The sequence below is a fragment of the Actinacidiphila sp. bgisy160 genome (assembly GCF_965342435.1).
Classification (GTDB): domain Bacteria; phylum Actinomycetota; class Actinomycetes; order Streptomycetales; family Streptomycetaceae; genus Actinacidiphila.
In genome coordinates this window covers 56,058-507,879 of record NZ_CBDRCM010000001.1, presented here as the reverse complement: position 1 = coordinate 507,879, position 451,822 = coordinate 56,058, and the positions used below count along the sequence as shown (strand labels likewise).

Below are 451,822 nucleotides of genomic sequence, written 5' to 3'. Positions count from 1 at the left end.
CGGGCGCGCGGCGGCCCAGCGCCGGGCGTCGGCGGCGAGCCATGGGCGGGCCGGCATGCCGGCCGGTGCGGTCGTCGAGGTCACCGGCGCATTATGGGGGTGCCGGGTCCGCCTCAGCCCAGCAGGGGCAGGTACGGGGCCAGGTCGGCGCGCTCGCCGCTCGCCGAGATCGCGGCGGAGGCGAGGGCGTCTTCCCAGGACGTACGGCCGGTGGCGAGGCGGATCCAGGTCAGCGGGTCCGTCTCGACGACGTTGGGCGGGGTGCCGCGGGTATGGCGTGGGCCGGGCACGCACTGAACGGCCGCGTACGGCGGGACACGGACCTCGACGGAGTTGCCGGGCACGGCGACGGCCAGGGTGTCCGCGAGGAGCCGTACGACGGCGGCGACGGCCTGCCGCTCCAGGGGGACCGGCACGCCGGTGGCCCTGGTGAGGTCGTCGCTGTGGACCACCAGCTCGACGAGCCGGGTCACCAGGAAGTCCGCGGACCGCATCGCGCCGAGCGTGATCGCCACCAGGCGCTCGGGCGCCACCGCCTCGTCCAGCACCGAGGCGAGCCCGTGGGCGGCCTCCTCGAGGCGGCCGGCGGCGTCGGTGGTTGCCGCCGCGGCCTCGCGGGTGTCGGCGTCCAGCGGGCCGGCGATGCGCGCCGTGGAGCGCGCCCACGTGGTGAGGTCGAGGTCCGCCCTGGCCGGGGCGGGCGCGTTCACCACCCGCGCGACGGCCTCCAACTGCCGGGCGATGTGCACCACCAGCGTGTGCACGTCCCACCCCGGCAGCCCGGAGGGCGCCATCTGCTGACTTTCCGTCAGGCCATGGGCCGCCCCCAGGACATGCCCCAACTGCGCGGTGAGCGCGGCGCGGGTCCTGGCGGGGTCGTAGGTGCGGGCCTTGCGGGCGGTGGGCGGCATGTCCGCAGCCTACGCGCCGGGCCCGGCCCGCACCCCGACCCCGGCGGTCAGGCCTGGCGGGCCCGCTCGAAGGTGAGCAGCAGCCCCTCCACCGCGCCCGGGCCGATGCGGCCCTTGACGTCGGCCGAGGTGATCGCCTTGAGCTGCCAGCCGTCCTCGGCCTGCTTGTTGAGCGCCTTCTCCAGCTTGTCGTTGTCGATGGCGTCGCCGATCAGCGATTCGCGGAAGCTGACGACCTTGTACTCGTACATTGACACCCCTTGTCGTACCGGTGGTTGCGGGACGCACAGTAGTACCGCCGGTCGCGGGCTGTGCGGGGCGGACCGGTCCGGCCGCCCGGTCGACGAGGGAACCGCCCCCGGAGTCGGCGGACAGCGGCACCGGTTCGGCGCCCCACACGGCGGCCTGGGGTATGGGGCCGTCCGCCACGGCGCCGTCACGGCCCCCCGGCGAAGCGCCCCCGCGCCTGGCGGCACGGGGGCGCGTGAGGACGGCGGACGGATCAGGCCAGGATCGCCGGGATCGTGCCCTCGTGAGCCGTGCGGAGCTCGTCCAGCGGGATGTCGAACTCGCCCTGGAGCTCGACCGCGTCCCCGTCGACGACACCGATCCGCGTCGCGGGCAGACCACGCGCGCCGCACATGTCGGTGAAGCGGAGCTCCTCGCTGCGCGGCACCGAGACGACCGCCCGGCCCGCCGACTCCGAGAAGAGGAACACGAACGGGTCGAGGCCGTCCGGCACGACCAGCCGCGCGCCGTTGCCGCCGCGCAGACAGGACTCGACGACGGCCTGGATCAGCCCGCCGTCCGACAGGTCGTGGGCCGCGTCGATCATCCCGTCCCGGGAGGCCGAGATGAGGATCTCGCCGAGCAGCTTCTCCCGCTCCAGGTCCACCGCCGGCGGCAGTCCGCCGAGGTGGTCGTGGACCGCCTGGGACCAGGCGGAGCCGCCCAGCTCCTCCTTGGTGTCGCCCAGCAGGTAGAGCAGCTGGCCCTGGTCCTTGAAGGCGACCGGGGTGCGGCGCGTGACGTCGTCGATCACGCCGAGCACCGCCACGACGGGCGTCGGGTGGATGGCGACGTCACCGGTCTGGTTGTAGAGCGAGACGTTGCCGCCGGTGACCGGCGTGCCCAGCTCCAGGCAGCCGTCGGCAAGTCCCCGGCACGCCTCGGCGAACTGCCACATCGCGGCCGGGTCCTCGGGCGAGCCGAAGTTGAGGCAGTCCGAGACCGCCAGCGGCTTGGCGCCGGTCGTGGCGACGTTGCGGTACGCCTCGGCGAGCGCCAGCTGCGCACCGGCGTACGGGTCGAGCTTGGCGTAGCGGCCGTTGCCGTCGGTGGCGACCGCGACACCGAGGTTGGTGTCCTCGTCGATGCGGATCATGCCGGAGTCCTCCGGCTGCGCCAGCACGGTGTTGCCCTGCACGAAGCGGTCGTACTGGTCGGTGATCCACGCCTTGGAGGCCTGGTTCGGGTGCGCGACCATCGTCAGGACCTGGGCGCGCAGCTCCTCGCCGGACCCCGGGCGCGGCAGCTTGTTGGCGTCGTCGGCCTGGAGCGCGTCCTGCCACGCGGGACGGGCGTAGGGGCGCTCGTACACCGGGCCCTCGTGGGCGACGGTGCGCGGCGGGACGTCGACGATCTGCTGGCCGTGCCAGAAGATCTCCAGCCGGTCGCCGTCGGTGACCTCACCGATGACGGTGGCGATCACGTCCCACTTCTCGCAGATCTCCAGGAAGCGGTCGACGTACTGCGGCTCGACGATGGCGCACATGCGCTCCTGCGACTCGCTCATGAGGATCTCCTCCGGCGAGAGCGTCGCGTCGCGCAGCGGCACGGTGTCCAGTTCCACGCGCATGCCACCGGAGCCGGCCGAGGCCAGCTCGGAGGTGGCGCAGGACAGGCCGGCGCCGCCGAGGTCCTGGATGCCGGCGACCAGCTTCTCCTTGAAGATCTCCAGGGTGCACTCGATGAGCAGCTTCTCCTGGAAGGGGTCGCCGACCTGGACGGCGGGACGCTTGGCCGGGCCGGTGTCGGAGAAGGTCTCCGAGGCGAGCACGGAGACGCCGCCGATGCCGTCGCCGCCGGTGCGGGCGCCGTAGAGGATGACCTTGTTGCCGGCGCCGGAGGCCTTGGCGAGGTGGATGTCCTCGTGCCTCATCACGCCGACGCACAGGGCGTTGACCAGCGGGTTGCCCTGGTAGCAGGGGTCGAAGACGACCTCGCCGCCGATGTTGGGCAGGCCCAGGCAGTTGCCGTACCCGCCGACGCCCGCGACGACGCCCGGCAGGACGCGCTTGGTGTCGGGGTGGTCCGGCGCGCCGAAGCGCAGCGGGTCCATGACGGCGACCGGGCGGGCGCCCATGGCGAGGATGTCGCGGACGATGCCGCCGACGCCGGTGGCCGCGCCCTGATAGGGCTCGATGTACGAGGGATGGTTGTGCGACTCGACCTTGAAGGTGACCGCGTAGCCCTGGCCGACGTCCACGACGCCGGCGTTCTCGCCGATGCCGACCAGCAGGGCGTCGTTGGCGGGGGCCTTCTCACCGAACTGGCGCAGGTGGATCTTGCTGCTCTTGTACGAGCAGTGCTCGGACCACATGACGGAGTACATGGCGAGCTCGGCGCCGGTGGGACGGCGGCCGAGGATCTCCCGGATGCGGTCGTACTCGTCCTGCTTCAGGCCGAGTTCGGCCCACGGCTGCTCGGTGTCCGGAGTCTCGGTGGCGTGCTTCACGGAATCGAGTGTCATGACGCGTGAACCAGCTTCTTGAGGATCGAGGTGAAGAATCCGAGGCCGTCGGTACGGCCGGTCCCGATCAGCGACTCGACGGCGTGCTCGGGGTGCGGCATGAGGCCCACGACATTGCCCGCGGCGTTGGTGATGCCGGCGATGTCCCGGAGCGAGCCGTTGGGGTTCCAGTCCGCGTAGCGGAACACCACGCGGCCCTCGGCCTCCAGCTCGTCGAGGACGCGCTCGTCGGCGACGTAGCGGCCGTCGATGTTCTTCAGCGGGATGCTGATCTCCTGGTCCGGCTCGTAATCGGCGGTCCAGGACGTCGAGTTGTTCTCGACGCGCAGCTTCTGGTCCCTGCAGATGAAGTGCAGGTGATTGTTGCGCAGCATGGCGCCCGGCAGCAGATGCGTCTCGGTGAGCACCTGGAAGCCGTTGCAGATACCGAGGACCGGAAGGCCGTCCTTGGCGCCGGCGATGATCGACTCCATCACGGGCGAGAAGCGGGAAATCGCCCCGGCCCGGAGATAGTCGCCGTAACTGAATCCACCGGGCAGGACGACGGCGTCCACCTGGTGGAGATCCTTGTCACGGTGCCACAGCGGCACCGGCTCTGCGCCCGCGACGCGGACCGCGCGCTGGGTGTCCCGGTCGTCGAGCGTCCCGGGGAAGGTGACGACACCGATGCGTGCGGTCACGACTCCACCTTCACGGTGAAGTCCTCGATCACGGTGTTGGCGAGGAAGGTCTCGGCCATCTCTCGGATACGGGCGAGGGCGGCGTCGTCGACCGGACCCTCCAGTTCGAGCTCAAAACGCTTGCCCTGGCGGACGTCGGCGATTCCCTCGAACCCGAGGCGCGGCAGCGCGCGCTGCACCGCCTGGCCCTGCGGGTCGAGGATCTCCGGCTTGAGCATGACGTCGACTACGACGCGTGCCACGGTCACTCCCGGTGGTGTGCTGCGGTGAGATGTCCCCACCGTACCCCGCCGAAAAATCTACGCGGGTAGATATTCCAGAATGGTCACGGGATATTCCCCTGCCGGATTGCCGCCGCGACACCCGGAGGAATTCGCCCGGTGGCCGCGGCGAAAAAGAGCGGCCGGGTAAATGGGAAAGCATTGACCCCGGCCCTGGGGCTTCGATACAACAACGGGGCCAACGCAGGCCCCAGGGCCTTCTCCATCGAAAGGACCGGCATCCATGGCGCAGCGCGTAGTGGTCACGCTCTCCGACGACCTCGACGGCGGTGAAGCGGCGGAAACGGTCTCTTTCGGCCTCGACGGGAAGTCGTACGAGATCGACCTGTCCGCCGACAACGCCGAGCAGCTCCGCGAGGCCCTCGCCCCGTACGTCGAGGCAGGGCGCCGCCGCAGCCGGCTCGGCAAGGCCTACAAGCACACCTCGCTCGCCCCGGACCCGGCCGCCGTGCGCGCCTGGGCGCTCTCCCGGGGCTTCGACGTGCCGCCGCGCGGCCGCATCCCCAAGAAGCTCTACGAGGCGTACGCCGAGGCCGGCTGACCGGCGGCCGCGCCCCGGCCGGGCTTCCCGGGCCCCCGCCCGGGAATCACCCGGAAGAAGCGATTGGACAGCCACCCCCGTTGATCCGCTAGAGTCTGGAGCACGCCGAGGGCAGGGCCGAAAGGCCGGGCTCCCGGGCCACGCGGGTGTAGTTCAGTAGCAGAACATCCTCCTTCCAGGGGGAAGGCGCAGTGTGCGATTCCTGTCACCCGCTCTGATTGCTCGACCGGTCCTGAGGATCGGGTAGAGTAGTCGCCGTGCGGACGTGGCTCAGTTGGTAGAGCATCACCTTGCCAAGGTGAGGGTCGCGAGTTCGAATCTCGTCGTCCGCTCTTGAAGGAAGACCCCGGTCGGATCACTGATCGGGGTCTTCTTCGTGTTCCCGGAACCGCCCGGTGTGACGGTGCCCACACGGCGGACGCCCGAACTCCCCTGGCCCCGGGCGGCGGTCGCCACCTCCCGCCGCTGCTCCCGTGCGCCCGGAACCGCCCCGCACCAGGGGTCCGCGACGGCCCGCGGGGCTCTGGTGGGTGCCGTCGAGCCCGAGTTGGCCGACCTCCGGGGAACGCCACAGGGACCGTCCGCAGGCCCTCGACGGGGTGCGCACCGCCGCCGTGCTCCCGTCGCGCGCGCCGTGGGACGCGACGCGGGCGACCCGTCGTGCCGGGGTGTGTGCCCAAGGCCCCAAGGGTTGGCTATAGTGGATGACGCACCGCACGGGAACGCGCGGAGCAGGCGGACGTAGCTCAGTTGGTAGAGCGCAACCTTGCCAAGGTTGAGGTCGCGAGTTCGAGCCTCGTCGTCCGCTCAAAGGGAAGGCCCCGGTCGTGACGACCGGGGCCTTCGGTGTTCCTGGGACGGCTGGGCCGTCCGTCGTCTCCGTCACCGGGCCGCCGCCGCCCCGTGCCCGCCGGACGGGAGATCCGGCGGGCGCGGGCCGTGGCGGCTACCAGCTGAGGCCGGTGAGCCGCTCGTACGCCTCGATGTACTTGGCGCGGGTCTGCTCCACCACGCGCTCCGGCAGAGGCGGCGGGGGCTGCTCGCCGCGGCGGTCCCAGCCGGACTCGGCGGAGGTCAGCCAGTCGCGCACGAACTGCTTGTCATAGGAGGGCTGGGCGTGGCCCGGCTCCCACAGTTCGGCGGGCCAGAAGCGCGACGAGTCCGGGGTCAGCACCTCGTCGGCGATGGTCAGCACGTCACCGTCGAAGCCGAACTCGAACTTGGTGTCGGCCAGGAGGATGCCGCGCTCACGGGCGATGTCCCGGGCCCGGCCGTAGACCGCGAGGGTGCTCTGGCGCAGCTGCGCCGCGGTGTCGGCACCGACCTGGCGGGCGACCTCCTCGTAGCTGACGTTCTCGTCGTGCTCGCCGACCTCGGCCTTGGTCGCCGGGGTGAAGATCGGCGCGGGCAGCTCGGAGCCGTCCACCAGGCCCTCGGGGAGGGTCACCCCGCACACCGTGCGGTCGGTGTTGTACTCGAGCAGGCCGGAGCCGGCCAGGTAGCCGCGCGCGACGCACTCGACGGGGACCATGTCCAGCGGCTTGCAGACCGTCGTCCGGCCCTCCCAGTCGGCGGGGGCACCCTCCGGGAGCTCGGTGGACAGCACGTGGTGCGGGACCAGGTCGGCGATCTGGTCGAACCACCACAGCGACAACCGGGTCAGGACGCGTCCCTTGTCCGGGATCTCGGTGGGCAGCACCCAGTCGTACGCGGACATCCGGTCGCTGGCCACCATCACCAGCTCTCCTGCCTCGTTCTGGTACAGCTCGCGCACCTTGCCGGTGTGCAGGTGCACCAGGCCCGGCACTTGCGCGGGCTCGGGCTTGTGGACGAATCCGGACATGGGTCCTCCCCGATCGGCGGTTCGGTTCCCGATTCTCCCGTACCCGGGCCCGGCGGGCGCGACGCGGGGGTCAGCCGTGCTTGCAGATGTGGTCCAGGAGATTGGCGGTGGCGCGCTGGACACGGGGGTCGACATGGCCCGGGCGGTCCAGCGCCGGGGACCAGGCGAAGGTGCCGGAGGCGAAGACCAGCGCCCCGCCGGGCGCCCGGTACAGCGAGGTCTCCTGGTGCGCGCGGCGGCCCGCCGAGTCCTCGTACGGGGAGTGCGCCAGCAGGATCCGCTCCATGTAGTCCGGCAGCGGTGTGCGCGGGAAGTAACGGTCCGCCTCACCCGCGACCAGGCCGGGGATCTCGTCGCCCTCCTCAGCGCCGGTGGCCTCCCACAGCCAGTGCCCGGCGTTCCGCACCACCAGCGGGGACGGCTCGGGCACCCGGCCCGCGTACTGCACGCCGATCAGAAGTTGTTCGGGCTCGCCCATGTCGCGCCACAGGGCACTGCGGCCCGGCGGGAAGCCGCGGCGCTTGCGGCAGCTGAGCAGCCGGTCGGGGTCGCCGGAGGGCGAGGGGCCCAGCTCGGTCTGCCAGTACATGGTGTTGGCGGACAGGAAGACCAGCGAGGTGCCGCCGTCCCGGGCCGCCTCGACAGCGCGCCGCATGGGGACCGTCCAGTACTCGTCGTGACCGGGGAAGACCATGCCCCGGTAGCGCGAAGGATCGATCCTCCCGGCGTGCAGGTCGCGGGCGTCGGCATAGGCCAGGTCGTAGCCGTAGCGCTCGGCCCAGCGGATGAAGTCGTAGGCGTGGCCGACGTGCAGCGGGAGTCCGGCGCCCGCGTACGGCCGGTCGAAGGAGACGGTGACCGCGGCCTCCTCCTCGCCCAGCAGCCGGCCCTTCTCGTCCCACGCGTGGTAGAGGCTGGCGCCCGTGCGGCCGTCCTCGGGGTAGAGGTTGTACGCCTGCCACGTGACGTCGGGCAGCAGCAGGAGCAGGTCGGCCGGCCGGTCGTCGCGCACGGTGAACGGGATGTGGCTGCGGTAGCCGTCCTGCGTGGTGAGCACGGCCACATAGGCGCCGGGCTTCCAGTACGAGGGCACCTGCAGCCGCCAGGACTGCCACCAGTGGTGGCAGGAGACCGTGCGCCCGGCGGCGAGCGGCGCGGGCTGGACGATCCCCGACAGCCGCGGGCTGGAGGTGAACTGGGCGGCGCCGTCCCCGCCGTAGTGCCCGATCCGGTAGACGTCGATGCCGTAGTTCTGCGGCGGGTCGACGGTGATCCGGAAGTCGATGGCGTCTCCGGGGGCCACGGAGGCGCCCGGCGCGAAGCCCTTGATCTGGCACCGCACGTCGTCAGCCACGCGCGGGCCGGGCACGCGGGGCGTGCGCCCCACGGTGCCCGGGGAACCCCCGGGCTCTCCCCGGCTGGCGGCCAGGTCGACGTACCACGGCACGACCTGGCCGGTGTCGTCCAGATACTGCACCGCACCGCGCAGCCATGGCACCGGGCCCTGCCCGAAGGGGTCGGTGACCCCGTGCGCCAGTGCCCCGGACTGCCAGCGGCGGACCTGTTCCTTCACCACGATGGTCCCCTCCTCGTCGTCCCCCGAGGTGGTGTGTGCGCACGTCCAGCACATCACACAATGCGCTGTCTCGGTTACTGTTCGTGGCGCATTGTCGCCGGGATTTCACACCGGGGCTGACAAAACCCGCCGTTCTTCCGTCAGATGAGCCGTATCGGCTTCTCAGGGCGTACGCCCACGGCACTCAGCCAGGAGCGCAGCGGGGCGGCGTCACCGTTCTCCACCAGCCGGAGCACGGGCCAGGCCAGGTCTCCCCGGCGCACCCCGCCGACCAGCAGGGCGGGCCCGTCCAGCCAGTCCAGGCCGGGGGCGGCACCGGCGGTGTCCACCGCGGCACAGCAGACCATCGCGGTCACGTGGTCGGTGAGCAGTTCACGCCCGGTCCGTGGCGGGAGCAGCTGGTAGACGGGCGTGAAAGCGCCGTCGGACGGGACCTGGCCGGCGGACTCCTCCCGCGAGGCCTCCTCGCGCACGGCCTCCTCGCGGGCGACGTGCCGGGTGATGCGGTCCGCCAGCTCCTCGCCGCCGCCCGTGGAGAGCCGCTCCAGCACCCGGGCCAGGGTCGCGCGCCCCGGCTCGCCGCAGTCGTCCACCGTGCGCCTCGACCCGCCGGAGGCCACGGATATGCGCAGGCTCCCGGCGACCCCCGCGGGCTCGTGCACCTCGTCCAGGACGGTGACCAGGCGAGACGCGTCGCTGCGCCAGATGCGGTCGACGACCTCCTGCGGGTAGGTGTCCCAGCCGACCGGGGCCCACTCGGAGCCGGACCGCCGCGGGCCGCCGTGGAACAGCCGGGCGGCGAGCAGTGAGGCCGCCTCGTCCACCGTGCCGGGCTCCTCCAGCAGGTCGCACGCCGGGCGCTCGCCCAGCCGGGACTCGAAGCCCTCGGCCAGCCGGTCCCGCCGGGACAGCTCGGTCAGGGCCGCCACCACACCCGCGTCGAGGCGGGACGGCCAGCGCCCCATGCGCCAGGCCGGCAGCGCCACCCGGGTCAGCAGGCGGTCCCAGCCCGCGTAGGCCAGGCCCACCTGCTCCTGGGCGACGATGCGCAGCCCGTAGTCGACCGCCTGGGCCCGCTCGGAGGCGGAGGCGGCCACCGCGCGCTCCATCTCCGCCGCGTGCGCCCGGCAGCCGCGCAGCAGCAGCTTGGCGACCCAGCCCAGGAACCCGTATGCGGGACCGCGCACGAACCCGGCGGCCGAGGACTCCCGCGGGGCGGTTGCCACGCCTACGGCGGCGTCCAGGCCGCGCACGAAGCGCCGGGCGGCCGCGATGTCAGGATCGGCGGCCGGGCCCGTGCCCGCCACGACCGGGGCGAGCAGGGCGCGCAGCTCGGCGACCCGCATCCACCACATGAACGGCGAGCCGATCACCAGCGCGGGCGCCTCGCAGGGCGCGCCGCGCCGCCGCCGGCGCCGGTGGGTGCGGTCCTCCAGCCAGCTGTCGCAGTCCGGGGTGAGTTCTATCGCCGAGGGGGCGGGCACCTGCAGCCGGACGGCCAGGTCGCGCACCATGCGGTACAGGTCGGGGGCGGACGCCTCGGAGACCGCCACGGTCGGGCTCACGGCCGGCCTGGCGCGTACGATCACCGCCGCGACACCGGCCGCGAGCAGCAGCACGAGCAGCGCGCCCGCGACCACCGCCCAGCGCAGCACCTCGGACGCGTCACCGACGATGCGGCCCGTCGCGCCGCCGACCAGCAGTACGACCGCGACCGCGGCGGGCAGAAGCGCGACCGCGAGCGCGGCGCTGCGGATGCGCAGGACGGCGAGCGCGCGTGAACGCGCGTGCCCCTCACCTGCTTCCCCGGCCAACGGTGTGCTCACCCCCAAGCTGCTGACGCGACTGCATGCCCCCACTGTCGCACCGCCCACCGACACCGCAATGTCGGTAGGGCCGATAGTGCGGTGCGCGCTGGGGTCCACAGTGCGCTTGCCGGGCACCCTAGTTGGGCTCGGGGCTCACGTCAGCAGGATGGCGAAGGCATCACCCCTTGGAGTGGCCTTGCCCGCCGATTCAGGCCTGGGCGGCCTTTTTCGCGATATCCGAACGGTGGTGCGAGCCCTTCAGCCCGATCCGTCCCACCGCCCGGTAGGCGCGCTCCCTGGCCTCGGCCAGATCTCCCCCGGTGGCCGTGACGGACAGTACGCGGCCGCCGGCGCTCACCACGCGGCCCTCCGCGTCCGCCTTGGTGCCCGCGTGCAGCACATAGGCGTGCTCGTCCTTCTCCGCGACCTCGTCCAGGCCCCTGATCGGGTCGCCGGTGCGGGGGGTGCCGGGGTAGTTCTCTGAGGCGATGACCACGGTCACCGCGGCGCCGTCGCTCCAGCGCAGCGGCGGGAAGGCGGCCAGCCGGCCGGTCGCCGCGGCGCGCAGCAGGCCAGACAGCGGGGTCCTCAGCCGGGCCAGCACGACCTGGGTCTCCGGATCGCCGAAGCGCGCGTTGAACTCGATCACCCGCACACCGCGCGAGGTGATCGCCAGCCCCGCGTACAGCAGCCCGGCGAACGGGGTGCCCCGGCGGCGCAGCTCGTCGACGGTCGGCTGGAGCACCGTGCGCTCCACCTCCTCGACCAGCCGCGGATCGGCCCACGGCAGCGGGCTGTACGCGCCCATGCCCCCGGTGTTGGGGCCCTCGTCGGCGTCGTGGGCGCGCTTGAAGTCCTGCGCGGGCTGCAGCGGGACCACGGTCTCGCCGTCGGTGACGGCGAACAGGGAGACCTCGGGGCCGTCCAGGTACTCCTCGATGACCACGCGCTCGCACGAGTTGGCGTGCGCCCTGGCGGCCTCCAGGTCCTCGGTCACCACGACGCCCTTGCCGGCGGCCAGACCGTCGTCCTTCACGACGTACGGGGCGCCGAAGGCGTCCAGCGCGTCATCCACTTCCGCGGGGGTGGTGCACACGTAGGAGCGGGCGGTGGGCACGCCGGCCGCGGCCATCACGTCCTTGGCGAAGGCCTTCGAGCCCTCCAGGGCCGCGGCCTGCTCCGACGGGCCGAAGCAGTCGATGCCACGGGCGCGCACGGCGTCGGCCACACCCGCCACGAGGGGGGCCTCGGGGCCCACCACGACCAGGTCGGCGCCGAGCCGCTCCGCGAGGCCGGCCACGGCCGCACCGTCGAGGGCGTCGACCGCGTGCAGCTCCGCCACCTCGGCGATGCCGGCGTTCCCGGGCGCGCAGTGCAGTCCCTCCACGTCGGGGTCGAGGGACAGGGCACGGCACAGGGCGTGTTCGCGGGCACCGCCGCCGATGACAAGCACGTTCACGGTGCCCAGGGTATCGGCTGGCGGCACCCACCCCGTCGGCCGGTCACCACGGGCCCCGACTCACTCTTTCGAGTGGCCCGGGACCCGGCCCCATACCTGATCAAGCGACTCGTAAGGGCGGAAACGGCCCGACAACCCTCGCACGGTCAGCCGTTCGGCGGTAAGAAGGTGCCTCGTCATCGGAAGTCGCGAGGGAGCGTGCAGGTGAGCCAGCCGGACATGTATCCCGAGGAGGTCCCCCGGGAGAAGCCGAAGCGGCGCGCGCTGCACAGGCACGAGGACCTGCGGACCCGGCCGTTCCCGCTCGGCGACTGGGGGGAGCCGGCCGAACGGCTGGAGGAGCTCTACCGCTGGGTGGAGGCGGACGCCCTGCGCACCGTCGAGTGGTACCTCGCCGACCGCCTGCGCAAGCGGCGCTGGGCCCGGTCGCTGCGGGTCGGCGGGGCCCTCTTCGCGACGACCGGCGCCGTCCTCGCCGTCACGGGCGCGGGCGGCCGCATCCGCTGGGCGTACGCCGCCCTGGTGCTGGCCGTCGTGTGCGTGGGCCTGGACCGCTACCTCGGGCTGACCGCCGGCTGGATGCGGGACATGGCGACCGCCCAGGCCGTGCAGCGCCGGCTGGAGACGCTGCGCTTCGACTGGGCCTCGGAGTCGGTCCGCGAGGTCCTGGGCCCGACGGAGGGCACCGCGGCCGAGGCCGCCGAGCGGTGCCTGACGGTGCTGCGCCGCTTCAGCGAGGACGTCTCGGAACTGGTGCGCTGCGAGACCGCCGACTGGATGGTGGACTTCCGGGCCGGCGCCGCCCCGCTGCGGACCCAGTCCCTCACCTGGGCGGGGAGCGCCCGGGGCACGGAGGGCGCCGGGCCCGGCAGCGGCGGCCGGTTCCCGCTGCTGCCCGGCGGGCGGCCGAGCATGCCGCGCCAGCGCCCCCCGGAGGGCCCCCGCGCGAGCTGACCGCCGCCCGGCGGCGCCCGCCCCGCGGCTAACTGAAGACGATCATCGAGCCCTGCCCCAGCGAACGCGTCGCCGCCGCGTGCAGCCCCAGCCACACGTGGCGCTCCCGCGCGAAGGGGCTGCCGTCGTGGTGGGCGGGCGGGGCCGCCGGCTCCTCCAGCTCGGTGGGACCGGCCGGCGGCGCCGGGGCCGGCGGCGGGTTGTGCGGGTCGATGCCGATCACCGGGGCGACGAACTCGAGCTCGCGCAGCAGGCCGTGGGCGGAGCCCAGGGGGCCGCCGGCGTCGAGGAGTTCGTCGTCGACCAGCGGATGGGGGAAGTCGAGGGGGACGTAGGCGCCCGCGTGGTCGTAGTGCCAGACCAGGTGCGACCGCTGGGCCGTGGTCTCGAACATCTCCAGCAACTGCTCGTAGTCACCGCCGAGTTCGTCGACCGGGGTGACCGCGAGGCCCTGGATGTGCAGCAGGTACGCGCGGCGCAGGAAGTGCAGCGCGTCGTAGTCGAAGCCCGCGACCGGGGCCACGTCGCCGGACAGGCCCGGCATGTAGCTGTAGACGGGCACCGGTGGGAGGCCGGCGTCGCTCAACGCCTTGTCATAACGGGCGATCTCCTCGGCGAACGGGTTGTCGGGGCTGTGGCAGAGCACGTCCACCAGGGGAACCAGCCACAAGTCGCAGGCCACAGGCGCTCCAAGTCCTTCCGTGCGTGGTCGGACCAGCGTAGTGGGCGGCGGCCGTTCCTACCGGCCCGCGGCCAGTCGCCGCATGAGCGCGAGGGAATGGTCGTCGAACTCCTCCACCACGCGCCGGGCCGTCTGCGTGTCCCGTTTCTCGATCGCGGTGACCAGGGCGACGTGGTCGGACCAGCACAGTCCCTCCAGGTCCGCCCGGCCGCGCAGGAAGGGCACCGCGTACACCCAGGTCTGGGTGCGGATGCGGTCGAGGAACTCGCCGACGTGGGCGTTCCCGGCCAGCGCCGTCAGCTCGCGCCAGAAGCGGATGTCGTAACCGATGAGGACGTCCAGTTCGCCGGACCTGGCGGCGCGCGCCGCCGCCTCGGCCCGGCGCCGTACGGACGCCAGCTCCGTGGGGTCGACCTCGCGCATGCCGCGCGCGGCGATGCGGCGGAAGATCCCCTCGACGACGAGAGTGCGCGCCTCGACCATGGAACGGAACTCCGCGTCCGTGAAGCGCCGCACCTGGAAGCCGCGGTGGTGCTCGACGTCCAGCAGCCCCTGTGCCGCCAGGTCGACCAGGGCCTCGCGGACCGGGGTGGCGGACACGCCGTACAGCTCCGCGATCTCCTTGACGGTGAAGTGCCGCCCGGCCGCCATGCGCCCGGTGAGCACCTCGTCGCGGAGCGCGTCGGCTATCTGCTGCCGCAGACTGCTCCGTCGGACGGGTCCGCCCGCTGGGCCTTCCGGCATGCCCGGTGCCTCCCTGAAGATGTGGCGGTGCGCTTTCGGCTCCGCCACACCTTATGCGAGGCCGGGCCACGGGTGGTCCACACCTGTTGTGCGCCTCACCGGCGGCCCGGGCAGGCGCCGGGCCGCGCTCAGCCGTCGTTGCAGTGGCCGGTCTTCCCCGTGAACGGGAAGAGCGGGAACCCGTCCGTGCACGGCCGGTCCGGTGCATGGGAGGGTCACTCCATCCCGACCCGGTACAGCAGTGTCAGCGCGCCGACCGCCACGAAGAGCGCGAGCCAGGCGGCGGCGGCGGCTTTCCCGACCAGGGGACGCGGCGACCGGCCGCCCGGTTCCCGCGGCGCGCCCTACCCTCGCTGGACGGTGTGCTCGTCGGCGACGGACAGCGCCGCGTCCAGAAGCGCCAGGCCCTCCTTGGCCTCGGCCTCGGTGATGTTGCAGGCGGGCACCACATGGGTGCGGTTCATGTTGACGAACGGCCACAGGCCGCTCTTCTTGCAGGCCGCCGCGAAGGCCGCCATCGGGGCGTTCGCCTCGCCCGCCGCGTTGTAGGGGACCAACGGTTCGCGGGTCTCCCGGTCGCGCACCAGCTCGACCGCCCAGAAGGCGCCGAGGCCCCGCACCTCGCCGACCGAGGGGTGGCGCTCGGCGAGCTCCCGCAGGCCCGGGCCGAGCACGTTCTCGCCGAGCGCCGCCGCGTGCGCGACGACGCCCTCGTCCTCCATCACCTGGATCGTGGCGACGGCGGCGGCACAGGCCAGCGGGTGGCCGGAGTAGGTGAGGCCGCCCGGGTAGGGGCGGGTGGCGAAGGTCGCGGCGATCTCCTCGCTGATCGCGACACCGCCGAGCGGCACGTAGCCGGAGTTGACGCCCTTGGCGAAGGTGAGCAGGTCAGGAGTGGCGTCGAACCGCTCGGCGGCGAACCAGTTGCCGGTGCGGCCGAAGCCGGCCATGACCTCGTCGAGGACGAATACGATCCCGTACCGGTCGCAGATCTCACGGACGCCGGCGAGGTAGCCGGGCGGAGGCACCATGATGCCCGCGGTGCCGGGCACCGTCTCCAGGACGATCGCCGCGACGGTCTGCGGGCCCTCGAAGACGATGGTGTCCTCGAGGTGCTGCAGCGCGCGGTCGCGCTCCTGCTCCTCGGTCTCCGAGTGGAACGGCGAACGGTAGAGGAACGGCGCCCAGAAGTGGACGACGCCGGCCGAGCCGTTGTCGGAGGGCCAGCGGCGCGGGTCGCCGGTCAGGTTGATCGCGGCCGAGGTGGCGCCGTGGTAGGAGCGGTACGCGGAGAGCACCTTGGTACGGCCGGTGTGCAGCCGGGCTAGCCGTACCGCGTTCTCGACGGCCTCGGCGCCGCCGTTGGTGAAGAAGATCTTGTCCAGGTCGCCGGGGGTGCGCTCGGCGATCAGCCGGGCGGCCTCGGAACGCGCCTCCACGGCGAAGGCGGGCGCGAAGGTGACGAGCCTCGCGGCCTGCTCCTGGATGGCGGCGACGACCCTGGGGTGCTGGTAACCGATGTTGGTGAACACCAGGCCGCTGGTGAAGTCCAGGTAGCGGTTGCCGTCGAAGTCCCAGAAGTACGCGCCCTCGGCCCCGGCGACCGCCAGCGGGTCGATCAGGCCTTGCGCGGACCATGAGTGGAAGACATGGGCGCGGTCGGCGGCCTTGACGGCGGCGCCGGTCTCGGGGTCGGCGAAAGGAGGGGTCATACGCCCAGGCTAAGGAACGGCCCGGGCGCACGACATTGGCACCCTGTATGACGGTGGGCGCGCGCGCCGACAGGTTGTAGGGCGGGCGCGCCCACCGTCACTCAGAGGAAGGAGTTGACCTCGATGGTCTCGGTGCGGCCGGGGCCGACGCCGATGGCCGAGATCGGGGCGCCGGACATCTCCTCCAGCGCCTTGACGTACGCCTGGGCGTTCTTCGGCAGGTCGGAGAAGGTCTTCGCCTTGCTGATGTCCTCGCTCCACCCGGGCAGCGTCTCGTAGACCGGCTTGGCGTGGTGGAAGTCCGTCTGGCTGAACGGCAGTTCCTCGACGCGCTTGCCGTCGATCTCGTAGGCGACGCAGACCGGGATCTGCTCCCAGCCGGTGAGCACGTCGAGCTTGGTGAGGAAGAAGTCCGTGAGGCCGTTGACCCGGGTCGCGTAGCGGGCGATCACCGCGTCGAACCAGCCGCAGCGGCGGTCGCGGCCCGTGGTGACGCCCCGCTCGCCGCCGATGCGGCGCAGCGCCTCGCCGTCGGCGTCGAACAGCTCGGTCGGGAACGGGCCGGCGCCGACGCGGGTGGTGTAGGCCTTGAGGATGCCGATCACCCGGTTGATCTTGGTGGGGCCGATGCCCGAGCCGGTGCAGGCGCCGCCGGCCGTCGGGTTGGACGAGGTCACGAAGGGGTACGTGCCGTGGTCGACGTCCAGCAGGGTGCCCTGACCGCCCTCGAGGAGGACGACCTTGCCCTCGTCGAGCGCGGTGTTGAGGACCAGCGTCGTGTCGGCGACGTAGTCCTTGATCTGCTCCGCGTAGCCCAGGTACTCCTCGACCACCTGGTCGGTGCTGATGGCACGACGGTTGAAGATCTTGACCAGGACCTGGTTCTTGTCGTGGAGCGCCGCCTCGACCTTCTGACGGAGGATCGACTCGTCGAAGAGGTCCTGAACCCTGATGCCCACGCGGTTGATCTTGTCGGCGTAGGCGGGGCCGATGCCGCGGCCGGTGGTGCCGATCTTGCGCTTGCCGAGGAAGCGTTCCGTCACCTTGTCGATCGTCTGGTGATACGGCGTGATCAGGTGCGCGTTACCGCTGATGAGGAGCTTGGACGTGTCGACGCCGCGCTCGTTCAGCCCGCTCAGCTCGGAGAGCAGGACCGCCGGGTCGACGACGACTCCGTTGCCGATGACCGGGGTGCATCCCGGCGACAGGATCCCGGAAGGCAGGAGGTGCAGCGCGTACTTCTGGTCGCCGACGACGACCGTGTGGCCGGCGTTGTTGCCGCCCTGGTAGCGCACCACATAGTCCACGGAGCCACCGAGCAGGTCGGTGGCCTTTCCCTTGCCCTCGTCACCCCACTGAGCACCGAGCAGCACAAGTGCGGGCACAGGCGTACACCCCTTCCGGGCGGGGCATGTCCAACGTGGCTCCCCATGGCGGGCAGAGCCGTCGGACCGGTGCCCCGGAAATAGACGAAGCCCCTGGCGCAAGGCAGCGCAAGGGGCTCTTGCACCGAGATGTTACCTGAGGAAGGACCAAGGTGTCGGCTCAGCGACCGTCCGGGCAGCCCCTGCTCGTGGTCATCGACCCCGCCGCCCGCGCCGTGGACGGCGAATCCGTACGCATCGCGAAGGACGTGCTGTGCGGGGGAGCCCCCTCCGTGAAGATCGCTCTTCCGGAGTCCGAGGAGGAGGCCGTGCGGGTGCTGGAGCACCGGGGACGGCGGCGACCGGTGGTCGTGGGCGACGACGCGGCGCTGCTGCGCACGGTACGGGCGCTGCATTCGGCCCGGGGGCTGGGCGAGGCCGTCGTCGGCCTGGTGCCGGTCGGACGGCGGACCGGCCTGGCACGGGCGCTCGGCGTACCGGGCGGGGCGGTGAGCGCGGCGCGCGCGGTGCTGGACGGGGCGGAGCGCGAGCTGGACCTGCTGCTCGACGACAGCGGCGGCATCGTGCTGGGCGCGCTGCGCATCGCCTCCGCGACCCCCGCCTGGTGGACGCCGGTGGAACGCCGGGCCCGCTCGCTGGCGCGCACGCTGAGCCTGAACGGCCACACCCCGCACCTGGGGCTGGGCCTGCGCGGCGGGCAGCGGCTGCGAATCGAGGCGGACGGGGTGGTGCTGGCCGACCTGGACGACTGCGTCGAGGAGGTGTCGGTCTCCACGGCCGTGCCCGGCCTGGCCGAAGTGCTGGTGCGCAGGGAGGGCGCGGCGCCCGCGGGACCGGTGCACGCCCGGAGCGTCACCGTCTCCGGACGGGACTTCCGCTACACGGCCGACACCGCGCCGGCAGGCCCGGTCCGGCGCCGCACGTGGACGGTGATGCCCGCGGCCTGGCGGCTGACCGTCCCGCGCTCGGCCTATTAGGCGGACCGCAAGAGCGTCAGAGCACGCCCTGTTCGCGCAGTTCCGCCTTGCGCTCGCGCCAGCGGTCCATCATGTCCACGAGTTCGTCCTGCAGGAAGTCGAAGAAGGCCGCGGTCTCCGCGAGCCGCCGGCCGGCCGCGGATTCCGGCCCGAGGGTGTCGATGCCGGACCGCAGGGTGTTCTCCCAGCGGGCGAGGACCTGGTCGCGGCGGGTGAAGGTCTCGTACCACTGGTCGCTGTGCACCCGGTAGCGCTCGCGCCGTGAGCCCGGCTCGCGCTCGCGGGTGAGCATGCCGACCTGCGCCAGGTAGCGGACCGCGCCGGAGACGGCGGCCGGGCTGGCCTGGAGCCGTTCGGACAGCTCGGCGGCGCTCAGCACTCCGGTCTCCGAGGCGAGGAGCGCGGCGAACACCCGGGCCGCCATGCGCTGCATGCCCGCTTCGACCAGCTCCGCCGCGAAGCGTTCGACGAACGTCATCGGCTCCAAGGGCTCCTCCGCCACCGTCATCGCCTCCCGTACCGAAGTTTATACAGTTCTTTGACTTCACAAATTTGTGAATCTACTGTATGTTCGAAATCATGACGAAGGCAATCAGTGTGGCCGGACTGCACAAGTCCTTCGGCCACACGCACGCACTGGACGGCCTCGACCTGACCGTCGAAGAGGGCGAGGTGCACGGCTTCCTGGGGCCCAACGGCGCCGGCAAGTCCACCACCATCCGCATCCTGCTCGGGCTGCTGCGCGCGGACCGGGGGGCCGCCCGGTTGCTCGGCGGCGACCCGTGGCGCGACGCCGTCGAGCTGCACCGGCGCCTGGCGTACGTCCCGGGTGACGTCACGCTGTGGCGCAACCTCAGCGGGGGCGAGGTCATCGACCTGCTGGGACGGCTGCGCGGCGGGCTGGACGAGGCACGCAGACGGCAGTTGCTGGAGCGCTTCGAGCTGGACCCGACGAAGAAGGGCCGCGCGTACTCCAAGGGAAACCGCCAGAAGGTCGCACTCGTCGCCGCGTTCGCCTCGGACGTGGACCTGCTGATACTCGACGAGCCCACCTCCGGCCTCGACCCGCTGATGGAGGAGGTCTTCCGCGAGTGCGTCCGCGAGGAACGCGACCGCGGCCGCACGGTGCTGCTGTCCAGTCACATCCTCAGCGAGGTCGAGGCCCTGTGCGACCGGGTCAGCATCATCCGGGGCGGGCGCACGGTGGAGACCGGGAGCCTCGGCGAGCTGCGGCACCTCACGCGCACTTCGGTCACCGCGGAACTGGCGGGCCCGCCGGGCGGCCTCGGCCGGCTGCCGGGTGTGCACGACCTCGACGTGCGCGGCAGCCACGTCCGGCTGCAGGTCGACACCGACAAACTCGACGCCGTGCTGCGGCAGTTGAGCGAGACGGGCGTGCGCAGCCTCACCAGTACGCCACCCACCCTGGAGGAGCTGTTCCTGCGGCACTACGAGGACGCCCCGGCCGGCACGGAAGACACGGAAGACACGGAAGGCGCCGCCGGCGCCCTCGCGGCTGACGCGGAGGCCCGGCGATGAACGCCCTCACCGGGACGGGCACGCTCACCCGGCTCGCGCTGCGCAGGGACCGCGTCATGATCCCGGCGTGGGTCGTGCCGCTCGCGCTTCTGGTCGCGTCCACCGCCTCGGCCTTCGGCGGCCTCTACGACACCCCGGCGGAACGCGCCTCGGTCGCGGCCAGCACGGCGGGCAACGGCTCGCTGCGCGCCCTCTACGGACCGGTGTTCGACACGGGCATCGGCGGACTGACAGCGTGGCGCATGATGGCCTTCGGCGCCGCCCTGGCCGGCCTGATGGCGATACTGCTGGTTGTCCGGCACACCCGGGAGGAAGAGGAGGCCGGCCGGCTGGAGCTGATCGGCGCAGGCGCCGTCGGACGGCGGGCGCCGCTGGCCGCCGCCCTGGTCGTCGGCTTCGGCGCCTCGCTGCTCCTGGGGCTGCTCGTCACCCTGGCCCTGCTCGGGCAGGGCGCGCGGGGCGCGGTCGCCTTCGGGATGGCCTTCGCCGGTGCGGGCTGCGCCTTCACCGCGGTCGCGGCGGTCGCCGCGCAGCTGACGGAGAGCGCCCGTGCCGCGCGGGGGATCGCGGGCGCGGTCCTCGGCCTCGCCTTCCTCATACGCGCCGTCGGCGATGCCGGGAGCGGCACGCTGACCTGGCTCTCGCCGCTGGGATGGGCCGAGAACACGCGCCCTTACGCGGACGAACGCTGGTGGGTGGCCGTGCTGTTCGCGGCCTGGGCCGCCGTGCTCGTCGCCGTCGCGTACGCGCTGGTGGCCCGGCGCGACATCGACGCCTCCCTGCTGCCGCCCCGCCCCGGCCCGGCCACCGCAGGTGCCCGTCTGCGTTCCGCGCAGGCGCTGGCCTGGCGGCTGCAGCGCGGCTCGCTGTGGGGCTGGACGGCGGGCTTCGCCGTGGGCGGCGGCGCGCTCGGCGGCCTCGCCAACGGGGCGGCCGACCTCGTCCGGGACAACGAGCAGCTCGCCGACGTCATGCGCGACATGGGCGGTGCCTCCGGGCTGGTGGACTCCTACCTCGCCTCCATGACCGGGGTGATGGGGATGATCGCCGCCGTCTACGCCGTCCAGGCCGTGCTCCGGCTCCAGGGCGAGGAGAACTCCGGCCGCGCCGAGCCCGTCCTCGCCACCGCCGTGGGCCGGGTGCGCTGGGCAGCGGGCCATGCGCTGCTCGCCTTCGCCGGCTCCGTGCTCCTCATGGCCGTCTCCGGCTTCACCATGGGGCTCGGCTACGGAGCGACGGCCGGAGACATCGGCGGCCAGGTCTGGCGGCTGACGGGCGCGGGCCTGGTGCAGCTGCCCGCGGTCTGGTTCGTGGCCGCGGTGGCACTGCTGCTGTACGGCGCGGCGCCGAAGGCGGCACGGGCGAGCTGGGGGGTGGCCTCGCTGACGCTCGCCATCGGGCTCTACGGGCCCGCACTGGGGCTCCCGCCCTGGCTGATGGACCTGTCCGTCTTCACGCATCTGCCGAAGGTGCCGTCGGCGGACGTCACCGTGGCCCCGCCGGCGGTGCTCACGGCACTGGCCCTCGCGCTCGCCGCCCTCGGGCTCGCGGCGCTGCGCCGCCGCGACATCACGGCGTGAGCCCCCGGACCCGGCCACCGCGCCGGGTCCCGTGGGCCCCGCAGGGCCGGCCCGGCCGCCTCAGCAGGTGACGCGCAGTTCGCGCAGACCGCGGATGACGTAACCCTCGTTCCAGGCGGGCTCCGCCGAGAGCTCCAGCCGCGGGGCGCGGCGGAGCAGCGCCGCGAAGGACGCGGCGAGTTCGATGCGGGCCAGCGGCGCGCCGAGGCAGTAGTGGATGCCCGCGCCAAAGGTGATGTGCGGGTTGTCCGCGCGGGACAGATCCAGCCGGTCGGGGTCGGCGAAGCGCTCCGGGTCGCGGTTGGCGGAGCCGAAGAGCAGCGCCACCTCGCTGCCGCGCGGGATCACCGTGCCGCCCACCTCGATGTCGTCCAGCACCCAGCGCTCGAACATCTGCAGCGGGGTGTCGTAGCGCAGCAGCTCCTCGATCGCCGTCGGCAGCAGCTCCTGCGGGGCCGCGCGCAGCTCCGCCAGCTGCTCGGGGTGCCGGAAGAGCGTCCACCAGCTGTTGCCGGTGGTGTTGACGGTCGCCTCGTGGCCCGCGTTGAGCAGCAGCACGCAGGTGGAGACCATCTCCTGCTCGCTCAGCCGGTCGCCCTCGTCGTGCGCGGCGATCAGCGCGCTGATCAGGTCCTCGCCGGGGGCCTTGCGGCGCTCGGCGATCAGCTCGCGCAGGTAGGCGGAGAACTCCTCGCTCGCGCGGACCGCCTTGCGCGCGGCGTCCTCGGAGGGCTTGAGCTCGAACATCCCGACGATGTCGGCCGACCAGGGCCGCAGCAGATGCCGGTCCGCGGCCGGTATCCCCAGCATCTCGGCGATGACGGCCACCGGCAGCGGCTCCGCGACGGTGGCGATGAGGTCGCCGCCGCCCTCCGCCACCAGCCGCTCCACCAGCTCGCCGGCGAGCCGCTGCACGGTCGGCGTGAGCCGCTCGACCGTGCGCGGGGTGAACGCCTTGGAGACCAGCCGCCGGATGCGGGTGTGGTCCGGGGCCTCGAGGTCGAGCAGGCCGTTGCCGTTGAGCGTGGTGAACGGCTCGTGCTCCGGCGGCGGCGCGGTACGGCCGAACTCCTCGTGGGTGAAGCGGTGCAGATAGGTCCGCCCGAGCCGCCGGTCCCGCAGCAGCGAGCTGACGTCCTCGAAGTGCGGGACGAGCCACTGCCCGCTCGGCTCGAACCAGTGGGCGCGCCCCTGCGCGCGCAGCCGGGCGTAGGCCGGGTAGGGGTCGGCGACGAACTGCGGCGACCAGGGGTCGAAGGCGGTGGCGGTGCTGCTCATGTGCGGAGACTACCCTCCGCCCGTTCAGCCGCCCGGGGTGACCAGCCGCGCCTCGTACGCGAAGACCGCCGCCTGGGTCCGGTCGCGCAGCCCCAGCTTCACCAGGACCCGGCTCACGTGGGTCTTGACCGTCGACTCGGCGACCACCAGATGGTCGGCGATCTCCGCGTTGGACAGTCCCTGGGCGACCAGCACGAGCACCTCCGTCTCCCGCTCGGTGAGCTCCCCGACCCGGTCCTGGGCGGGCGGCCGGGGCGTGCCCAGGCGGTTGAACTCGGTGATCAGGCGCTTGGTGATCGCCGGGGCGAGCAGCGCCTCGCCGGCCGCCACGATCCGCACGCCGTCCGCGAGCTGGCGGGCCGAGGCGTCCTTGAGCAGGAAGCCGGACGCGCCCGCGCGCAGCGCCTGGTAGACGTACTCGTCCAGGTCGAAGGTGGTCAGCACGAGCACCTTGGCGTCCGCGTCCGCGGCGACGATCTCCCGGGTGGCCTCCAGCCCGTTGAGCTCGGGCATGCGGATGTCCATCAGCACGACGTCCGGCCGCAGCGCCGCCACCTGCTCGATCGCCTGCCGTCCGTCGACGGCCTCGCCGACGACCTCGATGTCCGGCTGGGCGCCCAGCAGCACCGAGAAGCCCTCGCGGACCATCATCTGGTCGTCCGCGATCAGCACCCGGATGGTGTTCCCCGTCATGCCCGCTCCCCGGGGACCGGGATGAACACGGTGACCTCGTAGCCGCCGTCCTCGGTGGGCCCGTCGGTCATCTCCCCGCTCAGCATCGTCACCCGCTCCCTCATGCCGGCTATCCCGTGCCCCGCTCCCGGCGAGGGCTTGACCAGGCCGCGCGCCGGGCCGTTGACGACGCGCAGTCCAAGCCCGCCGAGCACATAGCTGACCTCGACCCGGGCTGCGGCGCCCGGCGCGTGCCGCAGGGTGTTGCTCAGCGCCTCCTGGATGATCCGGTACGCCGACAGCTCGACGCCTTGCGGGAGTTCGCGCACCGCGCCGGTCACCGCCTTCTCCACCTCCAGGCCCGCCTCGCGCACATTGGCGACCAGCCGGTCGAGGTCGGCGAGGGTCGGCTGCGGGGCGTCGGGAGCCTGGTAGTCCTCGGCGCGCACCACCCCGAGGACGCGGCGCAGCTCGGTCAGGGCTATGACGGCGTTCTCTCGGATGATCGAGAAGCTCTTGGTCAGCTCCTCGGGCGGGTTCTCCACGCGGTACGGCGCGGCCTCCGCCTGGATCGCGATCACGGACATGTGGTGGGCGACGACGTCGTGCAGCTCGCGGGCGATGGTCGTGCGCTCCTCCAGCAGCGTGCGCCGGGTCCGCTCGACCTCGGTCACGGCGACCTGGGCGGCGACCTCCTGCCGGGACTGGCGCAGCCCGCGCACCGCCGACACGACGGACAGCACGACGGCGGAGAGGAAGATCATGATGAAGGGATCGGAGCCGTACTCGCCGGACAGCGGCTGGAAGGTCAGCGCCAGCGCGGCGGTCAGCAGCCACATCTCGGCGGCCACCCGCGCCCGGGTGCGCGCCGCGACCACGGCCAGCACCGTCAGGTGCGAGACGAAGCCGGTGTCCGTCCACGGGTAGGTGGACGACCAGGAGTAGCCGGTGAACACCCCCGTGAGCACCGTCGCCCCGACGGACAGCCACCACGCGCCGACCGGGCGGAACATCGTGGTGAGCGGGGGCACGGCGGCCAGCAGGGCCAGCACCAGGCCGCCCGGCCCGCCCAGGCTCTCCAGCGAGACGAACATCAGGAAGACCGTGAAGAAGGTCAGCGCCACGTGCGGCAGCCAGCGCCCGTACCCCCGGAGCCTGCGCGGCACCAGGGCGAGCAGCGGGTGCCCCTCCCGCAGCGGTGCCATCGGCCGGAAGGCGAAGGCATCGGTGATCAGGTCGTGCCGCAGCCCGCTGAGGGCGCCGCGGGCCATGCGGAGCTCGGTCCGCAGCGAGGTCTGGCTTGTCTCGGTCACGCTCTCACGGTAGGGACTCCGCACGTCGCCGTCGTCACCTGCGAAGACGATGTACCGGTGTCCTCCTCAAGTAGGACCCCGGACACCAGCGGCCCTCACCAGGCGAGTTGGGCGATCTCCTCGGCGACCACGGCCGCCGCGTCCGCCGCCGGGTCGATCAGCGGGAAGTGGCCCACGCCCTCGAGCAGGGTCAGCTGGACCTCCTCCCCCGCCTTCGCCGAGGCCGCCGCGAAGGCCTCCGCGACCTGCGGCGGGACGACCTCGTCGCAGTCACCGTGCACGACGGTCACGGGGATGCCGGTGGGCAGCAGCACGGCCGGGTCGGTCTCCGCCCGGCGCTCGGCGAGCAGTTCCGCCCCGCCGAGCAGCTGGGCGACCGCTCCGGAGCACACGTCGCGCTCGACGGCCGCCTCGAAGTCGGCGATGGGCGCGAGCGCCACCACGCCGCGCAGCGCGGGCGCCCCGGGGCGGTGCCAGCGCGACCCGGCGGGCAGCACGTGCCGGGCGGCCGCCCACAGCGCGAGATGGCCGCCGGCCGAGTGACCGGTGAGCACGATCCGCCGGACGTCCACCGTGTCCTCGCCGAGTGCCTCCACGGCCAGCGCCGCGACGGCGTCGGTGGCCGCCGCGACGTCGTCGAAGGTGTCCGGCCAGCGGCCGGCGACCGTACCGCCGTTGCCCCGGCGGTACTCCACCGAGGCCACCGCGAAGCCGTGCCGGGCCAGCAGGTCCGCGAGCGGCGAGACGTGCGTCCTGTCGTACGGCGCCCGCCAGGCACCGCCGTGCAGCAGCACGACCAGCGGTCCCGGCCGGGTGCCGTCCGCCCCGGGCCGGGGAAGGTAGAAGTCCACGACCTGGTCGGAGTGCCCGCCGTAGGCGGCGGTGGCGTCCGGCGGGACAGGGGCGTGCGAGAACGCGGACGCCTCCTCGGCCGCGGCCCGCTCCGCGGGGTCCCGCGGAGCCGGCCGCGGCCCCACCGCGTCGGCATGGCCGTCGGCGCCTGCCGGAATGGTGTCGCTCGACGAGGTGGGGTCGGACATGCGTTACCGCGTTCCTTCCAGGACCTGGGCCAGCACCCGCGCCGCCCGCTCCGCGTCCGCGAAGCGCGTGTACAGCGGGGTGAATCCGAAGCGGAGGATATCCGGCTCGCGGAAGTCGCCGACGACGCCCCTGGCGATCAACTCCCCCATCACCGCGCCCGCGTCGGAACAGCGCAGCGCGACCTGGCTGCCCCGTTCGGCGTGCGCGGCCGGGGTGACCGACCGTACGGCGCCGGCCGGCACGTACGCCGCGACGCACTCCAGGAAGAAGTCGGTGAGGGCGAGGCTCTTGGCCCGGACGGCGTCCAGGGACACGCCGTCCCAGACGTCGAGGGCCGTGTCCAGTGCCAGCAGCGACAGGATCTCCGGGGTGCCGACCCGGCCGCGGACGCTGCCGTCCGCGGGCCGGTAGGCGGCCTCCATCGCGAACGGGTCGCGGTGGGAGTTCCAGCCGGGCAGCGGGGAGTCGAAGCGCGGCTGCAGGTCACGGCGGACGTACAGGTACGCGGGCGCGCCCGGGCCGCCGTTGAGGTACTTGTACGTGCAGCCGACGGCCAGGTCCACGCCGTGCTCGTCCAGCCCGACCGGCAGGGCCCCGGCGGTGTGGCAGAGGTCCCAGACGACCAGGGCCCCGGCCGCGTGCACGGCCGCGGTGGTGCCCGGCAGGTCGTGCAGCCGGCCGGTGCGGTAGTCCACGTGGTTGACCAGCGCGACGGCGGTGCGCGGGCCCGCCGCGGCGGCGATGTCCGCCGCCTCGACCGCGCGGATCGCGCACCCGGTCATCCGGGCGGCGGACTCCGCGATGTACCCGTCGGTGGGGAAGGTGGCGGCGTCGACCAGCACCTCGTCGCGGGCGGGGTCGGTCTGCTGGGCCATCCGGACGGCGCCGACGACGGCCTTGAAGACGTTGACGCTGGTGGAGTCGCCGGCCACGACCTGGCCGGGGGCGGCGCCGATCAGCGCGCCGATGCGGTCGCCGATCCGCTCCGGCGCCGTCCACCAGCCGCTCTCGGTCCAGGACCGGATGCGCAGCCGCCCCCATTCGCGGGTGATGACGTCGGCCATGCGGTCCGGCACGCCCGCGGGCAGCGCGCCCAGCGAGTTGCCGTCCAGGTAGACGGTGTGCTCGGCGTCGTCCAGGACGAAGCGGTCCCTGACCTTGGCCAGCTCGTCGGTGGTGTCGAGACGTGCGGCCTTCGCCGCGGGCGACTCGGTGAGCTTCATCGCGTCAGACATGGCTGCGGGCCGTCCAGAGCTCGGGGAACACGTTCTTGCTCGCGCGCTTCTCCAGCCAGGAGACCCCCGCGGAGCCTCCGGTGCCGGTCTTGGCGCCCATCGCGCGGCGGGTCGCCACCAGGTGGTCGTTGCGCCAGCGCCACACCAGCTCGGCCACCTCGGTCAGCGCCTCGCCCAGCCGGACGAGTTCGCTCTCCTGGTCACCGGAGTAGACGGCCTGCCAGGCCCGCTCGACCGCCGGGTCGGCCTCGTAGCGCCGCGACAGGTCGTCGCGCTGCGGGATGTCGTGGCCTCGGCGGGCCAGCAGCCGCAGCACCTCGTCGTAGAGGCTGGGCTCGTGCAGCGCCTTCTGCAGTTCGTCGTGCACGCGCGGCGCGCCGCGGTGCGGGACCAGCATCGACGCGGACTTCTCGCCGAGCAGGAACTCCATGCGCCGGTACATCGCCGACTGGAAGCCCGAGCCCTCGCCGAGGGCGGCGCGGTACGCGTTGAACTGCGCCGGGGTGAGGTGGGCGATCGGCTCCCAGGAGGAGTTGAGCGACTGCAGTTCGTAGGTGCTGCGCTTGAGCGCGGCCAGCGCCGTGGGCAGGTCGTCGGCCGCGAGCGCACGGGAGGCGGTCTCCCATTCGTGCACGATGACGGTGAACCACAGCTCCATGACCTGGGTGGTCACCAGGAAGACCATCTCGCCGGGATCGTCGGAGCGGGGGTGCTGCAGATGGGTGAGGACGTCGGCCTGGACGTAGTCCTCGTACGGGGTGGTCCCTTCGAAGTCCAGGTTGGGAGCCTCGGGGGCGTCCTGGGAAACGTCGGGGCGGTGGGACATCGGTGTCTCCGTGGATACGAGCTACCGGGTAGCGGTCTGCCCCGCGCGATGTCGCGCCGGGGCCCCGGTCCCCTCGGGCCCGCGCTCTACCGGCGCCGGGCCCAACGGGCATCATGCGTGGTCAGGGCACCGTACGGCAAGACCTGCCCGGTGCGCGCGCCGGGCAGGTCGGGGGTGGATGCCGTGGCCGGCTGCGGGACGGCGGCTCAGCCGAGGGTCTCGGCGGCGGTCTGGGAGGAGTCCCGCAGGAAGGTGCTGCAGCGCTCGTACTCCTCCTGCTCGCCGATCGCCTGGGCGGCCCGCGCCAGGGCGTGCAGCGCCCGCAGGAAGCCGCGATTGGGTTCGTGTTCCCAGGGCACCGGGCCGTGGCCCTTCCAGCCGCCCCGGCGCAGCGCGTCCAGGCCGCGGTGGTAGCCGGTGCGGGCGTAGGCGTACGACTCGACGACCCGGCCGGCCTCGAAGGCGTCGTCCGCGAGCTGCGCCCAGGCCAGGGAGGACGCCGGGTACTTGGCGGCGACCTCGGAGGGGGCCGCTCCCGAGGCGAGCAGCTCGCGCGGCTCGGGGTCGTCGGGCAGGTTCGTCGGGGGCGGTCCCCCGAGCAGGTTCTCGTGAATGGCCATGGGTTCCAGTATGGCCGGGGCCCGGCCCCTCCACGTGGAAGGGCCGGGCCCGGTGCGTTACCGCCGCGCGGGGCGGTTACTTGAGCTTGGTGCCGGCGGAGCGCAGGTCCTGGCAGGCCTCGAGGACGCGGGCGGCCATGCCGGCCTCGGCCAGCTTGCCCCAGCTGCGCGGGTCGTAGGTCTTCTTGTCGCCGACCTCGCCGTCGACCTTCAGCACTCCGTCGTAGTTGCGGAACACGTGGTCCACGACCGGGCGGGTGAAGGCGTACTGCGTGTCGGTGTCGATGTTCATCTTGACCACGCCGTTCTGCAGCGCGGTGGCGATCTCCTCCTTGGTGGAGCCGGAGCCGCCGTGGAAGACGAAGTTGAACGGGTCCTGCTTGCCGAACTTGGCGGCGACGCCCTCCGCGAGCTCCTTCAGCAGCTCGGGACGGAGCACCACGTTGCCCGGCTTGTAGACGCCGTGGACGTTGCCGAAGGAGGCGGCGAGCAGGTAGCGGCCCTTCTCGCCCAGACCGAGCGCCTCGGCGGTGCGGATGGCGTCCTCGACCGTGGTGTACAGCTTGTCGTTGATCTCGTGGGTGACGCCGTCCTCCTCGCCGCCGGTGGGGGTGATCTCGACCTCGAGGATGATCTTCGCCTTGGCGGCCTCGGCCAGCAGCTCCTGGGCGATGGCCAGGTTGTGGTCGAGGGTCTCGGCGGAGCCGTCCCACATGTGCGACTGGAAGAGCGGGTTGCGGCCGGCCGCAACGCGCTCCTGGGAGATCGCCAGCAGCGGGCGCACGTAGCCGTCCAGCTTGTCCTTCGGGCAGTGGTCGGTGTGCAGCGCGATGTTGACGGGGTACTTCTCGGCGACGACGTGCGCGAACTCGGCCAGCGCCACCGAACCGGTGACCATGTCCTTCTTGTACTGGCCACCGAGGAACTCGGCGCCGCCCGTCGAGATCTGGACGATGCCGTCGCTCTCCGCCTCCGCGAAGCCGCGCAGCGCGGCGTGCAGGGTCTGGGTCGAGGTCACGTTGATGGCCGGGTAGGCGAACTTGCCGGCCTTCGCCCGGTCGAGCATCTCGTTGTAGATCTCGGGGGTTGCGATGGGCATCTGTCCGCTCCTTGTGATGTGCGGGTTGTTCGGTGAGTGACCCTGACCTGGGATCGACGTCATCGTCGCCCCCATCTTGGCAGACTCGCGCGCAAGCTCCACACACTGCGCACCACGGACATACCCCAGGGGTGAAGGGTTTCACGTGAAACCCTTCACCCCTGGGGGAAAGCGCAGGTCAGAGGAACAATCAGCCCAGCCCGAGATCGTCCAGACCGAACGCGCGGACGTATGGAAGCCCCGCCTCCGCGATGGCCGGAGCGGCGCCCCGCTCGACGATCACGGCGACGGCCACGACCTCGGCGCCGGCCTCGCGCGCGGCCTCCACCGCGGTCAGCGGCGAGCCGCCCGTGGTCGAGGTGTCCTCGACGACCAGCACCCGCCGGCCCTTGATGTCCGGCCCCTCGATGCGGCGCTGCATACCGTGCGCCTTCTGCGCCTTGCGCACCACGAAGGCGTCCAGCCTGCGGCCGCGGGCCGCGGCGGCGTGCAGCATCGAGGTGGCGACCGGGTCGGCGCCCAGGGTGAGCCCACCGACGGCGTCGTAGTCCAGGTCGGCGGTGACGTCGAGCATCACCTGGCCCACCAGCGGGGCGGCTTCGGCGTCCAGCGTGATCCGGCGCAGGTCGATGTAGTAGTCGGCCTCGAGACCCGAGGAGAGGGTCACCTTGCCGTGCACCACGGCCTTGTCCTTGATCTGCTGCAGAAGGGCATCACGCGCGTCGCTCATGGCCATGAGCCTAGCCCAGGGGCTCCCAGGCCCAGGTCGCGCGCATCTCCAGCGGGTCGATGGGGGTGACCAGACGCGGTGCGGTGTTCAGCCCGTTGGGGGGACCCGACTGCGGCTCCACGCAGATGGCGGGGGGCTGTTCGTCGTAGACGACCACCCACTGCGCGGGGCTGGTGATCCGCAGCCGCAGCTCGCCCGGCCAGGTCAGGGTCACGTCCACGCCGTCCGGCATGCCGAAGCAGTCGTCCCAGGGGCGGGACCCCGGCTCCACCCGGCGGCCGGTGGGCAGGTGGTCGTCGCCGCGCTCCTCCATCCAGCCGGGGGTGAAGTCGATCAGCGCGTCCTGCCCGCCCCGGCCGAGGTTGCGCAGGAACCAGGGGTGCCAGCCGGCCTGCGCCGGGAAGGAGTCGTCCGTGGTCTCCACGCTCATCGTGAGGTCGAGGCGGTCCTCGGACAGCTCGAAGCGCTGGCTGACCCGGCCCTTGTACGGCCAGGGCTCGGCCAGGTCGTAGTAGAAGCAGGCACTGCCGACGGTGGCGCCCGGGGCCGCCTGCCAGGCGACGTGCCGGCCGGTGCCGTGGATGGCGTGCGGGCCCGCGTCCCGCGGCATCTGGTGCAGCACCCCGCCGTTGCGGAACTGCCCGTCCCGGGTGCGTCCGCACCACGGGACCATCGGGAAGGACCCGAAGTTGGGGCCCTGTCGCAGCAGTTCGACGCCGCCGACGGTCAGCGAGCCGACACGGCAGCCAAGATCCGGAAGGATCGTCAGCCGCGCCGGTCCGGCTTCGAGTCGGACAGCGTGCTCGTCGTCTCGCCCGTCGGGGGTCTCATCCGTGGCCACGGATGAGACCCTACGGGAACGAGCGCCTGCGCCGCCGCAGCACCCGCCCGGCGACCACCGCCGACAGCAGCAGCGCGGCCGCGGCCGGCGCGTACCGGCGCAGCGACGCGGTCGCGGCGCCGCTCTGCGGCGCGGGCACCGGGGCGTAGCGGCCGCGCGGCGGGGCGTGGTCGACCTCCTCGGCGCTGCGGCCGATCAGGGTGCGGCGGGCGTGCGCGGCCTCGGCGGGCAGGTCGATCCCGGCCGGGTCCCCGGGGACGGCGGCCGCCGCCTCCCCGGAGGGCACCGCACCGCCGGCCGCCGCGTCGTCCGCGTCCTCCGCGTCCTCCGGCCCGGGGAGTTCCCGCGGCTCCTGGGCGTCGTGCCCGGCGAACTCGTCGAGCTGGGCGGGCAGGTCGTCGGCGAGGTCCTCGACGTCGGCGTCCTGCGCGGACGGCTCGGGCGCTCCGGCGGGCGCGTTCTCCTCCAGGTCGGAGGTGAGCGTGGCGACGAAACGGTCCAGCAGGCGGTGGCCCGTGGAGGTGACCGTCGCCTCCTCGTACTCGCCGAGCCGTCCGTCGGCCTGCACGGTGCCGGTGAAGGTCAGCAGCGCTCCGCCCGAGACGGCGTCCACGCCGAGTTCCAGCGCCAGTTTGACGGTGCCCGCGCCGCGTGCCTCCACCGCCTCGCCCTCGACGGTCAGCCCGCCGCCGCGCGGGACCAGCCGCAGCGTGCCCCGGTAGGTGATGGTCGAGCCGCCGATCCGGAGCCTCAGCCGGCCGGCGAGCCCCTCCTCGGCGCCGGCGTCCCGCTGGAGGCCGGGCACGCAGCGCGCCACGCGCTCAAGGTCGGCGAGGGACCGGCGAATGGTTTCGGCCGGAAACGGAACGAACACCTCATGCGGCTCCATGCCGCGAGCCTAATCCGCCGGACGGCCCTTCGGTGCCGATTCGCCGCCGGTGCGCCCTCACCCGGAACGCGGATGCATCAGCGTCGACGGCGGCAGGCCCCGCAGCGGGGCCCGCGCCGCGCGCCGGGCCGCCGAAGCGAGCACGCCGGGGGACAGCGACCGCAGCCGAGGCACGTCCACCGCCAGGCGCAGGCCCGGGACCCGCCGCCGGGCGGCGAGGACGAACCCCCAGTCCTCGCCGCCGCGGCCGGTGCCGATCCAGTAGTCGGCGGTGCGCAGCCCGGCCGCCCGTACCGTCGCGTCGACCGTCCAGAAGCCGCGCCGGGCGGCGCCGGGCGCCCCCGCGTGCACCGCGAGCCGCCCGCCCGGGGCGAGCGCGCGCCCGGCCAGCACGTAGAACTCCTGCGAATACAGCTTCGCGCTGCGCGAGACCCCCGGGTCGGGGAGGTCGGCGAGCACGACGTCGTACCCGCCGGGCGCCCCTTGCGACCGCTCCTGCCGCAGCCAGTCGAAGACGTCCGAGGCGGTCACCCGGACCCGGGGGTCGCGATAGGCGTGCCGGTTGAGCCGGGCCAGCGCGGGGTCGTCCCGTGCCAGGGCGACCAGCCGGGCGTCGGGGTCGACGAGCGTCACCGAGCCGACCTCCGGGTAGCGCAGCACCTCGCGCAGTGCGAGCCCGTCGCCGCCGCCGAGGATCAGCACCCGGCGATGCCGGCCCGCCATGGCGGGGTGCACCAGCGCCTCGTGGTAGCGGTACTCGTCCCGGCCGCGCACCCGCAGCCGGCCGTCGAGGAAGAGCTGCAGCGGCGCCGCGGTGAGCACGACCTCCTGGACGGCGGTCTGCTCGGCGAGCCGTACGTCGCCGCCGTACACGGCCTGCCGGGCGGCCCGTTCGAAGGGCCCGGCGGCCCAGGCCGCGCCCGCGAGCACCGCGAGAACCACCACGTTGGCGGCGAGCAGCCGGACACGGGCCCGTGGAGTGACGTCACTGCGGAAGAGCCAGAGCACGATGGCGCCGCCCGCCACGGCATTGACCGCGCCCGTGACGAGCGCCCCGGTCAGCTGGCCGTAACGGGGCAGCAGGAGGAAGGGGAAGGCCAGCCCACCGACCAGCGCGCCCACGTAGTCCGCGGCGAAGAGGTCGGCGACGGCTCCGCCCGCGTCCTGTCGGCGGATCCGCTGGATCAGCGTCATCAGCAGCGGGATCTCGGCGCCGATCAGCACACCGATGGCGAAGGCGAAGACCGCCATCGCGGGCCGGGACTGGCCGAACCAGGCGAAGCTGGCGTACAGCGCCATCACCGAGAGCCCGCCGACCAGCGCCAGCGCGATCTCGACGGCGGCGAAACCGATGGCCGGCGCGCAGCTGAGCCGCTTGGCCAGCAGCGAGCCGACGCCCATGGCGAAGACCATCACGGACACCACGACCGACGCCTGGGTCACGGAGTCGCCGACCAGGTACGAGGCGAGGGCGACCAGTTCGAGCTCGTACACCAGGCCGCAGGCGGCGCAGACGAAGACCGCGGCCAGGACCAGCGCCCTGGCCGCGGCCACCGGGACGGGGAGCCGCAGCCGGCAGACGCGCGGGGCTGCCCGGGCCGTACGGGAGGTGGACTGGTCGATCATGCCTGCACGCTATGTCAGGTATATGGCGGTCCACGTCACCCGCAGGGGTGCAATTCGTGGCACTTGGCGGCGCGTTGACGCCGTGCCGGCCACGGGTGTACCACCGCGCTCACGACTGTGCGCTGAGCGTCGAACGGGTCGCCACCAGGCGTCCTTCCTGGGGGTACGCGTGCCAGGTGCGCCACAGGACGCTGCCGCCGCGGTACTGCACGAGCATCGCGGTGAAGGCGTGCGGATCGCCCGGGAACGTCCCCGCCAGGCCATTGGGGTGATCGGCCACCAGGGCGAGCAGCTCCTGCGCCCGTCCGGCGAAGCTCCCCCGGGAGAGCGTCTCGATCCGCGCCGCGAACTCGTAGTCCCAGCCGGCGATGCGCCGCGCCACACCGAACGGCAGCGGCGCGCTGCTGCCCGGCATGCATGCCACGGTCTCCGAGCAGCGGCCCCGCGGCGAGTCCAGGATCACCTGGTGGGAGGCGCCGAGCAGCCGCAACCGGACCCGCACGCGGGGCGCCGCGGGCACGCCGGCGCCGGCTCCCGGGAGCTCGCGGTCGAGTACGGCGAGCGCCGGCAGTTCGTCCTTCCCCAGACACCAGGCCAGGTCGCCGGCTCGGGTGTCGGTGTAGGCGGTCTGAAGCGTGGTGAGCATGAAGTCGGCTCCGCAGGCACATCGCGAGCAAGCGAGGGAAGGTCACGGGCATGGGGGGAGAGGACGCGCCGGCCCGCGCCGGTGGGGGATGACGTCCGTCGGCTCGTGCCCATGAGGCGTCGGTGAATACGCAATCATGAATGGCGCGTCGCCTTCAGCGTTTTTACCCATCTCCACCCCCTTTGCATCCCCAGGGGCCCGGACGGGTTCAGGTGTTCACTACAAATGCGCCCGACGGGTGACTGACCCACCGGGCGCATATGCGATTCGGCATGGGCAATAAGCAATTTCGTATCGTCAGCTTCCGCCGCCGCAGCCCCCACCGCCACCGCCGCAGGAGCTCCCCCCGCCGCAGGAGCTCCCGCCGCCGCAGGAACTGCCCCCGCCGCAGGAGCTCCCGCCGCCGCAGGAGTGGTGGCTCCCCCCGTCGCTTCCCCCGTGGTGGCTGCCTCCCCCGTGGTGGCCGCCTCCCCCGCCGCTGGAGCCCGCGTCCCCGGCCCACCAGCTCGCCCCGGCGCCCCCGGCGGAGCTGTACGAGTGCCGCCGGCGGTTCCGTCGGCCACCCTTCCTCGCCGTCAGGACGACGAGCCCCACTATCGCGCCGAAGACGAGCAATACGACCAACCCGCTCATCGTTCCCACCCCCGCTTTCCGTGCTTTCCGTTGTGCGACGGTGATGCCCCGCCCACCGCGGCCGAAAGCAAAGTTGAGGAAGTCCAGAGGGTTCTCACGGGGTAACGTCCCCTGCCCGGGACAGAAGGGCGGTTCAAGGGCCGCCCGGGACCGGGGTCCTCCCACCGATTGCTCAGGCTCCGAGGTGTCCCCCGTCGCCGACGCCGAGGAGGGGGAGCATGAGCCGACGTCCGACGGCGGTGGGCAGGCACCACCGCTCGGCACGCCGCTTTCGGTCCTCCGAGCCCTGGCGGGCGGCGCGGCGGATAGTGGACACGGCCAGGGCCAGGGCTGCCATGGCCCCGGCGAGCCCGGTCCCGAGGAGGACGCCGGCGAGTACGGCGCCGTCGGCCAGGGCGAACGGAAGCGCGACCCCGAGACAGAGACCGCGGGCACTGCCCGCAGCCCTCCGAGAAGGATGCGCCTCGATGCGCACCGATCCCGGGTGGGTGACCGCGCCGGTGAGCGGGAAACGGCCCCTGACCTGAACAGAAGCGCAGTTCAGGGGCCACCCGTGCACGTGGCCACGAGGCCGCCTCGACTCCCCGCGATACCGCAACCGCGCGAGGCGGCGACCGGCCATGCGTCAGGATGATCCCCGCAGAACCCATGGGGACCCCCAGTGAGGACGGTGGAGACGTGAACGCCAGGCCACTGCTGAACCGAAGGCTGGACGGACTCGGGACGACGATCTTCGCGGAGATGTCCGCGCTGGCGACCTCGACGGGCGCGATCAACCTGGGCCAGGGCTTTCCCGACACCGACGGTCCCGAGGAGATCCGCGAGGCCGCTGTCCGCGCCCTGCGCGACGGGCGCGGCAACCAGTACCCACCAGGCCCCGGTATCCCCGAACTGCGCTCCGCGATCTGCGACCACCAACGCCGCTTCTACGACCTGAGCTTCGACCCGGACACCGAGGTCCTGGTCACCGCGGGCGCGACCGAGGCCATCGCCGCCGCCATGCTGGCGCTTCTGGAGCCGGGCGACGAGGTCATCGCGTTCGAGCCCTTCTACGACTCCTACGCCGCCTGCATCGCGATGGCCGGCGCGAAGCGCGTACCGCTCACCCTGCGTGCCCCGTCCTTCCGCCCGGATCTGGACGAACTGCGGGCCAAGATCACCCCGCGGACCCGCATCCTTCTCCTCAACACTCCGCACAACCCGACCGGGATGGTCCTCACCACCGAAGAGCAGAGCGCCGTCGCCGCGATCGCCGTCGAACACGACCTGCTCGTCGTCACCGACGAGGTGTACGAGCACCTCGTCTACGAAGGCGTCCACCGCCCTATCGCCGCTCTGCCCGGCATGCGCGAGCGCACCGTTTCCATCTCCTCGGCCGGCAAGACCTTCTCCTTCACCGGATGGAAGGTCGGCTGGGTGACCGCCTCCCCGGAGCTGACCAGCGCCGTCCGCTCGGCCAAGCAGTACCTGACGTACGTCTCCGCGGGCCCCTTCCAGTACGCGGTCGCGGAGGCACTGCGCCTGCCCGACAGCTACTACGACGGCTTCCGCGCCGACATGCGGACCAAGCGCGAACTGCTCGCGGGCGGCCTGGAGGAGGCGGGTTTCAAGGTCTTCCGCCCGGCCGGCACCTACTTCATCACCACCGACATCCGCCCGCTCGGCGAGACCGACGGCTTCGCCTTCTGCCGCGCCCTGCCCGAGCGGTGCGGGGTGGTGGCCATCCCCAACGCGGTCTTCTACGACCACCGCGAGGCGGGCGCGCCCTTTGTCCGCTTCGCGTTCTGCAAGCGCACAGGCGTACTGGAGGAGGCGGCCTCCCGACTCAAGACGCTGGCCGCCTGACAGCCACATACGTACCAGCGAACGTACCGGCCACACGGCCTGGTTGCTCCGAGCCGCCGCGCGTCCGCACCGCGCTCCCGGAGCGCGCCGAGGCCGCCGTCTCCGCAGCCCCTGGCTGCTGCCCCGACCAGGAACGCGGGGAGCGGAGCACGGCAGCCCGCCCGCGCACGCCCGCTCATCGGCGGTCGCGTGGCGGACGGGCTGTACGGGATGCCTTCGTAGGGTCCGTGCAGGCCGTGCGGCCGGGCTCAGTCCTCGCCGTCGTCGTCCGTGGACTCCGCGTCCTTCTCCAGCCCGAGGGCCTCGAGGACCCACTTCTCGAACTCGATGGAGGCCCGGACCCAGCTGACGGTACTGGAGACGAAGTGCTCCAGGCCGACGCCGAGACCGATCAGCATCTGGGCCTCACCGATCAGACGGACCGTGCCGTCGTCGTGAGTGTGGGTGTAGACCTTCGGCCACAGGGTGCGACGGTTCCAGTCGTCGATCGCCTCGTGCAGCTGAGGCTTGTCCTCAATGCTGTACGGCCGGTCGTAGAAAGTGCGGACCGCGAAGATCTGCTGGTCCTCCTCACCCCGGAACATGAAGTAGGTGCGGAACTCCTCCCACGGCGCGGCGAGGTCGCCCTCCTCGTCGACGACGTACTTGAGCTCCATCTGCTCCAGCAGTTGCTTGACCAGATCCTGGTCAGGAATGACCACGTTCCCGGCAGGGCCGGGCTGGGGGTCCGGCTGGCCCCCGAAATTCGGAATCGAGGACGGGTCGATGCTCACCTTGGAGTTCCCTTCGTACGGATAACCCCATCCTCCCTCACCGCGGGCCGCGCCGTGCAAGCGCGGCCCGCGGTGCCCCGTTCGCGTCGCGTTCCCGACGGGACTCAGAGGGTCTTGCCGGTGGTGGCGCCGACCAGCAGCTGGTCACCGACCCTGTCGACCCGCACCGTGTCGCCGTCCCTGACCTCGCCGGCCAGGATCTCCCGGGCCAGCTGGTCGCCGATGGCGGTCTGCACCAGGCGGCGCAGCGGACGGGCACCGTAGGCGGGGTCGTTGCCCTCCTCGGCGAGCCAGTCCAGGGCCTCGTCGGTGACGTCGAGGGCGATCCGCCGGTCGCGCAGCCGGACCGCCAGCCGGTCGGTCTGCAGCCGGGCGATCCGGCGCAGCTCGTCCTTGTTCAGGGCGCTGAAGACCACGATGTCGTCGAGCCGGTTGAGGAACTCGGGCTTGAAGGACGCCCGCACCGTCTCCAGCACGCTCTCCTTCTTCTCCGCCTCGCTGAGCACCGGGTCGACCAGGTACTGACTGCCGAGGTTGGAGGTGAGGATGAGGATGGCGTTGCGGAAGTCGACCGTACGGCCCTGGCCGTCGGTGAGCCGGCCGTCGTCGAGCACCTGGAGCAGGACGTCGAAGACCTCGGGGTGGGCCTTCTCCACCTCGTCCAGCAGCACCACGGAGTACGGGCGGCGGCGCACCGCCTCGGTCAGCTGACCGCCCTCCTCGTAGCCGACGTAGCCGGGAGGGGCACCGACCAGGCGGGCCACGGAGTGCTTCTCGCCGTACTCGCTCATGTCGATGCGGACCATGGCCCGCTCGTCGTCGAAGAGGAAGTCCGCGAGCGCCTTGGCCAGCTCGGTCTTGCCGACACCGGTCGGGCCGAGGAAGAGGAAGGAACCGGTGGGACGGTCGGGGTCGGCGATGCCGGAGCGCGAGCGGCGCACCGCGTCGGACACCGAGCGCACGGCCTCGCCCTGGCCGATCAGGCGCTTGCCGATCTCCTCCTCCATGCGCAGCAGCTTCTGGGTCTCGCCCTCCATCAGGCGGCCGGCGGGGATGCCGGTCCAGGCGGCGACCACGTCGGCGACGTCGTCCGGGCCGACCTCCTCCTTGACCATGGTGCCCCGCTTGGCGACCTCCTCGGCCTCGGTGGCCTCGGCGAGCTCCGCCTCCAGCTTCGGCTTCTCGCCGTACAGCAACTTGGACGCGGCCTCGAAGTCGCCGTCGCGCTGGGCGCGCTCGATCCGGGTGGTCAGGTCGTCCAGGCGCTCCTTGAGCTCGCCGACCCGGTTCAGGCCCTCCTTCTCCTTCTGCCAGCGGGCGGTGAGGCCGCGCAGCTCCTCGTCCCTGTCGGCGAGGTCCTTGCGCAGCTTCTCCAGGCGCTGCTTGGAGGCCTCGTCGGTCTCCTTCTCGAGCGCCATCTCCTCCATGCGCAGACGGTCGACGGAGCGCTGCAGCTCGTCGATCTCGACGGGCGAGGAGTCGATCTCCATGCGCAGCCGGGAGGCCGACTCGTCGACCAGGTCGATGGCCTTGTCGGGCAGGAAGCGGGCGGTGATGTAGCGGTCGGACAGGGTCGCGGCCGCGACCAGCGCGGCGTCGGCGATCTGCACCTTGTGGTGCGCCTCGTAGCGTCCCTTCAGGCCGCGCAGGATCGCGATGGTGTCCTCGACGCTCGGCTCGGCCACCAGCACCTGCTGGAATCGGCGCTCCAGGGCCGGGTCCTTCTCGATCCGCTCGCGGTACTCGTCGAGAGTGGTCGCGCCGACCATGCGCAGCTCGCCGCGGGCCAGCATCGGCTTGAGCATGTTGCCCGCGTCCATGGCGGAGTCGCCGCCGGCGCCCGCACCGACCACGGTGTGCAGCTCGTCGATGAAGGTGATGATCCGGCCGTCGCTGGCCTTGATCTCCGCCAGCACGGCCTTCAGCCGCTCCTCGAACTCGCCCCGGTACTTGGCTCCGGCGACCATCGCGCCCAGGTCCAGGGCGACCAGGCGCTTGTTGCGCAGGCTCTCGGGTACGTCGCCCTTGACGATGCGCTGGGCCAGGCCCTCGACGACGGCGGTCTTGCCGACGCCGGGCTCGCCGATGAGCACCGGGTTGTTCTTGGTCCGCCGGGACAGGACCTGCACCACGCGCCGGATCTCGTTGTCCCGGCCGATCACCGGGTCGAGCTTGCCCTCCCGGGCCGCCGCGGTGAAGTCCGTGCCGTACTTCTCCAGCGCCTTGTACGTGCCCTCGGGGTCGGGTGTCGTCACGCGCTGACCTCCCCTGATCTGCTCGAAGGCGTCCTGCAGCCTGCTGCCGGTCGCACCGTACTCCTTCAGTAGCTCACCGGCCGGTCCGCCCTTGAGGGCGATGCCGATGAGCAGGTGCTCGGTGGACACGTACGCGTCCCCGAGTTCCTTCGCCCGCCCCGCCGCGTCGGCGATCACGGCGAGCAGTTCCCGGTTCGCCTGCGGCGGCGCCACCGTGCTGCCCTGCACGCTGGGCAGTCCGCCCAGCAGGCGCTCGGCCCCGGACCGCACGGCGGCAGCGTCCGCGCCGGTGGCCGCGAGGACGTCCAGCACGCTGTCGTTCTCCGGCTGCTCCAGCAGCGCCAGCAGCAGGTGCGCGGGGGTCAGATCCGCATGCCCGGTCGAGACCGCCTTGGTGTTGGCGGCGTTCAGGGCCTCCCGGCTCTTGTTGGTCAGCTCGGCGTCCACGTTCGCGTACTCCTCCTTCTCGACCCACCATCGAAGCTGCTTTTTCCAGCGTAAGACAAGTTGAGTCTATTCCACTCAAGGTTGGTTTCCAAGGCGGAGGCCCGGCGTGCGGCGCCCTGCCCACGGGTACGGCCCCGCCGCACCCGCCACTCACCCGGGTACGGTCGGTTCCATGGCCATCGACCCCCGCAGCCCCGGACCCGGCTACCTCGCCTTCTGGCGGGAGTACCTCATGAGCACCCTCACCACCCACCGCCCCGACGGCACGCCGCACGTCGTGCCGGTCGGCGTGACGTACGACCCGGAGGCCGGGCTGGCCCGGGTGATCACCAACAAGGCGAGCCGCAAGGTCGCCCACGTGCTGGCGGCCGGGCCGGAGGGCGCCCGGGTCGCGGTGTGCCAGGTCGACAAGGGGCGGTGGGCGACGCTGGAGGGGGTGGCCCGGATCAACACCGACCCGGACGCCGTCGCCGACGCGGTGCGGCGCTACGCCGAACGCTACGGCCGCACCCCCGCCCCCAACCCGGACCGGGTGGTCGTCGAGATCACGCTCACCCGCGCCATGGGCCGCGCCTGACCGGCCGCTCCGGCCGGCACCCGGTCCGGGCCCGGGCCCCGCGGCCCTGCCCATCCCACCCCCGAAACACCCCTGCGTGCTGCATGATTGACGCTCCGGCAGATTCGGACGAGTACGGCTACGGGGAGGTGCCCGGCTGTGGCACGGGTTGTGGGAATCGATCTGGGCACGACGTACTCCGCGGTCGCGGTGGCGGACCGGACCGGCACCGCGTCCATCGTCCGCAACCGCGAGGGGGAGAACATCACCCCGTCCGTGGTGATGTTCCAGGGCGACGTCGTCGTCGTCGGCTCGCAGGCCAAGCGCTCCGCGGCCACCGCCCCGGACCACGTGGTGCAGTTCGTCAAGCGCTACATGGGCGAGCCCACCCCCGTCTACACCTCGGAGTCCGGCACCCTCTTCCGCCCCGAGGAGATCTCCGCGCTGATCCTCAAGCGGCTCAAGGAGGACGCCGAGATGATGCTCGGCGAGCCCGTCGAGCGCGCCGTGATCACCGTCCCCGCCTACTTCGACGACGCGCGCCGCAAGGCCACCCAGGACGCCGGCCAAATCGCCGGCCTGGAGGTGCTGCGGATCGTCAACGAGCCGACCGCGGCGGCCCTCGCGTACGGCCTCGACCAGGACGAGGACCAGCGGGTGGGCACCGTCCTCGTCTACGACCTCGGCGGCGGCACCTTCGACGTCAGCGTGATGAAGGTCGAGGACGGAGAGTACGACGTCATCGCCACCGACGGCGACCGCAACCTCGGCGGCTTCGACTGGGACGGGGCGCTGATGGAACACCTCAACGGCGCCTTCATGGCGGCCGGCGGCCCCGACCTCACCGACGACACCGCCACCCTCGCCGAACTGCGCGACAAGGCGGAGATCGCCAAGCGCACCCTGTCCAACGCGCCGCAGGCGGTCGTCATGCTCTCGGCGGGCGGGCGGCACGAGCAGATCCGCATCACCCGCGAGAAGTTCGACGAGCTCACCGCCGAACTGCTGGACCGCACCCGCATCCTCACCGAGGGCGTCCTGGAGGAGTCCGGGCTCACCTGGGACGACATCGACAAGGTGCTGCTCGTCGGCGGTTCCACGCGGATGCCGCAGGTCCCCGCCCTGGTGGAGCGGCTGTCCGGGAAGACCGCGGAACGCGGTGTCAGCCAGGACGAGGTGGTGGCCCTGGGGGCCGCGCTGATCGCTCTGGACGCCGAGGTGCGCGCCGAACAGGCCGCGGAGCGCAAGAAGTACATCGGCAGCGGCGCCCACGTGGAGTCCGCCCCGGGCGACGGCTTGGCCCGGCTCACCAAGGGCAGGGTGAAGTCCATCAAGGACGTCACCTCGCAGTCCCTGGGCATGGTCGCCGTCCGCGACGACTCACCCCGCTCGCCGGAGTACAACGCGGTGATCATCCCGCACAACACCACGGTCCCCGCGAAGGAGAGCGACACCTTCTACACGATCCGGGAGCGCCAGACCGCGTTGCGGGTGCAGGTCACCGAGGGCGAGGGCGAGGACCTGGACTACGTCAAGCTCGTCGGCGAGAGCACCCTGAAGATCCCGCCCTACCCCAAGGGCGCGCCCTTCGAGGTGTACTACGCCTACGACGTGGACGGCATCATCCACGTCGAGGTCAAGGACCTGACCTCGGGCGAGTGGCTCGGCGAGTTCGAGGTCGAACGCCCGGACAACCTGGGCACCGGGGAACTGGAGGAACTGAGCGACCGCGTGTCACGCACCGCGGCCCTCTGACCGGAGCGGGAGCCGACGCCCCATGACCACCACCGATGTGCCCGACTACTACGCCGAGTTCGGGATCGGCACCGGCGACAGCGCCGAGGAGATCGGCAGGAAGCTCGACCGCGAGCACCGCAGCTGGGCGGGGAAGGCGAGCAAGGCCCCCACCGCCGACAAGCGGCGCGAGGCGGAGGACAAGGTGCGGCGGGTGCTGGAGGCCCGCAAGGCGCTCACCGACCCCTCCGCCCGCGCCCTGTACGACCAGCGGCTGGCCCGGTCCCGGAAGAAGAAACCGGAGGACCGGGAGCCGAGGACCGGCCGGCCCGCCCCCGGCGGCACCGTGCGCGACTGGGTGGGCATCGCCGAGCGGAACATCGAGGAGGGCGACCTCCGGGCCGCCGAGTACGAGCTCCGCCAGGCCGTGCACCATGACGACCGCAACGCCTACGCCTGGCGGCTGCTGGGCGCCGTCCACCAGGACCTCGGCGCCTACCAGGACGCCCTCCAGGAGCACCGCAGGGCCCTGCAGCTGAACCCGGACGACGCCGCGAACCACATCCAGATCGGCAATGTCCACACCGCGCTCGGCGACCACCACACGGCGCTGACCTGGTACATCAAGGCCGACGAACTGTCCCCGGGCGACCTGGCGACCGAACTAGCCGTCGGCGACGGCCTGTACGCCTCCTCCCGCTTCGACGAGGCGCTGAGCTGGTACGAGAAGGCCCTGGCGCACAGCCCGGGCCACACCGGGCTGCGCGACCAGATCAGCCGCATCTGGTCGCTGCGCGCCGAGAGCGCGATGATCACGCACCCGGTCAGCCGGCGGCTGGTCGTCGCCTCCGAGGAGGCCGCCCGGCGCGTCCTGCACTGCGTCGACCAGGGCCTGGCCGTGCGCCCGGCGGATCCGGACCTGGTGGGGCGGCTTGAGTTCTACCAGGGGCTCGCCGCCGAGTCCCTGGGCAAGACCTGGCGGTGGCACGCACGCATGCTCTGGGTCGTGGTCCCGGCCGTGGTGCTGCTGCTCACTCCGGTCAAGTCCTACGTCGTGTTCGTGGTGATCGCCGCCCTCGCGCTCATCGCGTGGATCGGCTTCAGACCGCGCTGGTGGCACACCCGCGTATCCCTCCCCCGGCACCTCCTCAACCAGCCGCAGCACTCCTGGAGCCGCGCATGAGCAGCCCGCCGCCTCAGCCGCCGCAGCCACCGCGGGTACCGCCCGTGCCGCCGCAGCCCCCCGCGCCGCCGGTGCCCCCGGAAGGCGCCGTCCCCGCTCCGCAGTGCGCGCCGGAGCCGGCGCCCGACCCGTTCGCCGTGGTGGCCGACGCCGTCGACGGACTGCGCGACGAAATGGCCGCCCTCGGCGACCAGTTCCGCCGCCGACTGCTCAACGACCGCGAGGGGCGGCGCGGTCTGGACGAACTGCGTGCCGAGCTCGACCACACCCGCAAGGCCGCCGAGGGCCGGCTGATGCAGCCGCTCCTGTACGACCTCGTCCTCCTCCTGGACCGCGTCGACCGCCACCCCGGCGCCGACGACGGCTTCGCCCACTCCGTCGGCGCCGAGCTGCTGACCGTCCTGGAGAAGTACGGCATGACCCGCATCCCGGTCGCCGCGGGGCGCTTCGACCCCGCCCTGCAGGAGGCCGTGGGCACCGTCCCCGCGCCGAGTCCGGAACTCGCCGGCGAGGTCGCCGAGGTCGTACGCCACGGCTATCGCATGGCGGACCGCGTCGTCCGCCCCCAGCAGGTCCGCGTGCACGCCGCCACCTGAACCGAGGAGCCCCGGATTGCCCAGGACCACACAGCTGCGCACGTACACCATCAAGCCGGAGATGCTCGACGCCTGGCTCGGCCTGTGGCACACGGAGATCGTGCCGCTGCGCCGTGCCCACGGCTTCGAGATCGGCCTGGCCTGGGTGGACCGCGAGCGCAGCCAGTTCGTCTGGCTGATCGCCTACGACGGCGAGGACGGCTTCGCCGCGGCCAACGCCCGCTACTGGAACAGCCCCGAACGCGAGCGGATGCCGCTGCAGCCCGAGGACTACCTCGTCGGGAGCGAGGTCCGCGACGTCGAACCGGCCTGAGCCGCCGCCCACATCACGGCCGCCACCCACACCGGCAGCCACACGGCCGCCACCAGGGCGCCCGCCCCGGCCGCCGCACCCGCCACGCCCATCTCCCGGCGCCGGGCCCACACCGACCCGGCGCCGCCCACCACGAGCAGCGCCGCCACCACCGGGACCGGCACCAGCCCCGCGTACCGCGGCACGCCCACGTCCCCGTACGCCGCCACGCCCACGCTCACCAGGACCAGCGCCATCAGCCCGGCGATCCACCACGGCCCCTCGCGCCGCGCGGCCAGCCGCAGCCCGGCCCACATCGCCACGGTCGCCAGTCCTACGTCCAGCCCCTCGGCGCCCCAGTCGGTCCCGAGCGGCACCGAGCCGGCCACCATCCCCAGGGCCAGCCCCACCACGATCCCGGCTCCGACGCCTCTGTGCGGCATACGAACCGTCTTCCCCACCGCGCGCTTCGCACCCCGCCCCGCCCCGCGGACCACCCCTTCGGCGGGGCCGCCGCCCGGGAACGGCACAGCATGATCACGGGCCCCCGCAAGGACTTGGCACAACCGTTCGACACCTGCCAGGCTCCTCCCCAGGGAGGGATCTTTGACCACGTCCACACGCGCCCGCGCCATCGCGCTCGCGTTCGCCACGACCGCCGCGGGCCTCGCCCTGCCCGCCGGCGCCGCACACGCGGCCACCACCTGCTCCACCGGGGTGTGGGTCGCGTCGTACTACGGCAACACCACCTTCAAGGGCACTCCGAAGAAGACCACCTGCGACACCTCGATCAACGAGAACTACGGCACCGGCGACCCCGCCGGCGTCACCCTGCCGAAGGACAACTTCGGCGTCCGCTGGAACCTCACACGGGACTTCGGCTCCGGCGGCCCCTTCACGTTCACCGCCGCCGCCCGCGACGGCATCCGCGTCTACCTCGACGGCAGCCGGAAGATCGACCTGTGGAAGGACGTCTCCACCACCCGGACCAAGACGCTCAACCTCACGGTCCCCAAGGGCAGGCACGCCCTCCGCGTCGACTTCGCCGCCTTCAAGGGCAGCGCCAACGTCAAGTTCACGTACGCGCCGCGCACGTCGGCGTCGGTGGACAAGACCAAGCCGCTGACGCCGACCGGGCTGAAGGCCCCGGCCAGCGGGCACGCGTTCGTCCTCTCGTGGACCAAGGGCGCGGAGATGGACCTCGCCGGGTACCGCGTCTACCGGCGCACGGGCACCGGCGCCTGGGCCCGGATCGGCGGCAGCGCGCTCGTGACCACGTCGTCCTACCGTGACGTGCCGGCCGCCACGGGGGCGAAGTACTCGTACGCGGTCACCTCCGTCGACAAGGCCGGCAACGCCTCCGCGATGTCGTCCGCGGTGACGGTCACCTCGATCGACGAACAGGCCCCGGCCGCGCCGACCGGCCTGAAGGCCGCGGTCACCGCCGACGGCAAGGGCTACGCCCTGACCTGGAACGCGGTATCGGACGCCAAGCAGTACCGGGTCTACCGGTCGACGTCGGCGGCGGACCCGTGGACGCAGATCGGCACCCCGTCGGCCGCGTCGTACACCGACACGACGGCCGCCGCCAAGACGACGTACTCGTACGCCGTCGCCGCGGTGGACGCCGCCGGCAACACCTCCGCGAAGTCCGCGTCCGCGGGCGCGGCCCCGCTGGTGATCCGGCCGGACGCACCCGGTGACGTGGCGGCGACCCCCCTCGAGAACCTCCTCGGTGTCAAGCTGACGTGGAGCCTCCCCAGCGCGCAGGCCGTCGGGACGTACACGGTGTACCGCTCGACCACCTCGCCGGTGGACCCGGCCACCGCGACCCCCGTCGGCTGCAGGGTCGATGACGAGGGCGACCTCGGCGCGGACCCGGTCCGGTACAGCTGCACCGACAACGGGTGGGTCCTGCAGCGCGGCGTGACCTACCACTACGCCGTCACGCAGACCGCCGACGGCGTCGCTTCGCTCCCCTCCAACGAGGTGACCTTCACGGTGCCCGGCGACGAGGAACCCCCGGCCGCGGTCACCGGACTGACCGCCGAGGCGACCGAGTACGGGGTGCGGCTGGACTGGGACCGCAACACCGAGCCGGACCTGGCCCGGTACACCGTCTACCGCGGCGAACTGGTCGAAACCGAGGAGGAACCGGTCTGCTACGGGCTCGAGTCTGCCTGGCTGGGACCGGACACCACCGAGTACCTCGGCGCCCGGCTGCCCGACGGCGAAACGGCCTGCTACTTCGTCGACGTCGTGGACACCTGGGGCAACTCCCGCTTCGAGTCGACCCATGAGGCCGATGTGGTGACCTTCACCGAACTCGACCTCACTCCGTCCGTCGCCACCCCCGATGACTCACCCGTCGCCGTGCAGGCCAAGGGCACGGACACCGGGGTCGATCTGTCGTGGGAGCCCGTGACGGCGGCCGTCGGTTACCGCGTCGAGCGCTGGAACCGGGAGGCGGGCGAGTACCAGGCGCTCACCGCGGAGGCCGTGACCGGCACCTCCTGGACCGACGCCACCGCCACCCGCGGTACCACCCACTTCTACCGGGTGACCGCGCTCTACGCGGACGGCACGGAGTCGCAGCCGGGCGGCGCCCACGCCATCCTGCTGCCGTAGCATCTCGGCGACACCGGGCGGGCCTTGCGATTATCGCAAGGTCCGCCTACCCTTTTCCCATGGACCCACATGTCATCGAACGTGTACGCACCGTGATGGACGCGGCCGCGATGACCAAGGCCGCGTTCGCCCGGACGGTCGGGCTCACGCCCGACAAGCTGTCGAAGTCCCTGAGCGGCGTGCGCCGCTTCACCTCGCTCGACCTGGCGCTGATCGCGGAGGCGGGCGGCACGACCGTGGACTGGCTGCTGACAGGCAACGAGCCGCTGCGCCCCGCGCTCGCCGCCCGTACGCGGGGTGCCACCGCCGCTGACCCCGCGGGGGCGCAGGAGGTCGCGGCGCGGTTCGCCGGCGCCTACGAGGTGCTGGAGCTGCTGGGCCGCGCGAGGGAGTTGCCCGCCGTGCCGGAGGTGGACGCGGCGGCGGAGCGGTACGCGGCACAGGGAGAACGGCTGGCGGCCGAGGTGCTGGAGCGGTTGCCGGCCGCGGAGCTGGCCACGGACGAGCTGATCGCGGCGATGGAGGACCTCTTCGGGGTGGACGTCGCCATCACCGGGCTCCCCCAGGGTGTGGACGGACTCGCGTGGCAGGCCGACTCCTTCCGCCTCCTCCTGCTCGCGCCCACCGATCTGTGGACGCGGCAGCGCTTCACCCTGGCCCACGAGCTCTGCCACATCCTCGCCAGGGACGCCCGCGGTGTCGTGGTCGAGTCCCATGTCGCCCCCGGCCGGCAGAAGGACCTGGCCGAGGTGCGGGCCAATGTCTTCGCCTCACATCTGCTCATGCCCGCACGGGAGTTGACCGAAGCCGCCGCCGCGGAGGCCGAACCGGCGGACACCGCCTTCGAGCGGCTGGTCGTCCGCTTCCGCGTGTCACCGAGCGCTCTCGCCGCGCGACTCCACCAACTGGGCCTGGTCGACGCCGCACGCCGCAAACAGCTGCGCGCCCTCACCACGGAGGCCTGCCACCTGCTCGCGGGCGCCGGCGACGACTACCAGAAGCAGGCCTCGCGGGCCTCGGCGGAGCGCTTCCCGCCCCGTGTCGCCTCGGAGTTGTACAGGGCCTACCTCGCGGGGGAGACGACCCTGCGCCCGCTGGCCGCACTGCTGGACACGGACGTGGAGCGGCTGCACCGCCTCCTCGCGCCCGCCCCGACCCCGGGCAACGGCGCCGAACACGCCGAACACATCGAGCACGTCGAACAACTGGACGCGGAAGAAGGGGATCCGGTCTTCCAGCCATGACCACATGGTGGTTCCCCGACAACACGGTCCTGTGCAACTTCGCGGCCGTCGACCGGCTGCTCCTGCTGGAGAAGGTGCTGGACGGCCGCGGCCGCTGGACCCAGGCCGTGGCCTGGGAGGCCGCCCGCTCCGCGCGCTTCCTGCCGCGGATGGCCGGGCTGGCGGAGGCCGGGTGGCTCGGCGAGCCCGTGGAGATCACCGACGGCGCCGAACTACGGGAGGTCGACCGGCTGCGCCGGGCGGTCTTCGGCGGCTCGTCCCATCTGCCGACCAAGCACCTCGGCGAGGCCGAGACCTGTGTGCTGATCACCCGGCGCCGCGAGTTCGGGGGTTCGGTCTGGATCACCGACGACCGCTCGGCCCGCGACTTCGCGCGCCGGCGCGGCATCACCACCAAGGAGACCTTCGACCTCGTGCGGGGGGCCTGCGCCGAAGGGCTCGTCCCCGCGCCGGAGGGTCACCGACTGCTGGAGGCGATGGTCGCCTCGGGGCGCTTCCTGCACCGCGTCTCGCGGGGTCCCGAGGACCTGATGAGGGCCTAGTCCGGGCCTAGTCCCGGCTCACTCCGGCCGCTTCGGCCGCCACACCACCAGCGCGGAGGTCTGCTGGACGTCCTGGTAGGGCACCAGGTCACGCCGGTACGAGGCGTGGACGGCGGCCTCCCGCTGCTGCATGGCCGCCGCCGCGCCCTCCAGCGCCGCGGAGAGCTCGGCGACCCGCGACTGCAGGGCCGCCACCTGGTTCTCCAGTTCGATGATGCGCTTGATGCCGGCCAGGTTGATGCCCTCGTCCTGGGAGAGGCGCTGAACCTCGCGCAGGAGTTCGATGTCACGAGCCGAGTAACGGCGGCCGCGCCCGGCCGTGCGGTCGGGCGAGACCAGGCCGAGACGGTCGTACTGGCGCAGGGTCTGCGGGTGCAGCCCGGAGAGCTGGGCCGCCACCGAGATGACGTAGACGGGGGACTCCTCGGTCAGCTCGTACGGGTTGCGGCCCCGTCCGCCACGCATGCCGCCGCTCGTGTTCATCGGCTCAGACTCCCTTCGCGGCCTTGAACAGCTCTGCCCGCGGGTCGGTGTCCGCGGTCGCCTCCCGGTACGCCTCCAGGGCGTCCAGCGCCTTGCCCTCGGTGGCCGCCGGGACGGCGACCTCGATCGTGACCAGCAGATCCCCGCGGGTGCCGTCCTTGCGGACCGCGCCCTTGCCGCGGGCCCGCAGCGTGCGCCCGTTGGGCGTGCCGGGGGGCAGCTTCAGGGTCACGGCGGGGCCACCGAGCGTCGGGACCTTGATCTCCCCACCCAGCGCCGCCTCCACGAAGGTGACGGGCACGGTGATCGTGAGGTTGTCGGCCTTGCGGCCGAACACCGGGTGCGGGTCGACGTGCACGGTGACGTACAGGTCGCCGCCCGGGCCGCCGCGTTCGCCCGGCGCGCCCTTGCCGCGCAGCCGGATGCGCTGCCCGTCGGTGACGCCCGCCGGGATGCGCACCTGCATGGTGCGCGCCGAACGGGCCCGGCCGCTGCCGTTGCAGACCTCGCAGGGGTCCTGCGCGATCAGGCCGCGGCCCTTGCAGTCCGTGCACGGGTCGGTGAGCGAGAAACTGCCGCTGCCGCCGCGCGAGATCTGGCCGGTGCCGACGCAGGTCGGGCACACCCGGGGCGTGCCGTTCTTGTCACCGGTGCCGGAACAGGCCTTGCAGGGGGCCTGGCTGGTCATCTTCAGCGGCACGGTGGCGCCGTCCACCGCCTCGGTGAACTTCAGCGTCACCTCGGTCTCGATGTCCTGGCCGCGCCGCGGCTGGGTACGGGTCGTACCGGCGCCGCGGTTGAACAGCCCGCCGAACACGTCCCCGAGGCCGCCGCCGAAGCCGCCGCCCTGGGCGGTGCCGCCGGGGCCACCGCCGAAGAGGTCACCGAGGTCGAAGCCGAACCCGCCCGCGCCGGCCGGGCCGGTGCGGAAGCCGCCGTTGCCGAAGAGGGCGCGGCCCTCGTCGTACTCCTTGCGGCGCTTGGGGTCCGACAGGACGTCGTTGGCCTCGGAGATCTCCTTGAAGCGCTCCTCGGCCTTGGCGTCGCCCTTGTTGGCGTCCGGGTGGAACTCGCGGGCGAGCTTCCGGTACGCCTTCTTGATCTCCGCCTCGGTGGCGTCCTTCGGAACGCCGAGGACCTTGTAGAGATCCTTCTCGAACAAATCCCTGCTGATGCTCATCCCCGGCGTCCCTCCTTCCGTGCGCTACCCACGTCAGCCCTGGTCGGGGCCACCGTTCTCCTCGTCCGCCGTGTCGTCGTTCTTCTGCGTGCCCTGCGAGCCCGGCTGGGGCTCGGCCACGGCCACCCGCGCGGGGCGGATGGTGCGTTCACCGATGCGATACCCGGGCTGCAGGATCTGCACGCAGGTCGTCTGTGTGACGTCCGGCGAGTAACTGTGCATCAGGGCCTCGTGCACCAGCGGGTCGAAGGGCTCGCCCTCCTTGCCGAACTGCTGCAGCCCCATCTTGGCGACGACCGTCTCCAGGGACTCGCCGACCGACTTGAACCCGCCGACCAGCTCCTTGTGGTCCCGGGCGCGGCCGATGTCGTCGAGCACCGGGAGCAGCTCGGTGAGCAGGTTCGCGATCGCGATCTCGCGGACCGCGATCCGGTCCCGCTCCACCCGGCGGCGGTAGTTCTGGTACTCCGCCTGGAGCCGCTGGAGGTCCGCGGTGCGCTCACCGAGCGCCGTGCGCACCTGGTCCAGCGGCGCCTGCAGAGCGACATTGGCGGTGGTGTCCCCGGCGGGGGCCGCCGGGCCTGCCTGGTCGGCGGACCCGGCGCCGGGCCCCGCCTCGCCGGGGGAGTCCCCCGGCGAGGTGGAACCGGCCTCGGCAGAGGGGACGACAGGCTCCTCCTCGAAGCCCGGGGTCTCCTCCGTCACGCGGCACCGTCCTTCTTGTCCTCGTCGACGATCTCGGCGTCGACGACGTCGTCGTCGGCCTGGGCCCCGCCCGCGGCACCGGCGGCACCGGTCGCGCCGCCCTCGGCCTGGGCATTGGCGTACAGCGCCTGGCCCAGCTTCTGCGAGGTGGCGGCGACCTTCTCGGTGGCCTCGCGGATGGCGGCGGAGTCCTCGCCCTTCAGCTTCTCCTTCAGGTCCGCGACGGCCGCCTCGACCTCGGTCTTGACGTCACCGGGGACCTTGTCCTCGTTGTCCTTGAGGAACTTCTCGGTCTGGTAGACCAGCTGCTCGGCCTGGTTGCGGGTCTCGGCGGACTCGCGGCGCTTGTGGTCCTCCTCCGCGTACTGCTCGGCCTCGCGCATCATGCGGTCGATGTCGTCCTTCGGCAGCGCCGAGCCACCGGTGACCGTCATGCGCTGCTCCTTGCCGGTACCGAGGTCCTTGGCGGAGACGTGCATGATGCCGTTGGCGTCGATGTCGAAGGCGACCTCGATCTGCGGGATGCCGCGCGGGGCCGGCGGAAGGCCGGTCAGCTCGAACATGCCGAGCTTCTTGTTGTACGCCGCGATCTCGCGTTCGCCCTGGTAGACCTGGATCTGCACCGACGGCTGGTTGTCCTCGGCCGTGGTGAAGATCTCCGAGCGCTTGGTCGGGATCGTGGTGTTGCGCTCGATCAGCTTGGTCATGATGCCGCCCTTGGTCTCGATGCCGAGGGACAGCGGGGTCACGTCGAGGAGCAGGACGTCCTTGACCTCGCCCTTGAGGACACCGGCCTGGAGCGCGGCGCCGATGGCGACGACCTCGTCGGGGTTGACACCCTTGTTGGCGTCCTGACCGCCGGTCAGCTCCTTGACGAGCTCGGCGACGGCGGGCATACGGGTCGAGCCGCCGACGAGGACGACGTGGTCGATCTCGGAGAGCTGGATGCCAGCGTCCTTGATCACGTTGTGGAACGGGATCTTGCAGCGCTCCAGCAGGTCCTGGGACAGCTGCTGGAACTGGGCGCGGGTGAGCTTCTCGTCCAGGTGCAGCGGGCCCTCGGCGGAGGCCGTGATGTAGGGCAGGTTGATCGAGGTCTCGGTGGACGAGGACAGCTCGATCTTCGCCTTCTCGGCGGCCTCGCGCAGACGCTGCAGCGCCATCTTGTCCTTGGACAGGTCCACGCCGTGACCCGAGGCGAACTGCTTCACCAGGTAGTCGACGATGCGCTGGTCCCAGTCGTCACCACCGAGGTGGTTGTCGCCGTTGGTGGCCTTCACCTCGACGACGCCGTCGCCGATCTCCAGCAGCGAGACGTCGAAGGTGCCGCCACCGAGGTCGAAGACGAGGATGGTCTGGTCGTCCTTGTCCAGGCCGTACGCCAGGGCGGCGGCCGTCGGCTCGTTGACGATGCGCAGGACGTTGAGACCCGCGATCTCGCCGGCCTCCTTGGTGGCCTGGCGCTCGGAGTCGTTGAAGTACGCCGGGACGGTGATCACCGCGTCGGTGACCTTCTCACCCAGGTACGCCTCGGCGTCACGCTTCAGCTTCTGCAGGATGAAGGCGCTCATCTGCTGCGGGTTGAAGTCCTTGCCGTCCAGGTTGATCTTCCAGTCGGTGCCCATGTGGCGCTTGACCGACCGGACGGTCCTGTCGACGTTGGTGACGGCCTGGCGCTTGGCGACCTCGCCGACGAGCACCTCACCGTTCTTGGCGAAGGCGACGACGGACGGCGTGGTCCTGGCACCCTCGGCGTTGGTGATGACGGTGGGCTCGCCGCCTTCGAGAACGCTGACGACGGAGTTAGTCGTGCCCAGGTCGATGCCGACCGCACGTGCCATGGTGGAATCCTCCAGCTGCCTACTTGAGTGGAACTGGCTCAAGGGTGCCGCAGACCTCGCGCCCTGTCAACAGACCTGAGTCGCCGCGACTCAACTTATGCGTCACCCCTGCACGCACGGGCGGCCACGGCGTGCGACCGCGGGACCGCCGGACCACCCCAGGGGCCCGGCACGGCCCCGGGGGAGCCCGGAACGACCCGCGCGTGCCCGAGGAAGGCACCCCTCAGCGACACAGATCACCGGCGGCGCGGCTGCGCACGTACGCCGATACTGGGTAGTCTCAGGAGAACCAATTAAGTTACTGCTTAGTATTCAGCCGGGCATCAGCCCCGAGCCTCCGCTCTCGCAGGTCCGAGGAGCCCCGAAATGCAACTCGCCGCGATCATCGTGTCGCTGGTACTCGCCGTGGTCGGCGTCGCGCTGTTCAGCCGCGCCATCGCCCAGATCTACCGGTTCGTGCGACTCGGCCAGGACGTCCCCGCGGGCACCCGCACGGACGACTGGCGAGCCCGCACCGCCACGGTGGTCCGGGAGTTCCTCGGCCACACCCGGATGAACCGCTGGGGCGTGATCGGCGTCGCCCACTGGTTCGTCGCCATCGGCTTCTTCTCCCTCGTGCTCACCCTGGTGAACGCCTTCGGCCAGCTCTTCGAGGCCGACTGGGCGCTGCCCGTCATCGGCCACTGGCTGCCGTACGAGGTCTTCGTCGAGTTCATCGGCCTGATGACCACCCTCGGCATCCTCACGCTGATCGCGATCCGCCAGCTGTCCCGCCCGGGCCGGGCGGGCCGCAAGTCCCGCTTCGCGGGCTCCAACACCGGCCAGGCCTACTTCGTCGAGTCCGTGATCCTCATCATCGGCCTCGCGATCATGACGCTGCGCGGCCTGGAGGGCGCCCTGGCGGAGGTGCACGGCTACGAGGCCGCCTACTTCGCCTCGTACCCGCTGGTCGCCGCCTTCAAGGGGCTGAACGTCGGCACGCTGCAGAACCTGGTCTACCTGACCGCGATGATCAAGATCGGGACCTCGTTCGTCTGGATGATCACGGTCGGGCTCAGGACCGACATGGGCATCGCCTGGCACCGCTTCCTGGCCTTCCCGAACATCTGGTTCAAGCGGAACGCCGACGGCGCCGTCGCGCTCGGCGCCCTGCAGCCGATGTCCTCCGGCGGCAAGCCGATCGACTTCGAGGACCCGGGCGAGGACGACGTCTTCGGCGTCAGCCAGGTGGAGCAGTTCTCCTGGAAGGGCATCCTCGACTTCTCCACCTGCACCGAGTGCGGCCGCTGCCAGTCGCAGTGCCCCGCATGGAACACCGGCAAGCCGCTCTCCCCGAAGCTGCTGATCATGTCGCTGCGCGACCACGCGCACGCCAAGGCGCCCTACCTGCTCGCCGGCGGCGGCAAGACCATGGAGGGCGAGGAGAAGGCCTCCCAGGAGCAGCTCGCCGGGGTCCCGGCCACGGCCCTCGCCGAGGCCGAGCGCCCGCTGATCGGCACCGCCGAGGAGAACGGCGTCATCGACCCGGACGTCCTGTGGTCCTGCACCACCTGCGGCGCCTGCGTCGAGCAGTGCCCGGTGGACATCGAGCACATCGACCACATCGTCGACATGCGCCGCTACCAGGTCATGATCGAGTCCTCGTTCCCGTCCGAGGCGGGCACGATGCTCAAGAACCTGGAGAAGAAGGGCAACCCCTGGGGCCTGCCCAAGAAGCAGCGGCTGGCCTGGGTCAAGGAGGTCGAGTTCGAGGTCCCCGTCGTGGGCGAGGACATCGAGGACCTCACCGAGGTGGAGTACCTGTTCTGGGTCGGCTGCGCCGGCTCCCTGGAGGACCGCGCCAAGAAGACCACCAAGGCCTTCGCCGAGCTGCTCCACATCGCGGGCGTCAAGTTCGCGATCATGGGCGGCGAGGAGAACTGCACCGGTGACTCCGCCCGGCGCCTGGGCAACGAGTTCCTCTTCCAGCAGCTGGGCGCCGAGAACGTCGCCATGCTGAACATGGCCTTCGGCGAGGACGACGAGGACGAGTCGACGAAGAAGCCGAAGGCGCAGAAGAAGATCGTCGCCACCTGCCCGCACTGCTTCAACACCCTGGCCAACGAGTACCCGCAGCTCGGCGGCGAGTACGAGGTCATCCACCACACCCAGCTGCTGCAGCACCTGGTCGACGAGGGCAAGCTCGTCCCCGTCACCCCGGTCGAGGGCATCATCACCTACCACGACCCGTGCTACCTGGGCCGCCACAACAAGGTCTACACGCCGCCGCGCGAGATCATCGCCAAGGTGCCGGGCCTGCGGAACGAGGAGATGCACCGCCACAAGGAGCGCGGCTTCTGCTGCGGCGCCGGCGGCGCCCGCATGTGGATGGAGGAGCGGATCGGCAAGCGCATCAACAACGAGCGCGTCGACGAGGCGCTGTCCCTCAACCCGGACATCGTCTCCACCGCCTGCCCGTTCTGCCTGGTGATGCTCTCCGACTCCGTCAACGGCAAGAAGAACGAGGGCAAGGCCAAGGAGACGCTGCAGGTGGTCGACGTGTCCCAGCTGCTGCTGGACTCGGTCAAGACCCCGCTCGACCCCGACGGCGAGCCGGAGACGGCCGGCGAGCCGCAGCCGGAGCCCGCGAAGTAGCCCGGTCCGCGGACGGACGCGAGAACGCCGGTGGGCGCGTACGGATCCCGTACGCGCCCACCGGCGTTCGCGGTGGCTCCCCGGCGCCCTCAGCCGCCGATGCCGGACTGGCGCAGCAGTGCGGCGAAGGAGGTCGGGTCGAAGAGCTTCTGCAGGTCGGCCTGGGACACCGCCGTGCCGTCGATCTTCACGTACGGGGTGCCCGTGGCGCCGCTCTTGACGAAGGCGTCCTCGGACGCGGTCACGAAGTCCGCGTAGGACTGCTTCCGCACCGCGTCGTCGAATGCCGCCCCGCGCAGCCCCTTCACCTTGCCCGCGAGTTCCAGCAGGTACGCGTCGGTGAACCCGTCCACCTGCTCCCGCGGCTGGTTCGCGTAGAGCAGCTCGTGGTAGGTCGCGAAGGCCCCGGTGCCCGCCTCGACGGACGCGCGCAGGGCGCCCGCGGCCTTCTTCGAACCGCTGCCCTCGAGGTTGTCGTCCAGGAACGAGGCCAGGGTGTACTGCAGCCTGATGTCGCCGGCCCTCGCCAGCGCCGCCAGCTGCGGCCCGGCGGCCGTCTCGAACGCCTTGCAGACCGGGCAGCGCGGGTCCTCGTAGATGTGGACGGTCTTCGGCGCCGCCGGGTCGCCCACCGTGATCGTCGTCCCGTCCGCCTCCAGACGGGCGGGCAGCGCGGCCAGCACCGCGGGGTCCGGCTTCACCGGCACGTCGCCCACGGCGGAGGACGCGGCGGGGGAGCTCCCCGCGGCCGGCGCATCGGGGGAACCGGAGTCGGTCGTCAGCAGCCCGCACCCCGTCACCGCCAGGGTCAGCAACCCCGCGACCGCCGCGCTGACCGCGGCCCGCGCTGAGGTGCGCGCGGTCCCGCGCGCGGCATTCCGTACGGCCATGACAACCATCGGCACTTCCCGTCCCTTCGGATCCGTTCCGCCCCGAACGGTAGGGCTTCACGGGCCCGCGTGCCCAACGGCGCGACCGTCCGGCCGGCGTGCCCGGGGCCAGGGCCCGGCCGCCACGCGGCCACCGGTGGACCTCGACCAGAGCACGGCGGGCGTACCCGGCAGCGACGTGGCCGGCGACCGCTTCGGTCTGTCCCTGGCCGCGGCCGACCTCACCGGCGACGGCCGCGCGGACCTCGCGGCCGGCGTGCCCACCGCGTCCGTCATCCGGCTGAACGCCGGGTGAGCGGACGCGGCGCCCCCTGTGCGGACCGCGGCCCCAGTTCGGCGCGGCTTCGGCAACTGACCCGGCCCGCGCGGCTGTGGAATCTGTCACAGCTTGGCAGCAATGCCCCTCCGGGGGCGGAGGCCACCGTCCTCCGCCCCCGGGACCGGGTACGTTCGAGACGTGGCTGGATTCAGGAACGGACGCGGACGGGACGGGGACGTGCAGCACCCGCATCAGCAGTACGGCGGCTACCCGCAGCAGAACACCTCGCCGGGCGGGCAGCAGCCCCACCACGGCTTCGCGCCGGCCGCCGAGGGTGAGCCCGAGTACTTCGGCTCGGCGGCGTCGGCACCCTCGTACGACAACAACCCCGGGCACACCCGCGCCTTCTCCATCGGCGACGCGCCCGACGCCTACGACCCATACGCGCAGCAGTCCCCGCAGCCGGACCAGGTGTCCACCTACCGCGCGGGCCACACCACGGCGCCCCCGGCCGGCCCACGGCTCGGCTGGAAGCAGCTGCTGAGCGGGGTCGTCATGCGCCCGTCCGCCACCTTCTGGCAGATGCGCGACTACCAGGTGTGGGGCCCCGCCCTCATCGTCACCTTCCTCTACGGGCTGCTCGCCGTCTTCGGCTTCGACAGCGCCCGCGAGGACGTGCTCGACGCCACCCTCTCCAACAGCGTCCCCTGGGTGGCGTGCACGGCCATCGCCGTCATCCTCAGCGGCCTGATGCTCGGCGCCGTCACCAACGCCCTCGCCCGCCAGCTCGGCGGCGCCGGCGCCTTTGCGCCCACCGTCGGCCTGGCGATGCTCATCACCTCGCTGACCGACGCCCCGCGACTGGCTTTCGCCGTCTTCCTGGGCAGCGCCAACAGCTTCGTCCAGTTCCTCGGCTGGGCCACCTGGATCGGCTGCGCCGCGCTGCTGACCTCGATGGTCTCCAAGTCCCACGACCTGCCGTGGCCCAAGGCCCTGGGTGCCGCGTCGATCCAGCTGATCGCACTGCTGGTGCTCTTCAAGCTGCCGGTGATCTGAGACCGCCACCCTCGGGCACACCAATCCATGTATGGGGCGCCACTCCGGGAGTGGCGCCCCATCGCGTCGCCGGTCCCACCACCAGCGGACACCGGCGACAACACCGCCGGCCGCCAGCAATGACACGCCGAACCAGAAGACCGACCTGAAGGTCGGACACCCGCGTTTCCCTCCCCAGGCGGACATCGGGACAGCCCCACCCGCCGGGGACCATACGGTCGCCACGACCGTCTCCTTACGGCGGTAGGCCGCCGGGGCTCAGAACCGGCAATGCCGGACGCACGGGACCGCTCGTTCACCACCGAGAGCCGAGATCCCACTGTCACGCGTCCCTGACCTGACCCTCGCGGCGAACGAGGGGACCTTCCACGCTCCACGGGAAGTTGATCCAGTCATCGGTGCGCTTCCAGACGTAGTCGCACTTCACGAGCGAGTGCGACTTCTCGTAGATCACCGCGCTGCGCACCTCCGCGACGTGGTCGGCGCAGAAGTCCCGGACGAGCTTGAGCGTCTTGCCCGTGTCGGCGACGTCGTCCGCGACCAGTACCTTCTTGTCGGAGAAGTCGATCACGTTCGGCACCGGGGCCAGCATCACCGGCATCTCCAGCGTCGTCCCGACCCCGGTGTAGAACTCCACGTTCACCAGGTGGATGTTCTTGCAGTCCAGCGCGTACGCGAGGCCGCCCGCCACGAAGACCCCGCCGCGGGCGATCGACAGCACGATGTCCGGCTGGAAGCCGTCGTCGGCGATGGTCTGCGCCAGATCCCGCACCGCCTGCCCGAAGGCCTCGTACGTCAGGTTCTCCCGCGCCGGCCCGCCCATGGGCTCAGACCTGCGTCCGGTGGAAGTTGAGGTAGGAACGCGACGGCGTCGGCCCCCGCTGCCCCTGGTACCGCGAGCCGTACTTGTCCGAGCCGTACGGGAACTCCGCCGCCGAGGTCAGGCGGAACAGGCACAGCTGCCCGATCTTCATGCCCGGCCAGAGCTTGATCGGCAGCGTGGCGACGTTCGACAGCTCCAGCGTCACGTGCCCCGAGAAACCGGGGTCGATGAAACCCGCCGTCGAGTGCGTCAGCAGCCCCAGCCGGCCGAGGCTCGACTTGCCCTCCAGGCGCGAGGCGATGTCGTCCGGTAGGGAGATCACCTCGTACGTCGAGGCCAGCACGAACTCCCCGGGGTGGAGGATGAACGCGTCGTCCCCCTCCGGCTCCACCAGCCGCGTCAGGTCCGGCTGCTCCACGGCCGGGTCGATGTGCGGATACCGGTGGTTCTCGAACACCCGGAAGAAGCGGTCCAGCCGGACGTCGATGCTCGACGGCTGCACCATCGACGGCTCGTACGGGTCGATGCCGACCCGTCCGTTGTCGATCTCGGTCCGGATGTCCTTGTCAGAGAGAAGCACGCAAGCAGGTTACGCGGGGGCGGGGCTCCGGGCCGAATCGAGCCGACCCGGCCCGGGGTCCCCGCGTCACGTCCGACCTGCGCGTCCGGACCCGCGCGGCTATTTCCCGCTGTCAGCCGCCACGGGGACGGCGCTGCGCAACCGCGCACACCGCGGACACCTGATCAACCGCCCGGGGCCGAGCCTTCCGGCCCCCAGGTTCTGCATCGGGAACGTAGCGGTGCTGAATACGTGCCCCTCGGCACAACGAACGACGGTGCGATCCATCGCTCCCCTTCTCCCCGGTACCTCAACGACGAAAGCCACATTAGGGGATGAACTCACCCCCGCCTCACGCGGCACTCCGCCCACTTGGGCACCCCGAGCCCCCTCACCGTACGCCCCTCACGCCTCCCCGCGCACGCTGTCCGGGAGCAACACGAAAGGCCCCGGAGGTATGCCTCCGGGGCCGGGCATGGGGTACAGTGTGCGAGGTCAGATGCCTCAACAGGTGTCTTACGCGGGTGTAGTTTAATGGTAGAACATGAGCTTCCCAAGCTCAGAGCGCGGGTTCGATTCCCGTCACCCGCTCCAGCAGAAAGCCCCAGGCGAACAGCCCGGGGCTTCTTTGTTGTCTAGACCTCTTTATCCGCCCCGTGCCCGTTGCGTGCCCGATGAGCCGTCGTCGTGCCCGTCGATTGATTTGCGGTCGGCCCGCACCCGAGCATCGAGCGCGGCGGCGATCTCCTTCTGCCGCTCCAGCGTCGAGTGCTGGTAGATCAGCGCAGCACGCTCGGAGGATTGGCCTGCACGGACCATGGCGTCCTTGAGCGTGGCGCCCGACTGCGTCGCCAGCGTGTGGCCGGTATGGCGCAGATCGTAGAAACGGAAGTTCTCCGGCAGGCCGACTTTGGCCCGGGCTTTCCGCCATTTCCGACCGAAGGACGACCGCCGGAACGGGGCACCCTTTTCGCCGACGAACAGCAGCCCGTTCGGGTCCTTCTCCGCGAACCACTTCACGTGGCGGTCCACATCCCTGTGCATAAACTCCGGCAGCACGATGAACCGCTTCCCCGCTTCGGACTTGGTCTCCCCCACGGCCCGCCGGCCGGTGGTCAGCTCGGGAGCGGCACGACGGACCCACACGCCGAGCGGGTCCAGGCTCACGTCCGGCCGCCGGAGCTCCGCTTGCTCCTCAGGTCGGGCGGGGCCGTAGGCCGCGAGGTAGACCATCAGCCGCCAGCGCGGGCCGATGGCGTCGGACCTGTCTGGGGTGGACGCCGGGCGGGATCAGCTCGGAGGGGCGGTGGTAGGCCCTCAGTTGCGCGTCGGGGTGGCGCACGATGGGTCATCTCCTTTCAGGGCTGACAGCGGTGGGTGCGGGCGGCGAGTTCGGCGCCGGAGCGGTCGCGGTAGTCGGTGGAGAAGCCGCAGCCGGGCGCGGTGCAGGCGGCGGTGTGGCGAGTGTGTCCGCGGCCGTCGTGGTAGCTGCCGACCTTGACGGGGCCGATGCGGATCACGTTGAAGAAGCGGTTCGGTCGCGGCATGGTCAGTCCTCCCGCCGGGTGAAGTCGTCGGCGTGGTCGGTGAGCCACTGCTGGATCTCGGGGTGTTCGTCGTCGGTGGCCTGGTTGATCGCGGCCTCGCCCATGCGCATGCCGTCGACCAGGCGGTTAGCGCGGGTGAGTTCGGCGGAGCGTTCCAGGGCGGCGCGGATGCGCGGACGCATTGAGGTGTCCTCCTTCTCAGGTGAGTTGGGCGGCGATCACGTCTGCCAGTGCGGGCGGGACGCCGAGGCGGGTGCGCAGGGTCGCGGCGTCGATCGGCGTACCGGTGGCGGCGTGGTGGGTGTCGGCGACCTTCCGGGCGTGTGCCAGCAGCGCCGGCGGCACGGACGGCGACGACGCGGCAGCGGGCGCAGCGGACGGGGGAAGTTCGGGCGCGTGCTCGGGGGCCCGTTCGACCGTCACCTGCGCAGCGGCTTCCGCAACGACCGGGGCCGGTTCGGGTACCGGAGTCGGCTCAGCGGTCGGGGCGGGTGTGGGGGTGTGGGCGAGCAGGGTGCCACCGAGGAAGGCCAGGGCGGGCCATCCGGCGACGAGGATGCGCAGCCAGGCCGGGACGGCGTTCATGTCGAGGAGTCCGGCGGTGGCGATGTTCGCCCCGAGGGACGCGGCCAGGGCGATCACGAACCAGGTCCAGGCGGCGCGGGCCGGGAGGTCAGCGGCACGTAGGGCGCGCATGCGGCGCCAGGCGGCGACCAGCAGCAGGTCGACGGAGATGGGGTAGGCCCGGGCTTTCCAGTCGTGCTGGCCGGCGGCATCGGCGATGTCGTGCAGATGGGCGAAGGACAGCGCGCCGGCGATCATCGCCTGAATAAGGACCGGGTCGAAGCGGTTGGGGCGGGCCACGGGGGTCACCTCCTTTCAGGGATGGGTGGGGTAGGGACCTGGCGCGGGGAACGGCCGCGCCGACCGTGAGGCGAGGGTGTTACTCGGTGACTGGGCGGGGCCCGGTCAACGGCACCGCGTCAGCGGCCGGCTCCGGCAGCGTGGGGATGTCCGGCCGGAACGGGGCCAGGGCGGGGAGGTTGGGGACCAGGTCGGCGTGCGCGCGGCAGACCGCGGCGGTGCCGGTGATCGAGGTCAGCGGGGTGCGGATGTGGGTCCAGCCCCCGGAGGCGTCACCGGCCACGGCGACCCCGGGGCGGTCGGCGGCGATGGCGGTTGCGGCGTGCATGACGACAATGGTCAGCGATGTCGGCCCAGCCGAGGTGAGGATGGTCGTAAGTACGGTGGCCGCCGCAGGGTCAAGCATCAGATGAAGCCCCGCTGTCAACCATCAACCGCAGGCAGGAGCCAGCCCGATTCGCGGCCAGCGTACGGGCCCCGATCTCTCGCCCCATGGCAGCTCCAGCCCAAAGCCTCTCCACGCCGACCGTCACTGTAGGTAACGGGCTGCTGTGGGGACGATCAGCAGTGGTCGTCTAGCCCACGGTTGCCAGGTGGTCTGCGGTGCCGCCGCGCCACTCGAAGAGGAAGATCGTCGCGTCGTCGCTGGTGACCCCGCCTCGTGCACGCTTCAGCGCGTGGGAAAGGACCCGCACTATGGCCCTTACGCTCGTCTCCTTGGCCCCGACCCGCGTGATGATGTCGACCAGTTGGTCAAGGCCGAACTGTCCCCCTCCGGCTTCGCGTTCCTCGATGAGACCGTCGGTGAAGCACAGCACCCGATCGCCGCGCCGCAGCATCAGTTCGCTGATGCGGGGCTCCTCTCCACCGAAGCCGACCGGCAGGGTTGTCCGGCTCTCCAGTCGCTGGATGACACGCCGGTCGCGGATGAGGAGCGGTTCCGGATGGCCGGCGTTCACCCATTGCAGGTGTCCTGTCGAGATGTTGAGGTGCATCATCTGCGCGGTGACGAAGTGCTCGGGTCCGAACTGTTCAGCGATGACCTGGTCCATGAACGCGTAGATCTCGGCTAGTTGCACATCGGCGCGCCGGGCGTGGCGGTACGCACCGATGGCCGCGGTCGCCATCACGGCGGCGTCCAGGCCGTGGCCCATCGCGTCGATCACGGCCAGGTGCAGGATGTCGTCGTTGAGGGCGTAGTCGAAGCTGTCGCCCGCGACGGCATAGGCGGGCTCGAGGATTCCCGCCACCTCGACCTGGGGGACGGACATCATCAGCGGGGGCAGCAGGGACCACTGAATCTCTGCGGCTACGGTCATCGTGGCTCGCCGCCGGGCCTTCGTGAATTGATCGGTATAGCTGTTCTTCGTCACCAGCATGTCGGCGACCATGCCGGCGAGCCGCCGCAGCAGCCGCCGGTCGTCGTCATCCACGCTGTCCATCGTGACGCCCAGCACCCCCACCTGATCGCTGCCGTCCAGCAATGGCAGGAACAGCCGGATCCCATCCGCCAGCGGCACCTCCACGAGCGTTGCCTCCAGAAACGCCCGACCGGCATCAGATCCCGCAATGGGTACGGCCGCGCCACCGACGAGTCGTCTGCCCGGCAGCGGCACAAGCATGATCTGTTCATAGTCCTGCAGGAGCACTGAGACGGCACGTCCGCCCATCCTGGCGATCTCTTCCGCGATCAGCGGCGCGATCAATTGCGGCGGCATCTCGTGAGCACGGTCGAGCAACACGCCCAGCAGCCGTTCCCCGAATCCCTCGGACCGGTCGACCGGGACGTCGTCAGGACCAGAGGGCACTTCCGACATACCCCCATATGAACATGATCTCCGCGCTCTCCCTGCGCCGACACTCATGAGGCGAGCTGCCAAGGCACTTCCCGCCCCACTGCGCCGTGGTGGACTGAGTGTCCAACTGCGCTACAACGGCCCCGCACCGGGACGGACGAGCACGGACGATCGCGCACAGTTCACGCAGGTCACCGGAGGTCCAGCCCCAGGTCGCAGCACCACACGCATTGCTTCGGGACGAAGATGCGCGTTCGAGTGGCTATGACTGTCTGCGCCGCCACCAGCTTCGACGCGAGCGAGCTATAGAAGCTCGAAGTAGCCGGATCGCCACATCGTGCCCATATTGCACAGCCAGTGCGAGCGGCGTGGCCCCCGCCGGGATCTTCCAACTCCGGGTCTGTCCCGAAGGCAAGGAGGATGGCGGTCGTGTGCACCCTCGGGGGCTGCCCGCTCTGCAGCGCAGAATCCCCCTCTATGTCGATTGCACGGGTGAGAAGCGTCGAGTTGCCAACTACCTCGTCAGGATCGGCCCCCGCACCGAGGAGACGGGCCAGTGTCTCCGCGTCCTCCATCTCGACCGCTTGATGAGCCGGCGTGCTGGTGTTCCCCATCTCAATCACGATCAGAGTGAATCGATGCCGATCCGCCGCTGCAAGCCGGTTCACCAGTCGCCGTGCCCGTTCCGTGCCCGAGAGGGCGGTAAACCACGGTCAACGACGGGTTCCGGGGCGAGATCATTGGTTCGCCCACACCGCCGTTGGCGCCGGTCAGAGCATTGCCGGGACCGCAGGGACCGGTGATTCCCAAGCTCAGAGCGCGGGTTCGATTCCCGTCACCCGCTCCAGCAGAAAGCCCCAGGCGAGCAGCCCGGGGCTTCTTTGTTGTCCAGACCTCTTTATCTCTCCCGTGGCGTTGTGTGGTGCCCGATGAGCCGTCGTCATGCCCGTCGATTGACTTGCGGTCAGCCCGCACCCAGGCATCGAGCGCGGCGTCGATCTCCTTGTCGTTCCAGCGTCGAGTGCTGGTCGATCAGCGCAGCACGTTCGGAGGACTGGCCTGCGCGAACCATGGCGTCCTTGAGCGTGGCACCCGATTGCGTCGCCAAGGTGTGGCCCGTGTGGCGCAGATCGTAGAAACGGAAGTTCTCCGGCAGGCCGACTTTGGCCCGGGCTTTCCGCCATTTACGCCCGAAGGACGAACGCCGGAACGGGCACCCTTTTCGCCGACGAACAGCAGCCCGGCCGGGTCCTTCTCCGCGAACCACTTCACGTGGCGATCCACATCCCTGTGCATAAACTCCGGCAACACGATCAAGGCACTCCCGCCGAGCAGAGCACGGCGGCGCGCGGCCCGGCACCTCGGGCCGACGCTCCTGTCCGCGCCCCGCTCCGGCCCGGCCCAGCGAGCCTCGAAGATCGGGGCCCACACGAGGAAGACAGGAGCATGGTTGGTCAGAACTCGGTGGTCGCCCCAGCAGTCCTGATGGGTGGGGCGGAGGCACTTGCACGGGTCCGTCCGCCGCATCCTCCCGTACAGCCCCCAGGTCTGGAGTGGCTGCGGCACGTGAACGGCGACCGCGTCACTGCGCTGGAGCAGTTCGTCACGGGCTGGTACCCAGCCACCGCCGGCACCCACGGATCCAGCATGCGAAGGCGGGCTCTCCGCAGCCCTGTCTGAAGGGCTCGAGCAGCTCTATCGACTGGCGGAGCACCGGCCAGGTGTTCTGGGGGTGCAGAACTACATCGTTCAGGACCCTGGCAGGGAAACCGACATCTGTGGGGACATGCGTGTCTTCGGTGTGGAGAACCAAGGATGTTTTTACTGGTCCCTATTGTGGTCGCTCGGCGAGCCCGAGGGCGATCCCACGGTCTGGTACCGGGAGGACGCCGAACCGCCTATCGCCGAACTTGAACCGCTCAGCGGCTTTCTCGTTCAGTTCTCACTCTTCGAGGCCTCAATGGGCGCCGACTACAAGGCACTGTCGCGCGAAATCAGCGGAGAACAGGTTCAACAGCTCACCGAAGGTCTGCGCCTGGTCCCTCTGCGTCCCTTCTGGCCAGGGACATCTACCCGCTTCTACGTGGCCCCGGGACTCGTCATGCACGTCTCGAACGGGTGGGAGGACAATCAGTTCACTGCCTGGGCTGGGGCCACTCACCGCAGCGCTCTGGCCCCTTTGGCCCACATGGACATCGACTGGCTCCGTTACGACGGGTGAAGCAGACGCCCGGTAAATGAGTGACCTGGGCATCCTGCCAGTCACGCTCGCGCAACTCGGCCACCACCGACTCCCAGCGGGCAACGTCAACCTCGGTGGCCTTGGTGGCGAAACCCTTGAAACCCAGGCCACACGATCGCGGCGAGCCCGCCTCAGCGTCCTCGTTCATGCCTCCGAAGTCCGGTGCGTTCGCGGGAACGCCCGCGTCGGCCGCGGAGGTGTCGAGGTCCGTCCGCACGACTTCCTTTGTGAGCGGTCCGGTGCCTTCTGGCCGGGGCGACGCCGGGGCGGCGGCCGCGTCCGTGCCGACGTCGCCGGCCCCGCAGCCTGCAACGCCGAACGCGATGACCGCCATCACCACGGCGGCCCACTTCGTACTGCGCAAAGTCGCATCCTCCCAGGTCCGGGGGCTGCGCGCCCCCGTGATCGAGGGAGGAGTCTGCCACGCGGTGCCAACAGGACGACACGGATTATGCGATCAGTTAGGAGCGAGGTGGGGCGATCGCCGGCCTGGCCGGTGGATTTCCCCTCCTTGGACGGAGCGGGGGAAGATCCCCTTGCGTACCGCGATTCCCCCTGATTCCTGGCCGCGGCCGCGGACCGTCCGGCCATTGCGTCGTCGCCCTTCACCAATGGTCAGCCTCGGACGGCCCAGAGACGGCCCAGCGAACTGGCCACCCGCGTCGTCGGCTGGTCAGCTGCGACCACCAAGCACACCGAACTGGTCCTCGCCTGCCTGGAGATGGCTCTGTGACGGCGCGACCGCAGCGGCACCAGGCCGGTGGCCGGCGAGCTGATCCATCACTCGGATGCCGGCCCGGCCGTGTGCCGGCGACCAGCGCGCGCGGGCGCCTTGCGCCGCCCCGAGGACGGGCCACGGCAGGGCCCGGATCGGCGCGGCGAGGAAGACCTCGAAGGGGACGAGCAGTCCCCGTCGCCGGGGTTCGCGACGACGGGGAAGCTGCCGGGCTCCGAAGTACGCGGCGCGCAGCGGGAAGTGGGCGCACGCGACCCCGGCGGCGACCGCGACGAGCTGAGCAACCCGCGGCTCGGTGCGTCACCCGGGGTCGTGTCGTCGCGGCTTGTTGACGTCGCGTCAGACGACGCGCTTGCGGCCCCAGAAGAAGACGAAGACCGTGACGGCGACGGTCAGGGCGAAGAGGATCGAGGCACCGAGCCACTGCATGCCGCTCATCTGGGTGATGGGGAGGTAGTCCACCGCCCAGCCCACGATGCCCTTCTGCTGCCGGCAGGCCTCGACGGCCTTGTCCGATCCCGCGTGCACGCAGGTGCTCCAGCCGAGGGTCTCCCCGGAGGACGTGACGTACGACTGGTCGATCTCGAAGGCGGCGGTGGGGAGGGGCGGGGTGCCGCCGTCGACTCCCGAGTCCGTGGTGACCCTGATGACGTGGCCGAGGTCGAGCCGGAAGTGGGCCCAGACCACCTGGACCGCGGCCGCGAAGAAGAAGGTCACGACCATGGAGAGCAGGGTGCGGCGCAGGACCATGCCGATCGCGACGCCGCCCAGGACGGTGAAGAGCGCGAGCGCGACGGGCACGGGCCCGGTGTTGTCGAACGCGGGGCCGGAGCTCCAGTCCAGGACCGTGTTCTGCTTGCTGACCGGTGCCCACCACCGGCCGAAGGTGAACGAGAGGGCCACGGTGCAGACCACGACCACCAGGGCGCTGATACCGATCTTGGCGGCGAGCCAGCGGGCGGGGCCGGCGGCCTGGGAGGTGACGAGCTTGGCCGTGCCGCTCTCCAGGTCACCGGCGAGCAAGGGGGCACCGAGGAAGACACCGAGCAGGATGGGGATGAAACCGAGCCCGAGGGACGCCTTCGTGAGCGCGGCACTGTACGGGCTGATGTTCTCCGTCCACGTGTCGGGTGAGGAGTGGGGCCAGCCCTTGGCGGTGAGGTGGTCGAGCAGCCCGGCGCGCTGGTAGAGCATCCACGCCACGGCGATGGCTGTCACGGCCAGCAGGGTCCAGTAGGCGGCGCGGTGCTGGCGCCAGACGAGCCAGATCATGCCGCTCAGCCGGGGGCGGCGGACGCCCCGGGTGGCGACGGGGGGCGCGGGCGTCGCGGCGGACGGGGTCGTGGTCAGGCTGCTCATGCCGCCGCCCCCCGCGGGCCGTTCGTGCCGTACGGCCGGCCCGGGATCTGGGCCACGGGGCTGATCAGCGGTGGCGCTTGGGGGGAGCGCAGGTAGGCGAGCAGGAGTTCCTCCAACTGCGGGGTGTGGGACTGCCACTGGCCGCTCACCGGGCCGTCCGGACGGATGAGGGCGGTGCCCTGGCGTCCGCTGGTGCGGTACTCGACCACGGTGTGTCGGGCGAGGTCCGCGGGGATGCCCGCGCCCTCGCCGCTCGCGACGCCCCGCAGCAGCACGTGGGCGCTGCGGATCTCGTCCACATCACCGGCGATGCGCAGGCCGCCCGTGGAGATGACCAGCAGGAAGTCGCAGACGCTCTCCAGCTCGCTCAGCATGTGGGAGGACATCAGCACCGTGGTGCCGTGCTCGGCGGCCTCGGCCATCAGGGTGGTCATGAGCTCGTGGCGCACCAGCGGGTCGAGGTCGGACATCGGCTCGTCGAGCAGCAGCAGGTCGGGCCGCTTGCCGAAGGCGAGGGCGAAGGCGACACGCGTGCGCTGACCGCCGGAGAGGGTGCCGACCTTGGCGTCCATGGGCACGTTGCCCGCGCGGACGATCTGCTCGGCGGCCCGCTGGTCCCAGCCGGGGTTGAGCTCGCGGCCCAGGCGCAGGGTCTCGGCCACCGTGAAGCGGCGGAACAACGGCTTCTCCTGGGCGAGGAACGCGGTGCGGCGGCCCGCCTCGGCGGACTGCGGTGCCGCTCCGAACACCGTGAGGGTGCCCTCCGTCGGCTCCAGCAGGTTGGCGGCGATCGACATCAGCGTCGTCTTGCCCGCGCCGTTGGGACCCACCAGCCCGCAGATCCGGCCGGCCGGCAGCCGGAACGAGCAGTCGCGCAGGGCCCAGCCCCGGCGGTACTTCCGGCCGACCCCGTGGGCCTCGATCGCCGACTCCTCCACCGGTCCGCCCATGTCCATGGCATCCGTGGCATCACGCACTGGTCATCCTCTCTTCCCGGCCTTCCGGTGTTCCGTCGGCCGCCGTGGTGCCGGCGTACCGCTCCTCAAGGACCGCCGCGACCAGCGCGGCGACGTCCTCCCGTTCCAGGCCCGCCTCGTGGGCCCGGGTCATCCACGCCTCCAGCTCCCCGCGCAACGGGGAGTCGGCGCCCGCCTGAGGGCGGGCCAGTGAGCGGCGGATGAAGGTGCCGAGGCCGGGCCTCGGCTCGACCAGCCCCTCGCGTTCCAGTTCGCGGTAGGCCTTGAGCGTGGTGTTCGGATTGACGGCGCTGGACTCGGCGACCTCCTTGGCGGTGGGCAGCCGGTCCCCGGGCATCAGGACGCCCAGCCGCAGGGCCTGCTTGGTCTGCTGCACGATCTGCTGGTAGGCGGCGATCCCGCTGCGCCTGTCGATGCGGAACTCCACGAACTTCAACACCCTTTAGCTACTCGATTAGTGGAATAATGAGAGGGCGGTATCAGCCGTGTCAAACGAAGCGGCCACCACGGCGCCCCTCGGGACAGAACCGTGACATGCGTGATGCGGGAACCGCGCGGCCCGGGACAGCACGAAGGCCCCGGGCGGGCAGCCCGGGGCCTTCGTACGGACGGGAGGGGACGTCAGCGGCTCACGGGGCCCGGGACCAGGGCCGCGGTCCCCCGCTTTACGCGGACCTCCTCACAGGGCGCGCCCTCGCGGCACTCGGGGTCCGGGCCACCACGCAGCAGTACGTGATCCCGGTGCGCGCGGTCAGGAAGAAGGAGGTGCCGGCGAAGGACTGCCGCTCGAAGACGGGCGACGCGCGGGTCGTCGCCCGTCGGGTCACGGCCGGGCCGTCGTCGCCGGGGCGGCCTTCCAGACGCTGACGCCTAGCTTCCCCGTCGTGCCGAGGTCGAGTTCCGGGGTCACCGTCACCGGAGGGGCGCCGGGTGTCGCCCACACCCTCGCGTAGGGCGCGTTGACGGATGCGCCGTCGGTGACGGTGTTGCGCCACATCAGGCCCGCGGTCGCGCTCTCGCCCGGCTCCAGCGTGACCGGACGAGGCGGATCGTCGAAGCCCGGCACCAGGGCGACGCCGCCGCTGCCCCGGAAGATCTCGACGCCCTTGACGGGCCTGTGCTCCTCGTCGAGGAGCCGGACCAGCGGATGGCCCTCGACACGGCGGACGCGTGACGAGCAGTTCTCCAGGCGGAGTCCCACCACGCGCAGCCCCATCGCGGCGTCGCCGTCGCCGGCGGTGAGACGGAGTCCGGAGGGCGGGCAGGCGTCTCCCGGGGCGGCGGGGGCCTCGTCCGCCGGGACGCTCCTGACCTTGACGATGCGCACCCGTTCGTCGCCGGACCGCGGAGCGAGCGGCGCACCCAGATCGGCCTCGCCCTTCACGGTGCGGCCGGGCGGTACCGCGCGCACGGTGTGCGGCACGTTCCCCAGGGCCGCTCCGGCACCGGAGGTGAGCCCGAAGGTGACGGTGTACGTGGCGGGCTCGTCGGCGTGGTTGGTGACCTGGAACGCGACGTGGAACGGGGCGGGGCCTGAGCAGTGGGAGGGGCGGGCGGTCACGGCCGTGATCCGTACGTCGCCGTCCCCCTCGGCGCCCGCGGCACCGCCCGCGGGCGCCGAGGCGACCGGGGCGGTCGAGGGGGCACACGAGGCACGGTCGCCCCCGTGCGGGCCGCAGGCCGTGACCAGGAGCACGGGGCCGGCGAGCACGACCGGGAGGAGAAGGGCAGGGGTGCGCATCCGGCGACCCCATCAGGACCCTCCCGCTCCCGGCCGTGGCGGAGGCCACAATTCCCGTCACACGACCGTCACAAAGTGCCGCGCCCGGGCCGGGCTCAGCGGGAGGCCGCGCTGTCGATCCAGGCGACGACGGAACTGACCGTGGCGTCGTCGAGCTGCCGGGCGATGGTGTGCACGGCGTCGCTGTCCCCCGGCAGCGGGGGCACCCCGGCCGCGATGAGCGCGGCGTGGAGTTCGACCCAGCGCGCGTCGACAGCGGCCAGATGGGCCCCCAGCGGGACGCCACCCAGTGACTGCTGCGGAGTATCGAGAAGGCTCATGGTGTTTCCCCTCGGATCTCGGACGGTGTCGACCGGACTCGCCGTGCAGGACAGCACCGCCCCGCCCGACGGTTGCGCCACGCCCCCGACTTCACCCGTCCGGCCCTCACCCCGGCCGCCGGAACCTGTGCCATGGGATGACGTTCGGCGGTCCGGCGACGCGGGCCGCGGCGCACGGGCCATGGGCTGCCTCAGTGCAAGCTGGGCACCGCGGCGGCCTTCGACAACCAGGACTACGTCCCCGTCCTTGCCGTCGCAGCCCGGGCGCGGGGCGCCCCTTCCGCCCTCCCGCCGTAGGCGCGGCGCGGCGAAGGGGCCGCCGGGGCTCAGCCGACGCATTCCTTCTTGTCGGCGTGCGACTGCGGGATGTCGTCCGGGACCGCGTCCGGGTCGGCGAGCGGCTTCCCGGCGCCCCGGAAGTCACCGCCGAGGGTGAGGGTCATGTCCGCGCCGGGTCCGGCGTCGTCCGCGGCGGGGTGCAGGGCCCCGGACGGCAGGCCCATCATCGCGGCCAAGGCCCGGGCCTGGTCCGCCTGGTCGGGGCCGTAGGTCAGGGTCGTGCGGTCCTGCTTCCCCTTCGGGGCGTTGCCGCCGTTGGTCGAGTGGGTGACGCCCTTGGTGTTCTGCAGCCACTCCAGGGTCGTCCGCGCCGCGCCCTGGGGACCGCCGCCGTTGTAGACGAGCACCCGGACCTGCGACGGGTCCGCCTTGGCGCCGCGGAGCTTGGTGTCGGCGCTCGCGGGCTTCTTCTTCGTCTTCGTCAGCGAGACATCGTTCTTGATCGCCTTGAAGAGCGCGGGCGCCCTCGTGTCGTCGACGACGACCGTCGCGTGCTGCGTCCCCTCGGCCGGGTTGTCCTTGACCGGGAGCGTGGTGAAGGTGATGTGCGCGGGATCGACCCGGCTCAGGTCCTTGGCGAGTTCGGTGAGCTTCGCCACGCCGCCGATGCCGGTGTCCACGGTGAGCGACTTGGTGGCGGCGTTCGCGAGCCTGAAGAGCTTCCGGGGGTCGGTGAGGGTGTCACCGGACTTCATCTGGCGGATCATCGAGCCCAGGAACTGCTTCTGCAGATCGATCCGGTCCAGGTCGCTGCCGTTCTTCAGCGAGTGGCGCGTCCTGACGAAGGCCAGCGCCTGCTCGCCCTGGACCTTGTGCGGTCCCTCGGACAGGTCCAAGTGGGAGCCCTCGCCCTTGGAGGTCGTGTCCTTGATGGGGTGGGTGAGGCAGACCGGCACCCCGCCGACCGCCGTGGACAGGGTCTTCACGGCCTCGAAGTTGACCAGGACGAAGTGGTCGACCGGCACTCCGGTGATCTCCGTGACGGTCCGCATGGTGCAGCCCGGGTCGCGGCCCGCCTGGCCCAGGCTCTCGTTGAAGCGCGGACTGAACCTGGCCTGGGGGGTGCCGGGGATCGTCTTGACCGAGCCGTCCTTCTGCTTGGTGGGGCAGTCCGGGATACCGGTGACCATGTCGCGCGGGATGCTCATCGCGGTCGCGTTCGACCGGTCCTTCGCCACGTGGAAGAGGATCGTGGTGTCCGCGTGGCCGACGCTGCCCGCGTCCCCGTACTTCGCGCCCAGGCCCTGACGGCTGTCGGTGCCGATGACCAGGATGTTCACCGCGTCCTTGCTGGTCGCGTTCTTGCTGCCGGCCGTGCCGACGTCGACGGTGGCGATGTTGCCGTCGAGGTGCCGGTACAGGAAGTAGGCCCCCGTGCTGCCGGCGAGCAGCAGGAAACCGAGCGTTCCCGCGGTCCACACCAGCACCTTGCGCTTCGTGGACCGCCTGGCCTTGCGGGACACCGGGGCACCGGCGCGGCGGCGGCCACCCGGTGCCGGGACGGGTGGCTGCTCCTCGCGGCGCGTCCGCCGCCCGCCCTGCCGGGGCACCGTGGGCGCCGGAGGGGCGTCGGAGTCAAGCCGCAGCCGGTAGGAACCGGTCTCGGGGTCGAGGACCCACTGGTCCGCGGGGTCGATGTCGCTGCCGTCGTGCCTGTTCACGGTCGTACGGGGCCTCCGTCCACACCCCGGCCGGCCCGGGGTGTCAGTTCAGACAGACGAGCGCCGCACATGGTTGCCCCGGGGCGGTCGGCTCCCTGTGCGAGACAGGGGACCCGAGGGACTTCCGTGGTGGTTGAACCGGTGCCGCCGGGCCGCACCAGTGACGGCGGCCCGGCACCCATGCCTGGCCCGCCGTACCGTCATGGTCCCGGCCCTCCCCCTGACCGTCCGCCCGTGCCGCTCCCGGCGCCGTCCACAGCCTGTGGACGGCGCCGGGGTGCTCAGCTCCGCCGGGTCCGCCCGACGAGCCAGTCCAGCGCGTCCGTGGCGGAGCCGAGGACCGAGATGTGCCCCTCGCCCGGCCGCAGCCACAGCTCCGCGTCGGGACAGCGCCGGGACAGCCACACGCCGTGCGCGGCGGGCACCATACGGTCCGCTTCGCCGTGCAGGACCAGGACGGGCGCGGCGACGCCGGCCGGGTCGAAGCCCCACGGCGCCACATAGGCCAGGTCGTCGTCGACCATGCCGCCCGGGCCGCCCTCGAGCGCCTTGCCCGCCACCTCGCCCAGCCAGCCCCATGTTCCCGCCAGCGCGGCGTGGTCCCCCGGGGTGAAGAGCTCGGGGTCGAAGTCGTCGGCGGCCAGCCGCTCTTCCAGCGCCACCCGGCCCCGGACCGCCGCGCCGAGCTCCGCCGCGCCGGACGGCCCCATCCCGGCGAACCAGTCGAGCCCCTCCGCACCGAACGGCGCCAGGCCGGATCCGCAGACGACCGCCAGGACGCGGTCCGGCAGCAGGGCCGCGCAGGCCAGCGCGTGGGGGCCGCCGCCGGAGTGGCCCATGACCGCGAAGCGGCCGATGCCCAGGGCGTCGGCGACGGCCGCCGCGTCGCCGGCCGCGGAGGCGACGTCCCGGCCCGGGCGGGGCGTCGAACCGCCGTACCCCGGGCGGTCGTAGCCCACCCAGCGGATGCCGCGCGCGGCGGCCGCCGCGAAGAGCGGCGCGGGAGGTGTGCCGGTGTTGGGCGTGCCGTGGTGCCACAGGACGGCGAGTTCCGCACCGTCCGCCCGGCCGCCGGTCCCGGTGTCGTACACGTGCAGCCTCCGCCCGTCGGCGAGGGCGATATCCGTCTCCGTCACCATCCGCCCGAGTCTAGGCGCGGGCACCGACACGCCACCGGGAGCGGGCGGTCAGGCGCCGCGCCCGCCACGGACACGGAAATCCGCTGCCCCGGAGCACGGCCCGCTGTTACCGTCCCCCGGTGTTCTCCCTCCTCGAACCCGCCCTGTTCACCCGGCTGCGCGACGCACGGCGGGTCCTCGTCGCCGGGGCCGGCGGCGGCTTCGACGTCTACGCCGGGCTGCCGATCGCGCTCGCGCTGCGCGAGGCCGGCAAGGAGGTCCACCTGGCCAACCTCTCCTTCGCCGACCTGTACGGCCTGGACCGCGACGTGTGGCTGGACCACGACGTCGCCGCCGTGCGCCCCTCGACGGCCGCGCGCGGCGACTACTTCCCGGAACGGACCCTCGCCCGCTGGCTGGAGTCGCAGGGCCTGCCCTCGACCGTGTACGCGCTGTGCCGTACCGGCGTCGAACCCCTGCGGGCCGCCTACCGGGCGCTGATCGGCCACCTCGGCGGCGTCGACGCGATCGTGCTGGTGGACGGCGGCACCGACATCCTCATGCGCGGCGACGAGAGCGGACTCGGCACTCCGGAGGAGGACATGGCCAGCCTCGCCGCGGTGGGCGGGCTCACCGGCGTCCCGCAGCGGCTGGTGGCCTGCCTCGGCTTCGGCGTCGACGCGTACCACGGGGTGAACCACTCCCTGGTGCTGGAGAACCTGGCGGCCCTGGAGCGCGACGGGGCGTACCTGGGCGCGTTCTCGCTGCCGCGCGACAGCCGTGAGGGGCGGCTCTACCTCGCGGCGGTCGCGCACGCCCAGGAGGAGACCCCGGACCACCCGAGCATCGTCCACGGCTCGGTCGCGGCCGCGGTGCGCGGCGACTTCGGGAACGTCCGGTTCACGGAGCGCACCAGGAACAGCGAACTGTTCGTCAACCCGCTCATGGCGGTCTACTTCTGCGTGGACGCGGTGGGCCTGGCCGCCCGCAACCTCTACCTCGACCGGCTGGAGCAGACGCAGCTCACCCGCCAGATCAGCTCGATCGTCGAGGAGTTCCGCGACGGCCTGCCGCGCCAGCGCCCGCCGCGGACCTTCCCCCACTGACCCACCCGCCCTTCGCCCAGGAGCGGGTCAGCCCCTCACGCCCGCCGCGAGCGCGTCCAGCGACACCTGCCACAGCAGCGCGGCCGCGGCCGGGTCCAGCGCGTGGTCGGCGACGCCGCCGGAGGTGCCGGGGATGTGGCGGTGGGCCTCGGCGCAGTCCTCGAAGTAGCGCCCGCCGACGCACTCCAGCCGGGGCGCGGTGGCGACGAACACGACGGTGGCGGCGCCCTGTTGCGGGGTCTTGAAGGTGTGGCCGCCGGACGCGTGGGCGGCGTCGAGGGCCTCGCGGGTGAGATGGCGGGACAGGTTGGTCCCCAGCACCGCCCCCGGGTGGACGGCGTTGACGGTCACGCCGTCGGCGGCCCAGCGACGGCTGGCCTCCACCGCGAAGAGGACGTTGGCGGTCTTGGACTGGGCGTAGGCGAGTCCGGCGTCGTACGGGCGGTGATGGAAGTGGATGTCGTCGAAGTGCACGGGGCTGCGCAGGTGGGCGACCGAGCTGAGGGAGACCACGCGGGCGCGGCCCGCGGCCGCGAGGGCCGGGTGGAGGCGGACGGCGAGCGCGAAGTGCCCGAGGTGGTTGGTCGCGAACTGCAGCTCCCAGCCCTCGGGCGTGTGCGTCTGCGGGGTCATCATCACCCCGGCGTTGTTGACGAGGACGTCCAGGGGGCCGTGCCAGGCGGCGGTGAAGGCCCCGACGGAGCGCTGGTCCGCCAGGTCGAGCGGGGCGACCAGGACCCGCCCGCCGCCACCGGCCGCGATGTCCGCCGCCGCCCGCTCGCCGGCGGCGGTGTCCCGCACGGCGAGGGTGACCTCGGCACCCGCTCCGGCCAGGGCGCGGGCTGCCTCCAGGCCGATGCCGGAGGCCGCGCCGGTGACGACGGCGCGGCGGCCGGTGAGGTCGATGCCACCGACGACCTCGGCGGCGGTGGACTGTGCGGTGAAGCCGGAGCCGGTCATGGCCGTGCCTTCCTCTCGGCGGTGCGGTGGTGCCACCCCTTCCAGGCAACCACCGCGGGCCGTCCCCGGCGCCCCCGGACGAGGATCAGCGCAGGGCGCTCTTCTCCCGCCACCGGTCCCAGTCCACGTTCCAGTCGCCGAAGCCGTTGTTGGGCGCGACCGTGCCCTTGGCCTCCGACCCCGTGATCTCGAAGGGGTCGCCGACCCGGACCTGGGAGTACAGCCAGTCCGCGTCGGCGTCGCTCATCCCGACGCAGCCGTGGCTGCGGTTGGCCCGGCCGAAGAACGCGGCGTTCCAGGGGGCGGCGTGCGCGTACATCCCGGACCAGGTGAGCCGGATCGAGTCGTCGACCTTCTGGTCGTAGGCGTCACCGAGGCCGACGGTCTCGGAGTTCATCCGGACCGTGCCCTCCTTGGCCAGCACCACCGCCGTGCCGCGCCAGGAGCCGGTGTCCGGGCCGGGGGTGCCGCCGGAGACCGGGAACGTGCGCACGGTCCGGCCGTCGCGCCGCAGGGTGAGCCGCTTGCGGTCGAGGTCCACCTTGACCACCTGGCGGGCGCCGACGGTGAAGGAGGTCTTGTAGTCGCGGACGAACCAGCCACCCCGGCCGGAGTCGGTGCCGTCCAGACGGGCGTCCAGGGTGACCTCGGTGCCCGGTCGCCAGTACTCCCTGGGCCGCCAGTCGACCCGGTCCCGGCCGGAGTAGTCGGTCAGCCAGCCCCAGGAGCCCTCGGTGCCGTCGGAGGTGGTGACCTTCAGCTGCCGCTCCACGGCGGCCTTGTCGGTCACCGGGTTGTCGAAGACCAGGGAGATCGGCTGGGCCACGCCGACCGTGGTGCCGTCGCCGGGCCGCCAGTCCACCTTGTTGACCTTGCCGGCGGGGGCCGTGGTGAAGCTGGACTGGCTCTTGCCGGTCGTGCCGCCCGGGGTGCGGGTGACGGCCTCGACGGTGTACGAGGCGCCGGGCACGACGTTGCGGTCCGAGGTCCAGGTGCGGCGGTCCGCGGACAGTTCGCCGGTCAGGCCCTTGCCGTGCGGCCCGGCGACGGTGACCGTCGTCAGGGTGCCGCCCTTCGCGGTGACCCGGACGGGCTCGCCGGCCCGGACCCGCCCGCCGTGCGGGGTGACGGCGACGGTCACCGGCCGCTCCTTGTGCTGCTCCCCGTCGCCGCCCGCGTGCGTCACCGCCGGGGCGCTGCCCGAGCAGGCGGTCAGCACGGCGGCCAGTGCGACGGCGGCAGCCACGGCGGCGGCGCGGGGACGGGGCCGGCGTATCGGGCCCACGCGTTTGCGGGACAACGGAGACCTCCGGGAGGGACGGACGGGGAGAGCGGCCGGGAATCGGCCGGACCCAGGGGACTCTAGGCCGCCGAATGCCCTGGTGGAGGGCCTGGGAGCGATATGACGGCAGTTGCGGGGAAACGGTCATGGTCCGGTCACATTCGCCGCTCGGGGCGGTCACGGAGGGCTGTGAGCCTTGCTGTGTTCCCACCGACCACACCCAGGGAGGCGCAAGTGTCAGCGCTGCTCGTGACGGCGGGCTGCGGCCCCCGGCAGGCCTGGCTCCGGCCGGTCGACGCCGGAACGTACCGCTCGTTCCTGGCGTCCAGAACCGGCTCGGCGCTCGGCCCCGGCTTTCTCCAGTGCCCGTCGTGGGCGCTGGTGAAGCCGGGATGGCGGGCCCGGTTGCTCGGCTGGGGCCCCGGGGACGGCGCGGGGCACGGTGAGCTGCGCGGGGTGGCGCTGGTGCTGCTGCGGCAGTTCCCCGGGACCCGGAAGTCGTTCGCCTACCTGCCCGAGGGGCCGGTCGCCGACTGGGCCGACCCGGACATCGACGCCTGGCTCACGCCGCTCCTGCGCCACCTGCGCGGACTCGGCGCGTTCGCCGTGCGCATCGGCCCCTCGCCCGACCACCGGCGCTGGGACGCCACCGCGCTGAAGGCCGCCACAGGTCTCGGCCGGCGCCTGTCGGACGTCCTGGCGTGCGAGGTCGACCCGCTCGGCACGGTGGTGGCCGAGCGGCTGCGGGCCCGCGGCTGGCGGCGCTGCGGCGGTGACGGGCCGGACGGCGGCGGGGACGCGGACGCCCAGCCCCGCCATGTCTTCCGGGTCCCGCTGGCCGGCCGCAGCGCCGACGACCTGTGGTCGGGGCTCAACCAGGAGTGGCGCCGCAACATACGGCGGGCGCGCAGGTCGGGCGTCGAGGTGACGGTCGGCGGCGCGGCCGACCTCCCCGAGTTCTTCCGGTTGCTGCGGATCACCGAGGAGCGCGACGGTTTCCGGCTGGGCCGCTCGCTGGAGTACTACCAGCGTCAGTACGCGGCCCTCAACGCCGAGCAGCCGGGACGGATGAAGCTCTACCTCGCCCGCCACGAGGGCGAGGTGCTCGCCGCCCACACCATGATCACGGTGGGCCGGCGGGTCTGGTACCAGACCGGCGCCTCCGCGGACCACCGCCGAGAGGTCCGTCCCTCCAACGCCCTGCAGTGGCGGATGCTCCGGGACGCCCACGAACAGGGCGCGCTGGAGTACGACATGCGCGGAGTACCCTCCACACTCGACCCGCAGGACCGGGCGTTCGGTCTCACGCGATGGAAGCTCGGCACCGGGGGGCAGGTCGTCGAGACCCTGGGGGAATGGGAGACGGCCTTGGACGGCACCGCCAACCACACGCTCTACCGGGCGTTCCAGGCCTACATGGCGCGCCGGTGAGCGCCCCCGCGGCGGCGCGCCCGGCCGACGGGCCGGCCGCCACGGCCGGGGCCCCCGCGGCCGGCTCGGTGCTGCGCAGCGGCGCCGTCATGGCGGCGGGCTCGATGGTCTCCCGCGCCACCGGCTTCGTGCGGTCGGCGACCGTCGCCGCGGCGCTCGGCGTGGGCCTGGCCGCCGACGGCTACTCGGTCGGCAACTCGGTGCCCGCGATCGTCTACACGCTGCTGCTGGGCGGCGCCCTCAACGCGGTCTTCGTGCCCGAACTGGTGCGGGCCGCCAAGGAGCACCAGGACGGTGGCGCCGCCTACACCGACCGGCTGCTGACCGTGTGCACCGTCGCACTGCTGCTGATGACGACGGCGGCCGTGCTCGCCGCGCCCGCGATCGTGGCCGCGTACACCGGCTACACCGGGGCGCAGGCGGCGACGACGGTGGCCTTCGCGCGCTCCTGCCTGCCGCAGATCCTCTTCCTCGGCCTGTTCACGCTGCTCGGGCAAGTGCTCAACGCCCGCGGCCGGTTCGGCGCGATGATGTGGACGCCCGTCCTCAACAACCTGGTCGTCATCGCCGTCTTCGGCCTCTATCTGGCCACGGCCGGCACCGGCGGCGGACTGACCGCCGCCGAGACCGCGCTGCTCGGCTGGGGCACCACGGCCGGCATCGCGGTGCAGGCGCTGGCGCTGGTGCCCTCGCTGCGGGCGGCGCGCTTCCGCTGGCGGCCGCGGTTCGACTGGCGGGGCAGCGGGCTGGCCCGGCCGTTGCGCTCCGCCGGGTGGCTGGTGCTGCTGGTGCTCACCAATCAGGTCGCCTACTGGGTGGTGACCCGGCTCGCCACCTCCGCCGGACAGCGCGCCGCGGCCCTCGGCATCGACGGCGGCGCCGGCTTCACCGCGTACAACAACGCCTATCTGCTGTGGGCCGTGCCGCACGGCATCGTGACGGTCTCGCTGGTCACCGCCCTGCTGCCGCGGATGAGCGCGGCGGCGGCCGACGGCGACCCCACGCGGGTGCGCCGCGACGTCTCGTACGCGCTGCGCAGCAGCTCCGCGATGGTGGTGCCCGCCGCGTGCGCGCTGCTGGCGCTCGCCGGGCCCGCGATGGCCCTGGTCTTCGAGCACGGCAGGACGGACGCCGCCGACGTCGCCGTCATGGCGAACACGCTGGTGGCCTTCGCCCCGGGCCTGGTCGCCTTCTCCGGGCAGTACGTGCTGTCGCGCACCTTCTACGCGCTCGGCGACACCCGGACCCCCTTCCTGCTCAACCTGGTGATCTGCGGGCTCAACGCGGGCCTGTCCGTCGCCGCCTACCTGCTGCTGCCCGCGCGCTGGGCGGTTACCGGCATGGCGGCGGCGTACTCGGTGGCGCTCTTCGCGGGCTGGGCGGTCACCGCGTACGTGCTGGACCGCAGGCTGGCGGCGCCGGACGGCGGTCGCGGGCCGTGGCGGTCGCCGACCGCGGGCGCGCTGGCCCGGCTGCTGCTCGCCGCGGTGCCGGCCGCCGCCCTGGGCCGGCCGACGGCGGACCTCGCCGCGCCGCTCGGGCCGCTCGCCGCCGCGGTGGCCGGGGCGGCCGTCGTCGTGCTGGTCTTCGCGGCCGCCGCCCGCCCGCTGCGGCTTACCGAGGTCGAGGCGGCCCGGCGGGTGGTGCTCGGAAAACTTCGGCGCGGTGCAACATGAGTTGCGATACTCCGCTCATGCCACGCGTGCTGCTGATCGAAGACGACCCTTCCGTGCGAGAAGGTGTCGAACTGGGCCTGCGCCGCCGCGGTCACGAGGTACGCACGGCCGCGACCGGCGAGGCCGGGCTCACCGCCCTCGGCGAGTTCCAGCCCGATCTACTGCTGCTGGACCTGATGCTGCCCGGCATGAACGGCGTCCAGGTCTGCCGGCAGGTGCGCGAGACGAGCCAGCTGCCGATCATCATGCTCACCGCCCGCGGCGACGACTTCGACGTGGTCGTCGGGCTGGAGGCCGGGGCCGACGACTACATCGTCAAACCCGCCCGCACCGAGGTGATCGAGGCCCGCATACGGGCCGTGCTGCGCCGCATCGAGGAGCCCGGGGGCCGCCCCCCCGTCGAGTTCCATGGCGACCTCGCCGTGGACCGCGCCGGGCTCGGCGTCGCCAAGTCCGGGCGGCGGCTGGCGCTCGCGCCCTCCGAGCTGAAGCTGCTGCTGTTCCTGTCCGCCGCGCCCGAACGCGTCTTCAGCCGGCAGCAGTTGCTGGAGAACGTATGGGAGCACAGCTACCACGCGGACGCCCGGCTGGTCGACGCCTGCGTCCGGCGGCTGCGCAACAAGATCGAGGACGTTCCCGGCAGTCCCCGCTACATACAGACGCTGCGCGGCTTCGGCTACCGCTTCGGGCCGCTGTGAGCACCCGGTGATCCGCCGCAGGGCCCGCATCGGGCTGCGCAGCCGGCTGGTGCTGGCCTTCCTGCTCGTCGCCGCGGTCAGCGCGGGCACCACCGCGGCCCTGACGTACCGCGAGGCGCGCAACGCCATACTCGAACAGGCCCAGGACACCGCCGTCGCCTCCTTCCGCGAGCAGGCGGGCACCCTCGGCACCCCGCTCCCGATGGACCGCCTGGCCCTCCAGGAGGTGCTGCGCGACATGGCCCGCAAGGGCAAGCCGCGCACCTGGGTGGTGTTCGCCGAGTACGGCTCGATGCGGGTCTCCTCCGGCACCAGCCCCGTGTCGACCGTCATCACGCCCGAACTGCGCCGCGCGGCGCTGGCCAATCCGCGGGGCGTCTTCCAGCGGGTCGACAAGGACGGCACCCCCTGGCTGACGATGGCCGTGCCGACCGTCTTCAAGACCGGACTGTCCGCCCGCCCCACCGGGCTCGTGCTCTACGCCGTGATGCCGCTGACCACGGAGGAGGACGACATCCGGGCGATGCTCACCGCCGCCCGCGACGGAGCCCTGCCCGCGCTGGCCATCGCCCTGATCCCGGCCCTGCTCGCCGCCCGCAGCGTGCTCCGCCCGGTCCGCGAGCTGCGCACGGCGGCGCAGCGCATGGGCCGCGGCGAGCTCGACACCCGCATCCCCGTCAAGGGCAGCGACGAACTCGCGGACCTCGCCCACACCTTCAACGACTCCGCGCTGCAACTGGAACGGTCCGTAGAGGAGTTGCGCCGCGCCGAGGCCAGGGCCCGCCGCTTCGCCTCCGACGTATCGCACGAACTGCGCACCCCACTGTCCGGGATGCTCGCGGTCACCGAGGTCCTCGACGAGGACGCCGAGCGGCTCGCCCCGGACACCGCGGCCGCGGTCCGCCTCATCAGCGCCGAGACGGGCAAGCTCGCCGTCCTGGTCGAGGACCTGATCGAGATCTCCCGCTTCGACGCGCGGGCCGCCGAACTCAACGCCGACGAGGTCGACGTCGCCGAGACCATCCGCAAGACCCTGGCCACCCGGTACTGGACGGATCCCGCGCAGGTCGCCACCGAACTTCCCCCGGGCATCCGGGCCCGGCTCGACCCGCGGCGCTTCGACGTCGTGGTCGCCAACCTCGTCGGGAACGCGCTGCGCCACGGCAGCACCCCCGTCCGGGTACGGCTGCACACCGAGGCTCACGACGGCGGCCCGGCCCGGTTCGCCGTCGAGGTCGCCGACAGCGGCCCCGGCATCGCCCCGGACGTCCTGCCGCACATCTTCGACCGCTTCTACAAGGCCGACGCTGCCCGCACCCGCTCCGCGGGCAGCGGTCTGGGCCTGGCCATCACCCTGGAGAACGTCCGTCTCCACGGCGGCACGGTCCGCGCCGCCAACCGCCCGGGCGGCGGCGCCGTCCTCACCGTGCGGATGCCGCTGGACGTCCCCCGTGCGGCCGGGGAGGCGACGCGGTGAGCCGCCGGTCCGTCCCGGCCCTCGCCGCGGCCCTCGCCGCGGCGGCCCTGCTGACCGGCTGCGGGGTCACGGGCTCCGGGGTCGTCGAGGCGGGCGGCCCGGCCACCGTGGAGGCCTTCCCCGGAGCGGGGGCCCGGCTGACGCTCTTCTTCCTCTCCCCCGAGGGCCGGCTCACCCCGGTCCTGCGCGGGACCGGCTACGACCCGCAGACTGGACAGGTGCCGACCGCGAAGGCCGTCAGCGTGCTGCTGGAAGGGCCCGGGTCCCAGGAGGGCGCGGCGGGACTCGGCACCGGGCTGCCCGCCACCACCGGGCCGGTGGACGTCACGTCGTCCCGCGGCACGGTCCGGATCACGCTCCCGTTCCCCGTGCGGGGCCTGAAGGACAACGCCGTGCGCCAGGTGGTGTGCACCGCCGCCTACGCCGAGGGCCGCGAGGACGCCGTCGACGTCGTCCTCGCCGGCCGCGACGGCGTCCTCCCACCCGCCCGCTGCGGCGGCGCCCTGCCCGGCGCGGCCTCGCCCTGACCCCGGCCGGTGCCGACCTGCGGGCACGCGCCAGGAGCGGTAGAAGTGGAGGAGGGCCCAGGCGCCCGCGTCCTGGAGGGGGCCGGAAGAGGACGGGCGAGAACGGCGACGGATGGCGATGCGAGATTCCAGCCTCGACGACGAATTCGACGGCGGCCTCCCTCCCCGGCCCGATCCGGCCGTTCCGGCCACGGCCGCCATCGACGCCCACGGCATCATCACCGGCTGGAGCAGTGAGGCCGAGCGGCTGCTCGGTCGCGCCCCCACGTACACCGTGGAGCAGGTGGTCGGCGAACTCGTCACCAACGCCCTCCGGTACGGAACCCCGCCCGCCGGGCTGCGCGTCATCCACAACTCCGACGCGCCCCACCTGCGCCGGACCCGGGCCCTCGACGAGGGCGGCCGCGGACTGCTGCTGGTGGCGCGGGTCACCGGACGCTGGGGGACGCGTCATTTGCAGCGGGGCAAGACGATCCGGGCGGAGGCCGCCCTGGCCGACGACTGAGGAGGGCCGGCCCCCGAGGACGGCGGACGAGGAAGGGAATGGTGCTCATGTGCCGGTGGCTCGCCTACACAGGCACGCCCATGCTGCTCGACAACATCCTCTACAAACCGCGGCACTCCCTGATCGACCAGAGCCTGCACTCCCGGATGGGCGTCGAGACGACCAACGGGGACGGCTTCGGCATCGGCTGGTACGCCACGGACCACCTGGACACCCCGGCGATCATCCGGGACATCGGGCCCGCGTGGAACAACCGCAACCTGCGGGAGATCTCGCGCCACGTCACCTCGCCGCTGTTCTTCGCCCACGTACGGGCGTCGACGGGCACCGCGATCCAGCAGACCAACTGCCACCCCTTCCGGCACGGCCGGTGGCTGTGGATGCACAACGGGGCGATCACCGACTTCCACCGGCTGCGCCGCGACCTCTCGCTCGCCGTCGACCCGGCGCTGTTCTCCTCCATCGAGGGCTCGACGGACTCCGAGGTGATGTTCTTCCTCGCGCTCACCTTCGGCCTCGACCAGGACGCGCCCGGCGCCGTGGCGCGGATGGCCGGGCTGGTGGAGCGGACCGGCCACGAGCACGGGGTCGAGTTCCCCGTCCAGATGACGTTGGCGGTCACCGACGGGGAGAGCCTGTGGGCGTTCCGCTACTCCAGCGAGCGCACGTCGCGCTCGCTGTTCTACAGCAGCAGGGTGGACTCGCTGTGCGATCTCCACCCGGACCTGTGGTTCCTGCAGGGCGTGTCGGAGGAGACCCGGCTCGTGGTGTCCGAGCCCCTGGGCGACCTGCCGGACGCCTGGCACGAGGTCCCCGAGAGCACCTTCGGGGTGGTGCGGCCCGGGCAGGACGAGCTGATGCCCTTCGAGCCCGCGGCCCCCGACGGAATCGCGGCGTGACGCGGGTCACGGGAACCCGCGGGCGAGCGACGGACAGCCGACAGAAGTGACCACTGATGTACGTACCCGGGTACGGGACGGGGACCCCGCCGCCTTCGCGGAACTGTTCGACGCGTACGCCCGTACCGTCTACAACCACGCCTTCCGGCTGACCGCCGACTGGTCGGTCGCCGAGGACGTGATGTCGGCCACCTTCCTGGAGGCCTGGCGGCTGCGCGCCCGCGTCGACCCCGAGGGGGGCTCGCTGCGGCCGTGGCTCCTGGGTGTCGCCACGAACATCGCGCGCAACCACTGCCGCGGAAATCGCCGTTACCGGGCCGCGGTCGCCGCCGGGGCCCAGGCCGGGGCAGCCGCCCTCGAAGTGCCCGACCACGCCGACCTCGTGGCCGGCCGGGTCGACGACCGGCGCCGCATCGCCGCCGTCCTGGCCGCCCTCGCCCGGCTGCGCCGCGCCGAGCGCGAGGTGCTGACGCTGTGCCTGTGGGAGGGCCTGGAGTACACCGAGGCCGCCGAGGCCCTCGGCGTCCCGGTCGGCACCGTGCGCTCGCGGCTGTCCCGGGCCCGCACGAGACTGCGCAAACTCGCCGACGCGGAGATGGAACCCGCCGGCCGCCGCCGACAGACAGAAGGGGACCGCACGAACGCGGTCCGGCCCGCACAGGAAGGAATCCGATGAACGCCCATCCCTCGGAATGGGAGGAGACCGCCCGTCTCCTGCCGCGCGTGGAGCGGGATCTGCCGGCGGACCGTCACCAGTTGCACAAGGAGCGTCTGATGACCCGGATCCACGAGGACCTCGCCGCGAGGCCCGGCCCGTCCCCCGCCGCCACACGCCCGGCCGCGCGCCGCAACCCCTTCCTGCGCCGCATGGTCCTCGTCCCGCTGAGCGCGGGCGTACTGGCCGGGGCCCTGGCGACCGGCCTGTTCGTGTTCGGCGGCGCGGAGGGCACCGGCGCGGGCGGCCGCTCCGGCACCTCCGCCGCGGGCCCCGCCCTGACCACCCGCCTCGGCACCGCGGACCCCAAGGGCGCCGCCCGTCTGCTCGACACCGCCTCGCTGGCCGCCGCCGAGTCGCCCGCCACGCCGGTGGGCGACGGCCAGTACATCTACATCGAGTCGAAGTCGGCCGGCACCGTCGTGCGGCACGTGGGCGACACGACCAGCCTGGCCGGCACCCCGCTGCACCGGCGCCAGGTCTGGGAGTCCCGCGACGGCAGCGACGGCTGGCTGATCGAACCCGGCACCACCGGCCCGGAGGGCGTGACCCTGGCGGGCACCGACGAGCAGGGCAACGTGCCCGGTCCGACCCTGAACGCGCCGAGCTACGACTACCTCAGCACCCTGCCCACCGACCCCGACGCCCTCCTGGCCAAGATCTACAAGGAGACGAAGGGCATGGGCAACGGCCCCGACCAGGAGGCCTTCACCACCATCGGCGACCTGCTGGGCGAGAGTTACCCGCCGGCCACGCTGACCACCGCGCTCTACAAGGCCGCCGCCAAGATCCCCGGTGTGGTCGCCGTGGACGACGCCGTGGACGCCACCGGGCGGCACGGGGTCGCGGTGGCCCGGCTGGACGAGGCCAGCGGACAGCGCACCGAGTGGATCTTCGATCGGAAGACCCACGTCTTCCTCGGCGAGCGCACCGTCCAGGCCGAGCGGGACCCCGACGGGGTCCTGCCGCGCGGCACGGTCGTCTTCACCAACGCGGTGCTGAGCCGCTCCGCCGTGGACGGCATCAAGCAGCTGCCCGGCGCCACGGGCTGAGATCCTCCGCGGCCACCGCGGCGGCCGGAACGGCGGCCACCGCCTCCGGAGGACCGAACGGCCGGATCACCGGCCCGGCGAGCACGAGGAGCAGCAGCGCGACGGACAGCGCCTCCGCGATCGTGGTGTTCCGTTCCTCCCGGGTGGGACCGTGATGGCCCCTCATGGAGCTGCGGGCCACCCGGGACACCGCTCACCCCTCTTCTTGTGTGCCGCCCACGATCTCGGCCAGCGCCTCGGCGACGTGGCGCTCGGTGGTGGCCTTGTCGAGGCCGAGGGAGGTCAGCGGGCCGTCGCCCGCCTCCAGTTCGAGGAGGGCGAGGAGGAGGTGCTCGGTGCCGATGTAGTTGTGGCCCAGGCGGAGGGCCTCACGGAAGGTGAGTTCGAGGACCTTGCGGGAGGCGAGGTCGTACGGGACGAGCTCGGGGACCTCGTCCACGGCCGCGGGGAGGGCCGCGGTGAGGGCGGTGCGGGCGGCGTCGGGGGTGACGCCCTGGGCCGTCATGGCGAGGGCCGCGAGGGCCTGGGGCTCGCTGAGCAGCCCGAGGGCGAGGTGCTCGGGGCGGACCTCGGGGTTGCGGGCGGTCTGGGCCTCCGCGTGGGCGGCCATGACGACCTTGCGGGCGCGTGGGGTGAAGCGCGAGAAGCCCTGCGAGGGGTCGAGGTCGGGGAAGCCGAGGTCCTTGGGGACGAAGCGCTTCTGGGCGGCCTGCTTGGTCACGCCCATGCTCTTGCCGATGTCGGTCCACGAGGCACCGGATCGCCGGGCCTGGTCGACGAAGTGTCCGATGAGGTGGTCGGCGACCTCGCCCAGGTGCTCGGCGGCGATGACGGCGTCCGAGAGCTGGTCGAGGGCGTGGGGGTGGGCCTTTTTGATGGCTTCGATCAGATCGTCGAGCCGGATCTGCTGCGTCATGCGTCAACGATAGGTTGACACCCCTCTGTCGTCAACCAAAGGTTGACGACAGAGGGGTGTCAATCAGTGGTGCCCCCGGCCTCGGGTGCGCCGGCCTGGGGCACATGTCCCAAAAACCTCGGCCCTGCGGGAATCGCACGCGGGGTCCCTCGACCGGCGCGCAAGACCCGGCTCGGGACCGGGTGGACGCAGGTTCGAGCCCTGCCCCGGTGCCCGTACGGCTCGCAAGCCCACGGATGTGTCAGCGCACGGTGAGGACGAGCTTCCCGGTGGTGCGTCCCGTCTCCAGGGCGGCGTGGGCCCTGGCGGCCTCGGACAGGGGGAAGGTGTCGGCGACCGTGACACGCAGGGCACCCTCCTCCACCAGGTGGGCGATCGCGGTCATGCCGGCGTGGTCGGCCTCGACGATCATGCCGGCGGCACGCACGCCCAGACGGTCGGCCTCCGCGAGGAGTTCGGGCATGCCGATCGGGAGGAGCGTGACGAGCAACCCGCCCTGGCGCAGGGTGCGCAGGGAGCGGAGGGACTCGGGGCCACCGAGGGGGTCGAGGACGACGTCCACGTCGCGGACGGCCTCGGCGTAGTCGGCCGAGCGGTAGTCGATCAGTTCGTCGGCGCCGAGGCCGCGCAGGAAGTCGTGCTTGGCGGCGCTCGCCGTGCCGAGGACGTACGCGCCGCGGGACTTGGCGATCTGGACGGCGACGTGCCCGACGCCTCCCGCGGCCGCATGGACCAGCACGCGCTGCCCGGGGCGGACCCCGGCGACGTCGACGAGCGCCTGCCAGGCGGTGAGGGCGACCAGCGGGACCGCGGCGGCCTCCACGTGGCTCATGGTGGACGGCTTCCGGGCGAAGGCACGGGCGGGCCCGGTGACGTACTCGGCGTGGGAGCCCACACCGTGCGGGTAGGGGAGCATGCCGAAGACCTCGTCACCGGGCCGGAAGAGGGCGACTCCCAGCCCGGCCTCCTCCACGACACCGGAGACGTCCCAGCCGAGGACGGGCGGCGGGCCGCCGAGGAAGAGCCCGGTCTGCCGGTGCTTGGTGTCGGTGGGGTTGAGCCCGGCGGCGTGGACGCGGACGAGCAGTTGCCCGACGCCGGGAGTGGGACGCTCCAGCTCCGCCTCCCGCAGTACCTCGGGTCCGCCGAGGACGTCCTGGGTGATCGCGCGCATGGTGCGAGGGGTCGTGTCGTTCATGCGCTCCAGCCTGCCGACCGGCGGCGCGCGGAAAAATGGCCTGGTTGCCATCATCCGATAAGTTTCTGCCATGCATCGTGTGGTCGTCCTCGCCCTCGACGGCGTCTATCCCTTCGAGCTGGGCATCCCCAACCGCGTCTTCGGCTCCGCCGGGAACCGCTACGAAGTGCTGACCTGCACCGCCGACGGGCGCCCCGTGCGCACGGACTCGGACTTCTCGGTGGCCGTCGAGCACGGCCCCGAGGTGCTGGCCACCGCCGACACCGTCGTGATCCCGCCGTACGACCAGGCGCGGATCACCGCGGAGCTCCCCGCCCCGGTCGCCGCCGCGCTCGGCACGATCCGGCCGGGCACCCGCATCGTCTCCATCTGCACGGGGGCCTTCGCGCTCGCCGCCGCGGGACTCCTCGACGGCCGCCCCGCCACCACCCACTGGGCCCTGGCCGACGACTTCCGCCGGCTGTTCCCCCGGGTGGCCCTCGACGCCGACGTGCTCTTCGTCGACGACGGCGACCTCCTCACCTCGGCCGGCGCCGCCTCCGGTGTGGACGTCTGCCTGCATCTGGTGCGCGCCGACCACGGCAGCGCGGTGGCCAATTTCGTCGCCCGAGTCTGCGTCGTACCGCCCTGGCGGGAGGGCGGCCAGGCGCAGTACATCGAGCAGCCCGTGCCCGGACCCACCGACACCGGCACGGCGGCGACGCGGCAGTGGGCGCTGGAGCACCTCGACCTGCCGCTCACCCTCAGCGACCTCGCGGACCACGCGCGGATGAGCCTGCGCACCTTCGCCCGGCGGTTCCGGGACGAGGTGGGGGTGAGCCCGGGGAAGTGGCTCATCCAGCAACGGGTCGCCCGGGCCCGCCATCTGCTGGAGTCCAGCGACCTCCCGGTCGACCGCATCGCCGGCGAGGTGGGCTTCGCCACCGCGACCTCCCTGCGGCAGCACCTCCACGCCGCCATCGGGGTCTCCCCCCTGGCCTACCGCCGCACCTTCCGGGCCACCGCCACCCGTTGACGCACCCGGCCCGGGGGGGGCCGCGATGGCTGCCGACCGTCCACTCGGCACCGGGTATCGGCACCGAGGTGTCCGGGCACGCGCGGAGCAGGGCGGCCAGGTCCTGGCGGCGTGCAGGACCTCGGCCTCGGCCGGGTGGTCAGGGGCAGCACCGTTCGCCAGTCCAGGCCCGGGACGGAAAGCCGGACGCGAAACGGTGGGCGGACCGTGACCCGGAAAAGCGGGCGGAATACGGGAAGGGGAAAAGAGGGAAGCCCCCGGGCAGCCGTGGCCGCCGGGGGCGTCCCCAGGAAAGCTTTCGCGCGCGGGCGATCAGTACGCCGAGTTGACGTTGTCGATCGTGCCGTAGACGTGGGCCGCGTAGTTGCACGCGGCGGTGATGTTGGCGACCGGGTCGTAGATGTTCCACGAGGTACCGGGGACGTGGTAGGCCTTGAACGTCGGGTCGATCACCTGCATCAGACCCTTGGAGGGAATTCCCTTGGCAGCGTTCGAGTCCCAGCCGTTGATGGCGTTCGGGTTGCCCGAGGACTCACGCATCAGGTTCTTGTAGATCCCGTTGTAGGTGCCCGGGATGCCGTTGGCGCGCATCACCTTCAGGGACTCGTTGATCCACGTGTTGACGGAGCCCGACTGCGCCGTGGTGGCGGCGGAGGCGGTGGGGGCCATGGCCACGCCACCGGCGACGACGGCGACGCTGGCGGCAGCGCAGCCGAGGGAGATCTTCTTGGCCTTGGCGACGCGGTTGAGCTTCGACATAGCGGAGATCTGCATTCGAGAAATTCCTCTTCCGTGGGGTACGCCATGAATTGTTGGCCGACTTAAATCCCGGGGTCAATGCACCCCTCTTACTAACGGGATTAGTTGTGGGACCAGGGACGAAAGTCCCGCCACTCAGGCGTGGGAAGGGGATTCCGGGACGGCGTCTACTAAGCAACCCCGAAAGTGGCGCACGCCATATCGGCTACGTCACACGCAGACCCAGACAAATCGCCCATTGAGTGACGCAGGCCATGTGGCCTGCGTCACTTATCAGGGCCTCGATTTACTCGAAGAAACGACGGATTCACGCACAGCGAGGATCTCCGGCCCCGGCTACGCCGCAGGGGCCGAGGCGATCACGACCGTCGCGTACAGCTCCTCCGACACCACCACCCGCGCCTCCAGCCCGGCCCGGGCGACCGCGGCGACGGCGGCCGGGGCCTGCTCCTCACCGGTCTCGAAGAGGAGCCTGCCGCCCGGCGCGAGCCACGCGGGCGCCGCGGCGGCGACCCTGCGGAGGACGTCGAGGCCGTCGGCCCCGCCGTCGAGGGCGACCCGGGGCTCGTGGTCACGGGCCTCGGGGGGAAGGAGGGCGACGGCGCCGCTGGGGACATAGGGCACGTTCGCGACCAGGACGTCGACGCGGCCGCGCAGCCGCGCGGGCAGGGGGTCGTAGAGGTCGCCCTCGTGGACGTGGACGCGGCCGTCCGCCGCGGCGAGGTTGCGGCGGGCACAGGCGACCGCCACCGGGTCGATGTCGACCGCGTGCAACAGGGGCCGGTCGAGCGTGGCGGCCAGGACGGCGCCCACCGCGCCGGAGCCGCAGCACAGGTCGACCACGACGGCGCCGGGCCGGCCCAGGGCGCGCCCCAGCGCGGCGGCCTCGCGGGCGAGGAACTCCGTACGGCGGCGCGGGACGAAGACCCCGGGGGTGACGGTGATCCGCAGACCGCAGAACTCGGCCCAGCCCAGGACATGTTCGAGCGGGAGGCCGGTCACCCGGCGCTCCACCATGGCGGCGAGCTCACCGGGTGTCCGGGCGGCGGAGACGAGCAGCCGGGCCTCGTCCTCGGCGAACACGCAGCCGGCCGCCCGGAGCACGGACACGACCGGCGCGAGGGACGCCGAGGACGGGACGGAGGGATGAGGACCGGCGGGAGATGGGCCGGAGGAAGAACCGGAAGGAGAAGAACCGGCGGAACATGGGCCGGAAGGAGCCGGCGAGGCGGAGGACATGGAGGCCTTTCGGGCGCCGCGGGGCGCTCTCGACGGCCTAGGTCGTCCGGACCACGGGGCCGCCGGGGGAGAGCACCCAACCTGACATGGCGGTAATGGGTCTCACCTCCTCGGTCCGTCCACTGCTGGGGACCGCAACGTTACCCCAGCCCCCGGCACCAGGCCCACCCCCAGGGCCGCGACGGCCGCCCGCGGGTCGTCGGCGTGGAAGCGCAGGACGCGGGCCTCCGGCGGGCGCCCCGAGGGGGCGCAGGAACGTGACGGGTTCGGTCAGTTCGACCGTCACCGTGGTCTGGCCGCCGACGACCTGCCTGGTGACCAGGTCGACGGTGCCGTCATCGGCGAGCGTGACGAGCCGTCCGTCGGGGAAACGCCGGTCGACACGCGCGGCGGCGATCTTTCCCGGCCGCTGTCCGTGCCCTGGCGGTCGCGCCTGACGTCAGCGCGTCCACCCGTCACCACCCACCGCAGCCGTGGCGCAGAGGCGCTCCCGGCGGAACAGCGACCGCGGCCCTGCCCGCGCTCGCACTGGCCGTCACCTGCCTGCTCGCCGCGGGACCGGCCGCCCAGGCCGCCCCCCATACCCCCGCCACCGGGGACGCGCCGTGCCGGTGGAGTGCACGGTCTGGGCCGCGGGGGACCGGCTTCGTGGTCGACGACACCGCCCTGAACACGGGCCGACACCCGCCTGCCCGCGGAAGATCCCGGTCGCCGAGAGGCGGCCGGGACCCTTTTGCGCGTGTGACACGTCAAAGCGGAAAGGAGGCCATCCATGCGTCATACGACAGCCGCGGCCGTCGCGGCGACCGCACTCCTGCTGACCGGCTGCGGAACGCAGTCCGGCGGCCCCGCGGGCGACAGCCCCAGCGGCTCCCCGAGCGGCACCCCCAGCGCGGGAACCGGGACCGGTACGGGCGGGGCCTGTGCGGCCGAGGCCGCGCTCACCGCCGCGGACACCGGCCGCACGGTCTGCGTCACCGCCGGCGGCACGGTCCGCGTCACCCTCGACGGCACGCCGGACCGCCCCTGGTCCCCCGTCACCAGCGAGGGCCACGCCCTCGCCCCCACCAACGCGGGCATCGGCGCCCCGCGCGGCGACACCATCGCCGCCTACCGCGCCACCGCCGCCGGCACGGCACGGCTCACCTCCACGCAGCCGCTGTGCGCCACACCCACCGCCCCGGACCAGGTGGCCTGCCTGGGACTGCGCGAATGGACGGTCACCGTGCGGGTCACCAACGGCTGAACGCGCCCTCAGCGCAAGGAGGTTGCACGGCGCCAGGCAACGGGCGGGGCACGGTGTCCCCATCGCCGGGCGAAGCGGCGGTGACGGATCGGCGCAGCCCGCCGATGCCGTCGCCGCCGGGAGCGGGCCCGCCCGTGCCGCGGGCGGTCACACCAGCGGCTTCACCGACATCAGCAGGTGCCGCTGCCTGCCGGACGGGTCCGTCAGGAGCGCTCGTTGGCCGGGGCCCAGGAGCCGGAACTCGACGACGGACGCATCGAAGGATGCCAGGGCGTCCACGAGGTAGGCCGGGTTGAACGCGACGGTCATCCCCTCGGCGCCGGCCAGGTCGGCCGGCAGCCGCTGCGAGGCCACGTCGTCCCCGTACCCGGCGCGCAGCTGGACCCGGCCGGCGGAGAACTCCAGTTGCAGCGGGCCCTCCCCCTCCGCGACGACCGCGACCCGCTTCACGGCCTCGGCCAACGGTTCCCGCTCCACGCTCGCCACGAGCGGGTCGGGCAGCGCGAACAGGGTGTCGTGGCGGGGCAGCCGGCCCTCCAGCAGCCGGGTCGTGACGTGCCGGTCGGCGTGCTCGAACGCGACGCGGCTCCCGTCCCACGCGACGCGGAGCGCGCCCGCCCCGCCGAAGGACCGGGCGATCTCGGCGAGCCGACGGGCCGGTACGAGGACGTCGGCCGTGGCGTCCGGCGCTCCGGTGGCCCAGTCCAGGGTGCGCACCGCGTAGCGGTAGCGGTCCGTCGCGGCCAGGGTGATCGTCCCCTCGTCGAACGCCAGCCGGACGCCCGTCAGGACCGGCAGGGTGTCGTCGCGGCCCGCGGCGGGCACGACCTGCGCGACGGCCGCGGCGAAGGCGTCCGCGTCCACGCTGCCGCGCGGTGGCGGCGACGGCGCGGGGGCGGGATGGTCCTCCAGCGGCAGCAGCGACAGCCCGAACCGGACGTCGCCGCAGGTCACGGTGAGGCGCGTGTCCTCGACCGCGCACTCCACCACACCCTTGGGGAGCACACGGCAGATGTCCAGCAGGCGCCGCCCCACGACCAGGGCCCGACCGGCCCGAGCGGTCTCCGCCTCCGCCGTGACGGCGGCGGAGGCGTCGTGGTCCGCCCCGAGAACGCGCAGGCACCCCCCGTCGGCCTTCAGCAGCAACCCGCCCAGCACGGGCACCGGGGACCGTGCCGGAAGCACGCGGGCCGCCCAGGCCACGGCGTCGGTGAACGCGCTCCGCTCGATGCAGAACTCCACGGTTCCGCCCCTCCCTCGTCGGTGACGGAAGCGACCCTAGACGCCGCCACTGACATCGGCGCCGCCCCGCGGTTCAGCCGTGGACCCGGGCGAGGGGGTCCCCCACGACACCCCGCGTCCCCCGGCATACGCACACCCTGCGGCCCGCCGCCACCGCCGGTGGGCCCCCGTACGGCGGACCCGGCAAACGCCCCGGGTGCCGGCGCGGTGGCAGACATCCGCCTCGCACCCCCGGCGGACGACCGCGTCACGGGGAACCGTCTCCCCCGCCCAAGACCGGGGAGCCATAACCCGCCCTCCCGCACCCCTTGCACAGGCGAAAGTTTGCACCGTATCAACTATCACCGCCCGCGCTCCGGGAAACCGCGCAGGAGTACCGCCGCGCCGCGACGGCCTCTACCGTCCGGAAGCGCGTACGAATCCCGACCCAGGAGGCGCGATGAAGGCCAACCGGTTCACGGCGGGGACCGCCCTGGTCGCCGGAGCGCTGGTGTGCACGATCGCCGCGCTCGTGTACCCCGCGATGTCCGGGGTGAAGGTCGCGGCGTCCTCCCCCGAGGCGCAGGCGGTGTCCACCCCGTACGGCCCGCTGACCCCCCTCGACCGGGAGTTCGTCGTCAAGGTGCGGCTCGCCGGGCTGTGGGAGTTCCCCGCCGGGCAGATGGCGGAGCAGAAGGGCACGACGCAGGCGGTCAAGACCGCCGGACGGCACCTCGTCGACGGGCACACCGCGCTGGACAGCGCCGACCGCACGGTGGCCGCGCAGCTCGGCATCCCGCTGCCCAACCAGCCCACGCCGCAGCAGATGGGCTTCCTCGGCACCCTGTCCTCCGCCTCCGGCGGCGACTTCGACAGCAAGCTCGCCAACATCCTGCGGCTGACCCACGGCCAGATCTTCAACACGATCGCCAAGGTCCGCTCCACCACCATGAACAGCCTCGTACGGCAGCTGGCCGACCAGGCCAACGACACCGTGCTGGACCACATCACGGTCATGGAGCGGACCGGGCTGGTGGACTTCCCGCAGATCGTCGCCCAGACCACCGCGAGCCCCACCACGGACCCCAGGGACCTCGTCGCACCGACACCCGTCCCCGGTGAGCCGACGCTCGTCGTCAACCCCTCGGCGGCGCCGCCCTCGGCCGCGCCGACCATCGGGTGAGCCCCTACTCGCCGCCCTCCAGGTCGCCCTCGGTCTCCAGGAAGGCCTGGCGGAGCCGCTCGACGACCTCCGGGTCGGGCTCGGCCCACATGCCGCGCGACTCCGCCTCCAGCAGCCGCTCCGCCATGCCGTGCAGGGCCCAGGGGTTGGCCTCCTGGAGGAAGGCGCGGTTCTCCGGGTCCAGGACGTAGGTGCGGGCCAGCTTGTCGTACATCCAGTCGGCCACGACGCCGGTCGTGGCGTCGTAGCCGAAGAGGTAGTCGACGGTGGCGGCCAGTTCGAAGGCACCCTTGTAGCCGTGCCGCCGCATCGCCGCGATCCAGCGGGGGTTGACCACGCGGGCACGGAAGACCCGGGAGGTCTCCTCGGCCAGGGAGCGGGTGCGCACCGTCTCCGGGCGGGTGGAGTCGCCGATGTACGCCCCGGGGGAACGGCCGGTCAGCGCGCGGACGGTGGCCACCATGCCGCCGTGGTACTGGTAGTAGTCGTCGGAGTCGGCGATGTCGTGCTCGCGGGTGTCGGTGTTCTTCGCGGCCACCGCGATCCGGCGGTAGGCGGTCTCCATCTCCTCCCGGGCCGGGCGCCCGTCGAGGCCGCGCCCGTAGGCGTAGCCGCCCCAGACGGTGTAGACCTCGGCGAGGTCGGCGTCACTGCGCCAGTCGCGGCTGTCGATCAGCTGCAGCAGGCCCGCCCCGTACGTCCCCGGGCGGGAGCCGAAGATGCGGGTGGTGGCGCGGCGTTCGTCGCCGTGGGCGGCCAGGTCGGCGCGGGTGTGGGCGCGCACGAAGTTGACCTCGTCCGGCTCGTCGAGGCCCGCGACGAGCCGCACCGCGTCGTCCAGCAGGCCCACGACGTGCGGGAACGCGTCCCGGAAGAAGCCGCTGATGCGCAGGGTGACGTCGACCCGCGGACGGCCCAGCTCCTGCGCGGGAACGGCTTCGACGCCGGTGACGCGGCGGGACGCGTCGTCCCACACCGGCCGCACGCCGAGCAGCGCCAGCGCCTCGGCGACGTCGTCGCCCGCGGTGCGCATCGCGCTGGTGCCCCACAGGGACAGGCCCACCGACCGCGGCCAGTCGCCGTTGTCCTCGCGGTAGCGGGCCAGCAGCGAGTCGGCCAGGGCCTGGCCGGTCTCCCAGGCGAGCCTGCTGGGCACGGCCTTGGGGTCGACGGAGTAGAAGTTGCGGCCGGTCGGCAGCACGTTGACCAGGCCGCGCAGCGGCGAACCGGAGGGGCCGGCGGGCACGAAGCCGCCGTTGAGCGCGTGCACGACGGCCTCGGTCTCGTCCGTCGTACGGGCCAGCCGCGGCACGACCTGCCGGGCGGCGAAGTCCAGCACCCGCGCCACGTCCTCGGGCAGGCCCTCGGCGACCCCGGCGACGGCCTCCGGCGCCCAGCCGGCGTCCTCCATGGCCTGCACCAGCGCGCGGGCCTGCTCCTCGGCGGCGTCGGCGGACACCCGGGTGGCCTTCGACTCGTCCAGGCCCAGGGCCTCTCGCAGGCCCGGCAGCGCGGCCGTGCCGCCCCAGATCTGCCGGGCGCGCAGGATGGCCAGCACCAGGTTGACCCGCTCCGCGCCGGTAGGGGCCTGGCCGAGCACATGCAGGCCGTCGCGGATCTGGGCGTCCTTGATCTCGCAGAGCCAGCCGTCGACGTGGAGCAGGAAGTCGTCGAACTCGGCGTCGTGCGGCCGGTCCTCCAGGCCCAGGTCGTGGTCGAGCCTGGCGGCCTGGATCAGCGTCCAGATCTGCGCGCGGACGGCGGGCAGCTTGGCCGGGTCCATGGCCGCGATCGCGGCGTGCTCGTCGAGCAGTTGCTCCAGGCGCGCGATGTCGCCGTAGGAGTCGGCGCGGGCCATCGGCGGCACCAGGTGGTCGACGAGGGTGGCGTGCGCGCGGCGCTTGGCCTGGGTGCCCTCGCCGGGGTCGTTGACGAGGAACGGGTAGATCAGCGGCAGGTCGCCGAGGGCGGCGTCGGGGCCGCAGGCGGCGGACAGGGCCGCGTTCTTGCCGGGCAGCCACTCCAGGTTGCCGTGCTTGCCGAGGTGGATCATCGCGTCGGCGCCGAAGCCGCCGTCGGCCCGCGCCGTGGCGATCCAGCGGTAGGCGGCGAGGTAGTGGTGGGAGGGCGGCAGGTCCGGGTCGTGGTAGATCGCGATCGGGTTCTCGCCGAAGCCGCGCGGCGGCTGGATGAGGATCAGCAGGTTGCCGCGGCGCAGCGCGGCCAGCACGATGTCGCCCTCGGGGTTGGCGCTGGTGTCGACGAACATCGAGCCGGGCGGCGGCCCCCAGTGCTCCGTCACGGCGTCGCGCAGTTCCGCCGGGAGCGCGGCGAACCAGCGCCGGTAGTCGGCGGCCGGGATGCGCACCGGGTTGGCGGCCAGTTGCTCCTCGGTCAGCCACTCCCGGTCGTGGCCGCCCGCGTCGATCAGGGCGCGGATCAGCTCGTCGCCGTCACCGGTGGGGGTACCGCCCGTGCCGGAGGCCACGGGGGAAAGGCCGGGGATCTCCTCCTCGGGCCCGAAGTCCCAGCCCTCGGCGCGCAGCCTGCGCAGCAGCGCGACCGCGCTCGCGGGGGTGTCGAGGCCCACCGCGTTGCCGATGCGGGAATGCTTGGTCGGGTACGCGGACAGCACGAGCGCCAGACGGCGCTGCGCGACCGGGATGTGCCGCAGCCGCGCGTGGCGGACGGCGATGCCCGCGACGCGGGCGGCGCGTTCGGTGTCGGGGGCGTAGACGGGCAGACCGTCCTCGTCGATCTCCTTGAAGGAGAACGGCACGGTGATCAGCCGGCCGTCGAACTCGGGGACGGCGACCTGCGTCGCGGCGTCCATCGGGGACAGGCCCTCGTCGTTGCCCTCCCACGTCTCGCGGGAGGACGTCAGGCAGAGCGCCTGCAGCACCGGCACGTCGAGGGAGGCGAGCGCGCCCGCGTCCCAGGCCTCCTCGTCGCCGCCTGCCGAGGCGTCGGCCGGGCGGGTCCCTCCCGCCGCGAGCACGGTGGTGACGACGGCGTCCACGTCGCCGAGGGCGTCGAGCAGTCCGGGCTCGGGCGCGCGCAGCGAGGCCACGTACAGCGGGAGCGCCCGGGCCCCGGCCTGCTCGATCGCGGCGCAGAGGGCCTCCACGAAGGCGGTGTTGCCGCTCATGTGGTGGGCCCGGTAGTAGAGGACGGCGACCAGCGGGCCCTCGGTGACGCCGGTGGCGCGCTCCAGCCTGCCCCAGGAGGGGGCGGAGGCGGGGGGTTCGAAGCCGTGGCCGGAGAGCAGCACCGTGTCGGACAGGAAGCGGGCCAGCTGCTCCAGGTTGGCCGTGCCGCCGTGCGCCAGGTACGCGTGGGCCTCGGCCGCGATGCCGACGGGGACGGTGGAGAGCTCCATCAGCTGGGCGTCGGGGGCCTGTTCACCGGTGAGCACGACCACCGGGCGGGGCCCCGCGAGCAGCGCGTCCAGGCCCTCCTCCCAGGCGCGGCGCCCGCCGAGCAGCCGTACCACGACCAGGTCGGCGCCGTCGAGGAGACCGGGCAGGTCGTCCTGCGGCAGCCGGGCGGGGTTGGCGAAGCGGAACGGGACCGGACCGCCGGCGGCGTTCGCGGCGCGGGCGCTGAGCAGGTCGGTGTCGGAGGTCGACAGCAGCAGGATCACGTCGGACGTGCCTTCCTCGGGGTCCGCGCCCCGGGCCGGTGGAGGACGGCGGGAGTTCCTGGCTCCCGAGGCCCGGCGTTCGCGCGCCGGCCCCGGTGACAGTGGCGGGACCGCACCGGAATCGCACCGGTTTCCTCCGCTGATGCCGTCGATGGCGTCGGGCGCGGCTGGTGACCTGCCCGCGCAGCATGTTAAGGGCTGGGCCTGCCGTTGGGGGCCCCGCGGCCCGTACGCCTCCGGAGTACCCGCGGGTATGCTCGCGGCCATGCCGTCGCCCTCCGATCCCCCCGTGAGCGGCGCCTTCGCCGCAGCGACAGCGGGGCGCGCACGCGACGACGCCTGCCCCGGCGCGCTGCGGCTGCACACCGCGGACGACGGCGCACTGGCCCGGATCCGCATCCCCGGTGGACTGCTGACGGTCCGTCAGGCAGAGGCGGTGGCGGTCGCCGCGGACCGTCTCGGCGACGGCCGCATCGACCTCACCTCCCGCGGGAACCTTCAGCTGCGCGGGCTGCGCGACCCCGGCGCCGGAACGGAGCTCGCGGCGCTGCTCGGCCGGGCGGGACTGCTGCCCTCATGGGCCCATGAACGGGCCCGCAACGTCGTCGCCTCGCCGCTCGCCGGGCTCGACGGCCGCAGCCACGGTGACCTGCGGGGCTGGATACGGGAGTTGGACGCCCTGCTGTGCGCGAGCGCGGCCGCAGCCGGACTGTCCGGACGGTTCCTCTTCGCCCTCGACGACGGCCGCGGTGACACCGCAGCGCTCGGCGGCGATGTGGCATTGATCGCGCGGCCCGACGCCGCCGCGGCCGAACTCCGCCTCGCCGGGCGGCCCGTCGCCCAGGTGCCGGCCGGCGACGCGCCGCGTTGGGCGGTGCGTGCCGCGGAGGGCTTCCTCACGCTCGCCGCCGAACGCGGCGCCCGTGCCTGGCGGATCGCGGACGTCGACCCCGCCGGGACGGAAACCGCCGCGCGGCTGCGCGCGGCGGGGGCTCCGCCCGCCGCGTCCGGCCCAGCGGCGGACGACACCGTGCCCGACACCGCGGGCGGCCCGCCCCTGCCCGGCCTCGTCCGGCACCCGGACGGGACCACCTGCGCGCTGTCCGCCGGCGTACGCCTGGGCCGCCTCACCACCAGGGCGTGGCGGCTTCTCGCGCGGGTCGCCGGGTCCGGCGCCGGCGAACTGCGCGTCACCCCCTGGCGCGGCGTCGTCCTGCCGGGGCTGCCGCCCTCCACCGCGCAGGAGGCGACGGAGGGCCTCACCGCGGCCGGGTTCCTGACCGGCGAGGACTCCCCGTGGCGCGGCGTGACCGCCTGCGCGGGACGCCCGGGGTGCGCCAAGTCGCTGGCCGACGTGCGTACCGACGCCCGTGCCGCGCTGCGCGAGGCCGCCCCCGAGCCCGGACACCGCCTGCTTCCCGTGCACTTCTCCGGCTGCGAACGCCGCTGCGGCCACCCGGACGGCTCGTGGGTCGACGTGGTCGCCGGAGCCGACGGCCGCTACCGCGTCGCCGTGGCCGGTGCCGTCCGCGGCGTCACCGCCGCCACCGCCGCCACCGCCGCCACCGCCACTGACCTGCCCGCCGCCCTGGACACCGCCCGCCGCACCAGTACCCCACCACCTTCGAGGACGACGTGATCGAGTACGAGAAGGACGGACCGGAGATCTACCGTCAGTCCTTTGCCATCATCCGGGCCGAAGCGGAACTGGACGGCCTGCCGCCGGACGTGGCGCAGGTCGCCGTCCGCATGATCCACGCCTGCGGCATGACCGATCTCGTCAGGGACCTGGCCTACAGCCCGTCCGTGGTCGCGGACGCGCGCGCCGCGCTGCGCGCCGGGGCGCCGATCCTCTGCGACGTGCAGATGGTCGCCAGCGGCGTCACCCGCAAGCGGCTGCCCGCGGACAACGAGGTCGTCTGCACCCTCTCCGACCCCGCCGTCCCGGCCCTCGCCGCCGAACTCGGCACCACCCGCAGCGCCGCCGCCATGGAGCTGTGGCGGGACCGGCTGGAGGGCGCGGTCGTCGCCGTCGGCAACGCCCCGACCTCCCTGTTCCGGCTGCTGGAGATGATCGAGGCGGGCGCACCGCGCCCCGCGGCGGTCGTCGGCGTGCCCGTCGGCTTCGTCGGTGCCGCCGAGTCCAAGGACGCCCTCGCCGCGCACCCCTCCCGGCTGGAGCACCTGGTGGTGCGCGGCCGACGCGGCGGCAGCGCCCTGGCGGCCGCCGCCCTCAACGCCCTTGCGACGGAAAGCGAAATCCTGTGACCACCGGCCGTCTCTACGGAGTGGGCCTCGGCCCCGGCGACCCCTCCCTGATGACCGTGCGGGCCGTGGACGTCATCCGCTCCGCCGACGTCATCGCGTACCACTGCGCCCGGCACGGCCGCAGCATCGCCCGCTCCATCGCCGCGGCGCACATCCGCCCCGAGCAGATCGAGGAGCGGCTGATGTACCCGATCACGACGGAGACCACCGACCACCCGGGCGGCTACCGGGGCGCGCTGGACGACTTCTACGCCGAGTCGGCGGAGCGGCTCGCCGCGCACCTGGACGCCGGGCGCACCGTCGCCGTACTCGCGGAGGGCGACCCGCTCTTCTACGGCTCCTACATGCACATGCACAAGCGGCTCGCCGACCGCTACCCGGCCGAGGTGATCCCCGGCGTCACCTCCGTCAGCGCCGCCGCCGCCCGCATCGGGCGGCCCCTGGTGGAGGGCGAGGAAGTCCTGACGATCCTGCCCGGCACGCTGCCGGAGGAGGAGCTCGCGGCCCGGCTCGCGACCGCCGACGCGGCGGCCGTGATGAAGCTCGGCCGCACCTTCCCCGCCGTGCGCCGGGCCCTGGAGAGGGCCGGGCGGCTGGCGGACGCGCACTACGTCGAGCGCGCCACCATGGACGCCGAACGCCTGGAGCGGCTGGCCGACGTCGACCCGGAGTCGGTGCCCTACTTCGCCGTCGCGGTGCTGCCCAGCCGCGTCGACGAGCGGCCCGCCGCGGACCCGTCCCCGGCGGACGGCGAGGTCGTGGTCGTCGGGCTCGGCCCGGCCGGGCCCATGTGGCTGACGCCGGAGGCGAGGTCCGCGCTCGCCGAGGCCGACGAACTCGTCGGCTACACCACCTACATGGACCGCGTCCCGGTCCGCCCCGGGCAGCGGCGGCACGCCTCCGACAACCGCGTCGAGGCCGAACGCGCCGAGTTCTCCCTCGACCTCGCCCGGCGCGGCCGGAAGGTCGCCGTGGTGTCCTCCGGCGACCCGGGCGTCTTCGCCATGGCCACGGCCGTGCTGGAGGCCGCCTCCGCCGAGCCCTACCTCGGCGTCCGCGTACGGGTCGTGCCCGGCATCACCGCCGCCCAGTCGGCGGCGGCACTCGCGGGCGCACCCCTCGGCCACGACTACGCGGTCGTCTCGCTCTCCGACCGGCTCAAGCCGTGGACGGTCGTCGAGGAACGGCTGCGCGCCGCCACGGCCGCCGACCTCGTGCTCGCGCTCTACAACCCGGCCTCCCACAGCCGCAGGACGCAGCTGGAGACCGCGCTGAAGGTGCTGCGCGAGGGCCGCGTGCCGGGCACGCCGGTGGTCGTCGCACGGGACGTCGGCGGACCCGGGCAGACCGTACGCGTCACGACGCTGGAGGACCTGGACCCGGCGACCGTCGACATGCGGTGCGTGCTGCTCGTCGGCTCGTCACAGACGCGGGCGGTACGGCGCGGCGACGACACCACGGTGGTGTGGACGCCCCGGCGGTACCCGGCCTGAGGCCCGGGCGGTCGCGGTCAGGTCGCCCCGCTCAGGCCGGCAGCGCGCGCAGCCACTCCAGCGCGCCCGGTACGTCCGGGACGACGGGCACGCCCCCCGGGACCGGCGGGCGCTCCACGACGACCACGGGCAGGCCCAGTTCACGGGCGGCCATCAGCTTGGACGCGGTGGCGGCGCCGCCGCTGTCCTTGGTGACCAGCACGTCGACCCGGTGCCGGCGCAGCAGCTCCAGCTCCCCGTCCAGGGTGAACGGGCCCCGGTCCAGCAGCACCTCCATCAACGGCGGGTGCGGCGGCCCGGGGGCGTCCACCGAACGCACCAGGAACCACAGGTCCGTGACATCCGCGAAGGCCGCCAGCCCCGTACGGCCCGTGGTGAGGAAGACCCGCCGTCCCAGCCTTGGCAGCACCCGGGCCGCCTCCTCCAGCGAGGCCACCGGGTGCCGGTGGTCGCCGGGACCGGCGACCCAGCCGGGGCGGCGCAGCGCGAGCAGGGGAACATGGGTGGCCGAGGCCGCCTCGGCGGCGTTGAAGGACATCGTCCCCGCGAAAGGATGGGTGGCGTCGATGACCACGTCGACCGCGTGCGCGCGCAGCCATGCCGCGAGCCCCGCGGGGCCGCCGAAACCGCCGGTGCGCACCTCCCCCGGCGGCAGTCGCGGCCGCTCCACCCGCCCCGCGAGCGAGCTGGTGACCCGCCACACCGCCGGGTCGGCGACCAGCGCCTCCGCGAGGCGGCGCCCCTCGGTGGTGCCGCCCAGGACGAGGACGTGCCGCTGTCTGCCGGTCATCCCCGCACCCTACGGTGCGCCGTGAGCGGCGGCCGGAGCGCCCAGCTGGAACGGACCGGGCTGCGGCACGGCTGGACCACCGGCGCCTGCGCGACGGCGGCCGCCAGCGCCGCGTACACCGCCCTGCTGGGCGGCGGGTTCCCCGACCCGGTGACGATCACCCTGCCCAAGGGGCAGCGGCCCGCCTTCGCCCTGGCGGTCGAGGAGCTCGGCGAAGGCTGGGCCACGGCCGGCGTGGTCAAGGACGCCGGCGACGACCCCGACGTCACCCATGGGGCACTCGTGCGGGCCACCGTGCGCCACGGCGCCCCCGGCAGCGGGGTCGTCTTCCGCGCCGGCCCCGGGGTCGGCACGGTCACCCGCCCCGGGCTCCCGCTGGCCGTGGGCGAGCCCGCCGTGAACCCCGTCCCGCGCACGATGATGCGCGACCACCTCGGGGAGGTCGCCGCGCGGTACGGCGCCGCCTGCGACGCCGAGATCACCGTCTCCATAGACGGCGGCGCGGAGTTGGCGCGTCGCACCTGGAACCCGCGCCTGGGGATCCTCGGCGGTCTGTCGGTGCTCGGCACCACCGGCATCGTCGTGCCGTACTCCTGCTCCGCCTGGATCGACAGCATCCGGCGCGGGGTGGACGTGGCACGTGCGGCCGGACGGACACACGTCGCGGGCTGCACGGGGGCGACGTCGGAGAAGGTGGCCGTCGCCGTGCACGGCCTGCCCGAGGACGCGCTGCTGGACATGGGGGACTTCGCGGGTGCCGTGCTGAAGTACCTGCGCCGCCACCCGGTGCCGCGGCTCACCGTCGCGGGCGGCTTCGCCAAGCTCTCCAAGCTGGCCGCCGGCCACCTCGACCTGCACTCCTCCCGCTCCCAGGTCGACAAGGCCTTCCTCGCGGACCTGGCCCGGCGCGGCGGCGCCGACGAGGCCCTGGCCGAGACCGTCGCCACCGCCAACACGGGCCTCCAGGCCGTCCAGTCGTGCCTCGCCCACGGCGTCCCTCTCGGCGACCTCGTCGCCGAGGCCGCCCGCCGCACCGCCATGGGCGTGCTGCGCGAGGCGCCCGTCACGGTCGACGTCCTCTGCATCGACCGTGACGGCACCATCGTCGGCCGCGCGGGCTGAGGCGCCCCGCGGGCGGGGCGTGGTCGGTGCGGCGCCGGATCGGGCTCGCCGCTTCGCGCCGAAGGCGCGAGACGGCGGGAAAGCCGGCCGCCCACCGGCACCACCACCAGCCCACCGGCCCCGCCCCGCGCCTAGGAGGGTGCGCCGCAGTCGGCCGCGTGGCGGTGGACGCGCTCGGCGGAGTACAGGTGGCTGTCGCGGAACTGCTCCGCGCCCAGCGTGCGGCCGACGATGATGACCGCCGTACGGACCACACCGGCCGCCTTCACCTGCTCCGCGATGTCCTCGAGCGTCCCGCGCAGCACCAGCTCGTCGGGGCGCGAGGCCATCGCGACGACGGCCGCCGGGCAGTCCGCCCCGTAGTGCGGGGTGAGTTCGGCCACCACGCGGTCGATGTAGCGGGCCGCCAGGTGCAGCACCATCAGCGCGCCGCTGCGGCCCAGGGTCGCCAGGTCCTCGCCTTCCGGCATGGGTGTGGCCTGCTGCGCGATCCGGGTGAGGATGACGGTCTGGCCGACGGTCGGCACGGTCAGTTCCCGCTTGAGGGCCGCGGCCGCCGCTGCGAACGCGGGGACGCCGGGGACGACCTCGTACGGGACGCCGGCCGCGTCGAGGCGGCGCATCTGCTCGGCGACGGCGCTGAACACGGACGGGTCGCCCGAGTGCAGCCGGGCCACGTCGTGGCCCTCCTCATGGGCCCGGACCAGTTCCTCGGTGATCTGATCGAGCGTCAGCTGAGCAGTGTCGACCAGCCGGGCGTCCGGCGGGCACTGCTCGAGGAGTTCGCGGGGGACGAGGCTGCCCGCGTACAGGCAGACCTTGCTGCGGGCCAGGACCCGCTGCCCGCGCAGGGTGATCAGGTCGGCGGCGCCGGGTCCGGCGCCGATGAAGTGGACGGTCATGGCTGCGCTCCCGCGGGTTTGACGGCGGACCACTGGGTGACGGGCATGGCCTGGCGCCAGCCCGTGAAGCCGCCGACCGGGGCGGCGTGCGCGACTGCGAGCCGGACGAGTTCGCCCCCGTGCGTCGCGTACCACCGGGCGAGCAGGGCCTCGGACTCCAGCGTCACGGTGTTGGCGACCAGCCGCCCGCCCGGCCGCAGCGCCGTCCAGCAGGCCTCCAGGAGGCCGGGCGCGGTGAGCCCGCCGCCGACGAAGACGGCGTCGGGGACGGGCAGTCCGTCCAGCGCCGCCGGGGCCGCGCCGGTCACCACCCGCAGCGATGGGACGCCGAGCGCGGCCGCGTTCCGGATGATGCGCTCGGCGCGGACGGGGTCGCGCTCCACGGTGACCGCCCGGCAGGCGCGGTGCGCCCGCATCCATTCGACGGCGATCGAGCCCGAGCCGCCGCCGACGTCCCACAGCAGCTCACCGGGCACGGGCGCCAGCGCGGCCAGCGTCGCGGCCCGCACGTGGCGCTTGGTGAGCTGCCCGTCGTGCTCGTACGCGGCGTCCGGCAGCCCCGGGACGAGCCCCAGCCGCGTCGCGGCCGACGCCGCGGCGCACTCCACCGCGGCGACGTTCAGCGGATCGCCGGGCGGATGCGGCCAGGCATCCGCCGTACCGTCCAGGATCCGTTCCCGCGTCGAGCCCAGCTGCTCCAGCACCCGCAACCGGCTGGCGCCGAAGCCCCGTTCACGCAGCAGCCCGGCCACCGCGGCAGGGGTGTCCGCGTCCCGGCTCAGCACCAGCACCCGGCGCCCGTCGTGCAGCGCGCCCGCCAGCGCGGGCAGCGGGCGCCCGACCAGGCTCACGACGTCGGTGTCCTCCACCGCCCAGCCCAGCCGTGCGCAGGCGTACGACACGGACGAGGGATGCGGGAACACCCGCAGCCGGTCCGTGCCGAGCACCTCGGTGAGGGTCCGCCCGATGCCGTGGAACATGGGGTCTCCGCTGGCCAGAACGGCGATCCGCCGCCCGGCGTGGGCGGCGATCAGCCTCGGCACGGCCGGGCGCAGCGGCGACGGCCAGGCGACCCGCTCGGCGGTGACCTCCGGGGGCAGCAGTTCCAGCTGGCGCGGGCCGCCGATGACGACCCCGGCGCCGGTGAGCGCCTCCCGCGACGCCGCGGGCAGACCGGCCCAGCCGTCGGCGCCGATCCCGACGACGGCCACGGGGGCGGACGCGTCGTCGTCCATCACGGTCACCTCGGAAGTCGGCGGAAACGGTCGGGCACAGCAGCCGCACTCTACGTGACGGGCCAGGTGGACCACGGGCCCGGGCCTCCGCGGACGGGCACGGCCGCCGTCCGCCGTCCGCCGTCCGCCGTCGACTCGACGGGGACCGACCTTAGGATGCCCCCGTGCGTGACATCGCGGTCTTCAGCGGCAGTGCCCACCCCCGACTCGCGGCCGAGCTCTGCGCCCATCTGGGCGTGACGCTCAGCCCGGCACGCGTCAGCCGCTTCGCCAACGACTGCCTGGAAGTGCAGTTGCAGGCCAACTGCCGGGAACGGGACGTCTTCTTGATCCAGCCGCTGGTGGCACCGGTCCAGGAGCACCTGGTGGAGCTGCTGTTGATGTGCGACGCCGCGCGCGGCGCCTCCGCGGGCCGGATCACCGTCGTCATGCCGCACTACGCCTACGCGCGCTCCGACAAGAAGGACGCCCCCCGCATCTCGATCGGGGGGCGTCTGGTCGCAGACCTGCTGGTCGCGGCGGGCGCGAGCCGGGTGCTCACCATGACCCTGCACTCCCCGCAGGTGCACGGCTTCTTCAGCGTCCCCGTCGACCACCTGCACGCGCTGCGCGAACTGGCCGGGCACTTCCGGGGCAACGACCTGTCCCGCACCACCGTCGTCTCCCCGGACCTGGGCAATGCCAAGGAGGCGGCCGCCTTCGCCCGGATGCTGGGGGTGCAGGTCGCGGCCGGGGCCAAGCAGCGCTTCGCCGACGACCGGGTCAGCATCGGCTCCGTGATCGGCGATGTCGCCGGGCGGGACGTGATCGTCCTGGACGACGAGATCGCCAAGGGCAGCACGGTCCTGGAACTGCTGGACCGGCTGCGCGAGCTCGGCGCCCGTTCGGTCCGCGTCGCCTGCACGCACGGCCTGTTCGCGGCGGGCGCCCTCAAGCGCCTTTCGGAGCAGCCGGAAGTGCTGGAGATCGTGTGCACCAACACCGTGCCCGTCCCGGAGGCGCAGCACACGGACAAGCTGACCGTGCTGTCCGTGGCGCCAGCGCTGGCCGAGGCCGTGCGGCGGATCCACAACGGCGAGTCGGTCAGCGCCCTGTTCGACCCGGCCTGATCAGCCGTCTCCGCGCGCCGCGTCGGTGTCCGCCGCGGCGGCGGCACTCTCCGCGTCGTCGACGATGCGGGTGAACTCCGAGGGCGCCGCGGGTGCCGGCGGCGCCTCGGCCGCCGGGGCGGACGGGGCGGACGCGGAGCCGCCGGACGGTCCGCAGGCGGTCAGCACTCCCGCGCACGCCGCCACGGCCACGGCCAGTGCCGCGACGCGGCGGGTCACGAGGCGGCGCCGTTGCCGTGGGAGGCGCACCAGTCGCGGACCCGCGCCAGGTCGGTGCGGCGCTTCTCCAGGGTCGGCACCAGGGACTTGCGGAAGGCCAGCCGGTCGTCGAGGTACGTCTCGATCTCGTCGTGCCCGGCGGCCCTGGCGCCTGCGACCCGCTTCTCCAGCCGCTCGATCGAACCGCGCCGCGCGGCCGGCCCGTTCAGCCGCTTCAGCGCCCGGTCGATGCGGGCGTCGATCTTCCCGGCGCGCTTGCACAGGCCCTTGGCGCCGTCCCCGGCGGGCGTGGCGGCCGGGGACGGGGTGCCTGCGCCGTCGGCGGTGGCCGGGCCGGCGAGGCCCAGCAGGGTGACGACGGTGGCCACGGCCACCACGGTGGTACGGCGTCGCATGACGTCCTCCTTCGGATCGGAAGCGCGGAGCGCCTTCGCGACGGACGTTAGGGAGCGTCTTTGTGGAAATCCTGTGGCTCCCCGGCCCGCCCGGACAGCCAGTCCCGGCGCGGCAGCGGCAGCGTCGGCTGCTCGCCGTCGCGGACGCCGCTGAGCGGCAGACGCACCTCGAAGCGGGTGCCCGGCGCGCCGTCGGCCCGGTCCAGCACGGCGATCGTCCCGCGGTGCAGCGCGATCTGCTGGGCGACCAGGGTCAGTCCGAGCCCCGAGCCGGGGCTGTCCGCACGCCGGTGGAAGCGGGCGAAGACGGCCGCCCGCGCCCCGGGCGGGATGCCGGGACCGTGGTCGTCGACGGTGAGGACGGCGGACGGGGCGCGCTCGTCGCGGCTGCGCCGCAGTGCCACCTCGATGTCCGGTCGCCCTCCCGGGGCGCGGCCGTGGACGGCGGCGTTGGCCAGCAGGTTGTCCGTCATCGAGCGCAGCCCCTGCTCCCAGCCGTGGACGAGGAGCCCGGGCACGGCCGTCACCTCGACCCGCGCCCCGGGGTGGCGGCGCCTCAGGTCGGCGGCGGAGGCGTCGACGAGCTCGGCCGCGTCGACCGGGCCGAAGGCGTCCTCCTCGACGAGGTCGCCCTGGGCGAGGACGCGCAGCATGACCAGCAGTCCCAGCACGCGGGCGTGCTCGGCGCGCAGGTCCTCCACGACCTCGTGGCGTTCGGCGTCCGGCAGGCCGGGGTGACCGGCGAGGATGTCGAGGTTGGTGCCCATGCTCATCAGCGGGTTGCGCAGCTCGTGGGAGGCGACCGCGGCGAACGACCGGGCGGTGGCGAGCGCCTCGCCGGTCCTGGCGGCCTGCTCGTCGTAGCGGGCGAGCACGGTCTGGAGGGTGTGCGCCAGGTCGTCGACCTCGGTGATCCGGGCCGGGGTGTGGTCCAGGCGTACGGCGCTGACGCGCGGGTCCAGGCCGCTCGCGCGCTGCTGGAGCCGGCGCAGCGGACGGGCGGCACGGCCCGCCGCGGCCCAGGCCAGCAGCCCGGACACGGGGGCGGCCAGCAGCGCCACCGTCACCACGCGGCGGCGCACCTGCTGCACCTGGGTCTTCGTGGCGGCGTCCGGCGAGAACAGCCACAGCGTGCCCCGGACACCCTTGCGGGCGCCGTTCACCGGCACCGACAGCACGCGCCAGCGGGTGCCGCCGGCCCGGATCGTGACCGGTGAGGGCGCGCGGGCGGGCAGCGCCGCGGACGCGTCCGGCTGAGGGCCGCCGGACACCGTGCCCCCGGGACCGGTCAGCCGGATGCCCACATCCAGCGCGGAGCTGAACAGCCTTCGGGTACGCGCCTGTTCGGCCGCCGGGCGGTCCGCTGCGGTGGCCCGCAGCAGGGCCATGGCGTCCGGCGCGACGGCCGTGGCGCGCTCCCGCAGATGGGCGTCCTGCTGGGCGTGCAGATCGGCGGCGACCAGCCGGATCAGCAGCGCGCCGGAGGCCAGGACGAGCAGCGGGACGACGACGCCCACGGCGAGCGCGACCCGCGTGGACAGCCTCACGAGAGGTCGTCCCGGTCGTCCCGCAGCACGAAGCCGACGCCGCGCACCGTGTGCAGGATCCGCGGCCGGCCGCCCGCCTCCATCTTGCGCCGCAGGTAGCTGACGAAGGTGTCCACGGCGTCCGTGCGCACGTCGAAGTCGTAGCCCCAGACCCGGTCCAGCAGTTGGTCACGGGTGAGCACCAGACCGGCGTTGCGCGCCAGAACCTCCAGCAGCTCGAACTCCCGCCGGGTCAGCGCCAGGGGCTCGCCGTCCAGCCGGGCCTCGCGCGTCGCGGGGTCGATCAGCAGGCCCCCGGCGCGCACCCGCCCGCCCGCGGCGGGGGGACGGCGGCGCAGCAGCGCCCGCAGGCGCAGCACCAGTTCCTGCAGCGCGAACGGCTTGACCAGGTAGTCGTCACCGCCCGCCTGGAGTCCGGCGACCCGGTCGGCCGCCTCGTCCAGGGCGGAGAGCATCAGGACGGGAACGTCGTTGTCCTCCTCGCGCAGCGTGCGGCACACCTCGATCCCGCTGAGGTCGGGCATGGAGATGTCGAGGACCACCACGTCCGGCGCCCCCTCGCGTACGGCGGCGAGCGCGGTCCTGCCCCCGTCGGCCAGGCTCACCGAGAAGCCGTCAAGCCGCAGCCCCCGTTGCAGGGACCTGCGTATGGCCGCGTCGTCGTCGGCGACCAGGACCCGGCCGCCGGTGTGCGCATCGGTTCTCACGGCGGCGATGGTAGGCGCAACGACCCGATCGCGAAGAGGCCCCGTGCGGACCGGGGGGCATGCGTGCGCGCACGGCCCCGGTCGCCGCGCCGGCCCCGGCCCCAGCGCCCGGGGCACCACCCCGCTCCGCGCGCCGGTGCCCCACGTCGCGTCAGATGTCCAGCCGGTACGGCAGGAGGCAGATGACGGCGTCGGTGCGGGAGCGCAGGATCGTGGCGAGGAGGATGCCGCGCTGGTTCTGCAGGATGCGGTAGCGGGCGTGGCGCGGCTGGACCTCGGGGATGAGGACGGCGATCTGCCGGCCGTCCTGCGACATGCGGCGGACGTAGGAGAGGATCGGCAGCACCAGGGAGCGGTGCGGGCTCTCGATGACGTCGAGGCGGACGCCCGGCTGCCAGCGGGCCCACGTGTCGAGCAGTTCGCGCGCCTTGGCCCGGTCGGGTTCGACGGTGACAGCGACGACCTCGTCGCCGAGGGCGATGGCCGCGGTCAGCGCGTGCCGGGCGAGTCGGCTGACCCCGCCGAGGGGGACGATGACCAGGCTGTTGGTGCGCCGCGGCCGGTCGGGGACGGTGCCCAGGGCGAGTTCCCTGCCGACCTCCGCGTAGTAGTGCTCGATGCGGGCGAAGAGCAGCATCAGCAGCGGCACCACGACGACGACCATCCACGCGCCCTCGGTGAACTTGGTGGTCACCAGGATCACCCCGGCCAGCGCGGTCAGCAGGGCGCCCAGCCCGTTGAGCGCCGCCCGCCTCGCCCAGCCGCGCGGGCGTGCCCCCGCCCAGTGCCGGACGAGCCCGGTCTGGCTGATGGTGAAGCCGGTGAACACACCGATGGCGTAGAGCGGGATGAGCCGTTGCGTCCGCGCGTCGACGGCGACGAGCAGCAGCGCCGCCACCAGCGCCAGGGCGACGACCCCGTAGCGGTAGACGGGCCGCTCGGCGCGCAGCCCGAACACGTGGGGCAGCCGGTTGTCGCGGGCGAGCAGGCTCATCAGGACCGGCAGGCCGCCGAAGCTGGTGTTCGCGGCCAGGCCGAGGACGAGGGTGACCAGCAGATTGCTGGCGTAGTACGGCCATCCCGTGCCGAAGGAGCCCGCGGTCAGCTGGGCCAGCAGGGTCACGCCGCCGCGCGGGGCGACCTCGTCCCGGCGGATGAGGAACGCCAGCCCGATCAGCATGAGTCCCAGCAGCACGCCGAGCATCAGTTCCGTGCGCTGGGCGCGGCGTACCTTGGGCGGCCGGAAGGAGGGCACGGAGTTGGCGATGGCCTCCACCCCGGTCAGGGCGGAACAGCCGGAGGAGAAGGCCTTCAGGACCAGCAGCACGCTCAGCGCCTCGGTGGCGTGGACGGGCTGCGCGCTGCCGACGACGGCCACGGGGTGGGACCGCAGCAGGCCGAGGACGACGATCCCGCCGATGCACAGGGCGAACAGAACCGCGGGCAGCATCAGCACCCGGGCGCTGTCGGCGACGCCCCGCAGGTTCACCACCGTGAGCAGGGCCAGCCCGCCGAGGCAGATCTCCAGCAGGTACGGGGTGAGCGAGGGGAACGCCGAGGCGAGGCTGGCGGCGCCGGCGGCCAGGCTGACGGCGACGGTGAGCACGTAGTCGACGACCAGACTGGCCGCCGCCAGCAGGCTCACCCGCATGCCGAGGTCCTTCTTGGCCACGGCGTAGGATCCGCCGCCGTCCGGATGCACCGCGATGACCTGCCCGTACGAGATGACCAGGACGACCAGCAGCCCCGCGATGACCAGCATGACGGGCAGCGTCGCGGTAAGGGCCGCGGTCCCGGCGGCGATCAGCACGACGACGATGGCCTCGGGGCCGTACGCCACCGAGCTGAGGGCGTCCAGCGACAGCGCGGCCAGCCCCTGCGCGCTGGTGAGCAGGGAGCGATCCCCCTCGCCGTGCCGCAGCGGCACCCTGGGCCGCACCTGGCGGCGAGCCAGTCCGAAGGTCATCGCCCGCCCGCCGGCTGCGTCTGGCTCATGGCTGGTCTCCTCCGCCGGCGGGCTCTGCCGTCAGCCTCGGGCGGCGGTCCTTCCGGCGCAGCGCGGGGCGGCCGATCGGGTGAGCGGTCAGTCGGGCCGGGCCAGGAACTCCACGGCGGCGAGGACGAAGACGACGGCGAGGGCCAGCCCGAGGACGACCCAGCCGGTCGGGTAGGACCAGAAGGCGAGCGTGAGGGCCGCGGCCGCGACGACGATCCAGCCGACCAGGAGCTTGTGGCGCACGAGCCAGGGGCCGACGGGACCGGTCCGCATCCCGGCCCGGTGCGCCGCGTCGCCCGCGCCGCCCAGTACGGACTCCCACACCCCGCGGGTCCTGCGGGCGTACCGGCCGGGCCCGCTCAGCCAGGTGCCGAGCGCGACGACGACGCCGAGCACGAACACCGCGCGGACGGTCCCGCGCAGGAAACGGATCAGGGTGTCGTAGACCGTTCCGGCCGCCTGCTGGTCGACGCTCGCGGGCAGCGCGTCGAGATAGATCGCCCGGAAGACGGTCAGCGCCGCGCCCAGCACGAGGGCGGCGGCGGCGAAGCCCAGCGCGGCGGCGACCAGGGCGCGTCGCCGGCGGACGGCGAGCAGGACCCCTGCGGCCGCGAGGACGACGGTGACGATCGGCAGCCAGAGCCCGGCGAGCTGCAGGAGCCGCAAGGCGGTCCTGATCTTGCCGACCTTCTCGGAGCGGACGACGGTGAAGTCCGTGTGGATCTCGGGGATCTTCGCGGCGATGGTCAGGCCCGCCTCGACCAGCCGCTGCCTGACCCGGTCGATGACGGGCGCGAGGTCGATGGCGACGGTGTCGTCGGTGAGCTTGACCGCGCCGCCTCCCTGGCCGGTCAGCGCCTTGTCCAACGAGTCGTGGATCCTGCGGTTGGCATCGATCCACAGGGTCTCGAAGGCGTCGCTGCGCACGACCCTCTCCGCCGTCGAGTGCACCAGGCTCTCGATGCCGCTGGTCAGCGGGACGGAGACGCGGCCCAGCAGTTGGTCCAGGAGGGGGCGGTCCTGCGGGGCGACCTCGTCGAGCAGGCTCTTCACGTCGATGTGCTGCATCACCACGGACGTGATCCGGTCGGCGGCGGCGTTCTGGACGGCGGGGTCGCTCGCCAGGGGTGCCACGGTGGCGACGTAGCGGTCGGTGTCGCCGACCTCGGAGTCGGCCCAGACGGCCAGCGCGCTCAGCGGCACGAGGACGCAGGCCACGACGATGAACAGGGCGGAGAAGAAGGCCCGCACGGGCCGTCGCCGGTGAGACGGCGGGACCTGCGCTCCGGCGCCCGCGCGAACGGTCTCCCGCGCCTCCAGTGCCGACAGCCGGGCGCGCAGCTCGCCGAGAGCGTCACGCCCCTCGGGCGGCGTCGGATCCGCCATGCCACCGCCGCCTCTCCTTCGCCACGCGACACGGCAATTTAATCCGTATTGTGAGTTATGTGCCATTTGAGGCGCATGGAACTGTGGAGGTAGGGAATGACGAGGCCGTACCGGGGCCGTGCGGTGTGCGCGGCGGTCGTGCTGTCCGCCACCGCGCTCGCCGCGAGCGCCTGCTCGGACAACGAGGGCACCCCCGCCGAGAAGGCGTCGAAGGCCGCGTCCGCCGCGTCCTCGCTGGTGTCCCAGGGCGCGGAGGCCGTCGCCTCGGCGACCGCCGCCGCACAGTCCCAGCTGGCGAAGATCAAGAACGGCGTCAACGCGAAGGACGACGTCAGGCTCGACCCCGTGACGGTGGAGGGCGGCAAGGCCACCACCAAGGTCACGGCCACCAACAGCAGCGACAAGCAGGCCACGTACACCGTCGAGGTGACCTTCCGCGACACGAGCGGGAACCTCCTCGACGCCGCCGTGGTCAACGTCGCCGACGTGGCCCCGCAGAAGTCCGGCGAGGCCACGGTACGCAGCAACCGCGACCTGACGGGCACGGTCAAGGCCCAGGTGGAACGGGCGCTGCGGCACTGAGGCACCATCACCGCGAGGAGGCAGCCATGGCAGCCACCGGCAGCACACCCAAGAGCGGCAACCGCAACGCGTGGGCGTACGGCGGCGTCACCTTCGCCGGCGTCCTGTTGCTCGTCGACGGCGTCCTGGCCATCTTCCAGGGCATCTCGGGGATCGCCGCGGACAACGTGTACGCGCGGATCGGCAACTACGTCTACAAGTTCAACCTGACCGCGTGGGGATGGATCCACCTGGTCCTCGGCGTGCTCCTGGTCATCACGGGCACCGGGCTCCTCAGCGGCGCCGCGCTCTGGTCCCGCATCACGGGTGTCGTCCTGGCGGGCCTGGGCATCATCGTGAGCTTCCTCTACCTGCCCTACCTGCCGTTCTGGTCGATCATCCTGATCGCGCTCGACATCTTCATCATCTGGGCACTCGCCCACTACCGGCCGGAGCGCTCACCCGCCGCCTGACCGCCGCCCGCCCGGCCCTCCCCCGGCGGGCCGGACCCGGTGGGCGCGGCCTCGTCCGCGGGCCGGTCGCCGTGGAACACCGCCCCCACCGTCAGGCACACGGTCGCCACGACGCAGAGCGCGATCAGCCCGGACAGCAGGGTGAACACCGAGCCCAGCGAGCCGTACGCCCGCATGCTGCGGTTGAGCGCCGTCGGCACGTACAGCGGCGCGGCGAAGAGGGCCGCCTCCAGGAGCACCGCGGTGAGCAGCGCCCCCGGCAGCAGCGGCCGCCACCCGATCCGCCCACCCAGCAGCAGATGCTGGGTCCACCACCAGAGCCCCACCGCGCTCACCAGCGACAGCGGGACGCCGACCCAGCGGCCGGCGCCGAAGCCGTCCCGCAGCGGCCCCTGGAGCACCAGGTAGACCAGCGCCGCACACACCCAGGCGAACCAGCGCCAGGCCGCGATCCGTGCCGCCGACCTCGGCAGGTGCCAGGCGCGTTCGCACACCCGCTGCATCGCCCGGCTGCAGGCCGTCGCCGACAGCAGGGTCATCAGGGTGCCCACCACCCCCACCGTCTGCCGCAGGTTCCCGGGATCGGACTCGTAGACCGAGCGCAGTTGTTCGCGGGAGGGGCCGGAGAGCCCCAGCACCCGCACCAGCGAGTCGAGCATCTCCTCGCGCACGCCCTCCGGCGCGAAGGACGCGACGACGAACAGCAGCGGCACGGCGGTCAGAAAGGCCTGGGCGGCCAACCGGGTGGCCGCGTCCAGCACGTTGACGCTCAGCAGCCGGGCGGCGAGCCGGGTGAGAATGGGGAACCGCCGCTCCGCGTCGGACCGCACGGCGCGCGCCCGTCCAGGCAGGTCCGTGAACCGCGCACGGAGCCCCTCCGGGATGCTGACCCGTGGCCGCCCTTTCACAGTCCGACTATTTTTCAGCCCTCCGGGCCCCGCAACCGGGACCGGGTCAGCGCCCGGGGCGAGCGATCAGGCCCGCTCCGCGCGCCACCGCGCGACGACGTCCTCCACGTCGTACGGGACGAGGCTGAACGGCGGGCCGTCCATGGGCGTGCGGATGCCCGCACGGATCTTCTCGTTGACCTCCTCGACGATGCGGCGCACCTCGGGTTCGCAGGGGGCTCGGGAGGCGGCGTCCATCGCGTCCTCCACCTCCTTGCGCAGCCTGAGGCTCGCCGGGAGGTGGGACAGCCCCTCGCGGGCCATCTTCTCCCTGATCCACCACAGCTCGTCGTACGGCCGGTCCAGTCCCGCCAGCGGCTTCCCGGCCCCCGGCAGGTTGTCGAAGGCGCCGCGCTCCGCCGCCTCCCGGATCTGCTTGTCGACCCAGGTCTCGAAGGGGACGCCCGGTGGCTTGCGCTCCGTCATGGCATCGATTCTCCCTCCCCTCCCCACCGGGACGGGAGGGGCCGGCAGCCGGGCGGATCAACCGCTGACGGAGTACGAGTGCGCCCCCGCGCCCGCCAGTGCTCCGCCCGCGACGATCAGGTACGCGTCGCGGATCGGCCTGCCCTCCAGCCGGCGCGGCAGGCGCCGGCGGCGCGGGCGACGCGGGCGACGCGGGCGACGTGCCGTTCCCTGGCGAGGGCCACCAGGTGCTCCGGTTGGCGAAGCGGCATGGCTCACGGTCGCACACGCCGCGCCGCCGCGTCACTCCCCGGCGGGCGTCCAGCCCTGGGCGCGCAGCACCGCCGCGACGTCCGGTGCCCGGTAGTGCTCGCCCTTGAGGACCTTGCCGTCGGCCCGCAGGGTGGGCAGGCCGTCAGGGCCGAGCTTGCTCATGTTGGCACGGTGGATCTCCGCGATGACCTCGTCCAGGTCGATGCCGTGCACCAGCGCGGTGCCGTACGCGACGTAGACCACGTCGGCCAGTTCGTGCGCGAGGTGGTCCAGGGGGCCGGTCTCGGAGGCCTCGGCGACCTCGGCGACCTCCTCGGCGAGCAGGTCCTGGCGGTGCGCCGCGTGCTCGGGCGTGATCTCGGTCGGGCGGGGGCGGACGTCGAGGCCGAAGGCGGTGTGGAACTCACGGACCAGGCCGGCGGGGGAGGGTCGCATTCCGTCGATCGTAGTACCGCTCGGAGCCCCCCGTCGCCGTCGGCCACCGGCCCGCCGCCGTACTCCCCGTCCACGCGGATGGCGGTGACGGCGCCGATGTGCCGGGCCGCACAGCGGCACATGGGCCTGCCCGAAGTCCGGGGCGATCTCGGCCCAGGACGGCAGCGCGTGGTGCCCGTCCGCCCCGGTCACGGCGGCGGCGCCCCGGCCGGGCCGGCCGAGCACAGCACCTCGTGAAGCAACGGGCACCCTCGAAACGGCGGTGCTGCACGCCGCTGGTCCGGCACTCGAAGCCGACCCGCGCCGTGCGTTGGGGCAGGCGCACAGGAGGCCGGCCACGGTGAGCGGGGCCGGGCGGGCCAGGTCGCCGCCCAAGGTGAAGCCGGCGAGCTCCGGCGGCGGCGCGGGAACCACGTCACGGGCTTCCACCTCCCCCGGTCACCGTGCCCGTGGACGGCGGCCAGAGAACCGCACATGCGACCTGTCACGTCACATTTTACGGCTGGTGCAATCCGGCGAGGGGCTTCCCCCTCGCATCCGCGTCACTATGATCGAGTCATGCACACCTACCGGATCGGCGAGGCAGCCGCATTGATGGGCGTGAGCGCCGACACCCTCAGGCGCTGGGTCGACGCCGGGCGGCTGCGGGCGGAGCGCGACGAGCAGGGCCGGCGCATCATCGAGGGCCCCGATCTGGCCTCCTTCGCCCGGGAGTTCAACCGCACCGAACGCGAGCGCACCGGCTCCTCCGCCCGAAACCGCTTCGCGGGCATCGTCACCGAGGTGCTCCTCGGCGACGTCTCCGCGCAGGTGGAGATCCAGGCCGGCCCGTTCCGCGTGGTGTCCATGATCAGCCGTGAGTCGGCCGAGGAGCTGAAGCTCGAGCCCGGCGTCCCGGCGGTCGCCGTCATCAAGTCGACCAACGTGGTCGTCGAGAGACCGCAGAGACTGGGAGGAGCCGCCCTGTGATGACCCTTCCCACGCTCCGCCGGACCCTTCAGCCGGCCGTCGGAGCAATCGCGGTACTGCTGGCCCTCAGCGCCTGTTCGTCCTCGGACGGCTCCGCCGGGGCCTCCGCGCCGTCCTCGCCCCCGGCGGGCGCGTCCTCCGCGGGCGACCTGAAGGGCACGGTCACCGTCTTCGCCGCCGCCTCCCTCAAGGAGAGCTTCACCGAACTGGGCAAGGAGTTCGAGGCGGCCCACCCCGATACCAAGGTCACCTTCAACTTCGGCGGCAGCGACGCGCTCGCCGCCGGCATCACCTCCGGCGCCCCCGCCGACGTCTTCGCCGCCGCCTCCCCCAAGACCATGCAGATCGTCACCGACGCCAAGGCCGCGGCCGGCGAGCCCGCGACCTTCGCGCGCAACCAGCTGGAGATCGCGGTCGTCCCGGGCAACCCCAAGGACGTCTCGTCCCTCAAGGACCTCACCAAGTCCGGGATCAAGGTCGCCCTGTGCGCCAAGGAGGTGCCCTGCGGCGCCGCGGCGCGGAAGGCGCTGGACGGCGCCGGCCTGAGACTCACCCCGGTCTCCTACGAGCAGGACGTCAAGAGCGCCCTGACGAAGGTGGAACTGAAGGAGGTCGACGCCTCCGTGGTCTACAAGACGGACGTCGAGGCGGCCGCCGGCAAGGTGGAGGGCGTGGAGTTCCCCGAGTCCGCCGGTGCCGTCAACGACTACCCGATCGTCCTGCTCAAGGACGCGCCCAACGCCGGGCCCGCCAATGCCTTCATCGCCCTCGTCCGGTCCGACGAGGGCAAGAAGGTGCTGACCGAGACCGGCTTCCTGAACCCGTGAACGACCACAGCAGCCGCGCGCCCGACTTCCTGCAGTCCCGGCCGCGCCGCGCCGGCCGCCGGCAGGGACACCGTTCCCCGGTGCCCCTGCCGCTGCTGCTGCCCGCCCTGCTCGGTCTCGTCTTCCTCGTACTGCCGCTCGCCGGGCTGCTGATCCGCACCCCGTGGAGCGAACTGCCCGCGCAGCTCACCAGCCCCGGGGTGTGGCAGGCGCTGCGGCTCTCCCTGATCTGCGCCACCCTCGCCACCGCGGTGGCCCTGGTGCTGGGCGTGCCCCTGGCCTGGCTGCTGGCCCGCACCGAGTTCCCCGGGCGCCGGCTGGTGCGCGCCCTGGTGACGCTGCCCCTGGTGCTGCCGCCCGTGGTGGGCGGTGTGGCGCTGCTCCTGGCGCTGGGCCGCAACGGCATCGCCGGGCGGTGGCTGGACCAGTGGTTCGGGGTGACGCTGCCCTTCACCACGGCGGGCGTCGTCGTCGCGGAGGCCTTCGTCGCGATGCCGTTCCTGGTCATCAGCGTCGAGGGCACCCTGCGGGCCGCCGACCCGCGCTACGAGGAGGCCGCCACCACCCTCGGCGCCTCCCGCTTCACCGCCTTCCGCCGGGTGACGCTGCCGCTGATCGCCCCGGGCATCGCCGCCGGGGCCGTCCTGGCCTGGGCACGGGCGCTCGGCGAGTTCGGCGCCACCATCACCTTCGCGGGCAACTTCCCCGGCCGTACGCAGACGATGCCGCTCGCCGTCTACCTCGCCCTGCAGAGCGACCCGGCCGCCGCCATCGCGCTCAGCCTGGTGCTGCTCGCCGTCTCGATCGCGGTCCTCGCCGGGCTGCGCGACCGCTGGATGACCACGCCATGACCTCCCTGGACAAAGCACCGGCGACCACCGGCGGCCCGGCCCCGGAGGGCCTGGACGCCCGGCTGGTCGTGGACCGCGGCGCCTTCCGTCTCGATGTGACGCTCAGCGCCGCGCCCGGCGAGGTGCTCGCCCTGCTCGGGCCCAACGGCGCGGGCAAGACCACCGCGCTGCGGGCCCTGGCCGGGCTGACCCCACTCACGGCCGGCCACCTGCGGCTGGACGGCGCCGCCCTGGACGGCACACCCCCCGAGACCCGCCCGGTCGGCGTCGTCTTCCAGGACTACCTGCTCTTCCCGCACCTGTCCGCGCTGGACAACATCGCCTTCGGCCCGCGCTGCCACGGCGTGCCGAAGGCACGGGCCCGCGCCGAGGCCGCCGCGTGGCTGGAGCGCATGGGCCTGGCCGAGCACGCCGCCGCGCGGCCCCGCCGGCTCTCCGGCGGCCAGGCGCAGCGCGTCGCCCTCGCCCGGGCGCTGGCCATCCGGCCGCGGCTGCTGCTCCTGGACGAGCCGCTGGCCGCGCTCGACGCCCGCACCCGCCTGGAGGTCCGCTCCCGGCTCCGGCGCCACCTGGCCGACTTCGAGGCGGTGGCCGTCCTGGTCACGCACGACCCGCTGGACGCCATGGTGCTGGCCGACCGGCTGGTCGTCATCGAGCACGGCGGCTCCGCGCAGGAGGGCACCCCCGCCGAGATCGCCCGCCGCCCGCGCACCGACTACATCGCCCACCTCGTCGGGCTCAACCTCTACCGGGGCCGGGCCGAGGGGCACACCGTACGAATCGACGGCGGACCGGCCATCACCACCACCGAGGAGCTGTCCGGCCCCGTCTTCGTGGCCTTCCCGCCCGGGGCCGTCACCCTCCACCGGGACCGCCCCACCGGCTCCAGCGCCCGCAACCTGTGGCAGGGCCGGGTCGCGGGCCTGGAGTCGCACGGGGACCAGATCCGCGTGGACGTCACCGGCGAACTCCCGCTCGCCGCCGACCTCACCACGGCGGCCACCGCCGAACTCGGGCTGCACCCCGGCGCCGGGGTGTGGGCCACCGTCAAGGCGGCCCAGACACACGCCTATCCGGCCTGAACCCTGACGGGTCAGGACGGCGTCAGGAGCGCGCCGCCCGGCGGCAAGAGGACGCCAAGAGGCTCCCGCGGCACCCCGCCCGGATCCATGACACCGGGCACCACCTCGCGCGCAGTCCGCAGGCGGGGCTGCTGCTCGGCATCGATGGCGGGCCCGGGCGCGCTGGACATGGTCAAGTTCGGCCCGCTCGCCTCGCTGCCGGACCGCTTCCGGGCCCGCCACATCCACGTCCCCAACCTCACCGGGCAATACACCTAGGCCGCCGTACCCGCGCCCACGGTGCCGCGCCGCGCGGTGGACGCGGCCGGTTCCAGCAGGCGTCCGGCCAGGTGGCCGAAGACCAGCCCGAAGGAGGTCCACAGCGTCAGCTGGATCGCCAGCGCCGCCAGGCGGAACTGCCACAGCAGCGCCGCCGGGAAGTGCTCCGGCACCTCGTTGATCCCGGGCAGGAACGCGTACGCGAGCCCCACGGTCAGGACGAGGAAGGCACCCGAGGCCACCGTCGCGTACCAGTTGCCCAGGCGCGGCGCGAGGCGCTTGCCGAGGATCACGGCGGCGACCACGAGCAGCACGCTGAGCAGCATCATCAGGAAGTACAGCGTGGTGCGTTCGCCGATGGTGCCGGGGTCGCCGACGGCCGGCGGGTTGGCCGGGTACTTCAGGAAGGGCACGACGTGGATCGCGACCAGCGCCGCGGCCGACAGCAGCATCGCCGTCGGACGCGGGCCGACGCGGCCGATCCGCCCGAGGGCGAAGCAGTAGGCGAGGGCGGCGATGCCGCCCAGCGCCACGCCGTACACGAGCAGGCCGGTGGCCAGACCGGCCGTGGACTGCAGGGCGCGGCTGACCGGTTCGGCGCCGCCGTGCCCATGCGCGTGCGACTCCTCGAACGCGATGGCGGCGTCGACCCGGGACTCGCCCAGCAGGTAGGCGACGACCAGAGCGAGCGCGCCGGCGGCGAGGCCGGCCAGCATGCCCCGCACCAGCAGTCGCCTGACGGTGACGGAGTTGACGGGGTTCATCGGTGCGGCGCCCCGGTCAGTGGCAGGGGAAGCCGAGCAGATGGCGCCCGTCGTGCAGCCACTCGTGGACGTGTCCACCGGACAGGAGGGATGTGGCCCCCTGCTCGGCGCCCACGAAGTAGAGCAGCACCAGCATCAGGACGCCGAAGAAGACCGCCCAGGGCAGGATCGCCCTGATCGGCAGCGTCACGGGGGCGGCGGAAGGGGCAACGGCCGGCGGGGCGGCGGACTGCGCCATGGCATGACCTCCTGGTGGGAACTCGCGTCCCGGTCGGTGGAGCTTCGTCGGACGACTGCGGGTCTGACTCGCCTGGCGCTGGGCTGGGCTTACAGTGGCGCGACCGTGCCGGATTTGCACCGGACTTCCGCCGTGTCGTCGTGAATGTCGTCGTGACGGTACCGCGAACCGGTGATCCGGCCAAGGGCGCACGTGTGCGCCCCGGTATGCGCGGGCGTCGCTCCCGTGCGACCGACCGGCCGGGGGTGAAAGGGATGTCGGCGATCACGCGGGGTCGCCGGAGGGCGAGGAGGGTGCATGACGACCCGGGTGATGTTGATCTCACCGGTGGTGAACGCGGCGTTGCGCGAGGCGCGTTTCGACGACGACGTGCCGCCGGACGAGCACGCCCTCGGCGCCGCCCGTGCGTTGGCCGGTTCCCTGCCCTCCGCGGGACCGGTGCCCGTCTCGCCCACGGCGCGCTGCCGGGCGACCGCCGGGGCGCTCGGTCTCATCGCCGAGGAGACGGCGCCCGCGGGGTGGGCGCTGGGCCGCTGGCGGGGACGCACCCTGGCCGAGGTGAGCGCCGAGGAGCCGGAGGCCGTCGCCGCCTGGCTCTGCGACCCGGACGCCGCGCCGCACGACGCCGAGTCGCTGCGCGAACTGTGCGCCCGGGCCGGTGCCTGGCTCGACGGGCTCGCCGCGACGCCTGGCCGGGTGCTCGCCGTCGTCGAGCCGGAGATCGTCCGGGCCTGCGCGGTACGGGCACTGGGCACGCCCGAGGCGGCCTTCTGGCGGATCGACGTGCCCCCGCTGACAGCGACGGAATTCAGTGGACGGTCCGGACGCTGGAACCTGCGGGCGGGACGCCCACTGGGCTGAGCAGGGTGCGCTCCAGCAGTCGGTAGGCTCTTGCGAATCGATCGCAATAAGGGCCTATGATTGAGCGTTCGACTTCGCCGACCTGACGCGACCGGTCCCGCACCGGACCCGACCTGGAGCTCCCCTCATGCATGTACCCGACGGATTCATCGACGCGCCGGTGTCGGTGGCGACCGGTGCCGTCGCGGCCGCAGCCGTGGCGGTGAGCCTGCGCGGTGCGCGGCGCGAACTGGACGAGCGCACCGCGCCGCTGGCCGGACTCGTCTCGGCGTTCATCTTCGCCGTCCAGATGCTCAACTTCCCGGTGGCCGCGGGCACCAGCGGCCACCTCCTCGGCGGCGCGCTCGCGGCGATACTCGTCGGCCCGTACACCGGGGTGCTGTGCGTGTCCGTGGTGCTGCTCATCCAGGGTGTGCTCTTCGCCGACGGCGGCCTGACCGCCCTGGGCGTGAACATCACCGACATGGCGGTCGTGACCGTGGTCGTCGCCTACGCCGTCTTCCGCGGGCTGGTCAAGGTGCTGCCACGCGGGCGCGGCGGGGTGACGGGCGCGGCCTTCGTCGCGGCCCTGCTCTCCGTCCCCGCGGCGGCGGTCGCCTTCACCGGGATCTACGCGCTGGGCGGGACGACCGACGTCTCGCTCGGCAAGGTCTTCACCGCGATGGTCGGCGTGCACGTCCTGATCGGCGTCGGCGAGGCGGTGATCACCGCGGCGACGGTGGGCGCCGTCGCCGCCGTCCGCCCCGACCTCGTCCACGGCGCCCGTGACCTGCGCCGCCCGCTGGAACTCAAGGAGGCGACCGTCTGATGGCGGCCGTGACCGACACCCCCAGGCGCGGCGGCGTACGGCCGCTGTGGATCGCCGGACTGATCGCCGCCCTGGTGCTCGCCGGGTTCGTCAGCTACTACGCCTCGTCCAGCCCGGACGGCCTGGAGAAGGTCGCCGCGGACCACGGCATCGACAAGAGGGCCGAGGACCACGCGGCCAAGGACTCCCCGCTGGCGGACTACCGGACCAAGGACGTCGGCAACGCCCGGCTCTCCGGCGGACTCGCCGGTGTGATCGGCGTCGGCGCCACCCTCGTGCTCGGCACCGGCGTCTTCTGGGTCGTCCGCCGCCGCCCGCAGACGGACAAGGCCTAGCGTGGGCGCGGGACACGCCCACCGGCTCTACCGGCACGGCCACTCACCGGTGCACGCGCTGCCCCCGCAGTGCAAGATCGCCGCGGTCTTCTGCTTCGTCCTGGTGGTGGTCTCCACCCCGCGCACCGCGATGTGGGCCTTCGGCCTGTACGCGGTGCTGCTGGCCACGGTGGCCGTCGTGGCGCGCGTCCCGGCCGGATTCCTGCTGCGGCGGCTGCTGATCGAGGTGCCCTTCGTCGCCTTCGCCTTCCTCATGCCGTTCGTCGCCGAGGGACCGCGCACCGAGGTGCTGGGCGTGTCCCTCAGCGTGAACGGCCTGTGGGGCGCCTGGAACATCCTGGCCAAGGGCACCCTCGGCGTCGCGGCCTCCGTGCTGCTGGCCTCCACCACGGAGCTGCGCGAACTCCTCCTCGGCCTGCAGCGGTTGCGGCTGCCGGCGCTGCTGGTGCAGATCGCCTCCTTCATGATCCGGTACGGGGACGTCATCACCGACGAGATGCGCCGGATGCGCGTCGCCCGCGTCTCGCGCGGCTTCGAGGCGCGCGGCCCGCGCCACTGGGGCGTGCTCGCCAAGTCCGCGGGTGCCCTGTTCATCCGCTCCTACGAACGCGGCGAACGCGTCCACCTGGCCATGGTCAGCCGCGGCTACGCCGGCAGCATGCCGGTGATCGACGAGGTGACGGCCTCACGCGCCCAGTGGTCGTACGCCGCCGCGCTCCCGGCCGCCGCGCTGCTGGTCTGCCTGATGGGATGGTTCCTGTGACACCTTCGCTCGAGGTCAAGGGCCTCGCCTACGCCTACCCCGACGGCCACCAGGCGCTGTTCGGCGTCGATCTGACCATCGCGCGCGGCGAGCGGGTCGCCCTGCTCGGCCCCAACGGCGCGGGCAAGACCACCCTCGTACTGCACCTCAACGGCATCCTCGAGGCCGGCGTCGGCTCCGTGGTTGTCGCCGGACTCCCGGTCGGCGACCGCAGGAACGTGGCCGAGGTCAGGCGCCGGGTCGGCATCGTCTTCCAGGACCCGGACGACCAGCTCTTCATGCCCACCGTCCGCGAGGACGTCGCCTTCGGCCCGGCCGCGGCGGGTCTGCGCGGCGCCGAGCTGGAGGCCTGCGTCCGCAAGGCGCTGGAGCGGGTCGGCATGGCGGAGTTCGCCGACCGGCCCCCGCACCACCTCTCGTTCGGCCAGCGGCGCCGTGTGGCGGTGGCGACCGTCCTCGCCATGGAGCCGGAGATCCTCGTCCTGGACGAGCCCTCCTCCAACCTGGACCCCGCCTCCCGCCGCGAACTCGCCGACATCCTGCGCTCGCTGGACGTCACGGTCCTGATGGTCACCCACGACCTGCCCTACGCCCTGGAGCTGTGCCCGCGCTCGGTCGTCCTCAGCGGCGGCACCGTCGTGGCCGACGGCCGCACCCAGGAGCTTCTGTCGGACGACGCGCTGATGCGCGCCCACCGCCTCGAGCTGCCCTACGGCTTCGACCCCCGCTCGGTCACCGTCCGGGCCTGAGCCCTCAGGGCCCGAGCCTCAGCCTCCGCACGGGGGCCGCGACGGCGGCTCCGGGTCGACGGCGGTGAGCGCGCCCGTGAGGGCGTAGAAGCGCTCCGCGCCGCCGAAGGGCCCGACCACGCGGTCGCGCAGCGCGTCGGCCGGCGTGAGGGCCGCCGTCATCGCCACCCGTGGGCCTTGTCCGGTCAGCACCGCCCACCGGGTCACCGCCGCCGCCGACGACGGCACCCTCTCCGTCGAAGGCAGCCGACCGTCCGCCGCACCACCCGCCCGCTCGCCCTCACCGGCCACGTCGGGACCTCCTGCGCCGACGCCGTCGGGCTCACCGCCGAAGCGGAGGTCGACCGGGCCGGCGTCGGCCTCACGTGGAACCGGATGGGCGTGATCAAGGGCGCCGCGGTCCTCTCGGTCGCCGCCCGCTTCGTCCACCGCGACTGATCCCCGGCGTTCACGACCGCGCAGCGGCGGACATCCTCGCTCACGCCCCAACTACCCCATCGGCAAACGAAGTCACGCCTTGCTACTTGTGTGGAAAGCGTGAAAGGCTCCCCGCACCACCAGGCGCAGGCGCAGCCGCCTCCCGACGCCGAAGGGTTGGTTCACCGCCCGATGACTGCCGCAGCCCCGGTCCCCGAGGCCGTCCCGCTGTCCGAGTACTGGGCGGAAGTGCTGTGCTTCGCCCAGTTGTGCACGCTCTCCCCCGAGGACGGCGGACGACTGGCCGCCGACGCCTTCGACCGGGGCCTGGACCAGGCGCCCGACGCGATGGACCACGCGTTCGCGCCCGGGCTGCCGACACTGCCGCGACTGCTGACCGCCGTACGGGACACCGCCGCGGACTGGCAGGCCAGGGGCGAGGGGGACAGCCTGCAGCCGGAGTTCCGCATCTGGCTCAACGCGGAACGCGCCGCGCGCCGGGGCAGGACACCGCGCCCGGAGCCGCTGGCCCTGCGTGGGCTGCGGGACATGGCGGAGGCGGACGCGGCACTGCTGTGGTCCACCGAGGTCGAGTGCCGTCCCGTGGCCGTGACCGCCCGCGCGCTGGGCGTCGGCGTCGCCGCCGCGGAACGGGAGGCCGACCGGGCCCGCGAGGGCTTCCGGGACCGCTGTCTCCGCGCCCACCAGGAGGAACCGCCCTCCGACGCATGCCAGGGCTACGCCCGGCTGCTGGACGCGGCCACCCGGATGCCCGTCGAGGCGGCCCCCGAGGACCTGCGCCGGCACCTGCGCGGGTGCGCCGAGTGCGCGCGGGCGGCCATGTGCCTGACCCCGCTCGGCGGCGGTCCTGCCGAGGCGCTGGCCGAGGGGGTGCTGGGCTGGGCCGGCCCCGCCTACCTGGCGGCCCGGCGCCGGGCGGCCGGCCGTGGTGCCGTTCCGGCCCCACCGTCGCGGCGGGCCGCGCGTGCGGGGAGCCGGATACCCGGGGGCAGGGCGGCCGTGGCCGGCGCGGTCGCGGCACTGGCCGCCGTGATCTGCCTGACGGCCCTGGTCACCGCCGACGACTCCGCCCCCAGGTCCGCCCAGGCCGCGCCGACGGCCCAGGGCGGCAAGGGCGGCGCCGCCCCGGACGGTCCCGGTTTCCCCCCGCTGCCGTCACCGGGCGCGTCCGGTGCCTCCGGGGCACCGGAGCCCGCCGAGAGCGCGCCGTTCCCCGAGGAGATCGAGCCCTCCGCCGCCGAGCACACCATCCCCGCCGCCGGTCGCGCGCCGTCCTCAGCCGCGCCGCCCGCGCACCACGCCCCGGCGCGGCCCGCGCCGTCCTGCACGATCACCTACGAGGTGACCGACCAGTGGTACGACGGCTTCCAGGCCGCCGTCACCCTGACCACCCGCAGGGACCTCGGCGACTGGACGCTCGGCTGGAGGTACTCCGACGGCCGGCGGGTGACGCAGATGTGGGACGCCGACTTCTCCCAGCACGGCGGAACGGTCACCGCCCGGGCCAAGGACTACAACCGGTCGCTGCGGGCGGGTGACTCGGTCACCTTCGGGCTGGTCGGCACCCGGCCCGGTGTCTCCGCCCCGCCCTCGGGCTTCACCCTCGACGGCGCGTCCTGCGCCACCGGCTGACGCGTCCCGGACGCGACCGGGCCGGAGGTGCGGTCACGACCCCGCCCCTCCGGCCCGTACGGCCCTGCTCCTGACGCCTAGCTGAGACCGTTGTCGATCGCGGTGATCAGCTCGCCGTTGCTGGTGTCGCCGCTGAACTCCCAGAAGAACGCGCCGCCGAGGCCCTGGTTCCTCACGTAGGTCATCTTGCCCGCGATGGTCGACGGGGTGTCGTAGCTCCACCAGTTGTTGCCGCAGTGCGCGTACGCGGTGCCCGCGACGGTGCCGGTGGCCGGGCAGGTGTTCTTGAGGACCTTGTAGTCCTCGTTGCCCGCCTCATAGGTGCCCGGAGCGGCGCCGGTCGCGGAGCCCCCCGGGGCGGACTGGGTGACGCCGGTCCAGCCGCGGCCGTAGAAACCGATGCCCAGGTTGAGCTTGTTCGACGGGATGCCCTTGCTCTTCAGCTTCTGGATCGCCGCGTCGGAGTAGAAGCCGGCGACCGGGATGCCGCTGTAGGAGGTGAGCGGGGAGTGCGGGGCGGTCGGGCCGTCCGCGTCGAAGGCGCCGAAGTAGTCGTACGTCATCACGTTGTAGTAGTCGACGTACTGGGCGGCGCCCGCGTAGTCGGCGGCGTCGATCTTGCCGCCGTTGGTGCCGTCGGCGGTGATGGCCGCCGTGACGAGGTTGTTGGAGCCGAACCTGGCGCGCAGCGCGGACATCAGGGTCTTGAAGGACGAGGCCCCGCTGGTGTCGCAGGACAGACCGCAGGCGTTCGGGTACTCCCAGTCGATGTCGATGCCGTCGAAGACGTCGGCCCAGCGCGGGTCCTCGACCAGGTTGTAGCAGGAGTTGGCGAAGGCGGTCGGGTTGGCGGCCGCCTGGCCGAAGCCGCCGGACCAGGTCCAGCCGCCGAACGACCAGAGGACCTTGATGTTCGGGTACTGCTTCTTCAGCTTGCGCAGCTGGTTGAAGCTGCCGCGCAGAGCGCCGGTGTCCCAGGTGTCGGCGACGCCGTCGACGCTCTGGTCGGCGGTGTAGGCCTTGTCGTAGTCGGCGTAGGAGTCACCGATCGCGCACTGGCCGTTGGTGACGTTGCCGAAGGCGTAGTTGATGTGGGTCAGCTTGCTCGCCGAGCCGGAGGTCACGAGGTTCTTGACGTGGTAGTTGCGGCCGTAGACGCCCCACTCGGCGAAGTAGCCGAGGCGGATCTTGTTCCCCGCGGGGCCGGTGGGGGTCGGCGTCGGGGTCGGGGTGGGCGTCGGGGTCGGGGTCGGGGTCGGGGTCGGGGTGGGAGTGGGGGTCGGCGTGGGCGTCGGGTCACCGCCGCCGGTGCAGGAGCCGCCGTTGAGCTTGCAGCCGCTCGGGCTGCCGCCACCCGCGCCGTTGAAGCCGAAGCTGATGCTGGCGCCCGGGGCCAGCGTGCCGTTCCAGCTCTTGTTCCTGGCGGTCCAGTGGGTGCCGGAGCCGGTCACGTCGGCGTCCCACGCCGAGGTCACCGACGTGCCGGCGGGGAAGTCCCACTCGACGGTCCAGCTGCTGATGGACGAGGAACCGCTGTTGGTGATCGTCCACTTGCCCTCGAACCCCGTGCCCCAGTCCTGGGTCTTGGTGTACGTGGCGGTGGTACCCGCGGCATGGGCCGGCGTGGCCAGGCCGACGAGCGCGGCGAACGGGAGCAGCAGCGCGGTGAGTCCCGCGGCGGCTGTGGTCCTGATGCGTCTGGTGCGTGGAGTGAGTGGGGTGTCTCCAGTGCTCAAGGGGTGCTCCTCGAGTGGGGGCCGACGGGGAAACCAGTGCCGCCTGGCGGGCGATTGACTCCATGTCATGCCCACCACAGTTCCCTGGCAGGGTAGAAAGGTCTGGACCAGATGGTCAATAGGTCTGGACCATCCCGGGCCCCTCAACCTGGAGCACAACGCCCCGGCGACGGGCCGGGGCGTACAGGTGAACGAAGAAAGCGCGTGTGGCGGGGCCCGGCCTCAGCCCGGTCCGCTCACGGTGATCGTGTCGATGCCGATGCCGATGCCGGCGTCGGGAGCGTGCCCGTCGAGGAACTGCTCGGCCCAGATGATCTTCCCGTCGTCCGTGTAGCGGGTGCCCCACCGCTGGGCGAACTGGGAGATCAGGAACAGCCCGCGGCCGCCCTCGTCGGTGGTACGGGGGTGCCGCAGGTGCGGTGAGGTACTGCTGGCGTCGGAGACCTCGCAGATCAGCGCCCGTTCCAGGATCAGCCGGAGGCGGATCGGACCGGAACCGTGCCGGATCGCGTTGGTGACCAGCTCGCTGACGACCAGTTCGGTGGTGAAGGCGAGATCGCCCAGGTCCCAGTCCTCCAGCTGCCGGGTGGACAGCTCGCGGGCCCGGCCGACCACGGCGGGGTCGGTGGGCAGGTCCCAGGAGACGACCCGGCCGATGTCCAGGCAGTGGGTCCTGGCCAGCAGCAGCGCCACGTCGTCGTGCGGGCGGGCGGGGGCCAGTTCGTCGACGACGCTGCGGCACAGCGCGTCCAGCGGCAGGCCCTCGGCCTCCAGAGCGGCCCGCAGCCGGCTCCGCCCGCTGTCCTGCGGGTCACTCCCGCCCTCCGCCGGGGCGATCAGGCCGTCCGTGTACAGCGCGAGGACGCTGCCCTCCTCCATCTGCAACTCGGCCGCTTCGAAGGGCAGTCCGCCCAGCCCCAGCGCGGGGCCGATGGTCAGCTCGGGGAAGCGGACGGCCGCCCCGCCCTCGGCCCCGCACCGCTCGCCGGCCGGCCTGAGCACGGCGGGCGGCAGATGCCCGGCGCTGGCCATGACGCAGTGTCTGCTGACCGGGTCGTACGTCACGTACAGACAGCTCGACCCCAGCGCGCTGCCGCCGACCCCCACGGTCGCGGACTCCCCGGACTCCCGGGCGACCTGGACGACCAGGTCGTCCAGGTGCGCCAGCAGCTCCTCCGGCGGCAGGTCGAGGTCGGCCAGGGTCCGCACCGCCGTACGCAGCTGGCCCATCGTCGCGGCCGCCTCGATGCCGTGGCCCACCACCTCGCCCACCACGAGCGCGATCCGCGCCCCGGACAGTGGGATGACGTCGAACCAGTCGCCGCCCACGCCCGACAACTCGTCGGCCGGCCGGTAGTAGGTGGCGACCTCCACCGCGTCCTGGGGCGGGAAGGTGTGCGGGAGCAGGCTGCGCTGCAGCACGAGGGCGGCGTCCCGCTCGCGGGTGTAGCGGCGCGCGTTGTCCAGGCAGACCGCGGCCCTGGCCACGACCTCCTCCGCCAGGCACAGGTCCTCCTCGTCGAAGGGGTCGGCGCGGCGCACCCGGAAGAAAAGGGCCACGCCGAGGGTGACCCCGCGGGCACGGATCGGCACCACCATCGCCGTGTGCATGCCGAGTTCGCCGAAGTGGAGCGCGCGGCCGCCGGCCGGGCCGGCGGCCCACTCCAGCCCCAGCGGGTCCAGCCGGGAGCTGAGCCAGGAGGTGCCGTCGGTCAGGCTACGGATGGGCGGGGTGTCCTCCTGATAGGCGGAGACCGCCCCGATGCCGAACGCCGGCTCGGGCTCACCCTGCCGTGCCGTGCGCATCCCGGCGCGGCGCAGCGGTACCGTGACCGCGTCGCCCAGCGGCCCCGGCTGCGGCTCCGCGCCCTTGATGACCGCCTCCAGCAACTCGACGGCCACGTAGTCGGCGAGGTCGGGCACGACCACGTCCGCCAAGTCCTGCGCGGTGTGCATCACGTCCAGGGTGCGGCCGATGTGCTCGCTCGCCCGGTCCAGCAGCGACAGCCGCCGCCGGGCCCGCCAGCGGTCGGTGATGTCGACCACGGAGTAGCAGACGCCCACCGGGACGCCGTGCTCGTCCTCCAGGCGCACGAAGGACATCGAATGCGCCTGCTCGCGGCGCGGGTCGGTGCGGAACCGCCCGACGTGCTCGTAGTCGATCAGCGGCACGCCGGTCTCCAGGACCTGGCGCATCTGCGCCTCCAGGACCGTCGCGTTCAGCCCCGGCTGGATCTCCCCGAGCCGGCGCCCCAGCCGCCCCTGTGAGGGGCCGCCGCCGAAGCGCTCCAGTGCCGCGTTCGCCCACACGCAGCGCAGGTCGGTGTCGACCACGGCCAGCCCGATCGGCGTCTGGCCCACGATCCGCTCCAACATCGCCGCGGTCATCCCCGACGCCGTGGAGCGGGAGGTGCTGCGGGACTCCGCCGCCAGGACCATCCAGCGGACGGGCGAGCCGCCGATCCCCTCCGGGAGCCCGGCCACCCGTACGCCCAGCGTGACCCTCATGCCGTCGTCACGGCGCAGCCGCAGCACACCCGTCCAGCCGCCCTCGGTGCCGCAGCGCTCGGCGATCTCCGGCGGACGCGCTGCGTCCTCCGGGGCGAGCAGGTCGACGGCGGGGGTGCCGAGGACGTCCACCGCGCGCCGGCCGAGCAGCCGCTCGGCGGCGGCCGGCCAGCTCAGCAGGCGTCCCTCGGCGTCGAGCAGCAACGTGACGGCGTCCGCCACGCCCGCGTCCACGCGTTCCTCGGGAGTCCCCATGGCCAGCCACTCCGTATCCGCCCGCAACGTTACGCTCCGCTCACCGTTCTTGTTCTTCCCCCTCGGCGAACGCCGCTCACGGCGTCACGGGAAGACAAAGAGCGGGCCGGATGCCTGCCCGGGCTCGTGGCCGGCACGGGAGGGCAGGGCGGACGGCTTCGGAAGAGTCCCCGGCGGGGAAGGATTTTCGGGGCGGCCTACGGCCGCCGCGAGGGCGGGCGGCGCAAGGAGAAACCGGCCGAAGAGCGCCGGGACGTCCATCAAGACCTCCGGAGTACGGCCCCCGTGTCCCCCGCGAATCAGGTTACTCGTCGGCCCCGGTCAGCGCCCGCCGCGTGCGTACCGCTGTATCGCCAGGGGGACGAAGACCGCGAGCAGCGCCAGCGACCAGCCGGCCGAGGCCGCGACGGGATGGGCCATGGGCCAGGCCGCGCCCGGGGCGTCGGCCAGCCGGGCGGCCGGTCCGCCGAAGAGCCCGCGGCAGGCGGCGGCCACCGCGCTGAGCGGATTCCACTCGGCGACGGCGCGCAGCCGGCCCGTCATGCCGGAGGTGGGAACATAGGCGCCGGAGACCAGTTGCAGGACGAAGGTGGCACTGCCGAGCTGCGCCGCGACCTCCTCGTCGCGCAGCAGCAGCCCGAGGTGGATCCCGGCCCAGCAGGTGGCGAAGCGGAACAGCAGCAGCAGGCCGTACGCGCCGAGCACCGGGCCCGGGCCCGCCTCGACGCGCCAGCCCGCGGCCCACCCCACCAGGGCGAGCGGCACCAGCCCGGCGGCGGTGACCAGCACGTCGGCTGCCGCCTGGCCGAACGGCACCGCGGCCCGGCTCATCGGAAGGGTACGGAAGCGGTCGGTCACCCCGCGCTGCGCGTCCTGGGCGGCCTGCATCATCCCGGTCATGAGCCCGCCGGCCGCGACCGCGGTGAACAGCCCCGGCAGGAGGTAGGAGCGGTACCCGGCGTCCCCGGGGAGGGTGAGCGCGCTGCCGAAGACGTAGCCGAAGAAGAGCAGCAGGATCAGCGGCATCGCCTGGGTGAGGACGAAAAGCCCGGGTGCCCGGCGCACCCGCAGCAGATGGCGGCCGAGCATCGCCATCCCGTCGGCCAGGGCGCCGCCCTCCCCTTGTCGCGCGAGCGTGGTCATGCGGCTTCCTCCTTCACGGGAGCGCCGGACGGGGCGGTCAGGAGCGGGGCGGCACCGCCGGTCAGCCGGTGGAACACCTCGTCGAGGGTGGGCGGCCGCAGGCTCGCGTCCACCAGGGGGACGCCGGCCGCGTCCAGGGCGAGCACGATGCGCGGCAGCGTCAGCGCCGGGTCGTCGGTCACCACCCCGACCCTGCGCCGCCCGTGGTCCAGCACCGGCTCGGCGCCTGTCAGCGACCGCAGGACGACGGCCGCGCCGGCCACCGCACCGGCCTCGCCCACCACGACCTCCGCGAAGGAGCCGATGCGGGCCTTGAGCTCAGCCGGGGTGCCGCGGGCGGTGACCCGGCCCCCGTCCACCAGGGCGATGTCGTCGGCGAGCCGGTCGGCCTCCTCCAGATACTGCGTGGTCAGCAGCACCGTCGTGCCCTCGTCGGCGAGCGAGCGCACCGCCCGCCAGACGTCCTCCCGCGCGGTCGGGTCGAGCCCGGTGGTGGGCTCGTCGAGGAAGAGCACCCTGGGCCGGGCGAGGAGGCTCACCGCGAGGTCGAGGCGCCGTCGCATGCCGCCGGAGTAGCCGCGCACGGGCCGGTCGGCGGCGTCCTCCAGACCCGCCCCGGCCAGGAGTTCGTCCGCCCGCGCCCGGCCCGGGGCGCCGCGCAGCCGTTGCAGCCGGGCGAACAGCCGCAGGTTCTCCCGGCCGGACAGCTCCTCGTCCAAAGAGGCCTCCTGACCGGTGACGCCGATGGCGCGGCGCACCGCCGCAGGCTCCCGCACCACGTCGTGCCCGGCGACCCACGCGGTGCCCGCGTCGGGGACGAGCAATGTGGTCAGCAGCCGCACAGCCGTGGTCTTCCCCGCCCCGTTCGGCCCGAGCAGCCCGCAGACGCTTCCCGCCGGCACCGCCAGATCCAGTCCGCGCAGGGCGCGCACCTCGCCGAAGCCCTTCTCCAGGCCCTCACTGAGTACAGCGTACGTGGTTTCCATGCGCAGCACCATACCCCACTACGTACACCGTACGTAACTACCATGGTGAACGAGGTGATGACCGATGCCAGCCAGCACCGGGCGGCCCCCCGCCCCCGAGGTGATCTGGACCCGCCCCGAACGGGCGGCCAGAGGCCCGCGACCCGCCCACAGCCGGGCCGAGATCGCCGCGGCCGCGGTCCGGATCGCCGACGCCGAGGGCATCGACGCGGTGTCGATGCGGCGCGTGGCGGCCGAGGTCGGCGCGGGAACGATGTCGCTCTACAACTACGTGCCCCGCAAGGAGGACCTGCACGAGCTGATGGTCGACGCCGTCACCGGCGAGTACGAACTCCCCGAGCAGCCCTCCGGCGACTGGCGCGCGGACCTGATGGCACTGGCCCGGGCGAGCCGTGACCTGCTGCGCCGCCACCCGTGGGTGCCGCGGCTGTACACCTCCGTCCACGGCTTCAGCCCCAACGGCCTGCGCTACCTGGAGCACTGCCTCGCGGCCCTGGAGAGCCTGGACGAGGACGACGCCACCAAGATGGAACTGCTGGCGATGGTCCACGGCGCCGTCATGACGTACGTCGGCAACGAAGTGGCCACGCAGGAGCGCAGCCGCGCCCTGCCGTGGACACCGCTGGAAGAACAGGCCGCCCGCATGGCGTACCTGACGGACCGGATCGACGGGGGCGCGTACCCGCGCCTGGCGGCGGCGCTGGCGCAGGCGGGCCCGGCCGTCGACATGGACGCCTGGTTCGAGCGCACGATCGGCCGGATCCTGGACGCGTACGGGCGCGGCACCGGCGAAGAGGAACGGGGCCGGGGCGCCTGACCCCGCGGCCGGGACCGGGTGCGCTGCGGCCGCTCCGCGGGCGGGCTCGCGGGCTACCCTGCTCGCAAGGCCCGAAAGAGGGGGTGCTGCCGGTGTCCGGGCGTCGACTGCGAGCCCTGCGCGCACTGAGGAACTCGGCGAAGGAGAAGGCCAGGGCGGCGAGGACGACGGCCCGCCCGGTCCCCTCCGCGCTTCCGGCCGGGGAGGGGGACGTCCCCCTGGAGCCGCGGATCGCGGACGCCGCGGCCGTCGCCGTGAGCAGCGTGATGGACGCGGCCCTGTACCGCGACGGCCGGCGCATCTCGACGCCCTCCTCGCTCGCCGAGGCGTACGCGCAGCTGCGCGCCGAACCCGGCGCGATGGCGTGGATCGGGCTCTACCGGCCGAGCGAGGCCGAGCTGGTCTCGCTGGCCAAGGAGTTCGACCTGCACCCGCTGGCCCTGGAGGACGCGATCCAGGCCCACCAGCGCCCCAAGCTGGAGCGTTACGGCGAGACCCTCTTCGTCGTCCTCCGCGCCGCCCGCTACCTGGACGCACCGGAGGAGGTCGACTTCGCGGAGCTGCACATCTTCGTCGGCCCCGGCTTCGTGCTGACCGTCCGCCACGGATCGGCCCCCGACCTGTCCGCCGTGCGGCGCCGCATGGAGAGCAACCCGGAGCTGCTCACGCTGGGGCCCGAGGCGGTCCTCTACGCGATACTCGACACGGTCGTCGACGGGTACGCACCGGTCGTCGCGGGGGTCGAGAAGGACATGGAGGAGAGCGAGATCCAGGTCTTCGGCGGTGACCCCCAGGTCTCCCGCCGGATCTACGAGCTCTCCCAGGAGGTGCTGGAGTTCCAGCGCGCCACCCGCCCGCTCGTCCCGATGCTGGACGGCCTGCAGGCGGGCTTCGTGAAGTACGGGACGGACGAGGAGCTGCAGCGCTACCTGCGCGACGTCGCCGACCACGTCACGCACACCATCGAGCGGGTGGACGGCTTCCGGCAGGCCCTCGCCGACCTGCTCACCCTCAACGCGACGCTCGTCGCGCAGCAGCAGAACGCCGAGATGCGGGCGCTGGCGGAGGCCGGCTTCGAGCAGAACGAGGAGATCAAGAAGATCTCCGCCTGGGCCGCCATCCTCTTCGCGCCCACACTCGTCGGCACGATCTACGGCATGAACTTCGACCACATCCCCGAGCTGCACTGGCTGCTCGGGTACCCCTTCGCGATCCTGCTGATGAGCGTGGTCTGCGTCAGTCTCTACCTGGTCTTCAAACGGCGCGGCTGGCTGTGAGAGGGGCCCGGCGGGCTCAGATCCTGGGATGCGCCGGCACGTGGGTGACCTCCTCGATCTCGTGCGCCGCCTTGCCGAGGAGCTGACGGGCGAGATCGTTGAGCGCCCTGGCCGCCGCGAGTTCCTCGCCGACCCGTTCCTGATCGGGGTCCGAGGGGTGCCGGCTGGCGTGGCCGTGCGACCTGACCTCCGTGCCGTCCGGGAGGCGGAGCAGCGCGGCGGCCTTCGTCCGTGCGCCCTCCTCCCGGAAGTCCATCTCGATGTGCCATCCGACGAGGGTCTGCATGACGGAACACCTCCAGCGGTCCGGTGTCTCCTTCCAGCGTGCTCCCTATCGCGGAACTACTCCACCAGGGTGACGATGGAGCCAAAGGAAATCGGCCCACGCCACAAGGAGGCGCCGTCATGACCACCGCACTGGACATCATGCATCCCGGCGCCATGTGCGTCGGCGAGCGGGAGAGCCTCACCGACGCGGCCCGGATCATGCGCGAGCAGGACATCGGCGCGCTGCCGATCTGCGGGGACGACGACGTGCTGGTCGGCATCCTCACCGACCGGGACATCGTGCTGAGGTGCGTCGCCGAGCGTCGCGACCCGTCCGAGGTCTCCTGCGGCGAGCTGGCCATGGGCCGGCCGCAGATCATCGAGGGGGACGAGCGGATCGAACGGGTGCTGGAACTGATGGAGGAGTACCGGGTGCGCCGGCTGCCGGTGATCGACCATCCCGCACACCGTCTCATCGGCATGATCAGCGAGGCCGACGTGGCCCGGCACCTGCCGCGGGACCGGGTCGCCGAGTTCGTCTCGGCCGTCTGCTCGGACTGACCCGCGGCCGTGTGGACGGGGCGGTCACGGCCGCCCGATCCGGGCGAGCGCCTCGTCCACGCTCGGCACCGGCCGGAAGGCGTGCATCAGCCCGGTGGCCCGCAGGATCCTCAGGGTCGAGGGCCGGGCGCAGACGAACTGCACCTGCCCGCCGTGGCCGCGGACCCGGCTGCGCACCCGGCACAGGGCGGCGAGCCCGGAACAGTCGATGAAGTCGACGGGGCCCAGGTCGACGACGAGGTCCGGGCCTGGGGCGCGGGTCAGCGCGTCGAGCAGCGGGGTGATCTCCATCGCCGCCACGATGTCGATCTCGCCGCTGAGTTCCACCACGACGCACCCGTCGATCGTGTGGGTACGCAGGTACGGGCTCACCGCAGCATGAGATCACCGAGCCGATGAGCCGACCAATGCGTCAAGGTCCACTTCACTCGATCGAGTGAGACCTGTGAAAAGCTGCAAAGTCCCAGTTCAGGGCGGTGATGGAGCGGCACCCGGCGTTGCCGCCGGGGTGTGCTCAGATGCCCCGGAGGACGGCGTTCAGCCGGTCCCGGGTGGCCTCCGGGGAGAGGCAGTCCGCGCGAAGCTTGGCCATGACCGCGCGGTACTGGTCGACCTCCTCGCGCTTGTCGATGTACATCGCCCCGGTGAGCTGCTCCACGTACACGACGTCCGGGACGTCCGACTCCGGGAAGGTCAGCTGGGTGAAGGTGCCGCTGGCACCCGCGGAGTACCCGGTGAACTCCAGCGGCAGCAGTTGCACCGTCACGTTCGGCTGCTGCGAGACCTCCACCAGGTGCGCGAGCTGAGCCCGCATCACCTCCCGCCCGCCGAACCTGCGGAGCACCACGGACTCGTCCATCACGGCCACGATCTGCGGGGCGAGCTCCGAGGTGAGCAGCTTCTGCCGCTTGTGCCGCAGGTCCAGCCGGCGCTCCACCTCGTCCCTGGGTGCGTCCGGATGGCCCAGCTCGATGACGGCGCGGCTGTAGTCGTCGGCCTGCAGCAGGCCGTGCACGAACTGCGTCTCGAAGGAACGGATGACCGAGGCGGACTCCTCCAGGCCCACGTACGTCTGGAACCACGCCGGCAGGACGTCGCCGAAGCCGTGCCACCAGCCGGCGACGTTGGCCTCGCGCACCAGCCCGAGCAGGCCCGTGCGCTCAACGTCGTCCGTGATGCCGTAGAGGGTGAGCAGATCGGCCACGTCGCGCTCCTTGAAGCTCACGCGCCCGAGCTCCATGCGGCTGATCTTCGACTCGGACGCGCGGATCGAATAGCCCGCGGCCTCACGGGTGATGCCCTGCGCTTCGCGCAGCCTGCGCAGCTGCGAGCCCAGGAGGATGCGGCGCACCATGGATCCGCTTCCTGACTGCACTGTGGTCATTTGCGCCTACCTTCTCCCCGTGGCATCCAGCAGTCTGCCATCTCCGCGCTGCGTTCAGTACTCGATCGGTCACTCTCGATCGTCACTCCCGCACCAACAGCCCCGCGTCATGCAAATGCACGTGCATCCGCCCCTTGCATCGGCAACCGGCCGTACGGGACGATGACGTACGTGCCGATACCGGGTGGTGCGCATGTGGACTGAGAGCTCGGCCGGGGTGCAGCCCTTATGGGACGGGCTGGTTCCGGAGCGCCTTTCGTCGTCGAGCGCCACCTCCTGCCCATTGCCGCCGCGTTACGAGGCGGTCGGCGACGCACGAAGATTCGCGCGGACGACACTGCACGCCTGGGACCTCGAAGAGCTCCAGGACGGCATCGAACTCGTCGCCTCGGAACTGGTGACCAACGCCCTGCGCTACGCACTCCCCGAAGGCGCGGCCCACGGGTGCGTGCGGCTGAGCCTCGTCCGATGGTCAACGCGCGTAGTGTGCGCGGTGCGCGACCCCAGCAGCCACGGGCCCGTCGCCAAGGCCCCCGACTTCGTGGCCGAATCCGGGCGCGGGCTGCATCTGGTGGAGTCCTTCAGCGAGACCTGGGGCTGGCATCCCCTGACCGGCACGGGGAAAGTCGTCTGGGCGCTCTTCCGCATGCCCGGGCAGAACGACGGCCCGTCACATTGAGCCGTACCGGGGACGACCGTGGTCAGTTCACCACAAAATGATCGAACTCCCCGTTCTTCATCCCCACGATGAGGGATTCAATCTCTTCCTTCGTATATATCAGCGCCGGTCCGTCCGGAAAACGTGAATTGCGCACGGCCACGTCCCCGTCCGGAAGCGCGGCCAGCTCCACGCACTGACCGTTCGCATTGCTGTGCCGGCTCTTCTGCCACTCCACTCCGCGGAGATCGGACGCGGCCATGCCGTTGTACGTGTGGCGCATGCTTCTCTCCAGGTAAGTACCTTGCAGGACAGGGGAGATGATAGCCAGAGACGAAGTCACGTGCATCTGCACGTGCAAGTGCACGTGCAGTCACTCAGGGTGAATTCAGCGGCCAATGAAGAGCCAACGAACCGCTCCACGGAATTGCTCCCACCGCATGCGACGGCCCCGTCCGGGAATCGGATTCCCGGACGGGGCCGTTTGATGCCGAAGAGACCCGGAGCCGTTGCGGTCACTCCTGACCGGCGGGCACGGTGCCGAGTCGGCCCGCCTTGAAGTCGTCGAAGGCCTGGGCGAGTTCGGCGTGGGTGTTCATCACGAACGGGCCGTACTGCATCATCGGCTCACGGATCGGCAGCCCACCCAGAAGGACGACCTCGAAGTTGGGGCTGCGCGTCTCCTGGGACTCGTCGGCACGGATCGTGAGGGAGTCGCCGCGCCCGAAGACGACGGCCTGCCCCATACGGAAGGGCCGGCCCTCCGGCCCCGCGGTGCCGCGGCCGGACAGGCCGTACGCCAGGGCGTTGAAGTCCGCGCGCCAGGGCAGCGTGAGCTGGGCGCCCGGGTTCACCGAGACGTGCAGCATGGTGATCGGGGTGTGCGTGGCGCCGGGGCCCTGGTGGCCGTCGATGTCCCCGGCGATGATCCGGATGAGCGCGCCGCCGTCCTCGGACGCCAGCAGCTTGACGTTGCCGCCGCGGATGTCCTGGTACTTCGGCGCGATCATCTTGTCCTTGGCGGGCAGGTTGACCCACAGCTGCAGCCCGTGGAAGAGGCCGCCGCTCATCACCAGCGCCTCGGGCGGGGTCTCGATGTGGAGCAGGCCGCTGCCGGCCGTCATCCACTGGGTGTCGCCGTCGGTGATGGTGCCGCCGCCGCCGTGGGAGTCCTGGTGGATGAAGGCGCCGTCCATGATGTAGGTGACGGTCTCGAAGCCGCGGTGCGGGTGCCAGGGAGTGCCCTTGGGCTCGCCGGGCGCGTACTCCACCTCACCCATCTGGTCCATCATGATGAACGGGTCGAGGTTCTTGTAGTCGATGCCCGCGAAGGCACGGCGGACGGGGAAGCCCTCCCCCTCGAAGCCGCTCGGAGCGGTGGTGACCTGCAGCGCACGCCGCTGTACCGCGTCGGCGGGGGCGTGGACGCGCGGCAGGCTCAACGGGTTCTCGACGGTCACTGCAGGCATGGCCAGGATCCTCCTCGGATTGTTCAACGTTCAACATAGTTGAACGCTGAACTTCCCGCAACCGTTCCCCGGCCTTTGTCCGGTTTCCGTGGGGTGGCGGCTGGATCAGCCGTACATCCGCCGCATGGTGAACTCCACCATCTGCTCGACCGCCTTCGCGTCGAACACCATCCGGTGCTCGCCCTCCATGTCCAGCACGAAGCCGTAGCCGGTCGGCAGCAGGTCCAGCACCTCGGCACCCGTGATCACGAAGTACTTGGACTCCTTGCCGGCGTAGCGGCGCAACTGCTTCAGCGAGGAGAACATGGGGATCACGGGCTGCTGCGTGTCGTGCAGCGCCAGGAAACCGGGGTTGTCGCCGCGCGGGCAGTAGACCTTGGACGTGGCGAAGACCGCCTGGAAGTCCTCGGCCGACATCGAGCCCGTCGTGAACGCGCGCACCGCGTCCGCCAGCGAGGGCGGCGACGGCTCGGGGTAGCTCGCACCCATCGGTGCCCCGCCCATCGGCGCTCCGCCCATCGGCGGCGCGGCCCCTGCCATCCCGTTCTGGTCGTAGCCGTACACGGCACACAGCGTATCGGGCCGCCGGCCCGCCACGGGAGCCTCGTGGAGTTCGAACCGGATCGCCTTGCCCTCGCCCGGCGGAAGAGGTGCCCGCGACGGGCGCCAGGGTGACCGCCGCCGACATGTCCATGTGGTCGCGGGCGTTGAAACCGGGCCCGGGTCACCCCCGAGTGGACTTACTGCGTCCGGGGCGGAAGCGCCATCGGCCCGGGCTCATGGCGTCGAGCTCCACCGTGCCGGTGGCGCTGTCCCGGCGCCGGACGCCCGCGCCGAGCGCGGCCGGCGCGCCCTCGACGCGTATTCGCATGGTTTCTGGTTTTTCGTGGCTTTCATCCGAATGGGGTCGGGCGCGCGTACCCCCGTAGACTGGGGAGGCCTCATCCCCGAAATCAGACGACTTGGATGAACGATGCATCGGTACCGGTCCCACACCTGCGGTGAGCTGCGCGCCACCGACGTAGACGCGGAAGTGCGCCTGAGTGGTTGGCTGCACAATCGCCGGGATCTGGGCGGCATCCTGTTCGTCGATCTCCGGGACCACTACGGGGTGGTCCAGCTCGTCGCCCGTCCCGGCTCGCCCGCGTACGAGGCCCTGAGTCACCAGTCCAAGGAGTCGGTGCTCCGCGTCGACGGACGCGTCGTCGCCCGTTCGGAGGAGAACCTCAACCCCGATCTGCCCACCGGCGCGATCGAGGTCGAGGTCACCGAGCTGGAGGTGCTCGGCGCCGCCGACCAGCTGCCGTTCCCGGTCTTCCCAGAGGACAACGCCAACGAGGAGGCCCGGCTCACCCACCGCTTCCTCGACCTGCGCCGCGCGCGCATGCACCGCAACATCATGCTGCGCACCCAGGTCATCAGCTTCCTGCGGCGTGAGATGACGGCGCTCGGCTTCAACGAGCTCGCCACCCCGATCCTGTCCGCGACCTCGCCCGAGGGCGCCCGCGACTTCCTGGTGCCCTCCCGCGTGCACCCCGGCACCTTCTACGCGCTGCCACAGGCCCCGCAGCAGTTCAAGCAGCTGCTGATGATCGCGGGCTTCGACCGCTACTTCCAGATCGCGCCCTGCTTCCGCGACGAGGACAGCCGCGCCGACCGCTCGCCGGGCGAGTTCTACCAGCTCGACATCGAGATGAGCTTCGTCGAGCAGGAGGACGTCTTCGCGGTCATCGAGAAGGTCATGACCGACCTCTTCGAGGAGTTCGGCAACGGGCGCCACGTCACCTCGCCCTTCCCGCGGATCCCCTTCCGTGAGGCCTTCGTCAAGTACGGCAACGACAAGCCCGACCTGCGCGCCAAGCTGGAACTGGTCGACGTCTCCGACATCTTCGCCGCCTCGGGCTTCAAGGCCTTCGCCGGCAAGCACGTCCGCGCCCTGCCCGTGCCGGACACCGCGGACCAGCCGCGCAAGTTCTTCGACAACCTCGGCGACTACGCCGTCGAGCAGGGCGCCAAGGGCCTGGCCTGGGTGCGGGTCGGCGACGATCTGACGCTCACCGGCCCGATCGCCAAGTTCCTCACCGAGGACGACGTCAAGGCGCTGCTCACAGCGGTCGACGCCAAGCCCGGCCATGCCATCTTCTTCGGCGCCGGCGAGTTCGACGAGGTCTCCAAGATCATGGGCGCCGTCCGCGTCGAGGCCGCGAAGCGGGCCGGCCAGTTCGAGGAGGACGTCTTCCGCTTCTGCTGGATCGTCGACTTCCCCCTGTTCGAGAAGAACGAGGACACCGGCCAGATCGACTTCTCGCACAACCCCTTCTCCATGCCGCAGGGCGGCCTGGAGGCGCTGCAGACCAAGGACCCGCTGGACATCCTGGCCTGGCAGTACGACATCGTCTGCAACGGCGTCGAGCTGTCCTCGGGCGCGATCCGGAACCACGAGCCCGAGATCATGTATAAGGCCTTCGAGATCGCCGGCTACAGCCGCGAGACCGTCGAGCACGAGTTCGGCGGCATGCTCCGCGCCTTCCACTTCGGCGCGCCCCCGCACGGCGGCATCGCCCCCGGCGTCGACCGGATGGTCATGCTGCTCGCGGACGAGCCCAACATCCGAGAGACCATCGCCTTCCCGCTCAACCAGAACGCCCAGGACCTGCTGATGGGCGCGCCGAGCACGGTCGACGAGGCCCGGCTGAAGGAACTGCACCTCGCGCTGCGGCTGCCGCCGGAGAAGAAGGCCTGACGCCCGCCCGCACGGCATGACGCCGATGGGCCCGGAACCGTTCGGTTCCGGGCCCATCGGCGTCTGCCCGTCTCCGGTGCCGTCCCGTCGGGCCGACCCGCCGTCAGCCGACGACCTCGACCGCGCAGCGAATGCCGGAAACTCGGGCCATCCGCCCGTCGGTGGTCAGGAGCGGGCAGCCGTACGCCTCCGCAGCGGCCACGTACGCCGCGTCGTACGCGGTGAGGTCGCCCCGCAGTTCCCAGACGCGGGGCAGCAGAACACGGGTCATCGGAACGACGGGGTCGAGCCCGCAGAGTGCCTCCACCGCGTCCGCGGCATGGCCGGCCGTGATCTTGCCACCGAGCAGACTGCCCCGGATCACGGACATCACCTCGATCGTCCAGTGCTGCGGCGCGATCCAGCGGTCGTCCGCGGCCAGGGCGCTTCGGCAACGCTCGCCGGTCGTGCCCTCGTCCAGGAGCGAGAAGGCGAAGACCGAGGCATCGACGACGATCACTCGTCGCCTTCCGGCACACCGAGTTGCGCGTCCCGTTCTGCCCTCGCCGTACGCAACACGTCCGTGACGTCGCCTTCGGCAAGCCGGGTGCCGTACGCAGACCTCGAGAACCGCTCGACAACGGCCAGGTTGTCCCTGCGCCGCACCTCGTCGCGCACGAGGTCGAGCAGGTACGCCTGAAGCGACTGGCCGCGCTCCTCCGCTATGGCCGCGAGACGGTCGCGAAGGTCCTCGGGTACGTCACGGATCTGGAGAGCAACCATACGGACACTGTGCACGCTTGCATGCATATGTGCATGCAAGCGCCTGGCGAGACGACGGCCGGCCGCGCCGGTCAGCCGTCCAGGGCGACGAGGGCGACCACGGGGCGGGCCGGGTCGCTGTCGTCCACGGCGACGCCGCGGCTGTAGGCGCCGTGGTCCGCGGCGGCGGGGGCGTGGTCACCGGCGTAGCGGGCGCGCTCCAGTCCTCCGGCGGCGCGGCGGCACGGGTCGGCGGGCGGCTCGCCCACGCGCAGGGCTCGCACGTCGGAGCCGAGCGCGCCGAAGCCGGAGGCGGAGAGGAACTGCTTCAGGCCGGCGGCGGTGGTGCGGAAGCGCAGTTCGAGGTTGTACTCGCCGGACAGCCCGCCGGTCTCCGCGAGGTAGTGCACGTCCTGCGGGCCGTCCGGCAGCCGCAGGCCGAAACGCCCGGCGGCCTTCGCCAGCGTGACGTTGCTGCCCCGGCACGCGCCGTCCGCACCCGGGGCCGCCCCGGAACGGCGGTCGCCCGAGCCGGTCAGGGACACCGCGAGGATCACCCCCGCCACCACGACCACCAGGGTCAGGCCCACCGCCAGAATGAGCACCAGCGGGGATCTGCCCCTCGCGGCGGTGGGCATCAGGCCGCCTCGGGCTCGCCGCCGAAGCGCTCGCGGTAGGCGTCCAGGTCCTCGTCGGTGATCTTGGCGAAGAGCACCGGCGGAACGGTGAACGCGGTACCGGCCGGGACGGCGGCCAGGGCGCGGGCCTCCTCCGGGGTGGCCCACACGGCGGTGTCGTCCCTCAGGGCGAAGGCCCCGCGCATGGCGGCGGACGTGGCCGGGATGAACGGCTCGGAGATCACCGCGTAGAGGTGGATCAGGTTCATGGCGGTGCGCAGGGTCAGGGCGGCGCCGTCGGCGTCCGTCTTGATCTCCAGCCAGGGAGCCTTCTCCTCCAGATAGGAGTTGCCGGCGCTCCACAGCGCGCGCAGCGCCTGCGCGGCCTTGCGGAACTGCAGGTCCTCCATGTGGCGCTCGTACTCCGCGAGGAGCTCGGCGATCTGCTCGCCCAGGCGCCGCTCGGCCTCGCCCGCCTCCTTGCCCGCCGGCACCTCGTCGCCGAAGCGCTTGCGGGAGAAGGACAGCACGCGGTTGACGAAGTTGCCGAGGGTGTCGGCCAGGTCCTTGTTGACCGAGGCCGCGAAGTGCTCCCAGGTGAACGAGGTGTCGTCGGACTCGGGCGCGTTCGCCATCAGGAAGTAGCGCCAGTAGTCGGCGGGCAGGATCTCCAGGGCGGCGTCGGTGAAGATGCCGCGCCGCTGCGAGGTGGAGAACTTGCCGCCGTAGTAGTTCAGCCAGTTGAAGGCCTTGACGAAGTCGACCTTCTTCCACTTGTCGCGGGTGCCCAGCAGGGTGGCCGGGAACATCACGGTGTGGAAGGGAACGTTGTCCTTGGCCATGAACTCGGTGTACCGGACGTCGGTGTCGACGTCGTACCACCAGGAGCGCCAGTCGCGCTCCTCGCCCTCGGGGGCGGCGTCGGACCACTCCTTGGTGGCGCCGATGTACTCGATCGGGGCGTCGAACCAGACGTAGAAGACCTTGCCCTCGGCCGCCAGGTCCGGCCAGGTGTCCGCCGGCACCGGCACGCCCCAGTCCAGGTCGCGGGTGATGGCGCGGTCCTGGAGGCCCTCGGTCAGCCACTTTCGGGCGATGGAGGAGGCGAGCGTCGGCCAGTCCTTGCCGTGCTCGTCGACCCAGGCCTCGACCTCGTGGGAGAGCTTGGACTGGAGCAGGAAGAGGTGCTTGGTCTCGCGGACCTCGAGCCGGCTGCTGCCGCTGATCGCCGAGCGCGCGTCGATCAGGTCGGTCGGGTCCAGGACACGGGTGCAGTTCTCGCACTGGTCGCCGCGGGCCTTGTCGTAGCCGCAGTGCGGGCAGGTGCCGACGATGTACCGGTCGGGCAGGAAGCGCTCGTCGTCCAGGGAGTAGACCTGGCGGATGGCGCGCTCCTCGATGAAGCCGTTCTGCTTCAGCTCGCGCGCGATGGCCTGGGTGATCTCCACGTTCTGCGACGAGGAGCTGCGGCCGAAGTAGTCGAAGGAGAGGGCGAAGCCGTCGTAGACCGCCTTCTGCGCGTCGTGCTGCTGGGCGCAGAACTCGTCGACCGGCAGCCCGGCCTCCTGCGCGGCGAGCTCGGCCGGCGTGCCGTGCTCGTCGGTGGCGCAGATGTAGAGGACCTCGTGGCCGCGCTGGCGCAGGTACCGGGAGTAGACGTCGGCCGGGAGCATGGACCCCACCATGTTGCCCAGGTGCTTGATCCCGTTGATGTACGGAAGGGCGCTGGTGATGAGGTGTCGAGCCATTGCCGGCTGCTCCCAAGTCGCTACTGTGGGTGAGGATTTCCTCTACGGACCGTCAATATCGTATCCGACCGTGAAGGTCCACCCGTTCGCCTTTCCCGGCATGCGGACAACCGCGTCCACGTGATCCGCTGGCCGGGTGGACGCGCCCCTTCTGCCGGCCTCCGCGCGACGGACGGCCGCGTGGTGCGCCGTCGTGCTGCTGGTGGCCGGTGTGGGCGCGCTCGCCGTCTGGCTGATCGTCACCTTCGCGGCCGTGGTCACGCCCGTCCTGCTGGCCCTGCTGGGCAGCGCCCTGCTGGGCCCGCTCCACCGGCGGCTGCGGGCCGTCAAGGTGCAGCGGTCGCTGGCCGCCGCGCTGACCTGCGCGGCACTGCTCGTCTTCGTGGCGGGGGCGGGCTTCATCCTCGTGCAGAGCCTGCTGCAGACCGGCGACGAGATCGTGGCATCGCTCAAGGAAGCGGCCCAGAAGGTGCTGCCGCGCCTGGGCGCGCCGGGGACCTCGCTGAACGACACCATCGACAGCCTCAAGTCCTTCGCCACCAAGTACGGCGCCCGCGCGGCCTCCGGCGTGTGGTCCGGGCTCAGCCTCGTGGGCCAGGCCATCGCGACCGCCGTGCTGGCGCTGCTGCTGACCTTCTTCTTCCTGCGCGACGGCGCCCGCTTCCCCTCCCTGCTGCGGAACGCGGCGCCGCGCGGCAGCGGGCCCCTGCTGGAGCGGATCGCGCGCCGCGCCTTCACCGCCGTCCAGGGCTTCATGCGGGGCACGACGGTGATCGCGCTGATCGACGCCACGCTCATCGGCATCGGCCTGCTGATCCTGCGCGTGCCGGGGGCAGTGGGCTTGGCCGCGCTCGTCTTCATCGGCGCCTACATCCCGTACCTGGGGGCGTTCATCTCGGGGGCGGTGTCCGTGCTCGTCGCCCTCGCCGACCGGGGGTGGGTGATCGGCCTGTGGGCCCTGGGGGTGGTGCTGGCCGTACAGGTGCTGGAGGGGCACATCCTGCAGCCCATGGTGCAGAGCCGCACGGTGCACATGCACCCGGCCGTGGTACTGCTGGCGATCACCGCGGGGGCGAGCCTGGCGGGCATCCTCGGGATGCTGCTCGCGGTGCCGATCACGGCCGCCGCCATCGGGGCCCTGGACGAACTCCACCCCCGGGAGCCGGATGTCCCTCCGGAAGCCGAAGGTCCTCCGTCACATCCGGCCGGATAGGGGTTGTTTTTATTACCGACGGGTAGCATCATTACCGACTGGTAAGTGATAAAGCTGCGAGGACTGCGAACCCATCCCGCCGTCCGACCGACCCCGACGGAGCCGTCGCCATGGGCCACTACAAGTCAAACCTTCGCGACATCGAGTTCAACCTCTTCGAGGTCCTCGGACGCGACAAGCTGTACGGGACCGGCCCGTTCGCCGAGATGGACGCCGAGACCGCCAAGGACATCCTGTCCGAGGTCGCACGCCTCGCGGAGAACGAGCTCGCCGACTCCTTCGCGGACGCCGACCGCAACCCGCCGGTCTTCGACCCGGCGACCAGCACCGCGCCGGTGCCGGACTCCTTCAAGAAGAGCTACAAGGCCTTCATGGCCTCCGAGTACTGGCGCCTGGGCCTGCCCGAGGGCATCGGCGGCACCACCGCCCCGCCGTCCCTGATCTGGTCGTACGCGGAGCTGATCCTCGGCTCCAACCCGGCCCTGTGGATGTACTCCTCCGGCCCGGCCTTCGCCCGCATCCTCTTCGAGGAGGGCAACGAGGTCCAGAAGAGGATCGCCGGGATCGCGGTCGAGAAGACCTGGGGCTCCACCATGGTGCTCACCGAGCCGGACGCCGGCTCGGACGTGGGCGCCGGCCGCACCAAGGCCGTCGAGCAAGAGGACGGCTCCTGGCACATCGAGGGCGTGAAGCGCTTCATCACCTCCGGCGAGCACGACCTGGAGGAGAACATCCTCCACTACGTCCTCGCCCGCCCCGAGGGCGCCGGCCCCGGCACCAAGGGCCTGTCCCTCTTCCTCGTCCCGAAGTACCTCTTCGACTTCGAGACCGGCGAGCTGGGCGAGCGCAACGGCGTCTACGCCACGAACGTCGAGCACAAGATGGGCCTGAAGGCCTCCAACACCTGCGAGATGACCTTCGGCGACAAGCACCCCGCCAAGGGCTGGCTGATCGGCGACAAACACGACGGCATCCGCCAGATGTTCCGCATCATCGAGTTCGCCCGCATGATGGTCGGCACGAAGGCGATCTCCACCCTCTCCACCGGCTACCTCAACGCGCTGGAGTACGCCAAGGAGCGCGTGCAGGGCCCGGACCTCGCGCAGTTCATGGACAAGAGCGCGCCCAAGGTCACCATCACCCACCACCCCGACGTGCGCCGCTCCCTGCTGACGCAGAAGGCCTACGCCGAGGGCATGCGCGCCCTGGTCCTCCACACTGCCTCCGTCCAGGACGCGATCGCCGTCGCCGAGGCGGCCGGCGAGGAGACCAAGGGCCTCGAGGCGCTCAACGACCTGCTCCTGCCGATCGTCAAGGGCTACGGCTCCGAGCGGGGCTACGAGCAGCTCGCCCAGTCCCTGCAGATCTTCGGCGGCTCCGGCTTCCTGCAGGAGTACCCGATCGAGCAGTACATCCGCGACGCCAAGATCGACACCCTCTACGAGGGCACCACGGCGATCCAGGGCCAGGACTACTTCTTCCGGAAGATCGTCCGCAACCAGGGCGCCGCGCTGACCGCCCTCTCCGAGGAGATCAAGAAGTTCCTCGCCGAGGCCACCGGCGGCGAGGAACTCGCCGGCGCCCGCGAGCAGCTCGCCAAGGCCGCCGTGGACCTGGAGGCCATCGTCGGCAAGATGCTGACCGACCTCGCCGCCACCGAGCAGGACGTGAAGTCCATCTACAAGGTGGGCCTGAACACCACCCGCCTGCTGCTCGCCTCCGGTGACGTCGTCGTCGGCTACCTGCTGCTCAAGGGCGCCGCCGTCGCCGCCGAGAAGCTGGCCGCCGGCGCCTCCGCCAAGGACACGGCCTTCTACACCGGCAAGATCGCCGCCGCGAAGCACTTCGCCGCCGAGGTCCTGCCGCAGGTCTCCGTCGCGCGGTCCGTCGCCGACGGCGTCACCCTCGACATCATGGACCTGCCCGAAGAGGCGTTCTGACCCGGTCCTGACCGGTTCCGGCCGGGACCGATACGGCAACGACGGCCCGCTCCTCCGACGAGGAGCGGGCCGCCGCGCCTCCTTATGCTTGAAGCATGAACCCTCAGCCCCACTTCGGCCGCGGCCACACCGACGACCTCGCAGCCTTCCTCACCGCCAGCCCGTCGCAGTACCACGCGGTCGCGAGCGCCGCCGAGCGCCTGGAGAAGGCCGGATTCCAGCAGGTGGCCGAGACCGAGGCGTGGGGCGCCGAGGCGGGCGGCAAGTACGTGCTGCGGGGCGGCGCGATCATCGCCTGGTACGTGCCCGAGGGCGCCGGACCCGCCACCCCCTTCCGGGTGGTCGGCGCACACACCGACTCCACCAACCTGCGCGTCAAGCCCCGTCCCGACTCGGGCTCCTTCGGGTGGCGCCAGGTCGCCGTCGAGATCTACGGCGGCGCCCTCCTCAACACCTGGCTCGACCGCGATCTGGGCCTGTCCGGCCGGCTGGTGCTGCGCGACGGCACGACGACGCTGGTCCACGTCGACCGGCCGCTGCTGCGAGTGCCGCAGCTCGCCGTCCACCTCGACCGCGGTGTCAACGACAGCGGCCTCAAGCTCGACAAGCAGCGCCACATGCAGCCCGTCTGGGGCCTCGGCGAGGTCGACGAGGGCGCCCTGATCGCGTTCCTCGCGGAGGAGAGCGGCGTCGCCGCCGCCGACGTCGTCGGCTGGGACCTGATGACCCACGACGTCCAGCCGCCCGCCTACCTCGGCCGCGACCGCGAGTTCCTGACCGCGGGCCGGCTCGACAACCTGCTCTCCGTGCACGCCGGCACCGCCGCCCTGGCCGCCGCCGCCCGGCCCGGCCTGCCGTACATCCCCGTCCTGGCCGCCTTCGACCACGAAGAGACCGGCAGCGAGTCCGACACCGGCGCCGCCGGGCCGCTGCTCGGCAACGTCCTGGAGCGCTCCGTCTTCGCCCGCGGCGGCAGCTACGAGGACCGCGCCCGGGCCTTCGCCGGCACCGTGTGCGTCTCCGCCGACACCGGACACGCCGTCCACCCCAACTACACGGAGAAGCACGACCCGACGCACCGCCCGGTGCCCAACGGCGGCCCGATCCTGAAGGTCAACGTCAGCCAGCGCTACTCCACCGACGGCACCGGCCGCGGCATCTTCGCCGCTGCCTGCGAGCGGGCCGGCGTGCCCTGGCAGTCCTTCGTCTCCAACAACGCCATGCCCTGCGGCACCACCATCGGCCCCATCACCGCCGCCCGGCACGGCATCACCACCGTGGATGTCGGCGTGCCGATCCTGTCGATGCACTCCGCGCGCGAACTGTGCGGCGCCGACGACCCGTACCTGCTGGCCGGCGCGCTGAAGGCGTTCCTGGAGGGCTGATTCCCACCCCGCCCGTGAAGTCCGCTGCCGGTGAGCGGACTTCACGGGCGGTTCGCTGTCATGAGATGCCCGCCCCCGGGTACACGGGTTCTACGAGTCCGTAGAGCCAACCCCGTTCGGAGGCGGACATCATGGGCATCGGCGGTTGCATCGGCCTGATCGCGGTGGGGGCCATCCTCACCTTCGCGACCGACTGGCACATGGCCGGGGTCAACCTGGACCTGGTCGGTCTGATCATGATGGCGGTGGGCGTCATCGGCCTGGCCGCGTACATCAGCATCTTCAAGAAGCGCCGGGTCGTGGAGCCGATGCCGGTGATGGACGAACGCGCCCGCAACTACCCGCACGCGTGACGGAGCTGCGGGAGCGTCAGCCGTCCATCCCGGCGAGCACCAGCGCGAGCCGGGTGTCCCCCACGGCGGTCAGCCGGACGGGGACACCCCAGTCCTGCTGGTGCACATGGCAGGCGGGGAACTCGTTGTCCGGGTCGTCGTCACACGACGCGGCCATCGCCGACACGTGGAGCACCCCCTCGCCGACGTCGCCGTTCAGGACGACGTCGCGGAAGAGGTCCGTACCCTTGCCGGCCCCCGCCAGCAGCAGCTCCGGCGGCGTCGCGCTGACCAGCAGCCGCGTCGACGGGCCGTAGCGCTCGTCGAGCTTCTGGCCGGCCGGGGCGGAGAACACCACGTCCAGCCGCAGCGGCCCCGGCGCCACATCCGTCGCGGGCCGCCGCGTACGGTGCGCCGCGCCCTCGACCCGCACCGCCTCCTCCGGCAGGCGCAGCCGCGTCAACCGGTGGCGGGCGGACTCCACCACCACGATCTCCGCGCCGTCCAGCACCGCGCCCGACGGCTCCCGCAGGTCCGTGGCGAGCGTGCTGACCTCGCCGGTCGCCGGGTCGAAGCGGCGCAGCGCGTGGTTGTAGGTGTCGCTCACCGCGACCGACCCGTCCGGCAGCGCGGTCACCCCCAGCGGATGCTGCAGCAGCGCCTGCTCCGCGGCACCGTCACGGTGACCGAAGTCGAACAGCCCCGTGCCGACGGCGGTGCGCACCACGTACCCCGCGCCGTCCCCGGCCCGCTCCACCCAGCGCAGCGCGCTCGTCTCGGAGTCCGCGACCCACAACCGCTCCCCGGCCGCCGCCAGCCCCGACGGCTGCGCGAACCACGCCTGCTCCGCAGGCCCGTCGACCAAGCCCTCATTGGTCGTCCCGGCCGCCACCGCGACCGTCCCGTCCGCCGGGTCGTACGTCCACAGCTGGTGGACGCCCGCCATGGCGATCCACACCTTGCCGTCCCACCACGCCACGTCCCACGGCGACGACAGGTCGGTGCCCAGCGCCGGGCCCGAGGTCGCCGACCCCTGCCACCACTGCTTCCCGGTGCCGGCCACCGTCTCCAGGGCCCCGCTCTCCGGGTCGAACGTCCGCAGCCGGTGGTTCACGGTGTCCGCGACGACCACGGTGCCGTCCGGCAGCGACGCCAGCCCCTGCGGCTCGCTGAAGTCCCCCGGCGCACCGATCCGCCGCACGACGGTCTCCCCGTCCGGCTCAATCTCCACCAGCTGGTGCCGGGTCGAGTCCGACACCAGCAGGTTCCCCGACGGCAGCCGCAGCGCCTTCCCCGGGAACCGCAGATCGGTGGCCACCGGCTCGGGCGGCACATACGGGCCGTCCCCGCGGCGCAGCGTCCCCTTCGCCGCGTGCTCCGCCTCCAGCTCGGTGACCAGCGCCTCCAGCGCGTGCGCGTGCCCCTCCCCGGAGTGCTGGGCGACGACGTACCCCTCCGGGTCGATCACGGTCAGCGTGGGCCAGGCGCGCACGGCGTACTGCTTCCACGTCGTGAGTTCCGGGTCGTCCAGCACCGGGTGGTGCACCCCGTACCGCTCCACGGCGTCCACGACCGACTGGTGCTCCGCCTCGTGCACGAACTTCGGCGAGTGCACGCCGACGATCACCACGGTGTCGCGGTGCTTCTCCTCCAGCTCGCGCAGCTCGTCGAGGACGTGCAGGCAATTGATGCAGCAGAAGGTCCAAAAATCAACGATGACGCATTTGCCCCGCAGGTCCGCGAGGGTGAGGTCCTTGCCGCCGGTGTTGATCCAGCCGCCCTTGCCGACGAGCTCAGGGGCGCGGACACGGGCACGACGGGGTTTGGGGGAGGACACGGATGCGGAATCGTTCATGCTTCAAGGGTGCCATCCGGACGGGAGCGCCGGATCACGCGTATGACAGGGCCTGCGACAGGGGAGCGACGGTTGGCTGCGGACGGGAACGGGGCGACGGGCAGTGGGGCGGCAGCGGCGGAGCCACAGGTCTTCATGGCGCTGCCGGGACGTACGGAAGCCCGGGAGGAGGCGTTCGAGGCGTGCCTGGCGGAGGTGGTCCGGAGCCTCGGGCTCGACGTCGGTCCCGGACCGGGGGGCGACGCTCGGCGAACCTGGAGGAATCGCGCTCGGACGGCCCTGCGCACGGCCTGCCTACGGGGCACGGCCCTCTCCGAGGAGTCCTTCGACGCGCTGCTCAGGGCAGCCGTCCACGATCCCGACCCCAGCTTCAACCGCCAGTTCGTCGAGCCCGCGCTGAACGCGTTCGGATACGCGCGTGTGCGCAAGGCGCTGCTCGGTTACCTGCGGACGGGCACGGACCATGAGCGGGCGGGCGCCGCTCGGGCCTGGTACTGGTCGGCCCTGCCGCTGCGGATGCCCCACGTACGGGCGGCGGACCCGGGCTCCGTCGACAGGGCCGGGACCGACGGCGCGCGGGCCGTGGTGGCCGAGTGGAACGAGGCCGCCCTGCGCGAGTTCGTGGGCAACGAACAACTCGAGGTCCGGCGCTGCATCCTGCCGGGTCTGCCGCTCCGGAAGTCGGCCTACCCGCCGGAGCTGCACGCTCTGGTGGACACGGCGGTGGCGCTGGCCCGCTCCCACCCGGACGCGTACATCCGGCACCGCGTGGAACACCAGGTCGGCGACTGAGGCACGCCCGCCCGCGAGGACTTCGGGCTCAGGGGCGCAGGTCGCTCACGGCGTCCGTGGTGGCGACGAGGCCGGAATGGATGGTGGGGGCGAGGCTGGAACTGGCGAGGCAGAAGCCGAGGAGGACGCACAGGATCGCGTGGGAGAGCTTCAGCGACTTCGCCCGGAGCAGGATGAGCGTGATCACGATCAGGAGCAGGACCACGGAGATGGATACCGCCATGGCCGTATGACGACACAAATCGCGGCCGGGGTGGGGGCGACACGCGCGGGAAGGGCCCGGACGTACAAACGTCCGGGCCCTTCGCGTTGCCGTGCCTGGGGCGGATCAGGCCCAGGTGATCAGGCGCTTGGGGTACTCCAGGACCGCCGCGACGTCGGCGAGGAACTTGGAGCCGAGCTCGCCGTCGACCAGGCGGTGGTCGAAGGAGAGCGCGAGCGTGGTGACCTGACGGGGCTTGACCTTGCCCTTGTGGACCCAGGGCAGCTCCTTGACCGCGCCGAAGGCGAGGATCGCGGACTCCCCGGGATTGAGGATGGGCGTGCCCGTGTCGACGCCGAAGACGCCGACGTTGGTGATGGTGATCGTGCCGCCCTGCATGTCGGCCGGCGAGGTCTTGCCCTCACGGGCCGTGGCGACCAGGTCACCGAGCGCGGCAGCCAGTTCGGGCAGGGTCTTGGCCTGGGCGTCCTTGATGTTGGGGACGATCAGGCCGCGCGGGGTGGCCGCGGCGATGCCCAGGTTGACGTAGCCCTTGTGGACGATCTCCTGGTTGGCCTCGTCCCAGGCGGCGTTGATCTCCGGGTTGCGGCGGATCGCGACCAGCAGGGCCTTGGCGACCAGCAGCAGCGGGCTGACCTTGAGCCCGACGAAGGCCGGGTCGGTCTTCAGCTCCTGGACGAGCCGCATGGTCCGGGTGATGTCGAAGGTGACGAACTCGGTCACGTGCGGCGCGGTGAAGGCGCTGGCGACCATGGCCGCGGCCGTCGCCTTGCGGACGCCCTTGATCGGGACGCGGGTCTCCAGCGCGCCCGCGGCGGGGGCCGGGGCGGCGGGAGCCGCTACCGCCTCGGTGGCGGCGGGGGCCTGCGCGGGGGCGGCCGGGGCCAGCGCCCTCTGGACGTCCTCGCGGGTGATCGTGCCCTGCGGCCCGGTCGGGGTGACCGTGGCCAGGTCCACGCCCAGGTCCTTGGCGAGCTTGCGCACCGGCGGCTTGGCCAGCGGGCGGACCTCGGCGGGGGCGAACCCGGCGGGAGCCGCCTGGGCCGGGGCGGCGGCCACCGGCGCGGCGGCCGGCACCGGGGCGTGACCGTTCAGCTCGTCCTGGACGGCCTGCTGGGCACCGGTCTGCGCCGGCACGGCGGGCTGCTTGCGGGGCCGGCGCTTGGTCGACGAGGCCGCGACGCCGTAGCCGACCAGCACGGGCTGCCGCTTCTGCGCCGGCTCCGCGGCGGGGGCCGGCGCGGCGGCCGGCTCCGGGGCGGCCTCGGCGGCCGGTTCACCGGCGTCGCCCTCGCCGGTGTCGACGGCGATGATCACGGTGCCGACGTCGACGGTCTCGCCCTCGGGGAAGCGCAGTTCGTGCACCACCCCGTCGAACGGGATCGGAAGCTCGACCGCGGCCTTGGCGGTCTCCACCTCGCAGACCACCTGGCCGTCGGTGACGGTGTCGCCGGGCTTGACGTACCACTTGAGGATCTCGGCCTCGGTCAGTCCCTCGCCGACGTCCGGCATCTTGAACTCACGGAAGCGCTGCGGTGCTGCCACTGTCGTCACAACCCTCTCCTCAGAACGCCAGCGAGCGGTCGACGGCGTCCAGAACCCGGTCCAGGCCGGGCAGGTACTCCTCCTCCACCCGGGCCGGCGGGTACGGGGCGTGGAAGCCGCCGACCCGCAGCACGGGGGCCTCGAGGTGGTAGAAGCACCGCTCGGTGATGCGGGCCGCGATCTCCGCGCCCATGCCGAGCTGCACCGGCGCTTCGTGCACGACGACCAGGCGGCGGGTCTTCTCCACCGACGCCTGTACGGCGTCGAAGTCCAGCGGGGACAGCGACCTCAGGTCCACGACCTCCAGGCTACGGCCCTCCTCGGCGGCCGCGGCGGCCGCTTCCAGGCACACCTTCACCATCGGGCCGTACGCGGCCAGGGTGAGGTCGGTGCCCTCCAGGAGCGTGCGCGCCTTGTGGAGCGGGGCGGGGATGCCGTCGGTGTCGACCTCGCCCTTGTCCCAGTAGCGGCGCTTGGGCTCGAAGAAGATCACCGGGTCGTCGGAGTGGATCGCCTGCTGCAGCATCCAGTAGGCGTCCTGCGGGGTCGACGGGGAGACGACCTTGAGTCCGGCGGTGTGCGCGAAGTACGCCTCGGGCGACTCGCTGTGGTGCTCGACGGCGCCGATGCCGCCGCCGTAGGGGATGCGGATGACGACCGGGAGCTTGATCTTGCCCAGGGCGCGCGCGTGCATCTTGGCGAGCTGGGTGACGATCTGGTCGTACGCGGGGAAGACGAAGCCGTCGAACTGGATCTCCACGACGGGGCGGTAGCCGCGCAGGGCCAGGCCGATCGCGGTGCCGACGATGCCGGACTCCGCGAGCGGGGTGTCGATCACCCGCTGCTCGCCGAAGTCCTTCTGCAGGCCGTCGGTGATCCGGAAGACGCCGCCGAGCTTGCCGATGTCCTCACCCATGAGGACGACCTTGGGGTCGGTCTCCAGGGACTTGCGCAGCGCCTCGTTGAGGGCCTTGGCGATGGTCATCGTTGCCATGGTCAGTGACCCTCCGTGCTGTCCGCGAACGACGCCTGGTACGCGGCGAACTGGGCGCGCTCCTCGTCGACGAGGGCGTGTCCGTCGGCGTAGATGTTCTCGAAGATCGACATGGGGTCGGGGTCGGGCATGGCGCGCACGGCCTCGCGGACCCGCTTGCCGAGCGCCTCGCTCTCCTCCTCGACACCGGCGAAGAAGGCCTCGTCGGCGATGCCGTCCTTCTCCAGGTAGCTGCGCAGCCGCAGGATCGGGTCCTTGTGCTCCCACTGCTCGCGCTCCTCGTCGAGGCGGTAGCGGGTGGGGTCGTCGGAGGTGGTGTGGGCGCCCATGCGGTAGGTGAAGGCCTCGACGAGCATCGGGCCCTGGCCGGAGCGGGCGTGCTCCAGGGCGGCGCGGGTGACCGCGAGGACCGCCAGGACGTCGTTGCCGTCGACCCGCACGCCGGGGAAGCCGAAGCCGGCGGCGCGCTGGTAGATCGGGACGCGGCTCTGCTTCTCGGTGGGCTCGGAGATCGCCCACTGGTTGTTCTGGCAGAAGAAGACCACGGGAGCGTTGTAGACGGCGGCGAAGGTGAAGGCCTCCGCGACATCGCCCTGGCTGGAGGCACCGTCGCCGAAGTAGGCGATGACGGCGGAGTCGGCGCCGTCCTTGCTGATGCCCATCGCGTAGCCGGTCGCGTGCAGCGTCTGGGAGCCGATCACGATCGTGTACAGCTGGAAGTTGTTCTCGTTCGGGTCCCAGCCGCCGTGGTTCACCCCGCGGAACATGCCGAGCAGGTTGACCGGGTCCACCCCGCGGCACCAGGCGACGCCGTGCTCGCGGTAGGTGGGGAAGACGTAGTCGTCCGGCCTGGTGGCCCGTCCCGAGCCGATCTGTGCGGCCTCCTGGCCCAGCAGCGACGCCCACAGACCCAGCTCGCCCTGCCGCTGCAAGGACGTCGCCTCCGCGTCGAACCGGCGGGTCAGGACCATGTCCCGGTACAGACCGCGCAGTTCTTCGGGGCTCAGGTCGATGGAGTACTCACTGTGCTGGACGCGCTCGCCCTCGGGGGTCAGGAGCTGTACCAGCTCCGGCTCGCCCTCACGGCGCTTCGCTCCACCGCGCGTGCCCGTACGGGGCGTACGGGGCTTCGCGGCAGTGCTTTTCACGCTCACGCTTGCTCCTCCGTCTGTCCGGCCCCCGGGATCCGCCGGCGGCCAGTGCGGCTCCTGCCCGACTCGTCGCGGCGCACGGGGTGTGTGCGGCACGGCCGAGCCGGGAGTGTTGGTGACCCGGCAGGCAGCCCTGCGAAGTGAACGTTACCCACACCTCCCGCTTCCGCGCGAAGGGTGTTCTACCTGCGGTTTTGTTTGATTTCCTAGTAAATGGGCGTTCTCGCAGGCCACCGGGACAACGGCACGGTATCCCGAGGATCGATTCTTCGTAAGAGGTCGACGCGGGTCGTGTGTGCAACGCTGAACTTGTGACCGAAAAGTCGGTAATCACGGTTTTCCTACTGGACGACCATGAAGTCGTCCGGCGCGGGGTCCACGAGCTGCTCTCCGCCGAGGACGGGATGGAGGTCGTCGGCGAGGCCGGTACGGCCGCCGAGGCGCTCGCCCGGATCCCGGCCGTGCGACCCGACGTGGCGGTGCTCGACGTCCGCCTGCCGGACGGCAGCGGGGTGGAGGTGTGCCGGGAGATCCGTTCCTCCCAGCCCGGGATCGCGTGCCTGATGCTCACCTCCTACGCGGACGACGAGGCCCTCTTCGACGCGATCATGGCGGGCGCGTCGGGCTACGTGCTCAAGGACATCCGGGCCAGCGACCTGGTGGGCGCCGTGCGGGACGTCGCCGGGGGCCGGTCGCTGCTGGACCCGGTCGCCACCGCGCGCGTCCTGGAGCGGCTGCGCGGCGGCGGGGAACGCCAGCAGGGCCGCCTCGCCGACCTGACCGACCAGGAGAAGCGGATCCTCGACCTCATCGGCGAGGGCCTCACCAACCGGCAGATCGGCGACCGGCTGCACCTCGCCGAGAAGACGGTCAAGAACTACGTCTCCTCCCTGCTCGCCAAGCTCGGGATGCAGCGGCGCACCCAGGCCGCCGCCTACGTCGCCCGGCTGCGCAGCGGCGGCGGCACGAACCCGGACACCGGGGCGGGACCGGGACCGTCAGGATCCCGGCCGCCGGGCAACTGACCGTCCGGGATCCGACCGCCGGAACCGGGCGCGGGCGACCCACGTACCAGTCCGTATGCCGGACGCGGACTGTCCGTGCATACGTCTTGTATCTATGATGTGCGCATCATGTCCCGAAGCCCCGTCGCGACCGCCGGCACCACCGCCGAGCCGGCCGCCAAGCAGCCGCCCGCCGCCGAGCGGGTCTACACGCACGTCAAGCAGGCGGTGCTCGACCGCCGCTACGAGGGCGGCACCCTCCTGAGCGAGGGCGAACTGGCCGAGGCGGTGGGCGTCTCGCGCACCCCGGTGCGGGAGGCCCTGCTGCGCCTGGAGGCCGAGGGACTGCTGAAGCTCTACCCGAAGAAGGGCGCCCTGGTGCTGCCGGTCTCCGCGCAGGAGATCGCGGACGTCGTGGAGACCCGGCTGCTGGTGGAGCGCCACGCGGTGATGAAGGTGGTGCCCGCCCCTGAGCGGCTGCTGACCCGCCTGGAGGAGTTGCTGGACGAGCAGCGCGGCCACGCCGCGGCGGGTGACCTGGCCGCCTTCGCGGGGGCCGACCGCTGCTTCCACGCCGAGATCGTGCGCGCCGCGGGCAACCGCATCCTGTCCCAGCTGTACGACCAGTTGAGAGACCGTCAGCTACGTATGGGCGTCGCGACGATGCACGCCGAGCCGGGCCGTATCGCCAAGAACGTCGCCGAACACACCGAGATCCTCGCGGCGTTGCGCGCCGGGGACGCCCCCATGGCGGCCGCGCTGGTCGAACGGCACGTCGGCTGGGTGAGCCATCTGGCCCGGGGGGAGTGATGGCAACGATCGGCACCCCGACCGGTGAACCCCCCGGCGGCGCCAGGGCGGTCGCCGTCTGGAGCATCGGCACCCTCGTCTACATGGTCGCGGTCGTGCACCGCACCAGCCTCGGCGTCGCCGGGATCGACGCCGCGGAGCGCTTCCACATCGGCGCCTCGGCGCTGTCCACCTTCTCGATCCTGCAGGTGCTGGTCTACGCGGGCATGCAGATACCCGTGGGCCTGATGGTCGACCGCCTCGGCACCAAGAGAGTGCTGAGCATCGGCATCGCCTTGTTCACCGCGGGCCAGCTCGGCTTCGCCCTCTCCCACGCGTACGGCACGGCCCTGGCCGCCCGCGCGGTGCTGGGCTGCGGCGACGCCATGACCTTCGTGAGCGTGCTGCGGCTGGGCTCCCGCTGGTTCCCGGCCCGCCGCGGGCCGATGATCGCGCAGGGCGCCGCGCTGTTCGGCGTGGCGGGCAACCTGCTGAGCACCGTGCTGCTCGCCCGGCTGCTGCACTCCGCGGGCTGGACCTCCACCTTCGTCGGCACGGCACTGGGCGGCGCGCTCGTCCTCGTCCTGGTGCTGGCCTTCATGAAGGACCACCCCGAGGGCTTCGAGCCGGCGCCCGCCGAGCACCCCGGGCGCGGTTACGTGAAGCGGCAGCTCGCCGCCGCCTGGCGGGAGCCCGGCACCCGGCTGGGGATGTGGACGCACTTCACCACCCAGTTCTCCGGGATGGTCTTCCTGCTGCTGTGGGGACTGCCGTACCTGGTCGAGGACCAGGGGCTGTCCCGCGAGACCGCGGGCACCCTGCTGACGGTGGTGGTGATCGCCAACATGGTCTTCGGGATGCTCTTCGGCCAGATCATCGGCCGCCACCACGGCGCCCGGATGCCGCTCACCCTGGGCGTGGTCGGGGCGACCGCGGTGATGTGGGCGGTGGTCCTGGTCTGGCCCGCGGACCACGCCCCGCTGTGGCTGCTCGTGCTGCTCTGCGTCGTGCTGGGCACCTGCGGGCCGGCGTCGATGATCGGCTTCGACTTCGCCCGCCCGGCGAACCCGCCCGAGCGCTTCGGCACGGCCTCCGGCATCGTCAACATCGGCGGCTTCACCGCCTCGATGGCCACGCTGCTCGCCATCGGCGTCCTGCTGGACGCCAGCGGCGGCGACTACCGGGTGGCCTGGAGCAGCGTCTTCGTCCTGCAGGCGCTGGGCCTGGTCCAGATCCTGCGGCTGCGTGGCCGGGCGGCGCGGCTGGAGCGGCAGCGCATCGCCGTCAGCCGCGTCGAGAGCGTCCACGTCCCCGCCGGGACATGAACGCTCCCCCCGGCGTCAATCCGTGACGGCGATGTTCGCCAGGATCGCCTCGGCGAGCGCCTGGTCGCCCTCGATCTTCAGCCGGTCCGCCACCGCGTGCGCGCGCGTGCGGCCGCAGGTCAGCCGGACGAAGGTCTCCCAGTCCAGGGTCAGCGTGACCGCGGGGCCGAGCGAGACGCTGCCGTCGATCGTGCCGTTGCCGTCGTTGTCGACCCGGACGGTCCGCATGAACTCCAGCTCGCCGTGGACGTCGAACACCACGGCGGAGCCCGCGGGGGCGCCCGCGCGCTCGGCGACCACCTTCGGCAGCTGGGAGAGGATGTGGTCCCGGGCGACGGGCGCGCCCGGCGAGTCGAGGTTGCCGGGCTCGCCCAGCGCCCGGCGCAGGTCCTGCTCGTGCACCCACACGTCGAAGACCCGCCACTTCAGCAGCTCCTCGAGGGTCATCTCCCGGCCCATGGGCCCGCGGACGGTGTCCTGCGCATCACGGGTCTCGTTCCGCAGCTGACGGGCACGGCGGATGATCGTGTAGTCGAGCTCGCCGACCACCTCGGGCGGGGTGTGGTGCCGCCGCTTGTCGACCGGCACCTCCACGTAACGGGCGTGCTCCGTGGTCATGTGCCGCAGGTCGCTGGGGAGCGTGTGGATCGGCCGGGGATCGCCGAGCAGCTCGCACTCGAAGGCGATCACGTGCGACACGACGTCGCGCACGGACCAGTAGGGACACGCGGTCGGCCGGTTCCAGGCGCCCGCCGGAACGGGGCGGACCAACTCGGCTATGGATTCTATGGAGTGGGTCCAGGCGTCGATGTACGGCTGGATCTGGCTGTGGACGGTGCCGGTCACGGGACCCCTCGACGGTCGGTGCGCGGTCGTGGTGTGCGCCTTAAATTACGCTGCGCAGTGACACCACGGGAGTGCTTTCGTGTGACGATCGTAGGCCCGCAAGAACGTGCCGAACTCATGGGCGGTGGTACTGTGCGCGTTTCCCTGCTCCAGATCGACGTCGACCCCGGCGAAGCGGTGGACGCCAGGCGCGAACGGGTCGCCTCGCTCGTCCGCGGACAGGCCGGGTCGGACCTGGTCGTCCTGCCCGAACTGTGGCCCGTCGGGGCCTTTGCCGCCGATCTTTTCCAGCCAGAGGCCGAGCCGCTCCATGGCCCCACCGCGGAGGTCATGAGCGCCGCCGCGCTCGACGCGGGCGTGTGGCTGCACGCGGGGTCGATCGTCGAGCGCGCCGCCGACGGCGCGCTGTACAACACCTCGCTGCTCTTCTCGCCCGACGGCGCACTGCGCGAGACCTACCGCAAGATCCACCGTTTCGGCTTCGACCAGGGCGAGGCCGTGCTCATGAGCGGTGGCGACCGCATCGTCACCACCGACGTCCAGGGCGTCCCCGTAGGCCTGGCCACCTGCTACGACCTGCGTTTCCCCGAGCAGTTCCGGCTGCTCGTCGACGCGGGCGCCACGGTCATGGTCGTCCCGGCCGGCTGGCCCGCGCGGCGCCGTGAGCACTGGACGCTGCTGGCCCGGGCCCGCGCGATCGAGGCACAGTCCTACGTGCTGGCCTGCGGCACCGCGGGAACCCACGCCGGGGTGGAACTGGCCGGGCACAGCGTCGTCGTCGACCCCTGGGGCGCCGTCGTCGCCGAGGCGGGACCCGGGGAGGAGATCCTCACCGCCGACCTCGACCCCGGCCTCGTGGCGAAGACGCGGGCGGACTTCCCGGTGCTGCGCGACCGCGTACTGGGCCTGCCGGTACCGGATTCGGCCGGTTGAGGCGGTATGGCCCCATCAGGGACCATCGGCCCCGGAGGTGGGGGCGGAGTGCTCTGCGCCTCCAGGGGGCGGGCCCGGCAAGGTGGTTCCCATGGAATTCGAGGGGCGCGCTGCGCTGGCGCTGCTGGAAAGGGTGCGGTACGGGCGGCTGGCGCTGACGCGGGGGGCCCTGCCGTACATCGCCGTGGCACGGCACGTCGTCGCCGACGGCTCCGTGCTGATCCGTACCGACCGCTCATGGGGCGTGGACGGCACTGTCGTGGCCTACCAGGCGGACGACCTCGAAGCGGGCTGGGCGGTGCAGTTCCTCGGCACGGCGCGCGCCTTCCACCCGTCGACGGCACAACAGGCGCTCTTCGGCACAGATCATCAAAACGATACAAGCCGGGAGCCGGGCCATGTGTACGTACGGCTCGACCCGCGAGTCCACCACCGGAATGATCTAGCATCTGCCTGGTGATCGGGAGTTCGGCGACGGCGCCGCCCTCCGCCGGGACACTGGACACCCTGCTGCGCCGATACACGGACGCCGGCGCCCCGCTGTCCTGCGAACCCGTTGCCCAGGGCCTGCTGAACCGGGGATTCCGGCTGGCCACCACCCAGGGCCGCTACTTCCTCAAGCTGTACGTCGACAGCGCCACCTCCGACTCCTCCGTCATCGCCCGCCAGCACCGCGCGACCCAGCGGCTGGACGAGGTGGGCCTGCCGGTCGCCCCACCGGTGCCCGACGCCGACGGCCGCACCGTCGCCGTGGTCGGCGGCCGCTGCTTCGCGCTGTACCCGTGGGTGGAGGGCCGGCACCGCGAGGGCGGCGAACTCACCACCGCCGACTCCCGCCGCCTGGGCGCGCTGCTCGGTCTCGTCCACACCACCCTGGCCCAGGTGCAGCCCGCCCCCGAGCCGGTCCGGCACGCCAGCGCCGACCCCGAACTGACCTATGCGCTGATCAGCGCGCTGCTGCGGCGGGTGCGCGCCAGCGCGCCGCGCGAGACCTTCGACGAGCTGGCCGAGCACCGGCTGCTGGAGCGCCGTGCCCTGCTGGAACGTCACGCCCACCGCCGCCCGCCCGACGCCGCGGGCCCGGTGTCCGGCTGGGTGCACGGCGACTTCCACCCGCTCAACCTGCTCTACCGCGAGGACGAACCCGTCGCCATCGTCGACTGGGACCGGCTCGGCGTGCAGCCGCGCGCCGAGGAGGCGGTACGGGCCGCCGTGATCTTCTTCGTGCGGCCCGGGGGCACCCTGGACCTGGACAAGATCCGCGCGTACGCCCGGGCCTACCGCGGCGCCGCGGGTGTGCCCGGGGACGAACTGGCCGCGGCCGTGCACCGGGTGTGGTGGGAACGGCTCAACGACTTCTGGATGCTGCGCTGGCGCTACGTCCTCGACGACCGCAGGACCGACCCCCTCTTCCCGGCCTCGTCCGCCCTGGTCGTCTGGTGGACCGCGGCGTACGAGGCCGTGCTGGGGGCCTTCACGGGCTGACCCGGCGGTCAGCCGCCCGTGAGGCCGCCGTCCGCTCCCGCGGTGCCGGCCGTGCCACCGGACGCCTCCCCGGAGGCGCCCTCGGTCCCGCCGGTCTCGGAGGCGGTCGGCGTCGGCGTGGGCGGCGCGGAGGTGGCCGGGGCGCTCGGCTCCTTGGTCGGCGCCTCGGAGGTCGGGGGGGCCTTGGTGGTCGGCTGCGTGTAGGAGGGCGTCGAGCGGTACGTCGGCTGCTCCGAGACGCTGCCGGTGCTGTCCTGCGTACCGCCCGTGGTGTCGTCCTGGGTCGGCTGCGAGGTCGGCTTCTGCGGCTGCGACCGAGTGGGCGTCACCTTCTCCGCCGGGGGCGTCTTGTCGCCGGTGTGGGAGACGGCGAAGTAGATGCCGAGCGCGACCGCGAGCACCGCCGCGACCACGAACAGCGCCGGCTTCACCCAGCGGCCGCCGCCGTGCGGGGGCCTCCCGTCGTCGTAGCCGTGGCCGCCGCCGTCACCGCCGGGCGGGCCGAGCAGCAGGGGCGGCTGCAACTCCGCGGTGGTGTGCGGGCTCTGCCCGTACTGCGGGGGGACGCCCATCGGCGCGGTCGGGGCGGCGTTCACCGCGGGCACGTAACCGGTGTTCCAGGTGCCGGTGTGACCGCCGCGCTCGCTCAGCATGTTCAGCGCGTACTGGACGACGCCGCGCATCTCCTCGGCGGTCTGGAAGCGGTCGTCCGGGTGCTTGGCGAGCGCGTGCAGCACCAGCCCGTCCAGCTCCGGCGGCACCCGGTCGCTGAGCTCGGAGGGCGGGCGCGGCTCGTCCTGGACGTGCTGGTAGACCACCGACAGCGGCGTCTCACCGGTGAACGGCGGCCGCAGCGCGAGCAGTTCGTAGAGCAGGCAGCCCGTCGCGTACAGGTCGGACCGGGTGTCGACCGTCTTGCCGAGCGCCTGCTCCGGCGACAGGTACTGCGGGGTGCCCATGACCATGCCGGTCTGCGTCATCGTGGTCGAGGCGCCGTGCAGCGCCCGCGCGATGCCGAAGTCCATCACCTTCACCGCGCCGGTCTTGGTGATGATCACGTTCGCCGGCTTGATGTCCCGGTGGACGATGCCGTGCGCGTGGCTGTAGGCCAGCGCCTCCAGCACGCCCGAGACGATGATGAGCGCCTGGTCCACCGGCGGCGGCTCGTCGGAGCCCAGCAGCAGGTCGCGGATGGTGCGGCCCTCGACGAGCTCCATCACGATGTACGGCACGGTGCCGCCCGGCGTGACGTCCTCACCCGAGTCGTACACCGCCACCACCGCGTGGTGGTTGAGCCCGGCGACCGACTGCGCCTCGCGTGTGAAACGGGCCTTGGAGACCGGGTCCTCGGCGAGATCGGAGCGGAGCAGCTTCACGGCCACCGTCCGCCCCAGGCGCACGTCCTCCGCCGCGAAGACCTCGGCCATTCCGCCGCGTCCCAGGCGCCGGGTCAGCCGGTAGCGGCCGTCGCCGACCAGGCCTCCGGCACCCCACTGCTCGGGCGAGTCGGGCACGCCCCGGCCGTCGGCAGAGGGCTCGTCAGGGCCCCCGGCGGCTGTCGTCTGTGCCATCAGTCCTCGCCGTCGATCGTCGCCGTACAGGGTCCTCCAGCGCACCACGCTACCGCGTTCCGCGACGGCCGCGCTCCCGTGCCACCGGTGAGGGGATTCATATGCATCCGGTGACGAACAGGTCAACGAACTTGACCTGCCCAGGCCGTCGGGCAGACTGGGCGGTCAGGGTCGGGACAACTGTCTTGTGCGTACGCGCGGTGCGCCCAGGGGGAACGTCAAGGGGACGGGTACGGATGAGCGGGGACGGCACGCGGGGCACTCATTCGGGGCGTTCGGTCGGTAACGGTCGCTACGTGTTCCGCGATCTGCTGGGACAGGGTGGCATGGCCGCCGTGCACCTGGCACACGACACAGTGCTGGACCGGCCGGTGGCCGTCAAGACGCTGCACACGGACCTCGGCCGGGAACAGTCGTTCCGCGAGCGGTTCCGGCGTGAGGCGCAGGCCGTCGCCAAGCTCAACCACACCAACATCGTCTCGGTCTTCGACTCCGGCGAGGACACCGTCGACGGCTCGCTCGTGCCGTACATCGTCATGGAGTACGTCGAGGGCAAGCCGCTGCGCGAGGTGCTCGACGAGGACGTCGCGCGGTTCGGCGCGATGCCCACCGAGAAGGCCCTGAAGATCACCGGGGACGTGCTCGCGGCGCTCTCCGAGAGCCACAGCATGGGCCTGGTCCACCGGGACATCAAGCCGGGCAACGTGATGCTCACCAAGCGCGGCGTGGTGAAGGTGATGGACTTCGGCATCGCCCGTGCGATGCAGTCCGGCGTCTCGTCGATGACGCAGACCGGCATGGTGGTCGGCACCCCGCAGTACCTGTCGCCGGAACAGGCGCTGGGACGGGGCGTGGACGAGCGCTCCGACCTGTACTCGGTGGGCTGCCTGCTCTTCGAGCTGCTCACCGGGCGGCTGCCGTTCGACGGCGACTCCCCGCTGGCCATCGCCTACCAGCACGTCCAGGAACTGCCACCGGCGCCGTCGGCGCTCAACAGGGCGGTGCAGCCGGGCGTCGACGCGCTCGTCGCGCGGGCGCTGCGGAAGAACCCCGCCGAGCGCTTCCCCACCGCCGACGCCATGCGCGACGAGGCGGAGCGGGTCGCCGCGCCGGGGCACGGCGCCGGCGCCACGCCGCTGATCATCGGCGGCGGACCGCGCCCGCGCGGCCGCGGCGAGGAGGTCTCCTCCGCGGTCTTCCCGCCGGTGCAGGGGGACTTGCGCACCCCGGCGCCGAACGTGCAGACCCCGTACCAGGCCCCGGCTCCGGCTCCGTACCCGCGACCCCAGCAGCACTGGGGCACCGCCGCCCAGGGCAGCCCCGCGCACACGCCGCCGCCCGGCCCCGGCCCGGCCTACGGCTACCCGCAGCACGCACACGCCTCGCACGCGCCCCACCAGCCGCACCCGCAGGCCGTGCCGCAGCACTCCACCCCGCCCTACACGATGCGCCCGGGCGCCCCGGCGGGTGGCGGCCGCAGGGGCGGCGGCGTCTCGACGGCGGTCGTCGCCCTCGGCGCCACGGTCGCCGCGATCGCGGTGGTCGTGGTGATCGTCATCGCGATGTCGATGGGCGACAAGGGCGGTACCGGGGGCACCGGCGGCACCCCGACCTACGACTCCCGGAACAGCGCCCCCGCCACCCCTCGCGAGGAGACGCAGCCGGCGGGGGACGAACCCGCGCCGGGCGTCAGCCAGGCCGACCAGACCCGCACCATCGACGCCTCGCGCTGCACCGAGGCGACCAAGAGCTACCAGGACGACGACCCGGACTCCGTGGTGATGCCGGACTTCTTCACCAAGTACGTCGACTCGGTCAAGTCCTGCATGGACGCGGCCGGTTGGGACTACGAGGTCAAGTACCGCAACGAGCAGATCTACGGGAAGGGCGCGGTCGTCGACCAGAAGCCCAAGACCTACAGCGCGTTCAGGCCGGAGAAGGACAAGGTCACCATCTGGGTCTCCACCGGCCAGGGCGGCTGACGCCACCGGCAGGCGCCCGGCCGCCCCGGTCACCGTCGGCGCCCCCGCGGATACGACGGACGGCGGGTGACCCCACCGGTCCCCGCCGTCTGTACCTACGCGTACGTACCGTCCCGGTGCCGCCCGCTCACAGATACGGGCCGTTGCGCGCCCCACCCGGGGCGTGCCCCTCCTCGTCGCCCTCGTGGCCCACACCGGGCGGCAGCGCGCGGCGCATCTGCTCCAGCTGGGCACGGGCGGCCATCTGCTGTGCGAACAGGGCGGTCTGGATGCCGTGGAAGAGGCCCTCCAGCCATCCCACCAGCTGCGCCTGGGCGATCCGCAGCTCGGCGTCGCTCGGCACGCCGTCCTCGGCGAAGGGCAGCGAGAGCCGCTCCAGCTCCTCGACCAGCTCGGGGGCGAGCCCCGCCTCCAGCTCCTTCACGGAGCTGTGGTGGATCTCCTTCAGGCGCGCCCGGCTCGCCTCGTCCAGGGGCGCCGCCTTCACCTCTTCCAGGAGCTGCTTGATCATGCTGCCGATGCGCATGACCTTCGCGGGCTGTTCGACCATCTCCGTCACGGGGACCTCGCGCTGCTCGTCGCCTTCTCCGGCGCGGCCGGCGTGTCCGCCGCCGCCGAGGGCCATCCCGTCCGGGCCGACGACCAGGACCTGCGGGCTCTCCTGCGACCGTTCGTTCATCGGCATCTCCATGCCGCCATTGTCTCGCACCGGCGCCTCTCCGGGATTTGTGCCCCCCACCGCGGCTCGCTACCCCTCCCGGCGGCCCTCGTCCGCGGCCGGTGCCTCGGTACGAAGGGGCGCCAGCCGGCCGGCGCAGCGGGCGAGCCAGCGCAGTTCGGCCTCCGCCGCGAGGACCAGCCGTTCCAGCACGAACAGCCTGGCCAGTTCCTCCGGGCCGGCGGGTCCGCCTTCCTCGGCCCGGTCCCGCAGCCGCTTCCACTCCCGCACCACGGCCGAGGTGTGTTCGCGCTGCGCCTCGACGACCGCCGCCGGATCGGTCCCCGGGGAGCAGAGGGCCATCGCCACTTTGATCGCCGGTTCGTCGCGGGGCGGGCTCGCCCGGTCCACGGGACGCCCCAGCCACGCGTGCAGTTCGGCGCGGCCCGCGTCGGTGAGGGCGTACAGGGCGTGTCCCGCCCCGTCCTCACCCGCGGGGGCCACCAGGCCGTCGCGCTCCAGCCGGCCCAGCGTGGTGTACACCTGGCCGACGTTGAGCGGCCAGGTCGACCCGGTGCGCGACTCGAACTCGGTACGCAGCTGGTAGCCGTACCGGGGCCCCGCCTCCAGCAGGGCCAGTAAGCCGTGTCGGATGGACATGGGGCGAACGTATACCGAGTATGCAGGGGCCCGGCAAGTTCAGCGGCCACGGCGCAGCCGCAGGCCGAGGAAACCCAGGCCCAGCCCGATCAGCACCAGCCCCGCACCGAGCGGCAGCACCTCCAGCACCCGTCCCACGGGCACCTGGCCGGCGGCCGGGCCCTGGTCCTGCGGCTCCTCGACGTGGACGGGGACGGGCGCGGAGGGCCGGTCGCCACCGCCCTCCGGGGTCTGCGGCGGCTCCGCCCGGCCGGGGTGCCTGCGCCCCTCGCCGGCCGCGCTGCCTGCGGGCCCGGAGGACGCCGCCGAGTGGGGCGGGGGCGGCGTGCCCGCGCCGGTGACCAGGAGGGCGAGCCCGGTCACCGTCGCCGCAACGACCACCTTCCGCAACTCCATGCTTCCAGCGTCACACGGGGAGTCACGGGCGGCCAGTCGTGCCCCGCGGTGCCCTGCCGACCGTCCGGAGCGTCGTTCAGATCGTGAGCAGCACCTTGCCGACGTGGCTACCGGCCTCGACCAGCCGGTGTGCCTCGGCCGCCTCGCGCATCGGCAGCGCGCGGTCCACCACCGGGCGCACCACGCCGGACTCCAGCAGCGGCCAGACGTGCTCCCGCACCGCCGCCACGATGGCCGCCTTCTCCTCCAGCGGCCGTCCGCGCAGCGAGGTCGCGGTGATCGCGGCCCGCTTGTTCAGCATCTTGCCGAGGTCGAGCTCCCCCTTGACGCCGCCCTGGAGCCCGATCACGGCCAGCCGGCCGTTGACCGCGAGGGCGTCGACATTCCGGCCCAAATACTTCGCGCCCATGATGTCGAGGATGACGTCGGCGCCGCCGAACGCCTCCCGCACCTCGGCCGTGAAGTCCTGCTCCCGGTAGTTGATCCCGAGGTCCGCGCCCAGCTCCCGGCACTTCGCGAGCTTGTCCTCGCTGCCCGCGGTGACCGCGACCCTGGCACCGACTGCCTTGGCCAGCTGGATCGCCATCGTGCCGATGCCGCTGGAACCGCCGTGCACCAGCAGCGTCTCGCCGGGACGCAAGTGGGCGATCATGAAGACATTGGACCAGACGGTGCAGACGACCTCCGGCAGCGCCGCGGCCTCGACGAGCCCCACGCCCTTGGGCACCGGCAGCAGCTGCCCGGCCGGGACGGCGACCTTCCCGGCGTAGCCGCCGCCCGCGAGCAGCGCGCACACCTCGTCGCCCACGCTCCAGCCGGCGGTCCCCGGGCCGAGGGCGGCGACACGCCCCGAGCACTCCAGGCCCGGGTAGGGGGACGCGCCGGGCGGCGGGTCGTAGAAGCCTTGCCGTTGCAGCAGGTCGGCACGGTTGACGGCGGTCGCGACGACCTCGACCAGCACCTCGCCCTCGGAGGGTACGGGATCGGGGACCTCGGCCCAGACGAGCGCGTCGGGGCCGCCGGGTTCGGGGATGGTGATCGCATGCATGGGGCCGACGCTACCTCTGCGGGGCGTGCGAGGAGTCTTCCTGACTCGTCCTGTGGATGACGATGAGCCGATCGGTCAACTTCAACGGGCTCGCCTCGGGGTTGTCGTGGTCGAGCAGCCGGTGGCCGCGCTTGACGACCACGACCAGGTCGCCGATCTCACGCGGGTCCAGCCCGGCCTCCGCCTTGGTGACCGGGCGCTCGATCAGGTCCAGCCCGCTGCCGTAGCTGATCAGCTCCTCCATCACCTCACCCGCGCTCGGGCTGAGCATCGACATCCCGAGCAGCCGGCCCGCCGCGCCGGAGCTGGTGACGACGGCGTCGGCGCCCGACTGGCGCAGCAGGGGGGCGTTCTCCTCCTCGCGCACGGACGCGACGATGGTGATCCGCTTGCTCAGCTGGCGGGCCGTGAGCGCCACCAGGACGGCGGTGTCGTCCCGCTGCGCCGCGATGATCAGTTCCCTGGCCCGCTGGATCTCCGCGCGCAGCAGGACGTCGTTGCGGGTCGCGTCGCCGGTAACGCCGGCGAAGCCCGCGGCGACCGCGGACTCCACCGCCTTGGGGTCGGGGTCGACCACCACGATCCGCTGAGTGGGCACGCCGTGGCCGGTCAGCGTCTTGGCGGCGGAACGGCCCTTGGTGCCGTATCCGACGATGACGGTGTGGTCGCGCACGGTGGACCTCCAGCGCTGCTGCCGGTACTGCTCGCGGGTGCGCTCGGTGAGCACCTCGAGAGTGGTGCCGACGAGGATGATCAGGAAGAGCACGCGAAGGGGCGTGACCAGGAGAACGTTGGTCAGCCGCGCGCTCGCGCTGTACGGGACGATATCGCCGTAGCCGGTGGTGGAGAGGGTGACGGTCGCGTAGTAGACGCAGTCCAGCAGCGACATCGGGCCGCCGGCGTTGTCGTGGTAGCCACCGCGGTCGACGTACACGATCGCTACGGTCAGTACCAGGACCAGCAGGGCCAGCAGGAGCCGCCGGGCCACCTGGATCAGGGGCCCGACGGTTTTCTTGTGGGGCAGGTGGACGACGTCGCCGGTCGCCCACGCGGCGCCTCGGCCGCGGCCCGCGTCCCTCACAGCCGCCCCCAGCCGGTCTCCAGGACGGCCGTACGGTCGCCCTTGACGGCCCCGCCGGGCGGGATCACGGCCATGCCGTCGGCCGCCGCGACGCCGCGCAACATGGCCGGACCGCTGAAGTGCAGCGGAGCCGCCTGCGACTCGTCGTCGAGGACCACCGGCACCAGACGGGTGTCGGTGGGATGGCCGTGCACGTCACCGGTGAGCCGTGCCTCGTACGCCACCGGGGCCGGGCGGCCCGCGAGCGCGCGCAACAGGGGGACGGCCAGGGTCAGCACCCCGGAGACCGCGGCCAACGGATTGCCCGGCAGGCCCACCAGCCGTCCACCGTCCGGCAGTTCGGCCAGCAGCATGGGGTGGCCGGGGCGGACCGCGACGCCGTCGACGAGCAACCGCGCGCCGATGCGTTCCAGCACGGGGTGGACGAAGTCCACCGGGCCGCCCGCGGTGCCGCCGGTGGTGACGACGACATCGGCGGTGGACCCGGTGACGGCGTCCTCCAGCAGGCCGGCATCGTCCTTCAGCCGCCGCGCGCGGACCGTGCCGGCCCCGAGCGCGCCGAGCCAGCCGGGCAGCAGCGGGCCGAGCGCGTCCCGCACCCGTCCGGCGCCGGGCGCGCCGCCGTCCAGCAACTCGTCACCCAGGACGAGGACCTCCACCGACGGCCGCGCGATGACGGTCAGTTCGTCGTAGCCCGCCGCCGCGGCCAGGCCGAGCACCGCGGGCGTGACCAGCGCGCCGGCCGCCAGCAACTCGTCGCCGCCGCGGCACTCCTGGCCGCGGGGCCGCACGTCCTGGCCGGGCCCGGGGCCGCCCCGCGTGGCGTGCAGCAGCCCGTCGGCGGTGATCCGCCCGTGTTCCCGGCGCAGCACCGCCGTCGTGCCGGGGGGCAGCGCGGCCCCGGTGGCGATGACGGTCGCGTGGCCGTCGAGCAGCGGGGCCCCGGAAGCCTGCCCGGCGAGGACGCTGCCTTCCGTGCGCCACGGGCCCGGGCCTGCGACGGCCCAGCCGTCCATCGCGGAGGTGTCGAAGGAGGGCAGGTCCGTGAGCGCGATCAGCGGCCCGGCCAGAGCGTGTCCCAGCGCGGCGCCGAGCGGCACGGCCAGCCGTGCCAGCGGTTCCGCGGCGGAGCCGGCGATGCGCCGTGCCCGGGGCCACGGCAGGTCGTGGTGGCCTCCGTTGGCGCCGTGGACGCCGTTGCCTCCGCGGGCGCCGTGGGCGCTGTGGGCGCCGCCCCGGGTCCCGCCGTGCGGGTGGGGGAGGGGCGTCGGGGCGCCGTCGGGGTCCGCCCCGCCGGAGGGTGGCTGCACGGGGTCGTGCCGGCCGGCGGACCGCCCGTTGGCCAGGGCCAGCGCCGCGTCCAACTCGTCGTCGGCGGCGTCCCCGGCACCGGTGTCGCGGGCGCCGCCCGCCGCACCCGGCAGGTTCATGCGCCCGGGTCCCCGCTCTCCGCTTCCTTCGCCCACCGCTCGGCCAGCGCGGAAGCACGCCTGGCGGCCTCCGCGACGGCCTGCTCGCCCCCGCCCGCCGTGGCCGCCGCGTAGCCCACCAGGAAGGTGGTCAGCGGCGCGGCGGGGCGGTCGACGCCGTGCGCGGCGTCCCGGGCGAGATCGAGGAGCATGCGCATGTCGACGTCGAGTTCGATGCCGAGTTCGGCTTTGGCTGCGGTGATCCATTCATCCAACACGCCCCCATGCTCCCTGATCCGGGCCCGGGCTGTGGAGAGGTCGTCCCAGGTGTCGCAGTCGAAGGAGGCCTGCCCGGTCGGGTCGGGCAGCCGCCGCAGGGCCAGTTCGCCGGTGAGCAGACGCAACGGCAGCCCGCTGAGGGTCCCGTGCTCCGCGGCGATCAGCGCCAGGTGCTGGCGCAGCGCTTCCGTGCGGTAGGTGGCCGCCAGCGTCTGGTCGCGGCCGTCGGAGTCGGTGAGCACGACCCCGTCGGCGCCCTCCGCGCCGCGCAGGGCGGCGAGCAGCGCGTCCACCGTCGTACGGGAGAGGAACGGCAGGTCGGCGGCGAGCACCAGCACGACGTCCGCGGTGACCTCGCGCAGCCCGGCGAAGAGCGCGGGCAGCGGGCCCCCGCCCGGCGGTTCCTCGCGGGCCCAGGCCACCGGGCGGGCGGTGGGGCGGCGCGGGCCCACGACCACCGTGGTGGCCGCTCCCGCGCACGCGTCCAGGACACGGTCGATCAGCGCGCGGCCGGCGACCGGCAGCCCCGGCTTGTCGGCCCCGCCGAGGCGCCTGGCGGCGCCGCCGGCGAGGACGACCGCGTCGTGGGGCTGCTCGTACGGCGAACGCGGCGATGGGTGGTCATGCGGCTCACGCGGCTCCGGGGTCATGCCCGGAGTATCGCCCACCGTGAGGTGTTCACACCGCCCGGAGCAGCACCGCCGGCTGTTCCACGCAGTCCGCGACGAAGCGGAGGAAGCCGCCCGCCGTGCCGCCGTCGCACACCCGGTGGTCGAAGGTGAACGACAGCTGGACCACCTGACGTACCGCCAGTTGGCCTTGATGCACCCACGGTTTGGGGGTGATCCGGCCGACGCCGAGCATCGCGGCCTCGGGATGGTTGATGATCGGCGTGGAGCCGTCGACGCCGAACACGCCGTAGTTGTTGAGCGTGAAGGTGCCACCAGTCAGCTGGGCCGGGGTCAGACCGCCGGAGCGGGCCGCCTCGGTGAGTCGGCCGATCTCCGCCGACAGCTCCTCCGTGCTGAGCCGGTGGGCGTCCCGGACGACCGGAACGACCAGACCGCGATCGGTCTGCGCGGCGAAGCCGATGTGCACCTCCGGCAGCACGACGATCTCGCCGCGCTCGGTGTCCACCGTGGAGTTGAGCTCCGGGTAGCGGGCCAGGGCCGCCGCGCAGATCCGCGCGAACAGTGCGAGGACCGACACCTTGGGACCGCCCGCGGCGTTCATCGCCGCACGCGCGGCAAGCAGTTCCGTCGCGTCGGCGTCGACCCAGCAGGTGGCGTCGGGGATCTCCCGCCGGCTGCGGCCGAGCTTCTCGGCCACGGCGCCGCGGATGCCCCGCAACGGGATGCGGGTGCCCTCAGCGGCCGCGGCGGCGGGCGCCGGGTGGGCCGCCACGGCGACCGGCGCCGTGGACCCTGCCGTGATGGCCCGTTCCACGTCGGAGCGCAGGATCAGCCCGTCGGGGCCGGAACCGGTCAGCGCGCGCAGGTCGAGGCCGTGCTCACGGGCCCTGCGCCGCACCAGCGGGGAGATGACGGCGACGGGACCCTCGCGCCGGTCCGGCGCGGTGACCGCGGCCACCGCGGCCGGGGCAGGCACCGGGGCGGGAGGCGGAGCGGCTGCCGGGGCTGTCGCGACGGGAGCCGGCGCGGGGCGCACCCGGCGGCGCCGGGCCGCGGGGCCACTGGTGCCGTAGCCGACCAGCACGTTGCCGGACCCGGAGTCGCCGTCGGCGGAGGCGGCCGGGGCGGCGGCCACCGGAGCGCCGGGCGCCTGCCCGTCGGGGGTGCCGACCGCGACCGTCAGCAGCGGCCTGCCGACGTCGAGGGTCTGGCCCTCCTCGCCGAACCGCGCGGTGACCACACCGCCGTAGGGGCAGGGCACCTCGACCACGGCCTTGGCCGTCTCGACCTCTACGACCGGCTGGTCGATGGCGACGACGTCGCCGACCTGCACCATCCAGCGAACGATCTCGGCCTCGGTCAGGCCCTCACCCAGGTCGGGCAGGGCGAATTCGCGGACGACGGCCATCACGCCTCCTCCCACTGCAGCCGCCCGACCGCGTCGAGGATGCGGTCGACGCCGGGCAGGTGGTGGCGCTCCAGCATCGGCGGCGGGTAGGGGATGTCGAAGCCGGCGACCCGCAGGACCGGGGCCTCCAGGTGGTGGAAGCAGCGCTCGGTGACCCGGGCGGCGATCTCGGCGCCCACGCCGCCGAAGCCGGTGGACTCGTGGACGACGACCGCGCGGCCGGTGCGGCGCACCGACGCGGCGACCGTCTCGTCGTCGAAGGGCACCAGGCTGCGCAGGTCGACGACCTCCAGGTCCCAGCCCTCCTGCAGCGCGGCCTCGGCCGCCTCCAGGCAGACCGGGAGCGACGGGCCGTAGGTGATGAGCGTGGCGGAGCGGCCGCCGCGGCGGACGACGGCCCGGCCGATCGGGGCCACCTCCTCCGGCGCGTCCGCCGACCAGTCGGCCTTTGACCAGTACAGCCGCTTGGGCTCCAGGAAGATCACCGGGTCGTCGGAGGCGATCGAGGCCCTCAGCAGCCCGTAGGCGTCCGCCACCGTGGCCGGGGTGACGACGTGCAGCCCGGGGGTGTGCGCGTAGTACGCCTCGGAGGCGTCGCTGTGGTGCTCGACGCCGCCGATGCCTCCGCCGTAGGGCACCCGGATGGTGATCGGCAGCGGCATGGCGCCGCGCGTGCGGTTGCGCATCTTGGCGACGTGGCTGACCAGCTGCTCGAACGCCGGGTAGGCGAAGGCGTCGAACTGCATCTCGACCACGGGGCGCATGCCGTACATCGCCATGCCCACGGCCGTGCCGAGGATGCCGGCCTCGGCGAGCGGGGTGTCGGTGCAGCGGCTGTCGCCGAACTCCTTGGCGAGGCCGTCGCTGATCCGGAAGACGCCGCCGAGGGTGCCGATGTCCTCACCGAAGAGGTGGACGGACGGGTCCTCGGCGAGGGAGTCGCGCAACGCGCGGTTGAGCGCCTGGGCCATGGTGGCCGGCTTGCGCCCGGTGGCCACGGCGGTCGCGGTGGTGGCGGTGCTCATGACTGTGCCTCGGCCTCCAGCTCGGCCCTCAGCATCGCGGCCTGCTCGCGCAGCTGCGGGGTGGGCTCGGCATAGACGTGTGCGAACAGGTCCATCGGGTCCAGGACCGCGTCCTCGTTCATCCGCTCGCGCAGCGCGGATGCCATCCGCTCCGCGTCCTCCTCGGTGTCGCGGACCATCGCGTCGTCGAGCAGGTCACGCTCGCGCAGGGCGCGCTCGAGCACCGCGATCGGGTCGTGCTCGCGCCAGGCCTCGACCTCGGCGTCCTCCCGGTACCGGGTGGCATCATCGGCGTTCGTGTGGGCTTCCATGCGATAGGTGATCGCCTCCACCAGGGTCGGGCCGCCGCCCTCGCGGGCGCGGGCCACGGCCTCGATGAGCACGGCGTGCACGGCCGCGATGTCGTTGCCGTCGACGAGCCGCCCGGGCATCCCGTAGCCGACGGCCTTGTGGGCCAGCGACGGGGCGGCGGTCTGCTTGGCGAGCGGCACCGAGATGGCGAAGCCGTTGTTCTGCACGAGGAAGACCACGGGGGAACGCCACACGGCGGCGAAGTTCAGCGCCTCGTGGAAGTCGCCCTCGCTGGTGCCTCCGTCGCCGACCATGGCGAGCGCGACGACGTCGTCGCCCTTGAGCCTGGCGGCGTGCGCCAGGCCCACGGCGTGCGGCAGCTGGGTGGCCAGCGGCGTGCTGAGCGGGGCGACCCGGTGCTCGCGCGGGTCGTAGCCGGTGTGCCAGTCGCCGCGCAGCAGCGTCAGCGCCTCCACGGGGTCGACGCCGCGGGCGACCGCGGCAAGGGTGTCGCGATAGCTGGGGAACAGCCAGTCCTGGGGCTCCAGGGCCAGCGCCGCGGCGACCTCGCACGCCTCCTGGCCGGTGCTGGAGGGGTAGACGGCGAGCCTGCCCTGCTTGGTGAGCGCGGTGGCCTGCCGGTTGTACCGGCGGCCGCGCACCAGCTGTCCGTACATCGTGGTCAGCAGTCCGGCGTCGAGCGCGCCTGCCTCGGGGGTGCCGAGCAGTCGGAACGGCTCAGGGTCGGGCAGCAGCGGCGCCGGGTCGGTGCGGGGTTGCCAGACGTGCTGGTCCAGGACGGTCATCGCGAGCACCTCCTCGTGGGCGTGTTCGTTGGGGGGAGCGGGTATCGCTCCCCTACCGATTGTTCGGTCGCCGGAGGCATTTTGGCTACAGGTGTGTCCCGCCTGTGGACAAACGGTTCTGCACAGCCTGAGATGGAGCCAGTACGTCCATGCTAGGGAGGCTCGGGGGCGTGACGGATTCCCAAATTTCTCGGGGGGGAGCCCCGGGACCACAGGCCACGGCGCCGGACACCGGTCCGGCGGCGGTGCGTCCGCTGGACGCCATCGACCGCGCGATCCTGCGCTACCTGCAGGAGGACGGGCGGGCGTCCATACGATCGGTGGCCGAGCACGTCCACGTGTCCAGGGCCAACGCCTACGCCCGGATCAACCGCCTCATCGAGGACGGGGTCATCCGCGGCTTCACGGCCCGGGTCGACCACGAACGCGCGGGTCACGGCGCGTCCGCCTACATCACGCTGAAGATCGTGCAGAACTCCTGGCGCACCGTGCGGGAGAAACTGCTGGAGCTGCCCGGGGTGGCGCACATCGCCCTGGTGAGCGGGGACTTCGACGTCCTGCTGCTCGTCCACACCCCCGACAACCGCAGCCTGCGGGAACTGGTGCTGACGCGCATCCAGGCGGTGCCCGAGGTGCTCAGCAGCCGCACACTGCTGGTCTTCGAGGAGACCGACCGGGTGCTGACCGACTGACCCATGGCCCGGCCAGCGCTAGTCGGCGTGCTTCTCGAGGAAGGCCGTCACGGTGGCCCAGTTGGGGTCGTAGGTGAGCATGCCCACCCCGTGCTGGGGCCCGCTGACGATGTCGAGCCGGTTCTCGGCCGCCTTCTTCGTGGCCTTGCTCAGCGCCTCGGCCGACTCGGCGAACCCGGTGTCGCCCGCCGCCGCCATGTAGAGCACGGGCGCGGTGAGCCGGGGTACCGCGGAGCTCGCGTCCATGGTCCCGTAGGTCTCCGGCGCGGAGAGCGAGACCACGGCGTCGACCGGCGGGTCCACCGAAGCGGCCCCCTCCAGGACGGCCGTGCCGCCCTTGGAGGCGCCCATGAGCAGGACGTGCCGTGCGCCCTTGGCGCGCAGGAACGCCACCCCGGCCACGACCTCGGGCACCTCGCTGCCGTTCGAGTCGACGACCAGGACGCGGTAGCCGTCCTTGATCAGGAGATCGGCCTGCGGCATCCACTGGCACATGTCGCCGTCGGCCTGGTGCATCAGCAGGACGGCGGTGTCGCCCTTGCCGGCGAACCAGGCGTCCACGGGGTTGTCGTCGGTGTCGTCGTAGCTGACGGATCCGGACTTCGCCTGCGCGGCCGTCAGGCAGCCGAAGTCCTCCGGCGGTGTGGCGTCGGCGGCCTGCCCGCCGCCGTCACCCCCTCCGCACCCGGCGAGCAGCAGGACGGCGGCAGAGGCGGCGCACAGGCGGGCACGAGGGGCGAATGGCATGGCCCTGATCGTGGAGGCCGGTCTGGACCAGCGTCAAGAGACGCGCAGCCCGTCGAAGGCGAGCCGTACGACGGCGGCGACGACCGCCGCGTCGTCGTGCTCCCGGGTACCGGCCGCGTGCGGCTGGTACCACTCGACTATGGAATTGATCATTCCGAAGAGCAGCCTGGTCGCGAGCCTGGGCTCCACGTCTCCCCGCAGGTCCCCCTCCGCGACGGCGGACTTCAGCAGGTCGGCGACCCGGTGGTCGAACTCCCTGCGGCGCTCCAGTGCCGCGCGCTCGGTCCTGGTGTTCCCGCGCACCCGCAGCAGCAGCGTGACGTAGGGCAGCTCCGCCATCAGCACCTCGGTGGTACGGCGCGTGACGTACTCCAGCCGCTCCACGGCCCGCCCGCCGCGCGCTCCGGGCTCCTCCAGGATGCCGAAGAGACCGTCCAGGGCACGGCCGACGGCGCGCTCGAGAAGCTCCTCCTTGCCCCGCACATGGTGGTAGATCGAAGACTTGGAGATGCCGGCGGCCCGCGACAGGTGCTCCATGGACGTGCCGTCGTAGCCGCGCTCGATGAAGACCGCCACGGCCACGGCCAGCAGCGAGTCCGGGGTGTAGGTGTCCCTCTTGGGGGCGGAGGTGTCGCGCTGTGCCATGGCCATGATTAGAGCAGTCTCCCCTCGGCCGCCGCGCGGCGGCTCAGCTGACGGGACGGCGCGTAGCGCCCGCCGGGGTACGCCTGGTCCAGGTTGCGCAGCACCTCGCGGACCCACTCCGGGCCCAGTTCGTCGCCCCAGGCGAGCGGACCGCGCGGGTAGTTCACACCGAGCCGCATCGCGGCGTCGACGTCCTCCGGCGAGGCCACCCCGCGAGCGACGGCGTCGGTGGCGAAGTCCACCAGCATCGCCACGGTGCGGGCGACGATCATGCCCGGGACGTCCTCGATGACACTGACCTTCTTGCCCAGCGCCTGGAACAGCCCGATCGCCGCCTGCACCGTCTCCGGGCGCGCGGAGTCGGACGGCGCGATCGCAACCCGGGTGGCGGCCCGGTAGTCCAGCGCGAGGTCGAACTGCACGTAGTCGACGGCCGGGCCCGTGGTGGCCGGGCCGCCGTCCGCCAGATAGAGCCGGCCGCCGCCGGGCAGCTCGATGTATCCGTCGTCCGGGTCGGCGACCTCGCCGTCCAGCACCTCGATGCCCGCCTCGGCGATCATCCGGGGCAGTTCCGCGGCCGGGCCGCGGCCGCCCATGCACACGGTGACCTCGGCGGGCGGCTTCTCCGGCCCCGCGGTGTGGGGGACCGGCGCGGCGGCACCCTCGGCGTGGTCGTACCAGCCGTGCCCGCTCTTGCGGCCCAGCCGCCCGGACTCCACCAGCCGCCGCTGGGCGAGGGAGGGGGCGAACTTGGGGTCCCGGAAGAAGGATTCCCACACCGAGCGAGTGACGGCCTCGTTGACGTCCTGGCCGATGAGGTCGGTGAGCTCGAACGGCCCCATCCGGAAGCCGCCGCTCTCCCGCAGCACCGCGTCGATGGTGGCTGGATCGGCCACGCGCTCCTCGTGGAGCCGGAAGGCCTCCGCGTAGAAGGGGCGCGCGACCCGGTTGACGATGAAGCCGGGCGTGTCGGCGCAGCGCACCGGCGTCTTGCCCCAGGCGGCCGCGGTGTCGTACGCGGTCCTGGCGAAGGCCTCCTCGGTGGCGGCGCCGGAGACCACCTCGACCAGCGGCAGCAGTGGGGCGGGGTTGAAGAAGTGCAGGCCGACGAAGCGGCCAGGGCGGCGCAGCGCACCGGCCACGGCGGTCACCGACAGGGAGGAGGTGTTGGTGGCCAGCAGGCAGTCCTCGCGGACCACCGACTCCAGGGCCGTGAAAAGCTGCTGCTTGGCGCCCAGGTCCTCCAGGATCGCCTCGACGACGAGCGACACGCCCGCCAGCTCCTCGATCTCCCGGACGGCCGAGAGGCGCCCGCGGGCCGCGTCACGCCCGGCTGCGGGCAGCCGGCCCTTCTCCACCAGGCGGTCCAGCCGTTCCGCTATGGCCCGCTCGGCCTGCTCGGCCCGGCCGGGGCCCGCGTCGTAGAGCCGTACGGAATGCCCCGCCACCAGTGCGACCTGGGCGATTCCCTGGCCCATCGTCCCCGTGCCCACCACCGCGACCGTGCTGGATCGGTCAAGAGCGCTCATCGCCGCCACTGCTCCTCGCCAGTTGTCCACAGCTTCGGCCGGCCCCCCTTGTCCCGACCGAACATTCGGTTAATCTAGCGGGGAAGCCAGCACCCTGCCCACCCCAATCCAGCTCGACGAGGAGTTGGCCCCATGGCTGCCGATCCCACCGCTGTCCCGTCGGTCGTGAAGCACCGCGAGACGCTCGACAAGGCGCTCAAGGCGATCCGTACCCGCGAGTACTGGTCTCCGTACCCCGAGCACCCGAAGGCATACGCGGACGGCGCGACCGCCCAGGCCGCGTTCGAGGCCCTGCGCGGCACCCGCTTCGACCTGGACCAGCCCGGTACCGACGGCTGGACCGGCGGCGAGGTGTCCCCGTACGGCATCGAGCTGGGCGTGGAGTACCCGCACCCGGACGTCGACGTGCTCCTCCCCGCGATGCGGGCCGCGATGCCCGCCTGGCGGGAGGCCGGCCCGGAGAACCGGGCCCTGGTCTGCCTGGAGATCCTGGCCCGGATCAACGCGCGCACCACGGAGCTCGCCCACACGGTCATGCATACTTCTGGCCAGGCCTTCATGATGGCCTTCCAGGCCGGTGGCCCGCACGCGCAGGACCGGGGCCTCGAGGCCGTCGCCTACGCCTACGTCGAGCAGGTGCGCACCCCCGGCACTGCCGAGTGGGTCAAGCCGCAGGGCAAGCGCGACCCGCTGACCCTGCGCAAGGACTTCACGGCGGTGCCGCGCGGCGTCGCGCTCGTGATCGGCTGCAACACCTTCCCCACCTGGAACGGGTACCCAGGCCTCTTCGCCTCGCTGGCCACCGGCAACGCGGTCGTCGTCAAGCCGCACCCGCGCGCCGTGCTCCCGCTGGCACTGACGGTCAGGATCGCCCGCGAGGTGCTCGCCGAGACCGGCTTCGACCCGAACCTGATCTGCCTGGCCGCCGAGCGGCCCGGTGAGGGCCTGGCCAAGACGCTGGCGCTGCGCCCCGAGGTCCGCGTCATCGACTACACGGGCTCCACCGCCTTCGGTGACTGGCTGGAGGACAACGCCCGCCAGGCCCAGGTCTTCACCGAGAAGGCCGGCGTCAACACCGTCGTCGTCGACTCCACGGACGACTACAAGGGCATGCTGTCCAACCTGGCCTTCTCCCTGTCCCTGTACAGCGGCCAGATGTGCACCACCCCGCAGAACCTGCTGATCCCGCGCGACGGCATCGCCACCGACGACGGGCACAAGGGCTTCGACGAGGTGGTGGGCGATCTGGCGGCCGCAGTCGGCGGGTTGCTCGGCGATGACGCCCGGGCCAACGCCCTGCTGGGCGCGCTGGTCAACCCCGATGTGAAGGCCCGCCTGGAGGCGGCCGCGTCCCTCGGCGAGGTCGCGCTCGCCTCCCGCGAGGTCCCGAACCCCGACTTCCCGGACGCCGTGGTCCGCACCCCGGTGATCGTGAAGCTGGACGGCGCCAAGCCGGACGACGAGGCCGCCTACATGTCGGAGTGCTTCGGCCCGGTCGCCTTCGCGGTCGCCATGGACTCCACCCAGGACGCGGTCGACCTGCTGCGCCGCACCGTTCGGGACAAGGGCGCGATGACGGTCGGCGCCTACACCACCTCCCGGGAGGTGGAGCGGCAGATCGAGGACGTCTGCCTGGAGGAGGCCGCCCAGCTCTCCCTCAACCTGACCGGCGGGGTGTACGTCAACCAGACGGCCGCCTTCTCCGACTTCCACGGCTCCGGCGGCAACCCCGCCGCCAACGCCGCGCTGTGCGACGGGGCCTTCGTCGCGAGCCGCTTCCGGGTCATCGAGGTCCGCCGCCCGGTCTGATCCGGCTCTTGCGCACCACCGACAGCCCCGTCCGGAGCCGCCCTGTCACTCCGGACGGGGCTGCTCCGTCCCCACCCGCGCGTGGCGCTGGATCCAGGCGTGCATGGCGATGGCGGCCGCGGCGCCCGCGTTGATCGAGCGCGTGGAACCGAACTGGGCGATCGAGCAGACCGCCGCGGCGTGCTTCCACGCCTCGTCGGTCAGCCCGGGCCCCTCCTGCCCGAAGAGCAGCACGCACCTCCGGGGCAGCTCGGTGGTCTCCAGCGGCACGGCGCCGGGGAGGTTGTCGATCCCGATGATCGGCAGGTCCTCCTCGGCCGCCCACGCGGCCAGCGCCGCGACGTCCAGGTGGTGACGCACATGCTGGTAGCGGTCGGTCACCATGGCGCCGCGCCGGTTCCAGCGCCGCCGCCCCACGATGTGCACCTCCTTGGCCAGGAAGGCGTTGGCGGTGCGCACCACGGAACCGATGTTGAAGTCGTGCTGCCAGTTCTCGACGGCGACATGGAAGTCGTGGCGCCGGGTGTCGAGGTCGGCGACGATCGCCTCACGCGTCCAGTAGCGGTACTCGTCCACCACATTGCGGCGATCGCCGTGCGCGAGCAGTTCGGGGTCGAAGCGCGGGTCCTGCGGCCAGGGCCGCGGATGCGGCCCGACCCCGACCTCGGGGCCGAAGCCGTCGTCGTACTGCATCGGCTCGGCCGCGTCGTCCTGGCTGGTGCTCACACCACGAGGTTAGAGGGGGCGGGCTCGCCGGCCGGTCCCGGCCCTCGCTGGCCCGTGGCCGCCTGCGCCCCCGCGTCCTCCGGCTCCCCGGTGGCGCCCGCCGTCCCGTGGCGTCCCGCTCCGCGCCCCACCAGCCGGCCCATCCGGTCGCCCGCCCAGCGCAGGAAACCGGTGGGCAGGAAGACCGCGTCGGCGGCGATCATCGCCAGCGAGAAGAACGGCAGTCCGAGCACGACGGCGATCGAGGCGTGCTCCACGATCATCAGCGCGAGCAGCACGTTCTTCACGCGGCGGTTGAAGAGGGTGAAGGGGAAGGCGACCTGGACGATCACGGTGCCATAGGTGATCACCATCACCATCAGGCCGTTGGCGGCCATCGCGTGGGACAACTCCGGCCAGGGACTGAAGTCGTCCAGGTGCAGCGGGTAGTACAGCGCGGTCCCGTCCTGCCAGCGGGAGCCCTGGACCTTGTACCAGCCCGCCGTGGCGTAGATCAGGCACACCTCGACCACGATCACCAGCAGACCGGCGGCGTGCAGGATGTTGGCGAGGATGTCGAGCACCGCGCGCGGCTCGCCGGGCGCGTACCGCCGCACCGCCCACCACACGGCCTGGAGCACTAGGAAGCCCCACAGGAACGGGGTCCAGCCCAGCCAGGGCAGCAGGCCGTCGGTCCAGGTCAGGCCGGTGCTGCCGAGCAGTTGCGCCACGGCGAGCACGAGTCCGAGGACGATCCACAGCACGATCCCCGCGCCGCCGGTGTCCCGGCCCTTGGCTCTGCGGCGGGCGTCGAGCGACCAGACCTGTCCGCACCGGGTGAAGACGAGGTAGATCGCCATCAGGTGGATCACGTTGTCGCCGCCGTCGCCGACGAACACACTGCGGTTCTGCAGGGCGAGCACGCCGATCATGAACAGCAGCGAGGCCGTGCGGGTGCGCCAGCCGAGCAGCAGCATCGCGCTCGCCGCGATCGCACCCGCGTACACGACCTCGAACCAGGCGTCGGCCCTGCCCCACAGCAGCGGGGTGAAGGCGTGGTTGTCGGCGACGAGCCGGTTCGCGAGGTCCCAGCTCCACGACCCGTCCGGTCCGTAGAGCTCGTGGCGGTGCGGCCACTCACGCAGCAGGAACAGCAGCCAGGCCAGCGAGATGCCGATCCGTACGACGGCGGCCTGGTGGGGGCCGACGGTGGTGCCGGTGATCCGCGCCAGGCCGCGCGACAGACCGCCCGCGGCGGAACGGGACAGTCCCGCGAAGGGGGACGGGACGGCGGGCGGGACGGGGCCCGGCCGGCCGGCGGCGGGCACCGGCCGGTGCACGGCCCCGCGCGCGGACCCGTCCGGGCCCTCGTGCGCGGACTCTTCCACGGCCCCGCGCGCGGACTCGTTCACGTACTCGCTCACGACGCGTCCTCCCCGCCCTCGTCCTCGTCCGCCACGTCCGAGCGCCACCAGGGCAGCACCTGGAAGGTGGTACGCGTGTCGATCTTCTCGGGGCTCCAGGTGGGGGCCGCGACCGGCGTGGTGCCGGTCCGCACCTGCAGGCGGACGACGTCACCGCCGTTGAGCCGGGGCCCGAAGCGGCCCTCCACGATGCGCTGCAGGTACTGCCTGCTCAGCTCGCCGCGCACGCCGATGGGCTTGTCGTTCTCTCCGTGGGAGGCGGCGTAGAAGCTCCACGCCCTGCGCAGCTCGTTCTGCTGGGTGTGACTGGGCGCGACGTTGTGCCTGATGGCGGCTATGTCCATGGCCGTGAGGTCGACCCAGCCGGTCACCTGGGTCGAGCCGTCGTCCTTGTGCACCTCGGCACGCGCCCAGACGTGGATGTTCTGCTGAAGCGGATTGGGCGCGAAGAGCTTCCAGTTCTGCTCGAACTCGGGGTAGACGTAGCCGGCGACCAGGTCTCCGTGCTTCTTGGTGGCGGTGTTCGGCGGCGCGACGTGCAGGAAGACCATGAGCAGGTGCACCGCGACGCCGACCGCGGCCGCGGCCAGCGCCAGCGCGACCACGATCCGCGCGGGCGGCGACAACGCGGCTATGCCGGCCGGTCCCCCGGACTCCTCGGGTGGCTCCATCGTGGTTCTCCGCTCTGTTCCCCGTGCACCGCTCAGCACGGAACGGTACTCATGCCACACACGTGCGGTACAGCCGTACCGGTCAGCACAGGCCGCGGGTGGCACGGGGAGGGCGGGGAAGGCGGTGAGCCAGGGCGCAGGTGCCGCCGGTCAGCCGCCCATGGCGCGGGCAGGGGGCCTCAGAGCACGTGCGCCGGACCCGTGCCGTCCGTCACCAGGGGGCGGCCCGCGGCCTCCCAGCCGAGCATGCCGCCGTCGACGTTCACCGCGTCGAGGCCCTGCGCGATCAGGTACTGGGCGACCTGCGCCGAGCGGCCGCCGACCCGGCACACGACGTGCACCCGGCGGTCCGCCGGGACCTCCTCGATACGGGCGACGACCTCGCCCATCGGGATGTGCGCCGCGCCCTCGGCATGCCCGGCGTCCCACTCGTCGTGCTCCCGGACGTCGAGCAGGTAGGCGTCGGCGGGGACCTGCGCGGCGTCCACCGCGGGCAGCTGGGCGTTGAACATGGAACGGGCTCCTTCGGTCAGGGCGTGCAGGTCGAACGTACCCGACCCGCTACTCGGACCCCTTCGAGGAGCGCACCAGCTCCGCCAGCCGGGCCTCGCGGTTGGCCACCTGGTTGAGGAGGTTCTCCGCGATCTCGTTGAGCAGCCCGTCCGGGTCCTCCGGGGCGAGCTTCATCATCTGCGCGATCGCGCTGTTCTCCAGATCGGCGGCGAGCGCTGCCAGCCGCTCCTTGCGCTCCGCCAGCCACTCCAGCCGCGCGTACAGCACCTCGGCCTCGCTCGGCTGCCCCTCCGCCGGGACCGGCCCGGCCTCCCACTCCTCCGCCAGCTCGCGCAGGCGCTGCTCGTCCCCGTAGGTGTACGCCTCGTTGACCCGGGCGATGAACTCGCTCCGGCGCTCGACCTCGGCCTCGTCCTGCGCCAGGTCCGGGTGCGCCTTGCGGACCAGCTCGCGGTAGAGCCGCTGCGCCTCCTTGCCCGGCCGCACGCGGCGCGGCGGGTTCGGGTCCTCCTGGGGCCGGACCCCGTCCGAGCCGAGCAGACCCTCGAAGAGCTCCTCCACCCCCGGCATCGGCATCACGAGGGCGCGCGCCTCCCAGGCGCGCTGGATGTCCTCGCGGGAGCCGCTCTTGGCCGCGACCGCCTCCGCGATCAGCGCGTCGAGCTCGTCGAGCCGGGCGTACATCGGGCCGAGCCTCTGGTGGTGCAGCCGGGAGAAGTTCTCGACCTCCACCCTGAAGGTCTCCACCGCGATCTCGAACTCGATCAGGGCTTGCTCGGCGGCGCGCACCGCCTGCGCCAGCCGGTCCTGCGGCTCGGAGGAGGATGCGGCGGCCGACTCGGTGCGGGGGGAATGGGCCGACTCGGTGCCGGGGGAATTCGTCACCGGTCCAGCCTACGAGGAGTGGGGGGCGCCGGTCACAGGCTACGGCCTGGTAGCTGCCACCGGCACACCGGCACCAGTGCCCTCACACGCCCTCTTCCGCGGCGATCCGCCCGGCCCGCACCTCCGCCACCAGCTCGGCGTGGTCCGCCTCGGTCCGGTCGGCGTACGCGACCGCGAACGCCGCGACCGCCTCGTCCAGTTGCTCGCCCTTGCCGCAGTAGCCCGCGATCAGCCGCGGGTCCGCGGAGTGCGCGTGCGCCCGGGCCAGCAGCGCGCCGGTCATCCGCGCGTAGTCGTCTATCAGGCCGGGCTCCAGCTCCGCGGGGTCGACGCTGCCCTTGCGGTTGCGGAACTGCCGTACCTGGTACGGCCTGCCGTCCACGTCGGCCCAGCCCAGCAGACTGTCGCTGACGACCTGCATGCGCTTTTGGCCCAGCACCACGCGCCACCCCTCGTGCTCCACCACGGGCGCGTCGAACCCGGCCTTGCCCAGGTACGGCAGCAGCGCGGAGGGACGGGCCTCCTTCACCTGCAGCACCAGCGGCTGCCCGAGGTGGTCCAGGAGCAGCACCACGTACGACCGGGTGCCCACGCTGCCCGTCCCGACCACCCGGAACGCCACGTCGTGCACCGCGTAGCGGGCCAGCAGCGGCCGCCGGTCCTCACCGATCGTCGCCTGGTAGCCGGCCTCCGACAGGGACGCGGCGACCGCCGCCGCCTCCTCGTCCGGCACCCGGCGCAGCACCGGGGGAGCGTCGACGAAGCGGCGGCCGCCGCCCTCGACCTCCTCCGTCGCCCGCGCCGCGAACTTGGCGCTGGTGTTGCGGCGCGCCTTCCCCGCCACCAGGCGCAGCGTGCCCGCCAGGTCGCGGGCGTCGGCATGCGCCACCAGCTCCTCGTCGGCGATGGCGTGCCAGGCGTCCAGCACCGGCATCCTCGCCAGCAGCCGCATGGTGCGCCGGTACGCGCCCACCGCGTCGTAGGCGGCGCCCCGGCACGCGTCCTCGTCCGCCCCGGCCTCACGCCCGGCCAGCACCAGGGAGGCGGCGAGCCGCTTGACGTCCCACTCCCAGGGTCCGTGGACGGTCTCGTCGAAGTCGTTGATGTCCATGACCAGCCGGCCGAGGTGGTCCCCGTACAGGCCGAAGTTGGCGGCGTGCGCGTCCCCGCAGATCTGGGCGCCGATCCCGGTGACCGGGCCGCCCGCGAGGTCGGCGGCCATCAGCCCGGCCGAACCGCGCAGGAAGGCGAAGGGGCTCGCCGCCATCCTCCCCACCCTCAGCGGGACGAGTTCCGCGATGCGCCCGAGGCCGGACTCCCACACCGCCTCCACGGCGCCGGGCCGGTCGGCGCCGGGCGCGAACCCCGCGTGCGCCTCGCGCGGCACCGCCTCCCGCAGCGCCTTGCCCTCCTGCTTGGGCCGGCCGTCGTGCGGCCATCTCCGGAACCCGGCGATGTGCGGAAGCCTGTGCTCCACGTGCTCACCCTCCCCTTGGGCCATGCCCGGTTGGTCACTCCTGGGGGCAATCTAGCCATTTACCGGACCGCGTCCGATGTTTCATGCTTGCCTGGACGTGACGACCCGACCCTGATGCCCTTTCAGCCTTCCGCGCCGAACCGCAGCCGAACCGCAGGTGCCCGACGTTGGACGAGATGACCAGGCTTCCCACCACCACGACCCCGCTCGCAGCCACCGGTGTCTCCGCGCTCGTACGCCTCGCCGTGCTCTGCGTCGGCCCCGACGGCGACATCTCGTACTGGAACCGCGGTGCCGAGGAACTCTTCGGCCACCGCTGGGAGTGCGTGTTCGGCCGCCCGGCGGCCGGACTGCTGCCGCACACCGCGGGCCGCCACCCCGGTGAACAGGACGCCCTGGACGTACTGGACGACCTCACCCGGTCCGCCTGGGCCGGAGCGCTGCCCACGACCGACCGCGACGGTGGCGTCAAGGACGTGGTGTGGTGGTCCTACCGCGTCATGGAGCCGACCGGCCGGAGTCTGCTGGTGATCGCCGCCAACGCCCGCCCGCTGCGCGACACCGGGCCGCGCCTCGCGCTCGGCGACCAACTGCTGCCCTACACCGCCGACGGCACCACCTCTCGCGGCGCCGTCCGCATCACCCCGCGCCTCGCCCCGGTCGCCGACCCCGCGCACGCCGAGCACCTGGCCGGCCGGCTGGGCTCGGTGCTGCCCCGGGTCAGCGCCGGCCGGCTGGACCGGATCGTGCGTCAGATCGTGCCCCTGGGCTACCCGGCGGTGGAGGTCGACGGCACGGTGCTGCTCCCCGTGCTCCCCGAGGAGTACGGCACGACCGTCGCACCGCCCGCCACCAATCCCGCCACCGGCCGCACCGCACGGCCCTCCCGGCCCGCCCCGCACCCGGAGCTGCTGCCCGGCCCGCGCGGCGACGTCACGGCGCCGGTGCCGGCCCCGGTGGGCGTCCCCGGCCTCTCGATCGCCCCGGGTCACGTGCTGGACGAGCAGCTCGCCCTGCTCCGGGAGACCGGGGCCAAGGTCGGCACGACCCTCGACCTGGAGACGACCGCCCGCGAACTGTGCGCCGTCACCGTGCCGCGCTTCGCCGACTTCGCCGCCGTCCTCGTCGTCGACCAGCTGTTCTCCGACACCGAGCCGCCGAAGGACGACCTGTCAGGGGCCACGATCCTCGCCCGCCGCGTCGCCGTCGCCCACACCGACACCACCCCCGGCCCGTGGGCGGCCGCCCTGCCGGAGGGCGAGCTGATCCCGCTGCCCGCCGACTCCACCCCGCGGCTGGGCGAGCCGCTGCTCGTCCCGGTCATAGACCCCGCGCTCGCCCAGGACATCGCGCTCGACCTGGGCGTTCCCGGGCTCGGCCCGTTACTGCCCGAGCGGTCGATGGTCGTCGTACCGCTCACCGCGCGCGGCACGGTGCTGGGACGCATGTGCTTCCTGCGCCATCCCGGCCGCCGCCCCTTCGACGCCAAGGACGCCGCGACCGCCGCCGAGGTCGCCGCCCGCGGCGCCGTGCACCTGGACAACGCCCGGCTGCACCGCCTGGAGTCGCGCGCCGCCGCGACCCTGCAGCGCAGCATGATGCCGACCCGCCCGCCCCGCATCCCCGGGGTGCGGATCGCCCACCGCTACATGCCCGGCGACCGCCAGGCCCAGGTCGGCGGCGACTGGTTCGACGCCATCCAGTTGCCCGGCGGGCGCGTGGCGCTGATCGTCGGCGACGTCATGGGCCACGGCCTGCTGTCGGCCGCCGTGATGGGCCAGTTCCGCACCTCCGTCATCACGATGGCCGCGCTCGACCTGCCGCCCGCGCAGTTGCTGCGGCACCTGGACAACCTCGCCCACCGCTTGGGCGCCGAGCACCTGGCGACGTGCGTGTACGCGGTCTACGACCCGATCCACCGCACGCTCGCCCTGGCCAACGCCGGCCACATCCCGCCGGTCCTGGCCCGGCACGACGGCCGCAGTCAACTGCTGCAGGTGCCCGAGGGCGCCCCGATCGGGGTCGGCGGCGTGCCCTTCGAGACGGTCGAGATCCCGGTTCCTGACGGCAGCTGGCTGGTGCTGTGCACCGACGGCCTGGTGGAGGTGCGTGGTCAGGGGATAGACGCCGGCCTGGCGGCGCTGTGCTCCAACGTCATCGAACCGCAACAGACCCCCGAGGACGTCTGCGAGCAGATCCTCAACCGTGTCCACTCCGACGACCGTCGCGACGACGTGGCCCTGCTGGTCGCCAACTTCCAGGGCATCCCGTCCGAGGACGTCGCCGAGTGGCGGCTGTCGATGGATCTCTCCGAGGTCCGCAAGGCACGCGCGCTCACCCGCGAGCAGCTGGCGCGGTGGGGGCTGCGAGGGCTCAGCGACCTGACCGAGCTGCTGGTCAGCGAGCTGGTGACCAACGCGCTGCGGGTCGCCTCGCACGAGGTGTCGCTGCGGCTGATGCGGGTCGGCAAGCTGTTGGTCGAGGTCAGCGACGACGACCACAACCTGCCGCAGCTGCGCCGCGCGGACGCCGACGACGAGGAGGGGCGGGGCCTGGCCCTGGTCAGCAACCTCTCCCGGCGCTGGGGCACCAGTCGCAAGGCGGTCGGCAAGGTCGTCTGGTTCGAGCTGCCGCTGCCTGACTGACCCGGGGGGCGACATCTCCCGCATCAAGGCCCACGAGCAGGCCACCGCCAAGGCCAGGGAGCTCGCGGCGCGCGTCGCCCGGCCCCGTTCCGGCCGCCCGACGCGGAGGGGCCGCGCGGCATGCGCCACGCCGCCCCTCTGGCGTCGTACGTGCCCGCCCGGCCCGGGCGTACGGCTACCTCACAGGTTGACGCCGAAGTCCTGCGCGATGCCGCGCAGCCCCGAGGCGTAACCCTGGCCGACGGCGCGGAACTTCCACTCGGCGCCGTTGCGGTACAGCTCGCCGAAGACCATCGCCGTCTCGGTCGAGGCGTCCTCGGACAGGTCGTAGCGGGCGAGCTCGTTGTTGTCGGCCTGGTTCACCACGCGGATGAAGGCGTTGCGGACCTGGCCGAACGACTGCTGGCGGCTCTCGGCGTCGTAGATCGACACCGGGAAGACGATCTTCTCGACCTCGGCCGGCACGGTGGCCAGGTTCACCTTCACCTGCTCGTCGTCGCCCTCACCCTCGCCGGTGAGGTTGTCGCCGGTGTGCTCCACCGAGCCCTCCGGGCTCTTCAGGTTGTTGAAGAACACGAAGTGCTTGTCCGAGACGACCTTGCTCTCGGCGTTGACCAGGAGCGCGCTCGCGTCGAGGTCGAAGTCGGTGCCCGTGGTCGTACGGACGTCCCAGCCCAGACCGACGGTGACCGCGGTCAGTCCCGGGGCCTCCTTCGTCAGCGAGACATTGCCGCCCTTGGAAAGGCTGACACCCATGGGATCTCCCTGCTCAATCCGGCGCGGGCCGCGCCCCTTGACGATTCCTTTGCCCAATCGCTCAACGGCTCCGCCGGGCCCCGGGTTCCCGGCGCCGCAGCCGTTCACCTGAGTGCCGTACACGCCCGTACGACGACCGCGGGAGCGGTAGAAAGGACTCATGGCCACCGGCTCCCGCGCTTCGTCCGACTCCCCCTCCGGCGCCGACGACCCCGGGAGCACCGCCGAGGAGATGGTCAGCGCCCTGCTGACCGCCTCCCGGCTCCTCGTCGCGGTCTCCGCCCGCTCGCTCACCGCGGTGGAGGACGCGCTGACCCTGCCCCAGCTACGCATGCTGGTCGTCCTGGAGACGCACGGGGCCCTGAATCTCTCGCAGCTCGCCGCGGAACTCGGCGTGCAGCCCTCCACGGCGCTGCGGATGCTGGACCGCCTGGTGGCGATCGACATGGTCACCCGCGACGCCTCCCCCACCGACCGGCGCACGTCGGTCATCTCGCTGACCGCGACCGGGCGGCGCACCGTGAACGACGTCACGGAGCGCCGCCGGGCCGAGATCGCCCGCATCGTCGACGCCATGCCCCCAGGGCAGCGCCGCCACCTCGTCCAGGCCCTGCAGGCCTTCGCCGAGGCCGGCGGCGAACCCCCCGTCGGCGAGCACGACGCCCGCCACGTCGGCTGGTGACGGTCAGGACGGCCGGACCCGCAGTCCGAACTCACCGCCGCACTGGCTGCGCCATCGCCGGGGAGGCGCAGGGCCCGGCGTCCGCTGCGCCAGGGCCGCCGGCGCTCGTGGCGGATCCGTGCCTCGCCGAGCCGGCTTCAGGAGGGGGCACGGAGGGCGTCGACGGGTTCCATGCGGGCGGCGCGCAGGGCGGGGTAGAGACCGGCGAGAAGACCGACGAGGGCGCCGGCGACCGGGGCGCCCAGGGCGAGGCCCAGGTCCAGTACCGGTGTCCAGTGCCTCACAGCCGCCACGCAGACGACGGCCACCACGCCGAGGGCCGCGCCGACGATGCCGCCGAGCAGTCCGATGGTGGTGGACTCAGCGAGGAACTGCCCGGCGACCTGCCGTCTGGACGCGCCCAGGGCGCGACGGAGCCCGATCTCACCGACGCGTTCCATGACGGTGACAAGGGTGACGTTGGCGATGCCGATGGCGCCCACGACCAGCGAGACCAGTCCGAGCACCAGGAACAGGCCGTTGACGTCGCCCTCGACGCCCTTCCTGGCCTTCGACAGATCCGGTGGGGCGGTCACGGTGAGGGCCTCCTCGTGTCCGGGCGACAGGGCGATCGGCGCCTGCCGGGCGACCTGCTGAGCCGCGCCGAGGGAGGTGTTGACCAGGACCCGGGTCACGTTCTCCATGCCCATCCGGTCCGCCGCCGTGGTCGGGGGCAGGATCACCGAGGCGGACAGGCGCCGCTCGCGGCGGATCCCGTCGAGGACACCGATCACCGTGTATGACTGCCCCTCGAAGAAGACCGCGGGGGCGTCGCGTACGTCGTCGATGCCCAGCAGCCGGGCCGCCTGGTCGCCGAGGACGGCCACCCGGTCGTGGCGCGCGATGTCGCCGGCGTCGAAGAAGCGACCCGTGGTCATGGCGCCGTGGACCGCCTCCGGCAGCGCCGGGGTCGCGGCGACGACCGCCAGGGTCTGCTCGGTCAGTGCGCCGGGGGCGACCACGTCGTTCGCCCGGACCTGGACGTTCGCGCTGCCCTCGGAGTCGGACAGCGCGGCAGCGGACTCCACTCCCGCGAGGCGCTCGACGGCGTCGGCACCGGACCATTCCACCAGCGGCGGATCGCTGGTTCCCGGCGGCGGCAACGGCACCACGACGGTCACCGAGGTGGCGGTGAGGGCGTCGAACCGGCCGACGATCTGGTTGGCCGCCGTCGACGCCACGCCGATCGTGATGACCAGCGTGCCGATGCCCAGCACCGTGCCCAGGGTCGTCAGGGCGGAACGGACCGGTCGGGCGAGCACCCCGGCCAGGGACTCCGACCACAGGTCCCGCGGATCCATCCACGGACGCTCGTGGCCGCCCCGGCCGTGGGCCCGGCGGCAGGAACGCCGTCCGCCGCGTCGCCGGAACGGGGGCGCTCCCTTGTCCGCTGCCCGTGCCCGGCGTACGGCGCGGTCGATGGCGGTCATACGCTCTCCTGACTGAGCCGGCCGTCCCGGATCCGCACCCGCCGTCCCGCCCGTGCGCTGACGGCGTCGTCGTGGGTGATCACGAGCAACGTCATGCCCTGGGCCTGCAGTTCGCCGAAGAGCGCGAGCACCGATTCGGTGTTCTCGCTGTCGAGGTTGCCCGTCGGTTCGTCGCACAGCAGCAGGGCGGGCTCACCCATCAGCGCCCGGGCGATGGCCACCCGTTGCCGTTCGCCGCCGGACAGCCGGCCCGGCAGGAAGCCGAAGCGGTGTGCCAGACCCACCCGTGTCAGGGCGGCGCGGGCGCGCTCGGCGCGAGTGCGCCGAGCGCGGCCCGGACGGGAGGCGCGGTAGGTCTCGGCGAGCATGACGTTCTCGTCCACGGTCCGGTACGGCAGCAGGTGGAAGGACTGGAACACGAACCCGATGCGGCTGCCACGCAACGCCGTGCGTTCGGCGTCGCCGAGGGTGTTGGTGAGGACACCGTCGAGCCAGTAGCTGCCCGACGTGGGCCGGTCCAGCAGACCCAGAGTGTTGAGCAACGTCGATTTCCCCGAGCCGGAGGGGCCGACGATCGACAGGTGCTCCCCCCTCCTGACCTCCAGGTGCACGTCGCGCAGGGCGTGCACCGGAGGTTCGGTGTCGAACACCCGGCCCAGGCCGCTGAGCCGGATCACGGTGTCCGGGTCGGGCGCCTGCTCAGGAGCCGGCGGAGGCGGTGCGGGTCTGCGCCTCACCGTCCGACCACCACCTGGTCGCCCTCGTCCAGCGATCCGCCGTCCGCCCTCACCTCGACCTGGCCGGCGGCCGAGAGGCCCACGATGACGGGAACGTTCACCACCTTGCCGTCGCGCTGCACCCGTACCCGGGCCCGGCCGTCGGCGCTGGTGTGCACCGCCGCCACGGGCACCACCAGAACGGCGCCCTTCGAGGCGCCCACCTCGATGGTCACCTTGGCGGTGCCGCCCGACTGGTCCCTGAGCGGGCCGGGATCGGGCACGGAGATCACCAGCTGCACCGGAGCGGCCGGGTCGGCGACCGGGTCGGCGGCCGCATCGGCGTCGGGCTCGGCGTCAGGCTCGGTGTCGCCCTCGCCCTTTCCGTCCCCACCTGCGCCGTCCGCGTCCTTTCCGGCACCGGTCTGCGTTCCGGTGCCGCCGACCTGCGCGACGACGCCGCGTACACGGGTGCCGTCAGCCGTCTCGATCCGTGCCTGCATGCCCTCGCGCAGGCTGGAGCCGTCGGCCCCGGGCACGACGGCGCGCACCACCACGTCGGAGCTGGTCACGGTGGCGACCTCGCCGCCCGGGGTGTCACCGAGGCGCACCTTGACCTTGTCGACCCGGACCGGCAGGTCGGGCAGGAAGACGACCTCGCCCGCCGGGACCTTGGTGCCGTACGTGCCGGTGAACGCGCTGAGCGCCGCGTTGGCCCGGTCCAGCTGGTGCTGCGCGGCCTGCAGTTCCAGGGCCGCCGCCTCGCCGGAAGCCGGCGGGCTCGCCGTGCCGGAACCACCCTTGCCGCCCTGGGCCCCGCCATCACCTCCGCTGTCGCCCCCGCCGCCTTCCGCCGCGAGGACCGCGAGCTGTGCCTGTGTGACGGCGGCTTCCAGGTCGCCCAGCTGCTGCTGGTCGGCCACACTCGGCCGCTGCGGCTGGAACCCCTTGCCCTGATACCAGCGGCCCACCGCCGACGCGGTCCCCTGCCGATAGTCCCCGGTGATGGCCCCCGGATCGTGCCCGATCCTGCGCAGCGCGCTCTGCAACTGCCTGACGTCGTCACCCGAAGTACCAGGGCCCAGAGCCCGGTACATCGGGACCGAGCCGCGCAGCACGAACACCGGACGGCCGTTCACCTGCATCAGGACACTGCCCTCGCGCAGCGTGGCACCGGCCTGCGGCAGCTTGGTGACCCGCTGGGTCGCCTCGCCGTCCCCGGAACCGCTCGCGGACCCGACTGACCCGGACAGCGACACCCCATGCGGTGCCCCGAACTCCACGCCGCCCTGCGCGATCACGGTCGCGGTCAGTTTCCGGCGCTCCACGGCGACGGTGACCGGACCCGCCTCCGGCGCCCGGCGCGAGGCGGCGGCGTCGGCCGGCGACTGCATCTGCGTGCCGGCGAACCAGCCTCCCGCGCCGACGAGCGCCACCACACCCATGATCATCCCGACCTGCTTGCCGCGCCCCTTCGGGCCGCTCGGCAGAAGCCGGCTCATCCGGCGATCCCGGAGAAGGGGTGCTTGGCCAGCTCGGGGAAGTACGCGGCCCGGAACTCCTTGCCGCACTCCAGGTCCTTCATCGCGATCCCGATCTCCTGGGTGAGCTTGGCCTGGCCCTCTTCCTTGTCCATGTTCTGGACTCCGCTCGACGGGATCAACGTGGCCGTCGCGAACTTCACCATGTCCCCGATGGCGGTCGGCTGCGTCGTCGTCACGGCGACGCCCTCGTCCCGCAGGCAGGACGCGAACCGCTGCGCCAGAGAGATCAGCTGGGGATCCCCGTTCAGCGCCTGCTTCGCCGCACGGTCCTGCTCCTCGTTCACGGCACGCTCACGATCCAACTCGGCCTGGGACTTCTCCGGCCCGTAGCCCTTCTCGAATCCTTCCTTCACGCACCCCGGAAGCATCACCTTCTTCCCACTGGGGAGTTGCTTCGCAGAGCCCATCGCCTTGTCGTAGGCCTTCCGCTGCGCCGGGGACAGCGCGTCGAGGTAGGCCCGGTCCGGGTTGGCCGTCTCCTGAGCCTCGTGGGCCTTGCTGCCGACAACAGTCGGGTCGTCCGGGTAGACGGCCGGCGCGAAGAAGCCGAAGCCGAACTTCTCCCGGTACTTCTTCGCCAGTTCGTAGTCCTGACCGTCGACCGGACTGGCGGCGGCGGTGAGGCCCGCCACGCGCGGGGTGTAGGTGAAGCCCTTCTTCCGCATGCAGGCGGCCTTGGCGTTCTCCGACACATAGATCCGCCTGGTGTCCTCATCGACTCCCTCGGGAATCGCCACCTCGCCCTGCGCGGGCGCCCCGGCCTTCGAGGACGCCGCCCGGTCACCGGAGTCAGCGGACGTGGCGGAGCCGCCGTCGGCCTGGGCGCATCCGGCGAGTGCGAGCACACCCGCGGCGGCCACCGGCCAGAAAATGCGCGTGATGCGTATATGAGCCATGTCGTTCCATCACTTCGGTCCAGGGATCGCACGATGCCGTGCACTTCGTCGATGACTTCAACCCGGTGGCCCTTACCGAGGTCGTAGCCGCCGGCCGTGATGTGACGCGGGTCACGAAGGCGAATGGGAGGTATATGCACAGTCAAGGATGACTACGGCTTCCGCAAAACCGCGGAGGAGGCTGCGGCGGGCCTGTCACCATTGCCGGCCACGAGACGCCTGGCGTGCCAGGAAGCCCAGAGGCTGATCGCGTACCGGCTGGCGCTGTTCACCGAGTTGGCTGCGCCAGGGCCACGGAGGTGCCCAGCCGCGTTCTCGATCTCTGCGGCGGAACCGGGGGGCGTGACCGTGCCGATGACGGCATTCGATGGGTACGAGCGTCGTACGTGGGCCGGTCGGGCCGACGCGTTCGCGGGGAGCTTCGCGAGGCTGTGCGCCTATCCGGTTCCGCAGTTGCTCGACGCTGCGGCGGTTGAGTACGGGGTCCGGGTTCTCGACGTCGGGACCGGGACGGGAACGGCGGCCGCGGCGGCGTGCGAGCGCGGCGCGAAGGTGACCGCGGTCGATGCCGAACCCAGCATGGTCGAACGGGCAGCACTGGCGGTGCCCTCCGCCGAGGTGCTGACGGCCGCCCTTCCCGCGCTCCCTTTCGAGGACGGAGTCTTCGATGCCGTGGTCGGGAACTTCGTGCTCAACCACGTGGGGCGTCCCCGGACAGCCCTCGCGGAGCTTCGCCGGGTGGTCCGGCCGGGTGGACGGATCGCGCTGACGATCTGGGCGGTTCCCGCCCCGGCCGGCCAGGCCCTGCTGGGCCGGGCCGTGGAGATGGCGGGTGTGACCCGGCCGTCGCATCTGCCTCCGCTCGCGGCAGCGGACGACTTCCCGCGCGACCAGGACGGCCTGGCCGGGCTGATGACGTCGGCCGGACTGCGCGAGGCCGCGTGCCGGAAGCTGCGGTGGGATCACCGGGCGAGCGCCGAGGAGTGGTGGAGCGGGCCGGCGTCCGGGGTGGCCTTCATCGGGCAGTTGCTGCTGAGCCAGAGCGAGGAGACCCGCAGCGAGGTGAAGCGGCACTTCGACGCACTGACCCAGGAGTTCCTCGGCCAGGACGGCCTGCTGGTCCTTCCCCACGCCGCCCTGCTGGTCAGCGCCTGCCGCTGACCCGGGGACCGTCAACGTATGCCTGGAGTTCCGCCTCGGTCGCCCGGAGCTGAGGCAGTCGGCGTTCGATCCTTCTGTGCCATATCCAGCTCGCCCACGCCAACCGCCGGAAGATCACGACGCGGTTGGGCAGCCTGACTCCCGGCGGTCAGCGCCCATCAGGCGCACCAACCGCAGACGCAAGACGAAGCCTCCCGGCACCCGCAGGGCAACCGGCCGCCCGGCGCCGCCACTTGAGTGACGCGCCCCACAGATGGACATCACCCACACGAAAGAAGCAGCGCGTGAGGGACGCGGCGGCCGCCGGCCTGCCGGGCCGACCTCTTGGTCAACACGAGAAACGGGCCCCCGACTGCGACTTTCGTCACGGTCGGAGACCCGTCTCCGCTGTGCGCGAGGGGGGAGTTGAACCCCCACGCCCTTTCGGGCACTGGAACCTGAATCCAGCGCGTCTGCCTATTCCGCCACCCGCGCATGGGTGTCGTCTTCCGGGCCCTTCACACCTTGGGGTCTCCCCCGTCCGGCGCGTCAGCCCCTTCCGACACCGAGAACATTAGCACGCTGCTCAGGGTGGAATCACATCCGTTTCCGGGCACCCCCGAGCGAGGGGAACCGTCCTCTGTTGCGGGACACTGACATGAGGCGCCTCTACCATCCCTGTGGGGGAGCGGCCGCGGACCGTGGCACTGTTGACACCGGTCCCGTGGGACCGACCGGGGAACCAGCGGTTTTCCCAGTGCGTGGATACGATCAGTAAGCAGTACCGGAAGGATCGGACCGGAAGATCACGGCGGACCGCCGTGCACGACCGCAGGACCTCGAGGAGGGAGGTGCATCGTGGGAGTACTCAAGAAGTTCGAGCAGCGTCTCGAGGGCTTCGTGAACGGCACCTTCGCCAAGGTGTTCAAGTCCGAGGTACAGCCCGTGGAGATCGCCGGCGCCCTCCAGCGCGAGTGCGACAACAACGCGACGATCTGGAACCGGGACCGCACCGTGGTCCCCAACGACTTCATCGTCGAGCTCAGCACCTCCGACTACGAGCGTCTGAGCCCGTACGCCGTCCAGCTCGGCGAGGAGCTCGCCGGGATGGTGCGCGACTACGCCAAGCAGCAGCGCTACACCTTCATGGGCAACATCAAGGTGCACCTGGAGAAGGCCGACGACCTCGACACCGGCCTGTACCGGGTGCGCAGCCGCACGCTCGCCTCCAGCGAGTCGCAGCAGCAGTACCAGCAGCAGCCCCCTGCCGGCCGCGGTGGCTACGGCTACCCGCCGCAGGGCCCGCAGCGCCCCGTGGGCCCGCCGCCGATGCCGGCCGGTCCGCCGCCCGGCGCCGCGCCGGTCACCCGGCTCCCCGGAAGCGGCCCCACGGCCCCCGGCGGCGTCGGCATGAACGTACGTCGCTGGATCGAGATCAACGGCATGCGCCACCAGATCTCCCGTCCGACCCTGGTCCTCGGCCGCAGCACAGAGGCCGACGTGCGGGTCGACGACCCCGGTGTGTCCCGCCGCCACTGCGAGATCAGGGCGGGATCGCCCTCGACGGTCGTGGACCTCGGGTCCACGAACGGCATCGTGGTGGACGGACAGCACACCCAGCGCGCTACGCTCCGCGACGGTTCACGGATCGTCGTGGGCAGTACCACCATCGTGTACCGGCAAGCCGAAGGGTGAAGCGGGGGCAATGTCAGAGCTGACCCTGACGGTCATGCGGTTGGGTTTCCTCGCCGTACTGTGGCTGTTCGTCATCGTGGCCGTGCAGGTCATCCGCAGCGACCTGTTCGGCACGCGGGTGACCCAGCGCACCGCCGGGCGCCGCGAGGCCCAGACGCGTCCCCCGCAGCAGCGCCAGCAGGCGCAGGCCGCGCAGGGCCGTCAGCAGCAGAACAACAACCGGGCCCGGCGCGGCGCCCCCACAAAGCTGGTGGTCTCCGAGGGCTCGCTCGCGGGCACCACCGTTGCGCTCCAGGGGCAGACGATCACCCTGGGCCGGGCGCACGATTCCACGATCGTGCTCGACGACGACTACGCGTCCAGCCGCCATGCCAGGATCTACCCGGACCGCGACGGCAACTGGATCGTCGAGGACCTGGGATCCACCAACGGTACCTTCATGGACCGGAACCGGCTCACCACGCCGACCCCGATCCCGCTCGGTGCCCCGATCCGCATCGGCAAGACCGTCATCGAGCTGCGGAAGTAGTCGCACAATGGGCGAGCACAGCCAGCGAGCGCGAGCGAGAGGGTGGGCAGCGTGCGGATGTACCCGGAGCCGACGGGCGAGGTGCGCATGACTCTGTCGCTGCGCTTCGCCGCCGGCTCGCACAAGGGAATGATCCGGGAGGGCAACGAGGACTCCGGCTACGCCGGTCCGCGGCTGCTCGCCATCGCCGACGGCATGGGCGGCCAGGCCGCCGGTGAGGTCGCCTCCTCCGAGGTGATCTCCACCCTCGTGCCCCTCGACGACGACGTCCCCGGCTCCGACATCCTCACCTCCCTCGCCGTCGCCGTGCAGCGGGCCAACGACCAATTGCGCGTCATGGTCGAGGAGGACCCGCAGCTGGAGGGCATGGGCACCACGCTCACCGCCCTGCTCTGGACCGGCCAGCGGCTCGGTCTGGTGCACGTCGGCGACTCCCGTGCGTACCTGCTCCGTGACGGTGTGCTCACCCAGATCACCCAGGACCACACCTGGGTGCAGCGGCTGGTCGACGAGGGCCGGATCACCGAGGAGGAGGCCGGCACGCACCCGCAGCGCTCGCTGCTGATGCGCGCCCTGGACGGCCGCGGCCAGGTCGAGCCCGACCTGTCGATCCGCGAGGTCCGGGCCGGCGACCGCTACCTGATCTGCTCCGACGGCCTCTCCGGCGTCGTCAGCCACCAGACGCTCGAGGACACCCTCGCCGGGTACCACGCCCCCGCCGAGACCGTGCAGGAGCTGATCCAGCTCGCCCTGCGCGGCGGCGGCCCCGACAACATCACCTGCATCGTCGCCGACGTCCTGGACATCGACGACGGCGACACCCTGGCCGCGCAGTTGCACGACACGCCCGTCGTCGTGGGCGCCGTCGCCGACAGCCGGCACCACTCGCCGCTGTCCGACCCGCGGCATCTGCAGACCCCGGCAGGCCGCGCCTCCGAGCTCGGCCGCCCGCCGGCCCCCGAGGGTGCCTTCGGCCCGCCCGGCAGCGGCAACCCACAGGTCGGCGCGCCCGTGGGCAGCTTCGGTGCCTTCGAGGACGAGGATCTGCAAAAGCCCCGCAAGCGCGGCCGCTGGCTCAAGCGCTCACTGATCCTGCTGATCGTCCTCGGTGTCGTCGGCGGCGGCCTGTACGGCGCGTACCGCTGGACCCAGACGCAGTACTACGTGGGCGTCAAGGGCGACCACGCGGCGATCTACCAGGGCATCGAGCAGAAACTGGCCTGGCTCGACCTGTCGAAGGTCCACGAGGACCGCCCCGGTATCGAACTCAAGTACCTACCGCAGAACCAGCGCAAGTACGTCACGGCCACGATCGCCGCCAGCGACCTCGCCGACGCGCGCAGGACCGCGGACGAGCTCGAGCACCAGGCGAAGGTCTGCCAGACCAAGGAATCGATCGACAAGTCCAACGCCGCCGCGGCGGAGAAGGCCGAGAAGGACCAGCAGAAGGGCGCCGACACCGCCACCGGCAAGACCACCGGCAGCCCGTCCTCGGACGCGTCCGCCTCGCCCAAGCCCAGCACGACCCCCTCCACCAGCCCGTCGACCAGCCCCACCCTCTCCGACGAGGACCAGTCGCTGGCCCAGCAGTGTCCGAGCGGCAACTAGCAGTGAGCAGGAGGGGCCTCAGTCCGGCATGAGCGTTGTCACCAACACCACGACCATCACATCCGTCGGCGCGCCGAGCCGCCGCAACACGGAGCTCGCGCTCCTCGTCTTCGCGGTCCTGATCCCGGTCTTCGCGTACGCGAACGTGGGTCTGGCTATTACCGACGAGCTGCCCTCGGGCATGCTCGGCTACGGTCTCGGGCTCGCGGCGCTGGCCGGCGTGGCGCACCTCACGGTGCGCAAGTTCGCGCCGTACGCCGACCCCCTGCTGCTCCCGCTGGTGACCCTGCTCAACGGCATGGGTCTCGTCTTCATCTGGCGGCTCGACCAGTCCCCGCGGCTCCGCCAACGCGCCGAGGCCCTGTTCGGGTCCTTCAGCCCGGACACCCCCAAGCAGCTGCTGTACTCGGCCGTGGGCGTCGCCCTGTTCGTCGCGGTGCTGGTCTTCCTCAAGGACCATCGCATCCTGCAGCGCTACACCTACATCTCGATGGTCGTGGCGCTGATCCTCCTGATCCTGCCGATGTTCTTCCCCGCAGTGAACGGCGCGAAGATCTGGATCAGCATCCCGGGCGTCGGCACCATCCAGCCCGGCGAGTTCGCGAAAATCATCATCGCGGTCTTCTTCTCCGGCTACCTGATGGTGAAGCGGGACGCGCTGGCCCTGGCCAGCCGCCGCTTCATGGGCCTGTACCTGCCACGCGGCCGCGACCTCGGCCCGATCCTGGTGATCTGGGGCCTGAGCATCCTGATCCTGGTCTTCGAGACCGACCTCGGCACCTCGCTGCTGTTCTTCGGCCTGTTCGTCGTCATGCTGTACGTCGCCACCGAGCGCACCAGCTGGATCGTCTTCGGTCTGCTGATGTCCGCCGTCGGCGCCGTCGGCGTGGCCACCTTCGAACCCCACGTCCAGCAGCGCGTCGACGCCTGGCTGGACCCGTTCGCGGCCTTCAAGGACGGCACGAGCGACCAGGTCGCCCAGGCCCTGATGTCCTTCGGCTCCGGCGGGATCCTGGGCACCGGGCTCGGCCAGGGCAACTCCGATCTGATCGGCTTCGCCGCCAACTCCGACTTCATCCTCGCCACCGTCGGCGAGGAGGTGGGGCTGGCCGGCCTGATGGCCTTCCTGCTGCTCTACGGGCTGATCGTGGAGCGGGGCGTCCGCACCGCGCTCGCCGCCCGTGACCCCTTCGGCAAGCTGCTGGCGATCGGACTCTCCGGCGCCTTCGCGCTCCAGGTCTTCGTCGTCGCCGGCGGTGTCATGGGCCTCATCCCGCTGACCGGCATGACGATGCCGTTCGTCGCGGCCGGTGGCTCGTCGGTGATCGCCAACTGGGCCCTCGTGGGCATCCTGCTGCGGATCAGCGACACCGCGCGCAGGCCCGCCCCGGCCCCCACGTCCCCCGATGCCGAACCGACCCAGGTGGTGCGCGTCCAGTGAACAAGCCCCTGCGGCGGGTTGCCATCTTCTGCGGCCTACTCGTCCTCGCCATGCTCATCCGGGCGAACTACCTCCAGTTCGTCCAAGCCGACGAGCTGAAGACCAACACCCACAACCGCCGCGTCGCGATCAACCAGTACGCCACCCCGCGCGGCGACATCATCGTCGACGGCAAAGCCATCACGGGCCACACCGAGACCAACGGCAGCGACTTCAAGTACAAGGCCACCTTCAAGGACGGCCCCCTGTGGGCGCCGGTCACCGGCTACGCGTCCCAGGCGTTCGGCTCGACCCAGCTCGAGAACATCTACGACTCGATCCTCACCGGCGACGACGACCGCCTGTTCTTCAAGCGCACCGTCGACATCCTCTCCGGCAAGCAGAAGCAGGGCGGCGACGTCGTCACGACGCTCAACGGCGCTGCGCAGCGTGCCGCCTTCGAGGGCCTGGGCAAGAAGAAGGGCGCGGTCGCCGCGATCGACCCGCGGACCGGCGCCATCCTGGCCCTGGCCAGCACGCCCTCGTACGACCCTTCCTCCTTCGCCGGCAACTCGGAGAAGGACAGCAAGGCCTGGAACGCGCTGCAGAAGGAGAACGACCCCGACGAGCCGATGCTCAACCGGGCGCTGCGCCAGACCTACCCGCCGGGCTCGACCTTCAAGGTCGTCACGGCCGCCGCGGCGCTGGAGGACGGACTGTACGACAGCATCGACGAGCCGACCGACTCCGAAGTGCCGTACATCCTCCCGGACACCGCCAACCAGCCGCTGGACAACGAGGGCAACATCAACTGCAGGAACGTCTCCCTGAGGGAGGCGCTGCGCGTCTCGTGCAACTCGGTCTTCGGCAAGCTCGGCGCGACGCTCGGCCGCGACAAGATGGTCGAGGAGGCCGAGAAGTTCGGCTTCAACAAGGAGCAGTTCATCCCGGTCCGCGCGGCGGCCAGCAACTTCTCCACCAAGATGGACAAGCCGCAGACGGCCCTGTCCTCCATCGGCCAGTTCGAGACGGCCGCCACCCCGCTGCAGATGGCGATGGTCGCCGCGGCGATCGCCAACGACGGCAAGCTGATGCAGCCGTACATGGTCGACCAGCTGCGCGCTCCCAACAACACGGTGGTCGAGCAGACCAAGCCCAAGGAGTTCTCGCAGCCACTCAGCGCGGAGAACGCCCAGAAGCTCCAGGAGATGATGGAGACCGTCGTCAACTCCGGCACCGGCACGAACGCCCGGATCCCGGGCGTCACCGTCGGCGGCAAGACCGGTACCGCCCAGCACGGCGTCGAAAACAGTGAGAATCCCTACGCGTGGTTCATCTCATACGCGAAGACCGACCAGGGCTCCCCGGTCGCGGTCGCCGTCGTGGTCGAGGACGCCAGCGCGAACCGCGGCGACATCTCCGGTGGCGGCTTCGCCGCGCCGATCGCCAAGAGCGTCATGGAGGCCGTGCTGAACAAGTGATGCCGGTCACGCCGTATCCATGGATGTGCGTTAAGTCGCACGTCGCGATACCGGTCGTATATCGGCTACCGGCCAGGGCCGGGATCGGCACGCGGCGGCGGGTACGGTATGCCCGAGCAGCCACACGGACGGTTTAGGAAGGGCAAGCGCTATGGAAGAGCCGCGTCGCCTCGGCGGCCGGTACGAGCTGGGCTCGGTGCTCGGCCGCGGTGGCATGGCCGAGGTGTACATCGCCCATGACACCCGGCTCGGCCGCACCGTCGCCGTGAAGACGCTCCGGGTGGACCTCGCCCGCGACCCGTCCTTCCAGGCCCGGTTCCGCCGTGAGGCCCAGTCGGCCGCCTCGCTGAACCACCCCTCGATCGTCGCCGTCTACGACACCGGCGAGGACTACGTCGACGGGGTCTCCATCCCGTACATCGTCATGGAGTACGTGGACGGCTCCACCCTGCGTGAGCTGCTCCACTCCGGCCGGAAGCTCCTGCCGGAGCGTTCCCTGGAGATGACGATCGGTATCCTCCAGGCCCTGGAGTACAGCCACCGCTCCGGCATCGTGCACCGCGACATCAAGCCCGCGAACGTGATGCTGACCCGGAACGGCCAGGTCAAGGTCATGGACTTCGGCATCGCCCGCGCCATGGGCGACTCCGGCATGACCATGACGCAGACCGCGGCCGTGATCGGCACCGCCCAGTACCTCTCCCCGGAGCAGGCCAAGGGCGAGACCGTCGATGCGCGCTCCGACCTGTACTCCACCGGCTGCCTGCTCTACGAGCTGCTCACCGTGCGGCCGCCCTTCGTCGGCGACTCCCCGGTCGCGGTGGCGTACCAGCACGTGCGCGAGGAGCCGCAGCCGCCGAGCGTGTACGACCCCGAGGTCTCGCCCGCGATGGACGCCATCGTTCTCAAGGCGCTGACCAAGGACCCGGACTACCGCTACCAGTCCGCCGACGAGATGCGCGCCGACATCGAGGCCTGCCTCGACGGCCAGCCCGTCGCCGCCACGGCCGCCATGGGCGCCGTCGGCTACAACGGCGGCGGCTACGGCGGCTACGGCAACGACGTCCCCACCACGGCCCTCCCGCCCCAGCAGGACGCCGGCACCTCGATGCTGCCGCCCATGCGGGACGACGACGGCGGCTTCGGCTACGACCAGCCCCAGGGCGGTGGCGGCCGGCGCAAGCCGAAGAAGAGCAACACGTCCACGATCCTGCTGGTCGTCGCGGCCGTCCTGGTCCTGATCGGCGCGATCTTCATGGGCAAGGCGCTGTTCTCCGGGAACAGCGGCGGCGACGGCACGGTGTCCGTCCCGCAGTTCGTCGGCGACACCAAGGCCGAAGCCGAGGACCGGGCGGCGAACGGTGGGATCACCATCACGTTCGGCGAGTCGATGTTCTGTGACGACCAGCCCAAGGACCACGTCTGCGAGCAGTCGGCCAAGGCCGACAGCAAGATCTCCAAGGACGAGACCGTCACCCTGAAGCTCTCCAAGGGCACCGAGAAGATCCCGGTCCCGGACGTCACCGGTGACTCCTTCGAGGACGCCGAGAAGGCCCTCAAGGACGCGGGCTTCGAGGTCGACAAGCAGTCCAAGACCTCCAACGAGGACGAGGGCACGGTCCTGGACCAGGACCCGAAGAGCGGCGCGAAGCGCGCGAAGGGCTCGACGATCACCCTCACCGTGGCCGTGGCGCCCGAGGAGGTCGTGGTCATCAACGTGGTCGGCCAGGACGTGGCGCAGGCCAAGAAGACCCTCGAGGACCAGGGCCTGAAGGTCACCACGCAGGACCGCGAGTCGGCCGACCAGCAGCAGGGCAAGGTCGTCGACCAGAACCCGCCGGGTGGCAGCAAGCTCAAGGCCGGCGACTCGGTGACCCTGTTCGTCGCCAAGCCCCCGTCCACGGCCCAGATGCCCGACCTGAAGGGCCAGACGGTCGCGCAGGCCAAGGCGGTCGCCAACGAACTGGGCATGCAGATCAACTTCGTCGGCAACTCCTCGCGGAACGACAACGCGATCGTGAGTAACCAGTTCCCGCAGCCCAACAGCCCGGTGAAGCCGGGTGACACCCTGACGCTCTTCGCTCAGGACCCGAACGGCGGCGGCGGCCTCGTCAACGGCGGCAACGGTGGCTGACGCAGTCGCTCACCACGCCTGACGAAGCGGGGAGGCGGTCACCACGGTGACCGCCTCCCCGCTTTGTCGCGCCCGCGGGGCCTGACCGTTCAGCCCTCCCCGGCGGCCTCCGCCACGCCCTCGGCCGCGCCGTTCCCGGCGCCGACGTACAGGCGGCCGCGTACCGGATACGGAGATCCACCGGACGTCAGCACCTGGCCGCGACCGCGGCGCCGACCGACGAGCCGGCGGGTGTGCTCCGCCGCGGGGACCGCGGTCACCCGCCGGCCCGTCACCGCCCAGGGGTGCCTTCTCGCCAGGCAGGCCCTGGCGGTCCGGCCGGCTTCCCGTCCGGCCAGGGGAGATCGACGCAGCCGCCCCGCGTTTTCGACCCCGGCCCCGTTCCGGACCGGTCAGCCCAGCTCCGCCGGAGGGGTGCGCTGCGCGTCCACCTTCTGGGTGCGGACGAGTTCGGCCCACACGATGTAGCGGTCGCGCGAGGTGTAGACCGGGGTGCAGGTGGTGAGGGTGAGGTAGCGGCCGGCCTTCTTCTTGCCGCTCTCCCTGGGGATCTGGTCGATGACCCGGACGTTGAACTTCGAGGTCTCGGGGAGGACCTTGTAGACCTTGTAGACGTACCAGGTGTCGCGGTCCTCGAAGACGACCGGGTCGCCCTTCTTGATCTTGTCGATGTTGTGGAACTTGGCGCCGTGGCCGTCGCGGTGCGCGGCGAGCGTGAAGTTGCCCCGCTTGTCCCAGGGCATGGCCGACTCCACGGGCTCGGTGTAGTAGCCGGCGACACCCTCGTTGAGCACCTTGGTGGTGGTGCCCTTCTTCACCAGGACCTCGTAGTCCCTGCCCATGGCGGGGACGTGGAGGAAGCCGATGCCGCCCTTGGTGTCGAGCTTGCCCGGGGCGCTGTCGGCCCACTCGCGCCTCACGGCATCGCTGTCGTGCTTGGCGGCGCGGTCGGCGAGGACGTTGGTCCACCACAGGGAGTAGACGACGAAGAGCCCGAGGATCACTCCCGCGGTGATGAGGAGCTCACCGATCAGACTGACGGTGGCGGCGATCAACGAGAGGGGACGCCGGGTCGGCGCGGCCTCCCGGGCGCGGTCGTGCTGGGTGGTCGTCACCACGTGCCCCGATCTGTGTACTTCCCTACCTGGCCTACTCGACCAGGGCGTCCGGCTTGCCCTTGCTGCGCGGCCGTTCCTCGACCATCTTGCCCCAGACGATCAACCGGTACTTGCTGGTGAACTCCGGTGTGCACGTGGTCAGTGTGATGTAGCGGCCCGGCCTGGTGAAGCCCGATCCGTCGGGGACCGGCTTGATCACCGAGATGTTGGAGGGCGGCGTGGACGGCAGCATGCTCGTGACCTCGTACGTGTAGTACGTGCTCTCGGTCTCGACCACCACCTTGTCCCCCGCCACCAGCTTGTTGACGTAGCGGAACGGTTCGCCGTGGGTGTTGCGGTGCGCGGCGAGGGCGAAGTTGCCCTGCTTGTCCCAGGGCATGGCCGTCTCCAATTCGCCGGAGTAATGGCCGATCATGCCCTTGTCGAGCACCTTGTGCTTGTCGATGCCCTCGGCGATGGGCGCCTTCACGTCCAGCTTGGGGATGTACATGATCGCGAAGCCCTGTCCGGGCGAGAAGGCGCCGGGGTCACGGTTCGGGCCCTTCTCGCCCTCCCACTGCTTCTGCAGGTTGTTGGCAGCGCCGCCGGCCTGCTGGTGGGCGAGGACGTTGGTCCACCACAACTGGTAGGTGACGAAGAGCAGCATCAGCACGCCCAGGGTGATGAACACCTCGCCGGCCACCCGGCTGGCGATCACCGCGGGGCTCTCCTTGGCCGCGCGCGCGGCGCGCCGGGCCTCCACACGGGACCTCGGCGCGGCCGGGGTCGACGCCATGGGGGCCATGGCAGCCTCTGTGACGGCCGGGGAGGGCACGGGGGCACCGGAACGCCGCCGTCCCCTGCCACCGCGCCGTGCGGCCTCCTGGGCCGCCTTACGGCGGGCCGCACGGCCGCCGCCCTCGGGTGCCAGGAGGTCCGGGACAGGTCGCGGGGTCTCCTCCGAGTCCGGGTCCGGATCCCGGCGGTCCCGCTCCCCCTCCCGCCCGGGCTCGGACTCGGTCACCACGGGCATCGCCACGGTGTCGCCCGGCGTGCCCGCCACCCGGCGGCGCGCGGCGGCGCGCTCCTCGTCGGTGAGTGGCCGCCGGGCGGCCCTGACCGCCTCGGCGTACGGCTGCTCGGCGGGCCCCTCGGGTACCGGCACGGACGACGGCGGGGACGGCCAGAGATCGGCGGGCCGGGGCTCGTAGCCGGGCCTCGTGGACCCGTAGTGGCCCTGTCCCCGCTCGTACGACTGCTGGCCCGGCACCGCTGCCCGGGGCGTGTCCGGCTGCGCGGTCGTGGGCGGCGTGGCGGGCGGCGCGGCGGGGGGCGTCGCGGGGGCCGCCGCGGCGGGCTCGGTGTCGGGCTCCTGCGGGGGGCGGGCCGCGCGCCGCGCGGTGTTGGGCAGCGGGTCGTTGAGCGGGTCGGCCAACTTCTCCACCGCGGCGGCGAATTCGGCGGTGTCGCCGAAGTGCCGATGCGCGGTCACGCAGTCACGCCCTGGTTCCGACCACAGGCGCGAGGCCCGCGGAACGCTCGACGGCGTCCTTGTCGCCGCATTCCACCAGCCAGTTGGCGAGCATCCGGTGCCCCCACTCGGTGAGCACCGACTCGGGGTGGAACTGGACGCCCTCCACCCGGGCGCTGCGGTGCCGCAGTCCCATGATGATGCCGCTCTCCGTCCAGGCGGTGATCTCCAACTCTTCGGGCACCGTTTCCCGTTCGACCGCCAGCGAGTGGTAGCGGGTCGCGGTGAACGGCGTCGGCAGCCCGGCGAAGACCCCGCGGCCCTCGTGGGTCACCAGGGAGGTCTTGCCGTGCAGCAGCTCCGGCGCCCGGTCCACCACGCCGCCGTACGCCACCGCCATGGACTGCAGCCCCAGGCAGACGCCGAAGACCGGGACGTCGGTGGCGGCGCAGTGACGCACCATGTCGACGCAGACCCCGGCCTCCTCTGGGGTGCCGGGCCCGGGGGAGAGCAGGACACCGTCGAAGCCGTCCTGGGCGTGGGCGAGCTCCACCTGGTCGTTGCGGAGCACCTCGCACTCGGCGCCCAGTTGGTAGAGGTACTGGACGAGGTTGAAGACGAAGCTGTCGTAGTTGTCCACGACGAGGATGCGCGCGCTCATCGGACGGCCGCCCTCCCCTCGTCGACGGTCACGTCCCCGAACGGCAGCAACGGCTCCGCCCACGGGAAGACGTACTGGAACAGCACATAGACGGCGGCGAGGACCAGCACCAGCGAGATGACTGCCTTCACCCACACGTTGCCCGGCAGATGCCGCCAGATCCAGCCGTACATGCGCCGCCTTCCTGCCTTCCGTGCCCGTGCCTCGCCCAAGATTAGCCCGACAAACCCTCCGGCATACCGTCCTCCACAGGCTGTGTGGATTCCAGGTGCCCCCAGGTGATGAGCCGGTGGCCGTGACCCCACTCGGGATCGCAGGTGGTGAGGGTCGGATAGCGGCCGGGAACGGTGTACACGGACCTCTCCGGGACCGGATCGGTCACAGCGACGTCGGTGGGCACGGTGCGGTAGGGTGCGCGGTCGATCTCGTAGGTGTACCAGGGTGCGCCTGTCGGTCAGGACGACCTCGTCGCCCTTGCGCAGTCCGGCGAAGTCCTTGAACGGGTCGCACGCCGGTCCAGAACAGCACGTAACAGACGAAGAGCACGATCAACACGCCCCCGGTGATGCACAACTCGCTCAGCGTCCGCACCACCAGGCGCATGCTCACCCCACAGGCTTGGCGTACTGCAGATCCACTGTGCCGGAGTAGCCGGGGAGAGTCACCCGTCGTTCGTCCTCGACTTGCCAGCCGAGCCCGTAGGCCTGGACGTACTGCAGGTAGTTCTGGATCGCGGGGCTGGCGTCGAGCGCCTTGTGCAGCTTGTCCTGGTCGCCGACCGCCGTGATGGTGTACGGCGGGGAGTAGACGCGGCCCTGCAGGATGAGCGTGTTGCCGACACAGCGCACCGCGCTGGTGGAGATCAGCCGCTGGTCCATCACCTTGATGCCGGAGGCGCCGCCCGCCCACAGCGCGTTGACCACGGCCTGCAGGTCCTGCTGGTGGATGACGAGGTCGTTCGGCTGCGGATTCGGCACGCCCGGGACGAGCGGGGTCGCGTCCGGCGGCGCGTCGTTGAGGGTGACGGAGACGGCGGGACCGGTGAGCTTGACGGTGCCGGCCTCGACGCCGAGCCGCGCCAACTGCTCCCGGGTGGCGTCGCTGACGCCGCTGTCCGTGTGGGCGAGTCCGTCGACGTCCTTGCGCACCCCGGCGAGCTCGTTCTCCAGTTGCTCGTTCTGCCTGCTCTTCTCCTGGACGCGGTCCGACAGGCGCAGCAGCGGGTCGTCGGTGCGGATGTCCAGGCCCTTGGCCGTGTCGAAACTCATCCAGAACAGCAGACCGGCCATGGCGAAAACCCCGGCGCTGAGCACGCGAAGCACCACAGACCGGGCGGATAGGCGGCCCGGGGAGGCGCCGACCGGATTGCTCACCGTAGCCTTATCTCCTTCCAACCCGAGGAAGCACTACGCTAACGGACGCCCGGAGGCGTGGTAGTCCCTGCCGTCCGGCCGCACATACAAGACGTCACACGCGCGGTTACGCAGCGCATCGACAGGAGAGTCCCTCGTGCCGAAGTCACGGATCCGCAAGAAGGCCGACTTCACCCCGCCCCCGGAGAAGACCGCCCCCATAAAGCTGAAGTCCGGCCGCGGCTGGGTGGCTCCGCTCATGCTGGCGCTGTTCCTCGTCGGCCTGGCCTGGATCGTCGTCTTCTACGTGACACAGGGCAGCTACCCGATCGAGCAGCTGGGCAACTGGAACATCGCCGTCGGCTTCGGATTCATCGCGGGCGGGTTCGTCGTGTCCACGCAGTGGAAGTAGCAGCTCGCACAGTTATCCACAGGCGTCATCCACAGTGTTGAAAAGGTCGCACGATCTGTGGATAACCATCAGCCGGTTGACACCGGTGTGACCGGTGGTCCGATGTACGGACCACCGGTCTTTCGTTGATCTTGCAGGTCAGACACGGTGTGTACGAGCACGCGCACGGCTTGCCCACAGGATGCACAGGAGGCCTCCGCCTCTCTGTGGATAACGTCTGATCAACGGTGCGCGTTACGGCCTAGCCGGAGATGTCCGCGACCCCGGCCCACACCGTGACCGCCACGGCGAGCAGCATCACGGCGCACGTCCCCCACTGGACCAGCGCCCGGTGCGAGCGCGGCGCGTACGCCATGGCGACGGCGATGACCGCCCCGGTGACGAGGCCGCCGATGTGCGCCTCCCGGCTGATGTTCGCCCAGGTGAAGGTGAACAGCAGATTCAGCCCGAGCAGGATCAGGACGGGCCGCATGTCCATCCGCAACCGCTTCACGAAGACGGCCATGGCGCCGAAGAGCCCGTAGATCGCACCCGAGGCACCGAGCGATCCCGCGGCCGGTGCGGCGAGCAGTACCACCAGCGCGCTGCCGCCGAGCCCGGAGATCAGATAGAGGGCCAGGTAACGGCTACGGCCGAGCAGCGTTTCCAGCGGACCGCCGATCCACCACAGCGAGAGCATGTTGAAGGCGATGTGCCAGATCTCCTGGTGGAGGAAGACCGAGCTGAGCAAGCGGTACCACTGACTGGGCCCCTCGGCCACGCCGACGCACTGCCCCAGGCCGTTGCAGGCGCGGCCGACCAGCGCGAGGTCGTAGGCCAGCCGCGGGCCGAGCACCTGGACCAGCAGGAAGACCAGCAGGTTCAGCCCGATCAGGATCTTGGTGACCAGTCTCGGGTCGCCCGCGACCGAGCCGCCCGCCACCGTGCGGGGTTCCGCGGCCTGGGCGGCGCGACGGCCCTCGCGCACGCACTCCGGGCAGTGGAAGCCGACCGACGCGTTGATCATGCACTCCGGACAGATCGGCCGCTCGCAACGGGAGCAGCGGATGCCGGTCTCCCGGTCCGGATGCCGGTAGCAGCGGACGGCCTGGTCGGTCATGTCTCAGCCCTTCGCAGCGGAATCGCCCCGCCCGTCATACGCGCGGACGGGGCGTTCTGGTTCCCGGGACCCTAGCGACGCTCGATCACGACGCTCTGGATCACGACGTCCTCCACCGGCCGCTCGGTGCGCGGGTTGGTGGGAGTGGTCGCGATGGAGTCCACGACCTTCTGGCTGGCGGGGTCGGTGACCTCGCCGAAGATGGTGTGCTTGCGGGTGAGCCACGCGGTCGGCGCGACCGTGATGAAGAACTGGGACCCGTTGGTGCCCGGGCCGGCGTTCGCCATGGCCAGGAGGTAGGGCTTGGTGAAGGCCAGGTCCGGGTGGAACTCGTCGGCGAACTGGTAGCCGGGGCCGCCGGTGCCGTTGCCCAGCGGGTCGCCGCCCTGGATCATGAAGCCGGAGATGACCCGGTGGAAGACCGTGCCGTCGTAGAGGCGGTCGTGCGAGGTCCGGCCGGTGTCGGGGTCCGTCCACTCACGGGTGCCCTCGGCGAGCTCCACGAAATTCTTGACCGTCTTCGGCGCGTGGTTCTGCAGCAGCCGGACGGTGATGTCCCCGTGGCTGGTCTTCAGGGTGGCGTACAGCTGCTCGGCCACGGTCTTACCTTCCCTAGTCCTCACTGACAGGGACAAATCCTCGCACGCCAGGGCTTCCCCCACGCAACTGTCGCGCCGCAGGTCATCCGGTGGCATCGTCGGTGGATGCCCCCCTTGACCCGGATGCCCGCGCGCACATGCCGGACCGCGCGGTGGCGGGCATGATTTCAAACCGGGTGGAAAGGCGAAAACCGAACGCCACCGAGGAGGAGGTTCTCGTGACCCGCATCGACAGCGTGCGCGACGCAGCCGAGAGGACAAGGGACAGCGTGCGGCACGCCGCGGACGCGGTGGCGCCGTACGCCGGCACAGCGAAGCTCAACGCCGTGCACTACGCGGACGAGGCCAGGCTGTACCTGGCACCGCGGGTTTCGGCGGCCGGGCGGCAGGCCCGCGCCGCGGCCCGCACGCGGTACGACGCGCATCTGGCGGCGCGCGTCGACCAGGCCCTGTCAGCGGTACCGCCGGGCGTCCAGCAGAAGGTGGGCACCGCCGCCCGGCGCACCCGTGAGACCGCCCGTCAGGCGGCGGAGTTCACGGGCCCGCGGGTGGGCCAGGCCATGACCACCGTGCGCAGTGTCGCGGCCCCGGCCGCGGAGGAGGCGGCCGCCCGCAGCGCCGCCGCGGTCGCCGTGCTGCGCAGCCACGTCACGGCGGACGACATCCGCAAGCTGGAGCGCCGTCGCGAGCGCCGGGCCCGCAACGGACGGTTCGCCAAGGGCCTGCTGCTGGCGGGCCTCATCGCCGGCGCGGGCTTCGCGGCGTGGAAGTGGTGGAGCAAGCAGACCAACCCCGACTGGCTGGTCGAGCCGGCGCCCGCCACCGAGGTCGCAGACCGCGCCTCCCTCAACGGCGGCGTCGGGGCCGACGCGTCGTTCGGCAAGGTCGACGGCTCGCCGGTGGACGCCCTCGACCCCGAGGTGCAGGCCAAGCAGGCGGAGGCGGAAGCCGACGACCGCCGCGACCGCGGGGACACCCACCCGTGACGTGACGGCCCGACACCGGGGGCGGTGTGACACGACACGAGCGGAGGGCGACGAACCCGTGACGGGTTCGCCGCCCTCCGCTCGTGCGCATCCGTCACCGTCCGGACGGCGCGGGCAGCGGCAGGACCTCGTCCTCGGCCTCAGGGTCGGGGATCTCCGCGGGCACCCCGCGCAGGGTGCACAGCGCCACGACGGCGCCGACGGCGAGCAGCGCCGCCCCCACCACGGCGGTGACCTGGACGCTGTGGCTGAAGGCGTCCTTCGCGGCCGCCAGCAGCGCCGCCCCGTCCGCCCCCGGCACCCGGACGGCCGCCTCGGCGGCTCCGCCCACCGACTCGCGGGCGGCCTCCGCGGCGCCCCCCGGCAGCCCCGCGGGCAGGACGAGCGCGTCGCGGTAGACCGCGCCGAGCAGCGAGCCGAGGATCGCGATGCCCAGCGAACCGCCCATCTCCATGGCGGTCTCCGAGACGGCGGCGGCCGCGCCGGTCCGCTGCTTGGGGGCGCTCGCCAGGATCGTGTCGTTGGTGACGGAGACGATCAGGATGATGCCCGCGCCGTTGACGACCAGCGGCGCCAGCAGCTCCCAGTACGGCGTCCCCGGCGCGGCGAGCCGGCCGAGCAGCGCGGTGCTCGCGGCCAGCAGCAGCAGCCCGAGGGCCACCACCCGTGCCCGGCCCAGTCGCGGGATCAGCGCGGTGGCCAGCGGAGCGGCGAAGGCCGCGGCCAGCGGGCCGGGGAGCAGCGCCAGGCCCGCGGTAAAGGGCGACCAGTCGCGGACGACCTGGAAGTACAGGGAGAAGGCGAGCGACAGCGTGGACGAGGCGAAGATCATGACCAGGTTGGCGCCGACCGCGCCGCTGAAGGCGGGGTTGCGGAACAGCCGCAGGTCGATCAGGGGCTCCTCGACCCGCACCTGACGGCGGGCGAACAGCACCAGCGACGCCGTGCCGACCGCCGCGGCGATCCACACCGGCGCGTGGTCCGCGCCGTCCCGGAAGCCGGCCTTGATCGCGTAGATGGCGCCCAGCACACCGACGATCGACAGCGGCACGCCGGCCCAGTCCAGCCGCCCCGGCCGCGGGTTGCGGGACTCCGGCAGCAGCAGGGCACCGGCCACCAGGACGACAGCCATGAGCGGGACGTTGATCAGGAAGACCGAGCCCCACCAGAAGTGGTCCAGCAGCAGTCCGCCGACCACGGGGCCGAGCGCGAAGCTCGCGGCGCCGATGCCGCTGCTGATCCCGATCGCCGTGGTGCGCTCCTTGGGGTCGGTGAAGGCGTGGCGCACCACGGAGAGCGTCGAGGGGACCATCGCCGCCCCGGCGACGCCGAGCAGCGCGCGCCCGGCGATCAGCGCCTCGGGGTTCGGTGCGTAGGCGGTGAGCATGGACGCCACACCGAAGGCGGCGGCGCCCAGCAGCATCATCCGCTTGCGCCCGAGCCGGTCGCCGAGGTTGCCCATGACGACCAGCAGGCCGCCCATGGCGAAGCCGTAGATGTCGGAGATCCACAGGATCTCGGTGCCGGACGGGCCCATGTCCTTCAGCAGCGAGGGGATGGCGTAGTTGAGCACGCTGTTGTCGATGCCGAGGAGCATGGCGGCCAGGCAGCAGACGGCGAGTGCGGCCCACCGGTGGCGGGCCGGGGCCGCGGCAGCGGTGTCGTGAGTGCTTGCGGGATTCGTCATGTCCGGCACAGTGCGCGCGGGCGCTGACCGGCCGCGCACCGCGTGCTGACCGGCGGCTACGGGTGCCCGGTCAGCACGGTCAGCGCCCGCAGCGCCCGGTCGGTGGGGAGCCCCGCACCGCGCGCGTACGCCTCGTCGTGGGCCGGGTCGCCGAGGGCGGCGCGTACGGCGTCCTCGGTGCGGGCCGCGTCGGGACCGGCCGGCACCTCCGGGCCGCGCAGCGCGCTGCCCACGCCCAGCAGTTCGGCGGCCCGCGCCGGGTCCCCCTCGGCGAGCGCGAGCCCGGCGAAGGCGTCGGCGAGGCCGGCCGCCAGCGGCAAGTCGCGGGCCCCGTGCTCCACCCCCGCCGCCTCGCGGAAGTGACCGCGGGCGCGGGCGGTGTCGCCCTCCTCCTGGGCGATCCTGCCGAGGGCGATGTGCGCCTCGGCGCGGGCGCTCTCGCCGGTGTACCAGCCGTCCAGGCACTCGGACAGGGCCAGCCCCGACAGCCGGCGTGCCTCGGCGAGGTCGCCGGTCAGCCGGGCGCACTCGCCGAGGCCCAGGTGGGCCCCGGCGAACATCTCCCGGGCGCCGCAACCGCGGGCCAGCTCCAGGGCGCGCGTGAAGTCGGCGCGGGCCTCCTCGTACCGTCCGGCCCGCAGGCCGCACCTGCCGCGCTCCGCGAGCAGTTCGGCGACACTCTCGGTGGCGCCCAGCCCGGCGGCGTGGCCGAGGGCCTCGTCGATCAGCCCCACGGCCCGCACCACGTCGCCCCGGGCGGCGGACAGCCAGGCCAGCTGGGTGAGGGCCATCGTGGTCCCCCAGCGGTCGCCCAGGGCGCGGAACCCGGCGAGAGCCCGTTCGAACTCCGTCTCGGCGGCGGCGATGTCACCACCGACCATCCACGCGCGGAACCCGGAACCGATGTGGACCAGGGCCCGCTGCCAGGGCTCGACGAGGCTCGCCGCGCCGTCCGCGTACCGGGCGTACGTCTCGTCGTCCGGCACCCCGGCGAAGGGCGCCCAGAGCAGATTGAGCACGGGGTAACGGCGAGCCATCCCGCCGAGCCCGGCGACGACGTCCGTGGCGGCGGCCAGGTGGACGGCGAGCTCGGCCTGGTCGGCGCTGACGGAGGCGGCGGTGATCACACACAGCGCGTACTCCTCCGCCAGCCCCGGCGGCGCCGCGGGCCCGGTCGCCGCCAGCAACTGACGGGCCGCCCGGGCGCCCTCGTAGCGCATGCCGCGCAGCATCCAGTACGTGCACAGGGCGGCGAGCAGCCGCAGCGCCAGGGCGGTGTCGCCCGCGGCCACCGAACCGCGCAGCGCGGCGTGCAGGTTGTCGTGGTCGGCGGCGAGCCGGCGCAGCCACTCCAGCTGCTCGGCCCGGCGCAGCCATGGGTCGGCGGTCAGCGCCAGGTCGAGGAAGTACACGGCGTGCGCCCCCCGCAGCGCCTCCGACTCGCCCGTCTCCGCGAGGCGTTCGGCGGCGTACGCCCTGATGGTCTGGAGCAGCCGGTAGCGGACGCCGCCGTCACCGCCGCCCTCGCCTTCCGGACGGTCCACCATCACCAGCGACTTGTCGGCGAGGGAGGCGAGCAGGTCCAGCACGTCCTCCGCATCGATGGCGGCACCGTCCGCAGCACCGGCCGGGGGTCCCGCGCAGATCGCCTCGGCGGCCGGCAGCGTCCAGCCCCCGGCGAAGACGGAGGCCCGGCGCAGCACGGTGCGTTCGTCCTCGGGCAGCAGCTCCCAGCTCCAGTCCACGACCCCGCGCAGGGTCCGCTGGCGGGGCTGGGCGGTGCGGCTGCCCCGGGAGAGCAGCCGGAAGCGGTCGCCCGGCCCGGCGAGCACGTCCCCGAGCCGGTCGGCGATGTCGGCGGCGGACAGCGACCGCAGCCGGGCGGCGGCCAGCTCGATGGCGAGCGGGACGCCGTCCAGGGCCCGGCAGATCCGGGCGGCGGCCTCGGCGTCGGGCACCCGGCCGGACGGGCTCACGGCGGCGGCCCGCTCCAGGAACAGCCGGACGGCAGGGGAGCCGAGCACGTCCTCCTCCGGAGCGCCGGGGGCCGGCAGGGGCAGCGGCTCCAGCGGGCAGAGCGTCTCGCCGTTGACGCCGAGCGCCTCCCGGCTGGTCGCCAGGACCCGCAGGAGCGGGCAGGCGGCCAGCAGCTCCGCGCCGATGCGGGCGACGTCGTCGACCAGGTGCTCGCAGTTGTCCAGCACGAGCATGAGGTGCCGGTCGGTCAGCGCGGCCGTGAGGCGGGCCGGCAGCGAGCCGTCCGGGCCTCCGGTCTCCCGCCCGGCGGTCCCGGGAAGCAGGCCCGCCTCCCGCAGGCCCAGCGCCCCGGCGATCGCCTGCGGCACCTCGGAGCCATGGGTGAGCCCGGAGAGGTCAACGAAGCAGACCTCGCCCGTGTGCCGGCCGGCCGCCTCCACCGCGATACGGGTCTTGCCCGCGCCGCCCGGGCCGGTCAGCGTGACCAGCCGGGCGTCACGGAGCCGCGCACCGATCCGGGCCAGCTCCTCCTCCCGGCCGATGAAGCTGGTCAGCTGGGCGGGCAGCCCGTGCCGGAGGACGGGCCGCCCGCCCGGGCCTTCCACGGACGATGTTTCACGTGAAACACCCGAAGCCCGGCCATCCGGCGCGCCGGCGGCCCCCGCGGTGCCCCCGGGGGCCGCCGGCGGCGCGGCACGGGAGGGCGACGGCGCGCCGCGCAGCACCTCCAGATGCGCCTCCGCCAGTTCAGGACCGGGGTCCGCACCGAGGGACTCGGCGAGCTCACGCCGTGCGTCCTCGTACACCCGTAGCGCCTCGGCCTGGCGGCCGCAGCTGTACAGCGCCCGCATCAGCTGGGCCCGCAGTCGTTCCCGCAGCGGGTACCGGGCCACCAGCTCCCGCAGTTCGGCCACGAGTTCCTGGTGGTGCCGGGCGTCCAGCGCCAACTCGGCCGCGATGCGGTCCTCGACCGCCGCGATCCGCAGTTCCTCCAGCCGCGCCACCTGCGCCGGCGCGAAGGGCGCGTCGCCCACGTCCGCCAGGGCGGAGCCCCGCCACAGGCGGAGCGCGCCGCGCAGCAGCCCGGCGGCCCGCCCGGGCTCACCGGCCGCCAGCGCCTCCCGTCCCTCGGCCGCGAGCCGCTCGAAGCGGTGCACATCCACCTCGTCCCGGGCGACGACGAGGCGGTAGCCGCCCGGATGGCGCTCGATCGGCACACCCAAGGCCGCACGCAGCCGCGAGACCTGGGACTGCAGCGCGTTGCCGACCCCGGCGGGCGGCTCGTCCCCGTACAGCCCGTCGATCAGCCGCTCGGTGCTGACGATCCGGCCCGCCTCCAGCGACAGCATCGCCAGCAGCGCCCGCCGTCCCGGGCCTCCGACGGCGGCGGTGCCCCCGTCGTCCCGCAGCGCTCTCGTCTCCCCCAGAATGCCGAAACGCACGCCGCCGATTCTGCCGCACGGGTCCACGACCGGCACCAGCCCCCGGGGACACGACAGGCCGGGACCTCACTGAGGTTCCCGGCCCGGTCGGACGGTGTGGAGCCTAGGGGAGTCGAACCCCTGACATCCGCCATGCAAAGACGGCGCTCTACCAACTGAGCTAAGGCCCCGTGCCGCAGACCAGCGTACCGGCTGCGGAGAGGATCACCGACCGAGTATCGGGGGTCCGTAGGATGACGGGCAAGTTCGCGGCCGCAAAGGTCCCCCGTCAGGAGCCCGCAATGGACACCTCCCAGCCGGACGCCACCACCCGCGTCCAGGACATGCAGCGCACCTGGTACGGCGAGCCGCTCGGCGTACTGTTCCGCCGGCTCATGGAGAACCTGGGGCTGAACCAGGCGCGGCTGGCGGGGGTGCTGGGGCTGTCGGCGCCGATGCTGTCCCAGCTGATGAGCGGACAGCGCGCGAAGATCGGCAATCCGGCGGTCGTACAGCGGCTCCAGGCGCTGCAGGAGCTCGCCGCGGAGGTGTCCGGCGGAGCGGTGACCGCGGCCGACGCCGTACCGCGGATGGAGGAGATCCGCGGTTCCGAGGGCTCGCCCCTGCTCGGCACCACCCAGAGCGCGACCGGAGCGCCGCTGCCGCCCGCGCGCAGGGTCGTCCACGAGATCCGCTCGCTGCTGCACGGGGTGGCCTCGCCCGCCGAGATCGCCGAGGCGGCCGGCTTCCTCGCCCAGCGCCACCCCCAACTGGCAGAGTTCCTCCGGGTGTACGGCGCCGGGCCGGCCGACGCGGCCGTCCGGGACTACGAGGCGCGGAAGCAGGGGGCGGACGCACGCCATGGGTGAGCTCTTCGCCGGCCGGTACGAACTGGTCGATCCGATCGGGCGCGGCGGGGTGGGCGCGGTGTGGCGTGCCTGGGACCGGCGGCGCGGACGCTACGTGGCGGCCAAGGTGTTGCTGCAGAGCGACGCCCACGCCCTGCTGCGCTTCGTCCGGGAGCAGGCGCTGCGCATCGACCACCCGCACGTCCTCGCCCCCACGAGCTGGGCGGCCGACGACGACAAGGTGCTGTTCACCATGGACCTGGTGCGCGGTGGCTCGCTGTCGCACCTCATCGGCGACTACGGCCCGTTGCCGGCCCGCTATGTCAGCGGTCTGCTCGACCAGTTGCTCTCCGGTCTGAGCGCCGTGCACGCCGAGGGCGTGGTGCACCGGGACATCAAGCCCGCGAACCTCCTGATGGAGGCGACCGGCACCGGGCGCCCGCACCTGCGGCTGTCGGACTTCGGGATCGCCATGCGCAAGGGGGAGCCCCGGCTGACCGCGGCCAACTACGTGGTGGGCACCCCGGGTTACTTCGCCCCGGAGCAGCTGCTCGGCGCCGAGCCGGACTTCCCCGCCGACCTGTACGCCACGGGGCTGGTCGCCCTCTACCTGCTCAGCGGCAGCAAGCCCGACGCGGAGGCGGTCGTCACCCAGTACGCCCACGGCATGCCGCGGGCCCCACAGGGCGTCCCCGGCCCGCTGTGGGAGGTGGTCGGCACCCTGCTGCAGCCGGACCCGGAGGCCCGCTTCCGCACCGCCGCGGGCGCCCGCAAGGCCCTGGCAGCGGCGGTGGAACTGCTGCCGGACCCGGAGCCGGACGAGGAGGCCGTCGAGGTCTTCGACCAGATCGGGCCGCTGCCCGCGGGCTTCTCCCCCGACGGTCCGGCGGACCCGGCGCCGTCGGCGGAGGAGACCGGGAGCTTCCGCCTACCGCCGCCCGCGCCCGCCCCGCCGGCGGCCGCCACCGCCCCGGCACCGCCCACACCGCCGACGCAGGCGCCGGTCACCCCGGGGCCCACCCGTCCGTACACGGCGACCGTGGCGGGTGCCGGCGCCCCGGTGGCCGCCCCTGCCGCAGCCCTCGCCCCGCCGCCGCCGGCGCCCCCGGCCGTCGCCCCGGCGACGCCCGCCGCCCCTGCCGCTGCCCCTGTCGCCGCACCGGCACCCGCGCGCCGGCCCGGCCCTCCTGCCAAGGTCGTCGTGCCGATGCTGCTCGTCGCGGCCCTCTGCCTCGCCTTCGGCTTCTGGGCCCTGTCAGCGTCCTGAGGCCGCGGCCGGCCCGCGCCGCGCGGTCACCGTCCAGACCGCCAGCGACAGCAGCAGCACCGTGCCGGCGCCCAGGGCCGCGAAGCCGAGGGCGCGCAGCAGCGGGTTCCCGGAGCCGGGCTCTCCGGGGAGGTCCAGGTCCTCGCCGGGGTCACCGGCGTACGACGGCCCCGGCTGCGCCGCCCCCTCGACGTTGACGCGCAGCGTGACGGGGACGGCTCCGTCGACGAAGCCCGCGACCTGCGGGTGCACCGACACCGCCACGTAGTAGAAGCCGTCGAAACGGGCCGCAGAGACGGCGTCGCCGCTCTCGTAGCGGTTGGCGTAGGCGACCTTCCCGGTCGTGGCGGTGACGGAGGTCTGCTCGCCCGAGTAGGAGGCCGTGTCCGTGCCGATGAAGGCCCAGCGCGGGTTGTAGACCTCCACGCGTACGCCGGAGCCGCTGAAGCCGCCCGGCTTCGTCACGTCCGCGTTGGCGAAGTCGGCCGCGACCCAGGCCTGTTGCCCCCAGCCGACCGGCACCCGGTAGAAGCGCGTCTGGCCGGGCAGCACCGCGTCCTTCCAGACCCCGGTGCCGAGGACCCCGGCATGGGCGAAGTCCGCGCCGCCGGTGGTCCCGTGGGCTGTGCCGCTCGCGGGCACCGGTGTCTGCGTGCCCGGATTGAGGGCGGGCCCGGGCGTGGCGCCGTCGGTGAGCCCCGGCTCGTTGGTGAAGCGGATCTGCAGCGGCCAGGGCGCGGCGTCCGAAGTGCCCTGCGATTTACGGGTCACCTCCAGGACGTACGCGTGCGCCTCCTGACACGGGCCGTCCTCGCCGATCGTGCGCTTGACCCAGGTGCCGATCGGTCGCGCCGCCCCGTCGTCGGAGAAGGTCCGGTAGTCGCTGTCGCAGCGGGTGCCGTCGGTGCTCGTCAGCGTCAGCTCGATGCCGTCCCCGTACGCCACCTCGGTGCCCGGGCGGGGCAGTGCGAAGACCGCGAGGTAGGCCGAGTGCACCGCGTCCAGGTCGAGGGCGTAGTTCCGGCCGCCCTCATCCGCCGCCAGGGTGTCCCGGTACAGGACGCCGGGCTTGAGTCGCGGGGCGTCCGCGGTACTCGCCCGGCCCCGTACCTCCACGCCCTGCGGCTGCCAGGAGGGGACGGCCGGGTCGGCGGACGCCGCACCCGTCGCTCCCGCCAGCAGCGCGAGCGCCGCCGCCACCGATGTCAGTGCCCTGCGGATCATGCCCCGTCCCTCCGCCTGCGGCCCAGCAGGGCCACCGTCCCGACCCCGGCGAGCGCCACCGCGCCGCCCGCGGCCGCGGCGACCACGTCGGCCGCCGTCATGAAGCCACCCCCGTCCCCGGGGGCGCCGGCCGCGGCGGTGTCCGCCTCCCCGGCCGGCGTCCGTTCCCCGTCGTCCCGGCCGACGGCCGGACCGCCCCCGCGCGCGGGCGCGTCGTACTGCGGGCCGGCCAGTTCCGTACCGGTCACGTTCACGCGCAGGACGACCCCCACCGCCGCGTTCCGCGCCAGCCCCGCCGCACCCGGCCCGAGCGACACGGCGACGTAGTGCTCGCCCGCCGTGCGGGCGCCCCGGGCACTGCCGCCGGCGACCCAGCGGTTGGTCCACGTCACCGGCACCGTGCCGAGCCCCACGGACAGCGGCCGCCCGTAATAGCCGCGGCGCTGCAATGCCCCGGAGACGTCGTCCAGCGGCTGCCGTCCCGGCCCGTAAGCGGCCGTCGCCACGAAGGACGAGGCCGTGGACCCCCCCTCCAGGAGCGGCTCGTTGGCGAAGTCGGCGGTGTACGTCAGTCGCTGTCCCCAGCCGACCCGCACCTTGTAGAAGCGTGTCTGGCCGGGCAGCAGCGTGTCCCGCCAGATGCCCGTGCCGAGCCTGCGCGCGTCGTTGAACCCCGTGCCGCCCTCGACGTCCCGCGGCGCGCCCGTCAGGGCCGCCGGCGGGTCCCCGTAACGGGTCGCGGCCGGCGCCGGGGTGGCGCCCGCCGCGAAGGGCCGCTCGGTGCCGTACCGCAACTCCAGAGGCCAGCGGGCCCGGTCGGAGCCGGCGGCGCTGGTGCGGTGCACGGAGAGCACGTAGCGCCCCGCCTTGTCGCAGACACCGTCCCCGTCGTCGCCGGGGATCCGGCTCACGGCGCCGCCGATCACCATCGCGCCCTCGTCCTGCCCGAAGTGCGCGGAGTCCGAGCCGCAGGTGAAAGGGTATGTGCCGGTGCCGGCCAGCCGGAGTTCGACGCCGTCCCCGTACGCGACCTTCACCCCGGGCCGCGGCACCGCGGTCACCGCCAGGTCGGCCGTGGCGGCCGAGTCCAGCGTCATCGCGTACCAGCGGGTCTCACCGGGCACGATGTCGTCGACGTACTGGCCGGGGGACAGGCCGGGAGCACCGGCGGCGCTCGTCCCGCCGGTCACCCGCCGGCCCTGGAGGCGGTACGCGTCCGCGCTCAGCCGGGAGGCCCGGGTCAACTGGCGCACGAGCGAGGCGGCGTCGGGGGCGTCCCGGTAGCTGCCGTGACCCGCTTCGGCGATGCACTCCAGCTGCTCGCGGGCGCCGCCGCGCACCTGGAAGCCGATGGTGTCGATCCGCAGGTCCACGCCCTGTCCGGCCAGCCGTGCCGCCACCTCGCAGGGCTTCGGCGCCCCGCAGGTGTCCTCGCCGTCGGAGACCAGCACGATCGTCCGCCGCCCGCCCCCCGGCAGGTCGGCGGCCGCCTTCTCCAGCGACAGCCCGATAGGGGTGTCCCCCTTGGGCCGCACGCCGGCCACGGCCCGCTTCACGGCGTCGCGGTCCAGCGGCCGCACGGGCTCCAGCAGCCTGGTGTCGTCGCAGCCGTGCTGCTGGCCCGCGCCGTAGACCCGCAGCCCCGTCGGGTAACCGTCCGGCAGCGCGTCCACAACGGCGCCGACCGCCTTCCTGGCCGCCGTCATGCGGGCGCCCGCCATGGAGCCGGAGGAGTCCAGCACCATGACCAGCCCGTCGCCGTCGCCGACGGCCCGGGCCCGTGCCGCCTCGACCGGGCCCAGCAGGGCGCCCAGCACGGCGAGCCCGCACGCGGCGGCCCACAGCGGCCCCACCGGCCCGCGTGGCAACGCCTTTCCTCGTCGCATGTGCTGTCCCCCTCGCACATCGTCGGCCTCAGCGAAGCTATTGATTTGCGACAGCAAATACAAGCGGAACACGTCACGGTCGGGCAACAACGACGCGGACATGACGGAGCCCCGACCACATCGTGATCGGGGCTCCGGGAATCCTTTGTCCGGGCTGAGCCGTCTCAGACGCTCGCGCCGGAACCCGCCGGAACAGAGTCCGTGGCCTCCGTCCACAGGTCCTGCTCGGCGCGGTCCGCCTGGATCTGGCGGTACACGAGGAGACCGCCGATGGCGGCCAGTGCGACCAGGAGAAACTTCTTCACCGCGCGACCTCGTCCTTCTTGCGTTGGGGGTCTTCCGACGGGCCCGACTATACACACCGGTCGATATCGAACGGTGACCTGCCACCGGAACCAACTCCGCCGGCGCGCTCAAGGAAACGGCCCGTACGGATCATCCGTACGGGCCGTTCACGCGGTGGGGCTAACAGGACTTGAACCTGTGGCCTCTTCCTTATCAGGGAAGCGCTCTAACCGTCTGAGCTATAGCCCCGCGCTGCGTTGCGTTGAAAGATTAGCGCACACGGGGCCGTGGCCCAAAATCGGTTACTCGTCCTCCGCCAGCGTCAGCTCGATTCCGCCCACCATGCCGGCCGACATGTTGTAGATGAAGGCGCCGAGCGTCGCCAGCGCCGTGGCCAGCACGACGTCGATGACCGCGATGACCGCCGTGAAGGTCAGCACGCGCGACAGCGACAGGAACGACACCAGGTCGAAGCCGCCGTCCGAGCCGGACGAGGTGGCCTCGCTTAGGGTGCCGCCGACCGTGGTGAAGACGCCGATGGCGTCCATCACCATCCACAGCACCGCGACCGCGATGACCGTGCAGATGCCCAGCGCGATGGAGAGCAGGAAGCTGACCTTCATCACCGACCACGGGTCGGCCTTCGCCACCCGCAGCCGCGCCTTGCGCGTGCGCGGCACGGTACGGGCCGCCGGACGCGGCTGGCGGACGCCCGCGGCGGCGGGCGGACCGGCCGGGGGCGCGTACGCCTGGGGCGGCTGGTGCGGGCCCTGGGGCGCCTGCTGCGGCTGCTCGGCGACCGGGCCGCCGGGCACGCCGCCGCCATACGTCTGCTGCTGCACGGCGTGCTGGTGCTGCGATGGACGGGTGTCAGTCACGGTGATTCCCCCCTGGTGCGGGCCGTTGTCCGTACGTGGGCCAGGGGCACCGCCGATCGCGTCCGGAAGGGCGGCCGGCATCGGCTGCCCCCCGTCCGCGCCCGTCCCACCCGCGGCGCCCTTGGCTCCACTCACGGCTGTTTACTCCTCCGACTCGGCGGCCACGGGCTGCTCGCCCTCGGCCTCTTCGGTGGCGACGACCTCTTCGGCCTCCGCCCCCGCCTCGGCATTGCGGGCGACGCCCACGACTGCATCCTTTTTACCGAGGTTGATCAGTTGGACGCCCATGGTGTCACGCCCGGTTTCCCTGATCTCGTTGACACGGGTGCGAATCACACCGCCGCCGAGGGTGATGGCGAGGATCTCGTCGGTCTCCTCCACCACCAGCGCCCCGACCAGGGAGCCCCGGTCCTCGACGATCTTGGCCGCCTTGATGCCGAGTCCGCCGCGCCCCTGAACCCGGTACTCGTCCACACTGGTGCGCTTGGCGTACCCGCCATCGGTGGCGGTGAAGACGAACGTACCCGGTCGCACGACATTCATCGAGAGCAGTTCGTCCCCTTCGCGGAAGCTCATGCCCTTCACGCCCGAGGTCGCACGGCCCATCGGGCGCAGCGACTCGTCCGTCGCGGTGAACCGGATGGACTGCGCCTTGCGGCTGACCAGCAGCAGGTCGTCGGCCGGACCGACCAGCTCGGCGCCGATCAGCAGGTCCTCGCTGCCGTCCTCGGTCTCCCGCAGGTTGATCGCGATGACACCGCCCGAGCGGGGGGAGTCGTAGTCCTTCAGCGGGGTCTTCTTCACCAGGCCCGACCGGGTGGCGAGCACCAGGTAGGGCGCCGCATCGTAGTCGCGGATGGCCAGCACCTGGGCGATCTGCTCGTCCGGCTGGAAGGCCAGCAGATTCGCCACGTGCTGCCCGCGGGCATCGCGGCCGGCGTCCGGCAGCTCGTACGCCTTGGCGCGGTAGACCCGGCCCTTGTTGGTGAAGAACAGCAGCCAGTGGTGGGTGGTGGTGACGAAGAAGTGGTCGACGATGTCGTCTTCCCGCAGCTTCGTGCCGCGCACGCCCTTGCCGCCGCGCTTCTGCGAGCGGTAGTCGTCCGTCTTGGTGCGCTTGACGTAGCCGCCACGGGTGATCGTGACGACGATGTCCTCCTCGGCGATCAGGTCCTCGATGGACATGTCGCCGTCGAAGGGCACCAGCGCCGAGCGCCGGTCGTCGCCGAACTTCTCGACGATCGCCGTGAGTTCCGCGCTGATGATGCCGCGCTGCAGCTCGGGCGAGGCCAGGATCCGGTTGTACTCGTCGATCTTCGCCTGGAGCTCGTCGTGCTCCTGGACGATCTTCTGCCGCTCCAGGGCGGCCAGGCGACGGAGTTGCATCTCCAGGATCGCGTTGGCCTGGATCTCGTCGATCTCCAGCAGGCCCATCAGGCCCTCACGTGCCACATCGACCGTGGCGCTGCGCCGGATCAGGGCGATGACCTCGTCGATCGCGTCCAGGGCCTTCAGCAGACCGCGCAGGATGTGCGCGCGCTCCTCGGCCTTGCGCAGCCGGAAACGGGTCCGGCGGACGATGACCTCGATCTGGTGGGTCACCCACTGCTTGATGAACTGGTCGAGGGAGAGCGTGCGCGGCACGCCGTCGACCAGCGCCAGCATGTTGGCGCCGAAGTTGGTCTGCAGGTCGGTGTGCTTGTAGAGGTTGTTCAGCACGACCTTGGCCACGGCGTCGCGCTTGAGCACGATCACCAGGCGCTGGCCGGTCCGGGAGGAGGTCTCGTCCCGGACGTCGGCGATGCCGCCGATCCGGCCGTCCTTCACCAGGTCGGCGATCTTCTGGGCCAGGTTGTCCGGGTTGACCTGGTACGGCAGCTCGGTGACGACCAGGCACTGCCGGCCCTGGATCTCCTCGACCTCGACCACCGCGCGCATCGTGATGGAGCCGCGGCCGGTCCGGTAGGCCTCCTCGATGCCCTTGCGGCCCACCACCAGGGCGCCGGTCGGGAAGTCGGGGCCCTTGATGCGCTCGATGAGCGCGTCCAGCAGCTCCTCGTTGGTCGCCTCGGGGTTGGCCAGGTACCACTGGGCGCCTTCGGCGACCTCGCGCAGGTTGTGCGGCGGGATGTTGGTCGCCATGCCGACCGCGATGCCGGCGGAGCCGTTGATCAGCAGGTTGGGGAAGCGCGACGGCAGGACCGTCGGCTCCTGGTTGCGGCCGTCGTAGTTGTCCTGGAAGTCGACGGTCTCCTCGTCGATGTCCCGGACCATCTCCATCGACAGCGGCGCCATCTTGCACTCGGTGTACCGCATGGCGGCGGCCGGGTCGTTGCCCGGGGAACCGAAGTTGCCGTTGCTGTCGACCAGCGGCATGCGCATCGACCACGGCTGGGCCAGGCGCACCAGCGCGTCGTAGATCGAGGAGTCGCCGTGCGGATGGTACGTACCCATGACGTCACCGACGACGCGGGCACACTTGTAGAAGCCGCGTTCCGGGCGGTAGCCGCCGTCGTACATCGCGTACAGCACACGGCGGTGGACGGGCTTGAGACCGTCCCGGACGTCGGGCAGCGCGCGGGACACGATGACGGACATCGCGTAGTCCAGGTAGCTGCGCTGCATCTCCGTCTCGAGGCCCACGGCCTCGATCCGCGTCGTGGTGTCCGCCTCGGCGGCGGCGCCCTCCGGGGTGCCGGGCGTGACAGGGGTGTTTTCGTCGGCCATTGCTGGTCAAAGTCCTTTCGGGCGGCGGCTGATGGGGGCCGACTCAGATGTCGAGGAAGCGGACATCCTTGGCGTTGCGCTGGATGAAGGAGCGCCGGGCCTCGACGTCCTCGCCCATCAGCACCGAGAACAGGTCGTCGGCGAGGGCCGCGTCGTCCAGGGTGACCTGGCCGAGCACGCGGTGGTCGACGTCCATCGTGGTGACCCGCAACTCCTCGGCGTTCATCTCGCCGAGGCCCTTGAAGCGCTGGATCGAGTCCTCGCGCACACGCTTGCCGTTCTGGCGGCCCAGTTCGATCAGGGCGTCGCGCTCGGGATCGGAGTACGCGTACTCGAAGTCGTCCCGGCCCCACTTGATCTTGTAGAGCGGCGGACGGGAGAGGTACACGTGGCCCGCCTCGACCAGCGGGCGCATGAAGCGGAACAGGAAGGTGAGCAGCAGGGTGTTGATGTGCTGGCCGTCCACGTCGGCGTCGGCCATCAGGATGATCTTGTGATAGCGCAGCTTGGAGATGTCGAAGTCCTCGTGCACACCGGTGCCGAAGGCCGAGATCAGCGCCTGGATCTCCTGGTTCTGCAGGATCTTGTCGATCCGCGCCTTCTCCACGTTCAGGATCTTGCCGCGGATCGGGAGGATCGCCTGGTACTGCGGGTTGCGGCCGGACTTGGCCGAGCCGCCGGCGGAGTCACCCTCGACGATGAAGATCTCGCACTTGCTCGGGTCGTTGGACTGGCAGTCGCTCAGCTTGCCCGGCAGCGACGCCGTCTCCAGCAGGCCCTTGCGGCGCGTCAGGTCGCGCGCCTTGCGGGCCGCGACACGGGCGGTGGCCGCCTGGATCGACTTGCGGATGATGTCCGCGGCCTCGTTGGGGTTGCGGTCCAGCCAGTCCGTCAGGTGCTCGTGCACGACCTTCTGGACGAAGGTCTTCGCCTCGGTGTTGCCGAGCTTGGTCTTGGTCTGGCCCTCGAACTGCGGCTCGCCCAGCTTGACCGAGATGATGGCGGTCAGGCCCTCGCGGATGTCCTCGCCGGTGAGGTTGTCGTCCTTCTCGCGGAGCAGCTTCTTCTCGCGCGCGTACTTGTTGACCAGCGTGGTCAGCGCGGCGCGGAAGCCCTCCTCGTGAGTACCGCCCTCATGGGTGTGGATGGTGTTGGCGAAGCTGTAGACGCCCTCGCTGTACTGGGTGTTCCACTGCATCGCGACCTCGACGGAGAGCATCCGCTCCTTGTCCTCCGCGTCGATGTCGATCACCGACGGGTGGACCGTCTCGCCCTTGCGCGAGTTCAGGTACTTCACGAAGTCGACGATGCCGCCCTCGTAGTGGTACGTGACCGAGCGCGGCTGGCCCTCGTTCTCCACGTCCGCGTGCTCGGGGCGCTCGTCCGTCAGCGAGATGGTCAGGCCCTTGTTCAGGAAGGCCATCTCCTGGAACCGCCGCGAGAGCGTCTCGAAGGAGTACTCGAGGGTCTCGAAGATGTCCCCGTCGGCCCAGAAGGTGACCGTGGTGCCGGTCTCCGACACCTCGTCGTTCTTCTGCAGCGGGGCGGTCGGGACGCCCATCTTGTAGTCCTGGGTCCAGCGGAAGCCCTCACGCTTGACCTCGACCGCGACCTTCGTCGACAGGGCGTTCACCACGGAGACGCCGACGCCGTGCAGACCGCCGGACACGGCGTAACCGCCGCCGCCGAACTTGCCGCCCGCGTGGAGGACGGTCAGCACGACCTCGACGGCGGGCTTGCCCTCGGACGGCACGATGTCCACGGGGATGCCACGGCCGTTGTCGACGACGCGCACGCCGCCGTCGGCGAGGATCGTGACGTTGATGGTGTCCGCGTGACCGGCCAGCGCCTCGTCGACGGAGTTGTCCACGACCTCGTACACCAGGTGGTGCAGGCCTCGCTCGCCCGTCGAGCCGATGTACATGCCCGGGCGCTTGCGAACAGCGTCCAAGCCCTCCAGGACGGTGATCGCGCTGGCGTCGTACGCCCCGCCGGAGGCGGGCGCGGCGGAGCCGTCAGCTGCGGACGTATTGATCTCGTTGGGGTTGCCGGAATCGGCCACGAAGCGCCCTTTCTGGCACAGCATGAGCCAGGTCCCGCGGAGCGGAACCGGCTTCATCACTCGACATCGTTCTACTGGTCCCGCTGGGGTCCCCCGGTGCCGGAGGCCAGGGGCGGGCGGTACTGCTACCAGTCTACCGGTAGCACCGACATAGATGGGGCTTTGGCGGTACCTGAGTTCCCGTGTACCCGACTGAAGCACCTCCTGCCGACTCCCCACACGCGGGCCGGGTCCCAAAACGGCTCACGCGGGCGCACAGGGCTTCGACCCGATTACGCACAGCAGGTTCCCGACCTATCCGTACGTATCGCCCGGCCCACGGCTCCCGGGAGCACGCAGCCGCCCGTACGAACGCACCGGTCCCCCGGGCCCCAGGACCTTGATCAGCTTCACGGTGCCGTGCCCGAGATCGGCGTTCAGCCTGGCCACGAGCGTGGGGGCGAGCAGCCGCAGCTGCGTCGCCCAGGCCGTGGAATCGCACTGCACGGTGAGGACCCGCTCCTCCTCGTCGTACCGCTGCGGCTGGCAGTGCAGCGCCACGTCGTCGCCCACCAGCTGCGGCCAGCGGCCCATCACGCCGCCCACCGCCGCGGGGGCCTCCCAGCCGCGCTCGGTGATCAGCCGGCTGATCGCGGCGCCCAGGGGCAGCGGGTCCCGCCCGTCCGCCCGCGCACCACTGCGCAGCCCTCCGCGCCGGGCCTGCTTCTTCTGCTGCGCGGCCGCGCCCCTCGCGCGGGCCTGCTCCTTGGCGGCGCGCAGCGCGACCCTGGCCAGGTCGACGCCGGACACCGGCTTGTCCTGTGCGCCCGTCTCCTGCCCCGCGGGCCGCTGCTGGTCCGTCATGCCGGCTCCACGCCGCCGTCCTCCACCGTGTACCGGGCGCCGACCAGCACGTCCGGTACGTCGTCGTCCACCGCCGCCGTCACCAGCACCTGCTCACCGGGGGCCACCAGCTCCGCCAGCCGCGCGCGGCGCCGGGCGTCGAGCTCGGCGAAGACGTCGTCCAGCACCAGCACCGGCTCGCCGCCGTCGGCGCGCAGCAGATCGTACGAGGCCAGGCGCAGCGCCAGCGCGTACGACCAGGACTCGCCGTGGCTCGCGTACCCCTTGGCGGGGAGCTGCCCCAGCTTCAGGGAGAGGTCGTCCCGGTGGGGGCCGACCAGGGTCACCCCGCGCTCGATCTCCTGCCTGCGGGCCTCGCCCAGGGCCTCCAGCAGCAGTCCGTACAACTGTTCACGGCCGGTGGCCCCGGCGATCCGTTCGCCGATCGAACTGCGGTACTCCAGGACGACCGGGCCGCCGCCCGGTGCCAGCTGTTCGTACGCCTTGTCGGCCAGCGGCTGCAGGGCGTGGGTGAGGTCGAGGCGCTGGGCCAGCAGTTCGGCGCCGACCCTGGCCAGGTGCTGGTCCCAGACGTCGAGCGTGGACAGGTCGGCCCCGCGGCCGCCGTGGCGGCGGGCCATGGCGGCGGACTTCAGCAGGGTGTTGCGCTGCTTGAGGACCCGCTCGTAGTCGCTGCGGACACCCGCCAGCCTGGGCGCCCGCGCGGTGAGCAGCTCGTCGAGGAAGCGGCGACGCTCGCCGGGGTCGCCCTTGACCAGGGCCAGGTCCTCGGGGGCGAAGAGCACGGTCCTGACTATCCCCAGCAGGTCGCGCGGGCGGACCTGGGAGGACCGGTTGAGCCGGGCCCGGTTGGAACGGCCCGGATTGATCTCCAGCTCGATCAGCTGCTGCCGCTCGCCCTGCACCACGGAGGCCCGCACGATCGCCCGGTCCGCGCCCATCCGCACCAACGGGGCGTCGTTCGCGACGCGATGGCTGCCGAGGGTCGCCAGGTAGCCGACCGCCTCGACCAGATTGGTCTTGCCCTGGCCGTTGGGGCCGACGAAAGCGGTGACGCCCGGGTCGAGCGGGACCTCGACCCGGGCGTAGGAACGGAAGTCGGCGAGCGACAGATGCGCGACGTGCATGGCTGCGCGCCGCCTCCTTCCCGTGGGTGTGACTAGTGCTTCTCGACGGCGTGGCCGCCGAACTGGTTGCGGAGGGCGGCGATCATCTTCATCTGCGGGGAGTCGTCCTGGCGGGACGCGAAGCGGGCGAAGAGCGACGCGGTGATCGCGGGGAGCGGCACGGCGTTGTCGATGGCCGCCTCGACCGTCCAGCGGCCCTCGCCGGAGTCCTCCGCGAAGCCCTTGAGCTTGTCGAGGTGCTCGTCCTCGTCGAGGGCGTTCACGGCCAGGTCCAGCAGCCAGGAGCGGATGACGGTGCCCTCCTGCCAGGAGCGGAACACCTCGCGCACGTCGGTGACCGAGTGCACCTTCTCCAGCAGCTCCCAGCCCTCGGCGTAGGCCTGCATCATGGCGTACTCGATGCCGTTGTGGACCATCTTGGCGAAGTGGCCGGCGCCGACCTTGCCCGCGTGGACGGAGCCGAAGTTCCCCACCGGCTTGAGGGCGTTGAAAATCGGCTGCACCTTCTCGACGTGCTCGAGCTCGCCGCCGTACATCAGCGCGTAGCCGTTCTCCAGGCCCCAGACACCGCCGGAGACACCGCAGTCGACGAAGCCGATGCCCTTGGCGGCCAGCTCCTCGGCGTGCTTCTCGTCGTCCGTCCAGCGGGAGTTGCCGCCGTCGACGACCACGTCACCAGGGGAGAGCAGCTCACCGAGTTCGTCGATCGTCGACTGGGTCGCCGCGCCGGCCGGCACCATCACCCACACCACACGCGGGGCCGCGAGCTTGTCCACAAGTTCCTGCAGGCTGTGGACATCGGCGAGGTCCGGGTTGCGGTCGTAGCCGATGACATTGTGACCGGCCTGGCGGATGCGCATACGCATGTTCCCGCCCATCTTGCCGAGACCGATGAGACCGAGCTCCATCGTTGATCCTTCGTTCGAAGCCTGCCTGACCTACGTCGAGCCTACGTCCGCCCCTCCAGGACGACGCGACCGGACAGGCCTCGCGTCAGCCGGACAGCCGGACCGGCATGATCAGGTACTTGTACGCGTCGTCGGCCTCGGCGTCGACCGCCGGGCGGCCGCTGAGCAGCGCGGGCTTGGTCGACGTGGTGAACGACAGCTGCGCAACCGGCGAGTCGATCGCGCTCAGACCGTCCAGCAGGAACGTCGGGTTGAAGGCGATCGAGATGTCGTCGCCCTCCAGCTTGGCGTCCACACGCTCCACAGCCTGTGCGTCGTCGCTGGAACCGGCCTCCAGGGTCAGCACGCCCTGCTCGAAGCTCAGCCGGACCGGCGTGTTGCGCTCGGCCACCAGGGCGACGCGCTTGACGGCCTCGACGAACGGGGCGGTCTCGATCACCGCGACGGAGTTGAACTCGGTCGGGAAGAGCGTCCGGTACTTCGGCAGGTCGCCCTCGAGCAGGCGGGTGGTTGTGCGGCGGCCCGCGCCCTCGAAGCCGATCAGGCCCTCGCCCGCACCGGAGCCGGCCAGGGCGATGGCGACCGAGTCACCGTTGGTGAGGGACTTGGCGGTGTCCAGCAGCGTCTTGGCGGGCACCAGGGCGACCGCGGAGAGGTCCGGGGTCTCCGGCTTCCACAGGAACTCGCGGACCGCGAAGCGGTAGCGGTCTGTGGCGGCCAGGGTGACGGTGTCGCCCTCGATCTCGATCCGCACACCGGTGAGCACCGGCAGGGTGTCGTCACGGCCGGCGGCGATGGCGACCTGCGCGGCGGCCGCGGCGAAGACCTCGCCGGGGACGGTGCCGGAGGCGGTCGGCATCGCGGGCAGCGCCGGGTACTCCTCCACAGGCAGGGTGTGGAGTGTGAATCGCGAGCTTCCGCAGACGACGGTCACGCGCACGCCGTCGGTGGAGATCTCCACAGGCCTGTTGGGAAGTGCCCGCGAGATGTCGGCGAGCAGTCGGCCGGAGACCAGGACGGTGCCGTCCTCCTCGACGTCCGCCTCGACGGACACCCGGGCCGAGACCTCGTAGTCGAAGCCGGACAGGCTCAGCTGGCCCTCCTCGGCCTTCAGCAGCAGGCCCGCCAGGACCGGCACCGGGGGACGGGCCGGGAGACTGCGGGCCGCCCAGGCCACTGCCTCCGCGAGTACATCGCGCTCCACCCGGATCTTCACCGGAACCGCCTCCTGCTGTTGCTGGCTGTCTGTGGCCGACTCTCTTGGCCCTGCTGGCCCTCTTGCCGGGAACAGTCTGACAGCCGCCACGGACACGCGGTGCGGGTTGGGGTCAAGCCGGAGGGCGAGGAGGCCGGCGGCCCGCGGCCCGGTTGTGCACAGGACCCACTTCGAAGCAGGTTTCCCGGTAACTATCCCTGGTCGTAGTAATAGGGGGTGTGGAAACCGTGGATAAGTGGTTCCTACGCAGGTCAGGCCCTGTTTTTTGTCCACCGGGCCTGTGGGCGGAGCCGGTGGACAACCCGGACGATCTGTGGACGGCCGGAAGTTGTGCACACGCGATTCACAGGAGTGCCCCGGTTCTCCCCAGGGCTGTCCCCAGGAATACCCAGGTTCTCCCCAGCCCAACCCACCACGTCGGTGTGACGCGGTTCACTCCGATCGGTGAGCGGGTGTGCTCCGTTGCCGAACAGTGGACAGGACTGTGGAGAAGCGGCCCCCGACTGGGGACAACCAGCCCTCGCCTGTGGGCGGCTGGTGGACAACCGGAACGGCGGGCCTGTGGACCGCCGGAGCGTCCACAGTCTGTGGATCCGGGTTGCCCACAAATCCACACCGCTCCGAGCAGCCCGAATGATTATCCCGTGGTCCCGCCTGTGGATACGTTTGGGACAACCCGGGCATCCCCAGGCTGTGGACGGGGGAAAACCGCCCCATCCTGTGGAGAGACGTTCCTGTCCCCAGGTCGCGGCGGGCGCAATCGAACAACGAGAAGCGCCCCGGGGGTTCCCGGGGCGCTGTGGAGGGACGGGTGGCCCGCGCAGGGCTCCGCTTCAGCTCTTGATGCGGTTGGTGAGCTCGGTGACCTGGTTGTAGATGGACCGCCGCTCGGCCATAAGAGAGCGGATCTTGCGGTCCGCGTGCATGACGGTGGTGTGGTCCCGGCCGCCGAACAGGGCGCCGATCTTGGGCAGCGACAGGTCCGTGAGCTCACGGCACAGGTACATGGCGATCTGCCGGGCCGTGACGAGCACCCGGCTGCGGGAGGAGCCGGAGAGGTCCTCCACGTCCAGACCGAAGTAGGAGGCCGTCTCCGCCATGATCGCCTGCCCGCTGATCTCGGGGACGGAGTCCTCCCCGCCCGGGATCAGGTCCTTCAGCACGATCTCGGTGAGCTGCAGGTCCACCGGCTGCCGGTTGAGGCTGGCGAAGGCGGTCACGCGGATCAGCGCACCCTCCAGCTCACGGATGTTCCGCGAGATCCGGGAGGCGATGAACTCCAGCACCTCCGGCGGGGCGTTGAGCTGCTCCTGCACCGCCTTCTTGCGGAGGATCGCGATCCGGGTCTCCAGCTCGGGCGGCTGGACGTCGGTGATCAGACCCCACTCGAAGCGGTTGCGCAGCCGGTCCTCCAGGGTCACCAGCTGCTTGGGCGGCCGGTCCGAGGAGAGCACGATCTGCTTGTTGGCGTTGTGCAGGGTGTTGAAGGTGTGGAAGAACTCCTCCTGCGTCGACTCCTTGCTCGCCAGGAACTGGATGTCGTCGACCAGCAGGATGTCCATGTCGCGGTAGCGCTTGCGGAACGCGTCCGCCTTGCCGTCGCGGATGGAGTTGATGAACTCGTTGGTGAACTCCTCGGAGCTCACGTAGCGCACCCGCGTGCCCGGGTAGAGGCTGCGGGCATAGTGCCCGATCGCGTGCAGCAGGTGCGTCTTGCCCAGGCCGGACTCGCCGTAGATGAACAGCGGGTTGTACGCCTTGGCAGGCGCCTCCGCGACGGCGACCGCGGCGGCGTGCGCGAAGCGGTTGGAGGCGCCGATGACGAAGGTGTCGAAGAGGTACTTGGGGTTCAGCCGCGCGGTGGGTTCGGCCGGGCCCCCGGATCCGCCGGAACCGCTCGCCCCCGCCCCGGCGCCCGCGGGGGAACCGGCACCACTGCCACCACCGGTGCGCGGCGTCGGCATGGTCGGCATCGGCGGCGGCACCGGCTCCGGGCGTGCCGCGGGCTGGTGGGGCGAGGGGACCTCGTAGCGGGACGCGGGCGGCTGGTACGGCTCGCGTTCCTGGTAGTCCCCGAAGCGCTGTTGCTGCCAGCGGTCCTCGGGCTCGTGGGGCGGCCAGCCGCCTGCCCCGCCGGTGAGGCCGACAGCGTGCTCGGGGTAGGCCGGGCGCATCCTCGGGACCTCGCCGTAGCCGTGCGGCCGCTCCCCGTACCGGGGGGGCTCCGCACCGTACCCGGGCGGCTGCGGCTGCATCTGGACCTGGGGCTGTGGCCCGGCGTCGGCCGGGGCCGGCGGCGCGGGGGCGGGGGACGCCTCCTGTTCGCCGCCCGAGGCGACGGCGATGGCGATGCCCACGGGGTGACCGAACTCACGGCTGAGCACATCGGTGATCAGCGGGAGGAGCCGTCCCTCCAGCACGCTCTTGGCGAACTCATTGGGGGCCGACAGCACGGCCGTGCCCGCGACGAGCGCGAGCGGCTGCGTCCGCTGAAGCCACTCCGCGTCCTTCGGCTTGAGGTCGTCGCTCTCGGCGAGCAGTTTCTGCAGGACCCCGGGCCACACTGAGGCAAGATCGGCAGTTACGTCAGCCACAGTGCACGCTCTCTCGGTCGCTGGTTGGTGCCGATGGGTCCCACGAAGGTGTGGTCCTTGGGACGGACGGGAAGGTTTCGGAGTTCAGCCACGGTAGTCAGCGCGGCCTGCCTGGTTCAAGTCGTTGTCCACAGGGTGTGCAAAACCACGTCCGGACGGCGGCGCCCACGGCCGTCGGCGGGGCTGGTTTGACCTGACGCCGCGGCCCCGCGTACCGTAACCAGGTCGAGTTGTCGATGGCTGCTGCCGCCTGCCTACCGATGGGCGAGGATCACCGAGGTGATCGTCAAGCGGTGCACACCTGGATGTTCCGCGAGTTTCTCGTGGGCGCACGGTGACAGCCAGGCGACGCCCCGCCAACACACGATTCATCCTGGAGCCCCCGAGTGAGCAAGCGCACCTTCCAGCCGAACAACCGTCGTCGCGCCAAGACCCACGGCTTCCGGCTGCGTATGCGTACGCGTGCCGGCCGCGCCATTCTCGCGACCCGCCGCAGCAAGGGCCGCGCCCGCCTGTCCGCCTGATCGCACCGAAGCGCGAGGTGTGAGTCGTGCTGCCCACCGAGAATCGGCTGAGGCGGCGGCAGGACTTCGCGATCGCGGTGCGTCGAGGACGCCGGGCCGGACGTCCACTTCTGGTCGTCCACCTGCGCACCGACAGTGAGACAAGGGACCCGCACGCAGCGGGGGGGAGTGCCTCCCCGGCGCGTGCGGGTTTCGTCGTGAGCAAGGCTGTCGGTGGCGCGGTGACCCGGAACCTGGTCAAGCGTCGGCTTCGTCACCTTGTTCGCGAACGTCTGTCCGTGCTGCCCCCCGGTAGCCTGGTAGTCGTACGAGCGCTGCCCGGTGCGGGTGACGCAGACCATGCACAGCTGGCCCGAGACCTGGACGCCGCCCTCGGGAGGCTCCTGGGGGTGGCGCTATGAAGTACCCGTTGCTGGCCTTGATCAAGATTTACCAGTGGACCATCAGCCCGTTGCTCGGTCCGGTCTGCAAGTACTACCCCTCGTGCTCGCACTACGGGTATACGGCGATCGATCGGCACGGCGCGATCAAGGGCACTGCCCTGACCGCGTGGCGGATCCTGCGTTGCAACCCGTGGTCGCTGGGCGGTGTGGACCATGTCCCGCCGCGCAAGCGCCCGCCGTGGCACGCTCGCCTGCGCGACGCCCTCCGGGGTGACGCGCCAGGCGGGTCCGTTACTCCCGAGCCCGTCGAGACGCCTCATGCCCAAGGAGCCTGACCGTGGGGATCTTGAACCCCCTCTACGATGCCGTTTCGTGGATCATTGTCCAGTTCCACTCGCTGTACAGCCTTGTCTTTGACAAGGACAGCGGTTGGGCCTGGGGCCTGTCGATCGTCTCTCTGGTGGTCCTGATCCGGATCTGCCTGATCCCGCTCTTCGTGAAGCAGATCAAGTCGACCCGGAACATGCAGGCGCTCCAGCCGAAGATGAAGGCCATCCAGGAGCGCTACAAGAACGACCGGCAGCGCCAGTCCGAAGAGATGATGAAGCTCTACAAGGAGACGGGCACCAACCCGCTCTCCTCGTGCCTTCCCATCCTGGCGCAGTCCCCCTTCTTCTTCGCGCTGTACCACGTCCTGAGCTACATCGCGCAGGGCAAGCAGGTCGGCGTGATGAGCCAGGACCTCGTCAACAGCGCCCAGCACGCCCACATCTTCGGCGCGCCGATCGCGGCGAAGTTCACCGACAGTGCCGCCAAGCTCTCGGAGCTGGGCGCGACGCTCGTGGACGTCCGCGTGGTCACGGTCATCATGATCGTCCTGATGTCGGCCTCGCAGTTCTACACGCAGCGCCAGCTGATGACCAAGAACGTCGACATGACGGTGAAGACGCCGTTCATGCAGCAGCAGAAGATGCTGATGTACGTCTTCCCGATCATGTTCGCCGTCTTCGGCATCAACTTCCCCGTCGGTGTCCTCGTCTACTGGCTGACCACCAACGTGTGGACCATGGGGCAGCAGATGTTCGTCATCCGCCGGAACCCCACGCCCGGCAGTCTCGCCTTCAAGCAGCGCCAGGAGCGGCTGAAGGCCAAGGGCAAGCTGAAGGACGAGCCCGCCGCCGACAAGGAGCCGCAGGGCGCGGCGGCGCCGGTGAAGCGCACCCAGCCCAAGCGCCAGACCAAGTCCCAGCGCCAGACGGGCGGTCCCGCGCAGCCGAGTGCCGCCGGCGGGACCAAGCCCAAGCCGAGCAGCGGCGCGACCGCGGGAACCAAGGCCAAGCCGAGCAGCGGCGCGGACAAGCCGAACCTGTCGAAGAAGAAGTAGTAGAGGAGTCCTGCCGTGACGGACGGCAACACCACCGACGCGCTCACTCGCCTCGAGCAGGAGGGCGAGATCGCGGCCGACTACCTCGAGGGGCTGCTGGACATCGCCGACCTCGACGGTGACATCGACATGGACGTCGAGGGGGACCGCGCCTCGGTCTCCATCGTCGGCGACTCGTCGAGCCGTGACCTCAACAAGCTCGTCGGCCGCGACGGCGAGGTGCTGGAGGCGCTCCAGGAGCTGACCCGGCTCGCGGTCCACCGGGAGACCGGCGACCGCAGCCGGCTGATGCTGGACATCGCCGGGTTCCGCGCGCGGAAGCGGGCCGAGCTGACCGAGCTGGGCGAGAAGGCGGCCGAGGAGGTCAAGGGCTCCGGCCAGCCGGTCAAGCTGAAGCCGATGACGCCCTTCGAGCGCAAGGTCGTGCACGACGCCGTGGCCGCCGCGGGGCTGCGCAGCGAGTCCGAGGGCGAGGAGCCCGAGCGCCGGGTGGTCGTGCTCCCGGCTTCCTGACCTCCCCCGGTCTCAGCGGTACTCACTCGGCCCCGTCTGTTCGCAGGCGGGGCCGAATCTTGTCAGCCTGGTGAAGGCCCGTAACAACGGAAGGACGGTTCTCGTGACGGAGGCAGCGGCGGAGCTTCCCCCGGCGCCGGAAGCGGCACGCGAGGTGTTCGGGGAGCGCTTCGCGGACGCGGTGCGATACGCGGAACTGCTGGCCGACGCGGGCGTGCGCCGGGGGCTGATCGGTCCCCGTGAGGTGCCCCGGCTGTGGGAGCGCCACCTGCTGAACTGCGCGGTGCTCGCCGAGGTCATCCCGCAGGGCGTCTCGGTGTGCGACGTGGGTTCGGGCGCGGGGCTGCCGGGGATTCCGCTGGCACTGACCCGGCCGGATCTCAGTATCACCTTGCTGGAGCCACTGCTGCGCCGGACCACCTTCCTCGAGGAGGCCGTGCGGCTGCTGGGGTTGTCCAACGTCGTGGTGGTGCGTGGCCGGGCCGAGGAGATGGTGGGCAAGGTACCCCCGGTGGACGTGGTGACCGCGCGCGCGGTGGCCCCGCTGGACCGGCTCGCCGGCTGGGGACTTCCCCTGCTCCGTCCGCACGGGGAGATGGCCGTCCTCAAGGGCGACACGGCCGAGGAGGAGCTGAAGACGGCACGTGCCGCGCTGAGCCGTCTCGGGGCCGTGGAGACCTCCGTGGTGCAGGTCGGCGAGGGGATCGTGGATCCGCTGTCGACCGTGGTGCGGGTGCTCGCGGGGGAGAGCCCCGGCGGTGTCCGCGCGGCGACCCGTAGGGCCAAGGCGGCCCGGGCGAGCCGTCGGCGTCAGCGCTGACCAGGGGCCCGGTCGTGTGCTCCATACAAACGGCCATACGTACATGATCCGGAGTGTCGGGTAGGAAACGGTCGCCGCGCTGCGCATCGTGTTTCACGTGAAACGGCGCTCTCTGCTTCCAGGAATCCTCGGCCGCGCTCGTGCCGCGGCCGGTTCGCTCTCTCATCGGGCCGTCGAGGTGACCCATTCGGCGACTCAACCGGTGGATTCATCCACAGGAGAACGGCCCTCACTGGTTCGCGACCCCGAAAGCATGGCAGGCTCTGTTCATTGCGAGCATGTAGTCGAGGAGAGTGAATCCTTGCGGTCCGACGCCAACATCGCGGGACCGATGGCCGATCCGGTCCCCGGTCCCCGTACCGAACCGTTCGGGGATGATGTTTCACGTGAAACACCGCCCCCGATGGACGACACCCCCATCGGCCGCGCCGCCCAACTGGCCGTGCAGGCACTGGGGCGGGCCGGTGAAGGACTCCCCCGTCCACCCCAGACCAGAGTGATCGTGGTCGCCAACCAGAAGGGCGGGGTGGGCAAGACCACCACCACGGTCAACATGGCCGCCTCCCTGGCCCTCCACGGGGCCCGCGTGCTGGTCGTCGACCTCGACCCCCAGGGCAACGCCTCCACCGCCCTGGGGATCGACCACCACTCCGAAGTCCCCTCCATCTACGACGTCCTGGTGGAGAGCAAGCCGCTCTCCGATGTCGTCCAGCCGGTGCCGGACGTCGAGGGCCTCTTCTGCGCCCCCGCCACGATCGACCTGGCCGGCGCCGAGATCGAGCTGGTCTCCCTGGTGGCCCGGGAGAGCCGGCTGCAGCGGGCCATCGAGTCCTATGAGCAGCCGCTGGACTACATCCTCATCGACTGCCCGCCCTCGCTCGGTCTGCTGACCGTCAACGCCCTGGTGGCCGGCGCCGAGGTCCTCATCCCGATCCAGTGCGAGTACTACGCCCTGGAAGGACTCGGGCAACTGCTCCGCAACGTGGAGCTGGTGCGGGGCCACCTCAACCCCAAGCTCCATGTCTCCACCATCCTGCTGACCATGTACGACGGCCGGACCCGGCTCGCCTCACAGGTCGCCGAGGAGGTGCGCACCCACTTCGGCAAGGAGGTGCTGCGCACCAGCATCCCGCGCTCGGTCCGTATCTCGGAGGCCCCCAGCTACGGCCAGACGGTGCTGACCTACGATCCGGGTTCGAGTGGCGCGCTGTCGTACCTCGAGGCGGCACGCGAGATGGCCCTGCGGGGGCTGGGACACACCCAAGAGTTCAATGAGCAGAACACGTCGGAGGGGATCCAGTGAGTGAGCGACGCAGAGGACTCGGCCGTGGTCTCGGCGCGCTGATTCCCGCCGCACCGAACGGTGCGGACGCGGCAGCCGCGACCGCGGTGGCGACGGCGGCGAACGCCGCGCCCGTCCTGGCGCCGGAACGAGGTGTCGCCGTCGCCAAGGTGGCGGCGCTGGTGGAACAGCAGGGGCGAGAGGGCACCGCCGCGATTCCGGTTTCACGTGAAACACCGGAAGCCATCGCTGCCCAGGAGCCGTCGATGGTGGCGGGGGCGTACTTCGCCGAGCTGCCGCTGGACGTGATCGTCCCCAACCCGCGTCAGCCGCGTGAGGTCTTCGACGAGGACGCGCTGGCCGAACTGGTCACCTCCATCAAGGAGGTCGGCCTCCTGCAGCCGGTAGTGGTCCGTCAGGTCGGGCCGGAGCGCTACGAGCTCATCATGGGTGAGCGGCGCTGGCGGGCCAGCCGTGAGGCCGGCCTGGAGGCCATCCCGGCGATCGTACGGGCCACCGAGGACGAGAAGCTCCTTCTGGACGCCCTGCTGGAGAACTTGCACCGTGCCCAGCTGAACCCACTGGAGGAGGCGGCCGCCTACGATCAGCTCCTCAAGGACTTCGCCTGCACGCACGAGCAGCTCGCCGACCGCATCGGCCGCTCCCGCTCCCAGGTCTCCAACACCCTGCGCCTGCTGAAGCTCTCCGCACCCGTACAGCGCCGTGTGGCGGCCGGTGTGCTCTCCGCCGGGCACGCACGCTCCCTGCTCGCGCTGGAGGACGTGGAGGACCAGGACCGGCTCGCCAGCCGGATCGTGGCCGAGGGGCTCTCGGTGCGCGCGGTCGAGGAGATCGTGCATGTGATGAACTCCGAGTCCCAGCCGACGAGGAAGGCTCCCGCACCTCGAACCGGCAAGCGGATGTCCCCCGCGCTGACCGACCTGGCGTTGCGGCTCTCCGACCGCTTCGAGACCCGGGTGAAGGTCGACCTCGGGCAGAAGCGCGGGAAGATCGTCGTGGAGTTCGCTTCGATAGAGGATCTGGAGCGCATCCTCGGCTCGATGGCCCCGGGTGAGGGCAAGGTCCTCGAGCGGTCGCTCACCGAGGAGACCGACGAGGCGGAGTGAGTTCCTTCCCCGTCCTGTGACACGGTCCGCAACTTCTGGGCGGGTCACACCCCGAGAGGGATGTGACCCGCTTTTTGCTGGGCCGTTCGCGTTGCTCCGGTGTCGGACTTGTCCGCTCACGGATACGATGCGTACGGGATGGAGCACTACCTCCGAGGAGGGGCCCATGCGATCGGTGCGGCGCGTCGGAGTGGAGCACGATTGGCAGAAGGCCGCCCTCCTCGCAGCGGGGCTTGGGCTGGGCGCCGTGGGTGGCTTCGTCGGCAGTTGGGTCCACGACAGAAACGAGGGTCAGACCTCATGGGGCGTCGGCTCGTTCCGCTCACGCTGGACAACCTCCCGGATCTCCCCAACCGCTGCCGCGCGTGCGTCTTCTGGGAACTCGATCCGGTAAGCGGGGAGGCCGCCGTCCAGGCCGGCAAGCCCGAGCTGGAGAAGGAGGCCTGGATCTCCGCGGCGCTGCTGGAGTGGGGATCCTGCGGCCGTGTGGTTTACGTGGACGAGGTGCCCGCCGGCTTCGTGCTCTACGCCCCGCCGGCTTACGTGCCGCGCTCGACGGCCTTCCCCACGAGTCCCGTCTCCCCCGACGCGGTCCAGTTGATGACCGCCCGCGTCCTTCCGGGCTTCCAGGGGCAGGGGCTGGGCCGGGTCCTGGTGCAGTCCGTGGCGAAGGACCTGGTGCGGCGGGGCTTCCGGGCGATCGAGGCCTTCGGGGACGCGCGCTGGGAGGAGCCCGCCTGCGTCCTCCCCGCCGAGCACCTGCTGGCCGTCGGGTTCAAGACCGTGCGGCCGCACCCGCGCTTTCCCCGGCTGAGACTGGAGCTGAGGACGACGATCTCCTGGAAGGAGGACGTCGAGATGGCGATCGACCGGCTGCTCGGCGCCGTGCAGAAGGAACCGGCGCTACGGCCCCTGTGACGGACGCGAAAGGGCCCGCTCCTCACGGGGGCGGGCCCTTTCGCGTCCGTCTGCGGTGCTCAGCCGATGAAGTCGGAGAGGTCGCGCTCGATGGCGGCCTTCGGCTTGGCGCCGACGATGGTCTTCACGACCTCACCGCCCTTGTAGACGTTGAGGGTCGGGATCGACATGACGCCGTACTTGGCGGCGGTGACCGGGTTCTCGTCGATGTTCAGCTTGACGATGGTGATCTGGTCGCCGTGCTCCGCGGCGATCGCCTCCAGGGAGGGGGCGATCTGGCGGCACGGACCGCACCACTCGGCCCAGAAGTCGACGAGCACGGGCTTGTCGCTGGACAGGACCTCCTCGTCGAAGGTCGCATCGGTCACGGTCTTGGTGTTGCCGGCCACGGCTGTCTCCTCGGTGTGTAGGACGGGTACTCGGGTTGTTCGGTGCGGTCAGACGACCGCGGCGGCGGTCTGCTCGGGCTCGCGGGTGTGCTCGGTGTCCGTGTCGGCCAGAGCGGCGAGGTAGCGCTCGGCGTCCAGGGCGGCGGAGCAGCCGGTGCCCGCGGCGGTGATCGCCTGGCGGTAGGTGTGGTCCACGACGTCACCCGCGGCGAAGACACCGGGGATCTTCGTACGGGTACTGGGCGACTCGACCTTGAGGTAGCCCTCCTCGTCCAGGTCGAGGATGCCCTTGAACAGTTCGGTCCGCGGGTCGTGGCCGATCGCGATGAAGAGTCCGGTGACCGGGAGCTCGGAGGTCTCACCGGACTTGGTGTTCCGCAGGACCAGGCCGGAGAGCTTGCCGTCGCCGTTGATCTCGGCGACCTCGTTGTCCCAGACGAACGAGATCTTCGGGTCGGCGAAGGCACGCTCCTGCATGGCCTTGGAAGCGCGGAGGGTGTCCCGGCGGTGGACGACCTTCACGCTCTTGGCGAAGCGCGAGAGGAAGGTCGCCTCCTCCAGGGCGGTGTCGCCACCACCGATGACGGCGATCTCGTGGTCCTTGAAGAAGAAGCCGTCACAGGTGGCGCACCACGAGACACCGCGACCGGAGAGCTGGTCCTCGTTGGGCAGACCGAGCTTGCGGTGCTGGGAACCGGTGGCGATGATGACGGCCTTCGCCCGGTGGACGGTGCCCGCGGAGTCGGTGACGGTCTTGATGTCACCCTGGAGGTCGACCGCCACGATGTCGTCCGGGATCAGTTCGGCACCGAACCGCTCGGCCTGGGCCCGCATGTTCTCCATGAGGTCGGGGCCCATGATGCCGTCGCGGAAGCCAGGGAAGTTCTCCACCTCGGTGGTGGTCATCAGAGCACCGCCGGCCGTGACCGCCCCTTCGAAGACCAGGGGCTTGAGGGAGGCGCGGGCGGTGTAGAGCGCGGCTGTGTATCCCGCCGGCCCGGAACCGATGATGATCACGTTTCGGACGTCGCTCACGGGTGCTTCCTCGTCTCTGCTGTGCCGACTCGCCGGGTGCCTCGGCGGCGGGACCATTGTCATCCCGCCTAACGGATCCTACGGTCCGGGCATTCCCGTCGGCGTGGCGCTAGCGAGGGTATGTCTCCTCACGGAGGAGGGTGCCCGTGGCAGGGGGCTGCGCGGTGACGCACGAGGCGTCCACGACGTACGCGTCGACCAGCGCGGAGTCTCCCTTGTGCGGCAGCACGACCAGATAGGAGTCCACACCCTCGTACCTGCCCCGTTGAACGGCGAGCGGGGTCTCCTGGCGGTCCAGTGCCGTCAGGACGCAGGACGGCGTCGCACTGTCCGTACTGACCATCGGGGACTGCCCCGAGGGCTTGCTCTCCTGGAGCCTGCCCGTGCCGCCTGTCAGCAGATCGTGTACCTGCACGCCGAGCGTGTCGGCGTCAGCCTTGGTGTCCGCGCCGGAGGCTGTCGAGGACTGGCTGTCGGCGCTTCCGCCGGCCTCCCAGGTGGACTGGGCGAGGACGGCCCCGAAGCCGAGCACGGCGGCCACGGAGGCGGTGACGAGAATCCCCTTCCCCCAGCGCCGACGAGACCCGGTGCCGGGGCGGCCGGGCCCACTGGGGCCGATGCCGCGGCCGGAGGGCCTTCCATCGACCGCTGCCGATGTTTCACGTGAAACACGGGGCGGCTTCGTGGTCTCTGTTTCACGTGAAACATCGGCACCGCTCGAGGCGAGCAGTGCCTCGGCGGCGAGCGCGGCGTCGATCCGGCCCGCGATATCGGCGGGCATCCGGGGCGGGCCGGGCAGGGTGCCCAGCAGTCCGCGGATCCCGTCCAGCGAGGCGCGGACGTCGGCGCAGAGCGCACAGCCGTCGATGTGCCCGCGGACGTCGGCCGAGCGCTCGGGCGGGAGGATGCCCTCGGTGAGCGCGGAGATCTCGGCGACCTCGGGGTGCTCGTCCGTACCCGTCGTCGGCGTCATGGGTGTCCACCTCCGCCCTTCGTGAAGCCGTGGCCCGGCCGGGCCTCCGTCTCTGGGACGGATGCGTTCTCCGTCCGGTTCCTTCCCCCTGCCTGATCACTGCTACTCCCCCGAGCGTCCCGTAGATGGGAGAGGAGCGGCAGCAGTCGTGCCCTGCCCCGGGCGCATCTGCTCTTGACCGTCCCGGCCGGTACGTCGAGGACGGCGGCGGCCTCGGCCACGGGATAGCCCTGCATGTCGACCAGGACCAGGGCGGCCCGCTGCTCCACGGGGAGCTTCGCCAGCGCCCGCAACAGTTCCTGGTGCAGCTCACCCCGCTCGGCCGGGGCTGCGGCGGACTCGTGCGGTTCGAGGAGTTCCTCGAACTGTTTCTCGTCGGTGACCGGAGCGGTGCGGCGTGAGGCGGCCTTGCGTGCCCGGTCCAGGCAGGCGTTCACGGTGATGCGGTGCAGCCAGGTGGTGACGGCCGACTGTCCGCGGAAGGTGTGGGCGGAGCGGAAGGCCGAGACGAGTGCGTCCTGCACGGCGTCGGCGGCTTCCTCGCGGTCCCCCAGGGTCCGCAGCGCCACCGCCCAGAGCCGGTCACGGTGCCGGCGGACGAGTTCCCCGAAGGCGTTCGGGTCCCCCGCGACATGACGGGCGAGGAGGTCGCCGTCGCCGACCTCCCCGCCCGTACCCTGCGTGCTCACCGTCCCCCTCCCCGCGGGGCTACTGCCCCTCGAACCTCACATTGGTGATGGCCTGCTTGTGGCCGGCTCCGGAGTACCCGTCGGCTTCTGAGTAGGGAAGGGCGGTCAGCCAGACGACGACATAGCGCGTCTCCACGGGCGCCTTGAGGGAGAGCGTCGCCACCTTGTCCTTGGTCGTGACGGTGGCCAGCGGCTTCAGCTGGCTCGGTTTGGCCGTGCTCTCCAGTGAGTCGGCCGCGTAGAGAGTGACCGTCGTGTGGTCGCCGCCGTAATAGAGGTCTATCGAAGCCTGGCTGAGTTTCCTCGCCGCTCCCAGGTCGTAGGCGATGCCGACGCCCTTCTTGACGGAGGGAGCGAATTCGGGACCGTCGGAGAAGCTGTTCGTGCGCCAGTACGTGGACGTCTTGCTGTCATACGTGGCGTTGACATCGTTCGGGTGCTGGGCTCCGCCGTAGGGCGCGTACTCGGCCGCGCCTTGAATCGGAAGCGGATTCAGGGTGACGTTGCTCGTCTCGTTGTCGGTGCCGCCGTCGCCGCCCGAGGTGTGCGAGGAGGCGGTGCCACCGGACTTGGCCTGGTTCTCGCGGTCCATCAGGGTTTCCGCGAGCTGCCAGCTGCCGAGACCGAGGGCGACGATGAGGAGGGCCGAGACGGACCACTTGAGGGCCTTGCCGGTGCGGCCGGGCAGCGTTGGGGGCGGGGTGGGGGCGAGGGTCGCCGTGGCGCCGGGGGACGCGGGGCCCGCCGGGGGCTGGCGGTAGGAGCCCTGCTGGTAGGTCGTGCGCGAGTAGGGCCCCGTCGTCGGCTCGGGCGGCCGGATCTTGGGGATCGCGGTAACGGCCTTGGCCAGCTCCTCGGGGGTGGTGCAGGGTCCCGGCTGGCGAGAGGCCGTCGCCCCGTCGTTGACCAGGGCGCGCATGGCGAGCTCCGACAGTCCCCGGTGGACTCCCGCCCGCACCTGGTCGGGCGCGACGAGGCCGACGTCCTTGGGGAGGCCGGTGAGCCCGTGGTCGTCCTCCGGGTACGGCCAGCGCTGGGTGAGCGAGGCGTACAGGAGGGCTCCGATCGCCTCGGTGTCCTCGCGCTGCGGGCGCTCGGAGGAGATGCCGCGCAGCGCGGCCGCGACGGCCAGACCGCGGATGCGGTACTGGCCGGCCTCGGTACGCAGGACGGAATCGGGACCGAGCCGCAGATGAGCCAGGCCCTCACGGTGAGCGGCCGCCATGGCCTGGGAGATCTGGCTGACCATCTGGTGGGCCTCGTGCGGCTCCAGGGGGTCGGCGGTGATCAGGGCCGTCAGTTCGCGCGCGTCCGGGAGCCACTCGTGGATGACGTAGACGAGGTCGTTCTCCTCGACCGCGTCGAGGACCTGGACGAAACGGGGGTCACCGAGCAGGGCGGCGGAGCGGGCGGCGGCCAGCACCGAACGGGCCCGGCTGTGGTCCGCGGGCAGGAGGTGGATGCCCACGGCCCGGCGCAGTTTCTCGTCCACCGCCCTCCAGCTGCTGAAGCCCTCGGCACGGGTGAGGCACTCCTCCAGGCGGTAGCGCCCGGCGAGCTTGTGGCCGCTGTGGAGCTCCGGCGGTTCGGAAGGGGTCGGTGTTGTCTCCTCGGGGATGGTCTGCTGTGGCGCGTCCTGCTCTTCGCTCCGGTCCGTCGCCTCGTCGGCCGTGGCACTGTCCGCATGGGCGGCGATCTTCTTCTCGCCGCTCTCGTTGGCCACTCCGACGGCAGCCGTGCTCCGTTCCGCCACCGTCGTTCCTGCCTCCCCATCCGTTGCAAGATCTGACAACACAGCCGAGGACAATTGTGCCAACAGTCCACCGCTATGCACGACACACGACGGCCCACGAAGGTTGCGCAGTGGAACGCCGTCAGCGGCCCAGCCGGCCCCTGACCATGCCGACCATGGCCGTCATCTCCTCGACGCGCATCCGTTTGGCGGCGATGAAGAAAATCCCGCCCAGCACGAGAGCGCCGAGTACCAGCGACAGCAACGATGCGGCAGCGCCGTGGCCCAGCGAGTGCGAGACACCGTAGACGACGGCGCCGGCGCCCGCCGCGGCGGGGATGCACGCACCGAACAGCCTGGCGTACGTGCGCACCACGCGCTTGCCGTCGATGTCGCCGCCGAGGCGCCTGCGCAGCCGCTTGACCGCCACTCCGACGCCGATCGTGTAGGCCAGTCCGTACCCGGCGGCCATGCCCACCACGGCCCAGCGGGCGGGGAGGACGAAGTAGCAGACGGCGGCCGCGACGGCGTTGCAGGCGGCGACGATGACCGTGTTGTAGAAGGGGGTGCGGGTGTCCTCGTACGCGTAGAAGCCGCGCAGGACGATGTACTGCACCGAGAACGGGATCAGCCCGAGACCGAAGGCCATCAGGATGTAGCCGATGTTCAGCGCGCCCTCGCCGGAGCTGCTGTAGAGCAGGGTGGCCATGGGGAGGCCGAGGGCGAGGAAGGCGAACGCGGCGGGCACGATGGCCACGCCCGAGGTCCGCAGGCCGTAGGAAAGGTCGTCACGGACGGCGGCGGCGTCACCGTCGGCCGCCGCGCGGGAGATCCGCGGCAGCACGGCGGTCATCACCGAGACGGTGATGATGGCCTGGGGCATCTGCCACAGGAGCAGCGCGTAGTTGAAGCCGGTGATGCCGGCACCCTCGTGGCCCGTCTTCTCGGCCGCCGCGCCCGCCGCCGTGGCGAACTGGGTGAGGACGATCATGCCGACCTGGTTGGCGAGGACGAAGAAGAAGGTCCACTTGGCCAGCTTCGCCGCGTGGCCGAGGCCGTGGCCGCGCCAGTCGAAGCGCGGCCGGATCCGGAAGCCGGCGTCGCGCAGGTAGGGGAGCATCGCCAGCGCCTGGACCGCCAGGCCCAGCAGGGTGCCGAGGCCCAGCAGCCGGACCCCGTCGGGGGTGATGGTCCCGGAGGTGACACGGGTGCCGGTGAAGGAGCCGAAGGCCCAGATGAAGGCGCCGAAGGTGGCGATGATGACGATGTTGTTGAGGACCGGGGTCCACATCATCGCGCCGAAGCGACCGCGGGCATTGAGGATCTGCCCGAGCACGACGTGCAGCCCCATGAAGAACATGGTGGGGATGCAGTAGCGGGCGAAGGCGACCGCGACCTCGAACCTGACCGGGTCGGAGGCGATGTCGTGGGACATCGCCTGGATGAAGACCGGTGCGGCGATCACGCAGACGGCGGTGACGGCCGCCAGGCCGACGACGACCAGGGTGAGCAGGCGGTTGGCGTACGCCTCGCCGCCGTCCTCGTCGTTCTTCATGGCCCGCACGAGCTGCGGGATGAAGACCGCGTTGAGGGCGCCGCCGCCGACCAGGATGTAGATCATGGTGGGCAGGGTGTTGGCGACCTGGTAGCCGTCGTTCAGCGTGCCGACGCCGATCGCGGCGGCCATGACCAGGGTGCGCAGGAAGCCGGTGACCCGTGAGACGAGGGTGCCGGCCGCCATGAGTGCGCTGGACTTGAGGATGCTGCCGGCCCGCCCGCCGGGCTTCCCGGCCACGGGCGCCGCCGCGGGCTCGGGCTCCGCGGGGGCCGCCTGTGCGGGCTCTTCACGGAAGAGGTGGACGTACTCGTCCGCCGGCGCCGGCCTCCCGTCCTCGTCCGGGGCGTTGGAGACGAGCTCGTCCACACCGACGTACCGTGTGTTGGCGTTGTCGGCGTACGGCATCCGGTACGGCTCCTGGTGGGCGTACGGCGGTCCGTAGGCATGGGGCTGGGCCGGCGGGTGCGCGGTGCGGTCGTAGAGCACCTCGCCCACCGGGTCCTGCGCAGTCGGATCCTGTCGCCGGTACGGATCGTGGGCGTAGGTGTCCTGCAGGTACGGGTCGGGCGCGGCAGGGTGTTGCCCGGGCTGCTCGGGGAACCTCTCCCCGGCTTCCCGTTCGCGCTCACCGTCGTACGGTGCGTTCATCTCTGCCCCACCTCATCGGCCATGGCTCGCTGGCTATCGGTCCACCTTCTCACCCGTCCCGGACGGGTCCGTACTTTCCGGGGAGGTGTCCGGCGCCAGGTCACCCGGCTGCTCGTCCAGGACGCCGTCCCGGTCACCCATGGTGCCCTCTGCGGCGTCGTCCTCGTCCTCGCCGGTGTCCCCGTCACCGGACGGGTCGGCGTCGTCCTCGGCGTCGTCCTCGGAGGGGTCCGGGTCGCCGTCCTCGCCGTCGGCGGCCGCGCGGCGCTTGCGCTGGTGGTACATCCGGACGCCTGCCAGCACGAGCAGCAGGAGCCCCGCGGCGATCACCAGCATGACAGTGGATGTGATGGAGGTGACATCCACCTGGAAGGTGATGGGGTAACCGAACTTGGCGCCGTCCGCCGTGTAGAGCTGGGCGGTGACGGTGTTCAGGCCGTTGCGGGCAGCGGTGCCCTCGAACTTCAGGGAGCGGGTGTGGCCGCCCTCCACGGTCACCGGCTGTGCGTCGCCCGGGTTGAGGCTGTTGCCCTGGCTGGAGGTGAGGCGCAGCTCCAGGCCCTGCACCGTCTGGCCGAGCTCGTTCTTCACGGTCACCGGGATGGTGCCGCTGCGGCCGGACAGCGTGAGTGTCCCGGTCTTGGGGAGCAGGTAGACCAGGCTCATCAGGTCGGACAGGTAGTCGGAGATGGCCATGCGGTAGGCGGCGGACCTCCGGGGGGAACCGCGCCACTCGGTGGACATCGAGCGCATCAGCGCGTTGCCGAAGGGGGTCCGCACCCGGTCGGGCTTGCTCAGGAGGGCCATGAAGTCGTCGAGCTTGCCCTGGGTCCCCTGGATCTCACGGAAGGACGAGGTGCTCAGCTCCTGCTTGCGCAGGCGCTTGGGGTAGGAGCCGGCACCGGGCACCTTGCGGTTCGCCCGGGGGTCGGGGGTGGCCCTGGCCGCCGCGGAGAAGTCCACGGTCTCGGCCCAGCCGCTCCGGGCGACCTCCGTAATGGCCTGGGCCATGGCCTGGGCCTGAGAGGCCTTGGCCATGCGTTGCGGGGCGACGACGACGCTGCGCTGCCGGTCGGGCGCCTGCATCGTGATCATGAGGGTCTGCGCCAGGTACTTCTGGACCGCGAGGGCCGAGGGCCCGGCCTTCGTCATGTCGCCCTGGAAGGCCTTGGAGAGCCCGGCATCGGCGACGACCGCGGTGGTGCCGCCGCCGATGGGCCGCGCCGAGGTGGGGGTGTAGTGGAGGTCGTCCGACTCGCCGAGGCTGTCGCTGCGGGCGATCACCTTGTCGGCGCCGGCCGAGGTGGCCACGTCGACGATGGAGGAGTCCACGGCGCCCTCCACGGGCCAGGAGACGTCCGTGTCGGGGGTGACGCCCAGGATGGGTTCGACTGTGGCGGTCGCGAGCTCCGTGGCGGTCTTGAGGTGGTTCAGGGTGCCGGGGACATCCTTGCCGTGGTGGGCGATGGAGGCGATGTCGGGGTCGGCGAAGGGCAACGCGACGACCTCCTCGCCGGCCACGGCCTCCTTGAGGCTGTTCAGCCAGCGCTTCGCGTCCTCGGTGCCGGTCCCCGACGTGGTGTGATCGAGATCACCCCCGGGTCCCGCGACCTGGTACCGGCGCGTCATCGCGTCGACCGTGGCGAGCAGATCCGGGTCGACGACCCAGGTGACGGGGAGGTCCCGGCCGAGCGCCACCATCTGCTGCAGACGACCGCCGGGCGCCAGGTCCTTGGCGAGGTCGTCGTTGAGGAAGATCGGGCTCTGCTGGTCGTCGCCCTCGCTGCGCACGGCGAGGTGCGGGCGGTCGACCAGTGGCCACAGGAAGGTGTAGCGGGTCGGCTTGGCGTCCCCGTCCGGGTACCAGGGGAGGAAGGTCCGCTCGATACCGAGGTACTCGTCGTAGCCGCGGTTCCTGGTCTGCCCGGTCAGGGAGACCCCGAGCTGGTAGACGCCGTCCGGGCCCAGATCCAGGTCCTCGACCGGGATCTCCAGGGTGAAGCTGCGGGTGATGCCCGCCGGCAGGTCGTCCACGGGCACGGTGTGCCCGGGGACCTCCTCGCCGTCGGTCGGGCTGTGGGGCGCGCCGGTGGACACGTCGCCGATGGCGCTGCGGCTGCTCAGCGGGCCCTGAGGGGCGATCTCCACGCCCACGTGGGCGCCGCTGACGGCGTGCTTGCTCTTGTTGGTGACGGTCCCGGTCACCGTGAGGGCGTCGCCCTTGGCGGGGACGGTGGGGGACAGCGAGTTCACCGACACGTCCACGACCCGGCCGTCGGGGGTGTCCGCGTACGCCGGGGGGGCCGTACGGGCCTGGACCAGGCCGGAGAAGAGGGTGGCGCCCACGAGCAGCGCCGTGGCCCGGCGCAGCCTCGAACGGGCCGGAGTTCCTCCGGGGTGCTGTGCCGCCTCGCCCACGCGCTGGCCGTCCTCGTCGTCATCGGATGTGCGTCCTGGCATGGTAACGATGCTTGATGACCCGAAGTGCTGTGAGTGGGCCACAAGATCGATACAGTCCGGGGCGCGGAGGCGTCGGGATGATCGCCGGCGCCGGTAAACCGGTCCGCCGCGGGGCGCATGGGCACGTACCCTTTTCTGTTGTGCCGAATGCCAACAACGCCCCCCAGACCCTGAAGACCGCGCCCATGATCGCGCCGGTGGCCGAGGACCTCGGCCGTCGCTTCCGGGACGCCGGATTCCGGCTTGCCCTCGTCGGCGGCTCGGTCCGCGACACCCTGCTCGGCAGGCTCGGCAACGACCTCGACTTCACCACCGACGCCCGGCCCGATCAGGTGCTGAGGATCATCCGCGGATGGGCGGAGGCCGTCTGGGAGGTGGGCATCGCCTTCGGCACGGTCGGGTGCCGCAAGGACGGCTACCAGATCGAGGTGACCACCTACCGCTCCGAGGCCTACGACCGCACCTCGCGCAAGCCGGAGGTCTCCTACGGGGAGTCGATCGAGGAGGACCTGGTCCGCCGGGACTTCACCGTCAACGCGATGGCGGTCTCCTTGCCGGAGGCGGAGTTCGTCGACCCGTACGGCGGGCTCGGCGACCTCGCCCAGCGGGTGCTGCGCACTCCCGGCACCCCGGAGGACTCCTTCTCCGACGACCCGCTGCGGATGATGCGTGCCGCGCGCTTCGCCGCCCAGCTGGACTTCGAAGTGGCGCCCGAGGTCGTGAGGGCGATGACGGAGATGGCCGACCGCATCGAGATCGTCTCCGCCGAGCGCATCCGGGACGAGCTCAGCAAGCTGGTCGTCTCCGAGCACCCCGGCAAGGGTCTGCAGCTGCTGGTGGAGACCGGCCTGGCCGCACGGATCCTCCCGGAGTTGCCGGCGCTGCGACTGGAGCGCGACGAGCACCACCGGCACAAGGACGTCTACGAGCACACGCTGACCGTCCTGGAACAGGCGATGGCACTGGAGACGGAGGGGCCGGACCTGATCCTGCGCCTCGCGGCGCTGCTGCACGACATCGGCAAGCCGCGGACCCGGCGCTTCGAGTCCGACGGGCGGGTCTCCTTCCACCACCATGAGGTGGTCGGGGCCAAGATGACCAAGGGGCGGCTGACCAGACTCAAGTACCCGAACGACATCGTCAAGGACGTCGCCCGGCTGGTCGAGCTGCATCTGCGCTTCCACGGCTACGGGACCGGGGCATGGACCGACTCCGCTGTCCGGCGCTACGTCCGGGACGCCGGACCGCTGCTCGAGCGGCTGCACAAGCTGACCCGCTCCGACTGCACGACCCGCAACAAGCGCAAGGCCGCGGCCCTGTCCCGCACCTACGACGGGCTCGAGGAGCGCATCGCGCAGCTGAAGGAGCAGGAGGAGCTGGACGCGATCCGGCCGGACCTGGACGGCAACCAGATCATGGAGATCCTGGGCACCCCCCCGGGCCCCCAGGTCGGCAAGGCGTACAACCACCTGCTGGAGCTGCGCCTGGAGAACGGCCCGCTGGGTGAGGAGGCCGCCGTGGCCGCGCTGAAGGAGTGGTGGGCCGCGCAGGGCTGAGCGCACCCCGTCCGGGTACCGGACGAACCGAGGGGGTCGTGTTTCACGTGAAACACGACCCCCTCTGCCTTAACGGCGACCCCATCACTTGGTGATGCTCTGCAGGCAGAGCACGACATTGTTGAAGTCGGTCCCGGACTGGGTGTAGTAGACGTCCGACTCCGTGACGGACTCACACTGCTTCTGGTCAGTCGAGTCGTCGAACTTCTTGACGATCTTGAACTGGGCGTCGCCGGAGGAGCAGTCGACGTCCACCAGGTCCGGGCTCTTGTCGGTGCCCTTGTTGTGGAGGCAGCCGCCGACCTTCGACGTCTCGGCGTCGGTCTGGTCGAACTGGGAGAAGGCGAACCGCACGCCGATGATGACCACGATGGTGACGATCACGCCGATGATGCGCTTGCCGATGTTCCTGCCGCGCCGCGGCGGCGCGGCAGGCGGCGGGAAGGCGCCGGGCTGGCCCTGCGGAGGCGGGAAGGCGCCGGGCTGACCTTGCGGGGTCGGGCTGTGGGTGTCATGAGGTGGCGGAGTCGCCATGATGGTTCCCCTCCCTGGGATGAACCTGTCAGTTCCTGTGAACGCGCGAACGTTACTGGACGGGTCGGACAGGCCCCCCGCCGGGGCGGCTGTTTCACGTGAAACGACGTGGGGTCCTGGCGGTGCCGAACGCCACCGCGGCGTAGACAGCGGAGAGCCCGAGAAGGAGCCCCGCGGAGCGGCCGTCCGGGGGGAGGACCAGTGCGCAGATGGCCGCGGCGCCAACGAAGGCGACATTGAACAGCACGTCGTAGATCGAGAAGATCCGCCCCCGGTAGGCGTCGTCGATCGAGGACTGGACCACCGTGTCTGTGGCGATCTTCGCCCCCTGGGTGGCCAGCCCCAGCACGAAGGCCGCCGCCAGTACGGGGGCCGGCTCGAAGGGGAGGCCCAGTCCGGGAAGCAGGACGGCGGCCGAACCCGCGCAGACCGTGATCCAGCCGAAGGTGCCGAAGTGGCCGGTGGCCCAGGGGGTGACGGCGGCCGCCGTGAAGAAGCCCGCACCCGAGACGGCGACCGCCAGGCCGAGCAGCGCCAGTCCGTCCGCCGTGCCATGGTGGGCCCCCTCGGATCCCGACCAGGCGTAGCGGCAGAGCATCAGCACCGTCACCGTGAGTCCGCCGTAGCAGAAGCGCATCGCCGTCATCGCGGCCAGGGCGCGTGCGGCGCGCGGCCGCCGGCGCAGATGTCCCAGGCCGTGCACCAGACCGCGGAAGGTGCTGAGCAGCGCCTCGCGCACCCGCGGCTGGATACGGGACGGGTCCGGCCCCAGCAGGTCCCGCCCCAGGGTGAGCGCGGCGAGCCCGGCACAGAGGTAGAGGACGGCGCCCAGGACCACGACCAGGAGGTCGGAGCGGGTGCCCTCGGCTACCACCAGGTGCACCAGGAAGGCCGCCCCGCCGCCCGCGGTGGCCGCGAGCGTGCCGGCGGTCGGGGACAGCGCGTTCGCCATGACCAGGCGTTCCCCGTCCACGACGCGGGGCAGGGCGGCCGAAAGGCCGGCGAGTACGAAGCGGTTGATGCCGGTGACCGAGAGGGCGGACAGGTAGAAGAGCCAGTCCGGGACGCGCAGCAGCATCAGTACGGCCGTGCCGAGGGAGAGCACCGCCCGCAGCAGGTTGCAGTAGAGAAGGACCTGCCGGCGTCGCCAGCGGTCCAGCAGGACGCCCGTGAACGGCCCGAGGAGCGAGTACGGCAGCAGCAGGACCGCCATCGCGGAGGCGATGGCGGCCGGCGAGGTCTGCTTCTCCGGGGAGAAGACCACGTAGGCAGCCAGCGCCACCTGGAAGACCCCGTCGGAGAGCTGGGACAGCAGCCGAACCGTCAGCAGCCGGCGGAAGTCCCGGAAGCGCAGCAGCACACGGAGATCACGGACAACGGGCATGCGCACAGCCTCACATGACGCACAAACCCCCGGGTGCCATACCCGGGGGCCTGCGCGGTCGCGTCGTACGACGAGCGGTGACGGGGGTTAAGCCGCTGTTCAGCGCTCGACCTCGCCGCGGATGAACTTCTCCACGTTCTCGCGGGCCTCGTCGTCGAAGTACTGCACCGGCGGGGACTTCATGAAGTAGGAGGACGCCGACAGGATCGGGCCGCCGATGCCGCGGTCCTTGGCGATCTTCGCCGCGCGCAGCGCGTCGATGATGACACCCGCGGAGTTCGGGGAGTCCCAGACCTCGAGCTTGTACTCCAGGTTCAGCGGCACGTCGCCGAAGGCGCGGCCCTCGAGGCGGACGTACGCCCACTTGCGGTCGTCCAGCCAGGCCACGTAGTCCGAGGGGCCGATGTGGACGTTCTTCTCACCCAGGTCGCGGTCGGGGATCTGGGAGGTGACGGCCTGCGTCTTGGAGATCTTCTTGGACTCCAGGCGCTCTCGCTCGAGCATGTTCTTGAAGTCCATGTTGCCGCCGACGTTCAGCTGCATGGTGCGCTCGACGATGACACCGCGGTCCTCGAAGAGCTTGGTCAGCACGCGGTGCGTGATAGTGGCACCGACCTGCGACTTGATGTCGTCACCGACGATCGGCACACCGGCCTCGGTGAACTTGTCCGCCCACTCCTTGGTGCCGGCGATGAAGACCGGCAGGGCGTTGACGAAGGCGACCTTGGCGTCGATGGCGCACTGGGCGTAGAACTTCGCCGCGTCCTCGGAACCCACGGGCAGGTAGCAGACGAGCACGTCGACCTGGCGGTCCTTGAGGACCTGCACGACGTCCACCGGCTCCTCGGCGGACTCCTCGATGGTCTCGCGGTAGTACTTGCCGAGACCGTCCAGGGTGTGGCCGCGCTGGACGGTCACGCCCTTCTGCGGCACGTCGCAGATCTTGATGGTGTTGTTCTCGCTGGCACCGATGGCGTCCGCGAGGTCGAGGCCGACCTTCTTGGCGTCCACGTCGAAGGCAGCGACGAACTCTACGTCACGCACGTGGTAGTCGCCGAACTGCACGTGCATGAGGCCAGGCACGCGACTGCCCGAATCGGCGTCCTTGTAGTACTCGACACCCTGCACCAGCGATGCGGCGCAGTTGCCCACGCCAACGATGGCTACGCGAACCGAACCCATTCCGGTTGCTCCCTGTGTAATCGTCACGCGGGTCCCCGGCGCGTGCCGGGTCCGCCGTTTTCCTGTTGGTTGTCCTGCTCGGCATCGGCGGACGGAGCGGCCGGGGGCTGCTTGCCACGCCCTGCCCGCTCGGTCTCGATCAGCTCGTTCAGCCAGCGGACCTCTCGCTCCACCGACTCCATGCCGTGCCGCTGCAGCTCGAGCGTGTAGTCGTCGAGCCGCTCACGGGTACGCGCGAGGGACGCGCGCATCTTCTCCAGGCGCTCCTCGAGGCGGCTGCGCCGCCCCTCGAGGACACGCATCCGTACGTCCCTGGACGTCTGGCCGAAGAAGGCGAAACGAGCCGCGAAGTGCTCGTCCTCCCACGCGTCAGGGCCGGAGTGGGCGAGGAGCTCTTCGAAGTGCTCCTTGCCGGCCGCCGTCAACCGGTACACGATCTTGGCCCGTCGGCCGGCCAGCGGCGCGGCGAGCGGATCTGGCTCAGGGCCGGTCTCCTCGACCAGATAACCCTGGGTGACCAGTGTCTTGAGGCAGGGGTAGAGGCTGCCGTAGCTGAACGCGCGGAACACACCGAGCGAGGTGTTGAGCCGTTTGCGCAGCTCGTAACCGTGCATCGGGGATTCGCGCAGCAGGCCCAGGACGGCGAACTCGAGGATGCCGGAGCGCTTGCTCATGTCCTCGTTTCCCTCCCGTCCGGGCTGTCGTCGCCTCTTATCTCGCCGTGATGTATCGGCTCGATACATCGCGACGATAGAACGACTTCTCCCGGTAGGGCAAGACGGCCCACCGTGACCGGCGTCACATCGCGAGATCCGTCCACCGTCAACCGTCCGTAATGTGATGAACATCTGGCTAGAACCTCTTTTGACCGTGCGTACTCTGTTCGCCATGCAGAGCATCGGGAACCGAGTGACGTCAGTCAGCGTCCTTGTCCCTGGTGCAGTGCGGCCATCGCACGCCGGGGGGACCGGAAAACCAACTGCCGCTTTCAGGCGATTCCGCCTGTCCTAGGAGTAGCTGTTCATGAGCGAGCACCGTCGCAAGCCGCCGCAGTCGCCCGGCGACGGCCGGGCCGCCGCCCGGCGCGGCGCGCAGCAGCAGCCCCCGCCGCCTGGCGGCCGGCGGGCCGCTGGGCCGCCGAGGCCGCAGCCGTACGGCCCGCACGGAACCGGTTCGGGGCAGGGCCACGGCCCGCGCCAGGGCATGGGACAACAACCCCCCCGTCAGGGTGCGGGTGCGGGCGCGGGGGGCCGCGCGGGGACCGGTGGCCGGGCCCACGGGGCCGAGCCGCCCTACCAGGGGCGGGCAGCCGCGCGCCGTGCCGCCCAGTCCACGCAGAAGGGCGGCCGTCGCCGTGCCGCCACGGCCGCGCAGGGCGGGCGTGGCGGTGGCCAGCCGCCCAAGAAGCGCATCATCGATTACCCCCGTTGGGGGAAGGACGGATGGCGCCGCTGGATGCCGTCCTGGAAGCTCGTCTCCGGGCTGTGCCTGTTCTTCTTCGGCAGCATGGTCACCGTCGCGGGCGTCGGATACGCGATGGTGGGCATCCCCAACGAGAACGACGCCGCCAAGTCGCAGAACAACGTCTACTACTGGGCGGACAACACCCGCATGGTGGCGACCGGCTCCGGTGCCAACCGGCAGAACGTGACGCTCGCCGACATCCCCAAGGAGATGCAGCAGGCGGTCATCTCGGCGGAGAACAAGACCTTCTACAAAGACTCCGGTGTCGACCCCATGGGCGTCGGCCGGGCGCTGTTCAACATGGCCAGAGGCGGTGACGCGCAGGGCGGTTCGACGATCACCCAGCAGTACGTCAAGAACACCTACCTGAGCCAGGACCAGACGGTCAGCCGCAAGTTCAAGGAGCTCTTCATCTCCATAAAGGTGGGGACGAAGCTCGACAAGCGCGAGATCCTGCAGGGCTACCTGAACACCTCGTACTACGGGCGTGGTGCCTATGGCATCCAGGCGGCCGCGCAGACCTACTACGGAGTGGACGCCAAGGACCTCAACGCGAGCCAGTGCGCCTTCCTGGCCGCGCTGCTCAAGGGCCCGACGTACTACGACCCGGCCGGGGCCACGAACATCGACCCCATCGCGACGCCCAAGGCGAACCGGAAGAACTCCGAGGAACGCTGGAAGTGGATCCTCGGCGAGATGTACAAGGACAAGGGCCTCACCAAGGCCGAGTACGACAAGGCCGTGGCCAAGTACCCCGAACCGCAGGGCCTCAAGGCGACCGCCGGCATGAGCGGTCAGATCAGCTACCTGGTCGACATCGCCAAGAGCTATGTGCTGAGCCACACCGACATCAGCCAGAGCCAGCTGGACAAGGGCGGCTACGAGATCCACACGACCTTCGAGAAGGCGAAGGTCGAGTCGCTCAAGAAGGCCGTCGACGAGGTCCGCAAGAAGAACATAGACCCCAAGAAGCGCGAGGCTGACAAGTTCGTCCAGTTCGGCGCGGCGTCCGTGGTGCCGGGCGACGGCAGGATCGTCGCCCTGTACGGCGGAGAGGGTTTCGAGCACGGCCAGTTCAACAACAACGCCAACACCACGGGTGTCCCCGTCGGCTCCACCTGGAAGCCGTTCGTGCTGGCCGCGGCAATGCAGTACGGCACCAACCAGACCAACGGTGTCGGGCTGTCACCGCAGAGCAAGTACAACGGCAACGACCTGCTCAAGATCAAGGACCACGAGGGCAACTACGTCCTGAGGAAGGACGGCAGCGTCTTCAAGCAGAAGAACGAGAGCGGGTACCCCTGGGGCTACATCACGCTGCGCAAGGCGATGGAGCAGTCCATCAACACCCCCTTCGTGCAGCTCGGTGAGGACGTCGGGCTGCCCAAGGTGGCCGAGATGGCGAAGAACGCGGGCGTGCTGGAGTCGAGCTTCGAGTCCCTGAACGCCTCGTTCTCGATCGGCACGTCCAAGCCGTCCGCCATCCGCATGGCCGACGCCTACGCGACGTTCGCCGCGTCGGGCACCCAGGCCGAGCCCTACTCCGTCACCAAGGTGGTCAAGGACGGCAGTGTCGTGCCGGGCTTCGGCAAGCCGAAGATCAAGCGGGACGCGATCGACAGCAACGTCGCCAACAACGTCACCGACGTGCTGGAGAACGTGGTCAAGAACGGCACCGGCAAGAAGGCCCTGACGGTGGGCCGCACGGTCGCGGGCAAGACGGGTACCACGGACAGCGAGAAGGGAACCAGGTCCGCCTGGTTCGTCGGGTACACCAAGCAGCTCTCGACCTCGGTGGTCCTGTTCCGCGAGAACCCCAAGAAGCCCGGTCTGATCGGCATGGCGGGCACCGCGGGGCTCGCGTCGGCGCACGGTGGTGACATGCCCGCGGAGGTCTGGGCGAAGTACATGTCCCAGGCGCTCAAGGGCAAGGAAGACACCGGCTTCCCCGACCCCGAGAAGATCGGCCAGGTCAAGGACCAGCTCGGCGCCCCGTCGGCGAGCCCCTCGGTCTCGGCCACCCCGAGCGAGTCTCCGACCACCAACCCGACCCCCACCGAGTCGCGGCCGCAGGGCAGGCCGACCCCGACCGACTCCGGGGCCTGCAAGCCCTGGCAGTGGGGTTGCCAGGACGGCAGCGGTGGCAACGGCGGCGGAGCCACGGACGGTGGCACCAGCGGGACCCCGACGTCGACCCCGACGTCCAGTAGCACCGGCAAGAACAACGGAGGCAACGGCAACGGCGGACTCATCGCGGGTACGGGCGGTTGACCGCCCCGCGTTGCGCAGAGCAGTGATCCGCGGCCGTGGAGGGCAGTACGCCCTCCGCGGCCGCGGCCGTTCCCGGCGGGTGGCGGGCGGCATGGGGATCCGACGCTCCGCACGCTGCGATGTAGGGCAGGATGTGGCCCATGACGATCGTGCGCGAAGACCCCCACCACGAGGCCTCGGAGGCCGAGGCGGTCGTGCCCCCGACCCGTGAGGACCCGGTCGCCGTGGCCGGGAGCGAGGTCATCGGCGGCCCGCTCGGCCGCTTCGCGGCCGTGGGGCGGCGGGGCTGGTGGAACCCCCTGCGCGTGGTCGTGCTGATCGCCATCGGGATGTTCGCGCTGGGCATGGTGCAGAAGCTGCCGTGCTACGACAGCGGCTGGTTCTTCGGGGCGAACGCCCAGTACAGCCACGCCTGCTACTCCGACATCCCGCACCTGTACTACGGCCGGGGCTTCGCGGACGACCTCGTCCCGTACTTCGACCACATCCCGGACACGGTCTCCGGCGGCATGGGCTACCTGGAATACCCGGTCCTGACCGGGCTCTTCATGGAGGTCGCCTCCTGGCTCACCCCGCACGGGGGCACGATCCAGCACCGGGAACAGATCTACTGGCTGGTCAACGCCGGGATGCTGCTGGTCTGCACCGCCGTCATCGCGGTCTGTGTCGCCCGGACCAACCGGCGCCGCCCCTGGGACGCACTGCTGGTCGCGCTGGCGCCCGCGTTCGCGCTGACCGCGACCATCAACTGGGACCTCTTCGCGGTCGCCCTCGCGGCGGCCGGGATGATGCTGTGGTCGCGCGGCCGTCCGGCGGCCGCGGGCATCCTGATCGGGCTGGCGACGGCCGCCAAGCTCTACCCGGTGCTGATGTTGGGGCCGCTGTTCCTGCTGTGTCTGCGGGCCGGGAAGCTGAGGGCCTGGAGCGCGGCGGTGGGCGGTGCCGTGGCGTCCTGGCTGGTGGTGAACCTTCCGGTGATGCTGCTCGCCCGGGACGGCTGGGCGAAGTTCTACACCTTCAGCCAGGAGCGGGGCGTCGACTACGGCTCTGTCTGGCTGATCATCTCCCAGCAGACCGGCAAGTCGATCGACGGCGCCAACTTCTACGCCAGCGCGCTCATGCTGCTGTTCTGCGCCGGCATGGCCGCGCTGGCGCTGTACGCGCCACGGCGCCCGCGCTTCGCGCAGCTGGCCTTCCTCGTCGTGGCGGCCTTCATCCTGACCAACAAGGTCTACTCGCCGCAGTACGTGCTGTGGCTGGTGCCGCTGGCGGCGCTCGCCCGGCCGCGCTGGCGGGACTTCCTGATCTGGCAGGCCGCCGAGGTCATGTACTTCCTGGGGATCTGGTCGTACCTGGCGTACACGACGGGCGGCAACAGCAAGGGCCTGCCGCAGGACGGCTACCACCTGGCCATCGCGGCGCACCTGATCGGGACGCTGTACCTGTGCGCGGTCGTCGTCCGGGACATCGCCTTCCCCGAGCGCGACGCGGTGCGCCAGGACGGCTCGGACGACCCCTCCGGGGGCGTGCTGGACGGGGCGGAGGACGTGTTCGTGCTGGGGCGGTCCTCGCACCGGCCGCGGCACGCGGCGCCGCTGCAGGGCGGGCCCGAGGACGGCTATGGCTATGGCTACGGCTACGAGCATGGGTACGGCGAGCCGCGCCCGGTGGTGCAGTGGGGCGTGGACCCGGCGCCGCCTGTCCCGCCTGCCCCGCCCCACTGAGGGCGGGGGACGCCCCGGGTGCCCGGGGCGTTCAGCGGTCGACGACGCGGTCGAACTGCGTCGTCGTGTGCCGCAGGTGCGCCACCAGCTCGTCCCCGACCGCCGGGGGCGCCACGTCGCCCGGCAGGAAGAGGATCGACACCTGCATGTGCGGGGGCTCGGCGAACCAGCGCTGCTTGCCCGCCCACACGAAGGGCGACAGGTTGCGGTTGATGGTGGCCAGGCCGGCCCTCGCGACGCCCTTGGCGCGCGGCATGACGCCGTGCATGGCCTTGGGGGCCTCAAGGCCCACCCCGTGCGACGTACCGCCCGCCACGACGACCAGGTGGCCGTCCTCGGAGGCCTTGTTCTGGCGGTAGCCGAAGCGCTCGCCCTTGGCGATGCGCGTGACGTCCAGGACGGCGCCCCGGTACTCGGTGGCCTCGTGGTCGCCGAGCCACAGCCGGGTGCCGATCCGGGCGCGGAAGCGGGTCTGCGGGAACTGGTTGCGCAGCTGGGTCAGCTCGCCGGCCTTGAGGTGGCTGACGAACATGGTGTGCAGCGGCAGCCGGGCCGCGCGCAGCCGCTCCATCCAGCCGAAGACCTCCTCCACGCCGTCGGAGCCGTCGGTGCGGTCCAGCGGCAGGTGGATGGCGAAGCCCTCCAGGCGGACGTCGTCTATGGCCGAGTGCAGTTTGACCAGGTCGTCCTCGCTGACGCCGTGCCGCCTCATGCTGCTCATGACCTCGATGACGACCCGCGCGCCGACCAGGCCGCGCACGCCCTCCACGGAGGACACGGAGCGGATGGCGCGGTCCGGCAGCGGTACCGGCTCCTCGCCCAGCCGGTACGGGGTCAGCACCAGCAGGTCCCCGCCGAACCAGTCCTTGATCCGGGCGGCCTCGTACGTCGTGCCCACGGCGAGGATGTCCGAGCCGAGACGGATCGCCTCCTCGGCCAGGCGCTCGTGGCCGAAGCCGTACCCGTTGCCCTTGCAGACGGGGACCAGTCCGGGGAACTGCTCCGCCACGGACTGCTGGTGCGCACGCCAGCGCGCGGTGTCGACGTACAGGGTGAGCGCCATGGCCGGAACGAGGACCTTTCTGCGGTGTCTGCGGTCAGTCGGGCACGCGGGTCAGCGGCGGGACATGTAGATGTCGAGAGCCTTGTGCAGCAGCTTGTTGAGCGGGAAGTCCCACTCGCCCAAGTATTCGGCAGCCTGCCCGCCAGTGCCCACCTTGAACTGGATGAGACCGAAGAGGTGGTCGCTCTCGTCCAGCGAGTCGCTGATGCCGCGCAGGTCGTACACGCTCGCGCCGAGCGCGTAGGCGTCCCGCAGCATCCGCCACTGCATGGCGTTGCTCGGCCGCACCTCGCGCTTGTGGTTGGCCGAGGCCCCGTACGAGTACCAGACGTGCCGGCCGACGACGAGCATCGTCGCGGCGGCGACCGCCTCGCCCTCGTGCTTGGCGAAGTACAGCCGCATGCGGTTGGGGTCCTCCGAGTTGAGGACCTGCCACATGCGCTGGAAGTAGGAAAGGGGCCGCGGGCGGAAGTGGTCGCGCTCGGCGGTGACCTCGTACAGCTGCTGCCACACGGGCAGGTCGTCATAGGCGCCCTGGACGACCTCGACGCCGGCCTTCTCGGCCTTCTTGATGTTGCGCCGCCACAGCTGGTTGAAGCCCTTCTGGACGTCGTCCAGGCTGCGGTTCTCCAGCGGGACCTGGAAGACGTAGCGGGGCTGCACGTCGCCGAAGCCGGCGCCGCCGTCCTCGCCCTGCTGCCAGCCCATGCGGCGCAGCCGGTCGGCCACCTCGAAGGCACGGGGTTCGATGAAGGTCGCCTCGACGTCGCGCAGGCGCTTGACGTCGGGGTCGGCGATGCCGGCCTTGATGGCGGCCGCGTCCCAGCGGCGGATGACGACCGGCGGGCCCATCTTGACGGAGAACGCGCCCTGCTGCTTCAGGTGCGCCAGCATCGGGCGCAGCCACTCCTCCAGGTTGGGCGCGTACCAGTTGATCACCGGGCCCTCGGGGAGGTAGGCGAGGTAGCGCTTCACCTTGGGCAACTGCCGGTAGAGAACCAGGCCGGCGCCGACCAGCTCACCGGTCTTGTCGTCGAACCAGCCGAGGTTCTCCGAGCGCCACTCGGTCTTGACGTCGGCCCAGGCGGGAACCTGGCAGTGGCTTGCCGAGGGCAGGCTCTGGATGTACGCCAGGTGCTGTTCCCGACTGATGGTCCTCAGGGTCAAGCTCATGCGGGGCGCTCCCCATCGCTGCGGCTACGGCATTGCTGACTGCATTACTGCGCCGAAGCCTACTGCGAACGGCGAACGCCCCCACGAGGGCTGTGGACAACTAGGCCCGCGGCTTCGTCCGGCGGGGGCCGGGAACGGTCGGTCAGGACACCACGCCGCCGAAGAGCCCGCCGTGCGCCATGCCGAGGTAGAAGCCGATCGCGGCCAGCCCCATGCCGATGATGAAGAAGAAGCGCTCGGCCGTGGTGGCGGAGCGGTACTGCCCGAAGGCGCCGACGAGGATGCCGGCCAGGCCCGCCCAGGAGCTGAGCAGGTGCAGGCTGTCCCAGAAGGCCGCGATGGCGGAGACCAGGCCGAGCACGACGGTCACGACGGCCAGGGTGTTCTCCACCGGATGGGGCCTGCCGTCGGAGTTGAGGGTGCTGAGTACTCGCTGGTAGAGACGGCTGCCGGTAGTGGGTCGCACTGCCTGTGCCATGAGGCACCTCCGTGATGGAGAGGTGGCGCATCGTAGCGCCGGACACACCCGATGTGTACAGATTGCGGGCTTCCGGGGCCGGATTTCAACCGGAAGCCACGAGGCGGGTAGTGTGTACCGTCTGCACCGGTGTCTGTGCAGGCCCACACGACGGCCCCGCAGGGCCTTCGGGGAGCGATCCCCGGAACGCTCCGGGCGTTGTCAGTGGGCCGCGATACCGTTGCGACGCGATGCAAACCCTCCTGCCACGGAAACGCCGTGGCCGCTGAGTCCAAAGGAGGTGGGTTCCACATGCGTCACTACGAGGTGATGGTGATCCTCGACCCCGATCTCGAGGAGCGTGCTGTCTCCCCGCTGATCGAGAACTTCCTCGGCGTCGTCCGCAACGCGGGCGGCAAGGTCGAGAAGGTCGACACCTGGGGCCGTCGTCGTCTTTCGTACGAGATCAAGAAGAAGCCCGAGGGCATCTACTCGGTCATCGACCTCAACGCCACTCCTGAGGTCGTCAAGGAGCTCGACCGTCAGATGAACCTGAACGAGTCGGTCCTCCGGACCAAGGTCCTCCGTCCCGAGACCCACTGAGCCTGCGGGCTCAGGCAGTCGGGAAACCGAGAAGCCAAGCAACGCCGAGAGGTCACTCACCATGGCAGGCGAGACCGTCATCACGGTCGTCGGCAATCTCGTCGACGACCCCGAGCTGCGCTTCACCCCCTCGGGTGCGGCGGTCGCGAAGTTCCGTGTCGCGTCCACTCCCCGCACCTTCGACCGGCAGACCAACGAGTGGAAGGACGGCGAAAGCCTCTTCCTCACGTGCTCGGTCTGGCGGCAGGCGGCGGAGAACGTGGCCGAGTCGCTCCAGAAGGGCATGCGCGTCATCGTGCAGGGCCGTCTGAAGCAGCGCTCGTACGACGACCGCGAGGGCGTCAAGCGGACGGTCTACGAGCTGGACGTCGACGAGGTCGGCGCCAGCCTGCGCAGCGCGACCGCCAAGATCACCCGGGCCAGCGGTGGCGGCGGCGCCTCGCGCGGCGGCCAGGGCGGTTACGGCGGCGGTGGCGGCCAGGGCGGCGGCTGGGGCGGTGGCCCCGGTGGCGGCCAGGGCGGCGCGCCCGACGCCGACCCGTGGGCGACCGGCGCTCCGGCCGGTGGCGGCCAGGGCGGCGGCGGCTGGGGCGGTGGCTCCGGCGGCGGCGGCGGTTTCTCGGACGAGCCGCCCTTCTAAGGGCGGCAGCGCACCAAACTTCTTGATCACACTGGAGAGAGACAATGGCGAAGCCGCCTGCTCGCAAGCCTAAGAAGAAGGTTTGCGTGTTCTGCAAGGACAAGATCACGTACGTCGACTACAAGGACACGAACCTGCTGCGGAAGTTCATTTCCGACCGCGGCAAGATCCGTGCCCGTCGGGTCACCGGCAACTGCACCCAGCACCAGCGCGACGTCGCCACGGCCGTGAAGAACAGCCGTGAGATGGCGCTGCTGCCCTACACCTCGACCGCTCGCTAAGGAAGGGTGACTGAGCAATGGCGAAGATCATCCTCACCAACGAGGTCAGCGGCCTCGGCGCCGCCGGCGACGTCGTCGAGGTCAAGAGCGGCTACGCCCGCAACTACCTGATCCCGCGCGGTTTCGCGATCGCGTGGACCAAGGGTGGCGAGAAGGACGTCGAGCAGATCCGCCGCGCGCGCCGGATCCGTGAGATCGCGACCGTCGAGCAGGCCAACTCCTTCAAGGCCCAGCTCGAGGGCGTCAAGGTCAAGCTGTCGACCCGCGCGGGCGACGCCGGCCGGCTGTTCGGCTCGGTGACCCCGGCCGACATCGCCGCCGCCGTCAAGGCCGCGGGTGGTCCGGACGTGGACAAGCGCCGGATCGAGATCGGTTCCCCGATCAAGACGCTGGGCTCCCACAAGGTGTCGGTGCGCCTGCACCCCGAGGTCGAGGCCGCTCTCGACGTCGAGGTCGTCGCCGCCTGACCCGCACGCACCGCGTGAACGCCGGGCCCGGAACCGCGAGGTTCCGGGCCCGGCGTCTTGCCGCTCACGGGAGGGGCCGCGGTGTCAGGCGCGCACGGCGCCGGTGACGGCCCACTTCCCCGAGCGGGCGCGCCAGTGGAGGCCGGCCAGCCGGGTGAGCATCATCAGCCCCATCGCCCACCACAGGGCGGTGAGGCCCCAGCCCAGGGCGGGTACGGCAAGCGCGGCCGGGGCGAAGACGGCGAGGGTGACGATCATCGACCAGGCCAGGTAGGCGCCGTCGCCGGCGCCGATCAGGATCCCGTCCAGCACGAAGACCACGCCGCAGACCGGCTGGGAGAGCGCCGCCACCAGCAGGACGGTCATCAGCTCGGAGCGCACGGCCGGGTCCGAGGTGAACAGCGGGGTGATCAGCGGCCGGGAGACGGCCAGGACCAGACCGATCAGCACGCCCGAGGCGATACCCCACTGCACCATGCGGCGGCTCGCGGCCCGGGCCCCGGCCACGTCGTCAGCGCCGAGGTAGCGGCCGATGATGGCCTGGCCCGCGATGGCGATGGCGTCCAGGGCGAAGGCGGCCAGCGACCAGAGGGTGGTGGTGATCTGGTGGGCGGCGATCGAGGCGTCCCCGAGCCGGGCCGCCACCGCGGTGGCGAGCAGCAGGACGGCGCGCAGGCTCAGCGTGCGGATCAGCAGGGGCGTCCCGGCCTGGGCGCAGGCGCGGATCCCGGCGAGGTCGGGCCGGAGCGAGGCACCGTACCGGCGGGCACCGCGGACCACGACGCCGAGGTAGACGGCCGCCATCGCGTTCTGGGAGATGACCGTGCCCCAGGCGGATCCGGCGATGCCGAGCCCGGCGCCGTACACCAGCACCACGTTGAGCACGGCGTTCAGGGCGAAGCCGCCGACGGCGACGTAGAGCGGGGTGCGGGTGTCCTGCAGCCCGCGCAACACACCGGTGGCCGCCAGGACGACGAGCATCGCGGGGATGCCGAGGGCGCTGATCCGCAGATAGGTGACGGCGTACGGCGCCGCGGTGCCGGAGGCCCCGAAGACGTCGGCGAGGGCGGGTGCCGCGGGGACGGCGACGGCGACCGCGGCGGCGCTGATGAGGAGGGCGAGCCAGATGCCGTCCATGCCCTGGCGGATGGCCGCGGGCAGGTCGCCCGCGCCGACCCGGCGGGCGACGGCGGCGGTGGTGGCGTACGCGAGGAAGACGAAGACGCCGACGAGGGTGGTGAGCAGGGCGCCCGCGACGCCGAGGCCGGCGAGCTGCGACGTGCCGAGGTGGCCCACGATCGCGCTGTCGGCCATGAGGAAGAGCGGTTCGGCGACGAGGGCGCCGAAGGCGGGCAGCGCGAGGGCGATGATCTCGCGGTCGTGGCGGCGTACGGCCTGCTGGGGGGAGACTTCGGCGACCTGGGGCACCCGGCCAGGGTAATCATCCACATGTAAGGGACGCAAGGAGATGCTGCCTCTTACCTCTTGCTGTGTGGGGTGATCACCTCCGTGCCGTTTGTCGTGATCTTGGGCCGAGCGGGCAAGTTTTTCTTTTCCACAGTGGGTGGACGAAGAAAGTGCAGGTCAGCGACGTGATCATTGGGTGATTGTGTGCTTGTCCACCGCGCTGTCCCCCGCCCTGTACACAGCTGGAGCGGGCTTCTCCACAGGTAGGGGCGGTTCTTCAACAGGTCGTCCCCAGCCCCTGTGGATAACCGTCTTGGCTGTGAGCCCCGTGGACCCCTACCGTGGGGCGTCGCCCGACGTGCCACAGGTGTGTCCGGGCGTCTCGATTGTCAGAGCCGTGGCGTAGGAAAAGGGACACGACGCGGCGGTCCGCGCCGGACGGGAAGGAGGTGGCAGGGGGGTGAGCCAGCCCGAACCCGCGGACGACCACTGGGGGAGCGAGCCGCCGTTCCCGCCGGACGGTCCCGGCGACCGCCTGCCCGTCTCCCGCTTCCGCCGCAGGGACGAGCGGGACCGCGACCGGGACCGCGGCGACGACCGCGGAGCGGCCGGCTTCGAGCGCGTACCGCCGCAGGACCTGGACGCCGAGATGTCGGTGCTCGGCGGCATGCTGCTGTCCAAGGACGCCATCGCCGACGTCGTCGAGGTGCTGAAGGGTGCCGACTTCTACCGGCCCGCCCACGAGACCGTCTACGCCGCGATCCTCGACCTCTACGCCCGCGGCGAACCCGCCGACCCCATCACCGTAGCCGCCGAGCTCACCAAGCGCGGCGAGCTCGTGCGCGTCGGCGGCGCCCCTTACCTGCACAGCCTCGTCAACGCGGTGCCCACCGCGGCCAACGCCGAGTACTACGCGGAGATCGTGCACGAGCGCGCGGTCCTGCGCCGGCTCGTCGAGGCGGGCACACGCATCACACAGATGGGGTACGCCGCCGACGGCGACGTCGACGAGATCGTCAACTCCGCGCAGGCCGAGATCTACGCCGTCACGGAGCAGCGCACCAGCGAGGACTACCTCCCGCTCTCCGAGATCATGGAGGGGGCCCTCGACGAGATCGAGGCCATCGGTTCGCGCAGCGGCCAGATGTCCGGGGTGCCCACCGGCTTCGCCGACCTGGACTCCCTCACCAACGGACTGCACCCCGGTCAGATGATCGTCATCGCCGCCCGTCCCGCGATGGGCAAGTCCACGCTCGCGCTGGACTTCGCCCGTGCCTGCTCGGTCACCAACGGCATGCCCAGCGTCTTCTTCTCCCTCGAAATGGGGCGCAACGAGATCGCGATGCGCCTGCTGTCCGCCGAGGCGCGGGTCGCCCTGCACCACATGCGCTCCGGCAACATGACCGACGACGACTGGACGCGGCTGGCCCGCCGGATGCCCGACGTCTCGGCCGCCCCGCTCTACATCGACGACTCGCCGAACCTGTCGATGATGGAGATCCGCGCCAAGTGCCGCCGGCTCAAACAGCGCAACGACCTCCGCCTGGTGGTCATCGACTACCTCCAGCTGATGCAGGCCGGCGGCTCGCGCCGCCCCGAGAGCCGCCAGCAGGAGGTCTCCGACATGTCCCGCAACCTCAAGCTCCTGGCGAAGGAGCTCGAGGTGCCGGTCATCGCGCTCTCCCAGCTGAACCGTGGTCCCGAGCAGCGCACCGACAAGAAGCCGATGGTCAGCGACCTGCGTGAGTCGGGCTCCATCGAGCAGGACGCGGACATGGTGATCCTGCTGCACCGCGAGGACGCCTACGAGAAGGAGTCCCCGCGCGCGGGCGAGGCCGACCTGATCGTCGCCAAGCACCGAAACGGCCCGACGGCCACCATCACCGTGGCCTTCCAGGGCCACTACTCGCGATTCGTGGACATGGCCCAGACCTGAGCCGGGGACGCCGCGATCCGCCGTGCGCCGTTCGTCCGTGCTGCGCGGCACCAACGGCGGTCCCCCGGTCACGAACGCCAGAGTGACACCGCTCGCGACGTCTGCCTCGAGGGCGACTCCGCCTACGGCCGGGTGTTCTCGCGGTAGCGCCCGCCAGGGCTCAGCCCAGGGCCACCATCAGCGGTGCGTGGCGGCGGTGTTCGTCGCCGGGCAGGTCGCGATGGCCCAGCACCATCAGGGTGTTGGGGAAGACGGGGGTCACGCCGTGTGCCGCGGCCCAGCCGTCGAGGGCACCGGGGGCGCCGGTGCGCAGGTCGAGGCGGACGGGGGTGCCCGCGTCCCGGGCGACAGCGGTGATCAGCCGCCGGGCCCCGGCCGCGTTCGCCGCGACGACGGGGCCCACGACCAGGGTGTCCGCGTTGCGCCAGGCCGAGGCGTAACCGGTCAGGACACCGTCCTCCTCGGCGACCAGGACCCGCTCGGCGAACCGGGGCAGGTCGCGCAGGAGGGGGGAGCGGTCCGCGCCGAACACCTCGGCGTCGAGGGCGAGCAGGGCCGGCAGGTCGGCCTCGGTGAAGGGACGCGGCTCCGCGGCGCCGGGCCCGCCCGGCCCGTCCGCCCCGGCGGGCTCGGCCGGGGCGAAGCGGCCGCGGTGCGTGACGACGGTGCCGACCGCCCGGAAGCCGAGCTTCTCGTACAGGGGCCGACCGCGGTCGGTGGCGTGCAGCGTGACGGTGTCGTCACCCGCCTCGGCCAGGACGTGGGTCATGATGCGCCGTCCGAGTCCCCGCCCCTCGTAGCGGGCGGCGACCAGGACCATGCTGACCGCCGCCAGGCCGCCCGCGTAGCGCGTGAGGACGGTGGTGGCGGCCAGGCCGTCGCCGTCGGGGGCGTCGATGCCGTAACCGGTGCCGTGAGTGAGCAGGAAGCGCCACTTGTGCTCCTCGGCGCCCCAGTCGCGGCTGATGGCCAGCGCGCTGCAGGCGGGGAGGTCGGCAGAGGTGAGACGGCGTACGGGGGCCGTGGCGGCCGTGGGGGATGTCATGCGGGCAGCGTGCCGTGGCGGCGGCGGGCGGTGCCCATAGTTTTTCCCTATGACCATCGGTCGGTGCCGGGCTATCCTCCGGGGGTGACGCTGACCTTGCCCGGCCTGCGGGCGTTCGTGGCGGTGGCGCGCACGGGCTCGTTCTCGGCGGCCGCGCGGCAGCTGGACGTACGGCAGCCGACGGTGAGCGAGTCGGTGCGCCGGCTGGAGGCCGCCGCGGGGCGGCCGTTGCTGGTCCGCAACCGCGAACGGGCCGAACTGACCGACCTGGGAAGGCGGATCCTGGCCCACGCGGTGGCGGCGGTGGACGCCGCTGACGAGCTCGAGGGGCTGCTGGACGGGGCGTCCCGGTCGTTGACCGTGGGCTTCCTGGGCGAGGCGGCGGCCGGCCGCACCCGGGAGCTGCTGGACCTGGTCCAGGCCCGCGCCCCCGGCGACGTCCGGCTGCGCCGCTACGACTTCGACGACCCCTCCTGCGGGCTGCTGGACGGACACTCCGATCTGGCCATCGTGTGGCCCCCGTTGGACGCCCCGGGACTGGGGATGGTGACGGTCTCCAGCGACCGGCGCTGTGTCGCGCTGCCCGCGACGGACCCGCTGGCCCGCCGGACCGAGGTCGCGCCCGGTGAACTGGGCGGCAGGACCTGGGTGGTGCCGCGAACCGGGGACGCGGCCTACGCCGGGTTCCGCCACCCGTCGGCCGTGGGCGTCGTCCACGTGGCCGGGACGGTGGCGTCGGGGTCGTTGGAGGAGACGCTCGAACTCGTGGCGGCGGGCCGGGGATGCGCGCTGGCGAGCACGTCGACCGACGAGCACTACGCGCGGTCGAACGTGGTGATCGTGCCGCTGGCCGGGGACGTGCGCTGCACGGTCGCCCTGGCCTGGCGGGCGGCGGACCGCCGGCCCGCGGTCCGCGGGGCGGCGGAGGACGCCGCCCGGCTGTTCGGAGGGACGCCGCCGGGGATTGGCCGGGCGGTGGGGAACGAGGGAGGGACCGCGTGGGACGGCTGCACATCTTCGACATGGACGGGACGCTGATGCACGGCTCCTCGGCGAGCATGGAACTCGCCCGGGAACTGGGGCTGGTGGCGGAGTTCCGCGAGCTGGAACACGCGCTCGGGCGGGGCGTGCTCGATCCTCCGGGTTACGCGGAGCGGGCGTACGAGCTGTGGCGGGCGCTCACCCCGGCGCAGGTGGCGGCGGCGTTCGAGGGCGCCCCGTGGCTGACCGGGATACGGGAGGTGTGGGCGGACATCGCGGCCCGCGGGGAGCACTGCGCCGTGGTGTCGCTCTCCCCGGACTTCTTCGTGCGCAGGCTGCTGGAGTGGGGGGCGCACGCGGTCCGGGCGTCGGTCTTCCCGGAGCTCCCGTTCGGGCCGGCGGCCGGGCTGGACCTGGCGGGGATCCTGCTGCCGGAGACGAAGGTGGCGGCCGCGGACGAGCTGTGCGCCCGCTACGGGGTCAGCCGCGCGGAGTGCGTGGCGTACGGCGACTCGCTGTCGGACACGGCGCTGTTCGCGGCGGTGCCGGTGTCGGTCGCGGTCAACGGGGACCACCACGTGAGCGGGCTGGCGAGCCATGCGTACACGGGGCGTGATCTGCGCGAAGCGTACGCACTGGTCGCGGAGTGAACAAGTGACGATTCAACGGTGGTGATCGTCACGGGAATTGAGTGGCGAATGTGAAAGCGGTGACTCGGGGCGCGGTCGGCGGGCTTCCGCGACAGCGGGGTCTCACATTCGGCTGAGCTTAACGGGATCGGTATCGCGTTTCCCGTACTTCCGGCTATTCGGCCGCGCGGCGTGAAGCCCTGGCAGGCTTTCCGCGCAGGACATGTGGCCGACGTACGGACACCGACCGGGAGAAGCTCGAGGCGAAGCTGACCATGGACGCTCTGACCACGAACGCGGCCGAACCGGGAAAGGGTGCCGGGGCTGACTCCTCCGGATGGTTCACGCCGCACACACCACCTGACGGGCCGAGGCCCCATCACGAGGGCGAGGACGGCGCCGCGCCGAGCCGCCCGGTACGGCCGATAAGGCCGGTGGGCACGGGAGCCGGGCGAAACGCCGACCCCGGTCCGGTGCCGCCGCGGCCCGGCCCCCCGCGGGACGCGCCGGGACCGCGGCACCAATCGGAGCCGCCGGCCCCGCAGCCCCCGCCCCGCGCGCAGGCCCGGCCGCGGTCGTGGCAGCCGAGCGCGGATGCCCTGCTGATCCGGCGCACGATGGAGGAGGTCGCGCCGGTCGCTGACAAGACGACGTCGTATTTCTATGCACTTTTGTTCACACGGCATCCGGAGTTGCGCGAACTCTTTCCAGCCGCGATGGACGCGCAGCGCGACCGATTGTTGAAAGCACTCCTCATCGCGGCGGAACACATGGACGACGCCGAGATACTCACCGAATACCTCTCCCAGCTGGGTCGCGGCCACCGCAAATACGGCACGCGTCCCGAGCACTATCCGGCCGTGGGTGAATGCCTGATCGGGGCGCTGACCCGGTACGCTTCGGCCGTCTGGAACGACGAGGTCGAGGGCGCCTGGGTGCGCGCCTACACGCTGATCTCGCAGATCATGATCGACGCGGCGGCGGCCGACGAGAAGCACGCGCCGCCCTGGTGGCACGGGGAGATCGTCAGCCACGAACCGCGCACCTCCGACATAGCGGTGGTCAGCGTCCGCCCCGACCAGCCCTACCCCTTCCTCGCGGGTCAGTACACGACGCTGGAGACGCCCTGGTGGCCCCGGGTCTGGCGGCACTACTCCTTCGCCAGTGCCCCCCGCTCCGACGGCCTGCTGGTCTTCCACGTGAAGGCCGTACCGGCCGGCTGGGTCAGCGGGGCGCTGGTCCACCGCGCCCGGCCCGGCGACGTCCTGCGGCTCGGCCCGCCGGGCGGCTCCATGGTCGTGGACCACAGCACCGACAACGGGCTGCTCTGTCTGGGCGGCGGCACGGGCATCGCCCCCATCAAGGCCCTGGTCGAGGACGTCGCCGAGCACGGTCGCCGCCGGGCCATGGACGTCTTCTACGGCGCCCGCAGCGACCACGACCTGTACGACCTGGACACTCTGCTGGGGTTCGCGCGGCGCCACCCCTGGCTCTCGGTGCGCCCCGTGGTCTCCCACGGCCGCGGCGACGGCGGCCTGCACGGCCCGCTCCCCGAGATCGTGCAGCAGTACGGCCCCTGGCCCGAGTACGACGCGTACCTCAGCGGGCCGCCCGGGATGATCCGCAGCGGCGTCGACACCCTCGTGCGCGGCGGCATGCCCTCCCAGCGCATCCGGCACGACCTGATCGAGGGCCTGGTCGCGGCCGTCGACTGATTCCGCTTTCCGTCCCTCCCACGCCCCCACGAGGAGAAACGTTGCCGCAGGAACGTCCCGGCAGTGCGGGAGAGCACCGCCTCCAGGAGGAGATGGGCACGGCCGACCGCGCGGACCGCTTCTACGCCCAGCAGGTGCTGGACCACCTCAACCCGTCGATGCGGGAGTTCACCGAGCGGCAGGAGATGTTCTTCCTGTCCACGGCGGACGCCCGGGGTGAGTGCGACAGCACCTTCAGGGCGGGGCCGCCCGGCTTCCTGACCGTCCTGGACGAGCGGACCCTGGTCTACCCCGAGTACCGGGGGAACGGCGTGATGGCCTCGCTCGGCAACATGCGCGAGAACCCGCACGTCGGCATCCTGATGCTCGACTTCACCAGGGACCGGATCGGACTGCACGTCAACGGTCGCGCGTGGATGATCCCCGACGGCACGATGCGCGCCCTGCACCCCGCGCTTCCGTTGGACGCGGTGCCCGGACGCAGGCCGCAGTTGTGGGTCCGGGTGAGCGTCGAGGAGGCGTACGTCCACTGCTCGAAGCACATCCCGCGGATGGCGAAGGCGCCCTCGCGGGACGGCCGGGCCTGGGGCACCGACGACGTGCGGCGCAAGGGCGGGGACTACTTCGGGGCGGCCGCCGGCGCCGCGCACGCCCGCACGGGGCGGCCCCGCGGCGCGCCCCCGGACTGCTTCGGCGCCTGAGGCCGCCCGGGGTCAGCCGAGGTCGTCGGAGAGCAGGCCGAGCACCCCTTCGATGTTGCCGTCCAGGTAGTGCCGCAGGGTCAGCGGAACGATCTCCACCGAGGCGAGCCCGACCCGGCTGAAGGGCACACGGACCACGTCGTAGGTGCCCGAGGGCTCGTCCACTTCCGGGCCGTGCCGCCGGGAGGGGTCCATGGAGGCCAGCCGGCACACGAAGAAGTGCTGCACCTTCACACCGTGCGAGCCGTCCTCGCCGATGTGCTCGACGGTGTCGACGAAGGCCGGGACGACATCGGTGACCTTGGCGCCGAGTTCCTCGTCCAGCTCTCTGTGGAGCGCCTCGACGATGGTGGCGTCCTCGGCCTCGACCCCACCGCCGGGCGTGACCCAGTACGGGTTGAGCCCGGGCTTGGTGCGCTTGATGAGCACGAGGGAGTCGCCGTCGAGCAGGATGGCACGGGCGGTGCGCTTGACCACCGGCCGGGTGGCCGGGGCGGTCGGTGCACCGGGTGTGGCAGGTGCTTCGATGTCCGGGGGCATGCCTGAGATCTGCCGCGGCGCGGGAGGCGGCAAACGCCCCCGGGACGGCGAATCGGAACGTCCCGTTCTGGCGGAGGTCACCCGCCGTACGCCGGGCGCGCGGTCACCAGGTCGCGGAGGAGCGCATCAGCGCCTCGTGCACCCGGGCGATGTGCGGCAGGGCGAGCGTCCCGGCGCGCACCGAGACGAAGTACGTGCGCAGGGGCGGCACCGGCGGCTCCAGCAGCGCCCGGGCGGTGCCCGCGCTGATCGCCTCGCAGCACAGGTAGCGCGGCAGGACGGCCATGCCGACCCCGGCGACCACGCACTCCAGGACGGCCCTCAGGTCGGGCACGACCACGGCGGGGACGACGGCGGGGGTGGCGTCGAAGACCGCCGACCAGTAGTGGTCGATCAGCGGCATGCCCTCGTCGTAGGAGATCACGGGGATGTCGTCGAGGACCCGTGCCCCGTGGGTGCGCACCGCCAGCGGGCCGCCGATCCGCTCCTGCCAGGCGGGGGCGGCCACGAGTATCTGCTCCTCGTCCCACAGGGCGGTGGCGGTCAGCAGCCGGTCGCGTGGCCGGACGGTGCCGATGGACAGATCGTGGTGGCCCGCGGCGAGGCCGGCGAGCGCCTCGTCCTCGCCGGCCAGCGCGATCCGCAGCTTCAGGCCCTCGGCGACCAGCGGGGCGAGGGCGGGCAGGGCACGCAGGGAGGTGAAGGTGGGCGGCCCGGCGAGGTGCAGGGTTCGGTGGCCGGACTCCTCGTCGAGGTCCGCCTCGGTTATCTCCAGGAGGGCGTCGAGGTGCGGGGCCACCCGGTGGGCCAGGTGGTCGCCGACGGGGGTCGGGGCGACGCCGCGCGGCAGGCGCAGGAACAGCGGGCGGCCGACCTGGCGTTCCAGGCTGCGGATCTGGCTGGTGACGGCGGGCTGCGACAGTCCCAGCAGTTGAGCGGCCCTGGTGAAGGAACCGGCCCGGTGCACGGTGACGAACGTTCGCAGCAGCGCCAGATCCATGGAACCGCTCCCTTCTGGCCACCGGTACGACCGCAACATATAAATATATCGATAGGTCTGTATCGCAACTGTGATTGGACACTGACGCAGAGTCAACTAGCCTTGTTCGGACGGGTCTCCGCGCGTAAAGCCAGGGTGGTCCGAGCCACGAGGGGGGAGGCTCGGACCACCCATTCTGCGTAGAGCCCTCTACGTAGATATATCTGTTCGAGGTGAACGTACGGGGTCAGCGCGCCGCGGCGTCCAGGGCCTGCGTCACGTCCCGCACGATGTCGGCCGCGTCCTCCACCCCGACCGAGAAGCGGATGAAGCCCTCGGGGACCGCGTCCCCGCCCCAGCGCGCCCGGCGCTCCGCGGTGCTGGTCACACTCCCGAAACTGGTGGCCTCCGTCGTCAGCAGCAGCGCGGACAGGAAGCGCTCGGCATGCTCCTTGTCGGGCAGCGTGAAGGACACGACACTGCCGAACCGGGTCATCTGCGCGGTGGCGACCAAGTGCGCCGGATCGCCGGCCAGGCCCGGGTGACGCACGTCGGTCACCTCGGGCCGCCGGCGCAGCTCGGCGGCCAGCTCCAGGGCGTTGGCGGCCTGCCTGTCCACCCGCAGCGCGAGCGTGGACAGCGAACGGTGCGCCAGCCAGGCCTCCATGGGGCCGGGGATCGCGCCGACGGTCTTGCGCCACAGCCGCACCCCGGCCGCGAGTTCGGGCCGACGGGTGGTCACATAGCCCAGCAGCAGGTCGCCGTGGCCGGACAGCGCCTTGGTGCCGCTCGCCACCGAGAAGTCCGCGCCCAGGTCCAGCGGGCGCTGGCCGAGCGGGGTGGCGAGGGTGTTGTCGACCGCCACGAGCGCGCCCGCGGCGTGCGCGGCGTCGGCGAGCCGGCGGATGTCGCACACGTCCAGGCCGGGGTTGGACGGCGTCTCGATCCACAGCATCCGGGCGCCCTCCAGCGCCTCCAGCTGGGCGTCGCCCGCGGTGGGCGCCAGGCGCACCGAGACCCCGTAGTCCTCCAGACGGCTCTGGAGGGTGCGGGTGGCCTGGTAGCAGTCGGAGGGCAGCACCACGGTGTCGCCGGAACGCACCTGCGAGAACAGCACGGAGGAGATGGCGCCCATGCCGGAGGAGAAGGCCAGCGTCTGCGCGGGGACGTCCGGGGACTCCAGGGCGGAGATCGCCTCCTCCAGCCGGGTCCAGGTGGGGTTCTCGTCACGGCCGTAGGTGTACGGGCCGGTGACGTCGCCCGGCAGGTGGAAGTGCGCGGCGAACACCGGGCCGGGCAACGCCGGCTCGTGGGGCCGGGCCGGCGGGCGGCCCGCGTGCACGCTGCGGGTGCTGTCCCCGGGCCTGCTCTCGTACTCCGTCATCGCCCTCTCCTCGCTCTCCCCGTCTTCGCGAACGTACAGGCGGAAGATACCGGTGTACGTTCCAACGAACACGGCCGTCCGCTAGGCGGACGCGAGGGCCGCGCGGGCGGCGCGACCTGCGGCGGCCCCATAACCCGCGCCGAACAGGACGGCGTGTACCAGCAGGGGGTGCAACTGGTGCAGAGGCACCCGTTCCGCTCGGCCGGGCAGCGGCCGGACCTCCTCGTACGCGGCGAGCACCCGCTCCAGGTGCGGGCAGCCGAACAGCTCCAGCATCGCCAGGTCGGCCTCGGGATGCCCGCCCTGCGCCGCCGGGTCGACGACGCGGGCCCGGCCGTCGGCGGTGAACAGGACGTTGCCGGACCACAGGTCGCCGTGGATCACCGCGGGCGGCTGCCCGGGGCCGCCGATCCGCGGCAGCAGCTCGCAGACCCGCTCGACCGCGCGGACGTCGGCCGGTGCCATGGCCCCGCTGTCGGCGGCCTGCCGCAGGAAGGGCAACAGCCGGTGGGCGGCGTGGAAGGCGGGCCAGTCCCCCAGGGAGCCGGACGTCTGCCCGGGGCTGGACGAGGGCAGGGGGAGCGAACCGATGAACGCGGGGTGCGCCGTCCCGTACGCCGGGGCGGGGACCCGGTGGAGCGCGGCGAGTTCACGGCCGAGGCGCTCGGCGGCGGCCGGGGTGGCCGGGCCGGGCTCTACCCACTCCAGCACGAGGGTGCGGTCGTCGGCGGCGAGCACCTCCGGTACGGCCACCGTGCCGGTGCCGCCCAGCAGCCGCAGGCCGGCGGCCTCGGCGGCGAAGAAGCCCGGCGGCGCGTCCGCGAGGGTCTTGGCGAAGACCGCGCCGCCCGAGCGGCGCCGCAGCCGCACGGCCCGGCAGATCGAGCCCCCGCCCACCGGGCCCAGCTGGGTCACCGGCTCGCCCAGCAGGGCGGCGACCCGGTCCGCGAGCCCGGCCGGAGGGGTCACGGCGCCGGCGCGGGCTCGCCGAGGGCGTCGCGTACGGCGTCCAGCAGGCCCTCGGCGGCGGCCTCGCACATCTCCAGGCATTCCTCGAAGCCGCTGATGTCCCCGTAGTAGGGGTCGGGCACGTCCAGGCCGCGGCCGTCCGCCCCGGCCTCCGCGGCGGGGTCGTAGGAGCGCAGCAGCCGCACCTTGGCGGCGTCCTCGGGGGTGGGCGCCAGCCGGCGCAGGTCCCGCAGATGGCCGGAGTCGAGGGCGATCACCAAGTCGAGCCCGGCGAACCACTCGGGCTGGAACTGGCGCGCGATGTGCTCGTGCTCGTACCCGGCCGCGCGGAGCACGGCCACGGTGCGGTGGTCGGCGCCGTCGCCTTCGTGCCAGGAGCCGGTCCCCGAGCTGTCGACGGCGACCAGGCCGCCGAGCCCGGCCTCCTCCACACGGGTGCGGAAGACGGACTCGGCCATCGGCGAACGGCAGATGTTGCCGGTGCAGACGAAGCACACCCGCAGCGGGGTGCGGGAGGACGGAGCGCTCATGGGCTCCATGATGCAGTGCCGGGCTCAGTCGTTGTCCGGGAGGACCATGTTCAGCGCCCAGGAGACGATGCTGATGATCAGGCCGCCGAGGAACGCCGCCCAGAAGCCCTCGACGTGGAAGTCCAGGTCCAGCCTGCCGGAGATCCAGGACGTGAGCAGCAGCATCAGGGCGTTCACGACCAGCGTGAACAAGCCGAGGGTCAGCACGAGCAGGGGCAGCGACAGCAGCTTCACCAGCGGCTTCACCAGCCAGTTCACCACGCCGAAGACCAGGGCGACGAGGATGAGGGTGAGGGCCTTGTGCCCGGTGTCGTCACCGGTGAGCGTGATGTTGCCCACGAGCCAGATGGCCACCAGCAGGGCTCCGGCATTCGCGAGCGTCTTGACGACGAAGTTCATCATGGCTGAGATCGTCGCAGAAGTGATCGCACAGGCACAGAGGTGAGAGGGAGCGGCCACGTGAAGGTGTTCCGGCTGGACGACCTGGAGGCCGAGCGGGCCGCCAACGAGGGCGCGTACCTCAGCTTCCTGCGCGAGCGGAACATGTCCGCCGGGCTCTACGCCCTGCGGGCCGGGGAGCTCGACCCGCAGAAACCGCACGCGCAGGACGAGATCTACCTGGTCGTGAGCGGCCGGGCACTGGTCACCGTGGGGGAGGAGACGACGCACGTCGCGCGCGGCAGCGTGGTCTACGTCCCGGCCGGGGCGCCGCACCGCTTCCACCACGTCACCGAGGACCTGAAGGTCCTGGTGGTCTTCTCGCCCCCCGAGGCGTGAGGGCCTCCGCCCCAGGGTTCCCGTAGGGGGAGGGTCAGGGACGGATGGGGACCGCGAGGCCTCCGCAGGGGGCCGTCGCGGCCCTAGCCTGGGAGCGGAAGGACGACAAGGAGGAGGAAACGGTGAAGCTCTTCGAGGGCCTGCCCTGGTGGGTCAAGTGGGTCGCGGTGCCCGTGATCGCGATCGTGGTCTTCGGCGGCATGATCGCCAGCGCGATCGGGTTCCTGTTCTGGCTGCTGTTCAAGGTGCTGGTCTTCGTGGCGCTGGTCGGCGGCCTGGTGTACGTGGTCAAGAAGTTCACCTCGTCCTCGTCCGACTCCCGCGACAAGTGGTGACCCCGTGGGGCAGGTCCGGGCCCCACGGGAGGTGCGCCGCTCAGTCCCGCAGCCGGACGCGCCCGGGGCTGCGCGGCGCCGCACCGCCCGCCGGGGCGTCGCCGTCGGCGCCGGTCGCGCCGTTCATCCGGGCGACCAGCTGACGGGCCAGGCCCAGGACAGTGGCGCCCACGGTGAGCGCCTCGGCGAGCATCTCCGACAGCCCGTCGGCGCCGTTCAGCAGCATCATGTGACCGACGTCGCCGAAGGCCTCGGCGCCCGTCCGGACGATCTCCGGCCCGACCTCGGCCATCTGCCGGGCGGCGAGCGCCTCCTGGTTCTCCGTCAGGGCCGCGCCACGCGCCTTGATCGTCTCTGCCCGTCCGGGTCACTTGGCGCGACGCCGGTGCCCTCGACCGGTGCCCGCGGGAACCGTGTCGCCGTTGCCGCGGTCCGCCGACACCACGAGTGCGGCCAGCGCCGTCGTCAACGGCACCGCCACCACCAGGCCGATGCTGCCCACCAGGGTCCGCACGATCTCCTCGGCGACCAGCTCGCTGCCCGCCACGGCCAGCACTCCGCGCTCCGCGACGGAGAAGAGCAGCAGCAACGGCAGCGCCGCGCCCGCGTAGGCCAGCACCAGGGTGTTGACGACCGAGGCGATGTGGTCGCGACCGATCCGCATCGCCGCCGAGTACAGCCGGCGCCAGCTCGCCCCCGGGTCCGCCTCCCGCAGCTCCCACACCGCCGAGGTCTGGGTGACCGTCACGTCGTCCAGGACGCCCAGCGAACCGATGATGATGCCGGCCAGCAGCAGACCGCGGATCTCGATGCCCGGGTACAGGGAGTGGATCAGCCCGGTCTCGTCGGAGGTGTTGCCGCTGAGCAGCGCCCAGTCGGTGAAGACCGAGCCCAGGAAGCCGATCAGCAGCAGCGAGCACAGGGTGCCCAGGACCGCCACCGAGGTACGGGCGCTCAGGCCGTGGCACATGTAGAGCGCGATCAGCATGATGGCGCTGCCGCCGATCACCGCGACCAGCAGCGGATTGCCGCCGTGCAGAATCGCCGGGAGGATGAACAGCGTCAGCACCGCGAAGCTGATGATCAGCGCGACCAGCGCCAGGATTCCGCGCAGCCGCCCGACCACGACGACCACCGCGGCGAAGATCCCGGCCAGCAGCCACAGCGGGAAGGCCCGGTCGACGTCGGTCACCGAGTACTGCAGTTCGCGCGGCGCCTGGGGCGCGTACGCCAGCAGCACCTTCTGGCCCTTGGTGTAGTGCCGGGTCTGGGTGGGCTGCACGATCTCGGTGAAGGTGCGGCCCGCGTCCTTGCCCGAGGTGACCTCGATCGTCGCGCGCTCGCAGATGGCCGGACCCGACGGCACCGACGTCGGGCCGGGGGAGGGCGCGGCTCCGGTGCCCGGTTCGGCGTTGACGTCCGAGCACTTGACCTCCTCGACCCTCACCACCCGCCCGGACTGCGTCTGCTGGTCGAAGCCGACGCCGCTGCGCTCGTGCTTCGGCACGCCGCCCGGCCAGAGCACCACCAGGCCGGCCACCACGGCCGCGACGAAGGGGATCAGGACGGCGGCGATGACCTTGCGCAGGTGCCGGGAGGCCGGTGGCACCGGGCCGTGACCGTGGCTGTGACCGGGGGCGTGTGCGTGAGGTTGAGTGGAGTCCACGGCCCGATCATCGCAACACCCTCTGGTGTGCGCCGGCGAGGACCCGCTAGCGTTGAGGCACCTTTGCAAACGCGGGAGCTCGGAGCACCGGGCTGAGAGGGCGCTGACCGGCCGAGGGCCACCAGCTGCGCCGACCGCTGAACCTGTTACCGGGTAATGCCGGCGTAGGGAGTGGGTCTCATGACCATGCAGGATGCACGCGCGCGCGAAATCGGCTGGCACAAGGGCTACGTGACCGGGTCCCGCCCGGACATCCGGGTCCCTGTCCGCCGAGTGCACCTGACCGACGGCCGGGACGTGACGCTGTACGACACGTCCGGCCCGTACACCGACCCCAACATCACCACCGACGTCCGCCGCGGCCTCGCGCCGCTGCGGGAGAACTGGATCGTCGCCCGCGGCGACACCGAGGAGTACCCCGGCCGCCCCGTCCGCCCGGAGGACGACGGCGTCAGACACACCTCACCGCGCGGCGGCCTGCGCAACCTGGACGCCGTCATCCCCGGCCGTCCCCGCCTTCCCCGGCGCGGCGCTCCCGGGCAGCCGGTGACCCAACTGGCGTACGCGCGGCGGGGCGAGATCACCCCGGAGATGGAGTACGTCGCCATCCGCGAGAACGTCTCCCCCGAGGTCGTCCGCGAGGAGATCGCGGCGGGACGCGCCGTCCTGCCGGCGAACGTCAACCACCCGGAGAGCGAGCCGATGATCATCGGCAAGCGGTTCCTGGTGAAGGTCAACGCCAACATCGGCAACTCGGCCGTCACCTCCTCCATCGAGGAGGAGGTCGACAAGATGACCTGGGCCACCCGCTGGGGCGCCGACACGGTCATGGACCTCTCCACCGGCCGCAACATCCACACCACGCGCGAGTGGGTGCTGCGCAACTCCCCCGTCCCCATCGGCACCGTCCCCCTCTACCAGGCCCTGGAGAAGGTCGACGGCAAGGCCGAGGAACTGACCTGGGAGATCTACAAGGACACCGTCATCGAACAGGCCGAGCAGGGCGTCGACTACATGACGGTCCACGCCGGCGTGCTGCTGCGCTACGTCCCGCTGACCGCCCGCCGCAAGACGGGCATCGTCTCCCGCGGCGGGTCGATCATGGCGGCCTGGTGCCTCGCGCACCACAAGGAGAGCTTCCTCTACGAGAACTTCGAGGAGCTCTGCGAGATCCTCTCCGCCTACGACGTCACCTACTCCCTCGGTGACGGCCTGCGTCCCGGCTCCATCGCGGACGCCAACGACGAGGCCCAGTTCGCGGAGCTGCGCACGCTCGGCGAACTCAACACCGTCGCGAAGCGGCACGGCGTACAGACCATGATCGAGGGACCCGGGCACGTCCCCATGCACAAGATCAAGGAGAACATCGACCTCCAGCAGGAGATCTGCGAGGAGGCGCCGTTCTACACCCTCGGCCCGCTCACCACCGACATCGCGCCCGCCTACGACCACATCACCTCCGGCATCGGCGCGGCGATGATCGCCTGGTGGGGCACGGCCATGCTCTGCTACGTCACCCCCAAGGAGCACCTGGGGCTGCCCGACCGCGACGACGTCAAGACCGGCGTCATCACCTACAAGATCGCCGCCCACGCCGCCGACCTCGCCAAGGGCCACCCCGGCGCCCAGGAGTGGGACGACGCCCTGTCCGACGCCCGCTTCGAGTTCCGCTGGGAGGACCAGTTCAACCTGGCCCTCGACCCGGACACGGCAAGGGCGTTCCACGACGAGACGCTCCCGGCGGAGCCGGCCAAGACCGCGCACTTCTGCTCCATGTGCGGGCCGAAGTTCTGCTCGATGAAGATCAGTAGAAGCATCACGGAGCGGTTCGGCGGCGACGCGGAAGCCACCGCGGAGGAGATCGAGGCCGGGATGCTGGCGAAGTCCAAGGAGTTCGCGGCCTCGGGCAACCGGGTCTACCTCCCGCTGGCCGACTGACCCTTTCCCGCCCCGGCGGGCCCGCGACCCCCGAGGGCACCGCGGGCCCGCCAGGACCTCGTGGAACCGCCCCGGGCGCGGGGCGTCAGTCCGGGGTGTGGTCAGGGCCGCCGAAGTCGGGGCTGGAGAAGTCGGGGCTGGAGAAGTCCGGGCTGGTGAAGCGGTCCCCGGGTTCGGGGGAGGACTCGGGGCCGGGGCTGGAGAAGTCGGGACGGGAGTACCCGAGGCGCGGCATCCGGGAGTTGCCGCCCGTGGTCGCGGTGGGGGCGGTGGGCGCGGCGCCGGCGGCCTTGGCGAGGGCCTCGTCGAGGAAGGGCTGCAGCCCCCGTTCCACCAGGGCCCGGCGCCACAGCTCGCGGGCGAGCGCGACGTCCCGGGGCTCGTTGTCGGGAGGGTCGTGGAGGGCGGTCGAGCCGTTGCGCAGCGCGGTGAGCAGCAGCCCGGCCATGCCGATGACGACGCCGCAGGCGGCGACGGCCGCGAAGAGCCAGCCGGCCTGCCGCAATGGCGGGGCGATCGCCGGTTCGGGGTGCCCGAAGCGCAGGGCGTACCCGAGCACGAGGAAGATGAAGGCGGCCGTACCCGCCAGGATCGGGGTGAGCACGGCGACGACGGCGAACAGCCCGGCCCCCGAGCCGTCCGCGGTGACCGGGGCCGCCGCGGCCGCGTAGCCCAGGCCGGGCACGGTGGCGGTGCGTGCCTCTCTGCGCCGCTCCGCGAAGGTCTCGCGGACCTTGACGAACTGCTCGTACTCGGGCGCGGCGCAGGCGGAGATGGACTCGGCCGCGCCCAGCGCCATGGTGCGCAACTGCTCGGCGTTGAGACGGTTCCGCGCGTCGGCGAGGGCGGCCCGCGTGCCCTCCGAGCGCAAAGCCGTGTCGAGGGCACGCTCGAACTCCGGGCGGTCCTCGGTCAGCAGGTGTGGAGCGCTGTTCATGTGCATCCCCCGATGCTCCGTCTCCGGTGCCGCCCGGAGTTCACGAAGGACGAAGGTCCGGACCGGCTGGGCGGAAGCGGAGGAGAAGCTGCCTACGGATATCCCGATGGTAGAGCGCGGAGGTGACGCGGTGACAGAGTGTTTCCGGAAAATGGAGTTTTCCGGGGACTACAACGGCAGCTGCGCGACCAGGAGTTTGCCGTCCATGGTCACGCCGCCGTCCATGGCCACCGCCAGGTCCTCCGCGTACACGTGCGGTCCCTCGACGACAGCGGACCGGTCCGGCTGCTCGGCACCGAGTTCCCCGCCGGGCTCGCCGAGCAGGTACGGGATGGGGCTGTGGCCGTGCACGACGCGGTGGCCGCCGTAGGTGTCCAGCAGTTCCCGGGCGGCCTGTGGCCCCGACTCGCCGCGGAAGGCGAAGCGCCGGGTGAACTTGCGGAACAGCTCCCAGCACTCGTCGGCGTCGCCGCGCTGCAGGATGCCGGTGACGGCGTCGTTCATCGCGTCGATGGTGGTGCCGTACTCCAGGTACGCGGTGGTGTCGGAGTGCAGCAGCAGGTGGCCGTCGGTGAGGGCTGCCGCGTCCAGCCGGGACATCCAGGCGACGTGGTGGTCCTGCAGCCGCTCCATGTCGCTGGTCTGGCCGCCGTTGAGGCGCCAGGCGGCGAGGAAGGAGGCGGTGCCGGCGGCGGAGTTCACCGGGGTGTCGCCGAAGCGGTGGGCGCCGAGCAGCAGCAGCTCGTGGTTGCCCATGAGGGCGCGGGCGTAGCCGCCGGCCGCGGCGGCCTCCGCGGACAGCTGCATGACGAGCTCGATCACGCCGATGCCGTCGGGGCCGCGGTCGGTGAAGTCGCCGAGGAACCACAAGCGGGCGTTGCCGGCCGCCCAGTGGCCCTCGGAGTCGATCAGCCCGGTCGCGTACAGGGCCTCGCACAGCCGGTCCAGGTAGCCGTGGACGTCGCCGACGACGTAGAGCGGGCCCAGTGCCTGGGCGTCGGTCGCGGTGACCACCGGGAGGTCGCGCTGGGTGGGCGTGTACTCCGGGGGCATCATCTGTTCGTCGATCATGGTCGGTTCGTGTCCGGCCGGGTATCCGGGCGGGGCCCCGACGGCATCGGCGGGGTGCGCCGACGGCGTCATGGGCGCAGCGTGCGCCACCGCCTCCGCGGGGTCCTGAGACCAGCCGTACGAGGTACCGGGCATGGGTCCCTGACCTGCCCCCTGAGTCATCGACCCCTCCACCGTCGCGCCACCATCCGCCCATCATAGGAATGACGATGTCGTGGCGTGACACACCTGCTGATAGCGATTTCATCCCGTGCGGACAAATCCGCCCGGGGCGGGCTGTTCTCAACCGGAGGCGACCGTTCCCATTACCCCGCGGGCCCGCGGGGCGGGCTGATGGTGGTGCGTGGCGAGCGCCGCTGGGAGGACGTGCGGACGATCAGGTCGGTCGGCATGACCTGCTGTACCGGGCGGCCCGCGTCCACCCCCTCGATGGCGTCGATGAGCAGCTGGACGACCGCGGTGCCGATCCGCCCCGGTTTGAGGGAGAGCGTGGTGATCGGGGGTTCGGTCGTCGCGTAGACCACGCTCTCGCTGCAGCAGACCAGCAGGAGGTCGTCGGGCACGCGCAGCCCGTAGCGGCGGGCGGCGGCGAGCAGGTCGGTGCCGTTGGGGTCGAAGAGGCCGTAGACCGCGTCGGGGCGGTCGGGCCGGGCGAGCAGGCGGTCGGCGGCGACGGCGCCGGCGCACGGGTCGTGGGCCGGGTAGGCCTCGACGACGGGTTCCTGGCCGATCCGCTCGCACCAGCCGAGGTAGGCGGTGGTGGACAGCCGGGTGTACGTGTCGGTGCTGGTGCCGGTGAGCAGTCCGATCCGGCGGGCCCCCGCCTCGGCGAGGTGCTCCAGGATGCCGAGCACGGCGGCCTCGTGGTCGTTGTCCACCCACGCCCGGACGGGCAGGCTGCCGGCCGGGCGGCCGTCGCTGACCACGGGGATGCCTTGGCGCACCAGCTCCGTGACCATCGGGTCGTGGTCCGAGGGGTCGATCACGACCGTGCCGTCCAGCGCCACGTTGCTCCACACGTCGTGCCGGGAGGAGGCGGGCAGGATGACCAGGGCGTAGCCGCGGGCCAGGGCGGCGGAGGTGGCGGCCCTGGCCATCTCGGCGAAGTACGCGAACTCGGTGAAGGTGAAAGGTTCTTCCCCGTACGTCGTCACCGTCAGCCCGATCAGCCCCGACCTGCCGGTGCGCAGCGTGCGGGCGGCGGCGGAGGGGCGGTAGCCCAGCCGGTCGGCGACCTCACGGACGTGGCGGCGGGTGGCGTCGGGCAGTCTGCCCTTGCCGTTGAGCGCGTCGGAGACAGTGGTGATCGAGACACCGGCCGCGGCGGCGACGTCCCTGATGCCGGCCCGCTCCAGCCGGCGTCCGACGGGCCGGCTCGCCTGGTGGTTCCCTGCTGCTGTCATGGCGTGGTGATAGTAGGGGCCGGGTGGTCCGTTCGCGGGGTGCCGGAGAAGGCGTTGACAGATACGTTTCCCCGCCCGCGGTGCCGGGCGTGGCGGGAAAATCGCAGGTGACGGCGGGTGTCTACCGAGGATCACGGGTCCGTCACGGGGCGCCGCCCGCCCGGCGTCCCGCGGTGTGCGTGACCGTCAACTCACCCCTACGAGGGATGCGCGCCACCGCGCGCGCCACGGGCGCTCAGTGCGTCGCACCGCCTGCCCCGTCCGCCGCGAGCCCCCGTCGCGCGCCCGTGGGCCGCAAGGCCTCCCCCGGCCGGGCGGGCGCTCGTATGGTGTGGGGCATGAGCCCCAAACTGCGCCGCGAACTGGACGGCATCCCCACGTACAAGCCGGGAAGACCCCCGGCCGTGGAAGAGGGAGTGACCGCTTACAAGCTGTCCTCCAACGAGAATCCCTACGCGCCGCTGCCGGGTGTCCTGGAGGCGGCCACCGCCGCCGCGGAGAACTTCAACCGCTACCCGGACATGGCGTGCACGGCCCTCCACGCCGAGCTGGCACACCGCTTCGGCGTGCCGGTGGAGCACATCGCGACGGGCACCGGCTCGGTCGGTGTCGCGCAGCAACTGCTGCAGTCGACCGCGGGACCGGGTGACGAGGTCGTCTACGCCTGGCGGTCCTTCGAGGCCTATCCGATCATCACGCAGATCAGCGGAGCGGCCTCGGTGCCGGTGCCGCTGGACGCGGACGAGACCCACGACCTCGACGCGATGGCCGCGGCGATCACCGACCGGACGCGGCTGGTCTTCGTCTGCAACCCCAACAACCCCACCGGCACGGTGGTCCGCCGGGCCGCGCTGGAGCGCTTCCTGGACCGCGTCCCCTCGGACGTGCTGGTCGTGCTGGACGAGGCGTACAAGGAGTTCATCCGCGACCCCGAGGTCCCGGACGGCGTCGAGGTCTACCGCGACCGCCCCAACGTCGCGGTGCTGCGCACCTTCTCCAAGGCGTACGGGCTCGCCGGGCTGCGCGTGGGGTTCGCGATCGCGCACGAGCCGGTCGCCGCGGCGCTGCGCAAGACGGCCGTCCCTTTCGGCGTGAGCCAGCTCGCCCAGGATGCGGCGGTGGCCTCGCTGCGCGCGGAGGCGGCGCTGCTGGAGCGGGTCGACGCGCTGGTCACCGAGCGGACCCGGGTGTTCGACGGGCTGACCGCGCAGGGCTGGACGGTGCCGGAGACACAGGCCAACTTCGTGTGGCTGCGCCTGGGGGAGCGCACGACCGACTTCGCCGCGGCCTGCGAGCGGGCCGGCGTCACCGTCCGTCCGTTCGCGGGGGAGGGTGTGCGGATCACGGTCGGCGAGGTGGCCGCCAACGACGTCCTGCTCCGTACGGCAGAGGCTTTCCGGAAGGAGTTGTAGCCGTTCCCACGCGGCGTCCCGGGTGCCACGGGGCGTCATAGCATGCCCCCTTTCGCCCCTTCCCACCCCCCGGTGTGAGGGGGCGAAAGCGTGTGCGGCATACTGAGTTTGTGAATGCGTTCACTTTCACAAACGCGGCAAGTTAGGAGGCGTGACGTGGACCTGGCACTGGACTCCGTCGTCGTCGCGCGATGGCAATTCGGCATCACGACCGTCTACCACTACCTCTTCGTCCCCCTCACGATCTCCCTCGCCGCCCTGACCGCCGGCCTGCAAACGGCCTGGGTGCGCACGGGCAAGGAGAAGTACCTCCGGGCGACCAAGTTCTGGGGCAAGCTCTTCCTGATCAACATCGCCATGGGCGTGGCCACCGGCCTGGTCCAGGAGTTCCAGTTCGGCATGAACTGGTCGGACTACTCGCGCTTCGTCGGCGACGTGTTCGGCGCCCCGCTCGCCTTCGAGTCGCTCATCGCCTTCTTCTTCGAGTCCACCTTCATCGGCCTGTGGATCTTCGGCTGGGACAAGCTCCCGCAGAAGCTCCACCTGGCCTGCATCTGGCTGGTCTCGCTGGGCACGATCCTGTCCGCGTACTTCATCCTCGCGGCCAACTCCTGGATGCAGCACCCGGTCGGCTACCGCTACAACAAGGTCACCGGCCGCGCCGAGCTCACCGACTTCTGGGCCGTGATCACCCAGAACACCACCCTCGTCGTGGTCTTCCACACACTGACCGCGGCCTTCCTGACCGGCGCCGCCTTCATGATCGGCATCTCGGCCTACCACCTGGCCCGGCGCAAGCACGTCGCCGTCATGAGGACCTCGCTGCGCCTCGCCCTGGTCACCGCCGTCGTCGCCGGCCTGCTCACCGCGATCAGCGGCGACCGGCTGGGCAAGGTCATGTACGAGCAGCAGCCGATGAAGATGGCCGCCGCCGAGGCCCTGTGGGACGGCGAGTCCCCGGCCCCGTTCTCGATCTTCGCCTACGGCGACGTCGAGAAGGGCCACAACACCGTGGCCGTCGAGGTCCCCGGCCTGCTGTCCTTCCTCGCCCACGACGACTTCAGCTCGTACGTCCCCGGCATCAACGACGTCAACAAGGCCGAGCAGGAGAAGTACGGCCCCGGCGACTACCGGCCCAACATCCCGGTCGCCTACTGGGGCTTCCGCTGGATGATCGGGTTCGGCATGACCTCCTTCGCGGTCGGCCTGGCGGGACTCTGGCTCACCCGCCGCAGGTTCTGGCTCGCCGAGGACCGGCGCACCGCCGACGACGAGCCCCCGCATCTGATGCTCACCAGGAACACCGCCCTCTCCCCGGCCCTGTCCCGCTGGTACTGGCGGATCGGGCTGCTCACCATGGGCTTCCCGCTGATCGCCAACTCCTGGGGCTGGATCTTCACCGAGAACGGCCGCCAGCCGTGGGTGGTGTACGGGCTGCTGCGCACCGAGGACGCGGTCTCCCCCGGCGTCTCCACCGCCGAGATGCTGACCTCGCTGATCGTCCTCACCACGCTCTACGCCGTCCTCGCCGTCGTCGAGGTCAAGCTCCTGGTCAAGTACGCCAAGGCCGGGCCGCCCGAGCTCACCGAGGCCGACCTCGATCCCCCCACGAAGATCGGCGGCGACGCCGACCGCCCGATGGCCTTCTCGTACTAGGGAGAGACGGCATGCAACTCCACGACGTCTGGTTCGTCCTCATCGCGGTCCTGTGGACCGGCTACTTCTTCCTCGAGGGCTTCGACTTCGGTATCGGCGTCCTCACCCGGCTGCTCGCCCGCGACCGCCCCGAGCGGCGGGTGTTGATCAACACCATCGGCCCGGTCTGGGACGGCAACGAGGTCTGGCTGATCACCGCCGGCGGCGCCACCTTCGCCGCCTTCCCCGAGTGGTACGCGACCCTCTTCTCCGGCTTCTACCTGCCGCTCCTGGTGATCCTGCTCTGCCTGATCGTCCGGGTCGTCGCCTTCGAGTACCGGGCCAAGCGCGCCAGTGAACGCTGGCAGACCGCCTGGGAGCAGGCGATCTTCTGGACCTCCCTGGTCCCCGCGTTCCTGTGGGGCGTGGCGTTCGCCAACATCGTGCACGGGGTGGAGATCGACGCCTCCGGTGAGTACACCGGCGGGATTCGCGATCTGCTCGGCCCCTACGCCCTGCTCGGCGGACTCGTCACGCTCAGCCTCTTCACCTTCCACGGCGCGGTCTTCGCGGCGCTGAAGACCCTCGGCGACATCCGCGCCCGCGCCCGCCGGTTCGCCACCCGGGCCGGAGCGGTCACCGCCGTGCTGGCTCTGGCCTTCCTGGCCTGGACGCAGGGCCACGGCGGCGACGCCTGGAGCCTGGCGGCCGCGGTCGTCGCCGTGCTCGCGCTGCTCGCCGCGCTCGGCGCCAACCTGAAGGGCCGCGAGGGCTGGGCGTTCGCCTACTCCGGGGTCACCGTCGTCGCCGCGGTGGCGATGCTCTTCCTGGTGCTCTTCCCGGACGTCATGCCCTCCACGCTGGACCCCGCGTGGAGCCTGACGGTGAAGAACGCCTCCTCGACCCCCTACACGCTGAAGATCATGACCTGGTGCGCCGGGATCGCGGCCCCGCTGGTCGTGCTCTACCAGGCCTGGACGTACTGGGTGTTCCGCAAGCGGATCGGCACTCAGCACATCGCCGAAGCGCACTGAGGAGCTGTTTCACGTGAAACCCGTCGACCCCCGGCTCCTGAGGTACGCCCGCTCGGCCCGTGTGTTCCTCGCCGTCTCCGTCCTGCTCGGTCTCGTCGGCGCGGGCCTGGTCATCGCGCAGGCGATGGTCGTCGCGGAGATCGTCGTCGGGGGTTTCGAGGACGGTCTCGACGCCGGGGCGCTGCGCACCCCGCTGCTGCTGCTCGCCGGTGTCGCGGCCGGCCGGGCGGCCGTCTCCTGGCTCACCGAGCTGTGCGCCCACCGTGCCTCCGCCGCCGTCAAGTCCCAGCTGCGGACACGGCTGCTGGAGCACGTCACCGCGCTGGGCCCGGCGGGGCTGACCGAGCGCCGGACCGGTGAGCTCACCACGCTCGCCACCCGGGGCATCGACGCGCTCGACGGCTACTTCGCCCGCTACCTGCCCCAACTGGGCCTGGCCGTCGTGGTGCCCGCCGCCGTCCTCGCCCGCATCGTCACCGAGGACTGGATCTCGGCGCTCACCATCGCCCTGACCCTCCCTCTCATCCCGGTTTTCATGGTCCTCATCGGCTGGGCCACCCAGGCCCGCATGGACCGTCAGTGGCAGCTGCTCTCCCGGCTGTCCGGCCACTTCCTCGACGTCGTCGCGGGCCTGCCCACCCTCAAGGTCTTCGGCCGGGCCAAGGCGCAGGCCGAGTCCATCCGCGCCATCACCGCAGACCACCGGCGCGCCACCATGCGGACGCTGCGCATCACCTTCCTCTCCTCCTTCGCCCTGGAACTGCTCTCCACCATCTCGGTCGCCCTGGTCGCCGTCGGGGTCGGCATGCGGCTGGTCCACGGCGAACTCGACCTCTACACCGGGCTGGTCATCCTCGTCCTGGCACCCGAGGCGTACCTGCCGCTGCGCCAGGTGGGCGCGCACTACCACGCGGCCGCCGAGGGGCTCTCCGCCGCCGACGAGGTCTTCGCCGTCCTGGAGACCGCACCGCCCCGGCGCGGTACGGCCCCGGCCCCCGACCTGCGGACCGCGGTCGTCGAACTGGACGGGGTCGCCGTGCAGGGCCGCCTCGGGCCCGTCTCCCTGCGGGTCTCCCCCGGTGAGACGATCGCCCTCACCGGCCCCAGCGGGATCGGCAAGAGCACGCTGCTCGGTGTGCTGCTCGGCTTCACCGAGCCGACCTCGGGACGGGTCCTGGCCGACGGCACCGACCTCGCCGACCACGACCCGGCCGGCTGGCACCGGCAGATCGCCTGGGTGCCCCAGCGGCCGCACCTGTTCGCCGGGACCGTCGCCGACAACGTACGGCTGGCCCGGCCGGACGCGAGCCCGGCCGAGGTCCGTGCCGCACTCCGGGACGCCGGCGCCCCGGACCTCGACCCCGCGACGGCCCTCGGGGAGGGCGGCGGGGGGCTCTCCGCCGGACAGCGGCAACGCGTCGCCCTGGCCCGGGCCTTCCTCGCCGACCGGCCGCTGCTGCTGCTCGACGAGCCCACGGCGGCGCTGGACGGGGAGACCGAGGCGGCCGTGGTCGACGCCGTCCGGCGGCTCGCGGCCGGCCGCACGGTGCTGCTCGTGGTGCACCGCCCGGCGCTGCTCGCCGTGGCGGACCGGACGGTGCGGCTCGACGCCCGCCCGCAGGACGCCGTGCCACCCGCGGTGGCGCACCCCGCCCGGGCCGAGGCGGCGGCGACCGCCCCCGAACCCCTCGGCACGGCCCACGCCGTCGCTGCGCCCGCGTCCTCCAGGACCTCCGCGCCGCTGACCCGGGTGCGCCGGATCGCGGCACCGCTACGGCCCCGCTTCGCCCTCGCGCTGCTGCTCGGCGCCCTCGCGTTGCTGAGCGCCGTCGGCCTGATGGCGACCTCGGCCTGGCTGATCTCCCGGGCCTCCCAGCAGCCGCCGGTCCTCTACCTGATGGTCGCGGTCACCGCGACCCGGGCCTTCGGCATCGGCCGGGCGGTGTTCCGCTACGCCGAGCGCCTGGTCTCGCACGACGCCGTCTTCCGCGCCCTGGCCGACCTCAGGGTCACGGTGTACCGCCGGCTGGAGCGGCTCGCGCCGGCCGCGCTGCGTGACACCCGGCGGGGCGACCTGCTCTCCCGCCTCGTCGCCGACGTCGACGGCCTGCAGGACTACTTCCTGCGCTGGCTCCTCCCGGCCGGCGCCGCCGTGCTCACCGGCACCGCCGCGGCCGCGTTCACCGCGTGGCTGCTGCCCGGTGCCGGCGCCGCCCTGGCGGTGGGACTGCTCGCCGCGGGCGTGGCCGTGCCGACCGCCTCCGCGGCGCTCGCCCGGCGCGCCGAACGTGCCCTCGCCCCCGCCCGCGGCGAACTCGCGGCCCAGGTGGTCGAGGTGCTCACCGGCACCGCGGAACTGACCGTCGCCGGGGCCCTGCCCGGGCGCCGCGCAAAGGCGGCCGAGGCGGACCGCGTGCTCACCCGGATCGCCGCGCGTTCCGCGGCCGGCGCGGCGCTCGGGGCCGGGCTCGGCGCCCTGGTCAGCGGACTCACTGTCACCGTCTGCGCCTGGGCGGGCCTGCGGGCGGTGGCCGGCGGCGGACTGTCCGGGGTGGCGCTCGCGGTCGTCGTGCTCACCCCGCTCGCCGCCTTCGAGGCGGTGGCCGCCATGCCGCTCGCGGCACAGTACCGGCAGCGCAGCCGCCAGGCGGCGCAGCGCGTGTACGACGTGCTCGACACCCCCGAGCCCGTACGGGAGCCGGCACACCCCGCGGCCGCGCCCACCGGGCCGCACCCCCTGGTGCTGCGCGGTCTCACCGCCCGCCACCCGGGGCAGCCCCGTCCCGCGCTGGACGGTGTCGGCCTCGAACTGACGCCCGGCCGCCGGATCGCCGTCGTCGGCCCCTCCGGTTCGGGCAAGACGACCCTGGCCCATGTGCTGCTGCGCTTCCTGGACGTCGAGGCGGGCACGTACACCCTCGCCGGCACCGACGCGACGGCCCTCGACGGCGACGCCGTGCGCCGCATGGTCGGTCTGTGCGCCCAGGACGCGCACGCCTTCGACAGCACGGTCCGGGAGAACCTGCGCCTGGCCCGCCCCAACGCGGACGACGCGGAACTGCGGAAGGCGCTCGCCGCGGCCCGGCTCGACCTGGACCTCGACCTCCCGGTCGGCGAGCACGGCACCCGCCTGTCGGGCGGCCAGCGCCAGCGGCTGGCGCTGGCCCGGGCGCTGCTCGCGGACTTCCCCGTCCTGGTGCTCGACGAGCCCGCGGAACACCTCGACCTGGCCACCGCCGACGCCCTGACCGCCGATCTGCTGGCCGCGACCACCGGCCGTACGACCGTGCTGATCACCCACCGCCTCACCGGTCTGGAGGAGGTCGACGAGATCCTCGTCCTCGACGGCGGCCGGGTCGTCCAGCGCGGTACGCACCGTGAGCTCGCCGCCGCCGACAGCCCGTTCCGCCGGGGCCTGGAGCGCGAGCGGGCGGCCGAGGCACTGGGCGCGCCCGAGCCGGAGTCGATCACGGCATAGAACGCGGCACCGTCCTAGGCTCGCCGTATGGCAGAACCACTGGCCAAACTGCTGGACGCCGTCGGCTCGGTCACGTCCGCGCTGCTGGCGGACGAACAACCGGACGAGCAACCGGGCGAGGACGCGCTCGACGTCGTCGCCGAGCAGGCCCGCGCGCTCGTGGGGGCCGACGCCGGCCTGGTTCTGCTGCCGACCGTCGAGGGCGGTCTGGAGGTGGTCGCGGTCTCGGCCCGACAGCCCGCGGGACTGGTCGGCACGGTCCTGGAGGCCGACAGCCCGCCCGTCGCGCCGCTGATGGCGGGCGAGCCGGTGTTCGCGGACGACGCCGCGACCGACGACCGGATGACCATGGCGATCGCCCCGCGCTTCGGCGCCTGCATGATGCTGCCGCTGCAGAGCAGCGGTCATGTGATGGGCGCGCTCGCACTGCCGCGGGCGCACGGCGCGCCGGGCTTCACCGAGGACGAGCGCTTCGTCGCCACCCAGTTCGCGGCACAGGCGGCACTCGCCCTGCTGCTCGCCGACGCCCAGCGCGACCGCAACCGGCTGGCCGTCTACGAGGAGCGCGACCGGATCGCCCGCGACCTGCACGACTTGGTCATCCAGCGGCTCTTCGCGACGGGCCTGATGCTCCAGGGAGCCCGGCGCAAGGCGCTGTCGCCCGAGGCCGAGGAGGGCATCGCGCACGCGGTCGAGGAACTGGACGCCACCATCCAGGAGGTGCGGACGGCGATCTTCGCGCTGCAGCAGGAGCCGCGGGACGACGCGCCGTCGGGACTGCGCGCCCAGGTGCTGCGGGAGACCGGATCCGCCGCGCGGGGCCTGGGCTTCCCGCCCTCCGTACGCTTCGTCGGGCCCGTGGACCACCGGGTCGGCGCGCTCAGCGCCCGCAACCTCGTGGCGGCGCTGCGCGAGGCGCTGTCCAACGTCCAGCGGCACGCGGGCGCCACCTGGGTCGAGGTCGTGCTCGACGCCACCGCCGTGCTCGCCGACGGCCGCGAGGGGGTGCGGCTCATCGTCTCCGACGACGGCATCGGCATCCCCGAGACCGGACGGCGCAGCGGGCTGCGCAACCTCGCCCGCCGCGCTGAGTCGCTGGGCGGCGAGTCGACCTTCGGGCCGGGGCCGGACGGCAAGGGCACCACGCTCGCCTGGGAGGCGCCCCTCTGAGACCGGGTGGCGTCAGCGGGCGGCGAGGATCCGCTCGATGACGCGAGCGACGCCGTCCTCCTCGTTGGCCACCGTGCGGTGCGTCGTGGCGGCCAGCACGTCGGGGTGGGCGTTGGCGACGGCGTACGAGGTGCCCGCCCACGACAGCATGGCGAGGTCGTTGGGCATGTCGCCGAAGGCCACCACCTCCTGTGCGGAGATGCCGAGGTCCGCGCAGCAGCGCGCGAGGGTCGTCGCCTTGCTGACCCCCGTGCCGCTGATCTCCAGCAGCGCCGACGCGCTGGACCGGGTGATCTCGGCGTGCTCCCCGGCCACCGCGCGCGCGGTGTGCAGGAAGGTGTCCGGGTCGATGGACGGGTGCTTGGCGAGCAGCTTCAGCACGGGCTGGCCCTGACGCCCGCCGTCGAGCAGTTCCCCCACCGGGGCGACGACCGCGTCGGGCGCGGGGGCGTACGGCGGGTAGCCCGGCTCGTACGCGAAGCCGCCGGTCAGCTCGACGGCGAAGGCCGTGCCGGGGACGGCGGTGCGCAGGGCCGCGATGACCGCGAGCGCGTCCCGCGGGTCGAGCGGGTAGGCCGCCAGCAGCCGCCTGCCGCGGTGCAGGTCGTAGACGGCGGCGCCGTTGGCGCAGATCGCCATGCCGTGGCCGGCGGTGTGCGCGGCGACGACGTCCATCCACCGGGCGGGCCTGCCCGTGACGAAGAAGACCTCGATGCCCGCGGCCTCCGCGTCCGCCAGCGCGGCGATCGTACGGTCCGAAACGGTCTTGTCGTCGCGCAGGAGTGTGCCGTCCAGGTCGGTGGCGATCAGCCGCGGCGCGGGGGCCGCGAGGGTGGCGTCCGGGGTCCGGGGATGCTGGGTGGCTGAGGTCACCGACCCATGGTCCCCCATGCCGGTGCATATGACAGCAGGCGGGTGCGCAGTGCGAGCACCGCCACACTCTCCGTCGCCGTTGTCAGTCCCGGGTGCCACCATCTCGCCATGGCCCTTCTGCGTTGTGAAGAGCAGCCCGACCGGGAACCGGTGCTCCTGGCCGACGCTCTGCCGACCGTCGTGGACGGCATCCGCCTGGCCGCGCGCACCGCGATACCCGTCACCGATCCGGCGACCGGCGCCGCCACGACCTGCGGCCGGTGCGCCTGCGCGGGGTACCGCCACCGCACCGCCGGCGGTCACTGGATCCTGATCGAGCCCGGCGAGTGGCCCCTGGCCGCCGTACCGGCCGGTCGCCGCTGGCGCGTCGCGGGCGACGGCACGGCGGTCAACCTGCGCGCCGCCGCGCCCTCCGACACCTGCCGGATCAGTCATTTCGACGTCTGCCCCGCGGGCCCGCCGCCCGCGGCGTCGCCCGTGCTGCTCGGCCAGTGGCGGCGCAACGCCCGCCGCCGGCTCAACTGAGCTGGGCCGGTGCCTCGGTCGCGATGCGCTCGAAGACCTTCTCGTCCGCCGCGTAGACGGAGTCGGGCACCGGCCAGTGGAGCACGATCTCCGTGATGCCGGCCTCCGCGTAGCGGCCCGCGAAGTCGACGAAGGCGTCGAGTGACTCCAGGGGGCGCTCGGCCGTCGACCCGGTCAGCAGGACGCGGTCGAGCTCGCCCGGATCGCGCTCGATCTCGGCGCAGGCGATCTCCAGTCGGTCGTACTGGTGCGCGACGACCTCGAGGCACTTGTCCACCGGCACGTCCGCCGGGCCCTTCGGGTCGCCGTAGGTCACCCAGGCCTGGCCGTAGCGCGCCGCCAGCCGCAGGCCGCGCGGGCCCGTCGCCGCCACCGCGAAGGGCACCCGCGGCCGCTGCCGGCAGCCGGGGATGTTCCGCACCTCGTCCGCGGAGTAGAACTCGCCCTCGTGACTGACCACCGGCTCCGTCAGCAGCCGGTCCAGCACGGCGACGAACTCGCCGAAACGGTCGGCCCGTTCCCGCGGTGTCCAGGGCGCCTGGCCCAGCGCGGTCGCGTCGTAGCCCACCCCGCCGGCGCCGATGCCGAGCGTCAGCCGCCCGTCGCTGACGTCGTCGAGGGTGATCAGCTCCTTGGCGAGCGTCACCGGGTGCCGGAAGTTCGGCGAGGTCACGAGCGTGCCCAAACGCATACGCCGCGTTACCGTCGCTGCCGCCGTCAGCGTCGGGATCGCGCCGAACCACGGCCCGTCGCGAAAGCTCCGCCAGGAGAGATGGTCGTAGGTGTACGCGGCGTGGAACCCGAGGCCTTCGGCCCGTCGCCAGATCTTCTGTCCCTCGGACCACCGGTGGATGGGAAGGATCACCGTGCTCAGACGCATGACCCCGACCATACGCGGGCTTCCCGCCGCCACCGGTGTGCCGACCGGCGACACAGATCCCGACAGATAGCGCGCATACCGCAGTATGCCGGTCCCATGGCTGGCACGACCCGCATCACGGTGACTTTGCCCACGGAGCAGGTGGCGGAGCTGAAGAGGCTCACGGACAACGTCTCCGGCTACGTCGCGGAGGCGGTCGCCCGCCAGATCAGGCACCAGCTGCTCGGTGCGGAGCTGCGCCGTTACGAGGAGGAGCACGGCGCGTTCACCGACGGCGCCGCCCGGCCCGAAACAGCCGGGCGATCCGGGCGGTGGCCGCCGTCCGGTGGAATCCGTCGTCGAGCCGGGCCCGCGCGGCCGCTCCCGCCGCACGTCACGGGCGCCTGGTGGCCGCCTCACAGGGCGCGCCGGCCGGAACCCCGCCCGCTACCCCCAGGAGCGGGGAGCCGCAACTCGGGGCGCACCGCGGTGAGAGGTCGTCACCGGAGCGGCCGGCCGGGGCACGGCTGGGCCACCCGGGTGGTGTTGATCGGAATATCGGCACCCTCGGGGTGCGGCACCGAGGATTTCGTGCTCGCTTCCGCATCATCGGATTAGTCGCTCCCGACTCACCGAAGGAAGTGAGAGGTCATGGCTGCCAACACCCATGTCAGGACGTTCTGGGACGTCTTCGTGACGTTCCTGTTCAAGATGGTCGCGTACTTCGGGTTCGCCGTTCCGGCGTCGCGTAGCACGGCTCCGGCCGCGCCGCGACCGGAGACCGTCCCCGGGACCCGCTTCCTGCCGACCGCCGAGGCGGTCCGCCACTGGGCACCGGCACCTCGTACGGAGCCGGCACCACAACCGGTCGCGGTGGACGCCGCCGCGTCCGGTCGGGGGTTCCGTGCCGAACCGGGACTGCGGGCCGAACCGGTGCTCACTGTGGAGCCTGGCGTACGCGCCCCCGAGGTCCCGTCGTGCCGTACGTCGTACCGCAGTGAGCCCGTCGTGCCGGAGCCGTCCGTCCCGTTCGTTCCGGCGCCCTGCCTCGCCGCCGTGGCCGACGCCCAGTCCCTGCCGCCGACGATGAAGCAGCGCATCCGCGCCGAGGCTCACGGCGCCTCGCCCGTGGCCCGCGTGCGCACCCGCCCGATCGGCGACGCCGGCCTCGACCCCGTGCTGAGCGACGTGACCGAGGCCCCGGCCCGTACCCCCCGCCGCGAGTGGGCGCTGTGCGCATGACCGCCGTGGATGTGCGTGACCAGCCGGTACGGCGTGCCGCATGGCTCCCGTTGACGGAACGTCAGGCCGTCCCGGCCCCGGAGGACCGCGTCGAGCGGACCGCCCGAGGGGAAGCGCACCAGCACCACCACGGCGCCGGACACGGCGCCCCGAGCAGGACTGGGCGGACGAGCACGAGCACGAGGATGAGGACGACGATGCCGGAGACGACCCGCACCCCCGAGGCCGTGACGTTCGCCGTCGGACCGACCCGGCCCCACCCGCGGGCCACCGACCGTCAGGTCACCGACTCACCCCCCGCGCACGACGGCGGCCCGTACCACCGCATCCGTGCGTACCGCGGGCCGGCCACAGGCACACACCGCACGCCCGTGGACCGCACGCCCGAGGACCGCACCCCCACGAACCCCCCACGCGAGCGCGGCACACGCACACCCGACCGCCCGCACCCCACGACCCGACGCAGCGCCACGCGGCACCACCGCGGGGTCCGGCTGGTCGGGGGCGACCGGTGGAGCCGACCGAGCTCCCGGAGCACGCCCCGTCACGGCTGAACCGCGTGACCCACGGGAGAAAACCCCGCGAGACGGACGCACCGCACCGCCTCCCCTACGGGGGAGTCAACCCCAAGGACTACGCACAACCGCCCCCCCAGACTGACGACGGGGTGTGGTCCACGCCACTAGATTCGTGGCGTGACTGTGATCGCTACCGAAAGCCTGACGAAGCGGTACCCGAGGGTGACCGCTCTGGACCGGCTCACCGTCGACATCGCACCCGGCGTGACCGGGTTGGTCGGTGCCAACGGAGCCGGCAAGTCGACCCTGATCAAGATCCTCCTCGGGCTGGCGCCCGCCACGGAAGGCCGGGCCGCCGTCCTGGGCATGGATGTGGCGACGCAGGGCGCGGCGATCCGCGCCCATGTGGGCTACATGCCGGAGCACGACTGCCTGCCGCCGGACGTGTCGGCGACGGAGTTCGTCGTCCACATGGCCCGTATCTCAGGGCTGCCGCCGGCCGCCGCGCGCGAGCGCACCGCGGACACGCTCCGCCACGTCGGCCTGTACGAGGAGCGGTACCGCCCCATGGGCGGGTACTCCACGGGCATGAAGCAGCGGGTCAAGCTGGCACAGGCGCTGGTCCACGACCCCCGGCTGGTGCTGCTCGACGAGCCGACGAACGGGCTGGACCCCGTCGGCCGTGACGACATGCTCGGGCTGATCCGCCGCGTCCACACCGAGTTCGGCATCTCCGTGCTGGTGACCTCCCACCTGCTCGGTGAACTGGAGCGCACCAGCGACCACATCGTGGTCATCGACGGTGGCTCCCTCCTGCGCTCCTCCTCGACCAGCGACTTCACCCAGACGACCGCCTCGCTCACCGTCGAGGTCACCGAGCACGAGGACGAACTGGTGGCGAAGCTGACCGCCGCCGGGCTCAACGCGCACTCGGACGGCCGGCTGATCATGGTCGACATCGATGGGGACGAGACGTACGACGCGGTCCGCGACGCGGTCGCGGAACTCGGCACGGGCCTGGTGCGCATGGAGCAGCACCGGCACCGCATCGCCGAGATCTTCCGGGGAGGGGACGAGCATGACGCAGCTTGAGGGCAGGCCGCCCGCCGCCGACGTCATCCACGACATCGGCTACCGGCACTACGACGGCCCGCGCCTGGGCCGCGGCTACGCGCGCAAGTCGCTGTACGTCCAGAGTCTGCGCGGCGCGTACGGACTCGGCCGTTCGGCGAAGTCCAAGGTGCTGCCGATGATCCTGCTGGCCGTGATGTGCGTTCCGGCCGCGATCATGGTCGCGGTGGCGATCGGCACCAAGGCGACCAAGCTGCCGATCGAGTACACCCAGTACGCGATCATCATGCAGGCCGTCATCGGCCTCTACCTGGCGGCGCAGGCCCCGCAGGCCGTCTCGCTCGACCTGCGGTTCAAGACGACCCCGCTGTACTTCTCGCGCCCGATCGAGGCGGTCGACTACGTCGCGTCGAAGTTCGCCGCGCTGACCACGGCGCTGTTCATCCTCACCGCGACGCCGCTGCTGATCATGTACATCGGGGCGCTGCTGGCCAAGTTCGACGTGAGCGACCAGAGCGCGGGCTTCGCCAAGGCGATGCTCGCCGCGTTGCTGCTGTCGATGCTCTTCTCGGGCATCGGCCTGGTCATCGCGGCGCTGACGCCGCGCCGGGGCTTCGGTGTCGCCGCTGTCATCGCGGTGTTCACGCTCTCGTACGGCGCGGTGACCAGCGTCCAGGGCGTCGCCTCGATCAACGGCAACGCCGACGTGATCGGCTGGCTCGGCCTGTTCTCGCCGATCACGCTGATCGACGGAGCGCAGACCTGGTGGCTGGGGGCGACCTCCAGCTTCCCCGAGGGCGCGGGCCCGAAGGACGCGGTCGTCGGCACGGTCTACCTCCTCGTCCTCCTCGCCGTGATCGCCGGCTCCTTCGGCCTGCTGATGCGCCGCTACCGAAAGGCCGTACTGTCGTGACCACCCTGTCCATCGACCACGTGTCCCGCTGGTTCGGCAATGTCGTCGCCGTCAACGACGTGACGATGACGATCGGGCCCGGCGTCACCGGTCTGCTCGGCCCCAACGGCGCGGGCAAGTCCACCCTGATCAACATGATGGGCGGCTTCCTGGCCCCCTCGGCCGGCACCGTGACCCTCGACGGCGCCACGGTGTGGCGCAACGAGCAGGTGTACCGGCACATCGGCATCGTCCCCGAGCGGGAGGCGATGTACGACTTCCTGACGGCCCGCGAGTTCGTGGTCGCCAACGCCGAACTGCACGGGCTGGCGGATCCGGGCGCGGCGGCGCAGCGCGCCCTGGCCACGGTCGAGATGGAGTTCGCCCAGGACCGTCCGGTCTCCACGTACAGCAAGGGCATGCGGCAGCGCGCCAAGATGGCCTCCGCGCTGGTGCACGACCCGTCGGTGCTGCTGCTGGACGAGCCCTTCAACGGCATGGACCCCCGGCAGCGGCTGCACCTGATGGACCTGCTGCGCCGGATGGGTGCCGAGGGCCGCACGGTGCTGTTCTCCTCGCACATCCTGGAGGAGGTCGAGCAGCTGGCGAGCCACATCGAGGTGGTCGTCGCCGGCCGGCACGCCGCGTCGGGCGACTTCCGCAAGATCCGCCGGCTCATGACGGACCGGCCGCACCGCTACCTGGTGCGCTCCAGCGACGACCGGGCGCTCGCCGCCGCGCTGATCGCGGACGGGTCCACGGCCGCCATCGAGCTGGACTGGAAGGAGCGCGCGCTGCGCATCCAGGCGATCGACTTCGCCGGCTTCACCGAGCTGCTGCCGCGTGTCGCGCGGGAGCGGGGCATCCGGCTCTACACGGTCTCGCCGTCCGACGAGTCCCTGGAGAGCGTCTTCTCCTACCTGGTCACGGCGTAGGCACACGGCTGTAAGGAGCTCCGATGTTCAATCCCACCGTGGCGAGGCTGACCTACCGGGGGCTGCTGGGCCGCCGCCGGGCCCTGGTCCTGTTCGCCCTGCCCGCGCTGCTGATCCTGATCTCCGCGGCGGTGCGCGCGCTGGTCGGCGCCGACGACTCCATCGCGAGCTCGGTGCTGGGCGGTTTCGCGCTGGCGACGATGGTGCCGCTGGTCGGCGTGATCGCAGGCACCGGCGCCATCGGGCCGGAGATCGACGACGGCTCGATCATCTACCTGCTGGCCAAGCCGGTGCGGCGGCCGACGATCACCGTCACGAAACTGCTGGTCGCCATCGCGGTGTCGGTGGTCTTCTCGGCGGTGCCGACCCTGATCGCCGGGTTCATCCTCAACGGCAACAGCCAGGGCATCGCGGTCGCGTTCACCGCGGCGGCGGCGGTCGCCTCCGTCACGTACGCGGCGATCTTCCTGCTGCTCGGCGTGGTGACCCGGCAGGCGGTGGTCTTCGGCCTGGTCTACGCGCTGATCTGGGAGTCGCTGATCGGCAGCCTGGTGCCGGGGGCGCGCACGCTGAGCGTGCAGCAGTGGGCCCTGGCACTGGCCCAGAGGATCGCCGGCGAGGGCACGGTGACCTCCGATGTGGGGCTGCCGCTCGCGGTGGTGCTGCTGGTCGGCGTCACCCTTGCCGCGACGGCCTTCGCGGGGCAGCGGATGCGGTCGCTGACGCTGGCCGGCGAGGAGTGATCGTTCCGGGCTAGGCCCTGTCCTCCGGTAAGCCGCCCGGGTGGTCTTCTTCCGCCCGGGCGGCCCTGCTCCCCTGACGTCTACAATCGGATTGTCAGATTTGCGGCGTGATGTCCGAGACTCCGCTGCTCTTCGCCGTGGGCTTGTTCCTGGCCGCCCTCGGCCTGCTCGTCGCGCTGTTCAGCCCGGAGCTGGCCCACCATGTCGACGCGCTCGCCGCGCGTGCCACCGCCGGGTTCCGCCGCCTGTGGTCCCGCACCCGGGACCGCGGGCGCTTCATTCCCGTTCTTCGAAAGTGGGCCACGTCACAGGACTCCTTGAAAATTCAAGGGAATGTCGCTACCGTGAAGGAGGTTGAATCGTAAACCAACACGTCCCCAAGGAGTTCATCATGGGCCTCTTCAACCGTAAGAGCGATGCCACCGCGACCGCCGTCTCCGCCGCGCCGACCGCCGACCTGGCGCACCTGACCGGCGAGTACACGATCGACCCGACCCACAGCGAGGTCGGCTTCGCCGTGCGCCACGCGATGGTCACCACCGTGCGCGGCCAGTTCGCCGAGTACGAGGGCAAGCTGTATCTGGACGGCAGCAAGCCGGCCAACTCCTCCGCCGAGGTCACCATCAAGGTCGTCAGCGTCGACACCAACCAGGCCCAGCGCGACGAGCACCTGCGCACCGGCGACTTCTTCGACGCCGCCACCTACCCGGAGATCACCTTCCGGAGCACCTCCGCCGAGCAGATCGACGACGAGACCTACCGCATGCACGGTGACCTCACGATCAAGGACACCACCAAGCCGGTCTCCATCGACTTCACCTACAACGGCTCCGCCACCGACCCCTACGGCAACCTCCGCGTCGGTTTCGAGGGTTCCACGACCGTCAACCGCGGCGACTGGGGCCTGACCTACAACGCGGCCCTCGAGGGCGGCGGCGTCCTGATCAGCGACAAGGTCAAGCTGACCTTCGACATCTCCGCGCTCAAGGCGGCCTGAACCCGCTGAAGCCGCCGTCCCCTGCCAGACGATGGAGGGGAGGGCAGCGGACGAGACGGCCGGCACCATCGCCGGCACCGGGCGCCGCCGCACCGCACTGCGCGGAGCGGCGGCCCGGGTCGTCGTCCCCGAGGTGCGGACCCGGGCGCGCGACGCCCCCGGGACGTACATCTGGCCGCTGGTCCTCGCCGTGACCAGCGGCATCATGGCGGCCGCCCGGCCGGACCCGCGGTCCTTCCGGCCGCACCACAACAGCACCCACCTGGCGGAGCTGGACTCCAGCCGGTGCGGGCGCTGCCGGCCGGCGCGCTGTGGACCGAGTCCCCTGCGGCCTTCGGGCTGTGCGCGCCCTGCTTCCAGGCCGTGCCCGCCCCCGCCGAGCGCCGGCTGGGCACCCGGCGCCGGCTCCGCGTCGCCGCCCCGGCCCACGTCGGGGCGAGCGTCCTCAGCCGGCAGGCCGTGATGTTCGGCATCCGAGCCGACCGGCTGCCGGCCTCGCTCGCCCACACCGTCGACATCGGCGTCGGCTACGGGCCGGCCGGGGTCATCGGCGTGCTCACCCACCGCGTGCGACGACCGGCCCGGCGGCTGCCCTACCTGCTCGCCGCCACCGGCTTCTTCGCGTATCCCTGGTGGCGCCGGGCCGCACCTGCACCGACCTCGGGCACGTCATCGCCCTCCTCCTCATCGGCCTCGCGTGCCGCGGGCTCACGCCCCGGAGAAAAGCCGCTCCAGGACCAGGGCGATCCCGTCCTCACCGTTGGAGGCCGTGACCTCGTCGGCGGCCGCCTTCAGCAGCGGGTGGGCGTTGCCCATCGCGACGCCGTGGCCCGCCCACTCGAACATCGGCAGGTCGTTGGGCATGTCACCGAAGGCGATGGTCCCGGCTGCCGTCGCCCCCAGCCGGCGGGCGGCCAGCGACAGCCCCCGGGCCTTCGACAGACCCAGCGGCAGCAGCTCCACGATGCCCGTACCCGACATCACGGCGCTGACCAGGCCGCCGGCGGCCACGGTCGCCGCATGGGCGAGCTCGTCGTCCCCCAGTCGCGGGTGCTGGATGTAGAGCTTGCTGATGGGCGACGCCCACAGCCCCTCCACGTCGTCCACCTCGCCGCCCACCGGCAGCTCGGAGTCGAACAACCGGTAGCCGGGGCCGAGCACGATGTCGCCGTCCATGCCGTCGAGCGCCGCCGCCACAGCCAGCCGGCCGGTCTCCGCCTCGATCTTGGCCAGCGCCGCCCTGGCGGTCTGCCGGTCCAGCGTGAACGAGGTGAGCAGCCGCCGCTCGCCCGCGTGGTAGACCTGCGCGCCCTGCATGCAGACGGCCAGGCCCTCGTAGCCGAGGTCGTCCAGGACGTGCACCGTACGGGCCACCGGGCGTCCGGTGACGACGATGTGGTCGGCGCCCGCTGCGGCGGCCGCGACGAGCGCCTTGCGGGACCGTTCGGAGACGGTGTGGTCGGGGCCGAGCAGCGTGCCGTCGAGATCCGTCGCGATCAGACGGTAGGGAAGCGGAGCGGTCACTTGGCGACCGGCTCCAGGACTTCACGGCCGCCCAGGTACGGGCGCAGCGCCTCGGGGACGCGGACCGAGCCGTCGGCCTGCTGGTGGTTCTCCAGGATGGCGACGATGGTGCGCGGGATGGCGCACAGCGTGCCGTTGAGCGTGGCCAGCGGGCGGGTGCCGTTCTCGTCCCGCAGCCGTACCGACAGGCGGCGGGCCTGGAACTCGGTGGTGTTCGAGGTCGAGGTCAGCTCGCGGTACTTGCCCTGGGTGGGGATCCACGCCTCGCAGTCGAACTTGCGCGCCGCCGAGGAGCCAAGGTCGCCCGAGGCCAGCTCGATCACCCGGAACGGCAGCTCGAGCGAGGTCAGCCACTGCTTCTCCCACTCGACCAGCCGCGCGTGCTCGGCCTCGGCGTCCTCGGGGCGGGTGAAGACGAACATCTCCACCTTGTCGAACTGGTGGACGCGGATGATGCCGCGGGTGTCCTTGCCGTACGAACCCGCCTCGCGCCGGTAGCAGGGCGAGAAGCCCGCGTAGCGCAGCGGCAGCCTGGACGCCTCGATGATCTCGTCCATGTGGTACGCGGCGAGCGGGACCTCGGAGGTGCCGACCAGGTACAGGCCGTCCTTCTCCAGGTAGTACACGTCGTCCTCGACCTGGCCGAGGTAGCCGGTGCCGGCCATGGCCTCCGGCTTGACCAGCGTCGGGGTCAGCATCGGGGTGAAGCCGGCCGCGGTGGCCTGCGCGATGGCCGCGTTGACCAGGGCCAGCTCCAGCAGGGCGCCGACGCCGGTCAGGTAGTAGAAGCGCGAGCCGGAGACCTTGGCGCCGCGGTCGACGTCGATGGCGCCGAGCAGCTCGCCGAGGTCGATGTGGTCCTTGGGCTCGAAGCCCTCGGCGGCGAAGTCGCGCGGGTTGCCGATGACCTCCTTGACGACGAAGTCCTCCTCGCCGCCGATGGGGGCGTCCGGGTGGACGATGTTGCCGAGCTGCAGCAGCAGCCGCTGCGCCTCCTCGGCGGCCTCGTGCTGCTCGGCGTCGGCGGCCTTGACGGCGGCCTTGAGCTGCTCGGCCCGCTTCAGCAGTGCCGCGCGCTCCTCGCCCTGGGCCTTGCCGACCAGCTTGCCCAGCGACTTCTGCTCCGCGCGCAGCTCGTCGAAGCGGGTACTGGACGACCTGCGCCGCTCGTCGGCGGAGAGCAGGGCGTCGACGAGCGCGACGTCCTCTCCACGGGCGCGCTGGGAGGCGCGCACACGGTCGGGGTCCTCACGAAGCAGGCGAAGGTCAATCACGGGAACAGGCTACCGGTGTGCCGGGTGCCGACGCGACAACTTAAGTGCTTTATGGGACGTTATGTCCGCTTCGAAAGGAGGGTGCGGGAATTGCCGTGCGACCGATAATGGCGGGTCGGTTACCGTCAACCGAATTCTTCGCGTCCCTCCGGGGAGGGTATGTGGTCTGTGGACAACGGTAGTTGGGGCAGGTCCGGCCCGCAGAGTTATCCACAGGGGGAGGGGTTTCCCACTCGCTTGTCCACAGACGGTGTGGATGGGCTGTGGAAGATGGACTTGATCATTCCGTGGGTGGGTGCGGGGGCATGGATTCCCCGTCCAAACCCTCCTAACGCTCACTTTCGAGTGAGAACTCTTCCCTCTATCGAGTTGTTCGAAGGTATTGAGATGACGCATGATGACCTGTGGGCTTGTGGGGTCGCTTGGCGTGAGTGTGCCGATTTGTCGATCTGGCGGTTCCTTGGGCGACTTGTTCTGTCGACTTATCCCCAGCCCATGGCAGGGGCCTGTGGATAACGCGGTGGACAACCGAAGGCGTCACCGCTTGTTCGCCGAAAGCCCGGGAAGCGGTGCGCGCACGCCTCAGACCCGCCCGTCCAGGGCGCGTCCCAGCCAGTCCGCCGCGGCCGTGAACTCCTCGTCCGTGGTCCCCTTGCGCTGCTGCGGCGGAACCTCGTCCGCCCGCGGGTACGAGCCGAGGAAGCGCACCTGCGGGCAGATCCGCTTCAGGCCCATCAGCGCCTCGCCGACCCGGCGCTCGGTGATGTGCCCCTCACAGTCCACCGAGAAGCAGTACCGGCCGATCCCCTCGCCGGTCGGCCGCGACTCGATGCGGATCAGGTTCACCCCGCGCACCGCGTACTCCTGCAGCAGCTCCAGCAGCGCGCCGGGGTGGTCGTCGCCCAGCCAGAACACCGCCGAGGTCTTGTCGGCCCCGGTCGGCGCGACCGGCCGGGCCGGACGTCCGACCAGGACGAAGCGGGTCTCGGCGTTCGCCGCGTCGTGGATCTGCGTGGCCAGCGGCTCCAGACCGTACGTCGGCGCCGCGAACTCGCCCGCGAACGCCGCGTCGTACCGGCCCTCCGCCACCAGCCGGGCGCCGTCGGCGTTGGAGGCCGCCGACTCCCACGCGGCGTGCGGCAGGTGCGCCGACAGCCACTTGCGGACCTGCACCTGCGCCGCCGGGTGACCGGTCACCGTCTTGACGTCACCGAGCCCCGTGCCCGGGCGCACCAGCAGCGCGAACGCGATGCGCAGCAGCACCTCGCGGTAGATCATCAGCGGGGGGCCCGCCGCCAGCTCGTCCAGGGTCGCGGTGATGCCGCCCTCCATCGAGTTCTCGATGGGCACGAGGGCGGCCGCGGCCTCACCGCTGCGCACCGCGTCGAGCGCGGCCTGCACCGAGACCATCGGCACCAGCTCGCGCGTGGCGGCCTCCGGAAGCGTCCGGAGCGCGGCCTCGGTGAAGGTGCCCTCAGGGCCGAGATAGGTGTAACGGCTCGCCGGCGACATGCCGTCAGCCTAGGCCCTGGCGCCGCAGTCCCTCCCGCGGCTGTCCGCAAGGGGCCCCCACCCCGCGGCGTTGTTCCCGGCCGGCGCCGGGAGGTGCCCCCGGGCACGCACTTGCCCGCCCTTCGGCCGGGAGAGTTGCCGGATCGTCCGGGCCGCCCACGACGAGGACCACGCTCCGCCCTGCTGCGCACCGCACCCGGGGCACCTCCCAGCGGTGGCCGGGGCAGCCACGTCGACGACACGGCCCGGGCCCTGACGCGGCGCCCCTCCTCAGGACTCCAGCAGCCGCTGGCCGACGTATTCGCCCGGTGCCGCGCCGCCCGGCACGGCGAAGAGCCCGCTGGCCTCGTGCCGCAGGAAGCGCGACAGGCCGTCGCCCCGGTCCAGCTTGCGCTGCACCGGCACGAACCCCTTCAGCGGGTCGGCCTGCCAGGCCACGAAGAGCAGCCCCGCGTCCGGCGCGCCGTCCTCGCGGTAACCGTCGTGGTACGAGTACCCGCGCCGCAGCATCGCCGCGCCGCCGTTGGAGGCCGGGGCGGCGACGCGTACGTGCGCGTCGGCGGCGATCGCGAAGGCACGGCCGTCCGGGCCCACCTTGTCCAGGTCGGGCTTGCTGGCCTCGGTGCCGCCGGACAGCGGGGCGCCGTCGGCCTTGCGGCGCCCGATCACCTTCTCCTGGCGCTCCAGGGGGAGGTTGTCCCAGGTGTCCAGCAGCATGCGGATGCGTCGGACGACGGCGTAGGAGCCGCCCGCCATCCACTGCGGGGAGCCGGAGGCGGGCACGAAGACGCGCGCGTCGAAGTCGGGGTCGGACGGCCGGGGGTTGTTGGAGCCGTCGACCTGGCCCATCAGGTTGCGGGCGGTGCGCGGCTGCGCGGTCGTGCCCGGGGTGCGGTTGAAGCCGTTCATCTGCCAGCGCAGGGAGGCGGTGCCCGCGGCCTCCTTCTGCAGCACGCGCAGCGCGTGGAAGGCGACCAGGGCGTCGTCGGAGCCGATCTGGATCCACAGGTCGCCGTCGCTGCGCCGACGGTCGAGAGCGTCGGAGGCGAAGTCCGGCAGCGGGGCGAGCGCCTGCGGCATCCGCCCGGTCAGCTCCGTCCTGGCGAAGAAGCTGCGACCGAAGCCGAAGGTGACCGTGAGCGAGGACGGCCCGGCGTCCAGGGCGATCTGGTTGTCGCCGGAGGGCGCCCGGCCCTCGGTCATCGCCTCGGCCGCCGCCGACCAGCGGCGCAGCAGCGCCGCCGCGCCCTTGCGGCCGGCCCCCGCGGCCAGGTCGAAGGCGACGAGGTGGCCGCGGGCCTGCAGCGGAGTGGTGATTCCGGCCTGGTGGGCGCCGTGGAAGGGGACGGCCGTGGCGCCGACCGCGGTCAGTGCGGTGGCCTCGTCGCGCGTCGCGTGCGCGGTGACGGCGCCCGAGGCGCCGCCCACGAGCAGTCCCGCGGCGCCGGCCGCGCCCGCGGTGCCGAGCAGACGGCGCCGCGAGAGGTCGTGAGGGCGGTCGTTCATGAGTCGATCTTCACTACCTTGGTACGGGTGACCTGGTCGATGTCCGAGGTCCGGACGGTCACGGCGACCGTCCACTCCCCGGGAACCGGGATCTGGACGTTCTCGGCACTCCAGTGACCGGTGTCGATCTTCCCCAGCGTCACCGGGATGGGGCCGATCTTCTTGGACTTCAGGGTGAAGGAGACCTGCACCTCGGGGACGTCGAAGGCCCGGCCGTCGGGGGCGGTGACCAGCAGGTGGAGCTCGTTCTCGGCCACGCCACCCGGGTCCAGGGTCACCTCCGCCTCGCCCTTGCCGTCGGCACCGCCGGTGTCGAACGGGATCCTCACGTCCAGCGGCTCGGGTACCTCGGCGACCGGCGCCGTCGCCTGCCGCGCGGCGCCCTCCTCGGCGGCCCGGCCCGGCTGGGTGCCGGTCAGCAGGGTCGTGACGGCCAGCACCACGACCGCGACGGCCACCTCGGCCAGCACCGACTTGCGCAGGCCCGTGCGCTCGGTGTCGGCGTCGCGTTCCTTGCGGGCGCGCTCCTTGGCCAGCGCCGCCTCCTGCCGGGCCAGTTGCTCGGCGCGCCCGGACGCGTCCTCGCCGCCCCCGCCCTTCCGTCCCGCGGCGACGGGCTGGGCGACGGCGGCCTTGCGGCGTACGGCCGCGTCACCGAGCCGCGCGGTCCAGCGGCGGGACAGCCACGCCAGCTCCACCAGCACGATGACCAGGCCGATCTTGACCAGCAACAGCTGCCCGTAGCCGGTGGAGACCAGCGCGTCCCAGGAGCCGAGCTGGCGCCAGGACTGGTAGACGCCGGTGACGACCAGGGTCACCACCGCCCCGAAGGCGATCCGCGAGAAGCGCTGCACCGTCGCCCGTTCCACGCGCCGCCCGCCCCACAGGGCGACCAGCAGCGCGGTGAGACCGCCGAGCCAGACGGCCATGGCGAGCAGGTGCACGATGTCGACGGGCATCGCCACCGACGCCTGGACGCCGACCGAGGCGTGCTCGGCCATGGCCCACGTCGCGGCCAGGCCCACCGACACGACCGTGCCGCCGATCGCCAGACCCCAGGCCAGGTCCTGGCGTTCGACCGGGTCCTCGCGCTTGGCCCAGCTGCCGAAGAGCACGGCGATGAACACGGCCCCCGCGGCGAGCAGAAGCAGCCGGGACAGCAGCGCCGCGCCGGGCCGGGTGTCCAGGACATCCCGTACGCCGCCGAGGTCGAAGGCGTCCCCGAGGCCGCCCCCGTTGGCGTAGGGGGCGCGCAGCATCAGCAGCAGTATCGTCGCGGCGACCATCGCGGCCCAGCCGATGGCCACCAGCCGCCGCATCGACCGCGTCCGCGCGCCGTCCGGCCAGCACACGCCGATGAAGAACGCGGCGCCGGCCAGCAGCGCGAAGCCGAGGTAGGCGGCGTAGCGGGCGATGTCGTACAGGGCGCCGACGGTGCCGCCGCCCACCTCCTGGGTGGGCAGCGAAACGGAGGTCTTGGAGGGCGCGCCGATGGAGAAGGTGAAGGCGCCCGCCACCGGGTGGCTGTCGGCGGAGACGACCTTCCAGACGACGGTGTACGTGCCGTTGCCGAGCCCCGGGCGCAGGGCGACGGCCGCGGTCGTGTTCCCCCTGCCGCCGTCGTTCGCGTCGCCGGTCTCGGCACGCTCGCCGTCCGGGCCGAGGACGCGGATGGCGTCCTTCGACAGCAGCACACCCTCGGAGAAGCTCAGCCGCACCTGCGCCGGCGCGGTCTTGACGACCGATCCCTGGGCCGGGTCGGAGCCGACCAGCGCGGCGTGCGCGGACGCCGGCGCGGCGGTGCCGAGCAGCAGGCCGAGCACGGCGAGCGGTACCGCCAGCAGGCGCAGCGCGGACTTGGTCATCACCCTCATGGCGCTCTCCTCAGTCCTGCGGGTGGTAGCCCGCGGGCTTGACCGGGACCCGTACGTCGATGGTGTCGGCGTCGTCGAAGTGCAGCCGCAGCGAGACCCGCTCGCCGGCCACGGGCTTGTGCTCCAGGTCCGTCAGCATCAGGTGGTTGCCGCCGAGCGCGAGCGTGAGCCGCCCGCCCGCGGGAACCGTGAAGGAGGTCACCCGGCGCATCCGGTTGTCCTCCGTGCTGTGCAGGGTGATGTCGCCGGACAGGTCGCTGGTGACGGAGGTCAGCCGGGCGTCCCGGTCGCCGGTGTTGGTGACGGTGAAGTAACCGGCCGCCATGTCCGCCAGCGCCGGCTGTGGGATGTAGGCGCCGCTCACCTTCAGTTCGGAGGCGTCAGCCGGCCCGGAGCAGGCCGTGGCGCCGAGCAGTACCAGGGCCGCCGCCGCGGGGATCCGCCGCAGGGAGCGGGTCACGGCGTCCGCCCTGCGATGATCTTCGGCAGGTCTGCGGCGAACTCCTCGGACGTCGTGCCCGACATGTACAGCGCGTGCGCCTTGTCGTCCTTCGGCGAGTACGCGATGACCTGGGCGCCGTGCGTCACGGTGATGCTGCCGTCCTTCTCCTTCACCGGCTTCTCCACGTCCACGCCGAGCGAGCGCGCGCCCGCCTGGATGGTGGCGAAGTCACCGGTCAGGCCCACGAAGGACTTGTCCTGCGCGCCCAGCCACTCGCCGAGCCGCTTCGGGGTGTCGCGCTCGGGGTCGGTGGTCACGAAGACCACGACGAGCTTGCCCTGTTCGGCCGCGGGCAGCTTCGACTTGGCGATGGCGAGGTCGCTCATCGTCGTCGGGCAGACGTCCGGGCAGTGGGTGTAGCCGAAGAAGAGCAGCGTAGGCCGGCCCTTGGTCCGCTCGACGAAGTCGTAGGTCTTGCCGCCGGTGTCCGTGAGGATCATGTCCGGCTTCTCGAACGGCGTGTCGAGGACGGTCGCGGCCTTCGCAGTTGCGTCGATGGAGACGGCCGGCTCGGGGCCGGAGCTGTCCGCCCCGCCGTCCGGGCCGCCGCAGGCGGCGAGGGTCAGGGCGAGCGCGGCGATGGCGGCGGCCGAGGCCGCCGCCCTGAAGGTGGTACGCATCAGGGGTTCCCCAGGAAATCGTTGCGGCGCCGGGGCGGCCGCGGCGCGTGCGCGGCAGCCGCCCCGGCGATGGTGCGTCAGGCGGACGGGGTGCCCACGCCGCGACGACGGCCGGTCAGCACGCCGAAGCCGGCGCCGAGCACGCCCACGACGATGCCGACGATGCCCAGCACCCGGGCCGTGGTGTCGCCGCCGTCGGCGGAGGCGGCGTTCTCGGTGGCCGCGTCGCCGGCCGACGAGACGGGCTCGGCCTTGGCGTCGTCCTTCTCGCCGTCCGCGGTGGAGGCGTCCTGGCCGTGGTCGTCCGCGGCGTCGGAGAGGGCCAGCACGGGCGCGGGGTGCTCCGGCTCGTCCTCACCCTTCTGCTGCTCCTCGATCCAGCGCACGACCTCCTTGTTGTCGTACGTCTGGAGGGTCTTGAAGACCAGCTGACCGGTGTCCTCGGGCAGCGGGCCCAGGGAGACCGGGAACTGCTGGAACTCGCCGGGCTTGATCGTCCCGCCGCTCCAGGTGATCTTCGTGACGGCCTCGGTGAGGTCGCCGTGACCGGTCTTCAGCGGGGTCTTGAGCTTGGCCTTGGTGATCTGCACCGTCCAGCCCGGCACCGGCTGGGTGGAGACGGAGGCGATCGGGTGATCGCTCGGCAGGTTCACCTCCACCTTGATCGTCGAGGCCTTGTCGTCCTCGTTGGGGACCTTGAACGCGACCGTGCTGTAGCCGCCCTTGGCGGCGTTGCCGGGCTGGACGCTCACGTGCGCGAAGGCGGGGACGGCGGTAGCGAGCACGGCCGCCCCGGTGACGGCGGCGAGGGCGGTGGCGCGGCGCATGACGGTGTTCATGATGCGGAGACTCCACGGTGACGGAGGAAAGGTGACGGGTGGCACGCGTGCGGCGCGCGCGACTCCGCCCCCATACGTCGGTGGAGCAGGTCGCGTTCAGGCCGCGAGGGCGCACGCCGGCGGCCCGCGCCGGGCCAGGCTGTGCCGCAGCAGCACGGTGCGCGGCACGCGGTGGGAGCCGTCGATGCGCCCCGCGCCGGGGACGGCGCGGGGCGCGGCAGGGCTCCCGGTCAGCAGCCGGCGTACGAGCGCCACGGCGTGGCGCAGGGCGCCGCCCGACAGCTCGGCCAGCCCGCGGACCGACAGCGCGACCAGCCGCCACAGCGCGGCCTCGCCGCGGCGCAGCAGCCAGCCGGCGGTCACCGCGGCGACCGCGTGACCGAGCAGCATGGGGAGGCTGTAGGAGAGCATCGTGCTCTCGGCGGCCGCGGCGGGCATCCCGGGCATACCCGCCATGTGACCCGTTCCGGTCCCGGTGTGCGCGTGGGAGGTCAGCGCCGCCGTCCGCTCGTCGCAGAGCAGCCGTCCGGCGATCGCGGCCATCCCGCCGCCCGAGCAGATCCCGCCCACGTTGAAGAGCACGTGCAGGACGAGCTGTCCGCCCGCCAGACCGGTCGCGATGGCGGGCATCGAGCGCTCCCGCCCGGCGAGCGGGGCGACGACCGCGAAGACGACGAACCAGCCCGCCACCAGCGTCCAGCCGGGCACCCCGTGCCCCGACGCCAGCATGTGCGCGCCCGCGGACAACACGACGCAGACCGCGGTGAACACCGCGGCCCGCAGCAGTCGCAGATCGGCGCCGGCGCGCACGGGGGAGGACATGACGGGCGTCATCATCTCACCGCGAGCCCGTCTTGCGAACGGCGGGTCCCGCAACACGCCGGTCTGTGCTATGGCGCCCGAAGGCGTCCTACACCCGCCTACGGAGCGACGGCATCCGCCGTATGGCTGGCATCACGTCAACGCCACGCTTACCGACCGTGTTTCGGGGCAATACGTATCGGTATGTCGAGCCGCAGCCAGGAGGCTGAGCATGAGCATCTGGTGGTCCCTCCACTTGCGGCGCGAGGCTGCGAGCGTTCCGCTCGCCCGCCGGCTCCTGCTGGGGACGATGGAGACGGCCGGGGTGGACCCCGACATCTCCTACGACCTGTCCGTCGCTCTCACCGAGGCCTGCGCCAACGCCGTTGAGCACGCCGCCCACGGCGAGTACCGGGTGACTGCCCGCATCGAGGGGGACCGATGCCGCATCGAGGTGGCGGACTCCGGCCCGGGCTTCGCCCCGGACCTGCGCCGTACGCACCACTCCGTGCGCCCGCTGGCGAAGAAGGACCAGCACGCCGAGCACGGCCGCGGGCTCTTCCTGATCGAGGCGCTCGTGGACCACGTCCACTTCCACAACCGTCCCGGGCACGGGGCGGTGGTCAGCTTCGACAAGATCCTCAAGTGGCGGGACGACTCGCTGCTCAAGGTCTCCTGACGTACGCAGGCCGGGGCCGCACGGACCTCCGTGCGGCCCCGGCCGTCGTCCGGGTGGCGGGGGTCAGCCGTTGAGGGCGGCCATCCAGCGCTCGACCTCGTCGGACCGGCGCGGCAGGCCGTCGCTGAGGTTCCGGTTGCCGTCCTCGGTGACGAGGATGTCGTCCTCGATGCGGACGCCGATGCCCCGGTACTCCTCCGGCACGGTCAGGTCGTCGGCCTGGAAGTACAGGCCCGGCTCGACGGTGAGGACCATGCCCGGCTCCAGCGTGCCGTTGACGTAGGTCTCGGTGCGGGCAGCGGCGCAGTCGTGGACGTCCAGACCCAGCATGTGGCCGGTGCCGTGGAGGGTCCAGCGGCGCTGCAGGCCGAGTTCGAGGACGCGCTCGACCGGGCCCTCCACCAGGCCCCACTCGACGAGTTTCTCGGTGAGCACCCGCTGGGCGGCGTCGTGGAAGTCGCGGTACGCGGCGCCGGGGCGGACGGCGGCGATGCCGGCCTCCTGGGCCTCGTACACGGCGTCGTAGATCTTCCGCTGGATGTCGCTGTACGTGCCGTTCACCGGCAGCGTGCGGGTGACGTCGGCGGTGTAGAGGCTGTGGGTCTCCACGCCGGCGTCGAGCAGCAGCAGGTCGCCGGAGCGGACCGGGCCGTCGTTGCGGACCCAGTGCAAGGTGCAGGCGTGCGGGCCGGACGCGCAGATGGAGCCGTAGCCGACGTCGTTGCCCTCGACGCGGGCGCGCAGGAAGAACGTTCCCTCGATGTAGCGCTCGGAGGTCGCCTCGGCCTTGTCCAGCACCCGGACGACGTCCTCGAAGCCGCGGGTGGTGGAGTCGCAGGCCTTCTGCAGCTCGCCGATCTCCCACTCGTCCTTGACCAGCCGCAGCTCGGACAGGAACTCCTTCAGCTCGGCGTCGCGCTCGGCGGTGACCTTGTCGGTCAGCGCGGCCTCGACGCCGGCGTCGTAGCCGCGGACGACCCGCACCGGGCCGGTGGCCTCGCGCAGCACGTCGGCGACCTTGCGGACGTCGGCGCACGGCAGGCCCAGCAGGACCTCGCCCTCGGCCAGGCTGTGCCGGCGGCCGGTCCACAGCTCGCCCTGGCCGTCCAGCCAGAACTCGCCGTTCTCCCGGGAGGAGCGGGGGAGCAGGTAGGCGGTGGCGTCGTGAGATCCCTCACCGTTGGGCTCCAGGACCAGGACGGCGTCCTGGGTCTGGTCGCCGGTGAGGTGCACGTACTCGCTGGCGGCACGGAAGGGGTAGTCCGTGTCGTTGGCGCGGGTGCGCAGGTTGCCGGCCGGGACCACCAGCCGCTCGCCGGGGAATCGCGCGGACAGCGCCGCGCGCCGCTTGGCGGCGTACGGTGCCTGCTCGATCGGCTGCAGGTCGCGAAGCTCGGTGGCGGCCCAGCCGGACTTCATCACCTCGGTGAGCTCGTCGGAGACGGCCGGGTACAGGCCGTTCTTCCGCTGCTTGATGGGCTCGTCGCCTTCCGGGGTCTCCGGAGCGCGGTCCTCGGCCACGTCATGCCTCCTCGCAGTAGACCACCCCATCGTAAGTGGGTGGGCGGCAAGGACCGGCCGCGGTCCCCGTCGGCGCTCAGCCGAAGCGGGCGGCGAGCAGCACGACGTCCTCGGTCGGGTGGGTGTCCTCACGGTCGTCGGGGAGCATGGTGTGCAGGACGTGCTCCACCAGCTGGGCGGGATCGTCCCGGGCGGTGCGCGGGGCGGACGCCGCGGCCGCGTGCAGGCGGGCGAAGGCACGGTCGACGGGGTCGCCGGTGCGGTGCAGCAGGCCGTCGGTGTAGAGCAGCACGGTCTCCCCGGCCAGCGCCCGGAACTCGACGCTGGGCGCCTCCCAGCAGCTGAGCATGCCCAGTGGCGCCGACAACGAGGTCTCCACGTACTCCACCCGGTGCCCGCCGACGATCAGCGGCGGGCAGTGCCCGGCCCCGGCGATCACGACCCTCCGGGAGGCCGGCTCGGCGTACGCGAACAGCGCGGTCGCCGACCGGGCGGGCTCGGTCAGCCGCAGCAGCAGTTCCAGGTCGGAGAGGACCGCGACCGGGTCCTCGCCCTCCATCACCGCGTACGCCCGCAGCGAGGCCCGCAGCCGCCCCATCGCGGCGACCGCGCTCATGCCGCCGCCGCTCACCCCGCCGACCGACAGCCCCAGCGCGCCCTCGGGCAGCGGGAGGGCGTCGTACCAGTCGCCCCCGCCCGCGGCGGCCGGGCGGTGCCGCACGGCCAGGCGGACCCCGGGGACCCGGGGCAGCCGGGTCGGCAGCAGTTCCTGGCGGAGCGCGGCGACGGTGGCGCGGCTGCGGTCCAGTTCGAGCAGCCGGGCGAGGTGCTCGGTGGCGTAGCGGCAGTACAGACCGATGAGGTGGCGCCTGCGCTCGACGGGTTCGGCCGGCTCGTCGAAGAACCACAGGGCCGAGCCCAGCCGGCCGGTGGAGTCCGCGGACAGCCGCAGCGCGTAGCTGGCGCCGAAGCCGAGCCGCAGGGCGATCTCGCGGTGGCGCGGATCGAGCCCGGGCTCGCGGCACAGGTCGGTGTGGATCTCCTCGGCCGGCACCGCCTCGGGTGCCGTGGGCAGGGGGACGGTTTCCAGCGCGCCGAGCTCGGCCGGGCCGAGACCGAGGCCGACGACGGTGGCCGGACCGAGCCGGTCGACGGGGGAGACGGCGGCCAGACCGCGCCGGGCGCCGACCAAGGCGCCGCCGGCGCGCAGCAGTTCGCGCAGCGCGTCCTGCAGGGTCGCGGTCCTGGCCAGCCGCTCGGTGAGCTCGTGCAGGGTGGTCAGGTCGGAGATCCAGGAGGCCAGTCTGTCCTGGGCGGCGGTGAGTTGGCCGACCGGATCCGGCGTCCCGGGGTGTTCGTCCGGGGCCCCAGGATGGGATTGTTGTTCGACCGAGGGGGAGGAAGTGTGCGCCGGTGTCGGAATGGGTGGGTCGATTCCGGCCACTTTCGGTAGGCGCGCGGCACTCATGGCCGCCGGCTTTCACGATCTTTGTCGTGCCGCGGGGACGGCTCCGTAGAGCAGCGCATTTCCGTCAATAGCATCGCAAACCCCCAAGCTCATGCTGCGCCGCTATCAATGGATTCCCTTCTACCGCCTACTCGTGGGTGTGTCCAGGATTGCCCAGGTAGAGGGGCTGGTGTCGGCGAGCCCGAGAGGATGCGGGACTATGGCCGAAAAAGGGCACGGCGTGCCACAATTGGTTGTCGACTGAAGGGGTTCGACAGCGCGTCATATCCGTCGTAGCGGGTACGTACGGGATGGGAGTTGGCGGCCTCAGGAACCCGGCGCCCTGCCAGGGCGTCATGGACGGAGACGGCCGACCCTCCCCCCAGGGCGGGGTGTTGCACAGCCAGCGGGACCGCACACAGCAGCAGACGCAAGCGCACGCAGCAGTTCCCGGCACTCCGCAGGACGAACAAGCGCCAGTGTGCGCCACCCCCCCGCCACGTTCCACGCTCGGCTCGAGACGTGATGCGCTGCCTCGTGAGCGGTGTGTTCCAGATTACTTTGTGTCATGGGCAGATCCCTGAGCGCTAACGGAAAGGAACGAGCGCTGATGCGCGAGATCCTCGGAAAGCGACGCAAGAGCAGTCCGGAGCTGCTGCGTGCGGCGCTCACCTGCGCCGAACGGTGGCAATGGCCCGTGGTACCCGGAGCCGGTACGGACGCACGCGGCGGATGCGCCTGTCTGCGGACCGACTGTCCGGTGCCGGGCGCCCATCCGCACGATCCGGGCCTCCTCGCGGCCACCCGTGATCCACGGATGGTCCGCTGGTGGTGGACGCGGCGGCCGGATCAGCCGCTCGTGCTCGCCACGGGCGACCGGGTCTCGGCGGTGAGCCTGCCGGCCGTCGCGGGGGCGCGGGCGCTGGGCGTCTTCGACAAGCTGGGGGTGCGTACCGGTCCGGTCGTGGCCACCCCCACGCGCTTCGCGCTGATGGTGGAGCCGTACTCCCTGGAGGAACTGGGCGAGTTGCTCGACCGCCATGAATGGGTGCCGACCTCACTGCGGTACCACGGCCAGGGCGGCTACCTCGTCCTGCCGCCCTCCCCGGTCGGGTCCGGCGGCACCGCGGGGGCGCGCTGGGTCCGGCAGCCGGTGGTGGACCAGGGCGAGAGGGCACCGTGGCTGCCCAGCGTGCGGGTGATCGTCGACACCCTGGTGCAGGCCGGGCGCACGGCGCCGGACGGCAGCCGGCTCTCGTACTGACCGGATCCCGCGGTGGTTTCACCGGAGGCGTGTGACGGCTGCCGTCCCCGGCGGTCGTCACTCGTTCGGGTAGGAGCGGGGGCCGTAGCCCGGCGAACGGGCAACGGCCCCCGTTCCATGTCCGTTTCTCCCGCTATGTTCTGGGCATGATGCGTGCGCCGAACCTGCGGATGGCCGCCCTCGCCACGGTCGTGGCGGCGGCCGCGATGCTGCCCCTGACCGGCGCCACCGCCGGGCCCGTCCTCCCCGCCGTGCCCGTGGACGTGACGACGGCGGTCACGGACGACAAGCCCTTGTCAAGCGATTCCAGTATCTTCGACACCCTGCCGAAGCTGGCCGAATCCGAACGCCAGACCGCATCCTGCGGTCCCCAACTCGCCTCCCCTGCAGGCCTGCGGGCGCAGACCTGCACCATCGACGAGGACGGCGACACCTGGGCTCGCACGTACTACACCAACACCACGGGCCGGCCCCTGGACGGCGTGCTGACCCTCATGCGGCCCGACGGCCGGACGGTGCAGGCGCGGTGCGTCATCACCGCGGACGAGGGGAGCGGGAGCTGCGAGACACCGCGCGAGCCGACGGTGGCGGAGGTTACGGAGCCGTACATGGCGGTGGCGGAGATCGCCGAGGAGGGCGGGGAACACCCGCTGCTGCGCAGTGGATCCACGCACTGACCCGCACATGGAAACGTCCGGTCGCTGGCGACGGGGGATGCACCAGCGACCGGACTGTTCAAACGGTAACAAGACTTCGCCTGTACGCAAATCCGGGGTACGGGTTCCGGCCCCGGTTCCGGGCCCGGCCGGCAGCGGCTGTGACCAGGATCACCCGGCGGCGATCATGGCCTGAACTGCGACTACCGGCGCGGGAGACCGGTCAGCTGAGGGTGATCTGCCGGTTGGTGAAGCCGCTGCGCGCCCGCCGCTCCTCCGCCGTGAGCGGGGTCGTCCGCTCCAGCGCCTCGGCCAGCCGCTCGCCGAAGGCCGCAGCCGGCTTCTCGACCTCGTCCGCCGAGACGCCCATCGGCAGGTCCCACACCGGGACGACCAGTCCGTGCGCCCGGAACGAGCCCACCAGCCGCGTGCCCTCGCCCAGCGACGAGGCGCCGGCGGCGTGCAGCCGGGCCAGCGCGTCCAGCAACTGCTCCTCCGGGTGCGGCATGACCCAGCGCAGGTGGTTCTTCTCCGGGGTCTCGCACCAGTACGCGGCGTCGACACCAGCCAGCCGCACGGTCGGGATCACCGCCGCGTTCGCCCGCTCCAGCGAGGCGGCGACCTCGCCGGTGGCGGAATCCGCGTTCTCCAGCCAGAACTCGAAGCCGGTGTGCACCACCGGCTCGAACGCGGCGTCCAGGTCGAGGAGATCCTGCAGCCGGGGACCCTCGGGCGCCGGGCGCTCCCCGCCCACCGGGTTGCCCGGCTCCGCCCGCAGCGCGCGCAGCAGGGTGTCGGCCAGGTCCCGGCTGATGTCCCCGGAAGCGGTGTCGTTCTGCAGGCCCAGCAGCACCGCGCCGGTGTCGCGGCGCAGCCCCGGCCACGCCATCGGCAGCACGGTCGCCAGGGTGACGGACGGCACGCCCTCCGGCAGCGGGTCCCTGAGCGTCAACTCGGCCGTGGCGGCGGGCACCAGCTCACGCAACGCCACCCAGTCGCACTCGCCCGGCAGGCCCTCGAACGGCCGCCGCACCAGCTCCGTCACCGCGTGCGCCGCCTCACGGCCGTGGCAGGCCTTGTAGCGCCGTCCCGAGCCGCACGGGCAGGGCTCCCGGGCCCCGACGGCGGGGATCTCCCCGTCCGTGACCTGCGGGCGGGCGGGGGCCTTCGTCTTCGTCGGGCGCTTCTTCGCCATGGCTCGATCTCTCCCGGTAACGGCGGTGTTCCGGCCGTGAGCCTAGCGCCACGCCGTCCGCCCCCATCGGAGGTCGCGCCCGCGCGGGCCGGGCAACTGCCCCGCGGGGCCTACGGGAGGTCGTCGAAGGGGTCCGCGAAGTCGATCGGGATGTCGAGTTGCGGCGCGAGGTCGTCGCGCCGCGCGTGACGGCCGCGCACCGCGAGCATCGCCCACACCGTGACCTCGCCGGGGGCGTCGCGCACGCCCCAGCGCAGCGACAGGTTCCGTACGATGCCAAGCCCGCGGCCGCCGCGGGCGGTCAGCGAGGGACTGGCCGGAAGTGGTCGGGTCGGCCCGCCGCCGTCGGTGACCTCCACCGTCAGCAGCCCGTCCGCGTCGATCCGCCAGGCGGCCCTGATGCCGATGCCGCTGGGGGCCGGCGTGTCCTCGCCCAGCGGCCGGGCGTGCCGGCAGGAGTTGCTGAGCAGTTCCGACATGATGAGCACCGCGTCGTCGACGACCGGCTCCGCGACCCCGTTCGCGCACAGTTCCTTGCGCAGCCTGCGCCGCGCCTCGCCCACGCCCCCCGGACCATGAGGCAAGGCCATGGTCGAGGACGTCGGCACCTCCTGGGCCACCACCAACGCCACCCCCGAGACCTCCTTCACCCCACGCCACGGGATGGATGCCCTCTCGTTCTGCGCCGGAAACCGGCCAACTGCGATCTCTTGGGGCACACACAACGATCGAACAGGTTCCGAACGCGCCGGTGCACAACGCCCGTGGATCGTGATTCTCCGGATTCCCTTCAGTGGCGCCCGAGTTGGGCCAGAACCTGCCGTGGGCGGTTGGTGATGACGGCGTCGACGCCCAGCCGCACGCAGAGTTCGACGTCCTCCGGTTCGTTCACCGTCCACACGTGGACCCGGTGCCCCGCCTCGTGCAGCCGCTCCACGTACCCGGGGTGGGAACGCAGGATGCGGATGCCGGGCCCGGCGATCCCCACCCCGGCCGGCAGCCGGCCGTCGCGGTGCCGGGGCAGTACGTACTGCATCAGGAAGACGGTCGGCAGGTCGCGCGAGACCATCCGGATCCGGCGCAGCGAACGGGAGGAGAAACTCATCACACGGACCCGCGACGGCTCGCCCGGCTTGGGCCACAGCATCCCGAACCGGTCCAGCAGCTCCACCAGCCGCTCCTCGACCTGGCCCGCCCAGCGGGTGGGGTGTTTGGTCTCGATCGCCAGCTCCACCCGGCGGCCGGTGTCCGCGACCAGCTCCAGCAGCCGCTCCAGGGTCAGGACGCCGCTGAGTTCGTCCTGCCCGCCGTCGAAGCGGTCGGGGGCCTCGGCGTCGGCGTCGAGGAGGGAGCGCAGCTCCGCGGACGGGCGCCGCCGCGTCCCGCCGGCCCGTCCGGTGCCGCCCTGCGCCTTCCAGCTGCCGAAGTCCAGGGTCCTCAGGTCCGCCAGCTCCAGCGCGGAGACCGCGCCGCGCCCGTTGGAGGTGCGGTTCACCCGGCGGTCGTGCACGCAGACCAGCGTGCCGTCGGCGGTGAGGCGCACGTCGCACTCCAGGGCGTCAGCGCCGTCCTCGATCGCCTTGCGGTAGGCGGCGAGCGTGTGCTCCGGGGCGTCCTCGGACGCTCCCCGGTGAGCCACGACCTGGATCGCGCGGAGATCAGTCACCGGGCTATCGTGCCATCCGCCGGGCCGGGAACGGCCGCTGCTTACGGCGGCCTGACATCCGGTGGGAAAAGCTGTGTCCATCAAGACGGTCGTCGTACGTACCGTAGCCGTAACCGTACGCACGGCATACAACGCATATCCGAGGAGAACAGCCGTGAGCACCGAGAACGAGGTCGGCCCGGTCCCGGCGGCGCTGCCGACGCAGCCGCCCGCTGACGCTGGGTCCGCCGCTCCCGCTGCACCTCCCGCGCCCCCCGCCGCCGTGCCGGCCGGTCCCCCGGCCGAGGCACAGGCGTCGTCGCCGGGGCCGGCTGCCGCCCCCGCCGCTGCGGAGGCTCCCGCGGCCCCCACCGCGCCGGCGTCCCCGGCGCCCGCCGCGGCCGAGCCTCCGGCCGGTCCTCCCGCGGGGCCCCCGGCCGCTCCCCCGGCCGCCCCCGCGGCACCGCCCGCCGAGGTGCGCACCGCGCCCCTGCCGCCGGTCGCGCCGCCGCCCACCCAGCCGTACGGCGGTCCCGCCGGGCCCTCCGGTCCCATGGGCCCGGTCTGGGGTACGCCGGTGCCGGCCGCCCCCGCGCCCAAGAAGCGCGGCACCGGCGGCCTGGTCGCCGCCGTGCTGGTCGCCGCACTCGTCGCGGGCGGCATAGGCGGCGGAGTCGGCTTCTGGGCCGCGGACCGCAACGACAGCTCCTCGACCACCGTCTCCTCGGTCGGCAACCCCAAGGACCTCAGCCGCGCCGCGGACTCGGTCGCGGGCATCGCCAAGCAGGCCCTCCCCAGCGTCGTCACGATCGAGGCCACCGGCCGCCAGGAGAGCGGCACCGGCACCGGCTTCGTGTACGACAAGGAAGGCCACATCCTCACCAACAACCACGTCGTCGCCCCCGCCGCCGACGGCGGCAAGCTCACCGCCACGTTCTCCGACGGCAAGAAGTACGAGGCCGAGGTCGTCGGCCGCGCCCAGGGCTACGACGTCGCCGTCATCAAGCTCAAGGGCGTCACCCCCGACAAGCTCACCCCGCTCGCCCTCGGCGACTCCGACAAGGTGGCCGTCGGCGACTCCACCATCGCCATCGGCGCCCCCTTCGGGCTCTCCGGCACCGTCACCACCGGCATCGTCAGCGCCCTGCACCGCCCCATCGCCTCCAGCGACGGGGAGGGTTCCAACGCCTCCTACATGAGCGCCATACAGACCGATGCCTCGATCAACCCGGGCAACTCCGGCGGCCCCCTCCTCAACTCCGAGGGCGCGGTCATCGGCATCAACTCCGCCATCCAGTCCACCGGCAGCAACGACGGCACCTCCCAGGCGGGCAGCGTGGGCCTGGGCTTCGCCATCCCCATCGACCAGGCCCGCCGCGTCGCCGAGGGCCTGATCAAGACCGGCGAGCCGGTCTACGCGGTCATCGGCGTCCACGTCGACTCCAGCTACAGCGGCGAGGGCGCCAAGATCGCCACCGGCGCCGACGCCGTCACCGCCGGCGGCCCCGCCGACCAGGCCGGCCTGCGCTCCGGCGACGTCATCACCAAGTTCGACGACACCGTGGTCGACTCCAGCCCCACCCTCATCGGCGAGATCTGGCAGCACGAGCCCGGCGAGAAGGTCAAGCTCACGTACACCCGTGACGGCCAGACCCACACCGCCACCCTCACCCTCGGCGAACGCAAGGGCGACAGCACCAGCTGAGCCGACCCGTTAGGCTGTCCCCCGCGCCGCCCGGCCCACCAGCCGGACTCCGCGGCGCGGGGAGAGTTGCCCGAGCGGCCTAAGGGAACGGTCTTGAAAACCGTCGTGGCAGCGATGTCACCGTGGGTTCAAATCCCACACTCTCCGCAATGGCCGGCGAAGGCGCTGGACAGAAGGGGTGCCCCAGACACGGGGGCGCCCCTTCTTCGTGCCGTGGCTCAGCCCGTAGGCAGTGCGCCAGGGGTACGTGAAGGTCTCGATGCCGCCGCACCCAACAGCTTCCCGCCGGAGTTCGTCCTCGCCCCGGGTACGGGTGCTGCCGAGCGTGTGCATGCCGTCGTCCTCGGCCCGGCAGGACGCCGCACAGCACCTGGAGGTTGCCGCTGCCACGGGCACCGGTGTGGTGCCACCGCCGAACCGGACGGTCGTCTGCCGGGTGTAGGCACCGTCTCCGGGTGCGGGCCCCCCTTGGACTTCCTGCCGTTCCAGGAGGCCCAGAGGCCGTCGAGACCGCGTTCGGCCCCCACCCGCACGACGGCCACGCGGCGGCCGGTGGTCTCCTGGCCGATGCCCAGTTCCCAGGAGTCCATGGCCGTACCCCATCGCCCGCGCCACTTTGCCGCGGTCGCGGCGTGCCGTGCCGTGCCGGCCGTCGGCCGGGTAGACGCCGGCCGATCGATCAATCGCCCCTGCGTCCTGGTGGGGTTGAACATCCCGGCCGCGGCCGTCGGCCGAACGGGGCGCGGCCCCCCGGGTGGAACCACGGTGTCGGTGACCGGGAGGCGGGGATGGGGCTGGGAGAATACGCTTAACGGTCAAACCGGTCATGGGATCCGCTCGCGTGTTGCCGCGGGTGGGTACCGCGCCGGTCCCGGCCGCCGTCCCGAACGGCAAGGGCTGATCACCATGACGGGTGTCGCGCTCCTGGGTCTGCTGCTGGCCTCGGCCGGTGGCCTGGCCTACGGCCGCCGACGGTTCCCGGTCGCGTTCTGGCTGCTGCTCGGGCTGCCGCTGGCCTGGGGGCGGTTCCTGTCGACCTACGGTTCCACGATGGCGGCGTGCGGGCTGGCCGTACCGCCGTCGCGGGCAAGGGCGTTGGCGGGGTGGGCGGTGGGACGCCGGGAGGTGCGGCCGGTGCCGCCCAGGATCCGGCGGGTGGGCGGCTCGCTGACCGGGATGCGGGTGCGGCTGCGGCTGCCGGGCGGGCTGGAGCCGGCCGATGTGGCCGCCGCGTCCAACCGGTTGCGCCACGCGTGGGGCGTGCACGCGGTGCACGTGGCCGAGCTCGGGCCCGGGCTGGTGGAGCTGCGGATGACCGGCTACGACGTGCTTCGCGAGGTGCGGATGCCGCGCCGCCTGCCGTCCGGCCCGATGGTGGTGCCGGTGGCGCTGCGGGACGACGGGACCGCCTTCGTGCGGAACTACCGGGAGATCCCGCACGCGCTCACCCTCGGGGCGAACCAGTCGGGCAAGTCGACCTACCAGCGCAACCTGATCATGAACCTGGCCAGGCTGCCCGTGGCCCTGGTGGGCATCGACTGCAAGGGCGGGGTGGAGCAGATCCCTTACGCGTCGCGGCTGTCGGCCCTGGCGACCGACCGGGAGCAGGCGGCGGAGCTGTTGGACGCGCTGGTCGGGGAGATGGAGCACCGCTTCGCGCTGCTCAAGGAGTGCCAGCGCACGGCGCTGGACACCCCGGACGAGGAGGTGGCCTCCGACATTTGGGGGCTGCCCGCGTACGTGCGTCCGGTACCCGTCGTGGTGCTGGTCGACGAGGTCGCCGAACTCTTCCTCAGCGCGACGAAGAAGGACGAGGAACGCCGGGACCGCATGGTGGCGAACCTGATCCGGCTGGCCCAACGGGCCCGCGCGGTCGGCATCTACCTGGAGATCTGCGGGCAGCGGTTCGGGGTCGAGCTCGGCAAGGGCGCCGCCACGCTCCGGTCCCAGCTCACCGGTCGCGTCGTCCACCGCGTCAACAAGCAGACCGCTGAGGTGGGCCTGGGCGACATCTCGCCCGAGGCGATGGCCGCCGCGACCGCCATCGCCCGGGACCGGATGGGCGTAGCGGTGGCGGGCGACGCCTCGGGCGGCTGGTCCCACATCCGTACCCCGCTGGTGTCGATCGCCGAGACCGCGGCCGTCTGCCGGGCCCACGCCCACCTGGTGCCCGAGCTGCCGGCCCTGGACCGCCACCGCCCCTCCGCGGCGGGCGAGGAGGACGGACCGGAGGAACCCGGGCCCTTCCCCCGGCCCCGCTCGGGCCCCGAGTGACGCGGGCCGCGGTCCGGCGCGTGAACGGCTAGCCTCGCGGGGGTGGTTCGCCGGTGCGGAGGAGGGGATCGTGATGGCAGCAGCGGGATTTCCGCTGATCGAGCCGTACGCGTCGGGGCTGCTCGACGTCGGGGACGGGCAGCGCGTCTACTGGGAGACCAGCGGGAACCCGGAGGGCAAGCCGGTCCTGTGCGTGCACGGGGGCCCGGGGGCCGGGGGGAAGCGGGGCAGCAGGAAGACCTTCGATCCCCAGGTGTACCGGATCGTGCTGTTCGACCAGCGAGGGAGCGGGCAGAGCCTGCCGCACGCCTCGGACCCGGCGGTGTCGCTCGAGCACAACACGACCGAGCACCTGATCGCCGACATGGAGCGGCTGCGCGAGCACCTGGGCGTCGAGCGGTGGATGCTGTACGGCGGCTCGTGGGGGTCGACGCTGATCCTGGCCTACGCGCAGCGGTACCCGGAGCGGGTGTCGGAGATCGTGATCGTCGGGGTCACCACGACCCGGCGGGAGGAGATCGACTGGCTCTACCGCGGTGTCGCCCGGCTGGTACCCGGGCCGTGGGAGACGTTCCGGGACGGGGTGCCGCCCGGGGAGCGGGAGGGGAACCTCCCGGCCGCGTACGACCGGCTGCTGAACAGCCCGGACCCGGCGGTGCGGGACAAGGCCGTACGCGACTGGGTGACCTGGGAGGACGCGGTCATCGCGCACGAGACCAACGGGAAGCCGGGGGCCTACGGCGACCGGCCCGACGACGACCTCGTCGCCTTCGTGCGGATCTGCGCTCACTACTTCGCCAACGGCGCCTGGCTGGAGGAGGGTCAGTTGCTGCGCGACGCGCACCGTCTCGCCGGGATCCCGGGGGTGCTGATCCACGGGCGGCTTGACCTGGGCAGTCCGCTGACGACCGCGTGGGAGCTGGCGAAGGCGTGGCCCGGTGCGGAGCTCCAGGTGATCGACGACTCCGGCCACACGGGCAGCCCCGCCATGGGCGAGGCGGTCGTGGCGGCGGCGCGGCGCTTCGGCGCGCGCTGACCGCGTGCGGGAGGGGGCGGCACCGTGGGGTGCCGCCGGTCCGTGGCGTGGGGGTGCCCGGACGGGGCGCGTTCCGCGCAGCCGGCGAGTCAGGCCGCGCCGAGGGGCGGTACGGCGACCAGCCGGGTCAGCGGGGATCGGGTACGGGACACCGGGTCACCTCTCTCCCCTGGAGAAGCGGTGCGGCCGGGCGGGGGACGTGCGGGTGCGAGGGCGCGACGGACCGGCGGGGTCCCGTCAGCCGGAGCGTAGGAAACAAACGGCCGCCTTCCGGAGCGCCACGCACCGCGGACGGGCGGCATCCGCTCGAACGGCGGCACGGCGGCGACCCCGGTGGCCGCCGAGGTTGGCCGAAAGTCGTGCCGTAACGATTCCGCGTCCGCGGGGCCCGGGTCGTGGTGCCCGAGATGTGGCCGAGCAGGTCAGTCATGGCGGTTGTGGAGGTTTGTCGACAGATCGTCATGCTTGCGAGCGAAAGGGATCAAGGTCCGGCTTGTCCGCAGCGGCGCTGGGCAACTCTGCTTGCGGCGACGTCGCAGAGCCGGCGGAGCGGTCGGCCGGCCGCACCGCGCACTCGTATCCACTCCTCGGAGGGAAACACATGGCAAGCATCCGTACCGCCCGAGTCATGGCCGCCCTGGCCGCGGTGCCGCTGGCGGCGGCGCTGTTCGCCGGCACGGCGGTGGCCGACAACGGCGCCGTGGCGGGTGGCACCTCCAACGCGACCGTGGTGAGCAACAGCGGCGGCACCGTGGGCCGCGACAACTTCGGGACCGTGACGACCACGCAGCAGGCCGCTACGGGGGCGGGGGCCGCCAACCAGAACAGCACGGCCAGCGTGGTCGGTTCGGCCTTCACCACCATCAACCAGCCATCGCTCGACATCCACTTCGGACCCATGTGGTGAGCGGACCGGCCCGCCGCCGGGGCGGGTCGCGGGACTGAAGGGGCGACTGCGCGACGGCAACCTCACTGCCGTCGCGCAGTCACGTCCGACGTTGTCCACAGCCTGTGGACAACGCCATCCGTCCGGGCGTCTTGACAGCGACGCCGCCCTCTCGCCAATCCGACGGCTCGGTCGGCGCCTGCGCGGCGTGCACGGCATCGTGGAGGCGGTGCGGCAGTCGCGCGGCACCAGTGTCAACCAGATCCCGGGCGCGGCCCATGTCCTGGTAACGGCAGGTACGGCGGTGCCGACCCCGGGGCTGCTGCTGGGCGCGGCGGACTGATCAGGACCCGGTGCCCGGCGGCCCATCCGGGGCCGGGTGTTGCTGCGTACGGCTGACCAGCGGGCGTGGCTTCCTGATGCGCGGGAAGACGCCTGCGTTCACTCGACGCATGTGCGAACACAAGCCGATCATCCGACGCGGGGCGATCGTGGCGATGGTGGTTGCCTGCCTGCTGGCCGGGCCCACCGCGGCCGAGGCCGTCGTGCCGCGGCCCGCCGCCTCGGTCGTCAAGCCGGCCTCGGTGACGGCTACGGCTTCCATGGCGGCCTCGGTGACGGCTTCCGAGGCGGTCTCGGCCCGGACGTACCGGCCGGCCCGGGCGCCCGGTGACGGCGGTGACGACGGCCCGTTCGGCTTCGCCGACACCGGCCTCCTGGACGGCCTCGACCTCCCCTACGGCCTCGGCGGGGACGAGGGCGCCCCCTCCGGAGGCGGCCCGGCCCGTGTCTACCGCGGCTACGGCTTCGACACCTGCCGCACACCACCGCTGTCCACGATGCGGGCCTGGCTGCGCTCCAGATACCGCGCCATCGGCGTCTACTACGGCGGCCGCGCCCGCGCCTGCAGCACCCAGCGGCACCTCAACCGCAACTGGGTGCGTTCGGTGCACCGGATGGGCTGGCGCATCCTGCCCATCTACGTCGGCTCGCAGTCTCCCTGCGTACGCGGCAGACATCTGCGCAACCACCGGATGAGCACCGACGACCCCTGGGGCCAGGGGGCGAGCGAGGGCTGGGACGCCGTGCGCAGGGCCGCTGCCCTCGGCTTCGAGGAGGGCAGCGCGCTCTACCTCGACATGGAGGCATACAACGTCAAGCGGTCCCACTGCGCCGACCACACCCTCGACTTCATCCGGGGCTGGGACCGCGAGGTCGACGACGCCGGCTACCTGCCGGGGCTCTACAGCAGCTCGGAGTCCGGCATCCGGCACATCGAGCGGGCCCGCCGCGAGGGCTACGACGACCTGCCGCGCGCCGTCTGGTTCGCCCGCTGGCAGGGCAAGCCCGCGGTCCGCGACGAACCGGTGCTCGCACGGGAGGCCTGGCATCCGCACGGACGCATCCACCAGTACTCGGGCAGCGTGCGCGAGAAGCACGGCGGCCGGCGCCTGGCGATCGACCGCGACCGCCTGGACGGGCCGGTGGCCGTCGTCGGATGAACCGGCGGGCGGCCGCGGGAACGCCGTCCCTGCGGGGTGACCCGTAGGGGCGGCGGGTCCGGCCTCAGCCCTCCGGAGGTGGGGCGGCCCCCCGCCCTACGACTTCAGGGTGACCCGGCTTCGGCACCTGCGGCGGATCCCCCGCACCCGGACCGGCTCCTAGCGTTGAGCCATGACCACGCCCGTGTGCACAAGCGCCTCCCAGGCCCAGTTCACCCGCTACGTCCGGGCCAAGGGCCCGGCGCTGCTGCGGACCGCGCGCTCGCTCACCGCCAACCCCTGCGACGCCGAGGACCTGCTGCAGACCGCCCTGACCAAGACCTACCTGGCGTGGGACCGGATAGACGACCACCGGGCGCTGGACGGCTACGTGCGCCGCACGCTGGTCAACACCCGCACCTCGCAGTGGCGCAGGCGCCGCGTCGAGGAGTACGCCACCGACGAACTGCCCGAGCCGCACGGCCACGCCGTGACCGGCCCCGACGAGGCCGAGCAGCAGGCCCAGCGGGACGCGCTGCTGCGCGCGATCTCCCGGTTGCCCGCCCGCCAGCGGGCGATGGTCGTCCTCAGGTTCTACGAGGACATGAGCGAGGTCCAGACCGCCGAGGCGCTCGGGGTCTCGGTGGGTACGGTCAAGAGCGCGGTCTCGCGCGCCCTGGGCAAACTCCGCGAGGACCCCGAATTGCGCGTGGGGTAGTGACATACCGCTCGGTATGCCAGCAGAATCTCAGCACCCACCTACTTACGCGTAGCCGCTTCAACGAGGAGGCGCCTGGTGCTGAGCACGATGCAGGACGTTCCCCTGCTGGTGTCCCGGATCCTGACCCACGGCACGACCGTGCACGGCCGGTCCCAGGTCACGACCTGGACCGGCGAAGGCGAGCCGCAGCGCCGCTCGTTCGCCGAGATCGGGACCCGCGCCGCCCGCCTTGCGCACGCGCTGCGCGACGAGCTCGGCGTCCAGCGCGACGACCGCGTCGCGACCCTCATGTGGAACAACGCCGCGCACGTCGAGGCGTACTTCGCGATCCCCTCCATGGGCGCGGTCCTCCACACGCTCAACCTCCGGCTCCCCGCCGAGCAGCTGGTCTTCATCGCCAACCACGCCGCCGACCGCGTGATCCTGGTCAACGGCTCGTTGATACCGCTGCTGGCACCGCTGCTGCCGGCCATGGAGTCGGTCGAGCACGTGGTCGTGGTCGGCCCCGGCGACACCTCGCCGCTGGAGGGCTGCCGCCCCACCCTGCACGCCTACGAGTCCCTCATCGAGGGCCGCCCGGACAGCTACGACTGGCCCGAGCTGGACGAACGTTCCGCCGCCGCCATGTGCTACACCTCCGGCACCACCGGCGATCCCAAGGGCGTGCTGTTCTCGCACCGTTCGATCTACCTGCACTCCCTGCAGGTCAACATGGCCGAGTCGATGGGCCTGACCGACGCCGACACCACCCTGGTCGTCGTGCCGCAGTTCCACGTCAACGCCTGGGGCCTGCCGCACGCCACCTTCATGACCGGCATCAACATGCTGATGCCGGACCGTTTCCTGCAGCCCGGCCCGCTCGCCGAGATGATCGAGAGCGAGCGTCCCACGCACGCCGCCGCGGTCCCGACCATCTGGCAGGGCCTGCTCGCCGAACTCGCCGCCAAGCCGCGCGACATCACCAGCATGCGCCACGTCACCATCGGCGGCTCCGCCTGCCCGCCCTCCCTGATGGAGGCGTACGACAAGCTCGGCGTCCGCCTCCTCCACGCCTGGGGCATGACCGAGACCTCCCCGCTCGGCACCATGGCCCACCCGCCGGCCGGCCTCACCGAGGAGGAGCAGTGGCCGTACCGGATCACCCAGGGCCGCTTCCCCGCCTCCGTGGAGGCCCGGCTGGTCGGCCCGTCCGGCGAGGTGCTGCCCTGGGACGGGGAGTCCGCGGGTGAGCTGGAGGTCCGCGGGCCGTGGATCGCCGCGGCCTACTACGGCGGCGCCGACGCCGAAGCGCTGCGCCCCGAGGACAAGTTCAGCCCCGACGGCTGGCTGCGCACCGGTGACGTCGGCACCATCACCCACGACGGCTACCTGACGCTGACCGACCGCGCCAAGGACGTCATCAAGTCGGGCGGCGAGTGGATCTCCTCCGTCGAGCTGGAGAACGCCATCATGGCCCACCCGGCCGTCGCCGAGGCCGCGGTGGTGGCGGTACCCGACGAGCGCTGGGGCGAGCGGCCGCTGGCCACGGTCGTCCTCAAGGACGGCAACGCCGTCGGCTACGAGGAGCTGCGGGCCTTCCTCGGCGAGAGCATCGCCCGCTGGCAACTGCCCGAGCGCTGGGCCGTCATCCCGGCGGTGCCGAAGACCTCGGTCGGCAAGTTCGACAAAAAGGTGATCCGCCGCCAGTACGCGGCCGGCGAGCTGGACGTCACCAAGCTCGTCTGACGACGCGGTACGCGGCGCGCAGTCGCGGGGCTCCGGGGGCGCGCCCCCGGAGCCCGTGCGGGTCCGGGCCGTGCGTGCGGGTCCTCAGGAGCCGATCTTGCCGAGCATGTCGACGATGCGGCCCTGGACGTCCGCGCTCGTCGAGCGCTCCGCGAGGAAGAGGACGGTCTCGCCGGACACCAGCCGCGGCAGCTCCGCCGGGTCGATGTCGACCGTGGTGTAGACGACCATCGGCGTGCGCTCCAGCCGGCCGTTCGCCCGCAGCCAGTCGACGATGCCCTGTCGCCTGCGGCGGATGAGCATCAGGTCCATCACCACGAGGTTGGGGTGCATCTGCGCGGCGAGCGTCATCGCGTCCGCCTCGGACTGGGCGTGCGCGACGTGCATCCCGCGCCGCTCCAGCGTGGCGGTGAAGGCCTGGGCGATCGGTGTATGGGCCTCGATCAGCAGCACACGCGGCGGGTGCTGTTCGCTGTCGCGCGGGGTCAGCGCCTTGAGGAGCACGGCGGGATCGGCCCCGTACGCGGCCTCGCGGGTCGCCTGCCCGAGGCCGGCCGTGACGAGCACCGGCACCTCGGCCTGCGCCGCCGCCTGACGCAGCGACTGCAGGGCGGTCCGTGTGATGGGTCCGGTGAGCGGGTCGACGAAGAGCGCCGCCGGCGGCTCGGCGACCTGGGCGTCGACCTCCTCGCGTGAGCGGACGATGACCGGCCGGTAGCCGCGGTCCGTCAGTGCCTGGCGGGTGGCGACGTCCGGTTCGGGCCAGACCAGCAGCCGGCGCGGCTCGTCCAGGACGGCGTCGGGCTCCTGGGCGTTCTCCTCCGTGACGTCGACGGCGCCGTTGGGGCCGTCGAGCGGCTCCGGCCCCTCGGTGGCCTCCGTGGGGGCGCCTATGGCGTACGCCCGGCCGGGGGTCTCCGTGCCGTTGACGACCGCGGGCGCGGCGGCCTGCGCGGGCACGGGTTCCGCGGGGGTGGCCAGCCGGCGGCGCCGCCCGGAGCCGCCGGACGGCTGGGCGATCTGCTCGTTGATCTGCTGGGCGAAGGCGACGCCTTGGCCGAGGGTCCGCACGCTGATCGCCCGGCCCTGCGTACCGCCGCCATTCTGCGAGACCTGCGCCTCTGGTTGCGGCTGCGGCTGCGGCTGCTGTGGCGCGGGGGCCGGTGCCTGGGGCGGGACCATGGGCTGCGGCTGGGGAGGTGCCACCGGCTGGGGCGGCGCCATGGGCTGCGGCTCCGGGCTGCGCTGCGTCTGCTCGGGGATCCTCGGCGGCTCGACGGCTGCCGGTTCCGGCCGCGGCGCCGGGGTGGGCGGGGGAAGCCGCCGCGGGTCGACGATCGCCGACGGGCGCGGCGTGCTCTCCACGATGCCGCGCGGACGCCGGGCGGAGCCCTGGGCCTCCGGCCACTCGGTCGCGGGGGTGGCGGTGGTCGCGGGCGCGGGCGCGGCGGGCAGCGCGGGGAGCTCCGGTGTGGCCGGGGCCTCGGTGGCGGCCCGGCGCGCACGGCGGCCGTTGCCCGGTGCGCTCTGTTCCGGCGCGGGAGCCGCCGGCAGTGCGGGCACCAGCCCCGGCTGCGGCTCCTGCGGGGTGCCGCGACGGGCCCGGCGGCCGGTGGGCTGCTCCTGCGTCTCGGCGGGGGCCGGGGGGAGGGCGGGCTGCGCCTGGGCCGGGGCCTGGGGCTGTGGTTCCTCGGGGCGCCGCAGGGCACGGCGCCGTCCGGTCGGGGTCGGTGCGTCGGTGGTCGGCGCGGCGGGCAGCGCGAGCGCGGCGCCGGGGGCCGGCGCCGGGGTCGCCACCGGCACGCCAGGCTGGGGTGGCTGCGGGGCCGGGACGGGCACCGGCACCGGGGACGGCACCTGCGGCAGTGCGGCGGGGGCGGTACCGCGAACCGGCTCGGCCGGCACCGGCATGACGGTCGTCTCCGACTCCCGCCGGGGCTCCTTGACCGCCGTCTTCGCCCCGCCCTTGCCGACCGGCACCTCCATCACGTACGCGCTGCCCTGCCCGGGCACCTCGTGCGTCTGGAGCACGCCGCCGTGCTTCTCGACGATGCCGCGCGCGATCGGCACGTGCACCGGGTTGTCGCCCGCGTGCGGGCCGCGCACCTCGATGCGGACGGAGTCTCCGCGCTGCGCCGCGGCCACCACGATCGTGGAGTCGACGCCGCCGACCACGACCGGCACGTTGCCGGCCGCGTCGACACCCGCCACGTCCGCGATCAGGTGGGACAGCGCCTGGGACATCCGCTCGGCGTCCACGGTCGCCTCGATCGGCGGCGCGTGCACCGCGTACTGGGCCCGGCCGGGACCGATCAGCTCGACCGCCGCCTCGACACCGGAGGCCACGATCTTGTCCATCGAGGTCGTCTCGCGCCGCAGCTTCTCCTCACCGCGGTCGAGCCGCTGGAAGGCCAGGACGCTGTCGATGAGCGTGGTGATCCGCGCGTAGCCCGCGGTGAGGTGGTGCAGGATCTGGTTGGCCTCCGGCCACAGCTGCCCGGCCGGGTCGTTGGCCAGCCCTGCGAGTTCGGCCCGCAGTTCGTCCAGCGGCCCGCGCAGGGCGTCGCCGAGCAGCGACTGCAGGTGCGCGTTGCGCGCGGCGAGCGCGTCGAAGCGCGTGCGGTCGGTGAAGGTCATCACCGCGCCGACGAGCTGGTCGCCCTCCCGCACCGGCGCCGTGATCAGGTCGACCGGCACCGAGCGCCCGTCCTTGCGCCACAGCACCTGGCCGCGGACCCGGTGCTTCAGCCCGGAGCGCAGTGTCTCGGAGAGCGGCGTCTCCTCGGCCGGCAGCGGGGTGCCGTCCGGACGGGAGTGGTGCACCAGCGGGTGCAGCTCCTGCCCGCCGAGGTCGGTGGCCCGGAAGCCCAGGATCTGCGCGGCCGAGGGATTGACCAGGACGATCTTGCCGTCGGTGTCGACGCCGATCACGCCCTCGCTGGCGGCGCGCAGGATCATCTCGGTCTGGCGCTGCTGGCGGGCGAGTTCGGCCTCGGTGTCCAGCGTCCCGGTCAGGTCCCGGACGACCAGCATCAGCAGCTCGTCGCCGGTGTAGCTGTAGGTCTCGGCGAAAGGTGTGCGGGCGTCGTCGAGGTTCGCGCTCGTGACCTCCACCGGAATTTCACTGCCGTCGGTCCGCCGGGCGACCATCCGGGTCGGCTTGGTGCGGCCCACGTCGTCGTCGGGACGGCGCATCGAGCCGGGGATACGACGCGCGTCGAACGCCGGCAAGAGGTCGAGCAGCCCGCGGCCCACGAGGGCGGTGCCCGGCGACTCGAAGGTCTCCAGGGCGATGGAATTGGCGTTGACGACGGTCCCGTTGGCGTTCACCAGCAGCAGCGCGTCGGGGAGAGCGTCGAGTATTGCCGCGAGGCGAGCAGCGCCTCGGGATGGCCTGCTGCTCACGAGACGCGTCCTCCCTGAAAACCGCACTTGCTGCCGCGCCGCCACCCGCGAAGGGGGCTTCCACCGGTGGTGGCCATCTTGCCGCCGACCGGGGGGCATGTCACTAGAGCGAGTGTACGGGCAGCGGTTGGCGGCGAGGCTCCGGATGCCCATGTCCCGTACGCGTGAGTAGTGTTCGTGGTCGAGTCGTGCGGATGTGGTGTCGGTCACCCCGCAGGTCACACACCCCGGCCACCGGATCCGTCGGGGAGCGCGGGTGCGGGCAGCACCGGGGCCATCCGCCGCCAGCGGGCTGTCTCGCAGCCGTTGCTGCGGTCGTAGCGGGCGTCCACGGGCCGGCCGCGCCAGATGCCCCGCACCGTCGCCCGCTGCGGGCCGCTGTAGATCATCGTGCACATCGTCCCCGCGGGCTCCGGCCCCACCGGGCCGCCCAGCCGCTCCAGACGGGCGCACGCCTGTGTTGCCTCGGGATGGGTCCCGCCGACGGGGTCGCAGTGCAGGTCGTACTCGGACAGGTGGCCGCCCCCGTCGTCCACGGTCACCCGCAGCACGTCGGGGGGCTCCACCGGCCCCGGAGGGCAGGCCAGGGCCGGCGCGGCCACCGTCAGCGGCAGGCCGAGCACGAGCGCGGCGGTCATGGGCACACGAGCCAATCGCATGCTCCGTCCCTACCTCCCCGCCCCGGCCCGCGCCTCCCAATCCACCCGATCGTGGGCGCGTCGCCGAAGTGCCCGCCGCAACGCCTTTGCCCTGGCCGCTCACGGCCTAGTAATCTGGTCAGCGATTGGTCCCAGCCCGGTGGGCTGTGCCATCATCTGCACACACCCGCTCGCGCGGGCACATCAGGAGGCGTCGCCTAGTCCGGTCTATGGCGCCGCACTGCTAATGCGGTTTCGGGGTTATTCCTGATCGAGGGTTCAAATCCCTCCGCCTCCGCCCTTCAGAAGCCCCGGCCACCCGGCCGGGGCTTCTGCCGTTCCCGGCAGCCCTGCTGGACCGTCGCCTTGGCGTATCCGCAGGTCAGCCCGGGTGCGGCTAATGGATTTCACCTCACGGCGCGGGTCATGTAATGTTGTTCCCGCAACGCCGACCGGCAAGAAAACGCCGGGAAGCACAAGCACTCGTAGCTCAACGGATAGAGCATCTGACTACGGATCAGAAGGTTGCAGGTTCGAATCCTGCCGAGTGCACAACAGACCAGAGGCCCCCGGGATCACCCGGGGGCCTCTGGCGTTGGGGCGTACAGCAGCGAAGTACAGCAACCGCGTCAGTCGCCGCCCATGGCGTGGGAAAGCTTGCCGAGAGCCGCCCGCACCTCTTCGTCGCTTGCCGCGGCGTAGACCTCCAACGTCATCGCGATCTGTGAGTGCCTCAGGATGCGCTGAGCCACCTTGGGATGGACCCCGAGAGCGACCAGGAGCGAGCTGCACGTGCCGGGTGTTCCGCAGCCGGATCGCCCGGAGGCCGGCGCGGCGGACGCGCAGGGCCGACATCCGGGTCAGGTTGCCCGGCTCGATCGGGGCCCGTGCTTTGTGGTGAAGATCAGCCCACGATCGTCCTGCCAGAGTTCCCCGGCAGCCTTCCGGTCGCCGAGCTGCTGCGCGCGGCGCACGCGAAGCGCGTTACGGCAGAGTTCGGGCAGAGGGAGGAAGTCGTCGGAGTCCTCGGTCTTGGTCTCCTGGTTCAGGATCTGGCGGCCGGCCCGCTGGAGCTGGTGATCCACGTACAGCTCACCCGCCTCGAAGTCCACAGACGACCACGTCAGCCCCAGGACCTCGCCACGGCGCAGCCCGAGGGACAGGACGAGCACCCAGGCCGCGAAGAGGTGGTCATCGCGAGCCGCGGCGTCGGTGAGGAACCGGCTCGCCTCGGAGTCGGACCACGGTTTGATCTTCTGGCGTCGAGGCTTGGTTACCTTCACCAAGGGAGCCACGTTCCTGCCGATCTCCTCCTCTGTCACGGCATGCGTCAGAGCGGCCGGAGAGCGTCACGAGCGGCCTGGATCACCCTGCGGGACGGGTAGACCCCGCAGCAGTCCCCAACCGCGCAGCAGCGGCGCTGGCTCGACTCCCGCTTGGCGTCCTTGCCCTGTGCGCAGCACTGGCAGACGGTCGACAGCTTGGTCAGCCACTCCCGGACGTCCCGCACGGTCAGCTTGTCGAGCCGTTTCGACCCGAGGTGGGGAGCGATGTACAGCCGGACCGCGCCCTCGTACGAGACGTACGACAGCGGGGCGAGGTGGGGCCGCACGATCGACTCAAGCCAGTAAGAGAGGAAGGTGGCCGCAGTGCGATGCCGGGTGGCCACCGGACCCCGCTTCGCCTCGGTGTGCAGGTTGATCCACTTGCCGTGGACCTCGTCCCCGCGCTGGGAACGATATAGGGACGCGGGTGGCTTGATCACTTACACCAGTGGGCGGCGGGCATGTGATCGATGAGTACGTCTGGTGCGCATGTGGCAACGACCCTTTGGCCCGGATTCCGAGGTCAAGGGGTATTGATGGATTCGCGGGCGGCTCCGTTCCCCCCGGTAGCGGTGGCGGTTCTCCTCGGGAGCGCCGATAATCGGAGTTGTGGCCCGATGCCTGACCGGACTCTGATGTTCGTGATCGAGATCGGCGTAGGCGGTGAAATCGGGCGCAGGGGAGCGCCGGCTGTACCTGGGCTGTTCCTCGCCTCCGACAGCATTCCGCAGGTCTAGGCGGTTCGACAGCGTCAACCTCAGACAAGAGGAGGGACGCCGGATTCCGGATCATGCCCCAGGTGCGAGTGGTCCTTAGTACCGCATGTCGGGAGGATGAATCGTGGCAATCACCGAGACGGATCTGCTCAAGATCGGTGATGCAGGCTTGATGGAAATATTCCGTGCCAGTCCGCCCGGTGAAATTCCGAAAGGCCCGACGGAGGGAACGGGCATCGTCCGGTGGGGAGGCAGCTGGGTGGCTCAGCCGCTCGCCTGGCTGGTACGCATGACCCTGTGGCGAGGAAAGGTTTTCGACCCCGAAGGCTACCTGAGCAATCGGATGACTGCATTCGATGTGCTCGCCATCGTCGCTCAGGTCTATGTCGGGCCGAGCCTGATGGATCAGCAGGACTGCATCGTCATCGACTACTCCAAGATCTCACTGGTCGCTCGTGGCGTTCGCGACGAGATACGCGAAGTCGAACCGGGGTTGTTCCTGGGAGTGGTATGGCTTCTGGGGGCCCGGGTCGGCTGGTTCGCACTGAGGGTGCCGGAAGGTGACACTGGAACGACCGAGGCGGAAGAGTTCGCCGCCGGGCAAACCGGTTGATCGGCTGAGCGTGCTCATTCCGGAGCGCCCGAATATTTACCCGCCCACATAAGTGTGGACCAGCCGGATCACCGCGCACCCCCTGTCGCGGCCAGATCAATTCCTCCATCTCTCTTCCCCTCCTGTTCGAAAATACAGAGCAAAGGGGCGGTTGTGAGCATCTCCGGCATGCGCGCTGGTGGATTGCCCGCCTATAAGGGACGCCGACGCGCTCGAAAGTGGACCGGGTCTGTGCGATTGACATCGGCGATCGTCGCTGCGGCATGCGCCGCCTTCGCCCTGCCGACATCAGCGTTCGGTGCCGCGTCGACCTCATTGGAGGGGACCGTCACCGGAGCGGGGAAGCCGCTCCAGCGTTCTCAGGTCGTGCTCATGGCCGGGTCCGGGTCCGGAGTCAAGAAGCTGGGCCAGACCACGACCGACGCGCACGGTTCCTTCCGGATCACCTACACCAAGCCTTCCGACGGTGTGGTGTACGTCGAGGCAGCGTCCGGGCGAGCGCACCGGCTTCGGCTGCGCTCGGTTGTCGGGTTCGGCGCGGGTGGCGGTGTGTCCGAGCGGACCGTGAGCAAGGTGACCGTCAACGAACTGACCACGGTCGCCTCGACGTACGCTCTCGCCCAGTTCAGTGGCCAACGCGGCATCTCAGGTCCCGGTCCGGGGCTGCAGAACGCCGCCGCGACCTCCTTCAACCTCGCCGATCCGACGACCGGAAGCGCCGGAGGGCCCCTCACCGGCGACAAAGCCAACAGCCAAACGCTGGCCACGCAGAACACGCTGGCCAACCTCATCTCCCTCTGCGTCACGGACAACGCACGATGCGACAAGTTGATCCAACTGGCGACACCGCCCGGCGGAACCAGACCGGCCGACACAGTGCAGGCAATCCTCAGTCTGGTCCGCAACCCGACGCAGTCACCGGGGGGTCTGGAGGCTTTGGCGCGTGCCGCGAAAGTCTTCACGCCGGCGCTCAGCGCAGCACCCCAGTCCTGGATACTGGCGGTTCGCTACACCGCTTCCCAGCTCTACGCGGCGGGCCGCATCGCATTCGACGCCAGGGGCAACGTATGGGCGACCAACAACTGGAAGCCCGGAACCCGCGATCCCAACCCCTACGTCACCGTGCTGGATCCGACCGGTCGACCGACCTTGGGCAGTCCCATCAGCGGCGGTGGCATGAAGGCGGGCGCCTGGGGCCTCGCGATTGATCACGACGGATCCGTGTGGGCGCCCAGCTACGGCGGCAACGCGATGTCGAAGTACTCGGCCTCCGGTAAACCGGTGTCCCCCTCCGGCGGGTGGAAAAATGGCGATTTCGTCAAACCGCAGGGCGTTGCTGTCGACCAGCGCGGCAACATATGGATCGCCAACTCCCAAGGCCTGAGGGGCAAGCCCGGTACAGGCAGTGTCGTGGTGTACCCCCACGGTGACCCGAGTAAGGCCATCACCATCACCGACAAGCACCTCAACCACCCCTTCGCCGTCCAGATCGACGGCCAGGGCCGGGCCTGGGTCACCAACAGCCATCTTTCCTTCGAGGAGATCAGGCAATCGAGGCGGCCCAGCAACGTTGGTGGAAGCGTCACTGTCATCGGTCCCGACTTCAAGCCGATCTCCTCCATCACCGACAAATCACTCCAGGCCCCCGTCGGGCTCGCTCTCGATTCCAAGGGCAACGCCTGGGTAGCCAACTTCTTCAGCAGCGCGGTCACTGAGATCCAGCCAAATGGAACGGTCGCGGGCGTGCACCAATTGCCGAAGAAGGTGCTCCCCTGGTCGGTCGCCATCGATGGTCAGGACCGCGTATGGATCGCTGGTTTCGGCGACTCATCTGTGTCACTCCTGTGCGGGGTCAACAGCGCAGCTTGCCCGCCCGGCGCTTCCGCCGGCACCGCCCTGTCTCCCGCACAGGGTTTCCAGAACAAGGCGATCCAGCATCTCACCGCGGTGCAGATCGACTCCTCTGGCAACGCATGGGTTGCCAACAACTGGTCCGAGGTCATCCCGCCCACCGGGGGCGTGGGTCTGGTGGAACTCATCGGCGCCGCCACCCCGGTCTGCACCCCCTTGACCCCTCTGCCGGTGCGTCCGTCGTCAACGGCTGCGAATGCGTGCCCGAAGTAGGCGTGACGGCCCGGCTTTGATCCCGGGTGCAGCGCAGCCAGTGGACCCGTGGGGCCCACCGCTCCCGCGCGAGGCCCAGGCCGGTAGGCCGAAGCAGCCCGCCCCCTCGGCGGGACGCTCAGGCGGTGCCGGCGCTCAGCGGTGACGGCAAAGCCCGACAAGCCCAAGCGCCAAGGCCGCGGCTCACCGGCCGGCGGCGACCGTCGAGGTGGTCTGACCGCTCGCGCACCCACCATCCGGCTGACTGACGTCCGCTGAGGTCGGAGCCCAACGCCGCAAAGGGTGCGGGTACCTCGTCGGCGGCAACCCTGACGGCAACGACGGTCGGTGAGGGTGCCCGGCCCGCTTGGCGCGGCCGGGCCGGTATCCGTTCCGGTCCACCCGCGCCCGGCCGCCGCCGGGGATGTCGCGGCGGCTAGGGTGTGGGCAGTCAGGACCCGGTACAACAAGGAGGGGTGGTCACGATGGCGGACATCGAGGCGGCCAAGAAGGCGTTCAATCGATTCGACGTCGACGGGGACGGGCTCATCACGGCGAGCGAGTACGCGAGCGTGATGGCGCAGCTCGGGGACTTCAACGTGACCGCGAGCATGGCGCAGAGCCTCATCGGGGCCGTCGACGGCAACGGCGACGGCAAGATCTCGTGGGACGAGTTCTGGGCGGCCCAGCAAGGCTGACGCCGGGTTCGAGCGGCCTCGGCTGCGCCGCGGGACCGCGGGGCGCGCCCGGCCGTTCGCGGGCAGCGATGGTGTCGCGGCCCGGCGGGGCCGAGGGGCGCCACAGCCGGGTGCGGGTCGCCCCGGGGTGGCGGGCCGGTGGGGGCCGCGACCGGTCGGCAGTCGTCGCTCACGCCCGGCCCGTGGCGGGGCCGGCGCTGAAAGCCTTCGCGCGGGGCGTGCGTTCCCTTCCGGCGGGTGGTCTGCGCTCCCCTTCGCCGAACCCTCAGTGCCCGGCGGGCTTGAGTGCTGCGGCCAGCCGGCGCCACTGCTCGCGCGGCAGCCCGGACCGGTCCTCACCCGTGGCCAGCACCTGGACGGCGACGTGGTCGGCGCCCGCGTCGAGGAAGGCGTCGATCCGCTGCCGGACCCGCTCCACGTCGCCCCAGCCGAAGAGCGCGTCGACCAGGCGGTCGCTGCCCCCGTCGGCGAGGTCGTCCTCGGTGAAGCCAAGCCGCAGCCAGTTGTCGGTGTAGTTGGGGAGTGTCAGGTAGAAGGCCAGCATCTCCCGCGCGGTCTCGCGGGCCCGCTTCGGGTCCGTCTCCAGGACGACCGTGAACTCCGGTGCCAGCAGGGGCCCTTCGCCCAGCATGGCGCGCGCCTGCGCGGTGTGCTCGACGGTGACCAGATACGGGTGCGCGCCCGCCGAGCGGTCGCGCGCGAGCTCCAGCATCCTCGGGCCGAGCGCGGCCAGCACCCTGCGTCCGGCGGGGACCCCGGAGGTGTCCAGCGCGTCCAGGTAGCGGGTCATCGCCGCGTACGGGCGCTTGTACTGCTCGGCGAGGCGGGCGTGGCTGACGCCCAGCCCCAGCAGGAAACGCCCCGGATGGGCGGCCTCGAGCGAGGCCTGGCGGGCGGCGGTGTCCTCGGCCTCGTACTGCCAGATGCTGAGAATGCCGGTCGCGACGGTGATGGAGGACGTGGCCGCGATCAGGGGTGCCGCGTGCTCCACGCCGCTGCTGCCGCCGAGCCACAGCGCCCCGTACCCCAGTTCCTCCAGCTCGGCCGCGGTCTCGGCGAGTTCGCCCGCGCGGGCCGGGTCGGGGTCGCGCAGCGCGGCGCTCCACAGGCCGTAGCGTCCGATCGCCGGCGTGCGGCTGTCGCTCATGGGTCTTCTCCCGCCGTGAAGTCCGTTTGAAGTCCGACGTCCTTCGTACCAAAATGCGGTCCCGCGGCCCGTGCATTCCCCACCCGGTGGCGCGTCAGGGTGCGCGCCGGAACAACCGACTGGCCCCGCGCCCCTCGCGACAGGCGATTCTCAGAGAAATCACGCCGGGCCCGGCGTGACGCGAACGGCGCGGTGACCGCCGCAGGCTCAGCGCACAGCCCGGCAGCGCGAGGGGTTCGCGGCCGTCGCCTGGACGGCTGTCGTGCGAGCTGACCGACCTGGGCTGATCCCGGGTCGTAGGAGGCGGAGGGGCGGCGGCCACCGGGCCGCCGCCCCTTTCCGGGTCCTTCTCGTACGGAACGCGCCGGGGGCGCCGGAGGAAGGCTAGTCCTTCGGGGCCAGGCGCGCAGGGAAACCGCCCGTGGCGATCGGGCCCCAGCGCTCGGGGGTCACGCGCACCAGGGACTTGCCCTGCCTGACCATGGCGGCGCGGTACTCGTCCCAGTCAGGGTGCTCGCCCGCGATGTTGCGGTAGTACTCGACCAGCGGCTCGACCGAGTCGGGGGAGTCGATGACCTCGGCGCTGCCGTCGACCTGGACCCAGGGGCCGTCCCAATCGTCCGACAGGACGATCACCGAGACCCGCGCGTCACGGCGGGCGTTGCGGGCCTTGGCCCGCTCGGGGTAGGTCGAGACGACCAGGCGCCCCGCGTCGTCCACTCCGCAGGTGACGGGGGAGCCCTGGGGGCGGCCGTCGGCGCGGGTGGTCAGCAGCAGGGCGCGGTGGCGCGGTCGTACGAATTCCAGCAACTGGTCGAGTTGCACGTCGGTGTTGGTCGCGATGTTGGCAGCCATGGACGGCAGCCTATGCGGCCCGCGGCTATGCGGCGGGGAGGGCCGTGCCCTGGACCGCCTGGATGTCGAGGGTGACCCTGAGCGTCGTGCCCATGGTGGCGATGCCGGCCCGGACGACCTGGTTCCAGTTCATCGCGAAGTCCTCACGGCGCAGTTCGGCCGTCGCGCGGAAGGCGGCGCGCACGCCGCCCCAGGGGTCCGGCCCGGTGCCCAGGTAGGCCAGGTCCAGGCTGGCGGGACGGGTGACCCCGTGCATCGTCAGCTCTCCGTGCACGGTCCACCGGTCGCCGGCGGCCGGCTCCATCGAGGTACTGCGGTAGGTGACGGCCGGGTGCTCCCCGGCGTCGAGGAAGTCGGCGGAGCGCAGGTGCTCGTCGCGGGTGCCGTTGCCCGTGTCGATCGACGCGGCGTCGATCACGGCCTCGACGGACGACGCGAGCGGCTGCTCGGCGACGTCGATCCGGCCGGCGAAGGTCTTGAAGCGGCCGTGCACGCTGGACAGGCCCAGGTGCTGGGCGACCGCGCCGACCTCGGAGTGCGCCGGGTCGATCGTCCACGGCCCGGGCGGCGGCAGTTCGAGGCCGCCCGCGCGGGCCAGCAGCAGGGTCCCCAGGTCCGCCGAGCCGGAGGCGGTCACCAGCGCCGTCGCGGCGGCCGGGCGGTAGCCCACGGCGGTCACGATCACGGTGTACGCCCCTGGGGCCAGCGCCGCGGTGCGCACGGCGCCCTCGGCGTCCGCGGTCTCCCGCGCGATCTGCCGCCCGGTCATGTCGGTGACGGTCACCACGGCGTGGGACACCGCCCAACCGTCCTTCGTCCGGATCCGCCCGCGCAGCCCGGCTCCTGCCGTCGTGTTCATGTACCTCGCTCGCCTTCGGTGCGTTCCGCCGGCCGGGTCCGGTCCGGACGGCCACGGCCGTCCCCTGCCCGGCCGTCCGGACCGGACCCGATTTCCCCCGTCCACCGGCCCGTGCGTCTCCGCGGCGCACGGACCGGCCGATGGTTCACCCCTCGGGGTGGTTGAGCTCGACGTCGAAACCGTCCTGGTGGCCGGCCGCGGCGCCGTCGCCGACGGTGACCTGGGTGGCCACCGGCGGGAAGCCGCTGGCGACCAGCGAGTACTCGCCGGCGTCCAGGTCGCCGAAGGCGTACGCCCCGTCGGTGCCGGTGGTGGCGGTCGCCACCACGTTGCCGGCCGCGTCGATCAGCGTGACGCGGGCCTCCGGGAGCGGCGTGCGCCCGGTGCCGCCGAGCACGGTGCCGTGCAGGCGGGCTCCGGCGCGGAGCGGGACCTCGATGTGGGTGGGGCCGTTGCCCGCGACCTCGACCTGCAGTGCGGCCGGCCGGTAGCCGGTGGCGTTGACGGCCAGGGTGAAGTCGCCGGAGGGCAGGTCCTCGAAGCCGAAGGCGCCGTCCTCGCCGGTGCCGCCGCAGGCCAGGACCTCGCCGCGGACGTCGGTCACCACGACCATCGCGCCCGCGACGGGTATGCCGGTCGCCTCGGCGACCACCGTGCCGGTGAGTCCGCTGGTGCCGGCCAGGACCACGTCGTAGGGGACGGGCTCCTCGCCGACCACCACGGTCGAGGCCTGCGGCTGGTGGCCGTCGGCGGCCGCGATGAGCACGTACGAGCCGGCGCCGGGGGCGGTCAGCTCGTAGCGGCCGTCCGCGCGGGTGGCGGCGCGGCCGAGTTGCCGCCCGGTGAGCGAGATCAGGGTGATCGTGGCCCGCTCGACGCCCGTGGCGTCGGAGTTGCGCACCTGGCCGTGGATCGCGGTGCCCTCGGCTTCCAGGGGCGTGACCGGCGCGGCCACGCCGGCCACCTCGGCGACGGTCTCGGCCGGGGAGGCCTGGGCGGGTATGACCGGGGTCTGCTCGGCGTGGCCGGGGACGCCTGCCGCCTGCTGCAGTCCGCTGGTGGTCTTCAGCGGAACTTCCTTGATGAAGAGCACCAGCAGCAGCGCGAGGAACGCCACCGGGGCCGCGACCAGGAAGACGTCGCCTGCGCCGTGGCCGTACGCGCTCTCCACGACGTGGCGGACCGGCGCGGGCAGTGTGGCCAGGTCCGGGATGGCGCCGTCGGACTCGCCGGTGGACTTCGCGCCCAGGGCGGCCAGGCCGTCCTTGACGTAGTGCGTCACCCGGTTGCCGAGCACCGCGCCCAGGGCGGACACGCCGATCGCGCCACCGAGGGTGCGGAAGAAGGTCACGACGGAACTGGCGGCACCGAGGTCGGCGGCGCCCACCTGGTTCTGTACGGCCAGGACCAGGTTCTGCAGCATCATGCCGACGCCGAGGCCCAGCAGCGCCATGAAGAGCGCCAGGTGCCAGTACGTGGTGCCGGACCGCATCGAGCCCAGCAGGGCGAGGCCGCCGGTGAGCAGCACGCCGCCGGAGACCAGGAACGCCTTCCAGCGGCCGGTGCGGGTGATGATCAGGCCGGAGACGGTGGAGGAGAGGAACAGGCCGGCGATCAGCGGGATGGTCATGACGCCGGACATCGTCGGCGACTCGCCGCGGGCCAGCTGGAAGTACTGGCTGAGGAAGACCGTGCTGCCGAACATGCCGGTGCCGACGAACATCGAGGCGACGGAGGTCAGGCTGATGGTCTTGTTGCGGAACAGCCGCAGCGGCATGATCGGCTCGCTCGCGCGGGACTCGACCAGGACGAAGACCAGGGCCAGCAGCACCGCGCCCGCGACCATGGTGTAGGTCTGCCAGGAGATCCAGTCGTACTTGTCGCCCGCGAAGGTGACCCAGACCAGCAGCAGGCTGACGGCGGCGGTGACGAAGAAGGCGCCGGCCCAGTCGACCTTGACCCGGCGCCTCACGACCGGCAGGTGCAGGGTCTTCTGCAGCACGATCAGCGCGATGATCGCGAAGGGCACGCCGACGTAGAAGCACCAGCGCCAGCCGAGCCAGTCGGTGTCGACGATGACGCCGCCGAGCAGGGGGCCGCCGACGGTGCCGAGGGCGAAGGCCGCGCCGAGGTAACCGCTGTACCGGCCGCGCTCCCGCGGGGAGATCATCGCGGCCATGATGACCTGGGTCAGCGCGGTCAGACCGCCGGCGCCGATGCCCTGGACGACACGGCAGGCGATGAGCATGCCCGCGTTCTGCGACAGGCCCGCGACCAGCGAGCCCAGCACGTAGATCACCAGCGCGAGCTGGACCAGCAGCTTCTTGCTGAACAGGTCGGAGAGCTTGCCCCACAACGGGGTGGTGGCGGTGGTGGAGAGCAGGGCGGCGGTGACGACCCAGGTGTAGGCGCTCTGCCCGCCGTGCAGATCGGAGATGATCTTCGGCAGGGCGTTGGAGACGATCGTGGACGACAGGATCGCCACGAACAAGCCGAGGATCAGCCCGGTGAGGGCCTCCATGATCTGCCGGTGCGACATGGGGGCCGCGTGTCCTGCGTGGGCATCGGTCCCCCGCACACCGGTCGGTGGTGCGGTTGTTGCCATCGTCGTCCTCTTCACGTCGTGGAATGCGTACGGGGGCGGCAGTCGGCGGCGAAGTCACTGCGCAGCCGGTCCAGCAGCCGGGAGAACTCGGTGACGTCCTCGTCCGGCCAGTCCCTCAGGTGGTGGGCCAGCGCCTCGGCGACCCTGTCCTGGGCGGCGCGCAGCATGTCCGCGCCGCCGGGGGTCAGGCGCAGCAACCGTGACCGCTTGTCGTGGGGATCGGGCAGCCGGTCGATCCAGCCGCGCTCGGCGAGGTGGGCCACGTGTCTGCTGGTGACGGACATGTCGACCTCCAGCAGCTCGGCCAGCCGGCTCATCCGCATCTCGCCGTGGCGGCTGATCACCGAGAGCACGCCCAGCGATGCCGGCGGGCAATGCGGTGGGCAGGCCCGGCTGAGTTCGCGGGCGACCACCGGGATCGCGCGCAGCTGGCTCGCGAGCTCCGCGAAATGCTCCTGCGTCGCCATGGCGCCTCGCTTCCCGACTCTTGTTGGTTGCCTCAAGCAACCTTAGGAAGTTTGGTTGCTGCAGGCAAATTCTTTCGGGTAAAAACCTCCAAAAGGAGCGACCCGCCTTCGGTCAAGAGGCGGGTCGTCGTATGAAGCCGCAGGTCAGGCAGATGCCTCCGTGAGCCGCTCCAGCTCCGCGGCGGTCAGCTCCAGGCTCACCGAGGCCAGCAGAGCGCTCAACTGCCCGGGCGTACGGGCGCTGGCGATCGGCGCCACGACGGTCGGCCGGGACCGCAGCCAGGCCAGCGCGACACTCGCCGGCGCAGCGCCGTGCGCCGCCGCGACCTCGTCCAGCACGGCCAGCACCCGCGGCCCGCGCTCGGACCGCAGGTAGGCGCCCGCGCCTTCCGCCCGGGGGCTGTCCACCGTGACGCCGGGGCGGTACTTGCCGGTCAGGAAGCCCCGCGCCAGACCGAAGTACGGCACCGAGGCGAGGCCGTGCGCCTCGACGGCCTCGCGCAGCGCGCCCTCGTACTGCTCGCGCTCCACCAGGTTGTAGTGCTGCTGAAGCGCCACGTACTTCGTCAGGCCCTCGCGCTCGGCGAACTCCAGCGAGGCCGTCAGCCGCTCGGGGCTGATGTTGGAGGCCGCGACGTGGCGGACCTTGCCCTCGCGGACCAGTGCGTCCAGGGCGCCGACGATCTCCTCGACCGGGGTCCCGGGGTCGTCGAAGTGCGTGTAGAAGAGGTCGATCCGGTCGGTGCCCAGCCGGCGCAGCGACTCCTCCGCCGCGGCCTTGACGGTCGCGGCCTTCAGGCCCTTGAAGTCGGGGTGGGAGCCGGCCTTCGTCGCGACGAACACGTCGTCGCGGCGGCCGCGCTTGGCGAGCCAGGATCCGATCACGGTCTCGGACTCCCCTCCGGTGTGGCCCGGGACCCACGCGGAGTACACGTCCGCGGTGTCGACGAAGTTGCCGCCCGCGTCCGTGTAGGCGTCCAGCACCTCGAAGGAGGTCGCCTCGTCCGAGGTCCAGCCGAAGACGTTGCCGCCGAGACAGAGGGGGAAGACGTCGAGATCAGAGTTGCCGATGAGTGCCATGTCGTCTTGGACGCGGTGGGCACGGACGGTATTCCCCGGGGGTTCCCCCTCCCAACGACGGGCCGGGGGTGACCTCCGCGACCTGACTTCGCTAGGGTCCTGCCCCATGACTACCCCTGACAACAACTACGACCCGGCCGGCAGCACCCAGATGTTCCGCGCCTTCGTCGACGAGGAGCCCGCCCAGGTACAGGCCGCGGGCGGCAGCAAGACCGGGCTGATCGCCGGCGTCATCGCGGCCGTCGTCGTGATCGCCGCCGTGGTCTGGTTCGCGGTCGCCTGACGGGCGCGCTACCCCACCACGTCCACCGACACCGGACGCCGGCGGTCGCCGGCCGTCCGGCGGTCGTCGTGCGCCCGCGCCCGGCGGCCCCGCCTCGCCCCCGCTCAGCGGAACAGTGACGCCGGCTCGACGCGCGAGCGCACCCCGAGCCGGCTGAAGACGTTCCGCAGGTGGTCCTCGACCGTGCGCGTGCTGAGCGGCAGCAGATCGGCGATCTCGCGGTTGGTGGCGCCCCGCGCCACCAGCTCGGAGATCCTCGTCCGCTGAGCCGTCGGCTCCCGGCGGCCCGGGGTCCCGGTCCACCGGGCTCACCCGGCCCCCGGCGGCGCGCGGTTCGGCCGCGGCCCGGTCGGCCCAGGGGCGGGCGTCGAACTGCCGGAACACCGCCACGGCGTTCCGCAGCCGGGCGGCGGTCGCGGGCGCGAACCACGGCACCACCGATGCCGCAGCCTGCGTGATCCACGCCTCCTGCGTCGAGATGCTCCCGGGCTCGGCCTTCGTCCGCACCATCAGCAGCGGTTACGAGACGCCGGAGCGCACGGCCCACGCGACCTGGTACTCGCCCTGCGACGGGCTCGTCATCCCGTACACCAGCACCCCGCTGAGCGGCGCGAACAACCGCCTGGTGGCGTGCACGGACGCACATCGGGTTCCTCGGCGACACCGCGACCCCCGGCCGGATCCGCTCCTGCCTGGCCGGCTGAGCGCTTCACCACGCCCTCCCCAGGAGGCGGGGGCGCGCGATGTTCAGGAGTCCGCGACGGTGACGTCCCGGGTCTCGACGTGCATGCCCGGCGGCACCCGCCACGCCTCGACGCACACCTCCCAGGTCCCTTTCGCGCCGCCGCCGCCGGGGACGGGCACCGGCGCGGCGCGGGTGCTTTGCACCGTGGCCCAGTCGACGCCCAGCGGGCCGATGACGTGCGTGCCGAAGGTGAGGGTGCCGGTCGTCGCGGTGCGGTCCCCGGTGTTGCCGAGGGTGACGGTGACCTTCTCGCACCAGCGGTCGTTGGCCGCCGCGCGCTCGACCGCGCTCACCACCAGGTGCGCCGGTGCGCCGGGCGCGGGCGCGGGCGCGGAGGGGGAGGACGAGGACGAGGACGAGGGGGACGCCGAACCGCTCGGGTCCGGTCGTCCGGTGGGGCCGCCGGAGGCCGTCGTGGGTGGCGGGGTGGCGTCCTGCCGCGGCGGGGCGCTCGTGGCGCCGGGCCCCTCCGGAGCGTCCGCCGGGGGCGAGGAGCCCGCGCCGCCGATGCCGGCCGGTGCCCCCGGCGCCGTCCGGCCGCGGCCGGAGGGGGAGGCCGTACGGCCGTCCAGCGGCACGAGGATCCCCTTGCCTGAGGGCGGGGCGTTCACCGCGAGGCCGCCCGCGGTGCCCGGGGCGCCGACGGCCACGTAGCCCGCGCCGTTGCCCTCGCAGTCCGGGCCGAGGGCGGCGAAGGCGCCCAGGCAGACGACGGCCGCCGAGGCAGCGGCCAGCGCGCCCCGGCGGCCCCGTGGTATGTGCACCATCCCGCCAGTGTACTGACGAACCATCAGGAGTGAATCGCCAGGTTCTCCGGTCTGCCGGACCTCGTCCTAATGCTCGGAGGTCAGGCCCTCGCGCAGCTGCGCCAGGGTCCGGGTCAGCAGCCGGGAGACGTGCATCTGGGAGATGCCGACCTCCTCGCCGATCTGCGACTGCGTCATGTTGGCGAAGAAGCGGAGCATGATGATCCGCCGCTCCCGCGCGGGCAGCTGGGCGAGCAGCGGCTTGAGCGACTCGCGGTACTCCACGCCCTCCAGCGCGGTGTCCTCGTAGCCCAGCCGGTCGGCCAGCGAGCCCTCGCCGCCGTCGTCCTCCGGGGGCGGGGAGTCCAGGGAGCTGGCGGTGTACGCGTTCCCGACCGCCAGGCCGTCGACCACGTCCTCCTCGGAGACGCCGAGTGCTGCCGCGAGTTCGCAGACGGTGGGCGATCGGTCCAGCCGCTGGGCGAGCTCGTCGCTGGTCTTGGTCAGCGCCAGCCGCAGCTCCTGCAGCCGGCGCGGCACCCGCACCGACCAAGAGGTGTCGCGGAAGAAGCGCTTCACCTCGCCCACGATCGTGGGCATCGCGAAGGTGGGGAACTCCACGCCGCGGTTGCAGTCGAAGCGGTCGATCGCCTTGATCAGCCCGATCGTGCCGACCTGGACGATGTCCTCCATCGGCTCGTTGCGACTGCGGAACCGGGCCGCCGCGTAGCGCACGAGCGGCAGGTTCAGCTCGATGAGTGTGTCCCGTACGTACGCCCGTTCGGGGCTGTCGTCCGGCAGTTCGGCCAGCCGCAGGAAGAGCGAGCGGGAGAGCGTGCGGGTGTCGACGCTCGTGTCGATGGCCTCGATCGTGCTGTCGACGGCGCTGATGTCGGCGACGGCGGTGCCGGCGGTGTCGATGGCGTTGTCGTCAGGAGCATCGTGCGGCGCGTCGGTGTTCAGCACCTTCGGACTGCCCACTTCTACGGACATGCCACCCCCTTGAGGTCGCGGACGGGTGTCGCGGGCGACGGTTCGTTCCTCCACTGGAATACCGGAGGCCGGACCGCGACAAACGCGGTTCCCGCAGAATGTCACATGTCGGCAACGCGCTGTAGCGCCATGTCGACTTATTCCGCAGGGGGTGGGTAGTCCGCAAGGGTTACGATTCGAGCTGATTTGCGGATCGGAGTCGGGCGAAGCTGCGGGACAGCAGCCGGGAGACGTGCATCTGCGAAACCCCGAGTTCGGCACTGATCTGCGATTGCGTCAGATTGCCGAAGTAGCGCAGCAGCAGGATCCGCCGTTCCCGCTCGGGGAGCTGCACCAGCAGGTGCCGCACCAGGTCCCGGTGCTCCACGCCGGTCAGGGCCGGGTCCTCGTAGCCGAGCCGGTCCAGCAGCCCGGGCGCCCCGTCGCCGCCCTCCTGGGCCGCCTCCAGGGACGTGGCGTGGTACGCCCGCCCGGCCTCCAGGCAGGCCAGCACCTCGTCCTCGGAGAGCTTCAGCCGGTCGGCGATCTCCGCGGTGGTGGGGGTGCGCCCGTGGGCCACCGTCAGGTCCTCGATGGCGCCGCTGACCTGGACCCACAGCTCGTGCAGCCGGCGCGGGACGTGGACGGTGCGGACGTTGTCCCTGAAGTAACGTTTGATCTCGCCGACGACGGTCGGCATCGCGAAGGTCGGGAACTGCACCCCGCGTTCCGGGTCGAAGCGGTCGATGGCGTTGATCAGCCCGATCGTGCCGACCTGGACGACGTCCTCCATGGGCTCGTTGCGGCTGCGGAAGCGTGCGGCCGCGTACCGCACCAGCGGCAGGTTCACCTCGATGAGGGCGGCCCTGACCCGGGAGTGCTCCGGGGTGCCCGGTTCCAGCCCCGACAGCTCGTCGAACAGCACCTGCGTCAGCGCCCGCGCCTCCACCGCGTTGCTGTTGGTGCTTCCGCGGGTGCCCCCGCCGGTGGTCGTGCCGGTGGTCGTGCCGGTCCCGTCGCCGTCTCCGGAGGTCGATGGTGACGCGGGTCGGGCCGACACGGACATGCCACTCCTCATCGGTCCACTCATCCGGCAAAAGCGGTCATAGCATCACAATTCATGTGGACTGTGTGCAAGTGAGGCGCGGCCCTCAGAGAAAAAGCCCTCCGCCCGGCGGGCGGAGGGCTGTGCGTCAGGAGCGGGGCCCGACGGGCCGCCGCGGGGCGTCACTCGAACACGTAGTCGGCGACCACCCAGGTGGCGAACTCGCGCCACAGTGCCACCCCGGCCTGGTGCGCCGGGTGCTCCAGGTAGGCCTTGAGCGCGTCGGCGTCCGCCACCGAGGAGTTGATCGCGAAGTCGTGCGCGATCGGACGGTCCGAGATGTTCCAGCCCAGTTCCCAGGAGGCCAGCTCGGGGATCTGCCCGCCGAGCCGCTCGAAGGCGTCGACGCCGGCCGCGACCCGCGGGTCGTCGCGCTCCACGCCCTCGTTGAGCTTGAAAAGGACCAGGTGGCGTATCACGGTGCTGTGCTCCTCGCCGGCTCCCGGCGGTCAGTTGACCAGCGCGGTCATGAACTCTCCGACGCCCTTGGCGGCGTCCGATATGCCCTGGAAGCCTATCTGCACGAGATCGGCTGCGCGGGCCGGCGACGTCACGATCGTATAGAGCACGAAAGCCACGATGACGTACATGGTGATTTTCTTCGCCTGCGCCATGGCTGGAGTGTATCCACCGGATGGCCCCATCAGACCGGGTGACGGAAGGCCTCCTTGCGGGTGATCCGCGGCCCCGTCCCGCTCCCCCTGTGACACCCGCCGCAGCGCGGTCCGGACGGCCGGAAACGGCGAGGCGCCCGGTCCGAAGGGACCGGGCGCCTCACCTTTGTCACTCGCAGCGGTAGCGGTGGGATTTGAACCCACGGAGGAGTTGCCCCCTCACACGCTTTCGAGGCGTGCTCCTTAGGCCGCTCGGACACGCTACCGAGAGAGAGCTTAGCGGACGTCCGGGTGTGCTCCGAAATCCTTTGATCGGAAGAAGTGGGTGAGCAGCTCACCGCACTCCTCGGCGAGCACGCCGTGGATCACTTCCGGGCGGTGGTTGAGCCGGCGGTCGCGGACGAGGTCCCACAGGGAGCCCGCCGCCCCGGCCTTCTCGTCCAGCGCGCCGTAGACCACGCGTTCGAGGCGGGCGGCGACGACGGCCCCCGCGCACATCGTGCAGGGCTCCAGGGTCACCACGAGCGTGCAGCCGGTCAGCCGCCACTCCCCGAGCGCCTTCGCGGCCTCGCGGATGGCGATCACCTCCGCGTGGGCGGTCGGGTCGCCGACCGCCTCGCGTTCGTTGCGGCCGCGGCCGATGACCGTGCCCTGCGGGGACAGTACGACCGCGCCCACCGGCACGTCGCCGGTGCGCGGGGCGAGGCGGGCCTCCTCGAGGGCGAGCCGCATCGGGGAGACCCAGGGGTCGCGCAGTGGGTCCGGACCGGTCAGCGGACCGCCTCCAGCACATCGGCGCAGCCCAGCGAGTCGGCGATCTCGCCGAGCGCCTCCCCGGTCAGCGCGCCGTCGCCACTGAGGGCCAGCAGTTCCTTGGCGCTCATGCCGAAGTCCGCGAGGAGCTCGGCGTCCCCGAGCGGTCCCACGGGGACGTGCACCTCCGTCGGGCCGGGCACCACGTCGTCGTCGAGGTCGTCGGCGTCACCTTCCTCGGTGCCGTCGAGGTCGACGATCTCGTCCAGGTCCTCGGGGTCGCGGCCCAGCAGTTCGTCGGTGAGCAGGATCTCCCCGTACGAGCTGCGCGCGGCGGTGGCGGCGTCGGACACGTAGATCCGCGGGTCCTCCTCACCGTCGACACGGACGACGCCGAACCAGGCGTCCTCCTGTTCGATGAAGACCAGGACCGTATCCTCCCCGGCTGAAGCCGCCCGGGCCAGGTCGGTCAGGTCGCCAAGGGTTTCCACATCGTCGAGATCGGTCTCGCGCGCTTCCCAACCGTCCTCGGTGCGCGCGAGCAGTGCGGCGAAGTACACCGTGACTCTCCCACAGGTCTCAGGCCGTCCGGACTTTCGGGCGGGAGCCGAATGATCTGGCGCAGGTCCCCGCCCACACTCGGCATCGTGGCAGAAACCTCGGCTTTGCGAAGGGTCTTCCGCGCTGCGTCGTGAGAGGCCTTCCGGCTTTTTTCCGTGCGGCGGCCTGCGCGGACCCCCTCGGCGCCCGCCAGGCGGGGCATTGTGCCGACCTGGGGACTACCAGCGGAACGTCCGCATCCGCATCTGCTGGCGCGCGCGTGCCGCGCGCGCCCGGCGTGGCTGGACGCGGTCACGGAGTTGCTTGGCCTCGTTCAGCTCGCGCAGGAACATGGCGCGGCGCCGTCTGCGTTCGGCGTCGCGCTCCCGCTGCGTACCAGCGTCGCCCGTGTCGTCCGCGCCGGCGCCGTCGCTGCCGCGCTCCGCCATGGGGCACCACCCCTAGAGATCCACGTGCCCGGCCGGGACAGTCCGGGAGTAAGTGCACGCATTCCCCCTCCCGGGTGGTTCGAAGCCTGGCCGGCCGCACGGACCGGGCGGGCCGGGCCGCGAGCCGAACGTTAAAGTCGTGGACATGCGGATCCACGTCGTCGACCACCCCCTGGTGGCGCACAAACTCACCACCCTGCGCGACGAGCGCACCGACTCGCCGACCTTCCGTCGGCTGGCCGACGAGCTGGTCACCCTGCTCGCCTACGAGGCGACCCGTGACGTGCGGACCGAGCAGGTGGACATCAGCACCCCCGTCGCGGACACCACGGGTGTGCGCCTGTCCCACCCGCGTCCGCTGGTGGTGCCGATCCTGCGGGCCGGCCTCGGGATGCTGGAGGGCCTGGTGCGCCTCCTGCCGACCGCGGAGGTCGGCTTCCTCGGCATGATCCGCGACGAGGAGACCCTGGAGGCCAAGACCTACGCCACCCGCATGCCGGAGGACCTGTCCGGGCGACAGGTTTACGTCCTCGACCCGATGCTGGCCACCGGAGGCACGCTGATCGCCGCGATCGACCTGCTGATCGAGCGGGGCGCCGACGACGTGACGGCCGTGGTGCTGCTGGCCTCCCCGGAGGGTGTCGAGGCGATGGAGCGCGCGCTGGCCGGCAAGCCGGTCACCGTGGTCACCGCGGCGGTCGACGACCGCCTCAACGAGCAGGGCTACATCGTCCCCGGCCTGGGCGACGCGGGCGACCGCCTGTACGGCACGGCCGGCTGACGCCGGCCGTCCCACGACGCACGCAACCGGCCGCCGGGGCCTGACGCCCCGGCGGCCGGTTCCGTCGTGGGACGTGGCCTAGCAGGTGCCGGCGCTCGGCGCCGCGCTCGGGCGGGCCAGGGCGGCAAGGGCCTTCTCGACGGCCTTGTCGCCGGAGAGCTTGGTGAAGCCCGTGCCGAGCATGACGTCCACCGTGCCGGTCGGGCGCTTGGAGCCGGCGGCCGCGGGCTTCAACGTGGTCGTGCCCTTGATCTGGGCGCTGACCAGCTTCATCGCGGCTTCGGCCTTGGGGCCGTGGCCCCCGATCAGCAGCGCGGCCACCTTCACCTTGCGGTCGTACTCGGGGTCGGCGTTGCCGAAGGTGCCCACCTTGAAGCCGCGTGCGGCGAACTCGTCCGCGGTGTCCTTGGCCAGGCCGCCCTTGGCGGTGGCGTTGTAGACGTTGATCGTGAGCTCCCCGGGCTCCGGGAAGGCGGTCGGGGCCGCCCCGGCCGAGCCCGGTGCGGCCGCGGCCTTGCAGGTGCGCTCCTTGGCGGCGTTCTCCGCCTTGGCGGCCGTGTTCTTCGCGGGTGTGGACTTGCCGCCGAAGACGTCGACCAGTTGGAGCGTGCCCCAGCCGGCCACGCCGACCACGGCAACGGCCGCCACGACGACCGCCACGATGCGCACCCTGCTCCGGGGGCGGCGCATCCGCGGGTACTGGTTCCCGGTCACCCGGTACTTCCCGCCCATGCCGGGGGGCGTCAGCATGCTCATGTGCGCAGCGTAGTGCGATTGGGCGTCCGGGCCTACTAAATGATCAACCAATCGGGGCCAACGGGGGGCACTTGAACCCGAAAGGGCGAAGGAGACCCCTGGCGGAGGCGGGCCCGTGAAGCGGTCCGGGGCTCAGTCCATCTCCAGCACCCGGGCGTGCAGCACCTGGCGCTGCTGCAGCGCCGCGCGCACGGCCCGGTGGAGCCCGTCCTCCAGGTAGAGGTCGCCCTGCCATTTCACGACGTGCGCGAACAGGTCCCCGTAGAAGGTCGAGTCCTCGGCGAGGAGGGTCTCCAGGTCGAGTTGCCCCTTGGTGGTGACCAACTGGTCGAGGCGTACCGGACGTGGGGCGACGTCCGCCCATTCACGGGTGCTTTTCCGGCCGTGGTCGGGGTACGGCCGCCCGTTTCCGATGCGCTTGAAGATCACACGGAAAGCCTACCGGGCAAGGGCGTACGGGCGCAGCAACGGCGCAGGAGTGCGATGGTGGGCAAATACTGTGATAGCGGGAGCAGCGGAGCAGCCCATGACCACGCCGAGCCCGTCCGGCGCCGCCCGGGCCATCGCCGAGGGGTACGCCTTCACCGGACCGGCCCTCGAACTCGGCGCCCTGCTGTGGGAGGACCGCGCGCTGCCCGAGGCACCCGTCCGCGTCCCGCTGGCGGTGCTCAACCGGCACGGGCTCGTCGCCGGTGCCACCGGCACCGGCAAGACCAAGACGCTGCAACTCGTCGCGGAACAGCTCTCCGCGCACGGCGTGCCGGTCTTCCTGGCCGACGTCAAGGGCGACGTCTCCGGCATCTGTGCCCCGGGCGTGCCCGGCGACCGCGTCGCCCGGCGGGCCGCCGAGGTGGGCCAGGAATGGCGCCCGGCCGGCTGCCCCGCCGAGTTCTACGCTCTCGGCGGCATCGGCCGGGGCATCCCGCTGCGGGCCACGGTGACGAGCTTCGGTCCGGTGCTGCTGTCCAAGGTGCTGGGGCTCAACACCACGCAGGAGCAGTCGCTCGGCCTGATCTTCCACTACGCCGACACCAAGGGCCTGGAACTGCTGGACCTGAAGGACCTGCGGGCCGTGGTCACCTTCCTCACCTCCGACGAGGGCAAGCCGGAACTGAAGGGGATCGGCGGGGTATCGCCGGCGACGGCCGGGGTGATCCTGCGGTCGCTGACGACCTTCGAGGCACAGGGCGCGGGGGCCTTCTTCGGCGAGCCGGAGTTCGACACCGCCGAGCTGCTGCGCACGGACGGCGAGGGGCGGGGCGTCGTCTCCGTACTGGAACTGCCCGCCGTGCGGGACCGGCCGCAGTTGTTCTCCACCTTCCTCATGTGGCTGCTGGCCGACCTCTTCGAGGATCTTCCGGAGGTCGGCGACCCGGACCGGCCCAAGCTGGTCTTCTTCTTCGACGAGGCGCACCTGCTCTTCACCGGGGCGAGCAAGGCCTTCCTGGAGGCCATCACGCAGACCGTGCGGCTGATCCGCTCCAAGGGCGTCGGTATCTTCTTCGTGACACAGACCCCGAAGGACGTGCCCTCCGAGGTGCTCGGCCAGCTCGGCAACCGGGTGCAGCACGCGCTGCGCGCCTTCACCCCGGAGGACGCCAAGGCGCTGAAGGCGACGGTGCGCACCTTTCCCACCTCGCCGTACGACCTGGAGGAACTGCTCACCGGGCTCGGCACCGGCGAGGCCGTGGTCACCGTCCTCGACGAGGACGGCTCCCCCACCCCGGTCGCCGCGGTGCGGCTGCGGGCGCCGCGGTCGCTGATGGGTCCCGCCGACCCGGCGGCGATGGACGCGGCGGTCGGGAATTCGCCGCTCTACGGGCGCTACGCGCAGGCGGTGGACCGGGAGTCGGCGTACGAGCGGCTGGTGGGGCGGTCCGCGGCGGGCCCTGGCGGCTGCGGACGCCGGGAGCGCCCGCAGGAGGAGACGGGAGTGGTGGAGCAGGTGATGGGCAGCGGGGTCTTCCAGTCGCTGGCCCGCTCCATCGGCACCCAGATCGGGCGCGAGATCACCCGGTCCCTCTTCGGTACGTCCAAGCGCCGCCGTCGCTAGGGTCAGGACTCCTTCGCGGTCTTCGCCTCCTTGGCGGCCCGCTTCTGCTCCTGCTTGAAGGCGCGCACCTTGTCCAGCGACTCGGGGCCGGTGATGTCGGCGGCCGACCGGTGCGAGCCCCGCTCCCCATAGGCGCCCGCCGCCTCGCGCCACCCCTCGGGCGTCACGCCGAGCTGCTTGCCCAGCAGCGCCAGGAAGATCTGCGCCTTCTGCCTCCCGAAGCCGGGGAGCTCGTTGAGCCTGGCCAGCAGCGCGCGGCCGTCGGTGACATCGCGCCAGACCCCTTCCGCGTCACCGCCGTAGTGCTCCACGAGGTACTGGCACAGCTGCTGGACCCGCTTGGCCATCGACCCCGGGTAGCGGTGGACGGCGGGCTTCTGCGCGAGCAGTTCGGAGAAGGCCTCGGGGTCGTAGGCCGCGATCTCGCCGGCGTCGAGGTCGTCGCGGCCCATGCGCTGCGCGATGGTCCAGGGGCCGGAGAAGGCCCATTCCATGGGGATCTGCTGGTCGAGCAGCATGCCGACCAGGGCCGCCAGCGGACTGCGGGAGAGCAGGGCGTCGGCCTCGGGCTGCTGCGCGAGGTGGAGTGTGGTTGCCATGCACCGATGATCTCGCCTGCCGGGGTTTGCCGCCCGCGGGTCACCCGGACGGCGGAGCGCGGATGGCCGTACCCACCGGCCGGGCGGACCGTGTGGAGTGTCCGGGCAGTGAGCCCGGGCGGCAAGGGACGGGAGCCATCTCATGAGCCAGCAGACACAGCCGGTCGCCGAGCGTCCGCACTCGGGGTTGGCGACGGGCGGCACCACCTTCGCCGGGGTCCTGCTCATCGTCTCCGGTGTCGTGATGATCCTCGAGGGCATCTCGGCCATCGCCAAGGACGACATCTGGGTGCGGCTCGGCGACTACGTCTTCAAGTTCAACCTGACGGCGTGGGGCTGGATCCACCTCGTGCTCGGCGTGCTGGTCGTCGTGGTCGGCACCGCCCTGCTCCAGAACGCCCCCGACTGGGCCCGGGTCGCCGGTGTCGCCCTGGCGGCGTTCAACATCATCGTGAACTTCGCGTGGATGCCGTACACCCCGGTGTGGGCGATCATCGTCATCGCCATCGACGTCTTCGTCATCTGGGCGCTGTGCAGGAGCTGGGGGGAGCACCCGAAGCGGGCCTGACCCCGGGTGCCCGTAAACGGCCGGGACCGGCCCGCTGTGCGCGGGCCGGTCCCGATGCGTCCAGTGGTCTCGCGGGGTCTCAGGCGCCCTCGGGGCCGCCGGGTTCGGTGCTCTGCGCTTCCGTTCCCCCGTCACCCCCTCCGGCCCCTCCTCCGGCCCCGCCGCGGGACCTGCCGCTCCGGCCGGCGAAGAGCAGCCGGGCGAAGAGGAGGACGTCGCGGCGGACCGCGGGCTTCTTGCGTGAGAACCATTCGAGCAGGACAAGCTTGAGCAGGACGCTGACCGTCAGTACCACGGCCGTGGCGATACCGGCGTTCTGCCAGGGGATTGCGGCGAGCAGGGACTGGGACATCAGGACCTCCGGTGAGGGATGCGACGAGGCGGCGATCCGGACCGCCGACGGGGTTTCTCACCCCGTGTCGTCCAGACTGGAGACGGGCGCTGAGGCCGTCCTCCACCCCTTCGCTGAATGCCAACCGAGCCCCCGCGCAAGCAATTTGGGTGGAAACTCAGCTGACTTGCCCTCCGGCGTTATCGTGATGTCATGGGGGCAGGAGGTACACAGGGCAAGCCGCTGGTCTCTGCCTTGGGGGAAGTGGTCATCGAGAGCCCGGGGTCCAGGGACACGCTCACAGGGACGTCCGCGGCCGTGCTTCTGCGCTTGGTCTTCGCCAAGGGCAGACCCATCAAGGCCGAATCCCTGAAAGGCATGCTGCCACGCAGTCGTGAGGACAACTCCGTGGAACAGGCTGTTCGGCAGGCACGTGCCGTGCTCCAGCGCCACGGGGTGACCTTGCCCAAGCAGAACGGCGGGTCGTACCGCCTGGAGCAGGGTACGGTCCGGCTGGACGCTCTGGAGTTTCCGGACCAGGTCGAGGCACTGCCCGCTGACCCCGAAGCCGAGCAGGTCAGCGCCCTCCTGAGGCTATGGCGGGGGGATCCTCGCTCCCTCCACGCCCTCGACAAGCGGCACTGGAGCGAGGCGTACCGGGCGCGGGACCGCTTGATTGGCGAGGTCGAGCGGTTGTTCCACGAAGGGGTCGAAGTCGACGGCTGGCTGGACTTCGCCGGCAACTTCCCCTCTGACCCGGAGATCATGCGGGTGGATGCTTTGGATCCGGCTCGCGTTCCGGTCAGGCGGCGGCGGCTCCTCATCGTCGAGGACAACGAGATCATGGGCCCGGAACTGGTCAGGCTGTTCGAGGAGAAGGGCTACGAGGCGAGACTCGTCACAAGCACGGCCGGTTACCACTCGGAGATCCGGCAGAACACTTTCGACGGGGCGCTCGTGGACCGCCACCTCACACCAGACAACGATGACAGCGATGGCTTCCTGGTCCTGGACGACCTCCGTGTCCGGGGAGTACCCCGGGTACTGCTCACCGCCTTCTTGCCGCCGGGCAACATCAAGGAGCGGATCAAGGAGCTGACCGAGGAGTACGGCCTGTCGGGTATCTGCTTCAAGGACGACCCCCGCCAGGTGAGGGGGCACTTTCGGCGCGACACCCTGCGGGTCGTGGACCAGATGATCCGCCCCGTGTGAAGAGGCCGTCAGCGCATGGAGCCCCGCGAGCCCGTCACCGGAAGTTCGATCCTGGCCAGGGCGCCCGCTTCACCCGCAGGAGAGGGGAGGAAACGCAGCGTGCCCCCGTGTCGCGCGATGTGGTCCCGCGCGTAGCGCACGCCCTGCCCCGAGCCCAGCGGCTGCAGTCCGTCCCCGTCCACCCGGCGGCGCTCGCCGTTGAGGACGGGCAACCACCTGGCGTCGACGCCGGGACCATTGTCCTGGATGTCGATTCGTGCCAGAGCCTGCCCGGAGCCACCGGGACCACGATGGCGAACCTCCAGCGTGACCGTCACCACGCCCTCGCGTCCCTGGCTGGCGACGGCGCGCAGCGCGTTCTGCAGCAGGCTGTCGAAAGCCAGCTTCAGCAGTTGCCTGCTGCCCCAGACCACCACCGGGGTCTCACCATCCGTCGGCAGTAGGGTGACCTGTGCCTTGCTCGAACTGTTGATCCGATTGTCCCGGCACCGGCGGCCGAGTTCGATGCGCAGGTCGATCTCCGACTGCGCGTTCAGGTCCTCCTGGAGTGCTTCGGGATCCTGCACGCGGCGGACCGAGGCCCGGGCCTTCTCGACCGCCTGCCTCGCTCCCTCGATGTCACCCCTGTCGAGGCGCTCCAGTGCCCCTCGCAGGTCGACGGTCACATGATGGCCGTAGGACTGCATGATGGTGATCTCGCCGCGTGTGGCACTGTCCTGGCTGCGGTCGAGCAGCTCGGTGAGTTCCACCAGGTCTGCGTTGAGCCGGTTCTCCAGGACAGTGGGGCCCACTCCCGCCAACAGGGCGGCTAGGCCCGCGCCCGCCCACTCGTACCGCACTCCGGCATCGTCCCGTGCCCTCAGGAAACCGGCGGTCGCGACCCTCGACAGGGCGGCTTCCACGGAGACCGGCAGTGGGCCGGGGTGCACGGCGCTCAGGACATCGGTGACCTCCGCCGTGGAAAGCTGTCGTGCCGGATCGACGTGCCGGACGTACAGGAGCGCTCGCAGAACAACCGCAGCCTGTACATCAGAGCCGAAGGATTCACGCATCACGCGGTCGTGAAAGCGTTCCTGTCGCCCCCGGTCCGAGCGCCAGGCGTCCAGCGCGTCCAGGGTGAGTTCCTCGACTGCCGAGCGCTCCCTGTACAGCCCGTCCGGTATCAGCTCGGCAAGAGCGGCGCGGAGCACCACGGGGTGGCCTTCGGTGTCGTAGAGGAGTGCGTCCGCGACAGACCCTGTGCGGGGGACGCCCAGCAGGTCCAGCCACCACTCCAGGTCCTCGCGTGCCTCATAGGGGTGACCGCCGGGTGCGGCCTCCTCATCCGGCGCCGGCTCCGCCCCGATCACATGGGAGACCCGCAGCCGGCGGCAGACGGCTCGGAGCAGGTTGATGCGGCGGGAGGTCACCGAGGCGCCTTGGGCGCTCGGTGCCGCCAGCTCGAGGATGGTGGAGGCGTCGACGGGTGCAATGCCGTGCTCCGTGACTGTGAGGTCCTCCTCTTCGAGTTGCGTGCGGAGGACCAGCCACACGGCGGGTCCGTCCCAGTCGTCGGCGGGTACCCAGTCGTCCGGCCCCACGTACAGGGGAAGCTGCAGCGGGAGGCCCAAACGGGCGATGCGCCGGTGGTCGGTCACCCCGGACAGCCAGGTCACGAAGCCGTCGCCCGCGGGCAGGACCCGGTGCCGGACGCCTTCTGCGCCGAGCCGGTCGTCGAGCGCGGTGGCGAATCGCCTCACGCGGTCCGCGGTGGGGCCCTTGCGCAGGTCGGCCAGCGCCTCGATCAGGGCCCGGTCCAATGGTTCGGACGAGCGCCACATGGAATTGAACTCCGGGCCCATCGCCACCGTACCGCGGTACCAGCTCAGCACTTCGTCCAAGGTGTGGTCCGGCCACGGCCAGCGTGTCCACCGGCGCACGGTCAGATGCCCGGTCGGCGCGTCGGGCGAAGGGCCGGCGACGATCAGTCTCTCCGCGGCAGCAAGTTCGCCATCGGCGAGGCAGTCCCGCACGGCTTCCTCCCAGCCTGAGCTGGGCCGCCCCCCATGAGAGGAGTCCTCGGACGGCGGGAGTGCATCGAGTACGTCGAGCAGTCTGTCCTCCAGCACCTCCGCCTTGCGCTGGGAGCGCTCCTCGATGTCCCGTTGCCAGCCATCCAGAGCCGCCTCGTAGTCCGCAGTGCGGTCGTCCGCCATGGCCCCGAGTCCGGGTGGACGGTTCTCCGGCAGTCCCGCGCGTCGGGCCAGCCTGACGAGGCTCTCCGCTCTGCGGGCCATCGCTTCCCGTGCCGTGGCGACGGCGGCGTCGACGTCCACGGCCTCGCCGCCGGGAACCAGCCGGGCCGCGCGGAATTCTCCTTGGACCACAAGATGGTGTGCTGCGTCCTCGGGGGAGGTGACGGGTTCGGCCAGCCCGTTCAGGATCGCCGTTGCCGCTGCCGCCGTGTCCCATCCGCCCTCGGGCCGGCTCAGCAGTCTCATCAGGTCCGGGTAGCGCCACCGCTCGGTCCAGGTCGGCACCAGTTGCTGGAGCGCTGGATGAGTGAAGCCGTCCCGGGGCTCGTCATTCACCATGTCCGTCCTCACGACCCGCCCATGCCGCGGGCTCGGCCAGTTCACGCAGCAGTCGGCCGACGAGACTGCGCTCGGGGCCGTCGGTCCCGTCGGCCGCAGCCGACATCTGTGCCATGAGTCCTGCAAGGGCCCTCGCTGTCGGCAAATGGGACGCCAGCCCTTCGGCGTGCGCCGATCCGCCGGCGTCCAGGAGCCGCACGACGTCCTCGGCGGCCTCGACCACCTCGGACAACCGGGCAACGAAGTTTCGTCGCTGTCCGCGTTCGAGAACGTGCAGTTGGTAACTGGACTCCAATGAGCGTGTGGTGTCGTCCAGCAACTGGTCGATCCCGCTGACCGGGTGCTCGGACACCCACCGCCTCACGGCCTCCGTGTCCCGCGAGCGTACGGGAGCCCGGAGGCGGCCGAACTCGCCCGCAGAGTGGAAGAGTGCGGCATGGGTACGGATGCCGGACACGAAACGGAAGGTGACGGCGGCCGTGCGTTCCAGCCGGCGGTCCAGCAACTCCCAGGCCGCGTCCAGTTCGCTTTGGTGACGGGCGGAGTCACGCTCCGCCCGGATCTGGGGCATAGGCAGCGGGCCGAGTCCTGTCGCATGGTGTTCCAGGGCCAGCTCGGACAACTGCTGCCAGGGCGAACCGAGGTTTGGATGCAGAAGTTCCAGGACGCCGGCGGCGGCGGTTCCGCGTCTGCCGAGCAGGATCTCGTTCACGCACAGGGTGGACAGCGCGGCTGCCTCGGCGCGTGCACCCGGGAGGCCTTGGGTGAGTGCCTCGTCCGTCCCGAGGGCCGCGTACTCCACTGCGGCGTCAAGCCCCTCGCCACCCCGGAGCAGCACCGCCAGCGCCAGCCTGAGTCGAGGCCGGGTCTCTTCGGCGGGCATGGCAGCGCGCAGGAGCGCGGCCTCCATGTACGCGCCTGAGTCCCAGCGATCACGCATGAGCCACCGCTGCCACCGACGATGTGTGCTGTCTCCGTCGAAGTGCCGGATCGCATGGGCCGCCGCCACCCTCAGCACCGGGAAGTGGTCCGGGTGGCCTTTCAAGGTGTCGAGGAGCGACCATACGGCTGCCGGACCGTCCTCCTTGGCCAGTTCTTCGACGGCGCTCCGAATCCTGGATGCCGTGGCGGCGGCGTCGGCGGCGTCGGGGGCCGAGGCGAGCGCGTTGAGCAACCGCTGTGCCGAGGTCGCAGCCCTCGGCCGCTCCGGAACGGGCACCGCGAGCGGTTCCTCCTCGGCGGGCTCCTCGGGGCCGCTCTCGCCTGTGGCCGCACCGCGAACTGCGGCCGTCAGTTGCCCCGCCACGGTTCCGTCGACGATCCGCACCCCGATCTCCGTCGGCCGTCTGTACGGCGATCCTGCCGAATGAGTGCCGACGGAGAGCAGATCGAAGCTGCCGACGACGCAGTCGTCGTCTGCGACGAGGATCCTGGCGTTGGTCGCCTGGGTGAGCACGCTCAGCCCACGGCCCTGGAATTCCTTACGCAGTTCGCCCAGCAACCTGCGAGGACCCTCGGCCGTGCCCGTAGTCTCGCTCTGCCGTCCGTGTGCGAGGGTGACCTCAGCGCCGCTCCAGAGGCGTCCCTTGACTGCGTCGGCCACTCTGGAGTCGAACGCGTCCGGGCCGATGAGCGCCGATGACACCAGCAGCCGGGAACGGGCGTGCCGCAGGGCCTGCCACAACAGGTCGCGGTGGTCCCCGTCGATGAGCGCTGCTGCCCACGGCCGGGTGCGGGCCTCCAGCTCACGACGGAGTGCGGCGGCGTACTCGGTCCAGGCACGATGCCAGAGATCGACGGAGCCCGCTGAGGGGGCGCCGCCTTCCGTTGCCGCGGACGGAGCCGCGGGTAACTCGGGGAGGTCGGGCTGCCATGGTGCCGGAAGCGGCTCGGACGACGTCGGGGCGGGCCGCAGCTCGCTGTGCCGGGTGCGAAGGCGGCGTCCCTCCATGTAGTCCGGAACCGCTGTCCTGGCCCAGCGCAACAGCGCCTCGACCGGCTCGCAGGGCCCGGACGAGGGGGCCTCGATCAAGCTGCCGATCTGCCGTGCACGGTTCTGCGGACTCCTGCTCGCCCGGCCGTGTCGCGGTGGTGGCGGCCCCAGAAACGGGTATCCGGTCACCAGCGCGTGACGGTCGTCGGCCACAGCCAGGCAGGCGTGCGTACGACTGGGACGTCGCGACCAGATGAGCCGGTTCTTCGCCCCGACGCGCAACTCCATCAACAGGTTGAACACGGGGGGTGGCAAGGTGCTGCGGTGACTGTCGCCCCACAGGATGACCACCCGCACACCGTTGGCGAGCGCTCGCTCCAGAGGCTCGAGCAACTCGTGGAGGGCTTCGTAACCGATCGAAGGGCAGCTGATCACCAGCTGTTGTGAGGCCTTGCTGATGACCTCGAGCAGCGCCTTCCGGTGCTCTTCCCGATCGACCAGAACCCGTGCACCGACTTCGGAGGCGACTCTGAGCCGCAGTAGGTCGTTGAGACGGCGCGCCTGGTCGGCCAGCTCCAGGTGACGGTCGTGGTACGTGCCCGCAGGTGCCCGGGTCAGCGATTCGACCGCCTCGTCGAATCTTTGAAGGGCTGCCTCCAAGGGCAGTGGCTCCGTGTACCCGACGTCGGCGGCGGCGCGGATGGCGCGTGCGAACGGGTCGTCCGGAGCGGTCTCCAGCCGGGAGGCGATCTTCTCCAGCACGCGCAGCCGGCTCTCGATGGGAAGAGCGGTGTCCGTGGATGACAGGCGGATACGATCCGAGTCGCGGTCCAGACCCACGTTGACGGTGAGCGCCAGCCAGCGGTGTGATGCCTGCGGGCGCAGTTGAGGCGGCACGATCTGCGCCGTCAGTACCTGCTGCTCCCGGCCCATCTCCTTCTCTTGGAGATTGTGCCGTTCCCTGCGGTCACGGCGTTCGCGGCGGAGCGTCTCGTGCAGGGCGTCCACCAGCTCCGACTGGGTGAAGGTCTGTTCGTCCTCTCGCGAACCCGTCACAGGCACCTGGAGGTTGCCCTCCCTCGGCCGCTCCTCGCCGCCGACCGGGAGAAGAGTTCCGGAGAGTTCGTCCACCATGAGCGAGAACGTGGCGGCGTGCTGTTCTGCGCCGTCCAGGTGGTTCAGCGTGCCCTCGCGGGAGTGTCGGCGGACCGCCGCGGTGGCCTTCACTTGGCCGTGTGCGAGGTCCACGGTGACGTAACCCTTGTGCCAGAGGTCTGAGACCACGTCCAGGGTCAGCCGGCGCCCGAGGCCCAACATGTCTGCGAGTTGGTCGGCACCGTAAGCCGTCGCCTCCTGCAGCTCGTCGTGCTCGTCGAGGGTGAGGGCCTTCAACACGATCAACTCGATCGGCGAGACGTAACGGCCGTAACCCACAGTCGCCCTGACGGGCACGACCGCGCACCGCAGGCTGATTGTCACAACTCCCATCGGCTCCCCCTCACCGGTCGAATACGTGTCCGGCCGGGCGTACGGCCCTGTGTTCCGAGAAGATGGCGCACAAGTCCTCCCAGAAGGGGACCCCGCTGTTGGCAAAGTGGCCGTGGTCTCCGACCAGCACCAGCAGCCTGCGTGCCCGGGAGCACATCACGTTCACCAGGTCCGGCTGGACCAGGTGGCCGAGGCTTTTCCACGGCTGCTCGACCGGGCCGCGGATCTTGTCTCGGACGAGGGAGGTCACGACCGTGTCCGCCTCGCGTCCCTGGAAGGCGTGCACGGTGTGCACAAATGGCGCCAGTTGGCCGCGCCCCCGGAGCAATTCGGTCTGCTGACGGTAAGGCGTGAGTACGGCGAGCGGGGCATGGCCCGATCCGGTGGCTTGCACGGGGCTGATCCCGAGCCGGCTGACGAATCGGTCCACGACGTCCACCTCGCCGACGTTCTTCCAGGCCGGCTGGTCCGCGCACATGGTCAGGGCGGCTGTGTCCAGCCAGAGGAGCGAGGAACCACCAAGCCACTCCGGTGAGGCGAAGCCGTGCGGCTCGTCCTTCTTGCCGGTGGTGATACGCAAGGTGCCCCGCGGCATGTTCGGCCCGGCCGGGTAGAAGACCTTGCTTACCAGGTCGCCGATCTCGCGATTCATCCGGAACTGTTCGTCGAGCGTGCGGACGGGAGCGCTCATCGGCGCCTGCCCGGTGCCGTCCGCCGGCGTCTGTTCCGTGTCGGGGCGCGCGGGCTGTTTCTGGTCCTGGCCGTCGAAGAGGCTTCCGAAGAGGTTGAACACGCGGAGGTACTGCTTGCTGCGGGTGCCGTGCAGGGCCAGGTTGGGATCCGGGTGGACAGCGGTGGACTGGAGGAAGCGTTCGACTTCCTGACGTCGGTGGGCGGGCAACTGATGGTGGTCGCCGATCAGTGTCCAACGCAGGCCCTGGGCGAGGGGGATGGCTATCTCGGTCGGCCAGGCCTTCGCGGCCTCCTCGATCAGCACCCAGTCGAATGGCTCGTCGTTGCGGATGCCGGACATGTGCTCGGGGTCCGCTGACGAGCACGTTGCGAAAACGAGGTTGGCCGAGCGCCGGATCCTGTCGGTCAGTTCCGGCACCGAGGAAGCAGCGACACGCTCCCACTCGGTGAGCAGCGCCCGTAGCCGCTTCTCTGTCCCCTCACGCCGTTTCACCGCGTGGCTCTGCAGCAGCCGGACGCGCTCCTCCGCCAGCCTTGACGGACGGAAACGTTTGAGGCGCTCGTCGATCCGGTCGGCCGTCGAACGCGTGGTGACCCGCAGAGCGATGACGTCCCCCTTGGCGAGGGGGTCCGGTCCGACCTCGCCGACGGGCAGCCGTTCGAGGATGCGCACGGCCAGGTTGTCCAGGGCCCAGTTGGACTGGGCCGAAACCAGGACCCTGGCGCCTGGCTCCTCCCGCAGGTACGCGGCCACCGCCCGAGCGGTCATCTCGGTCTTGCCCGTTCCGGGCGGCCCCTGCAGGGCGTAGAAGGGCTGTGAGACCAGCATGTCGGTGACGACTTCCTGGCCTATCCCTTCAGCCGCCTTCTCCCACCGGCCAGGCAGGCCTTTGATGGTCATCGGATGCTGGAGTTGTTTGACCAGGACCTTGTTCTCCAACAGACGCCAACGGGCGTGGAGCTGTCGGCGAAGCGCGACCGCGCTGCCGAGATCTCCTCCCGGCCGAATCCAGCCCCGTGAAGGCAGCGAGCGCAGATCCCTGCTGCTGATCCGGACACGGATCGCCTCGTCGCCCAGCTGATCGACCAGACTCACCAGGAGCCGCCGGTCGCGGGGGTAGTGGGGCATGCCCTTGCGGTCCCGCAGGACTTCGATCTCCCCGCCTTCCTCCGAACTGTTGAACGCGGCGAAGAAGTCTCCCAGCGAGGGGCGGAGCTGGGGGTCGGAGTAGTAGCTGGTCGACATGGCGTCGTGGTGCTTTCGCCGGTCGTCCCGTTCGCTGTCGAGGCGCAATGTGACCAGGCGGCCGCTGCTCCCTTCCTGGTCGATCTCGTATGCGTACTCCCGGGCGCGTAATTCGATTCCCTGGAACTTGAGCAGCCAGTCGAAGGCCTGTTCATAGACCAGGTCCTCCGGCGATGCGTCGGAAGCCCGTGTGATCGCGTCGATGAGCACGGTCCAGCTCGGCCGGTTGCGACGTTGGCCCGCGAATTCGGCCGGGTGGATGTCGTAAGGGATGACGTCCACCGACGGGATGATCCGATGAAGCGGACTCCGTCTCGCGTCTTCCTGCAGGGTCCGTCCGAGCGGCCGGTCCAGCGGCACCGGGTATTTGATCACCAGGGTGTTGTCCTCCGGCGGGCCGAGACTTGTACCCAGGACGTTGTACGGGCGGAACCGCTCGCAGAACCAGGCCGCGCGGGCGCCGATCAGAAGCTGGCGAGCGGCGCGCTTCGTCTCGGTCGGACCGTCCACGACGTAGGGATCGGCGCCGTGCTCGGCATGGAGGAGGCGCGCACCCTTCAGGTCGTCACGGATGAACTGCGCCAGTTCCTCACGGCCTTCGGGCGTCTCGGGGTCGAGTGACAACCAGCCCCAGGTGTAGAGCGTGCGCCGGAACTCGGCGGGGAGGAAGGCGATGAGGTAGGGGAGCTGACTCCCCTTCTCCTCGTCCCAATAGCCTGATATCTCCTCGTATTCTGCGCTGATCCGATTGACGACCGCCTCGGAGTTGGGCCTCGCCTCGGGATCGGGGTGCAGCATGTCGGCGAGCAGGGACTTGAGCGCGACGGGGAGCGAGCCGCAGTCGTTCAGGGCGCGGCGCAGCTTCTCGTGGCGCTCAAGTGCCCAGGCTCTCAGGGCTTGACCCGCCGTCCCGCTGGGTGGGGTCGGCTGGCCGGGATCCGTGGGTAGGAACCACTCGGCCACCGTGGCGCCCAGGCTGAACACGTCCGACCCCGTCTGGTCGGCGGGTTGGGTGTCCGCGTCAGGAAAGAGGTAGGCGAGACGTTCCGGTGCGCAATAGGCCAGAGCCCGGGAATCCTGACCGAGGAGGATCCTGACCGCCTGTTCGGCGGTGTTCTCGCCGTCGCTCTCGGCGGCCCTCAGCAGGTTGCCCACCAGGGCGCTCATCTCGAAACGGGAAAGTTTCAACTGCAGTCGCTCGGGTCCGGGCGGCATCGACTCGTCCTGATGTACGTCGATGGTTCCCGGCCACAGGTTCCGGTGCACGATCTTCTGTCTGTGCAGGACCGAGAGGGCGTCGGCGAGGAAGAAGAACTGGCGTACGGCCAGCGACGGATTGGTCCGGAGTCCCTCGAGCAGACCCGGTTCATTGGGCAGGCTGTGGACGGCTCCCTTGGTGACGACGTACGCGAAACCCCGGACGTCGATCCCGGCTGACGCTGTGTCGCCGCCGTCTCGGTAGCCACCGGTCTCGATGACCGGCAGTGCGGGGTGGCGCAGTGCCGCGGCCCGCAGGAGGACACGCACCTCCTGCTCCCACAGTTGCCCGGCCACCTCGGAAAGGCCGCGGTAGAGCTGGACGGTTACCGGGTACCCCTCCAGGTCGACCAGGTCGTAACGGTAGAGGGCGCCGGGGATCAGTTCGTAGCCGCTGTCCGCCACGGCCTTGCCCGACGAGGGGCGGTAGCTGCGGTTCTGGTTGCGCAGCGCGGAGGTCGGACCGCACAGAAAGCGCTCGATCAATCGGTGCATCTGCTCGAACGGCTCCACGGTACCCCCCGGTCGGCGCAAGCTCGCGTGTCGATTCCACCCGTTTCATTGATACCCCAGAGCTTCGTCGACTGGGTGGGGATCGGCGGCACTCGATGGAGGGGGCAGGGTGGATGTGCTGTGCCGAGTGCCGCGAGGGGCGTTTTCACCCGTTCGTATGGGTTGTCCGCCATATCGGATAGCGCCTGTGGCCCCGGGTAGCGCTGATCGAGTGACGCAGCCATTTGAACTGCCCGACTTCTACCTGCCGTACCCGGCCCGCCTGAATCCCCACGTGGAGCAGGCCCGGGAGCACTCCCGCGGGTGGGCACGGGACATGGGGATGCTCGAGGGCTCGGGCATCTGGGACACCCACGACCTCGACTCGCACGACTACGCACTGCTGTGCGCGTACACGCACCCGGACTGCTCCGGACCGGCGCTGTCCCTGGTGACGGACTGGTACGTGTGGGTCTTCTTCTTCGACGACCACTTCCTGGAGGCGTTCAAGCGCACGCAGGACCGCGAGGGCGGCAAGGCGTACCTGGACCGGCTGCCGGCCTTCATGCCGATGGACCCGGCGCAGGGCATGCCGGAACCGCGGAACCCGGTGGAGGCCGGCCTCGCCGACCTGTGGGCGCGCACGGTGCCGGCGATGTCCATGGACTGGCGCGGGCGTTTCGCCGAGAGCACCGAGCACCTGCTGCGCGAGTCCCTGTGGGAGCTTTCCAACATCAACGCGGGCCGGGTGCCCAACCCGGTGGAGTACATCGAGATGCGCCGCAAGGTCGGCGGCGCACCCTGGTCGGCGGGGCTGGTGGAGTACGCCGCCGGGGCCGAGGTGCCGGCCGCCGTCGCCGGTGCGCGGCCGCTGCTCGTGCTGCGCGACGCCTTCTCCGACGCGGTGCACCTGCGCAACGACCTCTTCTCGTACCAGCGGGAGACGGAGGAGGAGGGCGAGCTCAGCAACGGGGTGCTGGTCCTGGAGACCTTCCTCGGCTGCTCGACGCAGGAGGCCGCGGAGTCGGTCAACGACCTGCTGACCTCACGGCTGCAGCAGTTCGAGAACACCGTGCTCACCGAACTGCCGCCGCTCTTCGCCGAGCACGCGCTCGACCCGGGGGAGCGCGCGCGGGTGCTGGCGTACGTCAAGGGCCTGCAGGACTGGCAGTCCGGCGGCCACGAGTGGCACATGCGTTCCAGCCGCTACATGAACGGCGGCGGGGCGGGGGCCGGCTCCGGCGGAGGCTGGTCGCCCTTCGCGCTGCCCGGCGGGCTCGGGGTGTCGGCCGGCACCGTGCGGACCACCGGCCGCGCCGAGGCCGCCCGCTTCCGCGGCTTCACCCATGTGCCGCGGCGCACTGGGCCGACCCCGCTGCCCGACTTCCTCATGCCCTTCCCGGCCAGGCTCAGCCCGCACCTGGACGCCGCCCGGCGCCATGTCGTCGAGTGGGCGCACCGGACGGGCCTGCTGCTGCCGCAGCCCGGAGTGCCGCACTCCCACGTGTGGGACGAGCACAAGCTGGTCGCCTTCGACTTCCCGCTGTGCGCCGCCGGCATCCACCCCGACGCGAGCCTTGCGGGGCTGGACCTCACCTCGGGCTGGCTCACCTGGGGCACGTACGCCGACGACTACTTCCCCGCCGTGTTCGGCCGCACCCGTGACCTGGCCGGCGCCCGCGCGGCCAACGAGCGGCTGTCGGCCTTCATGCCGGTCGACGGCTCGGCCGCCCCGGCCCCGGCCACCGCCCTGGAGCGCGGTCTGGCCGACCTGTGGGCGCGGACGGCCGGGCCGATGGAGCCGCAGGCGCGGCGTCGCTTCCGCACCGCGGTGGAGAACATGACGGCCAGTTGGCTGTGGGAGCTCGCCAACCAGGCGCAGAACCGCATCCCGGACCCCGTCGACTACCTGGAGATGCGCCGCCACACCTTCGGCTCCGACCTCACGATGAGTCTGTGCCGACTGGGCCACGGCAGGCGGGTGCCGGAGGAGGTCTACCGCAGCGGGCCGATGCGGTCGCTGGAGAACGCCGCCGCCGACTACGCCTGTCTGATGAACGACGCCTTCTCGTACCAGAAGGAGATCGAGTACGAGGGCGAGATCCACAACGCCCTGCTGGTGGTGCGGAACTTCTTCGACTGCGACGAGCAGGCCTCGCTCGCCGTCGTCCACGACCTGATGAGCGGGCGCATGCGGCAGTTCCAGCATGTCGCGGCGAACGAACTCCCTGTCCTGTACGACGACTTCAGGCTCGGAACGGAGGCGCGGGCGGTGCTGGAGGGCTATGTGCGCGAGCTGGAGAACTGGCTCGCGGGCATCCTGACCTGGCACCGCGGCTGCCGCCGCTATGACGAGGACGAACTGCGCCGCCCGGTGGGGGGAGTGGTCCGCCTGCCCGTCGGCCCGACCGGCCTGGGCACGTCCGCGGCCCGCCTGGCGGTCCCGGGCGCGCGCTGACCTCCGCAACGGGGACGCGGGCGCTGCGGCTGTCGGCGACGGCCGCGGTCCGCCGGCCACCGCCGAGGCGCGGGTGACCGGCGTGGCCGGCCAGAAGCTCACGCCCACGGCACGACGACCTGCGCGGTCCTCCGAGCCGGCTGATCCCTCAGCCGGCCGCCCGCACCGCGCCCTCGGCGACCGCCAGGGCCAGCGCCATGATGCTGAGCTGCGGGTTCACCTCGGGGCAGCTGGGCAGCGCCGAGGCGTCGGCGATCAGTACCCCGTGCACGCCGCGCAGCCGGCCCGCGGGGTCGGCGGGCGCCACCTGCGGGTCCGCGCCGAGGGCGACGGTGCCCGTGGGGTGGAAGGCCGACAGGTGCAGCTGCCGTGCCGTCACCCGCTCCAGGACCGCCGCGAACTCCCGCGGTGTACGGGCCCGCGGGGCGGCGGGGACGCCGGTGAGGACCTCCTCGGCCCCGGCGGCGAAGAGCAGGTCGCCCATCGCGCGGACGGCGCGCAGTAGCCGGCGGCCGTCGCGGGGGTCGAGGTCGTAGCGGAGCAGGGCGCCCTCACGGCCGAGGACGCGTCCGCCGGGCCGGTCCGCGATCATCGCGCCGAAGGTGGCCAGCCGTCCCGAGTCCTCCAGCTCCGCGCGCAGTTCCCGGCCGACGCCCGGCAGCACGAACGAGCCCATGCCGGGCGGCGGGGCGGTCGCCTCGACGAGGATGCCGTCCTCGTGCAGCTCCTCCACGCCGACGCTCTGCAGGACCGCCGGGCCGCCGTCCGCGACCGGCTCGGCGAACCGCCCGGCGACACTGGTGGCGGGGTGCACGGCGAGGTTGCGGCCGGTCCGCGGGTGCCCGCCGAGGCCGGAACGGCGCAGCAGCGGGGGAGTGCGCAGCGCGCCGGCGGCCACCACGACCAGCGGGCTGAGGATCTCCAGTTCGCTGCCGTCCGGCCGCCGCACCGCCACCCCGCAGGCGCGCGGGCCGCCGGGCCGGCCGGGCTCGGTCAGCACGCGCCGCACGTGGGCCCCGGTGACGATCCGGGCCCCGGCCGCGCATGCCTGCGGCAGCACCGACAGCTGGACGCTCTGCTTCGCCCCGGACGGGCAGCCCACCACGCACTGGCACGAGCCCCGGCACCCGGGGGCGTTGCGCCGCAGGGGCGCGGCCCGCCAGCCGAGCCCGCCCGCGCCGAGCAGGGCGAGGGCGCCGTTGCGGCCCAGCACGTCCTGGGGCTGGCGGCCCACCCGCAGGGTGCGCTCCACCTCGTCCAGGTACGCGCCGAAGGCCACCGGGTCGGCGAGGTCCCCGAGCCCGTACTCCTCGCGCCACCGGCCCAGCACGCGGTCCGGAGTGCGGTAGCACGTACCGGAGTTGACGACCGTCGTGCCGCCGACGGCGCGCCCGGTCGGCACGATCAGCGGGGGGTTCCCGAGGGCGACGGTGGCGCCGCCGTCCCGGTACAGCTCGGCGAACCGGTCGAGCGGGGCCCGCCGTCCGAACTCCGCCGTGGTGTGCCGCCTGCCCTCCTCCAGTACGACCACCCGCAGTCCCGCCCGCGCCAGGGTGCGTGCCGCCATCGCCCCGCCGGCACCCGAGCCGACGATGACGGCGTCCGCGCGGGAGCGGTCCGGCCACTGGCCGGCGGGCACGCAGTCCAGGGGCGGGTCCTGCGGGGCCGGGAGCGCCGCGGCGCGAGGCGGCTCCGCCAGCAGCCGTTCGGTGCCCGCCGCCAGCAGCACCGGCACCTTCACCACGTCGAGCAGGGGCAGCAGCGCGGGCCGCGCGGCGAGTCCGGCCAGCACCCGCTCCCGCTCCGCCGGGCCCATCCGGTCCAGCCGCCGCCCGGTGCGCGCCGCCGCGTAGGCGTCCACCGCGGCCGCCGCGGCGCGGAAACCGTGCCGGGTCCGCGCGGGCATCGCCGCCAGCAGGCCGTCCAGCCGGCCCGGCACGCCCGCGGGCCAGCCGCCGTCGCCGGCGTCGGCGAGCAGCGCGGCGACCAGGCCGCGGACGGCGGCGCTCACCGGTCGCCCACTTCGGCGTGGGCGGTGCCGGCGAGCGTCCACTGCGCCTCGGTTCGCCAGCCGCCGCGGCCCCGGCGCTCCAGCAGGACGTGGGCGTCGGCGGTCTCGCTGTTGCGGCACACGGCGGGCGAGCCGTCGGGGTCGGCGTAGTCGAGGGCGAGGGTGCGCTCCGGCGGCTGGTCGACCCTTACGGTGATCCGCCGCCCGCCCGCGCGGCCGGTCACCGTCCAGCGCGGCAGGCCGATGTCGGCGGTGAAGCGGCCGAGTCCGGCGCGCCCCAGGGCCGGGCGCAGACCGCCGCGCGGCCAGTCGCGGCCGTCCTTGCGCAGCCGCAGGAACACCAGCGGCGGCAGGCGGTCCAGGCCCGGGCGGGTGGAGACGGCGGCGACGACCTCCAGCACGTCCCCGTCGCCGAGGTCGGCGTGCAGCCAGGCCCAGCGCCGGGCGTTGCCGTGGCCGTAGATGCGGGCCGAGGCCCCGGGTGCGGCGCGCAGGGCGAGTTCGGACCCGCCGTGGCGGACGGAGCCCGTGTACCGGGCGCGGGGCGAGGGCACGATCTGCGCGGCGGGCAGCAGCGGATGCCGCCACGACCAGCGGGGGAAGGTGTACAGCGGCCGCTCGGTGCCCGCGTCCTCGACGAGGTCCCAGGCGAGGGATCCGGCCGTGCCGCGCAGCCGGCCGGGGACGGCCTCGACGCCGTCCGCGGTGAAGCCCCCGGCGCCCGTCGAGGGAGGCCAGGGCAGCGGGCCGAAGCGGGCGTGCTCCACCGGGCCCTTGCCGTCCGGGGGGAAGACGGCGGCCCAGCCGTGGGCGAAGGCGGGGGAACCGTCGGCGGGGGCCACGAGTTCGTGGTGCAGCCACAGGCCGGTGCCCGTCGCCGGGTCGGTGACCGTGGTGTACCAGACCTCGGTGCGGCCCGCGGCGCCGTTCCAGCGCGGCGCCCACTGCGCCCGGGGGTCGTCCCGGCGGGGGAAGCGGAAGCTCGCCAGGAACGGCACGAGCGAGGTCGCCGTGCGGAAGCGCAGGGTGCCCGTGCCGGCCGGCTCCGGGTCGTCGCCGGCGGTGAGGGTGAAGGGCAGGGTGGTCAGCGAGGCCAGCGGCCGCCTCGGGGTGACGGACTTCCAGCCCTCCAGGAGGCAGCGGGCGCCGTCGAGTTCGAACTCCAGCCGGTAGTGGATGCGCCGCCGGGCCAGCGGCGAGACCTCCAGCGTGCCGTTGGCGGCGGCGTCGGCGCGACCCGCGACGCGCAGCCGTCCGGTGACACGGGCCGCGGTCGTGCGGTGCGGGAGCAGCAGGTCGTCACTGCGTGCCGTCAGCTCCAGCCGCACCGGCCGCTCGCGGTCCTCGCCCCGCAGCCGTACGGTCCCCGTCATGGTCTCGGCGAAGACCGTCCCCCGGGCCCCGCTCACCGGGACCTCAGCCCCTCGCGCATGATCTCCTCGGTCGCCGTCAGATACGCCTCCGCCGCCGCGCGGGCGGCCGCGCCGTCGCCCTCCTCCACCGCGGCGACCACCGGCGCCAGCCGCTCGTACGCCTCCTCCGCGTCCTGGAAGGGGCCCGCGAGGTGACGGCGCATCGGGAGGTAGGCGTTGAAAAGGGTGTTGGTGAGGAGTACGTAGACGCGGTTGCCGGTGGCGCGGGCCAGTGCCCGGTGCACCTCTGCGTCCGCCAGCTGCACCGCGTCCGGGTCCCCGGCCGCGCGCACGGCTTCCACCAGCTCCCGCAGCCGGGTCCGCGCGGCGCCGCTCGCCCGGGTCGCCGCCGCGTCGGCGATCAGGGCGCCCACGCCGCGCCGCACCTCGAAGATCTCCGAGAGCCAGCGCGCGTCGTGCCGGACGAGCATGGGCAGCAGGTCGGCGCCGCCGAGGCGTTCGTAGTCCCGGACCCGGGTTCCGACGCCGTGCCGGGTCTCCAGCAGCCCGGCCTGCACCAGCCGCCCGAAGGCGTGCTTGAGGGTGGTGCGGGTGACGCCGTACCCCTCGGCCAGCGTGCGCTCGGGCGGCAGCAGGCTCCCCGCGGGGCGGCGGCCGGTGAGGATCTCCTCGCGGATCCGGTCCTCCAGGACGTCCACGATCGACGTGCGCGGCAGCGCTTCCATCACTCCTCCAAGGGGTCAGTGGATGAGCCACTCAACCAATGAGCCGACGCACCGTCAAGACCCGTTCCCGCGAAGGCCGTCACCCGTCCGGCCGCGCGGCGCCCGCCGCCCGGTCGCCGCGCCGCGGTCGGCGGCTTACCTTCACGATGGCGTGCCCTCGCCCCGTCCCGTCCCCACGGCCGAAAGGCACTGACATGACGCACCCGTGCGCCCGTCCGCCCAGGCTCCGCAGCGCCGTGCGAAGGGCCGTCGCGACGGCCCTCGCCGCCGTCGCGCTCCCCACGGCCCTGGCGTGCGGCGGGCCCGCGGACACCACCCGCTCCCCCGAGGGCACCCGGGCGGCGAGGTCCGCGCCGGCCACGCCGCTCGCACGGGCCGAGGCGCAGGACCGGACGGCGGCCCCGGCGTCCGCCTCCCCCGCCTCCGCCTCACCCGCGCAGGTCTCGCCCAGCGGTTCACCGGACGCCGCCGGGGACTTCCCGGCGCTCTCGGGCGATGTCGTCAGTAAGCTCGACGGCGCCCTGAAGGACACCCTGCGGAAGACCGGCGTGCCCGGCGCGGTCGTGGGTCTGTGGGCCCCCGGCAAGGGCTCCTACGTACGCGCCCTCGGTGTGGCCGACAAGAAGTCGAGGGCGCGCATGTCGCCCGACCTCTCCATGCGGATCGGCAGCGTGACCAAGACCTTCACCGTGACAGCGCTGCTCACCCTCGTCGACCGGAAGAAGGCCGGGCTCGACGACCCCGTCGCCCGGTACGTGGACGGCGTGCCCGGCGGCGACCGCATCACCCTGCGGCAGCTCGCCGAGATGCGCAGCGGGCTCTACAACTACACGGACGACCCGAACTTCCAGAAGGCCCTCAAGGCCGACCCGAACCGGGAGTTCGTCCCCGCCGAGCTGCTCGCCTACGCCTTTCAGCACCCCGCGCAGGCCGGCCCCGGCTCCCGCTTCCAGTACTCCAACACCAACACCGTCCTGCTGGGCCTGGTGATCGAGAAGGCGAGCGGCATGCCGCTCGGCGACTACCTGCGGCGCGACGTGCTCGGCCCGGCCAAGCTGAAGCACACCGTCTTCCCCACCGGGCGCGCCTTCCCGAACCCGCACGCCCGCGGCTACACCCGGCAGACCAAGGACGGGAAGGAAGCCGACGCCACCAACTGGAACCCCTCCTGGGCCTGGGCCGCCGGCGCCATGGTCTCCGACCACCAGGACCTGCGGGCCTGGGCCCGCGTCGTGGCCGACGGCACCCTGCTCAGCAAGGCGACCCAGGCACAGCGCACGGCCTTCCTCCCCACCTCGTACCCGGGCATCGGCTACGGCCTCGGCCTCTTCGACAACCACGGCTGGATCGGGCACAACGGCTCGCTGCCCGGCTACCAGAGCACCGCCGTGTACCTGCCCGGCGCCAAGGCGACCATGGTCGTGCTGCTCAACACCGACACCGCCGTGGGCGGCAACGAGCCCAGCAGCCTCTTCGCCGAGGCGATGACCAAGATCGTCACCCCGGACCACGTCTACGCGTTCCCGCCCACCAACGGCACCGGCACCAGCCCGAGCAGCAGCTGAGCGCCGGCCGCGGTACAGCGCGATGGCCGCCGCCGACCGGGCGGGCGGCAGCCCGCACGCGCGCATGAAGCGCAGGCTGACCGCTCTCGCCCCGATCCCCGCGGGCAGCAGGTGGTTCGCGGCGCCCGCGGCGAACTGCGCCGTCGGCAGCCGTCCCGCCGGCAGCCGTTCCAGGACCGTGCCCTGCCGCATGAAGGACACCCATACGGGTGCGGGAGGCGACGGCCCCGCACTCCGGGTTCAGGTGCGCAGCCCGATCCCGGACGAGGGCGTGACGAGGGTGCCCATGTTGCGCTCCATCATGCGCAGCGCGGCGTCCGCGAGATCCCGGTGGATGTGCGCGACCGCGTCCGGCGCGACCACGGTGAGCACGTGGCGGATGTGCGCGTCCAGCGCGGAGTAGAGCACGCACTGCTCGGTGACCTGTCCGCACAGCACCAGGCGGCCCACGCCCAACTGCCCCAGCAGGTACTCCAGCGGGGTCTGGAAGAAGATCGAGTGCCGGGCCTTCACGACGAACAGCGACTCCGCGTCGGGCCGCACGGGCTCCACCAGGTCGGCGTGCGGACCGGAGAGTGCGATGTCGAGGATCTCGTCGTGGTGCGAGCGCCAGCGGCCGAAGTTGTCGTTGACATAGATGACGTCCACGCCCTCCTCCCGGGCCCGGGAGATCAGCCGGCACACCCCGGGCAGCGCCTCGCGCACCGCCGGCAGCAGAAGTTCGGCGTCCTCGTGCTCATAGGCGTTGATCATGTCGATGACCACAAGCGCGGTGGCGTCGCCGGTGTCGTGCATGCCTGGACGTCCTCGGGTTCGGGAGGGGCACCGGGCAGCGTACGCACGTTCCCGGCGCCGGACGTGGAGCCCACGCCGGGACGGCGCCGAGGTCAGGCGGGCGGGGGCGCGTCGGCGGGGCGCGTTGGGCCGCTCGGGCGGCATGGGCGGCTCGCGCGGCGTCGCGGGCCCGGCGCCCAGGGCCTCGCTGGTAGCTTCGCCAGCCTCGCGGGTCCGCCGAGTGCCGTGCCCCGCGCGTCATTCTTCCCGGGGACGGAGACCTGCGTGAGGAAACCGGTGGACGACCAGGACAACGAGCACGGGACCGCCGTCACCGCGCCACCGGCACTCGACCGCCGGGGCTTCGTCAAGTCGGCCGCTGCGGCCGCCGTCAGCCCCGCCGTCCTCGGCACCGCCGCCAACGCGGCCCCGCTCGCGGCGTCGTTGCCGGTGACGGTCCAGGCCGCGGCAGCGGCCGCGGCGGCCCCGGCGGTCGCCCCCGCCGTCGCGGCGGCGGCCGCCCACGGCGTGGTCGCCCGTCTGCTGGCCGTCCCGGCGCCCTCCCGCGACACCGACTGGCTGCGGCGGGCCCTGCAGGTGGCCGTGGAGCTGGAACTAGCCACCATCCCGCCGTACCTGTGCGCCTGGTGGTCGGTGCGGGACCGGTCCGCCACCGTCGCCAACCTGATCCGCGGCATCGTCACCGACGAGATGTTCCACATGGGCCTGGCCTGCAACATGCTCGTCGCCGTGGGCGGCCGGCCGCGGATCGTCGGCGTCACTCCGGACTACCCCGCCCGCCTGCCCGGCGGTGTGCGCGGCGAGCTGACGGTGTACCTCTCCGGGCTGACACGCGCGTACGTACGGGACGTCCTCATGGCCATCGAGACCCCGGAGTCCCCGCTCCCCGAGCCGTCCGCCGGGCCGCCGACCATCGGCGAGTTCTACGACGGGGTCGTCACCGCCTTCCTCGACCACCGCCCCGAGCTCAGCGTCCGCGGCCAGATCGGCCAGCGCATCGGCCCCGACGAACTGCGGCCGATGCGGACCCTGGACGACGTCCTGGCCGCCGTGGAGATCATCAAGGAGCAGGGCGAGGGCAGCTCGACCTCCCCCGAGGCGCCGTCCGGCGAGGCCACGGGGGGCAACCGCGCGCTGGCCCACTACTACGCCTTCGCCGAGATCTACCACGGTCGCACCCTGGAGGAGGACGACGGCCTGTGGGCGTTCAGCGGCCCGCCCATCCCCTTCCCGGACGTCCACCCCATGGGCGTGGTCCCCCGGGGCGGCTGGCCCCACCCGCCCCGCGAGGCCGCGGCCCTGCTGCGCCGCTTCGACACCGCCTACGGCGAGCTGCTGCGCGACCTGGAGGCCGCCTGGCAGTCCGCGGACCACGGCGCGCTCAACCGTGCGATCAAGGCGATGGAGGAACTGGAGGAGCCCGCCCTCGCCCTCATGGAGATCCCGCTCGGCGACGGGCGCCACACCTACGGCCCCCAGTTCCGCCCGGGCGAGAGCGCGGCGCCCCGCCCGTAGCCTGCGCACCCCCACGCGGGCGCCGCACACCACGACGACAAGGGCCCTGCGCCCGGCCCGGTCCGAGTGTCCGCGTGAGTGCGACCCGCACAGGGGGGCTCGGCGCCGACCGCACGCCTTCCCCGGGCCACCGGCATCCAGGTGCCCGGGATGCCCTCCCGCCGCCGGGTCACCCGAGGGCTCGCGATCGCGGCGGTCGCGCTGGTCGCGGTCGTGCCGCTGCCGGGCCTGCTCGCGTGGCCGGCCGGACCGGTCCGCCGACCGCGGCCGTCACCTCCCGGCCAGGGCCAGATTGGCGCCGACTCTGAGGTCGGGGAAACCCTGTGCGATGACCGCGGCCGGCTCGAGGCAGGCCTTCCGGGCGTCCGCCGCGGCGGGACCCTGCGCGCAGCCGAGCCGCCCGTACGTGTCCGCGGCCGTACGGATTTTCCGTGCGACAGAGCCGAGCGTCGCGAAGCCGTCCCTCCCGTCGATCTCGGCGAGCGCCAGGTCCGCGGCGGCGGCGGTCGCGTCGGCCGCCTCCTGGCAGTCCGCGGTGAACATCCGGGCCGACGAGGTCGCACAGGGGGAGTTCACACCCGTGCCGAATCGCTGCTCTCCCACCGCGAGGCGTTCCTCCAGACGCGCCTTGACCTCCTCCGCGGCCGAGACCTTCGCCGGCACGGAGGCCGTGGGCGAGGGCCGCGGGGGCGCCGCGTCCTTCTTTGGACCGTCGTCGCACCCCGCGACCAGGACCGCTGCCAGGCACAACAGCGCCGCCCCCGTGCCGTACCGTCTCGTCCTCATCCCGTCGGGTCCCTTCCCGCGTGCGCCTGCCCGTCGGCGGACGCTGACGATACAAGATCCGGATCGACGGTGTCCCAGCACGACGAGAGCCCCGGCCTCATCGGAGCCCGGGGCCCTCGTGCCGCCCGGGAGCGGCCGCGAAGCGCGGTGGATCAGTTCATGACGGGCTTCCCGCCGATCTCGCAGGCCTGGCAGGGCGGCCTGCCGCAGGTGCACTGGGTGATCGCCTCGAGCACGCCGCGGTCGTGGTAGAGGCACTCGTCACGGCAGGTGTGGCGGGGGATGAACCCGGCCTGGATCTCGCCGGGCCAGGGCTCGTGGCCCTCGCGGCAGCGGGCGAAGCGCTCGGGGTCGCTCGCGTGCAGCTCGTGCATCGCGGAGCGGGCCTCGTCCTCCAGTTCCCGTACCCGGGTGACCAGGGCCTTGAGCTCGGCGGCGAGGCCCTCGTAGCGCTCGGCGCCCGTCCGCACGTGGGCGGCCCGCAGGGCCATGGCTGCGTTGCCCAGGAACCTGCCGGCGTCCTGGAGGTCGGTGACGTGATGCATCTGAAGGCCGCTCACGCCACGGACCCACACGGCGTCCATGCTCACTTCTCCACCTCTCCGGCGTTCGCCTTGTTCCGCGAAGCGTTGTGTGCCGTCCGATGAGCGCGGTGCCATTGCCACTGCATTCACGGAAAAGGCCGATGTATATGAACGCTAAAGGCGCGACTGGTGTCCGTCCAGGAAAAGCACAGTGAACCGCCTCACAGCGGTCATACCGGCCGGGTCGGGCATCCCGCGCCCAGGATTCGGCGGGGCGGCGCCCCGCCCGGCCCTCGTCCGGCCCTCGTCCGGCCCTCGTCCGGCCCTCGCCCGGCCCTCGTCCGGGCGGTCAGGTGGGCGGGCGGGCGGCGGTCCGGGAAGGCTTCCGGGCGTTCCCCCGGGGGCCCGGAATGCGCTCGCGCCCCCGGAGACGTATATACGCCGACCGGGCAGGGACGAGGATCGGTGCATGGAATCGGATGTTTCCGGAGCGCCGTAAAGGGAACTCCGGAACTCCCTTCCGGCGTACTCCGGGCGCCTCCCGGCGACCTTGACAACTGTCTTGCCGTGGCGTCTCCTTGATATAGGGATTGTTCCCCCGGCGTGCGCTCAACGGGGTGTGTCGCAGACGTCGAGGTTGACCTGGGTGCGCCGATGACCGGAGGCAACTTCATGGCGACCTATGAATACCTTTGCAGCAACTGCGGGCCTTTCGACGTCAAACTCGCGATAGGTTCCGCACCTGCCGTCCACGACTGCCCCGTCTGCGCGGGCGAGTCCAGGCGCGTGTTCTCCTCGCCCTCCCTCGCCGTCATGCCGCACGGGCTCCTCGCCTCCCGCGAACGGGAGGAGAAGTCCCGTGAGGCGCCGGACGTCGTGTCCGCCCCGCCGCCGCGCGAGCGGTCGGCGCCGCGGCCCCATCCGGCGCTGTCCCGGCTGCCCAAGCCCTAGTCCAAGGGCGGTGATTGGCGAGTTATAGCTGTTCAGGGGGGCCGACACCGGAGCGCGGACGCTGCTCCCGCCGAGGCGGGATCCGGTGGCGCGCCGGTATCAAACCGTCCCCACGCGGACTTAGGAGGTGCGTCCCCGTGGCAAACGTGGGACTGCTCTTCGTCGGTGCGGTGCTGTTCCTGAACGGCCTCCTGCTGCTGCAGAAGGTCGACCCCAAGTCGGCGGCGGTGTTCAACCTTTTCGTGGGTGCGCTGCAGGTGCTGACCCCGACGTACCTCATCTTCACGGCCAACGGTGACCCGAACAAAATCCTGGCGGCATCAGGGCTTTACCTCTTCGGATTCACCTACCTCTACGTGGGTATCGTCCTTCTCGCGGAGATCGAGGGTGTCGGCGTCGGCTGGTACTCCCTGTTCGTGGCGATAGCCGCCCTCGGGTACTCGTTCGTCAATTTCCATCTCTTCAAGGACTACCCGTTCGGTGTCATCTGGCTGTACTGGGCGTTCCTGTGGGCTCTCTTCTTCCTGGTGCTCGGTCTCGGGAAAGCGGAGCTGGGCGCTTATACCGGCTGGGTGACGGCGATCGAGGGCTGGGTCACCGGCGTGATCCCCGCGGCGCTGCTGCTGTCCGGCTACTGGAAGCACACCACGGAGATCGCCATCGCCCTGGGTGCCTTCGGCGTGGTCGTGTTCGCGGCGCTGTGGCCGCTCACCAGGAAATCGCGAGAACAGGCCCGGGCCGCCGCGTCGTCCGGGTCGCCGGGTTAGGCGCCCCGCCCGGCCGGCAGTCCGGCGGCGCGGGCGCACCGTCCTGACCGGATCAGAAAAGAGAGGCTGTCATGCCCGAAGTAGTTTTCAGCGTGGACCAGACCAAGTCGATGCGCGATCAGGACACCCCGGGACACAACAGGTGGCACCCTGACATACCCGTAGCCGCCATGGTGAAGCCCGGAGCCGAGTTCCGGATGGAGTGCCGGGACTGGACCGACTGCCAGGTCGGCAACAACGACTCCGCCAACGACGTCCGCGACATCGACCTCACCATCCCCCACATGCTCAGCGGCCCGATCGGCGTGGAGGGAGCCGAGCCCGGCGACCTGCTCGTCGTCGACATCCTCGACCTCGGCCCCGTCCCCCAGCAGACTGGGGACGCCGCGGGCCAGGGCTGGGGCTATACCGGCATCTTCGCCAAGGCCAACGGCGGAGGTTTCCTGACCGACTACTTCCCGGACGCCTACAAGGCGGTGTGGGACTTCCACGGCCAGCAGGCGGTCTCCCGGCACCTGCCCGGGATCCGCTTCACCGGCATCACCCACCCGGGACTGTTCGGGACCGCGCCGTCCGCCGAACTGCTGGGCCGGTGGAACGCACGCGAGAAGGCGCTCATCGACACCGACCCCGACCGCGTCCCGCCGCTCGCCGTCCCACCGGACTCCTCCCACGCGCTCGCCGGCACGGCGACCGGCGACCTCGCCACGCGCATCTGCGCGGAGGGCGCCCGCACGGTGCCGGCCCGTGAGAACGGAGGCAACCACGACATCAAGAACTTCACGCGTGGTTCCCGGGTCTTCTACCCGGTGCTCGTGAAGGACGCCAAGCTCTCCGGCGGCGACCTGCACTTCAGCCAGGGCGACGGGGAGATCACCTTCTGCGGCGCCATCGAGATGGGCGGGTTCATCGACTTCCACGTCGACCTGATCAAGGGAGGCATGGAGAAGTACGGCATCTCCACCAACCCGGTGTTCATGCCCGGCAACGTCGAACCGCGTTACTCGGACTTCCTCACCTTCATCGGGATCTCCGTCGACCACGACACGGACACGAACTACTACCTCGACGCGACGCTCGCCTACCGCCGCGCGTGCCTCAACGCCGTCGAGTACCTCAAGAGGTTCGGCTACAGTGGCGAGCAGGCCTACCTGCTGCTCGGCTCCGCCCCCATCGAGGGACGCATCAGCGGCATCGTGGACATCCCCAACGCGTGCTGCTCCCTGTACCTGCCGACCGCCATGTTCGACTTCGACGTGCGGCCGTCGGCCGCCGGACCGACGCGGGCGGACCGCGGCCAGGCGGCGCTGACCTCCTGACCTCCCGACCGCCCCGCACACCCGGGTCCCGGCCTTCCCTCGGGCCGGGACCCGTCCGCGCCCGTACCCGCGAGGGATCAGGGGGTGTAGAGCGACTGGAGCCTGACCACCTCACCGTTCAGGTCGAAACTGACGTCGTAGCCCAGCGATCCCCGGTACGAGGCCGGCTGAGCCCAGTAGCGGCTGATGAACTGCGCCTGGGAGTAGGCGTGGGGGGCGGAGTCGTCGCCCAGCGGGACCGACAGCAGGACCCGGCCCCCCGGGGCCATGCGCACCGTGGTGTAGGGACCCTTGCCCGGGAGTATGTTCCACGCCTCGATCCGTCCCGTCACGGGCACCTTCCGGGCGGGGCGCACCGAGAGGTAGGTGCGCCCGTCCTTGATCCACGCGTTGTCGACCTGCACGAACTGCTTGCTCCCGGCCCAGCGCGCGGGGACCTGGGCGGAGTGTGAGGGGGAGGGCACGTCGGAGCGCTTCGGCGAGGGCGGTGCCGACGGCGAGGCGGGGGCCGAAGTCGGCGCCGGGGCAGGGGAGGAGGCGGCCACGTCGGTACGGCCGGTGTCCCCGCCGCCCTCCACCTCCCCGGAACAGGCGCTGAGAGCGAGGGTGGTGAGGACGAGGGCGGCGAGCCCGGCGGCGGCGCGGCGCGGGGAGGACGAGGAAGACACAGTGGGGTCCCATCGGGTCGGGTACGGGCGGCGTGCACAGGCTCTACGCACCGGCCCGCCACGCGGGTTACACCGGGAATGTCATGGACCGGTAACAACTCCCCGTCGCGCTAACCGGTCTCCCGTAGGGACGCCACCCGCCCTTCCTCGTCGTAGTCGATCTCGAACGTCCACCGCGGACCGCCGGCCAGCCGTCCCACCAGCTGGCCCAGTTGCCGGTCCGCGGGGTGCCCGCCCGACAGCCGGAGCGTCTCGACCAGCGTCGTGCTCGGCAGGGTCAGCGTGTGCACCACGCCGGTGGGCGTCGGCGTTCCCCCCGCGGCCGCCCGGAGCTGCCGTACGGTGACCCGCACGCTGTCGCCCTGGGCCACCGCGCCGTGGACGTAGCCCAGTTCGCTGGCGTACTCCTCGCCCGGCGCGGGTGTCGGGCGGACGAAGAGGGAGGGCGGCGGCGACGGGGTGACCGCCGGCGGCTCCGGCACCCGGGCGGCCCCGGCCAGCGCGAGGCCGCCTCCCAGCAGCACGCAGGCGAGCACCGCCACGACGGAGGTCCGTACCGTCCGCGCGCGGCGGCGGCGCCGTTCGCCGCGGGCCCGCACCTGGTGCGCGGCCGCCGGCACGGCCCGCCCCCGGCCGGACTCGGCGAGTTCGGTGAGGAGCCTGCCCAGCTCGCTGCCGTCAGCCATGCTTCCCCTCCGGAAGTCGGCCCGCCTCGGGGTCCAGTTCCGTGTGTGCCAGCAGCCGCGCGAGCGTCGCCCGCCCGCGGCTGAGGTGCACCTTGACGGTGCCGACCGGGGAGCCCGTCTCGGCCGCCACCTGTTCCACCGGCAGATCGCACAGATGGTGCAGGACCACGGCCCGCCGCTGCGCCTCCGGGAGTCGCCGCAACGCCTCGACCAGCACCACGTGGTGCGGTTCCGGCGGCGGTACGACCGGGGGCGGACCCTGCCGGCGGGCCAGCGCCAGCGCGGTGCGCACACGTCGCCACCGGCTGACGGCCAGGCGCCAGGCCACGGTGCGCACCCAGGCCTCGGGCGCGCCGTGCAGATCGAGTTCGGCCCGGTGCTCCCAGGCCCGGGCGAACGCCTCCTGCACCACGTCCTGCGACTCCGCGAGGTCGCCCGTCATCGCGTACAGCTGTCCGATGAGGCGGCGGACACTCCTGCTGTAGAACGCGTCGAACTCACGCTCCCCCATCACGCGCCCCGGAGGGTCCTCGGGCAGTCCCATACCTCATCCCCCGCCGGACACCGTGCGCCCCGGCACGCACGTGATCAACGCTGCGGGACCATTCTGTTGCCCGGCGCGACCACGCTCAAGCGGCCGGCTACGGCGTCGTGGCGGCGGGCTCGGCGCCCGTGGCGTGGCGGTCCACGTTGGCCGTCAGCCGGCGCAGCAGGTCCTGGGCCGTCCCGATCTCCTCCCGGGTCAGCCCCATGGCCTCCCCGATCGCCAGGGGCACTGCGCGGATCCGCTCCCGCAGTGCGGTCCCCTCCGGAGTCAGCGCCACCTCGACCACCCGCTCGTCGTCCGCCCGGCGCTGCCGCCTGAGCAGGCCGTGCGCCTCCAGGCGCTTGATCAGCGGTGTGAGCGTCCCGTAGTCCAGGTGAAGCGCGGCCACCAGGTCCTTGACGGTCACGGTGCGGTGCTCCCAGAGCACGACCATGACCAGGTACTGGGGATAGGTCAGGCCCACCGCGTCCAGCAGGGGCCGGTAGACGCCGGTGACCGCGCGCGAGGCGGCGTACAGCGTGAAGCAGAAATGGTCGTCCAACAGTAGCGAGGGCTCCGCGGTGTCGCCGTTCCCGGGTGCGCGGGTGTCGTCGTTCACGATTCCCTCCCCTCCTTGGTCGTCGGTCGGGTGCTCCGGCGGACATTGTCGCACCTTCCGCGCGAGCTATGAACTCGTACTCGATTAACTTGCGCACAAGATAAACGGACGCTAGGTTTCTCTGCATCGCCCGGAGCGGACGCCCCGGGACGGACCACCTGTCCGGCGCTGCCGGGTCCCGTACGCCAAGGAGCCACCGTGAACCTCAAGACCGTCCTCCGCCCCACCCGCAAGAGCGTCGCCGTCCTGGGCGCCGCCGCCGGTGTCGCGGCCCTCACGCTGACGGCCACGGCCCCGGCGAACGCCGCCAAGGCCGCGCACCGCCCGCAGGAGAAGAAGCCCACGGTCGTCCTGGTGCACGGCGCGTTCGCGGACTCCTCCAGCTGGAACGGCGTGGTGACCCGCCTGAAGCACGCGGGCTATCCCGTCGTGGCCCCGGCCAACCCGTTGCGCGGCCTGGCGAGCGACTCGGCGTACGTCCACAGCTTCCTGAAGAGCGTGCGGGGCCCGGTCGTGCTCGTCGGCCACTCCTACGGCGGCTCGGTGATCAGCGAGGCCGCCGCCGACTCCCCCAACGTCAAGGCGCTCGTCTACATAGCCGCCTTCGCCCCGGACAAGGGCGAGACCGTCACGCAGATCTCCGGCAAGTTCCCCGGCGGCACCCTCGGCGAGACCCTCAACCCCGTGCCCTTCCCGCTCCCCGGCGGCGGCACCGGCACCGACCTCTACATCAAGACCGACAAGTTCCGGGCCCAGTTCGCGGCCGACGTACCGAAGACCGTCGCTGAGCAGATGGCCGCCACCCAGCGCCCCGTGGCCGCCTCGGTCTTCGACGAGAAGGCCGTCAACGCCGCCTGGCGAAGCATCCCCTCCTGGGACCTGGTCACCACCCAGGACAAGAACATCACCCCCGCCGCCCAGCGCTTCATGGCCGAGCGGGCCCACGCCCACACCGTCGAGATCAAGGCCTCCCACGCCGTCTCGGTCTCCCACCCCGGCGCGGTGACCCGCATCATCGAGCAGGCCGCCCGCTCCACCGTCCGCTGACCCCGCTCACGACCTGAAGGGGCCGCGGCCGGATCCCGGCCGGGGCCCCTTCGTGCCGTCCCCCGGGGCGTCGCTCAGCCGCCCCGGACGGAGATCTGCTTCTTCTCCATGGGATCGGCGTCGGCGACGCGCACCAGGTCGAGGAAACGCCGGTCGCGCGCCACCGCAAGCAGTTGCCCCGCGGTCACCGGGGCGGAGACCTTCGCGTCCTGGTCGGGGTAGACGGCGAGTTCCACGTCGCTGTGGCCGTAGGCGAAGCGGACCCGGGTGTACATCGTGTCCGGAGAGCCGTCGACCAAGCGGTACGCCGCCGCCTTGATGCCGCCCGGCAGCGTTCCTTGCTCGCAGCTGCCGCCCTTGAGGGAGCCGGGCTCCCCGGGGCAGGTGGCCCCGTGCCGGGTCGTTCCAGGGGCGCTGCCGGCGGGCCTTACCGACAGGGCGACGGTGAACACCTCCCCCTTCGGGGTCTCGCCCTGGTAGCGCCACACCGCGAGGTCGACCGGCCGTACCAGCCCGACCGCGTCCGGCAGGAGTTCGTCGAGGAGCACCGCCGCCTGCTGCTGGAACGCCTCCTGCCGCTCGCGCTCGGCAGGCGGCAGATCGGCCATGGACTCCTCGGTGTCACTGGTGGGTTCGATGTGGACCGGCGTCCGGTACGGCGCCGGCTCCTCGGACGTACGCGGCGAGGGCGTGGTGTTGGCGGCGGGCCGGACCGTCCTGCCCCCGCCGTCCCCGCCCGGCAGCGACACGGAACCGAAGACCACGGCCCCGAACGCGCAGGCGACCGCGGCGGCGACGGCCATCCGGGCCCGCGCCCTGCGGCGCCGGCCCTGGACCACCGCGGCCGGCACCAGGTCGTGGACCGGTGGCAGCTCCGCCACCGCGTGCTCCATGACCTCCCTCACCAGCAGGGCGCTTCCGTCCTCTGCCTCACGCATGTTGTCTCCCATGGCTTTCCTCAGCTTCCCGTGGCGTAGATGTGGGCCTCACCCAACTGGGCGCGCAGCTTGGCCAGGGAGCGCGAGCACTGGCTCTTGACGGTGGACTCGCTGCACTTCAGCAGCGTGGCGACGGACTCGACGCTCTGGTCCTCCCAGTAGCGCAGCACGACCATGGCCCGCGCCCTGGGCGGCAGTCCGGCGAGCGCCGACAACAACGTCACCCGCAGGTCGGCGTGGTCGGGCACCGGCCCGGGACCTGGGCGGGAGTGCGCCAGCAGGTCCCGCAGCCGCCGCCTGCGCTCGGCCAGGTAGGTACGGGTCAGCACGGTCCGTGCGTACGCGTCTATGTGGTCGGCGGCGCTCGCCCGCCGCCAGTGCTGGAACAGCTTGGCGAGCGTGGTCTGCGTCAGATCCCGAGCGGTCTCCGCGTCCCCGCACAGCAGGTACGCGGTCCGGTACAACCGCTTCTGCCTCGCCCTGGCGAAGGCCTCGAAGCTCTCCGGCGCTCCTGGATCCACCGCCACACCCGTGCCCCTGCCGTTCTCCGGCATCTGGTCTCCTCTCGGGGCCCCGCACGGGCCCTGTCCCTCACTCGTGTTCAGAGCGCCTTCGGCCGCTGGAGGTTGAAACCCGATTTCACCGCGCTGCGCCCGGGCTCGACGACGAAGGCCCAGACCGTTCACATGACGGCCTGGCAACCCTTCAAGCAGATCCGGAGCTGGTAGCGCAGTCGGTCTGGGTCTTGCTGCTTGTCTAGATGGTCAGAAGCGCGGCGAGCAACGCAGCCGCCACTGCGGAGAAGAGTCGCGGCTTCCTCCAGCCCGGTCCAGAAGCCTGGCGGGTCAGCTCCCCTATGACCACCAGCCCGCCACCTGGGCCCAGCGCGCTCCGCAGCAGGAATGTGGCGGTGTGCGCAGGGATCCTCCAGTGGTGGTGAACGGACGGGCAGGCCGGCGGTAGCTGAAGCGCGCGGGCGTTGGCGCGAGCTTTGGCCGGTGGCCTGCTTGGGCTGGGGTCGAGCATGGACAGGGGGCCGTACGCTTGCCGGCAACTCGTGCAGGCTTGTCCCCTGTCGCGGGAGTACGGGACGGTCGGCTGCACGACGCTCGCCACACCGCGGCGACGGTCCTCCTTCTGCTCGGCGTTCCTGATGTCGTCGTGGACGCGATCACGGGTAGGGAACCTGGGGGCTGGGCCCGGATGCGCACGCGATACATGCACGTGACCGGACCCGTGCTGAAGAACGTGGCTCGCCAGGTTGGCGACGCGCTGTGGAGCTCGCCGGACACCAACCGAGACGGAGAACGTCGAAGGGCCCCACCGTGACCGGTGGGGCCCTTCGGCAACGTGCCCGGTGAGGCACTGGCGGAGGATACGAGATTCGAACTCGTGAGGGGTTGCCCCCAACACGCTTTCCCAATGTTCGTACGAGGGTCCGGCGGGGGTCGTACCCGTCCTGACCTGCAGCGGAGCGTTCGTGGCGGCCCTGTCCGGACGGGCCTGGACGGGGGTGATTGCAACCAGAACTGCAACCACAGGAGTCCATCCCCTGCTTACGCCCTGCGCCAGGCGCCGAGCAGTTCTCCGGGTCCGTACGCCGCCTGGAGCCCGGAACAGGTGGTCCCGTTGCGCGAGACCGCCACGAGCGGTACCGGCTCGTCGGTGATTGCGGCCCGGTGCTTCTGGAGCGCGGCCAGGTCGTGACTGTCGAACGCGGAGTTCTCCAGCCACTTGACCGAACCGAGGAAGAGCAGTTCCTTGGCCACCGGCTGCCGGTCGGCGCCGACCAGGTCGATTTCGACGTCGTTGCTGCGGGTCCAGTAGCCGCCGATCGCCGGGGTGGCGGGCAGGAGCCCGTCCGGCAGGAGGCGGGCGAGGGATTCCCGGACGAGGGGCTCGATCGCACGCCCCCGCCAGCTTGTCCACTGTTCCTTGATCCGGCTCAGTGTGAGATCTCCCCGCATGCGCTCGATCTCCGCCATGTGTGGATCCAGGAACGCGAGCCAGAACCGGAGGTAGGGGTCGGCCACGCGGTAGCGGCGTTCCTTCGACGGTCTCAGCGAGAGGGGCAGCTCGGCTGCCACCACCCGTTTTTCGGTCAGGACGTCAGAGGCTCGGGTGAGCGTGGTGTGGGCGATGCCGCCCGCCGCGCGAGCGATGTTGGTGAAGGTTCTCTCGCCGCTTCCGATGGCCCGTAGGACCTCCCGGCTCATCGCCTGCGGTGGGAACTCCGCGGCCAGTGACCGCTCGGCGGAGACGAGCAGCGCGGAGATCGGGTTGTCGAGCGAGTCGCGGAGGAACTCCCAGATGTCGGCTCCGGGCCGCCACTCCGCGCAGATCAGCGGAAGTCCGCCTGTGATCAGGGCGGCGTCGAAGGCGGCCGCCGGCTCAAGGCCGAGCATCTCGCCGATGTCGGCCGGGTTCAGCGGCCCCACGACCATTTCCCGGCCCCGCTGGTGGAAGGGCCGGTCGTAGCTGTTCAGCGCCTCCATCATCGACAGGTCGGACCCGATCAGGAGGAGAAGTACGGGTTTACGGCTCAGCAGACGGTCCCACGCCCGCTGGAGCATGCCCTCGAAGGCATCGATGCGGTCCATGAGGTACGGAACCTCGTCGATGACGACCACGCTCGGGCCGTCGTCGGGAAGGATCTCCGCGAGCAGCCTGAACGCCGCATTCCACTGCTCTGGAGTCTCCTCCGAGAACAGTGCCCGCTCCGGCAGGGTGGATCTCGCGACGGTGTCGAGCAACTCCGTCAGCTCATCCTCCGCCGAGCCGCCCGCCGCGGTGAAGAACAGGTACGGCACCTCGGTGCGCCGGAGGAATTCTTCGACGAGGCTGGACTTGCCGACTCGCCTCCGCCCGCGCATGAGGATGCACTGTCCCGGCTTGGCCGCGCCGACGGCATCGTGGACCGACCGCAGGGCGCTGCCGAGCACGTTCAGCTCGCGGTCCCGACCGATGAAACGTCGCATTCAAGCCTCCCTCCCGTGAGCAATGGTATCGGCAAAGATACTATCGCTGTCGATACCATTTCTTCCTCATTCAGGTGCAGCGCTCATGACGCTGTGGATGCGGGAGAGTGTGAAAACGCGCTCGGCGTCCCGAAGGTGGCACCAGGCGGCCCGGCGGCGACGGCGGCCAGATCGGCTGCGATGTCCTCTGGAGTGCGGCCGGCGTCCAGCGCCCGGCGGACACTGGCGGCGCTGAACCGCCACACCGACGCCGTGCCGCTGGTCTCCCGGGGGTGACGGTCGCCCATCCGACGGAAGGCGGGACGGGCTGGAACGGGGCGTGCCAGCCGGGCCCGCGCAGCGCGAGCGCCACCTCGGCGGGCATACGGGCCGGGCCGTAGCGGTGACGGTCCTGGACCAGGAACCCCCGTTCGCGTGCCCATCGAGCGCCCGGTTCGGGATCGGAGCCCGGACTCCCGAACATGATGAAGCGCGCGGGCCCCGCTGGCCCGGCCCCCGCTCGGCCTTCGAGCAGCTTCCGGGCCGCCGCAGGGGCCTTGGCGACCACGGAGAGGATCCGCTCCGGGTCGCTGTGGTGTTCCAGTAGCGCCGTCAGTCGCTGCGACTTGCTGCCGGGCGGCTTGGCGCCCAGTGCCGCAAGAGGAGGTCGCGTCGGCGAGCAGTTCTTCCAGCGGGGCATCCAGACCCAGCGGCGCGTCCCAGGCCTGCCGCAGCGGTCCGGTCATGCGGAGCCGCGCCGTCCGGCCAGACCAGAGCCTGATCGGCCAGAGCCTCCAGCACGGCCGCCAGTTCACGGGTGGTGTCGTCGTCCGCAACTCCCAGCAGCTCCGCCAGGGCATCGCGCGACGCGGGCACGCGCAGTGCCGCCAGCGCTTCGGCGACCTGGAGGTGTGGGAGCGCGAGCCGCGGCAGGGCAAGCGCCACCGACCCCGGGCGCTGAAGACGGTCGGCCAGTTCCCCCACTGAGCGCAGCTCCGGAGCGGCCGCCGCGTCCTTCCGTGTCTCGAGCACGCGTGCCAGGCGACAGCCGTCGAGGCCGCCCAGCCAAGTCGCCAGCGTCGATCGGGACTTCATGCCGGGGCACCTCGCGAGATCAGGATTATGACAACGGGCAGACGCCGCGGGGTTCCAAGGATGTCGCACCCCTGTGATCCGCAGATGCCGTACGGGACAGGCTCCCCCGTTGGTGGGCGCCGGCATCCGCGAGGCGGGGGGCGGGGCCACCCAGTCACCCGGAACGTCCGAATCGGATGCATATAAGCGCAACCAGGAATGCAACCGGATCACGACGAGAAGCCGAGCCGCAGATTCGGCTCGGCTTCTCGTTTCGCCTGTTCAGGCGGCTGCGGAGGATACGAGATTCGAACTCGTGAAGGGTTGCCCCCAACACGCTTTCCAAATGTTCGTCCGGGTGTCCAGTGAGGGCCGGGGGCGCTCTGGCCTGCGGTGGAGCGGATCGTTCAGTGACGCCCGGACGCAACTGAACGTGGGTGAATGAGACCAGAACTGAGACCAGGAGGCGACGGGTGGGCGGCTCACGTCGTTCGGTGGGCGCTGCACCAAGACCGAATTCCTACTTGTTTGATAATCTCTGTCCCGTGAGCGAGATTCCTTACAGCGTCGGCGAAGGGCCGGCCACCAGGGTCAGCCTTTCCCTGCCCGAGGGGACGGCGGAGGCGATCCGCCGACGGGTGGGCAAGCGTAAGTTCTCCGCGTTCATCACCGAAGCGGTGGAGCGCGAGCTGCGCGGTCAGATCTTGGATGAGTACCTGGCCGACTACGAACGCCGACAGGGGCCGATCTCCGAGCACGAGCAGGAGCGGGCACGCCGGGTCCTCGACGAGGTGTTCGCCGAGGAGGGGCAGTGGCCCGCCGCAGGCTGAGTCACGAAGGCACCCTCGTTCTCGACTGCGAGGGCCTGTCGAAGTTCGTCAGTGATCACGAGCCCGTCGTCGCCCTCGTCGCCGAAGCCCGCAAGCGGGGCATGGAGGTGGTCATCAGCGCTCTCACCATCATCGAAGCGGTGCGTCGCCGGACCGACAAGGCGCGGCTCGCCTGGGTCCTGTCCGGCGTGCGGATCGTGCACATCGGCGAAGAGGAGGCCAAGGCCGCCTCAGCCATGCTGATCAACGCTGGGCTGCATGGTCACAAATACGCCATCGACGCCGCCGTGGCCGAGACGGCGCTGCGTCAGCGCCGCCCGGTCGTCATGCTCACCTCGGACATCGACGACATGACGAAGCTCTGCGGCGACAGAGTGCGCCTCGTCGCCGTGTAGTCGACGCCCAAGACCCGAACGCGGGGGACGGGAGGTCGGTCCGTACGTCCTTGTCCGAGTGTGGCGGGGCCGGTGGAGCAGTCGGTAGCACCCAGGGCCGTGAACGATGGCGTGGCCGGACGGCTCGTCTTTCATGGTGCTGTGAGGCTCAGCAGCCGCGCGTTGGCATCGTCCGGCGTGAAACGGTCAGGGGCGAATACCGTGGCGGACCGAAGCCCGAGCCATACCAGCATGGCGTGGTGTTCCTCATGCGCCGGGTCGGCAAGGATCACTTTGAGGTCGCTGTAGCCGGGGGCGCCGCCGCAGTCCTCGGGCGGGCACGCCCCGGCGCCGTCCACGCAGTGCGGATAGCGGAGCCCGGCTGAGGCTGTCTGGAACTGCTCCACGGTGATGAGGTGCTCCCAGGAGTCCCCGAAGTCGTACGTGTACACGAAGTGGGCGCCTGGGCTGAGTAGGGCGGCCAGTGTGGTGGTGCGCTCGTCGCGGAATCCGAGTTCGTCGTCCGGCCGCCGCACCATCGGCCTGCCGGATCCGCTGATCAAGCTGCTCCGTCGCCACCTGGAAGAACAGGAGCGCGAAAGGATCGCCGCCGGCGACGCTTGGCAGGGCACCGGGTACGTCTTCGCTCAGCCTGACGGCTCGCCACTGGTGCCGAACACGGACTACCACCACTGGAAGGAGCTGCTTCAACTCGCGGGGGTGCGGGACGGCCGGCTGCACGACGCTCGCCACACCGCGGCGACGGTCCTCCTTCTGCTCGGCGTCCCCGATGTCGTCGTGGACGCGATCACGGGTAGGGAACCGGGCGGCTCGGCCCGGATGCGCACGCGATACATGCACGTGACCGGACCCGTGCTGAAGAACGTGGCTCGCCAGGTCGGCGAGGCGCTGTGGAGCTCGCCGGACACCAACCGAGACGGAGAACGTCGAAGGGCCCCACCGCGACCGGTGGGGCCCTTCGACAACGTGCCCGGTGAGGCACTGGCGGAGGATACGAGATTCGAACTCGTGAGGGGTTGCCCCCAACACGCTTTCCAAGCGTGCGCCCTAGGCCTCTAGGCGAATCCTCCGCGGCAAACATTACTAGACCGGAGGGAGTGCTCGCGAACTCGTTCTCGGGTGATCCGATCAGGTAGGCTGAGCGCAGCCCCTCACGTGGCGCTATCTCGCTGAACCCCCCCAGGGCCGGAAGGCAGCAAGGGTAAGTGGGCTCTGGCGGGTGCGTGGGGGGTCTTCTGCTGCCCATGCACCTGCGGGAACGCGGCCCGGGGTGCCCGGGGGAGGCCGCCGGTGTGGTGCCCGTCACACGTGCGGGGCCCGGGTGTCGGTGGGGGCCGATATCGTCGTAGGCGTGTCCCTCGCTCTGTACCGCCGCTATCGCCCCGAGACCTTCGCCGAGGTCATCGGGCAGGAGCACGTCACCGACCCGCTGCAGCAGGCGCTGCGGAACAACCGGGTCAACCACGCGTACCTGTTCAGCGGGCCGCGCGGCTGTGGCAAGACGACCAGTGCCCGCATCCTGGCGCGCTGCCTGAACTGCGAGAAGGGCCCGACGCCGACGCCGTGCGGGGAGTGCCAGTCGTGCCGCGACCTGGCCCGCAACGGCCCGGGGTCGATCGATGTGATCGAGATCGACGCGGCGTCGCACGGCGGTGTGGACGACGCCCGTGACCTGCGGGAGAAGGCCTTCTTCGGGCCGGCGAGCAGCCGCTACAAGATCTACATCATCGACGAGGCGCACATGGTCACCCCGGCGGGCTTCAACGCCCTGCTGAAGGTGGTAGAGGAGCCCCCGGAGCACCTGAAGTTCATCTTCGCGACCACGGAGCCCGAGAAAGTCATCGGCACCATCCGGTCGCGCACCCACCACTACCCGTTCCGGCTGGTGCCGCCCGGCACGCTGCGCGACTACCTGGCCGAGGTCTGTGAGCGGGAGGCGATCCCGGTCGAGGCCGGGGTCTACCCGCTGGTGGTCCGGGCCGGTGCCGGCTCGGTGCGTGACTCGATGTCCGTGATGGACCAGTTGCTCGCCGGAGCCGGCGAGGCCGGTGTGACGTACGCCATGGCGACCTCGCTGCTCGGCTACACCGACGGCGCGCTGCTGGACGACGTCGTGGACGCCTTCGCCGCCGGGGACGGCGGTGCGGCGTTCGAGCTCGTGGACCGTGTGATCGAGGGCGGGCACGACCCGCGGCGCTTCGTGGCCGACCTGCTGGAGCGGCTGCGGGACCTGGTGATCCTCGCGGCGGTGCCGGACGCGGTGGAGAAGGGGCTGCTCGACGCCCCCGCCGACGTGGTGGAGCGGATGCGGGCCCAGGCCGGGGTGTTCGGGGCGGCGGAGCTCAGCCGTGCCGCGGACCTGGTCAACGCCGGGCTCACGGAGATGCGCGGGGCGACCTCGCCGCGTCTGCAACTGGAGTTGATCTGCGCCCGGGTGCTGCTGCCGACGGCCTACGACGACGAGCGGTCGCTGCAGGCCCGCCTGGACCGGCTGGAACGCCGTGCGTCCGCCGGTGGTTCCGCGGCCCCCGCAGGCGGCCCTGCGGGCCCGGTGGTGGAGTTCGGCGAGCCGCTCGCGCCCGGCGGCGGCCCCGCCGCGGCGCGCGCGGCGATGGGCGGCCCGGCCCGGCCCGCCGAAGCCGCCCCCGTACCCGCCCCCGCACCGGCGGCCGCCCCCGAGCCCACGCCTGCGCCCGCCCCCGCGGCGCCGCCCGCGCAGCGCCCCGGCGCCTGGCCGACCGCCACCGCCCCCGGCGGCGGGCAGCGCCCCGGCGCCTGGCCCACCGCGGCATCGGCTCCGGCCCAGGCGCCCGGCCCCGCGGCGCCGCCCGCCGCGCCGGCACAGGCCGCACCCGCCGCGGCAGCGCAGCCCATCGGTGACGCCTCGCGCGTCCACCAGATGTGGCCCACCGTCCTCGAGGCGGTCAAGCGGCTGCGGAAGGTGACCTGGATACTGCTGGACCAGAACGCCCGGCTCGTCGGCTTCGACGGGGCGACGCTGCAGATCGGCTTCGACAACCCCGGCGCCCGCGACAGCTTCGCCAACCGCGGCCACGAGGAGGTGCTCAAGCAGGCGATCACCGAGGCACTGGGCGTCCAGTGGCGCATCGAGGCGATCGTCAGCCCGGGCGGCGGCCCCGGAGGCGGCGGCCCCGGCCCGGCGGGACCGGGCGGTGGTTCCGGCGGCCCTCGTCCCGCCCCCGCGTCCCCGGCCGCGCCCGCCCAGCAGCCGCAGCCGTACCAGCAGCCCCAGCAACAACCGCACCAGCAGTCCCAGAACCAGGCGCCGCCCCCGCCGCCGCCTGCCGCCGCGGCGGCCCGCGCCGCCGTCAACGCGGCGCCGGCGGCGTCCGCGTACCCGCCCGTCGCCGACGAGCCCCCGCCCATCGAGTACGACATGCCCGAGGACGACGACCCGGATCTGGACGAGACGGCGCTCAGCGGTCACGACCTCATCGTGCGCGAGCTGGGTGCCACCCTGATCGAGGAGATCGCCAACGAGTAGCCGCGGCGCCCCCGTTCCTCGTGGGAGGAACGGCGCGGCCGGGGCGGAACGGGCGACGCGTCCCGCTCGTTCCCTCGTACGGGTAGCGCGAGCGGGCGCCCGAGCACGTAGGCTCGCCCTACCCGCACAACCGACGTCGTGAGGCAGGAGCGAGACCGTGATCCCCGGTGGTGGTCAGCCGAACATGCAGCAGCTGCTCAAGCAGGCACAGAAGATGCAGCAGGACCTCGCGGCGGCCCAGCAGGAGCTCGCCGAGACGGAGATCGAGGGCACGGCCGGCGGTGGCCTGGTGAAGGCGACCGTGACCGGAGCCGGCGAGTTGCGGGGTCTGGTCATCGACCCCAAGGCGGTCGATCCTGAGGACACGGAGACGCTGGCCGATCTGGTCGTCGCCGCCGTGCACAACGCGACCGCGAGCGCGCAGGAGCTGCAGCAGAGCAAGCTCGGCCCGCTCGCCCAGGGGCTCGGGGGCATCCCCGGCCTTCCTTTCTAGTTCCAGGCGACGAAGAGGGCACAGCGTGTACGAGGGCGTGGTTCAGGACCTGATCGACGAGCTGGGCAGGCTGCCCGGCGTGGGTCCCAAGAGCGCGCAGAGGATCGCCTTCCACATCCTTCAGGCCGATCCCGCCGACGTCCGACGGCTCGCGCACGCCCTCAGTGAGGTGAAGGCGAAGGTCCGGTTCTGCGCGGTCTGCGGCAACGTCGCCGAGGCCGACCAGTGCCGGGTCTGCCGTGATCCGCGCCGCGACCCGTCCGTCATCTGCGTGGTCGAGGAGCCCAAGGACGTGGTGGCGATCGAGCGCACCCGCGAGTTCCGTGGCCGCTACCACGTACTCGGCGGCGCGATCAGCCCGATCGAAGGGGTCGGTCCGGACGATCTGCGCATACGGGAGCTGCTGGCGCGGCTCGCGGACGGCACCGTCACCGAGCTGATCCTGGCCACCGACCCCAACCTCGAGGGGGAGGCGACGGCCACGTATCTCGCACGCATGGTCAAACCGATGGGACTGAAGGTCACCCGTCTCGCGAGCGGCTTGCCGGTCGGCGGCGACTTGGAGTACGCCGACGAGGTCACGCTCGGCCGGGCCTTTGAAGGAAGGCGGCTGCTTGATGTCTGACAACGCCCTGGACCCCGACGACTTCGCCTCCTCGATCGCGGACCAGATCGAGAGCTTCATCCTGTCGGTGCGGGAGGTCGCCAAGGGCGACGACCCCGACAGCGCGGTGCCCTACCTGCTGCTGGAGGTCTCCCAGCTGCTGCTGGCCGGCGGCCGCCTCGGGGCGCACGAGGACATCGTTCCCGAGGAGCGCTACGAGCCCGACATCGGCCCGGAGCCCGACGCCGACGAGCTGCGCCAGCGGCTCGCGGTGCTGCTGGAGCCGATCGACGTCTACTCCGAGGTCTTCGACCCGTACGTGCCGCGCAGCACGCCGGTGGCCTGCCGGATCTCCGACGACCTCGCGGACGTGGTGACGGACCTCGCGCACGGGCTGGCGCACTTCCGTGAGGGCCGGGTCAGCGAGGCGCTGTGGTGGTGGCAGTTCTCCTACCTGTCCAACTGGGGGCCGACCGCCTCGGCCTCGCTGCGGGCCCTGCAGTCGCTCGTCGCCCATGTACGGCTGGACAGTCCGCTGGACGCGCTGGACGGCCTGGACACCGACCACGGCGCGGACGACGAGGACCGGCTCGCCGCCGAGGCCGGCCGGGTCATGGCCGTCGAGATCGCCAAGCCGCTCGGGCTGCGCCCCAGCCGCTGAACCACCACGCACACGCGCCCGCCCCACCCGTGGAGCGGGCGCGTGTGCGTGGTGGCGCTCCGGGCCGTGATCGAGGCAACCGTAGTGACCCGGAGCACGCACCCTGGTGTGCACAGACCGGCGTGTCGCTGGGCAGACGGCTCGCAGAGTGGGCCCGGCATCTCAACATGTGGTATTGAAGGGTCCGTCCCGGCTTGCTCGTTAGACTGAGCCGAACGCAGTCCCGGATTTGAGGAGCGCACGTGGGCCTTGTCGTGCAGAAGTACGGCGGCTCCTCCGTTGCGGATGCCGAGGGCATCAAGCGCGTTGCCAAGCGGATCGTCGATGCCAAGAAGAGCGGCCACCAGGTGGTCGTCGTGGTCTCGGCGATGGGTGACACGACGGACGAGTTGATCGAGCTCGCCGAGCAGGTATCTCCGATGCCTACCGGCCGCGAGTTCGACATGCTGCTGACCGCCGGAGAACGGATCTCCATGGCCCTGCTGGCGATGGCGATCAAAAACCTCGGACACGAGGCGCAGTCGTTCACCGGCAGCCAGGCAGGTGTCATCACCGACTCCGTCCACAACAAAGCGCGCATCATCGACGTCACGCCGGGTCGCATCCGCACCGCGCTCGACCAGGGCAACATCGCGATCGTGGCCGGCTTCCAGGGCGTGTCCCAGGACAGCAAGGACATCACGACGCTGGGCCGGGGCGGCTCCGACACCACCGCGGTGGCGCTGGCGGCGGCCCTGGACGCCGAGGTGTGCGAGATCTACACCGACGTCGACGGCGTGTTCACCGCCGACCCGCGCGTGGTGAAGAAGGCGCGGAAGATCGACTGGATCTCGTCCGAGGACATGCTGGAGCTCGCCAGCTCCGGCTCCAAGGTGCTGCTCCACCGCTGTGTGGAGTACGCCCGCCGTTACAACATCCCGATCCACGTCCGGTCGTCGTTCTCCGGCCTCCAGGGCACTTGGGTCAGCAATGAGCCGCGAGAGGACCAGAAGGGCATGGAGCACGCGATCATCTCCGGTGTCGCGCACGACACATCCGAGGCCAAGGTGACGGTCGTCGGTGTGCCCGACAAGCCGGGCGAGGCCGCCGTGATCTTCAGGGCGATCGCGGACGCCGAGATCAACATCGACATGGTGGTGCAGAACGTGTCGGCCGCGGCCACCGGCCTGACCGACATCTCCTTCACCCTCCCCAAGGCCGACGGCCCGAAGGCGATCGAGGCCCTGAAGCGCGTCCAGGACACCATCGGCTTCGAGACGCTCCGCTACGACGACCAGATCGCCAAGATCTCGCTCGTCGGCGCCGGGATGAAGACCAACCCCGGGGTCACGGCGCAGTTCTTCGAGGCGCTGTCCAACGCGGGCGTGAACATCGAGCTGATCTCCACCTCCGAGATCCGCATCTCGGTCGTCACCCGTGCCGACGACGTCAACGAGGCCGTGCGCGCCGTGCACTCCGCGTTCGGCCTGGACAGCGAAACCGACGAAGCGGTCGTCTACGGAGGAACGGGTCGCTGAGCAGCCCGATTCCGGTCGGGCGACCCAAATCCCTGGTCTATACCGCTTGATCGGAAGCCTGTAGGCGCCAGACAATTTCAGCTCCCTGTGTGTCGCAACCGCGCGGCGCGCAGGGAGCGTCTTTGTGTCAGCGCACTGCCCTACTGTGCTGCAGGCCGGGCGCGGCGCAACAGCGCCAGCAAGATGGGGCATTGGGGAAGAGTTGGTACGCATGGGCATATGTGCTACACCGTCAAAAACGGTGCCTCCGGCGTACAACCCTGACGGGGGGACGCGTGTCCAACAGTCGTGGCAGAGGCACTCGGCATCGAAGCACCCCTCGTGGGGCGGAGCAGCGCTCCGGCGCGCCCGCACGTCCGGAGGCCGTCGCGCGCGGTCGGCGGCATCCCGGTGATCGCGCCCTGGCCTGTGGCACAGGCGCCCTCGGACCGCGACCGCGGCGACACTGACGGCACGATGTCAGTCGGGACCACCGTCGACCACCTGACCGAGACCTACCGGGCCCACTACCGCTCGCTGCTCGGCCTCGCCGCGCTCCTGCTGGACGACACCGCCTCCTGCGAGGACGTCGTCCAGGAGGCCTTCATCCGCGTCCACTCGGCCCGCAAGCGGGTCCGCGAACCCGAGAAGACCCTTGCCTACCTCCGGCAGACCGTCGTCAACCTCTCCCGCTCCGCGCTCCGCCGCCGCATCATGGGCATGCGACTGCTGTCCAAGCCCATGCCCGACATGGCGAGCGCCGAGGAGGGCGCGTACGAGGCGCTGGAGCGCGACGAGCTGAAGGCGGCGTTGCGCAAGCTGCAGCGCCGGCAGCGCGAGGTCCTCGTCCTGCGCTACTTCGCCGACATGACCGAAGCCCAAGTGGCCGAGACCCTCGGCGTTTCCATAGGCTCGGTGAAGGCGTACGGCTCGCGTGGTCTCGCGGCGCTCCGCGTCGCGATGGAGGCCCCGGCATGACCAACCCGAACCCACCCGGCTCTATGGAACCCGACAACGACATCAACGGCGGCAGCCCCGAAGAGCGGCTGAGCCCCGACGAACTGGCGCTGCGCCGGCTCATGCGCGACGCCGTGAGCGACATCCAGCCCGGCCACGAGGCGCTGGAGCACCTGCGCCGCGCGGTCCCCGCCCGGCGTGCCCACCGGCGGCAGTTGCTGGCCGGCACCGCGGCCGCGTGCCTGCTGGCGCTGGTCGCGGTCCCCGCCGCCCTCCACGCGGCGAACCTCTCCGGATCCGCCAAGACCGGCACCGCCAACGCCTCCAGCGCCCAGGACACCGGTGGCACCGACGGCGACGCGAACGGCCCCACCGCCGGCGGCGGAACGCCGAGCCCGTCCGACGGCGACGGCCGTCCCGACGAGGACCCCAAGCACACCGGCGGCTCCCTCACTCAGGTCACCCCCGGGACCTCGGGCACCGCGGGCCCCTCCGACACGCTCGCGGCCAACGCCCCGCTGTGCACCACGGCGGACCTCGGCGACGCCTCCGGCTACGCCGGCGCCGCCGACGGCTCGGGCCGGGTCAGCGGCTGGTTCCAGGTGGGGAACGTGTCCGAGGGCTCGTGCACCGTCGACGACGGTGGTTCGGTGACCTTCGCCACCCAGGGCACGGCCGACAGCGCCCGCATCAGCGTCGTGGACCACACCGCGAACGACGGCACCACACTGCCCGACTCGCTCGGCACGGCGCTGATCCTCAAGCCCGGGCAGAGCTACCGGGTGGAGTTCACCTGGGTCCCGGCCGCCGGCGGCGACACAGGCGGTTGTACGGCCCCGTCCACGCCACCGCCCACCGCGACCGCCACCAACAGCCCGTCCGGTGAGGCGTCCGCGCCCCCGGTGGGCGAGAACAGTCCCGGACAGGGTGGTCCGACGGCCGTCGTCCTGAGCCACACCCCCGAGGCCGGAGCGCCCGTCGTCAAGGCGACGATCGACGGCGCCTGCGCCGGTACGGTCTACAAGACCGGCGCCGTCGCCGCCCAGTAGCAGGGGGCGGTTCCCGGGGACACCCGGGTGCCCCGTACCGTTGACGGCGTGTACCGGTTTCTGCTGTCCCCCCGCTGGCTGGGCGGGCACCTCTTCATGGTGTGCGCCGTGGTCCTCTGCACGTTCATGGGCAGCTGGCAGCTGAGCCGGTTCGAGGCCCGCGTCGACAGTCACCGGGCCGCACAGGACCTGCCCGCGGTCGCCGCCCGCGACGCGGTGCCGCTGGAGCGCCTGCTCCCGCGGGCGACCTCCGCGGTCACCACCGAGACGGTCGGCCGCGCGGTGGCGGCCACCGGCCGCTACGACAGCGCGCACCAGTTCCTCGTACCCGGCCGTGAGCTCGACGGACACACCGGCTACTACGTGCTCACCCCGCTGCTCACCGGCGACGGCGCGGCCGCCCTGCCCGTCGTCCGCGGCTGGCTGCCCGGGGACGCGGACGGCGCGTCCGCCGCCGACGTGCCCGCGGCTCCCGCCGGCGAGGTCACCGTCACCGGGGCCCTGCAGGCGCCCGAGAGCGCCGACACCGACGGCGCGATCGGGCGCGGCGGACTCCCCGAGGGGCAGCTGGGGATCATCAGCGCGGCGTCCCTGGTCAACCTCGTCCCGTACCAGGTGTACGGCGCGTGGATCACCCAGACCGAGGCCGTCCACGCGCCCCTGCGGGCCGTCCCGCCGGCCGCGCCCAGCGGCACGGGCCTGGACCTCAAGGCCTTCCAGAACCTCGGCTACACCGGTGAGTGGTTCGTCTTCGCGGGCTTCGTGGTCTTCATGTGGTTCCGGCTCCTCCGGCGGGAGGCCGAGACCCGGCGCGACGCCGAGCTCGGTCTCACCGTGGAGGAGGGTCCGGCCGCGGCCTCAGCCGCCGAGGTGGCGCCGGACGAAGTCCAGCTCCAGCCGTAGCTGCTTGATCCGCTCGTCGACGACGAGCGAGCCGTGCCCGGCGTCGTAGCGGTAGACCTCGTGCACCTTGCCCAGGCCCGCCAGCCGCTCGACGTAGTTGTCGATCTGCCGGATCGGGCAGCGCGGGTCGTTGAGACCCGCCGAGATGTAGACCGGGGCCTTGACCCGCGCCACGTACGTGATCGGCGAGGACGCCTCGTAGCGGTCCGGGACCTCCTCGGGGGAACCGCCGAACAGGGTGCGGTCCAGCGCCTTCAGTGCCTCCATCTCGTCGCCGTACGCCGTCACGTAGTCCGCGACCGGCACCGCCGCCAGGCCCACCGTCCACAGTTCGGGACGGGTGCCGAGACCCAGCAGCGTCAGGAAGCCGCCCCAGGAGCCGCCGGACAGCACGATCCGGGCCGGGTCGGCGAAGCCCGACTCCACCGCCCACGCCCGGACCGCCTCGATGTCCTCCAGCTCGATCAGGCCGACGCGGTGCTTGAGCGCGTCCGTCCACTCCCGGCCGTAGCCGGTGGAACCGCGGTAGTTGACCCGCACCACCGCGTAGCCGTGGTCGAGCCAGGCCGCCGGCCCGGCCGCGAAGGCGTCCGAATCGTGCCAGGTGGGCCCGCCGTGGATCTCGAACACCGTCGGGTAAGGGCCCTCGCCCCCCGCGGGTCGCTGGACGAGCGCGTGCACCGGCCCGCCGGGCCCGTCCACCCACACGTCCTCCACCGGCAGCGAGCCGGGGGCACGCTCGCCCGGCGCCTCCAGCACCACCGCGCCGGTCGTCGACCGCACCTCGGAGGGCGCCGCCGCCGACGACCACAGGAACTCCACCGTGCCGTCGGGGCGGGCCGTGGCGCCGCTCACCGAGCCCGCAGGGGTGTCCAGCCGGGTCAGCTCCCCGTCCGCCAGCACGTAGCGGTAGATCTCGCTGCGGGCCCGGTAGGAGTGCACCACCAGCAGCGCGGTGCCGTCGGGGTACCACTCCGCCGCGACGTCACCGGGCAGGTCGATCGCCAGCGCCGTCTCCGTGCCCGCCGCGACGTCCCAGACCATCGGCTCCCAGCGGCCCCGCCGCTGGTGCGCCACCAGCAGCCGGGCGTCCCCCGGCACGGGGGCGAACCCCAGGCACTCCAGGCCCAGTTCCTTCGTGCCGCCCTCGCTGTCGTCCAGCTCGGCGACCGTCGTGCCGTCCGTGGTGACGACCCGCAGCGACGAGTGCATCGCGTCGCCGTGCTCGGTGTGCTCGACGACGACCAGCGTGCCGTCCTCCGACAGCGCGCCGACCCCGCCCGACTCCTCGTGCCGGTAGATCTCCACCGGCTCCGCCCCGGGACGCACGACGTGGATCGTCGTGCCCTCCTCGTCGGTGGAGCGGCCGACTACCGCCAGCCCGCCCCGGCCCAGCGCCAGCCCCGCGGGGTACGAGGGCTCCAGGCCGGGCGCGGCCGGCTCGTCCGGACCGCCCTCGAAGGGCTGCCGCATCCAGACCCCGAACTCGTCCCCGTCGGTGTCCGCGAACCACCACACCCACGCGCCGTCCGGCGTCAGCGTCCCGTCCGACGTGCCGTTCGGCCGGTCGGTGACCTGCCGCTGCGCTCCGGTCGTCCGGTCCCACGCGTAGAGCTCGTACGTACCCGTCGCATTCGACACGAACAGGCTGCGGTGGGGGGCGTCCTCCGCCCACTCCGGCAGTCCGACGCGTGGCGCCCGGAAGCGCTTCTCCCAATCCGGCATACCAGCCATGACGTCGCTCATGACACCATCAAACCCGATCGCGCCCCGCAGCGGACCGTGGCCGTCGTCACCCGCGCGATCGCGCCCCGGAACGACGATCGGCGCCCTCCCCCGCCCCGGGTCCACCCGCGACCGCGGGGGCGCTCCGTCGCCCTACGCGCCGCGCGGCAGCGGCGTCGCCCGGCGTTCGTCCGACTCGCCCCGCCCGCCAGGGGAGAAGCCCGCGTTCAGCTCCCCGAAACCGGTCGAGGAGACCTGCCCGCCGCGTCCGCCCCACCGGCCCGCGCGCAGCACCTGGTCGACGAGGGCCACCCCGGTCAGCAGGATCACCGGACGGACCTTCGCACGGCGACGGCACACTGGCGACGTCCCGGGCGGCCCCGGCTACCCTCACGCCATGACCGCCACAGAACAGCCCCTGGTCCCACCGGACTTCGTCGTCCCGGACCCGCCCGCCACCGACCACTTCCGCCTGGAACCCCTCGGCCCGCAGCACAACGCCGCCGACCACGCCGCCTGGACGTCCAGCATCGACCACATCCGCGCCACCCCCGGCTTCGAGGGCCGCTCCTGGCCGCCGCCGGACGGCATGAGCCTCGAGGCCAACCTCGAGGACCTGCGCAGGCACGCGGAGGACTTCGAGCGGCGCACCGGCTTCACCTACACCGTCCTGTCCGTCCCCGGCGGCGAGGTCATCGGCTGTGTGTACGTCTACGGCTCCCGCGACGCGTCCGGCGTCATCGACGTCCGCTCCTGGGTCAACGCCCGCCACGCGGCCCTGGACGCCGGTCTCCACCGCGTCGTCGGCGACTGGCTGGCCCGCTCCTGGCCCTTCGAGCACATCGCCTACGCGCCCCGCTGAATCCCCCGGCGAACCCCTCCCCGGGCGCCCCGGAGGTTCACGCGTTCGGCCCACTCGGGCCGCCGCTCCGCACGACGTGTGATGGGCTGGTGACGCAGCGGAGTCGCGGGGGGTGCGTCCGAGCGCTCCGCGACACGACCGGACCAGGACCGCCCCGGGCCGGCCCGGGCGCCGGGTCTGGCGGCGGTCCCCCCGTCACACGTGCGCAGGAGGAAGGCGTGGCGATGATCGCTGTCCGAGACACCGGCGGGATACCCCGGCGCAGGCTGCGCGAAGCGGTCGCGGTGCTGAGCACCTGCGGGCTGCTGCTGACCGCGGCCTGCGCCACCGTCGTCCCGCCGCGGCCTGCGCCCGAGGCCGGCCGGGCCGCCGACCCCGCGGCGGGCGTACCCCCGGAGCTGCGGCGCTACTACGAGCAGCACCTCGACTGGGCGGCCTGCCAGGACGTGCCCGGCTTCCAGTGCGCCACCGTGACGGTGCCCCTGGACTACGCCCGCCCGGAGGCCGGCGACATCACCCTGACCGCCGCCCGCGTGCGCGCCACCGGCGGTGCCGGCGCCCGCGTCGGCTCGCTCCAGATCAACCCCGGCGGCCCCGGCGAGTCCGCCGTCGACTACCTGGTCGCCGCCGTCGGCACCTTCTCGCCGGCCATGCGCACCGCGTACGACCTGGTCGCCGTCGACCCGCGCGGCGTGCAGTACAGCACCCCCGTCGACTGCGGCACCGACACCCCGGCCACACCCATGGGCTTCGGCCTGCGGATCTCCGGTGACGCGGCCGGGATCACCGACTCCTACGAGGCGTTCCAGGAACTCGCCACCGCCTGCGAGAAGCACGCCGGTGAGCTGCTGCCCCACGTCGGTACCCCCGACGCGGCACGCGACATGGACGTCGTGCGCGCCCTCCTCGGCGACGAGCGCCTGCACTACCTCGGCTACTCCTACGGCACCTACCTGGGCGCGACCTACGCCGACCTCTTTCCCTCCCGGGTCGGCCGCATGGTCCTGGACGGCGTGGTGGACCCCGCGATCGACGGCTACCGGGAGAACCTGGACAGCACCGCCGGCTACCAGCTGGCCTGGGAGTCCTTCGCCGCCGACTGCGTCGCCCGCCCCGACTGCCCGGTCGGCCACTCCGTCGCGGAGGCCGGCCGCGTCCTCGACAGCCTGCGGGAGAAGCTGGACGCCGGCCCGCTGCGCCAGGGCAAGGACATCACCGTCACCGGCGAGGACTTCATCACCGCGGTCATCACGGCACTGCGCGACGCCTCCTGGGAGGAACTGCGCACCATGCTGCGCCAGGTCCTGGCCGGCGACACCACCGAACTCCAGCAGGTCGCCGGCGCGGACGAGAACGGCTCCGGCAACGCCGCGGACGCCCTGCTCGCCGTCGACTGCCTCAGCGCCACCCTCGGCGCCCGCTTCTCCTACGCCGAGGCCCAGGCCGCACTGCCCGCCTTCCTGCGCGCCTCGCCCCAGTTCGGCGCCTCACTGGCCACGTTCCTGGTCCTGTGCACCCACTGGCCCGTCCCGCCCACCCAGAGCCCGCGCCCCATCGCCGCCCCCGGCGCGGCCCCCATCCTCGTCGTCGGCACCACCCGAGACCCCGCCACCCCGTACCCCTGGGCCCAGTCCCTGGCCCGCCAACTCGACTCGGGCCGGCTCCTGACCTACGACGGCGACGGCCACACGGCCTACCACCGCGGCAGCCCCTGCATCGACGACGCCGTCGACCTCTACCTGACCCACGGCGAACTCCCCGAACCCGGCACGGTCTGCGGTTGATGCCGCGCACCGCGCGCGGGTGGATCTCCATGCAGGCACCCGCTCACTGCGGCTCTTGCCCCTTGCTGTCCACCACCGTCCAGCACAGATCGTTGCTGGCCTACATGTGAGGCCCCCGCCTGGCTCCAGCGCGGCAGGAGGCAGGTGAAGGTAGGGGCCGGTGTCCCTGGGGCAGGCAGCGAACCCTGGTGATCAGAAGATGTTCCGGTCCCGATGCTGATCCTTGATCTCGCGAAACTCTTGACGGGCCTCCCCATTGCCTAACCCGTCGTCCATGCGTAGAAGCAGATCCAAGACCGCATCACGGGTTTCAAGCGAGCCCTTCCACTTCTGCTGGGGCTTCAGCCAAGTGTCGAGCGCGGTCAAAGAGGCCACCAGGACCGATAGGACTGGGATCCAAGCCACTAGCCAGGTTCCAACACCGCCCGAAAGGTTCTGCCCAGCGGCAACGACCGCCGATGCCGTGATCAACACCAGGCGCGACAGGTAGTAGGTAGAGCCGTACACGTCCAACCAGCAAGTGCAGGAGTTCCCGTCGTTCTGCGCCGTGGCCGTGGCCGTGGCCGTTGCTGCGCGGTCGGCCCCCTGCCCAGCTCGTCCTCCAGCACCGTGAACTGCTGGGCGGACAGCTTCGGTGCCTTTGCTGGGCCGGCCGACCGCAGATCCTCGATGCCGCTCTCCCGCCAGGCCCGACGCCACCGCTCCACCGACCGCTCGCTGATCCGTAACTCCTTCGCGATCGCTGCGGTCTTCTCACCACGGACGAACCGCGCCGCGGCCTCAAGCCGGACCTGTTCACGAAACGCCCGCCGCTCAGCGGTCAGGCCCCCACCCTGCGCATACCGCATAGCAACGGCATACCGCGGGAGTGGTTCGCTCAATTCGCAAAACTGGGGGGCTCTGTGGCTTCGCGTAGCTGCCATCTCCTTGCATGATGGAGCGTCAGGCCTGAGTAGATCACCAGAGCGAGGCCGACGGCAGTGAACGCTGACCAGAACAACAACGACCCGCTCCCGATGTCACGCTCTGCGATGACTCTCTCGGGATGGTTGGCCTTGTAGACGATGGCTAGGCGGTCTCCATCGTCCAGCAACTTGCGGTCGGTGGTTGCTGGTAGCTGGCGGGTGACCTGGTCATTCGCCACGGTGAAGGTCACCCAGAGGCGATCGTCGTTGGCGCCGTGGTAGTGCGTCCGGATGATCCCTACCGTGTGCACGCCGTTGCGTAGATCTACTGCGTTCTTCGCCGTCATGGTCAGAAACCACGCACCTGCGATGAGAAACAGCGCTCCACCTACGAGGATCAAACGAGGATCCCGGGGACCTGGGGACTTCCACCCGAAGAGTGGTCCCCCTTCGCCGATAGCTCTCTTGTTGGCGTTCGGGAAGGCCTTGGGGTCCCACCCAGGCACTCCATGACGTCGCCGCATCGTATTGCCGCCAGCCCCCACGAGACGCAGTCTAGGTGACACGCGAGGCGGCGCGAGAGCCCCAGTTTGGAAGACTGAAGGCCCGGACTACGCCTCACCTGGGCGGACGCTGAACTGCGGCAACACCTTCCAGTCACCGCTGTTCCCCGTGGCTCCCCGCTCGGCACCGCCTCACATGGCACGGCTGTGGCACACGGCCCAGGTCACTTTCGGCGGAGGTAACTTCCGAGCGCCATTGCCGCGACGGGCACTCCGCCTTGAAATGCGCACCTGGCCAAATTCCACGGAGGGTCCATGAGTCGGCCCACCAGCCACCACACGGCTGTTGCTATGGTCCAACCCGCAATCCAGCCGACTGCACTCCGTACGCCCACCTGCCTGTCATGCACAGGCGGATGGTACATGCTGCACCTTGCCGCGCGGTCGGTGCGGAGAGGCTTTGGGCGGGATCCGACATGGGGCGAGAGATCGGGGCCCGTACGCTGGCCACGAATCGGGCTGGCTCCGTGCCCGCCCCGCAATAACCCAACGTGGGCCCCGATCTTCGAGGCTCGCCCCATGGTGGCTGCGTAAAGCCGCGGAGCCGACCGCCCCAACCACAGCGGGATCGCCACCACCATCGCCCGCGATATCCGCACCAACGCTCGCCCAAGCCGAAGGGGTACTGGCAGCTGCCGCCCGCACCTCGATGCTCGCCTACATCGTGGTGGCGCTCCTCACCGGAGCGCGTACCGAGGAGATGCGGGCGCTCACCTGGGACCATGTCTTCCTGCGCGGTGACCCCAGGACCGACCCGCCGACCCCGCTCTACATGGCGGTGTGGCGCTCGGTCCGCTCCGGGGAGACACGAAGACCAGGAAGTCGCGCCGCACGCTCGCGCTCCCCTCCAGGTGCGTAGAGGTGCTCTGGCAGCACTGGGAGGAGCAAGGGTGGGACCGCCTGGCGGTCGGCGACTCATGGGAGGAGCACGGGCTCGTGTTCTGCTCGGCCGTGGGGAAGGAGGCGGACGCCTTGCACGTCCGGCGGGCCTTCCGTGCGGCTCTCAAGAACGCGGAGGGTGTGAACGCAGCGGAATGGATGCCGCGGGAGCTGCGGCGTAGCTTCGTCTCGCTGCTGTCGGACCGTGGGGTTCCGCTGGAGGAGATCTCGCGCCTGGTCGGTCACTCCGGTACGGCCGTCACCGAGGAGGTCTATCGCAAGCAGATCCGCCCGTTGATCCAGACGGGAGCGGTCGTGATGAACGGCATCTTCAAGCGCGATCCGAAGCCGTAGAGACTCAACAACAAGCAGGGCCGGTTTCCCCAGCAAGGAAACCGGCCCTGACCTGCACTTCACGAAGTCGGGGTGGCGGGATTTGAACCCACGGCCTCTTCGTCCCGAATGAGGATCGGTTAATGATCTTTCCTGCCTGGATTGCGTTTGCGCAGGTCAGGCCGGTGGTCCCGGTTGGTCTCGGGTGGCGTGGAGGGGGTATCGGGAGCAGGGCGGCTCCCAGATGGCTCCCAAGGGTGCTACTGCCAGGATGGTGCTGGAGAGTCAGCCCTGCGACCCGAAGGCAATCCACCGGCCCACCGGTGCCAGGAAGTCGAGTCGGCCACTCTATTTGCCGTCCGCTGCCTGGCGTCGGAGACTGCCGATGTGGTCCGGACGAAGTACGCGATGGCATCGCGGGTGCTCACCAGCGTGGGTGCGGGCGCTGGAGGGACGCGGGTCGGGTCAGACCTTCTTGACGATGATCGTGTCTGGGACCAGCTTCTCCAGGTCGTCGACATCCGATGTGAAGACGGTGACCTGTCCCTTCTGCTGTCGCGCGATGACGGCGAGCACGGCGTCGATCGCGTACTTGTGGCCGTGCAACTTGGCGTCGGCCAGGAGGCGACGCGCCTGGCGGGCCTCGTCCTTCCCGATGTCGACGACCTGGAGCCGGGACAGTACCCAGTCCCAGCGCTGCTCGGTCGTTCTGCCGTCGTACGCCTCGACCAGTGTCATCGGGGACGTCACCACTTCGGCCTCCCCGCGTGCCGCGAGGTCGAGCCAGGCGATCATCTTCCGGTCGCCGCGTACCGCAAGGGACAGGGCTTCACAGTCCAGTACGAAGACGCGGAGGGGTCGCTGTCCGTGCTCGGCGGCTCGCTTCTTCACGCAGCCTCTCCGGCGTTGTGCTTTCCGGCGGTTCGACGCCGCTCGTGTTCGGCGTCGAGTTCGTCCAGCTCGACGAGCGCTGCCGCATGCTCGTCCTCGGTGATGGGGCCGTGCTCTTCCTGCAGCCAGTCGACCAGTTCCAGGAGCCGGTCCCGGTCACGCTTGAAGCGCAGCGCTTCGGCGACATACGCCGACAGGCCCCGCTCTGCCGCGTCCGCGCGGATCTCGTCCAGGAGATCCTCGGGAATCGTCACGGTTACCTTCTTCGTCGCCATACGAGAGACCATACTCCCGGTATCGCACTCCTTACCAGCGGGTCACGTGATAGGCGCTCGGCGATCAGGCGGCCGGGGCGGGGCGTGGGCTGCCGTGGAAGACCTGGCTGGTGTGCCAGGAGCGGTGGACCGCCGCGACGGGACTGGCGCCCGGTTGAGGTCCGATGAGCGGGCCGGAGCTTCTCCCTTCGTCCGGCGATCACGTCTTCATTGCTGCCGGCCGACAGGGCGCCTGCCCGGCCGGGCCTGGCGCGAGGAGTTACAGATCAACAGCTTGCTCACCCTTTGCAGGGAGCGGGAGTAGCTTTCGTGGAAGCACCGCCCAAGTACAACCGCAGTGCACCGCGGACCCCCTCGGTCACAGATTCATCACACAACGTTTTCCTTCTCATGTCCATGGCAAAGGTTGCATCAAGCAAGAGTCATGACTGGGTCGTGAACTTGGGGTGGGGCTGTGAGCTTGAGACGGGGGCGTCGCGCTGGCGGCGTGCATGGAAGACAGGTGCGGAGTCTGCGTTCCGCTGTGACTGCGGTGGCAGTCCTGGTGGCTGTACATGCTTGGGGGCCGGTTTCCCAGGCAGCGGCGGACGAGGCACAGCCTGCGCTGTCGGAGGGGCAGAAGGCGCTCGCCGCGGCCCAGGAGTCGGGGCAGCGGGTCGAGGTCACCGGGGAGCGGTCGGAGCGTACGACGGTTTTCGCTAACCCGGACGGCTTCACCTTCACGCTGGAGGAGTCCGCGGTTCCCGTGCGAGTGCCCACGTCCGGCGGGGGCTGGCAGGCGCCGGACGCCACCTTGGAGGTCCGTGGGGACGGCACGGTGGCGCCGAAGGCTGCGGCTGTCGAGATGGAGTTCTCCGGCGGTGGGGACACCGAGCCGCTGGTGAAGATCTCCGACCGGGGACGGTCGCTCCAGATGGGGTGGCCGGGCAAGCTCCCCGAACCGGTGCTGGACGGGACCAGCGCGGTGTACGCGGACGTGCTTCCGGGCGTCGATCTGAGGATCACGGCCTCCGTGGAGGGGTTCCGCCACGTACTGGTGGTCAAGACTCCTGAGGCCGCCGCCCAGGAGGAGCTGAAGCAGATCGACTACTCGTTGAAAGCGACCGGCCTGAGCCTGCTCAAGGGGAAGGCGGGCAATCTCACCGCGATCGACGACGACGGTAACCGTGTCTTCCGGGCTCCGCCTGCTCAGATGTGGGACTCCGCCGGTGCGGCATCCGGTGCGCAGCCGATGTCTCTGGCGGCGGACGCCGCGGACACCGAGGGCTCGGATCCGGCGGAGGTGGGTGCCTCTCCCGCTGAGGGCGCTGAGCCCGGGGCGGGGGACACCGTCACCACGATGGACGTGAAGGTGTCCGACGACGCGCTCACGGTGATCCCGGACGCCGAGATGCTGGCCGGGACGGAGGCAGCGGCGTTTCCGCTGTACATCGACCCGACGGTGACCTGGGGCGAGTCGGAGCGCACGCTGCTGCGCAGTGACGGCTACGAGTCGTACGGCTGGGGCAACGGCGACGACGGCCTCGGCAAGGGGGCGGGCAAGTGCGGTACGTGGAGCGGCTATTACTGCGGTCCGGGCTATGTCCAGCGGCTGTACTTCGAGTTCTCCCCGGCGAGCCTGAAGGGTAAGCAGGTGCTGGACGCCACGTTCCGGGTGACCGAGCCGTGGGCGTTCCAGTGTGAGCCGCGCTGGGTGGATCTGGTACGCACGAACAACATCTCTTCCTCCACCACATGGTCCTCCCGGCCGAAGGCGCTGGACCTGATGGGCGACCGGCATGTGTCGGCGGGGCGCGGTTCGCTGTGTGATCCGGACTCCCCGGACGCGCCGATCGAGTTCAACGACAATCCGGAGGAGACGAACGAAAACCTGACGCCGACAGTGCGGAGTTTCGCGGCGGGCAAGTTCTCCCGGCTCACGCTGGAGGTCCGGGCGCACGATGAGTCCGACACCAGTGCCTGGAAGCGGTTCAAGAACGACGCCGTCCTGTCCGTCGACTTCGTCGGCCTGCCTGCCAAGCCGACCGGCATCGGGCTGATGACCGGCTCGGGCACGGTGTGCGAGACGGCCGAGTCGGACCCGGCGGTCGTCTCCGACCCGACCCCGGCCCTGACAGCGACGGCACAGACCGCGTCGGGCGGCGAGAAGGACGCTCAGCTGCGGGTCTACTTCGACCTCGACCACAAGAACAGCGACAGCACGTGGTCGGACACCACAGCGGGCAACGGCGACTTGAGTCCTTCCAGCGGGTACGTCGGGGACGGTGTGAAGCTGACCAAGTCCTGGTCGACGCTGACCGAGGGCAAGCTGTACCGGTACCGGGCCTGGGTCCGCTCGTACTACAACAGCGGCGGCAGCTACCTGTCGGGGCCGTCGAACGCCTCGACGACCGGCTGGTGCTATTTCAAGGTCGACCCGACCGCCCCGAAGGCCCCGAAGATCACCGTCGGCAGCCCCTACTCGGCCTGCACGGACACGGCCTGCGCGGCAGGAGGCGGACCGGGCCGGAAGGGCACCTTCACCTTCGCCCCGGCCACCGGCGACTCCAACGTCGCCTACCAGTACAAGCTGTCCACCGCGGACGCCTGGTCAACGGCCATCAACGGATCAACGGTGTCGAAGGACATCACGCCCGATAGCTCCGGCACGTACAGCCTGTATGTGCGGGCGAAGGACACGGTAGGTCGCTGGGGCGCGCAGAACGTGGTGGACTTCCTTGTTGCCGCGGGCGAAGGTCCGGTCGGACGCTGGCACTTCGACGAGGCCAGCGGTACGGCGCTGGACTCTGCGACCGGCGACGGCAGCGACGACGCGACGCTGGGGGGTGACGCTAGCCGCGATGACCGCGGGCGGCGCGGGCTGGTCACTCACGACGCCGAGGGGCAGCCCCTGGAGAGCGCGGTGACGGACAAGGGCTTGGTTCTCAACGGCACCACCGGCTACGCCGCCACCGGCGGACAGGCTCTGGAGACCCGTTCCTCGTACACCATCGCCGCCTGGGTACGTGTCGACCCGCAGGCCAATCACACCTTGACCGTGCTCAGCCAGAGCCCGACCACCAGTCCATGGACGCAGAAGTACAGCCCCTTCTACCTGTCCTACGGCGCCGGAGGCGACAACACATGGAGCATGCGGGTGCTGTCCACCGAGCCCGCCTACCACGAGATCAAGTCCACAAGGCCCTCGCCTCGCGGTGTGTGGACCCATGTGGCCGGCGTCCATGACGCCACCAGCAAGACGATCAGCCTCTACGTGAACGGTGTCCTGCAGGGGAGCACCGACGCCGGTCCGGCATGGGACGCGGACGGGCCGCTGCAGATCGGCCGGGTGCTGCACGCCGACGTCTACAAGGACTTCATGCACGGCTCGATCGACGAACCCGCCGTGTGGCAGCGCGCCCTGACACCGAAGGAGGTCCACGACGAGGCCCGCCTGCTCATTTCTGACAAGTACGCTGGTGCGGAACTCGTCGCGGACTTCTCCGCGGCCCGCGGCAGCGGCACCACGATCGCCGACACGACCTCCGGCTACGGCAAGGCGCTCACGCTGACAGGCGGTGCGTCGATCGATGGCGAGAGCATGATCCTGGACGGCGTCGATGACGCAGCGACCGTCGCAGGGCCGCTGGTGGACGACAGTGCCTCGTTCACCGCTACCACCCTGGTGGAACTGGACGCGGCAAAACTTGTCACCAAGAGCGTCGGCTATACGGGGCAGGTCATCGGTCAGCGCACCGGCGACGGCTCGGCCTGGGGTCTGTGGTATGAGCTGACCGGCAAGGACACCGTCCTGGACGAGGAGACGTTGGAGGAGACCACGGTGCCGGTCGGCGTCTGGCACTTCGGCCGGCTCAACGCTGACGGCTCCTTCTCCTCCGTCGTCTCTGACGAAGTCGCCGCCGTGGACAGCCCGGTCCGGCTGACCGGCGTTCACGACTCGGTCGACGGGACGATCAGCCTCTACCTGGGCTACGGGCAGAACGGCGACGCCAAGGTGTACACCGCCGAGATCGGCAGCGGCGACTTCGCCGTCGGCAAGGGCTTCACCGGCGGAGTGTGGAAGCACTACCTGCCCGCCAGGGTTGCTGAACTGCGCCTGTGGGCGGGGGCGATGGCGAGCCCGGAGCAGGTCGAGGTCCGGGTGGGCGACTGACCGTCGCGGAGAAGTGGTGCGGCGCCGGTGGAGCGCCGCACCGAGGCGCCACAGCACATCGCTTGTCGGTCTTCGCGGCTCTGTGGGCCTTTCATGACGTAGAACAACGGGGTGGGAGCGGACAATCATGGCTCTTGGCATAGGCACATCAAGGAGCGCGCGGGGCGACAGAAGACAGCGCGCCGGGACGATCGTGACGTTCCTGGCCCTGTCTTTGGTGGCCCCGACCGGGCTGGCCCCTGTGGCGCAGGCCGCCGACAAGGGACTCGGCCGACCGGACGTTCCCGACCAGCGGGTGAGCAAGGTCAGGGAAGTCGACGGGCCCGGCGCGAAGGAAGCCCGCGCGAAGGTTGCCAAGGACAAGAAGGCCGATGCCGAACGCGCCCGACAGGCTCGTGCGGAGCGGAAGGCTGCCTGGCCCGAGCAGGGCGACGCGCGCGTCGAACTGGACGTCGGCAAGCCAGTCCAGGCAGAGCCCGGCGGCCTTCCCGTCAGCATCGCTCCGGCCGGAGGTAAGAACGGCGCCGTATCCGGCAACACCGCGCGGATCACGGTTCTCGACCAGAAAGCCGCCAGGGACGCTGGCATCACCGGCGTGCTGCTGACCGCCGAGGCGGACGAGGCAGGACAGGCCGAACTCCGCATCGACTACAGCGGCTTCGCCTCGTCGATCGGCGGCGGCTGGTCCTCCCGACTGCGCCTGGTGCGCCTCCCCGGCTGCGCCCTGGACACGCCGGAGAAGTCCGCGTGCCGCACTCCTACCCCGGTCAAGTCCGACAACGACTTCGTCGGCCAGACCATCACCGCCTCTGTCCCACTGTCGGAGACCAGTGACGGCCCCTCGACGCAACTGGCGGACGCGGCCACGTCGGAGGCGGCGGTGTTCGCCGTGACCGCGACCGACCCGGGCGCGGGCGAGTCCCCCTCGGGCTCCGGCGACTACTCGGCCACCGAACTGTCGGAGTCCTCGTCCTGGGAGGCCGGCGACAACTCCGGCACTTTCTCCTGGAGCCACGACTTCAACATGCCGCCCGCCGCGGCCGGACCAACCCCCGAGCTGTCCCTCACCTACGACTCGGGCAGCGTCGACGGCCGTACCGCCGCTACCAACAATCAGGGCAGCGCGGTCGGAGAGGGCTTCAGCATCACCGAGTCCTACATCGAACGCTCCTACAACTCCTGCGACGACGACGGCCACGAGGATGTCTTCGACACCTGCTGGAAGTACGACAACGCCCAACTCGTCCTGAACGGCAAGGCCAGCCGCCTGGTGAAGGTGTCCGGCACCTGGGACAGCACCTGGCGGCTGGAGAACGACGACGCCTCCCTGGTGACCCGCTCCACGGGCGCCGACAACGGCGACGGCAACGGCGAGTACTGGACCGTGATCACCGGCGACGGCACCAAGTACGTCTTCGGCCTGAACAAGCTCGACGGCGCCACCGATCAGCGCACCGACTCCACCTGGACCGTGCCGGTCTACGGCGACGACTCCGGCGAGCCCGGCTACGGCAACGGCGACTCCTTCGCGGACCGCTCCGTGACCCAGGCGTGGCGGTGGAACCTCGACTACGTCGAGGACACCCACGCCAATGCCTCCACGTACTGGTACGCCAAGGAGACCAACCACTACAAGAAGAACAAGGCCACCACGGCCAACGCCGCCTACACCCGCGGCGGCTACCTGGCAGAGATCAAGTACGGACTGCGCAAGGGCGCGCTGTTCACCGACGACGCCGACGCCAAGGTGACCTTCACCCACGCCGAGCGCTGCACCGTCACCGACTGCTCCTCGCTGACCAAGGACACCGCCAAGAACTGGCCAGATGTGCCCTTCGACGCGATCTGCACCGACGGGGACACGGACTGTCTGGCCTCCGGCCCCTCGTTCTTCTCCCGCAAGCGGCTGACCGGCGTCGCCACCTCCTCCTGGAACGCCACCACCAGCGCCTACGACCCGGTGGACTCCTGGGCACTCACCCAGGAGTACCAGGACGGCGGGGACATCGGCGACACCTCCGACCACGTACTGACCCTGAAGTCGATCAAGCGGACCGGCAAGGCCGGGGACACCGCCATCGCGCTGAACCCGATCACGTTCACCTACCAGTGGCGCGAGAACCGCGTCGACGGCACCGACGACATCCTGCCGCTGACCCGCCCCCGGATCTCCACCGTTACCTCCGAGAGCGGCTCGATCACCACGGTCACCCTCTCCTCACCGGAGTGCGTGCGCAGCGAGGTGACGGGCGCCGCCGAGGACACCAACACCCGCTCCTGCTACCCGAGGTACTGGAACATCAACGGCTCCTCCGAGGCGTCGGTGGACTGGTTCCACAAGTACCGGGTCCTGGCCGTCGTCGTTTCCGACCCGGCCGGTCACAACGACGCCGTCGAGTATGCCTACGACTACAAGGGCGCCGCCTGGCACTACAACGACGACCCGCTCACCCCGAAGGCGGAGCGCACCTGGTCCGGCTGGCGCGGCTACCGCGAGGTCACCGTCCTTACCGGCGCCGCGAGCACCACCCGCTCCAAGACCGTCTCCCTCTACATGCAGGGCATGCACGGCGACAAGAAGAAGGACGGCACCACCCGCTCCGTCTCCCTCGCCCCGCTGACGGCCCCGTCGATCGGGGCGGCGAGCATCACCGACAGCGACCAGTACGCGGGCACACGCCGCGAGCACGTCACGTACAACGGCTCGACCCCGATCACGGTGGAGGTCAACGACCCGTGGTCGAAGGAAACGGCACGACAGAGCGCGCCCGACGCCGCCGACCACGTGGCCCGCTACGTCCGATCGGGGAAGTCCACCACCCATACCTACCTGACCGCCTCCGGGACCTGGCGCGCCCGCTCGGTCGCCACGACCTACGACGACTACGGCATGCCGGCCACGGCCGACGACTCCGGCGAGGTCGGCAAGGGCGGCGACCAGACCTGCACCCGCACCTGGTACGCCCGTAACGACGCGGCCGGTATCACCGACCTGGTCTCCCGTACCCGTACCGTCGGCCAGTCCTGCTCGGTGGCCGACACCAGCCTGAACCTCCCGGCGAACTCGGAGACCCGTGGCGATGTCCTCACCGACACCGCCACCGTCTACGACAACCCCTCCGCCACCGCCTGGTCGGCGTCCCAGACCCCGACCAAGGGCGCGGCCACCTGGACCGGCCGTGCCTCCGGCTACTCCGCCACCGCGGGCACGGACGGCCTGCGCCCGGCCTCAGACTGGCAGCGGACCACGACCACCACGTACGACACCCTGGGCCGCCCCGTCGACGTCACCGACGCCGAGGGCAACACCACCAACACCGCCTACACCCCCGCCGCCGCCGGCCCGCTGACGAAGACGATCGTCACCGACCCCCTCGGCCACAAGATCACCAGCTTCCTGGACCACCGGCACGGCCAGGAACTGCGCGTGTACGACGCCAACCTGAAGAAGACCGAGACCACCTACGACGCCCTGGGACGGCTCACGGCGGTCTGGCAGCCCAACCGCAACAAGGCCGCCGGCTACAGCGCGAACACCACGTACGCGTACCGCATCAGCGCCACCGAACCGTCCTGGGTCTCCACCTCGACTCTCAAGCGGGACGGCGAGACGTACAACACCACCTACGAGTTCCACGACTCGCTGATGCGCCCGATCCAGACGCAATCCCCCACCCCGGTCGGCGGCCGGATCCTCACCGACCTCCGCTACAACACCCGCGGACTGGAGTACGAGAAGTACGAGGACATCTTCGACAGCACCAGCACCCCGAACGGCACCTACACCCGCGAGGAGTACGGCGAGGCGCCCCGGCAGACGGAGACGGTCTACGACGGCGCGGAGCGGGCGATCACCAGCACCTTGTACGTGTACGGGGTGAAGAAGTGGTCGACCACCACGACCCACACCGGTGACTCCACCGCCACCAGCGCTGTGCAGGGCGGATCCGCGGCCCGCACCATCACCGATGCCCGGGACCGGACGGTGGAAACCCGGGAGTACGCGGGCCCGAGCCCGGCCGACCCCCAGTTCGACGGCGGCGCGGGCACAGCCTCGTACACCAGCACCCGCTTCCAATACACGCTGGACGACATGCAGACCGAGGTCACCGGCCCCGACGGCGCCAAGTGGACCTACGGCTACGACCTGTTCGGCCGCAAGACCAACGCGGACGACCCCGACAAGGGCCTGACGAAGCTGGCCTACGACAAGATGGACCGGCCGACACAGACCACCGACTCCCGTGGCCGGTCCGTCATCACCGGCTACGACGCCCTCGGCCGCACCACCGGCACCTGGAAGGGCTCGAAGACCGACGCCAACCAGCTCACCGCCTACACCTACGACGCACTCCTCAAGGGCGAGGCGGACACGAGCATCCGCTACGTCGGCGGCAAGACAGGCACGGCGTACACCGAGACCGTCACCGCCTACGACAGCATGTCCCGCCCCACCACCACCGAACTGACCCTGCCCGCCTCCGACCCGCTCGCCGGGGCGGGTGCCGCCACCGTCCAGTTCGAGACCAACTACAACATCGACGGCACCCTCCAGAGCGCCAAGGAGCCCGCACTCGGCGGCCTGCCCTCGGAGATCGTCGACTACGGCTACACCGGCACCGGTCAGCTCACCTCCCTGGGCGGCAGCACCGGCTACCTCCTCGACGTCGACTACTCCCCCCTCGGCGAGGCCAGACAGGCGGTCCTCGGCACCGCCAACACCGAGGCACACAAGAAGGCGTACATCACCAACACCTGGGAGGAGGGCACCGGACGGCTCCTCGGCAGCCACGTCACCGATCAGACGCACCCCTACAAGCTGCAGAACCTCATCTACACCTACGACCAGGCGGGCAACGTCACCTCCATCGCCGACACCAGCACCCTCGGCGGAATCGCCGCGCCGGAGACTCAGTGCTTCAACCATGACGGCCACCGCCGCCTGACGGAGGCATGGACACCCGCCTCCCAGAACTGCTCCGACACCCGCAACGCCAGCACCCTGGGCGGCCGGGCCCCGTATTGGACCAGCTACACCTACAACGACGCCGGCCAGCGCACCACGGAGACCGCCCGCACCAGCACCGCCACCACCAACACGACCTACTGCTACGAGAAGTCGGCCCAGCCGCACGCCCTGACCGGCACCAGCAAGACCGCGAACTGCACCACACCGGATCGCGCCTACGACGTCGACAGCGCGGGCAACACCACCATCCGCCCCGACGGCACGGCCACCCAGAGCCTGGTCTGGTCGGACGAGAACAGACTGTCAAGCCTGACGGAGAACGGGAAAACAACGGACTCCCTCTACGGCGCCGACGGCACTCTCCTGATCCGCGCCACGCAGGACGGTGAACGCGTCCTGTACGCGGGCGCGACTGAACTGCACCTGCGCGCCGACGGCACCACCTGGGCGCAACGCCACTACGGCTCCGACGACCTGACGGTGGCCGTCCGTTCCAACGAGAGCGGAACCAACCAGCTCAGCTATCTGGTCGCCGATGAGCACGCCACCGCCGCCCTCGCCATCGACGCTACGGACCAGGCGTACTCCCGCCGCTACCTGACGCCCTTCGGCGCAGAGCGGGGCAGCACCACCGGCACGGCCTGGCCCGACGACAAAGGCTTCCTCGGCAAGACCACCGACACCGGCACCGGCCTCACCCACGTGGGCGCCCGCCAGTACGACCCCGTGATCGGCCAGTTCATCAGCGTCGACCCGCTCCTGCAGACCAGCGTGGGACAGACCCTCAACGGCTACAGCTACGCCGTCCAGAACCCGTCGACTCTCGCCGACCCGTCGGGCCTCGGCGTCCCCGAGTGCAACGAGCCGCAGAAGTACGGCATCACGTGCCGGGGCGGCATTCCGGTCAGCACCAGCAAGAAGAAGGCCGGCAACTCCGAGGGCCCGGTCCGGGCCTGCCGCTGCGGCTCCCGCCCCGTCCTGGTCAAGGGCAACACCAAGCCCACCGGCCTGGGCGGCATCCCCGGCCGCCGCAACCTCGACCTGCCCTCCACTCCTGCCCCCAAGGGCTGGCTCAAGACTGTCCCGCCCAACCCCGGTCCCGAACCCAAGAAGGACGACGGCTTCTGGGGCAAGCTCAAGGGCGCGGCACGCGGCACCGGCGGCTGGCTGAAGGACACGTTCACGACCTGGGACGGCTGGAAGAACCGGGTCATCCCAGGGCTGGCCTTCGGCACCTGCGTGGTGGTCTCGGCGGGAGTCTGCACCGTAGCAGGCGTAGTCGCCGTCGGAACGACCTTCGTCGGCGACGGCCTGACAACCGGAAGCTGGAACTACGCCGCGGCAGGCAAGAGCCTTGCTTGGACGCTTGCGGGCGGCGGCGTGGCCCGCGGACTGGCGGGCAGCTGGCGAGGCTCGGCCTTCGTGAGCCGAACCCGGGTCAAGACGGTCTCCGAAATGGAGAACGTCACGATCTACGGCTACCGCAAGACCGTCGACTGGGGCGCCACCCAGGCCAACATGACCCTCAACCTCGGCAACTCGCTCACCTTCTGCGGCGTGGGCGCGTCAAGCCCGGGAGCGTCAGCGGGCTGGTGCTGAGCGCCCACCGCCGAACGCGACCATGAGAACCTGAGGCACTGCCGAAGGGCCAGGAAGGGAAAGAGAGCGATGACGAAGCTATCATCACAAGGTCGAACCGTACTTCGCCGCCGTTCCTGGCCCATCCTCTGCGGAACAGCCATCACGGCCCTCGGCATCGGAATGCTGGCGGCCGTCTGGAAAGTTACCTCGGTGAACGGCTTCCGCATGGGCTGGCAGGGAATCCCCGTCTACCTGGCCCTGGCAGCAATCCTGGGCCGAATTGCCACCTGCAAGGTCGCCCTACACGAGGCCACACTGGTCGTCATCAACCCTCTACGCACCCACACCATCCCACGGTCCGCCCTCGCCCGAGCCGAGGTGGACGACCACGGCACCCTGGAGTTGCACCTCCACGATGACAAGCGCATCCCGTCGTTCGCGTTCGGCGGCTCACTCGTCGACCGCATCAAGGGCACCAGCGAGGAAGCGGCCCACACCATTACCACCTGGCACAACACCCCCCACCCACCAACTCCCGACCTTCGCCCTAAAACCCACTGGACACGCTCCCCCTGCGCCGACACCGCCCTCGCTCTATGCGCGGCGACCACAGCAGCGGGCACCCTCTGGATGGCGCTCAGCGGGGGTTCGTGACCGGCTCCGTCACCTGGTCCCGAACCCAAGAGGGAATCGGCCTGAAGCACCTCAACTGATCTACAGGTCTTGACTATTCCTCAGCGCTACGGGAGGCAGCAGGAGCAGGCATCGTTACGCGAACAGTCCTCAAAGGGGGTGCGATCGTGTCGCGCGCTATGCCGTGTCGCCAACGTGAGTTCTGTCGTTTTCGCGACGATCGGAACCACCACGGGAGGCAACCTGGGAGACCCCGGCCGCTGGGAGGATGATTAGCTCATGGCGGAATCCGGTCGGAGTCCCGCGGTGAAAGCGCTTGAGGAGTCAAAGCGGTTGCCCCTTGTCGTCAGGTGGCGCTTGCGGAGAGAGCAGAGCAGAAGGCGAACAGGAGTTCTGGTGTTTGCCGAGATCAGGGAGCCACTTCGAAGCCTGACGTACAAGGCGGGTGTCGTGTCTCTCCGGGAGAACGGCGTTGAGCTCTGCTCCCGCAGTCGCGACGCGAAGATGCCCAAGTTCGTTGAGCTTCCGCCCGGCGCGCACCGGTTCGAGTTCAAGGTGCTGCGAGTGAGGGCAGGGAGGAGTTCCTTGTTTCAGAGGGTCGTGGACCTGGAAGAAGGCGAGATCCTCGTCGCATTGTGTGATCCCGTTCAGTCGAACGTCTTCTACAGGCGAAGTCCGGACGCGGATACCTGGGAAGTCGGAGTCGTTTCGCCGTAGGCTCGCGGGAAGAACGCGCGGACAGTTCAAAGGGGTAGCCGTTCAGGCTCTGCGGGATCGGGGCCTGAACGGCTGCCAAGTGGGGGACCTCAATCGAACTGCTCGCCCCCAGTTGCCCCTCCGGCCGTGATCAGCGCCGCCGTCCATGCTGCGGTTGAGGGACGGGGGTGGTGGCTGCTTCGTGGACGGGAGCGGTGGAACGCTGGGCAGATATGTTCCCCCGTGCTGTGCTGCGGGCCTGTGCCGCGCGGGCTCGGGCGCTAGGTACCGGCCGTGCACTGAGGCGCTCGATACGCCAGGCCAGGGTCCTGGCGGGAGATCGGGCGTCGTCCAGAGTGCGCTGGGCGGCGGCCTGCTGGAGGAGCCGCTCAGGGTTGTGACCTGCGGCCTCGGCTTCGGCGAGGACAGCGGTGAGGGCGCCGAAGGCGGGGTCTTCGGTGAGCTGCTCGGCGTGCTCGGGTACGGCCTGGTGGAGGTGGCGGATGTGCCGGGTCACGGTCTGTTGCGGCGGTCGGCGCTGGGCGAGGGCGGCCAATGGCGCAGCGGCTGCCTGCTCGTAGGCGGCCTGGAGATGGATCAAGGTCTGGTGGGCGGCGGCGACTTGCTGGTCGTGGTGGCGGAGCTGGTGCCAGCGGGTGGCAGCGATGACGACGAGGATCGCGGCGTCAAGGAACATCGCCAGGGTGGCGCCGTCCTTGGGGGCGGGTTCGCGGACCATGGCTCGCACGGCGCCGCGTAGGGCGCGGGCATGGTGGTGCTCGGCTTGGACGCGGGATCGGGTGGCGCGCTCGAATGCCTCTGCTGCCTGGAAGAGTTGGGGCCGGACGGTCTGGGGCGCGAGAAGGGGGAGGACGTCGAGGGCTTCGCCGAAGGCTGCCAGGTGGGCCTGGGCGGCTGCGTCGTCGCCGTGCCCGAGGCGGTGGGGGATGCGCTCCGCGGCGGCGGTGGCCTGGTGCCACGGGTCGGCCTTACGCGGGCCTTGCTGTGGGTCGGCGGAGTCGAGGCGCTTTCGGATCTTGGGGAAGGACAGGTCCGGGGAGAGTTCGGAGCCGGAGTACCAGACCGGCTCCTTCGCACCGTTGGTGTCGCCTTCGAGGGCGACGGTGTAGCCGCGCACGTCACCGGACGGGAAGTGCTTGACGTCGACGAGGATGCCGTCGGTGCGCTGGAGCAGGCTGATGAACTCCTCTGTGCTGGTGGCGGCGGCCATCGCGGTGCGGACCGTGGTGCGCAGTCGTTCGCGGGCGGTGCGGGCCTGGCCGGCGCGCTTGGCCTTCTCCTGTTCCGCACGGGTGGGTCGCTTGGCGGCCGTGCGGTCTCCACGGACGACCTGGCGCAGGCCGTACTCCTTCTCGATCGCGGCGAGTTCGCGGTCCGCGGTGAGGTAGTCGTTCCAGTGGCGTGCGGTGCGCAGATCGGCGCGGACTTTGGTGGCAGCGATGTGGATGTGGTCGGGCGCGTGCCGCACAGCGACCCAGCGGCAGCCGTCCGGATCGCCGTCAGGGGCGATGCCGGTGGCGGCGACGACGCGGCGGGCGATGTCGGCCCACTCCTCGTCGTTGAGGTGGTGGTCGGTCTCGGCGGCGCGGATCGAGCAGTGCCACACGTGTTTCTCGGGTGCGCGGCCGAGCCGATCGGCCTGCTTGACGTGCAAGTCGAGGTCGGCGACCAGGCGCCTCTTCGTGGCGTCGAAGTCGTCGGCGCGGCCGGGATCGGGAGCGAAGCCATCCCAGGAAGCGGCCAGGTGAGGGTCGGTGTGGCCCTTCTTCCTGGTGTCGTACAGGTAGCGGATCAAGTTGGCGGTGTCCTGGCCGCCGGTGAGCTTCGCGATCATCGGGCCGCCTTGTGGCTGACGGCCTGGTTCGCGGCTGCCGCGATGTGGCGCACAGCCTCCGCGACGGCGTGCAAGGTCTGGTCGGTGTGGGCCAGTAGTTCGCTGTCCCCAGGGTGTGGATCGCCGCCGGAGTTGAGCTTCTTGGCGATCTGGTTGATGTTGCGGCCGATGGCGGCGACCTGCTGGCGCAGGGCGTTGAGTTCGTCGATGTAGTCGTCGAGCTGGGCGCGCTGGCCGGGCACGGTGAGGTCGCCGTGGACGTGGGCGAGGGTGACGTAGTGGGCGCCGCTGACGTTCAGCGACCTGGCCTTGGCGAGGATGGCGGCCTTCTCCTCGACGCTGTAGCGGGCATCGACCCGCTTCTTGCGCTGGCCGTTCGGGTCAGGTTTGCGACGGCGGGCGACGCGCTGCAGGGCGGCTGCTTCGGCGGCGTGCGGCAGCGGAACAGCAGCGGTGGTGGAGACGTCGGCGACGGGCTGTTCTTCCTCGGGCGCCCCCTGGTGCCCGAGTGCCTCCGCCACCCCTGGGGCGGAGGCTTCCCCGTGGGGCCGGCCTGTGGACGGTCCAGCGGGATACCTTGCTGGCCGGGTGGCTGGGGTGGTGGTCATCTCCTGCTGGGTGGTGGGGGCTTCGTGGTGCGGGTGGTGCATGGGGCGGTCTCCGTGGGGTGTTGGTGACTGACTGCCTGGTCAGGGGTGAAGTGGGCGGGATGGTGATGCCGGGTTGACCCGTTGCGGGGCGGCCACCCGTCCCCGCGCTGACCTGCGCGGGGACGAGTGGTGCGAGTCGAGCGGGACGAGCGATGGGGCGGCCGAAGGGGCTCAGAGGGCGACAGCGGGGGCTTCGTCGAGGGCGTCCTTCCGCTGGAGGGCGGCCTCATCGAGTTCGGCCTGCAGGAGGTTCTTGATCGTTTCTGCGTCGGTCCTGCTGAGGGGGAGGCTCCTGCTGCGGATCGCCGTTTCGATGTGGCGGCGCGAGGCACGGCCTCCGCGTCCCAGCGGCGCGGTTCGGGCGATGGCGAGGAGTTCGTCGGACACGGTGTGGTGCTGCTGGCCTTCCGGCTCGGCGAAAGGCTGCGCGTGCTTCGGCACGTCGGCGGCGTCCTGTGCCACCTCGGCGTAACCCCGCGCCACGTCGGCCTGCCGGTCCGCCACGTCGAGACCCGTCGGCTCCGGCTGATCGGAGTTGTCGTCGGTAGGGGCAGCGGGGCGGGCGTCGTTGTGGCTGCGGTTGGCAGGGTTGTGGCGTGCGGTGGCGTCGGCTTCCTGGGGGTGAGGTGTGGGGTGGCGTCGGATGACGAGGTAGAGGTGGACGGCGCCGGCCAGGGCGAGTGGGGCGAGGGCGGACAGTGCGCCGACGGTGGCGTTGTCCAGGTGCAGTCCGTTGGGGCGGGTCTGCTGGTTGAGGCGGATGGCGTGTACGGCATTGGCCCCGATGCTCACGCCGGTGGCCAGGCCGACGAGTGCCCCTACGTACAGCCGTGAGCGCAGCGGGGCGGTGCGCAGCATGAGCTGGGCGCCGATACCGATGGCGATGAAGCCGTCGATCACCAGGGGGAAGGTGTAGGTGAGCAATCCGCGGATGTGGATGGCGACGGCCATCTGACGCAGGGCGTCGTAGGAGAGGGCGAAGGCCACCGCGGCGAGCAGGGCGATGCCGAAGCGGATAGCGGTGGTACCCGGTATGGCGGTGGGCGCGCTGGTGGCGGTGCGGGACGTCAAGCGGAGGCACTCCAGGTGGGGTTCGGGCGGCGGCCACGGCGCGGGACGCGTGGCCGCCGTGAGGCGCGGTGACTCGTACCACCCGTTGCGTGCCTGGTCAGGGTAGGTACGGGAGGCATGACGATGTCGGGTTGACTCGTTGCGGGCCGGTCACCCGTCCCGGCGCTGACCTGCGCGGGGACGGGTGTGACGGGTCGAGTTGGGTCAGGCTGCGGTGCTGGTGGCGGATCCTGCGGCTTCGCCGGGTTCGGCTTGTTTCGCTGTCTCAGCCGCCGGTGCGGGGCAGTAGCGGGCCCAGGCGTCGAGGAACTGGTTTCGGGCGTAGCCCTTGGCCTGGACACCGCCGGGGAAGCGGTGATTGCCCGGACGGATGCCGTAGTCCTCCAGCAGGATCCCGAGGCGGCGCGAGGTCAGCCCGGTAGGGCCGTATTCGGCCCACGGCGCTTCCTCGTCGCTGTTGAGCTCTTCGAGCAGGCGGCTCGTGCGCAGCGCTGCGGGGTCGCGCTCGGCGGTGAAGACCCGCCGGATGTCGATCAGGATGCGGGTGCGCAGTCCTGTGTCCGCGTCCTTGCCCGACTCATGGTCGGTCATCACCCGGCAGGCCGTACGGGCCAGCGTGGGCCAGTCGCCTCCGGCGAGGTCGGCGACGATCACCAGAGGCTCCCAGTGTCGGCTGCGCGGTCCTCGACCGGCATGTCCGGCTCGATGTCCATCGCCTCGGCGCGTAGAGGCTGAAGCCAGGCGGTGAGGCGGTCGCGGACGGCGTGCAGGGCGGGGGTGTCCCGCCCGGTGCGGAACGCCGCGACGGTCTCGCCCGGTGCCCGGCGGCGCATCCGGATGACCACCGACCGGTCCATGATCGTGTCGGGCAGGTCACCGATGCCCGCCAGAGCGGCCATGGCGAACGTCGGAAGGCGACCGGCGTGTGTTCCGGGCCCGTGACGCGCAAGGTGGGCCGGTTGCGCTGGTGGCCGGCGTTCAGCAGGCCACGCAGGTCCTCGTTGCGCTCGGCCGCCTTGGCGGTGCCGAACAGTGTGTCGGCCTCGTCGACGAGGAGCGTGGGCGGATCCTCGGCGGTGATCGAGCGGAAGATCGCCGCCGGGCTGGCGTTGACCGTGATCAGCGGTGCATGCACGGTCTCGGTCACCACATCGAGCAGCCGCGACTTGCCACACCGCTTTGCCGGCCCCACCACCGCCAGACGCGGCGCATGCTGCCACGCGGGCTGTATGTGGGTGGCCGCCACCCACAGGGTCACCGCGGTGAGGGCCTCCTCGCTCGGCATCACGACGAACCGCTTGATCCGGGCCCGCAGGTCAGCCAATATCTGCGCCCCCTCGGACACAGGCACGACGTCGGGTCCGTCGTTGCGGACCTCGTCGGCGGGCGGCGCGGTGTGAGTTGGCTGCTGGTCGGTTGCGGCAGCCGGTGGCCTCGGCGGGGTGCCGTCGGCCTGGAGGGATGGCGTATTCGGCTGAGGATCGGTCATACTTGGCATCAGCTCCTCTGCTCGCGGGCCATACGGGACGGCAATCCCGGCCACGCGGGTCGATCGCTAGGGATGGCGGTTGAGAGGTTTGCGCTTGGCCCCCGGTGACAGCCGGGGGCTTTTTGCTTGCGGCTCTATCGGACGTGGGTCGTGAGGGCTCCTCGGGCTACTGCGGTGGGGCTACCAGTGTGCCACATGAATTGCCGTTCGCAGAAGTGTTCTGCATCTCGCAGGAAGCGTGCTACTGTGGTGGGGTTGCTGCATATGGCAGTGGCTTGCTACGAACGGAAGGAGGTGCCCCGTGACCGACGAAGACGCCCAGCAGGGTGTGCTGCTCAGCGGTGAGGCGAACGTCGCGGTGCGCATCAAGCTGGAGCGCGAGGCGCGCGGCTGGAGCACCAACGCCCTGTCCGACCGCCTGAACGAGGCCGGCTTCGAAATGAACCCGTCCGCGGTCTGGCGCATCGAGAACGGCAAGCGCCGCATCAACCTCGACGAGGTCATCGGCTTCGCCGAGGTCTTCGGCCTCGACCTGCGCAACCTCGTCGGCCCCCCGCAACTCGCCGCCCAGGCCCACGCCATGGAACTCATCGACGCGGTCGTGGACGCATTCCGCGAGACCCAGCGGGCCAACGCCGCCTTCGCCCAGGCGCGTGACGCCCTGGACGCGTACCTCGCCGAGCACCCCGACATCCGCGAGGAAGCGGACGTGATGGTCTCCAACGCCATGGCCGAGGCGTCCACCAAGCACCTGCTGGAGACGTACGGGCCGCCGCCCGGCGAGCACCGTGACACCGGCTCGTCCGACGAGGCATAGCCTCCGACTCCTGCTCCCGTCCTGGGCCCGCAAACCCCCAGCACGGGCATCTCACCCCCTCATCCCAGGCGATCTGCCGGCGGGCCGGTGTTGCCGCACCCATGCCCGCCAGAAGAGGACTCACCCCTTGCGCCAACCCGCAATACCCCCTGTCTCCGCACCGACTCCGCGCGCCGACTCAGCCCTCCCGCGCCTCTATCGCCCCGAGGAAGTCGCGGCCGTCCTGGGCTGCTCCGCCTGGTGGGTCAAGGACCGCGCCCGGCGGCGGCTCATCCCCTTCACGCGGGCCGGTCGCGCCTACCGCTTCACCGGCGAGCACCTCGCCGAGATCATCCGCATGCATGAGGCACGCCCTGCCTCCCCGCAGCAGCCCTCGGCGGCTGCTCCCGCTCCCAAAGCACCCACTCCCCAGCCTTCCCAGAGGTCTGCCGCGACCCCGGCTCGCCTGCGCGCCCGGCCACCACGCCGAACACGCCAGGGCCAGTTCGGGACCGCCGCGTAACACGAGGACGAGGAAGGGGAGGGGTACGTGGGTTTCGCGGAGAAGCGCGGAAACTACTGGCGCGGTCGGTACAAGACCGCGCCCGGCAAGCACAACACGGTCGTCGACGAGACCGGCAAGGCGATCCGGTTCGCCACCAAGGGCGAGGCGCAACGGGCAGCGGCCGAGGCAGAGAACAAGTACCGGCGCGGCGACTGGCGCGACCCGGCACTCGGCCAGGAGACCTTCGGCGAGTACGCGAACCGCTGGTACGAGGCCCAGGACCTGGCCGCCTCGACCATGCAGAACTACAAGCGCCACATCGAGGAGCACCTGCTCCCTGACTTCGAGGACAAGGCGCTCGCCGGCATCCTGCGCACGGACGTCGACCTGTGGGAGAAGAAGGAGAAGGCCGTCTACGCGGCCTCCAGCGTCAAGACCTGGCGCTCGACGCTCCACCTGATCTTCGAGGACGCGATCGACGAGGGTCTGATCGTCTCCAACCCTGCGGCCAGGCGGCGCGGGCGCGGCAAGCGCGCCGGCCGCTCCCGCGACCGCGGGCCGGAGAAGGTTGTCACCGACCCCCTCGGCATCCTGCTGACCGCCGAGCGGGCCGCTCTGCTCTCCGGCCGCGACGACGAGTTCGTCGCCGTCGTCCTCAAGGGCTACACCGGCATGCGTTGGGGCGAAATCGTCGGCCTGGAAGCGGAGTTCGCCCGGCCCGGTGCCGTGCGCGTCGAGTGGCAGCTGTACGAACTTGGCGGGAGCAGATCCAGCGCACTGGAGGCTGCGCCGACCCGATCCACCTGCAAGGGCTCACCGTCACCCGCGACGCCAAGTCAGGCGACGTCCTCTACTCGTACTCGACCGACGGTGAGCCCGGGGGCCGGTTACGGGTGGCCTGTGGCAACCGCCGGGCCTCGCGCTGCCCGTCGTGCGCCTGGACCTATGCCGGGGACACCTTCCACCTGATCCGCGCGGGGCTGACCGGGGATGAGCGCAAGGACGTCCCGGTGGCGGTCCGCACCCATCCGAAGGTGTTCGCCACGCTGACCGCGCCGTCGTTCGGGCCGGTCCACAACCGCCCCGACACCGGCCGCTGCCGCTGCGGCACCGCCCACAGCGAGCACGACTCCGCCATCGGCACGCCGCTCGATCCCGAGCGGTACGACTACGCGGGCGCGGTGCTGTGGAACAACCACGCGGGCGACCTGTGGCGGCGCTTCACGATCTACCTGCGCCGGGAGATCGCCGCCCGCGCCGAACTCTCCCAGACCGCCATGAAGGAGGTCTGTCGGGTCTCGTTCGGGAAGGTCGCCGAGTACCAACAGCGCGGGGCCGTGCACTTCCACGCGATCGTGCGACTCGACGGCCCCGGTGGTCCGGAGGATGTTCCGCCGTCGTGGGCGAGTGTGGCGCTGTTGGATGCCGCGATCCATGCCGCCGCGGCTCGGGTCTCGGTTCCGGTCCCGGCCGCCGGCACCCTCCGGGCGCGGGAGCTGCGCTGGGGTTCGCAGGTCGATGTCCGCCCGATCGGCACGGATGACGGCCAGGAACTGACCGAACAGGCCGTCGCCGCATACGTGGCCAAGTACGCCACCAAGGCCGCCGAGACTACCGGCACTGTAGACCGCCGGGTCGGCAACCGCGAGGCCCTCGACCTGTTCGACGTCCCCGCCCACACCCGCCGTCTGATCGAAGCCTGCTTCGACCTCGACCCGCACTATCCGGACCGCAAGCTGCGCGCTTGGGCTCACATGCTGGGCTTTCGCGGGCACTTCTCCACCAAGTCCCGCCGCTACTCCACCACCCTGGGCGCGCTGCGCCAGGTCCGCGCCGACTACCGCGCCCGCCAGGAACGCCGTGAGCGCGGGCTTCCCGATCCCGATGACACCTTGGAGGGTTCCACGCTCGTGCTCGCCCACTGGACCTACGCCGGACACGGCCACACACCGGGAGAGTCCTGGCTCGCTGCCAGCATCGCCCGCGACATCCGCACCAACCGCGACACCGCCCGCGAAGCCCTCGCCGACCTACCCGAAGACCAGGCGGGGGAGTGGTGACCATGACGACGGCAACTCCCGCTCGGCCCGCGCTCTATCGGGTTCCGGACGCCGTGAAGGTGCTGAACCTGAGCCGTACGGTGATCTATGAGCTGATCCGCACTGGTCGCCTGCGCACGGTCAAAGAGGGCCGTACACGGCTCATCCCTGCGTCGGCAATCGCTGATTACGTCGCGCTGCTGGAGCGGGAAGCTGGGGGCAAGCGATGAGCACGCGGCGGAGTCGCGGGGACGGCGGGCTCTACTGGAGCGAGACGCGGCAACGGTGGATCGCCGCCGCGAGTCTCGGCTCCGACCCCAGCGGCAAGCGGATCATGAAGCGGGCCAGTGGAAAGACGAAGACCGAGGCCAAGAACAAGCTCAAGGAACTCATCCGCAACTACGAGGACGGCTTGGCGCTGGCACCGTCCGGCTACACCGTGGCGAACGCGGTCAACGACTGGCTGGCCTACGGGCTGGCGGGCCGCGACCAGGGCACCGTGGACGCCTGCACCAGCCTCAGCCGCATTCACATCATCCCGGCGCTCGGGGCCCGAAAGTTGCGGGACTTGAGCGCCGAAGACGTGGACAAGTGGCTCGGCAAGCTGGCGCAGACTCTCAGCACTCGAACTCTGGAAGGCATCCACTCCTGCCTGAACCGCGCCGTGAAGCGGGCTTTGGCCCGGGACAAGGTGAAGCGCAACGTCGTGGAGCTGTGCTCGGTGCCGAAGGGACAGCCTGGCCGGCCGTCCAAGGCGCTCACCCTCGCCCAAGCCGAGGCGGTGCTGACTGCTGCCGAACGTACCTCGATGCACGCCTACATCGTGGTGGCGCTCCTCACCGGAGCGCGTACCGAGGAGATGCGGGCGCTCACCTGGGACCACGTTTACCTGCGTGGCGACCCCAAGACCGACCCGCCGACCCCGCCCTACATGGCGGTGTGGCGCTCGGTCCGCTCCGGGGGAGACACGAAGACCAGGAAGTCACGCCGCACGCTCGCGCTCCCCGCCCGGTGCGTGGACGTGCTGTGGCAGCACTGGGAAGACCAGGGCTGGGACCGCCTGGCGGCCGGCGACTCGTGGGAGGAGCACGGGCTCGTGTTCTGCTCGGCCGTGGGGAAGGAGGCAGACGCCTCGCACGTCCGGCGGGCCTTCCGGGCGGCTCTCAAGAACGCGGAGGGCGTGAACGCGGCGCGCCCCGGGAGCTGCGGCACAGCTTCGTCTCGCTGCTGTCGGACCGCGGTGTCCCGCTGGAGGAGATCTCGCGCCTGGTCGGCCACTCCGGTACGGCCGTCACCGAAGAGGTCTACCGGAAGCAGATCCGCCCGGTGATCCAGACGGGAGCGGTCGTGATGGACGGCATCTTCAAGCGCGATCCGAAGCCGTAGACACTCACTTAGACACTCAACAGCAAGCAGGGCCGGTCTCCCCATTGGGGAAACCGGCCCTGACCTGCATTTTCCGAAGTCGGGGTGGCGGGATTTGAACCCACGGCCTCTTCGTCCCGAACGAAGCGCGCTACCAAGCTGCGCCACACCCCGGTGTCGCTTCGTGGCCTTGGGCCCGGCGCGACGAGGATTACTCTAGCGGACCTCCCGCTGGAGACGAAATCCGGTTTTCCCCGGCGGCTCAGGCGCCGGTGTCAGGGTGAGCAGGGTCGCCTCGGGCGGGCAGGCGAAGCGGACCGGGGTGTAGCGGTTGGTGCCGCAGCCCGCGGACACGTGCAGATAGGAGCGGTGGCCGGCGGCCTCGTGGGTGGACAGGCCCTTGACCCGGTCGGTGTCGATGTCGCAGTTGGTGACCAGGGCGCCGTAGAAGGGGATGCACAGCTGTCCGCCGTGGGTGTGACCGGCGAGGATCAGCGGGTAGCGGTCGGCGGTGAAGGAGTCGAGCACGCGCAGGTACGGGGCGTGGACGACGGCGAGGGAGAGGTCGGCGTCCGTGTCGGGGCCGCCGGCGATGGCGGCGTAGCGGTCGCGGCGGATGTGCGGGTCGTCGAGGCCGGCGAAGGCGATCTCGATGCCGTCGTCGAGCTTGAGGCGGCCGCGGGTGTTGTTGACCCCGACCCACCCGGCCACGTCGAAGGCGTCGCGGACCTCTTCCCAGGGGTTGCGGGTGACGCCGATGGCCGGGTCGTTCTTGCCGTTGAGACCGTGCACGCCCCGGACGCGCTCGACGAGATAGCGGGCGGGGTTGCGCAGCTTGGGGGCGTAGTAGTCGTTGGAACCGAAGACGTACGCGCCGGGGAGGTCGAGCAGCGGGCCGAGGGCGTCCAGCAGTTCGGGGACGCCGTGGGGGTCGGAGAGGTTGTCCCCGGTGTTCACCACGAAGTCCGGGCGCAGCCCTGCCAGCGACTGCAGCCATCGGCGCTTCTTGTTCTGGCCGCTGACCATGTGGATGTCGGAGATCTGCAGGACGCGGATCGGCCGCATCCCGGCCGGCAGCACCGGCACCGCCACCCTGCGCAGGCGGAAGGACCGCACCTCGATTCCGGCCGCGTAGGCCACGCAGGCCGCACCGGCAGCTGTGATGCCCAGGGGTACTCCGTATCGCGCGCGCATGCCCTCCATGGTGGCAGACGGCTCGTCAGGGATAAATTTCCGGCCCTCCCGGCGGCGACCTGGCAGACTCGGGGCCATGACCACCACGCTCAAGCAGCGTCTGCACGACGACCTCACGGCTGCCATCAAGGGGCGCGACGAGCTGATCTCGTCCACCCTCCGTCTCACCCTCACCGCGATCACCAAGGAGGAGGTCGCGGGCAAGCAGGCGCGCGAGCTCTCCGATGACGAGGTGCTGCAGGTGATCGCCCGCGAGGCGAAGAAGCGCCGGGAGGCCGCCGACGCCTTCGAGCAGGGCGGCCGCAAGGAGGCCGCGGAGCGTGAGCTGGCCGAGGGCGAGGTGCTGGCCGCGTACCTGCCGAAGCAACTGGACGACGCGGAGCTGGCCGGCATCGTCGCCGCGGCGATCGAGGAGTCGGGGGCCGCGGGGCCCAAGGCGATGGGCGCGGTCATGAAGATCGTGACCCCGAAGGTCGCGGGCCTGGCCGAGGGCGGCCGGGTCGCCGCGGAGGTGCGCAGGCAGCTCGCGGACGGCTGACCGCGCCCGGCGGAACGCCGAAGGGGCGCCTGGACCGATCGGTCCAGGCGCCCCTTCGGCGTCATGTCACATTCCGTGGGGGATCAGCCCGGCCCGGTGCCACCCGTCTCAGGGGTGCCGGTCCCGGGGCCCGTGGTGCTGTTGGTCCCACCGCTGCGGCCGTTGCCGCCGCCGGTGGTGAAACCGTTGACACCGTCGGCGCCCAGGGTGTCGCCACCGAAGATGTCGCCGAGGAGACCGCCGTCCCCACCGTTGCCGTTGCCGCCGTTGTTGCCGCGGCCGTGGCGGTCGTCATTCTCGTCCCGCGGCTTCTCGGGATCCTTGATGGCGACCGTCGGCAGACTGGGCGAGACGGTGCCGGCCAGGGCGCCGGACATCGCGTCCTTCCAGATCGGGCCCGGGGTGTCGGCGCCGTAGACCTCGGCGTGGTACCGGCCGCCGATGGTGATGTTGGTCATCTTGCGCTTGTGGGCCGGGTCGCCGACCCAGACGGCACCCGCCATGTCCGAGGTGTAGCCGACGAACCAGGCGGCGAAGCGGTAGTCCGTCGTACCGGTCTTTCCCGCGCTGTCGCGGTCGTTCAGCCCGGCCTGCTGACCGGTGCCGTCCTCGACCACGCCCTTGAGCAGGGTGTTGATCGTGGAGGCGGTCTGCTCGGACATGGCCCGCTCGCACTCGGTCTTCGGCACCGGCAGCTTCTTGCCGTTCGCGTCGGTGACCGACTCGATGGCGATCGGCGTGCAGTACTCACCCTTGTTGGCGAAGGCCGCGTAGGCGGCGGCCATCTTCAGCGGCGACATCTCGTTGACGCCGAGGGTGAAGGAGGCACCGAGGCCGAGCTTCGTCCCGCCGGCGCGCTCGGTGATGCCGAGGGCGTTGACCATCCGCGTCACGTCGCACAGGCCGGCGTCGGCCTCGAGGGAGACGAAGTAGGTATTGATCGACTTCGCCAGCGCCTCCCTCATCCCGTAGGGGCCGACCTCGGACTTGCTCTCGTTCGGCACCTTGGCGTCGCTGGTGTAGCGGTTGCCCTTGCAGTCGGTGACGTCCGGGTACGGCATCTCGTACGGCGAGGGGTAGACCTGCGCCGTCGACATGCCCTTCTCCAGGGCGGCCGCGGCGGTGAAGGGCTTGAACGTCGACCCCGGCTGGTAGCCGGCGCCGCCGCCCATGCTCCGGTCGACGGAGTAGTTGATCTGGGTCTGGTTCTTCTTGAAGCCGTACGGGCGGGACTGGCCCATCCCGACGATCTTGCCCGTGCCGGGCTGGACCAGCGTCACGGCGGTGGCGACGTCGTCGCTCTTGTACACGTGCCGGCTGATCGAGTCCTGGACCGCCTGCTGCGCCTTCGGGTCCAAGGTGGTGCGGATGGTGAGGCCGCCCTGGTCCCAGCGCTTGGAGCGCTCGGCCTTGGTCTTGCCGAAGGCTTTGTCGCTGAGGAAGACCTGGTGCACGTAGTCGCAGAAGAACCCGGCGCCGTTGCCGGCGGTGATGCAGCCGTTCTTGGGCTGGCTGATCTTGAGGCCGAGCGGCTTCTTCTTCGCGGCGTCGGCCTCGGCCTGCGTGATGTCCTTCAGGTCGGCCATGCGCTGCAGCACCACGTCGCGGCGCTTCTTGGCCTCCTCCGGGTCGTTCACGGGGTCGTAGCGGCTCGGTGACTGGACGAGACCGGCCAGCAGCGCGGACTCGGTGAGCGACAGGTCCTTGGCGGACTTGCTGAAGTAGCGGCGGGAGGCGGACTCGACGCCGTACGCCTGTTCGCCGAAGAAGGTGATGTTGAGGTAGTTCTCGAGGATCTTCTTCTTCCCCAGCTCCTGTTCGAGCTGGATGGCGTACTTCATCTCCTTGATCTTGCGGCCGATGGTCTGCTGGGTGGCCTGCGCGACCTTGGTCGCGTCGTTGCCGGCCTCCTCGATGAAGACGTTCTTCACGTACTGCTGCGTCAGGGTGGACGCGCCCTCGGAGACACCGCCCTCCTGGGCGTTCTTGTTGAGCGCGCGCAGGATGCCCTTGACGTCGATGGCGCCGTGCTCGTAGAAGCGGGCGTCCTCGATGGCGACGATGGCCTGCTGCATCGACTTGCTGATCTTGTCGAGCCCCACGACCTTGCGGTCGCGCGAGTAGACGTTCGCGATCAGGTCGCCCTTGGCGTCCAGGATCTGGGTGCTCTGGGAGAGCGGCGGGCGCTTGAGCTCGCCCGGCAGGGAGTCGAAGCCGGCCGCGGTGCCCTTGGCGCTCAGTCCGAGAGCTCCGGCCGCGGGGAGGGCGATGCCGGCCAGCACGACGCCGGCCATGACACTGACCCCGAGGAACTTGGCGGCCTGCTGAGCGGTGCTGGTGCCCCCGCTGCCGGTGGGGCGCGATCGCTTGTGACCCATGGGGTGCAGCTTACGTTGCCATTCTTAAGACGTGGGCATGCTTGTTCGCCTACTCTGTAACAGACAGGCGCGAACACTGCGCACACGTCTGTCTTCCGTCCTCACTCTTGTGGGTGATGAGAACTGCCCGAATTCCTGTCATATGCCAGCCATATGACCTGGATCTCAGGCCCTCGAAGTGGCGATCTGGCCGTTTTGCGCCAATTCGCCTGTTCTGTCGTCGGCTCACTCCGTCGGGTGATCTGCCGCGTACGCATAGTCCGTTCGGGCCATTCAAGATTGGGCCTGAAAGGGCTGTTGCGCCGTGCCCACCTTCCGTAACGTCCTCAACTGGCAACGGTGAATATGCCGCTTGCCGCCGTGGGGGAGCCTCGATTCGGGAGAGGACGGCGCCAGCATGAGCAGCTGGGTTACGGACTGGAGTACGCAGGCCGCGTGCCGCACGACGGATCCGGATGAACTTTTCGTCCAGGGAGCGGCCCAGAACAGGGCCAAGGCGGTGTGCACCGGCTGCCCGGTACGCACCGAGTGCCTGGCCGACGCCCTGGACAACCGCGTCGAATTCGGCGTCTGGGGCGGGATGACCGAGCGGGAGCGCAGGGCGCTGTTGCGCCGGCGTCCCACGGTCACCTCGTGGCGCAGGCTGCTGGAGACGGCGCGCACGGAGTACGAGCGCAGCACGGGTGTGCTCCCGCTCGACGACGAGGGCTACGACGACTACGCCGCCGTCGGCTGACCCTGCGCGAGCCGTTCGCCGATCGCGCGCAGGCCCTCGAGGTCGTGCACGTCGCCGGGCAGGGCCGCGACGTCGACCATCGGCACGTCCGGGTGCACGGAGACGAAGCGGTCGCGGGTGCGCCGCTCGCGCGCGACCAGCTGCATCCGCTCGGCGTGCAGGCGCAGCAGGCCGGCGGCGAGACGGTCGGCGTCCAGCGGGTCCGGTTCCGTGGGCCGGCCCGCGGGCGGGTCCTGCGCGGGCGCGGAATCGGCGGGGTGGCCGTCGGGCGATTCGGGAGAGTTCGTGTCCGCACTGTCCGTACCCGGGGTCCCTTCGCCGCCGTCGGCCGTACCGAGTCCAGCTTTCCCGCGGGGCTGATCCACAATGCCGGCGCTTTGAAGATTTTCTGCGGGTTCGTCAAACTCCCCGGTCAGCTGGGGAGTTGGAGGATCATCGGTCAGGGCGCCGCGGCCCGCGGGACCATCGGCGTCCAGGTCGTCCAGCGCCTCGGCCGCCGCCAGCGCCCGTTCCGCCGTGAGCTGCGCCGCCCCGCTGCCGTGCACGCGGTTCAGCACCAGCCCGGCCAGCGGCATGTTCTCCGCCGCCAGCCGCTCCACGAAGTACGACGCCTCCCGCAGTGCGTCCCGCTCCGGTGCGGCCACCACCAGGAACGCCGTCCCGTTCGCCTGGAGCAGTTTGTACGTGGCGTCCGCCCGGGAGCGGAAGCCGCCGAACATCGAGTCCATCGCCGCCACGAAGGTCTGCACGTCGCGCAGCAGGTGCGCGCCCATGACCTTGCTGAGCGTGCCGGTCATCATCGACATCCCGACATTGAGGAACTTTACGCCCGCCCGGCCGCCGACCTTCGCGGGGGCCATCAGCAGCCGGATGAAGCGTCCGTCCAGGAAGGACCCCAGCCGCTTCGGGGCGTCCAGGAAGTCCAGCGCCGACCGGCTCGGCGGGGTGTCGACGATGATCAGGTCCCATTGGTCGAGGGCGCGCAGCTGGCCGAGTTTCTCCATGGCCATGTACTCCTGCGTGCCGGCGAAGCCCGCGGAGAGCGATTGGTAGAAGGGGTTGTCCAGGATCGCCCGGGCCCGCTCCCGGTCCGTGTGCTGCAGCACGACCTCGTCGAAGGTCCGCTTCATGTCGAGCATCATCGCGTGCAGCTCGCCGCCCGCGGACTCGTCGATCCCGGCCACCTTGCGCGGGGTGTTGTCGAGTTCCGTGAGCCCCATGGACTGCGCCAGCCGGCGCGCCGGGTCGATGGTCAGCACCACGGCCTTGCGGCCCCGCTCGGCGGCGCGGACACCCAGCGCCGCGGCCGTGGTGGTCTTGCCGACCCCGCCCGAGCCGCAGCAGACGACGATCCGGGTCTGCGGATCGTCGATCAGCGGGTCGATGTCCAATACCGGACTCTCCAGGCTCATGCGACCCCCAACCCCTGCTTCCGCAGATTTTCAGCCAATCTGTACAACCCGCCGAGATCGACCCCGTCGCCCATCAGTTCCAGCTCGTACGCGGGCAGCCCCAGCGCGGCCAGTTCCGCGCGCTGGGCGCGCTCCAGGGCCACCCGCTCCGCGTGCTCGTGCGCCTGCGCCAGCAGCGGGTCGACGAGCCGCTCCGCGAGGCCACCGCGCCGCGCGCCGCCCAGCCCGGCCTGGGAGAGCGCCTTGGCGATCGCTGTGCGCCGCCCGTCGCGCGCCGAGGCCACGGCCACGCCGTCCATCACCACCGGGCGCACCATGTTGATGACCACGGCCCCGGTCGGCAGCCCGGCCGCGCGCAGCTCCGCCACGCCGTCCACGGTCTCCTGGACCGGCATCTCCTCCAGCAGGGTGACCAGGTGCACCGCGGTCTCCGGGGACTTCATCACCCGCATCACGGCCTGCGCCTGATTGTGTATCGGGCCGAACCGGGCCAGCCCGGCGACCTCGTCGTTGACGTTGAGGAAGCGGGTGATCCGCCCGGTCGGCGGCGCGTCCAGCACCACCGCGTCGTACGACCGCCAGCCGGCCCGGTCCTTGCGGCGCACGGCCTCGCAGACCTTGCCGGTCAGCAGGACGTCGCGCAGGCCCGGCGCCACGGTGGTGGCGAAGTCGATCGCGCCCAGCTTCTTCAGGGCCCGGCCGGCCCGGCCGAGCTTGTAGAACATGTCGAGGTAGTCCAGCAGCGCCTGTTCGGCGTCGATGGCCAGGGCGTACACCTCGCCCCCGCCCGGCGCCACCGCGATCTTGCGCTCCTCGTAGGGGAGGGCCTCGGTCTCGAAGACCTGGGCGATGCCCTGGCGTCCCTCGACCTCCGTCAGCAGGGTGCGCCGTCCCTCGGCGGCCAGCGCGAGTGCCAGCGCCGCGGCGACCGTCGTCTTGCCCGTGCCGCCCTTGCCCGTCACGATGTGGAGCCTCACACCTGCGAGCCTAACCAGTAGAGGGCGGGGCTACGCAGGGGCGGGGCTGTGCCAGGCATTACAGTCCCCTCATGACGAAGTGGGAATACGCGACCGTGCCGCTGCTGGTGCACGCGACGAAGCAGATCCTGGACACCTGGGGCGAGGACGGCTGGGAGCTCGTCCAGGTCGTGCCGGGCCCGAACAACCCCGAGCAACTGGTGGCGTACTTCAAGCGGGAGAAGACCGCGTGAGCGGCGTCGAGCAGCGGCTCGCGGAACTGGGGCTGGAGCTCCCCGCGGTGGCCGCGCCGATCGCCGCGTACGTCCCGGCCGTCCGGTCCGGCGCGTACGTGTACACGTCGGGCCAGCTGCCCGTCGTCGAGGGCAAGCTGACCTGCACGGGCAAGGTCGGTGCCGAGGTCACCGCGGACGAGGCCAAGCAGCTCGCCCGCACCTGCGCGCTCAACGCCCTGGCCGCGGTCCGCTCCGTCGTGGGTGACCTCGACCGCGTCAAGCGCGTCGTGAAGGTCGTCGGCTTCGTCGCCTCCGCCCCCGACTTCACCGGGCAGCCTTCCGTCGTCAACGGCGCGAGCGAGCTGCTCGGCGAGGTCCTCGGCGACAAGGGCGTGCACGCCCGCAGCGCCGTCGGGGTGGCCGTCCTGCCGCTCGACGCGCCGGTCGAGGTCGAGATCCAGGTCGAGGTCGAGGACTGACGTCCCGTACCCCTCCGGCCAGGCCGCGCCCGGTCACCGGAGGGGTGCCCGGGCCCGTGCGGCCCGGGCCCTATCGAACATCCCCGCGCAAGCGCATAGCATCCGCCACATGACCACCACGAACCAGTGGTTCCCGCCGAGCTGGCCCGAGCGCATCCGCGCCCTCACCGCGGGCACCCTGGAGCCCGTCGTGCCGCGTCGTGCGGCGACCGTCCTGCTGCTGCGGGACGCCGATGGCGGCCCCGCCGTGCACATGCTGCGGCGCCGGGCCTCGATGGCCTTCGCGGCGGGCGCGTACGCCTATCCCGGTGGCGGGGTGGACCCGCGCGACGAGCGGCCGGTGGCCTGGGCGGGACCCTCGCCGCGGACCTGGGCCGCCCGGCTGGGCGACGGCCTGGACCCCGCCTCCGCGCAGGCGATCGTGTGCGCGGCCGTGCGCGAGACCTTCGAGGAGTCCGGCGTGCTGCTGGCCGGGGCCGACGAGGGCTCCGTCGTCGCGGACACCACCGGCGAGGACTGGGAGGCCGACCGGCGCGCGCTGGTCTCCCGGGAGCTGTCCTTCGCCGACTTCCTCGCCCGCCGCTCCCTGGTGCTTCGCTCCGACCTGCTCGGCCCGTGGGCCCGCTGGATCACCCCGGAGTTCGAGGAGCGCCGGTACGACACGTGGTTCTTCGTGACCGCGCTCCCGCCCGGCCAGCGCACCCGCGACGTGTCGGGCGAGGCGGACCGTACGGTGTGGCTGCGGCCCGCGGAGGCCGTGGCCGGCTACGACCGCGGCGAGATGATCATGCTGCCGCCGACGATCGCGACGCTGCGCGAGCTGCTGCCGTACGAATCGGCGGGAGCGGCCCTGGAGGGCGCCGCGGACGGACGCGACCTCGCCCCGGTGCTGGCGCGGGCCACGCTGGTGGGCGACGAGATCGTGCTGACCTGGCCCGGCCACGAAGAGTTCACCAAGCGCATGGGAGCCGCCGAATGACCTCGGCCCCGCAGCCCGGCAACCCGCGCGCGGAGGTCGGCGGGCGGGCGACCCCCCGCGCGTTGTGCGTGCTCGCGCCGAACCCCTCGCCGATGACGCTGGACGGCACGAACACCTGGATCGTCTCCGAGCCGGACTCCGAGCTCGCCGTCGTCATCGACCCCGGACCGCTCGACGACGGTCACCTGAACACCGTGGTGTCCACCGCGCACTCCCTCGGCAAGAGGATCGCCCTCACCCTGCTCACCCACGGGCACCCCGACCACGCCGAGGGCGCGGGCCGCTTCGCCGAACTGACCGGCACGCCGGTGCGCGCCCTGGACCCGGCGCTGCGCCTGGGCGACGAGGGCCTCGCCGCGGGCGATGTCGTCACCACCGGCGGCCTGGAGCTGCGCGTCGTGCCCACCCCGGGGCACACCGCGGACTCGCTCTCCTTCCACCTGCCCGCCGACCGGGCCGTGCTCACCGGCGACACCGTCCTCGGCCGCGGCACCACGGTCGTCGCCCACCCCGACGGGCGGCTGGGCGACTACCTGGACTCCCTGCGCCGGCTGCAGGCGCTCACGATGCACGACGGCGTCGCCACCGTGCTGCCGGGCCACGGCCCGGTCCTCGCCGACGCGCGCGGCGCCGTCGAGTTCTACCTCGCCCACCGCGCCCACCGCCTCGCCCAGGTGGAGACGGCCGTGGAGCAGGGCCTGACGACCCCCTCCGAGGTCGTCGCCCATGTGTACGCGGACGTCGACCGCGCCCTGTGGCCGGCCGCCGAGCTGTCGGTGCGGGCGCAGCTGGACTACCTGCTGGAGCACGGGCTGATCTGATGGCCGGTACGCCCCGCGGCGCGCCCCGCGGACGCGGAAGGGGCGCCCAGGGTGGGCGCCCCTTCGTACGCGTACGGGCGTCAGCGCGAGCGCTTGGCCAGCCGCTCGACGTCCAGCAGGATGACCGCCCGCGCCTCCAGGCGCAGCCAGCCGCGGCCCGCGAAGTCGGCGAGGGCCTTGTTGACGGTCTCCCGGGAGGCGCCCACCAGCTGGGCGAGCTCCTCCTGCGTCAGGTCGTGGACGACGTGGATGCCCTCCTCGGACTGCACGCCGAAGCGGCGCGACAGGTCCAGCAGAGCCTTGGCCACGCGGCCGGGGACGTCGGAGAAGACCAGGTCGGACATGACGTCGTTGGTGCGGCGCAGGCGCCGGGCGACGGCGCGCAGCAGCGCGGCGGCGACCTCGGGGCGGGCGTTGAGCCAGGGCTGCAGGTCGCCGTGGCCGAGGCCGAGCAGCTTCACCTCGGTCAGCGCGGTGGCGGTGGCCGTGCGCGGGCCGGGGTCGAAGAGCGACAGCTCACCGATCAGCTCGCCGGGGCCGACCACGGCGAGCATGTTCTCGCGGCCGTCGGGGGAGGTGCGGTGCAGCTTCACCTTGCCCTCGGTGACGACGTACAGCCGGTCCCCGGGTTCCCCCTCGTGGAACAGCGAGTCGCCACGCGCGAGCGTGACCTCCGTCATGGAGGCGCGCAGTTCAGCGGCCTGCTCATCGTCGAGCGCCGCGAAAAGCGGTGCGCGCCGCAGAACGTCGTCCACGAGCTCTCTCCTTGTCGACATCGCTGGGTCGGTCCCCATCATGCCCGACAGCAAAACAGTGCGATCAATCACAAGTCTGTCTTATGTGCTCGTGTGATTGTGCTCCGGGGGTCCGTTTGGGGGCCGGATCACGGCTCTCCAGGGCGATTGTCGGTGGCGAGGCTTAGGCTGGCCGGGTGTCCGATACGCCAAGTGCGCAGAAGAAACGGCAGGGTGGTGGGGCCGGGAGGGCGACCGCCGCCGCGGATTCCGCTGTGAGCGAACAGGCCGCCCGCAACACCCCCGCCGGCCGCGCGCGGGCGTCCGGCAAGCCCGAGTCCCGGCTCGCGATGGTCCGCAGGGCCCGCCGGATCAACCGCGAGCTCACCGAGCTGTACCCGTACGCCCACCCCGAGCTCGACTTCGAGAACCCCTTCCAGTTGCTCGTCGCCACGGTGCTCTCGGCCCAGACGACCGACCTGAGGGTCAACCAGACCACCCCGGCGCTGTTCGCCAAGTACCCGACGCCGGAGGACCTGGCGGCCGCCGACCCGGAGGAGCTGGAGCAGATCCTGCGCCCCACCGGTTTCTTCCGCGCCAAGGCGCGGGCGCTGCTCGGCCTGTCGGCGGCGATCCGCGACAGCTTCGGCGGCGAGGTGCCCGGCCGGCTGGAGGACCTGGTCACGCTTCCCGGCGTGGGCCGCAAGACGGCCAACGTGGTGCTCGGCAACGCCTTCGGCGTCCCCGGCCTCACCGTGGACACCCACTTCCAGCGGCTGGTCCGCCGCTTCGGCTGGACCAGCGCGACGGAGCCGGAGAAGATCGAGCAGGACATCATGGCGATCTTCCCGAAGAGCGAGTGGACGATGCTCTCGCACCGTCTGATCTTCCACGGCCGCCGGATGTGCCACGCCCGCCGCCCCGCCTGCGGCGTCTGCCCGATCGCACCGCTGTGCCCGTCGTACGGCGAGGGCGAGACGGATCCGGAGAAGGCGAAGAAGCTGCTGAAGTACGAGATGGGCGGTGGCCCCGGGCAGCGGCTCAAGCCGCCGCCGGGGTTCCCGGGCAAGGCGGCGCCGCCGCTGGAGGCGGAGTGACGCAGGCACGACCCGACATCGAGGACGTATCGGTCGACCGCGAGGGGTTGCCGTCCTGGCTCGGCCCGGTGGCCCGCGCGGTCGACGCCGTGCGGCCCGAGCAGCTCAGCCGTTTCCTGCCGCCGCCGAACGGCGGCCGGCCCTCCGCCGTCCTCATCCTTCTCGGCGCGGGGGCCGGAGGGCCCGAACTGCTCCTGATGGAACGGGCGGCCTCCCTGCGCTCGCACGCGGGGCAGCCCTCCTTCCCGGGCGGCGCGCTCGATCCGGAGGACGGCGACCCGCAGGGCGAGGGCCCGCTGCGGGCCGCGCTGCGCGAAGCCTGGGAGGAGACCGGCCTCGACCCGTCGGGGGTGCAGGTCTTCGGGGTGCTCCCACGGCTCTACATCCCGGTGAGCGATTTCGTCGTGACGCCGGTGCTCGGCTGGTGGCGTACGCCGTCCCCGGTGGGAGCGGTCGATCCGGCCGAGACCGCACGGGTGTTCACCGTCCCCGTGGCGGATCTCACCGATCCGGCCAACCGGGCCATGGTGACGCATCCCAGCGGCCTCCAGGGGCCCGCCTTCCTCGTGCAGGGCGCCCTGGTGTGGGGGTTCACCGCGGGCCTGATCGACCGGATCCTCCACCACGCGGGCTGGGAACGACCCTGGGATCGTGCAAAGACGGTCCCGCTGGGCTGATCCGCCATGAGACGGTGTCCAGGTGAATGTGCTGGACATCGTGTTGTTGCTGGCCGCCGTGTGGTTCGCGATCGTGGGCTACCGCCAGGGATTCGTCGTCGGCGTGATGTCGGTGGTCGGGTTCCTCGGCGGTGGTCTGGTCGCGGTCTACGTACTGCCCGCGATCTGGAACGCGGTCACCGGCAACGCCCAGCCCGGCACGGTGGCGGTCGTCGCGGCGGTGGTCCTGATCATCGTGTGCGCCTCGGTGGGCCAGGCCTTCACCACGCACCTCGGCAACAAGGCCCGTACGCACATCAGCTGGTCCCCGGCGCGGGCGATCGACGCCGT

Annotated in this window: 403 protein-coding genes, 14 tRNA genes, 1 other RNA gene, 21 pseudogenes and 1 riboswitch (2 of these 440 only partly in view); of the genes and pseudogenes, 189 read left to right on the top strand and 250 right to left on the bottom strand. The window is 71.9% G+C overall.

Annotated elements, in window-relative coordinates; all coding sequences use genetic code 11:
- The 6 genes from ACRWNP_RS02450 to purS all read right to left on the bottom strand — a co-directional run.
- Window positions 1-84: the start of a PH domain-containing protein gene (locus tag ACRWNP_RS02450; RefSeq protein ID WP_431959175.1), read on the bottom strand. 1,596 nt of this gene lie to the left of the window's left edge; 84 of the gene's 1,680 nt are visible here — the first part of the coding sequence; its start codon is at window positions 82-84; its stop codon lies off the left edge, out of view.
- A 29-nt stretch (window positions 85-113) separates the two neighbouring features.
- Window positions 114-911, bottom strand: a complete 798-nt coding sequence (locus tag ACRWNP_RS02445; protein WP_431959174.1) for a sterol carrier family protein — start codon at window positions 909-911, stop codon at window positions 114-116.
- 47 nt (window positions 912-958) lie between these two features.
- Window positions 959-1,162, bottom strand: a complete 204-nt coding sequence (locus tag ACRWNP_RS02440; protein ID WP_431959173.1) for a DUF4177 domain-containing protein — start codon at window positions 1,160-1,162, stop codon at window positions 959-961.
- A 251-nt stretch (window positions 1,163-1,413) separates the two neighbouring features.
- Window positions 1,414-3,663: a phosphoribosylformylglycinamidine synthase subunit PurL gene (purL, locus tag ACRWNP_RS02435; RefSeq protein WP_431959172.1), complete on the bottom strand. Its 2,250-nt coding sequence runs from the start codon at window positions 3,661-3,663 to the stop codon at window positions 1,414-1,416.
- Complete coding sequence (gene purQ, locus ACRWNP_RS02430) at window positions 3,660-4,343, bottom strand: phosphoribosylformylglycinamidine synthase subunit PurQ (RefSeq protein ID WP_431959171.1); 684 nt, start codon at window positions 4,341-4,343, stop codon at window positions 3,660-3,662. The genes purL and purQ overlap by 4 nt, the downstream gene beginning before the upstream one ends.
- A complete protein-coding gene (gene purS, locus ACRWNP_RS02425) occupies window positions 4,340-4,585 on the bottom strand; it encodes a phosphoribosylformylglycinamidine synthase subunit PurS (protein WP_089222639.1) in 246 nt (81 codons plus the stop codon). Before purS ends, purQ begins: the two co-directional genes overlap by 4 nt.
- A gap of 262 nt (window positions 4,586-4,847) precedes the next feature.
- Between purS and ACRWNP_RS02420 the strand changes: the two genes are divergently transcribed.
- The 4 genes from ACRWNP_RS02420 (at window position 4,848) to ACRWNP_RS02405 (ending at window position 5,973) form a co-directional block, all read left to right on the top strand.
- A complete protein-coding gene (locus ACRWNP_RS02420) occupies window positions 4,848-5,165 on the top strand; it encodes a histone-like nucleoid-structuring protein Lsr2 (protein WP_431959170.1) in 318 nt (105 codons plus the stop codon).
- 142 nt (window positions 5,166-5,307) lie between these two features.
- Window positions 5,308-5,379, top strand: a tRNA-Gly gene (locus ACRWNP_RS02415).
- Window positions 5,380-5,424: 45 nt separating this feature from the next.
- Window positions 5,425-5,497: transfer RNA gene (locus ACRWNP_RS02410), tRNA-Gly, on the top strand.
- A 403-nt stretch (window positions 5,498-5,900) separates the two neighbouring features.
- Window positions 5,901-5,973 (top strand) — tRNA-Gly (locus tag ACRWNP_RS02405).
- Between the two features lie 138 nt (window positions 5,974-6,111).
- Here ACRWNP_RS02405 and ACRWNP_RS02400 read toward each other — a convergent pair.
- From ACRWNP_RS02400 to purD, 4 genes are all read right to left on the bottom strand, one after another.
- Window positions 6,112-7,008: a phosphoribosylaminoimidazolesuccinocarboxamide synthase gene (locus tag ACRWNP_RS02400; RefSeq protein WP_431959168.1), complete on the bottom strand. Its 897-nt coding sequence runs from the start codon at window positions 7,006-7,008 to the stop codon at window positions 6,112-6,114.
- 70 nt (window positions 7,009-7,078) lie between these two features.
- Window positions 7,079-8,584, bottom strand: a complete 1,506-nt coding sequence (locus ACRWNP_RS02395) for a N,N-dimethylformamidase beta subunit family domain-containing protein (RefSeq protein WP_431959167.1) — start codon at window positions 8,582-8,584, stop codon at window positions 7,079-7,081.
- 140 nt (window positions 8,585-8,724) lie between these two features.
- Window positions 8,725-10,410, bottom strand: a complete 1,686-nt coding sequence (locus ACRWNP_RS02390; protein ID WP_431959166.1) for a hypothetical protein — start codon at window positions 10,408-10,410, stop codon at window positions 8,725-8,727.
- Between the two features lie 190 nt (window positions 10,411-10,600).
- Window positions 10,601-11,851, bottom strand: coding sequence for a phosphoribosylamine--glycine ligase (gene purD / locus ACRWNP_RS02385; protein ID WP_431959165.1), 1,251 nt, complete (start codon window positions 11,849-11,851; stop codon window positions 10,601-10,603).
- 204 nt (window positions 11,852-12,055) lie between these two features.
- On the opposite strand from purD, the gene ACRWNP_RS02380 reads away from it, so the two are divergent.
- A complete protein-coding gene (locus ACRWNP_RS02380; RefSeq protein ID WP_431959164.1) occupies window positions 12,056-12,805 on the top strand; it encodes an SLATT domain-containing protein in 750 nt (249 codons plus the stop codon).
- Window positions 12,806-12,833: 28 nt separating this feature from the next.
- Here ACRWNP_RS02380 and ACRWNP_RS02375 read toward each other — a convergent pair whose 3' ends face one another.
- The 4 genes from ACRWNP_RS02375 to ACRWNP_RS02360 form a co-directional block, all read right to left on the bottom strand.
- Window positions 12,834-13,487, bottom strand: a complete 654-nt coding sequence (locus ACRWNP_RS02375; protein ID WP_431959163.1) for a hypothetical protein — start codon at window positions 13,485-13,487, stop codon at window positions 12,834-12,836.
- A gap of 57 nt (window positions 13,488-13,544) precedes the next feature.
- Window positions 13,545-14,231, bottom strand: a complete 687-nt coding sequence (locus ACRWNP_RS02370) for a GntR family transcriptional regulator (protein WP_431959162.1) — start codon at window positions 14,229-14,231, stop codon at window positions 13,545-13,547.
- 344 nt (window positions 14,232-14,575) lie between these two features.
- A complete protein-coding gene (locus tag ACRWNP_RS02365) occupies window positions 14,576-15,943 on the bottom strand; it encodes an aspartate aminotransferase family protein (protein WP_431959161.1) in 1,368 nt (455 codons plus the stop codon).
- Between the two features lie 101 nt (window positions 15,944-16,044).
- Window positions 16,045-17,328, bottom strand: coding sequence for an adenylosuccinate synthase (locus tag ACRWNP_RS02360; RefSeq protein ID WP_431959160.1), 1,284 nt, complete (start codon window positions 17,326-17,328; stop codon window positions 16,045-16,047).
- A 152-nt stretch (window positions 17,329-17,480) separates the two neighbouring features.
- Here ACRWNP_RS02360 and ACRWNP_RS02355 point away from each other — a divergent pair, with 152 nt between their 5' ends.
- Window positions 17,481-18,305 (top strand): diacylglycerol kinase, encoded by an 825-nt coding sequence (locus ACRWNP_RS02355; RefSeq protein WP_431959159.1) that lies wholly within the window; start codon window positions 17,481-17,483, stop codon window positions 18,303-18,305.
- A 16-nt stretch (window positions 18,306-18,321) separates the two neighbouring features.
- Here the strand turns inward: ACRWNP_RS02355 and ACRWNP_RS02350 are convergent, their stop codons facing one another.
- Complete coding sequence (locus ACRWNP_RS02350; protein ID WP_431959158.1) at window positions 18,322-18,783, bottom strand: GbsR/MarR family transcriptional regulator; 462 nt, start codon at window positions 18,781-18,783, stop codon at window positions 18,322-18,324.
- Window positions 18,784-18,884: 101 nt separating this feature from the next.
- Here ACRWNP_RS02350 and ACRWNP_RS02345 point away from each other — a divergent pair, with 101 nt between their 5' ends.
- Both ACRWNP_RS02345 and ACRWNP_RS02340 read left to right on the top strand, forming a co-directional pair.
- Window positions 18,885-19,844: an ABC transporter ATP-binding protein gene (locus tag ACRWNP_RS02345; protein ID WP_431959157.1), complete on the top strand. Its 960-nt coding sequence runs from the start codon at window positions 18,885-18,887 to the stop codon at window positions 19,842-19,844.
- Window positions 19,841-21,424: an ABC transporter permease gene (locus ACRWNP_RS02340; protein ID WP_431959156.1), complete on the top strand. Its 1,584-nt coding sequence runs from the start codon at window positions 19,841-19,843 to the stop codon at window positions 21,422-21,424. Before ACRWNP_RS02345 ends, ACRWNP_RS02340 begins: the two co-directional genes overlap by 4 nt.
- A 60-nt stretch (window positions 21,425-21,484) precedes the next feature.
- Here the strand turns inward: ACRWNP_RS02340 and ACRWNP_RS02335 are convergent, their stop codons facing one another.
- The 13 genes from ACRWNP_RS02335 to ACRWNP_RS02275 form a co-directional block, all read right to left on the bottom strand.
- Window positions 21,485-22,702, bottom strand: a complete 1,218-nt coding sequence (locus tag ACRWNP_RS02335; protein ID WP_431959155.1) for a cytochrome P450 — start codon at window positions 22,700-22,702, stop codon at window positions 21,485-21,487.
- Between the two features lie 24 nt (window positions 22,703-22,726).
- Complete coding sequence (locus tag ACRWNP_RS02330; protein ID WP_431959153.1) at window positions 22,727-23,395, bottom strand: response regulator; 669 nt, start codon at window positions 23,393-23,395, stop codon at window positions 22,727-22,729.
- Complete coding sequence (locus ACRWNP_RS02325) at window positions 23,392-24,687, bottom strand: sensor histidine kinase (RefSeq protein WP_431959152.1); 1,296 nt, start codon at window positions 24,685-24,687, stop codon at window positions 23,392-23,394. Before ACRWNP_RS02325 ends, ACRWNP_RS02330 begins: the two co-directional genes overlap by 4 nt.
- 95 nt (window positions 24,688-24,782) lie before the next feature.
- Complete coding sequence (locus ACRWNP_RS02320) at window positions 24,783-25,727, bottom strand: alpha/beta hydrolase family protein (protein ID WP_431959151.1); 945 nt, start codon at window positions 25,725-25,727, stop codon at window positions 24,783-24,785.
- 3 nt (window positions 25,728-25,730) lie between these two features.
- Window positions 25,731-26,963, bottom strand: coding sequence for a kynureninase (gene kynU, locus ACRWNP_RS02315; protein WP_431959150.1), 1,233 nt, complete (start codon window positions 26,961-26,963; stop codon window positions 25,731-25,733).
- Window positions 26,956-27,789: a tryptophan 2,3-dioxygenase family protein gene (locus ACRWNP_RS02310; protein ID WP_431959149.1), complete on the bottom strand. Its 834-nt coding sequence runs from the start codon at window positions 27,787-27,789 to the stop codon at window positions 26,956-26,958. Before ACRWNP_RS02310 ends, kynU begins: the two co-directional genes overlap by 8 nt.
- A gap of 206 nt (window positions 27,790-27,995) precedes the next feature.
- Window positions 27,996-28,409 carry a DUF3151 domain-containing protein gene (locus ACRWNP_RS02305; RefSeq protein ID WP_431959148.1) on the bottom strand — a complete coding sequence of 138 codons (414 nt, stop codon included), beginning with the start codon at window positions 28,407-28,409 and terminating at the stop codon, window positions 27,996-27,998.
- A 76-nt stretch (window positions 28,410-28,485) separates the two neighbouring features.
- Window positions 28,486-29,508 carry a class II fructose-bisphosphate aldolase gene (gene fbaA, locus ACRWNP_RS02300; RefSeq protein ID WP_431959147.1) on the bottom strand — a complete coding sequence of 341 codons (1,023 nt, stop codon included), beginning with the start codon at window positions 29,506-29,508 and terminating at the stop codon, window positions 28,486-28,488.
- 190 nt (window positions 29,509-29,698) lie between these two features.
- Entirely contained in the window at window positions 29,699-30,244 is a 546-nt protein-coding gene (pyrE, locus tag ACRWNP_RS02295) for an orotate phosphoribosyltransferase (protein ID WP_431959146.1), read from the bottom strand.
- 4 nt (window positions 30,245-30,248) lie between these two features.
- Window positions 30,249-31,079: an aldose 1-epimerase gene (locus ACRWNP_RS02290; protein WP_431959145.1), complete on the bottom strand. Its 831-nt coding sequence runs from the start codon at window positions 31,077-31,079 to the stop codon at window positions 30,249-30,251.
- Window positions 31,080-31,089: 10 nt separating this feature from the next.
- On the bottom strand, window positions 31,090-31,968 hold the full coding sequence (locus ACRWNP_RS02285) for an SRPBCC domain-containing protein (protein WP_431959144.1): 879 nt from the start codon (window positions 31,966-31,968) through the stop codon (window positions 31,090-31,092).
- A gap of 57 nt (window positions 31,969-32,025) precedes the next feature.
- The gene (locus ACRWNP_RS02280) at window positions 32,026-33,594 is read right to left on the bottom strand and encodes a polyamine aminopropyltransferase (protein WP_431959143.1); all 1,569 of its coding nucleotides are present in this window, start codon (window positions 33,592-33,594) and stop codon (window positions 32,026-32,028) included.
- A gap of 109 nt (window positions 33,595-33,703) precedes the next feature.
- Window positions 33,704-34,240 (bottom strand): DUF2617 family protein, encoded by a 537-nt coding sequence (locus tag ACRWNP_RS02275; protein WP_431959142.1) that lies wholly within the window; start codon window positions 34,238-34,240, stop codon window positions 33,704-33,706.
- A gap of 1,311 nt (window positions 34,241-35,551) precedes the next feature.
- Here ACRWNP_RS02275 and ACRWNP_RS02270 point away from each other — a divergent pair.
- Window positions 35,552-36,718, top strand: a complete 1,167-nt coding sequence (locus ACRWNP_RS02270) for a pyridoxal phosphate-dependent aminotransferase (RefSeq protein ID WP_431959141.1) — start codon at window positions 35,552-35,554, stop codon at window positions 36,716-36,718.
- Window positions 36,719-36,966: 248 nt separating this feature from the next.
- On the opposite strand, the gene ACRWNP_RS02265 is transcribed toward ACRWNP_RS02270, so the two are convergent.
- On the bottom strand, window positions 36,967-37,491 hold the full coding sequence (locus tag ACRWNP_RS02265) for a YbjN domain-containing protein (protein ID WP_431959140.1): 525 nt from the start codon (window positions 37,489-37,491) through the stop codon (window positions 36,967-36,969).
- 104 nt (window positions 37,492-37,595) lie between these two features.
- Complete coding sequence (gene clpB / locus ACRWNP_RS02260) at window positions 37,596-40,193, bottom strand: ATP-dependent chaperone ClpB (protein WP_431959139.1); 2,598 nt, start codon at window positions 40,191-40,193, stop codon at window positions 37,596-37,598.
- A 172-nt stretch (window positions 40,194-40,365) separates the two neighbouring features.
- Here clpB and ACRWNP_RS02255 point away from each other — a divergent pair, with 172 nt between their 5' ends.
- The 5 genes from ACRWNP_RS02255 (at window position 40,366) to ACRWNP_RS02235 (ending at window position 44,575) form a co-directional block, all read left to right on the top strand.
- Window positions 40,366-40,770: a pyridoxamine 5'-phosphate oxidase family protein gene (locus ACRWNP_RS02255; RefSeq protein ID WP_431959138.1), complete on the top strand. Its 405-nt coding sequence runs from the start codon at window positions 40,366-40,368 to the stop codon at window positions 40,768-40,770.
- 138 nt (window positions 40,771-40,908) lie between these two features.
- Complete coding sequence (locus ACRWNP_RS02250; RefSeq protein WP_431959137.1) at window positions 40,909-42,504, top strand: Hsp70 family protein; 1,596 nt, start codon at window positions 40,909-40,911, stop codon at window positions 42,502-42,504.
- Window positions 42,505-42,526: 22 nt separating this feature from the next.
- Window positions 42,527-43,666 (top strand): hypothetical protein, encoded by a 1,140-nt coding sequence (locus ACRWNP_RS02245; protein WP_431959136.1) that lies wholly within the window; start codon window positions 42,527-42,529, stop codon window positions 43,664-43,666.
- A complete protein-coding gene (grpE, locus tag ACRWNP_RS02240) occupies window positions 43,663-44,262 on the top strand; it encodes a nucleotide exchange factor GrpE (RefSeq protein ID WP_431959134.1) in 600 nt (199 codons plus the stop codon). The genes ACRWNP_RS02245 and grpE (ACRWNP_RS02240) overlap by 4 nt, the downstream gene beginning before the upstream one ends.
- Before the next feature lie 16 nt (window positions 44,263-44,278).
- Window positions 44,279-44,575, top strand: coding sequence for an NIPSNAP family protein (locus ACRWNP_RS02235; RefSeq protein ID WP_431959132.1), 297 nt, complete (start codon window positions 44,279-44,281; stop codon window positions 44,573-44,575).
- Here ACRWNP_RS02235 and ACRWNP_RS02230 read toward each other — a convergent pair.
- On the bottom strand, window positions 44,533-44,997 hold the full coding sequence (locus ACRWNP_RS02230; protein ID WP_431959131.1) for a hypothetical protein: 465 nt from the start codon (window positions 44,995-44,997) through the stop codon (window positions 44,533-44,535). The two genes, ACRWNP_RS02235 and ACRWNP_RS02230, sit on opposite strands and share 43 nt — an antisense overlap.
- 163 nt (window positions 44,998-45,160) lie before the next feature.
- Here ACRWNP_RS02230 and ACRWNP_RS02225 point away from each other — a divergent pair, with 163 nt between their 5' ends.
- From ACRWNP_RS02225 to ACRWNP_RS02215, 3 genes are read left to right on the top strand one after another with little or no spacing between them, the layout of a single operon-like run.
- Entirely contained in the window at window positions 45,161-47,182 is a 2,022-nt protein-coding gene (locus ACRWNP_RS02225; protein ID WP_431959130.1) for a PA14 domain-containing protein, read from the top strand.
- A gap of 59 nt (window positions 47,183-47,241) precedes the next feature.
- Window positions 47,242-48,426: an ImmA/IrrE family metallo-endopeptidase gene (locus ACRWNP_RS02220; protein ID WP_431959129.1), complete on the top strand. Its 1,185-nt coding sequence runs from the start codon at window positions 47,242-47,244 to the stop codon at window positions 48,424-48,426.
- Window positions 48,423-48,968, top strand: a complete 546-nt coding sequence (locus ACRWNP_RS02215) for a hypothetical protein (protein ID WP_431959128.1) — start codon at window positions 48,423-48,425, stop codon at window positions 48,966-48,968. Before ACRWNP_RS02220 ends, ACRWNP_RS02215 begins: the two co-directional genes overlap by 4 nt.
- 18 nt (window positions 48,969-48,986) lie before the next feature.
- Here the strand turns inward: ACRWNP_RS02215 and ACRWNP_RS02210 are convergent, their stop codons facing one another.
- The 4 genes from ACRWNP_RS02210 to dnaK are packed head-to-tail and all read right to left on the bottom strand — an operon-like array spanning window position 48,987 to window position 53,177.
- A complete protein-coding gene (locus ACRWNP_RS02210) occupies window positions 48,987-49,451 on the bottom strand; it encodes a heat shock protein transcriptional repressor HspR (protein WP_431959127.1) in 465 nt (154 codons plus the stop codon).
- Between the two features lie 4 nt (window positions 49,452-49,455).
- On the bottom strand, window positions 49,456-50,631 hold the full coding sequence (gene dnaJ / locus ACRWNP_RS02205; protein ID WP_431959126.1) for a molecular chaperone DnaJ: 1,176 nt from the start codon (window positions 50,629-50,631) through the stop codon (window positions 49,456-49,458).
- Between the two features lie 33 nt (window positions 50,632-50,664).
- Entirely contained in the window at window positions 50,665-51,336 is a 672-nt protein-coding gene (grpE, locus tag ACRWNP_RS02200; RefSeq protein WP_431959125.1) for a nucleotide exchange factor GrpE, read from the bottom strand.
- Entirely contained in the window at window positions 51,333-53,177 is a 1,845-nt protein-coding gene (dnaK, locus tag ACRWNP_RS02195; protein ID WP_431959124.1) for a molecular chaperone DnaK, read from the bottom strand. The genes grpE (ACRWNP_RS02200) and dnaK overlap by 4 nt, the downstream gene beginning before the upstream one ends.
- A gap of 366 nt (window positions 53,178-53,543) precedes the next feature.
- On the opposite strand from dnaK, the gene ACRWNP_RS02190 reads away from it, so the two are divergent.
- Window positions 53,544-55,811, top strand: coding sequence for a (Fe-S)-binding protein (locus tag ACRWNP_RS02190; RefSeq protein ID WP_431959123.1), 2,268 nt, complete (start codon window positions 53,544-53,546; stop codon window positions 55,809-55,811).
- Window positions 55,812-55,900: 89 nt separating this feature from the next.
- Here the strand turns inward: ACRWNP_RS02190 and ACRWNP_RS02185 are convergent, their stop codons facing one another.
- Entirely contained in the window at window positions 55,901-56,701 is an 801-nt protein-coding gene (locus tag ACRWNP_RS02185) for a thioredoxin domain-containing protein (RefSeq protein ID WP_431959122.1), read from the bottom strand.
- A 136-nt stretch (window positions 56,702-56,837) separates the two neighbouring features.
- On the opposite strand from ACRWNP_RS02185, the gene ACRWNP_RS02180 reads away from it, so the two are divergent.
- Entirely contained in the window at window positions 56,838-56,996 is a 159-nt protein-coding gene (locus ACRWNP_RS02180; RefSeq protein WP_431959121.1) for an FG-GAP repeat protein, read from the top strand.
- A gap of 162 nt (window positions 56,997-57,158) precedes the next feature.
- Window positions 57,159-58,016 carry a Yip1 family protein gene (locus ACRWNP_RS02175; RefSeq protein WP_431959120.1) on the top strand — a complete coding sequence of 286 codons (858 nt, stop codon included), beginning with the start codon at window positions 57,159-57,161 and terminating at the stop codon, window positions 58,014-58,016.
- A 322-nt stretch (window positions 58,017-58,338) separates the two neighbouring features.
- Here ACRWNP_RS02175 and ACRWNP_RS02170 read toward each other — a convergent pair whose 3' ends face one another.
- A complete protein-coding gene (locus ACRWNP_RS02170) occupies window positions 58,339-58,839 on the bottom strand; it encodes a phosphoribosyltransferase (protein ID WP_431959119.1) in 501 nt (166 codons plus the stop codon).
- A gap of 4 nt (window positions 58,840-58,843) precedes the next feature.
- Window positions 58,844-59,419 (bottom strand): dCTP deaminase, encoded by a 576-nt coding sequence (dcd, locus tag ACRWNP_RS02165; RefSeq protein ID WP_431959118.1) that lies wholly within the window; start codon window positions 59,417-59,419, stop codon window positions 58,844-58,846.
- A 499-nt stretch (window positions 59,420-59,918) separates the two neighbouring features.
- Between dcd and ACRWNP_RS02160 the strand changes: the two genes are divergently transcribed.
- A tRNA-Gly gene (locus ACRWNP_RS02160) sits at window positions 59,919-59,992 on the top strand.
- A 51-nt stretch (window positions 59,993-60,043) separates the two neighbouring features.
- Here the strand turns inward: ACRWNP_RS02160 and ACRWNP_RS02155 are convergent.
- From ACRWNP_RS02155 to ACRWNP_RS02125, 7 genes and pseudogenes are all read right to left on the bottom strand, one after another.
- A pseudogene (locus ACRWNP_RS02155) lies at window positions 60,044-60,685 on the bottom strand (tyrosine-type recombinase/integrase); the annotation flags it as partial.
- Window positions 60,686-60,756: 71 nt separating this feature from the next.
- On the bottom strand, window positions 60,757-60,945 hold the full coding sequence (locus ACRWNP_RS02150; protein WP_431959117.1) for a mobile element transfer protein: 189 nt from the start codon (window positions 60,943-60,945) through the stop codon (window positions 60,757-60,759).
- 2 nt (window positions 60,946-60,947) lie between these two features.
- The gene (locus tag ACRWNP_RS02145) at window positions 60,948-61,127 is read right to left on the bottom strand and encodes a hypothetical protein (RefSeq protein ID WP_431959116.1); all 180 of its coding nucleotides are present in this window, start codon (window positions 61,125-61,127) and stop codon (window positions 60,948-60,950) included.
- A gap of 16 nt (window positions 61,128-61,143) precedes the next feature.
- A complete protein-coding gene (locus tag ACRWNP_RS02140) occupies window positions 61,144-61,767 on the bottom strand; it encodes a DUF2637 domain-containing protein (protein WP_431959231.1) in 624 nt (207 codons plus the stop codon).
- Window positions 61,768-61,888: 121 nt separating this feature from the next.
- On the bottom strand, window positions 61,889-62,137 hold the full coding sequence (locus ACRWNP_RS02135; RefSeq protein ID WP_431959115.1) for a hypothetical protein: 249 nt from the start codon (window positions 62,135-62,137) through the stop codon (window positions 61,889-61,891).
- A 247-nt stretch (window positions 62,138-62,384) separates the two neighbouring features.
- On the bottom strand, window positions 62,385-63,626 hold the full coding sequence (locus tag ACRWNP_RS02130; RefSeq protein WP_431959114.1) for a PP2C family protein-serine/threonine phosphatase: 1,242 nt from the start codon (window positions 63,624-63,626) through the stop codon (window positions 62,385-62,387).
- Between the two features lie 939 nt (window positions 63,627-64,565).
- Window positions 64,566-65,012: pseudogene (locus ACRWNP_RS02125) on the bottom strand (tyrosine-type recombinase/integrase); the annotation flags it as partial.
- A gap of 325 nt (window positions 65,013-65,337) precedes the next feature.
- Between ACRWNP_RS02125 and ACRWNP_RS02120 the strand changes: the two are divergent.
- On the top strand, window positions 65,338-65,826 hold the full coding sequence (locus ACRWNP_RS02120; protein ID WP_431959113.1) for a hypothetical protein: 489 nt from the start codon (window positions 65,338-65,340) through the stop codon (window positions 65,824-65,826).
- Window positions 65,827-66,922: 1,096 nt separating this feature from the next.
- On the opposite strand, the gene ACRWNP_RS02115 is transcribed toward ACRWNP_RS02120, so the two are convergent.
- The 7 genes from ACRWNP_RS02115 to ACRWNP_RS02085 form a co-directional block, all read right to left on the bottom strand.
- Window positions 66,923-67,942, bottom strand: a complete 1,020-nt coding sequence (locus ACRWNP_RS02115; RefSeq protein ID WP_431959112.1) for an ABC transporter — start codon at window positions 67,940-67,942, stop codon at window positions 66,923-66,925.
- A complete protein-coding gene (locus ACRWNP_RS02110; RefSeq protein WP_431959230.1) occupies window positions 67,939-68,898 on the bottom strand; it encodes an ABC transporter ATP-binding protein in 960 nt (319 codons plus the stop codon). The genes ACRWNP_RS02115 and ACRWNP_RS02110 overlap by 4 nt, the downstream gene beginning before the upstream one ends.
- Window positions 68,899-68,911: 13 nt before the next feature.
- Window positions 68,912-69,358 carry a GntR family transcriptional regulator gene (locus tag ACRWNP_RS02105; protein ID WP_431959111.1) on the bottom strand — a complete coding sequence of 149 codons (447 nt, stop codon included), beginning with the start codon at window positions 69,356-69,358 and terminating at the stop codon, window positions 68,912-68,914.
- Between the two features lie 384 nt (window positions 69,359-69,742).
- Window positions 69,743-70,660, bottom strand: coding sequence for a DUF4232 domain-containing protein (locus ACRWNP_RS02100; protein WP_431959110.1), 918 nt, complete (start codon window positions 70,658-70,660; stop codon window positions 69,743-69,745).
- Window positions 70,661-70,755: 95 nt separating this feature from the next.
- On the bottom strand, window positions 70,756-70,980 hold the full coding sequence (locus ACRWNP_RS02095; RefSeq protein ID WP_431959109.1) for a hypothetical protein: 225 nt from the start codon (window positions 70,978-70,980) through the stop codon (window positions 70,756-70,758).
- A 326-nt stretch (window positions 70,981-71,306) separates the two neighbouring features.
- Window positions 71,307-72,980: an LCP family protein gene (locus tag ACRWNP_RS02090; protein WP_431959108.1), complete on the bottom strand. Its 1,674-nt coding sequence runs from the start codon at window positions 72,978-72,980 to the stop codon at window positions 71,307-71,309.
- 281 nt (window positions 72,981-73,261) lie between these two features.
- Window positions 73,262-74,119, bottom strand: a complete 858-nt coding sequence (locus ACRWNP_RS02085) for an alpha/beta fold hydrolase (protein WP_431959107.1) — start codon at window positions 74,117-74,119, stop codon at window positions 73,262-73,264.
- A gap of 119 nt (window positions 74,120-74,238) precedes the next feature.
- Here ACRWNP_RS02085 and ACRWNP_RS02080 point away from each other — a divergent pair, with 119 nt between their 5' ends.
- On the top strand, window positions 74,239-75,204 hold the full coding sequence (locus tag ACRWNP_RS02080; protein ID WP_431959106.1) for a DUF1152 domain-containing protein: 966 nt from the start codon (window positions 74,239-74,241) through the stop codon (window positions 75,202-75,204).
- Window positions 75,205-75,231: 27 nt separating this feature from the next.
- Here ACRWNP_RS02080 and ACRWNP_RS02075 read toward each other — a convergent pair whose 3' ends face one another.
- Both ACRWNP_RS02075 and ACRWNP_RS02070 read right to left on the bottom strand, forming a co-directional pair.
- Window positions 75,232-76,164 (bottom strand): SDR family NAD(P)-dependent oxidoreductase, encoded by a 933-nt coding sequence (locus ACRWNP_RS02075; protein WP_431959105.1) that lies wholly within the window; start codon window positions 76,162-76,164, stop codon window positions 75,232-75,234.
- Window positions 76,165-76,249: 85 nt separating this feature from the next.
- Complete coding sequence (locus ACRWNP_RS02070; RefSeq protein ID WP_431959104.1) at window positions 76,250-77,464, bottom strand: L,D-transpeptidase; 1,215 nt, start codon at window positions 77,462-77,464, stop codon at window positions 76,250-76,252.
- 216 nt (window positions 77,465-77,680) lie between these two features.
- On the opposite strand from ACRWNP_RS02070, the gene ACRWNP_RS02065 reads away from it, so the two are divergent.
- The 9 genes and pseudogenes from ACRWNP_RS02065 (at window position 77,681) to ACRWNP_RS02025 (ending at window position 86,426) form a co-directional block, all read left to right on the top strand.
- Window positions 77,681-78,877, top strand: coding sequence for a lipid II:glycine glycyltransferase FemX (locus ACRWNP_RS02065; RefSeq protein ID WP_431959103.1), 1,197 nt, complete (start codon window positions 77,681-77,683; stop codon window positions 78,875-78,877).
- Window positions 78,874-80,553 (top strand): murein biosynthesis integral membrane protein MurJ, encoded by a 1,680-nt coding sequence (murJ, locus tag ACRWNP_RS02060; protein ID WP_431959102.1) that lies wholly within the window; start codon window positions 78,874-78,876, stop codon window positions 80,551-80,553. Before ACRWNP_RS02065 ends, murJ (ACRWNP_RS02060) begins: the two co-directional genes overlap by 4 nt.
- 17 nt (window positions 80,554-80,570) lie before the next feature.
- Entirely contained in the window at window positions 80,571-81,251 is a 681-nt protein-coding gene (locus ACRWNP_RS02055) for a response regulator (RefSeq protein WP_431959101.1), read from the top strand.
- Window positions 81,252-81,258: 7 nt separating this feature from the next.
- Entirely contained in the window at window positions 81,259-82,728 is a 1,470-nt protein-coding gene (locus tag ACRWNP_RS02050; protein ID WP_431959100.1) for an ATP-binding protein, read from the top strand.
- Window positions 82,725-83,255 (top strand): hypothetical protein, encoded by a 531-nt coding sequence (locus tag ACRWNP_RS02045; protein WP_431959099.1) that lies wholly within the window; start codon window positions 82,725-82,727, stop codon window positions 83,253-83,255. Before ACRWNP_RS02050 ends, ACRWNP_RS02045 begins: the two co-directional genes overlap by 4 nt.
- 265 nt (window positions 83,256-83,520) lie before the next feature.
- Window positions 83,521-83,760, top strand: a pseudogene (locus tag ACRWNP_RS02040) (ATP-binding protein); the annotation flags it as partial.
- A gap of 47 nt (window positions 83,761-83,807) precedes the next feature.
- The gene (locus ACRWNP_RS02035) at window positions 83,808-84,659 is read left to right on the top strand and encodes a class II glutamine amidotransferase (protein ID WP_431959098.1); all 852 of its coding nucleotides are present in this window, start codon (window positions 83,808-83,810) and stop codon (window positions 84,657-84,659) included.
- A 46-nt stretch (window positions 84,660-84,705) separates the two neighbouring features.
- Window positions 84,706-85,335: an RNA polymerase sigma factor gene (locus ACRWNP_RS02030; RefSeq protein ID WP_431959097.1), complete on the top strand. Its 630-nt coding sequence runs from the start codon at window positions 84,706-84,708 to the stop codon at window positions 85,333-85,335.
- Window positions 85,332-86,426, top strand: coding sequence for a CU044_5270 family protein (locus ACRWNP_RS02025; RefSeq protein ID WP_431959096.1), 1,095 nt, complete (start codon window positions 85,332-85,334; stop codon window positions 86,424-86,426). The genes ACRWNP_RS02030 and ACRWNP_RS02025 overlap by 4 nt, the downstream gene beginning before the upstream one ends.
- Here the strand turns inward: ACRWNP_RS02025 and ACRWNP_RS02020 are convergent.
- Together ACRWNP_RS02020 and ACRWNP_RS02015 are read right to left on the bottom strand one after the other, a co-directional pair.
- A complete protein-coding gene (locus ACRWNP_RS02020) occupies window positions 86,398-86,592 on the bottom strand; it encodes a hypothetical protein (protein WP_431959095.1) in 195 nt (64 codons plus the stop codon). The genes ACRWNP_RS02025 and ACRWNP_RS02020 overlap by 29 nt on opposite strands.
- A 27-nt stretch (window positions 86,593-86,619) precedes the next feature.
- A complete protein-coding gene (locus ACRWNP_RS02015) occupies window positions 86,620-87,342 on the bottom strand; it encodes a Clp protease N-terminal domain-containing protein (protein WP_431959094.1) in 723 nt (240 codons plus the stop codon).
- 135 nt (window positions 87,343-87,477) lie between these two features.
- On the opposite strand from ACRWNP_RS02015, the gene ACRWNP_RS02010 reads away from it, so the two are divergent.
- Window positions 87,478-87,555, top strand: a tRNA-Pro gene (locus tag ACRWNP_RS02010).
- A 28-nt stretch (window positions 87,556-87,583) separates the two neighbouring features.
- Here the strand turns inward: ACRWNP_RS02010 and ACRWNP_RS02005 are convergent.
- Entirely contained in the window at window positions 87,584-88,540 is a 957-nt protein-coding gene (locus ACRWNP_RS02005) for an NADP-dependent oxidoreductase (RefSeq protein ID WP_431959093.1), read from the bottom strand.
- Window positions 88,541-88,610: 70 nt separating this feature from the next.
- Between ACRWNP_RS02005 and ACRWNP_RS02000 the strand changes: the two genes are divergently transcribed.
- On the top strand, window positions 88,611-89,555 hold the full coding sequence (locus ACRWNP_RS02000) for a GlxA family transcriptional regulator (protein ID WP_431959092.1): 945 nt from the start codon (window positions 88,611-88,613) through the stop codon (window positions 89,553-89,555).
- Between the two features lie 312 nt (window positions 89,556-89,867).
- Here the strand turns inward: ACRWNP_RS02000 and ACRWNP_RS01995 are convergent, their stop codons facing one another.
- The 3 genes and pseudogenes from ACRWNP_RS01995 to ACRWNP_RS01985 all read right to left on the bottom strand — a co-directional run.
- Window positions 89,868-90,329 (bottom strand): transglycosylase SLT domain-containing protein, encoded by a 462-nt coding sequence (locus ACRWNP_RS01995; RefSeq protein ID WP_245939151.1) that lies wholly within the window; start codon window positions 90,327-90,329, stop codon window positions 89,868-89,870.
- 321 nt (window positions 90,330-90,650) lie between these two features.
- Window positions 90,651-91,424: a putative protein N(5)-glutamine methyltransferase gene (locus tag ACRWNP_RS01990; RefSeq protein WP_431959091.1), complete on the bottom strand. Its 774-nt coding sequence runs from the start codon at window positions 91,422-91,424 to the stop codon at window positions 90,651-90,653.
- A 231-nt stretch (window positions 91,425-91,655) separates the two neighbouring features.
- Window positions 91,656-91,950 (bottom strand): annotated as a pseudogene (locus tag ACRWNP_RS01985) (hypothetical protein); the annotation flags it as partial.
- Between the two features lie 375 nt (window positions 91,951-92,325).
- Between ACRWNP_RS01985 and ACRWNP_RS01980 the strand changes: the two are divergent.
- Window positions 92,326-92,799 carry a hypothetical protein gene (locus tag ACRWNP_RS01980; RefSeq protein WP_431959090.1) on the top strand — a complete coding sequence of 158 codons (474 nt, stop codon included), beginning with the start codon at window positions 92,326-92,328 and terminating at the stop codon, window positions 92,797-92,799.
- A 147-nt stretch (window positions 92,800-92,946) separates the two neighbouring features.
- Here ACRWNP_RS01980 and dnaN (ACRWNP_RS01975) read toward each other — a convergent pair whose 3' ends face one another.
- Window positions 92,947-94,041, bottom strand: coding sequence for a DNA polymerase III subunit beta (gene dnaN, locus ACRWNP_RS01975; RefSeq protein WP_431959089.1), 1,095 nt, complete (start codon window positions 94,039-94,041; stop codon window positions 92,947-92,949).
- Window positions 94,042-94,480: 439 nt separating this feature from the next.
- Between dnaN (ACRWNP_RS01975) and ACRWNP_RS01970 the strand changes: the two genes are divergently transcribed.
- Entirely contained in the window at window positions 94,481-95,203 is a 723-nt protein-coding gene (locus ACRWNP_RS01970; RefSeq protein ID WP_431959088.1) for a DUF4142 domain-containing protein, read from the top strand.
- Window positions 95,204-95,207: 4 nt separating this feature from the next.
- On the opposite strand, the gene cobN is transcribed toward ACRWNP_RS01970, so the two are convergent.
- Window positions 95,208-98,846: a cobaltochelatase subunit CobN gene (gene cobN / locus ACRWNP_RS01965; protein WP_431959087.1), complete on the bottom strand. Its 3,639-nt coding sequence runs from the start codon at window positions 98,844-98,846 to the stop codon at window positions 95,208-95,210.
- A 52-nt stretch (window positions 98,847-98,898) separates the two neighbouring features.
- A riboswitch (cobalamin riboswitch) is annotated at window positions 98,899-98,983 on the bottom strand.
- Window positions 98,984-99,111: 128 nt separating this feature from the next.
- Between cobN and cobG the strand changes: the two genes are divergently transcribed.
- Genes cobG through ACRWNP_RS01950 form a run of 3 tightly spaced genes read left to right on the top strand, consistent with a single transcriptional unit; the run spans window position 99,112 to window position 102,607 of the window.
- A complete protein-coding gene (cobG, locus tag ACRWNP_RS01960) occupies window positions 99,112-100,485 on the top strand; it encodes a precorrin-3B synthase (protein WP_431959086.1) in 1,374 nt (457 codons plus the stop codon).
- Window positions 100,482-101,114, top strand: coding sequence for a precorrin-8X methylmutase (locus ACRWNP_RS01955; protein WP_431959085.1), 633 nt, complete (start codon window positions 100,482-100,484; stop codon window positions 101,112-101,114). Before cobG ends, ACRWNP_RS01955 begins: the two co-directional genes overlap by 4 nt.
- 50 nt (window positions 101,115-101,164) lie before the next feature.
- The gene (locus ACRWNP_RS01950) at window positions 101,165-102,607 is read left to right on the top strand and encodes a precorrin-2 C(20)-methyltransferase (protein WP_431959229.1); all 1,443 of its coding nucleotides are present in this window, start codon (window positions 101,165-101,167) and stop codon (window positions 102,605-102,607) included.
- Window positions 102,608-102,638: 31 nt separating this feature from the next.
- Here the strand turns inward: ACRWNP_RS01950 and ACRWNP_RS01945 are convergent, their stop codons facing one another.
- Complete coding sequence (locus ACRWNP_RS01945; protein ID WP_431959084.1) at window positions 102,639-103,397, bottom strand: cobalt-precorrin-6A reductase; 759 nt, start codon at window positions 103,395-103,397, stop codon at window positions 102,639-102,641.
- On the opposite strand from ACRWNP_RS01945, the gene ACRWNP_RS01940 reads away from it, so the two are divergent.
- The gene (locus ACRWNP_RS01940) at window positions 103,377-104,519 is read left to right on the top strand and encodes a cobalt-precorrin-5B (C(1))-methyltransferase (RefSeq protein WP_431959083.1); all 1,143 of its coding nucleotides are present in this window, start codon (window positions 103,377-103,379) and stop codon (window positions 104,517-104,519) included. The two genes, ACRWNP_RS01945 and ACRWNP_RS01940, sit on opposite strands and share 21 nt — an antisense overlap.
- Before the next feature lie 131 nt (window positions 104,520-104,650).
- Here ACRWNP_RS01940 and cobM read toward each other — a convergent pair whose 3' ends face one another.
- On the bottom strand, window positions 104,651-105,421 hold the full coding sequence (gene cobM, locus ACRWNP_RS01935; protein ID WP_431959082.1) for a precorrin-4 C(11)-methyltransferase: 771 nt from the start codon (window positions 105,419-105,421) through the stop codon (window positions 104,651-104,653).
- Entirely contained in the window at window positions 105,418-106,656 is a 1,239-nt protein-coding gene (cbiE, locus tag ACRWNP_RS01930) for a precorrin-6y C5,15-methyltransferase (decarboxylating) subunit CbiE (protein ID WP_431959081.1), read from the bottom strand. The genes cobM and cbiE overlap by 4 nt, the downstream gene beginning before the upstream one ends.
- A 164-nt stretch (window positions 106,657-106,820) precedes the next feature.
- Here cbiE and ACRWNP_RS01925 point away from each other — a divergent pair, with 164 nt between their 5' ends.
- Window positions 106,821-107,765 carry a ribose-phosphate diphosphokinase gene (locus tag ACRWNP_RS01925; RefSeq protein ID WP_431959080.1) on the top strand — a complete coding sequence of 315 codons (945 nt, stop codon included), beginning with the start codon at window positions 106,821-106,823 and terminating at the stop codon, window positions 107,763-107,765.
- Here the strand turns inward: ACRWNP_RS01925 and ACRWNP_RS01920 are convergent, their stop codons facing one another.
- From ACRWNP_RS01920 to ACRWNP_RS01895, 6 genes are all read right to left on the bottom strand, one after another.
- Complete coding sequence (locus ACRWNP_RS01920; protein ID WP_431959079.1) at window positions 107,766-107,984, bottom strand: hypothetical protein; 219 nt, start codon at window positions 107,982-107,984, stop codon at window positions 107,766-107,768. It lies immediately after the preceding gene.
- The gene (locus ACRWNP_RS01915; RefSeq protein ID WP_431959078.1) at window positions 107,981-108,379 is read right to left on the bottom strand and encodes a hypothetical protein; all 399 of its coding nucleotides are present in this window, start codon (window positions 108,377-108,379) and stop codon (window positions 107,981-107,983) included. Before ACRWNP_RS01915 ends, ACRWNP_RS01920 begins: the two co-directional genes overlap by 4 nt.
- Window positions 108,380-108,426: 47 nt before the next feature.
- Window positions 108,427-109,926, bottom strand: coding sequence for a sensor histidine kinase (locus tag ACRWNP_RS01910; protein WP_431959077.1), 1,500 nt, complete (start codon window positions 109,924-109,926; stop codon window positions 108,427-108,429).
- Window positions 109,923-110,633 carry a response regulator transcription factor gene (locus ACRWNP_RS01905; RefSeq protein ID WP_431959076.1) on the bottom strand — a complete coding sequence of 237 codons (711 nt, stop codon included), beginning with the start codon at window positions 110,631-110,633 and terminating at the stop codon, window positions 109,923-109,925. The genes ACRWNP_RS01910 and ACRWNP_RS01905 overlap by 4 nt, the downstream gene beginning before the upstream one ends.
- Before the next feature lie 151 nt (window positions 110,634-110,784).
- Window positions 110,785-112,599, bottom strand: coding sequence for an APC family permease (locus ACRWNP_RS01900; RefSeq protein ID WP_431959075.1), 1,815 nt, complete (start codon window positions 112,597-112,599; stop codon window positions 110,785-110,787).
- Window positions 112,600-112,716: 117 nt separating this feature from the next.
- Window positions 112,717-114,015: a hypothetical protein gene (locus ACRWNP_RS01895; RefSeq protein ID WP_431959074.1), complete on the bottom strand. Its 1,299-nt coding sequence runs from the start codon at window positions 114,013-114,015 to the stop codon at window positions 112,717-112,719.
- Between the two features lie 96 nt (window positions 114,016-114,111).
- Between ACRWNP_RS01895 and ACRWNP_RS01890 the strand changes: the two genes are divergently transcribed.
- The gene (locus tag ACRWNP_RS01890; RefSeq protein WP_431959073.1) at window positions 114,112-114,597 is read left to right on the top strand and encodes a hypothetical protein; all 486 of its coding nucleotides are present in this window, start codon (window positions 114,112-114,114) and stop codon (window positions 114,595-114,597) included.
- A gap of 26 nt (window positions 114,598-114,623) precedes the next feature.
- A complete protein-coding gene (locus tag ACRWNP_RS01885; RefSeq protein ID WP_431959072.1) occupies window positions 114,624-115,049 on the top strand; it encodes a DUF7144 family membrane protein in 426 nt (141 codons plus the stop codon).
- On the opposite strand, the gene ACRWNP_RS01880 is transcribed toward ACRWNP_RS01885, so the two are convergent.
- The 3 genes from ACRWNP_RS01880 to ACRWNP_RS01870 all read right to left on the bottom strand — a co-directional run bounded on the left by ACRWNP_RS01880 (window position 115,019) and on the right by ACRWNP_RS01870 (window position 117,109).
- On the bottom strand, window positions 115,019-115,879 hold the full coding sequence (locus tag ACRWNP_RS01880; protein ID WP_431959071.1) for a YhjD/YihY/BrkB family envelope integrity protein: 861 nt from the start codon (window positions 115,877-115,879) through the stop codon (window positions 115,019-115,021). The genes ACRWNP_RS01885 and ACRWNP_RS01880 overlap by 31 nt on opposite strands.
- Before the next feature lie 144 nt (window positions 115,880-116,023).
- Window positions 116,024-116,422, bottom strand: a complete 399-nt coding sequence (locus ACRWNP_RS01875; protein WP_431959070.1) for a DUF1992 domain-containing protein — start codon at window positions 116,420-116,422, stop codon at window positions 116,024-116,026.
- A gap of 282 nt (window positions 116,423-116,704) precedes the next feature.
- Complete coding sequence (locus ACRWNP_RS01870) at window positions 116,705-117,109, bottom strand: MazG nucleotide pyrophosphohydrolase domain-containing protein (protein ID WP_431959069.1); 405 nt, start codon at window positions 117,107-117,109, stop codon at window positions 116,705-116,707.
- A 558-nt stretch (window positions 117,110-117,667) separates the two neighbouring features.
- Between ACRWNP_RS01870 and ACRWNP_RS01865 the strand changes: the two genes are divergently transcribed.
- The 4 genes from ACRWNP_RS01865 to ACRWNP_RS01850 are packed head-to-tail and all read left to right on the top strand — an operon-like array spanning window position 117,668 to window position 120,838.
- Window positions 117,668-118,078 carry a TOBE domain-containing protein gene (locus ACRWNP_RS01865; RefSeq protein ID WP_431959068.1) on the top strand — a complete coding sequence of 137 codons (411 nt, stop codon included), beginning with the start codon at window positions 117,668-117,670 and terminating at the stop codon, window positions 118,076-118,078.
- Window positions 118,078-118,905 (top strand): molybdate ABC transporter substrate-binding protein, encoded by an 828-nt coding sequence (gene modA, locus ACRWNP_RS01860; RefSeq protein WP_431959067.1) that lies wholly within the window; start codon window positions 118,078-118,080, stop codon window positions 118,903-118,905. Before ACRWNP_RS01865 ends, modA begins: the two co-directional genes overlap by 1 nt.
- Before the next feature lie 29 nt (window positions 118,906-118,934).
- Window positions 118,935-119,756 (top strand): ABC transporter permease, encoded by an 822-nt coding sequence (locus tag ACRWNP_RS01855; RefSeq protein ID WP_431959228.1) that lies wholly within the window; start codon window positions 118,935-118,937, stop codon window positions 119,754-119,756.
- On the top strand, window positions 119,753-120,838 hold the full coding sequence (locus ACRWNP_RS01850; RefSeq protein ID WP_431959066.1) for an ABC transporter ATP-binding protein: 1,086 nt from the start codon (window positions 119,753-119,755) through the stop codon (window positions 120,836-120,838). Before ACRWNP_RS01855 ends, ACRWNP_RS01850 begins: the two co-directional genes overlap by 4 nt.
- A gap of 254 nt (window positions 120,839-121,092) precedes the next feature.
- Here the strand turns inward: ACRWNP_RS01850 and ACRWNP_RS01845 are convergent, their stop codons facing one another.
- Together ACRWNP_RS01845 and ACRWNP_RS01840 are read right to left on the bottom strand one after the other, a co-directional pair.
- Complete coding sequence (locus ACRWNP_RS01845) at window positions 121,093-121,860, bottom strand: CbtA family protein (RefSeq protein ID WP_431959065.1); 768 nt, start codon at window positions 121,858-121,860, stop codon at window positions 121,093-121,095.
- Window positions 121,861-121,876: 16 nt separating this feature from the next.
- Complete coding sequence (locus ACRWNP_RS01840) at window positions 121,877-122,098, bottom strand: CbtB domain-containing protein (protein ID WP_431959064.1); 222 nt, start codon at window positions 122,096-122,098, stop codon at window positions 121,877-121,879.
- A gap of 297 nt (window positions 122,099-122,395) precedes the next feature.
- Between ACRWNP_RS01840 and ACRWNP_RS01835 the strand changes: the two genes are divergently transcribed.
- The 4 genes and pseudogenes from ACRWNP_RS01835 to ACRWNP_RS01820 all read left to right on the top strand — a co-directional run bounded on the left by ACRWNP_RS01835 (window position 122,396) and on the right by ACRWNP_RS01820 (window position 125,614).
- Window positions 122,396-122,959 carry a histidine phosphatase family protein gene (locus ACRWNP_RS01835; protein ID WP_431959063.1) on the top strand — a complete coding sequence of 188 codons (564 nt, stop codon included), beginning with the start codon at window positions 122,396-122,398 and terminating at the stop codon, window positions 122,957-122,959.
- A gap of 127 nt (window positions 122,960-123,086) precedes the next feature.
- Window positions 123,087-124,102, top strand: a pseudogene (locus tag ACRWNP_RS01830) (energy-coupling factor ABC transporter permease).
- A 1-nt stretch (window position 124,103) separates the two neighbouring features.
- On the top strand, window positions 124,104-124,865 hold the full coding sequence (gene cbiQ / locus ACRWNP_RS01825; protein WP_431959062.1) for a cobalt ECF transporter T component CbiQ: 762 nt from the start codon (window positions 124,104-124,106) through the stop codon (window positions 124,863-124,865).
- Window positions 124,853-125,614 (top strand): energy-coupling factor ABC transporter ATP-binding protein, encoded by a 762-nt coding sequence (locus ACRWNP_RS01820; RefSeq protein ID WP_431959061.1) that lies wholly within the window; start codon window positions 124,853-124,855, stop codon window positions 125,612-125,614. Before cbiQ ends, ACRWNP_RS01820 begins: the two co-directional genes overlap by 13 nt.
- Before the next feature lie 18 nt (window positions 125,615-125,632).
- Here ACRWNP_RS01820 and ACRWNP_RS01815 read toward each other — a convergent pair whose 3' ends face one another.
- Window positions 125,633-125,782: a hypothetical protein gene (locus ACRWNP_RS01815; protein WP_431959060.1), complete on the bottom strand. Its 150-nt coding sequence runs from the start codon at window positions 125,780-125,782 to the stop codon at window positions 125,633-125,635.
- 9 nt (window positions 125,783-125,791) lie between these two features.
- Between ACRWNP_RS01815 and ACRWNP_RS01810 the strand changes: the two genes are divergently transcribed.
- Window positions 125,792-126,052: a hypothetical protein gene (locus tag ACRWNP_RS01810; RefSeq protein ID WP_431959059.1), complete on the top strand. Its 261-nt coding sequence runs from the start codon at window positions 125,792-125,794 to the stop codon at window positions 126,050-126,052.
- Between the two features lie 171 nt (window positions 126,053-126,223).
- Window positions 126,224-127,684, top strand: a complete 1,461-nt coding sequence (locus ACRWNP_RS01805; protein WP_431959058.1) for a cellulose binding domain-containing protein — start codon at window positions 126,224-126,226, stop codon at window positions 127,682-127,684.
- A 77-nt stretch (window positions 127,685-127,761) separates the two neighbouring features.
- Here the strand turns inward: ACRWNP_RS01805 and ACRWNP_RS01800 are convergent, their stop codons facing one another.
- The 4 genes from ACRWNP_RS01800 to ACRWNP_RS01785 form a co-directional block, all read right to left on the bottom strand.
- Window positions 127,762-129,420 carry a glycosyl hydrolase family 18 protein gene (locus tag ACRWNP_RS01800; protein WP_431959057.1) on the bottom strand — a complete coding sequence of 553 codons (1,659 nt, stop codon included), beginning with the start codon at window positions 129,418-129,420 and terminating at the stop codon, window positions 127,762-127,764.
- A 222-nt stretch (window positions 129,421-129,642) separates the two neighbouring features.
- On the bottom strand, window positions 129,643-132,183 hold the full coding sequence (locus tag ACRWNP_RS01795; protein ID WP_431959056.1) for a SpoIIE family protein phosphatase: 2,541 nt from the start codon (window positions 132,181-132,183) through the stop codon (window positions 129,643-129,645).
- 321 nt (window positions 132,184-132,504) lie between these two features.
- Complete coding sequence (locus ACRWNP_RS01790) at window positions 132,505-133,326, bottom strand: ABC transporter permease (protein WP_431959055.1); 822 nt, start codon at window positions 133,324-133,326, stop codon at window positions 132,505-132,507.
- A complete protein-coding gene (locus ACRWNP_RS01785; RefSeq protein WP_431959054.1) occupies window positions 133,323-134,312 on the bottom strand; it encodes an ATP-binding cassette domain-containing protein in 990 nt (329 codons plus the stop codon). The genes ACRWNP_RS01790 and ACRWNP_RS01785 overlap by 4 nt, the downstream gene beginning before the upstream one ends.
- Window positions 134,313-134,376: 64 nt before the next feature.
- On the opposite strand from ACRWNP_RS01785, the gene ACRWNP_RS01780 reads away from it, so the two are divergent.
- Window positions 134,377-135,129 carry a TetR/AcrR family transcriptional regulator gene (locus tag ACRWNP_RS01780; RefSeq protein WP_431959053.1) on the top strand — a complete coding sequence of 251 codons (753 nt, stop codon included), beginning with the start codon at window positions 134,377-134,379 and terminating at the stop codon, window positions 135,127-135,129.
- 92 nt (window positions 135,130-135,221) lie between these two features.
- Window positions 135,222-136,406 carry a magnesium and cobalt transport protein CorA gene (locus tag ACRWNP_RS01775; protein WP_431959052.1) on the top strand — a complete coding sequence of 395 codons (1,185 nt, stop codon included), beginning with the start codon at window positions 135,222-135,224 and terminating at the stop codon, window positions 136,404-136,406.
- Window positions 136,407-136,422: 16 nt separating this feature from the next.
- On the opposite strand, the gene ACRWNP_RS01770 is transcribed toward ACRWNP_RS01775, so the two are convergent.
- A complete protein-coding gene (locus ACRWNP_RS01770) occupies window positions 136,423-136,692 on the bottom strand; it encodes a DUF1876 domain-containing protein (protein WP_431959051.1) in 270 nt (89 codons plus the stop codon).
- 119 nt (window positions 136,693-136,811) lie between these two features.
- On the opposite strand from ACRWNP_RS01770, the gene ACRWNP_RS01765 reads away from it, so the two are divergent.
- Window positions 136,812-137,234, top strand: coding sequence for a CBS domain-containing protein (locus ACRWNP_RS01765; protein WP_431959050.1), 423 nt, complete (start codon window positions 136,812-136,814; stop codon window positions 137,232-137,234).
- A 24-nt stretch (window positions 137,235-137,258) separates the two neighbouring features.
- Here the strand turns inward: ACRWNP_RS01765 and ACRWNP_RS01760 are convergent, their stop codons facing one another.
- Both ACRWNP_RS01760 and ACRWNP_RS01755 read right to left on the bottom strand, forming a co-directional pair.
- On the bottom strand, window positions 137,259-137,606 hold the full coding sequence (locus ACRWNP_RS01760) for an STAS domain-containing protein (protein ID WP_431959049.1): 348 nt from the start codon (window positions 137,604-137,606) through the stop codon (window positions 137,259-137,261).
- 142 nt (window positions 137,607-137,748) lie between these two features.
- The gene (locus tag ACRWNP_RS01755; protein WP_431959048.1) at window positions 137,749-138,618 is read right to left on the bottom strand and encodes a helix-turn-helix domain-containing protein; all 870 of its coding nucleotides are present in this window, start codon (window positions 138,616-138,618) and stop codon (window positions 137,749-137,751) included.
- Between the two features lie 193 nt (window positions 138,619-138,811).
- Here ACRWNP_RS01755 and ACRWNP_RS01750 point away from each other — a divergent pair, with 193 nt between their 5' ends.
- Window positions 138,812-139,297, top strand: a complete 486-nt coding sequence (locus ACRWNP_RS01750) for an ATP-binding protein (protein WP_431959047.1) — start codon at window positions 138,812-138,814, stop codon at window positions 139,295-139,297.
- Between the two features lie 22 nt (window positions 139,298-139,319).
- Here ACRWNP_RS01750 and ACRWNP_RS01745 read toward each other — a convergent pair whose 3' ends face one another.
- The 3 genes from ACRWNP_RS01745 to ACRWNP_RS01735 form a co-directional block, all read right to left on the bottom strand.
- Window positions 139,320-139,559 (bottom strand): DUF397 domain-containing protein, encoded by a 240-nt coding sequence (locus ACRWNP_RS01745; RefSeq protein ID WP_431959046.1) that lies wholly within the window; start codon window positions 139,557-139,559, stop codon window positions 139,320-139,322.
- A 232-nt stretch (window positions 139,560-139,791) separates the two neighbouring features.
- Window positions 139,792-140,745 carry a pirin family protein gene (locus ACRWNP_RS01740; protein ID WP_431959045.1) on the bottom strand — a complete coding sequence of 318 codons (954 nt, stop codon included), beginning with the start codon at window positions 140,743-140,745 and terminating at the stop codon, window positions 139,792-139,794.
- Window positions 140,746-140,850: 105 nt separating this feature from the next.
- On the bottom strand, window positions 140,851-141,309 hold the full coding sequence (locus tag ACRWNP_RS01735; protein ID WP_431959044.1) for an SseB family protein: 459 nt from the start codon (window positions 141,307-141,309) through the stop codon (window positions 140,851-140,853).
- Between the two features lie 409 nt (window positions 141,310-141,718).
- Here ACRWNP_RS01735 and aspS point away from each other — a divergent pair, with 409 nt between their 5' ends.
- Window positions 141,719-143,488 (top strand): aspartate--tRNA ligase, encoded by a 1,770-nt coding sequence (aspS, locus tag ACRWNP_RS01730; RefSeq protein WP_431959043.1) that lies wholly within the window; start codon window positions 141,719-141,721, stop codon window positions 143,486-143,488.
- 103 nt (window positions 143,489-143,591) lie between these two features.
- On the opposite strand, the gene ACRWNP_RS01725 is transcribed toward aspS, so the two are convergent.
- The 4 genes from ACRWNP_RS01725 to metG all read right to left on the bottom strand — a co-directional run bounded on the left by ACRWNP_RS01725 (window position 143,592) and on the right by metG (window position 146,594).
- Entirely contained in the window at window positions 143,592-143,987 is a 396-nt protein-coding gene (locus ACRWNP_RS01725) for a type II toxin-antitoxin system VapC family toxin (protein ID WP_431959042.1), read from the bottom strand.
- Window positions 143,984-144,250, bottom strand: coding sequence for a hypothetical protein (locus tag ACRWNP_RS01720; protein ID WP_431959041.1), 267 nt, complete (start codon window positions 144,248-144,250; stop codon window positions 143,984-143,986). The genes ACRWNP_RS01725 and ACRWNP_RS01720 overlap by 4 nt, the downstream gene beginning before the upstream one ends.
- 71 nt (window positions 144,251-144,321) lie before the next feature.
- Window positions 144,322-144,867 (bottom strand): hypothetical protein, encoded by a 546-nt coding sequence (locus tag ACRWNP_RS01715; RefSeq protein ID WP_431959040.1) that lies wholly within the window; start codon window positions 144,865-144,867, stop codon window positions 144,322-144,324.
- Window positions 144,867-146,594: a methionine--tRNA ligase gene (metG, locus tag ACRWNP_RS01710; RefSeq protein ID WP_431959039.1), complete on the bottom strand. Its 1,728-nt coding sequence runs from the start codon at window positions 146,592-146,594 to the stop codon at window positions 144,867-144,869. Before metG ends, ACRWNP_RS01715 begins: the two co-directional genes overlap by 1 nt.
- A gap of 136 nt (window positions 146,595-146,730) precedes the next feature.
- On the opposite strand from metG, the gene ACRWNP_RS01705 reads away from it, so the two are divergent.
- From ACRWNP_RS01705 to ACRWNP_RS01690, 4 genes are all read left to right on the top strand, one after another.
- The gene (locus tag ACRWNP_RS01705; RefSeq protein WP_431959038.1) at window positions 146,731-147,807 is read left to right on the top strand and encodes an AI-2E family transporter; all 1,077 of its coding nucleotides are present in this window, start codon (window positions 146,731-146,733) and stop codon (window positions 147,805-147,807) included.
- 110 nt (window positions 147,808-147,917) lie between these two features.
- Window positions 147,918-149,747 (top strand): acyl-CoA dehydrogenase, encoded by a 1,830-nt coding sequence (locus ACRWNP_RS01700; RefSeq protein WP_431959037.1) that lies wholly within the window; start codon window positions 147,918-147,920, stop codon window positions 149,745-149,747.
- A 95-nt stretch (window positions 149,748-149,842) separates the two neighbouring features.
- Entirely contained in the window at window positions 149,843-151,132 is a 1,290-nt protein-coding gene (locus ACRWNP_RS01695; protein ID WP_431959036.1) for a M18 family aminopeptidase, read from the top strand.
- Between the two features lie 131 nt (window positions 151,133-151,263).
- Window positions 151,264-151,485 carry a hypothetical protein gene (locus ACRWNP_RS01690; RefSeq protein ID WP_431959035.1) on the top strand — a complete coding sequence of 74 codons (222 nt, stop codon included), beginning with the start codon at window positions 151,264-151,266 and terminating at the stop codon, window positions 151,483-151,485.
- Window positions 151,486-151,501: 16 nt separating this feature from the next.
- On the opposite strand, the gene ACRWNP_RS01685 is transcribed toward ACRWNP_RS01690, so the two are convergent.
- Window positions 151,502-153,319: an NHL domain-containing thioredoxin family protein gene (locus ACRWNP_RS01685; protein WP_431959034.1), complete on the bottom strand. Its 1,818-nt coding sequence runs from the start codon at window positions 153,317-153,319 to the stop codon at window positions 151,502-151,504.
- A 72-nt stretch (window positions 153,320-153,391) separates the two neighbouring features.
- Here ACRWNP_RS01685 and ACRWNP_RS01680 point away from each other — a divergent pair, with 72 nt between their 5' ends.
- Complete coding sequence (locus ACRWNP_RS01680; protein WP_431959033.1) at window positions 153,392-154,111, top strand: hypothetical protein; 720 nt, start codon at window positions 153,392-153,394, stop codon at window positions 154,109-154,111.
- Between the two features lie 28 nt (window positions 154,112-154,139).
- Here ACRWNP_RS01680 and ACRWNP_RS01675 read toward each other — a convergent pair whose 3' ends face one another.
- The 4 genes from ACRWNP_RS01675 to pdhA (ACRWNP_RS01660) all read right to left on the bottom strand — a co-directional run bounded on the left by ACRWNP_RS01675 (window position 154,140) and on the right by pdhA (ACRWNP_RS01660) (window position 158,027).
- Window positions 154,140-154,334 carry a hypothetical protein gene (locus tag ACRWNP_RS01675; protein WP_431959032.1) on the bottom strand — a complete coding sequence of 65 codons (195 nt, stop codon included), beginning with the start codon at window positions 154,332-154,334 and terminating at the stop codon, window positions 154,140-154,142.
- A 105-nt stretch (window positions 154,335-154,439) separates the two neighbouring features.
- Window positions 154,440-155,846, bottom strand: a complete 1,407-nt coding sequence (locus ACRWNP_RS01670; protein WP_431959227.1) for a dihydrolipoamide acetyltransferase family protein — start codon at window positions 155,844-155,846, stop codon at window positions 154,440-154,442.
- A gap of 52 nt (window positions 155,847-155,898) precedes the next feature.
- On the bottom strand, window positions 155,899-156,873 hold the full coding sequence (locus ACRWNP_RS01665; RefSeq protein WP_431959031.1) for an alpha-ketoacid dehydrogenase subunit beta: 975 nt from the start codon (window positions 156,871-156,873) through the stop codon (window positions 155,899-155,901).
- Between the two features lie 2 nt (window positions 156,874-156,875).
- Window positions 156,876-158,027 (bottom strand): pyruvate dehydrogenase (acetyl-transferring) E1 component subunit alpha, encoded by a 1,152-nt coding sequence (gene pdhA / locus ACRWNP_RS01660; RefSeq protein WP_431959030.1) that lies wholly within the window; start codon window positions 158,025-158,027, stop codon window positions 156,876-156,878.
- A gap of 308 nt (window positions 158,028-158,335) precedes the next feature.
- On the opposite strand from pdhA (ACRWNP_RS01660), the gene ACRWNP_RS01655 reads away from it, so the two are divergent.
- From ACRWNP_RS01655 to ACRWNP_RS01645, 3 genes are all read left to right on the top strand, one after another.
- Window positions 158,336-159,049 (top strand): response regulator, encoded by a 714-nt coding sequence (locus tag ACRWNP_RS01655; RefSeq protein WP_431959029.1) that lies wholly within the window; start codon window positions 158,336-158,338, stop codon window positions 159,047-159,049.
- A 108-nt stretch (window positions 159,050-159,157) separates the two neighbouring features.
- Complete coding sequence (locus tag ACRWNP_RS01650; protein ID WP_431959028.1) at window positions 159,158-159,838, top strand: GntR family transcriptional regulator; 681 nt, start codon at window positions 159,158-159,160, stop codon at window positions 159,836-159,838.
- Window positions 159,838-161,142 (top strand): MFS transporter, encoded by a 1,305-nt coding sequence (locus ACRWNP_RS01645; protein ID WP_431959027.1) that lies wholly within the window; start codon window positions 159,838-159,840, stop codon window positions 161,140-161,142. Before ACRWNP_RS01650 ends, ACRWNP_RS01645 begins: the two co-directional genes overlap by 1 nt.
- Window positions 161,143-161,157: 15 nt before the next feature.
- Here the strand turns inward: ACRWNP_RS01645 and ACRWNP_RS01640 are convergent, their stop codons facing one another.
- A complete protein-coding gene (locus tag ACRWNP_RS01640) occupies window positions 161,158-161,988 on the bottom strand; it encodes a maleylpyruvate isomerase family mycothiol-dependent enzyme (protein WP_431959026.1) in 831 nt (276 codons plus the stop codon).
- 132 nt (window positions 161,989-162,120) lie between these two features.
- On the opposite strand from ACRWNP_RS01640, the gene ACRWNP_RS01635 reads away from it, so the two are divergent.
- The 3 genes from ACRWNP_RS01635 (at window position 162,121) to ACRWNP_RS01625 (ending at window position 164,406) form a co-directional block, all read left to right on the top strand.
- A complete protein-coding gene (locus tag ACRWNP_RS01635; RefSeq protein ID WP_431959226.1) occupies window positions 162,121-162,921 on the top strand; it encodes a carbon-nitrogen family hydrolase in 801 nt (266 codons plus the stop codon).
- A gap of 91 nt (window positions 162,922-163,012) precedes the next feature.
- Window positions 163,013-163,381, top strand: a complete 369-nt coding sequence (locus ACRWNP_RS01630) for a pyridoxamine 5'-phosphate oxidase family protein (RefSeq protein WP_431959025.1) — start codon at window positions 163,013-163,015, stop codon at window positions 163,379-163,381.
- Window positions 163,375-164,406, top strand: a complete 1,032-nt coding sequence (locus ACRWNP_RS01625; RefSeq protein ID WP_431959224.1) for a phosphotransferase — start codon at window positions 163,375-163,377, stop codon at window positions 164,404-164,406. The genes ACRWNP_RS01630 and ACRWNP_RS01625 overlap by 7 nt, the downstream gene beginning before the upstream one ends.
- Before the next feature lie 8 nt (window positions 164,407-164,414).
- On the opposite strand, the gene ACRWNP_RS01620 is transcribed toward ACRWNP_RS01625, so the two are convergent.
- A complete protein-coding gene (locus ACRWNP_RS01620) occupies window positions 164,415-165,977 on the bottom strand; it encodes a protein kinase domain-containing protein (RefSeq protein ID WP_431959024.1) in 1,563 nt (520 codons plus the stop codon).
- Window positions 165,978-166,213: 236 nt separating this feature from the next.
- Here ACRWNP_RS01620 and ACRWNP_RS01615 point away from each other — a divergent pair, with 236 nt between their 5' ends.
- Window positions 166,214-167,959: a protein kinase domain-containing protein gene (locus tag ACRWNP_RS01615; protein ID WP_431959023.1), complete on the top strand. Its 1,746-nt coding sequence runs from the start codon at window positions 166,214-166,216 to the stop codon at window positions 167,957-167,959.
- 127 nt (window positions 167,960-168,086) lie between these two features.
- Here ACRWNP_RS01615 and ACRWNP_RS01610 read toward each other — a convergent pair whose 3' ends face one another.
- The 10 genes from ACRWNP_RS01610 to pdhA (ACRWNP_RS01565) all read right to left on the bottom strand — a co-directional run bounded on the left by ACRWNP_RS01610 (window position 168,087) and on the right by pdhA (ACRWNP_RS01565) (window position 177,652).
- Entirely contained in the window at window positions 168,087-168,650 is a 564-nt protein-coding gene (locus tag ACRWNP_RS01610; protein WP_431959022.1) for a bacterial proteasome activator family protein, read from the bottom strand.
- 57 nt (window positions 168,651-168,707) lie between these two features.
- The gene (locus ACRWNP_RS01605) at window positions 168,708-169,277 is read right to left on the bottom strand and encodes a PadR family transcriptional regulator (RefSeq protein ID WP_431959021.1); all 570 of its coding nucleotides are present in this window, start codon (window positions 169,275-169,277) and stop codon (window positions 168,708-168,710) included.
- Between the two features lie 39 nt (window positions 169,278-169,316).
- Window positions 169,317-169,673 (bottom strand): hypothetical protein, encoded by a 357-nt coding sequence (locus tag ACRWNP_RS01600; protein ID WP_431959020.1) that lies wholly within the window; start codon window positions 169,671-169,673, stop codon window positions 169,317-169,319.
- A gap of 76 nt (window positions 169,674-169,749) precedes the next feature.
- A complete protein-coding gene (locus tag ACRWNP_RS01595) occupies window positions 169,750-170,721 on the bottom strand; it encodes an NAD(P)H-quinone oxidoreductase (RefSeq protein WP_431959019.1) in 972 nt (323 codons plus the stop codon).
- A gap of 10 nt (window positions 170,722-170,731) precedes the next feature.
- On the bottom strand, window positions 170,732-171,802 hold the full coding sequence (locus ACRWNP_RS01590; RefSeq protein ID WP_431959018.1) for a potassium channel family protein: 1,071 nt from the start codon (window positions 171,800-171,802) through the stop codon (window positions 170,732-170,734).
- Complete coding sequence (locus tag ACRWNP_RS01585) at window positions 171,799-173,232, bottom strand: molybdopterin molybdotransferase MoeA (RefSeq protein WP_431959017.1); 1,434 nt, start codon at window positions 173,230-173,232, stop codon at window positions 171,799-171,801. The genes ACRWNP_RS01590 and ACRWNP_RS01585 overlap by 4 nt, the downstream gene beginning before the upstream one ends.
- On the bottom strand, window positions 173,229-174,140 hold the full coding sequence (locus ACRWNP_RS01580; RefSeq protein WP_431959016.1) for an NTP transferase domain-containing protein: 912 nt from the start codon (window positions 174,138-174,140) through the stop codon (window positions 173,229-173,231). The genes ACRWNP_RS01585 and ACRWNP_RS01580 overlap by 4 nt, the downstream gene beginning before the upstream one ends.
- A 28-nt stretch (window positions 174,141-174,168) precedes the next feature.
- On the bottom strand, window positions 174,169-175,530 hold the full coding sequence (locus ACRWNP_RS01575) for a dihydrolipoamide acetyltransferase family protein (protein WP_431959015.1): 1,362 nt from the start codon (window positions 175,528-175,530) through the stop codon (window positions 174,169-174,171).
- Entirely contained in the window at window positions 175,530-176,555 is a 1,026-nt protein-coding gene (locus ACRWNP_RS01570; protein WP_431959014.1) for an alpha-ketoacid dehydrogenase subunit beta, read from the bottom strand. Before ACRWNP_RS01570 ends, ACRWNP_RS01575 begins: the two co-directional genes overlap by 1 nt.
- Complete coding sequence (gene pdhA, locus ACRWNP_RS01565) at window positions 176,552-177,652, bottom strand: pyruvate dehydrogenase (acetyl-transferring) E1 component subunit alpha (RefSeq protein ID WP_431959013.1); 1,101 nt, start codon at window positions 177,650-177,652, stop codon at window positions 176,552-176,554. The genes ACRWNP_RS01570 and pdhA (ACRWNP_RS01565) overlap by 4 nt, the downstream gene beginning before the upstream one ends.
- 149 nt (window positions 177,653-177,801) lie before the next feature.
- On the opposite strand from pdhA (ACRWNP_RS01565), the gene ACRWNP_RS01560 reads away from it, so the two are divergent.
- On the top strand, window positions 177,802-178,344 hold the full coding sequence (locus ACRWNP_RS01560; RefSeq protein ID WP_431959012.1) for an Lrp/AsnC family transcriptional regulator: 543 nt from the start codon (window positions 177,802-177,804) through the stop codon (window positions 178,342-178,344).
- A gap of 18 nt (window positions 178,345-178,362) precedes the next feature.
- On the opposite strand, the gene ACRWNP_RS01555 is transcribed toward ACRWNP_RS01560, so the two are convergent.
- The 3 genes from ACRWNP_RS01555 to ACRWNP_RS01545 are packed head-to-tail and all read right to left on the bottom strand — an operon-like array spanning window position 178,363 to window position 181,265.
- Window positions 178,363-179,091, bottom strand: coding sequence for an alpha/beta hydrolase family protein (locus ACRWNP_RS01555; protein ID WP_431959011.1), 729 nt, complete (start codon window positions 179,089-179,091; stop codon window positions 178,363-178,365).
- Window positions 179,092-179,124: 33 nt separating this feature from the next.
- A complete protein-coding gene (locus ACRWNP_RS01550) occupies window positions 179,125-179,742 on the bottom strand; it encodes a TetR/AcrR family transcriptional regulator (protein ID WP_431959010.1) in 618 nt (205 codons plus the stop codon).
- A gap of 2 nt (window positions 179,743-179,744) precedes the next feature.
- Entirely contained in the window at window positions 179,745-181,265 is a 1,521-nt protein-coding gene (locus ACRWNP_RS01545; protein WP_431959009.1) for a 3-hydroxyacyl-CoA dehydrogenase, read from the bottom strand.
- Window positions 181,266-181,397: 132 nt separating this feature from the next.
- On the opposite strand from ACRWNP_RS01545, the gene paaN reads away from it, so the two are divergent.
- Window positions 181,398-183,074, top strand: a complete 1,677-nt coding sequence (gene paaN / locus ACRWNP_RS01540; RefSeq protein WP_431959008.1) for a phenylacetic acid degradation protein PaaN — start codon at window positions 181,398-181,400, stop codon at window positions 183,072-183,074.
- Window positions 183,075-183,119: 45 nt separating this feature from the next.
- On the opposite strand, the gene ACRWNP_RS01535 is transcribed toward paaN, so the two are convergent.
- From ACRWNP_RS01535 to ACRWNP_RS01510, 6 genes are all read right to left on the bottom strand, one after another.
- Window positions 183,120-183,767 carry a TrmH family RNA methyltransferase gene (locus ACRWNP_RS01535; RefSeq protein WP_431959223.1) on the bottom strand — a complete coding sequence of 216 codons (648 nt, stop codon included), beginning with the start codon at window positions 183,765-183,767 and terminating at the stop codon, window positions 183,120-183,122.
- Between the two features lie 29 nt (window positions 183,768-183,796).
- Entirely contained in the window at window positions 183,797-185,119 is a 1,323-nt protein-coding gene (locus ACRWNP_RS01530) for an HTTM domain-containing protein (RefSeq protein ID WP_431959222.1), read from the bottom strand.
- An 80-nt stretch (window positions 185,120-185,199) separates the two neighbouring features.
- Window positions 185,200-185,874, bottom strand: a complete 675-nt coding sequence (locus ACRWNP_RS01525) for a DUF5819 family protein (protein WP_431959007.1) — start codon at window positions 185,872-185,874, stop codon at window positions 185,200-185,202.
- Between the two features lie 179 nt (window positions 185,875-186,053).
- A complete protein-coding gene (locus ACRWNP_RS01520) occupies window positions 186,054-186,386 on the bottom strand; it encodes a rhodanese-like domain-containing protein (RefSeq protein WP_431959006.1) in 333 nt (110 codons plus the stop codon).
- Window positions 186,387-186,435: 49 nt separating this feature from the next.
- The gene (locus ACRWNP_RS01515; protein ID WP_431959005.1) at window positions 186,436-187,272 is read right to left on the bottom strand and encodes a hypothetical protein; all 837 of its coding nucleotides are present in this window, start codon (window positions 187,270-187,272) and stop codon (window positions 186,436-186,438) included.
- An 82-nt stretch (window positions 187,273-187,354) separates the two neighbouring features.
- Window positions 187,355-188,773, bottom strand: coding sequence for a DUF2252 domain-containing protein (locus ACRWNP_RS01510; RefSeq protein ID WP_431959004.1), 1,419 nt, complete (start codon window positions 188,771-188,773; stop codon window positions 187,355-187,357).
- 152 nt (window positions 188,774-188,925) lie between these two features.
- On the opposite strand from ACRWNP_RS01510, the gene ACRWNP_RS01505 reads away from it, so the two are divergent.
- Window positions 188,926-191,394, top strand: a complete 2,469-nt coding sequence (locus tag ACRWNP_RS01505; RefSeq protein WP_431959003.1) for a SpoIIE family protein phosphatase — start codon at window positions 188,926-188,928, stop codon at window positions 191,392-191,394.
- Window positions 191,395-191,574: 180 nt separating this feature from the next.
- Here ACRWNP_RS01505 and ACRWNP_RS01500 read toward each other — a convergent pair whose 3' ends face one another.
- The gene (locus tag ACRWNP_RS01500; protein WP_431959002.1) at window positions 191,575-192,150 is read right to left on the bottom strand and encodes a TerD family protein; all 576 of its coding nucleotides are present in this window, start codon (window positions 192,148-192,150) and stop codon (window positions 191,575-191,577) included.
- A 160-nt stretch (window positions 192,151-192,310) separates the two neighbouring features.
- On the opposite strand from ACRWNP_RS01500, the gene ACRWNP_RS01495 reads away from it, so the two are divergent.
- On the top strand, window positions 192,311-192,832 hold the full coding sequence (locus ACRWNP_RS01495; RefSeq protein WP_431959001.1) for a MarR family winged helix-turn-helix transcriptional regulator: 522 nt from the start codon (window positions 192,311-192,313) through the stop codon (window positions 192,830-192,832).
- Window positions 192,833-192,969: 137 nt separating this feature from the next.
- On the opposite strand, the gene ACRWNP_RS01490 is transcribed toward ACRWNP_RS01495, so the two are convergent.
- Genes ACRWNP_RS01490 through ACRWNP_RS01475 form a run of 4 tightly spaced genes read right to left on the bottom strand, consistent with a single transcriptional unit; the run spans window position 192,970 to window position 197,457 of the window.
- Window positions 192,970-194,301 (bottom strand): ABC transporter permease, encoded by a 1,332-nt coding sequence (locus ACRWNP_RS01490; protein ID WP_431959000.1) that lies wholly within the window; start codon window positions 194,299-194,301, stop codon window positions 192,970-192,972.
- Window positions 194,298-194,978: an ABC transporter ATP-binding protein gene (locus ACRWNP_RS01485; RefSeq protein ID WP_431958999.1), complete on the bottom strand. Its 681-nt coding sequence runs from the start codon at window positions 194,976-194,978 to the stop codon at window positions 194,298-194,300. The genes ACRWNP_RS01490 and ACRWNP_RS01485 overlap by 4 nt, the downstream gene beginning before the upstream one ends.
- A 56-nt stretch (window positions 194,979-195,034) precedes the next feature.
- Entirely contained in the window at window positions 195,035-196,519 is a 1,485-nt protein-coding gene (locus ACRWNP_RS01480) for a peptidoglycan-binding protein (protein ID WP_431958998.1), read from the bottom strand.
- On the bottom strand, window positions 196,516-197,457 hold the full coding sequence (locus tag ACRWNP_RS01475) for a hypothetical protein (RefSeq protein WP_431958997.1): 942 nt from the start codon (window positions 197,455-197,457) through the stop codon (window positions 196,516-196,518). The genes ACRWNP_RS01480 and ACRWNP_RS01475 overlap by 4 nt, the downstream gene beginning before the upstream one ends.
- A gap of 354 nt (window positions 197,458-197,811) precedes the next feature.
- On the opposite strand from ACRWNP_RS01475, the gene ACRWNP_RS01470 reads away from it, so the two are divergent.
- Window positions 197,812-198,618 carry a class I SAM-dependent methyltransferase gene (locus tag ACRWNP_RS01470; RefSeq protein WP_431958996.1) on the top strand — a complete coding sequence of 269 codons (807 nt, stop codon included), beginning with the start codon at window positions 197,812-197,814 and terminating at the stop codon, window positions 198,616-198,618.
- A 390-nt stretch (window positions 198,619-199,008) separates the two neighbouring features.
- Here the strand turns inward: ACRWNP_RS01470 and ACRWNP_RS01465 are convergent.
- Window positions 199,009-199,092 (bottom strand) — tRNA-Leu (locus ACRWNP_RS01465).
- A gap of 363 nt (window positions 199,093-199,455) precedes the next feature.
- On the opposite strand from ACRWNP_RS01465, the gene ACRWNP_RS01460 reads away from it, so the two are divergent.
- The 6 genes from ACRWNP_RS01460 (at window position 199,456) to pknB (ending at window position 207,464) form a co-directional block, all read left to right on the top strand.
- Complete coding sequence (locus ACRWNP_RS01460; protein WP_431958995.1) at window positions 199,456-200,292, top strand: FhaA domain-containing protein; 837 nt, start codon at window positions 199,456-199,458, stop codon at window positions 200,290-200,292.
- 10 nt (window positions 200,293-200,302) lie between these two features.
- The gene (locus tag ACRWNP_RS01455) at window positions 200,303-200,821 is read left to right on the top strand and encodes an FHA domain-containing protein FhaB/FipA (protein WP_431958994.1); all 519 of its coding nucleotides are present in this window, start codon (window positions 200,303-200,305) and stop codon (window positions 200,819-200,821) included.
- Window positions 200,822-200,878: 57 nt separating this feature from the next.
- Window positions 200,879-202,429 carry a PP2C family protein-serine/threonine phosphatase gene (locus tag ACRWNP_RS01450; protein WP_431959221.1) on the top strand — a complete coding sequence of 517 codons (1,551 nt, stop codon included), beginning with the start codon at window positions 200,879-200,881 and terminating at the stop codon, window positions 202,427-202,429.
- A gap of 28 nt (window positions 202,430-202,457) precedes the next feature.
- Window positions 202,458-203,870, top strand: a complete 1,413-nt coding sequence (locus ACRWNP_RS01445) for an FtsW/RodA/SpoVE family cell cycle protein (RefSeq protein ID WP_431958993.1) — start codon at window positions 202,458-202,460, stop codon at window positions 203,868-203,870.
- Window positions 203,867-205,330 (top strand): peptidoglycan D,D-transpeptidase FtsI family protein, encoded by a 1,464-nt coding sequence (locus ACRWNP_RS01440; protein ID WP_431958992.1) that lies wholly within the window; start codon window positions 203,867-203,869, stop codon window positions 205,328-205,330. The genes ACRWNP_RS01445 and ACRWNP_RS01440 overlap by 4 nt, the downstream gene beginning before the upstream one ends.
- 151 nt (window positions 205,331-205,481) lie before the next feature.
- Window positions 205,482-207,464 (top strand): Stk1 family PASTA domain-containing Ser/Thr kinase, encoded by a 1,983-nt coding sequence (pknB, locus tag ACRWNP_RS01435; protein ID WP_431958991.1) that lies wholly within the window; start codon window positions 205,482-205,484, stop codon window positions 207,462-207,464.
- Window positions 207,465-207,553: 89 nt separating this feature from the next.
- Here the strand turns inward: pknB and ACRWNP_RS01430 are convergent, their stop codons facing one another.
- The 7 genes and pseudogenes from ACRWNP_RS01430 to ACRWNP_RS01400 form a co-directional block, all read right to left on the bottom strand.
- Window positions 207,554-207,724, bottom strand: a complete 171-nt coding sequence (locus ACRWNP_RS01430; RefSeq protein ID WP_431958990.1) for a hypothetical protein — start codon at window positions 207,722-207,724, stop codon at window positions 207,554-207,556.
- 132 nt (window positions 207,725-207,856) lie between these two features.
- Complete coding sequence (locus ACRWNP_RS01425; RefSeq protein WP_431959220.1) at window positions 207,857-208,579, bottom strand: class E sortase; 723 nt, start codon at window positions 208,577-208,579, stop codon at window positions 207,857-207,859.
- 34 nt (window positions 208,580-208,613) lie between these two features.
- Window positions 208,614-210,053: a class E sortase gene (locus ACRWNP_RS01420; protein ID WP_431958989.1), complete on the bottom strand. Its 1,440-nt coding sequence runs from the start codon at window positions 210,051-210,053 to the stop codon at window positions 208,614-208,616.
- Window positions 210,054-210,057: 4 nt separating this feature from the next.
- A complete protein-coding gene (locus ACRWNP_RS01415) occupies window positions 210,058-210,693 on the bottom strand; it encodes an aminodeoxychorismate/anthranilate synthase component II (RefSeq protein ID WP_431958988.1) in 636 nt (211 codons plus the stop codon).
- Window positions 210,690-210,866, bottom strand: a complete 177-nt coding sequence (locus ACRWNP_RS01410; protein WP_431958987.1) for a hypothetical protein — start codon at window positions 210,864-210,866, stop codon at window positions 210,690-210,692. Before ACRWNP_RS01410 ends, ACRWNP_RS01415 begins: the two co-directional genes overlap by 4 nt.
- 41 nt (window positions 210,867-210,907) lie before the next feature.
- A pseudogene (locus ACRWNP_RS01405) lies at window positions 210,908-211,199 on the bottom strand (sortase domain-containing protein); the annotation flags it as partial.
- Between the two features lie 99 nt (window positions 211,200-211,298).
- Window positions 211,299-212,066: a DUF881 domain-containing protein gene (locus ACRWNP_RS01400; protein WP_431958986.1), complete on the bottom strand. Its 768-nt coding sequence runs from the start codon at window positions 212,064-212,066 to the stop codon at window positions 211,299-211,301.
- Between the two features lie 136 nt (window positions 212,067-212,202).
- Between ACRWNP_RS01400 and crgA the strand changes: the two genes are divergently transcribed.
- A complete protein-coding gene (gene crgA, locus ACRWNP_RS01395; protein ID WP_431958985.1) occupies window positions 212,203-212,457 on the top strand; it encodes a cell division protein CrgA in 255 nt (84 codons plus the stop codon).
- A gap of 241 nt (window positions 212,458-212,698) precedes the next feature.
- On the opposite strand, the gene ACRWNP_RS01390 is transcribed toward crgA, so the two are convergent.
- Both ACRWNP_RS01390 and ACRWNP_RS01385 read right to left on the bottom strand, forming a co-directional pair.
- Window positions 212,699-213,556 carry a rhomboid family intramembrane serine protease gene (locus ACRWNP_RS01390; RefSeq protein ID WP_431958984.1) on the bottom strand — a complete coding sequence of 286 codons (858 nt, stop codon included), beginning with the start codon at window positions 213,554-213,556 and terminating at the stop codon, window positions 212,699-212,701.
- Window positions 213,557-213,627: 71 nt separating this feature from the next.
- A complete protein-coding gene (locus ACRWNP_RS01385; protein ID WP_431958983.1) occupies window positions 213,628-214,155 on the bottom strand; it encodes a peptidylprolyl isomerase in 528 nt (175 codons plus the stop codon).
- 218 nt (window positions 214,156-214,373) lie between these two features.
- Between ACRWNP_RS01385 and ACRWNP_RS01380 the strand changes: the two genes are divergently transcribed.
- On the top strand, window positions 214,374-215,141 hold the full coding sequence (locus tag ACRWNP_RS01380; RefSeq protein ID WP_431958982.1) for a DUF5324 family protein: 768 nt from the start codon (window positions 214,374-214,376) through the stop codon (window positions 215,139-215,141).
- 94 nt (window positions 215,142-215,235) lie between these two features.
- On the opposite strand, the gene ACRWNP_RS01375 is transcribed toward ACRWNP_RS01380, so the two are convergent.
- The 3 genes from ACRWNP_RS01375 to ACRWNP_RS01365 all read right to left on the bottom strand — a co-directional run bounded on the left by ACRWNP_RS01375 (window position 215,236) and on the right by ACRWNP_RS01365 (window position 220,417).
- Window positions 215,236-216,828: an MFS transporter gene (locus ACRWNP_RS01375; protein WP_431958981.1), complete on the bottom strand. Its 1,593-nt coding sequence runs from the start codon at window positions 216,826-216,828 to the stop codon at window positions 215,236-215,238.
- Between the two features lie 56 nt (window positions 216,829-216,884).
- Window positions 216,885-220,247 (bottom strand): BTAD domain-containing putative transcriptional regulator, encoded by a 3,363-nt coding sequence (locus ACRWNP_RS01370; RefSeq protein WP_431958980.1) that lies wholly within the window; start codon window positions 220,245-220,247, stop codon window positions 216,885-216,887.
- A 97-nt stretch (window positions 220,248-220,344) separates the two neighbouring features.
- A tRNA-Ala gene (locus tag ACRWNP_RS01365) sits at window positions 220,345-220,417 on the bottom strand.
- Between the two features lie 111 nt (window positions 220,418-220,528).
- Between ACRWNP_RS01365 and ACRWNP_RS01360 the strand changes: the two genes are divergently transcribed.
- Together ACRWNP_RS01360 and ACRWNP_RS01355 are read left to right on the top strand one after the other, a co-directional pair.
- The gene (locus tag ACRWNP_RS01360) at window positions 220,529-221,095 is read left to right on the top strand and encodes a helix-turn-helix domain-containing protein (RefSeq protein ID WP_431958979.1); all 567 of its coding nucleotides are present in this window, start codon (window positions 220,529-220,531) and stop codon (window positions 221,093-221,095) included.
- Entirely contained in the window at window positions 221,088-222,341 is a 1,254-nt protein-coding gene (locus tag ACRWNP_RS01355; protein WP_431958978.1) for a serine/threonine-protein kinase, read from the top strand. Before ACRWNP_RS01360 ends, ACRWNP_RS01355 begins: the two co-directional genes overlap by 8 nt.
- On the opposite strand, the gene ACRWNP_RS01350 is transcribed toward ACRWNP_RS01355, so the two are convergent.
- The 12 genes and pseudogenes from ACRWNP_RS01350 to dnaA form a co-directional block, all read right to left on the bottom strand.
- On the bottom strand, window positions 222,330-223,565 hold the full coding sequence (locus ACRWNP_RS01350; protein ID WP_431958977.1) for a hypothetical protein: 1,236 nt from the start codon (window positions 223,563-223,565) through the stop codon (window positions 222,330-222,332). The genes ACRWNP_RS01355 and ACRWNP_RS01350 overlap by 12 nt on opposite strands.
- Window positions 223,562-225,451, bottom strand: coding sequence for a vWA domain-containing protein (locus tag ACRWNP_RS01345; protein WP_431958976.1), 1,890 nt, complete (start codon window positions 225,449-225,451; stop codon window positions 223,562-223,564). The genes ACRWNP_RS01350 and ACRWNP_RS01345 overlap by 4 nt, the downstream gene beginning before the upstream one ends.
- 164 nt (window positions 225,452-225,615) lie before the next feature.
- Window positions 225,616-225,756 carry a DLW-39 family protein gene (locus tag ACRWNP_RS01340; RefSeq protein ID WP_018559211.1) on the bottom strand — a complete coding sequence of 47 codons (141 nt, stop codon included), beginning with the start codon at window positions 225,754-225,756 and terminating at the stop codon, window positions 225,616-225,618.
- A gap of 155 nt (window positions 225,757-225,911) precedes the next feature.
- Window positions 225,912-225,985, bottom strand: a tRNA-Ile gene (locus tag ACRWNP_RS01335).
- A 53-nt stretch (window positions 225,986-226,038) separates the two neighbouring features.
- Window positions 226,039-226,695, bottom strand: coding sequence for a DUF3566 domain-containing protein (locus ACRWNP_RS01330; protein WP_431959219.1), 657 nt, complete (start codon window positions 226,693-226,695; stop codon window positions 226,039-226,041).
- A gap of 60 nt (window positions 226,696-226,755) precedes the next feature.
- Complete coding sequence (gene gyrA, locus ACRWNP_RS01325) at window positions 226,756-229,341, bottom strand: DNA gyrase subunit A (RefSeq protein ID WP_431958975.1); 2,586 nt, start codon at window positions 229,339-229,341, stop codon at window positions 226,756-226,758.
- 43 nt (window positions 229,342-229,384) lie between these two features.
- Window positions 229,385-231,427, bottom strand: a complete 2,043-nt coding sequence (gene gyrB, locus ACRWNP_RS01320) for a DNA topoisomerase (ATP-hydrolyzing) subunit B (RefSeq protein WP_431958974.1) — start codon at window positions 231,425-231,427, stop codon at window positions 229,385-229,387.
- Between the two features lie 270 nt (window positions 231,428-231,697).
- Window positions 231,698-232,246, bottom strand: coding sequence for a DUF721 domain-containing protein (locus ACRWNP_RS01315; protein WP_431958973.1), 549 nt, complete (start codon window positions 232,244-232,246; stop codon window positions 231,698-231,700).
- Window positions 232,243-233,373: a DNA replication/repair protein RecF gene (gene recF / locus ACRWNP_RS01310; RefSeq protein ID WP_431958972.1), complete on the bottom strand. Its 1,131-nt coding sequence runs from the start codon at window positions 233,371-233,373 to the stop codon at window positions 232,243-232,245. The genes ACRWNP_RS01315 and recF overlap by 4 nt, the downstream gene beginning before the upstream one ends.
- A gap of 32 nt (window positions 233,374-233,405) precedes the next feature.
- A pseudogene (gene gnd / locus ACRWNP_RS01305) lies at window positions 233,406-234,287 on the bottom strand (phosphogluconate dehydrogenase (NAD(+)-dependent, decarboxylating)); the annotation flags it as partial.
- Between the two features lie 79 nt (window positions 234,288-234,366).
- Window positions 234,367-235,497, bottom strand: coding sequence for a DNA polymerase III subunit beta (dnaN, locus tag ACRWNP_RS01300; RefSeq protein WP_431958971.1), 1,131 nt, complete (start codon window positions 235,495-235,497; stop codon window positions 234,367-234,369).
- Between the two features lie 833 nt (window positions 235,498-236,330).
- Window positions 236,331-238,091, bottom strand: a complete 1,761-nt coding sequence (dnaA, locus tag ACRWNP_RS01295; protein WP_431958970.1) for a chromosomal replication initiator protein DnaA — start codon at window positions 238,089-238,091, stop codon at window positions 236,331-236,333.
- A gap of 386 nt (window positions 238,092-238,477) precedes the next feature.
- On the opposite strand from dnaA, the gene rpmH reads away from it, so the two are divergent.
- The 9 genes from rpmH to ACRWNP_RS01250 all read left to right on the top strand — a co-directional run bounded on the left by rpmH (window position 238,478) and on the right by ACRWNP_RS01250 (window position 245,042).
- A complete protein-coding gene (gene rpmH / locus ACRWNP_RS01290) occupies window positions 238,478-238,615 on the top strand; it encodes a 50S ribosomal protein L34 (RefSeq protein ID WP_003975051.1) in 138 nt (45 codons plus the stop codon).
- Between the two features lie 26 nt (window positions 238,616-238,641).
- Window positions 238,642-239,016 (top strand): ribonuclease P protein component, encoded by a 375-nt coding sequence (rnpA, locus tag ACRWNP_RS01285; RefSeq protein WP_431958969.1) that lies wholly within the window; start codon window positions 238,642-238,644, stop codon window positions 239,014-239,016.
- Window positions 239,013-239,333 (top strand): membrane protein insertion efficiency factor YidD, encoded by a 321-nt coding sequence (gene yidD / locus ACRWNP_RS01280; protein ID WP_431958968.1) that lies wholly within the window; start codon window positions 239,013-239,015, stop codon window positions 239,331-239,333. The genes rnpA and yidD overlap by 4 nt, the downstream gene beginning before the upstream one ends.
- 2 nt (window positions 239,334-239,335) lie before the next feature.
- Window positions 239,336-240,382 carry a membrane protein insertase YidC gene (gene yidC, locus ACRWNP_RS01275; RefSeq protein ID WP_431958967.1) on the top strand — a complete coding sequence of 349 codons (1,047 nt, stop codon included), beginning with the start codon at window positions 239,336-239,338 and terminating at the stop codon, window positions 240,380-240,382.
- 15 nt (window positions 240,383-240,397) lie between these two features.
- Window positions 240,398-240,895, top strand: a complete 498-nt coding sequence (locus ACRWNP_RS01270; RefSeq protein WP_431958966.1) for a protein jag — start codon at window positions 240,398-240,400, stop codon at window positions 240,893-240,895.
- A gap of 103 nt (window positions 240,896-240,998) precedes the next feature.
- Window positions 240,999-241,715 (top strand): 16S rRNA (guanine(527)-N(7))-methyltransferase RsmG, encoded by a 717-nt coding sequence (gene rsmG, locus ACRWNP_RS01265; RefSeq protein ID WP_431958965.1) that lies wholly within the window; start codon window positions 240,999-241,001, stop codon window positions 241,713-241,715.
- 253 nt (window positions 241,716-241,968) lie between these two features.
- On the top strand, window positions 241,969-243,018 hold the full coding sequence (locus ACRWNP_RS01260) for a ParA family protein (RefSeq protein WP_431958964.1): 1,050 nt from the start codon (window positions 241,969-241,971) through the stop codon (window positions 243,016-243,018).
- On the top strand, window positions 243,015-244,124 hold the full coding sequence (locus ACRWNP_RS01255) for a ParB/RepB/Spo0J family partition protein (RefSeq protein ID WP_431958963.1): 1,110 nt from the start codon (window positions 243,015-243,017) through the stop codon (window positions 244,122-244,124). Before ACRWNP_RS01260 ends, ACRWNP_RS01255 begins: the two co-directional genes overlap by 4 nt.
- Window positions 244,125-244,424: 300 nt before the next feature.
- A complete protein-coding gene (locus ACRWNP_RS01250) occupies window positions 244,425-245,042 on the top strand; it encodes a GNAT family N-acetyltransferase (protein ID WP_431958962.1) in 618 nt (205 codons plus the stop codon).
- Between the two features lie 59 nt (window positions 245,043-245,101).
- Here ACRWNP_RS01250 and trxA read toward each other — a convergent pair whose 3' ends face one another.
- The 7 genes from trxA to ACRWNP_RS01215 all read right to left on the bottom strand — a co-directional run bounded on the left by trxA (window position 245,102) and on the right by ACRWNP_RS01215 (window position 254,526).
- Window positions 245,102-245,431 carry a thioredoxin gene (gene trxA, locus ACRWNP_RS01245; protein ID WP_431958961.1) on the bottom strand — a complete coding sequence of 110 codons (330 nt, stop codon included), beginning with the start codon at window positions 245,429-245,431 and terminating at the stop codon, window positions 245,102-245,104.
- A gap of 48 nt (window positions 245,432-245,479) precedes the next feature.
- Complete coding sequence (gene trxB / locus ACRWNP_RS01240) at window positions 245,480-246,466, bottom strand: thioredoxin-disulfide reductase (protein ID WP_431958960.1); 987 nt, start codon at window positions 246,464-246,466, stop codon at window positions 245,480-245,482.
- A gap of 109 nt (window positions 246,467-246,575) precedes the next feature.
- Window positions 246,576-247,439 carry a hypothetical protein gene (locus ACRWNP_RS01235; RefSeq protein WP_431958959.1) on the bottom strand — a complete coding sequence of 288 codons (864 nt, stop codon included), beginning with the start codon at window positions 247,437-247,439 and terminating at the stop codon, window positions 246,576-246,578.
- On the bottom strand, window positions 247,436-248,128 hold the full coding sequence (sigM, locus tag ACRWNP_RS01230) for an RNA polymerase sigma factor SigM (RefSeq protein ID WP_431958958.1): 693 nt from the start codon (window positions 248,126-248,128) through the stop codon (window positions 247,436-247,438). The genes ACRWNP_RS01235 and sigM overlap by 4 nt, the downstream gene beginning before the upstream one ends.
- Window positions 248,129-248,147: 19 nt before the next feature.
- Window positions 248,148-249,881, bottom strand: a complete 1,734-nt coding sequence (locus tag ACRWNP_RS01225; protein ID WP_431958957.1) for a protein kinase family protein — start codon at window positions 249,879-249,881, stop codon at window positions 248,148-248,150.
- A gap of 121 nt (window positions 249,882-250,002) precedes the next feature.
- Window positions 250,003-252,066, bottom strand: a complete 2,064-nt coding sequence (murJ, locus tag ACRWNP_RS01220) for a murein biosynthesis integral membrane protein MurJ (protein ID WP_431958956.1) — start codon at window positions 252,064-252,066, stop codon at window positions 250,003-250,005.
- A gap of 33 nt (window positions 252,067-252,099) precedes the next feature.
- Window positions 252,100-254,526, bottom strand: coding sequence for a DUF6049 family protein (locus ACRWNP_RS01215; protein WP_431958955.1), 2,427 nt, complete (start codon window positions 254,524-254,526; stop codon window positions 252,100-252,102).
- Between the two features lie 140 nt (window positions 254,527-254,666).
- Between ACRWNP_RS01215 and ACRWNP_RS01210 the strand changes: the two genes are divergently transcribed.
- Window positions 254,667-256,082, top strand: a complete 1,416-nt coding sequence (locus tag ACRWNP_RS01210) for a CCA tRNA nucleotidyltransferase (RefSeq protein ID WP_431958954.1) — start codon at window positions 254,667-254,669, stop codon at window positions 256,080-256,082.
- Window positions 256,083-256,166: 84 nt separating this feature from the next.
- Here the strand turns inward: ACRWNP_RS01210 and ACRWNP_RS01205 are convergent, their stop codons facing one another.
- The 4 genes from ACRWNP_RS01205 to ACRWNP_RS01190 all read right to left on the bottom strand — a co-directional run bounded on the left by ACRWNP_RS01205 (window position 256,167) and on the right by ACRWNP_RS01190 (window position 259,856).
- On the bottom strand, window positions 256,167-256,616 hold the full coding sequence (locus ACRWNP_RS01205) for an LppU/SCO3897 family protein (RefSeq protein WP_431958953.1): 450 nt from the start codon (window positions 256,614-256,616) through the stop codon (window positions 256,167-256,169).
- A 94-nt stretch (window positions 256,617-256,710) separates the two neighbouring features.
- Window positions 256,711-258,000: an MFS transporter gene (locus ACRWNP_RS01200; RefSeq protein WP_431958952.1), complete on the bottom strand. Its 1,290-nt coding sequence runs from the start codon at window positions 257,998-258,000 to the stop codon at window positions 256,711-256,713.
- A gap of 99 nt (window positions 258,001-258,099) precedes the next feature.
- On the bottom strand, window positions 258,100-259,182 hold the full coding sequence (locus ACRWNP_RS01195) for an inositol-3-phosphate synthase (RefSeq protein ID WP_431958951.1): 1,083 nt from the start codon (window positions 259,180-259,182) through the stop codon (window positions 258,100-258,102).
- 23 nt (window positions 259,183-259,205) lie between these two features.
- Complete coding sequence (locus tag ACRWNP_RS01190; RefSeq protein WP_018558161.1) at window positions 259,206-259,856, bottom strand: PadR family transcriptional regulator; 651 nt, start codon at window positions 259,854-259,856, stop codon at window positions 259,206-259,208.
- Between the two features lie 349 nt (window positions 259,857-260,205).
- On the opposite strand from ACRWNP_RS01190, the gene ACRWNP_RS01185 reads away from it, so the two are divergent.
- Together ACRWNP_RS01185 and ACRWNP_RS01180 are read left to right on the top strand one after the other, a co-directional pair.
- Complete coding sequence (locus tag ACRWNP_RS01185; protein ID WP_431958950.1) at window positions 260,206-262,917, top strand: transglycosylase domain-containing protein; 2,712 nt, start codon at window positions 260,206-260,208, stop codon at window positions 262,915-262,917.
- Window positions 262,918-263,057: 140 nt separating this feature from the next.
- Window positions 263,058-264,641, top strand: a complete 1,584-nt coding sequence (locus ACRWNP_RS01180) for a glycosyltransferase family 87 protein (RefSeq protein WP_431958949.1) — start codon at window positions 263,058-263,060, stop codon at window positions 264,639-264,641.
- A gap of 31 nt (window positions 264,642-264,672) precedes the next feature.
- On the opposite strand, the gene ACRWNP_RS01175 is transcribed toward ACRWNP_RS01180, so the two are convergent.
- The 3 genes from ACRWNP_RS01175 to ACRWNP_RS01165 all read right to left on the bottom strand — a co-directional run bounded on the left by ACRWNP_RS01175 (window position 264,673) and on the right by ACRWNP_RS01165 (window position 267,355).
- Window positions 264,673-265,704, bottom strand: coding sequence for an alanine racemase (locus ACRWNP_RS01175; RefSeq protein ID WP_431958948.1), 1,032 nt, complete (start codon window positions 265,702-265,704; stop codon window positions 264,673-264,675).
- A 51-nt stretch (window positions 265,705-265,755) separates the two neighbouring features.
- Window positions 265,756-266,877 (bottom strand): lipid II:glycine glycyltransferase FemX, encoded by a 1,122-nt coding sequence (locus tag ACRWNP_RS01170; protein ID WP_431958947.1) that lies wholly within the window; start codon window positions 266,875-266,877, stop codon window positions 265,756-265,758.
- A gap of 142 nt (window positions 266,878-267,019) precedes the next feature.
- A complete protein-coding gene (locus ACRWNP_RS01165; protein WP_431958946.1) occupies window positions 267,020-267,355 on the bottom strand; it encodes a hypothetical protein in 336 nt (111 codons plus the stop codon).
- A 291-nt stretch (window positions 267,356-267,646) separates the two neighbouring features.
- Between ACRWNP_RS01165 and rpsF the strand changes: the two genes are divergently transcribed.
- The 4 genes from rpsF to rplI all read left to right on the top strand — a co-directional run bounded on the left by rpsF (window position 267,647) and on the right by rplI (window position 269,325).
- Complete coding sequence (gene rpsF, locus ACRWNP_RS01160; RefSeq protein WP_018558167.1) at window positions 267,647-267,937, top strand: 30S ribosomal protein S6; 291 nt, start codon at window positions 267,647-267,649, stop codon at window positions 267,935-267,937.
- A 61-nt stretch (window positions 267,938-267,998) separates the two neighbouring features.
- A complete protein-coding gene (locus tag ACRWNP_RS01155) occupies window positions 267,999-268,577 on the top strand; it encodes a single-stranded DNA-binding protein (RefSeq protein WP_431958945.1) in 579 nt (192 codons plus the stop codon).
- Window positions 268,578-268,621: 44 nt separating this feature from the next.
- Window positions 268,622-268,858 carry a 30S ribosomal protein S18 gene (gene rpsR / locus ACRWNP_RS01150; RefSeq protein WP_026250812.1) on the top strand — a complete coding sequence of 79 codons (237 nt, stop codon included), beginning with the start codon at window positions 268,622-268,624 and terminating at the stop codon, window positions 268,856-268,858.
- A 17-nt stretch (window positions 268,859-268,875) separates the two neighbouring features.
- On the top strand, window positions 268,876-269,325 hold the full coding sequence (gene rplI, locus ACRWNP_RS01145) for a 50S ribosomal protein L9 (RefSeq protein ID WP_319161432.1): 450 nt from the start codon (window positions 268,876-268,878) through the stop codon (window positions 269,323-269,325).
- An 84-nt stretch (window positions 269,326-269,409) separates the two neighbouring features.
- On the opposite strand, the gene ACRWNP_RS01140 is transcribed toward rplI, so the two are convergent.
- Window positions 269,410-270,753, bottom strand: a complete 1,344-nt coding sequence (locus ACRWNP_RS01140) for an MATE family efflux transporter (protein WP_431958944.1) — start codon at window positions 270,751-270,753, stop codon at window positions 269,410-269,412.
- A 439-nt stretch (window positions 270,754-271,192) separates the two neighbouring features.
- Here ACRWNP_RS01140 and dnaB point away from each other — a divergent pair, with 439 nt between their 5' ends.
- Window positions 271,193-272,668, top strand: a complete 1,476-nt coding sequence (gene dnaB, locus ACRWNP_RS01135) for a replicative DNA helicase (RefSeq protein WP_431958943.1) — start codon at window positions 271,193-271,195, stop codon at window positions 272,666-272,668.
- A 160-nt stretch (window positions 272,669-272,828) separates the two neighbouring features.
- Here the strand turns inward: dnaB and ACRWNP_RS01130 are convergent, their stop codons facing one another.
- Window positions 272,829-273,713, bottom strand: coding sequence for a GNAT family N-acetyltransferase (locus ACRWNP_RS01130; protein WP_431958942.1), 885 nt, complete (start codon window positions 273,711-273,713; stop codon window positions 272,829-272,831).
- 84 nt (window positions 273,714-273,797) lie between these two features.
- Between ACRWNP_RS01130 and ACRWNP_RS01125 the strand changes: the two genes are divergently transcribed.
- From ACRWNP_RS01125 to ACRWNP_RS01110, 4 genes are all read left to right on the top strand, one after another.
- On the top strand, window positions 273,798-274,751 hold the full coding sequence (locus ACRWNP_RS01125; protein ID WP_431958941.1) for a LysR family transcriptional regulator: 954 nt from the start codon (window positions 273,798-273,800) through the stop codon (window positions 274,749-274,751).
- A complete protein-coding gene (locus ACRWNP_RS01120) occupies window positions 274,712-275,344 on the top strand; it encodes an HAD family hydrolase (protein WP_431958940.1) in 633 nt (210 codons plus the stop codon). The genes ACRWNP_RS01125 and ACRWNP_RS01120 overlap by 40 nt, the downstream gene beginning before the upstream one ends.
- Before the next feature lie 254 nt (window positions 275,345-275,598).
- Window positions 275,599-277,038, top strand: coding sequence for a globin domain-containing protein (locus ACRWNP_RS01115; protein ID WP_431958939.1), 1,440 nt, complete (start codon window positions 275,599-275,601; stop codon window positions 277,036-277,038).
- 41 nt (window positions 277,039-277,079) lie between these two features.
- Entirely contained in the window at window positions 277,080-277,739 is a 660-nt protein-coding gene (locus ACRWNP_RS01110; RefSeq protein WP_431958938.1) for a pyridoxamine 5'-phosphate oxidase family protein, read from the top strand.
- Between the two features lie 12 nt (window positions 277,740-277,751).
- On the opposite strand, the gene ACRWNP_RS01105 is transcribed toward ACRWNP_RS01110, so the two are convergent.
- The 6 genes from ACRWNP_RS01105 to ACRWNP_RS01080 all read right to left on the bottom strand — a co-directional run bounded on the left by ACRWNP_RS01105 (window position 277,752) and on the right by ACRWNP_RS01080 (window position 282,543).
- Entirely contained in the window at window positions 277,752-278,279 is a 528-nt protein-coding gene (locus ACRWNP_RS01105) for an NUDIX domain-containing protein (RefSeq protein ID WP_431958937.1), read from the bottom strand.
- 103 nt (window positions 278,280-278,382) lie between these two features.
- A complete protein-coding gene (locus tag ACRWNP_RS01100; protein WP_431958936.1) occupies window positions 278,383-279,279 on the bottom strand; it encodes a LysR family transcriptional regulator in 897 nt (298 codons plus the stop codon).
- A 226-nt stretch (window positions 279,280-279,505) separates the two neighbouring features.
- Window positions 279,506-280,642 (bottom strand): cystathionine gamma-lyase, encoded by a 1,137-nt coding sequence (locus ACRWNP_RS01095; protein ID WP_431958935.1) that lies wholly within the window; start codon window positions 280,640-280,642, stop codon window positions 279,506-279,508.
- 81 nt (window positions 280,643-280,723) lie between these two features.
- Window positions 280,724-281,611: a fructosamine kinase family protein gene (locus tag ACRWNP_RS01090; protein WP_431958934.1), complete on the bottom strand. Its 888-nt coding sequence runs from the start codon at window positions 281,609-281,611 to the stop codon at window positions 280,724-280,726.
- The gene (locus ACRWNP_RS01085; RefSeq protein ID WP_431958933.1) at window positions 281,608-282,141 is read right to left on the bottom strand and encodes a low molecular weight protein-tyrosine-phosphatase; all 534 of its coding nucleotides are present in this window, start codon (window positions 282,139-282,141) and stop codon (window positions 281,608-281,610) included. Before ACRWNP_RS01085 ends, ACRWNP_RS01090 begins: the two co-directional genes overlap by 4 nt.
- A 24-nt stretch (window positions 282,142-282,165) precedes the next feature.
- Window positions 282,166-282,543 carry a phage holin family protein gene (locus ACRWNP_RS01080; protein WP_431958932.1) on the bottom strand — a complete coding sequence of 126 codons (378 nt, stop codon included), beginning with the start codon at window positions 282,541-282,543 and terminating at the stop codon, window positions 282,166-282,168.
- Between the two features lie 57 nt (window positions 282,544-282,600).
- On the opposite strand from ACRWNP_RS01080, the gene ACRWNP_RS01075 reads away from it, so the two are divergent.
- Together ACRWNP_RS01075 and ACRWNP_RS01070 are read left to right on the top strand one after the other, a co-directional pair.
- Window positions 282,601-282,918: a cupin domain-containing protein gene (locus ACRWNP_RS01075; RefSeq protein ID WP_431958931.1), complete on the top strand. Its 318-nt coding sequence runs from the start codon at window positions 282,601-282,603 to the stop codon at window positions 282,916-282,918.
- A 122-nt stretch (window positions 282,919-283,040) separates the two neighbouring features.
- Entirely contained in the window at window positions 283,041-283,253 is a 213-nt protein-coding gene (locus tag ACRWNP_RS01070; RefSeq protein WP_018558186.1) for a DUF5326 family protein, read from the top strand.
- A gap of 40 nt (window positions 283,254-283,293) precedes the next feature.
- On the opposite strand, the gene ACRWNP_RS01065 is transcribed toward ACRWNP_RS01070, so the two are convergent.
- Together ACRWNP_RS01065 and ACRWNP_RS01060 are read right to left on the bottom strand one after the other, a co-directional pair.
- Window positions 283,294-283,545, bottom strand: coding sequence for a hypothetical protein (locus ACRWNP_RS01065; RefSeq protein ID WP_431958930.1), 252 nt, complete (start codon window positions 283,543-283,545; stop codon window positions 283,294-283,296).
- 75 nt (window positions 283,546-283,620) lie between these two features.
- On the bottom strand, window positions 283,621-284,919 hold the full coding sequence (locus ACRWNP_RS01060) for a YibE/F family protein (protein WP_431958929.1): 1,299 nt from the start codon (window positions 284,917-284,919) through the stop codon (window positions 283,621-283,623).
- Window positions 284,920-285,099: 180 nt separating this feature from the next.
- On the opposite strand from ACRWNP_RS01060, the gene thiC reads away from it, so the two are divergent.
- Window positions 285,100-286,857, top strand: a complete 1,758-nt coding sequence (thiC, locus tag ACRWNP_RS01055) for a phosphomethylpyrimidine synthase ThiC (protein ID WP_431958928.1) — start codon at window positions 285,100-285,102, stop codon at window positions 286,855-286,857.
- Between the two features lie 85 nt (window positions 286,858-286,942).
- On the opposite strand, the gene ACRWNP_RS01050 is transcribed toward thiC, so the two are convergent.
- From ACRWNP_RS01050 to ACRWNP_RS01040, 3 genes are all read right to left on the bottom strand, one after another.
- A complete protein-coding gene (locus ACRWNP_RS01050; RefSeq protein ID WP_431958927.1) occupies window positions 286,943-287,800 on the bottom strand; it encodes a hypothetical protein in 858 nt (285 codons plus the stop codon).
- Window positions 287,801-287,962: 162 nt separating this feature from the next.
- Window positions 287,963-289,000 (bottom strand): metallophosphoesterase, encoded by a 1,038-nt coding sequence (locus ACRWNP_RS01045; RefSeq protein WP_431958926.1) that lies wholly within the window; start codon window positions 288,998-289,000, stop codon window positions 287,963-287,965.
- A gap of 170 nt (window positions 289,001-289,170) precedes the next feature.
- Window positions 289,171-290,268 (bottom strand): LacI family DNA-binding transcriptional regulator, encoded by a 1,098-nt coding sequence (locus tag ACRWNP_RS01040; RefSeq protein ID WP_431958925.1) that lies wholly within the window; start codon window positions 290,266-290,268, stop codon window positions 289,171-289,173.
- A gap of 338 nt (window positions 290,269-290,606) precedes the next feature.
- Between ACRWNP_RS01040 and hisC the strand changes: the two genes are divergently transcribed.
- The 5 genes and pseudogenes from hisC to ACRWNP_RS01015 all read left to right on the top strand — a co-directional run.
- On the top strand, window positions 290,607-291,680 hold the full coding sequence (gene hisC / locus ACRWNP_RS01035) for a histidinol-phosphate transaminase (protein WP_431958924.1): 1,074 nt from the start codon (window positions 290,607-290,609) through the stop codon (window positions 291,678-291,680).
- Window positions 291,681-291,836: 156 nt separating this feature from the next.
- Window positions 291,837-293,336: a cytochrome ubiquinol oxidase subunit I gene (locus tag ACRWNP_RS01030; protein WP_431958923.1), complete on the top strand. Its 1,500-nt coding sequence runs from the start codon at window positions 291,837-291,839 to the stop codon at window positions 293,334-293,336.
- A gap of 11 nt (window positions 293,337-293,347) precedes the next feature.
- Window positions 293,348-294,349: a cytochrome d ubiquinol oxidase subunit II gene (gene cydB / locus ACRWNP_RS01025; RefSeq protein WP_431958922.1), complete on the top strand. Its 1,002-nt coding sequence runs from the start codon at window positions 293,348-293,350 to the stop codon at window positions 294,347-294,349.
- Between the two features lie 13 nt (window positions 294,350-294,362).
- Window positions 294,363-297,827 carry a thiol reductant ABC exporter subunit CydD gene (gene cydD, locus ACRWNP_RS01020; protein ID WP_431958921.1) on the top strand — a complete coding sequence of 1,155 codons (3,465 nt, stop codon included), beginning with the start codon at window positions 294,363-294,365 and terminating at the stop codon, window positions 297,825-297,827.
- 51 nt (window positions 297,828-297,878) lie between these two features.
- A pseudogene (locus tag ACRWNP_RS01015) lies at window positions 297,879-298,997 on the top strand (GAF domain-containing sensor histidine kinase); the annotation flags it as partial.
- Between the two features lie 12 nt (window positions 298,998-299,009).
- On the opposite strand, the gene ACRWNP_RS01010 reads toward ACRWNP_RS01015, so the two are convergent.
- On the bottom strand, window positions 299,010-299,870 hold the full coding sequence (locus tag ACRWNP_RS01010) for an HAD family hydrolase (RefSeq protein ID WP_431958920.1): 861 nt from the start codon (window positions 299,868-299,870) through the stop codon (window positions 299,010-299,012).
- Window positions 299,871-299,978: 108 nt separating this feature from the next.
- Here ACRWNP_RS01010 and ACRWNP_RS01005 point away from each other — a divergent pair, with 108 nt between their 5' ends.
- Window positions 299,979-300,395 (top strand): DUF6083 domain-containing protein, encoded by a 417-nt coding sequence (locus ACRWNP_RS01005; RefSeq protein ID WP_431958919.1) that lies wholly within the window; start codon window positions 299,979-299,981, stop codon window positions 300,393-300,395.
- Here the strand turns inward: ACRWNP_RS01005 and ACRWNP_RS01000 are convergent.
- On the bottom strand, window positions 300,388-301,275 hold the full coding sequence (locus tag ACRWNP_RS01000) for an LLM class flavin-dependent oxidoreductase (protein WP_431958918.1): 888 nt from the start codon (window positions 301,273-301,275) through the stop codon (window positions 300,388-300,390). The two genes, ACRWNP_RS01005 and ACRWNP_RS01000, sit on opposite strands and share 8 nt — an antisense overlap.
- Window positions 301,276-301,371: 96 nt before the next feature.
- Here ACRWNP_RS01000 and ACRWNP_RS00995 point away from each other — a divergent pair.
- The 9 genes and pseudogenes from ACRWNP_RS00995 to ACRWNP_RS00955 all read left to right on the top strand — a co-directional run.
- Window positions 301,372-301,584: pseudogene (locus ACRWNP_RS00995) on the top strand (hypothetical protein); the annotation flags it as partial.
- A gap of 321 nt (window positions 301,585-301,905) precedes the next feature.
- Window positions 301,906-302,496, top strand: a complete 591-nt coding sequence (locus ACRWNP_RS00990) for a DUF6344 domain-containing protein (protein ID WP_431958917.1) — start codon at window positions 301,906-301,908, stop codon at window positions 302,494-302,496.
- 695 nt (window positions 302,497-303,191) lie between these two features.
- Window positions 303,192-304,106, top strand: a complete 915-nt coding sequence (locus ACRWNP_RS00985) for an ABC transporter ATP-binding protein (protein WP_431958916.1) — start codon at window positions 303,192-303,194, stop codon at window positions 304,104-304,106.
- A complete protein-coding gene (locus tag ACRWNP_RS00980) occupies window positions 304,093-304,998 on the top strand; it encodes an ABC transporter permease (protein WP_431958915.1) in 906 nt (301 codons plus the stop codon). The genes ACRWNP_RS00985 and ACRWNP_RS00980 overlap by 14 nt, the downstream gene beginning before the upstream one ends.
- A complete protein-coding gene (locus ACRWNP_RS00975; protein WP_431958914.1) occupies window positions 304,995-305,912 on the top strand; it encodes an ABC transporter ATP-binding protein in 918 nt (305 codons plus the stop codon). Before ACRWNP_RS00980 ends, ACRWNP_RS00975 begins: the two co-directional genes overlap by 4 nt.
- Window positions 305,913-305,935: 23 nt before the next feature.
- The gene (locus ACRWNP_RS00970; protein ID WP_431958913.1) at window positions 305,936-306,655 is read left to right on the top strand and encodes an ABC transporter permease subunit; all 720 of its coding nucleotides are present in this window, start codon (window positions 305,936-305,938) and stop codon (window positions 306,653-306,655) included.
- Window positions 306,656-306,762: 107 nt separating this feature from the next.
- Window positions 306,763-307,020 carry a hypothetical protein gene (locus tag ACRWNP_RS00965; RefSeq protein WP_431958912.1) on the top strand — a complete coding sequence of 86 codons (258 nt, stop codon included), beginning with the start codon at window positions 306,763-306,765 and terminating at the stop codon, window positions 307,018-307,020.
- 26 nt (window positions 307,021-307,046) lie between these two features.
- Entirely contained in the window at window positions 307,047-307,652 is a 606-nt protein-coding gene (locus ACRWNP_RS00960; protein ID WP_431958911.1) for a YceI family protein, read from the top strand.
- A gap of 285 nt (window positions 307,653-307,937) precedes the next feature.
- A pseudogene (locus tag ACRWNP_RS00955) lies at window positions 307,938-308,270 on the top strand (rhomboid-like protein); the annotation flags it as partial.
- Window positions 308,271-308,360: 90 nt separating this feature from the next.
- Here ACRWNP_RS00955 and ACRWNP_RS00950 read toward each other — a convergent pair.
- The 9 genes from ACRWNP_RS00950 to ACRWNP_RS00910 form a co-directional block, all read right to left on the bottom strand.
- A complete protein-coding gene (locus tag ACRWNP_RS00950) occupies window positions 308,361-309,176 on the bottom strand; it encodes a Cof-type HAD-IIB family hydrolase (RefSeq protein ID WP_431958910.1) in 816 nt (271 codons plus the stop codon).
- Entirely contained in the window at window positions 309,173-310,450 is a 1,278-nt protein-coding gene (gene serS, locus ACRWNP_RS00945; protein ID WP_431958909.1) for a serine--tRNA ligase, read from the bottom strand. Before serS ends, ACRWNP_RS00950 begins: the two co-directional genes overlap by 4 nt.
- Before the next feature lie 582 nt (window positions 310,451-311,032).
- Window positions 311,033-311,962, bottom strand: a complete 930-nt coding sequence (pheA, locus tag ACRWNP_RS00940) for a prephenate dehydratase (RefSeq protein WP_431958908.1) — start codon at window positions 311,960-311,962, stop codon at window positions 311,033-311,035.
- A 270-nt stretch (window positions 311,963-312,232) separates the two neighbouring features.
- On the bottom strand, window positions 312,233-313,468 hold the full coding sequence (gene efeB / locus ACRWNP_RS00935; RefSeq protein ID WP_431958907.1) for an iron uptake transporter deferrochelatase/peroxidase subunit: 1,236 nt from the start codon (window positions 313,466-313,468) through the stop codon (window positions 312,233-312,235).
- Entirely contained in the window at window positions 313,465-315,342 is a 1,878-nt protein-coding gene (locus ACRWNP_RS00930) for a copper resistance CopC/CopD family protein (RefSeq protein ID WP_431958906.1), read from the bottom strand. The genes efeB and ACRWNP_RS00930 overlap by 4 nt, the downstream gene beginning before the upstream one ends.
- Before the next feature lie 10 nt (window positions 315,343-315,352).
- A complete protein-coding gene (locus tag ACRWNP_RS00925; RefSeq protein WP_431958905.1) occupies window positions 315,353-315,802 on the bottom strand; it encodes a copper chaperone PCu(A)C in 450 nt (149 codons plus the stop codon).
- On the bottom strand, window positions 315,799-316,464 hold the full coding sequence (locus tag ACRWNP_RS00920) for an SCO family protein (protein WP_431958904.1): 666 nt from the start codon (window positions 316,462-316,464) through the stop codon (window positions 315,799-315,801). Before ACRWNP_RS00920 ends, ACRWNP_RS00925 begins: the two co-directional genes overlap by 4 nt.
- Before the next feature lie 77 nt (window positions 316,465-316,541).
- Window positions 316,542-317,303, bottom strand: coding sequence for a YcnI family copper-binding membrane protein (locus tag ACRWNP_RS00915; protein WP_431958903.1), 762 nt, complete (start codon window positions 317,301-317,303; stop codon window positions 316,542-316,544).
- 96 nt (window positions 317,304-317,399) lie between these two features.
- The gene (locus ACRWNP_RS00910; protein WP_431958902.1) at window positions 317,400-318,125 is read right to left on the bottom strand and encodes a hypothetical protein; all 726 of its coding nucleotides are present in this window, start codon (window positions 318,123-318,125) and stop codon (window positions 317,400-317,402) included.
- A gap of 211 nt (window positions 318,126-318,336) precedes the next feature.
- Between ACRWNP_RS00910 and ACRWNP_RS00905 the strand changes: the two genes are divergently transcribed.
- The gene (locus ACRWNP_RS00905) at window positions 318,337-318,783 is read left to right on the top strand and encodes an ATP-binding protein (RefSeq protein ID WP_018558220.1); all 447 of its coding nucleotides are present in this window, start codon (window positions 318,337-318,339) and stop codon (window positions 318,781-318,783) included.
- Window positions 318,784-318,846: 63 nt separating this feature from the next.
- On the opposite strand, the gene ACRWNP_RS00900 is transcribed toward ACRWNP_RS00905, so the two are convergent.
- The gene (locus ACRWNP_RS00900; RefSeq protein WP_431958901.1) at window positions 318,847-320,334 is read right to left on the bottom strand and encodes an aminopeptidase P family protein; all 1,488 of its coding nucleotides are present in this window, start codon (window positions 320,332-320,334) and stop codon (window positions 318,847-318,849) included.
- Between the two features lie 46 nt (window positions 320,335-320,380).
- Window positions 320,381-321,772, bottom strand: coding sequence for a PP2C family protein-serine/threonine phosphatase (locus ACRWNP_RS00895; RefSeq protein WP_431958900.1), 1,392 nt, complete (start codon window positions 321,770-321,772; stop codon window positions 320,381-320,383).
- A gap of 589 nt (window positions 321,773-322,361) precedes the next feature.
- Between ACRWNP_RS00895 and ACRWNP_RS00890 the strand changes: the two genes are divergently transcribed.
- Together ACRWNP_RS00890 and ACRWNP_RS00885 are read left to right on the top strand one after the other, a co-directional pair.
- Entirely contained in the window at window positions 322,362-323,015 is a 654-nt protein-coding gene (locus ACRWNP_RS00890; protein WP_431958899.1) for a bifunctional DNA primase/polymerase, read from the top strand.
- A gap of 146 nt (window positions 323,016-323,161) precedes the next feature.
- Entirely contained in the window at window positions 323,162-323,692 is a 531-nt protein-coding gene (locus ACRWNP_RS00885; protein ID WP_431958898.1) for a hypothetical protein, read from the top strand.
- 202 nt (window positions 323,693-323,894) lie between these two features.
- Here ACRWNP_RS00885 and ACRWNP_RS00880 read toward each other — a convergent pair whose 3' ends face one another.
- From ACRWNP_RS00880 to ACRWNP_RS00870, 3 genes are all read right to left on the bottom strand, one after another.
- Window positions 323,895-324,866, bottom strand: a complete 972-nt coding sequence (locus tag ACRWNP_RS00880) for a DUF5926 family protein (RefSeq protein WP_431958897.1) — start codon at window positions 324,864-324,866, stop codon at window positions 323,895-323,897.
- Window positions 324,867-324,976: 110 nt separating this feature from the next.
- Window positions 324,977-325,498, bottom strand: a complete 522-nt coding sequence (locus ACRWNP_RS00875) for an ATP-binding protein (RefSeq protein ID WP_431958896.1) — start codon at window positions 325,496-325,498, stop codon at window positions 324,977-324,979.
- A 158-nt stretch (window positions 325,499-325,656) separates the two neighbouring features.
- On the bottom strand, window positions 325,657-326,532 hold the full coding sequence (locus ACRWNP_RS00870) for a glycerophosphodiester phosphodiesterase (protein ID WP_431958895.1): 876 nt from the start codon (window positions 326,530-326,532) through the stop codon (window positions 325,657-325,659).
- Window positions 326,533-326,686: 154 nt separating this feature from the next.
- Between ACRWNP_RS00870 and ACRWNP_RS00865 the strand changes: the two genes are divergently transcribed.
- From ACRWNP_RS00865 to ACRWNP_RS00825, 9 genes and pseudogenes are all read left to right on the top strand, one after another.
- The gene (locus tag ACRWNP_RS00865) at window positions 326,687-328,216 is read left to right on the top strand and encodes a S1C family serine protease (protein WP_431958894.1); all 1,530 of its coding nucleotides are present in this window, start codon (window positions 326,687-326,689) and stop codon (window positions 328,214-328,216) included.
- Window positions 328,217-328,276: 60 nt separating this feature from the next.
- A tRNA-Ser gene (locus ACRWNP_RS00860) sits at window positions 328,277-328,363 on the top strand.
- Window positions 328,364-329,122: 759 nt separating this feature from the next.
- The gene (locus tag ACRWNP_RS00855; protein WP_431958893.1) at window positions 329,123-330,490 is read left to right on the top strand and encodes an FtsK/SpoIIIE domain-containing protein; all 1,368 of its coding nucleotides are present in this window, start codon (window positions 329,123-329,125) and stop codon (window positions 330,488-330,490) included.
- A 73-nt stretch (window positions 330,491-330,563) separates the two neighbouring features.
- Entirely contained in the window at window positions 330,564-331,526 is a 963-nt protein-coding gene (gene pip, locus ACRWNP_RS00850) for a prolyl aminopeptidase (protein ID WP_431958892.1), read from the top strand.
- Between the two features lie 601 nt (window positions 331,527-332,127).
- Window positions 332,128-332,433: a hypothetical protein gene (locus ACRWNP_RS00845; protein WP_431958891.1), complete on the top strand. Its 306-nt coding sequence runs from the start codon at window positions 332,128-332,130 to the stop codon at window positions 332,431-332,433.
- A gap of 178 nt (window positions 332,434-332,611) precedes the next feature.
- Window positions 332,612-332,755, top strand: a pseudogene (locus ACRWNP_RS00840) (lipid-transfer protein); the annotation flags it as partial.
- Between the two features lie 109 nt (window positions 332,756-332,864).
- Complete coding sequence (locus ACRWNP_RS00835; RefSeq protein ID WP_431958890.1) at window positions 332,865-333,914, top strand: DUF1906 domain-containing protein; 1,050 nt, start codon at window positions 332,865-332,867, stop codon at window positions 333,912-333,914.
- A 172-nt stretch (window positions 333,915-334,086) separates the two neighbouring features.
- The gene (locus ACRWNP_RS00830; protein WP_431958889.1) at window positions 334,087-334,611 is read left to right on the top strand and encodes a SigE family RNA polymerase sigma factor; all 525 of its coding nucleotides are present in this window, start codon (window positions 334,087-334,089) and stop codon (window positions 334,609-334,611) included.
- Between the two features lie 78 nt (window positions 334,612-334,689).
- Complete coding sequence (locus ACRWNP_RS00825) at window positions 334,690-336,339, top strand: long-chain fatty acid--CoA ligase (RefSeq protein WP_431958888.1); 1,650 nt, start codon at window positions 334,690-334,692, stop codon at window positions 336,337-336,339.
- An 84-nt stretch (window positions 336,340-336,423) separates the two neighbouring features.
- On the opposite strand, the gene ACRWNP_RS00820 is transcribed toward ACRWNP_RS00825, so the two are convergent.
- Complete coding sequence (locus tag ACRWNP_RS00820) at window positions 336,424-339,744, bottom strand: PAS domain-containing protein (RefSeq protein WP_431958887.1); 3,321 nt, start codon at window positions 339,742-339,744, stop codon at window positions 336,424-336,426.
- Between the two features lie 218 nt (window positions 339,745-339,962).
- Window positions 339,963-340,403: an SSI family serine proteinase inhibitor gene (locus ACRWNP_RS00815; protein ID WP_431958886.1), complete on the bottom strand. Its 441-nt coding sequence runs from the start codon at window positions 340,401-340,403 to the stop codon at window positions 339,963-339,965.
- Between the two features lie 186 nt (window positions 340,404-340,589).
- Here ACRWNP_RS00815 and ACRWNP_RS00810 point away from each other — a divergent pair.
- Window positions 340,590-340,680: transfer RNA gene (locus ACRWNP_RS00810), tRNA-Ser, on the top strand.
- Window positions 340,681-340,861: 181 nt separating this feature from the next.
- A tRNA-Arg gene (locus ACRWNP_RS00805) sits at window positions 340,862-340,934 on the top strand.
- A gap of 77 nt (window positions 340,935-341,011) precedes the next feature.
- Here the strand turns inward: ACRWNP_RS00805 and ACRWNP_RS00800 are convergent.
- A pseudogene (locus ACRWNP_RS00800) lies at window positions 341,012-342,105 on the bottom strand (tyrosine-type recombinase/integrase); the annotation flags it as partial.
- A gap of 442 nt (window positions 342,106-342,547) precedes the next feature.
- Between ACRWNP_RS00800 and ACRWNP_RS00795 the strand changes: the two are divergent.
- The 3 genes from ACRWNP_RS00795 (at window position 342,548) to ACRWNP_RS00785 (ending at window position 345,837) form a co-directional block, all read left to right on the top strand.
- Window positions 342,548-343,036, top strand: coding sequence for a hypothetical protein (locus tag ACRWNP_RS00795; RefSeq protein WP_431958885.1), 489 nt, complete (start codon window positions 342,548-342,550; stop codon window positions 343,034-343,036).
- Between the two features lie 153 nt (window positions 343,037-343,189).
- On the top strand, window positions 343,190-345,160 hold the full coding sequence (locus tag ACRWNP_RS00790) for an NHL repeat-containing protein (protein WP_431958884.1): 1,971 nt from the start codon (window positions 343,190-343,192) through the stop codon (window positions 345,158-345,160).
- Window positions 345,161-345,624: 464 nt separating this feature from the next.
- The gene (locus ACRWNP_RS00785; RefSeq protein ID WP_431958883.1) at window positions 345,625-345,837 is read left to right on the top strand and encodes an EF-hand domain-containing protein; all 213 of its coding nucleotides are present in this window, start codon (window positions 345,625-345,627) and stop codon (window positions 345,835-345,837) included.
- A gap of 265 nt (window positions 345,838-346,102) precedes the next feature.
- Here ACRWNP_RS00785 and ACRWNP_RS00780 read toward each other — a convergent pair whose 3' ends face one another.
- From ACRWNP_RS00780 to ACRWNP_RS00755, 6 genes are all read right to left on the bottom strand, one after another.
- Window positions 346,103-346,984 carry an LLM class F420-dependent oxidoreductase gene (locus ACRWNP_RS00780; protein ID WP_431958882.1) on the bottom strand — a complete coding sequence of 294 codons (882 nt, stop codon included), beginning with the start codon at window positions 346,982-346,984 and terminating at the stop codon, window positions 346,103-346,105.
- Window positions 346,985-347,368: 384 nt separating this feature from the next.
- Window positions 347,369-347,839, bottom strand: coding sequence for a PPOX class F420-dependent oxidoreductase (locus tag ACRWNP_RS00775; protein WP_431958881.1), 471 nt, complete (start codon window positions 347,837-347,839; stop codon window positions 347,369-347,371).
- A gap of 25 nt (window positions 347,840-347,864) precedes the next feature.
- The gene (locus ACRWNP_RS00770; protein WP_431958880.1) at window positions 347,865-348,698 is read right to left on the bottom strand and encodes a YceI family protein; all 834 of its coding nucleotides are present in this window, start codon (window positions 348,696-348,698) and stop codon (window positions 347,865-347,867) included.
- A 145-nt stretch (window positions 348,699-348,843) separates the two neighbouring features.
- Window positions 348,844-351,303 carry an MFS transporter gene (locus tag ACRWNP_RS00765; RefSeq protein WP_431958879.1) on the bottom strand — a complete coding sequence of 820 codons (2,460 nt, stop codon included), beginning with the start codon at window positions 351,301-351,303 and terminating at the stop codon, window positions 348,844-348,846.
- A gap of 11 nt (window positions 351,304-351,314) precedes the next feature.
- A complete protein-coding gene (locus ACRWNP_RS00760) occupies window positions 351,315-351,770 on the bottom strand; it encodes a MarR family winged helix-turn-helix transcriptional regulator (protein WP_431958878.1) in 456 nt (151 codons plus the stop codon).
- A gap of 144 nt (window positions 351,771-351,914) precedes the next feature.
- Window positions 351,915-352,850, bottom strand: a complete 936-nt coding sequence (locus ACRWNP_RS00755) for an aldo/keto reductase (RefSeq protein WP_431958877.1) — start codon at window positions 352,848-352,850, stop codon at window positions 351,915-351,917.
- 106 nt (window positions 352,851-352,956) lie between these two features.
- Between ACRWNP_RS00755 and ACRWNP_RS00750 the strand changes: the two genes are divergently transcribed.
- Window positions 352,957-353,133: a hypothetical protein gene (locus ACRWNP_RS00750; protein WP_431958876.1), complete on the top strand. Its 177-nt coding sequence runs from the start codon at window positions 352,957-352,959 to the stop codon at window positions 353,131-353,133.
- Window positions 353,134-353,237: 104 nt separating this feature from the next.
- Here ACRWNP_RS00750 and ACRWNP_RS00745 read toward each other — a convergent pair whose 3' ends face one another.
- The 10 genes from ACRWNP_RS00745 to ACRWNP_RS00700 form a co-directional block, all read right to left on the bottom strand.
- Window positions 353,238-353,375, bottom strand: coding sequence for a response regulator transcription factor (locus ACRWNP_RS00745; protein ID WP_431958875.1), 138 nt, complete (start codon window positions 353,373-353,375; stop codon window positions 353,238-353,240).
- 505 nt (window positions 353,376-353,880) lie between these two features.
- A complete protein-coding gene (locus ACRWNP_RS00740) occupies window positions 353,881-354,645 on the bottom strand; it encodes a hypothetical protein (RefSeq protein WP_431958874.1) in 765 nt (254 codons plus the stop codon).
- A gap of 66 nt (window positions 354,646-354,711) precedes the next feature.
- A complete protein-coding gene (locus ACRWNP_RS00735; protein WP_431958873.1) occupies window positions 354,712-355,617 on the bottom strand; it encodes an RNA polymerase sigma factor SigF in 906 nt (301 codons plus the stop codon).
- Window positions 355,618-355,786: 169 nt separating this feature from the next.
- Complete coding sequence (locus ACRWNP_RS00730) at window positions 355,787-356,662, bottom strand: RNA polymerase sigma factor SigF (protein ID WP_431958872.1); 876 nt, start codon at window positions 356,660-356,662, stop codon at window positions 355,787-355,789.
- Window positions 356,663-356,823: 161 nt separating this feature from the next.
- On the bottom strand, window positions 356,824-357,120 hold the full coding sequence (locus ACRWNP_RS00725) for a Dabb family protein (protein WP_431958871.1): 297 nt from the start codon (window positions 357,118-357,120) through the stop codon (window positions 356,824-356,826).
- Window positions 357,121-357,150: 30 nt separating this feature from the next.
- A complete protein-coding gene (locus tag ACRWNP_RS00720) occupies window positions 357,151-357,315 on the bottom strand; it encodes a hypothetical protein (protein WP_018558266.1) in 165 nt (54 codons plus the stop codon).
- Window positions 357,316-357,494: 179 nt separating this feature from the next.
- Window positions 357,495-357,581 (bottom strand) — tRNA-Ser (locus tag ACRWNP_RS00715).
- 10 nt (window positions 357,582-357,591) lie between these two features.
- Entirely contained in the window at window positions 357,592-358,047 is a 456-nt protein-coding gene (gene tadA / locus ACRWNP_RS00710) for a tRNA adenosine(34) deaminase TadA (protein WP_431958870.1), read from the bottom strand.
- A 38-nt stretch (window positions 358,048-358,085) separates the two neighbouring features.
- Window positions 358,086-358,628 carry a tRNA adenosine deaminase-associated protein gene (locus ACRWNP_RS00705; protein ID WP_431958869.1) on the bottom strand — a complete coding sequence of 181 codons (543 nt, stop codon included), beginning with the start codon at window positions 358,626-358,628 and terminating at the stop codon, window positions 358,086-358,088.
- A 219-nt stretch (window positions 358,629-358,847) separates the two neighbouring features.
- The gene (locus ACRWNP_RS00700; protein WP_431958868.1) at window positions 358,848-359,057 is read right to left on the bottom strand and encodes a hypothetical protein; all 210 of its coding nucleotides are present in this window, start codon (window positions 359,055-359,057) and stop codon (window positions 358,848-358,850) included.
- Window positions 359,058-359,202: 145 nt separating this feature from the next.
- Between ACRWNP_RS00700 and upp the strand changes: the two genes are divergently transcribed.
- Window positions 359,203-359,838, top strand: coding sequence for a uracil phosphoribosyltransferase (upp, locus tag ACRWNP_RS00695; RefSeq protein ID WP_431958867.1), 636 nt, complete (start codon window positions 359,203-359,205; stop codon window positions 359,836-359,838).
- A 78-nt stretch (window positions 359,839-359,916) separates the two neighbouring features.
- Here the strand turns inward: upp and ACRWNP_RS00690 are convergent, their stop codons facing one another.
- Window positions 359,917-360,594: a LytR C-terminal domain-containing protein gene (locus ACRWNP_RS00690; RefSeq protein WP_431958866.1), complete on the bottom strand. Its 678-nt coding sequence runs from the start codon at window positions 360,592-360,594 to the stop codon at window positions 359,917-359,919.
- 132 nt (window positions 360,595-360,726) lie between these two features.
- Window positions 360,727-361,023: a type II toxin-antitoxin system VapB family antitoxin gene (locus tag ACRWNP_RS00685; protein WP_319134963.1), complete on the bottom strand. Its 297-nt coding sequence runs from the start codon at window positions 361,021-361,023 to the stop codon at window positions 360,727-360,729.
- 97 nt (window positions 361,024-361,120) lie between these two features.
- Between ACRWNP_RS00685 and ACRWNP_RS00680 the strand changes: the two genes are divergently transcribed.
- A complete protein-coding gene (locus ACRWNP_RS00680) occupies window positions 361,121-362,647 on the top strand; it encodes a helicase HerA-like domain-containing protein (RefSeq protein WP_431958865.1) in 1,527 nt (508 codons plus the stop codon).
- 2 nt (window positions 362,648-362,649) lie between these two features.
- On the opposite strand, the gene ACRWNP_RS00675 is transcribed toward ACRWNP_RS00680, so the two are convergent.
- Complete coding sequence (locus ACRWNP_RS00675; RefSeq protein ID WP_431958864.1) at window positions 362,650-363,246, bottom strand: HhH-GPD-type base excision DNA repair protein; 597 nt, start codon at window positions 363,244-363,246, stop codon at window positions 362,650-362,652.
- Window positions 363,247-363,388: 142 nt separating this feature from the next.
- Here ACRWNP_RS00675 and ACRWNP_RS00670 point away from each other — a divergent pair, with 142 nt between their 5' ends.
- A complete protein-coding gene (locus ACRWNP_RS00670) occupies window positions 363,389-363,814 on the top strand; it encodes a DUF7144 family membrane protein (protein WP_431958863.1) in 426 nt (141 codons plus the stop codon).
- 79 nt (window positions 363,815-363,893) lie between these two features.
- Here ACRWNP_RS00670 and ACRWNP_RS00665 read toward each other — a convergent pair whose 3' ends face one another.
- Window positions 363,894-364,166, bottom strand: coding sequence for a hypothetical protein (locus ACRWNP_RS00665; RefSeq protein ID WP_431958862.1), 273 nt, complete (start codon window positions 364,164-364,166; stop codon window positions 363,894-363,896).
- A gap of 297 nt (window positions 364,167-364,463) precedes the next feature.
- Between ACRWNP_RS00665 and ACRWNP_RS00660 the strand changes: the two genes are divergently transcribed.
- Window positions 364,464-365,357, top strand: coding sequence for a hypothetical protein (locus tag ACRWNP_RS00660; RefSeq protein ID WP_431958861.1), 894 nt, complete (start codon window positions 364,464-364,466; stop codon window positions 365,355-365,357).
- Window positions 365,358-365,365: 8 nt separating this feature from the next.
- Here the strand turns inward: ACRWNP_RS00660 and ACRWNP_RS00655 are convergent, their stop codons facing one another.
- The 3 genes from ACRWNP_RS00655 to ACRWNP_RS00645 are packed head-to-tail and all read right to left on the bottom strand — an operon-like array spanning window position 365,366 to window position 375,060.
- Complete coding sequence (locus tag ACRWNP_RS00655; RefSeq protein ID WP_431958860.1) at window positions 365,366-367,930, bottom strand: ATP-binding protein; 2,565 nt, start codon at window positions 367,928-367,930, stop codon at window positions 365,366-365,368.
- Window positions 367,920-371,351 (bottom strand): hypothetical protein, encoded by a 3,432-nt coding sequence (locus ACRWNP_RS00650; protein ID WP_431958859.1) that lies wholly within the window; start codon window positions 371,349-371,351, stop codon window positions 367,920-367,922. Before ACRWNP_RS00650 ends, ACRWNP_RS00655 begins: the two co-directional genes overlap by 11 nt.
- A gap of 10 nt (window positions 371,352-371,361) precedes the next feature.
- Complete coding sequence (locus tag ACRWNP_RS00645; RefSeq protein WP_431958858.1) at window positions 371,362-375,060, bottom strand: AAA domain-containing protein; 3,699 nt, start codon at window positions 375,058-375,060, stop codon at window positions 371,362-371,364.
- Window positions 375,061-375,271: 211 nt separating this feature from the next.
- Between ACRWNP_RS00645 and ACRWNP_RS00640 the strand changes: the two genes are divergently transcribed.
- Window positions 375,272-377,497: a family 2 encapsulin nanocompartment cargo protein terpene cyclase gene (locus tag ACRWNP_RS00640; protein WP_431958857.1), complete on the top strand. Its 2,226-nt coding sequence runs from the start codon at window positions 375,272-375,274 to the stop codon at window positions 377,495-377,497.
- A 148-nt stretch (window positions 377,498-377,645) separates the two neighbouring features.
- Here the strand turns inward: ACRWNP_RS00640 and ACRWNP_RS00635 are convergent, their stop codons facing one another.
- Genes ACRWNP_RS00635 through ACRWNP_RS00625 form a run of 3 tightly spaced genes read right to left on the bottom strand, consistent with a single transcriptional unit; the run spans window position 377,646 to window position 381,606 of the window.
- Window positions 377,646-379,508 carry a GMC family oxidoreductase N-terminal domain-containing protein gene (locus ACRWNP_RS00635; protein ID WP_431958856.1) on the bottom strand — a complete coding sequence of 621 codons (1,863 nt, stop codon included), beginning with the start codon at window positions 379,506-379,508 and terminating at the stop codon, window positions 377,646-377,648.
- Window positions 379,505-380,917: a hypothetical protein gene (locus ACRWNP_RS00630; RefSeq protein ID WP_431958855.1), complete on the bottom strand. Its 1,413-nt coding sequence runs from the start codon at window positions 380,915-380,917 to the stop codon at window positions 379,505-379,507. The genes ACRWNP_RS00635 and ACRWNP_RS00630 overlap by 4 nt, the downstream gene beginning before the upstream one ends.
- A complete protein-coding gene (locus tag ACRWNP_RS00625; RefSeq protein WP_431958854.1) occupies window positions 380,914-381,606 on the bottom strand; it encodes a FadR/GntR family transcriptional regulator in 693 nt (230 codons plus the stop codon). The genes ACRWNP_RS00630 and ACRWNP_RS00625 overlap by 4 nt, the downstream gene beginning before the upstream one ends.
- A 194-nt stretch (window positions 381,607-381,800) precedes the next feature.
- Here ACRWNP_RS00625 and ACRWNP_RS00620 point away from each other — a divergent pair, with 194 nt between their 5' ends.
- Window positions 381,801-383,171: a serine hydrolase domain-containing protein gene (locus ACRWNP_RS00620; RefSeq protein ID WP_431958853.1), complete on the top strand. Its 1,371-nt coding sequence runs from the start codon at window positions 381,801-381,803 to the stop codon at window positions 383,169-383,171.
- Window positions 383,172-383,183: 12 nt separating this feature from the next.
- On the opposite strand, the pseudogene ACRWNP_RS00615 reads toward ACRWNP_RS00620, so the two are convergent.
- Both ACRWNP_RS00615 and ACRWNP_RS00610 read right to left on the bottom strand, forming a co-directional pair.
- Window positions 383,184-383,363 (bottom strand): annotated as a pseudogene (locus tag ACRWNP_RS00615) (TIGR00374 family protein); the annotation flags it as partial.
- A 48-nt stretch (window positions 383,364-383,411) separates the two neighbouring features.
- Window positions 383,412-383,966, bottom strand: coding sequence for a cysteine hydrolase family protein (locus ACRWNP_RS00610; protein ID WP_431958852.1), 555 nt, complete (start codon window positions 383,964-383,966; stop codon window positions 383,412-383,414).
- A gap of 264 nt (window positions 383,967-384,230) precedes the next feature.
- Between ACRWNP_RS00610 and ACRWNP_RS00605 the strand changes: the two genes are divergently transcribed.
- Window positions 384,231-385,481, top strand: a complete 1,251-nt coding sequence (locus ACRWNP_RS00605) for a ferritin-like domain-containing protein (RefSeq protein WP_431958851.1) — start codon at window positions 384,231-384,233, stop codon at window positions 385,479-385,481.
- Window positions 385,482-385,751: 270 nt separating this feature from the next.
- On the opposite strand, the gene ACRWNP_RS00600 is transcribed toward ACRWNP_RS00605, so the two are convergent.
- Window positions 385,752-386,267 carry a hypothetical protein gene (locus tag ACRWNP_RS00600; RefSeq protein WP_431958850.1) on the bottom strand — a complete coding sequence of 172 codons (516 nt, stop codon included), beginning with the start codon at window positions 386,265-386,267 and terminating at the stop codon, window positions 385,752-385,754.
- Window positions 386,268-386,419: 152 nt separating this feature from the next.
- Window positions 386,420-386,851 carry a hypothetical protein gene (locus ACRWNP_RS00595; RefSeq protein ID WP_431959218.1) on the bottom strand — a complete coding sequence of 144 codons (432 nt, stop codon included), beginning with the start codon at window positions 386,849-386,851 and terminating at the stop codon, window positions 386,420-386,422.
- Between the two features lie 612 nt (window positions 386,852-387,463).
- Between ACRWNP_RS00595 and ACRWNP_RS00590 the strand changes: the two genes are divergently transcribed.
- The 3 genes from ACRWNP_RS00590 to fmdA all read left to right on the top strand — a co-directional run bounded on the left by ACRWNP_RS00590 (window position 387,464) and on the right by fmdA (window position 389,828).
- On the top strand, window positions 387,464-387,742 hold the full coding sequence (locus tag ACRWNP_RS00590; protein ID WP_431958849.1) for an FmdB family zinc ribbon protein: 279 nt from the start codon (window positions 387,464-387,466) through the stop codon (window positions 387,740-387,742).
- Window positions 387,743-387,879: 137 nt separating this feature from the next.
- Window positions 387,880-388,509 carry an AmiS/UreI family transporter gene (locus ACRWNP_RS00585; protein ID WP_431958848.1) on the top strand — a complete coding sequence of 210 codons (630 nt, stop codon included), beginning with the start codon at window positions 387,880-387,882 and terminating at the stop codon, window positions 388,507-388,509.
- Between the two features lie 71 nt (window positions 388,510-388,580).
- Window positions 388,581-389,828: a formamidase gene (fmdA, locus tag ACRWNP_RS00580; protein ID WP_431958847.1), complete on the top strand. Its 1,248-nt coding sequence runs from the start codon at window positions 388,581-388,583 to the stop codon at window positions 389,826-389,828.
- Window positions 389,829-389,905: 77 nt separating this feature from the next.
- Here the strand turns inward: fmdA and ACRWNP_RS00575 are convergent, their stop codons facing one another.
- The 4 genes from ACRWNP_RS00575 to ACRWNP_RS00560 form a co-directional block, all read right to left on the bottom strand.
- The gene (locus tag ACRWNP_RS00575) at window positions 389,906-390,496 is read right to left on the bottom strand and encodes a hypothetical protein (protein ID WP_431958846.1); all 591 of its coding nucleotides are present in this window, start codon (window positions 390,494-390,496) and stop codon (window positions 389,906-389,908) included.
- Between the two features lie 110 nt (window positions 390,497-390,606).
- Window positions 390,607-391,182 carry a hypothetical protein gene (locus ACRWNP_RS00570; RefSeq protein WP_431958845.1) on the bottom strand — a complete coding sequence of 192 codons (576 nt, stop codon included), beginning with the start codon at window positions 391,180-391,182 and terminating at the stop codon, window positions 390,607-390,609.
- Window positions 391,175-391,726: a SigE family RNA polymerase sigma factor gene (locus ACRWNP_RS00565; RefSeq protein ID WP_431958844.1), complete on the bottom strand. Its 552-nt coding sequence runs from the start codon at window positions 391,724-391,726 to the stop codon at window positions 391,175-391,177. The genes ACRWNP_RS00570 and ACRWNP_RS00565 overlap by 8 nt, the downstream gene beginning before the upstream one ends.
- Before the next feature lie 97 nt (window positions 391,727-391,823).
- On the bottom strand, window positions 391,824-392,327 hold the full coding sequence (locus ACRWNP_RS00560; RefSeq protein WP_431958843.1) for a MarR family winged helix-turn-helix transcriptional regulator: 504 nt from the start codon (window positions 392,325-392,327) through the stop codon (window positions 391,824-391,826).
- Window positions 392,328-392,525: 198 nt separating this feature from the next.
- Here ACRWNP_RS00560 and ACRWNP_RS00555 point away from each other — a divergent pair, with 198 nt between their 5' ends.
- Window positions 392,526-393,374: an alpha/beta fold hydrolase gene (locus ACRWNP_RS00555; protein ID WP_431958842.1), complete on the top strand. Its 849-nt coding sequence runs from the start codon at window positions 392,526-392,528 to the stop codon at window positions 393,372-393,374.
- A gap of 74 nt (window positions 393,375-393,448) precedes the next feature.
- On the opposite strand, the gene ACRWNP_RS00550 is transcribed toward ACRWNP_RS00555, so the two are convergent.
- Window positions 393,449-394,312 carry a hypothetical protein gene (locus tag ACRWNP_RS00550; RefSeq protein ID WP_431958841.1) on the bottom strand — a complete coding sequence of 288 codons (864 nt, stop codon included), beginning with the start codon at window positions 394,310-394,312 and terminating at the stop codon, window positions 393,449-393,451.
- 20 nt (window positions 394,313-394,332) lie between these two features.
- Window positions 394,333-394,866, bottom strand: coding sequence for a SigE family RNA polymerase sigma factor (locus ACRWNP_RS00545; RefSeq protein ID WP_431958840.1), 534 nt, complete (start codon window positions 394,864-394,866; stop codon window positions 394,333-394,335).
- 523 nt (window positions 394,867-395,389) lie between these two features.
- Here ACRWNP_RS00545 and ACRWNP_RS00540 point away from each other — a divergent pair.
- A pseudogene (locus tag ACRWNP_RS00540) lies at window positions 395,390-395,641 on the top strand (site-specific integrase); the annotation flags it as partial.
- A gap of 227 nt (window positions 395,642-395,868) precedes the next feature.
- Here ACRWNP_RS00540 and ACRWNP_RS00535 read toward each other — a convergent pair.
- Complete coding sequence (locus ACRWNP_RS00535) at window positions 395,869-397,290, bottom strand: ATP-binding protein (protein WP_431958839.1); 1,422 nt, start codon at window positions 397,288-397,290, stop codon at window positions 395,869-395,871.
- A 723-nt stretch (window positions 397,291-398,013) separates the two neighbouring features.
- On the opposite strand from ACRWNP_RS00535, the gene ACRWNP_RS00530 reads away from it, so the two are divergent.
- The 3 genes from ACRWNP_RS00530 (at window position 398,014) to ACRWNP_RS00520 (ending at window position 399,568) form a co-directional block, all read left to right on the top strand.
- Entirely contained in the window at window positions 398,014-398,256 is a 243-nt protein-coding gene (locus ACRWNP_RS00530; RefSeq protein WP_431958838.1) for a hypothetical protein, read from the top strand.
- 632 nt (window positions 398,257-398,888) lie between these two features.
- Entirely contained in the window at window positions 398,889-399,173 is a 285-nt protein-coding gene (locus tag ACRWNP_RS00525; protein ID WP_431958837.1) for a hypothetical protein, read from the top strand.
- Complete coding sequence (locus ACRWNP_RS00520) at window positions 399,155-399,568, top strand: DNA-binding protein (protein WP_431958836.1); 414 nt, start codon at window positions 399,155-399,157, stop codon at window positions 399,566-399,568. The genes ACRWNP_RS00525 and ACRWNP_RS00520 overlap by 19 nt, the downstream gene beginning before the upstream one ends.
- Window positions 399,569-399,699: 131 nt before the next feature.
- Here the strand turns inward: ACRWNP_RS00520 and ACRWNP_RS00515 are convergent, their stop codons facing one another.
- Window positions 399,700-400,110 carry a plasmid pRiA4b ORF-3 family protein gene (locus ACRWNP_RS00515; protein ID WP_431958835.1) on the bottom strand — a complete coding sequence of 137 codons (411 nt, stop codon included), beginning with the start codon at window positions 400,108-400,110 and terminating at the stop codon, window positions 399,700-399,702.
- Between ACRWNP_RS00515 and ACRWNP_RS00510 the strand changes: the two are divergent.
- Window positions 399,992-400,348 (top strand): annotated as a pseudogene (locus tag ACRWNP_RS00510) (tyrosine-type recombinase/integrase); the annotation flags it as partial. The gene ACRWNP_RS00515 and the pseudogene ACRWNP_RS00510 sit on opposite strands and share 119 nt — an antisense overlap.
- 202 nt (window positions 400,349-400,550) lie before the next feature.
- On the opposite strand, the gene ACRWNP_RS00505 reads toward ACRWNP_RS00510, so the two are convergent.
- A tRNA-Ser gene (locus ACRWNP_RS00505) sits at window positions 400,551-400,638 on the bottom strand.
- A 72-nt stretch (window positions 400,639-400,710) separates the two neighbouring features.
- Between ACRWNP_RS00505 and ffs the strand changes: the two genes are divergently transcribed.
- The 9 genes from ffs (at window position 400,711) to ACRWNP_RS00460 (ending at window position 409,236) form a co-directional block, all read left to right on the top strand.
- An RNA gene (gene ffs / locus ACRWNP_RS00500) (signal recognition particle sRNA small type) lies at window positions 400,711-400,807 on the top strand.
- 112 nt (window positions 400,808-400,919) lie between these two features.
- Window positions 400,920-403,073 (top strand): DNA polymerase III subunit gamma and tau, encoded by a 2,154-nt coding sequence (locus ACRWNP_RS00495; RefSeq protein WP_431958834.1) that lies wholly within the window; start codon window positions 400,920-400,922, stop codon window positions 403,071-403,073.
- 157 nt (window positions 403,074-403,230) lie between these two features.
- Complete coding sequence (locus ACRWNP_RS00490; RefSeq protein WP_431958833.1) at window positions 403,231-403,566, top strand: YbaB/EbfC family nucleoid-associated protein; 336 nt, start codon at window positions 403,231-403,233, stop codon at window positions 403,564-403,566.
- A 25-nt stretch (window positions 403,567-403,591) separates the two neighbouring features.
- Window positions 403,592-404,191, top strand: coding sequence for a recombination mediator RecR (gene recR, locus ACRWNP_RS00485; protein WP_431958832.1), 600 nt, complete (start codon window positions 403,592-403,594; stop codon window positions 404,189-404,191).
- On the top strand, window positions 404,184-404,831 hold the full coding sequence (locus ACRWNP_RS00480; RefSeq protein WP_431958831.1) for a DUF5063 domain-containing protein: 648 nt from the start codon (window positions 404,184-404,186) through the stop codon (window positions 404,829-404,831). The genes recR and ACRWNP_RS00480 overlap by 8 nt, the downstream gene beginning before the upstream one ends.
- A 242-nt stretch (window positions 404,832-405,073) precedes the next feature.
- Window positions 405,074-406,348: an aspartate kinase gene (locus tag ACRWNP_RS00475; protein WP_431958830.1), complete on the top strand. Its 1,275-nt coding sequence runs from the start codon at window positions 405,074-405,076 to the stop codon at window positions 406,346-406,348.
- 390 nt (window positions 406,349-406,738) lie between these two features.
- Window positions 406,739-407,305 (top strand): SigE family RNA polymerase sigma factor, encoded by a 567-nt coding sequence (locus tag ACRWNP_RS00470; RefSeq protein WP_431959217.1) that lies wholly within the window; start codon window positions 406,739-406,741, stop codon window positions 407,303-407,305.
- On the top strand, window positions 407,302-408,333 hold the full coding sequence (locus ACRWNP_RS00465; RefSeq protein ID WP_431958829.1) for a hypothetical protein: 1,032 nt from the start codon (window positions 407,302-407,304) through the stop codon (window positions 408,331-408,333). The genes ACRWNP_RS00470 and ACRWNP_RS00465 overlap by 4 nt, the downstream gene beginning before the upstream one ends.
- Before the next feature lie 48 nt (window positions 408,334-408,381).
- Window positions 408,382-409,236: an SURF1 family protein gene (locus ACRWNP_RS00460; RefSeq protein ID WP_431958828.1), complete on the top strand. Its 855-nt coding sequence runs from the start codon at window positions 408,382-408,384 to the stop codon at window positions 409,234-409,236.
- Here the strand turns inward: ACRWNP_RS00460 and ACRWNP_RS00455 are convergent.
- Together ACRWNP_RS00455 and ACRWNP_RS00450 are read right to left on the bottom strand one after the other, a co-directional pair.
- Complete coding sequence (locus ACRWNP_RS00455; RefSeq protein WP_431958827.1) at window positions 409,192-410,982, bottom strand: prolyl oligopeptidase family serine peptidase; 1,791 nt, start codon at window positions 410,980-410,982, stop codon at window positions 409,192-409,194. The genes ACRWNP_RS00460 and ACRWNP_RS00455 overlap by 45 nt on opposite strands.
- 132 nt (window positions 410,983-411,114) lie before the next feature.
- On the bottom strand, window positions 411,115-411,291 hold the full coding sequence (locus ACRWNP_RS00450; protein ID WP_431958826.1) for a hypothetical protein: 177 nt from the start codon (window positions 411,289-411,291) through the stop codon (window positions 411,115-411,117).
- A gap of 67 nt (window positions 411,292-411,358) precedes the next feature.
- On the opposite strand from ACRWNP_RS00450, the gene ACRWNP_RS00445 reads away from it, so the two are divergent.
- Entirely contained in the window at window positions 411,359-411,823 is a 465-nt protein-coding gene (locus ACRWNP_RS00445) for a GNAT family N-acetyltransferase (protein WP_431958825.1), read from the top strand.
- A gap of 224 nt (window positions 411,824-412,047) precedes the next feature.
- Window positions 412,048-413,607, top strand: a complete 1,560-nt coding sequence (locus tag ACRWNP_RS00440; RefSeq protein ID WP_431958824.1) for an alpha/beta hydrolase — start codon at window positions 412,048-412,050, stop codon at window positions 413,605-413,607.
- Window positions 413,608-413,799: 192 nt separating this feature from the next.
- Here the strand turns inward: ACRWNP_RS00440 and ACRWNP_RS00435 are convergent, their stop codons facing one another.
- The 3 genes and pseudogenes from ACRWNP_RS00435 to ACRWNP_RS00425 form a co-directional block, all read right to left on the bottom strand.
- A complete protein-coding gene (locus ACRWNP_RS00435; protein WP_431959216.1) occupies window positions 413,800-414,114 on the bottom strand; it encodes a hypothetical protein in 315 nt (104 codons plus the stop codon).
- Between the two features lie 65 nt (window positions 414,115-414,179).
- Window positions 414,180-414,455, bottom strand: a pseudogene (locus tag ACRWNP_RS00430) (helix-turn-helix domain-containing protein); the annotation flags it as partial.
- Between the two features lie 29 nt (window positions 414,456-414,484).
- Window positions 414,485-414,859 (bottom strand): hypothetical protein, encoded by a 375-nt coding sequence (locus ACRWNP_RS00425; RefSeq protein WP_431958823.1) that lies wholly within the window; start codon window positions 414,857-414,859, stop codon window positions 414,485-414,487.
- Window positions 414,860-415,676: 817 nt separating this feature from the next.
- Between ACRWNP_RS00425 and ACRWNP_RS00420 the strand changes: the two are divergent.
- A pseudogene (locus tag ACRWNP_RS00420) lies at window positions 415,677-416,308 on the top strand (tyrosine-type recombinase/integrase); the annotation flags it as partial.
- Between the two features lie 444 nt (window positions 416,309-416,752).
- Here ACRWNP_RS00420 and ACRWNP_RS00415 read toward each other — a convergent pair.
- The 3 genes and pseudogenes from ACRWNP_RS00415 to ACRWNP_RS00405 form a co-directional block, all read right to left on the bottom strand.
- Complete coding sequence (locus ACRWNP_RS00415; RefSeq protein ID WP_431958822.1) at window positions 416,753-417,178, bottom strand: PIN domain-containing protein; 426 nt, start codon at window positions 417,176-417,178, stop codon at window positions 416,753-416,755.
- Window positions 417,175-417,453 carry a CopG family transcriptional regulator gene (locus tag ACRWNP_RS00410; protein WP_039657654.1) on the bottom strand — a complete coding sequence of 93 codons (279 nt, stop codon included), beginning with the start codon at window positions 417,451-417,453 and terminating at the stop codon, window positions 417,175-417,177. The genes ACRWNP_RS00415 and ACRWNP_RS00410 overlap by 4 nt, the downstream gene beginning before the upstream one ends.
- A gap of 64 nt (window positions 417,454-417,517) precedes the next feature.
- Window positions 417,518-417,625: pseudogene (locus tag ACRWNP_RS00405) on the bottom strand (phosphorothioated DNA-binding restriction endonuclease); the annotation flags it as partial.
- Between the two features lie 372 nt (window positions 417,626-417,997).
- On the opposite strand from ACRWNP_RS00405, the gene ACRWNP_RS00400 reads away from it, so the two are divergent.
- From ACRWNP_RS00400 to ACRWNP_RS00385, 4 genes are all read left to right on the top strand, one after another.
- On the top strand, window positions 417,998-421,606 hold the full coding sequence (locus ACRWNP_RS00400) for a LamG-like jellyroll fold domain-containing protein (protein ID WP_431958821.1): 3,609 nt from the start codon (window positions 417,998-418,000) through the stop codon (window positions 421,604-421,606).
- Between the two features lie 127 nt (window positions 421,607-421,733).
- Entirely contained in the window at window positions 421,734-428,174 is a 6,441-nt protein-coding gene (locus ACRWNP_RS00395; protein WP_431958820.1) for an RHS repeat-associated core domain-containing protein, read from the top strand.
- Between the two features lie 192 nt (window positions 428,175-428,366).
- Window positions 428,367-428,810 carry a hypothetical protein gene (locus ACRWNP_RS00390; RefSeq protein ID WP_431958819.1) on the top strand — a complete coding sequence of 148 codons (444 nt, stop codon included), beginning with the start codon at window positions 428,367-428,369 and terminating at the stop codon, window positions 428,808-428,810.
- A gap of 258 nt (window positions 428,811-429,068) precedes the next feature.
- Window positions 429,069-429,506, top strand: a complete 438-nt coding sequence (locus ACRWNP_RS00385) for a hypothetical protein (RefSeq protein ID WP_431958818.1) — start codon at window positions 429,069-429,071, stop codon at window positions 429,504-429,506.
- Window positions 429,507-429,636: 130 nt separating this feature from the next.
- Here the strand turns inward: ACRWNP_RS00385 and ACRWNP_RS00380 are convergent, their stop codons facing one another.
- From ACRWNP_RS00380 to ACRWNP_RS00365, 4 genes and pseudogenes are all read right to left on the bottom strand, one after another.
- On the bottom strand, window positions 429,637-431,340 hold the full coding sequence (locus ACRWNP_RS00380) for a relaxase/mobilization nuclease domain-containing protein (protein ID WP_431958817.1): 1,704 nt from the start codon (window positions 431,338-431,340) through the stop codon (window positions 429,637-429,639).
- On the bottom strand, window positions 431,337-431,861 hold the full coding sequence (gene mobC, locus ACRWNP_RS00375) for a plasmid mobilization relaxosome protein MobC (RefSeq protein WP_431958816.1): 525 nt from the start codon (window positions 431,859-431,861) through the stop codon (window positions 431,337-431,339). Before mobC ends, ACRWNP_RS00380 begins: the two co-directional genes overlap by 4 nt.
- A gap of 300 nt (window positions 431,862-432,161) precedes the next feature.
- Window positions 432,162-433,061 carry a DUF2637 domain-containing protein gene (locus ACRWNP_RS00370; protein WP_431958815.1) on the bottom strand — a complete coding sequence of 300 codons (900 nt, stop codon included), beginning with the start codon at window positions 433,059-433,061 and terminating at the stop codon, window positions 432,162-432,164.
- A gap of 204 nt (window positions 433,062-433,265) precedes the next feature.
- Window positions 433,266-434,550 (bottom strand): annotated as a pseudogene (locus ACRWNP_RS00365) (DUF3631 domain-containing protein).
- Between the two features lie 301 nt (window positions 434,551-434,851).
- On the opposite strand from ACRWNP_RS00365, the gene ACRWNP_RS00360 reads away from it, so the two are divergent.
- The 6 genes and pseudogenes from ACRWNP_RS00360 (at window position 434,852) to ACRWNP_RS00335 (ending at window position 439,276) form a co-directional block, all read left to right on the top strand.
- Complete coding sequence (locus ACRWNP_RS00360) at window positions 434,852-435,367, top strand: helix-turn-helix domain-containing protein (RefSeq protein WP_431958814.1); 516 nt, start codon at window positions 434,852-434,854, stop codon at window positions 435,365-435,367.
- Between the two features lie 127 nt (window positions 435,368-435,494).
- Window positions 435,495-435,869 carry a helix-turn-helix domain-containing protein gene (locus tag ACRWNP_RS00355; RefSeq protein WP_431958813.1) on the top strand — a complete coding sequence of 125 codons (375 nt, stop codon included), beginning with the start codon at window positions 435,495-435,497 and terminating at the stop codon, window positions 435,867-435,869.
- A gap of 27 nt (window positions 435,870-435,896) precedes the next feature.
- Window positions 435,897-436,607: pseudogene (locus tag ACRWNP_RS00350) on the top strand (LacI family transcriptional regulator); the annotation flags it as partial.
- On the top strand, window positions 436,589-437,911 hold the full coding sequence (gene repSA, locus ACRWNP_RS00345; protein ID WP_431958812.1) for a replication initiator protein RepSA: 1,323 nt from the start codon (window positions 436,589-436,591) through the stop codon (window positions 437,909-437,911). The pseudogene ACRWNP_RS00350 and the gene repSA, both read left to right, overlap by 19 nt.
- 2 nt (window positions 437,912-437,913) lie before the next feature.
- The gene (locus tag ACRWNP_RS00340; RefSeq protein WP_431958811.1) at window positions 437,914-438,120 is read left to right on the top strand and encodes a helix-turn-helix domain-containing protein; all 207 of its coding nucleotides are present in this window, start codon (window positions 437,914-437,916) and stop codon (window positions 438,118-438,120) included.
- A pseudogene (locus ACRWNP_RS00335) lies at window positions 438,117-439,276 on the top strand (tyrosine-type recombinase/integrase). Before ACRWNP_RS00340 ends, ACRWNP_RS00335 begins: the two are co-directional and overlap by 4 nt.
- 79 nt (window positions 439,277-439,355) lie before the next feature.
- Here ACRWNP_RS00335 and ACRWNP_RS00330 read toward each other — a convergent pair.
- Window positions 439,356-439,429 (bottom strand) — tRNA-Pro (locus ACRWNP_RS00330).
- Window positions 439,430-439,471: 42 nt separating this feature from the next.
- Complete coding sequence (locus tag ACRWNP_RS00325; protein WP_431958810.1) at window positions 439,472-440,449, bottom strand: metallophosphoesterase; 978 nt, start codon at window positions 440,447-440,449, stop codon at window positions 439,472-439,474.
- A gap of 76 nt (window positions 440,450-440,525) precedes the next feature.
- On the opposite strand from ACRWNP_RS00325, the gene ACRWNP_RS00320 reads away from it, so the two are divergent.
- Window positions 440,526-440,987 carry a GatB/YqeY domain-containing protein gene (locus ACRWNP_RS00320; RefSeq protein ID WP_431958809.1) on the top strand — a complete coding sequence of 154 codons (462 nt, stop codon included), beginning with the start codon at window positions 440,526-440,528 and terminating at the stop codon, window positions 440,985-440,987.
- 83 nt (window positions 440,988-441,070) lie between these two features.
- Here the strand turns inward: ACRWNP_RS00320 and ACRWNP_RS00315 are convergent, their stop codons facing one another.
- Entirely contained in the window at window positions 441,071-443,365 is a 2,295-nt protein-coding gene (locus tag ACRWNP_RS00315) for a transglycosylase domain-containing protein (RefSeq protein WP_431958808.1), read from the bottom strand.
- Between the two features lie 397 nt (window positions 443,366-443,762).
- On the opposite strand from ACRWNP_RS00315, the gene ACRWNP_RS00310 reads away from it, so the two are divergent.
- Entirely contained in the window at window positions 443,763-444,101 is a 339-nt protein-coding gene (locus tag ACRWNP_RS00310) for a WhiB family transcriptional regulator (protein ID WP_361007162.1), read from the top strand.
- Here ACRWNP_RS00310 and ACRWNP_RS00305 read toward each other — a convergent pair.
- The gene (locus tag ACRWNP_RS00305) at window positions 444,083-445,513 is read right to left on the bottom strand and encodes an ArsA family ATPase (protein WP_431958807.1); all 1,431 of its coding nucleotides are present in this window, start codon (window positions 445,511-445,513) and stop codon (window positions 444,083-444,085) included. The genes ACRWNP_RS00310 and ACRWNP_RS00305 overlap by 19 nt on opposite strands.
- On the bottom strand, window positions 445,510-446,490 hold the full coding sequence (locus ACRWNP_RS00300) for an ArsA-related P-loop ATPase (RefSeq protein ID WP_431958806.1): 981 nt from the start codon (window positions 446,488-446,490) through the stop codon (window positions 445,510-445,512). The genes ACRWNP_RS00305 and ACRWNP_RS00300 overlap by 4 nt, the downstream gene beginning before the upstream one ends.
- Before the next feature lie 71 nt (window positions 446,491-446,561).
- Here ACRWNP_RS00300 and ACRWNP_RS00295 point away from each other — a divergent pair, with 71 nt between their 5' ends.
- The 4 genes from ACRWNP_RS00295 (at window position 446,562) to ACRWNP_RS00280 (ending at window position 448,984) form a co-directional block, all read left to right on the top strand.
- Window positions 446,562-446,723, top strand: a complete 162-nt coding sequence (locus tag ACRWNP_RS00295) for a DUF4177 domain-containing protein (RefSeq protein WP_431958805.1) — start codon at window positions 446,562-446,564, stop codon at window positions 446,721-446,723.
- Window positions 446,720-447,184: a RidA family protein gene (locus tag ACRWNP_RS00290; protein WP_431958804.1), complete on the top strand. Its 465-nt coding sequence runs from the start codon at window positions 446,720-446,722 to the stop codon at window positions 447,182-447,184. The genes ACRWNP_RS00295 and ACRWNP_RS00290 overlap by 4 nt, the downstream gene beginning before the upstream one ends.
- A gap of 109 nt (window positions 447,185-447,293) precedes the next feature.
- Entirely contained in the window at window positions 447,294-448,163 is an 870-nt protein-coding gene (locus ACRWNP_RS00285; RefSeq protein ID WP_431958803.1) for an NUDIX hydrolase, read from the top strand.
- Complete coding sequence (locus tag ACRWNP_RS00280; protein ID WP_431958802.1) at window positions 448,160-448,984, top strand: MBL fold metallo-hydrolase; 825 nt, start codon at window positions 448,160-448,162, stop codon at window positions 448,982-448,984. The genes ACRWNP_RS00285 and ACRWNP_RS00280 overlap by 4 nt, the downstream gene beginning before the upstream one ends.
- 80 nt (window positions 448,985-449,064) lie before the next feature.
- Here the strand turns inward: ACRWNP_RS00280 and ACRWNP_RS00275 are convergent, their stop codons facing one another.
- Window positions 449,065-449,739, bottom strand: a complete 675-nt coding sequence (locus ACRWNP_RS00275) for a Crp/Fnr family transcriptional regulator (protein ID WP_431958801.1) — start codon at window positions 449,737-449,739, stop codon at window positions 449,065-449,067.
- A gap of 254 nt (window positions 449,740-449,993) precedes the next feature.
- Between ACRWNP_RS00275 and nth the strand changes: the two genes are divergently transcribed.
- The 3 genes in view from nth to ACRWNP_RS00260 are tightly spaced (at most 22 nt apart) and all read left to right on the top strand, a layout consistent with a single transcriptional unit that may run on beyond the window.
- Window positions 449,994-450,815, top strand: a complete 822-nt coding sequence (nth, locus tag ACRWNP_RS00270; protein ID WP_431958800.1) for an endonuclease III — start codon at window positions 449,994-449,996, stop codon at window positions 450,813-450,815.
- Window positions 450,812-451,492, top strand: coding sequence for an NUDIX hydrolase (locus ACRWNP_RS00265; protein WP_431958799.1), 681 nt, complete (start codon window positions 450,812-450,814; stop codon window positions 451,490-451,492). Before nth ends, ACRWNP_RS00265 begins: the two co-directional genes overlap by 4 nt.
- 22 nt (window positions 451,493-451,514) lie before the next feature.
- Window positions 451,515-451,822 carry the 5' portion of a MarP family serine protease gene (locus ACRWNP_RS00260; RefSeq protein WP_431958798.1) on the top strand. Its footprint extends 895 nt past the window's final position, so 308 of the gene's 1,203 nt are visible here — the first part of the coding sequence; its start codon is at window positions 451,515-451,517; its stop codon lies beyond the right edge, outside the window.

Excerpts from the sequence above, each read along its gene's own strand:
- ACRWNP_RS02445 (WP_431959174.1), bottom strand. The coding sequence starts at position 911 with ATGCCGCCCACCGCCCGCAAGGCCCGCACCTACGACCCCGCCAGGACC.
- ACRWNP_RS02440 (WP_431959173.1), bottom strand. The coding sequence starts at position 1,162 with ATGTACGAGTACAAGGTCGTCAGCTTCCGCGAATCGCTGATCGGCGAC.
- purL (WP_431959172.1), bottom strand. The coding sequence starts at position 3,663 with ATGACACTCGATTCCGTGAAGCACGCCACCGAGACTCCGGACACCGAG.
- ACRWNP_RS02420 (WP_431959170.1), top strand. The coding sequence starts at position 4,848 with ATGGCGCAGCGCGTAGTGGTCACGCTCTCCGACGACCTCGACGGCGGT.
- ACRWNP_RS02400 (WP_431959168.1), bottom strand. The coding sequence starts at position 7,008 with ATGTCCGGATTCGTCCACAAGCCCGAGCCCGCGCAAGTGCCGGGCCTG.
- ACRWNP_RS02370 (WP_431959162.1), bottom strand. The coding sequence starts at position 14,231 with ATGCCGGAAGGCCCAGCGGGCGGACCCGTCCGACGGAGCAGTCTGCGG.
- ACRWNP_RS02365 (WP_431959161.1), bottom strand. The coding sequence starts at position 15,943 with ATGACCCCTCCTTTCGCCGACCCCGAGACCGGCGCCGCCGTCAAGGCC.
- ACRWNP_RS02350 (WP_431959158.1), bottom strand. The coding sequence starts at position 18,783 with ATGACGTTCGTCGAACGCTTCGCGGCGGAGCTGGTCGAAGCGGGCATG.
- ACRWNP_RS02345 (WP_431959157.1), top strand. The coding sequence starts at position 18,885 with ATGACGAAGGCAATCAGTGTGGCCGGACTGCACAAGTCCTTCGGCCAC.
- ACRWNP_RS02340 (WP_431959156.1), top strand. The coding sequence starts at position 19,841 with ATGAACGCCCTCACCGGGACGGGCACGCTCACCCGGCTCGCGCTGCGC.
- ACRWNP_RS02335 (WP_431959155.1), bottom strand. The coding sequence starts at position 22,702 with ATGAGCAGCACCGCCACCGCCTTCGACCCCTGGTCGCCGCAGTTCGTC.
- ACRWNP_RS02330 (WP_431959153.1), bottom strand. The coding sequence starts at position 23,395 with ATGACGGGGAACACCATCCGGGTGCTGATCGCGGACGACCAGATGATG.
- ACRWNP_RS02320 (WP_431959151.1), bottom strand. The coding sequence starts at position 25,727 with ATGTCCGACCCCACCTCGTCGAGCGACACCATTCCGGCAGGCGCCGAC.
- kynU (WP_431959150.1), bottom strand. The coding sequence starts at position 26,963 with ATGTCTGACGCGATGAAGCTCACCGAGTCGCCCGCGGCGAAGGCCGCA.
- ACRWNP_RS02310 (WP_431959149.1), bottom strand. The coding sequence starts at position 27,789 with ATGTCCCACCGCCCCGACGTTTCCCAGGACGCCCCCGAGGCTCCCAAC.
- ACRWNP_RS02305 (WP_431959148.1), bottom strand. The coding sequence starts at position 28,409 with ATGGCCATTCACGAGAACCTGCTCGGGGGACCGCCCCCGACGAACCTG.
- fbaA (WP_431959147.1), bottom strand. The coding sequence starts at position 29,508 with ATGCCCATCGCAACCCCCGAGATCTACAACGAGATGCTCGACCGGGCG.
- pyrE (WP_431959146.1), bottom strand. The coding sequence starts at position 30,244 with ATGGCCATGAGCGACGCGCGTGATGCCCTTCTGCAGCAGATCAAGGAC.
- ACRWNP_RS02285 (WP_431959144.1), bottom strand. The coding sequence starts at position 31,968 with ATGGAGCCGCATGAGGTGTTCGTTCCGTTTCCGGCCGAAACCATTCGC.
- ACRWNP_RS02280 (WP_431959143.1), bottom strand. The coding sequence starts at position 33,594 with ATGATCGACCAGTCCACCTCCCGTACGGCCCGGGCAGCCCCGCGCGTC.
- ACRWNP_RS02275 (WP_431959142.1), bottom strand. The coding sequence starts at position 34,240 with ATGCTCACCACGCTTCAGACCGCCTACACCGACACCCGAGCCGGCGAC.
- ACRWNP_RS02255 (WP_431959138.1), top strand. The coding sequence starts at position 40,366 with ATGGCCATCGACCCCCGCAGCCCCGGACCCGGCTACCTCGCCTTCTGG.
- ACRWNP_RS02245 (WP_431959136.1), top strand. The coding sequence starts at position 42,527 with ATGACCACCACCGATGTGCCCGACTACTACGCCGAGTTCGGGATCGGC.
- grpE (WP_431959134.1), top strand. The coding sequence starts at position 43,663 with ATGAGCAGCCCGCCGCCTCAGCCGCCGCAGCCACCGCGGGTACCGCCC.
- ACRWNP_RS02230 (WP_431959131.1), bottom strand. The coding sequence starts at position 44,997 with ATGCCGCACAGAGGCGTCGGAGCCGGGATCGTGGTGGGGCTGGCCCTG.
- ACRWNP_RS02220 (WP_431959129.1), top strand. The coding sequence starts at position 47,242 with ATGGACCCACATGTCATCGAACGTGTACGCACCGTGATGGACGCGGCC.
- ACRWNP_RS02215 (WP_431959128.1), top strand. The coding sequence starts at position 48,423 with ATGACCACATGGTGGTTCCCCGACAACACGGTCCTGTGCAACTTCGCG.
- ACRWNP_RS02210 (WP_431959127.1), bottom strand. The coding sequence starts at position 49,451 with ATGAACACGAGCGGCGGCATGCGTGGCGGACGGGGCCGCAACCCGTAC.
- dnaJ (WP_431959126.1), bottom strand. The coding sequence starts at position 50,631 with ATGAGCATCAGCAGGGATTTGTTCGAGAAGGATCTCTACAAGGTCCTC.
- dnaK (WP_431959124.1), bottom strand. The coding sequence starts at position 53,177 with ATGGCACGTGCGGTCGGCATCGACCTGGGCACGACTAACTCCGTCGTC.
- ACRWNP_RS02190 (WP_431959123.1), top strand. The coding sequence starts at position 53,544 with ATGCAACTCGCCGCGATCATCGTGTCGCTGGTACTCGCCGTGGTCGGC.
- ACRWNP_RS02185 (WP_431959122.1), bottom strand. The coding sequence starts at position 56,701 with ATGGCCGTACGGAATGCCGCGCGCGGGACCGCGCGCACCTCAGCGCGG.
- ACRWNP_RS02170 (WP_431959119.1), bottom strand. The coding sequence starts at position 58,839 with ATGGGCGGGCCGGCGCGGGAGAACCTGACGTACGAGGCCTTCGGGCAG.
- ACRWNP_RS02150 (WP_431959117.1), bottom strand. The coding sequence starts at position 60,945 with ATGCCGCGACCGAACCGCTTCTTCAACGTGATCCGCATCGGCCCCGTC.
- ACRWNP_RS02145 (WP_431959116.1), bottom strand. The coding sequence starts at position 61,127 with ATGCGTCCGCGCATCCGCGCCGCCCTGGAACGCTCCGCCGAACTCACC.
- ACRWNP_RS02140 (WP_431959231.1), bottom strand. The coding sequence starts at position 61,767 with ATGATCGCCGGCGCGCTGTCCTTCGCCCATCTGCACGACATCGCCGAT.
- ACRWNP_RS02135 (WP_431959115.1), bottom strand. The coding sequence starts at position 62,137 with ATGCACGCCGCAACCGCCATCGCCGCCGACCGCCCCGGGGTCGCCGTG.
- ACRWNP_RS02130 (WP_431959114.1), bottom strand. The coding sequence starts at position 63,626 with ATGTCGGAAGTGCCCTCTGGTCCTGACGACGTCCCGGTCGACCGGTCC.
- ACRWNP_RS02115 (WP_431959112.1), bottom strand. The coding sequence starts at position 67,942 with ATGAGCAGCCTGACCACGACCCCGTCCGCCGCGACGCCCGCGCCCCCC.
- ACRWNP_RS02110 (WP_431959230.1), bottom strand. The coding sequence starts at position 68,898 with ATGGACATGGGCGGACCGGTGGAGGAGTCGGCGATCGAGGCCCACGGG.
- ACRWNP_RS02100 (WP_431959110.1), bottom strand. The coding sequence starts at position 70,660 with ATGCGCACCCCTGCCCTTCTCCTCCCGGTCGTGCTCGCCGGCCCCGTG.
- ACRWNP_RS02095 (WP_431959109.1), bottom strand. The coding sequence starts at position 70,980 with ATGAGCCTTCTCGATACTCCGCAGCAGTCACTGGGTGGCGTCCCGCTG.
- ACRWNP_RS02085 (WP_431959107.1), bottom strand. The coding sequence starts at position 74,119 with ATGGTGACGGAGACGGATATCGCCCTCGCCGACGGGCGGAGGCTGCAC.
- ACRWNP_RS02075 (WP_431959105.1), bottom strand. The coding sequence starts at position 76,164 with ATGACCGGCTCCGGCTTCACCGCACAGTCCACCGCCGCCGAGGTCGTC.
- ACRWNP_RS02055 (WP_431959101.1), top strand. The coding sequence starts at position 80,571 with ATGCCACGCGTGCTGCTGATCGAAGACGACCCTTCCGTGCGAGAAGGT.
- ACRWNP_RS02035 (WP_431959098.1), top strand. The coding sequence starts at position 83,808 with ATGTGCCGGTGGCTCGCCTACACAGGCACGCCCATGCTGCTCGACAAC.
- ACRWNP_RS02025 (WP_431959096.1), top strand. The coding sequence starts at position 85,332 with ATGAACGCCCATCCCTCGGAATGGGAGGAGACCGCCCGTCTCCTGCCG.
- ACRWNP_RS02020 (WP_431959095.1), bottom strand. The coding sequence starts at position 86,592 with ATGAGGGGCCATCACGGTCCCACCCGGGAGGAACGGAACACCACGATC.
- ACRWNP_RS02015 (WP_431959094.1), bottom strand. The coding sequence starts at position 87,342 with ATGACGCAGCAGATCCGGCTCGACGATCTGATCGAAGCCATCAAAAAG.
- ACRWNP_RS02005 (WP_431959093.1), bottom strand. The coding sequence starts at position 88,540 with ATGAACGACACGACCCCTCGCACCATGCGCGCGATCACCCAGGACGTC.
- ACRWNP_RS02000 (WP_431959092.1), top strand. The coding sequence starts at position 88,611 with ATGCATCGTGTGGTCGTCCTCGCCCTCGACGGCGTCTATCCCTTCGAG.
- ACRWNP_RS01995 (WP_245939151.1), bottom strand. The coding sequence starts at position 90,329 with ATGCAGATCTCCGCTATGTCGAAGCTCAACCGCGTCGCCAAGGCCAAG.
- ACRWNP_RS01980 (WP_431959090.1), top strand. The coding sequence starts at position 92,326 with ATGCGTCATACGACAGCCGCGGCCGTCGCGGCGACCGCACTCCTGCTG.
- ACRWNP_RS01970 (WP_431959088.1), top strand. The coding sequence starts at position 94,481 with ATGAAGGCCAACCGGTTCACGGCGGGGACCGCCCTGGTCGCCGGAGCG.
- cobG (WP_431959086.1), top strand. The coding sequence starts at position 99,112 with ATGCCGTCGCCCTCCGATCCCCCCGTGAGCGGCGCCTTCGCCGCAGCG.
- ACRWNP_RS01950 (WP_431959229.1), top strand. The coding sequence starts at position 101,165 with ATGACCGTGCGGGCCGTGGACGTCATCCGCTCCGCCGACGTCATCGCG.
- ACRWNP_RS01945 (WP_431959084.1), bottom strand. The coding sequence starts at position 103,397 with ATGACCGGCAGACAGCGGCACGTCCTCGTCCTGGGCGGCACCACCGAG.
- cobM (WP_431959082.1), bottom strand. The coding sequence starts at position 105,421 with ATGACCGTCCACTTCATCGGCGCCGGACCCGGCGCCGCCGACCTGATC.
- cbiE (WP_431959081.1), bottom strand. The coding sequence starts at position 106,656 with ATGGACGACGACGCGTCCGCCCCCGTGGCCGTCGTCGGGATCGGCGCC.
- ACRWNP_RS01915 (WP_431959078.1), bottom strand. The coding sequence starts at position 108,379 with ATGCGACGCCGTACCACCGTGGTGGCCGTGGCCACCGTCGTCACCCTG.
- ACRWNP_RS01900 (WP_431959075.1), bottom strand. The coding sequence starts at position 112,599 with ATGACCTTCGGACTGGCTCGCCGCCAGGTGCGGCCCAGGGTGCCGCTG.
- ACRWNP_RS01895 (WP_431959074.1), bottom strand. The coding sequence starts at position 114,015 with ATGGCGGATCCGACGCCGCCCGAGGGGCGTGACGCTCTCGGCGAGCTG.
- ACRWNP_RS01890 (WP_431959073.1), top strand. The coding sequence starts at position 114,112 with ATGACGAGGCCGTACCGGGGCCGTGCGGTGTGCGCGGCGGTCGTGCTG.
- ACRWNP_RS01885 (WP_431959072.1), top strand. The coding sequence starts at position 114,624 with ATGGCAGCCACCGGCAGCACACCCAAGAGCGGCAACCGCAACGCGTGG.
- ACRWNP_RS01875 (WP_431959070.1), bottom strand. The coding sequence starts at position 116,422 with ATGACGGAGCGCAAGCCACCGGGCGTCCCCTTCGAGACCTGGGTCGAC.
- ACRWNP_RS01870 (WP_431959069.1), bottom strand. The coding sequence starts at position 117,109 with ATGCGACCCTCCCCCGCCGGCCTGGTCCGTGAGTTCCACACCGCCTTC.
- ACRWNP_RS01865 (WP_431959068.1), top strand. The coding sequence starts at position 117,668 with ATGCACACCTACCGGATCGGCGAGGCAGCCGCATTGATGGGCGTGAGC.
- modA (WP_431959067.1), top strand. The coding sequence starts at position 118,078 with ATGACCCTTCCCACGCTCCGCCGGACCCTTCAGCCGGCCGTCGGAGCA.
- ACRWNP_RS01850 (WP_431959066.1), top strand. The coding sequence starts at position 119,753 with ATGACCTCCCTGGACAAAGCACCGGCGACCACCGGCGGCCCGGCCCCG.
- ACRWNP_RS01845 (WP_431959065.1), bottom strand. The coding sequence starts at position 121,860 with ATGAACCCCGTCAACTCCGTCACCGTCAGGCGACTGCTGGTGCGGGGC.
- ACRWNP_RS01840 (WP_431959064.1), bottom strand. The coding sequence starts at position 122,098 with ATGGCGCAGTCCGCCGCCCCGCCGGCCGTTGCCCCTTCCGCCGCCCCC.
- ACRWNP_RS01835 (WP_431959063.1), top strand. The coding sequence starts at position 122,396 with ATGACGACCCGGGTGATGTTGATCTCACCGGTGGTGAACGCGGCGTTG.
- ACRWNP_RS01820 (WP_431959061.1), top strand. The coding sequence starts at position 124,853 with ATGGTTCCTGTGACACCTTCGCTCGAGGTCAAGGGCCTCGCCTACGCC.
- ACRWNP_RS01805 (WP_431959058.1), top strand. The coding sequence starts at position 126,224 with ATGACTGCCGCAGCCCCGGTCCCCGAGGCCGTCCCGCTGTCCGAGTAC.
- ACRWNP_RS01795 (WP_431959056.1), bottom strand. The coding sequence starts at position 132,183 with ATGGGGACTCCCGAGGAACGCGTGGACGCGGGCGTGGCGGACGCCGTC.
- ACRWNP_RS01790 (WP_431959055.1), bottom strand. The coding sequence starts at position 133,326 with ATGACCACGCTCGCGCGACAAGGGGAGGGCGGCGCCCTGGCCGACGGG.
- ACRWNP_RS01785 (WP_431959054.1), bottom strand. The coding sequence starts at position 134,312 with ATGGAAACCACGTACGCTGTACTCAGTGAGGGCCTGGAGAAGGGCTTC.
- ACRWNP_RS01780 (WP_431959053.1), top strand. The coding sequence starts at position 134,377 with ATGCCAGCCAGCACCGGGCGGCCCCCCGCCCCCGAGGTGATCTGGACC.
- ACRWNP_RS01770 (WP_431959051.1), bottom strand. The coding sequence starts at position 136,692 with ATGCAGACCCTCGTCGGATGGCACATCGAGATGGACTTCCGGGAGGAG.
- ACRWNP_RS01765 (WP_431959050.1), top strand. The coding sequence starts at position 136,812 with ATGACCACCGCACTGGACATCATGCATCCCGGCGCCATGTGCGTCGGC.
- ACRWNP_RS01755 (WP_431959048.1), bottom strand. The coding sequence starts at position 138,618 with ATGACCACAGTGCAGTCAGGAAGCGGATCCATGGTGCGCCGCATCCTC.
- ACRWNP_RS01750 (WP_431959047.1), top strand. The coding sequence starts at position 138,812 with ATGTGGACTGAGAGCTCGGCCGGGGTGCAGCCCTTATGGGACGGGCTG.
- ACRWNP_RS01745 (WP_431959046.1), bottom strand. The coding sequence starts at position 139,559 with ATGCGCCACACGTACAACGGCATGGCCGCGTCCGATCTCCGCGGAGTG.
- ACRWNP_RS01740 (WP_431959045.1), bottom strand. The coding sequence starts at position 140,745 with ATGCCTGCAGTGACCGTCGAGAACCCGTTGAGCCTGCCGCGCGTCCAC.
- aspS (WP_431959043.1), top strand. The coding sequence starts at position 141,719 with ATGCATCGGTACCGGTCCCACACCTGCGGTGAGCTGCGCGCCACCGAC.
- ACRWNP_RS01720 (WP_431959041.1), bottom strand. The coding sequence starts at position 144,250 with ATGGTTGCTCTCCAGATCCGTGACGTACCCGAGGACCTTCGCGACCGT.
- ACRWNP_RS01715 (WP_431959040.1), bottom strand. The coding sequence starts at position 144,867 with ATGCCCACCGCCGCGAGGGGCAGATCCCCGCTGGTGCTCATTCTGGCG.
- metG (WP_431959039.1), bottom strand. The coding sequence starts at position 146,594 with ATGGCTCGACACCTCATCACCAGCGCCCTTCCGTACATCAACGGGATC.
- ACRWNP_RS01700 (WP_431959037.1), top strand. The coding sequence starts at position 147,918 with ATGGGCCACTACAAGTCAAACCTTCGCGACATCGAGTTCAACCTCTTC.
- ACRWNP_RS01695 (WP_431959036.1), top strand. The coding sequence starts at position 149,843 with ATGAACCCTCAGCCCCACTTCGGCCGCGGCCACACCGACGACCTCGCA.
- ACRWNP_RS01690 (WP_431959035.1), top strand. The coding sequence starts at position 151,264 with ATGGGCATCGGCGGTTGCATCGGCCTGATCGCGGTGGGGGCCATCCTC.
- ACRWNP_RS01685 (WP_431959034.1), bottom strand. The coding sequence starts at position 153,319 with ATGAACGATTCCGCATCCGTGTCCTCCCCCAAACCCCGTCGTGCCCGT.
- ACRWNP_RS01675 (WP_431959032.1), bottom strand. The coding sequence starts at position 154,334 with ATGGCGGTATCCATCTCCGTGGTCCTGCTCCTGATCGTGATCACGCTC.
- ACRWNP_RS01670 (WP_431959227.1), bottom strand. The coding sequence starts at position 155,846 with ATGCCGGACGTCGGCGAGGGACTGACCGAGGCCGAGATCCTCAAGTGG.
- ACRWNP_RS01665 (WP_431959031.1), bottom strand. The coding sequence starts at position 156,873 with ATGGCAACGATGACCATCGCCAAGGCCCTCAACGAGGCGCTGCGCAAG.
- ACRWNP_RS01650 (WP_431959028.1), top strand. The coding sequence starts at position 159,158 with ATGTCCCGAAGCCCCGTCGCGACCGCCGGCACCACCGCCGAGCCGGCC.
- ACRWNP_RS01645 (WP_431959027.1), top strand. The coding sequence starts at position 159,838 with ATGGCAACGATCGGCACCCCGACCGGTGAACCCCCCGGCGGCGCCAGG.
- ACRWNP_RS01630 (WP_431959025.1), top strand. The coding sequence starts at position 163,013 with ATGGAATTCGAGGGGCGCGCTGCGCTGGCGCTGCTGGAAAGGGTGCGG.
- ACRWNP_RS01620 (WP_431959024.1), bottom strand. The coding sequence starts at position 165,977 with ATGGCACAGACGACAGCCGCCGGGGGCCCTGACGAGCCCTCTGCCGAC.
- ACRWNP_RS01615 (WP_431959023.1), top strand. The coding sequence starts at position 166,214 with ATGAGCGGGGACGGCACGCGGGGCACTCATTCGGGGCGTTCGGTCGGT.
- ACRWNP_RS01610 (WP_431959022.1), bottom strand. The coding sequence starts at position 168,650 with ATGGAGATGCCGATGAACGAACGGTCGCAGGAGAGCCCGCAGGTCCTG.
- ACRWNP_RS01605 (WP_431959021.1), bottom strand. The coding sequence starts at position 169,277 with ATGTCCATCCGACACGGCTTACTGGCCCTGCTGGAGGCGGGGCCCCGG.
- ACRWNP_RS01600 (WP_431959020.1), bottom strand. The coding sequence starts at position 169,673 with ATGGAGTTGCGGAAGGTGGTCGTTGCGGCGACGGTGACCGGGCTCGCC.
- ACRWNP_RS01595 (WP_431959019.1), bottom strand. The coding sequence starts at position 170,721 with ATGCATGCGATCACCATCCCCGAACCCGGCGGCCCCGACGCGCTCGTC.
- ACRWNP_RS01585 (WP_431959017.1), bottom strand. The coding sequence starts at position 173,232 with ATGAACCTGCCGGGTGCGGCGGGCGGCGCCCGCGACACCGGTGCCGGG.
- ACRWNP_RS01580 (WP_431959016.1), bottom strand. The coding sequence starts at position 174,140 with ATGACCCCGGAGCCGCGTGAGCCGCATGACCACCCATCGCCGCGTTCG.
- ACRWNP_RS01575 (WP_431959015.1), bottom strand. The coding sequence starts at position 175,530 with ATGGCCGTCGTCCGCGAATTCGCCCTGCCCGACCTGGGTGAGGGCCTG.
- ACRWNP_RS01570 (WP_431959014.1), bottom strand. The coding sequence starts at position 176,555 with ATGAGCACCGCCACCACCGCGACCGCCGTGGCCACCGGGCGCAAGCCG.
- pdhA (WP_431959013.1), bottom strand. The coding sequence starts at position 177,652 with ATGACCGTCCTGGACCAGCACGTCTGGCAACCCCGCACCGACCCGGCG.
- ACRWNP_RS01560 (WP_431959012.1), top strand. The coding sequence starts at position 177,802 with ATGCTAGGGAGGCTCGGGGGCGTGACGGATTCCCAAATTTCTCGGGGG.
- ACRWNP_RS01555 (WP_431959011.1), bottom strand. The coding sequence starts at position 179,091 with ATGCCATTCGCCCCTCGTGCCCGCCTGTGCGCCGCCTCTGCCGCCGTC.
- ACRWNP_RS01550 (WP_431959010.1), bottom strand. The coding sequence starts at position 179,742 with ATGGCCATGGCACAGCGCGACACCTCCGCCCCCAAGAGGGACACCTAC.
- ACRWNP_RS01545 (WP_431959009.1), bottom strand. The coding sequence starts at position 181,265 with ATGAGCGCTCTTGACCGATCCAGCACGGTCGCGGTGGTGGGCACGGGG.
- paaN (WP_431959008.1), top strand. The coding sequence starts at position 181,398 with ATGGCTGCCGATCCCACCGCTGTCCCGTCGGTCGTGAAGCACCGCGAG.
- ACRWNP_RS01535 (WP_431959223.1), bottom strand. The coding sequence starts at position 183,767 with ATGCAGTACGACGACGGCTTCGGCCCCGAGGTCGGGGTCGGGCCGCAT.
- ACRWNP_RS01525 (WP_431959007.1), bottom strand. The coding sequence starts at position 185,874 with ATGGAGCCACCCGAGGAGTCCGGGGGACCGGCCGGCATAGCCGCGTTG.
- ACRWNP_RS01520 (WP_431959006.1), bottom strand. The coding sequence starts at position 186,386 with ATGTTCAACGCCCAGCTGCCCGCGGTGGACGCCGCGCAGGTCCCCGCC.
- ACRWNP_RS01510 (WP_431959004.1), bottom strand. The coding sequence starts at position 188,773 with ATGGCCCAAGGGGAGGGTGAGCACGTGGAGCACAGGCTTCCGCACATC.
- ACRWNP_RS01505 (WP_431959003.1), top strand. The coding sequence starts at position 188,926 with ATGACCAGGCTTCCCACCACCACGACCCCGCTCGCAGCCACCGGTGTC.
- ACRWNP_RS01500 (WP_431959002.1), bottom strand. The coding sequence starts at position 192,150 with ATGGGTGTCAGCCTTTCCAAGGGCGGCAATGTCTCGCTGACGAAGGAG.
- ACRWNP_RS01495 (WP_431959001.1), top strand. The coding sequence starts at position 192,311 with ATGGCCACCGGCTCCCGCGCTTCGTCCGACTCCCCCTCCGGCGCCGAC.
- ACRWNP_RS01490 (WP_431959000.1), bottom strand. The coding sequence starts at position 194,301 with ATGACCGCCATCGACCGCGCCGTACGCCGGGCACGGGCAGCGGACAAG.
- ACRWNP_RS01480 (WP_431958998.1), bottom strand. The coding sequence starts at position 196,519 with ATGAGCCGGCTTCTGCCGAGCGGCCCGAAGGGGCGCGGCAAGCAGGTC.
- ACRWNP_RS01475 (WP_431958997.1), bottom strand. The coding sequence starts at position 197,457 with ATGGCTCATATACGCATCACGCGCATTTTCTGGCCGGTGGCCGCCGCG.
- ACRWNP_RS01470 (WP_431958996.1), top strand. The coding sequence starts at position 197,812 with ATGACGGCATTCGATGGGTACGAGCGTCGTACGTGGGCCGGTCGGGCC.
- ACRWNP_RS01455 (WP_431958994.1), top strand. The coding sequence starts at position 200,303 with ATGTCAGAGCTGACCCTGACGGTCATGCGGTTGGGTTTCCTCGCCGTA.
- ACRWNP_RS01450 (WP_431959221.1), top strand. The coding sequence starts at position 200,879 with ATGTACCCGGAGCCGACGGGCGAGGTGCGCATGACTCTGTCGCTGCGC.
- ACRWNP_RS01445 (WP_431958993.1), top strand. The coding sequence starts at position 202,458 with ATGAGCGTTGTCACCAACACCACGACCATCACATCCGTCGGCGCGCCG.
- pknB (WP_431958991.1), top strand. The coding sequence starts at position 205,482 with ATGGAAGAGCCGCGTCGCCTCGGCGGCCGGTACGAGCTGGGCTCGGTG.
- ACRWNP_RS01415 (WP_431958988.1), bottom strand. The coding sequence starts at position 210,693 with ATGAGCGCGCGCATCCTCGTCGTGGACAACTACGACAGCTTCGTCTTC.
- ACRWNP_RS01410 (WP_431958987.1), bottom strand. The coding sequence starts at position 210,866 with ATGTACGGCTGGATCTGGCGGCATCTGCCGGGCAACGTGTGGGTGAAG.
- ACRWNP_RS01390 (WP_431958984.1), bottom strand. The coding sequence starts at position 213,556 with ATGACCGACCAGGCCGTCCGCTGCTACCGGCATCCGGACCGGGAGACC.
- ACRWNP_RS01375 (WP_431958981.1), bottom strand. The coding sequence starts at position 216,828 with ATGACGAATCCCGCAAGCACTCACGACACCGCTGCCGCGGCCCCGGCC.
- ACRWNP_RS01360 (WP_431958979.1), top strand. The coding sequence starts at position 220,529 with ATGGACACCTCCCAGCCGGACGCCACCACCCGCGTCCAGGACATGCAG.
- ACRWNP_RS01355 (WP_431958978.1), top strand. The coding sequence starts at position 221,088 with ATGGGTGAGCTCTTCGCCGGCCGGTACGAACTGGTCGATCCGATCGGG.
- ACRWNP_RS01350 (WP_431958977.1), bottom strand. The coding sequence starts at position 223,565 with ATGATCCGCAGGGCACTGACATCGGTGGCGGCGGCGCTCGCGCTGCTG.
- ACRWNP_RS01345 (WP_431958976.1), bottom strand. The coding sequence starts at position 225,451 with ATGCGACGAGGAAAGGCGTTGCCACGCGGGCCGGTGGGGCCGCTGTGG.
- ACRWNP_RS01330 (WP_431959219.1), bottom strand. The coding sequence starts at position 226,695 with ATGCCGGCCGCCCTTCCGGACGCGATCGGCGGTGCCCCTGGCCCACGT.
- gyrA (WP_431958975.1), bottom strand. The coding sequence starts at position 229,341 with ATGGCCGACGAAAACACCCCTGTCACGCCCGGCACCCCGGAGGGCGCC.
- gyrB (WP_431958974.1), bottom strand. The coding sequence starts at position 231,427 with ATGCTGTGCCAGAAAGGGCGCTTCGTGGCCGATTCCGGCAACCCCAAC.
- ACRWNP_RS01315 (WP_431958973.1), bottom strand. The coding sequence starts at position 232,246 with ATGACGGACCAGCAGCGGCCCGCGGGGCAGGAGACGGGCGCACAGGAC.
- recF (WP_431958972.1), bottom strand. The coding sequence starts at position 233,373 with ATGCACGTCGCGCATCTGTCGCTCGCCGACTTCCGTTCCTACGCCCGG.
- yidD (WP_431958968.1), top strand. The coding sequence starts at position 239,013 with ATGAAGTACCCGTTGCTGGCCTTGATCAAGATTTACCAGTGGACCATC.
- ACRWNP_RS01260 (WP_431958964.1), top strand. The coding sequence starts at position 241,969 with ATGGCAGGCTCTGTTCATTGCGAGCATGTAGTCGAGGAGAGTGAATCC.
- ACRWNP_RS01250 (WP_431958962.1), top strand. The coding sequence starts at position 244,425 with ATGGGGCGTCGGCTCGTTCCGCTCACGCTGGACAACCTCCCGGATCTC.
- ACRWNP_RS01235 (WP_431958959.1), bottom strand. The coding sequence starts at position 247,439 with ATGACGCCGACGACGGGTACGGACGAGCACCCCGAGGTCGCCGAGATC.
- murJ (WP_431958956.1), bottom strand. The coding sequence starts at position 252,066 with ATGAACGCACCGTACGACGGTGAGCGCGAACGGGAAGCCGGGGAGAGG.
- ACRWNP_RS01215 (WP_431958955.1), bottom strand. The coding sequence starts at position 254,526 with ATGCCAGGACGCACATCCGATGACGACGAGGACGGCCAGCGCGTGGGC.
- ACRWNP_RS01205 (WP_431958953.1), bottom strand. The coding sequence starts at position 256,616 with ATGGCGACTCCGCCACCTCATGACACCCACAGCCCGACCCCGCAAGGT.
- ACRWNP_RS01200 (WP_431958952.1), bottom strand. The coding sequence starts at position 258,000 with ATGCCCGTTGTCCGTGATCTCCGTGTGCTGCTGCGCTTCCGGGACTTC.
- ACRWNP_RS01195 (WP_431958951.1), bottom strand. The coding sequence starts at position 259,182 with ATGGGTTCGGTTCGCGTAGCCATCGTTGGCGTGGGCAACTGCGCCGCA.
- ACRWNP_RS01190 (WP_018558161.1), bottom strand. The coding sequence starts at position 259,856 with ATGAGCAAGCGCTCCGGCATCCTCGAGTTCGCCGTCCTGGGCCTGCTG.
- ACRWNP_RS01185 (WP_431958950.1), top strand. The coding sequence starts at position 260,206 with ATGAGCGAGCACCGTCGCAAGCCGCCGCAGTCGCCCGGCGACGGCCGG.
- ACRWNP_RS01180 (WP_431958949.1), top strand. The coding sequence starts at position 263,058 with ATGACGATCGTGCGCGAAGACCCCCACCACGAGGCCTCGGAGGCCGAG.
- ACRWNP_RS01175 (WP_431958948.1), bottom strand. The coding sequence starts at position 265,704 with ATGGCGCTCACCCTGTACGTCGACACCGCGCGCTGGCGTGCGCACCAG.
- ACRWNP_RS01170 (WP_431958947.1), bottom strand. The coding sequence starts at position 266,877 with ATGAGCTTGACCCTGAGGACCATCAGTCGGGAACAGCACCTGGCGTAC.
- ACRWNP_RS01165 (WP_431958946.1), bottom strand. The coding sequence starts at position 267,355 with ATGGCACAGGCAGTGCGACCCACTACCGGCAGCCGTCTCTACCAGCGA.
- rpsF (WP_018558167.1), top strand. The coding sequence starts at position 267,647 with ATGCGTCACTACGAGGTGATGGTGATCCTCGACCCCGATCTCGAGGAG.
- ACRWNP_RS01155 (WP_431958945.1), top strand. The coding sequence starts at position 267,999 with ATGGCAGGCGAGACCGTCATCACGGTCGTCGGCAATCTCGTCGACGAC.
- rpsR (WP_026250812.1), top strand. The coding sequence starts at position 268,622 with ATGGCGAAGCCGCCTGCTCGCAAGCCTAAGAAGAAGGTTTGCGTGTTC.
- rplI (WP_319161432.1), top strand. The coding sequence starts at position 268,876 with ATGGCGAAGATCATCCTCACCAACGAGGTCAGCGGCCTCGGCGCCGCC.
- ACRWNP_RS01130 (WP_431958942.1), bottom strand. The coding sequence starts at position 273,713 with ATGACATCCCCCACGGCCGCCACGGCCCCCGTACGCCGTCTCACCTCT.
- ACRWNP_RS01115 (WP_431958939.1), top strand. The coding sequence starts at position 275,599 with ATGGACGCTCTGACCACGAACGCGGCCGAACCGGGAAAGGGTGCCGGG.
- ACRWNP_RS01105 (WP_431958937.1), bottom strand. The coding sequence starts at position 278,279 with ATGCCCCCGGACATCGAAGCACCTGCCACACCCGGTGCACCGACCGCC.
- ACRWNP_RS01100 (WP_431958936.1), bottom strand. The coding sequence starts at position 279,279 with ATGGATCTGGCGCTGCTGCGAACGTTCGTCACCGTGCACCGGGCCGGT.
- ACRWNP_RS01095 (WP_431958935.1), bottom strand. The coding sequence starts at position 280,642 with ATGACGGAGTACGAGAGCAGGCCCGGGGACAGCACCCGCAGCGTGCAC.
- ACRWNP_RS01085 (WP_431958933.1), bottom strand. The coding sequence starts at position 282,141 with ATGAGCGCTCCGTCCTCCCGCACCCCGCTGCGGGTGTGCTTCGTCTGC.
- ACRWNP_RS01080 (WP_431958932.1), bottom strand. The coding sequence starts at position 282,543 with ATGATGAACTTCGTCGTCAAGACGCTCGCGAATGCCGGAGCCCTGCTG.
- ACRWNP_RS01065 (WP_431958930.1), bottom strand. The coding sequence starts at position 283,545 with ATGGCCGAGGTCGGGCCGGAGATCGTCCGGACGGGCGCCGAGGCCTTC.
- thiC (WP_431958928.1), top strand. The coding sequence starts at position 285,100 with ATGACCATGCAGGATGCACGCGCGCGCGAAATCGGCTGGCACAAGGGC.
- ACRWNP_RS01050 (WP_431958927.1), bottom strand. The coding sequence starts at position 287,800 with ATGCACATGAACAGCGCTCCACACCTGCTGACCGAGGACCGCCCGGAG.
- ACRWNP_RS01045 (WP_431958926.1), bottom strand. The coding sequence starts at position 289,000 with ATGCCCGGTACCTCGTACGGCTGGTCTCAGGACCCCGCGGAGGCGGTG.
- ACRWNP_RS01040 (WP_431958925.1), bottom strand. The coding sequence starts at position 290,268 with ATGACAGCAGCAGGGAACCACCAGGCGAGCCGGCCCGTCGGACGCCGG.
- hisC (WP_431958924.1), top strand. The coding sequence starts at position 290,607 with ATGAGCCCCAAACTGCGCCGCGAACTGGACGGCATCCCCACGTACAAG.
- cydB (WP_431958922.1), top strand. The coding sequence starts at position 293,348 with ATGCAACTCCACGACGTCTGGTTCGTCCTCATCGCGGTCCTGTGGACC.
- ACRWNP_RS01005 (WP_431958919.1), top strand. The coding sequence starts at position 299,979 with ATGGCCCTTCTGCGTTGTGAAGAGCAGCCCGACCGGGAACCGGTGCTC.
- ACRWNP_RS01000 (WP_431958918.1), bottom strand. The coding sequence starts at position 301,275 with ATGCGTCTGAGCACGGTGATCCTTCCCATCCACCGGTGGTCCGAGGGA.
- ACRWNP_RS00990 (WP_431958917.1), top strand. The coding sequence starts at position 301,906 with ATGGCTGCCAACACCCATGTCAGGACGTTCTGGGACGTCTTCGTGACG.
- ACRWNP_RS00980 (WP_431958915.1), top strand. The coding sequence starts at position 304,093 with ATGACGCAGCTTGAGGGCAGGCCGCCCGCCGCCGACGTCATCCACGAC.
- ACRWNP_RS00970 (WP_431958913.1), top strand. The coding sequence starts at position 305,936 with ATGTTCAATCCCACCGTGGCGAGGCTGACCTACCGGGGGCTGCTGGGC.
- ACRWNP_RS00960 (WP_431958911.1), top strand. The coding sequence starts at position 307,047 with ATGGGCCTCTTCAACCGTAAGAGCGATGCCACCGCGACCGCCGTCTCC.
- pheA (WP_431958908.1), bottom strand. The coding sequence starts at position 311,962 with ATGTCGCCGGCGAGCCGTTACACCTATCTCGGCCCTGAGGGCACCTTC.
- efeB (WP_431958907.1), bottom strand. The coding sequence starts at position 313,468 with ATGAACGACCGCCCTCACGACCTCTCGCGGCGCCGTCTGCTCGGCACC.
- ACRWNP_RS00930 (WP_431958906.1), bottom strand. The coding sequence starts at position 315,342 with ATGAGGGTGATGACCAAGTCCGCGCTGCGCCTGCTGGCGGTACCGCTC.
- ACRWNP_RS00920 (WP_431958904.1), bottom strand. The coding sequence starts at position 316,464 with ATGCGTACCACCTTCAGGGCGGCGGCCTCGGCCGCCGCCATCGCCGCG.
- ACRWNP_RS00915 (WP_431958903.1), bottom strand. The coding sequence starts at position 317,303 with ATGAACACCGTCATGCGCCGCGCCACCGCCCTCGCCGCCGTCACCGGG.
- ACRWNP_RS00910 (WP_431958902.1), bottom strand. The coding sequence starts at position 318,125 with ATGTCCTCCCCCGTGCGCGCCGGCGCCGATCTGCGACTGCTGCGGGCC.
- ACRWNP_RS00905 (WP_018558220.1), top strand. The coding sequence starts at position 318,337 with ATGAGCATCTGGTGGTCCCTCCACTTGCGGCGCGAGGCTGCGAGCGTT.
- ACRWNP_RS00900 (WP_431958901.1), bottom strand. The coding sequence starts at position 320,334 with ATGGGGTGGTCTACTGCGAGGAGGCATGACGTGGCCGAGGACCGCGCT.
- ACRWNP_RS00895 (WP_431958900.1), bottom strand. The coding sequence starts at position 321,772 with ATGAGTGCCGCGCGCCTACCGAAAGTGGCCGGAATCGACCCACCCATT.
- ACRWNP_RS00890 (WP_431958899.1), top strand. The coding sequence starts at position 322,362 with ATGCGCGAGATCCTCGGAAAGCGACGCAAGAGCAGTCCGGAGCTGCTG.
- ACRWNP_RS00885 (WP_431958898.1), top strand. The coding sequence starts at position 323,162 with ATGATGCGTGCGCCGAACCTGCGGATGGCCGCCCTCGCCACGGTCGTG.
- ACRWNP_RS00880 (WP_431958897.1), bottom strand. The coding sequence starts at position 324,866 with ATGGCGAAGAAGCGCCCGACGAAGACGAAGGCCCCCGCCCGCCCGCAG.
- ACRWNP_RS00855 (WP_431958893.1), top strand. The coding sequence starts at position 329,123 with ATGACGGGTGTCGCGCTCCTGGGTCTGCTGCTGGCCTCGGCCGGTGGC.
- pip (WP_431958892.1), top strand. The coding sequence starts at position 330,564 with ATGGCAGCAGCGGGATTTCCGCTGATCGAGCCGTACGCGTCGGGGCTG.
- ACRWNP_RS00845 (WP_431958891.1), top strand. The coding sequence starts at position 332,128 with ATGGCAAGCATCCGTACCGCCCGAGTCATGGCCGCCCTGGCCGCGGTG.
- ACRWNP_RS00835 (WP_431958890.1), top strand. The coding sequence starts at position 332,865 with ATGTGCGAACACAAGCCGATCATCCGACGCGGGGCGATCGTGGCGATG.
- ACRWNP_RS00830 (WP_431958889.1), top strand. The coding sequence starts at position 334,087 with ATGACCACGCCCGTGTGCACAAGCGCCTCCCAGGCCCAGTTCACCCGC.
- ACRWNP_RS00815 (WP_431958886.1), bottom strand. The coding sequence starts at position 340,403 with ATGCGATTGGCTCGTGTGCCCATGACCGCCGCGCTCGTGCTCGGCCTG.
- ACRWNP_RS00785 (WP_431958883.1), top strand. The coding sequence starts at position 345,625 with ATGGCGGACATCGAGGCGGCCAAGAAGGCGTTCAATCGATTCGACGTC.
- ACRWNP_RS00780 (WP_431958882.1), bottom strand. The coding sequence starts at position 346,984 with ATGAGCGACAGCCGCACGCCGGCGATCGGACGCTACGGCCTGTGGAGC.
- ACRWNP_RS00775 (WP_431958881.1), bottom strand. The coding sequence starts at position 347,839 with ATGGCTGCCAACATCGCGACCAACACCGACGTGCAACTCGACCAGTTG.
- ACRWNP_RS00770 (WP_431958880.1), bottom strand. The coding sequence starts at position 348,698 with ATGAACACGACGGCAGGAGCCGGGCTGCGCGGGCGGATCCGGACGAAG.
- ACRWNP_RS00765 (WP_431958879.1), bottom strand. The coding sequence starts at position 351,303 with ATGGCAACAACCGCACCACCGACCGGTGTGCGGGGGACCGATGCCCAC.
- ACRWNP_RS00760 (WP_431958878.1), bottom strand. The coding sequence starts at position 351,770 with ATGGCGACGCAGGAGCATTTCGCGGAGCTCGCGAGCCAGCTGCGCGCG.
- ACRWNP_RS00755 (WP_431958877.1), bottom strand. The coding sequence starts at position 352,850 with ATGGCACTCATCGGCAACTCTGATCTCGACGTCTTCCCCCTCTGTCTC.
- ACRWNP_RS00750 (WP_431958876.1), top strand. The coding sequence starts at position 352,957 with ATGACTACCCCTGACAACAACTACGACCCGGCCGGCAGCACCCAGATG.
- ACRWNP_RS00740 (WP_431958874.1), bottom strand. The coding sequence starts at position 354,645 with ATGGTGCACATACCACGGGGCCGCCGGGGCGCGCTGGCCGCTGCCTCG.
- ACRWNP_RS00735 (WP_431958873.1), bottom strand. The coding sequence starts at position 355,617 with ATGTCCGTAGAAGTGGGCAGTCCGAAGGTGCTGAACACCGACGCGCCG.
- ACRWNP_RS00730 (WP_431958872.1), bottom strand. The coding sequence starts at position 356,662 with ATGTCCGTGTCGGCCCGACCCGCGTCACCATCGACCTCCGGAGACGGC.
- ACRWNP_RS00720 (WP_018558266.1), bottom strand. The coding sequence starts at position 357,315 with ATGGCGCAGGCGAAGAAAATCACCATGTACGTCATCGTGGCTTTCGTG.
- tadA (WP_431958870.1), bottom strand. The coding sequence starts at position 358,047 with ATGCGGCTCGCCCTCGAGGAGGCCCGCCTCGCCCCGCGCACCGGCGAC.
- ACRWNP_RS00700 (WP_431958868.1), bottom strand. The coding sequence starts at position 359,057 with ATGGCGGAGCGCGGCAGCGACGGCGCCGGCGCGGACGACACGGGCGAC.
- upp (WP_431958867.1), top strand. The coding sequence starts at position 359,203 with ATGCGGATCCACGTCGTCGACCACCCCCTGGTGGCGCACAAACTCACC.
- ACRWNP_RS00690 (WP_431958866.1), bottom strand. The coding sequence starts at position 360,594 with ATGAGCATGCTGACGCCCCCCGGCATGGGCGGGAAGTACCGGGTGACC.
- ACRWNP_RS00680 (WP_431958865.1), top strand. The coding sequence starts at position 361,121 with ATGACCACGCCGAGCCCGTCCGGCGCCGCCCGGGCCATCGCCGAGGGG.
- ACRWNP_RS00675 (WP_431958864.1), bottom strand. The coding sequence starts at position 363,246 with ATGGCAACCACACTCCACCTCGCGCAGCAGCCCGAGGCCGACGCCCTG.
- ACRWNP_RS00670 (WP_431958863.1), top strand. The coding sequence starts at position 363,389 with ATGAGCCAGCAGACACAGCCGGTCGCCGAGCGTCCGCACTCGGGGTTG.
- ACRWNP_RS00665 (WP_431958862.1), bottom strand. The coding sequence starts at position 364,166 with ATGTCCCAGTCCCTGCTCGCCGCAATCCCCTGGCAGAACGCCGGTATC.
- ACRWNP_RS00655 (WP_431958860.1), bottom strand. The coding sequence starts at position 367,930 with ATGGTGAATGACGAGCCCCGGGACGGCTTCACTCATCCAGCGCTCCAG.
- ACRWNP_RS00650 (WP_431958859.1), bottom strand. The coding sequence starts at position 371,351 with ATGGGAGTTGTGACAATCAGCCTGCGGTGCGCGGTCGTGCCCGTCAGG.
- ACRWNP_RS00625 (WP_431958854.1), bottom strand. The coding sequence starts at position 381,606 with ATGGAAGCGCTGCCGCGCACGTCGATCGTGGACGTCCTGGAGGACCGG.
- ACRWNP_RS00620 (WP_431958853.1), top strand. The coding sequence starts at position 381,801 with ATGACGCACCCGTGCGCCCGTCCGCCCAGGCTCCGCAGCGCCGTGCGA.
- ACRWNP_RS00610 (WP_431958852.1), bottom strand. The coding sequence starts at position 383,966 with ATGCACGACACCGGCGACGCCACCGCGCTTGTGGTCATCGACATGATC.
- ACRWNP_RS00600 (WP_431958850.1), bottom strand. The coding sequence starts at position 386,267 with ATGAGGACGAGACGGTACGGCACGGGGGCGGCGCTGTTGTGCCTGGCA.
- ACRWNP_RS00595 (WP_431959218.1), bottom strand. The coding sequence starts at position 386,851 with ATGGACGCCGTGTGGGTCCGTGGCGTGAGCGGCCTTCAGATGCATCAC.
- ACRWNP_RS00590 (WP_431958849.1), top strand. The coding sequence starts at position 387,464 with ATGGCGACCTATGAATACCTTTGCAGCAACTGCGGGCCTTTCGACGTC.
- fmdA (WP_431958847.1), top strand. The coding sequence starts at position 388,581 with ATGCCCGAAGTAGTTTTCAGCGTGGACCAGACCAAGTCGATGCGCGAT.
- ACRWNP_RS00570 (WP_431958845.1), bottom strand. The coding sequence starts at position 391,182 with ATGGCTGACGGCAGCGAGCTGGGCAGGCTCCTCACCGAACTCGCCGAG.
- ACRWNP_RS00565 (WP_431958844.1), bottom strand. The coding sequence starts at position 391,726 with ATGGGACTGCCCGAGGACCCTCCGGGGCGCGTGATGGGGGAGCGTGAG.
- ACRWNP_RS00550 (WP_431958841.1), bottom strand. The coding sequence starts at position 394,312 with ATGCGTGAGGCAGAGGACGGAAGCGCCCTGCTGGTGAGGGAGGTCATG.
- ACRWNP_RS00545 (WP_431958840.1), bottom strand. The coding sequence starts at position 394,866 with ATGCCGGAGAACGGCAGGGGCACGGGTGTGGCGGTGGATCCAGGAGCG.
- ACRWNP_RS00535 (WP_431958839.1), bottom strand. The coding sequence starts at position 397,290 with ATGCGACGTTTCATCGGTCGGGACCGCGAGCTGAACGTGCTCGGCAGC.
- ACRWNP_RS00530 (WP_431958838.1), top strand. The coding sequence starts at position 398,014 with ATGCGGAGCCGCGCCGTCCGGCCAGACCAGAGCCTGATCGGCCAGAGC.
- ACRWNP_RS00480 (WP_431958831.1), top strand. The coding sequence starts at position 404,184 with ATGTCTGACAACGCCCTGGACCCCGACGACTTCGCCTCCTCGATCGCG.
- ACRWNP_RS00465 (WP_431958829.1), top strand. The coding sequence starts at position 407,302 with ATGACCAACCCGAACCCACCCGGCTCTATGGAACCCGACAACGACATC.
- ACRWNP_RS00455 (WP_431958827.1), bottom strand. The coding sequence starts at position 410,982 with ATGAGCGACGTCATGGCTGGTATGCCGGATTGGGAGAAGCGCTTCCGG.
- ACRWNP_RS00445 (WP_431958825.1), top strand. The coding sequence starts at position 411,359 with ATGACCGCCACAGAACAGCCCCTGGTCCCACCGGACTTCGTCGTCCCG.
- ACRWNP_RS00440 (WP_431958824.1), top strand. The coding sequence starts at position 412,048 with ATGATCGCTGTCCGAGACACCGGCGGGATACCCCGGCGCAGGCTGCGC.
- ACRWNP_RS00425 (WP_431958823.1), bottom strand. The coding sequence starts at position 414,859 with ATGACGGCGAAGAACGCAGTAGATCTACGCAACGGCGTGCACACGGTA.
- ACRWNP_RS00410 (WP_039657654.1), bottom strand. The coding sequence starts at position 417,453 with ATGGCGACGAAGAAGGTAACCGTGACGATTCCCGAGGATCTCCTGGAC.
- ACRWNP_RS00395 (WP_431958820.1), top strand. The coding sequence starts at position 421,734 with ATGGCTCTTGGCATAGGCACATCAAGGAGCGCGCGGGGCGACAGAAGA.
- ACRWNP_RS00385 (WP_431958818.1), top strand. The coding sequence starts at position 429,069 with ATGGCGGAATCCGGTCGGAGTCCCGCGGTGAAAGCGCTTGAGGAGTCA.
- ACRWNP_RS00380 (WP_431958817.1), bottom strand. The coding sequence starts at position 431,340 with ATGATCGCGAAGCTCACCGGCGGCCAGGACACCGCCAACTTGATCCGC.
- ACRWNP_RS00340 (WP_431958811.1), top strand. The coding sequence starts at position 437,914 with ATGACGACGGCAACTCCCGCTCGGCCCGCGCTCTATCGGGTTCCGGAC.
- ACRWNP_RS00325 (WP_431958810.1), bottom strand. The coding sequence starts at position 440,449 with ATGCGCGCGCGATACGGAGTACCCCTGGGCATCACAGCTGCCGGTGCG.
- ACRWNP_RS00320 (WP_431958809.1), top strand. The coding sequence starts at position 440,526 with ATGACCACCACGCTCAAGCAGCGTCTGCACGACGACCTCACGGCTGCC.
- ACRWNP_RS00315 (WP_431958808.1), bottom strand. The coding sequence starts at position 443,365 with ATGGGTCACAAGCGATCGCGCCCCACCGGCAGCGGGGGCACCAGCACC.
- ACRWNP_RS00310 (WP_361007162.1), top strand. The coding sequence starts at position 443,763 with ATGAGCAGCTGGGTTACGGACTGGAGTACGCAGGCCGCGTGCCGCACG.
- ACRWNP_RS00305 (WP_431958807.1), bottom strand. The coding sequence starts at position 445,513 with ATGAGCCTGGAGAGTCCGGTATTGGACATCGACCCGCTGATCGACGAT.
- ACRWNP_RS00295 (WP_431958805.1), top strand. The coding sequence starts at position 446,562 with ATGACGAAGTGGGAATACGCGACCGTGCCGCTGCTGGTGCACGCGACG.
- ACRWNP_RS00285 (WP_431958803.1), top strand. The coding sequence starts at position 447,294 with ATGACCACCACGAACCAGTGGTTCCCGCCGAGCTGGCCCGAGCGCATC.
- ACRWNP_RS00280 (WP_431958802.1), top strand. The coding sequence starts at position 448,160 with ATGACCTCGGCCCCGCAGCCCGGCAACCCGCGCGCGGAGGTCGGCGGG.